Below are 461,373 nucleotides of genomic sequence, written 5' to 3'. Positions count from 1 at the left end.
ACATGGTGGGCCAACATCATTTGAACAGGCGATCAACGCGTCAGCCATCAGAGCGTTGCAGATCCGGTTGTTGCCGATCCGGATGTGCCGATCCGGGCCCTGAAGACTGGTGTCCTGCCGACTGGGGCATCAAATGACTTGTCACAGGCAGCTCGTTGCGTGGAGCCAGCCCTGACAGAGTATCGTTTTAGCTGGCTAACGATTCTCACACTAGGGCGCATCCCCTGAAAATACCGGTAAACACTGCCTGGTTTGGCGGGTCGTTGATCGAGCTGCCGTGGGAAAACCGTCCCCTGACCACAGCGTTTGGTGGCGACCCTCCAGGTGGCTAGGCGGAGCCCGGCATGAGCTTGTTTGCGGCTTGATTGTCGGGGGCGACAGGTTGTCACACCTAAGGCGTTGGTCTCTCGGTTGATTAGGCTTTAACCTTACGGTTTGATATTGGGCGCTGTGTTGGTGGTTCCGTTTTCTTTCTCTGGTTTCTATCGCTGGGCCTGCATGTTTGGTTCTGACTCCGATCCTAACGACGCAACGTCTGACGATCGCGACCAGTCGTCTTTGCCGGTGGGTGATTCATCGCCGCTGGCCAAGCAGCGCCGCGTCAAGCGACGCTCACGGGCCGTGAATCAACTGCCCGTGGATAACCGTGCTCGTCAGGGGGGCTGGTTGTTTCTGGTCGCCTTGGCAGTCTTTTTCATGGCGGGAATGGTGCTCTATGGTCTGTACGCGTTCACGCGTTGGGACACCATCCAGCGGCAGACTCCCTTGCCGGGATCGCTGCTCATCAGCACGGCTTTATTGTTGGTCATCAGTTTGATGACGCATCTGGCGACCCGTTCGGTGCGGCGCGACCGAATCGCTGCAACGTCAGTGTTGTTGCTCTCCAGTGTGTTGCTGGCGATCTTGTTCACCGTGCTACAGTGCCAGGCGATTCATGAGATGTTGTTGGCCATGGCTGATGGTCGCGGCACGGGCGTGGGCATCTTTGGCATGGTGATTTCCTTGGTTGTCCTGCACGCCTTGCACGTTCTTGGCGGCGTGATCGCTCTGGGGATCGTCGGGGCACTGAACACTTTGGGCCGATACGATCATGAGCGACACTGGCCGATCGATTTCTCGGCCACCTATTGGCATTTCTTGGATCTGGTCTGGCTGATCATGCTGGGCATCTTCTGGGCCACTAGCGGCGGATTTTCGATTTAGGCTGTTCGCGTCGGCGATCCTAAACTGGGCTCGCGGTCGACGTGGCTCTTTTCTATGGTGGCAGAATCAGCTAACCCGTTGACGCAGTCCCCCTGCGCATCAACGGCAGCGGGCCGGTGTCAACGGATTGAGACGCAATGGCTCGTCGTGGTTGGTTTTTCAGCCCAGTCGACTCCAATAGCGATGACTCAAGCGACCATGCGCGCAGGCAATTTGCGGTGTGGCGTGAGTCAGTAACCTCTTTTGCCCAGGGATGGGATCAAACGATGGATTCTCGATGGTATACCGATGGCGACATGGATTCGCCCGCTTCAGTTCCGATGCCTGGTCATCAACTGGCGCCGCGGCCGGTCCCACGACCGACGGCCCGCGATCCGTGGCCGGACTCGGTTGCATCGCAGATCACGGCCAACGGCAACATTGCTAGTTCGATCAACCATGATCTGGCTCTGCGGGAACACTGGCTCTGGCAAATGGAGCAGTATCGCCAGCAAACGCATCAGCACTATGCAAGGTACTACCAGCAGGCCATGGAAACCATGGCCGCCCAGTTGCGCGGCTTGCGACAACAATTGAACGAAGTCCCGGCATCGGATCCTGAGTTGTTGCGATCACTCCAGCAACGCCTCGCTGACCTCGAAATCCAATTGCAAGCAGCCAAGCAAAAAGAAGATCAAGCCGCGGCGCGCAGCGAGTATCTGCGCAGCGAACTCGAGCACGCCCAGGCCAGTGCAGTGGCGGATCGAGAGCAGTTGATCGATTGCCAAAAGCAAACGCTGCAAACCATGCAGGAGAAACTGGATCGTTTAAAAGCAAAAATTGATCCCCTGCAACGACAAGCCAAGGAATCACTGAGTGTGCACCTGAATTGGCAGGTCGCGCATGATCAAGCCGTCTCGCTATGCGAACATCTCCAAGACGTGCGTGGTAACGACCAGCAACAGATCGACAGCCTGCAAAGCGAACTCGATTCGGTCTATCAATCGTTCACCGAAGAGCAGACTGCTTGGCACCAACAACTGCGACAACTGCAGGCCAAGGTCGTCGCGCTGCAAGTTCAAGATCAGCGACAACTGCTACAGATCGATGACTTGGATCACCTGATTGATGATCTCAACAGTCAGCAGCAATCCTTGCAGCAAGAATTGGAGTCCGTGTGTCGCCAGTACTCCCTGGAACATCAAGAGCTTCGGCAGTTGGTGGCCGTGACCGACCAGGAGTTAAGTGATTGTCGCATTCGGTTGGGCGCGGAATCGGAGGAAAAGGTTTCGCTCATGCGTTCGCTCGCTTTGACAACCGTTAGCGAACGCCAACTCAGGCAATCCAACGAGCAATTGAAGCAGCAACGCGATTTGGCTGAATCACAATTGGCAGATCAAGTGGCACTGGCCATCAAAGCCCAACGGGAGTTGGAGTTGCAAACCGTGTATTCCGATCGGGCGCGAACTGAGATTGCGGAATCGGTTCACGAAAATCGATCCCTACAAGCTTTGTTGGCCGAGGCTAGCGAACGGACCGCTGAACAACAGTTGCAGATCGAATCACAAGACAGCCACCTCCAGGCGCTGAAAGCTGATTTTGACGAACACCAAGAGCAGGCTGCACGGACAAAGCAGCAGCTGGAGGCTCTGATTGACCACCAGTCAGAAGCTCATCAAGGCAAAGTCGCCGAACTGGAACACCAGAACAAGGCGGCGCAGTCTGAGTTACAGAAGAACGCCGATGCGATGCAAGAGTTGCAGGCAGAGCTCGTTTCCAGTGGTCTGATTGCCTTGCAAGCGGCCGAACAAAATGATCAGCTGCAGCACAGAATGACGGACGCACAGCAACAGATCGACGCGTTGCAGGCTTTGACGGACGGTCTAAAACAAAAAACCGATCAGCAGGATTCTGAGCTTGCCAAACAGTACCAGGATCAGCAAACCAAGTCGGAACTGATCGGTAAGTTGAAGTCCGATCTCAGTCATACCGATGATCGATGGGCCGAAGCGCAGAGCCGAGTCGAAGAGTTGGAAGCTTACGTCAGCCAGCTCGCGGAACAGTCCAACGAGGCCGACGAAATCAACCGGGATGATGACGGATCGATCCGAGAGGCTGTTCACGCAGAAGTCGCTCAGCAGTGGCAACGGCAGGTGAACGAGTTGCAGGTGCAGTTGCTGCAAAGCCGCGAACGCGAGCAGTTGGCAGCTCATTCGACAATCTCCGCTGCCGATTCAGCCGCGTTGCAACAGCAGGCGGAAGCAGAGAATGTGACTCTGAAGCTTCAGCTTGATGAAGCCAATGAGCTGATCCAGCAATTGCAACTACAGCTGGCCGAGGATGATCAGGACGACCATGCCGCTGAGGCACGCCGCTTGAGCGATGCCTTGGCAAAGCAGACCGCAAACTATCAAGCCGAGCGGCAAGCTTATCAGGAACGCATCGATCAGCTCCTGCAGCTGCAGTATCCCCGTCATGCGGCAGCTTGACGACTGGCGGCGAAACACCAACAACTTACAGACCGAAAGCGGCTGATGGATTGATTTCCAGCGGCCGCTTTTTCTTTGCCAGCGCTGTACGTTGTCAGTTGCCAGTCGGTGCTTCTGCGGTCGAATCCGCGTCTGTCTCCGCTTCCTGGATGGACTCTCGAACATCATCGCCAGCGGTCCAGTAAAACACCGTGCCAAGGAAGGCGATCAGGATGCGAATCAGCAGATAGAACAAGGCGATGATGGTGCCTGATGCCAGCGTCGGTTCACTGGGAACGACTTCGTACATGGCATTGAAGGTCGCTTCGAAAACGCCTAAGCCAGCGGGCGAGATGGGCAACGCTCCGGCTAGCATCGAAATGGGGACGATGATCATATGTTGGACGAGTGTCGGCGCATCGTCGTACAGGCTGATCGCGATCAGAAAGAGGCTGGCGCTTAGCAAACTATGGACTCCCAGGCTCAAGATCAGCGAAAGGCTAAGCGTCCAGGGGTGTTCACTGTATTGACGCACCGGAGAGACTGCCTTGACGGTCAGCGAGCCGATCACGGGGAGCTTGGCCAAGGAGTCAAGCAATCGATCCACCAAGCGACCGCCAAACACTAAAACGGCCAGTCCCACCGCGCCCACTCCAGCCAGCACCGCAGTCATGATTCTCAGTTGCCTGAGTTCATCGGATACCTGGCCCGCTCCAATGTCGCCTCCAAACGTGAATGCCGCTAAAGCCAGTAGCAGCAATCCGTAAAGCCCCAGCGCACGATCAACGACCACCGATGTGATCGCTTGCACACGATGCCCTGGACACTGGCGAGCCAAAAAGATGGCTTTGAAAAAGTCTCCACCCACCGTGCCTGCGGAGACAAAATTCAGCAGGTAGCCAATCATGCCCAGGCGATGCGCTTCGATCAGCGACAGCTTGATGCCTTGACAGCGTACCAAGCAGCACCAACGTGTGATCGAGACGCTCAGGGCAACCAGAGACAGCAACAGTGCCGCCAGCAGCAGGCCGTAGTCCTTCGGTTGCTCGTAAAGAGCCTGGCGCTGTTCGGGAGTGATCCACGAGATCAACAAGATCAAGATCACGGTCGGAACCAAGATTTTGACCAATGTGATCCAGTGTTTTCGTTTGAACTGCATAACGAGTCGCGACCCCGCGCGGCCCCACAGCCCTGGAGGAACCGGTCGCTTGAGGCGTCTTGATGGGATGATGAAGCTGGCACTGCCAGCGTTGGACGCCGCCCGGTTGGCTGATGATTCAACCTGAGAAGCTCGGCACACCGTGGTGCTCCAGCAACTTAGCGGCTAGCGGAGAAGCCTACCATGCAAAAAGCCATGCTCGAATGACCGAGCATGGCTTTGGCGTTGATTTGTCGCGAAGAACGTGTCCGTTCAAACGCGAAATGATTCACTTAGGCGTAGTGCTGTGACGGCTGGTCGACAACCTGAACCGTTGGCATGTGCTGCTTAGTGCTCCAGTAGTCGTCAGCCCAGCGGTTCATTTCCATGACCATGGCAACAACAGCAATCAACAGAAAGATCATTGCCAGAATCAACATGACCAAGTACACGCTTGGCGATCGCTTGCGGTTCTCAGTGGAGGGTAGTGTTGACATTGTCACCTTCCTGAACGAAACCGTTGGATGAACTTTTCACAATCTCAGCAACCGCTCGGTTGGGAGAGGTCTTTACAATTTTGAGCTTTGTGATGTAACGCTGGTCACGGCTGACATAGAGCTCGTGGTCCGCTTTGATTCCATCGTCACTGCCGATCGATAGAGAGACCAAGCCGGTTCCGCGATCGACCAAGACGACTTTGCCTTCGAGTTCGGGTGGAGCACCATCCAATGGATCGTTGAATTGCAGGTTGTAGTGGTCAGCAATCTCGGTCCAGGCGGCAACTTGCTTCAGCAGGCTTTCGTTGCGGTTCTTCAATTCCGCAACCCAGCCGCGAGCTTTCTGAAGATCGTCTTGAACGGTCAGCAACACTTGAAACTGAGCGTCACGGTTACCTTGTTCAGTACGAAGGCGTTTGCCCAATTCTTCGACCTGAGTACCCTTCTGTTCCAAGTCACGTGCGTTAATCTCGTTGGTCTGAATCAACTCCGTGTTGGCAGCGATGTAGGTCTCTAAAGATGTTTGCTGATCTTTCAAGCGAGCCGTGTCTGCCTGACGCTGAGTTTCCAACGCTGAAAGTGCGGACCGACGAGCCATCCGTTCACGATTCAGTAATTGTGTGATCGCTTCTTTCTCGGAGGTTAACTGTTGGTTCAGTTCCGACAGCTCGGTGATCTTTGATTTATAGCCCTGTGGGCCTAAAACCAAATCGCGCCAATTGCGATGGGTAGCATTCGCCGCCAGCGCGAGCAACATGAATGCAACGCTAAGCAGGAAAATGACAACGGTGAACGACTTACCAAGTAAGGTCATTGTTGGAGCATTCCTCTGGCTGAAGTCCAAGTGGGGTCACGTTACCCAAAATTTGTGGTAACACGGTTCATTACCATTGATTCGGAGATCGTCCCGACAGGTTGAAAAAGATGAGGTCTTCTATCTTATTCAAAAAGATGTCGGAATGTCCAAATTTTGTGTGTAAAGAAACGCCTGGGGTCCACAAAAACTTCGGCAAAATGTGAATAGTTGGGGCACGCGATCGAGGTTCATTTCGCTAAGACGCGGGTTCCGCCCTCATCGTCCACTCGTCGCTGCTGTCGGGAGTATAATTACCAATTTTTGCTGCTGTCAATGAAAACAGCCCGAAAAGCCTCAATCGCCTAATTTAACTAATCGGGATTAGCGGATCTGTCATAATCGTTGAATCACTACTCTGCCAATGTCGATGTTGCGACAGTTCAGGGCTAAAACTGATCGCCAATCGGCAGGGTTTCGAGTCGCCAAGTAGGTGGGTGGCCCTGTGTTTGGACCCCTGATTGACTTGATCGGATTGCCTCGCTGGTACGGGGAACCTTCGGTCCCGGGTGCAGTGTTCCAGTCATGGTTCCAGCATGAGTTTGAAGCAACCTTGTTGGCGGGACCCAAATCGCTCATAGGCTGACTGGACTTCTTCGAAGGGGATCGCGTCGTCGCTGGTCAGGGTCTCGACGGGCAGTTCAAAACCCTGTTCGCGAAGCCCAAGAATTTCCTGAACCGTGGTGCGGACGGACGCGCGGCCGGTGGCTCGAATCGCATTTTTGCCGTATTCGTCCCCCGGACTGATGGGACTCGGCTCGGTATGCATCCCGATCGAGCAGATCGTTCCGAAGGGCCGGATCAACTCAAACGCTTGCTGAAGCGCCGTTTGTCTGCCGACCGCTTCGACCACTGCATCAACCCCGTGGCGATCGCCGCACTGATCGGCGATCAGTGACTGGGCTTCCGGCAAACTGAGGTGGGTCAGCTGGCCAGTTCCAGACCGCACGGACGGTGCCATCTCGCGTCGATATTGAACCGGATCAATGGCGATCACATGCGGAATGTTGAGGTACGTTGCCGCACAAACGGCGGACAAGCCAACGACGCCACAACCCATCACGACAAGTGTCTCCAGCGGTCCCTGGCAAAGCTGTCGCGCTTGCTGCACGCCGCTCCAACCGGTGCTGAAGTTATCGGCCAGAAAGATGGCTTCGGCGAACCCCATTTCATCAGGCACGGCGATCAAGCTGTGATCAGCGTGGGGAACACGAGCAAATTCTGCTTGGGCGCCTCCAAGTGCTCGTGGGTCTCCCCCGGGCCGGCCATCGTCATGTCCAAAGACCTGCCAGTGGTTGCACCGTGCGGTCAGTCCATGCTGGCAAAAAAAACACCTGCCGCAACTCACCGAGAACGGGCTGAACACACGATCACCGACCTTGAAATCAGCCACTTCGGATCCCACATCACAGACCGTGCCGGCGACTTCATGGCCGAAGGTCGCGCCGATTCGAAGCGGATCGCGCCCTTGCAGCTGGTGTAAGTCGGAGCCACAGATCCCGGCCTTTTCCACTTTTAGAATCACATCGGTGGGAAAGAGTATTTCAGGATCAGGAACCCCTGATTGACAGCTTAGTTTTCCATCACCTTGGTAGACAATTGCTTTCATGGTTGGGGTCCAGTTGGTAACTCGCCAGTTGACAATGTCAGGTTGTGTCGTGTCACCAAGCGTGGCCTCGTTTTGTAAACTAGGTTCGTGGCAACGAATGTTCGCGGCATTGAATCCGATTGCCGATTCAGCGCTCGGTCCGTGACTTCTTGTCTAGGGAATCGTCCTAACCGAAGAGGTCGATCAACGTTTTCTCTTGCATTTGAATGATCATGAAACCATTTGTTGCCACTGTTTTTGCCGTTTGCTTGCTATTGCTGCCCACCGGCGTGCTGGCTCATGAGGGCCATCAACATCCACAGCAGAGTGACAAGGTTGTCATCGGCAATCCAGCCGGCTCATTCGATCCACAAGTGAGCATACAGGAAATGGATGGCTATCGTGTCATCACCTCCAATGGGCTGCCGGCACATGCGACGGGGAAGTTTCCTGGCCCTGGCAATCCGAACCGGATCAGCGCCCAGCAGCATCGTTTTCGCATGCCGCTGAGACCGGAGCCCGCAGCAAAACCAACGGCTTTGCAGCTGGGGAACTTTGGTGTGGCTGTCAATGGGATTCCGATCGACCCGGGGGCGGCAGAGTTCTGGCGCGGACAGCGCGGCAGCCAGTGGCAATATGCCGTCATTGATGGCAAGATCGACTTGGGGCTCGATCACAACAACGCTCACGTGCAACCCACCGGCGCCTATCACTACCACGGACGACCGGTTGAGCTGATTGAATCGCTGCGCGAGCATGCTCGTAAGGCGGGCAAGAACATGACGTTGATCGGCTACGCCGCCGATGGTTATCCGCTTTACGACTGCGAGCTCCTTGAAGAAGACGGCCAGAAGAAGCGTTTGCAGGCGAGTTATGAACTGAAGGCGGGGACGCGTCCGGCCGGCAATCGCGGACCCGGAGGCAAATACGATGGTACCTTCATCGCTGATTGGGAGTACAAGGCTGGCAGCGGCGACTTGGATGAGTTCAATGGGCGGACAGGAAAGACCCCCGAGTATCCTGAGGGAACGTTCTACTATGTCATGACGGCAGACTTTCCCTACGTGCCCCGGCTGTTCAAGGGCCAGCCAGATCGAAGCTTTCAGCGTCGTCGAGGTGGGCCGCCGGGAGGTTTTCGCCCCGGCCGTCGTCCGCCTCCACCAGGATTCCCACCCTTTGGGTTTGGGCCGCCGCCAGGACGCTGAACCCACCAGGACGCTGAACCCGTCCCCTGCTCTGTCTCGATTGTTGCTCTGCTGGCTGCGAGCACAAGTCATGACCTTTGCGGTCACCCCCGCAGCGGCGCCCAACTGCTTGCCGCTTGCTGCTTGCCGCTTGCCGATCGTCTGATGGAGTTGGGTCAACGCGCCGCTTTCTTCTGGCGGTGATCAGAAAATCCGCCCGCTCATATTCACGCCTTGAAAGCAGGGACGTAAGATTTCGTCACGGCGTACCAGACCAACGGCGGTTGATTTTCTGTCAACTGCCCAGACCGCATCATTCGAGCCGGGAGAGTTCTTTGTCTTTCTTCATTGGGTTTCAACCTGTCCAGCGTTCCCTGCGATCGCGTGTTTTCTTGTTACCGATGATACTGGTTGGTTTGCTTGTCTTGCACAGTCTGCTTGATGGGGGCCAGACTGCTAACGCACAGGATGGTGCAACCGCTGCCGCGCCGCTGAAGCAGATTTTGGATCAAGTCTGGGACTTTGAGCTGACCGAATATCCTCAGCTGGCCACCGATGTCGGCGACCCTCGAGGCCAGGATCGTTTGGCCAAGCAGTCCCTGGCTGACTATCAGCGTCGTGATCAGATGCGCGCTGCCTTTCTCGAGCGTCTGTTGCAAATCGATCCATTGACATTGCCGGTCTCCGATCGGATCGATTGGGACTTGGTCGTTCGCAAGCTAAAGTCCGAACGGGAAGACTATCGATTGAAGTTACACTTGATGCCGATCAACAATCGCGAAGGGTTTCACATCGGTTTGCCGGAGCTTCCGCGGGTGATGAATCCTGACACCGTTCAGGACATGCGGAATTACATCAGTCGCTTGAATGAGTTGCCTCGATTTGTCGACGAGCAAATCGCCTTGATGGATGCTGGCATTGAAGCTGGTTTGGTGCAACCTGCGATCATCATGCGCGACAGCGCCGAACAAGCTGGCGCACACGTGGTTGCCGATCCCAAGCAATCGCTGTTCTATAAGAATTTGGAATCGATTGACAAACTTGACAAAGCCGATTGGCAGCAGATCGAACCGGACTTGTTGTCGGCAATCAAACACAGCGCGATCCCTTCGTACGCCAAGTTTCAAACGTACCTAGCGGACACTTATGTGCCGGCTTGTCGTCAGAACATTGCCGCCCGCACTCTGCCCGGTGGCAAGGCATTTTACCAGTCTCAGATTCGCAAGTTCACGACACTGGATTTGTCACCCGAAGAGTTGCATCAAACCGGGATTCGTGAAAACGCACGAATTCGCCGCGAGATGGAACAGATTCGCGAAACGGTCGGATTTGAAGGCGACTTGCCAGCGTTCATTCAACACCTCCGCACCGATCCAACGTTTTATCCCAAGACTGCTGAACAGTTGATGCGTGAGGTCTCCTACATTTGCAAGCAAGTGGATGGTCGCTTGCCAACTTTGTTTGGCAAGCTCCCCAGCACGCCTTATGGGATTCGCAAGATTCCAGATTACGTGGCGCCACAAACCACATCGGCGTATTACTGGCCGCCGTCAACGGATGGAACGCGAGCGGGGTTCTATTACATCAATACGTACAATCTGTCTTCGCGTCCGCTGTATCAGTTGGAAGCGTTATCGTTTCACGAGGCCGTCCCCGGTCACCACTTGCAACTGGCGATTCAAGCTGAATTAAAAGGGTTGCATCCGTTGCGTCGTCAGAGTTACTTCTCTGCGTTCATTGAAGGCTGGGCGTTGTACAGCGAGCGACTGGGCAAAGAGATGGGGTTCTACACCGATCCCTACCAGGACTTTGGTCGGCTGAGCATGGAAGCCTGGCGGGCCAGTCGTTTGGTTGTGGACACGGGGATTCATGCGCTTGGTTGGACGCGGCAACAAGCCATTGATTACATGGCGGAAAACACCGCGCTTTCACGCCACAATATTGTCGCCGAAGTTGATCGCTATATCGGTTGGCCCGGTCAAGCGTTGGCTTACAAGACCGGCGAGATCTTTATCCGCAAGCAACGTCAGCGTGCGGAAGAAGCATTGGGCGAGCGATTCGATGTTCGCAAGTTCCATGATGTGGTCTTGCAAAATGGCTCGATTCCTCTGCCCTTGCTGCAAGCACAAATCGATCAGTACATCGATAGCCAGTGATCCTACTTCAGTCCCAGCATGCGATCTAACGAATCCGCCGTTTGATAAATCAAGGCTTCGGGGTGATGCTGATAGGGATGGAAGTATTCAAACGTTAGGTAGCCATCGTAGCCAACCGTGTCAAACGCCTGCAGAACAGCTGGCCAATTGGTGGTTCCATCTAACAAGGGGCGAAAGGCTTCCAGCGAATGGTCTGTGCCTTTCTTTGTGTATTCTTTCAGGTGAACGTTCTTGATGCGGTCACCTAAAATGGGGATCCAGTGTTCGGGGAACTGGTACTCCATGATGTTGCCAGTATCAAAGTGAACCTTAACATGCTCGCTTGAGAAACTGTCAACGAACTCTACCATCTCCATGGGACTCATCAGGAATCCATTGAAGAAGATGTTCTCCATGTTTAAGTAGACACCTAGCTTCTCGGCCTGAGGCAGTAATTTGCCGATCGCCTCTCGCGCCCGCCGGTCACAAACGTCGTTGGGAGTTGGATCATGATCTTCACGCCAGGGCATGTGAACCGCGCCCGGAACGACCAGTAAATTCTCCGTGCCCAAGTCATGGGCCGCCTGAGTCATTTTGCCGGCCAGCTCCATGCCTTGGGCGCGTTCTGCTGGATCATTGCTCGTCAGTGGATAAGGCCAGAACAGAAACGAGCACAAACCGCTGATTGCAATGCCAATCTCTTCCGCAGCGCGGCGGATCGCCGTGAACTCTTTGGTCCCAGATTTTGGGGACAGTTCGCTGTCGAGATCGTAGTTCAGTTCGATCCCATCAAAGCCGGCGTCCTTTGCCAGTTGCAAGCACTCCCGAAGAGACATCTTGTCGGGGTACGGGAACGCCCACAAGTTGATCGACTTTTTCATCGAATACTTGCGTTTGGGGGCCGCCTGAGGGGCCGATTGCGCCGCGGGGGCTGATTGCGCTGCGGCATCTCCAGTCGCTGCGGCAAACGCGGTGCCGCCAAACGCTGCATAAGCCAGCATCTCACGTCGTCCAAGTCGATTGGGGTTTTTTCGGTTGTTGCCCAACGGAGTGTGATCGCTCATCGCTGATGTCCCTGCAAGGTGTTGCGGATTGCTTTAAACGCGAGTCAGTTTGGTGATTCGTCCGGTCGAGACCCATTCGGCGACGAAGATGTCACCCTGGCGATCAAAGCAGGCGTCGTGCGGGTGGACAAACTTGCCGTCTTGCCACTTGCTTTCGTCGCGACGAATGCTTTTGGATCGATCGGCTGTAAGACGATCAACGTCCGAACCGAGATGTGCCAGGATGTTGCAGTCTTTATCGAGAATCGTTAACCGAGCAACCAATTCCGGAACGATCATCAAGTCTTCATAGGTGTCCAGGTTGGCTGGCAATCCATAGCCAGGCAGCGTGTCGATGTATTTGCCAGCTAAGGTAAACCGTTGCAGTGTGTTTCGTGCTCGATCGGTCACCACAATGGTTGGCTGGTCACCGCGTCGGTCAATCCAAACACCATGCGCGGTTTGAAAGGTGCCAGGGCCTTTGCCGGGACCACCGAAGCATGAAACCCAGTTGGCATCTTTGTCGTATCGATGGATGTAAAACGCGCCGTAACCGTCGGCCAGCAAGAAGCCACCGTCATCCAGAAAGGCAAAATTGGTCGGCATGAATCGATCGCGTCCCCAAATTTTCTGAGGATTGTTGGCTTCACCTTCAGCGTACTTTCCGCTTTCCATCGGAGCGTACTTCTGCCAGACGGTTTCACCGGTCAGGCTAAGCTTGGCGAAGGATTTCACTTGCTGGTAAGCGGCCACGTACAGGAACTCTTCGCCGTTCTCCTCACGTACTTCGATGCCATGTCCGCCGCCTTGGAATTGTTTGCCAAACGAGCGGATGTAACGGCCTTCATCATCAAAGACAAAAATCGATGGATGCTCAGTGCCGGCAACGCCTTCGTGAATCACGTACAGGCGATTGGCTTTGTCGACCGCGACATTATGAGTGGTCTGCCAAGTGAACTTGCTAGGCAGTTCTGGCCAGGCGTGTTTGACCTTGTACTGAAAGTCCCCTTGCCCGGTCACGTCTTGTGCTGCGGTTCGTTTTGCGGTGATAAGAGCTGGGGCACAGGCCGCGGTCGCAGCGGCAGTCGCGATGAATCGGCGACGACGAATGGAGGCACTCATGAAGATCAACCTAAGCGAGAAAAGAGGGCCGTCGATGAGACGAGGCAGAAAGCCCCAGTATACTTCGTCAGCCGCCACCGATGGGCGTGCACCCGTGCCGGCGGCGCTGGAAGTGATTCTCGGTTGCCTACTCTGGCTCGCAAACCATCAGATTTCAAACCGATGTCTGTTGCAAAGCCGCCGCTGAAAGGTGCTCCCGCGAGATCTGTTGCCGTTGCAATGCACGGTCTGCACGGGCACTGCCTTTGCGGGATGCGCTTGCATGACAATGGAGTCCGTGCAATCTGAGCTCGCCTGGGGCTTGCCAGGCGATCGATTCAACCGCTGTCTCTTGAGCACGCCTTGCTTCCCACGGCTTACTTGGACCCGTGCTTACTTGGAGCCGTGCCCATGTCGGCCTTTGAGGTGATCGGGCAGTTCGTAACCACCGGCTTCCAGATAGACCAACAAATCAAGGATCTCTTCCTTCGTCAGGATGTCAAGCAATCCATTGGGCATTGGTGACGTTGTTGACTTGCTTTGAAACTCAATTTGATCCTTTGGCACGTTGGTGAACGAGTTCGGGGTCAGCAGGTTCTCGGCGATCTTGAACGCCTTGTCGGTCTCTTCCACGATCACCCCTTGGATGATCCGTCCACTGTCCATTAAGAAGCGATAGCTTTGGTATTCCGGATGGATTTGTGACGAGGGAGCAATGATTTGTTGCAGCAAGTCAGCGCCCTGCAACTTTTGCGTCGACTTGGCAAGATCAGGTCCCAGGTTGGCGCCATGGCCAGCGAGTTGGTGGCACTGAATACAGTTTGCCTTTGCCAGCGCCATCATGCCACGCGTCTTGGCCATCGGGTCGTTCTGATGACTGATGGACTTTAGATCCTTGAAGTCCTCCATGGTCCATTTTTTGACGATGGCTGGTTTGGTGGTCGCCAATAAAGATTGCGCTTGCTGCTGATCTTTGGCCACAATCAGATTGCCGTTCATCACCACCCAGTGTCCGGGGAAGGTGCACACGTAGGGATAAATGCCTGGCTCTGTGGGGGCGTTGAACCGCATGACGTGAATCAGTGAGCTGCGTGTCGGGCCGATCATCGGTGAAGCGTGCAAAATGAGATCAGATTTTTCACGAGGTATAAAGTCGCCTTTGGCATTGCGTGGGTCCTTGGCCATTTCATTGGCCGCCATGCCCACTTCGGCCAGGGCACCCGGTTTGACAATCACCAAGTTGTGATCGGTGGCGTCAGGGTTCGTAAACACAATCTTCACCGGCTGGCCCGGTTTGACGGTCAGACTGTCTTTGGAGAACAGCATCTTTTCGGGGATGCAGAAGATCTTGGACAATGCCAAGTCTTTTTGGTTGTCGAATTGAGCTTGGCTGGCGCTGGGTGTCGGCTCTTTGATTTGCCGACTCTTGGCTGACTGTTTCAGACGTGCCGCAATGCCCCAGCGGTCGTCGTGTTCCCAGTGGCGACGCAGGGTGCGTGAGCCTAGGGCACAGGTGATGGCGTATTGCAAATGCCCATCGGCAGGAAAGCGAAACACAGGCAGGATTGCTTCCAATGCAGCTTCGGTGCCGATGTAGCTCGCCGCGATCACCGCTTGCATCCGTACAATGGCATGTTTGTCCTGAGCGGCATTTTTCAAAGCCGCGTACCGATTCGACAGGTGCGGATGAAAGTATCGCAACTGTTTCGTCGCAGCTGCTCTGGCGTTTGCATGGTCACAGGTTAGCAGTGCTTGCAGCGTCTTGATAGCGACTTCTTTGCTGTTGGCTTCTTGCTCGCTAAGGCGAGTGTTCGCGGCGGTCTGTGGCGGCGCACGGTTGAGCGTGGCGTCGGGATTGATACTGTCTGGCATGCCGATCAAACCGACGCTGCGATACGTCCAGACCGCTTCCAGTTGGTGGTGGCGAAACCTTGGATCTGATGCGTCCAGGTTGGCAACCCATTGATCCAGTGCGGCCAGAACCGCTTCAGCATGGCGCTCTTTTAGCTCCTGTTTGGCCCAGTAGCGGATGCGCGTTTCAGGGCGTTTGAGCAAGTCCAGAAGCTGTTCGATCGAGGCTTCTGCAATCTTGGGTGGTTCTTGCAACGAGTGATCTTTTGCCACGATCCGCCAGATTCGACCGGAGTCACGATCACGTCGTGGATCGCGCAGTGAATACTGTGCATGACCCTTGATGGGGTTGTACCAGTCACAGACATACAGTGCTCCGCGTGGGCCCCACTGCAAGTCGACGGGGATGAAGCTCAGGTTGGTGCTAAAGATCAAGTCACTGATGTACTCTTCTTGGTAACCAAACTCAGTTTGTTTCCACTTCAGCAATTCAACTCGGTTGGTTGGTTTGTAACGCACTTTGACGAAGTGGCCCTGCAAGTCCTGGGGGAAGGTCGCGGTATCGATGAACTGATGTCCACAAACTCCGGAATACGCTTGCAGGCCGGTGGGTTTGGGATGTTGATTGGGGTATCCAGGGTCAATCGCATGAAAGGCTTCGGCATAGACCGGGTGACTGGCCATGTGTTGGCCCCAGTCGTCAAAGGTCACGCCCCAGGGGTTGGTGCTATGATAGGACCCAAATCCGACCAGTCGATGATCACGTGGTTGATACCGGAACCAGCCACTGTTCTGTTGACGAACCGGGCCATAAGGCGTTTCGACTTGGGTGTGGTGGAAAATCGACTCACGGAAAATCATGTCTCCATCAGGAGTCCACATGATGTCGTGCAACGAGTGGTGAGAGTCTTCGGTCCCAAAGCCGGTCAGGACGGTGCGGTGCACGTCAGCTTTGTCGTCACCATTGGTGTCTTTTAGAAACGTTAGCGCGGGTTGTTCGCTAACGTAAACACCACCGTTTCCAAATTCGAACGACAGAGGCACATGCAGGTCGTCGGCAAACACCGTGGACTTGTCGGCTTTACCGTCGCCATCGGTGTCTTCCAGGATGACCAGCTTGTCGTTGGGTTCCTTGCCGGGATACACGTGCGGGTACGTCGTCGAGCAGCTGACCCAGAGTCTTCCCCGCGAATCCCAACGCATTTGAATGGGGTTGGCGATGTCGGGGAATTGTTCTTCGCCTGCAAACAGGTTGACTTCAAATCGCGGATCGACTTGAAAGGCTTTTAGTTCGTCGGCAGCCGTCATCCATTGGTTGGCACCACGGCTTTGCTTGGTTGCCGGCATCGCTGGCATTTGGCTGTCATCAACGGGGCCACTGACGGGCTTGCCAGCTGCGAGGTTCCAAATTCGCTGATCACGGTTGGCTGCCATCCACTGGAAGTTCCGCATCGCGGGCAGGAAGTCCAGGTAGCCATAGCTCTTGTTGCGTCCGCCGGTGTAGTAGAACGTGTTCAGAGGGCGAAAGCGGCGGAAGAACTGGCGGTTCTTGTCGACAATCACCGCCCGTAAATCGTCGTTGATCGGTTGCGGCTCTTGGCCGAACAGTTGCCGAAAGATCTCGCTGCTGACCAGTTTGTCACCTTGTTCGTTTAAGTGAATGCCATTGATCGTCAGGTCTTCACCCATGCTTTGGAAAGCCTTGGCAGTGGGCGCAAACAGATCGACAAAGCCTACCTGCTGGTCTTGGGCGACTTGCTGGATAGTCGTTGCATAAGCATGGATGTTGCCGTTGTTTCGATCCGCCGCGGCGATGCTGTAGATGTTTTCATTGGCAATCGGGGACAGCAGGATGACTCGCGGCGCGGATTCACCGTTGAAAGCGCTGCTGCGCAAGGTGTTGACGTAACTGTCCAGTTGTTGCTGAAACGCTGCAACGCCTTGCTCGCCGGCGAATGATTCGTTGAACCCATAGGCAACAAGAATGACATCGGCTTGTTCATGGGTGAGGTGCTGAAGTGTGTCGGCAAAGTTCGCTGGTCTCGGCTGGACACCGACTTCATCGGCCTGCCAAGCCAGGTGGCGAACGGTGACGTGATGCGCGGGATGCGCCTGCTGGATCATCGCTTCAAGATGACCGAAGTCTGCGTTGCCTTCGAGCAGCGAGTTACCAATCAGGACAATGCGATCACCGGATTCCAGTTGCAGCGGCAGGGAGGTGTTGACAGGCTGAGCTTTGGCGGGCCGAGGAGCGGTCTTTGCATAGATGCCATAGCGCTGAAGATTGGCGTCTTCAGCCGGGGTGGGAATGCCAGAGGGCCGATTCTTGGCATCCGGGTTTCGAGGCTTTTTTTGGGCCAGCGCCGAAGAGGTGGGAAACGCAAAAAACACTGCAACCGATACCAGTTGCAATGCGAGTGTGGGGAGGGATTTCATGTTGGCTGAGAGATTAATTCCAAGAGTTGTCAGACTTGCCGGTGAGCTGTTTTTGCAAGAAGCTGGCTCGACGCGCATGCCGCTCTGCGGTTCCTAACACGCCGCCTTGCAAGGTTTGCAAGTGTGCCGCTTGCGATTGTAGGAACATTTGATTGATTGCTTTGACGTCCAGATGTTCGACCAAGCCCATGCTGACGCCAAGACGAATCTTGGACAGATGGTGCATGGTTTCTTCACTGCTGATTTTCCGCGCGGTGCTTAAGATGCCCATCGCGCGGCTGACTTCGTCATGCAGATCATCGCGGTTGTTGTTCAGCAGTGATTCGCGTGCCTTGCGTTCATAGGCAATGATTTGCGGTGCGACTTCATCGGCGACCAACGACAGCAATTCCGCTTCGCTATGCCCCAAGGTGACTTGGTTGCTGACTTGGTAAAAGTCTCCGCTGTACTGTGATCCTTCGCCGTACAAACCGCGAACCGTCACGTTGATTTTTTGCATGCTGCGGAACACGCGATCCATCTGTTCGGTGATGACTAACGCGGGCAAGTGCAACATCACGCTGACGCGGAGGCCGCTGCCCACGTTGGTTGGGCAGGCGGTCAGGTAGCCATACTGTTGGTGGAAGGCGTACAGGATGACTTCCTCCAGCAAGTTGTCCAGGCGGTTGACTTGTTCCCAGGTGCTCTTGATGTCCAGGCCGCTTTTCATGACTTGGATGCGCAAGTGATCTTCTTCATTGATCATGACGCTATAGCCTTCGTTGGGATCAAAGGCAACGGCTCGTGAGCCATCTGATTCGGCGATCTCGCGACTGATCAATTGCCGTTCGACCAATAGTTGTCGGTCGAGTTCCGAAAGCGGTTCCAAGTCAATGTAGTTGGCGGCTTGGAACTGCGGGTCGGTTAGGCTTTCCATGCGAGCGCGAACCGACCGTTCAATGCTCAGTCGATCTTCATCACTGCAGCGTCGAATGAACGGAAAGTCAGCGAGGTTTCTGGCGAGACGAATTCGCGTACTGATGGCGATGTCGGATTCGGGGCCTTCACCACGCATCCATTCGCCCATGAACTGTGCCAGCGCTTTAAAGTCTGCGTCGCGTTTCACGATTGGCCTTCCTTTTTAACAGACTTGGCAGCGAAGGGATCTTCCAACGCTTTGATCTCGTCGCGGATCTCAGAGGCTCGCTCGTAGTCCTCTCGTTCAATTGCCTCTTCCATTTCACGCCGCAGCCCAATCATTTTTGCCAGTGAGTCCGCAGTTCCGGTGGAACGCGTGGGGCACTTGCCGGTGTGTTCGGTGTTTCCGTGAACGTTGATCAGCAGTGGCCGTAGGTCGGATTCAAAGAAGGTGTAATCGTAGGGGCAGCCTAATCGCCCGCTGTTGCGAAACTCAAAAAAACTGATCCCGCACACTGGACACTCTTTCTGATCCAGCTCTTCCAGGTTTTCAGCAGATTGCCCCAATTTGTCGGCCAAAGCCGAGGAGATCGCTGAAACCGGCGAGGAGGCTTGCTTGTTCAGAAAGCCCTTGGCATGTTCCTCGCAAAGGTGCATTTCCTGCGTGCCGCTCTCTTCGGAGAGCTCGGTGATATGGAATGTCGCTGGTTTTTCACAGAATTGGCACTTCATTGGCAATCCGACCTGTAGTCTGCCGGTCCTAACGCGATGTTGGCGGGAAAGCGAACCGCAATTCGCCGAGTGGAGGACAGAAATTGAGTACCGAGAGGGGGAATCAAACTCTATCGGGGGCGTTTTAAGCCTCCAAATTCTATCTCTTTGATCCGTTAAAACCAACCGGACCCCCTACACGATCGGCAGAGGACAGACGACACTTAACGAAGCATGCCCTCATTCAATGATTCGTTGAGTTTAATCACTGCAACCCCCCGGTCAAAAACGCCGTCGGTCCGGTAGGTGACGCTGCGATCTGGAGCGGCCAGTTGCACCGGATCAGCCCAACTGAGGGCGGGTCTTGCATGAGGCACCGACACGGCACCGAAAGCTCGCGCGGCACCGAACGCTGACACTGCACTGGAAGCTCACACGGCAACGGTGCAAAAGTTTCCGCTGCTGAACCTTTGATTGGCGTTGGAGTCTATGCTGTGCGGGCGGCTGGCGAATCGTTTCGTCGTCCAATCAACTGGTTTTCGCGAACCGGTTGTTACTCACCGGTTGATCCTGACATTTGCGTCTTTGACCAAGCACTACCGATGCATCATCCCGCTGTCGATTCTTTTAGTGAACTTGCCCAGTCCCATGACTTTGTTCCAGTTTATCGCCAATTACTAAGCGATACGCTGACGCCTGTGACGGCATTTGCCAGGTTGGATCAATGTGATCAGCAGCAAGGGAAATCCGCCACCGGCGCTTGCTTGTTCGAAAGCGTCATCGGCGGTGAAAAAGTGGGCCGGCATAGCATTTTGGCCGCCAATCCAATCCTGCGGTTTTCAGCCACACGAAACTTGGTCACTGTCACGGATCTGACCGGCAAGACGCCCGACGAGTCTTTCGAAGACCCCGATCCGCTGAATGCGTTCCGCAAGTACTTTCACTCCACCGTTGCCGACATCGAATCACTGCCAGCGTTCGTCGGTGGAGCCATTGGCTATGCCGGCTATGACGTGGTCCGCTATGTCGAACACTTGCCCAACGCCCCCGAAGATGATCGTCAGTTACCTGACTTGGACTTCTCCTTCTATCATACGCTCTGCGTGTTTGATCACGTTGCCAAAACCATTACCGTGATCCATCTGGCCGATTGCCGTGACGTGACCGATGCGGAATCGGCCCAGCAGGTTTATCAAGATGCCGTTGATCAGATTGAATCAACCATCGGCAAGCTAACCTCAACCTCGCCACCAACGTTGCCCAGTGCAAACGCGTGGGATGAATCGGCGTGGCGCCAGCAAGCGAGCCAGCAACCGTTAAAGATTGAATCCAACTTCACTCGCGAATCTTTCTGTCAGGCCGTTGAACACTGCGTGCAGTACATCCGAGCAGGCGACATCTTTCAAGTTGTGCCCAGTCAGCGCTTGAGCGTAAAAACGGACGTTGATCCGCTGGAAATCTATCGCTCACTACGCGTGGTGAATCCCAGTCCCTTCATGTTCTATTTGCGAACGCCTGATTGCGTGCTGGTGGGTTGTTCGCCCGAAATCATGTGTCGCGTGCACGAGGACGTGGTCACCGTTCGGCCGCTGGCTGGGACTCGCCCCCGCGGGGCAACCGATAAGGAAGACAAGGCACTTGAAAAGGAACTGTTGGCAGATCCAAAGGAAGTTGCCGAGCACGTGATGCTGGTCGACTTGGGACGCAACGACGTCGGGCGCGTGGCTCAGTTTGGTACCATCGAACTGACCGAGATCATGGTCATCGAACGTTACAGCCACGTGATGCACATCAGCAGTGAAGTGCAAGGCACGTTGCGTGAAGGCCTGGATGCCTTTGATGCACTCAAGGCTGCATTGCCAGCAGGAACGGTCTCCGGAGCACCCAAGGTGCGGGCCATGGAAGTGATTGACGAAATTGAGCCCCATCGGCGCGGCCCTTATGCTGGAGCCGTTGGCTGGATCGATTACCGCGGCAACATGGATACCTGCATCGCACTGCGAACCATGGTCGCCAAAGATGGCATGGTCTACGTCCAAGCCGGTTGCGGTGTCGTGGCCGACAGCGATCCCAATTCTGAATACGACGAAACGATCAATAAAGCGCGGGCGCTGATCACGGCCATCGAATTGACCGAGCAACGAATGAAGCCAGAAGGCAAGTGAGCTCGGCAAGTGAGCTCGGCCACTCTGCGAGCTCGGCCGCGGCTAGATTGCCGCTGGCCTCTCTGATGTGACTTCCCAGGCTTGTTGCCAGAGGCACCTAAAAAAAGGGAGGACGCTTGTTTGCATCCTCCCTTGGCGTTTTCGTCCTGCGTGCCAGCACGCAGGTTCGATCATGGATTCACCAATCAGTTCGGTGCTGCGACGTCGTGCAAGGTTGCACCCTTGTTTTCGCTCAGCACCAAGATGGCGTAACGCTGTGCACCAGCGGCATCCGCAGCACTCACGCTGACGTAATCGAATCGGCCTCGGCCATCGGTGTAACCGTCTTTGTAGAACTTCACTCGGCCATCGGGATAGCGAGCGTACACTTTGACGTAGGCCTTCGCGACCGGCTGATGCGTGGTGGCGTCCGTCGTTTGCAACTGTCCGAAACCTTCGCTGACATAGGTGGTCAGTTGTCCACCGTAATACAGCGTGGTGTTGCGTGACGCGCCAACATGGCTTTCCACCAGCAAGGTCTTGCTACGCAGGCTGTCTGGAATCGCATAGCGAGCGGTGCCCGTTGTTTGCGGCAGGCCAATGGTGTCCGATTGAGTTGGACGAACCATCGCGATTCGCTGCAAGTCGTTTCGTGCGAACGGAGCTTTGCTGAACAACAGTTCCAAATCGACACCATACAGGTTGATTTCAACTTGATCGGTGTTGCGATAGTCGATGCGAACTTGGTCGTCTTCGACTTTCACCATTGCTTCTGGAACGTCGGCAGCGGCTGCGCTGTTGGCTCGATCACGATCTGCCATGGCCAGGTCAGCGGCTTCTTGACTGATGCCGTTTTCGTTGTCCTTGCCAGCGTCAGCAGCGACCAGTTGGCCAGAGTCCATTAACTGAGAACGCTGCAGGACGTTCAGTCGCATTTCATTGAAACGGCCAGCCCAGCGAGGCACAGGGTGCTTGAGGTAGGGCTGAGCGATCTCCAGGGCATCTTCGTAGCGGCCTTCATGCAAGGCCAGGTAGCCCGCCATGTAGTTGTACTGCAGGTCGGTCGTCAATTCCTTGGAATCAATTTCGCTGAACCAATTGATGGCTTCCTCGATCCGGTTTTGCAGCAACAGATAGTAGGTCAACGCTAACTTCGATTCCTGGCTCATCTGGCTTTGGTAGCCCAGGCGAGTCACAAAGGCGCTGTACTGTCCCATAAATTTAGGGTTCAGGATTTCGTCTTCGTCACCCAAGCGGTGAATTCGTGCTCGTACCAGTGGAGCGTACTCCAGGTGTTCGTATCTGGTTTGGTCGATTGCATCAACGGTCAGCAAGCTGCTTTCCAGTTGAGGTCCGACGCGGCTGATCAAATCCGTTCGTAGTGACAGGAAGCGTCCAATGGCATCGGCATCTTTGTGATAGAACCCGTAAGCCCACACATCGGCCAGTGGCAAGCGAGCGTCGCCAACCACTTTGGTGATGACCTGGTAGACATCCGCATCACGCAGGCGGTGGTACACTGCTGGCCACTGAATTTGATTCAGGTTGGCAGTCTTTAGGAACTCATTAATTTCCTTGGCGGTACCGCTACGAGCGATGGACTGCCAGGTCACCGAGTCGTCTTCCCATTGGTCAGCGACCTTGAAGGTTTTGCTGGAGGCCATGGCCAGCAGTTGATCTTCGCTGGAAACGGTGGCTGGGTACTGAGCGAACTCGCCCGCTTGGGGGAAGTAGAACGTGTACTGAATCGAAGACACTTGGAACGGTTCCAAGGTCACGGTTTTGCTGTCGGTGGTTTGACCGCCAGACAAAGCGATACTGCCCGCCGGGATTTGCCAGAACAATTCGATGGTTTGTTTGACAGCCGTTGGGTTAGAGACAACCACTTTCCCTTGATAAGCTTGTCCCGTGACGAAGCGGTTCAGTTCCACCGAGCCACCGTCGTCGGGATTGGTGACGCCGACCTGCGAGAACAGTTGTCCGATCAGGATGCTGGATTCTTTGTCTGCAGCTTCCAGTTGACGCAGTCGCTTGGTGATCAATGCGACGGCATGCTCGGGACGGTACAGGGTCTCTGGGTGAGCTGGAAGTGCGACCTTGCCAGCTTGCAGAGGCAATCCGCTCATCGCCAAAGCGATCAAAGCACTGTGACGATTTTCGGTGCTGTCTAGCAGGTACTTCGAAACCGTCGGCGACCAGTCGTTGCCCTTGACTTCGTTGTTCGCCAGGTCACGCCAGAAGCGGTTGACGGGAATCAGGGACGCGGGGGTTCCGCCGACCACTCGCACGCGATCAAAGTGGCTTTCTGCCCATTGCTTGGTTGCATCGAGAGGCTGGTAAAACGCACCGCCGCCGCCCATCATGCCCATGGCTCGTCCGGCGAATCCGCCAAAGCTGCCTTGAGCCAATTGTTGCGCCGAGTCCAGTCGATCCATCGGGGACTCTGACTTTGCTTTGTCCGCTTGCATTTCGCGACCCAGTTGTCGGCGTCGCAGGCTGTCGGAATTGCTTTGTGCGGCGCGGCTTCCAGGCATGGCTAGGCCAAAGGCTGCTGCCTCGGGGCCGTTGGAGGCACTCTTGCGAAGCATCTGCGGTCGAGCAGATCGCGAGAAGCGGCTGATGCCGTCGCCCACTTCAGCCAGTGCTTCGTCCTCCAGGTCTTCTCCTAGCATGCGATTGGCACGCAAGGCACTTTCAATCCGGCGGCGATCCAGTGAGTGATCTGGCTTCAAAATATCGACCTTTTCAGCCAAGTCACGGCGGATCGAGCTTCGCAGAGCTGGCAATCGCAAGGCCAACAAGGCTTGTTCCGCTGCGGACAGTTTGCGATAACGCCACAGCTCGGTGGAACCCGACAGGTCATTGCCCAGCAACCAGTGATCGATCAGCTGCTTTTCCTTTTTGTTTCGCAAGTAGGGCTCAACCACTTCGTTGAAAAAGTCCAGGTCGTGCATGCGAATGAACAGGTGCAGTTCATGGCTGGCCAGTTTGGAGTACTGTGTCAGCTTTTCTGCGCGTGACAGATTGTGCCAACGACCGACGACTTCAAAGTCGCCCAGTCGAGCGTCATTGATCAGGGTCTGGTACAGTTTCAAAACCGATGCAACATCGGCATAGACCTGCACTTGAGCGGACCCAAGCGTCGCTAAATCAAGTGGCTTGTCCGGGGTGACGACGGTGACTTCACGTTCGAAGGTGTAGTTCTTGTCGGCTGCCAAGGCATTGGGCAGTCGCAGGTCCTCTGTTTCCACTTTGGAATGCTTTGCCGTGATCGTGCGACGCATGACCGTCGTTGGATCCGTCAAGACAACTTGGATGATTGGCATGCCGCCGATCAATTCAGCGTCGACGGTGATTTGGCCGTTGTCATCCGCGGTCAGGTTGGCAACGATCAATCCGGGATCAGCCAGGTAGTCAAAGTCCGAGCCATCTGCCGATGCACGCATCCCACCGCGAGCGGCGTTCGGTGCTGCAAAGTCAGCTTCCGCCTGCGGCGCTGACGAGGCCATCGGACGGTCGCCCGATTTGGCACTTTGGCTCTGGTTGCTGGTGACTTCGGTCTCCCAGGGATTCAGCAGAACGCCTGGTTGAGGCAGCATCACGCCGGGGTACTTGGCAGCGTACTGACGACGCAGAACGTACTCGTATTCGTCGCCCAGACGCAGGTCGCTAACATAACCGCAGCGTTCGAGTGACAGTTGGCGGCCGCGTAGCGAAGGCATCCCCAGGGACAACGCTCCGACCGGCGAGCTGCCGGTCAGGTATCGCGAGGCAATCAAGTGCACTCGACTGGCTTTGGAATCACCGGTCAGTTGAATCTTCAAGCCGCCGTCGTCTTGACGTGTGATGTCTGCGATCGAGATCGGAACTTGAACACTTTGCTGGCGGTGACGGACTTTGCCAACGACCACTTGATTGCGAACTTCGCCAGCAACCACATTGATTGGCGTTTGCCGTCCGCTTTCACGGTCGACTAGGTAGTAGTCACCTGCTGTCAATTCACTGGCGGTCAAGAAGCCGTTTTCGAACTTCAGGCGTTCGCTGCGGTCAAAGCGTGCACCGTTGCCTCGCGTGGTTTCCAGCAAGCGGAATTGTTGTTCCGTTTTGCCATCGATCAAAGGCAGACGAAGCGATTGACCGGCGGCAAGGTTGACGCTGCCAGGCCAGACTTGCTGGTTCAATGACAAGTCGATGGTGTGTTGCCCTTGACCAGCGATGCCATAATGCAAGCGACGGATGTTTTTCAAGGGGCCCAGGTTGACTCGGCCAGCCTCATCGCTTTGCAAGGTTTGCGAGAGGTTGTTGTTGCTGATGTCGGTCTCCATTCGAATCGCAACCGTGGCGGCAGGAACCGCCTCGCCATTGCGACCCCGAGTTTCGACGATGTAGTCGTCACCGTTGCGAGACAGCATGGTGTCCAGAGTCAGGACTGATTTGCGAATCCCGGCGATGCGAACGGATCGTTGTGCGGAAACGGGACGCTGACGACGATCGGAAAGTCCGACCACCAACCCGGAAAGCGTGAACTTCAAATCGCTGACCCGAGCAGGCACTCGGAACGGCAAGCTGATTTCGCTGACCTGATCCAGTTCCAAGCCATCAAACTGCTTGGTGGTTTCAATTCCATCGAGGTCGACGGCAACGATTTTGACGTTTGCCTTTTTCACGATCGCTGGATCAATCGCGATGTCATTGAGCAGCAAGCGGGGGCGAACCAACAGCGTGGCCAGCCGTCCGGATTGCAGCAGTGATTCGTCGATGAAGAATCCGGCATCCAGTCGGTAGGTTTCTGCAGGTTGACGGAAGTTCACTCGCTTGGCGACATTGCCAGCGCTGACGATGGCATTGCGTTGCACACTTTGGTTGACCATTGGCAACAGAATGCGACCGTTCTTATCGGCGGCAAACTCTTGCGCACCGACATAAATTTTGGCGTCCTTGAGCGGCTTGCGCGCTTCGTCAACAACCGTGATCTCCACACCGTTTGCCGTTTCAGATTGAACGGTTTGCAGATCACCACGACGGATGATGGTGCGAGCTCGACGGCCGTCGCCAACCAGGTCCACCACCCAAACGCCGCGGCCCTTGGCTTCTGGGATCTCAACCGTTTCTCGGTGGCGAACAATGCTGGGGCGATCGTATTCAATGGTGCGTTCGTGAGTCGCAATCAGGCCGTCCAAATCCACGTCACTGTCCAAGCGACCCTGGTTGGCTCGATAGAATGCCAAGGGGTTCATTTCATAAACGCGAACAACCAACTTGTCGATATTCTTGATATCAACTTGCAATTGAGCCCGATCGTCGGCGTCATAACGCACGGGGTTTGTCGCTGCGAAGGTCAGCAAGATGCGATCACGCAATGCCCGACGCTCGGCTGCAGACAGCATGTCAAAATAAGGTTGTTGATTGCCAACACCCGACATCAGCTTCGTGCGAGCAAAGACGCGGCGTAGGAAGCTGTCTTGCAAGTAAGGCTGATAACGCTCCATGTTTGGCGCATCAACCAAGAAGTGTTCGAGGTAAGTCTCGACAAGGGGAGCTTCGTTTCGAATCGGTGGCAGGATCGCAACTTTCGAATAGTCAGCGTTCAGGTTTGCTGGCGAGCTTTGGCGGCGGACCTCTTCACGCACTAGGCCGCTTTGACGAGGAAGCTTGAGGTAGTCGATGAAAAGATCTTCGTCCCAAATCGCTTCGCTTAGGTTGGCCTCTAGTAGGCGGTAGTACGATGCGGCCTTCATCGAGTTGTATGCCGCTGGCAGCGTTTTTACGTAGTCACGAACTTGTTGCAAGTATTGCAACCGTTGACCGGGCTGCTGGCTCAGGTCAATGTCGGCTGAAGGACGCAGCGTTTGCAGCACGGCATTAACGTATTGGTCGTCGTCAGTCACGTCTTTGACAGCTTGACCGACACGTTGCAGTTCGCTCTTGGTCAAGTGTCGATGGGCGGCGAGGTCGCCGAATCGGCGGTCACGTTGCTGACGCGATTGCATTTCCAAAATCACCAACTGGTCCAAACCCTTGAGGTAGGGGCCGTTGACGCGTTTGAGAAAATCCTTCAACGAGATCTCAACGTTCTTGCCTTTGCTTTTGAGAAACAGGTCCGCAGCCAGTTGCATGCCCAGTGGCGAAAGTTGCTGGTTGCTTCGCAATCCGGTTCGCACCCATTGCTCGGGATTGATAACGTCTTGAGGCAACACGCTGGGGTAACGCCGTTGTCCCTTCTGCACTGGAGACGGATGATTGGTGCGAACGCCCAGTTGCCGCTGGAAGTAGTCGATGCTGGGCTGAGGAGCACGATCGTAGGTCAGCAGGTGCTGACGCTCGGTCATCGCTCGGAGTCGCGATGAATTACGAAACTGAGGTGTCGCCGACCACCGATTGATCACGTCTTGGGCCAAATCAATGCGACCGCTGGTCTGATGATGCAGGCAGTGATAGAAAAAATGGTCCTCACTGCCAGGGATCAGCTCTGCCAGCACGGCCTCGCGATCTTTGGCTAACGCAAAGCGTTCCATGAAGCCAATCGGTTCCGCGGTTGCTGTGGTAACCAGCAGCAGCGACAACGCCGCCGTCAGGAGACTTACCGAGGCGCGAAAACGCTGGTAAACGGAGACTGTTCGGGTGCAAGGCACTCGCAGTCGGTGATCGTGAGCGTGAAACATGGTCCAACCTTTCATTAACAAAGTGGTTTGGCAGCAACGGTTGTGCCAGCGGCAGCTTCTTGTGATCTGGAGCCGCTACACAAAGGTAGTTCGGAGGTAGTTCGGAATCAGAGTCCATTAGACGAGTGCTCAATAGCGCCATCGAGCGACGCAGCCATCGAGCGAGCGGTTCCCTGCCCAGAGATGTGGTGGTGCTGGCAGTCACCGCGGTGTTTCTGCATGGCCCTTCCAGCACACCCCTTGGATCGGGACGGCGACGCAGCGAAATCATCTCGCTGCGTGTGGAGACGAGAGAAGCGTGTCTTTCTTAGTAAAGAACTCTCAATTTACAAGAAAAAACAGCCATGAGGGTCATTGGGGTTACCCCGGTGATCCCGCTTGAATCAGAAATCTGGCGGCATGGCAAAGGCATCCATCACCCGGCTCACCGCATCAATCGCATTGTTTCTGTTTTTAGTGCGTGCAAGCAGCACGGCACCCTACAAAACCCAGCCCCGGTGCGATGGAATCGCGATTGCCCGGGAGAAAACCGGGAGAAAACCCGGGAGAAAACCCGGGAGAAAACCCGGGAGAAAACCCGGGAGAAAACCCGGGAGAAAACCCGGGAGAAAACCCGGGAGAAAACCCGGGGAAACGCCTAATCAGCCAGAATGCAAACCTGTGCAAAGCAGTCCTGCCTGACATTACCCGGCTGGCCGCTACTTTCGCGTCTTGGCGCCTTCTTTTTTCTCTTGTTTGGGCAACCAGCGAGCGAGCTGCTGGCGCAAGGCCTGGGTCTCGCTTTGGCCCGCCAAGTTCTTCCATTCGTAGGGATCCTGAACCACGTCGTACAGCTCTTCGCTGCCGTCGGCGTAGCGGATGTAGCGGTGCGTGCGAGTCTTGACACTGTGGTTTCCCTGGCCATGAGTGGTGATCGCCGGTTGCGTCCATTCGCTCTGAGTGTCCTTGAGCAGCGGCACGAGGCTGGTTCCGGCAACAAAGTCAGGAGTCTCCAGTCCGGCGAGCTCGCAAAGGGTCGGATAAACGCTGCTCAGGTCAACCGGAGCATGACAGAGCTGTCCAGGTTCGCTCACGCCGGGTACCACCCAAAGGTTCACTACACGAGTGGTCTCTTCCCAGAGTGCGAACTTGCGCCAGTGCTGCTTTTCGCCCAACGACCAGCCGTGATCGCTCCACAAGCAGATGATGGTGTTGTCCGCGTTCGGGCTGGCGTCCAAAGCGTCCAGTAAGCGACCGAGGTTCATGTCGGTATAGCTGCACGTCGCCAGGTAGGACTGAATGGCTGCTTTCCAGCGTCCAGACTTCAAGAATTTAGCGTGATCCGCGTTCGGCTTGGCCATGTTCACGCCGGCTTTGGGAAGGTCATCCAGGTCGTTTTCCAGATGCGGCGGTAACTGAATGTCTTCCAGCGGAAACGCGTCGTAATACTTGCGCGGGACCACGAAGGGCAGGTGCGGTTTATAGAGTCCACAGGCAATGAAGAACGGCTGATCGGTTTTCTGATTCAATCGCTTGATGCAGTAGTCGACGGTGTGCCAGTCCTTGAGGTCTTGGTCCTGCAGGTTGGGATGCACAACATCATCATGGTAGCCATCATATTTTTTCACGTTCGGGCCATCATTGCTGATGTCCTTACGGCGCATGTAATCGGACCACTCGGCAGGATGATATTCCATGCTGTGGTAGATCTTCCCTGCCCCGCTGACTCGATAGCCGGCCTGCAAGAACTGCGCACTCAGCCCTTCGCCGACCGGTTGGTGCTTTTTCCAAAAGTGGCCGTTTTTGTAGCAACCCGTTTGCCAGGGACGACGACCACCCATCAACGCTGCTCGCGATGGTTCGCAGGCTGGCACGATGGTGTGTGCATTGGTGAAGCTGATACCACGTGCCGCCAAGCGATCAAAGTTTGGCGTCCGAGCTTGCGGATTGCGGTTCAAATGCCCAACCCAGTGATTCAAGTCGTCCACCGCGATCATGAGCACATTGGGGCGATCGGCAGCCGGGGCCGGAGTTGCATGGAACGCCACCAGCAAACCCATCAACAAAAAGACTGTTTTGGGAAGCACGGTTGTAGAGAGGACTGGTTTGCGAAACATGACGCCGTTATGAATGAGGAGGAGGTTTGGTCGGGGAAACCAGTCAAAAGGTTGCCCGAGGCGCGGGGCTACGAAGCCAGCCGGGAAAGTGCTACATTCGTCACTCGCGCAGCCACTGCAACGCCGACAATGACGCGCTCGATCGGCAGGCCATTTTACTCTAGCTGTTTTTACTGCAATGAAAATCACAGGATTCAAAGTCTATCAAGTCGACTTGCCGTTGAAGGAAGGCAATTATAGCTGGTCGGAAGGCAAGAGCGTTGACGTTTTCGATTCAACCGTGGTGGTTGTCGAAACCGATGCCGGAATCAGTGGTTACGGTGAAGTTTGTCCGCTGGGGCCGGTTTACTTGCCCGCCTATGCCGCCGGGGCTCGCGCTGGCATCGCCGAACTCGCTCCGCAGCTGATCGGCGCCGATCCCACTGAGCTGGTCAAGCTGAATCGGGAAATGGATCGGATCATGAAAGGACATCCCTATGTGAAGTCCGCAATCGATATGGCCTGCTGGGATATCCTTGGCAAAGCCGCCGGAATGCCGGTCTGCAGTCTGCTTGGTGGACGCTACGGTGATGACGTTGTCCTGTACCGCGCGATCTCGCAACGGCCTGCTGCTGAGATGGCACAGAACGTGGCTGACTACCGCAGTGAAGGTTACCAGCGGTTTCAGCTCAAAGTGGGTGGTGATGCCAACGAAGACATCGAACGGATTCGCGCTGTACGCGAAATCCTGCAGCCCGGTGATAAGTTAGTTGCCGATGCGAACACCGGCTGGTTGATGCACGACGCCATGCGAGTCGCCGGCGCCGTTGCTGACTTGGACGTTTACATTGAACAACCCTGTGCAAGTTATCAGCAATGCTTGACCATTCGCCAGCATACCCAATTGCCATTTATCCTCGATGAAGTCATCGACTCAGTGGATGCGATCTTGACCGCAGCCGCCGATCGAGCGATGGATGTGGTGAATATCAAAATCAGTAAGTTCGGTGGCTTGACCAAGGCCAGGCAGGCCCGTGATCTGTGCGTGTCATTGGGAGTCGCCATGACGTTGGAAGACAGCTGGGGCGGAGACATTATCACCGCTGCCATTTCACACTTGGCTCACAGCACGCCAACCGAATACCTGTTCACCAGCACGGACTTCAACAGTTACGTAACGCAAAGCATCGCTGATGGAGCTCCGCAGCGCGAAAACGGCCGGATGGCGGCCTCGACCCAGCCCGGCCTCGGTGTCACACCAAAGTTTGACGTTTTGGGTGATCCCGTCTGGGTCAGTTAAGCCCGTGCCCTAGAAGCAATGCAATCGCCACCCTGCCTCGCTGGAACGTGGCGTCATCAAGGAGTTCTCGCAGCGCGTGATTGTTTGCCAGCTTTAAGCCACCACGAGATCCTGAGCACGCAACTTCTGAGCCTTCAAGACGTTCTCCGGGGTCGCGATCTTTCCCGGCCGAGTCAAGCGTGCTGCGGCAGCCCAAGCAATGATTGTTCCGGACACGGCCGCCGCGGTGATCGATAGAATCACATCCGATGTCACCAGACGTTCATTGTCAGCGTACATCATGGTGAAGATCCAATTCGACTTCTGCCAGGTCGCGTCATAGTTGATCTGGCGGTACTCATTGAAGTGCAACTGCATGGAGTAAGGAATCAGCGACGAAAAGATGGCCACAATCGCTAACATCGCGATACCAAAGATCGGACGCGGGTTGTGTGACAGGCGAATCAAGTGCATCAAGCCGCGCGAGAGTACCAGGCCACAGATGATGTAGCTTGGCACCAGCAACGAAATTCTAGCAATCATCCATGATGCACTGCCGCCCATGGACAGGCCACGCACATTTTCTTCGATCCATGATAGCCCCAGATAATGGATCCCGGCCAGCAGCCAGATCACGCTGGTCACAAACACAAGTCCCGAAGTGGGCCCCGGTGTGAGCCAGGTTAAGCACAGTCGGCCAGCAAAACTGCTGGGCAATTCGCGGCGAATTCGTGCCGTCATGTGATTGCCTTCGGCCACGATCATTGAACTTGCAATCGTCCAGAGCACCGTCAGGAACAGCGTGCCACTGACGTAGGAGACCATCGGGACATCTAAATCGGATGTGAAGTTGTAAACACCGATCACCATCGCCGAAAGCACAAAGCCTGTCATGACCAACAGCGCCAGGCGGATGGAGGTCGAGCGGTTCTCCGATTCTGGCTTTAACAGGGCCGCAGCAACCGTCAGCAAGAGAATCGAGATGACGACCACACCACCGATCGAGGTGTAGGCAATAAACGCAATTTCTTCAGCCGAGGTGTTGAATCCATAGAACAGCAACTCAAAGGCCGCGAGGCTAAATCCCCACGCGGAACCGAACACCGTTGCCACCAGGGCCAGTAGATTCAGCGTCCGTAATGCTCGTGATCGTGCCACGGTCGCTAAAAAAATCCCCAGTACCGTTAACTGCAGGGCACCCAAAAAGAGACTGCTAATCAGTCCCATGACCAACGACATTTCAACGCCGCGCAACGTGTACGCATAAGCCATGCAGGGAAACAGAATCAACAAGTAAAGCATCATCTGCAACAGCGCGCTGCCCAGTTTTCCTAGCACAATCTGCCACGGTGAAAGCACGCTGATTGACAGTAGTTCCATCGTGCCGTCCTCCATTTCGCTCTCCATGGAACGAAATGCGGCGACGGGAACCACCAGGATCATCGGCAAGGCCAGCACTAGGTAAAAGCCCAGCATCATCCGTGGTGCCGAAGGTTGGTAGTAGATGTTCGGCATCAACGACAGGCTGCCGCCAATCGTCCAGCCAACCGCTGCAAGCAAGATCAATGAAAATGTCAGCAAGAACTGGCGGCTCTGTAAGGCCTGCCGAGTTTCCTTGACCAAAATAGGGTTGATGCGATCGCCTACCGAATCACACCAACGGTCAAACTTTTGCAAGTAGGGGTGCCGGAGCTCTGGCAAAATCTGATCGTCACTGTCGCTGGAAAGTTCAATCGTGGACATGATGCTGGCAAACAGAGGTGGGAACGCTTGGTGGAGACGACGGCGCGAGGAAATGAATCCGGACAGCTTATGACTTACTGAACCAATCCTTCGGTGACTTGCAAGAACACATCTTCCAAGCTCTTTTTACTGGCGTTGACTTCGGCAATCTGGAAGCCCTGGGAAACCAAGTGAGTCACCACGGTTGCCTGATCTTCCAGCAGTCCGCTAAACCCAACGCGAACAAGTTGCCCATCGATCAGGAGATTGTCCAGGTCCAATTTGTCATGCAGTTGCTGCAGAGCACTGGCAACTTCGTCCAAACGATTCAGCACACGCAGCTTGAGTTCGCCAAGGTTTTGTTGTTCGGCCTGGATTTCATCAACACTGCCGGTGGCAAGCAGGCGGCCTTGTTCAATGATGCCGACCGCGTCACAGATTTCAGCCAGTTCGGTCAGAATATGGCTGCTGATCAAGATCGTCTTGCCTCGTTCAGCAAGCTCGCTGATCATCTGTCGGAGTTGGATGCGAGCCCGTGGGTCCAGTCCGGCCGCTGGCTCGTCCAAGATCAGAACCGCCGGGTCGTGGATCAACGCACGTCCCATGCATAGACGTTGCTTCATGCCTTTGCTGAGTCCGCGAATGGGCTTGTTGGCCATCCCTTCGGCACCTGTGAAGCCCAGCACCCATTTCAGTCGCTCATGCCGTTCGCGGCCGATCAATCCGTAGGCCCGAGCAAAGAAGTCCAGGTACTCGCGACAATTGACGTTCCGATACGTGCCGAACGCATCGGGCATAAAGCCCAATTCACGACGCACGAGTTCAGGATCATTGATGACCGAGAATCCGTTCACATAAGCATCTCCATACGTTGGCAAATCCAATGTTGCCAAGATCCGCATGGAGGTGGTTTTGCCAGCGCCGTTGGGACCGATGTAGCCAAACACCTGTCCCGGTCCCACAGAGAAACTGATGTCGTCGACGGCTTTGGTTTTGTCAAAGAATCGGTGCAGTCGGCGAAGCTCGATCGTGGCTGCGGTTTCACTGTGAACGGCGGGTGGGCCACTGGAACTGGCCGTCGTGGTCAAACTAGCCAGCCTCTCCGCAGAAGCCAACGGTGGTGAGGTTTCGCTCTCCTGTGCAGAATCTATTTCGCTTAACGCAGGTGCGGTGGATGAATCATCAAAGTGTGTCATTCGAAAGTCCCCATCACAAAGCGAACGCTTGCTTCCAGTTTGGCACCGCCGATCGGTAAGGCATCAGGATCGGCTTCGGCAACTCCTAGGAAGGTTCCCGGAGGCAACGCATTGAGCGTGAATGCATGTCGGTTGAGCCAGTTTTCAAACAAGCCCTCCTGTTTCGATGTGCGTCCCAGAATCAGTGAACTTTGTATCGAGCTTTGCAGAATCTTGTTACTGATCTGTTGCAGCAGATCCCCCTTCACGCTGTTGCCTTCGCTGGCGTAATTGACACGAGCTTGCAGCGGGAAGTCGCGATAGAGTTTAGACAATTGGTAACGGGCGCTGCGCCCGATCAGGAACGTCACGCTGGTCGTGGAGTCGGCGTCAATGTCTTCGGCGATTCCATAGATACCATTTCGGTCTCGGACAATCAGTCGGTCAATCTTGAAGGGCAATGTGCTGGTCAGTTCGGTCAGGTTTGCTTTTTCAACGTCTAGCCGTTCGTTCATGCTGTCGTCACTTGCCGAGAACGGGCGTTCGCTGTCATCGGACAGTGTCTGCAGTCGCTGGCTGTCGGCAAAGGCGGTCAGGGAAAGCGTCCCCATTTGGCGATGAGACTGGTGAGTGACAAACTGCGTTTGAGCACGCGCGGGAAAGGCCTGAGAAGAAAACGACTGCGACTGCCCATCAAGGGTGACGCGGATTTGGGGAGCCGTTTCCGTTGGCTGATCGAGTAACGGACCCAGGCGATGAAGCGGCATCACGGTGGCTCCTTCGTCGAATTGCAACCCGCTGCGGACACTGACGCCATTGTAAAGTGTCATGCGATTCCGCTCCACCGCGTCGCCGCTGGCCCCGTCAATCCAAGTGAGTTGGCGAAGTCTCGCCCGCGTGCCAATCCCATCGGAAACAAAGCTGTAGGTGAACATGGCAATCGTCGTCCCAAACGCAAGCACCGGTGCAATGAGAAACATCAGGTAAGCGCGGTGCACCTTGCGGGTCCAGCGATACGACACTGGGCCGACCACGATCGCAAAGCAAATCATGATCGCCATAAAGGTGTACACAGGCGGTTCGGCGATTCCAGGGATCAGCCATTTGCCGAATCCCGCTGTGCCAGTCGCCGGGTCAATGCCTCGACGAAGTAACGGAGAATTCTGGTCGCTGCCAAATGATCGCAACCCAGGAATCAACCAATTCTTGGGAAACTGATCGGTCGGCAAATCCAGCACCATGCCCATGCCAACCGGGTAGACCTTTAAATCGTTGCCAAAGACAATCCGTAATTCATCTCGCCAGTTTTGGATCTGCATGCGTGTGTTGCTCAGTTCGCTTGTCTCCAGAACGGCACGGGTGGGGCTGGTCAGATCAAGGTAGCTGCTGGCAACTTGAACGTTGCTCCAGCGGCGGGAGCTAAAGTTAAGCTGCGTGGTTGCTTCAACGAGACGGTCCGTTATTTGCCGGGCCGACACCGAGGCGATGATGGCTGATCGATACCGATCTGCGGACACCGTCAGCAACTGTTGGGAATCGTCTGGGTCCAGTCGCTGGTACGATTGAAGCTCAAGGAGATCAAGAAGTTCTCCGCCGCCGGGAACGATGCTGATTTGTTTGGGCAGATTATTCGTTGAAGAGCCTGAGTCGATGGTGGACTCATCATTCATCACGCCCAGAATGCCGCCCATCTGAGTCCATTCACGCAGACAGGCCAACTGTTCGGGGTTGCTGGTTTTTAACGCCGTCAATGTGCTGCGTCTGATCAAGATGGCATCATGCTGTGCCAGGGCACGCCAGTCGATCGGCAGCGATGCCAGGGACGCAGCCGTGATGGTCGCGAAGGCGTCTTCATAGCTGGCTTGGTTCTCGGGGACCGTTCGCGCACGCTCAATCAACAATTCCAGGTCGGGGCGATTCTCGACTGGCTGAGCATCAACGATCAGCATGTTGATGGTTCGTTCATTGCTTAGCGTCTCTGCATAGTATTCCGTCATGATCCGTCCTGTTGAACGAAACCGATTTCCCAGCTGAAGCGTTTTGCTGTAACGATCCTGAGGTTGCCCATTTCGCAGGACCTGGATCTTGATCCCTTCGCCGAGAGTCCACTTGGGGAGCATGCGCTCAACGGTGACAGAGGACTTGCCCTGTGCGATCGTAAACGGGATGTCAATTTGCAGCTCGTTTCCGACGCTGCTCTGTCGCTCGGTGTCGGTCAGACGCAGTGTCAGGTTTTCATCGGCAGTGAGCACTCCCGTTGGTGAACGTGCTGTAAACAGCAAGCCCTGATAGCCAGGCTCGACGAAACTGGAAAGCGTGCCGCCAATGCGAATGTCTAATTCGCCGGGTTTGGCTGGGGCACTTGGAAAGCTGAAGTTTAGTGCGCGTCCTGGGGCAATGATTTGATTCGGCGAGAGGTTCGCTCGTGCGGTCGCTGTTCCCTGTGATGTGTCGCCAATGGGGGAATCCTGAGCAATTGCAAGTCGGCTGGAAAACAGGAACGCGAAGCTGATGAATCCTGCCAGGCGAATCATTGTCAGAAAGTGGGACGCAGATTCGGGTGGGCGATGATGGATGATGGTCAAGGCACTCATTGAGCTTGCTCCCGAGGGGCGATTTGCTGGGGCGGCAATTGGTCTTCGGCAAAAGGGCTGGTTTGGTCGCTGGGCTTGCTTGCTTGCCAAGACAGTAGCAGCAGGAAGAATCCAATGAGCATGCTGGAGCGAAAGACGATCCAGCTGGTAAACAGGCTGCCTTCGTTGGTCGTTAGCCACAGGACAAGCATGCCTGCACTTGCAAGCGTTCCCAAGCCGCCGATTAGCCCGGCAAATGCCAGCAACCCTTTGTCAAACGCCCAGGCGGCCAGAAACGCCAGCCAAGCGATGACCAGCAGAGCCAGCGCGGCGGCCAGTCCTGCAGAGACGCCAATCGCATAGGTGGCTCCTTCGTCGGCCGCCGAAACCATCGCGATCACGGGCGCTGATAACGTGGTCAGAATTAGCATCATCCGGAACGAAACCCGAGGCAGCAGTCGGCTGGGTAAAACCGGCTGATGAGTCACCGTCGGTGCGGCGTTGAATGTGCGTTGCACTCGGCGCGACGTGACCGGTGTGGTGGGGCGATCGTCAGCCTTGGGGGGCAAACTGAATTCGCCGGGCTGAGTCGTGTCTTCGGGTGAAGTTTCCGAGTCCTTCACAGAGGTGCTCCTGGGGCCGGATGATCATGGTGTCAGTTCAGGCTGCTTGCAATCCTTGCCCTTCGAACGCGTCGATCGGCCTGCAGATGACAGCGTGGATGCGACAAGCTGGCGGAGTCTGGCAGTTGACAGGGCCACGCAGTGTCCCCACGCAAAGCCTCCAAGCAATTGTCTCCACGCAGTGCCTCCAGTTTACCAGGATTGTGAGTTTCTGTGTGTGGTCGCGTCCCGCCCCCCGTCGCAATCTCCACCCTGTCCCATTCGTTGTGCACCGTGAACCGTCCCCCAAATCCCACCCGTCAGGCAAGTCTTATCCGAACGCCCAAGGCGTTCCATCACGGAGGGAAAGCCAGCAAACGCAGCACTCTACTCTGAAGCGGTTGAACAAGTTCCCCAGGTCATCGGCCTCTCGTCAGGGAACGATTGTGGAGCATCTTCGGCGTTCAGCGCGACGGGCCGCATGGTCTGGTGGGTCACTCGGGCCGAGAAGGTGTGAGCTGGGGGGGGGTCGTGTGGGTGGTGCGATGTCTCTCTGGGTGGGGTGTTTTGTTGCGTTGGAGTTGATCGGCGCTGGGGCAGCTTCACTCTGGATTTTAGCGATTCCCGTGGCCAGGCACGCTGTGGTTGCTCAGTGCGGTGACTTTTCCCCGCTTTGTCAGCCGCTGGCGGCGGCGGTTTGACGCGTCTCGGCGGCGGTGGCGGGGGGAAATGGATGTGGTTCGAGTGAAGTCGCAGCTTCGTTTTTCCTTAGGCCTCGACGAAACCTACCTGTGACGGCTACACTTGCGGGCTTCCCAACGGAAATTCCATCCATTTCCCCCAGATCGGCCCTTGAAAAGGCCCCAGTGACCAGCCGTGATTCTGATACTTAAAGGCGGTGCCACCGACGACCAGATCGATCATGTCATCGAGCGTGTTGAAGCGATGGGCCTGCAAGCTCACCTTAGCCGGGGCACATTTCGAACCATCATCGGTATCATTGGTGATGAAACCCAGATCGTTGTCGAATCGATTCGCGCCATTCCAGCTGTGGCCAAAGTAGTGCCCGTGTTGCCACCGTATAAACTTGCTTCGCGCGAAGCTCATCCCGATGCGAGCGTCGTTGACGTCAGTGGCGTGAAAATTGGCGGCGGAAATGTGGCGCTGATCGCTGGTCCCTGCAGTGTTGAAGAAGAAGATCGCATGCACCGGATCGCAGAGAGTGTCGTCTCTGCTGGTGCGAACATTTTCCGCGGCGGAGCCTTCAAGCCACGCACCAGTCCTTATGCGTTTCAAGGTCTGGGTGAAGAAGGTCTGCGTCGTCTGAGAGATGTCGGCCAAGCGTATGGTGTTCCGGTCGTCACCGAGGTCACCGATCCACGTTTGGTCGAATTGGTTGCCGAGTATGCTGACATGTTGCAGGTCGGTGCTCGCAATATGCAGAACTTTGCCCTGCTGAACGAAGTTGGCGCCAGCAAACGGCCGGTGCTCTTGAAACGAGGCATGTCGGCGACGGTGACGGATTTGTTGATGTGTGCCGAATACATCCTGTCCAAAGGCAATCCCAACGTCGTGCTGTGCGAGCGTGGCATCAAGGGGTTTGATCCCGCAACACGCAACGTTTACGACGTCGCCGCAGTGCCGTTGGTGCATCAATTGAGCCACTTGCCGATCATTGTCGATCCGTCTCACGCGACCGGCAAACCCGATTTGATTCCACCGTGTGCGATGGCTGGCTTGGCCGCTGGCGCTGACGGTGTTCATGTCGAAGTCCACGACTGCCCGGAAGTTGCCAAAAGCGACGGCCCGCAGGCGTTGCTTCCCGAACAATACGATGAACTTGCCAGTCAAATGAAGTCGCTGGCAGAACTCCTTGGAAAAACTGTTTCGCCCTTGCCGGAGAAAACCGCGTGACACGCCGAACGATCATTGCCGGAAACTGGAAGATGAACACCCGCGCCGATGGCGCTGCTGAATTGGCCAAGGCCGTCGCCGACGCTGCTGGGCAAACGCCCGCCGTCGAAGTCGCGGTCTGCCCGCCGTCAGTCTATTTGAGCCGAGTCGGCGAAGTCCTGGCGGGTTCAAACGTTGGGCTGGGAGCCCAAAACTTGTATGCCGCTGAAGACGGTGCGTACACCGGCGAAGTCAACGCAGCGATGCTGAGTGATGTCGGTTGCCGCTACGTCATTCTTGGCCACAGCGAGCGACGCGCTTTGCTGGGTGAGACTGACCAGCAGGTTAGCGAAAAGTTGGCCGCAGCCTTGGCTGGCAACTTGGTCCCGATCGTCTGTGTCGGCGAGACGCTGGAAGATCGCGAAGCCAACCGCACCGAAGCTGTCGTGGAAACGCAAATTCGTGGCTCGCTGGCTGGACTCGACGAAACCCGCGCCGCTGGCGTTGTGGTTGCCTACGAACCCGTTTGGGCGATCGGAACTGGCAAAACGGCCACTCCAGAACAAGCTGAAGAAGTCCATGCCTTCATCCGCAAGTTGCTGGCCGAATTGTTTACCGCTGAAATCGCTGACCAAATTCGAATTCAATACGGCGGTAGCGTGAAGCCCGGCAATGCCAACGAGTTGCTAGGCCAGCCCAATATCGACGGTGCCCTGGTCGGTGGAGCCAGCCTGAAAGCAGATGATTTCCAAGCCATCATCAAAGCCGGCTGATCACAGCTAGCCTGATGCTTGTCGATCTGAACGCCCAATCAAATGGTATCGATCGACCGCCCATTCCTGGTCGCAGCCGGATTTCCGCTGTGACTGCCCTGTCAAGGCGGGAAATGGGCTAGCACTCAATTGGGTTGGGATGTTCCAATAAGGGTTTCAGCGGGCTGTGCCCACGCCAGATCGCTTGCTGAGAACTCCATCACTGATGCCGGAGCGGATCCGGGGTCAGCGTTGAAAAGACAAATCTAACTATCAATCACTTCCTTTTTACCGCTTTGGTGGCGCGAGAGTTGAGCCGGTTTTGCCCGGTAACGCTCGTTCCAGCAGGCGGAGATTACGGTTTGAAGCCATGAGTTTCCTTCCCGCTGTCCCAGCGTTGTTCGCAACCGTTTTCGGTTTCCTGATCGGCACCTTGATGTTTGTGCTGTCGCTGTTTTTGATTTTGCTGATCTTGATTCAGCGAGGCAAAGGCGGTGGTCTTGCAGGCGCCTTGGGTGGCCCCGGCGGGCAAAGCGCCTTTGGCAGCAAAGCTGGCGATACAATCACAATGGTGACCGCCGGACTGGCCGTCGTTTGGGGCCTGGTCTGTGCGATCGCAATGTACAGCCTAGGTGAGTCCCCAGCGGGAAGTGGTGACGAGTTCAAACCAGCGGAGCCAGTCGCCCAGGTTAATGATCCCGGACAAGAGGGGGTCGAGACGGGCACTTTGGAAAATATCCTCGGTGGTGGTAATGAGTCCAGTGGCGGTGCAATCGACGATTCGGAAATGACCCCTGCAGAGGACACTGGCGAAGCGAAGCCAGTCGCAGAAGAAACCAGCACAGACGACGCAGAAAAGCCTGCTGAAGAAAAGCCTGCTGAAGAAAAGCCTGCTGAAGAAAAGCCCGCTGACGCGACTGAAGCAGAATCGACTGAAGGCTGAACGCCCGCACCATAAGCTGGCTGTGTGCTGCTGCTCGCGCAGTGACAATGCTGTCGCTGCGATCTTTTCACCACTGTGTGAACCCCGACGTTATGCCTGAATCTGAAGCCACCATCGAACCTGCTGACGTACAAACGGGTGGCGAACTTGCACCGACCGTTTCCAGCTCTGTGGAGCGTTTTGCGGTGCATAGCATGACCGGCCAAGGCTCCGCATCGGTGGTGACTGAGTTTGGCATGGTCAAGGTTGAACTCCGCTCGGTCAATCATCGCGGCTTCAAGTGTTCGATGCGTCTCCCGGAGATACTGAGCGGATTTGAAGGCCGGATCGAGGCTGTCGCTCGCAATCACTTGCATCGCGGTTCGATCAACTTGAGCGTGCATCTGGAGACGCGTCCCGAGGCGGTCGCTGGACGGGTCAATCAGGATGTCTTGGTGGGCTATTTGCGACAGTTTAAGGATGCCGCTGAACAGGCTGGGTTAGAATGGGGGACGGAGGCAAATGTCGACGTTGGTTCATTGCTTAATCTGCCGGGGGTGCAAAGTGGTCAGTGGGGATCCGGCAAGCAGAGCGAGCAACTGTTCGCTCAGATGCAGCCCGCGCTGCTGGACGCTGTTGCTGGACTGGCTCAAATGCGTTCTCAGGAAGGTCGAAACATGGGGCAGGTCTTGCTGGCCGAGACCCAGGGTATGCGAAACAGTGTGGCGGCAATCGCTCAGTTGGCACCGCGTATCTCCGATCATTACCGTCAGCGACTTGAAGGCAAGGTCAAGCGTGCTCTGGCCGAACAAGGCTTGGAGATCGATCCGTTAGATCTGCTCCGCGAAGTGCAAATTTACGCTGATAAAACGGACATTAGTGAAGAGCTGACGCGTCTGGACAGTCACTTTGAACTCTTTGACGCCGTGGTTTGCAACGGGCCGGAGTCGGTGGGCAAGAGCGGCGCGACCGAACCGACCGGCCGGCGACTGGACTTTATCATTCAAGAGATGTTTCGGGAAACCAATACCATTGGTTCCAAAGGATCCGACGCACAGATCGCGGCCTTAGTCGTTGACCTAAAGTGTGGTATTGAACGGATGCGTGAATTGGTCCAAAACATCGAATAAACACTCATTGGATTCAGCAGGATGGTTGAACCCTCAGCAGCACGATTGGTCATTATTTCAGGTCCCAGTGGGGCCGGGAAATCGACGGTGACGCGCGAGTTGCTCGCTGAGTGTTCGCTGCCGCTCCGCATGAGTGTTTCCGCGACGACGCGTGCTCCGCGGCCTGGAGAGCAAGACGGCAAGGACTATCACTTTTTGGACCACGATCGTTTTCAAACGCTGCGGCAGGACGATGCCTTCTTAGAATGCAAAGAAGTGTTCGGGTTGGGGCATTGGTATGGCACGTTGAAAAGCGAAGTCACCGCGGGGCTGCAGAACGGCCAGTGGGTGATCCTAGAGATTGATGTTCAAGGAGCATTGGACGTCATGCGACACACGGACTTGGATCCAATCACGATGTTCATTCATCCGGGCGGGATGAAGGAACTCGAAAAACGCCTTCGTGCTCGCGGCACGGAAAACGAACAAGCCATTCAGAGCCGCCTGGAAACAGCTGCCAGCGAGATGCGTTACGTTGATCGCTACCAATACGAAATTGTTAATGGCGCGGTGCCCAATACCGTGGCCCAAGTTTGCCAAATCCTTAGTGACCATCGGGAGCTTCACGCATGTTAGAAGAACTCAAAGACGAAGAAACTGTCAACAAAGTTGGCGGCCGTTTTAAGCTGAGCACGTTGATTCAAAAGCGACTGGTGCAACTCAATCAGGGTAGCCGAGCGCTCGTCAATGCCGACACCCATGACAAGATGTCCATCGTCTTGCAAGAAATCATGCAGGATAAAATCATCCTGAACATGGAAAACGAAGTCGAGGAAGTCAAACCGCTTGACTTGGATCAGACCATCGCTGCGGTTGAAACGCCCGACGTTGATATCGCCGACCTGTAGGATGGAGTGTCGGAGGCCTCGTCCTTGGGGGCTAGGCCGACGACACTTACGTTCAAAGTTGTGAGTCTCGCAACCAGTCAGTAGCTACGTATTCTCATGTCTGCATCTCGTTCACACCGCGTCTTATTAATCGTTGGTGGTGGCATTGCCGCGTATAAGGCGGCGACGGTTTGCAGTCGGTTGGCGCAAAGCGGTCATCAGGTTCAGACGGTGATGACTCGCAGCGCGACGGAGTTTCTCGGTCCGGCGACGTTGGCCGCACTGTCCGGGCGTCCGGTCGGTTTGGACGGCAGTTTTGCCGCTCAGCACCCCCTGGGAGCGCACATTGAGCTTGCGCGTGAGGTAGATTTGTTAGTCGTTGCCCCGGCAACGGCCAACTTGATTGGCAAATTTGCCTACGGAATTGCTGACTCTCTGGCCAGCACGCTGTATCTGCAGAATCAAGCCCCCGTTTTGGTCGCTCCGGCAATGAGTGATCCGATGTGGTCGCAGCCCAGCGTGCAGCGAAACATCCAGCAGTTGCAGCAAGACGGTTGCCACACCATTGGTCCAGAATCGGGTTGGTTGTCTTGCCGTGTTCTCGGTCAGGGTAGAATGAGTGAACCAGAAAGCATTCTGGAGCGAATCGAGCAGATCCTTTCGATGAATGATGCCAAAAAATAATGCCAGGCAATGATGATTCATTTTCCGAACCGAACCCGGACCATTTGTTCAGCCGTTGACGTTTGATTGGTTCGTCTCTCACCACAACTTTTCTACCAGCAAGCGTCCAACTTACATCCTCGCAGAAGACCACGTTTATGCCTTTGCTTGTTTTTGGCCATCGCAACCCCGACACCGATGCGATCTGTTCAGCGATTGCTTATGCAGATTTCTTGCGGCGCACCACTCGTCCAGACGCGGTGGCGGCCAGTTGCGGACCACCTAACCAGCGGACCGAATATGCACTGAAGATCGCTGGTCTCTCGCCGCCTCGGATTGTGATGGACGTCCGTCCGGTGGTCGAAGACGTTTGTCAATCCGATGTCAGTAAAGCGGTCTGCGAAGACGTGTTTTACGACGTGTATCGATTGATGGATGAGCGAGGTCTGCGGAGCATTCCGATCGTCACTGAGGATCAGCAGTTGCATGGCATTGTGACCTTGCTGGATTTGCTGGAACTGGTCTTGAACAGTGGTGTCGATCCGCTGAAAGCTCGCAAGGTCAGAACCAGCTTGAACAAGATTGTCTCCGTCCTCGGCGGCGGTTTCCAGAACGAAGTTCGTCCAGAGGAAGCCGAAGAGTTCATTGTCAGCGTGGGGGCGATGAGTGCTGCGGGGTTCGTCCAACACATGGGACAGTTCCCAGCTGAGAAATTGCTTGTCGTCAGTGGTGACCGTCCAACCATTCAATTGCCGGCCTTGGAACGAGGCGTGCGTGCCCTGGTGGTCACCGGCGGTTATGAGCTCTCTGACGGGCTGCTGCAGTTGGCTCAAGTTCGCGGCATTGCGGTGATTCGCAGTCCCTTTGATACCGCCACGACAACCATGCGGATCAAGGCGGCACAGATGATTGGTGCAGTCGTTGATACAAACTTTAAGTCATTGCCGGCAAGAATGCCGGTCGAAGAAGCCAGACGCGAAGTCTCTCGATCGGCCCAATCAATGTTCCCCGTTCTCGAAGATGGCGAACTGGTGGGGGTGCTCAGTAAAAGTGATTTGGTCGATCCGCCCGCTCAAGAATTAGTGTTGGTCGATCACAATGAAATGGGACAGGCGGTCGCCGGAGCGGAAGATTCCAATATCGTCGAGGTTCTGGACCACCACCGCCTTGGTGGGTCATTGAAGTCGACCGAGCCGATTCGATTGACGATGGAACCGGTCGGTTCAACGTGCACGCTGGTGGCCAGCAAGTTTCAAGAAGCCGGTATTGATCCGGAACCAAGCATGGCCCTGTGCATGGCTTCGGGAATGATCAGCGATACGCTGTTTTTGCGTTCGCCAACGACGACTGAAAAGGATCGCCAGATTCTCAAATGGTTACAGCAGTTCTGTACCGTTTCGCTCGAAGAGTTTGCGGCTAACTTCTTTCAGGTCGGTTCCGCTCTGCGAACCTGTTCTCCGGATGAAGTGGTCCGCGAAGATTGCAAGCATTTTGAAGAATCTGGACAAGCGTTTTCAATCTCCCAGATCGAAGAGATCGGCTTTGATTTGTTCTGGCAACGCAAGTCAGAATTGTTCACGGCGTTAGAACAGATGGCGGATTCACAGCGTTTAGAATTTAGCGCCCTGCTGATTACTGATATCTCCAGCAACGGCAGTTTGTTGATGCTAAGCCGTGAACCCGACGGCTGGGAGGACATTAATTATCCTGAACTCGAAGATCGACTGTACGAGCTGAACGGCGTCGTGAGTCGAAAAAAACAGTTATTGCCACTGATTTCCAGCCTCCTGGAATCACCGACGGTTGCCGGCTGAGTTTCGTGGCGGGTTGAGACGTAGAAACGTCAATTACTGATCATGGCGATTGCCATGACGTTTCCGGCAATCAACGCCGATGTTGATCGCGGAACGAAATCAAACCATCATTTACTTTCGAAAGACTTGCTGAGGAACGAATCATGCGTGGAATCTCTTACGCAATCGCCGTGTTAGTCGCTGCCGGAATGGTTTACTTGATCGCCTTTCAAGAACCATCCAACCCCCCGCAGACCAACGCGGCCGCGGTGCAAGCCGAACCAGCGTCCCTGACGTTGAATGTCCCCGAAATGCACTGCATTTACGCTTGTTTCCCGAGTGTCAAAGAGAACTTGGAAAGCCGTGAAGACGTGATTTCGGTTGAACTGGTCAAGCAAAAGGAAGAGGGGCCAATCGACACTCCCAATGTGATTGTCACTTACAGCGCTGAGTTCGATGTCGATGATGCCGTGGCTTCGCTAGAGAAAGAAGGCTTCCCAAACAGCTCTGTGGTCGAGTGAGTTCGGGGGTCTTGCTGGTCGGTCATGGCACGCGTGATGCCACGGGGACGGATCAGTTCTTTGAATTAACGGCTCAACTGCAGCAATGTCTTCCACAGTGGCCCGTCGAAGGATGCTTGCTAGAGTTCCAACAGCCAGACATCGCGTCCGGCTGGCAGCGGCTGGTTGATCGTGGCGTGACCGAGATTCGTGTCGCGCCGCTTCTGCTGTTTGCCGCCGGTCACGCTCGTCAGGACATTCCGACGATCATTCAGGAATGTTCCCTCCGAAATCCAGACATCCGTCATTGGCAATGCGGCCCTTTGTCTCGGGCTCCTGAGATGGTTGATCTGCTGGTTCAGCGGATCGAGCAGGCAGCCAGCGGAGCCGAACAAGAAGCCAGCGGAGCCGATTGGCCGCTGGACGACTCGGTGTCGCTCGTCATGGTGGGACGCGGCAGTTACGATCCCTGTGCCCAGGCCGATATGAAGATATTGACTGAGGTCGTGGCGAATCGTTTGCCGATCGGCCAGCATGCGGTCAGTTTCTACGCGATGGCCGAGCCCAAGTTGCCTGCCGTGTTGGATCAGGTGGCCAGTCAAACGGATCGGCCAAGCACAGTCATCGTGCAACCTCATTTGCTCTTTCAAGGTCGCTTGTACGATGCAATTGCCGGGCAAGTCAGCCAGGCAGCGAGTCGACATCCCGAGGTCCGGTTCATTTGCGGCGACTATCTGGGGCCCACCGAGTCGGTGGCCAAAGCTGTTCAGCGACGCTTGCAACGCACGTAGGCAAGCTGTGTGCTGCTGGGGTTAGGGTCAGACACTTCCGCGGCCGTTTCTCTGTGGCATCGCGCGAATTCTCAGAATGCTGACCTTTTCCGCGCGCGCCTGACAGACAGGCGGGCCCTAGTAAAAGCTACAATGTGGTTCGCGTCCAGGCTTTCCCTTTTATGGTCTCTCGGTGATGAATGATTCAACGGATGATCGTCCGCCTGATTTTGATAGCGATCAAGCGATCAATCCCTATAGCAGTCCGACGACCGATTCGGTGAGTGCTCAGAGTTTGCCAAAGTCTGAGTTGAATTTCATCGGCGGAATGTTTGGCGTCTGCGTCTTGGCCGCGGCCACCGGAGTGATTGGCATTCTGCCAATGTTTTCGGGGATGTTTAATCCAAGTACCGGTGACGAGATTGGTTGGGTATTGGGGGCTGGCATCTGGGCGATTGGCTTTGGATTGATTGGCTTGATGCTTCCGCACCGACTGCGCTGGCAGTATGCCGTGATCATGATGTGTTGTTCGGTTCCAGCACTGGTGTTGTATGTACCGGTCTGTGTGGTGATTGCAACGCCGATCGTACTGAGCGGCGGCAGAGGGCTCGAGTCCCTGGGGCCGATTGTTGCCAGCGTGATCGCCGCAGTCGCGGTGATGGCGATTTTTGCGTTAGTGATTCGGCGGACAGCGCGGCGACGCGACGCGCTGGACAGCGTGCTAGAAACGCCGCAGCATCCCACGGGCTTTTCTGAATAAGGGGACGGTTGGTTGCTGGGTTCGACATCCGATGCCGAAGACAACCTTCTGCCGCCGAATCCCTACGAAGTTTTGGCAGTCGAGGATGAACCAGCGGCCGCGCCATTGGATCCATCCACCGTTAATTTTCCTTTGGGTTTGTTGTTTCCGATCAGTCTAGGAGTCCTGCAGCCGGTCTGTTTTTACATGGTCGCTGAAGTGGCAGAACGAAGGGGTGCGTCGGGTGATTGGTTGGTCGGATTCGCAGTCTCGTATGTGTTGTGTGGCTTCATCATCGGTGCTGTGTTGCCGGGAACATTTAGCGAGCGGATGCGAGTTGGTGTGGTCGTGGCAATGGCGGCGGTTGTCTCGCCCGTCATTCTTGTGCCCACTTGCGCGGCCGCAGCTGTGCTGAGTCCAGCCGGCATTGGCGCGCCGTTGGCCTTTCCCTTTACATTCGGGGTCATGGGGGTCTACGCCCGCCAATCTGTCCGTGGTCGAGAAACTAGAAAACTGAAACTTGTGCAGATCGAGCAAACCAGGCTCGACGCGATCCCACCTGACTCTCATTAGTAACTGAACCGATGAATCATCCCACAAAACCTGTTGCACCAACCTTTACAGCAGTGGCTGATCCGCGTCGACGTGCCGATCACGTGATGTTGGGCACAACTGATTCGCTGTGCCCGCAGTGTATGGAAGTCGTTCCAGCAAAAATCATCACTCGGCGTGGGAGGGTGTATTTTCGCAAACGATGTCCCGAACACGGCGTGCGCGAAGACTTTGTGTGTAGTGATTTGGATTGGTGGGATCGTGGCGAAGGACACACTGCCTCGGTCTTGCCGCAAGTGCGTTCGACGGAAGCAAGCAACAAAGGTTGCCCGCATGACTGTGGTCTGTGTGAAGAGCACGAGCAACACACTTGCATTGGCTTGGTTGAACTGACTGATCGCTGCAATCTGTCTTGTCCCATGTGCTTCGCAGGCAGTGGTCCCAAGGGACGCGACCATGACCTTTCAGAGATCATTAAGTCCCTGGATCGACTGATCGAATGCGAAGGGCACGCCGAGGTCTGTCAGCTATCGGGCGGCGAGCCAACGCTGCATCCTGAGTTCAATCGTGTGGTTGATGAAGCGTTGGCCAGGCCGATCGATTATGTGATGGTCAATACCAATGGAATTCGCTTGGCCCGTGATCCTGAAATGGTGGCATTCTTGGCGGAGCGTCGCGAGCGTGTTGAAATCTATTTGCAGTGGGATGGCAGTGACCGCGAGACCGTGCGGCAACTCAGAGGCGAGGATCTGGTTGACATCAAACGTCGAACGCTGGATCGTTTGGCGGAAGCGAATTTGAATGTCACGTTGGTTGCCACGATGACGTCACCGCTTCCTGAAGGCTTTTACGAATCGCTGTGGCAGGAGGCGTTGTCCAGGCCCAATGTGACCGGCTTGAGTTTGCAACCGGCAACGTATAGTGGTCGCTTTTACACTCCCGAGGATCTGGAAACGCGAGTCACCTTTCCCGACGTCATCAAGGGGCTTGCCAAGGCATCGGGCGGCATGGTCGCCGAGCAAGATTTTTCGCCGCTGCCTTGTGCACACCCGAACTGCCATCAAATCATGCTGGCCGCACGTGATGGCGATCAATTGGCCCCCTTGAATCAGTTAGCCCCGGTGGCAGAGAACCTGGATCTGATGGCTGGCGGAATCAGTTTTACACCGGAGCGTGCCAAGTTGCTGATGGAAGTGTTCTTGGCACGCAGTAGTCACTGTGGCAGTGACTGTGGTTGTCACGAGGTGGTTCCACTTGGACTGGAAAGTCAGCAGAACTCCCCTGCCTCGTCGGACTCGTTTGAATCGGACTTGTCAAGCAATCCAATTCTGCAACGTTTCCTAACCCGCGTGCTAACGGGGCAAGCTTCAGCGCAAGACATGCTTCGTGTGACGATTACAAGCTTCCTAGATGCCTACAATTTTGATGTGCGTCAATTGATGAAGTGCTGTACGCATCATGTGTTACCCTCCGGGCATGTCGTGCCGTTTTGCGCCTACAATACCTTGTATCGACCAGGCTATTTGAAGTTGCCTGAATTGAAGTCGGATTCCACATCGTGTTAGAACACCATGGGCGTCTTGCGTACAGTCTGTCGATGGTATTGGCTTCAATTGTTGTCGCGTTGTTGTTGCCACGTCGACAGCGTGGATTACGGCTTGAATCAACACAGCGGTTTGGAATTGCGATCGGCGGATTGGTCGGCGCTACCTTCGCGGCGAAGTTACCTTTCATTTTGGGTGCGAATCCGGATACTGGCGTGGTCGCTGCATGGCTGAGCGACGGCAAGACGATTCTATGGGGACTCGCTGGAGGCTACCTGGGTGTAGAAGTTGCCAAGTGGTCGCTGCATGTTCGCGGTCGAACCGGAGACAGCTTTGTCGTCCCGATCGCGCTGGCGGTGGCCATTGGCCGGTTGGGATGTTTGGGCTTCGGTTGCTGTTATGGTCAACCGACCAACCAGGACTGGGGCGTGTGGTCCTATCCTGCCGACGGTGCCACTTTGCTGCGTCATCCGGCACCGTTGTATGAGTTGGTGTTCCACGCCGGGTTCGCTGGACTGGCTGCCTGGGGGATTGCCTGGGGGTATCTGAAAGATCGTTGGATGCTGTTGTACTTGCTGTCGTACGCCGTGTTTCGTTTGATCAGTGAATCATGGCGCGAAGAGCCAGTGTACGCCTGGGGAATGACTTTCTATCAACTCAGTTCAATCGTGATCGCCATTGCAAGCGGTCTGCTGTTGATCAAACGCAATTAGAAACAGCGTCACGCCGCTCGCCGGTGGCATCGTTTGGGGTTGCGATCTGCCAAACTCAGCTAAGAGCTGCCGCGGTTCAGCTTCGACAGCCAACAGACCGCTGAACTCGCGGTTTCCTAGATGTCTTTATGCACGTTTCGCTCTCGGTCCGAGCAGTTTCCCTCATTTGAGAAACCTTTGCTGTGCAGTGTCTGAAATCAGCACCCATACTAAAGGGCCGTTCCTGCTGAGTCATCCAATGCCAATCGGTAAGTTGCAGCGGTTTGAACTTAAGCAACTTTCATCGCCCACCGTCGTTGCGCATTAATCATCTTATGAATCCCGAATTGGCGCGCATTATCGACGGTGAAAACATGCCTTCGCCACCGACGGTGGCGGCAAAACTGCTGGAACTGGTCGACAATCCCGACACGGGACTCAACGACATCAGTCGGGTGATCAGTGTCGATCCCAAGTTGACGGCCAAGACGATTGCCTATTGCAATTCGCCGTTGATTGCTCCTGTGAAAAAGGTCACGACGCTTCAGCAAGCGGTCACGCTGTTGGGGATTCGCACGCTGAAGTTGTTGGCGCTGTCGTTTTCAGTGATGGATACCCGCAGTGGACGAGCGTTTCCCAACGAGAACTTTTGGCGACGTTCTTTGGGGATCGCAATTGCTGCCAAGGTGTTAAGCAGTGCCGGCGATCAAGACGACGACGAGAGCTTCTTGTTGGGCCTGATCTTCAATGTCGGTGTCATGGCGATCGGGATTGCTTTCTTTGATCGCTTGGTGCAACAGTTCGACGCCGATGAATTCCTAGAGAAACTGACCACTGAGTTAGAGTATGAGTTGTGCGGCCACGACCGCTACTTTGTCGGCGCACGATTATTGGAACGTTGGCATTTCCCCGATCGCATGATTCAAATCGTGGAGAGCTACGATCCGAACAGGCTCACGCAAGATCACATGGGATTGTTCGTCGCCCAGCAATTCAGCGACCTGCTGCTGGCTGCCGAAAGTACCGAAGGCCAAATCCTGAAGGTGCGTGATTCCGCCAAGCGGTATCTTGATCTTTCCAAGGATCAGTTTGACGAAATGTTCGACAACATGGTTCAGCAGTGGTACGGCTATCAAGGACTATTTGACTTTAAATCACTCAAGCATGCCTCGATCGAAGACATGGAAGCCAAAGCCCGCGAGTCCATGGTGAGGCTCTCCTTAGGAATGGAGCAAACCATTCGCGAGATGCATACCGAACAAGAAGAACTTCGTGATCTGGCCCGAACCGATAACCTGACAGGACTGCTCAATCGCACGGCCTTTGATCAGGACATTGGGCCGTTGATGAAAGGCTATCAGGAACGCAGCGAATCGGTTGGGATGATCGTCGCGGACATCGATTACTTCAAGCAATTCAACGACCGCTATGGTCATGCCGCTGGCGATAACGTCTTGTGTGGCGTAGCTGCTAAACTGACCGAGCTCTGTCGCAAACACGATCATGTGTATCGTTTCGGAGGCGAAGAGTTTGTGCTGATGATCGGTGAATGTGACTACGCCGCCGCAGCTACGATCGCGGAACGTTTTCGCAAAGGTGTTGAACAGATGCGTGTCGGTTACAACGAGGATCTGTTGAAAGTGACGATCAGCATGGGCGTCTGCTGGATCGACTCGGCCAAGTTAACCGACGTCGAACAAATTTTTAAACAGGCGGATGCTTGTCTGTATGAGGCAAAGAAAAACGGTCGCAACTGCAGTGTCGCCCGCAAGGCACAGGATTCGATGGGCTGCACTGTATCCTGAGAAGCAAAGGAAGCGAGTGATCAGTGGGGCCACGGAAAACTGAGTGGTGTCACGGTTGATGGTGTTTGCTGTTCATCAACGTGCTTTGAGGCGCCGACCAGCCGCCTCCTCCAGGCGTTTCGATGATCAATCGATCGCCTGTCTTGACTGCCAGCGTCGTGCAGGGCGGCAGTGATCGCATTTCGCCGTCGCGGTCGGCAAGAGAATTGCGGCCGGGTTGCCCGTTCTGGCCGCCTGCGACCCCGTACGGCGCGGTCAGTCGTCGTCCGGTCAGAAGCGAAACGGTCAGCGGACGCAGGAATTCAAACTCGCGGACCAATCCTTGGCCGCCGGGATGCTCGCCCTGCCCTGCGCTGTTCTCACGCAAGGCAAATCGAATCAAGCGAATCGGCAATCGGGACTCTAGGACTTCTGCATCGGTAATCCGAGTGTTGGTCATGTGTGAATGAATCCCGTTGGCGCCGGGGCCCCGAGCCGTCGCGCCACAGCCACCACCAATCGTTTCATAATACCCAAAAGATTCGTCACCGATGAGCACGTTGTTCATCGTGCCTTGGCTGGCTGCCACTGCATGCTGCCCGTCTGATGCCGTCCCGATAGCGCCCAGCAGCACATCCACCACGCGTTGACTGGTTTCGACATTGCCAGCAACCACCGCAGCACAGTGGGTCGGATCTGGAGCACTTGGTGGGTGCAACAAGCCCGTGGGGATGTTCAAATCAATCGGCCACAGAGCACCTTCACACAGCGGCAAATTCGAATCGCAGTGGCAACGCAGGACATACAGGACGGCCGATCCCACGATCGATGGCGTGGCATTAAAGGCACCCGGGTGAACATCACCGGTTCCGGTAAAGTCAATGTGCAGCCGATCGCCTTGACGCTGCAAGGTCACGCAGATTGGCCAGCCATCATCCAATTGATCGGCAAACGTCAACGGCGTGTGCGGCAGCGTTTGAATCCAACGCCGTACTGAGGCATCCGCGACACGAAGTAACTGGTTGACGGAATCATTGAGTTCTGCGATTGGCGTTTCAGCCATCAACTCACTGATCAGTTTGACGCCTTCTTGTCCAGCGGCGACTTGAGCGCGAATGTCGGCCAGGTTTTCGGCAACGTTACGACTTGGATAGGCTGCGCCAGCCAATTGACTGGCCAACTCTGATTCATAGGTTTTCGCTTGACGCACCAAAGCAAATCCCGAGATGAGGACGCCTTCTTCGGCTAAATGGGTCGCCGCAGGAGGCATGGAGCCCGGGGTGATGCCACCGATCTCTGCATGATGAGCTCGGCTGGCGACAAAGAAATCAGGTTCCTGGGAATCAGGACGAAAGACCGGAGTGACGACGGTGACATCGGGGAGATGGGATCCGCCGCGATACGGGTCGTTGGAGACATAGCAGTCGCCCCGATACATCGTGGGGAACTGTGCCTGCAAGGCTCGGACGGTATGCCCCATCGCACCAAGGTGAACCGGGACATGAGGCGCATTGGCGATCAACGTTCCGTCTGCTTGAAAGACGGCGCAGCTAAAGTCCAAGCGTTCTTTCACATTGACGCTGATCGCCGTGCGTTGCAAAACCTGTCCCATCGCATCGGCAATGCTCTGCATGCGCCGGGCGATAATCTCCATGCGAATGACGCGATTTGTGGACGTCTGCTGATGCGATTGTGTCTTGTTGCCATGCTCCGCTTGTTGCCGTGGTTGCTGCTGTGCGCGCAGCACGATGGATCCGTCGGCGGTGACAGTTCCTGACCAGTCGGCTTCGACGATCAACGTTGATTGGTCGCTGACCACGAGCGAACAGCTTGGGATGGAGTCACCCGGGGATAAACTGTTGCGATCAATGGACTGGAACGCTCTCCACTGTCCCTGATAAAAGACCTCCCGGAGCTCAGGTGCGGCGGGATGCTCGGGGCCGCTCTGTTGTGACAGACTTAACCGATCGAGTCGTCCCAAGTCCCAGGCGGTTCTCTCGACGCGGATGCTGACGACTTCGATCTCGGCGTCTTCGCGTTGGTATCCGTAGCGTGATTGATGTTCTTGGTGGAACGCCTTGGCGATCGACGCTAAGGCGACTCGGGTCTCCTCAGCGTACGGCAGTGCAATGGTTGCTTCGGTGCCAACATAGCGGCAATCAACTTGTGCGTTGACGCGGCACGTCAGTTCGGACGCGACTGCGGGTTGCGTTTCTGTCTGGGCGACCAACCGTGTCACCGCGTCGTGGAGTTGCTGATCATCCAGTTGGCTGAGTGTTTGATAAATGCCGGTGGTTTGGATCGTCCCGGTGGGTGCAACGCCGATCCCCAAAGCGCTTAAGACGCTGGCTCGTGGATGGTCAATGATGGTTTTCATTTGCAAGGCATCGGCCACGCGGCAGAGGTGCTGAGCGGCCGCACCACCGAAGCCAATCAAGGCGTGATCTCGAGCGTCACGGCCGCGCGCTGTCGTGATGGCCCGCACGGCCTCAGCCATATGAGTCACCGCAATCTCGATAAAGCCTTCGGCCAGTGATTCGATCGATGCGGGCGGCTGTGGCATCTTCTCGGTGACATGCTGCAGCCGGCTCTGAGCGGCTTGAATGTCCAGAGGAAACGGGAATCGATCGACGGCGATGCGTCCTAAAATCAGATTGATATCCGTGATCGTTAGCGGGCCTCCCGCGCCGTAGCAGGCTGGACCTGGCGCGGCACCTGCACTGCCGGGGCCAACCAGCAAGCGTCCATCGACATAGTCACAGACCGAGCCACCACCGGCGGCCACGGTGTGAATGTCCATCATCGGAGTCATCAGGCGAATATCGGCGATTTTGGTTTCGTAACGCCGGCCGACCTGTCCGTCATAGCGACTGACGTCCGTGCTGGTGCCACCCATATCGAGTCCAATTGCCAATGGCTGATCATGTTCCAAGGCAACATGTGACAATCCAACGACTCCGCCAGCTGGCCCGCTTAACACGCTGTCACGCCCACGGAACTGGGACGCAGGGACCAAGTTTCCACTGCTTGTCATCAATTCCAGTTGGCAACGGTCGCCACCGAATTGATTCTGAACACGTTGGACGTAGTGCGTCAGAATGGGACCCAGGTAAGCATCCAAACAAGTTGTCTGGCTGCGCGAGACCAAATGGATCAGCGGGCTGACTTCACTTGAGCGACAGACTTGTGCGAAACCCATCGACTGCGCCAAACGCTGGACTTCGATCTCGTCAGCAGCATTCACATGCGCGTGCAAAAGGCTGATGGCGACCGATTGGATGCCGTCTTGTTTGAGCTGTTCCAGCAATGATTGGACTTGATCACGATCGAGCTCTTGCAACACTTCGCCGTCTGAGTCGCGACGTGCGGAGATCTCAACGACCTGGTCTGCTAGGGGTTGATGGTTGCGAACGGTTAGCTCAAACAGGTCCGAGCGATCCTGGTTCCCAATCCGCAAGACGTCTTTGAATCCAGCCGTTGTGATCAATGCGGTGTCAGCACCGCCGCGCGTGAGCAGCGCATTGGTGCCCTTTGTCGTCCCGATCCGCGCTTCGATCGCTGGTAAGGCACTGCCGATCGGAATGCCTAACAGAAGATGCGTTGCCAAGACGGGGGATTCCAGCTGGCAATCAATTTCTAGTAAACAGTCATCCGATTCATTTGGGGACGCGGTTGCTGTTGGGCTGCCATCGAGTGTCAAGCGATGCGTGTCGCCAGCAAACTCAACGATCGATCCTAAGGGTTCTGCGTCAACGCCAGCTAGCAGGCAAACCCGTGCGCCCACAAAGAATCCATCGGGCAGCGTGTTGCCGGGTAAACTTGAAAGCAACTCGGGCGGGAGCTGTAGCTGAAATTGTTGGGGCGACGCTTGTTGGATCGCTCGCGCCCGAATGATCCCACTGGAGAGCACCTTGATACAGCCAACCTGTTGCTGGCCTGTGGCATCGACAGAGTCAATCAGGCAATCGGTAAACGTTCCACCGACATCAGCGGAAACAGTGCAGGTAGGCATCGGCAAGACCGCAGCAGCATTGCAGTTTAGGGGTTCTTAAACAGCGCGACGCATTCGTCGCGAGACTCGTGATCAATCAACGCCACGACAATGTCTCCGGCACGCAGCTGGTCGTTCGCTTTGGGACCGCGAACAAAACCGTTGCTTTCAATCGCCGTGATCAAGCATCGTCCCGCGAGAGGCAGGTCCGTTAACGTGGCGCTGGTGACGCGTGAATCGGGAAAGACTTCGAGTTCATAAATGCCGATCTTGCCTTTTGGCATCGGGCGATAACTGATCACCGCACCGTCATTCATGAAGCCCAGAATCTGTCTGGCGGCCACGTCTCGTTCACTGACGACCTGATCGATGCCCAGTTTGCCCACCACATTCGCATAGTCGGGTCTGCCCACAACGCCTAGCACGCGGCGGGCGCCTAGTTCACGCGCTTCGACACCTGCCATGATGTTGTTTTCATCTTGTCCCGTGCAGGCGACGAAGTAGTCCGTCGCGCCACCGCCTTCGTCTTCTAGCACGCTGCGGCGATTCGCGTTGGCATGGACCACCGTGACATCGGGCAGAAGTTTCGACAACAGTTCACAGCGTTTGCGGTTCCGTTCCAGCAACGTGATTCGGAACTCACCATGAGGCAAGGATCGGGCCACGTGTAATCCGGTCTGGCCGCCACCGGCAATCAACACGTTTTGACGTTTGCTGCGTTTGCTCGCGGTATGAAAGCGCGAACGTGCTTTAGTCACCTCCGCGGGAATTCCAATCAAGCTGATATGGTCGCCCGCTTGAATTTCATCCTCGCCGCTTGCTAGCCAAACCTCATCGTCGCGTTCGATCGAACCGATCCGTACCCCGGCAGGCAGCTGGATTTCACGCAGGCGTTGGCCAACGGAAGAACACTGTGGGCTGACTTCGGTGTCGTAGACTTCTAGCATGCCGCGAGCAAAGTGCTCCAGCGGGATGGCTTCGGGGTTGCGGATCGAACGCACCAGTTCCAAAGCCGAAAGATGTTCCAAACTCAGCAGTGAATCGATTCCATAATGACGTTGGTAATCGAAGGTGCTGCTGTCATGGTACACCGGTGAATATGTCCGCGCGATGCTGCGGCGAACCCCCATGGCTTTGGCCATGCTGGCTGCCAAGATATTGGCTTCATCATTCCCGGTCACGGCCAAGCAGATATCTGCTCCGGCTGCGTTGGCTTGAAACAGCACAGCGCTATGTGCGGCATTTCCCTGAATGGCCTGGACGTCAAGTTCGCTATTGATCTGGCGAACGCGTTCAGGGTCAATGTCAATCACCGTCACATCGTGGCGTTTGCCACAAAGCAATTCAGCAATCCAGTGTCCGACCGTTCCGGCACCTAGCGTGAGGACTCGCACTACAGTACCCAGTCAAAGAAAAACAAGACGACCATTAAGATCAGCATGAATCCGGTGATCCAACGCGCTGTTCCCAGGGAGTGCCTGATGATCAACTGCAGGTTCTCATGGCGCGTTGCTCCAAACACCAGCGAGACAGCCACGATCAGCGGCACGTAATACAGCAGGTAAGTAAAGGTGATTGACATCGGTGCTCTTTTCTGAAGGATTCACTCGTCGAAGGAATCATTGGCGGTGCATTCAAACTTCAGCAGGCGATGCTGGTTCGGCTTGTTTCTCGGTATTCTCGGAAGCCTGCTCTTCGTCTTCGTCGTCTTTGGGTCGGCGACCGCTGATCGGAACACTTAATGGTCCACTGTAGGCATCGTAAATCACCAGAATGTTCAGCAGACCAGCAATGATCGTGTACAGCGTCCCCATTTCGTAGCCAGCACCATAGCGTGCGTAGTACGCGGAAACTTCATCCACTTCGTTGTCCAGAACAGGTCGATTCGGTGGAGCCATGAACCCCTTGAAAAAAGGCTGGAATCCGGGTTTGGTTTGGTTATCGATCGTGTTGGATTTGGCATGCAGGCTCTGCACGATCGCCGGCATCGCCGCCAAACCCACACCAGCTTGCAGTGGATATTGCCAGCGTCGGTCACCGGGCTGCCAAGAGGCGTAGACCACGTTGAACCCACCTAAGGCAAAGCCCAACAACCAGGTGCTCATGATGCAAACAAAAAACAGACCGGCTTTGATTGTTCGACCTTGATAGTAGTGTCCCGCGCCTGGAATCAGCCACGCTAGGAAAGCTGCCAAGGAACGACTCTTTAAGTCAACTTTTTCAGAGTCGACTTCGATCACATTGCGTACTGTTGACATGAAGGGCTACAAACCAAGGTTATGGTGCGTCGCAATGCCTCGCGACCGGACGGATTGATTTTGTCTGGGATGACTATTTTGGGAAAGGTTGCTCGGTTGCGATAGGTGGGCGCGGCTTTCGCAGCCCACTGCGTGGTTGATCCCAGACGTCGATGCCGTGGCAGGCAACCCCGGCTGGTGATTGGCATCTATCGGATCTGGTGAAATTGATGCTGTGACTCAAGCTGCGTTGCCTGGCAAGTCTGTGGATTGTAGCAACCCGCTTCCAACGTCCCAAGCAAGGTTAGGTCATTGTCTGGCCGGAGGGTTGATCGGTAGGTTGATCGGCCAGCTCTCCCAGGGCCCTCCAGCCACGACGCTAACGCGATTCCTGAATCCACGCTTGCCGCGATGGCTGGCACTTAAAGGGGCATCGTCGTGGTCGCCAATCAGCCCAATGCATTCGATTGATCACGCCCCTGGCTCTTTACGACTCCCAAGGCTCGCTGCGCCGTACAGGGTTCGCTGCGCCGCACAGGGCTCGCTGCGCCGTACAGGGCGGCATTCGATGCATCCAGACAACCGGTGGGATGTTAGGTAGCTGTTCGTTTGGCAACCAAGGTTATTGGTAAGGATTCCAGGGCGTTGTGCCGCGAATTGCAAGGCAAGAGATTGAGGTTCAGCAAGCAGGACCCGTGATCAGAGTGGTCGCTGGACGGTTTGCCAGCGTCCGAGAACGGGTCTGCAATGCCTCGTCTTTGGTAGCTTGGAAAAAATAGTCAAAGTTTCCGGCAAATTTTCTAACGTTCGTGAATTCCCTCAGGAGGCCAAAATGACGCACCCTGCTGCAGGTTGGTACGAGCCGGGCAACGCGTGGATGAATTGAAGAAAAGCCAAGAAAAACGCAGTTTTTACTGCGGATTTCCAGGGTTTTGGTAACAGGCCAGCGGAGCCGTGATGCAGCAATCGCGGCAATGCGCTGGGGGTCAATTCCTGCGGTTGCGTGCTGAAAGGGGTTCCCTTTGGTAAAGGGACGTTGACAGTCCGCGCAAGATGGGTAGTTTATCGGAGGCAACCGCGTAGGCCGCATAGGTTCTGCAGCTCGCGCAAACTGCGCAAGCGTTAAACTTAGGCTCCTATCGCCCACCTTAAGCCTACGTGGATCCCCGGCAGCTGTTAGCCGGGATCCTGTTTTGAACCCGGTGCGTTTTATGGCGCACCCGACCCTCCAATGCACTTGGGAGAAAACACCATGAAACGTAACGTGATCAGCGGTATTGCCGCATTCGCATTGCTCATCGGCGCAGCACTCTGCGTCAACGGCACCTCAGCAGACGCTGGTAGCTGCGGCGGCAACTTGTTGAGCAAACTGCATCAGCGTAAAGCTTGCTGCGGCCCAACTCTGCTGACTCGCTTGAAAGCTAAAATGGCTAGTTGCTGCGAAGCAGAGCCTTGCTGCGAAGAAGCACCTGCTTGCGAACCAGCTCCAGCTCCAAGCTGCTGCGAGCCTGAGCCATGCTGTGGCTCAAGCCGTCCAAAGTTGTTCGCACGCCTGAGGGCTTGCATCGAAGCTCGTCGTAGCTGCTGTGCTCCTGAGCCAAGCTGCTGTGCTCCCGTAGAAGCTGCTCCAGAAGCTGCTCCTGCAGAAGCTGCAAGCGCCAGCGACGAAGCCTAATCGGATCTTCAGAGCAACGCTCTGAGAACTAAGCTTCAAAATTAGCAAAAGACCCCGGTATCGAATGGATGCCGGGGTTTTTTTCGTTTCCCGTGCCATGAGACGTTGGTTGCAGGCCGTTTCGTTCGGCCCGTTTTGATCGGGCTTGTTTTGATCGGGCTTGTTTTGATCGGGCTTGTTTTGATCGGGCTTGTTTTGATCGGGCTTGTTTTGATCGGGCTTGTTTTGATCGGGCTCAGGTCGCTGCTTATCGAGAGGCTTGAAAGAGTTTCAGCGCGTCAACGGTTGGTTTGACATCGTGAACTCGGACCACGTGGGCTCCGGCGGCAGCAACTGCCAGCGAGACACCCAGCGTGCCTGCGGTTCGATCGGCTTGCTTGTCGCCCAGGACTTTGCCAATGAATCCTTTGCGTGAGTGGCCGATCAGAAGCGGCGCAGGCAGCTGGCAGAACCGCTTTGTATTTTGCAGCAAGGTCAGATTGTGCTCGTGTGTTTTTCCAAAGCCGATCCCGGGGTCTAGGCAGATGCGATCGGCTTGAATGCCAAGCTGGCGACAGGTTTGGTAGCGCTGCATCAGGTAGTCGTAGATTTCCTCGACCACATTGGCGTAGCTTGGCTGGTCTTGCATCGTCTGTGGCGTGCCTTGCATGTGCATCACACAGACTCCGACCCCGGTGGCGGTTGCGACGCCGGCCATCTCGGGATCGCCTTCTAAGCCGGTGACATCATTAATGATCTCCGCCCCGGCATCGATGGCCGCGCGGGCGACCTGTGACTTGCTGGTATCGATGCTGATGGGGATGGAAAGCTGGCCGCGTAATCCATCGAGAACCGGAATGACTCGCTGCAGTTCTTCGTCCACGCCGACCGGATCGCTGTAGGGCCGCGTGCTTTCGCCGCCGACATCAATGATCGCTGCGCCATCGGCTTGCATCTGCAGCGCCACATCGATGGCCACTTGGGGATCGAAGTGTTTTCCGCCATCGGAGAAGCTGTCCGGGGTGGTGTTTAGGATCCCCATCACCAGTGGCGTTTGCTCCAGTGACAGTGATCTCGTTCCAAGGTTCCAAGTCTTGCTCATGTTGATCTCGATGACTGGAGGTCGCGTTTTAAAGTTACTGAGGGATTCTGGCTGCCCAGGCGGCGACCTGCTCGCGTGCTGCGCTTCGACGCATCAGCAGACTACGGTGAGCCGCCCCCAATGCGTTGGTCCGGTTTGTTTGGCAGCGACTAGCCGACAACTGGCGGGAAATCCCGACGGACTCTAGGCAACTGAATCTGCCCAGTAAACCGCAATGCGGATAGAATGGCCGTTTCTCAATTCCCCAGGACCGGTGCAATTGCCGACGCTTCGGACGAAGGCGTGGTCGTGCCCGTTCACATCTGCTTGCGAAATCATATGCTGTCTTCACGATTGTGTCTTGCGTTGGCGTTTGTGGTCGGTCTGGTCTGGCCAAATGCGATTCAGCCCGCATCCTCTCAAGGTTTGCAACTCGAGTGGTCTCAACAGACGGACATTCCCGATGCGTTGGGGGTGGCGTCACCCTTTGTCGGTGTTCACAAAGCCAAGGCCGCAGACGGCCAGGAAACGGAGTATCTGCTGCTCGCCGGCGGAGCAAACTTTCCCAAGCCCGTTTGGGAATCTGACAAGCAGTGGCACAAAGCGATTTACGTTGCCACGCTGCAGCAGGGCGAACTGGTGTGGCGCGACGCGGGGTTGCTCGATCGAGCGGTCGCCTATGGCGCATCGGTGTCCACCGACGAGGGAGTTGTTTGTATTGGTGGCAATGATTCCCAAGAATCCTTTGCCGAGTGTTTCATCATGCGTTGGGATCCGGTCAAGGAAGCCATCGTGCGTGAGGCGTTGCCCGCGTTACCACAGCCGCTTGCATTCGGATCAGCCACTCGGATTGGGCAGCGAATCTATCTGTGCGGCGGTCAGCATGGCGGCTCGCTAGAGACTGCCAGCAATCAGTTATGGTCCTTGGATCTCTCGCAGCGCGGCAGTGATCAGGATTTTCATTGGCAGCAGCTCGCTGATTGTCCTGGACCGACACGAGCACTGAACTTGACCATTGCTCAGCACGATGGCTTTGAAGACTGTGTTTATGTGATCAGCGGCAGGCGGCAGGCCGATCAAGAAGTCGAGTTCCTGACCGACAGCTGGCGTTACATTCCGTCCAAGCAGCAATGGAAGCGTTGCGCTGATCTGCCTCATTGCATGATGGCTGGAGTTGGCATCGCGTACGGGCAGAGTCATGTGTTTGTGCTCAGTGGTGCCGACGGATCACTCTTCGGGCGGGCCGAGGAATTGAAGGACGCTCACCCAGGATTCCCCAAGCGGTCGTTCGCCTACCACACGATCACCGACACTTGGATTCCAGCTGGCGAGACTCCGCTGAACCAAGTCACGACTCAGGCTGTGCAAATGGGTGGTCGAATCCTGGTGCCCAGTGGTGAGATTCGCCCACGCGTGCGGACGCCTCAGGTGATGCAGGTGACTGTCCCTGATACAACGCCAGCCTTTGGCACCATCAATTACATAGTGCTGTTCTTGTACTTGGCTTCGATGGTGGGGGTGGGGGTTTACTTTGCAGCCAAGAACAAGAACACCGAGGATTTCTTCCGCGGCGGTCGTCACATCCCCTGGTGGGCCGCCGGTTGCAGTATCTTTGCGACCATGCTGAGCTCATTGACGTTCACTGGGTTGCCATCCAAGACGTTTGCCCAAGATTGTGTGTACGCGATAGGGAATTTTATGATCCCCTTGGTTGCGATCGTGGCCGCTTACGTTGCCCTGCCTTTCTTCCGTCGCATTGATTCCAGCAGTGCTTACGAATATCTAGAGCGACGATTCAATGTTTCTGTCCGTCGGTTTGCCAGTTTAAGCTTCACGCTGTTTCATGCCTTTCGGATGGCGGTCGTGATGTCGCTGACCGGCCTTGCACTGGCGGTCGCCACGCCGATGACGCCGACGCAAAGCGTGCTGCTGATGGGAGTCTTGAGCATCCTGTACTGCACGATGGGAGGCGTGGAGGCCGTGATTTGGACCGATACCATTCAGACCGTGGTGCTGCTTGGTGGGGCCGTGATTGCGATCGCTTTGCTGACCAGCGGCACCGATGGAGGGTTTGATGGTTACTGGGACACAGCATCATCTGCGGGCAAGTTTAACCTGGCCAACTGGACGGCCGATCCAACCTCCGCACGGATTGCCCTGTGGGTGGTGATCGTCGGCGGGCTCGGCCAAAACTTGTCCTCCTACACGGCTGATCAAGCGGTGGTGCAGCGATACATGACCACTCCCTCGGAAACCTTGGCCCGCCGCAGTATCTGGACGAATGCTGTGATGGCGATTCCTGCAACCCTACTGTTCTTTGGCATTGGAACAGCGTTGTTTGCGTTTTACCAATCGCACCCCGAGCGGTTGGATCCCAGCATCACGACCGATCAAATCTTCCCCTTGTTCATTGCTCGCGAGATGCCTGTTGGACTGGCGGGCTTGATCGTCGCCGGGATTTTTGCTGCGGCCCAATCAACGGTTTCTACCAGCATGAATTCGACGGCAACGACGTTGGTGACTGACTTTTTGCGGCCGATGAAGGTGTGCAAAAGCGAGAAGGGGTACCTCAATGCAGCTCGCCTTGTCACCTTATTGATGGGAGTGCTGGGCACAGCGATTGGGTTGCTGTTCGTTGATCCCAGCATCAAGTCGCTGTTTGATACCTCGATTCAGGTCATCGGGCTGTTCATGGGCGTGCTTGGTGGTTTGTTCCTGCTGGGAGCTCTCTCTCGAACCGCCAATGGATCGGGCGCCTTGGTCGGTGCCGTCGGTGGAGCCCTGGTGATGTTTGGCCTGTGGAATTACACCAGCGTCAACGGCTATTTGTATACCACCGCGGGAATCAGTAGCTGTGCAATCATCGGTTGGTTGGCCAGCAAAGTGATCGGAACACCGCCCGTCGCTGTCGATGGTTTGACCATTTATAAGCGTCAGTAGCAGGCCGCCTCGGTGACTCGCCCGCCAGTGGGAGAGTCAGACAGCGTTACGAAAGACAGTGCCACGAAAGACAGCGCCACTGGTGACGCTGCCTCGTATCGAATGGGCGTGATCGACTAGGCGTTACCGAATGGGGCTATGGCAGTTGGCGAACTTTGATTTTGCGAAACTGAATCGGTGAGCCTTCGCTTTCCAAGCAGAGGTGGCCGTTGGCGGGAGTCACACCGTTGCCTCCAGAGACCTCTTCGCCATTGACCCAGAGGCGAACTTCGCCGTTAATCGCTCGAATGTAATAGTGGTTCCATTCGCCGTGGCCATTGCAGAGGTGTTTGCGTGGAAAACTGCGTGAGCCGTTGGGCGATGTGGGTGGGAAGGGCTTGAAGGGTTTGCGGACGCCAAAGAGGTCGCCATTGGTACCAAACCAATCGGTCTTACCGCCTCGTTTGGCAATCATGTCGGTGTAGCCATGATCGAGCATTTGAACTTCGACGCCATCGGGCAGGCCTGGCTTGCCAGCTTTGCGAAGTTGGTCGAGCGATTCCGGGGACACCCAAACGAACATGCCGCTATTACCAGCAGCCTTTTCGTGCATCCATTCAACGATGATTTCTACGTTTTCAAAGTGCTGTTTGGTGGCCAGGACGCTGACCGGTTGCCCGGTGCAGTGCAGCACACCGTCTTTCCAGGACCAAGTGTCATCGGCACTGTTGACCTTGGCAAAATCATCTTCGCTCAAGGATTGCCAACCGGGGGCGGTGTCGTCGATCCAGGCATGAACAGGCGGATCAGCGACAGCGCGCGATGAAAGGGCGCAAAGAGCCAGGAAAGCGAACGCGGCGAGAGGGCGAAAGGTGACAGACATTGGCAAGCTATGGATTGAGACCTGGGAGGTGAAACTGAGAGAAATGGACCGGAGCGCGCCGCTTACATCGCGGCGGATTGCTCAGGACTATCCTAACGCCAACATCACACAGATGCCAATCATCAATCAGGCAATCAAGTCAGGAATGACTTCACCACCGAACTGACTGAGCTGTTTGAATCGCCCGCCGTGGAAATAGGTCAGTTTATTGTCGTCTAGCCCCAGCAAGTGCAGCAGCGTGACGTGCAGATCGCGAATGGGATGTGCCTTTTCGACGGCATGATTGCCCAGTTCATCGGTGGCGCCAACGATCGAGCCAGCTTTGACACCCCCGCCCGCCAGAAGCATGGTCATTGCATTGTTGTTGTGCCCGCGACCCAGTGAGTAAACGCCGCCGCGTTTGTTGTTGTCGGGTGTGCGACCAAATTCTCCCGTCCAAATGACCAAGGTGTCTTCCAGCATGCCGCGTTGTTTAAGATCGCGGATCAACGCGGCCATGGGCTTGTCCACGCTCTTGATCCGCGATGAATGACCCCGCTGAAGGTAATCATGGCTGTCCCAACCACCACTGAAAATCTGCACAAACCGGACTCCGGATTCAACCAAGCGTCTGGCCATCAGGCATTGGCGGCCAAAGACTTTGGTTTCGTCCTGATCCATCCCGTACATCTCTTGGGTGGCTGCGGTTTCCTGAGACAAGTCAACCACGCCGGGAACGTCAGCTTGCATGCGGTAGGCAAGTTCGTAATTGGAGATGCGAGCTTCGAGTTGTTGGTCGGCGACGGAAAGCGATTGCAAGTGCTGTGAATTGAGCTTGGCCAGCGTGTCCAGTGCATCCCGCTGGTGTTGGCGCGACTTGTAGCCCTGTGGCGCGAGGTCCAAGATGGGCGAGCCATTGGGCCGTAGCCGAGTGCCTTGAAAATGAGGCGGCAAGAAACCGTTGCTCCAGTTGGTCGCTCCGCCCTGCGGGAGAGCCAATTCGGTCATGACCACGTATCCGGGCAGGTTCTGGTTTTCGGTCCCCAGTCCGTAGGTTGCCCACGCGCCGAAGGCCGGGTCACCGCCCAAGCGGCTGCCGGTGTTCATGTGAAACAAGGCTTCAGGGTGATTCAATGATTCCGCTTGACAGCCACGGAAGTTGCAGAGTTCATCGGCCACATAGGGATCAGCAAGGTGCTGCCACTGATCGCACATTTCGATCCCGCTCTGTCCCACCTTGCGAAACTTGAACGGGCTGCCAACAAAGAACTTGAATCCTGACGCCAGGCCTTCGGTGAGCTTGGATTCGGTCTTGTGCAGTTTGGTCAGCGCTGGCTTGGGATCGAAGGTATCCATCTGCCCCGGGCCACCTTCCATGAAGAGCATGATGACATTCTTGGCCTTCGCAGGATGCATCGGCGGTTTGACGGCCAGTGAGGGAGCCTGTTGGTCAGTTGCCGCCGCGTCTGCACTCAGCATGCCTGCCAAAGCAACTGATCCAAGCGAGGCACCCATTCCGAACAAGGTTTGTCGACGGTTGAAGTTTGTAGTCATGAGTTTTCGTTCCAGTGATGAGCGATCGGTACAGAGCGGCTTTGGCGCGAGCCGCCGGCGGTCTTGTTGGTGACGTCGGCTAGATATCCGACGTCTCGGTCTCGTCCACGTCTCGGCCTAGTCCACGTACATGAACTCATTTGTGTTCAGCAGCAGCAAACAGGCATCGGCCAATGCGCGGACCTGGGGACCGACGTCGCTTGCCGACTGATCGGCAACGTAGTCATTGAACACGGGCAGGATCTCGGTGTATTGAAAAGGCTTGCCGGAGAACTCCTCCACCAACGAGCGTGTGATCTGCTTGGGGTACTCGCGTCGATTGACGCTGTCTTCGGGCATCGACTGATGGTAGCGGGTCATCCTTTGCACGTATTGCTCCAGCGTGGCGTGTTCGGTGGACGATGGGGTTCGTCCTAACACCCATTGAAATGCCTGCGTGATTTGCTGGCCCACTTGATCGCTGTGTTGGCCCGCTCGCAGAGCTAAGGCGATCGAACGATCGGTCATCATGTCGCTATTCATCAGCGAAAAGACCTGCGGGGTCACGGCGGCAGATTCACGTTGTTCACTGGACTCGTTGGGATTGGGCAAATTAAACAGTTCCATGAACGGATCAGCCTGACCACGCACTTGATAAGCATAAATGCTGCGACGATTCCGTTCTGCCGGAGTCCGCGAAGGTTGGTAGGCGGGAGCCAACGAGAACTGAATCATCCGTGGCTGCAGAGCGACTTCCATGTTGATCTCTGGACTGACCGGTAGCCCTCCCAGTTGATGCACCAATTCTCCGGAAGCCATCAAGGCGCTGTCCCGGATCTCTTCTGCGCTGAGTCTTCTGCGCTGGAAGTGGCTTAGCAGTAAGTTGTCGGGATCGACGTTGGCAACCTGATCAGGATCAGACGCTTCAGCCGAGCGTTGATACGCCTCGGAGAGCATCATTCGCCGATGCAGTCGTTTGATCTTCCAGTCGCCAGCGATGAAGTCATCGGCCAGGAAGTCCAGTAATTCCGGATGCGTGGGAGCGGATCCGGAGACGCCAAAATTATTCGAGTTGGCTGCGAGACCACGCCCAAAGTGATACTGCCAAATGCGATTGACGATCGAGCGAGTGGTCAATGCATTTTCTGGATTGGCAATCCAGCGAGCCAGTTCCAGACGCCTGCCTTGAGCATTGTCAGAGATTTGAAAGTTGTCATTCGCTGGCGCGGTCAGTGCTGATTGAACGGGCAATCCAATCGCGCTCAACACACCGGGGGTCACGACGTCGCCGAGTGCCGTCAGAGCACCGCCCATCAGAATGTGATTCTGACGCACCTTGCCATCGCCATTGCGAACAATCCGCAACTTGCGAGCAGCGTTGCCAGGGATCTTGACCCAGGCATCACTAAAGACGCTCTGAGCCATCGGTTGATAGCGTTCCAAGCGTCGATTCCAAATCCAAACGTCTTGTTCGCGAACCTTTAAGCGGCCTTGATCAACGTAATCCAAACCAACATGGCGCGGTGGCTTGGATTCGTCAGGCATGGACTTGCGTTGATTCAATCCGACGTAGGGCAAGTCGTGCTCTTTGTACCATTGCTTGGCAGCAGTCTCTTGCTTGTTGATCAGCGCGTTCTTTTTCGAAGTAGCGTAATCCAGCATCCGCTGCACATGGGCCCGGCCAGACTCGATGCCTGTGAGGTTTTCCTTGTCTGTAAATGGGACGGTGCGTTCTGCCATCTGCGTCGTGCTGAAGGCAGAATACATGCGGTAGTAATCACGCGTTGGAATGGGATCAAACTTGTGATCGTGGCATTTGCAACATCGCATGGTGGTCGAGAGAAAGGTCTGGCCGGTGATGTTGACCAAGTCGTCCAGGTACATCTGCCGAGCCTCATCAGCTTTGACCATGGCATTGTCCCAAGGCCCAAGCCGTAGGAATCCGCTGGCAACAATCCACTCGGCTTCTTGGGCAGTGTATTGACCTGTTTGTTGAGCTTGCCGGACCCGTTGTTGGATCTTTTGGGCCGTGGCCTTGTTGCCGAGTTCTTTTTGCAGACGTTTGGCAACGCTTTCGTCGGCCAGTTCGTCGCCCGCGAGTTGCTGGACGATAAATTCGTTATACGGACGGTCTTCGTTGAAGCTTCGGATCACGTAATCGCGATACCGCCATAGATTGGAGCGTTCGTAATCGTTGGACATGCCGCCGGTGTCGGCGTATCGCGTGACATCCAGCCAGTGGCGACCCCAGCGTTCACCGTATCGAGGGCTGGCTAGGAGTTGATCGATCAGGTTTTCCCAGGCTTGCTGGGAATCTTGCTCCCACGCGGTGATGAACTGTTTGCGTTGTTCGTCGGTTGGTGGCAAACCCGTTAAGTCCAGGCAAGCGCGGCGGAGGAGAGCTGCGGGCTTGGCAGGCGGTGCGGGTGTTAGGTTTGCCTCTTGCAATCGGCGATCGATGAAGTGATCGATCGCTTGGGCTGCATCAACGCCTTTGGGCAGCAGCTCGCTGGCTGGACGGACGGGTTGGAAAGCCCAGACCTTGTCCGCCTGATAGCGTCGACTGCTCCACTGGTCGGACGTGCCGCCGCTGGTCTTGATTAAGATTCCGTCAGCGGTCTCTTGACTCTTTTGATCTTGTTTGCGAATGGCTTCTTGAGTGGCTTTGTCGGGCCAGGGGGCACCGGCGGCAATCCAAAGCTCGACCCATTGGATTTGCTGATCACTCAGTCGATCGTTCTCTTTGGGCGGCATTTCCAATCCGTCCCAGCGAATCGCCTCCAGCAACGTTCCCTTTGCGGCTTTGCCGGGGTGAACTGCGACTTCATCCGATTCACCACCACGCAGCAGGCTCGCCCGATCGAGCATCAGGTACTCGCCCTTGATGTCATCAGGGTCACTCCCGTGGCAGCCAAAACACTTTTCCGTCAGCAGTGGCAAGACCTTGAGCGTGAACAAGCGATCGGCGTCGGCGCTGCGATGCTCTTTCGTCCAGTTGTCTGCGGTCGTAGGCTGCTGCTGCTGCTGCGCGGAGGCTTGGATTGTCCATCCGGTGACAACGCATAACATCGCCAGCAACCATCTTCGATAAAACCGAGTTCCGCCCATAAGTTCAGTCATTGGATAAGGGAAGGTAGGGATTGCCTGATTGATAAAGCTGTTTGACTTCTTGTCCTGACAAGGGAGCATCAAAGATCGCGAATTCGTCAATCGACCCATTCAAGTTGCGAACCACAAAGGTTGGGTCGGTGCGATACATCGGCTCGCTCCAGTTGCAGATCGACGCGGCGCCGATTTTGATTTGTTTGATGATCAAGTGATCAGGGATTGGATGTTGGCTAATCGCGTCCCCATTGAAGTAATGAGTCACTTGTTGCTGATCTGGATCGTAAACGGTACACAGCATGATCCACTTGCCGCTAAGCGAGGTGTCCCAGAACGGTGGCGAATGATAAATCTGTTGTTGCCGCTGATCACGAGTCATCTTGTCCTGGTCGTCTGGCTTGATCGAAAAGAACAAACGGCCGTCGGCTAGGATCTGCCAGTGTGGCTCACCCACCTCGTGACCATCGGTTAAGAACAACGAGTTGTACATGCGGTCCAAACTGTTGATTTTGACCCAGCACATCAAAGTCAATGCGTTGTGTTCTCCCGGCACCAGGACGCGAACGCGACTGCCGACGGGACTAAAGTCTAGCGACGACTGATCGCGTCCCCAGCGATCTGCATCACGTTGGGCAGCAACGATGGCGCCTTGGCTGGCCACGGACTTGCGGGACAGTTTTTCAATAGGTGGGATCTCATGGCGGACTTGTTGGTTTAGCACGCCGTTGGGCAGGACACGCGAGTAACCCAATTGACCGTCCAGGCTGTAGTGGCCCAGCAATCGCGGGTCTTGCAGCAATTCGTTGACGCTGTTTTGCCAACGTTCCAGTCGCTGGTTTTGTTGCTTCGCCAAGCGGTTTTGCATCTCTTTGGGACCGACGACCGAAATCGGTTGGCCCGGTTGATTGGAGACTTGGCCTGCCTGATCGACAAGCAAGCGTTGGCCGGTGATCAGGTTTTTCATCTCGCCGACGTTGGGGTGCAATTCAACTTCGCCTTCCAAGACTTCGACCTGCGTCCCGCTGTGATCGACTTCGACGGAAAATTCAGTTCCCAAGTCAACCACTTGACCTTCGCTGGTCAAAAGCTGGAAACCGTGGGCCGCCTCGGGAACCAAGGCGCGAGCCTTGCCATGCAGCAAGCGAACTTGCATCGGTGATTCGATCGCAAACGAAGCATCACCTTGGATCACAAGTTGCACGCCGCTAAACAGTTCCAATTGAATCAAGCCTGCTTGCAGGTGCTGGATGCCCGATGGAATGAGCTGCCCCTTTTTGAGAGACTGGTCTTTCCAAACCGCTTGAGCTTGTCCACTTAACACCGCAAACCCGATCGCGGACCGTTCTTCGCTGGCGGTGCTTGGGATGCCAGCAGCAAGGTCTTGCGAGCCATTGCCTAGGATCTGCCACGCCAGGGTGGTGGCAAACAGGAGGCAAGCGGCAGCTGCAAGGATGGTTAGCAACAGGGTTCTGGAAACCATTCGCGGCGGCCCTGCGCTGGTGGCAACGCGCGTTGCTGGAGTGGTCTCCTGGTCTCGTTTGTCGCCGGCATCTGACCGGTAGTTGTCGGACAACAGTTGGTCCAGTTCGATACGTTGAAGATAAATCTGCCGCGCTTGTGGATTGACAGACAATTCGGCTTCAAGCGTCAAGAAATCAGCTTCGGACAATTGACCGTCCAGCAGGGCGTCAATCGATTGCTGTAATTGTTGGGGAGTCATCAGTGATCTCCCATGTTGGCAAGGCGAAGTTCAATGCATTTGGCCAACCGCTGGCGGATTCGATGCAAGGAGACTTTTAAGCTGCCCACCGGGCGTTGGAGTGTTTGAGCCAACTCACTTAAACGCTGTTCGTTGCGATAGCGATCTTCCAGCAGTTGTTGCTGTTGCTCGTCCAAGGCACCCACGCAATGTTTGAGCGCTTCGCGTTTAGAGTACTGAAGTTGTTCGGCCTTGGAACTGAATTGATCGCTATCAAGTTCCGCTGCGATGGTTTCAGCGAGTTCGGTCGAGAACTGTAGCGAGTTGGACCGGGCCTGACGCTTTCGTTCATTCAAGACTTCATAGCGAGCGATCGCAAACGCCCAGGCAGTGAAGTTCGTGCCGAATTCGAAGGAGTTGCGCTTTTCCCAAATGGTGGCATTGGTTTGTTGAATCACATCCGCCGCGTTCTGTTCGCCTGGCATCAGCGCGCGAACATACATCCGCAGCTGTGTCTGGCATTCAGTCAGCAAGGCCACAAACCGCCCGTCATGGGGCGATTGGCCGTCGGGCTGATCGTTTGGGGATGGAGCCGGTGCGTTGGGCATTGAACGAGACGCTTGGATGGTTGGGAAAAGGCAGGCCGTTGACACGGACGCCATTAATAAATGCCGCGCGAGTGAAAAAAGTTAACACGATTCAAGAAGAAATCTGAAAACGAAATCAGATTCGGGCTGCAGCCGGCCAAAAACCGGGCATCCGCCGTGCTGTCGTTAGCCACGGTTTTTTGCACGGACGCGGCGATACGAAAAAACGGGCCTACCCGCTCGGCGACGAGTGGGGCAGGACCGTTTTTCAGCTTGCCGGCGAGATGGCTCCGACGCTACGCGATCTCGGGTACTTCGTAGCCTTTGCGGTATTCGCGTTTGAGCAGCTTGTTGGCCGCTGCGGCATCGGCGCCGACGAACTGTTCCGTCTTGGAATCCAGTTCCAGCATTTCACTCAAGCGAACCTGCGAGCTGTCCAGTTTCAGCCCGTGTGCTTGGAGATGCTGATCCATGTCAGACACCAGCGATTTCCACTCAGGTGATTCAATCACGTTGGCGGTGCTCGCTTGATAGGGCTTGCCGGCTTGGAAAGCGATATTCGCCAAGTTGCACCAACCGGTGCTGTCGTTACCGACTTCGACTTCTGAATTCAGCATTGAGCGGTCTTGTGCACGAACAGCATCAATGAAGTTCTGTTGGTGTTTGACATCGCCGCTGCCGCTGAACTTTTTAATCACGTTGCCATCCTGATCGATGGCCACGGCGCGACCGCGTTGGCCTTCGAGTCGACCGCCTTCGCAGTAAGCGATGTAGCCGCTTGATGGGCCGGGGTGTGAGGGGCTCTTCCGCTGTCCTGGGGCCACAGGCAGGTTGCTGAGCCCGATCAAAACAGGTGCGGCGCCTGTGTCGAAGTAAGCAAAGTGAACGTTGGGTGTCTGGCCTGCATCGTTATAAACGACGCGGGCGCCACCACCCATGATGCGGTTTGGCAAAGCGACTTTGTCTTGGAAGACATTGTTGCGGCAGTCATCCAGAACGTGCACACCCCAGTTACCCATTTCGCCACTGCCGGTGTTCCAATCCCAGTGCCAATCGTAATGCAAATTATTGCGGAACAGTGGTTGGTCCTGAGCGGGGCCGAGCCACAGGTCATAGGCGACGTTTTTATCAATGGTCAGCGGTGTGCTGCGTTTACCAATCGAAGAGCGAATGCCATAGCGATTGACTCGCGCCAGTTTGACTTCGCCCAAGCCTTTTTCGTTGTGCAGGAAATCCTTGATCTGCGCTTGCATCGGGTCGCTACGCTGCTGCGTTCCCAGTTGGCAGACGCGTTTGTACTTGCGAGCAGCGTTGACGGTTTGGCGGCCTTCCCACTGGCTGTGCGAAAGTGGCTTTTCAACGTAAACGTCTTTGCCAGCTTCCATTGCCCAGATCGCAGCCAAGCAGTGCCAGTGGTTGCAGGTGGAAATCACCACGGCATCGATGCCCGGTGCGTCCAGCAGGTCGCGTAGGTCGGTCCAGCCTTGCGCCTTGGGGAACCTTTTCTTTGCGCTCCCCAAGCGTCCTTCATCGACATCGCACAAGCCAGCAATGTTAACGCCTTCTACATTGCTGAACTGTTTCATCAAGCCGCCGGCGCGTCCCCCGCAGGAGATGAAGCCCAGGTTGATTTCATCATTTGCGTTGGCTGCCTGCAACTGTCGTGCGGGCAAAGCGGTCGTCAATGCGGCTCCGGCAGCCACGGTGCCAAGAAACTGACGGCGGGATTGATAGGTCATTCGAATCGTCCGGTGAGGTAAGGGGGAAGAAGCAAAGTAAGCCTAACTATCATACCGGCAATTGCAAGCAAATGCCGCTTTGCCGTCCAGCACACGTCGGGCCTGCCTGGCCAGTCCAGTGGGGTGATCTGAATCACCGTCGCGGGAGCGGAGAATGCATGCAGGCTGGTCACGACCTTGCGCGAAGAGGCAACGTCGAGCGACGTGGCAAAGAGGCAGCTAGCGATTGCCGCCAGCCTGCTCAGTTGCCAGCCTGCTCAGTTGCCAGCCTGTACCGCAGATGGCGTTGCCGCCAAGTATTTTTTCGCAACCCTTGCGATGGCATCGGTGGTCACGCCGCGCATGCCGCTGATGGTCTGATCTAAATCCAGGTATTCGCCATGCATCAAATAGCGTGAGCCCAGGCCGAAGAGTCGGTTTCCTGGCCGTTCACTGTGCATGATGTAGGACGCGGTGTTTTTGTTGATCGCTTGCTGCAATTCCTTCTCGTTGGGCGCTGCTTGGACCAATTGATCGCTTAGCGTCCGAATGGACTGCAAGTTGCTGGCCAGGTTTTGCGGATCACAGATCAGGTAGGTGAACCAGGCGCCTTGGTCGCTAAACTCTTGAGGCCAGCACGTTGCCACTTCAGCGCGGCCGGTGTCGATCAATTCCCAGAACAAGCGACTGCTGCCTTCATCACCAAGGATCGATCCCAGCATTCGCGCGGCATGTCGGTCTGGATCGGCTGCCGAAGGGCCATCACCGATACCAATCCAATAGGTTTGGTTGGCGTCCGGTGAATCCACGGTCGGTGTCAGTTCGACGCCGTCGGGCAGCGTGTTGGGGTCGTCCTCTGGAAGTGCCGTTGGTTGCGGACGGTCCGCCCAGTGCGCGGTCATCGATTCGACTTGTGCGACCAAGCCATCGAAGTCAACATTGCCCGAAGCGGCGACGACAATGTTCTCGCCACGGTAACGTTGGTAAAAGTAATCACGCATCTGCTGAGCCGTCATGGCCTTGATCGATTCGTTCGTGCCCAGCACTCGACGGCCCAACCCGCGAGGGCCAAAATGAATTTCAAAGGCTCGTTCAAAACCACCGAATGGCGGCTGATCTTCGTACTTTGCGATCTCTTCTAAAATCACCTGCCGCTCGGTTTCGAATTCTTGTGCGTCAAGTGTTGGTGACAGCATGTCGGATAGCAGGTCAACAATCCGATCCTGGAATTTCGGCAGCACGGTCGCGTAGTAAACCGTTTGTTCCTCTGACGTGTAAGCATTGCTGTTACCGCCAAGTTCGTCCAGTTCACGATTGACATCGGCAGCAGAACGCCGCGCGGTGCCTTTGAACATCATGTGCTCAAGAAAGTGGCTGAGTCCGCTTTGTGGATCACGTTCATTGCGAGCTCCAGCGCGGACGAAGTAGCCTAATGACATGGAATAGCTACGTGGGTCCACTTCGGCAACGACTTGCAAGCCATTGCTTAGTTTCGCTTGGCGAAACTCTTTACCCGAAGGTAGGTCGGTCAAAATGGAAACGTTCGCAGTGTTTGACATAATGATGCCGGGTAACGCAAAGCTAGATTCGAAAAGGGACAGACTTGGCTCTGGCGGACCGAGAGCCTTGGGCGATTTACAGATTGACCGTCAGTGGTTGAGGTCCAAGCGTCACAACGTGAAAGTCCTGGGGCGGATTCTCTGTCCAGTACTCTTGCACGTCTTTTAGTGTGATCGCTTCGATCAGCTCGCTTAAGGCTTTGGTTTCCAGCGGGCGGCCGAGCTGAAAGAAATCACTGGCCAGTGAGCTCGCGCGAGAGGCGCTGGATTCCTGTTCCATCACCAGAGCGCTTTCGATACGCACTTTCCAGCGATCCAGCTCGCTCTGCTGCAAGTCATCCACCAAGTGTTTGACTTCATGCAGCGTCACGTCCAAGGTTTCTTGAGCTCGTTCGGGAGTCGTCCCGGCATAGCCAAAAACGGTGGCAGCATTGGGCAGCGAGTGGCAGCTCGCCGAAACGGTGTAGCACAATCCACGTTGCTCGCGGACTCGGTCAAATAAGCGACTGCTCATGCCATCGCTCAAGATTCCAATGCCCGCTCGCATCTTGAAATATCTCTCGTGTCCATACGGGATGCAGGGGAAACCAAAGGCGATGTGCGTCTGGCTTGTTTCCATTTCGATCGAGTCATAGCCGGGGCAACTTTCCGCTTCGTACTGGACTGCTTTGTCACCGCTTTTCCAATCACCAAACTCTGCCTCGGCTGTGGCAATGATCTGTTTGGGTTGTACGTTCCCAGCGACCGTCAGGACGGCTCCGTTGGCTTGGTAATAGGTTTGAAAGAACTCGCGAACATCGTCTTGGCTGATGGTCTGGAGAGATTCCATGGTGCCTTGTGGGCCTCGCCCAAGCCGGTCGCCGTAACGCATTTGTCTGATGCGGCGCATGACTCGATGCGAGGGTTCGTCTTCGATGGCTCGCAGCTCTTGCATCATCATCATCCGCGCATCGTCCAGTTGGTCGGCGGGCAGGTGCGGCCGGCGCAAGATATCCGCGTAGACGCCCAACGCTTGGTCGAACGATTCTGCAGGCATCGCCGCGCCATAGGAGACTACATTGGTCAGCACACCGCTGTTTCGGTCCAGTCCCAAATTGTCTTGCGCGGCGACAAGGTCTCGACTGCTGTAACTGCCCGCCCCACGCTGGACCATTTCGCAAGTCATGGACGCAATGCCCGCTCGATCGGCGGATTCCTGACAAATGCCTGCGGGAAAGGACAGTGTGAAGGCAGCCGAACGCAACCAAGGCATCGGCTGCACGATCACTGTCATGCCGTTGCTCATGCGGTGCAGCACGATTTCTGATTGGATGTCCGAAGAGGCGAGCGGTGTGGTCATGTGTGTTGTCTTTCCTAAGCGAAGAAGCCTGAATTGTCGCAACAGAAACAGAATCAGCACAGGGGGCGCCGCTAGAAGCAGCATCTTGCCGCTTTCTGTAGGAAATCACGGGCTTGAGCCACTGGAAATTGGTCACCAGCGACTGAGCACCAGCCACCGCTGCCCGCCTGATTCACTCTGCGGTGTGCGGGACAGGCCCGTTGTCAGGCCAGCGGATGCACAGCTATTGGCGGAACGGCAACCCCGTCACCACCGCCGCGGCCCGCCACCGGCGGATTGGATCATTTGAAAACTGCTGATGGCAAACATCAGAAAAAACAGACCCGTCATCTGGTTGCCTTGCTGTCGCATGAAGTACAGGCCGACGGCGCCAGCGGTTATCACACTCAGCCACAGCGAATGAATCTCCGTTCCACGGTTGAGCAGAAACACCGACCGGGCGATGCGTCCGCCATCCAATGGCCAAATCGGAAGCAGGTTCAAGACCGCCCACATGATACTGGGGTAGAGATAGAACGTGACCAACGCATCGATGGCACGGTTCTGCATCGGTTCACCTTCGGAAATCCAGGGCAAATCTACGATGAACTGTGGAAACAGTTGCAGCCCCAAAAACTGGTACCCTGAAACTCTGATCAACAAGAAGATCACCATCGCGCTGGCGATCTGCAGCAGGGGGCCCGCCAGCGAAATCACGATGTCCTGCTTAGGCGACAGTCGCATCGACGAACCACCCAGCGAGGAAAAGCTAGTGGGGATCGCCAGCCCACCGAAATGGTACAGCACAATCGACGCGTTGATGCCGTAATGACGGAAGGCCAAGGCATGTCCTAGTTCATGAATCAAGATCGACGCGAAGATGCAAGCCGACCACATGACCAGCAGTGCCGGCACCGTCAGGTTTCCAGCGGAGAAGGCATAGCACAGGTTATAGCCCAGCACCAAGGCCGCGATCCAAAACGTCCAGGCAATCCGCACGGGGAAACCAAGGAGTATGAACCGCAGGTCGTAGGGGGATTCTTGGGGTTCTGAAAGCAGCATGTTGTGGATCTCTTATGGCAATCTGCAGACGGCAGCTTGGCGGTGAATCGACTCGCTGGGCCTGTCGATCGCAATGTTCGTCAGCCTGCGTGGCCACGCAGTGGCACTAATATAGCGGCCACATGCTTCCCTATGCAGGTGTGACTCCTGGCGGCAAGCCTGAGCGGCCAAGCCCAATGGACCGTGCGATGTCGCGCAGCGCTGCCAATCTGCGGGATTGATGTACGATTTTACCGGTTCTAACTGCAGTCCGGCACGCTTGGGGACGCGTCAGCTGAAGGCGAGTTGCCATTAAACCTAGCGTAACGGTGGTCAACTGGTAATAATGGTGGAGGGTCGCACTCGGCGGTTGTCCCTCAGGGCTTGCAGTTCACAGAGCGAAGTCGGAGCTTCCCCGCCGGTCCCCGCCTCCCTGCCCACCGATTGGACTTGTCTCGCCATGCATTTGCATCGGCGAATCGTCTGGCCTAGCATCGCATGCTGGAATGAACCCGTTCTAGAACGTTGACGCAGCGCTTGGTTGATTTCCATTCCTTGAGGTCTTCATGAAGCCAGGACCTCAGCGAAGCCAGGACCTCAGCGAAGCCAGGACCTCAGCGAAGCCAGGACCTCAGCGAAGCCAGGACCTCAGCGAAGCCAGGACCTCAGTGAAGCCAGGACCTCAGTGAAGCCAGGACCTCAGTGAAGAAGCAAACACAGCAACACAATCAAATGATGCCTTACCTTTCACCACTCCGTTCCGTCTTGGCTTTGGGGAGCCTCTGTCTCGCAGCGATCGCGTTCGCGGATCGTCCCGAGCAATTGTTGGCACTGGTCCAGCAAAACTGCATTGACTGTCACGATGGACAAGACGGCGAAGGAGGTTTCGATGTCGCTTCATTGGACGCGGATGTCTTGAAGCGACCGGCCAGCGAGAAAGAACTGTTCAAATGGATCCGAGTGTTTGATCGCATTCACGATGGCGAAATGCCGCCGCCGGATGCCGGTGAAATGGATGCCAGTGAACACACGCAGCTCGTCAAGGGGCTGCGGCAAACGCTCGACCAATCTCAGTCTCAGTTGCATCGGCAAATTGGACGTGTGCAATCGCGCCGATTGACGCGCGATCAGTTGGAGTGGACGCTGAATGATCTGCTGGCCGTTGATCTTCCCGTGGCCGAGCTCATGCCCGAAGAGGAGCGCACCGATGGCTTTCGCAACATAGCGCAAGCTCAGTCAATGTCGTATTATCACTTAGAAGACCATTTGCGGATCGTTGATGCGGCTTTGGACTATGCCTTTGTACGAGCGTTCTCGCCCGAGCAACCGTTCCGTTTAGACTTGCCGGCAACTCGGATTGCTGCCAAACGCAAAGGGCAGCGCAACCGCGAACCGGAACTTCGCCAAGACGCCGCCGTCGTCTGGTCGTCATCGATGCCGTTCTATGGACGGATCAACAACAGCACCGTCAAGGTGTCCGGCTGGTATGACATTGCGTTGAATGCCTCGTCCATTAAGGGGCCAGAGGATCAAGGCCAGCGTGTTTGGTGCAGTGTCCGATCGGGTGAGTGCACATCCAGTGCTCCGCTGTTGAATTGGATTGGTGAGTTTGAAGCCACACCGGAGGCTTCCGAGTACACCTTTAGAGCTTGGTTGGAAGCCGGCCATCGCTTGGAAATCCGTCCACAAGATCGCCGATTGAAACTGGGACGATTCAATGGGGGACAGGTTGGGTTTGGTGAAGGCGAACCACAGGACCTGCCCGGCGTGGCGATGTATCATCTGACACTGACGCAAGTCTTTCCCGGTGGCGATCCAGATCGAGTCCGGAAGGCCTTGGTCGGGGACTTGAATGTGAAGTGGGCTGGAAATAAGGATGCACCCAAACCGCGACGTGGTGAATCGGTCACCGATGCACTGGCACGCTTCGCTTTGGTCAGCCAGCAACCAGCCCAGGACCTGCGTCGTCGCACCCGCCAGTTTGCCAGTCGTGCCTTTCGCCGACCGGCAAACGATCAAGTGATGAAGCCCTATTTTGCGATGATCTCGCAGGGCCTGGAGGAAAAACAACCGCCGCTGGAGGTGTTGTATCATTGTTGCCGAGCGATTCTCTGCTCACCACGGTTCATCTACTTCACTGAAGTCGGTGCCGACGCCAAGCAGACACTGGCTTCGACAGCAAAGGCATTGCCTGGAAACGCCATCGGTGGTCGGCTAGATGATCACGCGATCGCGACACGGTTAAGTTACCTGTTGACGGGACACGGGCCGGACTGGACGCTAAAAAAGGCTGCTGACGAAGGCAAGTTGCAAGATCCGGCCGAAGTGATCAAACACACTCGCCGTTTACTAAAAGGTGACAACCTCGATCACTTTGTCGCTGATTTTACCGACCAGTGGTTGGATTTGGCCGATATCGCTTTCACGGAACCCGATCGCCGCATGTATCGTCACTTCGATTTGACGGTGCAGTCATCGATGGTTCAGGAGACGCGGCGGTTTATCAAGACCTTGATCAGTGAGAATGTGCCCGCGCATCAGTTGATCGACGCAAAGTTCACGTGGTTGAATAATCGACTGGCGGACTATTACGAACTGGATCACAAGATCGAAGATGATCAGTGGCGCCGAGTGGCCTTGGGTGACCATCCACATCGCGGCGGCCTGCTGACCCATGGTTCGGTGTTAAAAGTCACCGCAAATGGGACAGACAGCTCGCCAGTGGTTCGCGGCGTCTGGTTGTGCGACCGGATTCTCGGTGTACCGATTCCTGATCCGCCAGAAAGTGTCCCGGCGATTGAGCCAGACATTCGCGGTGCGAAAACCGTTCGTGAGATTCTGGAAAAACATCGTTCGCAATCTGAGTGCGCGTCCTGTCATCTTCGCATCGATCCCTCCGGTTTTGCCTTAGAACACTTTGACCCCGCTGGACGCTGGCGTGACAATTACTTGGTTCGCAAAGGAGGTTCGTTCCGCAGCGGTCCAAAAGTTGATTCAGCCTACCAGATGCCCGATGGACGGCCGTTTGAAAGCTTTCAACAGTTTCGCGAGCTGGCCGCCGATAATGATGATCAAGTGGCCAGGAACTTTGCCGCCAAGTTGCTAACCTATGCGACCGGACGTGAGATGACGTTTGCTGATCGCAAAGCGTTGGACCAGATTGTTGTTCAAACAGCAGACGAACAGTACGGATTGCGTTCGGTCATCGAAGCTTCCGTGACCAGTCCAATTTTCCTTAACAAGTGAGCCTTTCAAGATGACTAAGACGAATCAGCCAGCTTCAAATAAAGGCCCACAGACCAGCATGCCCAACAAGGCCGCCGCGGTGGTGGGTTCAGCCATGCGAAGACGATCCTTGCTGCGTGGTTCGGGCGTTGCGATGGCACTGCCATGGCTTTCTGCAATGCAGCCAGCAGGCCAGGCCAACGCCGATCAGGTGGCCGAAAAACAAGCCAACCCGCGCCGTTTTGTGGCCATGACTCTGGGGCTGGGATTGTTGTCTGGCAATCTGAATCCCGAGCAGGAGGGGCGTGGCTATGAGTCGTCTCGCTACTTGAAGTCCCTAGAAGATATTCGTGATGACTACACCATCATCAGTGGCTCCAGTCACCCTGAGGTCACCAACGGACACCGTGCCGAAGCCAGCATTTTGACCGCGACTCCGATCGGCAACAGCGGCAGCGCCAAGAACACCGTTTCGCTGGATCAATTGTTGGCCAAGCAACTCGGCCGTGAGACTCGGTTCCCTGCGCTAGTGCTCAGTTTATCGGGATCGCAAAGTCCGTCCTACACCGACACCGGGTCGATGATCTCGGCGGAGAGTTCGCCAGCCAAACTGTTCACCAGTTTGTTCGTTGATCAGTCGCCCACCGAACAAGCCCAGCAAGCTCGTCGCATCAGTGAAGGCCGCAGCATCATGGATGTCGTGGGTCAGGATGCGAAGCGGTTGCAGCAGCAACTTGGCGCAGGCGACCGAAATCGCTTGGATGAGTTCTTTACCAGTGTGCGAGAGCTGGAACGGTTCATGGCGTCTAACCAGCAATGGGCCAAGTTGCCAAAGCCCAAGGTCGACATGAAGATGCCCGTTCAGCCGGGTGGGAATGACTTGATCGGTCGGCAAGCAATGATGATGCAGGTCATGAAGCTCGCCCTGCAAACCGATTCTACGCGGTTCATCACCTTGCACGTGCCTGGAGGCAATCCACGGGTTCCAATTGAAGGCGTTCAAGAAGGCTATCACACGCTCAGCCACCACGGTCGCAACGAAGACAAGATGGAACAGTTGTCGTTGATCGAAGAGCAGATCGTGGGCACGTACGGTGACTTCCTGCGTGACCTCGGCGGCGTTGATGAGCCCAATGGATCACTGCTGGATCATACGAGCGTGCTGCTGACCAGTAATCTTGGCAACGCATCGAGTCACGATAACCGTAACATGCCAGTCTTGATCGGTGGCGGTGGATTCCGTCACGGGCAGCACTTGGCATTCAGTAAGACCAAGAATTATCCGCTGGCGAATCTCTATGTTTCCATCCTGCAGCAAACCGGCTTGTCGCTTGATCGCTTCAGCAGTGGAACCACAACCATGAATGGACTTGAGCCGACAACTGCCTAGCAGATTTCGCTTGGCAGATTTAGGCGTCGTCCGCTTTGCAGCGTTGGCCTTTGATCTTGATCATCCGCACTTTGTTGCCTCGGTCGCTGTAGTGCACCTGATTCATCACCGAGTGGATCAGTAGCACGCCGCGTCCGCCAGGGCATTCCAAACGATCTTCGTCGCGGGGGTCCGGAACTTTGCTCAGATCAAAGCCAGGACCTTGGTCAACGATCTCAATTTCCAACCGTTCACCATCGACGTGCATGCCAACTTGAACCGTCTTGTCGGCTGAGAGTTGATTGCCGTGGCGAATCGCGTTGGTGATCGCCTCTTCGTAGGCAAGTTGCACGCGAAAGAGATCGAGATCTTCCCATTCAAATTGCGTCATCGCCTCAAGCAGAGGCTGAATCAATCCACTACCGATGCTCGGATCGCTAGGGATCTCTTGCTGCAGTTTCCAGACTTCTGCGTCCGATGTCATGCCATCGACCGTGACGGTAAGTGAGAGAGGTGATGAAGTTCGTCGATGGAGATGGCCGCGTCTTCTACGATGGGAGCTAACCCACGCAGTCTGCCAGGGGAATCAAGCGACGGAAACAGGCCTATAAGATACCAGTTTCTTGGACGCCGTGAAACAGGCTCTCAGCAGCGGCGGCGATTTGAGTGGTGTCGCCAGAATGGAGGGGCCGGATTGCTGGGCCGGATTGTGTGCACCGGTCACTGCGTTCGGTGGATCGCTGTGTTGTTAAGAAACACTGTCGTGATGAGAAGCACAGCGTGATTGAAGTCACCGGAAGTTGCATTCCCAGCTCAGCGCTGGTTGGCAATCAGGCCGGTTGCAGCCCGGCGTTGACGTCACTGGGGACGATTTCAAACATTCGTTCCAGACGCGTGATGCGAAAGACTTCGCGAACTTCTGTACACACGCCGCTCAATTCCAGACGCACGCCCGCGTGTCTGGCGAGGGTCTGGACGGAGATCAGGCTGTTCAAGCCCATGCTGTTGATGCGAGAGACCAGGTGAAGGTCGATTTCTAGCACCCCGCTGGAAGGCTCAATCACGCTGGCATCGGAGGAATTGGCATCGGCGAGCCCGCCGGAAAGCCAATCGGACAGCGCTCGGTCAACACTCTTTGAAAAAGCCTCCGATTCCGACGGCTGTGCCAGGAGGCTCAGGTTCGGGGTCGCTGTGATTCGATTGGCTTCCGTTCGATAACTGACGAAATCGTCGGTTTTGTCGTCCCGGTGCATGTTGACGTGGTGGTTGGAGGTAAGGCAGGAGCCGCAGCATCCAGTGCGAGCCAGAAAGCGGATCAAGCCATTTACAAATGCCCCGTGAGGATGACCGCAGTTGGAGCTTACCCAGTTTGAAGGTTGCTAGCAAATCAGTTCTCCACTAGCGGTGCCCAGAGTCCCCTAGTTCCTGTTTAGTGAGGTTTTCGTGCATCGACGCGACTGAAGGTCGTCAGACAGGGGCACTGAAGGTTGTCAGGCAGGGGCACTGTCCTGAGTGCTTGCTGGTAAACGCCCGGAGTCGGCGTTCGATGGAGAGTCCAGAGTTGAGCGAATCAGCCCGCTGAGAGCACGCGCTGTGAGGCGACGCGGGGCCAATAAAGACGCGGGGCCAATTGAAAAGCCCAGGCTGGAATCATCAGCCTGGGCGTTGTGTTGGGGTCGCACGAGGGGGCATAGGAGGGGTCGGTGCAGAGCGGTCCGCAGTGGTGTGTTCAGCCCTCACTCATTTGGATGAGCCGCCCAGTTTGTTTAGCCGCCCAGTTTGTTTAGCCGCCATGTTTGGGGATCGCCAAGGCGTGCAAGGTGACAATGCTTCCGACCGCGATCATGCAGCTGCCCAGCCAGCGGGGTGGTGTGACTCGTTTGGTGATTGCTGGATCGAGTGATTGCACAATCACATCATCTTCTCCGGGGATCGGAGTTTTGGTGATTTTGGCGGCCATTCGAGTGGCGGGTTCACTCAGGACAAACGATTCCACGCGTCGGAATTGCAGTCCCAGCAGGATCAGCAATAAGCCAAACAGGAAGTAGCGGTTGCGATAGAAGGACATGGGTCAGCGTGTGAATTTGAAGGAGGCGGAGTGACGATCCAGGAGGCGTCACGCGGCCACGGTTTGTACAGTCTGCACAAGTCTCTGATCTGATTTGTGCTTGAAATCGGTGCGACGCTGCTTGCCCCACGCGGCATTCAGTCAATGGAGTGGGCAGTGCAACGTTTCTGTTATCGGCCGAGTTCGGCGGTTGGGTCCACGGATCGCACAAAAAGCCGCTTGGCACAATCAGGCGGGAAATTCCTATCCTGTGGAGGGTAGAATCACCGGTCGGCTGACCGTTAACGGTCAGGGTGACTGTGCTGACGTCGGTCGGTTTGGGCGGCCAGACCAGTGAAAGATTAGCCCCTTTCCTCACCGTGAGCGGCAGCGACGCCAGCGGATTCCGCAAGGGAGTTGCGACACCTGCCAAAGGATTCCCAGCCTAGGAAGAAAACTTCCCGCACGCCTTGACGATTCCACGGAGGTCAACCAAACTATCGCCCCTCAGCGAGTAGGAAGGTTCGGTTACATGTCAGCCCCTGACCTCGCCACCCTTAAATCGGGCGATTAGCTCAGTTGGTTAGAGCGCTACGTTGACATCGTAGAGGTCACAGATTCGAATTCTGTATCGCCCACTTCCGGAAACCCCGTAAAACTCAGTGTTTTGCGGGGTTTCTTCGTTTCTAAGGTGCTCTCGCTTTCACCGCCCCGATGGCCAGAAAGTGACTCCAATTGACCCTGCTTTCCTGGATTGGGTGCAAGCATTCGCGGCCCGGTTTCGATCGGCCGTTCTGGCCGTGCGTTCGGTATCAATCGTTAGCGTGGCGCGGAAGATCAAAACACTACAGGCCAGAAACACTACAGGCCAAGAACTCAGCGGGCGCTGAGTGTTCCTTCGATCCTCTGCTCTGTGATCGAGGGTGCATCAGTTCTTGGCCTCGGAGGGGGCAGCAGCACTTAGCTGCCGGTGAAGCACCCGTTGCGAAGGAGCGACAGTAAACCGGGACGCAGAAGCCCGTTGCACCTGCGAGGTCGTTCTGTGACTTGCTCGCTTTAAGCGACGGACGTTTGTTTCTTGTCGACGCAGTGGGGCGTGTTTCTGCTGGCGGCGTCCGGTTGGGCGTCGCAGGTGTCAGGGCAGCTGGTTTCTCACTGCGCTATGCTCTCCTTGCCTTGCCCTGCCCTGCCCTGCTCTGTTCTGCTCTGGCCTGCTCTGGCCTGAGTGCAGTTGAGTCACCGGGTACAATGGGGTTCCGGATGGGGCGTTCATCGCCCGTTGCCACTGTGCCCTTACATTCCTGTCCGGTTTTTCTTTCCCAGGCAATTGCGGCACGCACAGGATCTGAATGGATGAGCAAAAAATTACTGGTAACAGGCGGCGCGGGGTTCATTGGATCCAATTTCATTCATCACGTGTTGGAGCAACGCCCTGAGGATTCCATCGTTAACTTGGATCTGCTCACCTATTCCGGCAATCTCGATAACCTGAGCGACGTTGAAAGCGATCCACGTTATCGCTTCGTCCATGGCAGCATCTGCGATCGCGGTTTGGTTACTGAGTTGGTTTCCAGCACCGATTGTGTGGTGCACTTTGCAGCGGAGAGTCATGTCGATCGTTCCATTGACGATGCTTCTGCGTTTATCCAGACCAACGTGTTGGGCACCCAGGTGTTGCTGGACGCTGTCAAAGCATGTGGCGGTCGACGCATGCTTCATGTCAGCACCGATGAAGTTTATGGCTCGCTGCCCTTGGATCAGCCCGAGGTCAAGTTTTCGGAACACTTCTCGCTTAGCCCTAACAGTCCTTACGCGGCTTCGAAGGCCTCTTCGGATCTGTTGGTGCGGGCTTTTCGTCAGACGTTTGGTCTGGATGTTGTGACGACGCGGTGTTCAAACAACTTTGGGCCGTATCAGTTTCCTGAAAAGGTGATTCCCTGTTTCGTCACTCGCTTGGCTCAGGGGATGAACGTGCCGCTGTATGGAGACGGCAAAAACGTTCGCGATTGGATTCACGTGATCGATCACTGCGAAGCGATCTTGTTGGTCCTAGAGCAGGGCCGTGCTGGGGAGGTATACAACGTCGGCGGAGATAACGAGCGCAGCAATCTTGAGCTCACACATGCGATCTTAGATCTCATGGACCTGCCCAAGCAACGCATCGAATTGGTTGCCGATCGATTGGGGCACGATCGTCGCTACGCCATCTCGGGCACCAAGATGAAGGAGGAATTCGGTTGGGAGCCCCGTCGATCGGCCTGGCCGGAAGCTCTTCGTCAGACGGTGGATTGGTACTTGAACAACCAGTCGTGGTGGCAGCGAATCCTGGCCAGGGCCAATGCTGATCGTCAGGATGCACGCGGATAGAAAGTGGGACAGCGGTATCGATTCACGTTGCTCTCACGCAGGCCGGTGTTGTGGTGCAGTCGTCTGGGTTGGTGATGGCGCGAAGGACTTCTTTCTGGGCGACAGCCTTCAGCCTGCGAGTCGCGACAGCATCAACCAAGCATCAACCAAGCATCAACCAAGCATCAACCAAGCATCAACCAAGCATCAACCAAGCATCAACCAAGCATCGACCTCGTCCAAGCATCGTCCAGCGCGGCGAGGGCTAGGCTACTTGCAGTGAATGCCGATCGATCGCAGGATCTCGGCAACCTGATCGCGCTGGGGCTTTAAAAAGCGATTGAAGGGGTCGGCAGGAAGGTCCTTGCAGATCCCGATGAGCGATAAGGCGGACTTCGTCGCTTTGATGTGGCGAGAGGCGTACTTGCCAACGTCGTAGATCGCTTGGAATTTTTTGACTTTTGACAAGTGTTGCTCGATCGCGGTCTGATCCTGGCTTGCAATCGCATTGAAGAGAGCGACAAATGTTTCGGGCATCACGTTCGCTCCACCGCTGACCCCGCCATCTCCACCGGCTTGCATGGCTTCGGGAAGCAAGGCCTCGGGGCCAATCAAGACGGACCAGTCGGGGCGCTCAGATTTGAGTTCACAGAGCGAGCGGAAATAATCCAGATCCCCGCTGCTGTCTTTGACGCCAATGACTTGCTCCAGATCGCTCAGCCTTTTGAGCGTCTCAATTTCAAACCAGACCTTGGTCAGCCCGGGCATGTTGTAGAGCATCAAAGGCAGGGGGATCAGCGGTGCAATGTTTCGCACGTAAGCCGTCAGTTCGGTTTGTCCAGCGGGAAAGTAATACGGCGTTGTCAGGACCGCCGCATCGGCACCGCAGTCTGCGGCAAACTCTGCCAAGAACACTGATTCGACAAACGCAGTATCAGTGACGCCAACCAGCACGGGCACGCGGCCAGCGACGATGCGCACGCTGTGTTGGATCAACTCGCGTCGCAGGCGATAACCCAAACTGGGAGCCTCCCCTGTGGTTCCCAGCAGAAACACGCCCGCCACGCCACCTTCGATGACATGGTTTAACAGGCGTTCTAAACCGTCAATGTCCAATGTGTCACGCGCCAACAATGGAGTGACCAAAGGAGGTACAATGCCTCGCAGTTGGAGGTTGGTTTCAAAATCAGACAAAGCGGTAAGACTCCCTGGAGGGAAACAGTGCAAGAGGGTAACAGGTTACCGATCGCTAATCTTGCTGATCTGCCAGGGTTTCGCAACCGGTGATCACCGCACTGGCTAGCAGGGAATGCTTGCTGGGATCGCGTGCAGTAAATGCTTGTTGGGGGCGTTTGGTGTCCCCGTGCGTGTGGCAACGGGATTGCCGTCCGGCCTTTGGTTTGACAGCCACCTGTTGATGCGTCGAGATAAAAAGCGAATGGCACCCGAAGTGTGCTCAACGGTTGGTAAAGGCGATGGATAAGTGGTTCAAGTTGCTGGTTGGTTTGGCGGGGCCGGTGGTCTTTCTGCTGTTGTGGCAGTTTGGTGGCGCTGAAGTTCAGGAGGGAGTTGCAGTTCAGCAGGGAGTGGAGGCTGCGGCCCAGCAGCAGCCTTTGTCGACGCTGGCGGCCGCCGTGCTGGGGGTTGCTTTGTGGATGGCGCTGTGGTGGACAACGGAGGTCGTGCCGATTGCGGTCACTTCGTTGGTGCCCATCATTGCCTTTCCCTTGTGTGGAGCCTTGGAGATTGGTGACACCACCTCCAGTTATGGTCACAAGTACATTTTTTTGTATATCGGTGGCTTCATCCTGGCCCTGGCCATTGAACGCTGGGGGTTGCATCGCCGCATCGCGTTGAATTTGATTCGCGTCATCGGCGCCAGTCCCCAACGCGTGATCCTGGGGTTCATGATCGCGACCGCTTTTCTTTCCATGTGGATTTCCAATACAGCGACATCGGTAATGATGCTGCCCATTGGGATGGCGATTGTCGCACAACTGACTGGCGGTGAGTCAAAACAGGGGGCGGGCTCAGGTGCTGGCGGTGAATCTGGACCACCGACAAGTGTGTTCGGCAAAGCCTTGATGCTGGGCATTGCCTACAGTGCTTCGATCGGTGGCGTTGCAACACTGATTGGTACCCCGCCTAACTTGGTGCTTGCCGGAATGGTGACGGACAAGTACGGGATTGAGATTGGCTTCGCTCAGTGGATGATCTTTGCGGCACCGATTTCAGTGATCCTGCTGCTATTGTGTTGGTATTATCTGACGCATCTGCGGTTTCGGTTGGGTGATGATGCGTCGCAGGTGTCAAGCCAGACGATTCAGGATCAAGTCCAGCAGCTCGGGAAGATGTCCTCGCAGGAACGCAAGGTCTTGATCGTTTTCTCGGTCACGGCAGTCTGCTGGATGTTCCGATCGGTGTTGCAGAGTTTCTTGCCGGTACTCTCGGGAGTTGACGACACGATGATCGCCATCGGGGCAGCGATTGTGCTGTTTCTGATTCCAGCAGGCAAAGATGACCAAGGCAATCCGGAGGTCTTGATGCGTTGGCAGGACACGCGTGAACTTCCCTGGGGCATCGTGTTATTGTTTGGTGGCGGATTAGCGCTGGCAAAGGGTGTTCAGGTCACTGGGCTCGCACAGTGGCTTGGTGATCAGTTCACGGTCTTGCACATTTCCTCGCTGCTGTTGTGGATTGTCTTGTTGGTTGCAGTGGTCAACTTCCTAACCGAAGTCACCAGTAACGTGGCGACAACCACGATGTTCTTGCCAGTGTTAGCCGCGTTGGCTTTGTCGATCGGCGCCGAGCCGTTGCCGCTGATGGTGGCTGCCACGATTGCAGCCTCTTGTGCGTTCATGTTACCGGTGGCGACTCCGCCCAATGCGGTGGTGTTCGGCTCGGGGCAATTGACCATCGCGGAAATGGCAAAGACGGGTTTCGTTTTGAATGTGATCTCAATTTTGCTGGTTTCGCTGTTCGTCTGGGGCGTGCTGCCCTGGGTTTGGGGAGATGCGTTGCAGGTGCCAAGTCCAGTGGCTGTTCCTGAGGCCGTGATTGAAATCGAATCAGCTTCGTTACCGACGGGCTAGATTGATTCAGGCGATGACTGGCATCGCCAACGCAGGTCAAGGCCGCAGTGCATCAGCTAGGTCTTTCGGATTGCAGATTCGGATTGCGAAGTCGCGGAAGCGGGCGTTTCCACCCGCTGCTGCCGTGCTGCCCGCAGCTGACTGGAAGTTTACTTTGAGCTACAATAGAGTTCTCTCCTTTGTGTTGCCCGCACCCCTTCCCTCCTTTGTTGGCACCGGTGGCTGTTTTGTCTGCTCATTCTGTTCTGCACCGCAATGCAATCTGTTTGGATGTGCAGCGGCGCTGGTCTCGGCTGTTTCTAACTTTGGTTCTGGGCAGCGGTCTGCTCGTTGGCTGGGTCTCAACTGGCCGGGCTGACACGGTCGACTTTGATACTCAGATTCGGCCGCTGTTGTCCAATCACTGTTTTCATTGTCACGGTCCCGATGAGGCGACTCGCGAAGCTGGTTTGCGATTGGACACCCAAGAGGGCGGGCGCGAGGACTTGGGTGGTTACGCGGCGATTGTTCCCGGTGATGTTTCCGCCAGCGAAGCGATGGAGCGAATCAATAGTGATGATCCGGATTTGGTGATGCCACCTCCGGACGCGAAACGCGATCTGAGTGCGGATCAGAAACAGTTGCTTGCAGATTGGGTCAAGCAGGGGGCCAACTGGTCAGAGCATTGGGCGTTTGAGCCTGTCGCTGCGGTGAAACCGCCGCAAGTCAATTCGGATTGGGCTCGTCATCCGATTGATCAGTTCATTTTCAAACGCATGCAACAGCACGGTTTGCAGCCCAACGCCGAAGCGGAACCTGCAGCGCTGATTCGACGTGTGACCATGGATTTGACGGGGCTGCCACCGACCCCTGAACAGGTCAAGGCCTTTGTTGCCAATCCCAGCGACGAAGCGTACCAACAGCTGGTGGATCGCCTGTTGGATTCGCCAAGCTATGGCCAGAGGATGGCGTGGGATTGGCTTGATGCGGCTCGCTATGCAGACACCGATGGGTTTCAAGGAGATCCAACCCGAACCATGTGGCCTTGGCGAGACTGGTTGATCAACGCGTTGAATGATAATCAGCCCTTTGATCAGTTCACCATCGAAATGCTGGCGGGTGATCTGTTGCCAAATGCAACCCAAGAACAAATTCTGGCCAGTGGTTTTAATCGCAATCACATGTTCAACGGTGAAGGCGGACGGATCGCCGAAGAGACACGCGTTGAGAATGTTTTTGACCGAACGGAAACCACCAGCACGGTTTGGCTTGGTTTGACCATGACCTGCAGTCGTTGTCATGATCACAAGTACGATCCGATCAGTCAGAAGGAATACTATCAGCTGTATGACTTCTTCAATCATACCTCTGAAAACGGTCGCAGCGGCCGAGGTAAAACGGCGCCGGTCTTCAACTACCTGTCAGCTGCTAACCGTGTTCAGCGAGACGCCTTGCAAGTTCAGCTGAACGCCGTGCAAGCCAAGTTGCGGCAGCCCCTTGCGGCGCTGGATCAAGCACAGCAAGTCTGGGCAACTGAACGGCGCGATCAGTTGGGTGCCAAAGGCAAGCCGATTCAGCTTGGCCCCTGGTGGAAGCTTGGCACGATTCCCGCCGAAGGCAAGCTCGCTTACGATCAAGATTTGGGGCCGGAGGCTTGGGGCCGAGAGACTCGCTTTGACCTGGAGTCAGCCATTGGCAAGCTGAAGTGGAGCAAGCAAGACAAGCAACAAGATGGAAAGGTGTTGGAGTTGCCCGCGACCGTGGGAGCCACCTATTTTTATCGCACGCTTACGGCAGACGAGCAGACCGCGGTGCAGTTGTTCTTTGGCAGTGATGATGCGATCAAGGTGTTTTTCAACGGCCAGCAAGTGTTGTCGAATCATGCCTCTCGGGCTGCCGCTGCCGATCAGGAAAACGTCAAGCTAACCATCCCCAAAGGTGAAAGTCATCTGTTGATCAAAATTGTCAACACCGGTGGCATCGGGGGCTTCTTCTTTCGTAAAGGCCAAGAGTCGCTGTTGGGATTGTCCGGAGAGTTGGTCAAGGTTTTGAGCAAAGATCCCGGCAAACGCAGTGCTGCGGAAAAGCTACAGCTTCAAGATCACTATCGCCAGCAGCATTGGGACCAGTGGGCGGCATTGGACAAGCAACGTGAGGCGTTGCAGAAACAAATCAATCAGGTCAATTCGCAGCAAGTCACGGTGATGGTGATGGATGATTTGGCTGAGGGCAAACGGCGTCAAACCAAAATTCTTGAACGTGGCGGATACGACAAGCCGACTGAGGTGACGGTTCAATCTGCGACACCATCCTTTTTGCCGGAAATGGATCTGCCTGACGGCGCTGCCGCAAGCCGACTGGACTTGGCGAAGTGGCTTGTCCGTAAAGATCATCCCTTGACGGCGCGGGTGACAGTGAATCGCTATTGGCAGACATTCTTCGGCAAAGGCATCGTGGCTTCAACGGAGGACTTTGGTAGCCAGGGTCAGCGTCCAACGCATCCGCAATTGCTGGACTGGTTGGCCACTGAATTCATGAACAGTGGTTGGAACGTCAAACAACTGCATCGCCATATTGTGACCAGCGCGACCTATCGCCAATCCGCGAAAGTCGTCGCCGCGACGCAAGCGCTTGATCCACAGAATACGTTTTATTCGCGGTCGCCACGCTATCGCTGGCCGTCCTGGATGCTGCGTGATCAAGCCTTGGCGGTCAGTGGTTTGATCAATGCTGATTTGGGCGGCCCGTCAGTGAAGTCTTACCAACCGCAGGGTATTTGGGCCGAAGCAACGTTTGGCAAGATTCGCTATTCGCCCGATTCGGGAGACAAGCTTTATCGGCGGAGCCTGTATCTGTTTTGGCGGCGCATCGTCGGGCCGACGATGTTTTTCGATGGTCCCAAGCGACAGACCTGCGAAGTCAAACCGACGCGCACCAACACCCCGCTGCATGCTTTGGTGACAATGAACGAAACGACGTTTGTCGAATCCGCTCGGCAAATGGCACAGCGGGTCATGCAGCAACATTCTGAAGTCGAAACGCGACTGAGTTATGCGTTCCAACTGGCGACGTCCCGAGCACCATCGGGTGAGGAGTTGCAGTTGCTTCAGCGGCGCATCGCTGCCGCCGAAAAGCAGTTCAACGCGTCGCCTGAGGACGCAGTGGCCTTGTTGTCTGTGGGGGCGTCACAGCGGAATGAAGAACTCGATGCCGCTCAGCACGCCGCCTACACGGTGGTGTGCCTGACGTTATTGAACTTGGATGAAACATTGACTCGGAATTGATCGAAGTTGTTGCAGAGGGATGGCAGTCCGGTGGGCAGGATGCAACTCAGCCGTTTTGGCGTTGGTCACGGTTTTTGTATCGTTAACGATTGAGTCAGGCCGGCGGCTAGCGCCGAAAACAGACACTGTTAGATTGGATTGTAGATGGCATGTTGGGTCATGCTGGGTAAAGAATGAAAATGATACAGCCACATGTTTTGCAGACACGTCGTCAATTGTTTGGCCGCACGGGGACCGGTGTTGGACTGGCCGCGCTGAGCACCTTGTTTGGCGGCGAGTCAGTTGCACAAGATCGAACGCGTCTCGGTGGATTGCCTGAGTTGCCGCACTTTGCTCCCAAAGCCAAGCGGGTCATTTATCTGTTGCAAAACGGGGCGCCGTCGCACGTGGACCTGTTTGATCACAAACCGATGCTTGGCAAGATGCACGGCCAGCAAATCCCTGATAGCGTGGTCGGTGGTGCTCGGTTTAGCACCATGACGGGCGGTCAGACAAAACGTCCCTGTCTGAAAGAGATCACTCAGTTTGCGCAGCATGGCGAAAGCGGTGCGACGGTGAGCAGTTTCTTGCCTGAAACTGCCAAGATCGCGGACAAACTGTGCTTCATCAAGTCAATGCACACCACGCAAGTCAATCATGCGCCCGCGATCACGTACTTTATGACGGGCGATGAGCGTCCGGGCCGACCGAGTCTGGGCGCTTGGCTGAGTTATGGTTTGGGCAGTGAGAGCGAAGACCTGCCGCGTTTTGTAGCCATGACTTCGCGCGACAAGGAAGCGTCTTGTGGCCAAATCTTTTATGACTATTACTGGGGCAGTGGCTTTTTGCCCACAGTTCATCAAGGTGTCAAATTCCGCGGCAGTGGCGATCCGGTCTTATACCTTTCCGATCCACCAGGCCTGTCTCGGGATCTGCGGCGAGGCATGCTGGACGATCTTGCTGAACTCAATCAGCGACAATTGGACGTCGTGGGTGATCCCGAAATCCAAACGCGGATTCAGCAGTACGAGATGGCCTATCGGATGCAATCCAGTGTCCCCGAATTGACGGACCTGTCCACTGAAACGGAGGCCACGTTAAACATGTATGGTCCCGATGTGCACCGCAAAGGCTCGTTCGCGTACAACTGTTTGATCGCCCGACGTCTCGCAGAACGAGGGACTCGGTTCATTCAATTGATGCATGCTGGCTGGGACCAGCACCGAAACCTGAACTCGCAATTGAAGATTCAGTGTCGCGACACTGATGCTCCATCGGCTGCCTTGATCAAGGATTTGGAGCAGCGAGGTTTATTGGAAGATACCTTGGTGATCTGGGGCGGTGAATTTGGCCGCACACCTTTCTTGCAAGGTGCGATTGAAGCCACCAAAACTTGGGGCCGTGATCACCATCCGTACGTGTTCACGATTTGGATGGCAGGCGGTGGAATCAAGCCGGGCACGACTTATGGGCAGAGTGACGCGTTTGGATTCGGCGTGGCGGAGAACGGTGTCACCGTTCACGACTTCCAGGCCACCATCATGCACTTGCTGGGCATTGACCATGAGCGGCTTACCTACCGGTATCAGGGAAGGCATTTCCGACTGACGGACGTTCATGGTGAAGTGGTGGACCCCATTTTGGCTTAGATGCAGTTCTTGCACCGAGCCGCAAACTGATTCTGTTCTGTAGAGGGGAGTGGTTTTGGATCTGCAGACGGATGCCGGCTGTGGTTTGTAGTGGATGACCACCGGTTGGTTTGACACAGGCTTCGCAGTGGGTTATCGTCAGCATCTAGCCTCTGGCGCACAACCGAAACAACTTGTCTATGCTGCGCCGCCCCACCCTCTCTGCTTTGAGTTTTCACCATGACGTTGCCTTCAAAAGCAACGCGCCGCGCCCAGGTGCGCCGGTTGCGTCATTCTGCAATCGCGCGTCGCAATCTTTTTGAACGGCTTGAGTCGCGTCATTTATTGGCCGCTGATCTCGGCTTCCCCACAGCTCAAGAAGCCAGTTTTGGTGCGTTAACAACGAATCAGCAAGGTGCTGAGATCTGTTTAGCGTTTTCGATGCAGGCCGAGGGCGAAGAGGTGTTAGCCGAAGCGGGTGCATCCGTCGATGTCTCGGCAGTCATTAGCAATCAGCCCACCGGACCGCTCACCGATGGTGAACCGTTGGCGTCGGATGTTGCGTTCACCAACGCCGGGCCGGGCCTTTCTGATCACACGCGATTGCAGGTCCAGTTTGACGCTAAAGTTGAAAACACCGCCTGGCAGCGACAGTTTATTCCCTTTCAATCCGATCGCGTCCCAACGTCCAGTTTGGATGGTGACAATGGTTTTGTGCTGCAGGGCACTGCGCTGGGTCAAGGGCTGGGACGCGCTGTGGCTGGAATCGGTGATTTGAACGCCGATGGGATGGATGACTTTGCGGTCACAACGGTCAGTGCTGACGAAGTGATTGTCGTCTATGGTTCAGCGTCGGGATTTGATCCCGCGATGGCTGAGGACATGATTAACGGAACCAATGGGATTCGTTTGACCAACGTCGGTGCCGCAGGTTCTTTGTTCTCGGTTGCTTCGGCTGGGGATGTGAACAACGATGGTGTCGCTGATCTGATCGTTGGTGCATCAGGCTCGGCTGAATCGCCAGGTGCTGCCTATGTTTTGTTTGGCAGCAACAGTTTGTCGGCCTCGATTGACGTGACGGGCCTGGACGGCAGCGATGGGTTTCGTCTTGATGGGGCAAGCAATGGTGACCAGTTTGGAATCAGTGTCGCCAGCGGTGACGTTAACGGGGACGCGATCAGTGATTTGATCGTCGGTGCATCGGGGGTTGGGACACAGGGCGCGGCTTATGTGGTCTATGGGAAATCGACCACGTTCTCGGCATCGCTCGCCGTTGGCTCGCTCAATGGCACCAATGGAGTGACGATTGCTGGCGATCAAGCTGGCGACGACTTCGGGGCGACGGTTCGCTGGCTGGGCGACTTTGATGGTGACACGGTCGGAGACTTGCTGGTCACAGCTCCCGGCGCCGCTTCGGGCCTTGGAAAGGCCTATGTGGTTTATGGCGATGGCTCTCTGGCGACATCGATTGACATCGGAGCCTTGCCTGCCCTGGATGGCTTTGAGATTGAAGGACTACGAGCCAATCAACGACTCGGCAGTGACGCTGCCGGCATCGGCGACTTCAATGATGATGGTCGTCCAGACCTCTTGTTGGCTGAAGCAGCCGACACGGTCGGAGTCGGTGGTGCCAGAGCCTATGTGGTGTTTGGCTTTGATAACGATTCCGGTGGCTTTGATCTGGACTTACTTGATGGAAGCAATGGATTTGCAGTGACACCGAATTTGGGTGACACACCATCGCCTCTGCGAACCGCCGGTGGAGGAGATTTCAACGGCGATGGCTTGGCGGATCTGTTATTGACTTCTGCGGCCACCTCGGTCGGCACCGATCAGTTTGCCGGCGGCGGGTACGTGGTCTTCGGGCAGGCCAGCGGTTTGCCAGCTTTGTTTGAGCTGACTGCCTTGAATGGCAGCAACGGGTTCAAAGTGGAGGGGGCTGGATTGAGTGAACTGTTTTTCGAAGCCACTGCATCGGCCGGTGACATCAACGACGATGGGTTTGATGATGTGATCTTCGGTGCCTTTTTAGCGACGGTGGACACCGATGCGGCTGCGGGATCGGCCTTCGTCGTGCTGGGACAAGGCATCGAGCAGAGTGCCGGCGTTGGGAATGTCGACGAGACTTTCGACCTGCGGCCTGGTGATCAAGTCATTTACACGACGCTGTCCACCGTTGTGCCGGGGGCCACAGGTTCGACGACGGTGCTGGCGACCGGGACCGTGGATGCTGGCAATACGGATTCGAATCTGACGAACAACGAGGTGTCTGCTAGCACCTCATTGGCACCGCGCCCGGTGGTGGAATCTGTCCAAATCAATGACGGCGGCGTTTCTCGCTCGCAAATCACCTCGCTAACGGTTACCTTTAGTACAGAGGTCACGCTGGCCACCGGTTCGTTTGAGATTGAGAATATCGACTCAAGCACGGCGGTCGCGAATGTGGCGGTCGATTCGTCGGTCGTTGATGGCAAGACGGTCGCTGTGTTGACATTCGACAGCGGAGCCTCGGTGGTCGATCGCGATGGTGCGGGAGCACTGAGCAATTCGTTGGCCGACGGCAACTATCGCTTGACAGTGGTTGCCAGCAAGGTCGACAATGCTGGGTTCCTGATGCTGGAGGACTTTGTGTTTGGCGGCCAGTTGGCAGCCGCCCCAGACAACGATGACTTCTTCCGGTTGTATGGTGATGCCACCGGCGATGGTGTTTTAAATTTCCCAGACTTGAATGACTACTTTGCACCAAACTTCTTCTCGTCAGATGGAGACGCAAATTTCTTGCCTTCTCTTGATGCGGAAGGAGATGGCGTCATCAACTTTAGTGACTTGAATAACCATTTCGCTCCGACGTTTTTCGCCTCCCGTAGTTAACGCACCGAATTAACTGTTGTGTTTCGTTCGTTTTCCCCAACTTAGTCACATGAAAAAGCTTCTTTCACTCCTGTTGCTTATTCTTTTTGTTGGCGATGCCTCTGCAGAGATTGTCTACGACGTTTACTATCGCGTTGGTGCTTTCGAATCGATCGATGGAAACTTCAGTGTTAATCCAAACACGACATTGGATGACGTTCAAGTTGTCGTTCGAGAGACGATTGGTGACCCGGTGAATGAGACCTCATTAATGGCGGGCGGCATTCAGGGATTCGCGTTTAACTTGATTGCGGACGACTTGAATTGGATCACGGATGCTAACGTCACGGACGGTTTTTTCCAAGAGCCGGCGTCCAGTGTGCCTGCTTTGATGGCAGTGAATTTTCCAGGCGATTACGAGGCGGTCACGAAACTCTCCGACTCTCAGTACGAGTTCGTCTTGGGGACGGTGGATCTAGCCGGTCCCGCTCTTCCCGGTCAGCAGCGAATCTTTTCGATTCGCGATCGCAATCCGGGGTCCAATTTCGATCAGCAGCTCTCTACCGGGGCAATTGATAATCTGATTACAACTCGCACACTGACACTCACCGCCGTGGCGGTTCCTGAGCCTTCGACGGCGTTGGCGTTGCTCGGTGGTTTGGGTTGCTTGATTGCTACCGGTCGTCGTCGTCGACGACGTAAGTGAGCCGCTTGTTCTTGCCTGCAATTGACTGGCAAATTACAGTGACTCTTTCCACTCCGCTGCCAGTTCCGGCAGGGCCTTGAGCTGTTCAACAAGCTCGGCATCTTTGGTTTTCGCGAACAGGACCTCGTTGCAGGCGGCAATGGTCCACTGCGGAGAGAGGCGTTCTACCAATGCCCAACGGTCTCCGGCGGCAATTCGTCCAGTCTCGATCACCCGACAGTACCAGCCGGTGCGTCCCGTTTTGGCGACTTGCTTGGTCAAACGGCTTAGCTGCCAGCGTCTGCCGATCTTCCAGCACGGTTGGCGAGGCTGGCTGACTTCGAACAGGCATTCGCCTGAGCGATAGCGATCACCGATGCAAACATTGGATTCGTCGGCGCCGTCAACGGTTAGGTTTTCGGCAAAACCACCGGGGCCAAATTCGGGGTGCGCGCCCAGTTCAGGCACTTCCGTTCGCCAATGCCCATAGTGGCTGGCAGCGTATGCCAGCACCGCTTTGTCGATGCCGCCATGGTGTTGCTCATTGGCAACCGAGTCACCGGAGAGTCCCGTTTGCCCAGCCATGACGGGGCCGTTGACAGGGCTTTTCCGAAAGGCGCTTGTCCACTGTTTCTGGTTTGGATCGCTTGCCTGAGGGTCGCCTTCGGTTCGCACTTGGCCAACTTGAATGGAGCTTACGATCATGGCCGTCTCCTGATGAGGGCTAGTGGTCAAGCCGTTGCGGGCGAAGGTTTGTCGCTGGTCATTAGCGGGCGCGCAGCACCTGTGCTAGGTACTCGTCGGTCTCTTCTTCAACCCACGCTTCGTGACGCTCTTGTTCGCTCCGTTCGTCATCCAGTTCGGGTTCAGGCCGTTCGGGAATCAGCTGCAAACCGCTGGCTTTCCAGTCTAACATCCAGCGGCAGCAGAGTGTCACGGTCGCCGGGATCGCAGAGCCGGCCGCGCCAAATAACATTGGAATCAGGCACGCCATCAGGACAAAGCCGGGCAGCAATTCGCCTTCGCTATCGAGTTGAATCTGACGGGTCCAAAATAGCATTTGCAAGAGACTGCTGCAAATACCGGCAAGAAAGGGCAGCAGGCAAAGTCCCGTCAGGGAACCGAGTAGTTCACGGTGCCGAAAGCGAAACGTCAGCAACAAAGCCGTCGTCGTTAAGCCGATTGACAAGAGACTGATGACGGCGGCCAAGGGGATGCCGCAGAGTTGCAACAAGAAGGCAATGTCCATGAATGAGATCTACTGATGAGCAGGCAAGAGTGAGTGTTGGGTTTGCTGGGCGGTCGCATTTTGTCTCGACAACCGCGCGGATTTGTCGCCGCTAAACAGACTCCATCGCCCGGGAATCTGTCCAGTCGATAAACCATGTCTTGGCAAAGAGTTGGCGAAATCTTAACACTCGAGGCGCCCAGGGGGCCTTAGCCCGGTAGGTTGCGTGCTCGTAGGGAGCGTGCTTGCACGGATGGAAACACTACCGATTGAGCGCCCGTGAGTCTTGGTTAGGGACCGATGATCCCCCGTTGTTCGCTGGTTCGATCAGCAGCGCTTTGGTGTTTTCGGCTGCTTGCCTATGTTGTGCAAATGGAAAGCTTTTGGCCCATCGTCGCATCTGTTCTTGGCGTTTTTCTCGTCATGGGGATCGGTGCGCTTTGCCGTCATACGAAATGGCTTTCTACCGAAGCGGACCAGACGCTGGCCAATCTGACGGCCAAGGTCATGCTGCCGGCTTACTTTATCAGCAAGCTGTTAAGCCCTGAGAGCAATCATGAGATCGCTACGGCGTGGGTCCCGCCGATCGTTGGGTTTCTGTGTACCGGCGGCGGATTTCTGTTGGCGTTGCTGTTTGCCAAATTGCTGGGGCCGAAGCTAGGCTTGGTGAGCGACAGTTCGCAGCGCTCCTTCGCCTTGTGTGCCGGGATCGCCAACTATGGTTACATCCCGTTACCGTTGGCAACCCAGTTCTATCCCGAAGCGGTATTGGATTTGATTCTGCACAACGTGGGGGTGGACTTGGCCTTGTGGAGCATTGGAATCGCGATCATCAGCGGTTCTGGTCGCGATGGTTGGCGGCAGGTTGCCAAGAGTGCTCCGCTGTGGGCGGTGGTGTTTTCATTGGTCTTTCTGGCAACGGGGCTGACGTTGCCGGCACCGATTCTGGCCGCGATTGATGCGTTGGGCGAATGTGCGATTCCACTGGGGTTGCTATTGAGTGGCGCGATCATTGTCGACTTTTTACGTGACCGACAGTGGTGGGGACGTCCCAAAGTGATTCTGGTCGCGATTGGTTTTCGGCAGATTTTGATGCCCGCACTGATGCTCACAGCCGGCGCGTTCCTGTTGCAAACCACAACCATCAAGGTTGTCGTGCTGTTGCAAGCGGCGATGCCGGCGGCGGTGTTTCCGATTGTGCTGACAAAGCTTTACAAACGCGATATCGATGTTGCTCTTCGCGTCGTCTTATGGACATCGATCGCTGGGATCATCTTGGTCCCGTTATGGTTGGCTGTGGGCGGCTGGTTCTTGGGTGTTTCGATTACCGCCGGTTGAATCAGGCTGCGAGAGGTTGTCGCGGATCAGTTGGCAAGCGCGTTCCCAATCGGCATCACAGGCGAATTGACGGCGGGCAAACAGTTGGCCTAGGTCCAGTGGATCCTGGCGGTAAATGCTTGCTGCGTCAGGTTGGATTTCATAGCCGCTCCAGTAGTCCCAGCGGAACATTCCCTGCGAACGCGCGTTGCCGAAGGCGACTCCTTGCTGATCTATCCAGCCTTGAGTATCGAACAGAGCAAGTCCCAGTCCACCGTTGCTGCGTTTGGTCCGAAAGGTACGCCAGGCAATCAGTAGCACGACCGTGGCGATGGCGATCACGCTGACCATGATCGCGATCTCGCTAAAGTCAGTGATCACGATGGCAGCAATCATGAAGACAACCATCGGTAGCAGATCCGCATAAACTTGTCGGCTAACTCTGCGGAGGAAGCGTTTTCCATTTTCTAGCAAGCGAATGTCGCTGACGTGGATCATCCCACCAAACATCAAGGCATCGGAATCGGCTTGACGCAAGGTTGGAAAGACTGGCGTCAGATCTTCTGGTGTGACGTTCAGCTGCGGATGAGTCGGTGGCCGCTGCTGTTGTACTTGGCGGGCCAGTTGCCTTGCCAAGGTTGGCGTTTCAAACGCATTGATCGGGATCGTTTGCCAAAGCAGGTAGCTGGGGAAAAAGCACAACGACCACAAGAAATCGTCGCACGCCGAGCCCACCAGTTGCTTCATCGGATGAGTACCGACGGCCAATCCATCATCAATGCTGATGTAAAACGTCTCCGTATCCATCCAGCCTTCGATGGTTGATTCGTTGTCATGCGCCAGATTCAGTCGCTTGGTCAAGCGCCGCTTTGCCGTAAAGAATCTGTAGGCCTGCACGGCCAGAAGAGCGAGGATGGAACAGCCAACGGGGAGGGGGCGATCGATTGCCGCCTGCGCGCCGTCCGTTAGAAAAAACAGCGCCGTCAACATCACCAAGACGCCCATCGTGCTGCTCTTAGCATCCGTGAGGTCTTTGCGGATGCCAGGCTTGATCATCGAGAGCCGCTGGTCCGACGTGCGGATGGTGCCGCGAAACGTCAGCTTTGGAATCTCGGCTCCCATTCCAGCCAGTGGCGCCGTTTCGATGGATTCGCTGGGCCGGTACGGATTGATGGCTTCAGAGTCGTCGGTCATTTAGCTGGTGACTAAGGCTGCAGTTGGAATGTGTAGCGCAGCCACCAGAATAGCAGATTAAGCTTCGGCGCTCTGGACGAGAGCAAACAGTTCTGCGTCGATTGCCATGTTGCGGTCGCTTTCTGGATTGATCAGGATGCCCATTTCAGGCGGCGTGTAAGCGAGCAGCGCAGGGCCTTCCAATACATAGCCTTCGATGTCTTCGCTGTCTTCGTACATGTCCTGCATCTCCATGACAAAGTCCTTGACGGCTTCATCATTGGTGAAGGTCACCATCAGGTCCATGTCGTCCACGTTGACACAAAAGATGTTGTCGATGTCGTCTTCGCTGTCAGCCTCTGCGGCATCTTCTGCGCCAGCCTTGGCAGTCAGCAATACGAACTCGCCTTGTTCAATCAGTTGACGGATTACCAATGGATCACGCTGGTCAATCGCATCAGCCAGTTGCGATTCATAGGAGGCTTCTGATGATGACATGAGATCTCTCAGGGGCAAATGGGTGGCGTCAGAACGCAGAGGGGATTTTCTGTAGACCGAACCATTGCCGGATGAGTCGGCCACGACAAGTCCAAACCATAGCGGATGGGACCAGATTGTGTAGGGGGAATGACTACGGGGAGTGGGTGCCCGCCACGCCAAAGCCCTGCCAGAGCTGAAATCGGGTGCGGATCAGGCAGGCGGATTTGAACGTGGGGAGCGCGTTTTCGGGGCCTCAGCAGGGTGCTGACAGACCTGCTGGTCGCCGGGATGACAATCTGTTCTACGCTGCTGTCGTGATTCGGACATTTGCTGCCCGATCGAGTAAACTATCGGGGTTGGCTTCTATGAGTCCAATGATCGTTTGGTCAGCTTGCCATTGGCTTGCAATGGGCATGGCAATGACCTCGCTCTTTCCATAATCCCCCACCAATCTGTTCCAACCTGATTCGGTCACTTATGCAAAAGCAACCTCAACCTTCTGGTAATTCTGCCGGTACGCCACGGCGTCAGTTTTTAAAGACCGGTGCAGCGGCGACGGCCGCCGTCGCGGTTCCCTATCACTTTTCCCAAGCCAAGACCTTGGCTGATGAAACCAAAAGCAAGAATGATCGTATCGCCATCGGTGTGATTGGCTGCGGTGGCATGGCCAATGGCAACATGCGCTCCGCTCGTGACTGGCTTGACGTGGTCGCTGTTTGTGATGTGGATGAAGGTCGACGCAAAGGCACCAATCAGGGGCTTAGCAAAGGCAAAGCCGCCGAATACCACGACTATCGTGAACTGCTGGATCGCAAAGACATTGATGTCGTTCACATTGCCACCCCTGATCACTGGCACACCAAGCCGTTGATTGAAGCAATGTTGGCGGGCAAAGACGTGTACTGCGAAAAGCCTCTGACGTTGACCATTGACGAAGGCAAGTTAATTCGCAAGGTTCAAAAAGAAACCGGCCGCGTCGTTCAAGTGGGAACCCAGCAACGCAGTACGTTCCACTTGTTTGTCAAAGCCATGGCGATTGTTGCCGAAGGACGACTCGGCAAGATTCGTGAAGTCCAAGCGGCAATCGGTGGCGCACCGACCAGTCCACCGATCCCGGTTGCTGACGTTCCCGCTGGACTTGATTGGGACCGCTGGTTGGGACCTGCACCGAAAGTGGATTATCGAGCGATCAGCAAAAACGGGCGCCGTGGAAACACCAATTGCCATTACGAGTTCCGCTGGTGGTATGAGTATAGTGGGGGCAAGTTGACGGACTGGGGCGCTCACCACGTGGACATTTGTAACTGGGCACTGCAACTGAACGGCCAAACAACCGGCCCTATCGGAATCGGTGGCAGTGCAACGCATCCGGTTGATTTCAAAGACGGCGTTGCTGTGCAGAACGATCGTTACAACACCGCGACCGCGTTCAAGTTCCAAGTGGACTACGCCAACGGAACCAAAATGATCATCCGGAACGATACCGACAACGGGATCTTGATCACTGGTGACAAAGGCAAGATCTTTGTCAATCGTGGCAAACTGGTCGGTGCTCCCGTGGACGCCTTGAAGGACAATCCGTTGGCCGAAGACAGCATCGCCAAGGTCTACAAGAACATGCCGATGGAACGCAATGAGCGATCCGCACACTGGGCAAACTTCTTGCACTGCACCAAGGAACGCAAGGATCCGATCAGCGATGTTCATTCCCACATGCAAATGCTGAACATCTGCCACCTGGCCGGTATCAGTGCTCGCCTGGGACGTTCTCTCAAGTGGGACAGCAAGAGCGAGCAGATCGTGGGCGACGATCAAGCCAATCGCTTCTTGGGCCGCGAGTATCGCAGTGGTTATGAAATTGAAATGGGCTAAGCCCTAACCAATTGACACACTGAATCAGTCAATCAAAAAAGCCAAGTCACCTGAACGCTGTTCATGGTGACTTGGCTTGTTCTTTAAATGGGGCGTTCCCAGTCGCTAGCTGTTAGCGAGACAACACCTGCAAGCGAATCAACGCTCGGCTGCTTATTTGTGCGAATTATGGCAGGCTTTGCAGTTGGCAGCTTTTTTCAGTGCAGCCGCTGAACCGTCTTTGCCTTCGACAACGCCTTCTGCTGCTGCAACCAACGCACCGGTCAGCTTCTTCCAGCTTTCTTCGCTACCCTTCTTGGGCTCGTTAGCAGCCAGGGCGACCAACATTTCGTGTAGCTTCTTGGCGTCTTCTTTGCTTCCGCCAGCGGCAACTTTCTTCAGAAGTGGGCCCTTGAAGGCTTCCTTCATGATTTGCTTGGTGGTGAACTTGGGCTTGTCTTCTTCTGCTGAGAGCGTTGGCAAGCTGATCATGGTGGCAGCAGCAACCAAAGCAGCAGCGCCGAGCATTCGGATTCGCATGTTTGTGTGACTCCAGGAGTGATTTCAATAAGAACAACGAGAACCCTATGGGGTCCCAGGGCAATCACTTTGCCGCCGCATCACCGCCGACTGTGGCTCCGCAAAGCGAAGCGGCGAATCGTCGAGGATGGCCCAGTGATTGAATTTGGCGAACACGTCAAATTTCTAACCATCGGGCCGGGAAGGCAAAGTAGGACACTGGTATAAGCGATCGGCTGTCGGTTTTCCACAACTGAGAGGAATCAAGGGAAAAATTGACCGGATTTTTACCAAAGAGCGAGGTCCACAGGGTGGAGAGCACGCAATGCCGCCGAAAATTTGATTGGGCCGGCAAAAAGGTGTCCCCAGTGGGGTTCATGCCAGCGTCAGCGCACCTGCCAAGTTCAGCTCTCGCAGGGCGCGGTCCAGTCACCGCACCCTGAGCCGTCTACTTCGACGGCGTCTACTTCGACGGCGTCAATGACCAATCGAATCAGCCAGTTCTGTGGCGTCGTAAACGTTGCGCAAGGCTTCCAAAATGCCAACCCCGGAAACGCTTACGGCGCGTCCTTGACGATCACTGTAAAGGTAATCGCTGGTGAGACTCTGGATGTTACCGTCAAAGATCAAGCCAACCAGTTCGCCTTGGCGATTGACCACTGGCGAACCACTGTTGCCGCCGATGATGTCGGCTGTGCAAACAAAGTTCAGTTGAGTTGAATCGTTCAGCTTCTCTTTGGCGTCGTGCCATGATTGGGGAAGCTTGAAATCTTTCTGCCCCGCATGGCGTGTCTCATGTTCGAAAGCGCCAGCAAAGTTAGTTGCGATGGGAATCGTTTGTCCGTCTTGCTGATAGGGTTTGACCAAGCCAAATGCCAGTCGCAATGTAAAGGTGGCGTCGGGATAACTCTCGCCGCTCATCGCTTGATTGGTCAGTTGAGTGATGGTCGCGTAGGCTTGACGCTGTCGCTCATCCAGCGATTCGTTCCGATTGCGGATGCGGCGATATTCGTCTTCTAATCCCGCCGCTAGCTGAATGACTGGATCATTGCTGTCCAGAAGCGTCTTGGCGTTGGATTCAACGAACTTCTTCCGTCGATCAACGTCATCCAATTCACTGCCGTCGATCAGTTCAGCGGCTCGCTCACGTGGGCCTTTGCCAGCCAGCGTTTGCACAACCAGCGGATCGTCGCCACCGCGAGCTTCAACAAAGCGGGCAAGTTCATCGGCCAGTTTGACGCGTTCCAGGTCACGATAAATGGGTGCCGTGCTCAGCAGGTCTTGTAGCAGAGAGTCGCGGCCTGCATCGGTGAACTCGCTCAAGCGATCTTGGTTTGGCTTTTCATCTTCTTTGGCCAGCAGCAAAATCGACAGGGCAAGATCAAAGTATCGGCTGCGAAAGGTGACGCTTTGCTTGAGCAGTTTGGCGCGTGCTTGCTGGACGTCAGCGATCTCTGCAAAGGCAGCGCGCAAGCTTGTGGCGTCCTGGGCATTGAGCGATGCCAGCACTTTGTCTTGCTGTTCTTGTTTGGCCGCAATGGTTTGCGGTGACTGCAGACCGGCAAGCATTCCAGTGTACGCTTTACGACCATTTTGAATTCCAAACAAGCCATCACGAGCACGCCTAGCATCCTCTTCCCCGCCCAGGCCAAACTGTTGCAGCAGGACTTCCTTGCGACGAAGGTAGTTCAACACATAGGGCATACGATGATCGCGCAGATACTTCAAGGCATCGACCGTGTAGATCCGCTGCGTGCGACCTGGGTTTCCACTGACGAAAACCAGTTGTCCGTCACTGACGGGTTTGTCACTCCAACGCAAGAAGTTCTTGAGCTTGGCTGGTTTACCGTTTTCATAGACACGCATGATGGTCGCATCCATGCAGAACCGGGGATACTCGAAGTTATCCGCATCACCGCCAAAGAACGCGGCGGCAGTCTCTGGTGCCCAGACCAAACGCACGTCGGTGTATTTCTTGTATCGATACAGGTGAGATTGAGCACCACCGTAGAGCGTCACAACATCACTTCGCAAGCCAGTCTTCTCTGTCGACTCTTGTTCGATCTCGGCGACGATTGCGCGGCGTTGTGTGGCAGCCTTTTCGGGATCGTCTTTGCTGGTGACTGCTGCGTTGATGCGATCGGTGACATTGTCGATGGAGACCAGTTGATTGAGCTCCAGATCGGGAGCCTGCAATTCGTCGCCGATCGTTTTGGCAAGGAAACCGTCTTCGATCAAGTTTCGTTCGGGCGTGCTTAACTTGTGCAGCGTGTCACTGGCAACGTGATGGTTGGTCAAGACCAGACCATCGCTGGAGATAAATGAGCCGGAGCCGCCACTATTGAATCGAACCGACGACAGTCGCAAACTGTCAGCCCATTGTTGGCTGGGAACAAAGTCATGTCGCGACTTTAACTGTTGCGTGGGCAGTTCATTGAACAAGTACATGCCTTCGTCGCTGATCACATTGTGGCAAGGCAGCAGCACGGCCAAGCAGACCAGCAGGCGGAGGCTGGAAACGAAACCAAAAGAACACATCGGGGAGTGCAGAATTCGCATGGTGTGACAAGTTCCTGTCGAGTCAAAACACGACTCTCAATGAGTCGTCAAATGGGCTGCCAGAGCGTTAGACAGACACGTTAGATTGTGGCACGCTTGGGGCCAGAAGGCAGCCCCAGGATCACATCAGAGACTTGCGAAAGAGCAAAAAGAGTTAGCCCGTAAAGTTCAGATTGCAGACGACACCTTGGCTGTCGATTGCTTCTAGGATCGCAACTTCGCCGTCGGGTAACTTCCATTGAAAAATCTTTGCAGGGTGGTTGAACACGTGCATGTAGTCAACTTCATCGGCGCCAACGGAAATGTCTAGGTGATCACCTTTGCCAGGCGTGTCATAGGCCAGTGAAAAGAAGGGCTGGTCATGCATCAATTCACTTGGCGAGATTCGTCCGCCAGAAAGTAACATGGACACGCGACGTCCATGATTGCCATTGGAGAAGGTGGCACAGAAATCGATCCACCGTTCTGGATCAATCGCTTCACGCGTCAGCTTCGGAGCCGGCGTAGCCGGGGGAGTGTGATGTAAGCGAAAGATTGCCCGGGCGCGTGCCAGTAACTGCTTCTCTGTGGAATGATGTTTGCTCAGCGATTCAACAGCGATCACACGATCTAATGTCTCCGGAGCGTGCTTGCCGAGGTACTTCGTCAGTTGCATTGCAGCATTCGAGTGACCGTGCCCCTCACCCATAAGAATGATCTCGTCAGCGTTCTGTAATGATTTGGCGATGGCCGCGTAATACTGGGGATCCTCGGGTGCCCGCTGGCCCTGGTAGTGCGACTGCGAAGCATGTTCAGTCAGATGAGATCGAATGTGATGGGGGTCATAAGGGTGAAGGGTTTCATGCTCGGTTCCGGTGCCACTGACCATGTGGTAGAGGCGTGACTCATGATGGTCAATGTGGGCCAATCGTTTGCTGGTTTGAGTCATTTCAAGTTCCTGCTGCTCTCGAAGGTCAAGTTGAATTGGAGTTGCGATGAGCAAAGAGTCCATCGATTCGTTCCAATCAAGCTTTGCTCACAACGGGGCAGGAGCACATGGTCGAACTTCAAATTGTCCGTTAGTACTCAGTTTCAGAGGAGGTGGATAGCGCAGGAAAAACGCACCTGCGAAGCAAAGTTCACAGGTGCGTTTCAAGATGACTTTTCGATGATTGCCAGCAGCGTTTAAGCCGTGGTGTCCGCGGCGACTTCCCAGCCCTTGCGGTACTCTTTGCTGACCAAAGCGTCGGCTTCGGGACAGTTTGGTGAACGCAACGACTTGGCATCCCATTGAACGGTTTTGCCGGTTCGATAGGCGATGTTGCCCAGCAGCACCGACTCCGTCAACGCACCGGAGTAATCAAAGTTGCAGGTCGTCGGGCTGCCGGTCTTGCAGGCCTGAATCCATTCCTGGTGATGCCCAATGCTTTTGGGGATCGTTTGGGCTGGCGGCTTGTAGTCTGTAAACTTTTCTTCTGGGTAGAGTTTGAAACTGCCGTAGTTGGCAAACATCATGCCTTCGCTGCCGATGAACATGACGCCACTGCCTGGGACCTTGCGACCGGCAACCGTCTTGGGTGTCATGTTGCCGTCGTACCAAGTTAGCTTCACGCCGGGCAGTTGCTCGCCGGTTGCCGCTGACTTGCGTTCGGGAAATTGGTAGAAAACCTTCAGGCCCAAGGGGCAGGTTTCCGGATGCACTTCAGGACCTTCGGCAGCAATCGTGGTGGGATGCTTGAGTTCCAGAGCCCAGAACGGCAGGTCCATGTAATGACAGGCCATGTCACCTAGGGTCCCTTGGCCGAAATCCCACCAGCGTCGCCACTGCGCTGGATGGTAGCGTCCCGTTTTATAAGGCCGTTCGGGAGCAGGTCCCAACCACAGGTCCCAGTCCAGGTGTTTGGGGACAGGGTCCGATCCAACCGGGCGGTCGCCACCACCCCAGCCTTTGCCAACCCAGACATGCACTTCATTGATGTCTCCGATCGCACCGGCTTGCACGGCTTCAACCACGCGGCGGTAGTTGTCACCTGCGTGAATCTGGGTGCCCATCTGCGTGGCGATGCCTTTGCGTTTGGCAGCTTCGGTCAAGATGCGCGCTTCGCTGACAGTGTGTGTTAACGGCTTTTCGCAGTAACAGTGCAGGCCGGCGTTGATGGCTCGAATCGACGCCGGGGCGTGTTGGTGGTCGGTCGTGGCGACAACGATCGCGTCGGCTTTATCGGCCATCTCGCTAATCATTTCGCGATAGTCCTGGTACAGTTTTGCCGACGGGAAGTCTGCTTTGGCACGATCCAGGAAATTGGTGTCGACGTCACACATCCCGACAAGGTCTTCGCCTTGGACGCCTTGAATGTTCGCTCGGGCACGGTTCGCTGTGCCGACACAAAGGATCTTGAGTTTTTCATTGGCCGAGGTCGAAGCAGCGGCTTGCGTCTGTGTCCAAACGCCACCGGCTAAGCTGGCAGCAGTGATCGCGGAGGTTTGCTGAAGAAACTGACGTCTTTTCATGGCAGGCATCGTCGTGGCGAGGGTGGGGCGAGTGAGATTTTGCCGGCGATTCGATACTCACCGGCGAAGCCTCATTGTAGGTCAAGGGACAGGCAACGGCAGTGATCAGACGGGCTGGAGACTCGATTCTTTGTCAGAATTGCCAGGGGATCTGAACTCGCAAGCAGCTGGGAGGCACGCAGAGCCCGCTGGCAGGCACGCAGAGCCCGCTGGCAGGCACGCAGAGCCCGCTGGCAGGCACGCAGAGCCCGCTGGGAACGTTGCTTGAATTGCCTCCCCAGCAGTCATCGATCGCCACCAGTGGCGTGACAGGCGATTGAGTGGCCTAGCAGAGGTGCCTGACAGAGGTAGCTGGCAGAGGCGGCTCGTTGGCTGGCTTCGCTGTCGGCATAAAAAAACGGCAAGCTCCTTACGAAGCTTGCCGCGATTGATCATTCATCATCTGTTTCGAGTCACCGAATCAGATCATGTCTTTCAGACCCTTCAGAGGGCGAATGACAACTTTCTTGCTCGCAGGCTTGGGGGGGAACCAAACCTCTTCTTGAGTCGATGGGTTACGACCTTTGCGTTTTGGTTTTGCTGGAACATCCTTGCGGACGATCTTGCAAAGACCAGGAACCGTAAACTGGCCTGAACCGCTGCGACCCATTTCATGGGAGATTGCATCTGACAACGCGTCAAAGACGGCGGCGACTTCCTTCTTGGACAACTCGGTCGACTCGGCGATGCTGGTGATGATCTGAGTCTTGGTGGGAGCCTTAGGCGGAGCTTTAGCCATTTGAAGAAACCTTTACTAAAAGCTGATTGCTGAATTTCCGGGAATCGCGACGAATTCCCGCATCAATGTCTGACGGCCAAAGTGTTATGCAGTGAAAAAGGTTGTTGCAACCCGGCTTGAACGCTTTGTAGGCGGTTTTTTGCGGGGTTTTGCAGGAGTGCCCTGCATGCAAAAACGGCTCGGAGGGCCAAAAACGGCTCTTGAGGGGCCGAAAGGGGTGGAAAAAGTGCTTTGGAACGGCCTTTTTCCACCTTTTTCACCCCGCTTGGCCGGGATCTCGCTTGCAAATCTCCACATCATTGCTTCCGAACGGGCAAAGTTTGCGGCTCAGAAAAACAGGCGATTTTTCGCGATTTTGCGGAAAAAACTCGGCTCAAACCTGTCCGCGGAGCTTGGCGAGGGCCCGAGCCCAAAAGCTGCCACCGCTCGGTTCGGCCTCCGAAACGTCTTCAGCATCGCCTGTCGATGACTCGTCGGCGTCATCTGAGGAGCGGTTGGCGTCGCTGGAATCGGTCTCGCTGCCAGCTTCGGCAACCGCTTCCCCTTCGCCATTCAGGGCATCGTTCAGTAAGAGCGTGCCGTCGATCGGATCGACATCCGCATCCTCCGGACCGTTTTCCGTTTCCACGGGAACATTGATCGCTTGCTCGCCTTCACCGGCGCCATCGAGCGTCAGCGAACTGACTTGTTCGCCTTCGGCTCCCGTCGAGCCTGCTGAGTCGGTGTCGACGTTGTAGCTGATCACCTCGCTATCAACGTTGACGCGATACAAACGCAATTCACCCACTTGGCCGCGTGGGCTGACGATGTCGGTTTCAGAGGTGTCCGCATTGCCCGTTAGGGTTGCCGAATCTTGACCGTCACCATTGCGACCTCGAATGGACAGATTGCCGGCGTCACTGCTAAGCGAAACCGAGGCTTGAGTGATTGACTGTGAAGATTGGGCTGAAGGTTGAACCAGGACGGCATCTTCACCGGGGCGAACGGCAACCAACAGCGACTGGCGTGGACGCGAGCCCAGGAAGTCACGAATCGAAATGTAAGCGGGGTGCAATTTTCCCAAGTTGGCTTCCAGTTCGACATCGCCGTCTTCAGGAGCGCTGTCGATTTGGAACACTTGAGGTTCCTCACCACCGATCAGGAACGGCAGCGCTGGAATCGTGACTTCGTATTGGCCGGGCAGGACGTCGGCAAACAGCAGGGTGTTGCCGTCTTGGCTGGCTTCCAGGTCAACATCGTTGCCCACGCTGTCTTGTCCGGTCAGACGCACTGTGGCGTTGATCAGTCCAGCCTGTTGATCGTAGAGTGCGATGCGAATCGAGCGGGTGGTAAAGTCGTCGACCACCACGGTAATGGTTCCAGTGCTAACTGCTCCGTCGGCGTCTTCAACGGTGTAGCTGATCGTGTCCGTGCCGGTGAAGGTATCACTTGGCGGCGTGTAAACGATTTCACCATTGCCATTAACGCTGGCGGTGCCGCCGGCGGAGGTGTTCGTCACAACGGCCAGCGTCAAGGCTTCGCTGTCACCATCGACGTTGTCCGGCAATTCGCTTTGTTGCAGGACCACGCTTTGGCTGGCACCGCTGCTGAGTTGCATGTTCTTGTCTAGCACCGGTGGAGCATCGTTGACTGCTTCAACGGTGAAGGTGATGGTTGCTGCGGAAAGTCCGCCACCGGTGTCGCGGATGGTGTACACCACGGTCTCGGTGCCGAAGAAGTCGGTTGCTGGTTCATAGAAGAACGTCAGGCCATCATTGCTGACATTCACCGAGCCTCCCTCGCTGGGGACTCCGACGTGTTGGATCAGGAAGGACTGGCTGTCGACGTCTTGCTGATCATTTTGCAGCACGTCGTATGCAGTCTCTGCGGTGTCTTCGTCAAGCGTGAAGGCGTCAGTAACGGCGGTCGGCGCGTTGTCGGCGCTGGCAACGGTCACTGTGACGGAAACGTCTTCTGTTAGCGAACCGTCACTGACGGTGTAGGTGAACGTGTCCGTTCCGGTAAAGTTGGCCGGTGGAGTGTAGAGGACGGCGTCGTCATTGTTGCTGATTGTGACCGTGCCGCCTTCGCTGGTCGAGCCAACGGCAACGACGGTTAACGTTTCTGTCTCATCTGGATCGGAAAGATCGTTTGCCAGAACGTCCAAGACGTTATCGGTGCTGTCTGCGTCGACGTTGAAGGTGTCGCCGACGCCGGTCGGTGGATCGTTCTGTGGGGTAACGGTGACAGTCACGGTCGCAATGTCTTGAGCACCGCTGCCATCACCGACGCGATAGGTGAACTCGGTGCTGCCAAAGAAGTCCGCCGCTGGCGTGAAGGAAACCGTTCCGTTGGACAGGGTGACCGATCCGCCTTCAGCAGGTTGCGTGACGGAGATGACCGACAAGCTGCCGCTGCCATTGATGACGTCGTTGCCCAAGACGTCAATCGTGGTTGCCGACGCATCTTCGTCAACGGTGACGGAGTCGTCGTTGGCGGTGAAGTCCGCGCCCACGTTCAGAGTCACCGAGTTGTAGAAGATCTCGGCAGGAAGCACTTCGTTGTTGAGTCCATAGAGCAGGACCTCGGCGCCGTCAGAATCAGCGCTTTCGGCCATCACATTGACTTGCCCGGCGGCGACGGCCTGCATGCGTAGCGACGCGATCAGTGCCTCTTCTTCGAAACTCGGTGTGATGTTGGCCGTGGCCGCACCCAGTTCATTGATCAGTCCGCTGGAAAGGGTGCCAGAGCGAACGATGCCGAAGTCATCAGAGAACTCGATCGTCGCGCCATTGGCTGCTTGAATGATGTTGGCATCAAACAGGATGTCTGCGTACGCGGAGAAGACACCTTGGCGTTGGGCAGCGATGGGGCGTGAGTCCACGGCAACCATTCGCAATAGGAATTCATCGCCCACGTTCACTTGACTGATTGCGTTGCCGTTCAGGTCGGTGAGTTCCAAGCGAATCTCGACGATTGCTTCTTCACCCACGGCAACGGTGAACGTATCGGTTTGCACGTTTCCAGCGATATCGGCGATGTCGACCGTGAAGGTCTGGTCGCCAACATCTGCTTGTGTGGGCGTCCAGGTGATCACGCCGGTGCTGGGGTCAATGGTCGCGCCGCTGGGGCTTTGCGCGAGCGAATATGTAATGGCTCCTTCTTCGGCATTGATCAAGTCCGTTTGATACTGCTGGCCAACGTTGGCTGTTTTCACAGCTGAGGCGGCCGAAGATTCTGGAGCCGTTGAGTCGTAGGTCAACGCTAGGTTTGTCGACAAGTCACTGACGGCGTTTCCATCGATTTGTCGCGCGGCCAGGTTGTAACTGCCATCGCCGAGAGCCGCGATGTTTGTCGTCGTAATGGTGACGGTGGATCCCGAGGCAACTGCCTGGCCAATCACGGTCGACGTGGCAACGTTCACCAGCTGGACGGTGGCCCCAGCAGTGACGCCTTCGACCACAAAGTGTAGCGAGCCATCGCGGGTCGTGTTATCCACGTCGCTCTCACCGCTATCGGACTGAGCCAGCAGATCCAGGCCCGTCGGCGTTGCCAGCGTTTGCTCGCCCTCGAATTCAAACGTGAACAGTTGTGAGTCAAAGTCCGAGTTGCTGTTGCCGACCACACCTGGGCCGGGGCGGACAACCGCTTGAACCGTCACGGTTCCTTCAAAATTGTTGGCCGGCGTGACCGTCAGCAAGCCATCTTGCGAGATCGATGCAGTGGCGTTGGACGAACCCGAAACGACGGTGGCGGTGTAGGTGAGCGCGTCGCCTTCAATGTCCGTTGAACTGAGCTGAAGTTCAGCAGGCTGAGTGTTGGGGTAGTTGGCCGCCGGCGTGATCGGGTTCAAGTAAGGCTGGCTGTTGGCGGTGTCGTTATTGACGTCAACCTGAAAGGTTTCGCTAAACGTGTTGCCATCACCGTCGCTGAGAGTCACGGTGACATCGGTCGAGCCCACGCCGGCCCCGGTTGCTTTAAGCATGATCACCGAGTTTTCGGTGTCATCAAACACTTCAATCGTGTTGATGGCGATGTCAGTTGTGGGACGATCGCTGCCATTGATTGCATGTTCGCTGATCGCTTCGCGAACGTAGTCACCTTCGACGATCTGACCGAAGACGCTGTGGTTGTAATCCAGGAACCGCGTGGGCACTTCGGTGATAAAGAACTGCGAATTGTTGGTGTCGTCGGAAGACTTGGCGAACGACAAGACACCACTGCGGTTGTGCTGCAAATCGGGATGGAAGTCGTCGTCAAAATTGCCCAGGTTTGATCCGCTAGATCCTGTCCCCGTTGGATCGCCGCCCTGGATAACGAAGTTGTCGACAAGGCGGTGGAAAATGATGTCGTCATAGAAGCCCGATTCGGCCAACTCGATCACTCGACCAGACGCCGCAGGAGCGCGCTGTTCATAGAGTTCGAAGACCATGTCGCCATAGGTTTCCATGTCGATCCGGATCGAGCGATTGCCGCTCAGCACCGTGGCTTCAAGAAGCGATGGATCTGCTACCGTGACCGTCACCGACAGTGGATCGCCATTGGGATCGTAGCCGTCGATGGGGATGTGCAGCGGTGATTCGATCAGGACCGTTTGATCGCCGATGTCTTTAAAGATGGGCGATTGCGACACTGGAATCGCAACACCACTTCGCGTGCTGATTTCATCCAAAGTCAGCACACCAGTCGCTCGTGTGGTGTCGGCAAACTCCCACGTCGGATACTGGGTGATGTTGTTGTCGATGGCAATCTGGCCGGCAGAGCGATCAGGGTTGGTGACTTCGACGAAGGGCAACAGCTCGGCACCGTCTTCAAAGAGTGCTTTTTGATTCGAGCAAGCCGGGCACCATTCGGCACCGTAAAAGATCACGCCCGCAGCGTCCAAGTCTTTGGCGAACTGCACCAAGTCCGCGACGCTTTCGCCCTCGGCCTGGCCAACGACCGGAAGCGCATTGTCGTCGTGGGACACGCCGGTTTGCGAAGCGATCGAGGATCCAGTGGGCAGCGAGATCACTGCCGGGGTGGTGTCGACCACTGGCTCACTGAGTAAATCACCGGCGAGCAACTGACGGCGCTCAAGCTGCTCAAGCGTGGGCAGGCTCTTGATCGAGCAACCGCCAACGGATTGACGACGAGATTGACGACGTAGACGAGCACGCTGCTTACGAGAATCGCGACCTTGGGGCATCGGTATTCCAAGTCAAATTTGGGGCTAGGAGCTGTCACAGTGGGGAAGGCAGCTCGTCGATGAACTGCCCGGTTGTCGCCAGCCGAATGGCTTTTGGGAGAAGCGATCCGGCAACGTTTCCGTGGGGTGACTGTTTCAGCACAATCTGGGAACCGCTTTTTTCAAGCAATCCCCGGGTCTGAAGTGGGCATTCGGCATTTCCACAGTCGTCGATGGAGAAAATCCCTCACAACCGCTACCCCTTCGCTAGACGTTGCCACCGGAACAGGTGATGGCTGGTTTCCAGTTAGGGAGCAGACGCGGTGGCGTTGGAACAGTTCTGCCTCGGTCAGCTGGTTTGGTTGATGCCCAATCCATTCGACACAGACAACGGACGCAGCAGTCGAGGCGACCACTGGCAGCTTGGTGTTCCAGTCAAATGTGATTTGCTGAATGCGCTACCAGACATTGGACGCACTCGATTTTCCCCACTTGCAGATCGACCTCAATGAAACAGTCGTCTGTTGTCCCAGTCATCGAAGCCGAGTGGTTTGGGGACGCCCGGGAGCGTGTCGTTATCAACAGCTCCGCAGGTTGCTGCAGCGGTGGCGTCGCCAGGTTGCACGCCAAAGGAACAGCGGTTGTCACCAAAAAATCGGGCGGGATGACCGCACAAGTTAGATTCTTAGCAGAGTCAAAGGTTGCCGTTAAATCCAGACAAAACCGAAAAAACTTCACCCCGAAATGCGGGGAAAATGCCCCGATCGGCGGTGACCAGACAGCCTTGGCGGATGGCAGGCAGGGTGCTGTTGGCTAAGCGTCTGGCACTGTTGGCTAAGCGTCTAGCGTTGGGAGGGCGGCGGAGGCGGATCATGACCACCGGGGTGCCAGGGATGGCACTTAAGAATTCGGCGGATCGCCAAATAGAAACCCACCAAGGGGCCGCGATTTCGAATCGCCTCCACTGCGTATTGACTGCAGGTCGGCGAGAAACGGCAACTTGGTGGTTTCAGGGGGCTGATCCAACGCTGATAAAAGCGGACCAGCCCGATCATTAGTTTCGCCAGCAGCGACACTTCGCAAGCGACACTTAGGCTTGGAAGGAGCTACCGCAACCGCAAGATTTGACGGCGTTGGGGTTTTCGAAGGTGAAACCCTGTTTTTCCAAGCTCTCGTACCAGTCGACCGTGGTGCCGTCTAGATACAGAGCGCTTTTCTTGTCCACGACCACGTTCACACCGTGGAATTCGTACTTGGAGTCTTTTTGCTCGTCGTAATCCTGATCGAAGGTCACACGGTACTCAAACCCGCTGCAACCGCCGGCCGAGATGCCGATTCGAAGTGCGGTGTCTTCGCCGAAATTGTGTTCTTTCTGGAATCTTTTGACTTCTTGCGCAGCTCGTTCGCTCAAGTTAATCGCCATTTGGACGAATCCCTCTTAATTGAGAAGCCACCCCCCGCAAAACACGTGTTTTTAGTCACACGCATTGGCAATGGGCACTTCGTTGAATGGATATTTACACCGTAAATCGGATCACAAATCAGTATTGAAACCCGCAAACCCTGTGGTGGCCTTGGTCACCGCGTTGGCTTGCCGACCGACAGCAAAGCGTCGATTGGGAGTCCCGGAGATCAGCCTGAAAATCACCTGAGTCAGGCAATCTGCACTCTGACCGGGAAATCCCACAGGCCGTTGCTCGAGCTCAGTTTTACATCAACCTTGCCCCGCGACTCAACCTGTCATGATAACTTTACACACGATGGGGGATTCTGTGAATTGCCAGCGATTGAGTAAGAACCGCCAAACACGGCAAAAATCCCTCGCATTTCCTGTCATCTGCAGTCCACGCGACAGAACGCTTGGGAAACACCGTAAAAATGTCGATCGGTTCCAATGCACGTTGCCTTGGAGTACCCTCGCCCAGACGATTGGCCGAACAGTTGCCGCGCCGTGGCGGTAGCTGCTGCGGTTGGTCTGGGGAACGCCCCCGGCGGACACACTGGGTTTTGGGCTTCCAGGGTGTCATAGTATTCAACAAGGCTCCGCTTGGGCAAGTTGATAGACGACGATTCGGCTTAAACGCGCAGGATCACCCGCAACTTATCGTCCAGAACGTCGCTTTCACCGGTCAATTCCTCCTGTTTTAAGATGCTTCCATGCGCCGAATCGGCTCCCTTTCCGACCCGCAATTGGCTCAGCAATTCGCTGATTACCTGCTGACAAAGCAGATTCATTGCAACGTCCAGACCGACCGCGATGAGTCGACTTCAGAGGTCCGTGAGTCCGACCTTTGGATTCGGGATGAAGAGTTTGTTGAGCAGGCCAAGCAAGAACTGAACGAATTTTTGGCCAATCCCAGCGACGCCAAGTACCAGGCGTCCGAGCAGGCGAGCGAGCTGCGAAAAGCTCAGCAACGCGAGGATCAGCGTCGCAAAAGTCTGCACACCCAGTATCGCGGCCGGCCGGTTGGCGGTGCGGGAGGCGTGTTGAGCGGATTGCCGCTCCGGCAAAAAGGCAATCCATGCGTGATTGCCATCATTGCGATTTGCGTGATTGCGAGTCTAGCGACCGGTTTTGGTCGCCGGCCGAAAGACAGCAACGCAGCGGTCACCGGCCAGTTGAGCACTCAACAGAAGATTTACTATGAAATGCTGATGGTCAATCCGATTGACTATTACGTCACCAACGATGCGTTCTATTCCATCAAGCAAGGTCAGGTCTGGCGGTTGCTGACCCCGGCTCTGCTGCACGGTGGCCCGCTGCACTTGGCGTTCAACATGATGATGATCTTTGTGCTTGGGACGCTGATCGAGCGACTGCATGGATCGATCTTTCTGTTGGCGGTGTTTGTGGTCACGGCGGTGGTTGGACAGTTTGTTCAGGCAATCCTGCCGCCAGAGGAAGTGTTGCCAGCGGTGTTGAGCGGATTGGCTGGCACTCCGATTGCCGTGGGGGCCAGTGGTGCTGCTCTGGGGTTGTTTGGGTATTTATGGATTCGTCCTCAATTATCGGCTTCTTACCCGATCCACTTACATCCCAACAATGTCTTGTTCATCTTAGGGTACGTGGTGTTCTGTGTTTTCTTTATGAACGGAATTGCCAACGGGGCTCACATCGGTGGCTTGCTTGCAGGCATGCTGATTGCCGTGATCGCGTCTAAGTTTGACAAGTGGTAATGCTTCATGAGCGACCTGAACGAGGGTCGGGATTCTAACCGTCGGTGTCGGGTTGCCAAGCAATCGTTGTCTGCCGAAGCCGCTGAGTGCTGCGCTGCGGAGGATTCATCTTCACCGGCGCACGTCCAGCGTGAAGAGTCGGCTGAGTCGTCCGATGAGCACCAACAAAGGCTCGATGATGCAGCCCCATCGGTAGCCGAGTTGCCAGTTCCCAGCACGTGGCCTCAGACGCTCGCCGAAGTTCTGGCGGTCGCGTTTCCGCTAATGATCAGTACCGGCATGATGTCCATCGTGCTGTTCGCGGATCGCTACTTGCTGGGACGCTATGACGGCGTTTCGATGGGCGCGTCGATGGCGGGCGGGAACTTGTTCTGGGTTTTGGTTTGTGTGCCAATCGGTGCGGCCTCGATGACCGGAGCTGTGATTGGGCAGTTGATTGGCAGCGGTCAAACGCAGCGCGTCGGACGGCTGTTATGGCAGGTGATCTGGCTGGCACTGATGACGATCCCGTGGCTGGTCGGATGCGCTTACTTTGCCGAAGACTTCTTTCGCGTGACCGGCCAAGCGGACGAGCTCTTGCAGAGCCAGGTGACTTATATGCGCTGGCTGATGATTGGCGGCTTAGGGTTGATCATCGAATCCGCCTTGTCTGGGTTCTTTAGCGGCATCGAACGCACACGCATCATCATGTGGGTTTCGGTGGCCAGTGCTTTGGTCAATCTCGTTCTCGATGGGTTGTTGATTTTTGGACTCGCTGGGTTCCCTCGCTGGGGAATCGCGGGTGCTGCGATTGGCAGCAGCATTGCGTTCTGGTTCAAAGTCGTTTGCTATGTCGGTCTGTTAAGTCGTCGACGGTTCCGTGAGCCTTATGGTTTGATCTCGGGCTGCGTGTTTGACTGGGCGGTGTTGAAGAACTTCGTTTACTTCAGTGTGCCCAGCGGCTTGTTGTATCTGTCTGAAGCTGGAGCGTTCACGATCATCCTGTTAAAGATTGGTCAGCTAGGCGATGTGCCATTGCGGGCCACAACGATGGCGGTCAACTTTAACATGCTGGCCTACATTCCGTTGTTGGGAATCGGGATCGCGACGTCGGTGTTGGTTGGTCGGCACTTGCTGCAAAGTGGCCCGTCGATGGCGGTGCGAACGACTCTGGCAGCGTTGGGGTTTGCACTGGCGTATTCAGGATTCTTCGCGATTCTGTTTCTGGGCTTCAGCGACGACTTGGTGCGGATCTATCATCTAGGTGCTGGCCAAGGTGACGCTCCGCCAGGCACGCAAGAAGCCACGCAAATGGCGATGGGATTGATGGGCTTTATCGCGTGTTACCTCTTAACGGATTCGGTCCAGCTAGTGATCGCGGCGGCACTGAAAGGTGCCGGAGATATCTGGTTCGTTTTAGGATCAGCAACTGTCGCGGGCAGCCTGACCGTTGGTGCTGGGATCTACTTTCAGCCGCAACAGCCCTCGCTGCAGTGGTGGTGGTATGTGCTGACGGTCTGGATTTGGGTGCTTGCAATTCTGATGTCGGCTCGCTTTATCAGCGGTCGATGGAAATCGAAACGGATGGTCTGATGCCGGTTACAATCACACTTGCCTTCACCCCTGAAACACTTCTGGCCCCGTCCCAGGATGCGGCTTCTACTGACGCCAGCGTTTTGGCGATGGAATCGACTTGCGCCGTGATGATCGACGTGCTTCGCGCCAGTTCGGTGATGACCACCGCTGGGGCAGCTGGCGTTGATCGGATCTATACGACCGCCAGCGTTGACCAGGCTCTGGCGGTTGCCAAAGAGTTGCGAACAAGCGTTTCGGGACAGGGCGACGGTGCCCAAGGGGTTCTGCTGTGTGGTGAGCGCAATTGCGAACGCATCGACGGTTTTGATCATGGCAACTCGCCGGCTGAATACACGTCTGAATCCGTGTCAGGCAAGCAGATGGTGATGACAACTAGCAATGGCACACGTGCGATCGAAGCCGTTAAGCATTGTGATCGTTTGCTGATCGCCAGCTTTTTGAATCTCAGTTCTGTGCTGCAACGGCTTGCGGATGAGACTTCGATTCTGATCATGTGTGCCGGCACTCATCGCGAGATTTCTCGTGAAGACGTGCTGCTCGGTGGAGCGATCGTTGAGCGTTTATTGCAATCAAAATCTGCCAGCGATGTCGTTCTGAATGATCAGGCGATGATTGCTCATGCAGCATGGTGCCAGGCAGGTGTCAGCAGCAACGCACAGTTGGCCGACGCACTCACGCATTCGATCGGTGCCAGCAATCTGATTCGCTTGGGGATGGCGGCCGATGTGCGTCGCTGTGCGGAACTTGATTCAATCTCTGGAGTGGTGATGCGGTGCAACGAGTCTGATGAGACGTGCTTGCCCGTGTCGCTGGACGCTTCATTGGATCCTGTTTCTCGCTTCAAATTTTTCTCGTAGGCAAAATCCTTTTGACGGTAAACGCAATGCAAGATCACGCAAGAATTTTGGAAGTCGCTTGTTTAGCGGCAGCAGCGGGTGGCGAGGTGCTAAGGCATTATTGGCACGAAGGAGTGACGTTGCGCGATAAAACTGAATCGGGCGGCAAGAGTTACGACCTGGTCAGTGACGCCGATGTGGAAAGCCAAGAAGCAGTGGCCAAAGCGATCCTCAAGGCCTTCCCAGATCATGAGTTGCTCGGTGAGGAAGACTTGGTCGGCGACCTGAGCGCGGAACACTTGTGGGTCATCGATCCGTTAGATGGAACAAATAACTTTGCCCATCATATTCCACACTTCGCTGTGTCGATCGCATACTTTTATCGGGGACAGCCCGTCGTTGGTGTGATCCAAAATCCGATCACCGGTGATACCTATCATGCCGTCGCCGGTCAGGGAGCTTGGTTTCAAGGCGAGCCGATCCAGTGCATGCCTGGCAGCGATCTTTCTAAAGCGCTTGTCGGTTGTGGATTCTATTACGATCGCGGCCAAATGATGCAGCAAACGTTAAAGGCCATTGAGCACTTCTTTGTGCAAAACATTCATGGGATTCGTCGCTTTGGCACTGCGTCCTTGGATTTATGCCATGTAGCGCGCGGCATCTTTGGAATCTTCTTTGAATACAAGCTGTCGCCCTGGGACTTCGCGGCGGGACAGTTGGTCGTGCAGGAATCCGGTGGCAAGATCACGCAGGCCAATGGTGAACCCATCGGCTTGGAACCGTGCAGCGTGCTGGCCGCCGCAGCAGGGCTGTATGACGAAGCGTTGCAGATCACCAAGCAGTATCACCCCTAGTCAGCGTTTTGAGTGTCGCAGTCCCCGCGCCAGAACCGTGGCAACGCCAACCGCAGGCCGCTGCAACGAAACCCTCCCCGGCCGGCGATTGAGACCACCGATGTCGCCGCCTTGCAACTCTGTAAATTCATCAGCGCGCCGCCACCGCAAACCGGCCTTCCCGCTGGGGGGAGCGTGATGCTGAAAGGATTCGTGGCGGATGCGTTATGGATTCGCCGCTGGGGCGGCATGCAGGACGACGGATTTGTCTGCCGGGATCACTTCGCAGCGATCCATGGCGGCCGGTAACAGAATGGATTGACCTTGGGAGAGTAACTCTGATTGGTCACCTGCAAACTCGATGGTCGCGGCCCCATGGGGAACGGTCAAAATGTGACAGCAGTTGTCACCGCCCACTGCGGCAGTGCCGCTGGACATCGATTGCAGCATGAACTTGTCGCAATCAATCAGTGTTTGCCAGCCCGGTTGGCTGTTGTCGCCGCGAATGGGTTCCACCGGCCCGCTTTCATAATCCGTCACGTCCAGCGATTGTTCGACGTGCAGTTGACGCGGGTTGCCATCACTGCCCAGGCGGTTCCAGTCAAAGAGCCGGAACGTGGTGTCACTGCTTTGTTGGATCTCTGCGATCACCAGTCCGGCCCCCAAAGCATGGACGGTGCCGGCTGGGATGAAGACACAGTCACCGACTTGAGGATGAAAGGAATGCAGGACGCGTTCGGTTTGTCCGGCGTGAATCGCTGCGCCCAACGCTTGACGATCCACACCGGCTTTGAGTCCCGCGTAGATCAGGCTTTCCGGTTGGGCAGCCACGACATACCAGGCCTCGGTTTTGCCGCGGTCAGGCACCGGCATGGTGGCGCCGTAAGCGTCGTCAGGGTGCACTTGAACGGACAGCACTCGATTGCAATCCAAGAATTTTAGCAGCAGCGGAAATTGCCCCTCCGTTTGGGAGGCGCCCAGGGTCCAGGCAGGGTCCTGGCGGATCAATTCAGCCAGTGTGCTGCCCGCCAGCGAACCGTTGGTCACGACGCTCTGGTCATCACCATGGTCGACAATTTCCCAGCTTTCTGCATCATTTCCTTTTCCACTGGCCGGCTTGCCCAGCAGTGTGGAAAGCTTTTCACCACCCCAGATGGTTTGTTTCATCAGGGGATGAAAACGCATCGGGTAGGGATCCTGGGAAATCATTTTTTTCTCCTTCGCTGGTGACGTGGCAGAATCAGATTCGTTCGAATATAAGGGCAGATCAGGCGGCTACAGAAAACTAGCTCAAAGGAATGTGATTCTATCGGTCGCTGGTCTAAACTTTTGCACTTTCCAGCTAAACTGATGATTTGGCCGCCAGGAGAGGGTCTTCGCTGACTCGGACACTGCGGGCCAGAAAGTTGCACTGTCACTGGGTGCATCTTACCTGAAGCCGACATGCGCGTGTCCTTCGCGGAGGTTGGCATCGGAGTTCTTCGGCCGTTTCTCATTCAACTTTAGCCATGAGCAATCACACCAACGCCATGAGCAATCACAAACTAGCGTCCGCCAAAGACAATTTGTTCGACAATTCGTCAATGACGTTTCGCGAGCATTTGGATGAATTGCGAAAGTGTTTGGTCAAAGCCATTATCGCGCTTTCACTGGGTTTGTTGGTGGGCCTGTACTTTGCCAATGATGTGGTGAAGTACGTTGCCGATCCTCTGCGAGCCGCTATTCTGGAATTCAACGCCCAGAAAGATTTGGCGTTGATGGGATTTGAGAAGGGTGAAGACGAGGCCAAAAATGCACGCCTGATGCAAATGGTCACGGCGATGCGAGAAAACTCGCTCAAGTTCCAAGTCGTTTATGAACTGCCCAAAGAAGCTCAGGCATTTGCTCCTGAGATCCTGGCCGCCGAAGCCAAAGAGCAAGCCAAGAAAGACGGCGACGAAGACAACCAGGCCGCCAGCGACGAAGGCAGCGATGAAGACCCCGATGAAAGCAGCGAGGCGACGATTCGCGATTACTCGCAGGTCTTGCAATATGTCCCCGATCCATCCTCGCTGACACCACGCGTGCAGATGGTCCGTGACAGCAGCGGGCTGAGCAGCTTTAAGATGGAAGAGCCCTTCATGATCTGGGTCAAAGCGGGCCTGATTGTTGGAGCGGTGGTCAGCTCGCCAGCAGTGTTCTATTTTCTCTGGCAATTCATCGCTGCTGGTTTGCACCGGCATGAACGGCGTTACGTGTACATTTATTTGCCTGTCAGTGTCACCTTGTTTGTCTCCGGCGTGGTCCTGGCCTTCTTCTTGGTCTTGCACTATGTGTTGCAATTCCTATTGGACTTTAACGGCAGCATGGACGTCTCGGTCGAGCCACGACTGACGTACTACATTAACTTTGTCTTGTTATTGCCACTGGGTTTTGGATTAGCATTTCAGTTGCCACTGGTGATGCTGTTCCTGCAGCGTATCGGGTTGATTGAAACCGCCATGTACGCCAATAGCTGGCGAATCGCCATTTTGGTCATCATGCTGCTATCGATGTTGCTGACGCCCGCGGATGTGACCAGCATGATCGCGCTGGCGATTCCGCTGATCTTCCTGTACTTCTTGGGGATCTTAATGTGTCACTTCATCCCTCGTGGTCCAGGCTTGGGAAGCGGAGCCTACGACCCAACCTAAGCGGCGTGGCCGACCCAACCTAAGCGGCGTTCATCGTTGGGAGCGTGCCAGCACGTGCCCGGCGAATCAGCCCGTGGCTCAATGCGGTTTTGTTGGAACCGGCGTGAACAGGATCGCACCGTCGGTGCGATCTACTTTGGCCAATCGGGATCACGTTTTTCGACGAAGGCGTTGATGCCTTCGCTGGCAGCATCGGTGTTGCAGATCGCTGCTCCGCTGGCGGCACCGGAAGCTAGTTGCGTGAGCAAGGTTTCGCCAATGGTTTCGTTCAGCATGCGTTTGCTGGCTTGAGCGGACTCTCGCGGCGCTTGGCCACAGGTTTCGGCCCAGCGTCCCGCTGTGACCCAGGTTTGGTCGTTGTCGACGACTTCGGCAGCTAAGCCAATGTGTAGGGCTTCGTCGGCATCCATTGCTGCGCCACCCAGTAGCATCCGCGCCGCCACCGCCGCGCCTGATCGAAAGGCCAGCAGAGGTGCCGTGACTCCACCCACCAAGCCGCGATGGGCAGCGTTGGCAATCAAGGTGGCTGAACGCGACATGACCAAGATGTCACAGGCCAGTGCAATCGCCAGGCCGGAGCCAATCGCTGATCCATTGACAGCCGCGATCACCGGTTTGGGATAGCGGAGGATGGTCTCACAGAGTTCGGCCAGTTTGCTCCACTGTTGATACCAAGCTTGGTGGGATTCTGGCGGTTGCAATTGAGTGATTGCAGCAAAGTGCTTGAAGTCGATGCCGCTACAGAAATGGTCGCCTTTGCCGGTGATGATGACCGACCGGATTCGTTTCTCTTGGTGCACATCTCCCAACGCTTCGATCAGTTGATCAATGCAGGAGGCGTCCAGTGCGTTGCAGGCCTCGGGGCGATTGATGACCAAGGTGGCAACGGAGTCCACCATTTTGACATCGATGACGGACTTCTGAATCGCTGGTGGCTGGAACTCATCTTCATTGCTAGCGATCATGATTCATTCCTGTGCTGATCGATCGTTCAAGGTAACCTTTCTGGCAAACGTCCAGTGCGTCGAAACGCTCCTGGACGCAGATAGCAAACCGCGTTCACTAATAGCCTAGCAGTTATTGCAGCGTTGCCAGGGTGTTCATGGACGATTTCAGCTGGCCGTAAAGCTGTTGATAAACCGGGAACAGTTGGTTGTACGCTTTCGCGTCGCTGCGCTGTGGAGCGGTCTTGTCAGCGACTTCGATGGTCGCTTTGCAGGCTGCCTGAATGTTCTTGTAAGCCCCATCGCCAACCATGGCCAGCAGGGCGACGCCGTAGGCGGGGCCTTGTTCGACGGCCAGCGTGGTGATTTTTTTGCCAAACACATCGGCTTGCATTTGTCGCCAGAAGGGGTTCTTGCTGCCGCCGCCCGAAGCGCGAATCTCACGCACCGGCACACCGAGGTCTGTGATGATTTCTAGGCTATCGCGCAACGCGAATGTGATGCCTTCCATCACGCTACGGGTCATCGCGCCGCGTTGGTGCATTAGGTTCAATCCCACAAAGGCTCCCCGCGCGTCTGGATCAGCGTGCGGTGTGCGTTCGCCATTGAGATAGGGCAGGAACAACAGTCCCTGGCTGCCGGCCGGACAGGCCTGTGCTTCCTTGGTGACGGCTTCGTAAAGGTTGCTGCCGCTGATTCCGGCAAGTCCTTGCAAGACGGATTCGACCCACCACTGCAATGAGCCTCCACTGGTCAGGTTCACGCCCATCATGTGCCAGGCTCCATCAACGGCATGACAGAACGTATGCAATCGGCCGGCGGTGTCGTATTGAGGTTCGTCGCTGTGAACAAACATGACGCCACTGGTGCCGATGGAAGTGCTCAGCACGCCTTTCTTGACGACTCCGTTACCGACGGCGCCTGCGGCACAGTCCCCTGCTCCGCCGACCACTTTACAGTCGGTGGTCAGGCCCAGCGTCTTGGCGGCTTCGGGGGTCAAGGTGCCGGTGACTTCATGGCTTTCGACCACATCGGGCAGCAGCGATTTGTCGAGTTCTAATTTGGACAGCAAGCGTGTTGACCAGCGGCGTTTGACCACATCTAGCAACAGTGTGCCGCTGGCGTCGCTCACTTCGGTGATGTAGTTCCCTGTCAAGCGCCGGCGGATGTCGTCTTTGGGCAGCAAGACTTTGCTCAGCCGTTTAAAGTTTCGCGGTTCGTTGTTGCGGAGCCACAGAATTTTGGGAGCCTGAAAGCCAGTTAATGCCGGGTTGGCGACCATCTTGATCAGTTTGCTCCGCCCACCGGCTGCCGCGGTGATTTCGTCGCATTCGTTTGCCGTGCGTTGATCATTCCAAAGAATCGCGGGCCGAATCACTTGGCCTTTGGCATCCAAGAACACACTGCCGTGCATCTGGCCGCTCAAGCCAATCGCTTTGACGTCGGCCGGCTTGCACTTTGCTTTTCGCATCACTTGCCGAACCGTTTTGACGGTCGCTTTCCACCAATCCTCTGGATCTTGTTGGGTCCAGCCAGCGCGCGGTTGTTCCATCGGGTAGGTGGCGTTGGCTTCGGCGATGACGACGCCTGAGGAACTGACCAGCAAGGTCTTGGTGCCGCTGGTGCCAACGTCGATTCCCAAATACAAACTCATGCTGATTTCCTCGTGATCATCGGCGCGCCGTCTCTGCGGTCGCCAGGATGGTGGTGCGTGTGGGGCCTGTCAGTCGCCAAGCGGTATCACTGCGGCAAAGTGGCTCGTGAACCGGTAAGCTGAACGCTGCGTATCGTAATCAACGTAACCGGCAAGTGCGATTGGGGCCAGCTCGGGCACCCAAACGCTCTCGCAGAATCGCGGTTATTTGCGACGCAATGCTTTCACTGATCCCAGAATGCCAGCAGCGATTTCGGCTGCATTCGCTCTGCACGGCAGCCGTTCTCGGCAGCGATTTTACATGAACCACCAAGTCCACTCGGATCCTTCCCGGCCGACAGTGCTCCGGGGCACGCAAACTCGCAGGTCTGCACTACGATCACTGGGAGCCGGTTCGCTAGCGGCCATGCTGGGCGGTTCGGTCCTCAGCAGCTCGCTCGTGGGCTGCAACCAAGACGTCCCCTCAGACGCACAACCCGACACCGGCTCGATGCCCGTTGATTTGTTTCCGCTGAATGTCTTGCTTGTCGGCACCTCGCAGGAAGCCGATGCAATCGTCGATGCCTTCGCACTGATCAGCGAGCAACCCTTGAAGCTGCAGGTCGTGGAGCCCCAGCAAAGTGTGCAGGCGCTCGATCAACTCAGTGCCTGTGATGTTGCAATCATTCCCCAAAGCCTGCTCGGCGCAGCGGCCAAACAGGAACTGCTGGTGCCGCGCAGCGAAGACTGGATTGGCAAGTTGAACCAGCAGTTCGGTACTCCGTTTGCATTGCCTGCCAGTGGACTGGGACGCTGGGGAGCCGATGTGCTTGGCATTGCCGTGGGAGCCAAATTGCCGGCGCGGTTGGCCGCCGATCCCCAGTCCGATTGCAAAACCTGGCAAGACTATCAACTGTGGGTGGAGTCACTCGGTGGTCAAGCCGCCGAAGCGTTGGCCCCGGGATGGGCTGGATGGTCGTTTTTGAATCGCTGTGCAAGTTCCGTCTCGGGCGCCTGGCTGTTTGAATCGAGCGAGCTCAATCCGGCGTTGTCTAACGAAGAACATGTCGCGGTTTTGCAGCAGCTCTGCGCGACGGCGAAGCACTATGACGATCATCAGCTGACACCCGGCCAAATCGAGGCTCAGGTTCGTCAGGGCAAGCTGCTCGGTGGGATCGGGATGGTGACCGCTGCTGCCGCTGCCAATGCTGCCAATGCTGCCGACGGGGCAGAGCAAGCGGCTCAGGCAAGGATTGAACTTAGCGTCTTCGATTTACCCTCCGGAGACGCTCGGTCAGTTGACGGAAGTCCCGGCGATTTGTCGATCGCAGCGTTTAAGCCGCTGCTGGGACACTATGTTCCGATTGCTTGTTTGACAACCGGTTGCCGCCAAAACGAAGTGGCCACCGCGTTCATCGGTTGGCTCGCCAGCAACCAGGACACTCAATCACTGCATCGCCGCTGTCAATATCTTTCGGTCACGCGTTCCAACAGCTCTGAAGACGAAGGGCTGCAACCGTTGACTCAGGCTCCTTACGAGCGTTGGTTGCAAACCAAGCTGCAGCAGCGATCGGCGCGCGTGCCAATGAATTTGCCTGGCGCTGATCTGTATTACCAGGCCGTGGACCAAGCCGTGGGCAAAGCGGTGGCGGGGGCTCTGTCCGCAGAACAGGCGATGCAGCAAGCCAGTGAAGCGTGGGATGCCATCACTGATTCGATCGGTCGCGATCAGCAGAAACGAGCTTGGAAAATGGCCCGCGGTTTGTAATCGCAGGCATCATGCCAGAATGAGTCGCTTACTAGTGGCCGCGTCACCTTTTCGGCGAGCCTTCAAACGCACGTAAGGCGGAATGAAGGTCGCGCGGTCGGCAAAGCTGTTGACCTCCGCATCGGGTTTGGCATGCAAGGGTTCGATCATGTCTTCGATGACAAACCCGCTGCGGCACATGCCGCCAATCAATTCTTCCCAGCGGTGGAGGAACTCGATCGCGCCGTCTTCGCGAAGCCGTTTGCTGGCCCGGTTGGGTTCGCTCGGTGGTGGTACCGGTTGGTCGCGATAATAGGCATGCTGAACCGAATAGCCGTGTTGTTGTCGGTGGTAGTTGGCTTGCAGGTTCAGCGGTTGTTTGTGCTGGCTGATGTAAAGACCACCGGGCCGCGTGACCCGTGCGACTTCGGCAAAGACTGGCAACACGGAAGGAACGTAACAGGTGCTGACCGGCTGGATCACGATATCGAATTGTTGATCATCTAATCCGGACAGGTCCTCCATCGAAGTCTGCAGCACCCGAATGGGTAGCTTGCGATCGGCGGCGACTTGACGATCCAATTCCAGCATCGAGCCGCTGATGTCGACCACCGTGACGGTCGCACCTGCGGCAGCGTACAGCGAGCTTTGTCGGCCTCCACCGGCGGCCAGGCAGAGGACATGCTTGCCTTCGATTGGCCCGCCAAGCCAGCCAGCTTTGTCCACGACTTCTAAAGGCGAGGCCAGTTCCTGTTCGGTCGCTGGCCGGCACAGTGGATCGCCAGCATCCGCCATGCGGTCGTAAACGCGGCGGTTGGTTTGCACAAAGGATTCGCGGTTCAAGAAAATGCTCCTTTCGATTCAGGCGGTCAACCTGGGGGATATTCGCCAAATTGTAGGGATTGCCCACAAATGTCGTTACGGCATCGCTCGTCATTCATCGCTTCAAGTAAAGCAATCTGAGTCTCTGAGTCGTTAGGGGGCTCTAAATTGCCAAGCCTGTCCATTTTCGCAGGTGGAGAGCCTGGTTTTGTCAGCAAGTAGTCGGTCCCCACCCGTCTTTTTGGGGAGGAGGCATTGCGCGGAAGTCGGGGAAAAGGTGCGTTTGGCCGGTTTGCCGCCAGTTTTCCTCTGATGAAAGACGATTTCCTGGAACTTTTATGCTTGCATGCCCATCCCACTTGCGAACCAACTGAACGCTGTGAAATGACTGAGTCTTCGCTGACGGTTTGGTTCGCGCGATGTTGCTGTCAACATTTGATTGCTGCTGACCTCATTCGATAAACCAAAACGGCATGCCCGCTGAGTGATCCGAGACAGAATTGCTAATAACATCGCCATGAACATTTAGATGTGTGTGAGTCCCCATCACGGGGCTGGTCGCGGACTGTGAGTCCTCGGTCGTCACACATCAGCACTACCTAAACGGCTACACTAAGTCATGCCTTCACGCTTCGTATGACACGAAGCTTAACCAAGGGCAACCTGAAAATCACCATGTCGCTTCCTGATGAAAAAATGAACGAGTTGCTTTCGGCGCACCTGGATGGTGCGTTAAGTGACCAGGAGCGTCTAGACGTTGAGCAGTTGCTTGCTGACGACCAAGAGGTTCAGGAAGCGTTCGACCGCATGCAAGCGTTGCGTGACTCATTCCGCATGGCCATGCAGGTCCCCGCTGGGGTCTCGTTGAGAGAGGACTTTGCCCAGCACGTCGTCCAAGCCGCGATTGAGCAGTCGGCGGAGTTTGATTCATCGCATCCGCTCTCCAAGGCAGCTCGCAGCGAGCCGAATAACGTTCTGCGGCAAGAGCCGTCAAAAACAAGCTCTCGCAATGTTTGGTATGCGGTCGCAGTGGCTGCGGCCATCATGATGGTCGCAACGTTGGCATGGAAACGATTTGCTGACCAACAACCCAATGGTGATCTCGCTAAAACCAACCAGCAACCGAATGGCGATCAGCCTGCTTCGCCAAATCAACAGCGACCCGATCAACAGCGACCAGACATTGAACAACCTCGTCCTGACCAAGCACTGGCGGGCAACGATTCAACGACTTTGCCTTCCACCGCATTGATTCCCAAGTCAGCTGACCCGCTCGAAGACAAGCCAGGCGTCGCTGATCCAATCAACTCGGTGGCAAACGCCGACGTGGGAACCAGTCCTCCTTCGGCGATGTCTGGTGCTCAGGCCAACAATTCTGCCGTGCCGATGATTGACAAGCCCGGCTTGCAATCGTCACCGCTTGATCACCCCGGATTGGTTTCATCAGGCGGACCCAAGGCCGTTGGGGCATTGAAGGTCTTGCCGGTCATTGATGTTCAGTTGACCGAGGCCGGTCGAGATGCGGATGCGTTTGGCACCGCGTTGCAAGCCGCTGGCTTTAAAGTGGGCGCTGAGCAGGAAGTCGATGATGACTTGGCTGCCGCAGCCATCAAGAAGCATGAGAAACAAGACGGTGAGAGTTCGCTGTTGGTTCAAGGTGCAGCTGTTCCAGCACCGCGGCAAGTAATGTTGCTTTATGCTCCCGCAAAGAAACTGGATCGTTTTATCTTGACCTTGCATGCCGATCGTGAAGGTGTTTCTCACGTTGGTTTTTCGATGCTGATCTCTCAGCTAGACCCTGAACTGGTCAAGTCAATCGAATCGGCAAAGCCTTTGGATTCCACCACGGTCCAGCACCAAGGCAGTGCATTGCCAATGGTGACGCAGCTAGAAGAGCAATTCGATGCATGGAGCGATGGACTTGCTGACCGAAGCTTTCTACCGGTTGACGAAAACTTTCAGGGTGCGTCGATGACTCCGTCGGCCGCCGGTGAACCTCTGGATCAAGACAACGGCCCTGACGTGTTGGCAGTGGCTCTGTTCTTGATCAAATAACCCGGCATGGGGTTTTGATTTGAAGCGGCATCTTGCCGCGTTTTTGTTGCCAGATCAAGCCTCTGGCGACTGAGCCCTCTTCCCTGTACGCCGGCAGGAAAGCCAAAGCTATCCTTCACTGTCCATGCCAAGTTGCTTCATCTTGCGATACAGGTTGGACCGGTGAAGTTCCAGTTTCTCGGCGGCTTCGGTCACGTTGCCGCCGCACTCCGCGATGGTGTTGCGAATCTGTTCGATTTGAAACAGCCTGGTCGCCTCATTTAAGCTTGCTGGCCATGCTTGAATGCCTGGAGTTAATGCCGAGTGCGTGACGCTGCCGACGGGCGATGCTGGTTGGGCTTGGTTCGCCCCGGTCAGTTGCAAGTCGGCCGCGCGGATTTGATCATCGGGCGTTAGGTAGCAGATCCGTTCCATGGTGTTGCGAAGCTCGCGTACATTTCCCGGCCAGGAATGACCGAGCAGTGCTTGCTTTGCGGAGTCGTTTAGGGCCGGGACGCGTCTTCCAATCTGACTGCAAAAATGGTGCAAGAAGTGTTCGGCCAACACCAGGACATCTTCGCCTCGGTCCTTGAGGTCTGGCAGCGAGACGGCCACCACGTTTAGCCGGAAGAACAAGTCTTGGCGAAAACGTTTTTGCTCGATCAAGTCTTCCAGCGGCTGATTGGTGGCGGCGATCACGCGCACGTCGACCGGGATTGGTGTGCTGCCCCCGACACGTACGACTTCGCGTTGTTCTAACACGCGGAGCAGTTTCGCTTGACCGCCGGGGCTCATGTCCCCGATTTCATCCAGGAACAGAGTTCCACCGTTGGCCATTTCGAATTGTCCCATTCTGGCCGAGGATGCATCGGTGAAAGCCCCTTTTTCGTGGCCAAACAGTTCGCTTTCCAGCAGTGACTCCACCAGTGCGGCGCAGTTGACAGCGGTGAAGGGGCCACTGCGACGATCGCTTTGGTAGTGCAGGTGTTTGGCGACCACTTCCTTGCCGGTCCCGTTACTGCCAAGCACCAGCACACTGAGTTCCGTTTTGGCAACACGTTGAGCGGTTTGGCGAATCGCTTCGATCGCCGGGTGTTGGCCGATCAAAGGAGATTGACCGGCAGCATCTTGGATCAGGCGATCCCGCGACACGGTCAGGGATTGTTGGCTGCGCAATGTCTCGATGGCAACCGCTGCATGGGTGGCAAGATCGGTCAGCACGATCGCGTCGTTGTTATGAAAGCCGCCGTCGATTTTATTCAAGGCCTCGAACACACCAATGGTCTGTCCCTTGCGTCCGATCAACGGAACGGCGACCAGCGACTGAGTGGCAAACTGCAAGTCTTGGTCGACTTGACGGTTGACGCGAGATTCATCGTCACTGCCCTGATTCCAGATTTGAATCTGCCCGGATGCCAAGGTTTCGCCTACCACACCGGCATCGTCTGGCACTTCAAGTGAATCACCTTCGATACCGATCGCGGGGCGGCCGATCAGCTTTTTCCGTCGCTTGTCCCACAGGAAGATACTGGCACGCTGGCAGTGCAACAGTTCAACCGCGGTATCCGCAATCTTGTGCAGCAGTGACGATTCGCCATCAGTGTCATCGACGTCGTCGTACCAGTGTGCCGCTGCGCTAAACACCTTGGCAAGCTGTTCAATCCGTAATCGATCCGAATCGGATTGGTTGACCATCGCAATCAGCGCCGCGAGATACTCGCTGGCCAACGCGGTGGCTTCGATGGGTGACTCTGCCTGCAGTTGGACCAACAGCACGCTAGACTGCAGCGTGTCCGAGATCGGTGCTGCCAGCCATTCGTTCTGGCGAGTGACGCATTCGCGGTCGAGCGCTTCGGCCAGGCAGGATTCCGCGGCGCTGCTCAGTGATTGGCTGTCTGCGGCGGACTCTGGTGCCGAGAGGCGTTTCGTCCAGGCGTCGGTAGCCTGCACGGCAACGTGGACGGCAGCGACGGATGCTTGCTGACGAAACGAGTTCAGTAACTCGCTGAGTAGCGGCTCGCTGGAGGCTGGCGCCACCGCCAGCTGGTCCAGCAATCGTTTGGTTGCAGCAAGCAGCCATTGCGGCTGCCGAGAAGAAGATGGTGGAGGGCTCATAAGAGCCATTGTGGACGATTGTCCGTTCCCTGTGGAGTCGAGGGGCTAGAAATATGGAAAAGCTTCTTGGCCCGCATGCTTACACCAAGCGAAACTCAGGCGTTTCTTTTTCGACGACTCAAGACGCCAACGCTCATCAACGCCCATAAGGCGAATGAAGCAGGCTCTGGTAGATTCCCGTTCGATCCTTCGCCAATGAGTTCCCAGTCGCTTGCGAGCGTCAAGCTATCATTCGCTGGAGTGTCGCCAATCGCTTGAAATTTTACGGCGACCTGACCGACATTTTCACCAGACAATCCACCACCACCAAGGTCTATGTTTTCCCCGTTTTCGCTGTTTAGAAACGGAGTGAAAATTGAATTTGCATTGTTCGCATCGATAAACGTGTCCAAATAACTTGAGGAGAATCGGATTTGGAACGTCAGGGTGCTTTGGGGCGCGATGCCGTTAGTACCACCACTCGCGACATCTGTGCCTAAGTAATCGTACTTCAGTCCCCCGCTGCCAATGCTTACATTCCAATCATTCGGATCGAGATCAAAGACCGTCATGTCATAACCGCCGGTCAGATCGTCTTGATTGACCGGATTGATATTTGCATCAGGATTCAGATTGAATGCAAAGAAGTCGATCGTCGGAACGCCCGTTCCTGTGCTCTCATTTTTTAACGTGGCACTCAGTAGATCGCCGGCTAATCGTTCGATTTTGAAGCTGAAGCCAACTTGAACATTGTTGTGTTCAGTGCTGTTCTCAGTGAAAATCACTCCGCCATTGACCGATGCCGCCGAGCAGATAGAAAGGAATAACGCAAGTAGTAGTTGTCGCATGATCAAATCGCCCCGTGCGTGATACATGTTTTGATTGAAGAAAGCAGTGCGAGATATGCCGCCTGATCTCGTTGCTTGGTTGGTGGGAGTGGTTTTGTACGGATCCCCTCCGCCGAAGGGTTCCGTCTTGGCCGCCTGGCGGTTCTGAATCTATCAGATGTCGATGGCTCTGCAACGGCGTTCGGGCTAAATTGTGCGCCTTTTCATGTTTCTTTGTCGTTGCCCAAGTTCCCATCAGCCGTTTTGGCCTCAGCCACGCTTTTCCCATCAGCCGTTTTGGCGGGGTTTGGTGGCTGGCCGGCAGCGAATTCAGCTAGTAATGCCGCCGATGAGGCCAAAGTTGACCGTTCGCGGAATAGACGAACCGGCGTGTTTGGGGCTATAAACTGGGCTCTCGCAATCGTTGATCCGTTGGGCGCTGTGTTCACTCGCACAGCCGCTCGCCAACACACTGGCCAGAGTTCAACGATTCGCAGCAAGCTATCACCTACAGGGAAAACGGAAAGAGATGCAATTTCAGGGTAAAAAAGGGCTGATTCTGGGCGTCGCCAACGAAAACTCCATCGCTTGGGCCATCGCCAAGGAAATCATGGAAGCAGGCGGCACCTGCGGTTTCACTCACCTGCCAGACCCACCTAACGCCGAGCGACAAAAGAATCGATTGCGTGTATCCAAGTTGACGGACAAGTATGAAAATGCTGCGTTCCTGATGCCCATGGACGCTCAGAAAGACGAGGACATCAAGGCCGTCTTTGACGCCACGGCGGAGAAGTTTGGCAAGATTGACTTTGTCTTACACTCAATGGCCTTCGCCGATCGCGACGACCTGAACAAAGACACCATCTTCACCAGTCGAGCCGGATTCGCCCTGGCGATGGACGTCAGCGTGTACACCCTGCTGGCCTGTGCCGGAGCAGCCAAGCCAATCATGAACGAAGGTGGCTCGATCGCCGCAATGACCTACTTCGGTGGTGAAAAATGCGTTCCCGGTTACAACGTGATGGGCGTTTGCAAAGCAGCCCTGGAAGCCGCCGTTCGTTACGCTGCCTACGACCTTGGCCCCAGCGGCATCCGAGTCAATGCACTCAGTGCCGGACCTGTGCGAACGCTGGCCGGTCGTGCCGCTGGTGTTGACGAAATGCTGAAGTTGTACGATCGCATGGCGCCCCTGGGACGCAATATCACGCACCAAGAAGTCGGCCGCACGGGAGCCTTTTTGCTGAGCGAGATGAGCGACGGGATCACCGGTGAAATCTTGCATGTTGACGGTGGCTACAATGCGATGGGCAGCCCAGGTCGATTGCTCGATGACTTAAAGTAATCCGACCACAGCCTTGTGACTGGGGCCCTGTAACTGGGGCCTTGTGATTGGGGCCTTGTGATTGGGGCCTTGTGATTGGGGCCTTGTGATTGGGGCCTTGTGATTGGGGCCTTGTGATTGGGGCCTTGTGATTGGGGCCTGTTGCTGGCCAAATTGATTCTCTTGACTGATCTCCATCCTCCAAATCGATTGCACTGATTCATGGTTCGTACTGCAAGCACGATGTTACCGCTGGGCACGCAAGCTCCGGCCTTTGATTTGCCCGAATGCACAGGCGGCAACTATTCGTTGGAACAAGCACAGGGCGCCAAAGCACTGTTAGTCATGTTCATTTGTAATCACTGCCCTTATGTCAAGTTTGTTGCCGACCAGTTGAAACGGCTGGCCGACGACTATGCCGACAAAGGTGTGGCCGTGGTGGCCATCAGCAGCAACGATGCGGATGCGTATCCCGATGATTCACCCGAAGCGATGGCTGCCGAAAAAGCCGCCCGTGGGTATGCGTTTCCTTATTTGTTTGATGCGGATCAGTCGGTCGCGCAAGCCTATGCCGCCGCGTGCACGCCGGATTTCTTTCTGTTTGATGCGGATCAAAAACTGGCCTATCGAGGCCAGCTCGATAGCGCTCGTCCCAGCGGTGACTTGCCTGTGACGGGGGAAGATCTGCGGGCAGCGATCGACGCGGTGCTCTCTGGTGAGGCGATTGCCGAACCTCAAAAAGCGTCGCTGGGATGCAACATTAAATGGAAGCCCGGCAACGAGCCACAGTACTTCAATCCCGCTGGCGTCAGCTAAGTGCTGTCCTATCTGAATGAGTTGACGTTGCGGCTGGCGGCTGGGATGCAGAATGTTGATCCCAGCCTCAGGAAGCTGCATGCAACCTGGCTGTTGCAGCAGCAGCGACTTGATGGTGGGTTTGCGGGCCGCGAAGGTGAGAGCGACCCGTACTACACTGCTTTTGCGCTCCGCAGTTTGCTGATCTTGGACGCTTTGACAGAAGAGGTCGCCAATGACGCTGCCGAATTTTTACGCACGCGTTTGACGCGTCGTGAAGGTATCGTCGACCTGATTTCACTGATCTTCGGTGCCGCCATCTGCGAAATGGCAGGCGGTGCACAAGTGATTCAGGACGGTCAAACTCAGTGGGTTGACAACTTGGTTCAGTTGCTGCGTTCGTTGCGAACCGATGACGGTGGCTTTGCCAAAAGCCCCGAAGGACGCGCCGGCAGCACCTATCAGACGTTCCTGTCGACGCTTTGTCTGGAATTGATTGGACGTCAGCCCGATGATCCCGATCAAGTCATCGCGTTCTTGCAATCGCAGCAACATCCCGATGGCGGTTTTCTGGAAATTCGCGTCGCCAAACGCGCTGGTGTGAATCCCACCGCCGCCGCGATCGGTACGCTGAAAACGCTCGGTCAGCTGGAGGTCGCTCAGCATCATGCGACCGTCGATTTCTTGGCCGAAATGCAGTCCGACGAAGGTGGTTTCACAGCCAATACTCGCATTCCGTTTGCAGACCTGTTAAGTACTTGCACCGGAATGATTACACTGCATGACTTGAATGCTGCAGAGCAAGTCGATGGGGCGGCGCTGCGGCGCTATGCCGAAAGCATGCAGCAACCCAATGGTGGATTCGCCGGGTTCTACATGGATCAAACGGCCGATGTGGAATACACGTTTTATGGCCTGGCCACCTTGGCGCTGACTCATTGAGTGAGCATTCCCACGGCCACTGATGAAAACGGGACAGGATTGATGACTCAACTGATCGTAGAAAACGTCTCCAAAGGTTTTCCAAACGGCGAGCAATCGCTCACCGTCTTGCAAGAGGCAAGTTTGCAGCTTGCTGCAGGCGACTCGTTGGCCATTGTCGGTCCCAGTGGTAGCGGCAAGACCACACTGCTGCAGATCATCGGAGCATTGGATCGACCCGATTCGGGAACCGTGCAGTTGGACGGAGAAGATCCCTTTAGCTTGTCCGAAAATGATTTGGCGGCGTGGCGAAATCAACGCATCGGGTTCGTGTTTCAAGATCATCACCTGTTGCCGCAGCTGACGGTGATGGAAAATGTCCTGGTGCCCACACTCGCCGGTCATTCCTCCGGAGACGCGTCGCAAGCTAGGGCCACTGAGTTGCTAAACGCCGTGGGACTGGATCAGCGTTGCGATCACCTGCCCGGACAATTGTCCGGTGGTGAACGCGAGCGAGTGGCGATCGCCAGAGCCTTGTTGATGAAGCCAAAGTTGATCTTGGCTGACGAGCCGACGGGAAATCTTGATCGACGCACGGCGACTGCCGTCACCGAAGTGTTGCAGCAGTTGCAACGTGAGCAACAAGCCATTCTGATCTGCGTCACGCACAGCGATTCTCTGGCCGATGCAATGGACCAGAAACTCGAACTGCTCGATGGAAAGCTGCACGCGGCGACGTAGAGTTCAGCTGGTTGGCGGTGGATTGCAGCGCCAAAGCATTGGCGTGACATTGTGCATTGGCGTGTCGGTGGGGTCAGGCTTTGTGTCCTAACGTGTCACGACAAGTGAAAGGATGACAGTGTCTCGCTGATCGCACCTGTCGCGGCCGGCGGTGGTTTTCTTTTCCATTGACCCACGTTGTCCCATGACTGCAATCGCCATTGAACAGGCACCCGGTTCGTTGGTGCGTAATCCTCTTGTCGGAACCTCGCTCACTGCTGAATGTCTTGCTGATTGGAGCGACAGCCAGTCGGCGTGGTCGGATGCGGAACCAGCTGCCCAAACCAAGTCTTCGCCAGCAGAGTCCATTCAGGCAAAGGCAGAGTCTATTCAGGCAAAGGCAGAGTCCATTCAGGCAAAGGCAGGGCCGAGCCAGTGTTTTTCTGATCCACCTGCTTTGGCGGCATCGCCGTCGATGGAGAATTGTGATGCTCTGCTGGTCTCGTTGGCCTCACGGCGCATCATCGTCGCCAGGCGCGGGCAGCGCGTCTGCCTTTGGTCCGCGGAGCGATTTTGCCGACCGTTGCGTTCGATCAAGCCCGGTGAGAAAGTGTTTTACAATGGCCAGTTGGATACCGTCCGCGCCATTGCCATCTATTGATTGCCAATCGAGACACCGCCACCGGTTTCGTTGCTTTCGCGGGCCGCTTTCAAGGCCAACGAGGCTTCATACGAGTCGCTCAGTCCGCCAAGGTCGCGGACCAAGCTGGTCACGTTTCGGTGAAACTGGCGCAACATCCGTTGACCAATCAGTGATTCGGTTTCCAAGGACTCCACATGGCGTCCAGCATCATCAAACCAAACCAACGTCGATGGGAAATCGGCAAAGGCGACGCCTTTTTCGCATTGGATCTTCATGGTTGCCGGTGATCGAAACGTTGCCGCTTCTTGCCAGTGTGCAGGCAATTGGCTTTCGGTCGCGATCTCAGCAACGACGGATGGTTGCAAATCGCAATTAGGTAAATTAGGACGGGTCGCTGAACCGTCAAGCCCCGCCGGGATACCTGTCCCTTTTGTCTCGCCAACGTTGCCAGCGAACTGAAACACCATGGTTTGGTAGCTCGATGGATCACCAGCAGTGATCACTGATTGAGGCGCATGGCCGACGATGTAGCGACACCAATCAACCCACTCTACCAAATCCGAATCATTGGCCGATTTGCCACCTGGCGTTGAAGTGGCTTCGGCGCGTTCAGGGCCGGCTGTTTTGCCAGCTTGGCGGTGGATGCGGATGGAAAGTGGCTTTCCCAAGTGAGTGGCGATCAGTTCTTTCAAGCGAATGGTCGTCGGAGCGAACCGCCGTGGCAGTTCGATCATAAACGACACGCCGCTTTCTTCGATCTCTTTCAGGACCGCGTGGTGCTTCTCGGTGTCAAAGTCCAAGCCTGCGGCCCAGTAAACGGCTTTGCCTGCGCGGCAGGCAGCCAAGGCCGGCAGCCAACCGAGCCAACATTGCTTGAGCACCAAAATGGCGTCAATGTCGCCGCGCTGGACGAGCGAGTGAAATCCATCAATCGGATCCGCCTCAAACTCTGCCGCGGCGTTCTCTGCCAGTTTCGAGATGGTGCTGTAGACGGCACGCACATCAAATCGGTCATCTAAAACGCGCAGCGCTGGTCGATAACGCGTCTGCCATAAGTCACCGAGGCCGATCAGGCCCAATCGCAGCTTCATTAAGGCTCTCTTCTTTCAGTCAAGCGTTTGACCAGCTGTCCATTTTGCTCTCGCGCCGATCCACGTGGCAATGCTACCAGGGATTGCCAGCCGATCGAACCAAAAAAACAGCCCGCCGGCATTTTCTTGCTGCATTGACTCGTGACGGGTTTTCCACATGAATTTTGGGGCGGGTGCAAGAAACTTTTACCAGCTCCTGCAGAGGGGTATCTGATTGTTAATGTGAATCAAGGCGGTCTTATTGTTGAATAAGGGGAAACGGGTGGGTAGAGGGTAGCGATTTGTACGTTTGGGTGAGTTACGCCGCCGAGGAGGAATTCTATACTGCTCGCTTGCCTTTTGCTTTCTGTCTCGGATTTCGCGAGAACTTGTCGCGACTTTCATTGAACTGACAGAACATGACATGAGTGACGCCCGTTGAAAACCATCGGTGCGTTTGATGAAGCGGGTGGCTGGCCATCGGGTGGATTGCCTGATGGACAGCGATTTTTCCTTCATCTTCCGTCTGTGCGACTGCCTGAGCGGCGCGTTCAGATAGGCATGCCTCAGTGCAAGATCACTTGAGCGCCTGCGGGGAATTGAGGCGGTTTGGGACGTACCACAACCACCTCTCGGGCCTCGAAATCACTCATGTCGTGTGCAGCTAACACAATTGCAACACTCAACAAGTGAGTAACCCTGAGATGATGGTTTCGTATGTCGTCACGCTGGCACTGCTTTTTACGACGGTAGCAGAGCCCGCAACTAACCCGGCAGTTAAAAAGGAAGACTACGCAGCGGCCTACAAAGAGGCAGTGGAGCAGGACAAGCCTTTGCTGGTCGTGGTGGGCGCTGAATGGTGTCCTGCGTGCACTAGCTTGAAGAATTCAACCCTTTCGCCAATGCTCCAGAGCGGTGAATTGGACACTGTCAGCTTTGTTCAGATTGACCACGACCAAGATCGGGATTTGTCTGATCGTCTGACTCGAGGTCAGCGCTCGTTTCCGCAGATCATTCTGTTTTCCAAGAACGGATCGGGACAATGGGTCCGTCAACAGCTGAAGGGATTCCAGTCCAAGCAGCCCGTTCGCCAGTTGATCCGTAACGCCGTGGGCAGCTAACGCTGACTGAGGCTGATCAGTGCTCTGAACTCCAGGACGTTGTTTTCTGGAGCAGAGTTTTGGGGCGTCGAATCTGTGCCCCGTCTCTGCGGTGCCCAGCAAGGCTGCGCGTTCTTACCGCACACACGAAGTCTCCCAGCAAGCCAGGCCGCTTCGCACGCCTCGCCACTCGCTAGGCGTTTGCTGAGCTCAGTCCGTCTGGTTTGGGATGTGAAATGCTGACCGGATGCGTTTCTGGCTTCGGCGAGCCCTGTTTTTCTGCCCCCGAATTTTCAGTCAAAGCGGCGTCGGCTTCTGCGAGAGGTCTTTGGAGATCAATTGGGGCATCGCTATGATGTAGGCGACCGAGGCTTCGATTCTGTTGCATGCAGTGATCCGTTGCGAAGCCTGACCTTGCATCTCGTAGATATGGCTTCTCTGATGATCCCCGACCATTTGCAACATGTGATCCAAGCGGACCGCCCATTAGCCCCCTTGGTGTGGCTAGGCATTGGCGGCCCAGCACGCTTTTTCGCTGAGCCGGTCGAGATGGAGCAGCTTCAGCAGTTGGCTCAATGGGCTCACGAAAACAGTCTGACCGTGCGGATCCTGGGATCCGGCAGCAATCTCTTGGTGCGGGAAAGCGGCTTCGATGGCCTGGTGATTTCACTTGCCGCAGCGGCCACCAGTGGTTTGACGCTTCAGGACAACCAGCTGATTGCGGGGGCTGGGGGACAATTGTCGCACGCGATTGTCAAAGCCGTTGGTGGTGGTTTGGGTGGATTGGAGCATTTAGTGGGCATTCCCGGCTCGATCGGTGCTGCCGTCGTTGGCAATGTTGCCAGTGGTGGACGTGACATTGGCGCCGTTGTCGATTCGGTTCGGATCTTAGAGGACGATGGCTCGTTAAAGAATTTGGGTAAGGACGACATTAGTTTCACCCACCAAAAATCGTCCTTGGCGGGACTGCGTGTGGTCGAGGTCACGTTCCAGCTTGAACCCACTGACGCCGGGCAGATGACCAAGCGGTTGCAAAAGCTGTGGATTGCCAGAAATGCCTCGATCCCCGCAGAAATGGAAAGGATTGCCGCGCCGTTTGTCGATCCTGATGCCATGAGCGCTCGCGAGTTAATCAGCAGCGTCGGCTTGTCCGGCATTCGCGAAGGCGAAGTTTCGCTTGATCCCGCTCAACCGCAGTACCTGCTGGCACATCCCGGTGCGACCAGTGAGCATTGCTTGAAATTGATCGAACGCGTTCGTGAACAGGTCTTATTACAGACTGGGATTGACTTGCAGTTGAACTTGCAGATTTGGTAAATCCAGGTTGGGCCAGCTCGTTTGATCGGTCCACAACCGTGTCCACAACCTGCGGCCATTGCGTGCTGGTTGTGTGATGGTCACTGCGTGATTGGCATGTTCCTGCAGATCGTCTGCAACACCGTTTGATAGCTCACTGGCAATCGAACCAGAATTCCCACGGAAGGGAGCCGCGTGATGGCACCGAAAAAGAAGCCTTCACCAAAACCGAATCGATTGGTGTCCATCACCACAGTGTTGCTCAAAGCGCCCGCTGCGTGGTCTCTTGCCGTGTTGGCTGGCTTGATGGTGATCACGTTGATCGGTTACAGTCGCTGGTACCAGCCTTATTTGCAAGAGCATTATGCGAGTATTGATCCTGCGAAAATCAGGCTCTCAGAACCGCATGCCTTCGTCCATGCCGATTTGGTTCAAGAGGTCTTTGACAAGACCAAGCTTGACGAAACCACTCCGCTGGATCCAGCGGCGACCGCTAAGCTTGCCACCGCATTTGATAGTCATCCATGGATCAAGCAAGTGAACATGGTGCAGAAAGAGGCCTTTGGATCTTTCTTCGTTGATGTTGATTATCGCTATCCCATTGCTGTTTTCCATTTGACCGGCACTCCTCAGTGGCTCGCTGGGGTGGAGGCGTATTTGGCTGATCTGGGATTTCCAACCGACGGTGGGATGGATAACTTGTTTTATCCCGTCGACGATGAAGGCTTTCTATTGCCAACCAGTGGCATGACGGAATCCGACGCCCGGGAGATGATTCAGATCGAAGTTGGCGATGTCTTCCCAAGCGGCAGCCCTGGAACGCCGTTTGGTGATCATCGAGTCGAAGGGGCAGCCACACTGGCAAGTCTGTTGAAAGTCCATGCCAGCGACGTCAAGGTGAAACGCATCATCGTGGATCAAGCGACTCGGTCCCAGTCCGTTCCACAGATGCGTTTGACGATCAATGATGACGTCGAAGTGATCTGGGGCAGCCCACCGGGGAAAGAGCTACCGAGTGAGCTGGGATTAAAAGAAAAGATCGCTGAACTCAATCGTGGCCAGCTTAAAAAAGGTGACGACCTGCGCACGGCAAGGCAAACGCGTCCGAGCGACATGTCGCCGATCAAGTAGGGTTTGCTGATTTAGTCAGCACTGCTGGCTCGGTTGGTAGAGCCAAATCTGGCTAACGCTAACGCAGCAGATGACACTTGCTCTCTCGACGGAACGCCCGAAAGCAAGTGCGGAACACCTACGGCGCAGCGCAGTCCATGATGACGTTATCTTCATCGAACAGAATCAGGGAAACGCACCACGGTTGCCAGCGAGATTCTATCGAGCGGATTGTCATCACACCGAAGTTTCCGAACGCCGAAGGTGTTCTACACCATAGCCCAGGGTCGCGCAGCGCACCCTGGGGACAGGCTGTTTGGCGTGTTCACCAAGCAGCAGTTCACCAGGTCAGGACTTACAACTGATTGCCCAGCAGGTTCAAGAACAAGGCGTAATCCAGGCCATCGATCGCGTCATCGCCATCGAGATCCAGGCGATGGTCATAGCGCTGCGTCCCGCCAGGCTGTTGGTAGGATTGTGCGAACAGGCCGAGGTCAATGCCGTTAACATCTCGGTCTCCGTTGCTGTCACCAAGCAATCGAAAGAACCCGTCATTAGCGGCCAGCGCACCTTGGGCGGTGCCCAGAGTGTAGTCGGCAAGCATGGGGTAATTGTCAGCGCCGGATGAGCGAATGAAGTCGGCAACGATTCGCAGTTCGTAATTCCCATCTGGCAGCGGTTGATTTCCCTCGGGCGGGGTCAGGCGAGGGAAAATGGTGAGCAGCGATTTTCCATCAACGGTTTGAAGTTGTGCTTGCCAGCCGATGGGCAAGGTTTCCTCCAGGTGTCGCAGGCGGACCGCTGAGCCCAATTGACTTCCATCGATGGGCTGATTGAAGGTCACTAAGATTTCGTCCAGTTGGCTGCGCGTCTGGGCACCGTTGTTGATGACGATCGATTCGACCAGCAAGTCTGTGGCCGTGGCGGTAACAGCGAAGCGATACGGTGACTGAGCACTGTCGTCGCTATGGATGATGATCTCGGCATTGCTGAGGCCAGCTGTGTCGGTCACAAAGCGAACATCAAACGAGTAAGACTCGTTAGGCTGAATGGTTTGGGGAGCGGTTCCAGCGATCGCGAAACGGTTCGCATGATCGCCGCCGATTTGGATGTCCGTGACGTTTAACGCTCGATCGCCAGTGTTATGGACTTGATACGTTCTGCTGGGTGATTCGCTACCGACGGCGACCAAGCCAAAGTCGGTGCCGTCGTTAACATCCGCAGTCAAGTCGCCGTTGGCGATCACGGTTGCTGGGCCGCCGCGAACTTCAATGTTCGGTGCTGGAGTGTCGTCGTTGTGGATGATGTACTGCAGCGATCGATCCGGCGTGGGCCCACCGTGATGGCTGGTGAAGGTGAGAAGAAACGTTTCATCGGCTTCTGCGACCGTGTCACCAGCGAGGCTGATTTGGAGGTCGACGGCTGATTGTCCGGCGGCAAACGTTGCCGTGCCCGATGGGTAGCCACCCACAAAGTCACTTGCCGAAGCGGGGTTGGCACCGGTCGGCGAGATCGACCACGTGAACGTGCTGGCTTTGTCAATGAATCCCGTACGATTGATTTCCAGAGTGCGCGTTTCGGTGGCGGCATTGCCTTCAGTGATGGAGCTTAGTTGGGTTAGGACCGCAGGCAATGGCTGGCTAACGTTGGTCCATGTTGTGTAATCCGATTCGTCATACCGAGCAATCTGAGTCCAGGGCTGCGCGTCGATCGAGTATTCCAACACGACATCTTCCCCTGCCGATGTCCCCTTCATTCCGCCGCCGTTCCGGCTGGCGAAGATGATCGAAAAGTCGGCTGTTGCTCCGGGTGCCGGACGAAGGGGGATCGTTTCTGCAAACCGTTCCCCGCCGGCATTAAAGAATAAAGCGTTGCCCTGGGATTCGGGAAAGATCCCTGAAGCGATTCCGCTTTCGATGGATGCCCATTTGGTCTGATCCAAATTGGGGTCAAAGTCGTCGCTGACATCGGTGCTGGTGACGACAAAGTCATCAAACGCCCAGTTGTCACCGTTTGCAGAACTGAAGGCAACCTGCCTGAGTCGCAGTGAAGCACCGACATCCGTGTTGATGATCGATTCATCTTCTACGATGACAATGGATGCGCTGCCTTGGTTGGCAATGATTTCATAGTTGCCGTTGCTGGAGGGCAGTAAACTGACCAGGAAGGTCTCGTTGCCTTCGACAACCAGGTCTCCTTCAATGGGAACGTCAAAGCTGGCCGTTGTCTGATTGGCGGCAAACGAAACGGTTCCGGTCAGATCACTGTTCAAGTCATTGGCATCGGCCGCGTCATTGGATGGGAAACTGATCTCCCAGTCGATGTCTTGGGCCAGCGTGGTGGTCCCGCTGCGAGTGATGGTCAGGGTTGCCGTGCCGCCACTCTCAACGTCTCCTTCGTTCAGGCTGGTCGATTCAGCATCGATTTCGAAGAACACCGAACCTTCGAGCAGTTCTCCATAGGCAACGCGATCGGCAACGTCATATCCGGTCGCGCTGACAATGCGAACGGCGAAGGATTCAGTTCGCTCGTTGAGTGCGTCTTTAAGCGAAGTCAGGTGAACTGCCGCCGTGCCCTGCGAAAGGCTGACGACTTGACTGACTGGCGAACTAAAGTCAGCACCACTGGCCGAAAACGGTGCTGACTGGCCGGGCGTTTGCTGGCGAACGGCTGCGATTTCAATGGTCACATCCGTGTTTCCGCCGTCGCTGGAACTGATCGTGAACACCGCGTCTGCGCCTTCCCACACGGTCGCATTGGTAGCGGTGATCGAGACGGTTGGATTGCTTGCAGCGATGCCAGCGATTTTCACTTCGTACTGACCCAACGATCCGTAACCGCTGTATCCCTGGGGGCTCGATTGGCTGTACGGGGTTGGTGACGGTTCGCTGAACGTGTCGGTGGCCGGGGCATAAGTGATGTTTCGGGCGACGCCCTGAACACGAATGAAATACTGTCCTGCGGCCAAGTTTAGGTCGGCGAAAGGGGCGTTCAGTGCGTTCGATGGATTCGCTTCTGCAATGAAGTTGCCTTGGTCGTCGTACAGTCCAGCCCAAAGATCTAGATTGGGTTTGTAGGCCAACGCATCGACATCAATCGAGACCGTTGCCAGGGACGTGCTGAACTGGAACCAATCCACATCGGTGTTGCGTTCGATGATGCCGAACTGAGTCGCAGAGGTTCCCCCACTTTCGTCCAGTTGTGTTGCCCCGGTGCGTGTGTTCGAGTGATCGTCGGCCAAGTAGGGAAAGTTATCCGTCGAGACAATCAGGGACAGGTCGTCTTCGGTCTCTGAAGCGTTGTAATAATCCCCATTGTTCCACTGCGTCACCTGCCGGCTGAGTGCACCGCCCAGGATTGGCCCCCAGCTGGTGCTGCCGCTGCCATGCCCGTTGTAATAGGTTGTGCTGCCTTGGCCATCATGGTGCAGGCCCAGGAGGTGTCCCACTTCGTGTGAAACGGTTTCACTGCCGGTTGCCAAGCCACGGTTGTAGATGAACGCGGCTTCATCGGTCCGATCATCAAAGGCGCCGATAAAGGCCTGCCCACCACAGCCGCACTTGCTAAACGAATCGGTCGTCATCACAGCGCGGGCTCCCCAGCGTGTATCGCCAGAGTCGTTGTAGATCAGGTCATTGACATCAGCCGGTTCTTCGGTGGTAACGTTCACTTCAAACGGGGCGAAGTCTTCGGCGACCACTTGCCAGATTTGCTGGATCAAGGTCAGCTGACTGTCGCTAAAGTTGTTTCCGCTGCCGCCCCAGTAATTCGGGTGAACGATGGTGCTTTCGTTGTAGAAGCTGTTCCAAGAGGTGCCGCTGGAAGTGTGGCCGTCGAAGTCCAGGTAGATCGTGTGATTCGCTCCTGGCCGGCTGTGCAGCAAGAACGTTTGATCGTTTGAAAACGGGCCTTGTGCGATGGTCTCATCATCGCCCGCATCTGAGCCGGCCGGAAAGTCACTGTCTGGATCATCATGATCGTCATGCGCCTCATCAATGGGCTCAGATTGCAGCGGCGTTACCGCTTGGACCGGTGCGATGGGGCGGCCAGGCATTCGTGGGCCATGAAAGAATCGCAGCGCCTGCGGATCGGTTTCAACGTCCTGCTGCGGATTGCCCGTTTGTGCCGAATCCCATTCCATGCCCAAACCGCTGGCTAACACCCGACGGGGCTCCAGCGTTTCGATCCATCCACGCCGACGTGAACGTCGGCGCGCTTGTTCCCTGTTTACGCGTCGTTGCGTCATCGGTGAATCTGAAAGGGCTGATAAGAAAGAGGAGCGCGTCAAGGACGAACCGCCTTGACCGTGGCAAGGTATCAACCATGCGGATTTGATTATTGCTGATTCTGGTTGTGTTTGAACGTCAATCAGCCGGTAATTCAGCACTTTGTGGAAGACTCTTTGCAGGCCCCCTGACTGGGTGTGCTGGGCTGGCTATCGATTGGAGCTCACTGCGGGCACAATCACTGGCGGCGCTTTAAAAAAGCCAACAGGTCCGCCATTTCTTGTGGGGTCACATCTTTTTCGATGCCTTCTGGCATGAGCGAGAGATCGTTTGAATGGATGCGTTCAATTTGTGCCCGCCCAATCACGTTTCGTTTGCCTTCACTCATCCTGAGCACGACCGACTGTTCATTTTCCGATTCCACTAAACCGGTAAACACTTGTCCATCGACCGTGAGCACGGTGTAAGAATTGAAGCGTGGTTCGACCTTGCCATTGGGATCCAAGATATCGTGTAGCAGAGCCAAGGAAGAGCGATTGCGTGTGTCAGAAAGGTCGGGGCCAACCGATTTGCCGTCTCCGTCGACGACATGACAGGCGGCACAGACGCGGCCAAAGACTTGCTGGCCGCGTTTGGCATTGGCTGCAAGAGCAAGTGCCGGCTGATACTGGGCAGCGACCTGTTGCCGATTCGCACTGACCGCGCCGCCGAATAATTTGGCCGCCTGATCGGCGATTTGTTTGTCGCGATGGCGCAGCAAACGGACTCGCCAATCAACGCTTAGCATCGAATGCGCAATGTCACCTTGCTGCATGGCGTCGAGTAGCTTTTGCAGCGAACTTGTTCGGCGCAACAGCAGTTGCAACGCCGTCGGTCGTACGGAGGCACCGATCTGATTCCATGAATCAATGATCAAGTCAAACGTTTCCGGGGTCGCATGTGCAGACAACGCATCAATGCAAGCAAGTTGTAACTGCGGTGCCGTTGAGCTGCTGAGCGTGCTGACAAACGCCTGGCGGTTGCGGTTGAAATCAGCGAATCCCAGTAGCTTCATCGCGGCAACACGTTGTCCCAAAGGTTGCTTGGGATCAAGCACACACTCGCTGCACTGTTGCATGCATTGGCTGATCCAATCAGCCGACTGCAGCCAGGGCAGTTGTGGCGAATCGCTTTGCGCATCGGAGACCAATCGCCGCAGGCTTAATCGTCCCAGCGGTCCTTGGTAGCGTGGCAAGCCCTGGCCGAACCCGCTGACGATCGCTGCTTGCCAGCGCAGTTCCAGCGCCGCTTCCGCATTGAGAAGCGACAACGTGCTGGCAACTTCAGCTTTGTCTCCACGCGCGCCAACGCAAGAGGCGAGTGTGCGAATCAAATGTTGAGCGCCAATCCGGTCGTCAGGTCGGAATTCAGGATCGTGAAGCAATTGCTCCAGCACGGCACCGCAGCGTGTGGACAGCGACGTCATCATGGCGTCAACAAACATTGGTTGCTGGCCATCGCGTTTGGCCGCTTGCACCAGTGCATGGGTTGCGGCGTCACTCTGATTGCCAGACAACGCGATCACTGCAGCACAACGGACACGTGGATTTGAATGCCGAGTCAGTTCGACAGCCCGCCTGAGAATCGCTGGTTCGTCGATCATGCTTTCACAGACCTTTAGTCCTGCGATCAGGCATTCTGGATGAGAATCAGCCAGCAATCCAATGCAGTCCGCCTGAGTCAATGCGTTAAGTCCCGCCAACGTCCAGCAGGCATGCAACCGAGTGGTGGCTTGGTCGTCATCAAGTTTGCCGCGGACGTGTTCGGCCAGTCCAGTGTCACCGTTTTCAACCAGCAAACGTTGAGCCAAGAATTGTCGCCATCCGTTCGAGTCGCTTAGCAGAGCGACCGCATCTTCGATGGTTTCCGCAGGTTCAAAGGCACGCGTTTGATCATGAGTTGGAACGATGCGATAGATCCGCCCACGATCATCGCCGGCACGCCAGTCCAATTGATCAGCGATCTCCTGGGGCAAGAATTTCGGGTGCTCGACCCACAGTCGGTACATGTCAGCCAGGTACAGGGCGTCGTCCGGCCCGGTGGCCAGGGACGCCGGGCGGAACCAGGTGTCAGTCGACGCAATAAAATCCGCCTTGGGGCGGGCTCGTGAAGCAATGAAGCGAAGCTCACTGGTGTCAACGATCGAACGTGTGACCAAGTGCCCGATGGGTTCGCAGACAAAGATACTTGATTGAAAGCCGGCCTCTCCCAAGCCACCCAAGTACGCCGTGGTGCCGCAAGCCGATGTATGGGTTCCGGCGTGTGACAGGTAGTTGCTTTTCATTTCCACTCGGGGAAACACAAGCGAGTCGCCTCCGGAAGCGGCCACGTCGTAGAACGATTCACTGGCCGTGTGGAACGGATTGCGAGCCAACAGTGCAGGCGGCAACGCGGTCGTGATGATTGGATTGCGGTTGGTGCAGTAAAACCGGTTTCCCCAGCGGTCAACGGTGTTGCCGAATTGTCCCATCCCGCTATCAGCTTGAATCTGCAACGAGCGGGGATCGAAGCGAACGTCCTTGCGCGGTAACACGACCGGGGCAACATCCACTGCTTGGCCAGTTGCAGTTAGGCCAGCGACGATTGTTCCTGGTCCGTAATTCAGATAGACCCAGTTATCGAGCCCCCAGACGGGATTGCCGATCTGCATTTGAGGGTGGGCTGCCGTGAAGCCTTTGAACAGGACTTCACGTTGATCGGCGATCTCGTCGCCGTCGGAATCTTTCAGGAACAGGATTTCATTTTGAGCGGCAACCAGCAAGCCGTCTTTGTACGCCATCATGCTATGGGCAAAGCGTAGGCCCTCTGCAAACACCACTCGGCGATCCGCTTTGCCGTCTCCATCGTCATCGGGCAACATCACGATGCGTGAGAGAAAAGGCTTGCCCGGTTCAGGGCCGATCGGGTAGTCACCATATTCGGCAACAAACATTCGCCCTCGCTGATCAAAGGCCATGGACACCGGGTCCATGACCAAGGGCTCGGCGGCGTACAACGAAATCTCATAGCCGGGTTCGATTTCCAGGGCGGCCAATGAAGCTTCTGGCGATCGCGGTGCCGCGGTCGGTTCGTTGATCCAGTGGCGTCCCCCGCGGCCACTATCGATCACTTCCAGAGCGGATTGGCTTTGATCTGGTTGTTGGCCGATCGCAACCGGATCGGGGACACTGATCAGCGGGCAAGACAACATCACCACCCGCGCCAGCGCGCTCTGCAGGGACGAAGGTCGTGGACAAAGAGAAGACCAGAAACGAGTTTTCATTTTTGCAGCCAAGGAACGTTGAAACAGAACATTTCGGGTGGGCAACGGGTTAGCATAAACGCTCGCCTGGCCGGGGTGTTTGATTCTGTGTTTCGAATTCTAAGCGAAATGCGTCCATGAATCGTGTCGTTGGTCTCCCTCGCACCCCGATTTCAGTCAGGCTGCCTTGTTCCGTTTGCCTGACAAACAAGAGGAATGCCAGCGAATGCGAACACGCGCGCGAGTGGCTTGAGGAACTTGAGTTAGAAAAAGGGTTGCGGTGAATGTTAGAAATGCAAGCAGGTTGCAAATGAGCTCCATAACAAAATTAACCACCATCGCTTGGTTGTTCCTCTTCACCAGCTCTGCAGGAGCCATCGCGCCAGTCTCGGGACTGGTGGGCGATGGTGTCGCCGATGAGAGTGAGGCGATTCAAGCGGCGGTTGATGCCGGAACGGGACATCTGCAATTCGAACGCGGTGTCTATCGTTTGACCAAGACCATTGAAGTCGATTTAGATCGCGTCGGGCCGACGAGTCTATCCGGTGGTGGCGTGGCTCGCTTTGTCATGGAGGGACAAGGGCCCGCGTTTTCCTTTGTCGGTACGCATCAAGGCACCGCCGATCCGAAAACCTTCAAGCCCAATGTCTGGCAAAACCAGCGGGCACCCATGGTCGATGGGATTGAAATCGTTGGGAAACATCCCCAGGCAGAAGGAATTGTTGCCAGTGGCACCATGCAGTTAACGTTAACGCGATTGCAAATCCGAAACGTGTTGCACGCGGTTCGTTTGACCAAGCGCAATCGCAATGTGACCCTGTCGGAGTGTCACCTGTATGACAACCGTGGGATCGGAGTGTTTCTTGATGCGGTGAACCTGCATCAAATCAATCTTGCCAATTGCCACATCAGTTACAACAGGCAAGGCGGCGTGGTTGCCAAGGGCAGTGAGATTCGCAACCTGCAAATTGGCACCTGTGATATCGAAGGCAATATGTCCCCCCAAACCCAGCCCACTGCCAATGTCTTGTTGGACGCCACGGGGAGCTCCCTGGGGGAAGTGGCCATCGTTGGATGCACGATTCAGCACGATCATGTTTCGCCTGATTCAGCGAACATTCGCATCGACGGTCGTTCGCTCAAACGCCCTTTCACCGACGAAGTCAGGCATGGCAACATCACTATCAGTGACAATGTTCTAAGTGATGTTGCAGTGAACCTGGACGTGGTTGGTGTTCGCGCCCTGACGGTTTCTGGAAACACGATCTGGAAGGGATACCAAGCCAATGTTCAGTTGCAGGATTGCCGCCATGTCGTTTTTTCGGGCAACGTCTATGATCGCAACCCTCGCTATCATTACGGGGACGGAGACGAGGCCAAGCTGGGATCGATCTTCCGCCAGTGCCAGCACGTGACGGTGACCGGCGATCACTTTGCCGGCAGGACCCGTCACGCTGCGGTCTTGCAGTTGATCGATTGTGCAGCGATCAACGTCAGTGGTTGCAGTTTTTCGCAAGTCAGCCTCGTGGGGATCTCGGTTAGCAAGGTGTCCTTTGGTCAGATCACCGGCACGTTGTTTTCTTTGCAAGGTGAATCCTCGGTCGCGATTGAAATGGATCCGCAAAGTGATGTCACTGAGTCGGCCAATCGTTCGCGCAGTGTCGGCCTGCCGCCGCGGTGACTTGCTCTGGCGCTGGGAGCAGGCCACTGGATCTAGCTTTTGGGCGGCCAAAGCAAGGCAGGTGGTGAAGGTAGGGGTCCTGTGGTCTCCGTCAATTCTTTGGGCTTCGCTAATTCTGGGGGCTTGGCAGATTGGGGCGGCTGGACGAACTCTACTTAGAAATGCTTGTAAAGGAGTCGCTTGCTACCTTTGACGGATGCGGCGAAGCGAATAAAATGGAGTTGAAGATCAGTCGCTTCCCTAATTTGGCGACTGGTTTAGTATGATCCCCCCCCGACACGACGGTCCTGGAGGTGGTTGCCGGCCCCAGAGGCAGGGTGTTTTGAAGCCAATTTGGAGTGACTCAGTGGTTGCTCTGTCCGGATTCGAACATCTTGCTTGCCCGAGCCCGGTGTGAGTGTGATGTGAGCTAAGCTGCATTGAAGCATGTGAAAAATGCATGGGTTCAATGCCCCAGTTTTGGCTGGCCCGCTTGTGAGCTGACTGAAAGAGGTTGGTTTTCGCAGGCAACCGTGTGCAATTTGGCCTGTTTCGACGCCAGATTGCTTGATCACGGATCGCAACTCAGCTGGTGTTTGTTTCTGGAGAAGCCCAACCGACCGACCCGCTTTCGCCGCATTTGTGCGTGAGGGTTTTGATTCTCAAGCCTCTTATGGAGCGAAACCATGTCTGATTCTCTGTCCATGATTGTTGATTCACTCGGGCCATTGGCCTTCGGATTTCCCGGTACCACAGAAATGATGATTCTGTTGGTCGTCGTGTTGGTGTTATTCGGTGGCGCCAAGCTGCCGAGTTTGATGCGAAACCTTGGTCGCAGTGCCAATGAGTTCAAGAAAGGACTCAGTGACACTGCCGACGACGATGGTGGTGCAACCGACGGCGACCAATCAACGGAACAGTAGATATGTTTGGGCTGGGTCCGTTCGAAATGGCGGTCATCGGCGTGATCGCAGTGGTTCTCTTTGGTGGTAGTTTGCCCGAGGTGGCTCGCAAGGCGGGAGCCGTCTATCGCGAGTTTCGTGGGCGGCTAGACGATGTTCAGCGCGAATTTCGTTCCGCAGAATACGAAGCTTCCAAAGCCATTAACCCCTATGCGACATCCGATGGCCAAGAGGATGGAGACGATGAGGAGACGGCTGAGCCAGTCGCTCCCAAGTTTACGCCTCCTTCCTGAGTCCGTTGTCCTTGAATTGGCAACGGTTGAAGCAATTTTACCGGCGAACTCACCACGAGTTCGCCGTTGGTCCAGGAACCTGCAGGCTCTGATGTCTGGACAGGATCGCGTTGGCAGTTTCAAATACGCTTGATGACGTGTCCTTCATCTTGGTCCTCGTGAATTGAATTGCGGTTGCATTGCATGGCAACGTTGGCGAACCAATTGTGGGACACCCAATCCATCCTGTGATCCGCCGGCGTTTCCGCATCACGCAACAGCCTTGTGCTCGGGTGATTCGGTTGCCTGGAAATTCGTGACCGCTAACATTGACGTTGTGGCGATGTTGTCTGCACAGCCAACGTGGCTCGTGCCGAGACTCGTTCTGTGACGTTTGAGCGGTGCTCTGGAGACTCGCAATGGGTGTCCTTGGGCTCATGACCATCGGCTCGAGATTGATTCGGTTGCGATGGATTTACAGAGGGGGTGAAAGGCTAGCAGATTGAGTTTCCGGCATCACCTCCGCAGGGTGACTGGGTGACTAGCCGATCGAACGACTGGGGGGGGGAGTTGCCCTTGCTGCAGCTAAAGTTGCACTCGCCTCGGTGCACGTGAGCTAGCCTCGGGATACCGTACGAAATTGTGTACCTTTGACTGGGTTTGCATGCTCATTAGCTACGGAGACGGGGGCTTCATGCCGCGTTACAGTTTGACGATGGGTGAATATGAAGAATCGTGGATTCCGCTTAGTGCAATAGACGATTGAGGATGTAATCTGTTGCCCATCAAGGCTCAGTTTGCGGTCATTACGGTGGCAAAAAACAGGTTGAAACGAGAAGACAGGTTTCAGCAAGTCAGTGGCCGCCGCGTTACCGAAGAGCATGTGGAAGGCACAAGCCAAGCGATGCTTGAAACGGGGCGCAAACCCACTTGAGGGAAGAATGGACAATTGGGGCAAGAGACAGTTGGCGCCTAGCAGTTTGAATGTCTGGCGGTTCCCCCCGCTTGCGACAATCCGACTGGGATAAACATCGTCACTGCACACCGTGGTGGCGAGATCACCGACACATGAGCCAATTTTTGTTTGGCTTCCAATAACAACCTGGAACTACATAGAGATAGCCCGCAGGATCGATCATCCAGGAAAAAAATCCGGCAGAGGTACATCGGACGTTCAGCCTCTGTCTTAACCGGCGATGCAATAGCAAAGATGTCTACGAATTTTCAACAACCCAGCTCAGATAACTTCGAATCGCAATCCGTTGCGGTGCTGCAAGGCGATCCAGAACTCGAAGCGCAAACCGAACCCGATAATGAGGGTCAGGAGTCCGCCGAAGGCTCGGCGGATGCCGAAGGGGCTGATGATGACTTATTGCTTGAAGGTGATGCGTCTTTCGAAGAGGGCGAATCAGAAGAAAGCGACAGTTCCTCAGAGGAACTCGACGAAGAAGGTCTATTAACCCTGCGCGTCGAGAGTTCTGAAATGACGGACGATCCGATCCAAGCCTATTTGGCGTGGATCAGTCAGGTTCCCTTGCTTTCCCGCGAGGAAGAAGTCTCGCTCGCCAAGCGAATCGTCACCCATCGGACGCGTGTGCGAAAAGGCTTGCTCAGCGCTGATTTCATTCTGCGTCATGCCCACGATTTGCTGCAGCGTGTGCAAGAAGGTGAGCTGCGGTTTGACCGGATCATTCAAGTGGCTGTGAGCGATCGATTGGAAAAACACCAAGTCGTGGGGCGTCTGCCACACAACTTGAAAACCATCGCAGCGCTGTTGGAGTTGAATCGGCAAGACTACGAGGAAATCGTCTCCGGGGCCTCACAACGTCGTTGCTTGGCACTCTGGGCACAGATTCGAGCTCGACGCCAGCGCGCCATTCGCTTGATCGAAGAGCTTGGACTGCGCCAAGAATTGCTGACCGAGCAATTTGAGACGCTGGTCAATCTGCAACGCCGTGTGAGCGAATTGTCCGGAAGCCAAGATCCAGACGATCTCGAAGAACGCAACTCGCTGCTGCAAATGGCTCAGCGCTCCGAAAAAGGATTGCGCGGTCAGGTCGAAAAGATGGAGACTGCCAATCGCTTGTTTGAAATGGCAAAGAACGAACTCTGCGAAGCAAACTTGCGACTGGTCGTTTCAATCGCCAAACGCTATCGCAAACGCGGCGTCGCGTTTCTGGATTTGATCCAAGAAGGGAACGCAGGGCTGATTCGAGCGGTTGAAAAATTCGAATACCAACGCGGCTTTAAATTCTGCACCTACGCGACGTGGTGGATTCGCCAGGCCATTAGCCGCGCAGTTTGTGACCAAGGGCGGACGATTCGAGTGCCCTCTCACGTGACCCCTGAGATCAACCGCATGCGACGCATCGATTCGCAGCTGCGGCACGAACTCGGTCGCGGCCCGTCGGAAGAAGAGATCGCCAAGGCAGCCGAAACGACCACCGAACAAGCTGAATCGATCATGCGGATCATCCAGAATCCGTCCAGCTTGCAGTCGCAAATCGGTCGAGATCAAGATCACGAACTCGGTGACCTGATCGCCAATGAATCGGAATCGCGGCCCGACGAAGAAGTTGATCATCGCATGCTTCGTAAACACCTCAGACGCGTGTTGGACGAGAAGCTCAACTGGCGCGAACGAGAGATCGTGAAGATGCGCTTTGGATTGGGGGATGGTCACGATTACACCTTGGCCGATATCGCCCAGGTCTTTCAGATCTCACGCGAACGTGTGCGCCAATTGGAACGCCGAGCACTCAAAAAACTGAGTGACGATCCGAAGAACGCAAAGCTCAGCGGCTTCTTCGATTAATCAATGCCGTTGCTCCGGCAAGCATGAAAACGATTGACGAGACAAACCGGGAAAGCACAGCCGCATGGCACTTGCCAGCGGTTTGCCGGCGAAAGGCAAACGCACGCTCTCTAGCGCGTCGCCCCTGATCCGACAGGGGATTCATCCGAGGAATTCACCGTGGACAGCCGCTGTTGCCTGGGCGGGCGCATTTTTGGGTGGCTGGGCGAATTCTGGGCGGGCGTTCGGTCGCATGTCTCTGGTCGATTGCGTTTATTCTTAGGCCAATCAAAGGGGGTGGATTCGACCTCAAGACGCTCTTAAGGGATCATTGGCTGGGGTTGCTTGTGGAGGCTGGTTGTCTGGTCTGATGGGTGTAGTAAAGATTCCGGGAATTCCTCGTTTGACGATTGACGTGGCAGCCAGATCGGGGAGAATGGCACTAGGACGACGCGGGATCTACCCGAGATTACGCCGTTTACCAGCACGCTGGATTTGAGACCCTGTGATTGAGGGGTGCAGTGCGAGGTGTGTGGAGATGTTTGTTGTGTACGTGGGGATTTCTCCCGCGTTCGATTTTGAAGTGGTATTGCCGGTTTTGCAAAGAAACTGGTTGACCGCTGCGTCGCGGGGAAGATGCAACCAACCATACAGGTCTTACGCGGAGACCTGCACGAAGAGACAACCATGAGATTTTGCACCGGCACATTGGCGATCATGCTGCTGGCACTGATGCTGCCGGTTCAGAGCGCACGCGCCGGGTTCATAGGCAATCTGACCGCCAACGGTGACGGTGCCACCGACGCTGTCTTCTTCCATGGTTACATCGATGGCAATGACGCTTCGGACAGTGGTGAACCGCTGCTGGGTTACCTAAACAACGGAACTGATGGCGTCGACCCGCTACCGATGATCAGCTTGGACAGTGATAAGAAGAATTTGAAAAAGTTCTCCATCACGAGTGGTGGCATGTTTACGGAAGCGAACCCTGATCCTCAAACAACAATCCCCGAATACAACTACATTGAGAAGAGTGCACAAGCCGTATTCTTCGATTCTGATACACAGTGGAGTTACCGGGGGAAATACGACACGGAAGGATCGGGGCAATTCAGCGGTGGATCTGGAGGTCTCACGGTTACAGACGCGGGCAACGAAAAATCCGGTGTCATTGACTTTGTCGTCAACAACGGGAGCGGCGGGACCGGTTTGTCCGGAGATTGGGTTGTCAGCTTGAAAGCTAGTTCCGAGTTTTCAGTGTTCGCGTTTCAGGGACTTGATAACGTAACGCAGTTCACCTTCAGCAATTTGCCTCATGGTCTCTCGCACGTCTCGTTCTACCAAGCGGATTCTGAGACTCCCTCTCCAGGTCCAATGGTTCCAGAGCCCACGTCGCTTTCCATTTTCTGCCTCGCGAGTCTAATGGCCTGTGTTCGTTCTCGGCGCCGACGCTGATTCGCTCACCTGCGCTCGCTTCTCTGCTGCCTTGGTGATTGCCATCGGGCTTAGGCGTTGACATCCACCCAGCGTTGTTGCTGATGGCTGGTCAAAATGGCTTCACAAAGGCTGACTTCACGATGTCCGTCGGCGAAGCTGGGAAAGCTGGCCGGAGCACTGAAGTCGCCTGCTTCGATGTACTGATAAAAGGCCCTGAACAGCTGTTTGAAAGCATCTGGAAACCCTTCGTTGTGCCCACCAGGATAGGATGACTTGTTGGCGGCCTGAGATGAGAGCAATGCGGGGTCGCGTAGCAAGGCTTGGTTGGCCTGATTGCGATGGCCAATCCAAAGCTCATTAGGTGTCTCGCTGTTGAAGCAGAGCGCCTGATCGCTGCCGGCGACTTCAAAACGCAAGCAGTTCTTGCGGCCGGCGGTGGTTTGTGAGACCCACAGGTTGCCCGGCGTGCCGTCCTCGAATTTCAGCAAGACTGATCCACAGTCATCGGTGTTGACGTCCACCGGTTCCGTTTCACGCGGGGCGTTGCTGCCGGAGAACGTTTCCGCTCCACCGATCGGCCGCTGCCGGATAGGGTAAACCGTGTGCAAGTCCGCCAGGACTTTGCTGACCTTCTTGCCCGTGATGAACTGAATCAGGTCCAGCCAGTGGGTGCCAATGTCGGCCACCGCTCGTAAGGGGCCACCCTCTTTTGCACTCACGCGCCAGTTGTAGTCCTCTGGATACAGCAGCCAGTCTTGGACGTAGGACCCTTGCACGTGGATGACGTTGCCCAGACTGCCATCTTGCACGCGAGCGGCTGCTTCCTGGCACAGAGGATAGAAGCGGATGTTGTAAGCGACTCCGGCGGCAACGTTGGCTTGCGAGGCAAGCTGCACCAGCTGCGCTGACTGGTCGCTGGAAACCGCCAGCGGTTTTTCACAGAGCACGTGTTTGCCAGCTTCGATCACCGCCTTGGCTTGTGAAAAGTGCAATGCATTGGGAGTGGTCAGGTGCACGCAATCCACGTCAGGGTCTTGCAAGACTTGACTGAGGGAAGTCAGTCGCGTGGGTAAGCCCAAATCGCGTGCGGCGGTGAGGGACTTTTCAGGTGTGGAACCAATGATACCCATGACTTGCACCCCACAACGGCGGAGCGCTTCTACGTGAATAGGACCAATGAAGCCCGTGCCGACAACGACAGATTTGGAAATGTGCATGTGATTGAAAAATATTTCTTCAGTGACAAAGAGGTACCAATGGGAACGGTCAGCGTAGCTGGCGCAGCCGTTTAGGGTCAACCGTCGGATCATTCACCCGAATATGGCAGGTTCAAGATTGAAACTGCTTGGGAATGTGGACTTTTAGTGCGTAGGCCACGCCGGTGTGTTTCACGCTGTTTGCATCACGCAAGTGTGAACCACGTCTGCGCAAGACACGCCGTCGCGGCGACTGAGGGGGATTGCTCATAGAGACCGATGCAACCTCCAAACACCTGTGCGGGTCAGCCCGCAGGCCGTTCATTTTTTACTCCAATGACCTGGGAAAGTGACGAATAGATGATCAATCACAACGACAACATGTATGGAATGGAACCCACCGCGCAACGTGTGATTTACGCGGCAAGCAAGGATGCAAACTGGCTAGCCAAAGTTCGTCAGTCAGCAACGGCTGAGAACTATCGACTCAAGACCTCTCCTTCGATCACTGCACTGATCGGTCAACATGTTCCAGGTGAAGACATTGCTTGTGTCTTGTTGGACTATGACCCACGCATTCAGCAGTGGTCGAGCATTGAGCAGTTGATGGGCGACAAAGGGGTCGTGGCACCAATCGTTTTGGTGCTCAACGAAGCCGCCGGCCATGGTGCTGCTGATGCGATCGCTCGCATCGCTCACGTGACTGCTTTCAGCAGTATGGAAGTTCGCGAAATCGTTCAGTCGATTCGCGATGCGATTGAACTTGAAAGCTTGGTGTCTCACCAATTCGATGTCGTTCGCTGCCATCGCTTGTTTGACCGATTGCCAGAGCGTCAGCGCAAGATTGTGCAATACGTTGTTGAAGGGGCACCCAACAAGCAGATTGCCACTCGCCTGAAGGTTTCGATCAAGACCATTGAACGCGAGCGTCAAAAAGCGTATCGCCAACTGGGCGTTCGCAGCACAGCTGAAATGACTCGCGTGGTCATCTTGGGCGGCTTGTACGATGTCATCTTTCCAGAGTCCAACCAAGGACAAGCGGAATTTCGCATCGACACTCCCAGTCCCAGTTCGGCCCCGGTAGTTGCAAAGCCTGCGATGTACTCGGCTTTCTCTGAAAGCTCCAGTCTCTAGGGCGATGGATCGTCGGGGCCAGCGATCGAAGTCGCGACTGAGTTGGCGAACTCAAGCGATCCCAAGACTGGGATCCAGTAGTAACGGTGTCAGTGGAATCCATTCGACTGAACCAATACGGGGCCGGCTGAAAAGCCATGTGCAGAACTGTTCAGGTCGTTTGACAAGAGGGGCAAGGGACCTGAACAGTGAATCCACAGAACAGAGAATCCACAGAACAGAGAATCCGCAAAAGAGCGGTAGCCCATCACGCGGTTACCCAAGCGGCATTGCATCAACGCTCTGCGCTGAATTCGATCCTCCCGTTGATCATTCAAAGTCGGGCCGGATTGACCGGTCCGGTGGGCTCTTTTCCACTGGCATGTTTCCGCAACTCTCTCTGCAGACGTTTGATCACCGCCTGATCTTGATCACTCGGATCGACCGCCAGATTATGGAACTCCAATGGGTCGCTGTGATGGTCGTACAGTTCCCTGCCCTGCTCTCCTTGGGCCCATTCGGTGTAGCGATACTTCTGCGTGCGAATGCTGCAGCCCATCACAGGTTGCTTGAGGCGATCATCTGCCGGTCGCAGCACTTGAGTGATCGCTCGGCCGTGCCAGGTCTTTGTGGGCTCATTCAACAGCGGCGTTAAATCACGTCCAGGCAGTTCGGCAGGCGTGTCTTTCAAATTGGCTAGAGCACCGAGTGTTGGGTACAAGTCCACGAATTCAACGATCCGCCGACAGACTTGTCCATTGCCCTTTGCGTTGGGCATGCGAATGATCATGGGCGAGCGTGCCGCCTGTTCGAACAGTGTTCGTTTCTGCCAGATGCCACCATGTTCACCCAGGTGATAGCCATGGTCGCTCCAGAAAACCACAATGGTTCGGTCAGCCAGTCCCTGTGATTCAAGTTCGTCGAGCATGCGTCCGACCTGTGCGTCGATGAACGAGACACAGGCATAGTAAGCCTGGATGGCTTTGCGAAGTGTTAGTTCGTCTAGGCCGTAATTGGGGACGGGGCAGTTGTGGGCGAAGGCTGCGACGGGAATGTCATCTCGATCATTTGCCGGTGCGAATGGCAGGTGGATCGATTCCAAGGGATACATGTCAAAGTATTTCTTGGGTGCCACGTAAGGCGTGTGGGGTCGAAAGAAACCTGCGGCCAGAAAGAAGGGCTCGTCGCGATGCTCTTTTAGCAATCGGATCGCTTCGGTGGCAATCATGCCATCGGTCTGCTCTTCGTCTTTGCCTTCGGCTGCCAGCCAGGATAACGCTGCACTGATCTTGCGGTGAGGCTCAGCATTGAAGATCAACTGCTCTTGAGATTTATCGCGACCGATTGGGTTGACGGTCTGATTCCAGCTGGGCGGATCATCAAAGCCATCGGTGCCGATCGAGGCCGGTACGTTGTAATGATAGATCTTTCCAACTCGCCCAGCCCAGTAACCGCCACCCTGAAAGGCTTGTGGGATCGTCACCGCGTTGGGCACCTCGTCGCGGAAGTGTCGATCCAGGTCGTAGACACCAATCTGATCGGGACGCAGTCCCGTCATCAGTGAGGCACGTGTTGGGTTGCACAGTGGAAGCTGATTGTAAGCGTTCAAAAAACAAACCCCGCTGCCAGCGAGGCGATCCAGATGCGGTGTCTGTGCGATCGGGTCTCCATAACAGCCCAGCGTGCATGCCAAGTCATCGACGGCAATCATCAGCACATTCAGCGGCGCTTGATCTGAAGCCTGACTTGTTGAGCGTAATTGAGCGGCGGCGTCTTGCCAGACCGGCAGAGTGATTCCCAGCAGAACCAAGATCAGGTTGAAGCGGACGGGCAGCAAACGAGAGAAACAAGAAACCACAGAGACGATCCCCGGTTGGAGCGTGCGAGAGAAGGCTGCCAACTGGCAGCGTGAGCGGAAAGCAAGCCGCTATCATAGTCTCTGGGACCAACGGGACTAGGGACAAGAGGCGACAATGTTGACGGCCTGTCACGGTCAGAGGGGCCGGTCAGAGGTGGCCGGTCAGAGGCCTTTTAAGCCGCCCGTTAAGCCGCCCGCTAAGCCGCACGGCGAGTGCTTGACGTCACACGCAGTTTCGACGGAATGCTTCCACAAATCAGTGGCGTGCGAATCGAGGCGATCGCATTCTTCATGGCCACTGCATCGCGAAAACGTTTGTTGGGTGCCGGATCCACTGCTTTCCGAATCGCCGCGACAAAGTCCGCCGCCAATCCACGTCGCAACCGGTTGTAACCTGGCAGTGGCGATTCAAATGGATACTCGGGCAATTCACCCGCCAGCAAACGGTACAAGACCAGGCCGAGCGAGAAGACATCGCTGCGGTAACTGGGATGCCCCATGGCCTGTTCAGGAGCCATGTAGCCCAGAGTGCCGCTGCCGGACATCTCGTGCCGACCGACTTGCACGCGAGCCAAGCCAAAATCGCCCAAGCGAATCGTCTGATCGGGGAACAGGATCAAGTTCTCTGGCTTGATGTCACGGTGCAAGATTTTGTGTTGATGCGCGTAAGCGACGGCATCAATCATTTGCAAGGCATAATCGACCGCGCTGGCGCGCGCCATGCGGCGGGTTAGCCGATCGAGCAGCGATTCTCCACCGAGCGGGAAGACCATGACAAAACGGTCGCCATAGAACTGAGCATCCTTGAGCTGCACGATGGACGGATGGTCAAGTTTTGCCAGAATTCGAACTTCGCGCAGCAGGCTGTCGAGACACTGATTGTTGCTCGTGAAGCGTTCCTCAGGAATCTTTAGCGCGACTTGTCGCCCTTCGATGGTATCGTTGGCGGCATAGACGGTGGCAAATCCGCCTTCGCCAAGCCGTTTCATGATTCGATACTTACCCAAGCGAGAGCCAACGCGCAGCGAAGGCGACTCAGTCTGTCCGGTTGCAAATAGCTTATAGTTTGTCACGGGCTCTCACATCGATGGCGGGCAATCAATTGATGTCGATCTAGTGCAAGGAAGTTGACTGCCAAACAAGTGCAAATGCTTTCGTTGTCTTTCGTCCATTCGAGTACCGTTTGTGCAGTTTTTTTGGTTGACGACTAGTCCTTGTCGAGCCAACGCCGCAGCAGTGTGCGAGAAATCAATTCCACGGCGGCGAATAAAATCAATCCCAGCAAGGTGGAGGCAAACAAAGCAGCAACCACTTCCGGGGTCTTGATCGCGCCCTGCCACTTGGTCATTAAGGCTCCTAAACCCTTGTAGCTGGCACCGGAGCCGACGAAAAACTCCGCCACAATGGCCCCGATCACAGCTAGTCCCGTGCTGTTTTTCGTTCCCAAAACCAGGTAGGGAATCGCATTGGGAATCTGCAGACGCAGCAGCTTTTTGTAGCGGCTGGCACCATACAGAATGAACAAGTCCTCCCATTGCTTGCGCAGTGTGATCAGCCCGGTTGTGACACTGTTGGTAATCGGAAACAAGGCCACAATCACGGTGACAATCACGACGGAGCGAAACTGATAGCCGCTCCAAATGATCAGTAGCGGGGCGATCGCGATGATGGGGACCGTTTGCAGGAAAATCATGTAGGGGAACAGTGCCAGACGCAGTCGGGCTGATTGCGAAAAGAGGAGACCGAGCGACGTTCCGACAACGATCGCGGCGAGCAACCCCGTCGCAGCCGCAGCTCCGGTCGTCAGCATGCCTCCGATCAGCAAGGCTCGCGTGGAGTACATCGCCTCAAAGACCAGTTTGGGAGACGGCAGCACGGCCGGTGGCCAGTCCATGACCATGACCAACGCTTGCCAGACGGGCAGGATCAGCAGCGCCACAATCATCAGCGGGACCACTGTGGCGGCGCCTTGCATCAGCTTGCTGGCCAGGCTGGCTGCCGGTTTGGTCTTGATGGTGCTCATACCTGACCCTCCACTGATTCAACGCCACGCAGGGCATCACTGATCAAGCCATAAAACTCACCGAAAGGTGCAGTTCGACGGATGGATTCATCACGCGGCCAAGCCAGAGGGTTTGGGATCACGCGTTCGAGTTTCCCGCCACGCATGATCGCGATGCGATGGCTGAGCATGATCGATTCGGCAATGTTATGCGTGACCATCACGGCGGTGAACTGGCGCTGTTGCCAAAGTGAAATCAGCAACTGGCCCAGATCCTGTCGCAGCATGTCATCCAATGCAGCAAAGGGTTCGTCGAGCAGCAGAAGTTTGGGTTCGGTGACCAACGCGCGTGCAACCGAAGCTCGCATCTGCATGCCTCCAGAAAGCTCTCCAGGAGAGTGTTTGCTCGCGTGTTCTAATTGAACGCTGCGCAGCGCATCGATGGCAGCCGCTTGACGGGTTTTCTTGGTTCCACGCGAGATCAAATCCAGTGGCAGCTGCACATTGCTTAGAGTGTCCGCCCAGGGCAGTAGCGCGGGTTGTTGAAAGACAAAGCCAACCTCACCGCAGTCATTGGTGTCCGATGCGTGCGTCTGAATGCTGCCAGAGCTTAGTGGCTGTAATCCCGCAATCGCGCGCAAGAGGGTGGTCTTGCCACAGCCGCTCGGTCCGATCAAGGAAACGATTTCGCCCGCCTGAATGTCTAAATCAATCGGCCCTAGTTGAAAGACCGCTGAACCGAATTGCACCGCTGCTTGCTGGCACTGGATGGCCACAGTGGATTGGTCAGGAGAGGCTTGAGGCATGTCGGCTAGCCAGCGCGTGGGATGTGGAACAGGGGTCACGATGCGTTTAGTTTGGCGACCAGCGTTTCCGCAATGGCCAAGGACGCCGTCGCTGCCGGCGAGGGAGCGTTTAAAACATGCGTGCTGTTTGGACCGGATTCAATCAAAAAATCATCAATCAGTCTGCCATCGCGGGCAACCGCTTGGGCGCGAACTCCAGCGCGGCCGGGAACCAGATCCGAGGCTTTGAGTTCCGGGATCAAGCGCCGCAGGGCTGACACGAAGGCTGATTTGCTGAACGAGCGATGGATTTCCCCCAAACCGGGTTTCCAATGTCGACGTGCCAGTTTCCTGAATCCGCTGTAACGCAGTGTTTCCAGAAGGTCTTTGCCTCGCAGCGTTTTCCAGTTGTAGCCTTCACGTGCCAATGCCAAAACCGCGTTCGGACCGCATTCAACTCCGCCATCGATCATGCGTGTGAAGTGAACGCCCAAGAAGGGGAACGCTGGATCAGGGACAGGGTAGATCAAGTTCTTGACCAATGAGCGGCGATCGTCGCGCAACTCATAGTACTCTCCGCGAAACGGCACAATTTGTATCGCTGGATCCAGCCCGCAGAGTCTGGCGATCCGATCGCACTGCAAGCCTCCGCAGTTGATCAAATGTTGGCAGGCATAGGTCTGGCCGCTCTGGCAGATGATGTTCAGCGAATCGCCAGAACGCTGAACGTTGACGACACGTTGGCCGAGATGGATGTGTCCGCCATGATCACGGATCTGTTCAGCGAGCTTTTGAGCGACCACGGCATAGTTGACGATCCCGGTTTCCGGAACATGCAACCCCGCCAGTCCAGCGACGTGGGGCTCCAGTCGACGCAGGTCATCTGAATTGATTCGCGCAAACTCAACTCCGTTTGCCAACGCTCGCTCGGCGATCGAATCCAATGCCTTCAACTCTTGCTCGCTGGTGGCCACAACAACTTTGCCACAGCGGTCCCAGGGCACGTCATGCTCCTGGCAAAAGGCTTCCATCAGTGATTTGCCATGCCGACAATTGAGTGCTTTCTGTGAACCAGGCTTGTAGTAAATACCACTATGAATCACACCCGAGTTGCGACCCGTTTGATGTTGAGCGACCGCGGATTCCGCTTCGACGACCTGCACGGTTGCGTCAGGAGAGGTGCGTTGAAGCTCCCTGGCAACCGCCAGGCCAACAATGCCGCCACCGATAACGATAAAGTCCGCGTTGCAAGACATAAAGTGATGGGGACTCGAGCAAGGAAAGTTGGCACAGGGCAAAGGGAACGCAAAAACGAACGCAGCCGCGTTGGTGAAACGAAACTCTCTGACGTCGGCAGTCAGCCTCGCCTGCACGCTGGCATTGAGCAGGCGGTGTTTGGTAGCGTTTCTTATACCGTTTTTGTTTTATTTTGGTTAGGTGGTAACCCCCGCGTCGGTCTCCCGGACCAAGGCCGTTTCATCCGGTGCTGTCTGAGTGAGTGACTATGTTATGATGAAGACAGCGCTGAGTGAGGAAAAGGGCGTTTTGCCAGCGAACCGGTGGTCAACTTGGTTCGTGACTGCTCAGTGCTTTTCCGCAGTGCTTTTCCGCAGTGCTTTTCCGCAGTGCTTTTACGCGATGATTTTGCTCGGTCATTTTTTGCCTCCATTTGTTTGACAACTTGCTGTTATGACCGTGCCATCAGCTTCTGTGGAATCGCTAGAAAACCGCCGCCAGGGGCCAGAGCCCTCTGGACGCCTGCGCGACGGTCAAGCCATCGACTCGGTGGGGCGTGATTCGGTGTCTGAATTTTCTGCACTGTCTGGTGATGGACGGCCCGATCATGATCCGTCTGCTCCTTGCGGGGCCAGCGATCCGGTTCCCGTCAGTGCTCCGCCGGAGTGGCCCGTACATCGCTACTATAGTTCGGTCACTCGTTTGGGATATCACACGGCATTCGTGACGGTGTTTGCCATGGGAGGTGGAGCGGCGCGCGGATTTAACTTGTTATTGCTGTTGGCGGCGCTGCTTGTTGGCGTCGCGTTGGTTCATTGGCGTTTGGGACGCCGTCAGGTGCGTTGCCTGTCGATGTCACAAGAGAGCCTGCCGAGCACGCATGCTGGGCAGCTGTTCTCGTTGCGCTATCAGATTTTTAATCGAGGACGCTGGTTGCCACTTTGGATGATTCGGATAGACCAAATGATTCATCCCTTGATCACCTCCACGGTGGCAACCTTAGAGTCCGATCAAGATTATCGAAGGTTGTCCTTGACCTCCGGTGGCGGATACGTGCCCAGTCGATCGGCGCTGCCTGTTGAGGTGCAATGTTGTGTTTCCTATCGCGGTGTCTATCAACCCGGTGTTTTACTTGGCAGTTCGACCTTTCCGTTCGGGCTGGTGAACTTCTTTCAGGAACAGCAGCGTGTCGTCAACGGCGACGAGATCACGGCGGATCAACTGTTGTTTGTTTATCCCACCTTGTTACCGCAAAGCAATCATCTCCAGCGTTGGCTGGGAACTTTAGAAGGCGAACATCGAGCGAGCACCACCGCCAACAGCCAGCAGGGCGAATTCATGGGATTGCGGCCCTGGCAGCATGGTGACCTATTAAAGAACGTTCACTGGCGGACCAGTGCTCGAATGCGACAACCTGCGGTGCGGCAATTCCAACGCCAAAATCGCCGCCAAGTCTGGTTGGTCGTTGATGGCGCAATGGCAACACACCAATATCGCAACGCATTCATGTATGAACGCACGTTGCAGTTGGCAACGACGCTCATTCAGCACTGGCAGTCTTCGCAAAGTGCGGGTGATTCGGTTGAAGTCTCGCTGTCAGTGATCGATCATTGGACCACGCTACCGCATGAAGCAACGGGCGAAGACGACGGTCAAGCTCACGACGTTCGCAAGCTGCTGGGGTCCCTGGATCATTTTTCGGACTGCGCGAGCGACATTAAACCGGTATTGCGCCGACTCGCGGTTTCGCATCCTTTGATCCTGGAAGACGACTCATCGCCCAGAACATATGGTTGTCTCTTTGATGCCCTTGCCAAACAGTTTGACGATCAACGCAGGCCGCAAGTGGTGGTGATCAGCGGTCGTCCGAATCCCATCTCGCTGGATCCTTCGGTTGATCCGACTGGATCAGCGCTGCCTGGTCTGTCCTCACAGAGTTCGCCCACAGACAATCAGAGCAAGCAGTGGCGCGGACTGGCTCGCAAGTTGGACATCACTTGGCTTGATTTGGTCAACGACCCGCAGTGGCGTTGGACGCGAAAGCGTTCGTTCAATCAGATTCAATCACCGGAGCTGGCGGAGTCGCGACAGGCTGAACGCCAGGAGGCAACGTGATGAACGCCGGTCAATCACTCAAACACGCTGCGACAGCAACCGCAAAGACGGCATCGGCGTCACAGAACACAACCAATCCCCAGCGGGCCACGCGACAACCCAGTGCCTCGACGGACTCAAATTCGGCCGTCGTCCGTGACAGATTGGCCGCTCAATTGGATGCCTATTGGCCAGTCTCTGCACGGCACTCCTTGCCGTTTGCATTGCTGACGGTCTTCAGTGCCATCGTGATTGGTTCAGGAGACGGCATGGAGCAGATCGCTTCAATTGCGGTGATCGCTGCCTTGGCGGGCTGGTGTTTGGTCGATTGGTTGCGTTTGATTGTCTTGCCAGCAACCGGTGCTTACATTTGCATGGCGGCGGTGGCCCTCTGGTGCGTGTATCAGTTTGGACAAAATCATTTTCAAAGCGAATCCCAGATGGCTTCGGTCGCGTTGCTCTTGGTCATGGTGCAAAGCATCATGATGGTGCAGAAGAAGACCCAGCGAATTTTGGAACAGATTGTTGTCTTCACTTGGTTACAGATTGTTGTGGCGGCAATCTTCTGTAGTTCGGTGATGTTTGGCATCATGTTGCCAATCATCGGCCTGACCACTTTAGCCGCGATGACGACCTTTAGCGTGATGCATTTGCGTGAAGACGTGGTCCCAGCCATCGGTGCGGTGCGCCGTCCCAGTACCGTGATTGGAATCCTGTGGGCGGATCTTTGGCAACGGCTATGGGCCAAACGCAAGGCGTCGAATCAGGCGGCCAATCATTCATCGACGTCCAGGGCCTCGGTTCGTTGGTTGCTTCAAGACGCATCGCAGTCTTGTTTGGATTCTGTGCGCAGTGCCTACAGGCCGTTGCTGCGTTATTGCTTGATCGTCGGCGCGCCAGCCGTTCTGCTGATTGCGACCGCGTTTTTCTATGCCATTCCACGACGTGTTGCAGCTTCGCGTTCATTGAATGCTGGGCCGGTCTTGGTGGGGTTTTCAGAAGAAGTGCATCTCGAACAACTCGGTTCGGTGATGCAGAACCCAACGAAGGTGATGCGAGTTCGTATGACCGATCGAGAGAGCGGCGAGCCCTATTTGGTCGACGGCAGTTTGTACTTGCGGGGAAAAGTCCTGGAACGTTATGTCGTTGACAAGGGCAGCTCTCGCTCGGTCGCCAAATGGGTTTCCAATCAGGAAGTCTCGCAAGCCGAGCTAAAGCGATTGGTTCAGCCGACGTTGGGTTTGTTTAACACCGGGATCGATCCGGTGACGGTTGAGATCCGCTGTGAGCCAACCAGCACGGCCGCCCTATTCGCCATCGCTCCGTTCTACGCCCATGCCGCCGACGATGGAGTCAGGCAACTGCCCGGCAAGTGGACGCTTTCAAGACCATCGGTCACGCCACCCTTTCCACCGTTGCAGTACCGATTTGCAACGGCGGCTTTCATTGATCATCAGCAGACCCAGTGGATCCCCTATGATCCTGCCGGGTTGCCACGAGAGCCAAGCCGTAGCAGAACGCCTCGCAACGGTTTCGGTGGTTTGATTCGGTGGTGGAGTGACTTTGGTCGTCCTGTGCGAATTCACTCCGATTGGTTGCAATACGATCGCACACGAATTCCCTCCGCACATGAATTGGCTCAGCAGGTTGTCGAGACGATCCCCACAGACCAGCGATCGCCGGTGCGAGTGGCTGAGGCACTGCAACAGTTCTTGTCTAGCAATCCACAGTTCTCATACACGTTGGATCTGAATGCGAAACCACAGCCGGGGGTGGATCCGCTGGAGCAATTCCTTGCGACTGATCGTAAAGGTCACTGTCAGTACTTTGCTTCGGCGCTGGCCATGATGCTGCGCAGCGTCGAAATTCCTTGTCGGATGGTCATTGGTTATCGCAGTGAAGAATACAGCACGGTCGAGCGCTATTGTGTGGTCAGGCAATCGCATGCTCATGCCTGGGTCGAAGCCTTGGTGCCGCGCGACGACATCGATCAGCGCCAGTTGATGACGCTTGCTTCAGCCAGGACTCACTATTGGCTGCGTTTGGATCCCACCCCTGGCGTCAGCGCGTTGGATGATGGGAATCGCGAGGGCATGGAGGGTGTCCTGGACACGGCGAATGAGATCTGGGAAGACTACGTCGTGGACATGGATGCCGAGAAACAGCAGTTCAGCATGCCAGAGACGGATTCGTCTGACCAAGCATCCACGGCCGAGCAGAGTTGGCTGGAAAGCATGAAGGAGAGCTTCGGCAAATTGCAAGACGGCTCGTCGGAGATGTCTCTCGGTGCTCTGCTGCGTGATCCAGCGTTTTGGCGGCGTGCTGGTGTGTTTGGACTGGTGCTGATTGTTGTCATCGCGGTGCCGCTGTTCATCACGCGTTTGCTGCGATTGCGATTTCCGAATCTGTTCGCTGGTTGGCAGCGTTGGATCAGTTCACTCACTGGCAGGCCCAATCCGCAGCCCGTGATTGCCTACTATCAGCAAGCCTTGCGGCTGCTTGCCGGTGCCGGTGAGCACCGCCGCACGGACGAGACCCCGCGCGAGTTTCAGCAGCGTTTGCAGTCGCGATTTCCCATGTTGAACTCGCTGACCAAGGTCTACGAGGATCAACGTTATGGCGGAGCTGGGGCGCCGAGTCCGGAGTCGGTTCAAGTGACGATCGAGCAGTTAAAGCAAGCCATTAAAGCCGAACGCCAGCGATCCTAACGCCAGCGATCCTAACGCGACGATTGCCGATGGGCGTGAACCAAGTGCGGTCGGCCGTTTCGGATCGTTTCAGATGAAAGCAAGCCGTGGGTGGTTCGATTCATTCACGCACCAAACGATCCAACTTGGGGATCAGTTGCCGCAGTGCACGCGAGCGATGGCTGAGGGCTTGCTTGACAATCAGGTCCAGCTGAGCAAACGTCTTGTGATATTCTCTGATCTCGAACAGGGGATCATAACCAAAGCCCCCACCGCCGTCACGTTGTCGACGGATCAGTCCACTGCAGGTGCCACCTGCGGTAAGCCGGACATTGCCCTCTGGGTCGGAGAGCGCAATCTGGCAATGATAGTGAGCCGTGCGTTTGGTGTCAGGGACGTCTGCAAGCGCTTGCAGGAGCTTGTCGTTATTGGCTTCATCGTCGCCGTGAACGCCCGAATAGCGAGCCGAGTAGACTCCGGGAGCACCTTGAAGCGCATCGACCGCGAGGCCACTGTCTTCACCCAGAACCCAGCGGCCAAGATGTTTGGCTTGCTCGGTCGCCTTTAAGGCAGCGTTCTCGGCAAAGGTGCTGCCGGTCTCCTCGACATCGATTGCGTTGGGAATTTCAGAAAGCGATTGCAGGGAATACCGATCGGCGGAGAGCATCGATCGCAGTTCCACCAGCTTCTTTTGGTTTCCTGTCCCTAATACTAAGTCGAACATCGTTCAAAGGCCTGTCTGGTCGTGCTTGGTTATTTGGTGTCAACTTGTTTTGCCAAGGCAAAGATTTCTTCGGCGTTGAGCACCGCATCGTTTCGTTCAAACAGCGAACGAACCGCCGCCTGATGGGTTTTCATTTTCAGTCCACCGACGCCGATCGGGCCGTACCCCACAGCGCTGCTGGATTCGCCAAGTGGTTTGGCTTTGTCCATGGCGCCAATGCCTTGCAGCCCGGCCGGTGGGACAGCGTTCAAGTCAATGGCGACTTGCAAGGCAGGTGCTTTGGTGAGCGCTTCGTTCGACGCTAGCTGAACACCAGCGGCTCCACAGGCAACCACGATTTGCACGTCTTCGATCAAGGCATCAAAGGCGTCTCCTTCGGATTGCATGGCTGGAACCAGGTGTTTTAAACAGGTGTCGGGGCTGGTCTCTGTTTTCGCGGCGATCTGAGCACAGATCTGTTCGCAGGCTGCGGTGGCTCGCGAGAGTGATCGGCTGGTCAGGGAAACCGTTGCACCTTCCTGGACCAGCAAACGCGCGACGCGTTGGCCGACCGGGCCGGTGCCTCCCAAGACGATCGCTTTGGAGCCTGCAAGTGTAACATGGCGTGACGCGGCGACGACTGCGGCGGCCGCGGTGGTGTTGCAGCCATTGGCATCCATCATCACGGAAACTCGCACCGGACCAAAGAACGTCTCGGTCACGCAGCGAAGCAGGTTCTCTGCGATCGCGACATCGCTGCCGCCGATGAAAATGGCGGTGTTCTTGAGGTTCTGACCGCCCCGAGTGAACATCGTGCCATGGACCAGTGGCTCCACGGTGGTCGGCTGGACATTGCCATGTGAGATCAAGTGATCGACGTCCGAGTCGATGGCGACGACGGCGTCAAAGGAACTTGGTTGCGGATCAGAATCGAACTGAAAGAGAATGCGTTTGGACATCAAATCAAACAGGTAGGTCGGTGTCAGTGGTAACCAGCAGTGCCGGTCTGCTAGCCGAGATGAGTCGAGAACCGGTGGCGGGAAGGTTGCCAATCTGGGGCGGCTGGTGCATCGACGGTGCCGTCCAGAGCAAGCAACCGAGGACGGCGATGGCAAGAAAACAAATCGGCCTCCGATCAACGGATGTTGATGGAGGCCGAAGCGTTGAATCGTTGTTCATTTGAAGCTGTTCAATCGCACAGGGTTCATCTGAACAGGTTCATTCAAACGGGCTGATTAGAAATCGCCTTTGAATGGGTGCGCCGCTGCGTCTTTCTTGGCAACCATGTCTTGTGCCGATGGAGCACCGCTCATGGCGTTGACGATCGACTGCTTGACGGCTTCGTAGTTGTAGTTGTAGATCTTTTCGTCGTCTTCCGCAGCAGGGTGGATGAAGACGCCACAGACGCAGACCAATTCTTCAGCTTGATCGGCGGGGATCACGCCTTCGGCAACTGCGTCGGCAACCGCTTTGGCGACGGCAGCTTGTGCAGGGCCAAACATTTGCACAACTTGCTTCATGCCCTTCAAGGTGACCTTGGTGATCATGACGGTCGCTGGTTTGACAGCCAGGTTTGGCTCCAACACTGCCAGCAGGTTCGTGTGGCCTTCGCTTTGAGTCGAGAGGGCGTTGGCGAAAGCCGTGCCCACGGGGCCGTCTTTGCTGCCGATCATCAAGTCAATGTGAGCGACTTCGTTGCCATCGCCCACCAGGGCTTCACCAATGTAAAATTTCATCTATCTGACCTGTGGTAAGAATCTGCTGTCCAGAAGACCGGTGGGGAAACACATGTCCTTTGCCCCGCGTGGGGTCACATTTCAGCGGTGGATAACGATCCGATGAAATGTCACGCGCCAGGGGTGGGTCTAGGGTCGCGCAAAAAGTAACAAAACTAGCCGGTTTTGCAAGGCCCCGTCGCGGTATCTGATCGGTTGCAATCAAGTTTTGATCACCATCGGTGATGGCATCAAGCCGATGCTGGGAATCCCGGTGAATTATAGGGCCTTTGCCGACTGTTTCATGGCAACTGTGGTTTCAACCAGGCCCGTTGGGACGGTGACACTCGTGGTCCGTTTTGCGAAACCGTTCCCACCCGTTTTTCGCTCGATCTGCTTGTTGACGGGAGCCCCGTGGCATGGTGTGCAACGGTTCCCTCTGCAGTAGCCAGCACCGTGAAGCGTCAGCCGCTGCGAATCGCTGTCACGAGACAGGTCTCATCCGGTCGCGTCGTGCAAAAGGTGTTTTCAACACTCAGCACAGCTGACTGGCAAGCGAACAGAGTTCCTGGATGCCTGATGAAGACTCTTCTGCGGCCGCGGCCTAAGATGTATCATGCCGGCAGGTGCTATGGCGGTCTGGATCAGGCTTCACACCCATTGCACCTCTCTGTCGAGTCTTGTCTGTCGAGTCTTGCACGTTGCCGTTTCGCTCGTTGCCGTTTCGCTCGTTTTCCCACGCCAAAGATCATCTCTTGAACAGTTCGCCGAAACAGGAGTCGCGACAGTCGCATTGCTCGGGTCTGATTCTGGTGGGTGCCAGCGTGCGGGCGGCGGCTGAATCGGCACGACGCGCAGGGCTGGACGTCATCGCCGTTGATCTGTTTGGGGACTTGCAAACACGTCAAGCGGCAGAGACATGGTTTTCTGTGACAGAACTTGTCGATCAGATTGCCAGGCCTTCTGGCAGTAACTCAGTCGTTGCCAATCAGTGGATGGCTGAATTACAGCAACACTTGCAGGCCAACGGTCTCCGGGATTGCCCGCCACATGATTCTGGCCAATGGATGCTAGGCATCATCAGCCGCTGGCCCGGTTGTGAGCGTTTGCTCGTCCCATCGAACGATCACGTTGGAGATTGGAGAACACGCTTTCGCGTTTTGCAGTCGAGCGATTCATCTCCGCTGAAGGTCATCGGAGCAACGCTCGAACAACAGGCATTGGCTCAGTCACCACCGTTTGTCGCTGAGCTCGCCCAGCGTAGTGGCGTGGATACTCCATTGACTCGTTTTTCGGGCCCGGTTCCCAGCGGATGGTTGGTCAAGCAGTTCAGTCGCACCGGTGGCTTGGGCGTTCATTATGCTGACAATGAAATGTTAGACGAGAGTCGCTTCTGCCAAGCGCCCGTCGCGGGGAAAGCTTGTGGTGCGACGTTCGTCAGCGATGGGCGTCATTGCGAATTGCTTGGGATCTGTCGGGCGCTGCACAAGCGAATCGGTAAGCGTCCCTTTGTGTACGCTGGAGCGGTGGGGCCTGTCAAAGTCAGCCAAGCTTGTTGGCAGAGTGTTGAGCGGATTGGTAGGGAATTGGTCGACATGACTGGGCTGTCTGGCCCTTTAAACGTCGATTTGATTCTCACGGGCTCGGACGTTTATTTGCTGGAATGCAATCCACGCTACAGCGGTTCAATGGAATTGATTGAAGCAGCTTGGGGCCAGCATGCTGCCCTGCCCTGCTCGGTCTTTGAACCCTTTGCGCGATGGCAGCAACGCATTGCCAATCACGGGCCATTGCCGCTGGGACAACTCGGCGTCAAGCACGTGGTGTTCGCCAAGCAGGCTTCCGTCGTTGATCCGCAGCACTTCGAGTCCGTTCCGCTTGACGGGGCCGTTTCTGGCAGTTTTCGGTGGACAGATGTCCCGTTTGAAACCACAGCACTGGAAGCCGGTGATCCGATTGCAACCTTGATCGGTGGTCTACCGATCAAGGGGTCAATGCAGCGCGATTTGAGTCAGCTCTTTGGCGCGTTGCCCTCAGCAAGACGACGCGCCAATCGATGATCGACTTTTAGAAATCGCTGCGTTGGTTACGCTCCCGTTTGAATGACCGGCTGCGTGTGGCGATCGCCGCAGAGCACGACCAGCAAATTGGACACCAATGCAGCGCGTTGTTCATCCGTCAGGTCGACGATGTCTTCCCGATTCAAGTGATCCAACGCCATCTCCACCATACCAACCGCTCCGTCAACGATGCGCGTTCGAGCGGCGACCACCGCGCCAGCTTGTTGACGCTGAAGCATTGCCGCGGCAATCTCAGGGGCGTATGCAAGGTGGCTGATACGGGCTTCTAAAACATGCACACCAGCTTTCTCCAATCGAGCTTCGATGTCGTGCCGCAGCTGGTCGCTGATCTCATCGGTACTGCCACGCAGTGAAACCTCGCTTTCGTCCTCATGACTGTCATACGGATAGCGAGTGGCAAGGCTGCGCAGTGCGGCTTCACTTTGAACTTCGACATAGTTTTCATAGTCATCGACTTCGAACATGGCTTCGGCAGTATCGACCACTTTCCAAACCACGACCGCTGAAATTTCAACAGGGTTTCCGTCCCGGTCGTTCACCTTTGATGGCTTGCCAGCGGTGCGGGACTTTGGTTTGGTCACCACGCCTTCTTTGTTTTTTTGTTCAGGGCTGGTGGACGAACCGGTTTCAAAGTTGCGCACCCGGAGGCTGACTTTTCTCTTGCTGTAAAAAGGATTCACCCAGTAGAAGCCAGAGGTCCGCAGCGTGCCCTTGTATTCACCAAAAAGCAACAAGACACGCGAGCCATTCGGGGGAACCGCTTGGAATCCACAGGCAGCCACGATCGCCGAAATGATCGATAGAGGGATCAGTGCAACGAACAACGGTGCCAACGCGGGAAGCGTTACCGCAAAGAGGATCCAGAGCGGGATCATCAATAAGATGCCCAGCACTATTGGCAGCATTTGCCAGCCGGGTTTCGCCTTGTATTCGAACTCGCGATGGTGTGGTGAGTCTTGAAAGGTGGTTTGGGTGTCTGACGAACTCATGATTGGACTCATTGATTGAATGGACCTGCGTCGGCCAGCGTTGGGATTGCGATTCTGACGGCCTGGAACGCTGTGGCAATGACAAGCAGGTTCCAACGCCGGGCAAACAGGGCGCACCGGTGGTCATGCAAGCAAAATTGTTGGCAAAATTTACTGCATGGAGTCCGATGTTAGCAAACAGACGGGCGTTTATTGGGGTGACGAGGGAGTCTGTCGCTGAAACGACTGATTTGCGGGTAAGTGCAGTTTCCCCGACCGTCCCGAGGCCCAGCGCCGCAGGCCTTGCAAACGTTGTTTGCCGCGAGTGAAATAGGCTTCCTCAAGCGACGAAAGTTGCGCTTGCACGAGCGATTCATACTGGGCTTGAACGTCGTTCGAGCAAGCCAGTCGCCACTGTTCCGCCAGCCGTTTTGCAATCGCTTGACCGATCAGTTGGTGTCCAGCGATTGAGGGATGAATGTGATCCACAAAACGATTGGTGTCGGGAATGCCATCGGGACGGGGCTGACCTTGAAGGTCTCTCGCGTCAAGCAACTCGTCACATCTGACCAGTTCCAACTGGTGGAGGCTTGCGACTTGCTTGGTTGCCATCTCAATCGCCGATGTGGCTCTTAATGGGCAGACATCGTGATCGCGAGCAGCCAGTAAATGCGGTTTTGCTATTTCAAATTGTCCCTGATCGATCAACAGTTTTCCAAGCACGAAGTTTGCACCGGCATGCTGTGGGTCCATCCCTAACACCTGCTGGCAGGACTCGATTCTGTGGTCCGTGTTCAGCTGACCGTTGCGAGCTTGTTCCCAAAAGGTGTCAAAGTGAGTGGTTTGGCTGGCAGTCAAGACGGCGGGCATGATTTTAAAGGGGGCGGTGTCAACGCGATCACTTGCCGGTTGGCAAAGAATCAATGGAACATCGGCTTGCCGACAGCGTTTGGCCATTTGATCAAGCGTCCGTTGAAAGTGTGCGACCACTGCCTGACGCCATGCATCGTCTCGTTGGTACAAGTCCATTCCATCCATCAAGTCCAGACGCGTGACCGGAGCATCCGTTTGCAACTCAGCCGATGGATCCCGAGTCGGCGTGTGCTGCAGGTGCTGGATGGCTCGGACAAGGTGTGACGATTGAGCGAGACGAGTCGCTTGGTTGGCGATGCTATCGGTGGCCGGGTAAGAGCGTTGTTCAAGGAATTCATTATGGCCCGTGTAGATCACGATCGCTGCGGGTTGATGCTGCAGAACCTCGTCAAGGAGTTTTGCGACTCGATAGCTTGCATACGAAACACCCCCGCAATTGATCACTTGGTAATCGTGTGCGGGATCACAGGCTTGCAGGAACAGCTGTGTCCACGCCGGAAAGGCGGTCGGCGGATGCCAGGGTCTGCCTTGAACCGTCGAGCCACCGAGCACAAAAATGCGCCGAATGGGCCGGTCGCTCTGATTGCTGAACGATGCGGGGGCAAAGAAATTGTGGCGACTCTCTGGAATCGACCATGTCTGCCCTGAGTCCCTGCTTTCAAACAGCGGTTTAGGATCCAACGGATCAAAGATGGGGTCGACAGCGAGCTGGTCCCGTGGTGGATAACCCGCCACTCGCAAGCCGATCTCAAGGATCAACAGTGGTGTCAGCACCAGCGCAACGGTGATCAGTCGAAACATCCACTTCCGGGCCGGTGTCCGAGAATCATCGGACGGCTGTGGGCGACGGGAAGCGGGGCTGGTCATGGAATCAAACGCTCTGGTGATCAAACGCAATGTGCTGGGGCGAGTTTTCCGATCAGGTTTGGTGCACGTTGTTTGATTGGTTATGCTTGGGGCGAACGCTATGATAACTTAGTTTGGAAACAGAGTGCCATGATGGATTTGCAACGAATATACTTGACGGGCTACCGGGGGACGGGGAAATCGACCGTCGGCAAGCAGCTTGCAAACCTGCTGGGCACTCGGTGTTTGGATCTGGATCGCAGGATTGAAGCGAGTGCTGGAAAGTCCATCAAAACGCTCTTTGACGAAGGCGGCGAGGAACTGTTTCGCCAGTGGGAGCACGATTGTTTGCGCGAGGTTGCCAGTGCCGAAGTTGAAACCGTTCCCTTGGTCGTCGCTCTCGGCGGGGGAGCAATCCTTCGCGAACAGAATCGTCAGTTGATCAAGCAGTCGGGCGTCTGCGTTTGGTTGCAGTCGTCGGTGGAGACGATCGCTCAGAGGATTTTGGGCAGAGGCTATGCAAGAGCTGCCAAACTGAATCAACCCAAGTCGGCGCACCGCCCTGCTCTGACGGATTTAGATCCCGTTCAAGAGATCGTTCAGCTCTTAAAAGTCCGCGATCCGTTGTACGACGAGGTCTCCGGTTCAACCGCCCGAACCGATCGCCAGTCACCTCGGCAAGTCGCGCTGGAAATCTTCGCTTGGTATCACGATTTATCGACCAGCCATTGATGGGGCGGTTGGCATGGCCGATGCGTTTTGTTCTAGACACGATGTTCTAGACGCAATGTCTTAGGCAAGAGTCCCAGGCAGTGGACCGGTGCTGTCAGCGAAGCGGTCTACCGAGCAGCCAAACGCTGTTAGCATCGCAGCGTACAGGTTTGCCAGCGGCGTGTCTTGACTGAACGTCAGGTGTTTCCCGGTCTCCAGTCGCCCGCCTGCTTGTCCGGCCAGCACTAATGGCAAGTTATGTGGGTCGTGGCCGTTGCCATCGCGAAGGCCCGAACCGAATAGAATCATCGAGTTTGCCAGCACAGTGCTGTCGCCTTCTGGCATGCTGGCAAGCCGTGTCAAGAGATAAGCGTACTGTTCGACGTGCCAACGGCTGATAATGGCATATTGTTTGAGCTTTTCTTCTTTGTTCTCGTGGTGTGACACATCATGGTGCCCGCTCGTCACTCCATCCAAGAACGAAAAGTTCTTCCCGCTGACGGCGTTGCCAAACATGAACGTGCTGACTCGCGTGGTATCGGTTTGGAATGCCAACGCGATCATGTCCAGCATCAATCGCACATGTTCTTGATGATCATCAGGCAGTTTTGCTGGCGGCTTTGGCACCGAGTCAAACGAGCTGCGCGCTGTCCATCGCGTGGCGGTATCGTCGGTGGCACGCTGAACACGTTGTTCGATGGAACGCACCGATTGCAGGTATTCTTTCAGGCGATGTCGATCTTCGGCACCGAGCTGCCGATCGAGTTGCCGAGCATCATCCAGGACTCGGTCGAGCAGGAGTTTGTCTTGGTCGGCTGTTTTGGATTGAGGCTGTCCCGCCCGGTACAGTCGTTCGTAGACCAAGCGTGGATTGACTTCTCGAGCCAGTGGACTGGTCGGGCTGTTCCAAGCGATGTGTGCACCGTAGACTCGCGTGTAGCCAACGTTGCGATCCACGCCAACGCTGACCGGATCAATCCCCAGTTCCAGCGATGGTAGCGGCGTTTGTCTGCCAACACTCTGTGCGGCAACCTGATCCATCGACGTGCCATTGGCGTTCAGGTCGATGCCCAACGTTTTGTTAATCGTTGTGCAGGTCAAAAAGCCAGACGTTTTGACATAGTGACCGTCGCCAGATCGGCTGGCTTGATTCCACAGATTCGTGGGGATCAGCAACTGCTGCTTGAAGTCTTCCAGCGGTTGCAGGGTCGGGGAAAGCTTGAACTCGGTGCCTTCGCCTTGTGGCGTCCACAGGTCAGCACGCGTGCCGTTGGGTGCGAACAACACCGCCATCCGTACGGGAGCATCGACATCCTTTGCCAGGTCTGCATGCAGGGTTTGAGTCTGCATCGCCTCTAACCAAGGGATCGCTAACGCAGCACCCATGCCTCGCAAAACCGTGCGGCGAGTGATTCCAGATCGATGGGTTGGTTGGTGGTTCATGTTCGCACTCGCTTGGTCGCGGTTCTAAACTGGTGTGATCGGTGATCGAGTTTGAGGAGTCGGTTTCGAACCGACTGGCGATGGATGGTTATTCTACTGTTGTCACTGTCCGCGCGGGATCCGTACCCGCGTGATAGCGAAACGGGACACTTTGGACGATTTCCAGAATCAGAGTGTGTGAGCGAAACTCGTCGGCTTCAAGCTTTTCAACAATCTCTGAGACAGTGCAGTAGTCCTTGAAGGTCAGGCCGCGTCCCAGGGCATAGCCCAACAGTTTGGCTGTCAGGTTTCGAGCGAACTGAGACTTGCGTTCCAGGAGCAAGTGTTTCAGTTCTTGTGGGCCTTCGAAATGGGTTCCGTCAGGAAGCGTGCCGCGACTGTCGATCGCTTGGCCTTGGTCACTGGTTCGCCAGCGTCCCAGCACATCAAAGTTCTCTAAACCAAACCCCAGTGGGTCAATGCGATCGTGACAGGACGCGCACACTGGGTCGCGGCGGTGTCGTTCAAGTCGCTGGCGCAGCGTCTCGGCAGATGCGCTGGTTTCAACTTCGTCCAGAGCTGGAACGTCCGGTGGAGCGGGCGGCGGCGGCGTGCCGAGCATGGTTTCCAAGACCCATTTGCCTCGTAGGACCGGGCTGGTTCGATAAGGATGTGATGAAACGGCCAAGACGCTGGCCATCCCGAGTAAGCCTCCACGAGGGCTGTCTTCGGGCAGCTCCACTCGCCGCGGTTGTTCGCGAAAGTTACCCGGAATCTTGTAATGCTGGGCCAGACGCCGATTGGCGTAGGTGAAATCAGAATCGATTAAGGTCAGGATGGAGTGATTCTGGGTCAGCAGTTCCTGAAAGAAAAAGATCGGCTCGTACTTCATGCCACCGAGCAGCTCCGCATCAAACTGTTTAATCACCCTGGCGTCCGGTTTGAATTCGCGACCTAAGGTGCGCGTGCCCAGCCACTGTTCAGTAAAGCTTTTCGCAAACAGTCGAACACGTTCTTGATGCTGGAGCAGACGAAGCGTTTGCTGGCGCAGAACTTCAGGGTCACTGAGCTTCCCTTGGTTGGCCAACTGCATGAGCTGCTGGTCTGGCATCGTGCCCCACAAGAAATACGAGAGTCGCACCGCCAATGCATGATCATCGAGCGGCTTTGGATCTGGGCTCTCGTGAGTCGGTTCCAGGCGGAACAAAAAGTTCGGTGACATGAGCACCGCTTCAAGCGTCCGCTGCATGGCGACTTCATAAGCCTTCGTCACGTCAAACAGATCCGCAAACAGTTGCTGATAGGCCTGTTGCTCTGTATCAGTGACAGGACGACGGAAGGCGCGCGGTAGGAATGATTGCAATTGCTTTTTTGCGGCGTCGTGCGGGGACAGGTTAGCGTCCGGTTCGGCACCCAGCACCTGTCGTCGAGATCTCGGCGACGCCAGAGCGTAGTTCAGTCCAACGCGAGCGGCATCAAAGAACTTTTCGGCGTGCAAGGGCGACAAAAACAGCGTTTCAGCCGCGTTGTCGAATCCTTCTCCGCCCGCACCCTCCACAGGCAGGTCTTGGCCTGCATTGATGTGAATGCTAAGCAGGTCTCGGAGTGTGGCAGAGTATTCTGAACGTGTCAGTCGGCGCATCGGTGCTCGGCCAGGCGAGACGCCCTGCTCGCAAGCGGTTCGCTGCAGCGTGGTCTGCACCCAATCGGTAAACCGCTCTCGGTCAGCGATACTCGGTGCTTCGGAATCCTCTGGTGGCATGCTGCCATCCATCACCCGCTGGGAAATGGTGATCCACTGGAATGCTTTGTCAGCCATCCTCGCGTCGGCGCCCTTTTTGTCAATCTGAAAAGGAGCCAGGTCGAGGTGAGCCTCCGCGTCTTTTCCAGAGTGGCAATCCATGCAGTAATCACTCACAAACGCCGCGGGATCGAACGTTGCTTGACGGTCGGGGTCAGCGAGTGCGGGGCGCGCCGTGGTTGCAAATCCCAGGGAACAAAGGATTGCCAGCAGGCGACGAAAGCAAGGCTGCATCGAAGGTCTCGGTCGGGTGGTGTTCAACAGCGCTGAAGGTGGGAAGCGTTACAACGCCAAGCTGTTGCGGGGGGATGGCGACAGCATGCTACTGAATCTGTCGACAACTGTATGATTGCCTACCAGCAAGTGGCTCGGCAATGTCGAAATTCGCTAAAGCACAAAAAGCCATTGAATTCGGTCGGTTTGGATCGGCAATCAGCCGCTTTCCCAAAGGTGGCTCTGGATTGAGCAATCTTTGACGCCTTTGTGTCTCTCGCTTAGTGATCTGAATGTGGCTTGCTGGCGTGCTCACGAAAAGCTGATCCAGTTGTTCGGAAGGTTCACCGGCCAATCTCGTTTGGATCAAGGACTTGTTGTAGAGCCGGAAGATCCGCTTGCCTTTCACTGATCGCATGAGCAAACAGACGATTTGAGCGTCTTAGTAGCGAAGTTGGGGTTAAACCACGAAGAACGCGAAGAGCACGAAGGGGAAGTCGCGATGGAAAGAGGGGACAGTTCGCAATTGAACGCTGCGATCGTACTGGTGTTGCCTGAACGCCGAAGGTGTTTGTCCCCAAGTCAGGAACAAACTTGCCTGTTGCTGGTCCAGTCACAGCACAGGGAGAAAGAAAACACAGAGGTGCAGAGGGCACAGAGTTTCCACCGTGACCTCTGTTCCTCTGTGTTTCAACCTTTCGAGTTCAGTAGATTGAGACAACGCGGCGAACGCTTGTCGATCAACTGTTCCATTGGCGGTGGAATGGCGCTTGCGATTCGTTAAATCGATCGATAGTGGGACGCACTGAAAGATTGCGTCTCCTGGCAATTGTGGTGAAGTCGGGAATGAACCACCAAGAGCGCGAAGGAGGGGATCGCAACAGTCCTCTGCTGCACAAACACAGCACTGACCCAAAAACGCCTTGGACACCCAAGTGAAACAGGGAAACCCATTAAGGCTCGAAACCCGTCTCCGGATCAGAATTCGGTTGATGGGTTCGTAAGTGTGTTCTCCGGCGATAGCGTTGCACTCGGCAGCAGCAGTGGCAGCGTGAATCTGCTATCGGCTTTGTTCGGACAGTCTGATCGGTGACGTTCAGCCCTCCGGTCTTGAGCGCGCTGCCGCGATACTCGTTTCAGGATAGGGCGATTTTCTGGGCTGTGCTCTGGGGTGTTCCCGCATCCGCGTGTCTCGTTGTCGGTGACGCCGTCAAGTCGCATCAATCGGTGACAGAATTAGGCGTTCGTGTGGAGATTCGATCGCTCTCGTTCAAAAGATTGTCTGATGACCCGATGTGACCGCTGCAAAAATAAGCCAACGGAATTCTTCCCTTCTCGCTGGTACAAGCAGATTTTTTTCCTGATGACCTTTCGCAAGCGTTGGCGCTGTGCACGCTGCGGGAAAGCAGTGGTCCACTGGGTCTGGGATCCGCCGCCACCGAATAACGTTTTTCATTCACCTCATTTGACCAACACGCCTTACGCGCGGGTGGCGATGTGGTCACAGGCCAGGCGGATGATCCGCCGGATTCGCCAATGAGTCTGCTGGGAATGTCTTGGCCGAGTCTCGAAACTCGCTGGGACGCCTCTGGTCACGCCGGCAGGCTGTCGATCGCCGATTGCCCTTTCTGATCGCTTCTTGATCGTTAGAATCCAGGCATCTTTCAAGACGACCGGGCGATTGAGAAACCAGCATGCGACAGCACAGCATTCAGCACCGTGTTCGATACGATGAATGTGATCCCATGGGCATCGTTCATCACAGCGTGTATCTGCAGTTTTTCGAAATGGGGCGTACGGAGTTATTCCGTGCAGGTGGCGGTCGCTATCGAGAGATGGAAGACGCCGGTTGGTTCGTGGTCGTGGTGCATGTTGATTGTCGATACAAGATGTCGGCACGCTATGACGATTTGATCGAGATAAAAACGACCATCGAAAAAATCACCGCCGCAAAAATCATCCATCGCTATGAAGTCATACGCGATGGCACCGTGTTGGTCGAGGCCAAGGTGACTCTGGGTGTGATTGACCGCGCTGGCAAGCTGCAACGCGTGCCAGAGAGCTTGCGAAAAGACCTGGACGTCTAAATCGAGAGAGACGAACGCACAGCGTCACGTCATTGCCAAACGTGTTGCTAACCGCCGGCGGCCTCTGCAGGTGGTCCGTCCGGATTGCTATCGCGTTTCAAGAGCGCTCGTTTGGCAACCAAATTGCGGACGATTTCATCCACCATGACGCCGCATAGAATCACCATGCCGACGATGGCGAATTCCAGTTTGTCACCAATGCGAAGCACCGTGATCGAGTTGTAGAGCACCTGAATGATGGCGGCACCGATCACCACACCGATGATGTTTCCGTCACCACCTCGTAAGCTGCATCCGCCCAAGACGGCTGCTGCGATGGCGTAGAGTTCGTAGAAGTTACCAAACACCGACGCTTGGACCGAATTGATTTGCAAGGCAAACAACACTCCACCCAGGCCAGCGGCTGTTGAGCAAAACACGTAGGCCAGCATGGTCGTGTTCTTGGTATTGATGCCGCTGTATCGAGCGGCCTCTTCACTGTGACCGAGTGCTTTCAAGTAACGGCCAAAGACGGTGCAATTCAAGACCACCGAGGAGACCACGGCCAGGGCGATCATGATCAGCATTGGCGCCGGCACCATACTGCTCATCAAGGACGTCATCGAAAGCAACGTCAGTAGCCCTGCAAAACCGGTCAGTGGCAGCAGTGCTTTGCCCAGCGGGCTGCAGGATGCTGCCGCTGAGAGTAACCAGATTGCCGCCCCCACTGCCGATGCAAGAATGGCGAACAGGCTCACCATGATCAGGCCGGCGACCAAGCGTCCGGAAACATCGGCAAAGCCCAGTGAAAACAAATCGCCGGGAATAACGCTCTGGTAAACAGGCAGCAGGAATAAGACGCCCGCGACCAAAAAGCCAGCGGCCAGCAAAGAAGCGATCATCGGCTTCAAAATCACTTTGCGTTTGCTGGTCCAGCCACCCACAATCATCGTTAAAAACGTCGGCAAGAAGACCGCGGCCGGAAGGATGAAGGCTGGGCGACTGACACGTTGCTCAAGCGTGATCTTGTTCTTGACGCGATCTTTTTTGATCTTGATCACTGGGGTGTTGGATGCTTTTGCTGCTGCGGCATCCATGTCAGTAGAGGCCTCCAGGTTTGCTGTTGCACTTTTCACGCTCGCCTTTTTCGTCTCCGAGGACGGGCTAATGAAAGCAAACGCCAACAGCAGCACTCCGACCAGCAGCCAGGACCATCGCTGAAGCAACGCGACGGACGGGGAATCCTTGGGTGACTTGGTAGTGGTTGCGTCCGCCTCGGATGATGCCTGAGCACCATGCAAGACCAAGGCATGGTAGAGTCCAAACAGGATCGCGACGACGCTGGCCCCGATGGCGAGTGTTGTGTAGGAGAACGGCGCACCGGAGCCCAACAGTCGAATGCTTTCATAGTCCGTGCCCAACCCCAGCGGCCGATCGTCACTGATCCACCGCGCAGCACCTCGATAAACCAGCAAACCGCATAGGGTGACCACAAAGGGTTGCAGGTTGACGCGTGTGATTAACAATCCGTGCACCAATCCGATCAGGGCACAAACGGCAATGACACAAGGGATTGCGATGGACGGAGGGATGTTCCAGTCGCTGATCATCAGCAGCAACAAGCTGGCACCCAAACCTACCACTGAACCGATCGAAAGATCGATGCCTCCTGTGATGATGACGAACGCAACGCCCAGTGACAGGATTCCGTACTGTGCCGTTTGACGTGTGATGTTAAACAGGTTAGCTTCGCTGACGAACGCTGGATTGAAGAGTGCCGTGAACAGGCAAACAAAAATCAGCAGGCCAAAGATACCGAGCGTTTTATTCATTAGATTCTTCTTGCAAACGTACCGTCGCAACGCCTTAAGACACTGCCTGGATGCCTGTTGCCAAGTTCATGATGGATGCTTCGTTGATGTCGCCGCCGCTGACTTGTCCGGTCAAATGGCCTTCGTGCATGACCAGCACTCGATCACTGAGTGAGATGACTTCCTCCATCTCACTGGAGACAAACAGGATCGCCATGCCAGATTCTGCGAGTGATTCCATGAGCCGATAGATCTCCTCTTTGGCACCGATGTCGATGCCGCGAGTGGGTTCATCTAGCAGCAGCAGTTTCGGATTCATCACCAACCACTTGGACAGCACAACCTTTTGTTGGTTGCCACCGGACAAATAGCGAACGATTTGATCTGCCGAAGGTGTTTTGATTCGCAGATCCTTGATCCCTTCAGCCGCTTCGACTTGTTCTCGTTGCCGATCGATCCAAATGCCCAGCCAGGCATGGGCTTTTAAGCTGGCAAGCGACACATTGGGTTCAACAGCAAAGTCAATGACCAAGCCCTGCTCTTTGCGGTCTTCGGGAACCAGGCCAAGGCCGGCCTTGATTGCATCGATGGGGTGATGGATCGGCGTGTATGTCCCGTCGATTTGAATGTCGCCATCAACCGGTGGTGTGACGCCGAAGAGGCAACGCAGCAATTCCGTTCGACCGGCGCCGACCAGCCCCGCCATGCCGACGATTTCACCGGCATGGATTTCAAAGGAAACCTTGTGTTGGGGATGGTCTGGGACGACCAAGTCAGTGACCTTCAGGATGGGTGTCGCGTCCGAATCAATCGTTGGTGGCGTGCTGGTGCGTTGGTAGAACCGCGAGACATCACGGCCCACCATGCGGCTCACCATCGCATCGTGAGTGATCTGGTCCTTTTCTAGCAAGCCTGCATTCTCGCCATCTCTTAGGACCGCCACACGATCGGCGAGTTCTTCAATTTCGGCCAGTCGGTGACTGATGTAGATGATGCTGACGCCCCGGTCTCGCAGCGATCGCACGACGTCAAACAAGCGTTCGACTTCGCCTTGAGAGAGGCTGCTGGTCGGTTCATCCATGATCAAGATGCGTGTATCGATTGACAACGCTTTCGCAATCTCCACCATTTGTTGTCGGCCAATGCTCAAGTCACCGACCAGGGTGTCGGGCGAAACCTGCAGTCCAACCGCTTGCAGGTGTTGGGCAGAGGCGGAGCGAATCGCCCGTGAATCAATCAAGCCAAACCGTTTGGGCTCCCGTCCCAAATAAATGTTTGCCGCGACGGAAAGGTTGCCAGCAAGATTGAGTTCCTGGTGGATCAGCGCGATGCCCTGGTCCATGGCCTGATTGACATTGGCCAGGGAAACCGGTTGACCGTCAATCAGGATCTGCCCCTCGTCCGGAGGTTGCACGCCGGCAAGGATCTTCATCAGCGTGCTCTTGCCAGCACCGTTCTCTCCGACCAATGCCAGGACTTCACCCGGAATGACATCGAAGTTGACTTGATGAAGCGCGCGAACGCCGGGGAACTGCTTACACAGTCCCTGGACTTCCAGGAGAGGGCGTTGAGTCTCGGTCATCTGATTAAGCGAATCCAAGGTAAGCAGTGATTACTTGGATTCTTCGCTCGTGGCATCCGTTTCCGCATCCGAGTCGGCTTCAGCATTGGGCTTTGCAGTCGCCGCAGCATCCAGGAACGATTGGAGTTCCGTCGAAAACTCTTTGACGTTATCAGACTTGATCACGCGAGCAGGGAATTCGATGTACTTGTTCTCTGGGATCACCGAGGCATCACCCTTCGCCAATTTGGCCAGGACTTCTACTGATTTGTAACCGTACATGTAAGGGTTTTGTACGATGGTCCCAATGCATTCGCCCGATTCAACGGCTTCCAGTGTTCGAGTGTCTTCATCGAAGCCAACAACGATGATTTCACCGATCTTGTTCGCTTCTTTGATCGAATCCAGGATCATCGGTGGATTGTAGGCGAAGAGCCCGACCATGCAATTGACTTCTGGATAAGCGACCAACGCGTCCTGGGCAAGGCTCTTGGCTTTCCCCATGTCAAAGCCGTCTGTTCGAGTGCTGACAATGGTGAACTTGTCCCCTTTGATTTCGCCATTGTTGGGGTCGTAGGCGCGTTTGGGATCATGGTCACGGTCGAGTAGTTCGTCGATCAATCCTTGACGTCGTTGATCTGCATTGAGTTGGCCCAAACGCCCGACAAAGATTAAGACTTGCCCACCGTCTGGCAATGCTTCCTTGACCAGTTCTCCCGCCATGCGACCGGCGTCGTAATTGCTCATGCCGATGTACATCAGGCGATTGCTGTTGGGCGCGTCGGAATCGTGGGTGATCAAGTTGGTGGCGTCGGCAACCTGATTCAGAATGTCAGTTTGGTTGTCCGGATCAATCGGCGTGACGGCAATCCCATCGAGGTCGGTGATGAGTAGCTCTTCGAGTTTGCGGCGCTGATCTGGTGGGTCTTTGGGAGTCACCACCGTGCATTGAACGCCAAAGTCTTTCTCCGCCGCTCGGCAGCCCGCTTCGGCGATCGTCCAGAACGATGCGGAGCCATTGGTGACAAAGGCCACTTTGATTTGCTCGTCGGCTGGAGCAGCCTGTTGATCACGTTCGACCTTACAGCCGGTCAAGTTCAGTGTGGCAGACAAAACGCACAGACCGGCCAGAATGCTTTTGACGCGGCCAAAACGAAAGAGTGTCGTTGACATATCAGCTATGGGGTGGGGGAGGAGCAGTCGGGAGGGGATCGTCAATGCATTGCAAGACAAGCGGCGAGTGTAAATGTGTGGCGACGTTATCGCAAGCACGCTGAAGGCCTGCGAAAGGGAATCAATGCCCACTGGGTTCACTCAAGCGAAACTCAACCAAGTACTATAATCAGTACATCCGCGAGGGGCGGCACGATAATCGGCGGGGGGGCCAGATCACTCTCGAATTGTTGCCAGAAGTGTGGTGACTGGCCGATAAGGTCAACCTAAGCGGAAAGGATTCCCGAGGTCGTATGGTTTGATCTCGACAGGCGGATCCCCCGTCGGGTCAGAGCTTTCCATGGTGCGGAGATCGTCGCGTGACTTCCAACTTTTCCTCCTCGTCTTCAGCTGGTGGTTCGCACCCGCATCGTTCGCATTCGGCTTCCACCCACCCAATCCACTCTCAGCCGGTTCCCTCCCTCCCCGTCTCCGCTCTCCCAATCCATGGTGGGGACGAATCTGTGGGAACCGTCGCGGTCCGTGAGTTAGCGTCACCGATTCGTGTGCCTGACTCCAAGATCCGTCAGGTTTCTGTGACTGATTCTGAATCCTCCATTCAGGATCCAAGTGGCGACCAACAGGAGCTGACGCGAGATCTGGCTCACGAGATGGCGGGACCATTGGCAAAGGTGAATGACTCGATCCGGCGGCTGCGTGATGGTGGCTATGGCGAACTGTCCGAGGCACAGACGAAGTGTCTTGACCGTTCGATCACTCACTGTGATACGCTGGAACAGATGGTTCGGCAGCTAACCGGTTGCGATGAAAGCGGAAGCACCCTTTCATCCATTCACCGCCGCTGGGTCTCGATCGACGAATTGAAGGACGTGATCGATCAAGCTCTCGATCCCGTTTCCAGTGGTCGAGGAGTCAGACTGTTGTGGGACGTGGCCCTGGGGCGAGCGATTCAAACCTATGTCGACCCAAGGGTGTTGCGGCGATTGGTCGTCAATCTGGTCAATCTTGGGCTCCAAAACTCTGCTCCTCATCGCATCGTTCTGGTGCGTTGTCGTCCCGTGGGCCGTCAACAGCGTTTGCAGTGGTCGATTGTCGATGAAGGTCGAGGCATTGGCGAGACTGACTTGGATTTGATTGCCAAGGGAATGACGCCGTCGATCTATGCGGGTGGACCGTCCTTGGGGATCAGCCGGCGGTTAGCGGCGGCGTTGTATTCGGATTTGATCATCGACTCACGGTTAGGACTGGGAACCAGTGTCAGTTTTCAAACCCTTTGCGGAGGCCCAGCCGATGTGGCCCAAGGGTATGCGAAGTGGCGCTGCGGGTATTTGAGCAAGTTTTCCACGCGCTCCCCCATTTCCAATGATCATCTCAATCGAGCCGCGGTGAAACGGACCTTGATGGATCCTGCGATGCATCCCGCTGGGAAGGTCATCTTGATTGACAACGTGCATGTCGATGCTCCTGAGAGAACGTTGCGGTTAAAAGGGCCCGGGCCTTTCGAAGGGTTGATGGACAACGCCAGTATCGTTCAGGTGTCTTTGGGGGCGACCTGTGCGTCGGCGGCCAAAGCAGCGTTCAGTGGGTTGCTGGATCAGGTCACGACGGCGTCCGAATTCGTGTATCAAACCGGGCGTGAGCAATGGGTGTTGGTGCTTGATGGAAGCGGTGCCGACACGCTTCGCCGCATGGAAGCCATCGAAAGCATTGCCGAGCAACAGATTGGTGGCCTGCGAATCTCGTGGGGCGAGAGCATCGTGATGGGCGAAGTTTCCGGTCGGCCACTTGATCAATGGCTGTGCAGTCGCCTAGCTGATCTCTTGACACGACAAGTGCTGAATCAGAAACGCTATGTGCTAGATGACCGCGACGAACTGTTTGGCGGTCGCCCGGCGCCCGGACCATCGATCAAAGTCAGCATGCGACTGGAGAAGGAACTGGTTTGGCTCCGTTCTTACCACGAAACGATGCAGCGATAGCCAAAACCACCATCTCTCTTGCCAGCTGCCCTCCGTGCTCGTTGAGGCGTTATGGGAGTCGGCGCCCTGGTGTCGTGACGCAGCATCTTGCCCCATTGCGAGTTGGCGCAATCAAGCCGAAATTCTTTTTCCAATTCGCGAACGACCTTGATAAACAGGGCCGCCGTTTGATATTCCCACCACGGATGAGGGCATCCGGTCAGCATTTGCTTGAATTGCTATTCCCCGATCGCTGTCCTGCCCACCTCGTTTCCTCCCTGTTCGGCCCCCCGTGGATCAGGTTGTATGCCTGCAACAATCAAAATCGACACAGCTAAGCCGCGCATCAGCGTGATCATTACGACTTACAATGCGCCGGAAGAATTGTGGCTGGTTTTGCTGGGATATGAGCAACAAACATCGCGTGATTTTGAGATTCTGATCGCTGATGATGGCTCTGATGAGCGCACGCAACAAGTGATCGATCGATTTAGAAGCGTGTCGTCTCTGCATGTGAAGCACGTCTGGCATGAGGACAACGGGTTCGCCAAGTGCAAGATCCTCAATACGGCCGTCAAGCAAGCCGTTAGTGACTATTTGCTGTTCACTGATGGTGATTGCATCCCTCGAGCGGATTTCGTTGCGGTTCACTTGCAAGAAGCACGTCCGGGCTGGTTTCTCTCAGGAACCTACAACAACATTCCCAGTTCATTTAAATCCTTGATTGGTGAACAGGAAGTGATTTCTGGTGAGGCATTCAAGCTCAGTTGGCTACGAAAACATGGCCTAGAGTTTTCACCCAAGTGCTTGCGATTGATCAAGAGTTACAGTCTTCGCTTGCTGTTGAACTCACTCACCACGACTCAGCCAACATGGAATGGTTGCAACGTTTCTGGTTGGAAGTCAGACGTGGTCGCCGTCAATGGCTACGACGAACGCATGCGTTACGGTGGCCTTGATCGGGAATTAGGCTTGCGTCTCAATAACTTGGGCATTCGCGGCAAACAGATTCGTTTCAAAGCCATCTGCCTGCACGTTGACCATGAGCGCGGCTACATGAACGAGGAAGATCTGAAACGCAACCTCGCCATTCGTCAGGCAACCATCGAGACCAAGTCCACGCACACGGATTTTGGGATTCGTCGGGCTGCCTAAAGCGTCCCGTGCCGCGACAAAGCTTTCTAAATGCGCAGCAGCCTTCCTCTCACTGACTTTCTGTCATTGGCAAAGCATCATCGCTCTGCATTGATCTGCAACGCATCGCGTTAGGCTGCAGCCCGCGTGGGGTGTAGGACCGATTGAACCACCGCTGGATCCACCAAGGTTTCACGATCACGACGGCGCAGCATTCGCAAGCAGGGAACCTGGCCCATAAATGCCGACCACGCTGAAAACGTACTCGGAGGACCAATAATCAGATCGACTTCAGCCAGACTGTACATGTCTTCGATCGGATGGCCGGTCGGAAAGTGAACGTCTAAGCCGGCAAAGTCTTGCTGGGTCAGGTTGCTATTACCGCAGACCAAAAATGTCGTTTGCTGGGGCTGATTTTGTTCAGCGATCAGCCGCATGGTGGCAGCATAGTCTTCGATTGGATAGTAGTAGCGGCCGTCTTTCCAGGTTTGATAATCGCCATGTCGAATGTGCACACCGACGATTCGATTGCCGGTGCGGCGCAAAGGAGCCAGGCTTTGCTGAATGTTGGCTTGATGCTCAGGAGCGATTTGAAAGTGAGTCCGAACAGCGGCAGCGTGTTTGGCGAGTAATGGTGCGCTGCGAAACTTCCAGCCGGCGACCAGCAGTGGACGTTTCGACTGTGCTTGGCGACGGAATTCGGGTTCGTGCAGGATGCAGTTCTCTCGATGCCGAAGCCGGACCACATGAGCTGGAAAACGCTCCAGACGCAAGTGACTAAGGACTCGACCGGTGAGATAAACCTGTTTGCAAATCAGTCGGCGAACGAGGTCGCTGGTCTTCGATTCGTTTTCTGATGTCTGCGTTTGGTGGGCCGATGGTCGCGGGTAGCGACACCAATAGTCGTCGGCAACACTGGGGAAGTAGCACGCGTATTCGTTGAGGTGCGGGAAATAAAGCGTGACATCGTATTCGATCGCCGCTGCCATCAAGTGAGCATACAAACGCAGGCGGTTTCCCAGCTGTCCATACTGTCGAGTCGCGATAATCACCAGAACGCTTCCTGCGGAAAGTGATGAAGTGGTATTCGGTCGTTGGTGGCCAGACCATCGAACCAGCTACGATTCGGCCCAACATGAGAGGGAGCATAAAGACACAGACTGGGTTAGTGCAAGAGAGCTATTGTCTGTCGTTTATCCCACGGTGAGTCTGAACGCCGGAGGTGATTTCCCTTGGGCGACTGACTACCGAATGCTGTGGGGGGGTGGCCGCAGCGTGGAATCGTCTTGCGTGAAAAACGCATGTTTTGATAGAGTCCCGATAACGACCTTCGTGCTCAACCAGTCCAGCTGTAAATTAGTGGTTTTGACAAAGCAAAACTGCTGGTTTGCTAATGGTTTCAGTGCAATGCTGTCGCGTATCGTTGCTCTGTCAACGCCGAATCTAGCTATTCAGAGAGCCGCCTCGGGTGCCTAACACGACCAAGCCATCACAGATCGATGGCGTAAACGACGAGATCACAGGCTATCGGTTTGAGACCGATGACCTTTGCGTGAGCGATCGCATGCCCGGCGTCAGTGCCTTCATGCGGATTCGCAACGGTGCGGAGTTTTTGGAAGCCACAATCCGCAGTCACATCAATTTCTACGATGAAATCGTCGCGGTTTACAATCAGTGTACCGATGACACTCCCGACATCCTGTCGCGATTGCAGCAGGAGTATGGCAGCCATCGACTGCGGCTGATCCACTACACCGACCGAGTTTATCCGCAGGGCTCCAGCGGTCATGCCACGACCGATCCCAGATCCGAGCACAGTCTGGTCAACTACTGCAACTTTGCGCTCGCTGCAACGCGTTACCAGTATGCAACCAAGCTAGACGATGACCATGTCGCCATTGTCGGGAATACCCAGGCGTTATGCGACGCGATTCGCGCGGGCGAAGTCAATGATCGGCAAATGTATAGCTTTTCGGGGCTGAACCTGTTTCGTTCGGCTGAAGGAGAGCTGAAGATCCTGGCTCGAGATCCCATTTCTGGCAGCGGTGATATTGGCTTCTTCCGCGTCAGCCGGGAGACCTATTTCTACCATGACCGTCGTTTCGAACGGTTCCGCCGAGTGGGCCTGCGGCGCGTCTTCGCTGGCTTCTTGTATTGGCACTTGAAGTACCTCAAGGATCAGTTTGGCTTCGCAAACTGCGAGCTCTCCGACAACCCACAGAGTCGCTACGTTAAGCAGCAGGCAGCGTTGCAAGATCAGGCCGTCGAGTTATGGGATTTGCATGAACTCGCGATCGCCAAGCAGCCTTCGCGCTTGCAGGCACTGATTGGTTTGTTATCGGAAAAGTTTCATTTCATTCGCAATCGAGACGCCGGTCTCTCAGCTGCCTTTCCAGAACAATCTGTCATCGATGCTTTTCATCGAACGGTTGGACCAGACATGATGGCTCACGAATCGATCCGCAGACTGCTATCGTCTGCGGAGGCCGGTTCCGTCGCCTCGGCCGCCGTTGATGCCTCCGCCGCATAGCAGAAAGACTGTCGAAGTCAGCGATGGCTTAAATGACAGTGCCCCGTCAATCACAATGAACGTACCCCATTAGGATTCTCCGATGACTGCGCAACGATCGGCCGCAAGACGCGTTTGGCGAACATTTCGCTCCTTCCGTGATGCTGTTTGGACCAAGCTCGTGGCGTCAACCAAGGGCCGCAAGCCATCCTCAACCTGTCAAATCGATTCGCTTGCTGAGATCTTCGCAGCCGAATTCGATCCGATGGGCGGTGGTCAATTCGTTGAGGTGGGTGCCTATGACGGCGAGCGTTTCTCCAATACCTCCTGGCTGGCGGACAATGGGTGGCACGGGTTGTATCTCGAGCCCTCGGTTGACTATGCCCGTCTGTGTCGGATTCGTCACTGCTTTAACAAGACGCAAGTACTCAACCTAGCGGCGGGTGAAGGCGAGTCTGAAGCGGTTCTGATGCAAATCGGTGCCCTCAGCACGATGTGCGAAGACACACTCAAAGAGTACGAGCGGCTCGACTTTGCCAAGCGGATGATGTTTAAGGAACGCAAGCCGCAAACCACCGTTGTAAGAACACTCAACAGCATTCTAACGGATGCTGGTATTGAGCCAGGCTTTGAGCTCTTAGTCGTCGACGTCGAAGGCTATGAAGAAAAGGTCTTTAGCGGCTTCGATCTGTCCGCGTGGTCTCCCCAAATGTTGATTGTCGAACTGCACGACTGCTGTGATTCGTTCGACGATGATTCGGAAACTGCCGAGTCAGCCAGTCGAGTGCGTCAGAAGATCTTGGCCGCTGGCTATCTGGAACTCTATCGCGACTCGGTCAATACGATCTTCAAGCGAATGGATCAGCAACAGCGTCAGGTGGCGTAGTCGACTTAAGCGACGTTATCGGCAAGCGAATCGCTTGCCGATGCTAGGGGCACGGTGAGTCTCGCTAGATGCTCTGGACCTAGCTAATCATCTCATGAGCCAGCTGATAGCCGTGCTCGTGCAGCCATTCGGCGTGCCGTTGTTCAATCGCCTCCACGAATTCATCACTCAGGACGCCCTGCCACGATCCGTGGCGACCATCCGTGATGTGGTTGCGATGATACAGGTTTTGTTTGTGATAGGTCTTTCGTTTCTTGCCTTTGCTTTCGTAGGCCAACGCCTCAACTGAGGCAGTGATCACAGCTGGGTCGATCTCTGCGATGCCGAGCGTCGTTGCGACTTGCTGAACGATCGTTTCCTTCTCGACAAGCATGTCTTCGTACCGCATCACGTAATTGGCTTTGGCCGCCCATTGGCCATGTTCACGGACGAATTGATCGACCATATCCAGGGTCGCGGCTTTATTGAACTTGCGAACCGGACTGGCGGTGGCGTCACGAATGTCGCGATACGAATACAGGATGACATCGGCTGATTCGGCGATCTCAGCATCAAATTCGTGCAGCTTGATCAAACAACTTCCCTGCGTAGGAAGCTTTTTGAAGTCGCCAACCCATCCGAACGTGAATCGCTTCGAAAGGCTGGTGTCGCTTTCGATCAGTAGCCGAGCAACGTTGTAGAGCCAGGTGCTGCCTGAGCGAGGCATACCCGCAGACAAAAAGATAGTGCGTGTGAAAGCCATGATTGATCCAAGGTGCTGAATGAGCGCGGCAATCTCATCAGGTCACGATATTGAGCCGGCAGACGGCTGAACACGCTGGCGACTGAGACAAGCCGGGACAAAGGGCAGCGTCATCGCGTTCGAGAGAATCGCTTGGAGAGCTGTAAATCCTTGCGAACGGCCAAGTAGTTCATCGTGCGAAACTTTTCGTGCTTTTCGCGATACTTGGGAATTCTCAAGAGGCAGCGAGAGGGAAGCACGCGGTACAACTCAAAGTCCATTGAATCGAACAAGAGGTAGAAGTCCTGGAAATAGGTTCTTGTATCGATATTGCAGCCGCCAAATTCAAACTGCACCATGGTGATGGCACCATTTGCTAGCAAAGGCATGGCACCGTTGATGACGTCAAGTTCGTGCCCTTCCACGTCGATCTTCAATAGATCAATGGCCTCGATCTGCTTTTCCTGGCAGTAGTCTGAGAGCGTACGCAGCTCAACTTCTTCGCTAATTTTGCCGTGGTCGATGCCGATATGATCGAGTTTTCGCTCCGTTAGCGACGCTAACCCCGATCCCTCTTCATTCATGAACAGCGTCGAGTGTTTTGCTTGATCGGCCAAACCGAAATTGTTGAGTTGAACGTTGGATGCTTCAGCCAGGTTCTCTTGCAAGATTTTGAAGGTCTTGCCAGAGGGCTCAAAGCAATGCAGCTGAAAATCACTGTGATCTTTCAATGAACCGAGCAACGCCGTTGCATACTGGCCTTGGTTAGCACCCACGTCAAAGATGGTGAGTGGGCCGGAAGCAGCGAACTTCACAGCGTCAAAGACGACTTTCTCGCCGCTTCGAGAAGCTCCCGCGCCACAGCCGATTCCCAGACCAAACTCCAGTTGGGAGATCATGTATTCCGTGACTCGTGGCGGAATCAATCGATTCAATAGCGTATTGGGGGCACGTAGCTTCATCGGTTTCCCTCCCAGCTTGGGGTTCTGCATCGGTTGTCAGTTTCCGGCACTGCTTGCCTGTTGGTGTTTCGGAGAGACACCGGGGCAAACCCGAGGGAAAACCCCCGGTGGTCGTCGTGGGCGACAATACGAGAGAAAGTTGGGGAGGGTCAAGTGAAGATCTTTGGACGCAGTAGCTGCGCTAGGGCCTCGTCGTCCTAGTTGCTGTTAATCTGGGTGGCTACGCAAGACTGGGATGCCCCTGTTCGCTTAGGCAGCGGCGGGTTCGCTTAGGCAGCGGCCTCGCGATCACGTTCCCAGACGCGATCGATCGCGTCACAAACATCTGCCGTACTGATCTGACAGATGGCTTGATTGGAGGCTTGGCGTCGCTCGCGAGAGCTTCCCGTCTCGTAGGCTTTCTGTAACGCCACTTGCCCATACGGGCCACTATCGCCGGGCCTTGTGGCTCCATAGAGTCCAATCGTGGGCGTGCCTACGGCGACGGACAAATGCAACGGTCCGGTATCGTTGCTGACGAATAAATCCGCCATGGAGATCAGTGCAGCAAGCTGCTGAAGATCAGTCGCGGGTGCTAGCGTGGCATGACCATGACTGGTGTCAACGATTTGCGTCGCCATCTGGTGGTCGAGCCCATTGCCCCAAACCGCGACACACTGGGCACCGTAGCGCCTTCCAAGATACGAGGCTGTTTCGCCAAAGCGCTCGGGTAACCAGCGTTTGCTATGCCAAGTCGCACCGGGATTTAGCACGGCAAGAGGCTGATTGGGGAGTGTGCTGCGGTAGGTTTTGGCCCAGTCCATGGCTTGCTGATCAAGCGGGAACTGCCAGGTGACCTGCGGCGAGTCAATCCCCAGGGGGCCAAGCAGTTCCAGCGAACGGTCGGTCAGATGCGACCGCTGGGGAGCAACACGAATGTTTGTAAACAAACGACTGAGCTCTCTTGCGCAGGAACCAAAATAGCCGATGCGGTCTTTGGCTCCGGAGAGGTAACCTGCTAACGCAGATTTGGTCATGCCTTGGCAATCAATGGAGACATCGCACTGGAGTTGCCTCAATCGAGCACGCGACTTCAGGAGTGACTTTGGGGATGTGAACCATTTGCGGCGCAGCACAATCACCTCGTCAACGGCTCGATGTCCCATCAGGACGGGTGAGGATTTTTCTTCGACCACCCAAGCAATGTAGGCGTGCGGAAACGAGGCCCGCAAAGCACAGGCCACCGGCATCGTTAGAATCGTGTCTCCGATGGCGCTCATTCGGCTGATCAGGAAACGAGGCGGCCGGCACAAATCGTTCAACGGAGTGCGAATGGAATGGTTTTCACTGCTGGCCGCTTGCTCTCGATCGGTCATGGTTTGCCCTATGAAATCCGTGTTGTGGTTGCCCTTTGTCAACGGGAAACGCTATCAATCGCCGACTTCACTGAGCTACCGCAATGACTGCGTTAATCACGCGTTTTGGGTGCGGGTTTTCCGACATCAAACGCGTCCTAGAAGGCGATCTCAGGCGGGGATTGAGAGGTTCATTCAAGCCCGACTCGTCCCGTTCTTCGGCGGTGCCACTAGCCCCGATGTGCCGCTGATTCTGGTCTGGATTCAGGTTGCGGAAGTTTGTAACGTGCAGGCTGGGGTTGGCGCGTAGGCAGCGACAGGATCGTCGCGTCTGGTTCGTGTTTAGATCACATGGAATCTGGTAAGGATTGGACGATGTCCAGAACAGAAAAAACACCCAAGTCCGGGTTCCGGAAAAAGAGCCTTGATCCCCAGCAGCTCTCCGCCTTTATTGCGCCGCAGATTGACCTGCCGCCTGATCAACCACGCTTTCTAATCAGCCGCCTGGGCAAGATCGGTGACTCGATCCTGACGATGCCTGTGGCCTGTGCCCTGCGTGAGCATCTTCCCGGCGCCTACATCGCCTGGGCGGTCGAGGAAGACTCGGTGCCTGTGCTGGAGAATCATCCGGCTGTGGATGATGTGGTGGTCATGAATCCCGGCTGGTTGGCCTCGCCCAATCGATTGCGTGCGGCCCGAAATCAATTGCATCGACTTGCCTGTGATGTGGCGATCGATTGCCAAGGCGGTGGCGCTTCCGCGCTGGCTTGTTTTCTATCAGGAGCTGCCCATCGCATCGGTTACGCTGGTAAGAGCGTGCATGGGATTAGTCGTTGGATCTCCAATGTTCATGTGCAACCAGTGTTCAAACACTTGACGGACCGTTCGCTTGAACTGCTAACACCCTTAGGGATTCATAAACCAACGGTCCGTTGGCAGTATCCGATCGCCGCCCCGGCTCAGAGATGGGCCAGTCGCTATCGCAACACCTTTTCAAGCAACAGAATCGCGCTGCTGAACCCCGGAGCAACATGGCATAGCAAACGCTGGTTGCCGGAACGGTTCGGTGAAGTGGCTCAGTATTTGGGACGGGAATACGGATACACCAGCATTGCCGTTTGGGGCAATGGTCTCGATCATGCACTGGCATCCGACATTGTCTTGACAAGCGGAGGCCACGCGGTGCTCGCGCCAGAGACTGACTTGCAGCATTTGGCCGCATTGATTGAATCGTCTGACTTGTTGATCAGTAGCGACACCGGTCCGCTACACATGGGCGTTGCGGTGGGAACACCGGTGATCGGACTGTACGGTGCAACTCAGCCAGGTGACCGTGGTCCATACGGTCAGATTGCCATCCAAAAGGCTTATGAATCGGGCTCGCGACGCCAACGCCGCAATGCCTCTAACGCTGCCATGTGCGCGATCACGGTGCAAGATGTCTGTCGCGCCATTGAGCAGATGAACTTGCCAGCAATCTATCAGCTACAGGCTGCCTAATGGGCCATCCAACAGATCCAGAGCTGCCGACACCTGATAGTCGTGACAGTGAGACCAGTGTCAGTCAGCTTGGCCAACTGGTCGAAGACTTTGTTCAGCAGCGCAGCTGGCAGCGATTTCATAATCCCAAAAACTTGGCGATGTCACTGGCGATCGAAGCCGCTGAGTTGATGGAGCATTTTCAATGGTTGACGCTGGAGCAGGCCGCAGCCTTGCAAGACGATCCACAGCGCAAAGCAAATGTGGGTGAAGAGGTGGCCGATTGCTTGGCGTACTTGTTGGCGATTGCCAACGTGATGCAGATTGATCTGAGCAGTACGCTGGCAACCAAGATGATTGCCAACGCCAAGAAGTATCCCGTGGAATCGGCCAGCGATTACGGCAGCGATTTCTAAGCGAATCGCCGTAGGAGACGACTTAGACGTCCAGGTTGCGAACATCCAGGGCGTGCTTTTCGATGAACTCACGCCGCGGTTCAACTTTATCGCCCATCAATAGTCGAAACATTTCGTCTGCCGCACCGGCGTCCTTCATGTTGACTTTGATCAGCGTTCGGTTGTCAGGATCTAGCGTGGTCTCGCGCAGTTCCTCGGCGTTCATTTCGCCCAGGCCTTTAAAGCGAGTCACTTGCAGTCCTTTTTCACCAGCCGCACGCACTTCGGGTAGCAAGTCGCGAAGATCGTTCATCGGTCGGCGATTGTCTTCGCCACGGATGATTTCAAAGCGCGGAGTGGTCATCCCGGTCCGATCGGCGGGAATCAAATCTTCAAGTGCAAAGCCAAGCGGCGAGAGTTCTTTCAGGCCGCTGTTTAAGGTGCGAACCTCATGCAGTTCGGTCAAGTGAGCGATGACTTTGCTGTCGGCTTCTTCGTCGCCGGTTGCTTCTTCGTCGCCGGTTGCTTCTGCTTCGCCGTTCTGTTCGGCTTCTTCGGCAGCCGCGTCGTTCTCATCGTCGAGAATCAAGTTGTTCTCATTGAGATGCGTTTCAACTTGTTCGGCCTCGTGGAACCAATGTTCCTCGTTGCCGTAGGTCAGCAGCAGTGGTGGCAAGCGGTTGCTGACGGGGTCAAGTCGCATCGCGTGAGCTCGCAGCGAGACGCCGCGCCGTTCGAGTGCCAGGATGGCATCTTCCATAGATGCCAATGCTTCGCACAGGGCGCGCATTTGGTCGCCGTCAACACGGCGGCCATCTTCAGCCTCAAACACGGTGTCTTTGAGACCGCGTTCAAGGAGCTGTGATTTCATTTCTTCGTCGGTTTGGACATAGTGTTTCGAGCGTCCATGGACCACACGGAACAGCGGTGGCTGAGCGACATACACGTGTCCATCGGCGACGAGCTGATACATTTGTCGGTAGAAGAAGCACAGCAGCAGTGTGCGAATGTGGCTGCCATCAACGTCGGCATCGGTCATGATCACAACTTTGTTGTAACGACGTTTGGAAACGTCTTGATCAGCACCGATTCCGGTTCCAATGGCTTGGATCATGGAACGAACTTCTTCGTTGGCCAGGACCTTGTCTTCGCGGCTTTTGTAGGCGTTAATGATTTTACCGCGAAGTGGCAGGATCGCTTGGTAATCGCGCATACGACCGCCTTCGGCAGAACCGCCTGCCGAGTCACCTTCCACCAGGTACAGTTCGCAGCGTTCCATGACTTTGCTGATGCAGTCACGCAGCTTGCCAGGCAGTCCGCCGCCGCCGAGAGCGTCTTTGCGTTTTCGCAGCAAGTCTTTGGCTTTGCGAGCGGCTTCACGAGCTTCGGACGCCAGCATGCCTTTGCGGACAATGGCTTTGGCGACGCGCGGGTTCTCTTCGAGGTATTTGGCCAGTTGTTCACCAACGCCACCGGAGACGATGCCGTCGACTTCGCTGTTGCCCAGTTTGGTTTTGGTTTGTCCTTCGAACTGAGGGTTCGGAACACGCACGCTGATGACAGCTGTAATGCCTTCGCGGATATCGTCACCGCTAAGCGTTTGGTTCTTCAGCAGGTTCTCTTTCTTGCCGTAGTTGTTCAGCGTTCGCGTCAGTGCTGTCCGAAAACCTGAAACGTGCGTTCCGCCTTCGATGGTGTGAATGTTGTTGACGTAGGACTGCACGTTTTCGGTGTATTCCGTGCTGTACTGCAAGGCGATTTCGAACTGGCAGCCTTCTCTTTCACCGGTGATGGTGATGACATCGCTATGCAGGGTGTCGCTGGCACGGTTGAGGTGCTCGACGAATTCAGTGATCCCGCGTTCGTATTGGTAGTCGCCGCCTTCACCGTTGCGTTCGTCCAAGAAGGTGATGCGAACGCCACTGTTTAGGAATGCGAGTTCCTGCAGTCGTTTGTTTAGGGTGTCAAAGTTGTACTTCGTGGCGGAGAAGATTTGACCGTCTGCTTTGAACGTGGTCTTGGTGCCGGACTTGCTGGTGCTGCGTCCCTTTTTGATAGGGCCGGTCGCGACACCGCGCTCGTACTCTTGACTCCAGGTGAAACCATCGCGGCTCACTTCCGCTTCGGCCCACTGGCTTAGGAAGTTGACAACGGTCACGCCGACACCGTGCAAACCACCCGAGGTTTGGTAGGCACCTTTTTCGAACTTGCCGCCGAACTTCAGCACGGTCATCACACCTTCTAGGGTGCTGACTTCACGGCCGAGTTCTTCGGAGAGCTCTTTGTGGGGGGTGACGGGGATTCCTCGGCCATCGTCTTCAACGGTCACGCTGCCATCGGTGTGGACGGCGACGGCGACTTTGGAGGCGAAACCAGCCATGGCTTCGTCGATGGAATTGTCGACGACTTCGTAGACCAGGTGGTGCAATCCTCGATTGTACGTGTCGCCGATGTACATTCCGGGGCGTTTGCGAACGTGATCCAGGTCGGAAAGGTGCTGGAGGTCCTCGTCCGTGTATTCTTCGTTTGCAGCGGGTACGGAGGAGACTTGGGCGGCCTGGGGAGTGTTTTCCGGCGTTTGAGCCGCTGGGTCGGCATCAGACGGTGTCGAACTGGAAGATTCCGGTGGAGGGACGTCGCTCATTGAAACCTGTCGAGGCAGTAGCTGCGAAGGGGCCCCACTGCCAGCCGCCGCCAAAACGGAGCCGTCTTGGGGACGGGATTTTCAGCCCGTAGTGTAGCAATTTTTCGTTCCAGCGGCGAGGTGTGTAAACCCGGCAATCGGCCAGTTTCTTGCCTGAGTTCTGCCCTTCAGCGAGATCCGTTTTTAGCCGGCCTGACGATTTTGATTTCATGCCCTAGAATTTGCCTCGCCGCTTCGGTTTTCAGCATTTTGATGCGGCCAAACAAGATGCTTCAGTCGCCCCGTCGAACGCATTTTGTTCTTCTCAGGTGAACCGGTTCTCCGGTCCTGATGTCCGTGTTTCCGAACCCGATTCCACCCCCCAGACAGATCGACCAACATGCCTCGCTATAACCCAGCCGATATCGAACCGCGTTGGCAAGCCTATTGGGAAGCAAATCAGACCTTCGCCACGCCGGATCTGCCAACGGGTAAGAAACGCTACGTGCTGGACATGTTTCCCTACCCCAGTGGTGATGGCTTGCATGTTGGGCACCCCGAAGGTTACACGGCGACGGACATTGTCTCGCGATTTGCTCGTCTGCGCGGCGAGAGCGTTTTGCATCCCATGGGGTTCGATGCCTTTGGATTGCCAGCTGAAGAACACGCGATTCGGACCGGCGAACATCCACGCATTCAAACCCAGTCCAATATCGATAACTTCACCCGACAGTTGAAAATGCTGGGTTTCAGCTATGACTGGGACCGTGCGTTGGCGACGACCGATGAAAAGTATTTCCGCTGGACGCAATTCATTTTTTTGGTGCTGTTTGAGACCTGGTTCGACACGGATCAACAAAAGGGCCGTCCGATCAGTGAGTTGCCCATCCCGGCTGAAATCCAGCAGCAAGGCGATGTGGCGATTCGCCAATATGTCGATAGCAAGCGTCTGGCTTACTTGGATGATGCCTTGGTCAATTGGTGCCCGAAATTGGGAACCGTGCTGGCCAACGAAGAGGTCGTCGATGGAAAAAGCGAAGTCGGTGGGCACCCCGTCAAACGGATTCCATTGCGTCAGTGGATGTTGCGAATCACTGATTACGCTGAGCGATTGCTAGAGGGCTTGGAGGATCTGGACTGGCCAACGGGGATCAAAAAGCTGCAATCCGACTGGATCGGCCGCAGCACCGGTGCGGAAGTTGACTTTTACGTTGGCAGTGAAGATCAGTTCCAGGCGTGGAAGAGTCAGCGAAGTGTGGCCGAGTTTCCGGTTCAGCCAGGCAGTGACGCCTTGCGAGTCTACACGACGCGGCCCGATACCCTGTTCGGTGCCACCTACATGGTGGTCTCCCCTGAACACCCCATGTTGGAGTCACTGACTAGCGACCAGCAAGCCGCTGCGGTGAAGGAGTATTGCGAAAAGGCGTCGTTTAAAAGTGATCGTGAACGCACCGAAGGTGATCGTGAAAAGACGGGTGTCTTCACCGGTTCTCATGCCATCAACCCCGTCAATGGAAAGCCCATTCCGATTTGGGTGGCTGACTATGTTTTGGCTGGCTATGGGACCGGAGCCATTATGGCGGTGCCAGCTCATGATGAACGCGATTTTGCCTTTGCAGTGAAGTACGAACTGCCCGTGATCGCGGTGGTTGATCCGCCTGAAGATCTGCCCAATCGAGACGAAATTTTGGCGGGCAAAGCCTGTTTTCAGGCCGTGGGACAAGCCATCAATAGCGGTCCAATGAACGGTTTCAGCACGCCTGAAGTGAAGTCGAAAATTGCCGCTTCGTTGAGTCAAGATGGATTGGGGACGGAGGCGGTGAACTACAAATTGCGTGACTGGTTGTTCAGTCGTCAACGTTTCTGGGGCGAACCGTTTCCGATCTTGCATGAACTGGATTCCGAAGGCAATCCCACCGGTGCGATGCGAGGCGTGGACCCCAGTGAATTGCCTGTGCGTTTGCCGGAATTAAGCGATTTCAAGCCGCACGGACGCCCCGAACCGCCGTTGGCCAAGGCGGATGACGATTGGCTGTATGTCACCCTTGATGGTAAACGCTATCGACGTGAAACCAACACCATGCCTCAGTGGGCTGGATCGTGTTGGTACTACCTGCGTTACATTGATCCTGACAACGAACAAGCCTTGGTGGATCCCGAAAAGGAACAAGCCTGGATGGGCGTTGACTTGTACGTCGGCGGTGCCGAGCACGCCGTGCTGCACTTGCTGTACTCGCGATTCTGGCACAAGGTTTTGCATGACCGCGGGCATGTGACGACGGCGGAACCGTTTTTGAAACTTGTCAATCAAGGCATGATTCTGGGCGAGGTCGAGTATTCGGGTTACCAGGACCAGGACGGCAAGTTTGTCAGTGCGAAGTTGGTTCGCAAAGCCGCCGACGGTGGTCGCGAAACCAAGGATGGGCGGCAAGTGACTGCGGTCGCAATCGCTGATGACTTGGTCGAAAAGAAAGGGGAGAACTTTGTCTTGAAAAGTGATCCTGCCGTTCGTGTCGAAAGCCGGGCTCACAAAATGTCCAAAAGCCGCGGGAACGTGGTGAACCCCGATATCGTTGTCAACGAATATGGCGCTGACGCCTTGCGGTTGTATGAGATGTTCATGGGGCCATTGGAAGCGACCAAACCCTGGTCGATGGCGGGCGTGGGCGGCGTGCGGAACTTCTTGGATCGCGTTTGGCGAATGATTGTTGATGACCAGCAGGACGAGCTGGTCTTGCAGTCAGCGTTGACCGATCAGCCCTGCGACGAAGAACAAAACCGGATGCTGCACGGAACGATCAAAAAGGTCACCGAAGATACCGATGAGATGAGCTTCAATACGGCGATTGCTCGCATGATGGAGTTCACCAACTTTTTCACGCGTCAGGAAAGTCGCCCGATCGAAGCGATGAAAAGCTTCCTGATCCTGTTGTCTCCCTACGCGCCTCACCTGTGTGAGGAACTGTGGAAGATTCTGGGACAGGATGGCTGCATTGCCAATCAAACTTGGCCGAGCTATGACGAAGCCGCGTTGGTTCAAGCGTCGATCGAAGTGCCAGTGCAGTTCAATGGCAAAGTGAAGACAAAGATTCAATTGCCGCCTGATGCCGTCGTCGATGCTATGATTGAGGCCGCCCTGGCAGATGACAAAGTTAAAAGCTTGCTGGGTGACAAAACCATTGTCAAAAAGATTGCCGTTCCAGGCCGTCTGGTGAACTTGGTGGTCAAGTGATTTCCTGACCAGTCGACCGGTCAAACGTTGTGATTAGGCGAGGAATCACGCTTGTGTCATGCTGCAAGCGTGCCTTCCCATGAAGGGCTTGCTGAATGAGCCAGCGCTGCTGACAACGTTTGGCAGCGCACCCCGGGGACAGACTGATTTAGCAAGCCCCGCGTCTCAATCGCACTGCACACGCTGGCCGTGATCAATCCCATTCTTCAAAGCGGATGAACTTCGGTTCGCTCTCCAGCGGATTGAACCAGTTCTGTTCGTCATCCGCCTGCTGTGACAACAGGTTGATGTCGTCGTCGATCTCATCCCGTTCGTCGAATTCTTCCAGGGATTCGTTATCCAGGGAATCTTCTTCGATGTCGATCTCTGCCAGTGACTGGGCGACCTGCAGAGACATCATCATGTTGTCGACAAGATCGTTTGCTGGTTGCCCCGGCAGGACAATCCCCAGCTCTGGTTCCATTTGATGGCTGACGTGCCAAGCGATTTGATTTTGTTCCGAGGCTTTGGTGATTAACAGAACCACTTGGTCGGTCCAGGTCAGCCAGGTCACGTGCAGTTGGGTCAGATCGTTGCCTGATGCATCGCTTTCTTCGGCAAGGCTGCTGGTCGCCAAGTTACATGAGTCACTGGCGATCTGAATCAGGATTTGATGGCCATCTCCAGACGCTTTGACGACTTGCACGAGCGCCTCGTCATCTCGGGTCAGCGAACCGCAATCTTGGATCACGTCCAGTTCAGTGAAACCTTGTCGCAGCCACTTGGCGACTTCGTTGGCAGCATCAATCTCGTCGAAGGGGAGGCTGCGGAATTGGAAGGTTAAAATCATCAGCCGAATCGAGGGAGCGAAGAGGTTGGTGCGTGCGCCGCCGTTGTACATGCTGTGCAACCAAGCGGCGAGCATTGTAGTCGCTGCGAGCCCGCCCCTGAAGCTCCCTCCTGTGAGCCTTGTCAGATCGCCAGCAATCGGCTGATGATCCGCATCCCTTCCATCACGCGCCTAAAGAGAAAGGTGTATGATGGACCGCCAGCTTGAGGGCGCCACCAGCTTGAGGGCACCGCTGGGCGATGTTGTCCGTCGTTCCGTTGGGTGGTTGTTTGTTGAATTTTTCTTTTCCCGCGGGCGCTGTCCGTTTCACCAAGTCTTCTTCACCTGTGGATCATTTCATGAGCCGGATTTTGAAATTGCAATGGATGTCTGGTTGGCTGCTTGTGTTGGCTGCCATGTTTGTTGGTTGCAATGCCGCAAAGGATGCTGGCGATGCTGATCCTGGCAGCGTGGCTGTTGCCCCGGAACCGTTTGATGAAACGCTGTTTTCGGCAGCGACGGTTAAGCGTGATGGTCAAGGCAGTGTGATTTCGTTTCAATTGCGAGATCAGTCCGCGCCGCCTTCGCTCGCGGCGCTCGGTCAACTGCGGAAACTTCGTAGCGTGGTTCTGTCTGGTTCGGCAATCACGGATGAAGATCTGCTTGCCTTGGGCACCGTCACGACACTGGAAAGTCTAGACTTGCGAGGCTGTCCGATCAGTGATGAAGGCGTCAAGGGCTTGGCAGGTTTGAGGAAGCTAAAGTCTCTCAAGCTTTCTGGGAAAGACGGCAAGACAACCGTGACCGATGCGGGGGTGGCGTCCCTTGGCAAGGCGTCTGGTTTGAAAGTCATCGCTTTGGATTTCTTGCCGATCAGTGATCAGGGCATTGAAAGTCTTTCTGGCTGTGCAGAGCTCAAAGAGTTGTATCTGGCTCACACCGATGTCAGCGATGCGGTTGCCACTTGTTTGGCCGGGTTTACAAACTTGCAAAAGTTGCGGCTTTCTGGGACGGGGTTTACATCGGACGGGGTTGCGGAGTTGTCAGCGCTGAAGCAGTTGACTGAATTGGATGTCAGCGAATGTCAGGGTGTGGACAATCAAGCGATCAGCGCGCTGGCGGAGAGCCCGAACTTAGCCAAGCTCAACCTGTATGCCAGTGGTGTGGCAGACGGGCCGTGGCAGATGCTCGCCGGGCTTGAGTCGCTGACTTGGCTGAACATCGATAAGACGGAACTGACCGATGCTTCGATCCCGAGCTTGGCAAAACTGACTTCGCTGACCTTTTTGCACATCGGTTCGACGCAGGTGACCAATGATGGCATTCAGGGGCTTCAAACGCTGAGCCATTTAAAAACATTGATTGTCACTCGGACAAACGTGGATCAAGCCGGCGTTGATGCGCTGCAGCCAGCGCTCCAGGGCACGGAAATCCTGTGGATCTATCAACCGCCAAAGTGATTTGCGTCTCTGGGCTGCCAGAATCAGGCTGGGCTGCCAGAATCAGGCAAGTTTGATGTGAACCTTGCCGCCACTGCGGGGATCGGTCATCCTTAGTGATGCAAAATAGCAGAAGGCGAGGCAATCGCTGGTTGGCGGTGGTGCTTTGGCATCAGTTGTCGACTGGAGGAAAGTCCGGGCTCCGCAGGACAGGATGGTCGATAACGTCGACCGGCCGCGAGGTTAGGGAAAGTGCAGCAGAAAGCAAACCGCCGAACGATTCACTTCGGTGGATGCGTGGCAAGGGTGAAACGGTGTGGTAAGAGCACACCAGCGGCTAAGGTGACTTAGTCGGCTTGGTAAACCCCATCCGGAGCTAGACCAAACAGGGTGCAGAAGTTGTCCGCTTCGCAATGACACTCGGGTAGGTCGCGATTGAGGCGACGAGCAATCGTCGTGCACAGATAAATGGTTGCCATCGAAGTGCTTGTCATTTCGAGACAGAACCCGGCTTACAAGCCTTCTGCTGTTTTGTTTCTTGTTTTCGGTTTGCCCAGGCAGCCAGTGAGTTGCCTAAGCAGGGCCATCAATCGAGACGTTCATCGGGCCATTAATTGAGCCCAGTGAGCCCAGTGAGCAAAAACTGTGCTTGCGGTTTGATGGCACCATTTGCTAGAGGGTGGGCAGTACTCTAGCCATTGATCTCGATGCATCTAAGCAATTATCTCACCTGTCTTTGGCCGGGGCTCAGCGAGCTCTGGTGGCGTGGACGATTGTCGGCACTGCCGCTGGCGATCGGCTTTGCGCTGGCATTCAATGCGCTGTTGGTGATGCGATATCTTTATCCCACCTGGGTTGACCCTTGGTTAATCGGTTCGGCATGGTGGATCGGCATCGTGATGTGGGGTGTTTGGACCGTCAAAAGCATGCGAGCGCTGCCCGAGCTGTTGCAGCCGCGGCAGGTCTCTCAGCAGCCTGATTGTTTCCCTGAAGCCCAGCAAGCATTTTTGGCGGAGCAGTGGGATGTTGCAGAAGCTCGTTTGTTGGCCGTCTTAGAGATCGAACCACGAGATCCGCCCGCGTTGTTGCTGCTTTCTGGCGTGTATCGTCATACCGACCGAGCCGGCTATGCAGCCGCGCTGATCCAAGAGCTGCAACGATTAGAAGTCGCCGCGGCTTGGGAGATCGAGATCCAGGCCGAGGCGGAACGCGTGCAGCGTTGGCTCGAGTTGCAGGCCGAGGCCACAGACGCAGGCCAAGAAGACGTCGCCCCGAATGAGCCGGAGAATGAGCCGGAGAATGACTCTGCAGTCGAACCGCAGGAGCAAGCTGGCGAAACCGAGGATTCCCCGCCCGAGGTGTTGTCCATGGACGCAAATCGCGGCCAGCAGCCCGAGGAGTCGTCGACGTTGCACGATTCGGCTATCACGCACTGGAGCCGAAAAGCAGCCTAGCGGCGGCGGTTTGCGCGCGACCCCTCGGTGATTGATGTGTCTGCATTGGCCGTTAGCCCCGTTTTTTTCTGACGCAACGTTCCAGTCACAGAGTCGTGGCCGACGCCAAGGCGGCTGATGGGGGTGGCCTGCTGGAAACAGATGACGCTGCCGATTTGGCAGTGCGCTGTTTGCAGCAAGATTGTCTCAAAAGCGGGGTGGGTGAGGAGCCACAATCAGAAACTGCGAGCGGCTTTTCAGGATTTATTTTTGGGAAGGTCAATGTTTCGGGGCATCGAGGACATCGGTGCTGTGCGGAGCGGCTTGATGCTGAGCGAACTCTGAAAACCGTGAGATTTCCAGACGGTGTCGAGACAAGGCGTTTGGGCAATTTGGTCAATTCACGCTCAGTCTTGCTTGGAAAAGCCTCCGGAATCGAGCTTCTGCCCATCCCCCAAATTTCCCAAAACCGATAGAATCGACCTAACCCTATCAGCCGCGGGGTGAACGGAGTCTGGTCTCTCCTAAGGTTTGCCCTGTTCATGCCAAAGGCTGATTAAATGGCCTACGGTTTGCTTGGGATACAAAGAGCTCTGTGGCTGACGTAAGATTCGCCATGCTGGCAGTGTCATGATTGTCAAAAGCAATTTAATTTTCCTCAAACCGTATTAATCACGACTGTCCAAAGATGACTCTCGTTGGATAGTAATAGATGGAGCCAGCGGATTTGGCGGATGGACCGGCCTAACGAAACCAATGTTTGGCAACGTTGGGAATAACCCTCGGGTAACGAGAAAACTATGTACGAAAGATTTACCGATCGCGCTCGCAAGGTGATGCAACTCGCCAACCAGGAAGCGCAGCGTTTCAACCATGAATACATCGGGACCGAACACATCTTGTTGGGTTTGGTCAAAGAGGGCAGTGGCGTTGCCGCCAACGTGTTGAAGAACCTTGATGTGGATCTTCGCAAGATTCGCATGGAGGTAGAAAAGCTTGTTCAGAGCGGGCCGGACATGGTCACTGTGGGCAAGCTGCCGCAAACGCCTCGGGCAAAGAAAGTCATCGAATACTCGATGGAAGAAGCTCGCAATTTGAATCACAGCTACGTCGGCACCGAGCATATCTTGCTGGGTTTGCTGCGAGAGCAAGAGGGCGTTGCCGCACAGGTGTTGACCAACTTGGGCATGAAGTTGGAAGACGTGCGTGAAGAGGTCTTGAATTTGCTCGGCCATGGACTTGAAAGTGCAGAGGTCGGTGAACGCGGCGGACGCAGCAGCGAAGAGAGCAGCGGTGGATCAAGCTCGTCCAGCAAAGGCGGCAAAAGCAAGACGCCTGCATTGGATAGTTTTGGCCGCGACCTCACGCTCTTGGCTCGCAACGGCGAATTGGATCCTGTGATTGGTCGTGCGAAAGAAATCGAACGAGCGATTCAGATCCTTTGCCGTCGGACGAAGAACAATCCCGTTCTGCTCGGCGAAGCGGGTGTCGGGAAAACCGCCATCGTGGAAGGCTTTGCACAAAAGGTGATCGAGGGTGAAGTCCCTGAGATCTTGGCAGACAAACGCATCGTCGTGCTTGACTTGGCGATGATGGTTGCCGGGACCAAGTACCGTGGTCAGTTCGAAGAACGCATCAAGGCCGTGATGACTGAAGTGCGTCGGGTCAAGAACACGATTCTGTTCATTGACGAATTGCACACCTTGGTCGGTGCGGGTGGAGCGGAAGGTGCCATCGATGCGGCGAACGTTTTGAAGCCGGCTCTTGCACGTGGTGAGATCCAGTGCATTGGTGCCACGACCTTGGACGAGTATCGCAAGTACATCGAGAAAGACAACGCACTGGCACGTCGTTTCCAAGAGATCATCGTTGAGCCAACGGGCAAAGAAGAGACCATCGCGATCTTGAAAGGCCTCCGCGAGCGTTACGAAGAGCACCACCGAGTGCAAATCACCGACGATGCCGTGGTTTCTGCGGTTGAGATGAGCGAACGTTACATCACCGCGCGTTGCTTGCCAGATAAGGCCATCGACGTGATCGATGAAGCCGGTGCACGGATTCGTTTGCGCACCATGTCTCGTCCACCAGACTTGAAAGAGATCGACGAAGAAGTCGAAACCTTGAACAAGGAAAAAGAGGACGCGGTCGCCAGTCAAGACTTTGAAAAGGCTGCCAATCTTCGTGATCAAGCTGAAAAGCTGAAGAAGAAGAAAGAGCAGATCACACTGGATTGGCGCGAGAAAAGTCAGCAAACCGATGGTGTTGTCGACGAAGAAGTGATCGCTGAAGTGGTCAGTAAAATGACCGGCATCCCGCTGACTCGTCTGTCAACCGAAGACAGCATGCGGTTGATGAAGATGGAAGACGAACTGCACGAGCGTGTTGTCAGCCAGGATCGCGCCGTGACGGCGATTTCCAAGGCTGTTCGCCGCAGTCGCAGCGGTTTGAAAGATCCACGTCGCCCAACCGGCTCCTTTATCTTCGCTGGACCGACCGGTGTTGGTAAGACCTTGTTGGCCAAAGCGCTCGCTGAATACATGTTCGGCGATAGCGATGCGTTGGTGCACATCGACATGAGCGAATACATGGAGAAGCACAACGTCAGCCGTCTGATCGGTGCACCTCCGGGATTCGTTGGTTACGAAGAAGGTGGTCAGTTGACCGAGAAGATTCGTCGTCGCCCCTACGCGGTGGTCTTGTTCGACGAAATTGAAAAAGCTCACCCCGATGTCTTCAACATGCTGCTGCAAGTGATGGAAGAGGGACGCTTGACTGATTCCTTTGGTCGCAACGTCGACTTCCGCAACACGATCTTGATCATGACCACCAACGCCGGTGCCGATGCGATCAAGAGCGGTGGTGGATTCGGATTCGCCAAGGTGGATGACGATGCCAGTTACGATTCCATGAAAGGACGCGTGATGGAGCAGATTGAACGTGTCTTCCGACCTGAGTTCCTGAACCGTTTGGATGACACCATCATCTTCCGTCACTTGACGCGACCGGACTTGAAATTGGTGATCGACTTTGAATTGTCCAAGGTTCGCGAACGCTTGTCCGATCGTGGTCTGGCATTGGAATTGAGTGACCAAGCGAAGGACTTCTTGATCCGTCGTGGTACCGATTTGGATTACGGTGCCCGTCCGCTGCGTCGTGCGATCGAACAACGTATCGAAGATCCGCTCAGTGAGGAATTGCTGCGAGGAACCTTTGAAGGCAAAGACACCATCGTCGTCAAAGGCATTTTAGAGAACTCCAACAGTGACATCGTGGCTGTTGAAGATGTGACCGTCAAAGACGATGGCAAGATGGTTGACGCCGACGGTAACAAAGTGAAGGTGGTTCGCTTGGAATTCCTTGGCGAGTCGCGCGGTGGCGATGAGCCCGCCGAACCGGTTGCCGCTGCTGTTGGCGACGGGGACGACTCTGGATCATCTGACGAATCGTAAAGGCGTTTTCGCAAAACGCAACGGAACAATCCTGAATCCCTCTCTCGGCTGCCGAGAGAGGGATTTTCTTTTGCACAGGCGATTTTTACTCGCGCGGCATTTTCTCGCTCTCCAAGGTGCAACGGCACCAGTGTTCGAGTTAGGCTATTGGGCATGAACTTTGACCTTCAATTACTGGATGCAGCTAAGATGCGTGACCTGTTGAATCGGTTTGCTGGCTTGTCGTTACTGTCAACTGCGTTGATGACCGCTCTGCCTTCTACATCAATGGCTCAGTGGCCTCAGTTTCGCGGCCCTCACGGCGATGGAGTGGTTGCGGGACCGCTGCCCACCCAATGGTCTCAGGACGAGTCGGTCCAGTGGCGGACCGAATTGCCAGGCGAAGGATGGTCCAGCCCAGTCGTCGCCGGCGGCACGGTTTACTTAACCGCAGCGATCAAGCGTGAAGAACCCGCGACGGAAAAACCCGCCGAAGAAGAAGAGGATGCTCCGCGCAAACCAAAGCCCGCTGCCTATGACTTGTCGGTCTTGATGGTCGATGAGGCAACGGGGGCTTTGACCAAACGCATTGATCTGTTTGTTCAAAGCACACAAGCCGCTCGAATCCACAAAAAGAATTCGCACGCCAGCCCAACACCTGTGATCGATGGTCAACGCCTCTATGTCCACTTCGGTCATCAAGGCACAGCCTGTTTGGACTTGGCTGGGAACGTGATTTGGGAAAATGATTCCCTGGGCTACAAACCGGTTCACGGCAATGGTGGAACCCCCGTGGTCGTTGGCGATCGAATGATCTTTTCACGCGATGGTGCCAAGATCAGTGAAGTGACTGCGCTGGATACCAAGACCGGCCAGATTGCTTGGCAATGCCAGCGTGATGTTGAAGCTCCACGGCACTTTTCATTTTGCACGCCCGCTGTCTTTGAAGTCGCCGGCAAGCAACAGTTAGTGCTGCCAGGAAGCAACGTGGTTCAGGGAATCGAACCGACAACGGGTCAGGAAATCTGGCGCGTTCAATATGAAGGCTATTCGGTTGTGCCTCGACCGATTTATCACGCTGGGCTGGTTTTTGTTTCGACAGGATACGACCGAGCCAGCTTGTTGGCGATTGATCCCACCGGCGAAGGTGACGTGACCGACAGCCATGTGGTTTGGCAAACCGATACGTCGATTGCCAAGACACCCTCGATGATTGGCTATAAAGGCAAAATCTATCAGCTGAGCGATAATGGCATCGCGGTTTGCTTTGATGCCAAGACCGGAGACATGGAATGGAAGGAGCGCATCGGTGGAAACTTCTCGACGTCTTTGTTGCTCGCCGGCGATCACCTTTACATGACCAGCGAAGCGGGGGTGACCACGGTGATGAACATTGCGGGTGAACCAGAGGAAGTGGCTGAAAATGATCTGAATGAACGGACTTTGGCTTCCTTTGCCGTCAGTCATGGTGGATTGTTGGTTCGGACTGCCGACGCTCTGTACCGCATTCAATAGAGGCGTACGGATGTCACGTGGCGCCGGGGGCCCTGGGAGTCCCAAGGCTTCCTGAGCCCGTTTCGTCTAACGGTTGGGTCTCAATCGCGGGGCTGTTCGGCTTCAGGCACCGGCTTCAGGCACCGGCTTCAGGCACCGGCTTCAGGCACCGGCTTCAGGCACCGGCTTCAGGCACCGGCTTCAGGCACCGGCGTCGACACAGCGTTTGATGGTTTCAGTTATAGTGGTGAGGATCTATCCCGTCACGACTGGAGTTGCCAATATCAGATGGACATTCTTACGCGTTTCATTCGTCCGCTTGCGCTGTTTGCTGCCGGCGTTGTTTTTACTTCGCTGGGTTCTGCACAGGAAAAGCGGCCCAATATTCTGTGGATCGTCGGTGAGAATTTCTCCAACGACTTGGGTTGTTACGGCCAGCGGAATGTCGCGACGCCTCACTTGGATAGCTTGGCAGCCGCAGGGATTCGCTACACCAACGCATTTGCGACTTCACCGGTTTGTGCGCCCAGTCGGTCTTGCTTCATGTTAGGCATGTATCAAACGACGACCGACACGCACAACATGCGTTCGCACCGTGATGATGACTTCAAATTGCCGCCGGGAATTCAGCCGCTGACCCATCGTTTGAAGGATGTAGGTTACTACACGGCCAACATCACGCACTTAAGCGACTTGCGGGTTGGCACCGGGAAATTGGATTTGAATTTCGTCAACGAAGGAACGTTGTACGATGGCGCGCAGTGGGATGATCTAAAAGGCAATCAGCCTTTCTTTGCACAGATCAACTTGCCCGAGGCTGAGTATGACATTTACGATCGCAAGAGCGCTGAAAAGCAACGCGTGCGGTGGGTTGGCGAAGAATGGCATCCGCAAGTTGCCACCGAGCAGAACGTCACTCCGCCACCGTTTTATCCAGACCATCCGGTTGTCCGCCAGGAATGGGCTCGCTACCTGAACTCCATTAGTGGAGCCGATGTGCGTGTCGGTCAGATTCTCAAGCGTCTGGCGAAGGACGGTCTGGATGACGATACCATTGTGGTCTTCTTTGCTGACAATGGGCGACTGACGGCGCGCGGAATTCACTGGCCGTTTGACCAGGGGCTGCGAGTTCCATTGATCGTTCGCGATGCGAAAAACTTTCCCGTGTTGACTGAACAGGAACGTCGACAGTCGGTCAGTGATCGCGTGGTCAGCCTGCTTGACTTGACCGCGACCACCATGCAGTTCGCTGGCATCACGGCTCCTGCAGGCATGCAGAGCCGAGTCTTCCTAGGGGCCGATGCAGATCAACCCCGAGCGTACGCCTTTGCCGCCAGAGACCGCATTGATGAAACCGTGATTCGCATGCGCAGTGTGCATGACCAGCGTTACCATTACGTGCGAAATCATACTCCCGGTGCAGGTTTTCCAACCTTGAATCGGTACAAGGAAAAGTGCTTCCTGGTCAAACCGTTGATGCGACAATTGCATCAGCAAGGCAAGCTTTCTGGCGACGCGGCTGCCTTGATGGAACCTTTTCCGGACGAAATGCTCTTTGATACCAAGGCCGATCCACACGAGACGAAGAACTTGGCGGCTTCGACCGACCCTGACGTGCAGTTGGTGTTGGCTCGAATGCGTTCGGCCCTAGAGACGTGGACGGCGGAGACAGGTGATCGTGGTCACTTGATGGAGCCTGACGCAGTGGTTGAGCCCTTCGTCAAAGAAATGCACGACTGGTTTGGGACGCCGCAGTGGGCGGTTCCCAAATAGAGTGGATGGCGTTGAGCGGTGGTCGAGGCGAGGCGATGTTGAGGGTTTTCGATTGAACCTCAGCCATCGCGATTTGCTTTCGCAGTGAAAAGCCTGTGGCAGATTGAACCCGCAAGGTATGCTTGGATTAGCGCCGGACCGTCAGCCGGCTTCATGATTGAGCCGCCAGCGCGTTGGTGATGTCTGCTCGACCATGATAGAACTCAGAACTGATTAGAGAGCGATTGATGTCTGTAAAAGTTGCCTTGGTGGGCGCGACAGGATACACAGGATTGGAGGTGGCACGGCGATTGGTCGGCCACCCCGATGCCAACCTGGTCTTGGCAACGGCGCGCGCCGATGCTGGGAAACAGATTTCACAAGTGCATCCTTCTCTGGCGGGGTTGATCGATTGTCAGCTTGAAAAGCTTGACCCGGAATCGATTGCAAAACGCTGCGACGTAGCGATGTGCTGTCTGCCTCATGCAGCTTCTGCGGAAACCTGTCAGCTGCTTTGCCAAGCGGGTGTCCGCGTGATCGATTTTAGCGCCGACTTTCGGTTGTCGTCACTGCCGGTTTATGAATCCTGGTATTCGGTCACGCACCCCTGGCCACAACGTGTCGGTCGCACGGTCTATGGTATGCCAGAGTTCTTTGCTGATGAAATCGCCACAGCGGATCTGGTGGCCAATCCAGGTTGTTATCCCACCAGCGCCATCTTGCCGTTGGCGCCGCTGATTAAAGCGGGATTGATTGAGCAAAACGATATCATTGTGGATAGCAAAAGCGGCGTCAGCGGCGCGGGCCGAAGTGCCAAAGTTGGCACGCTGTACTGTGAAACCAACGAATCCATTGCGGCGTATGCGGTTGGCCAGCATCGTCATCAACCAGAGATCGAAGACTTGGTCGGACGAATCTCTGGAGAGCCGATTGAGGTGGTCTTTACACCGCATTTGACGCCGATGAATCGTGGCATCTTGTCCACCATCTACGTCCGTGGCAAGGGTGACGCTGGCGAAACACTGGTGCCTATGATTCACCAGTGTTGGAATGAGATTTATCAAGACAAGCCATTTGTTCATGTGGTGGATCACTTGCCAGCGACCGGGCATGTATCGATGACCAATCATGTGCAGATGACCGCGCGGGCCGCTGGAAATCGAATCGTCTTGATCTGTGCAATCGATAACCTCGCCAAAGGCGCAAGTGGTGCCGCCATTCAAAACATGAATGTCATGTTTGGGTTGGATCAAGCCTCCGGGTTGCGGTGATCAATACAGAGAACCGCCGGCGCAGCACGGTTTCCATCTGATCGGTCTGTGATGCGTTAGTCCGTTGGTTGGTTTTCAGCAATTGGGGACGAAGGAATTGAACGAGTCATCGGAGTCTATGAGCGATCCAACCTTAAATCCCTTTGATGCGTCGGTTCCAGGTCCTGCCGATCAACGAAGCGCACAGGCGACGATGCCGCCAAAGACCAAGCCTCGGGCGTGGACCAGTTTTGTCGTGTTGGTTCTGTCCATCGGCTGTTGGGTGGGTGCCAGTTTTGCGATGATGAGTTTGGCGGTGATTGTCGTTCACGGAGTGCCGACAAAAGAAATGATCCAAGACTGGGGCGGCACGATGAAAGCCGTGTTTCAGTCACGCATCGGGCTGCTGATGCTGATCGTCGCGCCGCAGGCGTTCTTGGTGCTGCCGGCTCTTTGTGCCGCTTGGCTCTCTCCAGTGCCGCTGAAGCAGCGTTTGGGGTTGGTGCGTGGGCATTGGCCGCTGTGGGTTTGGGCGGTTGCCGTCTTAGCGACACCGGTGGTCGGATTCATTTCTTCCTCGTTGGTCAACCTGCTGCCAGGTGAAAGTGCAAGCTTGGAACAGATGGGCGAAATGTTCCGCCAGCACCGTGACTTTATGATTCCGCTGGCGATGCTGATTGGATTGACGCCCGCGTTTTGCGAAGAGATTTTGTTTCGCGGCTACATCCAAACTCGGCTGGTCAAAAGCTGGGGGCCGTTGGTGGCGATCCTGGTTGCCTCGGCGGCTTTTGCTGCGGCGCACTTGGATTTCAAACATGCACTGGCCGTGTTTCCTCTGGGAATCTACTTGGGACTGGTGTCTTGGCGCAGTGGATCACTGTTGCCAGCGATGGCAGCGCACTTCTTTAACAACTGCTTGGGTGTGTTGTTGATGGTTTTGGCGCCCGAGAACTTAGAGCAAGTGCAAGAGATGTCGCCCGAAGAGATTGCTCGGGATCCGTCGCTGGTTGCTTTGTCGTTGATCATTCTGGGCGCCGGCGTGTGTGGTCTGCCTAGCCTGCTGGCATCGATTTGGGCGATGGTGGCCTATCGAATGCCGGAATCAGAGGCCGATTCTGAGGTCGAGGCGGCTGCGGCAATGACCAGCCATCAGGATCATCCTACGACGCTCAACTGAGAGCGATCATCAGGCCTTCGCCGGGCGCTTCATGCCGAGTGGATTCCGCATGACTTCCGCTGGGAGCTTGCCGCGAAATCGGCCGCTTGTTCGCATCTGACCGGGGATTTCGGGTATGCTAGAACCGACTGGCACTCGGCAATTTTTGTCGGTAGTGACGTGCAGAATCTGCGTTCTGATCAACCGCAACTTGGATCGGATTGCAGGCAACCTTTGAAATAGTGATCGCTATGCCGTTTCGTCTGAGTTTCGAATACCCCAGCTATCTAGTTTTAATGTTGGCGTTGCCAATGTTGTGGTGGGTGGGTTACGGATCGCTGCGCGTTCTGGGACGTTTCCGTCGCCTGTTCGCATTGACGCTGCGAACGTTGGTCTGGACGATTTTGGTGTTTGCAATCGCGGGCGTGCAGTTTGTTCGCGTCAACCGCCAGATGACGGTTGTTTATCTCTTGGATCAGAGCGACAGCATCCCCAGTGCGACGCGCCAGGTGATGTTGGACTATGTGGTCAAGAACGTCCGCAAGTTTCGTGATAAGAAACGTGGTGACAAAGCCGGTGTGATTGTGTTTGGACGCGAGGCTGACATCGAAGTCGCGCCCTACGATGACAACATCTTCAATACGCGTCTCGAATCAACCGGTGGCGAGGGCGACGCGACCAATTTGGAAACGGCATTGGATTTAGCTCAGGCGATCATGCCGGCTAATACATCCCGGCGACTGGTCATTGTCACTGATGGCAACGAGAACCTTGGCCAAGCGCGTAAGATCAAATCCCGTTTGGCGGAGGCGGGCATCGGTGTGGACGTCGTTCCGGTGATGCTAAGCCAAGGCAATGAGGTCTTGCTGGAAAAAATCGAACTGCCCACCGACATCCGCAAAGGCCAGCCCTTTGAAGCACGCGTTGTGCTCAGCAACTATTCAGCCGCTGGGGCCAGCGGGCAACCCGTCAAAGGGCGTTTAGAAGTCAAACAAAAAGTCGGCAATCGTGAATCGCCCCTGTTGAGCGAGGAGATCACGCTGGAACCCGGCAAGAATGTCTTTCCGATCAAGCATCAGATCGACCAGCCCGATGCGTATGTTTATAAAGCCGAGTTTATCCCCACGGAAAACGGTTCCGACAGCTTATCGGAAAACAACCAAGCGACCGCTTACACGTATGTACGCGGCAAGGGACGCGTCCTGATGATTGTCGACGCCAAGCCCGAGCGAGCCGACGATTATGACTTGCTGGCGAATCGACTACGCAACAACAACATCGAAGTGGTCAAGCAATTGACCACGCAGATGTTCGGATCGCTGGCCGAGTTGCAAGCTTATGATGCAGTGATTCTGGCGGGCACGCCACGTGTCTCTGAAACGGGGACGCGGGAAGTGGTTGGCTTCACCGACGCACAGATCGAGATGTTGGTGCGCAACACACAACAACTGGGGGCGGGCCTGTTGATGATTGGCGGCCCCGAAGCGTTGGGCGCCGGTGGCTGGGGAGGCACTGAACTTGAAAAAGCGATGCCGGTGGACTTCACCATCAAGAACTCCAAAGTCGAACATGTCGGTGCCTTGGCGTTGATCATGCACGCTTGTGAAATGCCCAAAGGCAATCACTGGCAAAAGGTGATTTGCCAAACGGCCATCGAACAGCTGGGAGCTTCGGATTTCGCTGGCGTGCTTTACTGGGGGCCTGGGCGAGATCAGTGGTTGTGGGGAACCAGCACCGCCAAGAACCCCGGGATGGTGCGTGTGGGAGATAATCGCAAGGAAATGATGGCTCGGGTCAGTCGCATGACTCCCGGTGATATGCCTCAGTTTGATCCCGCCATGCTGATGGCTGTTAAGTCACTGCGAGCCACGCCGGCTTCTGTCAAACACTGCATCATTATCTCCGATGGAGATCCCAGTGATCCCAAGCAATCCACCATTCAGGCCTTTCAAAAACAAGCCAACGGAGATCCGGGAATCACGATTACAACTGTTGCTGTTGCCGGTCACGGGCTCAATGGCAGCCCACGCATGAAACGCATCGCGGCGCAGACCGGTGGCAAGTATTACCAAGTGAAAAGCGGGCGGGCACTGCCCAAGATCTTTCAAAAGGAAGCCCGCCGAGTTTCAAAACCGTTGGTGATTGAACCGCCCGGTGGGGCGCACCCTGAGAAGGTCTTTCCACATGCGATGCTTGACGGAGTCAATCCGCTGTTCCCGCCGATCTCCGGCTTTGTGCTGACGCAAACCAAAGAGAGCGCCTTGGCGCGTGTGTTGGTTCAAAGCGACGTGCCTGCGGAAAAAGAGAACGCCACGATCCTGGCGGCTTGGACCTATGGTCTGGGACGCACCGCTGTGTTGACCACTGATGCCGGCGCCCGTTGGTCAAGTTCATGGAACGACTGGGAGGACGGCGATAAGTTTTATAGTCAGCTCGTTCGTTGGCTGATGCGTCCGACAGGTGACACCGGCAAATTCAATGTTGCGACTTCGGTCAACGATGGTGAAGTGCAAGTCGTCGTCAATGCGTTGAGCAAAGACGATTCGTTCTTGGATTTCCTGGAGATGGAAGCCACCGTGTTGGACGCCGATTTGAATCCAGCTCCCTTGCGAATTCGACAGGTTGCCCCCGGGCGTTATGCCGGATCATTTCCAGCGACCAAAGCGGGCAGCTACCTTGTCACCGTTGTGCCAGGACCGGGAGCACCTCCACTGACAACCGGCGTCACGGTGCCCTACAGCGACGAATACCGAGTCAATCAGACCAACCTCGCGCTGATCGAATCGTTGGCGGCGATTGAACCCAAAGGTGGTGCCGCTGGGAATGTCACGCCGCCGCTGGAATCTCGCGTCAGCAAAGACTTGGTAGAAACCGACGCTTTTCGTACCGGACTGGCTCCAGCACGCAGCATCCGGGACACTTGGCACTGGTTTGTGTTTGCTGGATGTGTCGTGTTTTTTGGCGACGTGCTGATTCGGCGGGTTGCGTTTGACTTGAGTTGGATCGGACGATCCATCGGTCGGCTTCGCGGTGACTCCAATGACGATCAAACCGTTATGTCTCGGTTGGATGCTCTGCAAAAAAGCAAAACGGAGGCAGAGCAAGGGATCGAAAAACGACGAGCAAGTGCGCGTTTTAATCCCACGCAGGTCGACGCAGGACAGGACGGAGCTGAGGAGCTGCAATCGCTCGGCCAGTCCACCGGTTTGCCCGGGAAAGGCAATGCGACACCCAGCGGTCAGCCCTCGATGGACGTACCGAAGGAACAAGCGAGCTATACCGAGCGTTTGTTGGCGGCCAAAAAGCGGGCTCGCAAGAACGACGATTGAGTTCGCGTCCGCGTCCGCGACACAATGCGACTGCGGCCGGTGCAAGCACGGCTTGCTGCGGTTTTCCTTGCGCGGCTTTTCGAAAGGCTATACTAGCGTGACGTTCTGTTGATCGCTCCCCTCAACCCGTTGATTGTTCCATGCGTTGCCAAGTTGGTTTCCGAAGTCTTGTCACGGCGTGCTGTTGCGCTGCTGTTCTTGTCGTCTCGCAGGGTTGCGGTCGGCAGATTCCTGTGGATGAAATTGATGCCACCAGTAGTGGTGTTACCCTGACGTCCACTGGTTCCGACAACGCTTTGCACTGGCCACAATGGCGAGGCCCAGAGGGTGATGGGCATGTGACGGATCAGCAACTGCCGACCAACTGGAGTGAATCGGAGAACGTGCTTTGGACCAGCGATGTTCCTGGTCGTGGGCACAGCAGCCCGATCATCGTTGGCAATACCGTGTTATTAGCGTCGGCAATCGAAGCTGAATCCAAGCAGATTGCTTTGGGCTATGATCTGCAAACCGGCCAGAAGCTTTGGCAAACCACGGTTCATGAAGGCAACTTCCCTGCCCCCAGGGAGATTCACAAGAAAGGGACCAATGCCAACGGCTCCTTTGCCTCCGATGGCAACATGGCCGTGGTGGCATTTTTTAACAACGGACAAATCTATGTTTCTGGCTTAGACCTTGATGGCAACATTGTCTGGCAAAAGAGCATTGGTCAGTTTGTGTCGCGATTCGGATATGCTCCCTCACCAGTGCTGTATCAGTCTTGGGTGATCGTTGCTGTCGATCATTCCGCCGGCGCTTACCTGACGGCACTTGAAATTAGCACTGGCGAAATCGCTTGGCGACAAAGTCGTGGGCCCATCAGTAGTTACTCCACGCCATTGGTCAAAACCATCGCTGGCAAAGATCAATTGTTGATCACCGGTGGTGATCAATTGGCAAGCTATGATCCTGCGACCGGCAAGGAACTTTGGAGCACGCCATGTATCGCCGCATCGACCTGCGGCACCGTTGTGACCAGCGGCGACTTGATTTTTGCCTCCGGCGGGTATCCCGATAAAGAGACGGTCTGCATCAATGCATCGGGTGAAAAACAATGGAGTGATTCGACCAAGGTTTATGAACCGTCGATGTTGGCTGCGGGTGACTATTTGTTCACCGTCACCGATTCTGGCATCGCGATGTGTTGGGATGGCAAGACGGGCGATGTGAAATGGAAGGAACGCCTGGGCGGCAACTTTAGCAGTTCACCAATCCTGGTCGGCGATCTGTTGTATGTTGCCGACCTGAAAGGGAACACGTACGTCTTCAAAGCGAATCCAGATGAGTATGAAGAAGTTGCCGTCAATGTGCTCGGCAGTGACAGTTATGCCAGTCCTGGAGTGGCCGACAACAGCTTGCTGATGCGATGTGGGTTTCGCGAGGGCGGAGAGCGAAAGGAAAAGTTGATTCGCATCGGGAATCCATAACCCAGCACCTTCCCTAGGCGTTGCGCGTCCCAGCACCTCTGTCAAGACAAGCCCACTGCGCAGGCGACTGTGTTTTCTGCCATAAAAAACCCCAACAGCGACGCGGGCGGTCACGGTTGGGGCATGGAGAATTTGCTGAAGCCCGGCGACTCAGTCGGCCACGAAGGTGACGTTGTCGCCGCCGATGCGGAGCCAATCTGGCAAGTCTCGGGCATCGATTTGGAGCAGCAACCTGTGACGGCCGCTACTGACGTTAATCGACTCGCCGGCCTTACCGACCGGCTGGCCATCAATCCATAATTTGGCGCCTTGACGGTTTTCCAGATTAAACGTCACTTCGCTGTCGGAGGCGACCTGGAACTCGGTGCGAACATAGAGATTGACCAGCGAGAGGTTGAATCTCTGATTGGTCAGTTCCTCAATCATCTTCCGGTCAATCTTGCCGCTGACTCGCGTGCGGAGCTGTTTCCAGCCCTGCTTCGTTTCGCCGGAGATCACGCCTGCGTTGCCCGCTTGTTCAAAGCGGTGAGTGCCGGGGAAAATCTCAATTTGGCGAGCAACGGTTTGGCGACTGGCGTCAAAGTCGCCTGGTCGCCCTAACTGGGACAGGAATCGGATCAAGTCCAACTGGTCCTGACGAGACACACGGTCCAGCAGGTTGGACGGCATCAGTGATTTGCCTTGCTTGAGATGCTCGATGTCGGCCTTGGGGATTCGGATGGTTTTCCCCGTGGTATCTAACAGTACCATTTCGTCATCGGTGCTCTCTGATTCAATCCCAGCAATGACTTGGCCATCGATGGTCAAAACATTGACCGAGTGATAGTTCTCTTTGATCTTTGCGTTGGGATCGAACAGCGATTCGATGATGTAATCCACCGGAGCACTGGTACCAAGGCTGGTCATGTCTGGACCGACTTTCCCGCCGACGCCGCCAATGCTATGGCACACGGCACACTGCAGGGTACTGCGTCGGTAAACCAGTTCACCTCGCATCGCGTCGCCGCTTTTGGCCGCATCAATCTTTAAGCGTCTGGCAACTTCAGGACTCCAGTCCGAAGCCGTGGCAGACAGTCCGCTCAATGGCATCAGTGCTTCAGCCAGTTGCTTCTTGTTGGCTTGTTCAGCGGCACGAACGCCCGCACGAGCGGCTGTCTGGCTGATCGCATGCTTGGGAAGTTCAGCCAGTAGCATCGCTTCAGCATCTTTAGCCGCCAGCATGGTTCGCCAGAGTCCGACGGCGACGGGTTCTTGTTCAGCGGATTCCATCAGTGTCAGGAAGGGAGCGGCCGCTTGCTTGGGTGCCACGGCGGCCAAGCCGGTCACCACGGTTGACTGCATTGATGCTGGCAAGTCACGCTGACTAAGAGCGAGCAAGGCTTTTGCCGCCGCTGGACCTCCACAGGATTGCATCGAGGTCACCGCGACGTTGCGAAGCGAAGCGGGCTGTTGATCGTCACTGGCGATGGCGACCAGTTCCGGCATCAAGCCAGCACGTTTCCAGACGCCAACAAGTTGCATGGTGGCACTTCGCAGTTCTGGGGTTCCCTGTCGAATCAGATTGCGAAACGCGACGGCGTGCTGGCCGTTCCATTCCGGCTGAGCCCGGCGCAGACGAATGGCATCACGCAGCACATTGAGTGCTTTTGCCGTCGTTGCCTGATCCAGGCGATTCTCAAGTGCGGCCGTCATCAGGCTGGTGAGTTCCGCCCGGCCGCCTGCCTTGCCAATCAAGTCAATCCACGGCCCCGATCCATCTTTGGGGATAGCGTTCTTCGTCAAGTATTGCTGCAAGAACGCAGACGCCTTGGCCGGTTGAACGGCTGTTAAAACGTATTCCAGCTGTGATTGGTTTTCAGGTTTCAACCAGGCTGGATCTTGCAGGCTTTCGATCAGCGCATCTTCATGATTCTCGACGGCGACAAAGAGAGCAAAGTCGATGAAGCGGTCCACAGGTGACTGCAACGCTTGCAGTGCCAGTTGAACGGAAGCCAGATCGGAGTGTCGAGTCAACGCGGCAATCGATTCCAGTCGCACTCGTGGTTCCGAATCGCGAATCGTTTCGGACAACCATTGGCGTGCTTGTTTAGCGTTCAGGCTGGCTTGTGGGTCACCCGGTTGTGACCACTGGCCGACGATGCGAATGGCAGCACCGCGGACGTTCGCATCAGCGTCGGTTAACAGCGTTTTTAAAGCGGCATGGTTCGGCTGGCCAATGGCTGCCGACAAACGCACCACACGCAATTTGTCGACCGATGTTTGAGCGGCTTCACTGAGCATCTTTAACAGCGTTTGTTGCTGTTGGGATGACAAGGTTCGCCCGCGCTCTTTCAGCAAGCGGCGTGCCTGCGCGATCAAGTATTGATCTTCACTAAACAGGTGTTTGGCCAAAACGTCATCGCTGGCTTGGTTGAGATCATCTGCCTGACGAAGCGGTTGGTCCTTGGCCGTGATTCGCCAAATGCGACCATGCCAGCGGTCACGGCGAGGGTCGCGAAAATCGACTTCCCCGTGGTTGATGATTGGGTTGGACCAGTCGGCGACATACAAAGCTCCATCGGGGCCAAGTTTCACATCGATGGGGCGAAAACTGCTTGCTGAAGTCCGGATCAAATCGGCTTCCTGCGTGGTGACAAAGCCGGCGCCGTCGGGTGAGAGCGAGAATCGCGTGACGCGGTTGGCACGAAAGTCACAGGTCACGAACGAACCTTGCCACGACTCGGGGAATGATTTTGAATTGATGATTTCACCGCTGCAAAACTTGGGATAGCGACCTGGGCTAATCAAGTTCATCACGCGACGTGCTTTGGGCGTCGGGTTGAAGCGAGCTTTGGGGAACACGTAAGCGATCCCCGAAAATCCAGCTCCATCGGTCATGAATGAATTGCCGTAACGATCAAACTGATGCCCCCAGGCGTTGACCAAGCCTTGGAAGAAGACTTCGGTATGCATGGTTTGTGTGTCCACGCGGAACCCACCACCGGCCTTTAAGCGTTCAACTCCGTAAGGCGTCTCGGTATCGGTGCGAGTGTAGATGGACTGATTCATGTACAGTCGTCCATCGGGACCAAACAGCAGGGTGTGCAAGTTGTGGTGGGTGTCTTCGGTGCCAAAACCGCTCAGTACACGTCGTCGTTGATCGGCCTTGCCATCACCATCGGTGTCTTTCAAAAACAGCAAGTCGGTACTTTGAGCAACGTACACGCCGCCGTCACCAGGAGCGATTCCGGTTGGGATCAGCAAGCCATCAGCAAAGACCGAAGACTTGTCGGCGGTTCCGTCACCGTTACTGTCTTCCAAGATCAAGACCTTGTCGGGCATGGCTTGGCCAACTTCGATCATGGGATAGGCTTCACTGCTGGCCACCCACAATCGACCGGCCGCATCAAAGTTCATGTGAATCGGCTTATTGAGCAACGGGTTTTCGGCCCAGAGCGTGACTTCCAAGCCATCAGCGACCACGAATTCAGGTTTGGGCTGAGGCGTGAACTTCGCGTACTGCGATTTCAACGGGGCGGCAGGCAGCGTGACTTCAGAGGGCTGAAGCGAACGTCGAGCGGCAATGCGTTTCTCTTGTTCGGCAATCAATGGATCGAACTGAGGAATCTCAACCGCGTTTTGCCCTTGTTCATGTTTGCGGAAACCAAACACGTACGCCATGTTGGCCGGACGTGAGCGGTGAAACCAGAGGCGATTCTTTTCCAGAATGATCTCACGAAGTGCGTCAGTTTCTTTGCTTTTTTGCCAGCCCGATGCATGCAGTTGCAGTGAGCTCTCGAGGGCCGTGGCAAGTTTTTTGTAACCGCCGGCATTCAAGTGAATGGGGTCTTTGCGGTCAGCGCTTTCCAAAGCAACGTTGGTCAGGTCAACGTACAAGCCATGATGTTCTTGGGCTTCTTGCTGGATCCGTTCGCAGACGGCATCAAGGACATCCTTGGTCAGGACGCTGTTGCCAACCGGTGCGATCGGCGAAAGCAACACGAATCGCGCGTTGGGCTGTGTGCTCTGGATCTGGACGATCAAGTCATGCAATTGTTTGCCGAACTGTTCCAACGCCGCCGGACGATCAGCGGCGTCAAGTTCTGAGATCTCCAACGCCACAGCCATCCCGTAGCCCAGGATGGCCACGGTGGGTTGGGTCAGGTCAAGCTGCTTGCGCAATTGTTTCAAACCTTCGTCAGCCGGTTCATGGCCCGCTTGCAAGAGACTTAACCCGAACCGCGAGGCACCGTCGGGGCGGTCGGCATTCCAGCCCAGGTTGCGAAACGTGGCGTCGGCATCCGGGAAGTCCGTTGTCAGCATGACTTCGACCCAGCCGAAGTATTGCTCCTGTTCAATCAAGCCATCGCCAATCAGCACGACGCGATCGCCGTCCTTCAATTGCAAGGGCGGTGCGGCGACCGAGCGAGTGGTGGACCATAGCGAAACTGTCAGGCAGACAGCAGAGACCAAGCCGAGGCGAAACACAGACGTCTTGGCCAGCGACCAAACGTTGAGACCATTCATGAGCAAGCAGGGGAGAGGGAGGGGAAAAGGATGGGGAAGGATGAGAACTATTGTAGTCCCCCTTTGCCCTCTCGGCAGACCCCTTTTGCTTGACTCCGATGCGAACGCGGTGCCCTCGGTTGGTTCGGTGCCCTCGGTTGGTGTCGACATTCCACCCGCTAGCGTCGTGGGCGTTTGTCGCAGAACCCTTTTCACGCGATCGCCCGATCTGCCCAGCAGATGCGGTTGACCATGAGCCCCATCGTCCCCGAAGGCACGTCATGCTGGGCGTGGCCTGTGTTTGGCTGGTGCGAGCACTACGTTCCCAGCATCGAAGCGACCAGAGCGGTCCAGCCCGTTTGGTGACTGGCCCCCAAGCCTTGGCCACTATCGGCATGGAAGTACTCGTAGAACAGGATCAAGTCTTTCCAGTGTGGATCATCGACGTAGCGTGACTCAGTACCGTGGGCCGGACGCGCGCCATCAGCGCCGCGTTCGAACAGGGAGGCACAGCGGCGCTCAAGTTCCTGCGTCACCTCCAGCAAAGTCATTTGGTTGCCGCTGCCGGTGGGGCATTCAATTTTGACAGCATCGCCAACGAAGCTGTAGTAGTTCTTCAGCGATTCGATCAGTAGAAAGTTCATCGGGAACCAGACCGGACCGCGCCAGTTGCTGTTGCCACCGAACATGCCGCTATTGCTTTCCCCGGGCTGATAGCAGACTTCATTGCGTTGGCCGCCAAAGTCAAAAATGAACGGTTCTTTGCCATGAGCCTTAGACATGCTGCGAATCCCAAACGGTGACAGGAATTCGTCTTCGTCTAGCATGACGCTGATTAGGCTTTGGAACTGTTCGCGGCTGGGAATGGCCATCAGGCGCTGAGTGACCTTTCCATCGGTAGGGCTTTCCCCTTCGCGATAGGTCATGTGATTGGGTAAGTCGTCGTTGGCGTTTAGGAACCATTCCATTCGGCTTTTGAAGCCGGGGAGTTTGGCGATGATCTCTTCATCTAAGATCACGCCAGTCATGATGGGCAGCAATCCAACCAGCGAGCGAACTCGAATCGGGATCGACTTGCCATCGGCATAGAGATGGTCATAGTAGAACTTGTCTTTGTCGTCCCACAGTCCCGTGCCGTCCATGCAGTTCATTGCTTCGGCGATGGCAACGTAGTGTTCGAAGAACTTGCTGGCCATGTCTCCGTAGGCTTCACTCTCGGGGGCCAGTTCAATGGCCATTTTTAGCATCGTGCCGCAATAAAACGCCATCCATGAGGTGCCGTCGGCTTGTTCGAGGTGCCCGTGCGGCAAGGGCTTGCTGCGGTCGAATACGCCGATGTTGTCCAGCCCAAGGAAGCCACCTGCGAAGATGTTTTTACCGCGCGGATCTTTGCGATTGACCCACCACGTGAAATTCAGCAACAGCTTTTGGAACGCTTTGGCTAGGAATTTCGTGTCACGTTTCCCTTCCGGGCCGGACGCTTCATAGATTTTCCAAACGCCCCAGGCGTGAACCGGCGGGTTCACGTCGTCGAGCTGCCATTCATAGGCTGGGATTTGGCCGCTGGGATGCATGTACCATTCCCGTAGGAACAGGATCATTTGCTGCTTTGCAAACTCGATGTCCAGTTTCGCCATGGGGATCATGTGAAACGCCAGATCCCAGGCTGCGTACCAGGGGTATTCCCATTTGTCCGGCATCGAAATCACGTCACGGTTAAACAGATGTCGCCATTCGTGATTGCGTCCCGCTTTTCGAGAAGCCGGGATGGGGACGCCATTGGGATCGCCGTCCAGCCAAGTGTCAACCACGTATTGGTAGAACTGTTTCGTCCACAGCAATCCGGCGTAGGCCTGCCGCATGATCAGTTGATCGTCGGCCGAAATGTTTGCTGGAATGGTTTTTTCATAGAACGCGTCGGTGTCGCTGATCCGTTCGGCAAAGACCTGTTCGAAGTTGTCGCCGATCGCTTCTTCGGCGAAACGCTGAACGTCTCCACCACAGGTTTCTGCAATGATCGGGCTTTCGACCTGACTGAGACGCAACCGCATCGTCAGCGAGGCACCTGGTTGCAATAGATCCAGACCATAGAAGGCACACTTGGTACCGTTTTGATCCGGGTTCACGGCTTGCAGATTGCCCTGCACAACGTATTCGTGAAACGCATCTTTGAAGAATTCCGACTCCGATGGCAGGCCCGGGTGACGCTTTGAATTGGTCTCGTTATCGGTGAAGAGCCATGTGCCGTTGCTGGTTGTTGTCGCTCCATCACAGGTCAGCCAAAACTCGCCCAGCGTCTCGTGAAAGGTTTGGACGACGTTTCCCTTTTGCCGCATGCTGGGACGCGTGGTGCAACCTTCGTCGGTGCACTGCCAAGTCCACGTGTTACGAAAGAAGAACTGGGGCAAAAGATGCAGCACGGCCGCTTGCGGACCGCGATTGGTGACCGTGAGTTTGATCAACAGATCATTGGGGCCGGCCTTGGCGTATTCGGCTTGAACATCAAAGTAACGCTCGTCCTGAAAGACTCCGCTGTCAATCAGTTCGTATTCAGGTTCGTCACGACTGCGTGACTGGCTGACGGAAACCAAGTCCTCGTAGGGATAGCGTGCTTGCGGGTATTTATACAGGCCGCGCATGTAGCTGTGCGTCGGGCTGCTATCGAGATAGTAATAGCATTCTTTGACGTCTTCGCCGTGATTGCCTTCGGGGCCTGTCACACCGAACAGACGTTCTTTAAGGATCGGGTCACGACTGTTCCAGAGGGCGACGGAAAAGCAAAGTCTGCCTTTGCGATCGGTGATCCCAAGGATTCCATCTTCGCCCCAACGATACGCTCGACTGCGCGCGTGATCGTGTGGAAAGTAACTCCATGTGGCATCGCCGCCTTCGCTGTAGTCTTCGCGGACCGTGCCCCACTGACGCTCCGAAAGGTAGGGGCCCCAACGCAGCCAATCTTCTTGACGACTGTAGCTGAGGTTCAGGCGTTGGTCTTCTGCAGTCATCAGGAGCTCTCTACGTTTGAGTGTGGCGATTTTGGGACGAGGGATGTCGGCAGGCCAAGTAGACGCAAGACGGCGAGCGCCTGATGCTAACATAAAAACAACCCTTGCCAATCCTGCCGCTGACACGTGATTCGTGCAGCGACTCCTGGCAAGGGTTGATTGCGTCTGAATAAAGTGCCAAGCGAGCTCGGTTATTGCCCAGGGCCACTTGGTTGGCGTTTCAATCAGCCGATTTCATCATGCGTCGTCCAGCAAGTCGACAGCGGCAAATGCTTTGCCTTCCAGCATTGCCAAACTGGCGCCACCACCAGTGCTGACGTGGCTGACTTGGTCGGCAAATCCGAGCTGATCGACGGCTGCGGCACTGTCGCCACCGCCAATGATGCTGATCGAATCGCTGTCAGCGACGGCTTGTGCAACCGTTTTGGTTCCGGCATCAAACGGTGGTTTTTCGAAGACACCCATGGGGCCATTCCAGACGATGGTTTTCGCGCTGGCCAATAACTGAGCGTACTTTTCGCTGGTCGCCGGGCCGATGTCCATTCCTTCGAATCCGTCGGGGATTTCCCCCGCGGCAACCACCACTTTGTTGCAACCTTCTGGATCGCCAAAATCATCACCGCAGTGAGTGTCAACAGGCAGGACCAGTTTGTCGCCTCCCTTGGCAAGTAATTCTTTTGCTAATTCAACCTTGTCGGGTTCGACCAAGCTTTCGCCAACCTTGCCGCCCTGGGCCAGCGAGAACGTGTATGCCATCGCGCCACCAATCATGACGTAGTCACAGATCCCCAGCAGGTTGTTGATGACGTTGATCTTGTCGCTGACTTTGGCGCCGCCCAGGATGGCAACAAAGGGACGCTCCGGACTGCCAATCGCTTCGCTAAGGTACTTGATCTCTTTGGCAACCAAGTGCCCCACGACGCGCTCTTTCCCAGCCATGGCTTCAGGAACAGCGACCATGGAGGCGTCTTTTCGGTGACAGGTTCCAAAGGCATCGTTGCAGTAAACATCCGCAAACGAAGCCAGTTTGCTGGCAAAGTCTGCATCGCCCGCTTTCTCACCGGCGTTGAACCGCAGGTTCTCCAGGACCAAGACATCGCCGTCGCTCAGCGCTGCGACCTTGGCTTCGGCGTCACTGCCTACGGTGTCGCTTGCGAACGCAACCGGTTTCTCCAACAGTTCGCCCAAACGAGTGGCCGCCGGAGCCAAGGAGAACTTTTCTACGTCCGAAGGCTCCCCTTTGGGGCGACCCAAGTGGCTCATCAGAATCACTTTGCCGCCACGGTCGATCACGCTCTTGATGCTCGGCATCGCCATGCGGATGCGGCGGTCGTCCGTGATGGTCTGCTGGTCATTCAATGGGACGTTAAAATCGACTCGCATCAGGACGGTCTTGCCAGCGACATCGGCTTGGTCAATCGTTTTCTTGGCCATGGTTGTGTTCTTGCAGTGAGTGAGAAACAGGATTCAGCCGGAATTATCGGGATCGCCGAGAAGGTGTCGAGGCCCTGCGACCGCCAAAATCAAGCTGCCCTGCCCTGCAAGCGAGAAAACTGGCCCAGCAAGCGCGAAAACTGGCCCAGCAAGCGCGAAAACTGGCCCAGCAAAATCGAAAACCGGCCCAGCAAGCGCGAACAGGGAATCCAGTGCGGCTCCGCCCCATGGGCAGGCTTGGTAAAGTTTGCGGGCTGTGTTTGTGGGGGAATGACCATGTCATCGGCATTTCGCTGGGGAATGGGCGACAATCCGCGACGGCCTGCTGTGGTCAGCCGATTTGATTCAACTTTTCGCCTCTCAGAATCCGAAAGATGAAGACTAGCAGAAGAGATGTTCCGGGGGGCGGAACGATGGCTCCAGCTTTCGCTTGATGCACGCAGCGGTGCACCAAAGTTGCCAAGTGACATGGCGATTGGAGGTGCAGACCAGGACGCGCAGGCGGTCGGTTGGAGGCCATGGAATGCTCACCAAACTTCCTGACAAGCGACGCCGTTGCTTGCATTTCGTTGAGACCTCAGCGAAGCGTTGCCAGTAGCCCTATCGCGTTGGCGGAGACATTGGTGGGTCAGCATAGCTTTCGAATTGCCGTTGGAGCCAGGGTGCCGCAACGTTCACTACCGCGCTTCGCCGCGCTAGTGATGTTTGTTGCCAGCGCTCTCCTTGTGCCCACTCTTGACGGCGATCGCTCCGCCAATGCACAAACCGCTGCAGCGCAGGCCAATCGTCTTCGCTCAGGCAGCAACTCCAATCCGGCAAGTTTACGTCCGCAAGCAAACAGCCCACAGGTTGCCAAACCCAGGCAGGCTGGCAACGCCGAACCAGCCACTGCGACGGGTGATTTCTTTGGCTTGCGCTCCCTGCTTAAGCGACCAGTAAACAGCACGCCTCCGAAACCGGATCAGTTGTTAGCTTCTTTGCCAACCGATCGGTTGACTAAAACAGCGACCAATCAAATCTCCGAGATTGCTCGCAATCCATCATTGTATCGCCGTTTGAAAACGCAAACGGTCAACTGCGACGAAGAGATGTTTTTGTTTCTTGTTCGCAAGCCAGAAGCCATGATTGGTCTCTGGGATTTGATGGGCATCACCAACGTGCGTTCGCATCGTGTCAGCCCATTTAAGTTCGCCGCCAATGATGGCAGCGGCACTCGGTGTGAAGTCGACCTGCTGTATGGTGATCGACACTTGCATCTTTACGTGGCCAATGGGATCTACGACGGACAGTACACGCAGAAGCCCGTTCGTGGTCGCGGCTTATTCATCTTGCGAAGCAAGTATCACACCGATGCAAAAGGCAATGTCGCCGTCACTGGCACGTTGCAGTGCTACGTCAAGCTAGACAGTCTTGGCGCGGACTTGTTGGCACGGTCCTTTGGAGGGCTGATCGGGAAATCGGCCGACCATAACTTTGCTGAAACCGCCGGATTTATGGGACAGGTTTACCAAGCCAGCCAGCGGAACCCCGATGGCATGTTGGAAATGGTTGATGCAATGTCACAAGTTGATCCCACCACGCGAACTGAATTCGCCAGGCAGGTCATGTTGGTGCATCGCAAACATCTGGCGGTTGCCCAGCCTCACTGGACGCTGCCAGCGCGGCGTTAGTGAGCCGTTCGCCGGCGGGATCGACCGCAGGCGAAAGCGGTGACTCAGCCGGTGTGTGACTCAGCCGATTGTGCCGTCAGCGACTTGGCACCCTTGGGGGCTGGGACGGCTGGCGTTTGAGGGCCATGGGTGATCTGTCGATCAAACCAGTTCAGGATCGATGCTTGGTCGCGCGGACGCCCGACTTCACAGCACGGCCAGGCGTGAGCCAGACGGCTTAGGAAATCGGTGACCGCGTCGCCACAGCGCGAGCGATTGAATTCGTCTAAACCTTCGCGGGCATTCGTTTCCCAGCTTTCAAAGGGACGCGTTGGCCAAGCCAGTAGCAGCACCCAATGGTCCTGTGAGGTTCGCAGCAACAGATCACGCTTGTGAAGTGAACGGTGCAGGAAGCGATCAAAGTCATCGCTCGTGCGGCGATTCGTGGGGCTCGGTAGCTTGACATCAAGCATGCCAATTGGCCCACGATAGTTGCGAATCTGTTGCAGCCATTTGGCAATCACTGGCTTCGGTTTGGCGACGGGTAAGTCGAATCGAAACGTGCTGCCAAGACCAACGGAGCTTTCCACTTGCAGATGGGAGAGGTTCAGTTCGCAGTGCTTTTGAGCAATCGCTAAGCCCAGGCCATATCCCTTCTGATCCGAATTCGCGTCAGAGATCTTTTGGAACCGCTCGAAGATCCGATCGAGTTCCGGTTGAGCGATTCCCGGGCCATCGTCTGACACGCCCAGAGTCACTTGGCGATGATCGTGTGACAGCGTCGCCCACAATCGGACCGAGCCTCCTTGCGGGGTTGCCTTAATCGCATTGACAGCCAAGTTGATGATCACGCGGCCGATCAAATCGGGGTCACAGTAGACGCGAGGGAGGTTCTCGGCAACACTGACCTCAAAACGGATGCCAGCGGCCCGAGCGCGATCAATCAACATCGTGCCTTGGCGAGAAACAATGTCAGGGATCGAAACCTTGCGACGACAAACACACATCATGCCCGCGTTCATGCGGCTGATGTCAAGTAACTCGTTTGCCATTTGATTCAGGTCTGCTGCACGTGTGTTTACTTTTTCCATCATCTTCTTCTGTTGATCATTGACCGAGCCGACGATGCCATCACGAACAATGGATGCATAATCGGAGATCACAGCCAGGGGAGTGCGAAAGTCATGCGCAATGTTGGCCACACACTGTTCGGCAAGTTGGCGATAGTGCTGCAAACGACGGTTGCGATGCTTTAAAAGACGCAGGCGTTTTACCAACGCCCGAGGCCCACGCCGGAGTCGGCCTGACATGCGCAGCAGGCGACGTTGGGCTTTAAAGCGAGTCCTCGCGCGCTGGACCGCTTGGGCGAGTTTGGTCGCAAACGCAGCGTCAGTCTGCGTTTCCAAACGCTCGCAGATTTCATGGACCCCTTTGCCAAGCAGACTGAGTTGGTGGTCGCGATCGTGATCATGATCGACCGCGATGACCGGCAAACGCTTGCAGAGCGCTGCCAGTTCGCCAGAGGGTTGATCCGCCATCGCTCGCGTCGCGTTCGGAGCGAACAGCACAAGCGAGCTTTTCCGCGCTTGGGCGATCCGCAGTGCGTCTCGAACTGTTTTGGCGAGTACCGTCCCAGAGGAAAGTGCCCACTTGCTTGGCTCGGCTTGATCCTGGGCTCCGTGCCCGACAATGATCGTCCGTTGGTTTTGAGATTGTGACATACGTCGGTTACTCCCGATTTGTTTTTGCTGGGGGCATAACGCTGGTCGTCATCACAGCGCCGACGTTAAGTTGCAGTTAACGACTGATGCAACTTTTGAATGGCGATTAACGGGAGCAAGGTCGAATCGCAAAACTGTCCGATACTGGACAGTCAAGGGGTAGAATTTGCCGTCAGATCCATTGGCGGTTTTCCTTGTCTGGAAGTTCTGGAGCGAAACGCTGGGCACTCCGGAGCGAAACGCTGGGCCGTTGCCAGCAGCCTTCAGCGTTTGAATGCCGGCAATTGTGGCCGGACGCCGTCATTTCGTTTAGAATTCAGTGTGTGCTCGGGCTGACTTGAAACGCTCGATCAGCCCTGCACGAATCGATGACCACCGGCTGGGTTCGCTGCTGACGTTGAACGCAGTTGGCTTGTTGATAACTCTCACTCACTGCCCTTTTAGAAAACTGTCGTGTTAAGTGAAATCGATGCTCCGCGGTTCAACGACCTGCCGCTTTCTTACCGAATGTCTCAGCACGGCATGTTGACGGCGATTACAACCGTGCTTTTTTCTTGGTCGTTTTTGGGAAAGAATTGGCCCGACCTGGTCAAGCTAGGATTGATCGTGGCAGTGATTGGGTTCGTGTTCTTCGCCTTGTGCTTGTCAGCCTATGTTGTGCTGCGCTATCCGTACTTAAGCCTCGTTGATACTCGCGATGGTGATGTCTTCAAACGCCAGTTCAAATCCCGGTTCCTCTCGCGAGTGACCAAGTTTCTCGGGCTCGGCGTGGTCGGGCTACTGTTTTTTGCAGTCGTCGTTGCCGGCCTGAGTGATGGGATCAAGAACCCCGGACAGGCAGTGTTGACGATCTATGTCAGCCTTCTATTTGCCTTTTTGTTGTTCCTGTGTTTCCGGCACAGCGATCAACGTTACCCCGCTGTGTCGACCTTCATTCGATCCACCCTCGGGCTGGGGATCGTTCTTGCCCCGCTGTTTATTCCGATCCTGATCCTTGGCAACTGGCGATGCAATCGGTTGCTCGATGCCGAGGTTCGTCGGCAGCAACAACTGTGGTCTCCAGCCTTTGAGTCCGACGCGCTTTAGCCGACTCGCGACTCAGGGCTGACTCGGGCCGACTCGCGACTCAGGGCGACTCGCGACTCAGGGCGACTCGCGACTCGGGTGCGTGCTCGCACAACGCATTGGTCTCGATGCCGTCTGCTGGTCCCTGGACTGGCAGTCGTGGCGGCACATGGGGGGCGTGTGCCAGAGCCGAGTGTGGTGGTGAGGTTTCTGGCGGCTGTATCAGCCCTGGCCGAATCGCTGAATTTGGCGTGAAGGTTTGACGATTAGGAAAACTGGCCTGCCCCTCTGTTCCGTGTGCAACGCGGGCAGATTCTTCTTTCCAGTGGATCGTTCTGTGCCGAGGGGGCAGTCTGTGCTCTGTGGCTTCCAGTGCAGTGCAATTTGGGTACAGAGTCGCTTTGGGTGCAAAGCACCTTCGGGTGCAATCGACTTTTGCCGCTCTGCTAGGTAGCGACTGACCGGTTCAGCCAGTCAGGGTCATCGGCGATCCCTCTTTTGAAAAACCTGAACGACGCTCTTTCGGGTGGTGTGACTGAAAGTTTTCGTTCAGATCGTGAGAGATTTCTGTCAGAAATGATGTAAAACCGTCACGAGATGCTTGATCTCTTCCAATTTGGGAGGAAGACTGGTTCATGGAAATTCAACTTGCGTAGTTTAGGTAAACACTCACTTGCCCAACGTCCCCTCCCATCACATTTCGGCCGAGCCTGAATCGAGCCCACCCGAGCTGCGAACGATGTCCGCCAGTCGGCGTTATCGGATTCGTACTTTGGTGCGTCAGAGCGGGTTTTCGACGTTAGATGATTTGGTTCGGGCACTGACAGTCAGCGAATCGACCATTCGTCGTGACTTGGACCAGTTGGAACAGAGCGGAGACGTGCGTCGCGTTCATGGCGGCGTGTTCTGGACAGGTGAAAGTTCAACCATTGCAGCATTTGAAGACCGTACGGATTCCACCTGGACCGCGAAGGCTCAGATTGGAAAGGCGGCAGCGGAGCTGATTCAAGATGGCGATACGGTTTTGCTTGATGGTGGCAGCACCACTTATGAATTGGCCCGGCGACTGGTTGGGCGTCGTTTACAAGTGGTCACCAACAGCTTGCCGGTTGCCCATTTGTTGTCCAGTAGCGACACGATTGATTTGGTGATCATCGGCGGTTGCGTCCGCGGTCGCACGGCAGTCGCCATCGGTCCGCTCAGCGAAACCATGCTGCGTCACATTAATGTTTCGATTGCATTTTTGTCCGTCGCTGGTGTGAATCAACGCGGTTACTACAACGACAACATGATGTTGGTGGAAAGTGAAAAAGCGATGCTTCGTTCAGCCGAGCGAACCTATGTCGTGGCTGATCGCAGCAAGTTTGGCAAGGTCAGCTTGTCACAGATTTGCAGTCTTGATGCGGTTGATGGTTTGGTGACTGATCACCTGACTGACAAGGTTTGGCAAGATCGTTTAATCGAAGCCAAAGTTGAGCTAGTCCTGGCGGACAGTGATCCTCATTTACTGTAGTGAGTGCATAACGAAACGATGTGATGCCTGTCTCCCACAGTCATTCATCGCCCTCCCGATTTAATCCCAGGCCTGAGGCTGACAGTGTTCAGTGGCGGGCTAAACAATAACATTGAAACCACGAGTTCCCTTCGGCATGAGTGTTACTCAAATCGACCGGTCGCGAATCGAGTCATTGGTTCGTCAAGCGATTCAGAGCGGTAATCTAGTTGGTGCAACCAGTCCCAGTCCGACCAGTGCGATCGTCGATCCACCTGGCTGGATCGATGGCAAGCCCAATCTGCGCGTCAGCATTTCAGCGCGTCACGTCCACTTAACCGACGAGCACGTTGAGGTCTTGTTCGGCAGCGGAGTGAAGTTGGAGCCGGAAAAGGATCTGTATCAAGACGGCTTTTATGCCGCCAAGCAAACCGTGATGGTGGTTGGACCACGTCGTCGCATGTTGCCTAACGTGCGAGTGTTAGGCCCGACCCGTGGAGCCAGTCAAGTCGAGTTGGCGTTCACTGATTCGATTTCATTAGGGATCGATGCTCCGGTTCGCCACAGTGGCAAGATCGAAGGCACACCGGGCTGCGTGCTGGTGGGCCCCGCTGGCAGCGTTCAGTTGCAGCAGGGTGTGATTCGAGCTGCTCGCCACGTGCACATGAACTTCGCGGATGCCGAGCACTTCGGCGTCTCGAATGGTGACATGATGCAGTTAAAGATCACCAGTAACGATTGCTCGATGGTCTTTGAAGACGTGTTGGTTCGTGCTGACGCGGCTGCAAAGCTTGAAGTGCATATTGACACTGACGAGGGCAATGCTTGCAACCTCGATGCAGCCAGCAAGGTTGAATTGACCAAGAGTGGTTGTAAGTGCAAAGGTTAGATTCAGCGACCGGTTTGCTGAATGACAATTCAAAAGTCCGCAATGAATGTGATTGCGGCATAGCGTATACAACGTGATTCCTCCCTTTCTTTCGATAGGAAGTTTTGAAATGGCAAAGATTAATGAAGCGCTCGGGATGATCGAGACCAAAGGGTTCATTTCCTTGGTTGAAGCAGCCGACGCAATGATGAAAGCAGCCAACGTGCAATACCTTGGTTGGGACAAAGTTGGCAGTGGTATGGTCAGCGTGTTTGTCAGTGGCGATGTCGCTGCAGTGAAAGCTGCAACGGACGCTGGTGCAGCAGCAGCGGGCCGCGTCGGTGAAGTGATCAGCGTGCAAGTGATTCCACGCCCACACGATGACTTGATCAAGGTGCTCAAGACCGCCACTCCCGCCGCCAAGAAATAGTCGCTAGTGAATCACTAGTCACTTCTGTCGGCGTCCCAGCGACCCACGGCCAGCGTCCCCACGGGCGTGATTGCCGGGCGCACCCAAGCGGACCCGACGCTTTCCCAACACAACCATTTTTTTATTAAGCAAAACAAAATGAACGATGCAATTGGATTGATTGAGACCAAAGGCTTGTTGGCTCTGGTCGAAGCGACCGACGCAATGGCCAAGGCCGCTAACGTTGAAATTGTCAAACGAGTCGACATTGGTGGTGGCTTGGTCACCACGGTTGTCAGTGGCGACGTTGGCAGTGTTCGCGCTGCGGTTGAAGCTGGTGCCAATGCCGCTTCACAAGTTGGCGAACTTCTCGGCAGCCACGTGATTCCACGTCCTGCTGATGGCGTTGCGAAGGCTTTTTTGTCCTAAGCAGCTCAGCTGCTGATGGCTTGCAGCCATCCTGCCCAACACTTCCTTCAGCTCCCCAGCTGAATCACCGGACTGATCAAGGAAACCTTTCGCGGAGGATCCCGCCTGTGCTTGTACTCGTTGCTAACCTCGGATCGACTAGCTTCAAATATCGGTTGTTTGAAATGACCGATGATGGAGCATTGGATGACATTCAAAACGCTCGTTGCCTTGCCAAAGGCGCGGTCGAGCGAATTGGGGACGCAGAGAGCCACTGTACGGTGGAGATTGGCGATTGGTCAGATCAGCTGACCATGGCGGTTCCCGATCATGGTGTGGCGGTCGAAGCTTGTTTAAAGCAGTTGACCGATCCCGAACATGGGGCGTTGAAAGATGCTTCGGACGTGGCAGCGATTGGCTTTAAAGCTGTCCATGGCGGACGCCTTTCAGGTGTCTTCGTTGTCGATGAATTGGTGCTCGATGCGATGGCGGAAATGAACGCCGCAGCACCGGCACACAATCCACCGTACATCGCCGCCATGCGAACCCTCAAAGAACGCTTCCCCGACTTGCCGTTGGTGGCTGCGTTCGAAACGGATTTCCATCAGACCATTCCTGCGGCCAGGAAAGAGTATGCGATTCCACGTCAGTGGGCCGATGAATTCCACATTCGTAAGTGGGGATTCCATGGTGCATCGCATCGCTTCATTGCCTACCGCAGTGCCGAGATCCTGGGCCGCAAAGAGGCTCGTGTGATCTCTTGTCACCTTGGTGGAAGTAGTTCGATCACGGCGATCGAAAATCGTCAAAGTGTTCAAACGACGATGGGCATGACGCCCCAAACCGGATTGCCTCAAAACAATCGCGTCGGTGACTTTGATCCCTTTGCCCTGCCCTTGATCTTAGAACGCACTGGTTTGTCCTTGGACGAAGCGCTCAAACAACTGGCCAGCCAAGGCGGCTTGCTTGGATTAAGCGGCAACAGTGGTGATATTCGGGATCTGGAACAAGCTGCCGAAGCGGGCGATCAAGGCTCACAATTGGCTTTGGATGTTTATGTTCAAGAAATCCGACGACACCTCGGTGGCATGTTGGTGACCTTGGGCGGCGCGGATGCAATCGTCTTCACGGGCGGCATCGGTGAAAACGACTCCCTGGTTCGCAAAGGGGTCTGCCAAGGACTTAGCGAACTGGGAATCGAACTTGACGAACAAGCCAACGAAGACTTGCGGCAGCGAACCAACGACCAGGGCGAAGCCTCGTTCCATGGCTCGGGTTCAAAGACGCAGCTTTGGGTGATCCCAACCAACGAAGAAGTTATCGTGGCTCGGCAAACGATTCACGCACTTCGCCAGTGAGTGTCAGCTCTCGCACCAAGCGAGAGTTTGCAGCGTGTCGCCTTTCGCTCGGTCAATTGAGCGTTCGTCGCCTGGCGGTTCGGCAGCACTTGCTGGCGGACGCTGGACGCGATGGCAATGCCTTGTAAACCCTGAACCAATCACTGTCCCGGTTAAACACCGATCGTCACTGATCTGGCAACTCCACCCGTTTGTTTCCTTTCCCATCCACTCGGCCAACGCGAATGTTTATTGCTCGTGTCACCGGATCCGTCGTTAGCACTCAAAAAGTCGAAACGATGATCGGACATAAACTGCTTGTCGTCGAGCCGTTCCGGTTAGATGACAAAGAACGCCAGTCGCTGGTCACCACCGGTCGAACCTTCATTGCTGTCGATACGCTCGGCGCCGGTGAAGACGATTTTGTGTTGATCGCTCAAGGGAGCAGCGCGCGGCTGACTCCAGAGACTCAAAAACTGCCGATTGACGCAGTCATCATCGGCATTGTGGACCAAGTCCATATCGACAAATTCAAGGTCTACAGCCGAGACTGAAACATCGCCTCTCGAAACGATTCATTATGCAATACAACGAAAATATAATCCGCAACGTTGTCGCACAAGTGCTGGCTGAAGTCGGTCCGATGCCGCCGGGCGCCAGTGCTTCCGATAGCAGTCACAGCGCTTCCGATAGCAGTCACAGTGCACCTGCTGGTGGTTACAACGGGATCTTTTACGATGCCGATTCCGCAGTCAGCGCCGCTCGCACAGCGTTCGAGCAATTACGTGAGCGGCCGATGGCGGATCGCAAGCGTGTGATCGACATCATTCGCCGCATCTCGATCGAGCAGTGTGAAGAGCTGGGCTTGATGGAGATGGAAGAGACCCAAATCGGTCGTCCCGAGCACAAGATTGAAAAACTCAAAACGCTCGGCGAACAAACTCCCGGTGTGGAGTTTTTGGAAACCAAGTGTTACAGCGGTGACAATGGCTTGGCTGTGATCGAACGTGCACCGTTTGGTGTCATCGGTGCGATCACACCCGTCACGCACTCTCTGCCAACGATTACCGGCAATGCCGTGAGCATGATCGCTGGAGGCAATACCGTTGTGGTGAACCCGCACCCGTCAGGAAAGAAGGTCGCCGCAGAAGGTGTCCGACGCTTCAACGAAGCGATCGCCGCCGAAGTGGGCATCGACAATCTGATTTGCGTGATCGCTGAACCGACGTTGGAATCCGCCGACGCCCTGTTTAAAAATCGCCAGGTGGCACTGATCTGTGTGACCGGTGGACCTGCTGTTGCCCGCGCCGCGTTGAACAGTGGCAAGCGAGCCATCGTGGCCGGTCCCGGTAACCCTCCCGTCGTGGTTGATGAAACCGCCGACCTTGATCTGGCCGCGCGTTCAATCATCGCCGGGGCATCGTACGACAACAACTTGTTGTGCATTGCCGAAAAGGAAGTGTTTGTGGTCGAGAGTGTCTTTGCTGACATGATGGCTGCCATGCGTCGCGCTGGGGCTGCTGAATTGAACAGTGCTCAGATCGCTCAGCTGACATCCAAGGCGATTGCCAAAGTTGGCGACGATCAGCACTTAGCCGCTGCCAAGGAATTTATCGGGAAAGACGCCGCCGTGTTGGCAGAAGCCGCTGGTGTGTCCGTTCCAGCCGGAACCGAATTGGTGTTCGGCGAAACGGACGAGCATCATCCCTTTGTCAGCGTCGAGCAAATGATGCCATTCGTCCCATTTGTCCGTGCTCGTGATGTTGATCACGCGATTTCCATGGCCAAGCACTACGAGCATGGTTTCCGTCACACCGCCATCATCCATTCCCGTAATGTTCATAACATGACGAAAATGGGACGCGAACTGGATACCACCTTGTATGTCAAGAATGGTCCCTGCATGGCGTCGCTCGGATTGGGTGGCGAAGGCTACCTGTCGTTCTCCATCGCTGGACCCACCGGCGAAGGCGTCACGACACCAACGACATTCACCCGCGAACGTCGTTGCAGCATGATCGACGAACTACGCGTCGTGTGAGCTAACAAGGTCCATTCGCTCTATGCAACCAGCAAAAATCATCGGATCGACCCACGCCACCGTCAAGCATGAAAGCTTGACGGGGGTTCGCATGGTCATCGTCCAGCCCGTGGGTGTGGGCGAGAAAGCGGACGGTCCCCCGTTGATCGCGCTGGACTTGCTCGGGTCACGAACGGGTGACCTGGTCATGATGACCAGCGATGGATCCTATGCTCGCGAGGCGACCAATCATGATCACACGCCAGCACGCTGGACGGTGATTGGATTGATCGATTCCTAACCAAAACAAACGAACAAGCATTTTCCGTGACCAACAAGCAAGCTGATTACTCAACCGAAGCACAGTTAATCGCAGGCATTGCCCGCGAAGTGGTGCAGCGATTGCGCGGTCAGACAAAACTTGCCGATCCCGCTTCGGTGCAGCCAGCTGCGGCGTTGCGGTTGGTGACGATTGAAACCTTGCAGAAGGTTGCTGATGGCACCGCGCTAGCCGTTGCACCGCGGTGTGTGATCACTCCTGCGGCGCGTGAAGAAGCTCGTCGTCGCAACATCACATTGGATGTGTGTGAAGTGGCTGCGACGACGCCTGTCGCGGCAACGGAAAATGAATGTCCCGTTGCAAGTCAGCTTGCACGCCGCGGCATTGATCTGCCTGCGGATGTTCGTTGGCAATGGACAAAACAACCAGCCCAAGCAGTGGTTCGCCAGTGTGGCAAAGGACGTCGAGCGGTGATGATCAGTCGCCTTTCCGATCTGCAGCGATTTGCCGCCGAGTTGTCACCACAGGTTTGGGTCCTGGACGCGGAACACTTGAATTTAGCGGCAGCTGTCAACTGCCTGGCCTTGATCGCGAAACTTGCACCGAGCTCCGATTTAGTTGCAGGAACTGTCTGATGAAGATTGCTCGCACCATCGGAACGGTCACGCTTTCAAAGTGCCACCCGACCATGCATCAAGCCAATTTGCGTCTCGTCGAGACCGTCAATTCGATTGACGATCTGGACAAGCAGCCCTTGGGCGGCGACAGCATTGTGGCTTGGGATTTGTGCAGCAGCGGAATTGGCGACTTGGTCGCTTTGGCCGAGGGCCCCGAATCAGCTCAGCCGTTCAAGCCAGAAGTCAAACCACTCGATGCCACGATCGTCGCTTTACTCGACCAGATTGATCTCGGCTCGTAATCAACCGAACACGTTATTTAACACAACACCGATCACCTCTCCCTCTCACCGGTATGAAAGTCATGCAAAACGTTCATAAGATCAAGCAGGACATGTGCGACATCGGTCGCCGGATTTACAACCGCCAATTCGCTGCTGCCAATGACGGCAACATCACCGTCCGCATCAGTGACAACGAAGTGCTGTGCACTCCCACCTTGCAGTGCAAAGGGTTTCTTAAGCCAGAAGATATCGCCACCATCGATATGACTGGCAAGCAAATCGCCGGACGTAAGAAACGTTCCAGTGAAGCCTTGCTGCACTTGGAAATCTACAAGCAACGCGAGGACATCAAGAGCGTTGTGCACTGTCACCCACCGCACGCGACGGCGTTCGCCATTGCCCGTGAGCCAATTCCACAGTGTATTCTTCCCGAAGTCGAAGTCTTCCTTGGCGACGTGCCCATCACCAAGTACGAAACGCCCGGTGGTCAAGCCTTCGCCGACACGATCATCCCGTTTGTTGAAAAGACCAACGTGATGATCTTGGCCAACCATGGAACCGTTAGCTATGGCGAAACCGTCGAGCAGGCTTACTGGTGGACCGAGATTCTTGATTCTTACTGCCGAATGTTGATGTTGGCAAAACAATTGGGCAACGTTGAATTCTTGAGCCAAAAGAAGTCGCAAGAACTGCTAGACCTGAAAGACACTTGGGGCTACAAGGATCCACGAAACACCAAAGAGTTTGAAGATTGCGACATCTGTGCAAATGACATTTTCCGCAATAGCTGGAAAGAGTCCGGAGTTCAGCGTCGAGCCTTTGATGCACCGCCATCCATGCCTGCTGAAGCTGCCCCGGCACCCACTGCTGGCGGAGCGAAGATTGACGAAGAGCAATTGGTCAAGTTGATCACCGATGAAGTCCTTCGCCAAATGAATGCCTAAGGCACTTGGCATCGGATCTTACTGCAAGCATTTAAACTACAAATCAAAGAATACAATGAAAGTCTCAATCATCGGTGGCGGCGGTTTGGTCGGCTCATGTGCTGCGTTTGCATTGCAGTGCGGTGGACTGGCTCGGGAAATCGCTCTGCTTGACGTCAATCAGGAACTTGCTGTCGGACAAGCTTTGGATCTGCAACACGGTGGACCAAGCGTCGCGGATCAAACCATTGTTGGCGGTGGCTATGAACACATTCCAACGAGCGACGTGATCTGCATCACCGCCGGCCTGCGACGCAAGCCGGACGAATCTCGTCTGGATCTGATCAATCGCAATACTGATTTGTTCGTCCAGATCTTGAAGGATGTCAAAGCGGCCGGACCAAAGTCATCCGCGATCGTCTTGGTGGTTAGCAATCCGGTTGACATCTTGACCTACGTTGCCGCACAAGTCTTGGATCTGCCTTGCAACCAAGTGATCGGCCTGGGGACACAGCTTGATACCATTCGATTCTGTTCACTCATCGCACAACAACTGAATTCTCCACCTACCCAAACCAGTGCTTTGATTTTGGGTGAGCACGGTGAATCCATGGTGCCAATTTGGAGCAGCGCGACCATCGCTGGATTGCCGTTGGATAAGTACCCCGGCTGGTCACCAACGCTGGCGAATCAATTGTTCACCCGGACGCGTGGAAGTGGTGCAGAAGTCATCAAGCGGAAAGGCGGTGCGGGCTTTGCCGTCGGAATCGCGATTCGCGATGTCATTGATTCGGTGATTCTTGACCAGCGACGTGTGCTGCCAGTCAGTAGCGTTCAGAACGGTTGCTACGGTGTTCGAGACGTGGCCTTGAGCGTTCCCACGGTCGTCGGCCGCGCCGGTGTCGTTGATCGCATGGAAATTGATCTGTGGCCCAAAGAAGTCCAAGGCATGCGTGCCAGTGGTGCGGCTCTGCGAAAGACATTAGACGTGGTCTTGCAAAGAATTGGTGGCTGAACTCGCTGGCTCCAATCGTCTAAAAAGAAAGCCGGACACGCGTTTCCACGTGTCCGGCTTTTCTTTTTCTAACGTGCTTGATGCAAAGCCTTAGCCATCGGTGTCAATGGTTTTGGTTTCTTTGTTTGCACGGGTTCCCAAGGCGCCCCACAGTCCGTACGGGCTTTCGGCGCCTGGTGCTCGAGCGCCGGATCCGTTCCAGATCACCATGCCCGCGGTCTTGCTGCCGGCTTCGATGGATTCTGAGATAAATGTGACAGATCCGTCGCCCATGACAACATGAGCGCCACCGGGGTGGCGACTGCTGGCGCTAAAGAGTCCTGGACGCCAGGATCCATTGTTGTTGCTGTGCGTGCAAACTGGGCTGTTGGGTGGCAGGATGGTTGTGAACCCCGTGTACACCGCGTGTCCACTCGCGTACTTCATCCCGCGTTGTGCTTCAACACCGCTGGAAAAGACCGTGCCTTCCGCCCAAAACTGGGGGCGATCAGGATTGACCTGTTCGTAGCATCGCGAGGGGTTGCCAACCAAGCCAGCCTGACGCGCAACGCGCGTGGTGATGTGTCGATCACCGATGTCAGTGTTGAACTCGCCACCAAGGATCGTATTGGAAAGCCCGTCGAGTACATCCGCAGGAGCGGTGAACTTACGCGGGAAAAACATTCCGCGGCAGGTTTGTGGCGCACGACGCGCCTGCGTCCCATTGGTGGTGCCGTTTTGACGTCGGAAGCCTGTGTTCTGGTATTGGATCGAATCACCGACGCAAACACCGTAGTTCGTTCGTCCCTGGGCAGGCAAGCCTTCGCCGGGATCACTTGGGCAGCGAAATGCAGGCACGGTCGTCAGCCAAGGATCATACTGTGCTGTCGCGTGGTTGCCTAAACCCATGTTCACGTTCGGTCCCATGGCGGCATAGTAAAGTCCTGTCCCCGGTGGTTGCTTGACTTCGAATGGATTGCGAATCTGTTCCCACAACGGTTGCTGTTCGACAAACGGCAACATGGGTACCAGCGGACTGAGGTTGTGAAGGTTATTGCCGCCACCACCTACATTGGTCGACGGCGCTCGCGAATCCAAAGAATTGGAGTAGGTCCCCCCGCGGATTTTCGGAAACACCTTAAAGTTTGATTCGTAATTGATTGCCCCTAAACCAAATTGCTTAAGGTTGTTGCTGCAACTCATCCGTCTTGCTGCCTCTCGGGCGGCTTGGACGGCGGGTAGGAGGAGTCCAACAAGAATTCCGATGATCGCGATGACCACCAGGAGTTCCACTAACGTGAAACCCTTCGGTTTCTGATGCTTCATGATAAGTCCCCAAAATGATAAGAACAAAAATGCGATCCACCTTCAAGCCAGTTGGCAATTCGCCAGTCGGCGGCGCTAGGGTAGATCAGATACAGCGCCCAGATGATTCGGTCATGCAGCGTGGGGCTATTCGACTTCGCCGGCCTCTGCTTCATCTTCGTCCGTGAGTTCTTCGTCCTCTTCGCCAGTGTTGGGATTCTCTTTGACGAAGTCCGCGACGGAACCTGGGGCCGGTGCTGTGGGGGTGTTGTCTTTGCCACAACCAGCGGAAATCAGTAGCCCGGTACCAAGCAACAACAGCACAATTGAACGGAAGCAATGCAGTGAAAAAGGAGTCTTCATCGGTGCGTTTGGGAGATTAAGAGTTAATGACAGACCAACACCGTCGGCGTTTGTTCAACGCGTGGCAGGGCAGGTCAGACAATCCATGAACTGCCCAGCTGGAAGCATTCGGTGAAGCTGGAAGCGAAAAGTGATTGAGGAATAGGACCCGAAGGTTGCAACGCCAACGAGCTGTAGGGTCGCCGCAGATGAATGCAATGGCGTCGATAGCCCTGTTGCGGCTGCTTCAGGAGATTCTCATCCTAACACTTTGACTCGGCAAACGCACGGCTTTGTGAGTTGGTTTTGAACTCAATCTTGGGAGGTTTTTTGGGAAAACACTGTATTCCTCGCAGGGAAATGGGTGCTGGCCACAGGGGCTCGGTTGGCGACTGAGGCAATCCCCATTGGTTACCTTTGGGTGACTGTTTGCGTAGCCATCAGATGGACGCTTCGCTATGCAAACGGTTCCGGAGATTGCAAGCTGTGAGAGGAGAGCCAGCTCATTGCAGTGGCGTTTGGTTTAGCAGAGTCGCTAAGGAACGCGGCTTCAACGGTTTACTTGCGAAGCAGATTAAGACGCTTCGCAGTTGACAAGTCGAGCCTCGTTGTTTGTTCAAAACACGAGACGCGAATGCTTTAGCGCTCGATTCGTCGACGCCGGCGAATGAATAGGGCAGACACGACGATCGCTCCGGCAAAGACGACGGATGGTTCTGGAACCGCGGTGACATTGAGAATGGCGTTGCTGCCGCCGATTCGAATCGAGTTAATCTGCTGATCGGTGAGAGCGTGATCAAACAGGAACAGGTTGTCGATAAAGCCTTCGAAGCGTTCTCCTCCATTGACTCCCATTCCAATGCGCAGTTCCCCGTCGGCGATCAGTTCAGTGTTGTCGGGACCGCTGACTCGCTGGCCATCGACGAACAGCGTGGCGGTTGTCCCGTCGTATCGTGCCGCCACAAAGGTCCAGTCAGTGTCGACCGGATCACCGATCGAAAGAGCGTTAGTACCGGTCAAAGCATTCCACTGAGTGGTCGAACCTGGGCCATCGGCGATCACAATGCCACGGTTTGTATTGCGATTGTCGAGGTCCGCTAGGCGGATCACCGGTTGTTCATCTTGCGGAGAGGTCGTTCGAACCCAGGCACCGAATGTGTGTTCGGTTGTCGGTCCAATGTCTAGGTTTAGACGATCGTTACGGCCATTGAAATAGACAGCGGACCCGTCAAAGCCAGGCTCAAAGGTCTGGGCGTTCCCAGTCAGCGCCGCGCCGCCCAAAGCAGCATTGGTCAGGTCTTCGTCGAAGTTAAACAGGCCAACAAGTTCTGCTTGCAGCGTTGAGCTGGCAAAAAACAAGGCCACAGTCGTTAGTACAAAGTAGCGGATCAACATCCCAGGTTCCCGTGCGTGCGTGGTGAGAGGGTGACGAACGAACGCATCAATGCGGTGCGTCTTCGTGCCTGCCATCATGTATGACAACCCTAACAGCAGGCTTAGCTCCACCAAGTTCCTGGCCGCTGGAAATCGTTGGCAAATCGCATCGCCAATCTGAGCTTGCCAGATCTGCCGCCTAGTCCGTTCTCGCAAAATTTATTCAAGAAGTCGCCAGCAAAGTGATCCAATACCGGGCTTCAACCGTGCTCAGCAGCTTTCTGAGCGGCTTGGTTGGCTGTGAACGCCTGTCAGTGATCCGGCGCTGAGCCAAAGGGGGCGATACAATCGGACGAAGTGTTACATCGCATCCTGGGCAATAAAAAACGGCCTTGATGTGGAATCATCAAGGCCGTTTGGCTTAACGGAATGGTCGTCTGAACGTGTCAGCGAATCATTTCTTGAAGCGTTGGTCTTCTGCGTTGCCGCGTGCCAACATGTAGGCCAACAGATCCAGGACATCATCTTTCGACAACGTGTTGATCAATCCGGCTGGCATCATGCTGACCTTGCTGGGCATCATCTGTTCAATGTCATCAACCTTGATGGTGGTGATGGCATTGGGGTCCATCATGTTGGTGTTGACTCGATAGGTATCGTTGGCAAGGTTCATGATTCGGCCATTGATCACTTTTCCTTCCAGGGTCAGGAAGGTCATTTGTTCGTATTGGTCCGAGATCACTTTGCTGGGGACCACGATCTGCTCCAGCAGGTCGCGTGGGTTGAACTTGCCAAACACGCTGGTCAGATCAGGGCCAATGGCCCCGCCTTCCTGATTGAAACGGTGACAAGAGTAGCAAGCTGCCTGGCCAAACATCTTTCGCCCGTTGGCAAAATTGCGTCCCTGGCTAACGTCTTCGGTCAGCGTCTTGTCAAAGTCAGCCAGTTTCCAGTCTTTGACGAAGGGCCGAGACTCAAGGGCTGCGATGACAGGCTTGGCCGCCGCTTGTTCGATGACCGATTTCAAAGCTGCACGCACGTCTTTGGGCGTGTTCTTGACCGCAGTGGCTTTCATGTCGCCCACGAACTTTTCGAAGCTGGCACCACCGCGATATCCACCCGCTTTGGCAAACCAGTTGAACAGCTCGGTGCGCAGTTCACTGTTCCAGCCGGTCTTCAAGTGACGCAGTGATTTCGCATAGCCCATTTGCTCTTCTTGCGACGGTGCCTGAGCGAGCAAGGCGATGCCTTTGGAGGCTGCTTCAGGATGCTCCAAATAAACCAACAGCTGTAGCAGTTCGGTATCCAATCGCGTGTTGGCAGTTGGGAACCCTTGATTCAGTTGGCTGGCTAAGGCTGATTGGTCAGTCGCGGAGATCGCTTTACCGTGGCGAGCCAGTAGCACACCGAAGGCACGCAACAGGTCCAGTTGTTGGCGTGAATCGAGCGTTTTCCAGTCAACGGATTGCAGCTTCGCAAGCGTTGCCGAAGCTTGTTCGTCGCCGGCGGTTCGTGACAGTGCTAGTGAAGCCTGAATGATGCGATCGGTTGCGGTCTCATCAGCGAGTTTGCCTTGCCATTGATCGAGCGGATGATGTTCAAGTGCAACACGAGCAGCAAAGCGAATCGAGCGATCATCGCTGTTCAGGTTCTTCCAGGCAAGATCAACATTGTCCGCGCCGCTGTGGTGCAGTGTTTCGAGCTTCTTGCGCAGTTTCGCTTGTCGCGTCGGTTTTGCAATTGGGGCCGGTTCGGTGGATTCTTTGCCGACGTAGGTGACACGATAGAAACCACTTTGGACTCGGCGACCACCAACGGCAAAGTACATGGCGCCGTCTTCTGGATTGACAACGATGTCTGTCAATGGCAGTGGTTGTGCGCTGACAAATGGCTCTGCAGTTGCTTTGAACGACGCTCCATCGGGTTCGATGTGAATCGCATACAGTTTGCCATAACTCCAGTCGCAGACGAACAGTGCGTCTTGGTATTTGGCGGGGAATTTGGCGCCGTATCCAAACGTGACTCCGGTTGGTGAACCGGGGCCGACGTCCACGATGGCGCCGACGCTATCGGGGTAATCCGCAGGCCATTTGCCGCCACCGTTGCGCCAGCCAAACTCGCTGCCACTGACAACGTGATTGATGCGTGTGGGGCGATACCAGGGAGTGTTCATGTCCCATTCCATGTCGGCGTCGAAGGTGAACAGTTCGCCTTCTTGGTTGAATGCCGCATCATATTCATTGCGGAATCCAGTGGCCATCAATTCCCACTCTTTCCCATCGGGATCTGTTTTGGCGATCCAGCCACCGGGGGCGGTCACACCTTTCATGAACCCTCGTCCATAAGGTCGATCCAAGACCAAGTCTTCGTCCCAGATCTGAGGGACTCGGGAGCTGTCTAGGTCGGTGACGGGGGTTTGGTTGCCAACGACGATGTACAGTGATTTCTTGTCGGGGCTTAGCAGCACCGCGTGTGGCCCGTGTTCACCGCCGCGACCGCTGAACGTTCGCAACACTTCTTTCTTATCAAATTTGTCGTCGCCATCGGTATCGGTCAAGCGATACAGGCCACGACCGCCATGTTGATCCGTGTTCAGAACACAGTAAAGGCTATCGAATGCGTACAACAAACCTTGTGCACCACCGATGTCTAGATCGATCTTTTCGATGTCTTTTGTTTGAATCGTTTTGCCGGCTGCTGGAACGGGGAAACGATACAAGCCGCCGTATTGGTCAGAAACGATAAAGCGTTGTTGATCGTCCATCGTGACCGCGACCCAGGACCCTTGTTGTTCATTGGGGACGGAGTACAGGCGTTCGACCTTGAAACCATCAAGGACTTTGATCTGATCGACGGGGGTGGCTTCGGGGCGCGTGCTGGCGTTGTCGCCTGGTTGTGCTTGCAGCGAGGAGGCTGCCAGCACCAAGAAGCAAATCGTTGACTGTAGCAGTCGCTTCATGTTCGATTTCCATGGGGAGTTGGTGGGGAAAGAAACGAATCTAATCATCGCCGCCACATTGATCGGCCTAGAAGGTCAGAGGCGTGAGGGCTGCAGATGCAAGCAAGCACTGCGGTGCTAGAGTTCGTTAGAAGGAGAGTCGTAATGTCGCCGAAATGAGTTGGAATTTCAACGCCCCTTGAAGAACTCCATTGAGGCCTCAAGGGGATCAGAATTTGAGTCGCAGCGGGCCTTTAGCTGACCAGCGCTGCTTGCAGGTTGTCGTCACTGTCGGCGAATCGATCGGTCTCGACGCCAAGTTGCTGCAGCATGGTGACAAACAAATTGGACAGCGGTTGGTCTTCCTTGTTCGCTTTCTGGCTCCATGGTTCGGGACCGCCATCCCAGGGGCCACCTTGAGGCTTCTGTGGACCGTAATTCAGATACTGTCCGTGCCGGAAACCCATGTTTTTACCGCCCGCTAAAATCAGCGGATAGTTGCGAGACAAATGAAACGCACTTGACGCTGATCCGAACAGCAGCAAGGTGTTGTCTAACATGCTCCCATTGACACCGACATCCGGCGTTTCCTTGAGCTTGGTCAGGAACAACGCAAACTCTTCGCTTAAGAAACGACAATAGGTGCCAAAGTTCTTCCAGCCTCCGGGCTGTTTGGTTTCATGCGACAACTGGTGTGTCAGATGGAATCCCACCGCGCGAGCCAGGTAATCGCTGATTCCGATCCCATTCTCGCGGCCAAGCTGGTAGGTCACCGTTCTGGTTGAATCGGTTTTGAATGCCAGGTAAATCAGATCAAACATCGTCTGCAGGAACAGGCGCGGCTCTTCGGGGGTGACTTCCAGTTTCAACGCATCCGCTTTAACTTTTGGCAGCGGGATGTTGACCCATTGCTTGGCCTTTTCAACTTTGATTTCGGTCTCGCGAACCGAGTGCAGGTATTCATCGAGCAAATGCTGGTCGCCGGGTGAAAGCGTTTTTCGGAACGAGTTTGCATCGGCCAGTAAGTCGTCAAGCGCACTTTGGGCGATGGCCAGTCGACGAGCAGCGTCCGCATTGCTTTTGACAAACAGCATGTCGAAGATGCGTTTGGGACGGTGTTCGGCCGGAATCGCGCGGCCATTGCGATCGAAGGACAACGTGTGCGCACCACGCGGTGTTCCCGTCCCACCATCGGTCGACAGAACAAGTGATGAGAATCGTGTTTGGTCGCCGACATGCTGGGCGTAGTACTGGTCCAGCGAAATGCTGTTGTGGTAGGTGCCGGCTGATCCTGTGGCAGCACCGGTTAAGAATTGGTCCGCATTGCAATGGCCGTGAATGTTTCTTGCCGCAGTGTGTGAAAAGCCAGACAGAACGGTGACATGATCACGCAGCGGTTCTAAGGGATCCAGGCACTTTGTAAAACGAAAGTCTTTGCCTTGGCCGTGAGGGAACCATGCCCAGTCTTTGTGCGCAGGATCTTCAGCCAGCGGCATCGGCACACCGTCGGGCATGTAAAAAAAGGCCAGGCGATTTCGCTTGGCGGGATGGTTGCCGTCGCTCGCCAGTGCTTCTCGGGCAGTGCATTCGAGCCAAGGTAAGGCCAACGCAACTCCGGTGCCTCTGAGGAAACGGCGTCGGTCCAGTGCATCGAGGGAAAAGGTCATGATTCGCTACTCCTGCTTTTGTTTTGGACTTCGTTGTCGCTTGAATTGGCGGCGTGTTTCGTCGATCGTTTTGATTGCAAGAAGAGATCGCTCAGGACGATTTCTTCGATCAGCGTGGCCAGTCCATCACCCCGCTGCCGAACGTTTGCAGTGATCGATTCGATTTCCGATCGATCGCTGAAGGTCAGCGGACGACCGGTTCCATAGGCGGAAAGTTTATAAACCATCGACCGGACGAATTGGTCTTGTCTGGTGCTCAGCAAAAATCGTTTTAAGCCTTCCGCACCGGTAAGGACTTGGCCATTGAAAAGTTCACTGCTGGCGTCAACGGGCTTGCCGTCGATTTTGTCTCGGAAACGTCCCACCGCGTCAAAGTTCTCCAGCGCGATGCCCCAGGGATCGATCTTTTGGTGACAGGAACGACAGGCAGCTTGGTCGCGATGGTTCTCAATGCGCTGCTTGAGCGTCAGTTTCAGAATTTCAGGATCGGCTAAGTCGATCACAGGGACCGCTGGCGGTGGAGGTGGTGGCGGATCGTTCAAGATCGTTTCCAATAACCAGATGCCACGCTTCAGTGGATGAGAATCCTTGCCATCAGAATTCATTGCCAGCAAGCCAGCTTGGGTGAGCAAACCGCCTCGCCCCGAAACGCCAGATAAATCGATGCGGCGAAACTCATTGCCCCATTCGGTGTGAATTCCATAGTGACGCGCCAGACGTTCATTGGCAACGGTGTAATCCGCATGCAGAAAGTCCAGCACGCTGTGATTATTCGCAAGCACCTCTTCGAACATCGCAATTGGTTCTTTGGCCATCGATTCGATCAAGTCATCGCTGATCCCGCGATGGACTTTTCGATCGACTTTTAGGTAATCCAAAAGTTGCAGTCCCAGCCACTGGCGGACGAAGTGTTTGCTGAAACGCTTGGCACGTGGGTCAGCCAACATACGCTGCACTTCCTCCCGAAGGACGTTTGGATCACGCAGTTTTTGTTCAGCAGCAAGATCCGTTAAACGTTGGTCAGGCAGTCCGCACCAGAGAAACATTGCCAACCGACTGGCCAGTTGCCAATCGTCGGCTGCCGTTTCAGTAGGTTGCGAGAGAAACAGGAAATGCGGCGAAGAAAGCACCGTCGCAAGGACCTCAACGACAGCGTCTACGAACTGATCGCATTGCGGTCGAATCGCATGAAAGACCGACAGTTTGCGTTCTAGTTCTTCGGCGGTGACAGGCCGTCGCCATGCTTTCGACATGAAACGCTGCAAGATGGCTTTGGCGTATTCCGTTTCATCGTCAGCGTGCTTGCTTTCAAAGAAGATCCGTTGATGCGACTGCGGAGGCCATTGTGGATACAGCGGTGCGGTGACTTCAACGTAATGAATGTAGATGTCGCCGCGCGCGACGGTGCTGTTAATGAATCGTATGAACTCCGATGGAGTCGGCAGGTCACCCATCTTGGAGATGTTGCGCACTCCGTTACGCGGATGAATCTGGCTGATCGGGACGTCCCATTGATAGAACTGTGGCTTTTCAGCAGGGGCGTCGATCTGATGATCACGGTCGCTGATCACCGAAGAGCCTCGCGAGTCATTGCTGGCCTTCCAGCCAAATTCCAGTCGGAGGCTAGGCGGTTGTGCGTCGGTTTTGACGCCCCGCGAAGCTAACACTCTGACACGCAGCGTGCCACGCTCGCCCACCTGATCACCAAGTTCGACAATCAGTTTGCGGTACGGCGGCAAGACGGCAACTGTGTCGAAGGATTCGGGTACAGATGGAAGTGTTGCGCTAGGAGCAAACGCATAGCGAGCCCCATGGTACTGCCATTCAGCTTTGTTGACGCGTTTGCTGCTGCGTTGCAGATAATGCACATCGTTAGGTGGTTGGCGAAACGATTTCTCCAATCGCTCGATCTCGTCCGCAAGCTTTTCGGGATCCGCTTGATGGTCTTTCTTGGCTTTGGCGAGCTTGCCGTTGTGTTGATCCCAAAACGTTTTCGCCGCCTCGTCCATGGAAACGCCCCAGTAATTGCTGGCGGGGCGATCGCCTTTGACGACAGCCAGGTTCAGAGCCTTGAAGGCCGATTGGCGATAGGTTTCTAGTTGAACCTGGGTCAGGTGCAGTAACTCAGAACTGTTCTGAAAGCCATCTTCAGAACGCGATTCGGGAGGCAGGTCACTGGCAAAGTCGAACGGCAGACCGAGTAGGTCTTGTAACGCATGATTGTATTCGTAGCGAGTCATGCGACGAAACGATGAATGGCCCTGTTCCGAACGACGAACCGCCGATGCCGTTTGCAGTTCGCTGGACAGCCAGTTGACGATCTGCTCGCGGTCTTCGTCGGCAAGTTCAGCCGCATCAGCTGGTGGCATTTCTCCTTTGCCCAGCACGGCCATGACTTCTAGCCACCACTGCACGTCCTGACCATGAATCAGATCCGGGTCCAGCGTGTCGATGCGAATGTTGCCCTCTTGCTCATCTGGCCCGTGGCAGTCGATGCAAGCTGCTGTCAGTGCTGGCAGCACTTTGTCTTGAAAGCGTTGGAGTTGTGGCTCGGGCGCCGCTGGCAACGGCTTGTTGGCTTGTTGGCCCAGGTAGCTGGACTGTTGAGCCATTCGCTGCTTGAGTTGATTGAGCGAAAGCACCTCCGAGGGGGGCTTTTGCTCGATCGTGGGTTCATCCGCAGTCACTGTATGACCAACGAAGGTGATGGCAAACGCCAGACAGGCAAGCAGGTGCTGGAAGCAAAAGTGGCGCAATCGAAACGCAGTCATTGTGTCAGTCAGGCTAGGCGGGCGTGAACGGTGCACGATTCACTTTAAGGCAAGCCAGTGTGCAGCGTCACGAGTTCGATAGGTGGGGACCCTTATTATACCAGTTTGGCGATTCACATCCTATTGGAATTGGAATTCCGCCGAACTTGATCGCCGCGATTTCCGGAAGGGCGTGGGTCTCAAACTGCCTGATCGCTAGATCTTGGGCTTTGCAGGGACGTTGCCCCTCCTTTGACCAGCCTTGGTTGAGTCTACTGCGTCTTTCCGCCCGTCAGGCGAATCCTGATCACATCGATCAGTGCTGCGACGATGATGACCAGGCCAGTGATCATTTGCTTGCCTGCATCGGGGACGCCCATCTGCGCCAGGCCAGACTGCAAGACCGAGATGATCACGACCCCGATGAAGGTGCAGACAACATTGCCGCGTCCGCCCATCAAACTTGTTCCGCCAATGACACAAGCGGCAATCGCAGCGAGTTCGATTCCGGTTGCGGCGTTGGGATCAACGGTTTGATGCTTGGCAACGTATGCCCAGCCGGCCAAGGCGCATAAGAAACCGCTGCCGGCAAACACGGCGATGCGATAGGGTTTGGTGGACACGCCTGACATGCGAACCGTTTCTTCGTTGGTTCCAATGGCAATGCAGTAACGTCCGAAGACTGTTCGTGTCAAAACAAGTTGACCAATGATCACGGTTGCCAGCGCAAGCAAGATAGCGGGCGAAAGTCCAAGCCATGGCAACGGGGCATCAAGGCCTTCGACCGTTTTGCCAAGATAAATTGACCGCGAATCAGTCGCGACTTTCGTCGCACCACGCGCAAGTTCCAGCATCCCTAGCGTCACAATAAAGGCTGGAATCCGGAAAGCGACGGAGATGGTCCCGTTGATCAAGCCACACAGGGTTCCTACCAAAATGCAAAGTGGGACAGCCATCCATACATTGCCGCCCCAGTTCGTGATCACAAGCCCAAACATGGCACTCGAAAGAGCAACCAGTGAGCCCACAGACAGGTCGATTCCCCCGATGATCAGAACGAAGGTCATTCCGACGGCAACCATGATCGGCACGGGCATCTGGTTGGCAATGATTTGGAGTCGTTGCCACTGAAGAAAATGGTCCGTTGCCAAACTGAACACGGAAACCAACAAGACCAGGACGAGGACTAATCCGCCGTACTCCAGCAGTCCGCTGAGAAATGTTTTTCGTTTCATGCTTGACCCTCGACTGCCGTTTCATCGCTGCTGGCTGACGCATCAAACGAAGCCTGCAGCAACTGTTCTTCCGACCACTGCCCGCGCGTGAATACCGACATGAGTCTCCCGGCGTTCATCACCGCAATTCGATCGCATGTTTCCATCAGTTCTTGCAAGTCACTGCTGACGATCACCAATCCCCTGCCCTGTTGAGCCAATGATTCGAACAGATCATACAGACGATTTCGCACGCCAACGTCGATTCCTCGTGTCGGTTCGTCGAATAAATAGATCTCTGGCTGATGAGTGATCCATTTGCCGACGACGACCTTCTGTTGGTTCCCACCACTCAGCGTGTTGACGGATTGCTCCAGGCCAGCAGACTTGATTTGAAGTTGTTGTTGGATTTGGCTGCCGGAAAGACGTTCATGCTGTCGCTTGATCAATCCAAAACGTGAAAAGCGATGCTTCAACGAAGCCAGCGAGAGATTGCTTTGGACGGACTGCGAGAGGAGCAGTCCATCGTGTTTGCGATCTTCGGTGATCATCGCGATCCCCGCATCAACGGCTTGTTTGGGATGTTGAAAGCCAAGCTGTCTGCGGACTTTACCGACGGTTATTGATCCGTTGGTGCAGCGATCGGCACCGAAGATGGCTCGTAATAACTCGGTGCGTCCTGATCCAACGAGCCCCGCGATTCCCAGGCGTTCACCACGGTGCAAGGTCAAGTGAACGTCCTGGATCTTGCTGCCGCAAAGCCCTTCGACGCTCATCAAGGGGTTGGCCTGGGCATAGCTTGTGAATGGTTTGACGCTGGCTGTCTGGGGATCGGCTTGTTCGAATGCGGGCTTGTCAGCAGACGCTTCTTCTGGTGTTCCACTGATTAAGTCGATCGTTTGTTGTTTGGTCAGTTCACTGGCTTGGTAAGTTCCTATCATGCGACCGTCGCGCATCACGCTGATGCGGTCGGCTAGCCGAGAGATTTCTTCCAGGCGATGGCTGATGTAGATCATGCTCACTCCTTGTTGGCGCAATTCGCCAAGCCAAGTGAACAGATGGTCGGTTTCTGTTGCCGTGAGGGCTGCGGTTGGCTCGTCAAGAATCAGCAGTCGGCAGTCTTGATTCAGAGCAGCGGCAATTTCAATCATCTGCTGCTGGCCGACGCCCAGTGTGCTCGTCGGCGTACGGGGGTCGAGGTCATGAAGACCGAATCGTTTCAAGGCGATCGCTGCATCACGGTGCAAGGTGCGATAGCGAACCCATCCGAAGCGGGAGGGAAGCTTGGTAAAGAAGATGTTCTCCGCGATGCTCAAATTCGGGATCAGACTCAGTTCTTGCTGAACGATCTGAACGCCCGCCGATTCGGATTGCTGTTTACCGTTAGGGGCATAGGCTTGATCTGCAAGTTCCATCAGACCGAGATCAGGGCGGATCAAGCCTGCGATGATCTTCACCAGTGTGCTCTTGCCGGCTCCGTTGGCACCTAACAAAGCGTGAATCTCGCCGGCACCGACTTCAAGATCGATCCCGTGCAGGACTTCGATCTTGCCGTAGCGTTTGGTCAGTCCTCGGGCGCGGAAACGTGTTGGCTGTGACATGTTGCTGTGGTGACGGGAATGAAAACCGGCCAAGGTGGTGTTGAGCACAGCGCTGGTTGAACACTTCCAAATCGGTTCACTGTGGTAGCGATTCCGCAGTGATCAAATCGACCGGTGTCTCCACATCCTCGGCCGTGCTCTCCGGATCGGCGATCAATTTCAGTGCCGCTTCAATGCCAAACACGGCCAGTTGGTCACCGTGCTGATCCGCAGTTGCCAGAACGCGTCCGTCGTTGAGTGCTTGCTGGATCGCTGAGATGTTGTCAAAGCCAACGATCAGCAGGTCCTTTTCGCGCCCGGCACTTTTGGCAGCCGAGAGCGCGCCCAAGGCCATGCTGTCGTTGGCAGCCAGAATCGCCTTGGCATCCGGATGTTCGCTCAGCATCGCAGCAGCAATGGTGTTGGCAGTCGACATTTCCCAGTCGGCCGATTGGCTGTCGATGATCGTTATCCCCGCCTGGTCCATCGCCTGTTGAAATCCTTCACGGCGCTGTTGGGCATTGAATGAGGTCCGAATGCCCTCCAAGATCAAGACTCCGTCACCTTTTTTAAGCTTTTCGGCCAGAGCTTTGCCGACCTTTTGTGCACCCGCTTTGTTGTCTGGTCCAACGAACGGAATCGTGAGGTTTTCTTGTGCCAAGATGTTTCTATCCAGGCGATTGTCAATGTTGACGACAATGATTCCTGCTTCGCTGGCTCTTCGCAGCGCGGGAACTAAGGCCTTGGAATCTGCCGGAGCGATGACGATGGCCTGGACGCCAGCGGACACCATTTCTTCGACCAAGGCAACTTGCCGCGACAGGTCACGCTCGTCCTTGATTCCATTGACAATTAAGTCGTATTGTGCGGCGTTTTCACTTTGGTGCTGTTCGGCACCGTTCGCCATAGTGGAAAAGAACTCGTTGGCCAATGATTTCATGATCAAGGCAACTTTGGGTTTCTGATCCGAACCGTTGTTGTTCGCCGAGTTGTCTGGGGAGGCGTTCTCGCCGCAGCCTCCGATCGAGACCAAGGTTAACAGCAAACCAACGATCAGTTTCTTCATCACGCGTTCCGCCAGTGGATTGCAAATTGGGATGGTGGGTGTTGAGACAGTACGTGGCTGTTCCGGTAGCCAAGCTGCGCTCAGGCGCTGTTCGATCCGCAGCTATGTTAACTGACAGAACTGCCCGAGTCACGCCGGGGCGTCTGCAGGCTGAGGGGATTCAGCGTCGGGTGCTTGACCGTGATGGAAGTGTCACTCGGTGCGCAGTGCCGTTAGGCCTGTTGCGGTGGTTGACAATGCCGCGATCTGATTGCCAAACTCAATTGCCTTGATGAGGTCATTGGTCGCCGCCCACTTGGCCGCCAGAGCGCCAGCAAAGGCATCTCCGGCGCAGGTCGTGTCAATGGCATCAACTGGTTGCGCGCTGAGATGTTGGTGCTGATTGCCATCAAAGAACAGCACGCCTTGTTTGCCAAGGGTGATGATGACGTTGCGCGATCCCTGCTGGTGAAGTTGTTCGGCGACGTTCTGCCAGGCTGTGATCTCTTGCGGCTGGGCTGCGGTTGCGTTTTGCTTGGCGTGCCTGCCAACGATTTCCAGAGCTTCCGTTTCATTGGGGCAGATCAGGTCGACCTCAAACAAGTCCGCTGGCAGTGGAGTGGCTGGAATTGGAGCGGGATCAAGGATCACTCGAACCCCTGCTGCCTGCGCGATCTCTTTGGCTCGCAGCACTGCCGGAAGCGGAATTTCCAATTGCAGTAGCAGGACGTCACCCATGCTGATCACATCGGCAAATTGGTCAACGGTTGCAGCATCGACGTGCGCGTTCGCCCCTGGGATCACAACGATTTGATTTTCCGCGTCGTCGCTGACGGTGATCATGGCCAGTCCGCTGGACACATTGGGTGTTGGCAGCACCTGCGAACAATGCACGCCATCTTGTTTGAGTTCGTCGATCAAGCTGGCGGCCAAGCCATCCTCACCGACGCGGCCTAGCATGCGAACCGAACTGCCGACAAGGCTGGCCGCCACTGCTTGGTTGGCGCCTTTGCCGCCACGGATCTGTTGGAATCCGGTGGCGGTCAGTGTTTGCCCAGCCAGTGGCAGCGCATGACAGCGCGCGATCAAATCCATGTTGATCGATCCTAGAACAACGATCTTGGCGTTTGTCATGTCAGGCGAGTCTTGTGCGAGCATCCGTTTTCGTCTCGTTAACAAGTGGTCCGCAATGGAGAGGAATGATCTTCATTGGGGCGATTGGCTTCGATGGCTGGCTCCCGATTTGCGATCAGCCGCAAGCAATCTCTGGCGGCAAAGCTTCGCGATGGCAATCGATCCACCGCCTTCGCAGTGGTTCACTGCCGATCAGTTCGTCGGTGGCTGGCTAGAGAGTTGAACCAAAGCTTCGGTGGCTCGGATCGCGTGTTTCGGTGTGAGGACCAAATAGCGATCACGCCCATCGGATGTTTCAGAGAACGTGGTGAATCCGTCGTCAGCGACTTCAACGGTGCCCGGTTTGGAAAGGGCAAAGTAATCGTGGTTGGGGCGAATCCCGTAGAGCACCGAGGTCAGATCCCAAGTGGGGCGATTGTGTGGCGGTGGAATGTAGGCGATGTACGCATCAGGCAGCGGATGGTGTTTCGCATACCGATAGTCGCGCAGAATGCTCTGGTGTGGGAACGGTAAGTTCTTTCCGATCTCAAAACCGCTCCAAACAATCGCAGTGGGCCAGTCAGCGACGATGGTCTTGGCGGCAGGGATGTCCTTGATCACATTGTATTCTCGATGATCGTACCGTTCGCCTTTGTCGTTGCGGATCTGTTTGAAGGCGCCTGCCATGATCGACAGCAGTTTGACCTTTTGGGCAACCAGTTCCTGTCCCGTTAATGGGCTGTGCTTGTCTGGATTGGATTTTAAGAGGTTGGCGAGGTTGGTTGAAAAGCCGACCTGTGCAATCACGACCGAACCATCGTCCGCGCTCGCGAGGCTTTTTCGGAGTACATCCACGGCCTCTGGCGCGTCTTTGCCAGAGGCCAAGTCATGCGGATAACGCAGTTTGCCATCATCGCGTTTTACCGCCAGTGGATTGAACTTGCCCGGTGCAGGAGTCACACCACTGCGGCAAACGCCGATGGGAATGTCACCGCGACCATAAAACGTATTGATCGCGTCCGTAAATGCTGCCGCCAGTTCATGGTCTTTGGTGATCGTCACGGCCAGCAACTCGCACTCACCCCTTGATTGCAAGGCATGGATCATTCCCAGTGCCAGGACGTCGTCGCAGTCATTGCCGATATCGGTGTCAAAGATGATCGGTGTTGGGCGTGATTCCGCAACGCAGTTTGAAACACAAACAACGCAGACGATGACACTGGCCAGGAGTCGTGAGAACCGGTTCTGAAGTCGCATTTTGCCGAGCAGGTTGAGGAAGGTTGTCGAGGGGAGGCAGACCTCGAATTATACACGAAATTCAGGGGCACTTTTCCGCCCTCGATATTCCGTTGGCCGCGTCCTGCATTGCGGAGCGGTAAAGTCCCTGAAACGCTAAGCCCAGCGTGCGGTTCGAATCGTCTGGCGTTGAGAATCGCTTGGCCGGCTAGTGAGTTTCGCCTAGCAATTCGGATGCCACGGTGTCGGCGAAGTGGATGCCTCGCTCGGTCAAGCAGATGGAAGTGTTGCTGATTTGGATCAACGCTTGCTCTAGCAGTTGATCGAGTGTGGGTTGCAATTCCTGGATGATGGGCCAGCCCGTCGCTCGCTCGATGTCTGCCAAATCGATGCCTTGAAGGAGTCTTGCCCCGAACGCGGCGGCTTCGCGAGCGGCTTGCTGCGCTGTGATGGATTCGCTCTCATCGATCGGGCTGCGTCCCTGTTCGATGCGTTTTAAATAAGTGAACGTGCTGCGATGGTTGACATTGCGATGGTGGTCAATGAAGGCCGCTGCACCTGGCCCGAAGGCGTACCAAGGGTTTCCTAACCAATACGCCATGTTGTGTCGGCATTGGTGATCAGGCTGTGCGAAGTTGGAAATTTCATAGTGATCAAAGCCCGCCTCGCCGAGCATCTGCCGAGATTGATCGTACATCTCGATCTCCGCTGACTCGTCGACTGGCAACAGCGTGCCGCGTTGTCGTTGGTTCCAGAACTGAGTCCCTTTTTCAAAGGTCAACGCATATGTCGAGAGGTGTTTGATGGGCAGTCTGACCGCGGTCTGTAAATCGGATTGCCAACGCTGGAGGTCTTCGTTTGGTGCAGCGAAAATTAGGTCGATTGAGACGTTTGGGATGACGTTTGCGGTTGCTTCGATGACCTGTTGAGCGAGTGGTCCAGAATGGCTGCGCTGCAAGACGGCGAGTTTTTGATCATCAAAGGATTGCACCCCCAAGCTGATTCGATTGATGCCCGCGTCGCGCAGTTGGTGCAGTTTATCCGACGTGATGTCTTCGGGATTCGCTTCCACGGACCATTCGGCGTTTTCAGCTAGTGGTAAATGCTGCCGGAGCGTCTTGAGGAGTCGCTCGAGTTGATCGGGATTGAGATGCGTTGGGGTGCCACCCCCAATGAACAAGGTGTCCAGTTGCTGACAAGGTGTTTGCGCAAGGACTTGAGTGATCTCGATTTCGATCGCATTTAAGAAGCGATCGATCAGGTCGTCTCGATCGGCGACGACACTGAAGTTGCAATAGCCGCAGCGATGACGGCAGAACGGCACGTGCAAGTAAGCCGAGCGAGGAGTAGAGGGCACGTCAGAAATGCAAACCGTTCAGTGGGGGGCAATGAAAATGCCCCGCCAAGACATGCGATGATTCTCAGCGGGGCACGTGGATGAGAGACGGTTCAACCGCCTTGACGAATGCTGTCAAAGTACTCGCGAGCGTGGTCGCGTTCGGTGCGTGGCAACACGGAGTCTTCCAGCGGATCGCTGTCTTCGCTGAGTGCGGATTGATTGGCAGACTTCACCGCTTCACGGGTCACACCTTTTCGGTTGGGACCATCTGCGAAGCCGGCTGAGATGGCTTGTCCGCGTCCCACTTTTCCGCGAGCTTGGGTTTCATAGCTGTTGGTGTCGTCCTCTTCTTCGGGACGATCGCCGGAACCTTGGCCTTCACCCAGTCCGTCACCCTCGCCTTCTCCTTTTCCTTGGCCCTGACCCTTGCCTTGTCCCTGACCTTGGCCGGGTTCTTTTCCCATGCCTTGCCCTTGGCATGATTTGCAACCGTTGCCGCCACAGGACTTGCAACGCATTTGTTCCTTGGACTGGTTCAGTTGGTTCATGGCATCTTCGAGGTCTTGCATCTCTTCCATTTCGGATTGCATGTCGCCCAGTTGATCAGCCATGTTTTGCAACGCTTCGGCGGCCTGTTGTGAATCACCTTCTTTCATCGCTTGCGCGGCTTTGTTCAGGTTTTCGGCCATCTTTTGCATCTGCTGCATCTGTTGAGCCGACTGCTGCTTCATGTCGTTGAGCTGCTGTTGCATCTTGGCAGCCTCTTCACTGCGGCCTTCGCGTTTGGCCTGTTCGATCTGCTGCTTCAAAGCATCTTCTTTCTGCTTCTGGGCATCCATCGCTTTTTTGAGTTGTTGTTGCAACTGCTTGGCTTGCTGGGCGACCTTTTGCTTGTCCGCTTCACTGAGTTTGTTGTTTTTCAGTTTGCTAGCCAAGTCTTTCATGATCTTTTCGGCTTTGGCAAAGTTGCCTTTCGCGATGGCTTTGGCAGCTTCACCCGCGGCACCTGATTGCAGCGAATTCATCTGTGACATGGCAGAACGCAGCTGGTCTTTGCTGCTCAGCTGCTTGCGTCGTTCTTCGAGTTGTGACTTGAGATCGTTCAGTTCGATCATGGCCTGTTTTTCAGTCAGGCTGCTTTTCTTGGAGATGCGATCGAGGTCTTGTTCCAGTTTGGTGAACAGGGCTTCGGCATCCTTAAGGCCCTTGGCTTCTGCGCTTCGCTTTTGTTGCTCAATGCGTTTCTTCAAGTCCAATGAGACGCGTTTGATCTGAGCGGCTCTCGCCTGAGAGTCAGGGTCAGCGTTTTCAGCAACTTCACGGACGGCAGGGTCAACCAGCAGCACAACCAGGATCAGCATGGGAGCGATCACCAGCGGCAGCCAACCGGCTTTGGAGGGCTGGTACTGAAACTTTTCGCTCAGTTCGATGTTCTCGGCACGTTTTTCAGCGTCCTGCATCACCATCATGCCAAAATCGCTCTCGCGATCACGGCTCGACATGCTGAGCGAACTGCTGAGTCGTTCGTTCAATTCAAATCGTTTGTCGATTTCCAGTGCAACTTGCTGAGACGACGGAGTGGCGACAACGGCGTGGACGATGGACGCGATCAAGGCGACCGTCACTGAGCCGGCGATCCAGGCCAGATTCCACTGCTGAACGTCTAATGCCAGCGGATAGAAAGCGGGCACTGCACAAGCGATCGTGGCGACAAACATCGCAATGAATAATGTCATGCAAAGCGATTTGGCAAACACTCCCAAAGCCAGACGCCGGCGAGCACGACGGACTTGTTGTTCGATTTGGTTCATAATGTCGCTAGCCTTCCTGAGGAGAGGACCTAAAATGAGTTAGGGACAACTCGAGACGGACAGAGTTTGCGCTGACGATGACTTGCGGTGACTCCCTGAAGGCATGCGCCATGGGTGATCTGAAACCGGTTGCCCCGTCTTGCCGTTTGTCCAGTATATGGTGACCGTCTCTCTGGCGGGCACAATGATTTGGCCATCAAGATCCAAAAGCCGTCAAAAACATGGCAAATTTAGCGACTCATGACCAAAAATCTCACACCGGAAATTCGAGTGTTGAGGTGCAAGAGCCTAAAACCGAGGATCGCGCTGCAGCGAAACTGGCGGATTTTCCGGACCCCGATTCGCATCCTGGCCGAGATGTGGTGATCTTTGACGGTCAGTGTAACTTTTGCATTGGGCAGGTGAGCAATCTACGGCGATTGGACAGGCTGGGCAGACGATTGAGTTTTCTGTCCTTGCACGATCCACGCGTCGGTGAGCGGTACCCCGAATTGACCCAAGACGACCTAATGCGGCAGATGTATGTCGTTGATGGCCGGCCTGAGGTTGACACGCCAGCTGATGCCCACGGTGGTGGCGACGCGATTCGCTATCTGTCGCGACGATTACCTCTGCTGTGGCCTGTGATGCCCCTGTTGCATCTCCCGGGCACCGCGGGGCTGATTCGTTGGGCATACAAGCAGGTGGCTAAGCGGCGTTATCAAATCGCCGGCAAGCGTTCCGACGGACCGGTTTGCGACTCCGACGGCTGCGCGATTCACTTTGATCAGTCGACAAAAAAGTGACGCAGGTCGAATGTCTGGAGCAACCGTCGGTGGCTTGCTGGTTGAAACGGCGCATTGAAGAGGCCGTTTCGTCTTGGGTTTGAGAATTGCGTTCTGGCTTATTCAAACCATTGCACTGCGTTTTGGAACATCGCTAAACCGTCGCCGGCTTCTGGCTGTTCTTTGCGGCGCGTCCAATAAGGGTGCTGAGTCGCGTCGATGTGGCGTTCCGGGTGAGGCATTAAACCGAACACGCGTCCGCTTGGGTCGCAGACACCGGCGACGTTGGCATCCGCTCCGTTGGGGTTGATGGGAAAGTCTTGGATGTCGTCGCTGATGGTGCTTTGCTGATCTGCAACGTAGCGTAGGCAGAGCCGACCGCTCTGTTTCAGTTCGTCAAGAACGGGTTGATCCTTGGCAACGAATTTACCTTCGGCGTGCGCCATGGGCAGGTACATGTGCGAGATGCCATTTAGGAACACGCAGTTGGCGTTGTTTTCTGTGTCAACGCCCAGGTGCACCCAGCGATCTTCGAAGCGGCCATGGTTGTTCCAGGTCAGCGTGGCTGGTTCGCTGTCGCCTGCTGCGGAAACGCTTTCTGTCAGCACGCCAAGTCGCATCAGCACTTGCATGCCGTTGCAGATTCCTAGCACCAAGCGATCGCCGTTGCCATGAACAAAGCTGTTGACGAGGTCGCCAAGGTGGTTCCGCAAGCGAGCCGCCAAAATGCGACCAGCAGCAATGTCGTCACCGTAACTGAAGCCACCGGGCAAGCAGAGAATCTGGTAGCGATCCTTCAGCAGTGGATTATCGATCAGTCGGTTGACGTGCACTCGCTCGGCCTCCGCACCGGCCTGAACAAAGGCGTGTGCGGTTTCTTCATCACAGTTTGTGCCGGGGGCGCGTAAAACCAGAACTCGAGGGGCTGCCATGACGTTGTGATCGGTGAGGGCTATTTCCAATGATGAGCGCCGTCAAAGCAACCGCGACATCATCGAGCAAGATGGAGTAAATCATCCGCTGGCGGAGCAACATTGCCCCGGCAGCGGCAAGGCGTGAAGTGTATCGCTGAGTCCGGATTATTCCTAGTTGGCAGTCACCAGAATTGGCGGCAAATCACCGCGGAAAAATGGAATGCGGGTCTCCGGCCAGAGAATCAGCGGTGGGTCATTTTTCCAGGACCTGGATTTGCAGGCGGTCGTGCTGGTGATCCCAGCCGATGACTCTGCCTCGAAAGCTCAGCGGATCGCGCCCAGTGTGCTCGAAGTCGTCGCCTGATTGGTGGGGGACAAACAGAACCAGCCCGAGTCGAGGGGCTTGGGACGTCGCCCAGACCGCATAGCCATCGGGATAGACTTTGGGATCATCGGGGCCGCTGTACAGCAGGCGGCGTTCGATCACGGCTTGAATGTCGAAATCAATGCCTTGAAGTGCCTGAACAAGCAGATCAATTTGATCTTCATCGCTGGCTGATTTCGCGTCACGCAGGTGCTCGGCGGCTTCGGAAAAACTCAGTTCAGCCCCGCTGGATTCGCCGCGATCGCTGGCCTGTGGCATGATCGGTTCGGCGTTGTCTTGGTCATCGTCGTCCCAAGATCTGGCCGGTGTGGGGTCCGGTTCGTTACCGCCGGGGACGATTTGCAGTTTCAGAATGTGTTTCCAGTCCGGCCAGCGTGGAATGTCAACGCGTAGTTCCAGCGTCCATCGTAGATCGTTGTCGCTCAAGTCAAAGGAATAGGGAACGTCGTCGGGGACGGGGAATTGCAAGTCAAATTCCTTGCGTTCCCCAGCACGAAGCACGCTGGTCGGTTGCAGTTCTTCCAGGCGATTGAAAAACTTATGTCGGTGTGTGGTTCGATTGCTGCCGCTGCCACTGACGCAGACCTCTTCGCCAATCAGTTCGGCCACGATGCAATTGACGGGGACCTGGCGTTTGGGTTGCAGTGCCAGTGACGCGACGATGGTCTCGCCTGGGCTGATTCGCTCTTGCTTAAGATCGACTTCGACTTTGCCTAACAGCCAGCGCGGCAGGATCCATTTGATGACTGCAAATGTTGCCAGGGGCAGCGTGATCAACCCGATGATCAAACCGACCAGCGGTTCGGACATCATGAAGAACACAAACACGGCCACGAAGGCACCGAGGATGGCCAGGATGATGCCACCGACGAAACAGCCCGCTTCAAAAGTGCTTTTGTTCTGTTTGGAAAGCAGTGGCGCATCGGGACTGGTGGGGCGAACAATGAACTCCGATTCGGCCTTGGGGTCAAACGACCACGGCACGTAAGCTCGTGCAGAAACGTAGTGGTCAATGTTGATATAGTGCCCGTGATAGCTAGGCGGCCAGGAGCTCACGCGGAGTTCGAACGGATAGCTATGTGTCTGGTCCGGCTGCCATTCGCCTTGATAAAGGGTCAGGGATTCCGTGGTGCCGGAGGCTTTATTGCCACGCCCGTGAGTTTGCCAGCCAGAACTGACTTCTAGCTTCTTGCAATTCACGTTGGCGGTGGACATCACGTGGACTTTGCCGCGGATGGTATCACCGTCTCGGTACACTCGATTGGGGTCTTCGAGTTCAATCGATAAATCGCATTTGGCCATGATCGTTTACTTGCTGCTGGACAATTTCGTACAGGTAGTTTTCCATTGACCGGATGTTGGTTCCAAAACGTTGGATCAGCATCGCGGCGTCATGCGTGCTAAGGTGAGGCACAGGTTGGTCAGGCAGGCGGCGCGACGCTTCGATTCGGCGATTGAAAATCGCTTGAATTTTGTCCGCCGAAATGGTTGCGCCGACTCGCTGGGTGACACTGCGATAGCCGTAATAACGCAGCCAGGGTGTCAGGTTGCGATGCGTTGCCAACAACAGAGGGATTCCGCTGCTGAAAAGCTTACGCCTGACTTTAAAGGGAAGTCGCTGGGCTTCATCAATGATCAGCAGCGGTGCTTCGGGGATGACCGGACAGGGTTGCCACTGGGGCAAATAGACGTACGCCGCGCTGGGGAATTGCCCCCACATCGCCAATAAATGCGAGGACTTGCCACGCCCACAGCGGCCGATCAATTGGTAGGCCCGGCGTGGTTGCAAGGTTGCACTCAAGGACGTGGAGCCAGAGGACAGGTTGTCGTCGGGGATGTTGCGTTGCGTTTCCGCTTGATCGCAAAGCACGTCGATCATTGGCTGAACAGAGACCACGGCCAGGTCACTGCGTTCTTGTCGCGTCAATTCGCCAAACGGATTGGTTTTCAGGTTTGCTCCCGGCCAACGCACGGCCAACGACGCTTGCCTGGGCAGCGTGTTTGGGGCAGGCGGCGGTGACTTCGTTGCGGGCATCAATGGCAAATGGGAAACGCAAAACGCGGGTGAGCTGATGAAACGCGTGCAGGAATCCAAGGGCGTCTTGAGCGGTGGATTGCACTGACAGCCGACTCGTCGTGAGTCGGTTGTCAATTCAAGGTGGCGATCAACAGACATTCTACGTGCTCGCCGGGCTTGCATGCAAACGCTCAGGCTGTTTTCAAACGCTGGGCTGTTTTCAAACGCTGGGCTGTTTTCAAACGCTGGGCTGTTTTCAAACGCTGGGCTGTTTTCAAACGCTGGGCTGTTTTCAAACGCTGGGCCTGGGGAGTCGTCCGCTTTCGCAAGTCAGCCTGATGTGTTCTGCCGCGTGGTCTGGCTACAATGGCTGGACTGTTGTTTAATTCAAGGCCGCCTGTGTGATTGTGAATGACTGAAGCTTTACCGCCACCTGATGGACCTGATTTTGATCGGGAACCGGCGACAGGATCTGTTGTGGATCGTCGATCGAGCCTTTGGCAGAGATTTCGTGTGCTGCATTTCGCCGGACTGTTGATTGCGATCGCAGGGTTTGGCTGGCTGTTGGTTCGGGTTTCCCAAGCAGGCCAGGGATGGGATCCGCTGGCTACGTTATCAGGCTTGGATTTGGCCTCGCCATGGGCGCTCGGATTGTTCATTCCGGTGGGTGTCTTGGCGATGTTAATGTTTACGCCAAAAACAGCGGTTAGCATGACCGCTGGCACGCTTTTCGGCACAGTCACTGGATGCTTGGCGATGTTGTTTGTCGCTCTGATTTCCGCATCGATCGGCTATTTGATCGGCCGCGCTTTCGGGCGGTGGTTTCGCAAACCCCAAAAACAGCTGGCGGTGTCGGCTGACCAGACACCGCGGTCATCGCCGCCCTCACTGCGTCAGGCGATGATGATCTTGGGGCGAGACGCTGGTGTCGGGGTGCACTTGCTGGTTCGATTGGCGCCGATTCCCACAGGGGTGATCAGCTATTCTATGGGGATCGTTGGTGCGAAGGTTGGTCCCTTTCTAATCGCTGCGGTGCTGGGATTGGGACCTCAATTCTTGTATGTTCATGCTGCTTCTGCGTTGTTGCATGCCGGGGAGAATGCTTTCTGGCAGCAACTGACGGGGGCTGTTAGCTTGACAATTGCCGTCGCGGCCAGTTTGTTGTTGCCTCCGGTTGCCATTGAACAGTTGAAACAGATTCGATCCACTGTGACGTCAGAACGCAAGGGTGACGTCAGAGATCAAGGGTGACGTCACTGACAATCGCTGAGTCACGTTTCTCGATCCTTCTTCATCGCTCCTTCAACCAAGCATCATGACCATGGAAGAATCGTCCTCCGAATCAACCACAGAATCGGTCACAGAAACCGTCGCAGAGCCTGCTTCGTCACCGACTGCCGATCAGGCTTTGCAGCATGCCGGCGACAAAACCCTGCACAAAATTTATCCATCGAAAGTCGATGGTTGGATCGCAGTGCTTTTGATGCTGGGGCCATTGGTGACGCTCGGTTTGGCGGGTTACGCCATGTTGCACAATGAAGGTCAAGCATCAATGATCTTGTTAGCGGTTGGGGCGGTGACGTTGTTGACCACCGCGCTGGTCACCATGCCCTGCCGTTACACGATCGCCAAAGACAATTTGGCGATTCGGTGTGGCGTGGTCTTTTACCGAGTACCGCTCAAGCACATTCAGTCTGCGGAACTCAGTGGCAGCTGGCTCAGTGGGCCAGCGCTTTCGCTGAAACGCGTTCGAGTGAGCACTGGAACGAGAAGCTATCTGGTCTCGCCGCTGGACCGCGAGCAATTCATTCAGGATTTGAAGGCTGCAATCGCTTCGCAAACGTGAACTCATTGCAGCCCCAGCCAGCGGTTTGCGTTTGCAGAAAGGTCAGGTGAAAGCCTTGTTCATGCAGTGGCATGATGATCTCTTCTGGCTTGGCGACTTCAAATGGCAAACCACCGACCCAGTCGACCCAGTCGTGCCAAGCAGACATGCCGCGATCCCGTTTCTTGGCGGCCCAATCTTTGAATGGCAGGGGGTTTTGTCCTTTGGCCAATCGTGCTGCGGCAAACTTGAGTTCGTAGCAGCTCGCGATCCCCAGCACCCAGCCGCCGCGTAGCATCTTGGGCAGCCGATTGTAGATTCGTTTGATCCGCAACCAGCGACCGCTGGCACCACCCTGATCATTGTAGATCGCGAGGCTGAAAGTGCCGCCCTCGTTCACGCAGTTGGCGGCGTTCTTGATCGCCTGGGCCATGTCCCCGGTGTGATGCAGCACACCCCAGCTGTAGACGATCTCGAATTGACCTAGCGATTGCATTTGTTCGGCGTCCAAGACGGAGCCTTGCATGATTTGCCAGCGCTGGGCCAGTTGTGGTTGTTCCGCGGCAAGCGATGTTTGCAGCTGGACGCCGCAGTCAACACTGTCGCGGTCGTAATCCAGTGACACGACTCGCTCTGCGCCCAGCAGCAACGCGGCCAATGAAAACAGACCACTGCCACTGCCGATGTCCAAAAACGACCTGCCCGCTAACGGTTGGTCCGCTTCAGGATCGAGCGACAAAATGGATCGCAAGGACAGGCAGGCTTGCTGAATGCGTTCCTGGTCGACTTGTTTTAAAAAGGCCTGCCAGTTTTCGCCAAATTGAAATCGACGCTGATTCATTGCGATTCCAAGTTCAGTAAAAAGCGTTTGGAATCAAGGCCGCCCTGTGCGCTAAAGCCTCGCAACGAACCGTCGGCACCAACCACGCGATGGCAGGGAATCACCAACAGCAAACGGTTGCGGGCCATCGTTGAGCCAACGGCCCGAGAAGCATTGGGGCTGCCAGCGGCGCTCGCCAATTGCTGATACGTCCGGGTTTCTCCCGCAGGGATCTTGCGACAGTGCTGGTAAACGCGTCGCTGAAAGTCCGTCCAGCCTGTTTCATCAATGCTGATCTCGTCAAACAGTTCACGGCGATCGGGGACGCTGGTGTCGGCATCGAAGTAACGCTGCAAGCAACGATCGAGTTGGAGGGGCAGGCTAGCGGCGTTTGCGGCTGGCTCCAAACCGATTGGCTCCAAAGCGATTGGCTCCAAAGCGATTGGCTCGGTGGGCGGTTGCCAGGAAAGTGCATGCAGTCCTTGCCGATTCCAAGTCGCGTGCATGATGCCCAGTGGCGTTGGATGCTCAGAGCAGTTGTTTGCTAAGGTCAACGGTGCGGTCATCATGTCAGAGGATTTAACTGGGACGGGGGTTGTGGTCGCAGGATTACCCGCGGCGGATTTCACTGCCTTTGAAGTAGATGGCAATTCGATAAACCTTTTGGACCCGGCAGGTGATCGCGCCGGTTTGCAAATCAACCTGCGTGGGGATCTCACGACGGCGCAAGTCGATCACGGCGTGGTAGCCGCGTTCGGAAAAGATGTCGATCAGCATTTGCAATGCCAGTGGGTCGTCTAGCAGATCGTCCTCGGTGCTGACCGCTGCGCGGCCGCTGATGGCATGCCGGATCACGATCGGGACCAACTTTTCTTCAATCAGATCAATGACTTTATGGAACAGTTCCGGATTGTCAAATTCATACCGATCCAAGCGTTCGACGAGGTCGCGCCGAGCATGTTGGATGATGTGACCGGCCAGCGGAATGTCGCCGATTGCATGAAAGGTGCGCGGATCTAGTTCGAGCGAGCTTTGGTATTCCAGTTCGTGCAGGATGTTATCTTGAACAACCGGCAACTCTTCCTGGGCATTGATGAAGTGAAAGTGGAAGATCTGTTTTAACGAAACCAGCGCGTCGTAGGTTTTCTCTTTGAAAACACGATAGCGGTTGCGAGCGAGGTTTTCATCGAAGTCTGTCTCGCGTTTTTCCCACAGTTCACCGATGCCGCTGCGGGCGACTTCTTCGTTATGAGCGATCACCTGGCGACCGCGGTACAGTTGCCGGCGAACGCTTTCTGCTTCGTCAACAAACAAGACCATGATGTGAAAGACGGGCGGTTTGATCTGCGCCAGGTGTGGGTGGGCGATCAGCTCTCGTCGCAAGGCTTTCATGCGGTCGTAGAGCATCTTCAGGCATTCGACTTGCACCTTGGTTCTAGGGAAACCGTCCAAGATCGCACCGTTCTTGAACTGCGGCTCCAGCAGTTTGCGAAACACGAGCCCTACGACTTCACGATCACCGACCATGCCACCTTGGGATTTGATGCGTTTGGCTTCGGGGGTGCTCAGCAATTCGCTGACAACGACCGGTGGTGCACTGATGTCGCGCACTTCACAGATGTAGTCCGTGTTGGTCCCTTTACCGGCTCCAGGGGCACCGCCCAGCAGGATCAATTCGGTGGGAAAGCGAAGGTTCAGTTTGCCATGTTCTGCTTCAAGGTCTTTCCAGACCGAGTTAAAGATGAGCAGCGCGTCTTTGACTTCAAGGTCGGTGTCGGCGATGGCTGGTTCTTGCGATTTGGTTTCGTTCGGGGCGGTCATGGGACAGTTGCGGTGACTGAGCGAGATGAAAACTGCCGATTGTCACGCGTACATGACGAGGCTTCCACGGCAAACGACGCGACATTTCTGGCCGCTGTCGCAGCGATAATTGATGGGTTAAGGCGAGGAATGAAGGAATTCGTGTAGCTTAACAGTTTTCAAATCCTATCGGGTGCAGGATCGCTGAGAAGGTAGCCGCGACAATCTTGCCTCGAAATATCTTCCGCCCTTTGGCGGCGTTTGGGCGCAGGCTGCTGGAGACCGCTGCGATGGTCTGCGATTCAGATTGACTTAGCGAGTCCAGATCTGCACAATGAGGTCACAAACCACGGCCAATCGAGTGGTCAATCAGTGAGTCACGAATTGACCCTTAATGTGGAAACCGCTTACACTTGCATCTGTGTAAGACCGACGGCGGATGGCCAGCTGGGCAGGAAATATCGAGGATACGATGGATTCAGGCGACGACTCTGGTGGTGCAGGAACAAAATTCGAAACCATGCGTGGTCGGAATTTTCCCGCATTGCGTCAGTTCACAATCTTTCTAGAGAACCGCGTCGGCCAATTATTGGAAGTGGTGCGCCGCTTCGAAGGGACAGGGATCCGGATTTGCGCCCTGTCGATTAATGATGCCGCCGAATGTGCCTTTGTGCGGTTTCTTGTCAACGATGCCGATCGCGGTCGAGAAATTCTAGAGCGTAGCGGCTTGGCCTTGATTGAGACCGATCTGATCGGTGTTCAGCTGCCCGAAGGCCCACAACCCCTGCTGCGAGTGTGCACGGCGCTGCTGCAAGCCGAACTGAATATCATCCAAACCTACCCGCTGATCGTCCGCCCCTTGGGCAAGCCAGCGGTGGCGATCATGGTTGAAAATATTGAGATGGCGATGGAGACCCTTAATGAGAAAGGGTTCACGATCATCACTGAGGGTGATTTAGACGACAATCCATCGATTGATCAGTAAGTGAGCACAAGTGCGTTTGCGCATGCCGTGCCGAGTTGCCCACGCGGGAGCCTGCACCATGATCCAACGCGACGCACTGAGTGACTCCACCCATTGTCCCACAATCGCACTGCTCGTTGAAAGCGGCAGCACTGGATCGGGGATCAATCGCTGGAACGAGTTCCATTGCAAGTCATTGAGATGCCCTTAGCGACATCCCCTGCAACGAAGCGGTCGGTTCGCTAATTCTGCGGTGGCTGTGCGTCTTTTGTCGCAGCCGTGCTGGTCTGCGATGATCGGCGGTTTTCGCGCTGGATAGCATCGTAAACCTCCTGGCGGTGCACCGGGATGGATTGTGGGGCTTCAATCCCCAGGCGGACTTTGTCGCCGCGAATATCAACGATCGTGACGACGACGTCGTCGCCAATCATGATGCTTTCGTCGCGGTGTCGGGATAGGACCAGCATATTGGCCTCGACATCATTAAATTTTTGGAGTGTTGATTGGGAGTGCTGGTTGATTGAAAGTAGGGCAATCAGCAGCCATGGATTTAAGGACGCCACCTTCCGTGGAAGTGTTCTTGGTGACTGCCTTGGTTCCCTAAGGAGGTGTTGTTTAGGGATGCTCCCACAGGATGGGATACACCTCTCATCGGACAAGCCCGCCAATAATCTGACAGACTTCTTGGGAAGTCGGCAATTGCCGATCGTGCCGATTCATCGTCTGCGATGGCTTGAGACGAAAGACGCAGTATCAACGGCAGCAAGCGCCGATTAAACGGACTGCATGGCCTGAACTGCGACGCTTTGCAGCAGGCCGACGGGGCGCACTTGGCTGGCCCTGAGGGCGGCTGGTCATGGTGAGTGGGGCTGGAAGCGCGATGGCCAGAGTGTTTTGAGCCAATGGTCGGCCATCGCGAGCGAGATTCTGCCCCCTTATCTGCTAGGCAGCTTTGGGCAGAGCACTGAGGATGGTGCTCTGCAAGTCCGCTTCACTGTGACCAATCGGCTGGCGAATCGGCAGATCTGTTTCAGAAACCACTTGGCAGCCCAAGCGGCGGCCCAAGTTAATGAGGATCGGAGCTCGCAGGTTGGTGACCAGGCCGCGTGAATCCGCTGACAATGTAGTCAGAACATAGATTTCCGCGTCGGGTTTAATGTGTAAGCTGGTCAGGTCTCGGTTGGGGACCTGGACTCGATAGTCTGGGAAGAAGGCGCGAGGGCTGATCAGCGGCAGAGCACGATCACCACGCGAGGCACTTTGCAACCAAGCCACCGACGGGTTTTCGAAGTCTGGCAGCAACGCCCAATCACGCAGCGATTCCATTCCGAAAAGTCCTTGGGGGAACAAGAACAATTGCTCTTGATCAAGGACAAGTGTGCCAAATCGCTGAGTTTGAATCCGCATCACAGGGCTCGGTTCAACAGGGCTTGATAAACTGGAAGGGCAGCGAAGTTTCCGAGCGAGCCAATAAGGGCTGGGCTGGCATGACTTCGTTGACGATTTCCAGAGGTTGAATGATTGGTTAAATTCGCTTAACCAACATCATCGGTATCGGCCTCATGATTCGACAAATCGACAAAATCAAAGAAATTCGCAAAGAACTATGATCATCGGCACCATGAATCTCACCAGAACCCGCGACAGCGGACAGTTCTTTTGCCCTACATGCGAGGGGACCCAGCCGTATCGGTTGCGCGCCGCTCGCCCGTTTTTGACGATCTACTTCATCCCGGTGATTCCTATCGGGGGAAAGGAGTTTCACGTTCGCTGTGGCGGGTGTCGGCAAAAATGGGATACCGGCGTGCTCACGTTGGATCTCGCCGCAGAAGAGGCCTTGCGGGCCGAAGAAGCGATCGAAGAGATCTTGCGAGCCAGCGTCCTGGTCGTGTTGGCCGACGATGTGATCAGCGAGGCCGAAATTCAAGCTCTGCTGAAAATCAGCAATCAACTCTTGCAACGACCGTTGGAGCGAGAGGAGCTGGGGCAACTGTGTTCCATCGCTCAGCAACGCGGCGTGCGTGTGATCAACTATGTGCGGACGATCAGCCATCAGTGGTCTCCGGAAATCAGTCGCATGGCGTTACAATGTATGTTCTTAGCAGCTTCCGCGGAGGGGGAATTGCAGCCACCGCAGATGGAAGGCTTGCTGGAAATTCAACAGATTTTGGGACTGCGCGATGAGGAGTTTCAAAACATCATTGAAGAGTCTTTGCTGATCGAAGAATCTGTGCTTCGCGACCGTTAACGTGACGCATCAACCCACCAGATTGAATCCTTCATCCCGCAGTCGCTTTGCCATGCCTTCTCTTCGCCCGTCATTCTTTGCATCGGTCCTGTTGCTCGCCCTGGTAACCAACGGTTGTGAGCGTCGCCGAACACGCACGGATCTTGATTACAACTATCAGGTCACGCAGGTGATCAACGAGCCAAATTTGCCCAGTGAGCTGGTGCAATTTGAATCGGTGTTTTGGGAGCCGGATGATACAAATTCATTACGTGATCTCTTGCTCAAGGACAACGTCGTTGACGGTCGCCGTGTGCTGGAGATTGGAACGGGGACGGGGCTGGTTTCGTTGTACTGCTTGCTGGGGATGGCGAAGCAGGTTGTGGCAACGGATATTAACCCTGCCGCGGTGGCCAATGCTCGTTACAACGCTGCGATGATGGATTTGGAGATGGACTTCGACGTTCGCCAAGTCCCGCCAGCCGAACCCGGAGCCTTTACCGTCATCAAGCCAGACGAAACGTTTGACTTGATCATTTCCAATCCACCGTGGGAAGATGGCCAGGTCAAGCAGCCCTCTGACCACGCATTTTATGATCCTCAGTTTGCCCTGATGGATTCGATTCTTGATGGCTTGCCTGACCATCTGCGTCTCGGTGGCCGCTGCCTGTTGGTCTATGGGCACGTGCCGGCGATCAAACGCCTGCTGCGCGAAACTGAAAAGCGAGGTTTTCCGGCTAAGATTCTTGATGATCGTCAACTCGATGACTTGGACGTGGATTTCTTGCCCGGCATGATGATCGAGGTCAAGGTGCCGCGTGAGAAACTGTCGCGTGGTCCATCGCGCCAGCCCGCTGCCGAGTCAGCCGGCCAGTGACACTGCCGGCCAGTGACACTGCCGGCCAGTGACACTGCCGGCCAGGCACCTGCCCGGTAGCGGCATCGGTCACCCTGGCGACGAAGTCCCGTCTGTTGAACGGCCTGCTCTGAATCGTGCCGTGAATTTCCGCAAATTATGCCGATCGCATGGAACGGCGCTTGCTGCTTGCTTTACGATGGAGGCAGTGAACCGCTAGATCTCACCCCCGCCTGATTGACCCGCCCATGATTCACTACACCTGTGACCGCTGCAAGCGCGCCATCAATTCACTCTGCGAAACGCGTTTCCAGGTTCAGATTGACATTCAGCCAGCGCTGCAAGCGGAGCTTCAAAACACTGGGCTTCAATACACTGAGCTGGAAGACGTCGACCAGCTCGCTTGCCTGCATGAGCAATTGCAGCGAGAGGTGGAGCAGATCGAACTGAATCCACAGGCCGCCGAGGGCATCGAACAGGCTGATGCTCTGTTTGCCTCCAGCAAAGATGCCCAGCAGGAGTTTCCCGGCAACTTTGACCTCTGTCCGCAGTGTTATCACGCGTTCTGCAAGAATCCACTGGGCGGAGAATCGACGATTCGGCTAGGGTTTAGCAACAACTAGCTAGATCTTGGATTGTTAGCCAGGTTTTGGATTGTTAGCCAGGCAGGGCCGGCTGTGTGTGCGTTTTCGTTCGTCGCTGGCGGCGCGTTTCGTTGGCGGATGCTGTGTGAAGTCCAGGACGCGAGAATCTGTCTCTAAACTTGTCTTGCGTCCAGGCAGCATTTCTGCGAGTTTCACGGTTTGGTTTGTCTACCCGTGAACTCATCAATGGATTTGTGAACATGGTCTGGCGCAATGTTTCCGTAGCGTTGCTTGGTTTAGGTATGGTTGTTGTTGGTTGGGGTGCGTCCCCGCGGAACGATGTTGCCGCTGAAGATCCAGCGGCCGAGAAAACCTATTCGCTGCGTTATGCTTTGAAAGAAGGACAGCAACTGCATTATCAAGTCACGCATGTGGCCAAAACAAAGACTCGGATCAATGGCACCGAGGAGCAATCCAGCGTGCACACGATCAGTGATCGACACTGGGAGGTCGTGCAAGCTGATGATGAATCGCAGACCTTCGATCACATTTTGGATTCAGTCCAGATGACTCAGCAAGCCGGTGACAAAGAGGAGGTTCGCTGGAGCAGCAAGACCGATGAAATTCCTCCGACCAGTTTTCAGAACGTCGCCAGTCAGATTGGCAAAGCGATCTCCACGATTTCAATCAATGCCCGCGGCCAGGAATTGGATCGCGTTGAAGCGCAGCCCAGCAAATCGGGTCGTCTAGGCATGGGAACGCTCGCGATCGCGATGCCTGAAGATCCCATCGCCGTCGGTGCTTCCTGGTCGATCCCACGGGAGATCAAAACCAAGACGCCGGACAAGACGGTCAAGATGATCAAGATTCGTGAACTCTACACGTTGAAAAAAGTCAGCGCTGGCGTGGCCACGATCTCCGTGCGTAGCGAGCCTTTGACACCGATTCATGAAGAGTCTGTTCGTGCTCAGGTGATTCAGCAATTGAGCAACGGCACGATTCGATTTGATTTGGATGCCGGTCACATGATCAGCAAAGAGCTGACCTGGGATGAAACCGTGGTTGGTTTTCAAGGTGCAAGCAGCATGATGGAATATCGTGCTCGCATGACGGAACAGTTTGTCGATGACGTCGTACGAACGGCGACGCGTCCCTAGTGCTTTCAATGAGCCGACGTTGATGGGGCGTGACGCCAAGTTTAGAGCGATCCGCCCCAGCCAAGTTTTTCGCGTAGGGTGTGATAATCATTTTGCCCTGGAACCGCGATCATTCGGAAGTTGCTGGCCGCTCGATGCACCAGCACTCGATCTCCCGGGATCAGTTGGCCCAAGATCCGGCCATCGACAACCACGCTGGTTGATTCGCCTGGGTCTGTCACCGTTAATTCAAACCGCGTCTCTGCTGAATCGACCAGCGGTCGATAGGTCAACGTGTGCGGGCTGATCGGCGAAATCACCACGGCTTGAATCCGTCGCCGCAAGATCGGGCCTCCTGCTGATAAGTTGTGTGCCGTGGAGCCAACGGGAGTGGCCAGAATCAATCCGTCGCACTGGTAACGCGTCGCCAGCATGCCATTGGCGTAAAGATCGATTCCCATGATCTGGTAGGGTGGCCCGCCCAGGACCGCGACTTCGTTGAGCACCAACTGCTGGTTGATCACTTCATTGTCCCGGATCAACTGGACTTCTAGCATCAAGTGATCGATGACTTCGTAGTTGCCGCTGCAGACGTGCGGCCAGACTTCTAGAAACTCGTCTGGCGAAATTGCAGCCAAGAATCCAAGGCTTCCGCAATTGATTCCCAGCACCGGGATTTCTCGTCCGGCCAGCTGTCGGGCGGTTTGCAGAATCGAACCATCACCACCGAGTACGATGACCAGATCAATCTCGGGATCGGTGAACTGATACTCGAAGTCATAGTCTTCGGCAACGATGTCGCAGTACATCGCAATGATGGGACGCAAGCGAGCCGCTTCGCGCTGAACGCGTTGGCGGTCGGGCACGCCGATGATCACAGCCTTTGGCCGTGGGGCTTCCTGACTGAAGGCAACCGGCGGGCTATCGTCATCAGATTCAGCGGAGCGTGGTGGGGCTGCCATGGAGGGCGTACCTGTGCATCGGGCGACCTAGTTCGTCAAGTCACAACATTATCCGCCCGTCGGATCAGTTATGCAACAGGCGTGGCACCTTGGACGGCTTGGCGGCAGCGATCAGCGATGGCTCGTGGACTGAGTCCACATTGATCAAGCAAGCCGTCGCGATCACCGTGTTCCACAAAACGATCCGGAAGTCCCAGTACTTCTACGTTTCGTGTCTCTAATCGCTGGGCGTTAGCGGATTCCAAGAAAGCGGCGCCGAATCCACCAACGATGGTGTTTTCTTCAACTGTTAGAACGAAGCGGCCTTGTTCGATGCTTTGGCGCACCATGTCTTCGTCGATCGGTTTGACAAAGCGAGCATTGACGACGGCGACGTCCAGTTCGCCCTGCAGCATTTCAGCGGCTTCGAGAGCGTTTTCTAACATGGCACCGTAAGCCACGATCACGCCATCGCTTCCAGTACGAACCCAATGCGCTTTTCCTAGCTCGACTTCCGGAAGCGGTTGATCGCTCTTCATCGCGCTGGCTTTGGGATACCGCATGCCCAAGGGGTGATCCTGAGACATCGCGAACTTAAGCATCATGCCGACCTCTTCTCCATACGCTGGGGCCGCAACGATCATGTTGGGGAACAGACGCATGTAGCCAATGTCATAGGTCCCGTGGTGCGTGGGCCCATCGGGGGCGGTCAGTCCAGCGCGGTCCATCATGAAGACGACCGGCAGGTCTTGCAGGCAGACCTCTTGGAAGATTTGATCGTAGCTGCGTTGCAGGAACGTGCTGTAGATATCAACGATCGGCCGAGCGCCTGTCTTGGCTTGGCCGGCCGCAAAGGCGACGGCATGTGATTCACAGATTCCCACGTCGAAGAACTGGTCCGGAAACTGTTCCCGGACGGGTTCCAATTTATTGCCTTGGCACATCGCAGCGGTGATCACCGAGGCGCGTGGGTTGGCTTTCAATTCCCCAGCAATGGCGTCGCGAGCATGCGTCGTAAACGGTGGCATGCCTGAGCTGGATTTGTGGACGGGGATCCCGTCGCGATCTTCAAAAGCAGGGGGCGTGTGGAAGAAAACCGGGTCAGCGGCGGCTGGTTTGTATCCGTGTCCCTTTTCAGTGACGACGTGCAAGAGCACCGGGCCGGACATGCCTTTGACCATCGCCAAATACTTTCGCAGCAGCGGAATGTCGTGGCCGTCAATCGGACCGACGTAGCGGATGTTCAGTTCCTCGAACAACATGCCGCCCAGTAAACCGGCTTTGACACCTTCTTTCATCTGCGCCAAAGCGCGTTCGACGGGATCACCAAACATTGGGATCTGGTCAAGCAATTTGACGACTTCTTGTTTCAAACCCGTGTAGAACGGATTGCCACGCAAGCGATCGAGGTATTGTGCGACCGCACCGACACGATGGCAAATCGACATCTTATTGTCGTTCAGCACGATGGTCATGTCGTTTTGAGTTTCACCGGCGTGGTTCATCGCTTCAAACACAATGCCGCTGGGGAAGGCTCCGTCCCCAATGACGGCAACCGTTCTGCGATCCCGTTGGTCGGCCAGTTGATCGCCGCTGCGCAAACCCACCGCCGTGCTGACGCTGCTGCCGGCGTGACCGGTCATGAACAGGTCGTAGATGCTTTCGTCGGGGTTGGGGTAACCCATCAATCCGCCTTGAGTGCGAATCGAAGGGAAATCGTGATAGCGTCCGGTGATCAGCTTGTGAGGATAAATCTGGTGACCGGTATCCCAGATCAGCCGATCTTTGCGGAAGTCAAATTCACAGTGCAGTGCCAGGCATAATTCGACTACGCCCAGATTGGAAGCAAAGTGAGCCGTCCGCGTGGCCAGTAGGTTGCAAAGCACGTCGCGGATTTCAGCGGCTGTCTGTTCCAATTGACTCGCTGAGAAGTCCTTCAGCGGTGAGGCGTCTGGCAAACTTGCTAGCAGCGGGTGTTTCGGTGTCGATGAAAGGTGGTCCATCGTGGCGTATTTCGTTGAGTGCAGTGAAAGCGTTAAAAGCAGTGAAGTCAACGCGTGAGTCTGGCGACGTTGTCTGTCACGCTGGCCAGCTTGCGTCAGTCATCGGGATTGATGGTGTTGCGTTTGTTGGGGCAGCAGCATTCTAGCGGGTTCGCGATAAAACGAAATCTGCAAGTCCACAAAGGGCGTCGGCAGACTGACCAAACGGTGCCAACCGCTCTTTGCCCCGTTGGACTAACTGTCCGGCAAACTCTCTCGCGCCGGGGAGTCCCAGTAGCCCCGGATAGGTGAGTTTCCCGCGCTCGATGTCTTTACCAACGCGTTTTCCTAAATCGGCTTCTGCAGCAGTATGGTCCAAAAGGTCATCAACAACCTGAAAAGCCAGACCAATCTCGGCGGCGTACGCCTCTAAAGCCGCTAGTTGGGAGGAATCGGCACCGGCGAGCAGGCCACCGATCCGCAGCGAGACCGAAAACAGTGCTCCCGTCTTGCGGCGGTGAATCGATTCCAGGAAGGCCTGCGTTTGTTTGCGCTCGGCTTGGCTGGCTTGATTCTGTTGAATGTTTTTTGCCGCTTGAGCGATTGCAGCAGGCAAATGTCCGGATTCGCAAGCCAGGTCGTCGGCTTGGCCGCCAGCTAAGTTTTCCGGGCCTGCGGCCAGGGCCAGAGCTGCGATCGCTTGAATGAGGTGCTGCGGGTTGCCGCCGGCGTTTCCGGATTGGCCGCACTCCGCCAGTTGCTGAAACGCCAAGGGTTGCAGAGCATCCCCAGCAAGAATCGCGGTTGCTTGATCAAACTTGATGTGAACGGTAGGCCGTCCGCGACGCAGGTCGTCATCGTCCATGGCGGGAAGGTCGTCATGAATCAGCGAATAAGCATGAATCATTTCGACCGCCACGGCCCCGGGCAGGGCTTGTTGGATCGTGCCCCCGCAGGCTTCCGCAGCCATCAGCACTAGCGCGGGGCGAAGGCGTTTTCCCGGAGCCAGCACCGCATAGCGGATCGCGTCCCCGAGACGCTGGGGGCAGCCAGGGCCCAGTTTTCCAGTGGTGGATTCACCGGAGCACGACTCGGTGGCTGCGGTCAGGGCTGACTCGATCGCTGGCAGCAATCGGGCCATGGTTTGTTCGTAATGATGTTGCGGCATCCCGGCAGCAAGTTTCGGTGGTGAGTCAGGTGTTGCAGTCAACGTGGTTCTAAGCTCTGGTGATTGGACGGTTGCTGAGTCAGTTGGCGGCAGCCAAGAGGGATCAAATTCACACTATAGAAGTTAAAACAGTCCACCCGCCGATTTTTGCGGTGAATCACTGACCTGGTCGCCTTCGATGTCAATCGGCTCGGTGACTGGATTGCTGTCCGCGTCCACTTCGGTGAGCAAGGTGATCTTGGCTTCTGCTTGCTTCAACATGCCATGGCAGTGGCGGAGCATCGCGATGCCCTGTTCATAGCGCGCGAGGGACTGGGTCAGGTCCAGTTCGCCGTCTTCGAGTTCATGGACGACTTGTTGGACTTCGCCCAGAGCGGTTTCAAAGTCCAGGTCGTCGTCGTTTGCTTTTTGACGGGCGGTCTTCTTCTTAGCCATGGAGGGTGTCGGTAAGGGGTTGTGTGTCAATGTTGGGCAAGTCAGTTTGCACAAGCCAGCTTGAAGGAAGGTCCTGTTACAGTGCGGTTTGTTACAGCGCGGTTTGTTGCGGTTTTAACGAATCCAGCCGCCGCCGAGCACTTGGTTGTTTTGGTACACCACTGTTGCTTGGCCGGGGGCGACGGCATCAACTGGATGATCGAAGTGCACTTCAAACAGTTCTGAATCATCTGGGTCAACGCGCACCGATGCGGGTTCTGGAGACCCGTTGTAACGGATTTGGACGCGCAGTTGGTCGGATTGATGGGCTTGGTCGAGGGTTTGCTGCAAGCGTTCGTGAGGGATCAGCCAGTTTGCTTGCTGAGCGGATAAGCCGGGCGCGGCCAAGGCTTCTTTTTCAGCCAGCACCACGCGACAGGTGTCGGGTTCAATGCGAACGACAAAGTGTGGCGTGCCGAGTGCGATGCCTAGTTTCTTGCGCTGTCCCACGGTAAAGGCTTCGTAGCCGGGGTGCTGTCCCAGCACGTTGCCTTCTAAATCGACAAAGTCACCGGCCGTCTTGCCGACCATGTCAGGGCGACGCGCTTTGACAAAGTCGCTGTGATGGCCTTGGGTGACGAAGCAGATTTCCTGGCTGTCCTTTTTTCCTGCAACGCCTAGGTTAAGGCTCAGAGCCAGGTCGCGAATCTCTGGTTTGGAATAATCACCCACCGGCAGCAGCATTCGCGGCAGGCGTTCCGGCCGAATGCCAAACAAAGCGTACGACTGATCTTTGCGATCATCCAGGCCGCGATGCAATTGCCCATTGACCATGCGAGCATAGTGTCCGGTCGCCACGTAGTCCGCCATCACGCCATCGGCATAATCAAACAAGCGACCAAACTTGATCCAGTGGTTGCATTTGACGCAGGGGTTGGGAGTTCGGCCGTTTAGGTAGTCGTCGACGAAGTAATCAACGATGCGGCGAAAGTCTGCTTGCAGATCCAAGGAGTAGAATGGAATGCCCATCATCGCGGCGACACGCTTGGCGTCGGCGGCATCGCTGGCGGTGCAACAGCCCTGCTTGTGGTCGGCGCGGCCTTGGGGCAATTCGCCCAAAACCGGCAGCGTAGCGACCGCTGCGTTGGCGGCGCCGTCGCTGTCTGCGGCAGCGGGAACATTGCACTGTTGACTGGATTCTTCACCGTGACGCATGAAAACCCCAATGACTTCGTGCCCCTGCTGCAGCAACAAATGGGCTGCAACACTGGAATCGACTCCGCCACTCATCGCCAGAACCACGCGTGCCATGTATAGTTTCCAACCTTAACCAGTTCAATCGCCCAACCGATTTACCACGAAATCAAGATTCCTCGCGGCGAAAAGGATATAAAATTACGATGGATGCCGAATTAGTCCAACGCACCGAACGGATCGGCAAACGCTTCTCTCAGTTGTCCTCATCGCTTGATTACGCCAGCAAAGCAGGTGAAATCAAGCAGATCGAGGACCAGATGGGGGCACCCGACTTCTGGGACAACAATGAAACCGCCCAGAAAGTCGTCGGACAGCTCAAGGCGCTCAAAGTCATTGTTGGCCCTCTGGATGAATTGTCCAGCAGTGTCGAAGACTTGGAAGCCCTAATGGAGATGGCTCGCGAAGATGAGTCGATTAGCGAAGAGCTGAGCGGCGAAATCGAGCGTCTGGAGGGGATTTTGGACCAGCTTGAGCTCAAAGCGCTGCTCAACGGACCCAATGACGCCGCCGGTGCGATCTTGACCATCAACGCTCGCGATGGTGGAACGGACGCCAACGATTGGGCGGATATCCTGCTGCGGATGTACAGTGCCTGGGCCTCCCAGAACGATTACAAAATCGAACTGATGGATCGGCACGACAACGAAGAGGCTGGCATCAATAGCGCCTCGATCGCCATTCGAGGCCCCATGGCGTACGGCTATCTCAAGGGCGAAGAAGGCATGCACCGCCTGGTTCGCATCAGCCCGTTCAACAGCGAAGGCAAGCGGCAAACCAGTTTCGCCGCAGTCAGTGTGTCGCCCGAAATCGACGATTCGATCGAAATTGAAATCGATGAAAAAGATGTGCGAGTGGACACTTACCGCGCCAGTGGTGCCGGTGGTCAGCACGTCAATAAAACCGATAGCGCGATTCGCTTGACTCACGTGCCCACCAATACCGTGGTGCAATGTCAAAGCGAGCGAAGCCAGCACCAAAACCGCCACACGGCTTGGAAAATGCTACGCGCCAAAATGGCTCGCTTGGAAGAAGACAAACGGGAAGCCGAGATTGCGGCCAAGTATGGAACCCAGGCTCGTACTGGATTCGGTAGCCAGATCCGCAACTACTTCTTGCATCCCGATCAACGTGTCAAGGACACGCGCACCGGACATTATGTTGGCAACTTTAACAGCGTCATTGATGGCAGCGAAGTGCAAGGCTTCTTGGATGCTGTGTTGCGATGGCGAGCAGGAAAGGCGCCCGTGGCCGCAGACGCCTAACCTACTCTCCACGGAGAATTCGGTTGGCAACCAGATCGCCGTCTTAAGCTGCCACGGCGGGTTGGCTGTCGGTTTCCAGCAAGGATTGCAGACGCTCCAACGCGGCGAACATCTCGCTCCACTGACGCACCACATCCATCGTTCGCAGTTTGGTGGTGCGTTCGCTAAGGGCTAGCGATTGAGCGGGCGCTGCGGCCTGGTCAAGTGGAGTGACCTCAAGCGAATCAGCCAGCACTTGGACCAGCTTTGTCGGTTGCTCGTCACTTTGGGTTGACTCGGCCGCCGGGTCGATCGGGAGCACCTGCTGCATGGCTTGATGGATGGCCCAAAGTGCCGCTTTCTGACTTGATTCAGCTTGGACGGTCAATGAAAGCGAGCCGGATTGAATGTGGTAGTGATGCATGGTTCGTGTGTCCTGCGAACGCGAATGAAGGGCCAATAGTCGTTGCCAGGAACTTGGCAAGTGAGACTTCCTTGCCTTGGCAACAGAGTTATCGCCACAGCGGTGACACAACAGGTCACGCAAGAGAGTTGGCAGCCAATGTTTTGAGTCCAGCCGCTGAGAGCGGGAGAGTCAAAACCGGCGACCACATCAGTCGCAGTCCGTCAGGCCCGGTTTTTTGCAGCGGCGTTGACCGTGCAAAAACCGTGGCTAACGCCAAAACGGCCGGTGGGTGCGCTGAGTGCCTAAAACGAGAAATCGTTTTCGACGGTGCCGTTTTTGATGACGATTGCGATGCCGTCGCGAACTTGCAGTGCCTCGTCTTCGCCCATGTGATCCAGGTTTTGTTGATTCGTGATCGTGACGTTGGTTCCGATGCGTGAATTCTTGTCCAAGATCGCTCCGTCAACATGGCTGCCGGCACCGATTCCAATTGGGACGGGGCCTGTCTGCGAAAACTCATGGTCGCGGCTGTAGTCGGCACCCATGACCACGGAGTTTTTGATCACGGCGTTCTCTCCAATCACGGTACGCAAGCCGATGACACTGTTTTCGATTGTCACGTTGCTGCCGATGTAGCAACCGTCGGCGATGATGCTGCCCCGAATGCTAACGTTGTCGCCTACGATCGTGGGCGGCAGGAAACGAGCGCGGCTGTAGATCGGTGCGTTAGCGTCGCCCAGTTGGAACGGCGGCGCCGATCCTGCCAGCGACAGGTTGGCTTCGTAGAAGGCGCGAATGGTACCAATGTCTTCCCAGTAGCCATCAAACAAGTGCATTTGCACTTTGTGCGATTGCAGTGCGTTGGGAAACACTTCCTTGCCGAAGTCTTGGTGATCGTTGCCTTCGAGCAAATTCACCATCACTTCTTTCTTGAAAATGTACAGTCCCATACTGGCCAAGCAGTCGCGTCCTTTGCTTTCGATACCGCGAGCATCGATCCAGCTGGGGTCCATTCGCACTTTGGCAAGCTCTTCGTCGGTTTGTGGTTTTTCGACAAAGCCCGTCACGCGTCCGGAATCATCCAGTTGCATGATGCCCAGTGCGCTGGCGTCTTTGCGATCGACGGGAATGCCGGCGATCGTTGCGTCAGCATCGGCATCGATGTGCGTTTGCATCATGTCACGGAAATCCATTCGGTACAGTTGGTCACCGGAGAGGATCAGCACGTGCTCGATCTCAGGTTGATCGATGTAACGAAGGTTTTTGCGAACCGCGTCGGCGGTGCCTTGATACCAGTCGGTGCCGGAATCCATGGTCTGCTGAGCGGCCAGGAGTTCAACGAAACCACCGGAGAAGCTGTCGAAGGTGTACGCTTGGCGAAGGTGACGGTGCAAACTGACCGACATGAATTGAGTTAAGACGAAGGCGCGTCGCAGACCACTGTTGATGCAGTTGGAGATCGGGATGTCGATCAAGCGGTACTTGGCGGCCAACGGAACAGCGGGCTTCGCACGAATCTTTGTTAATGGGAACAAGCGGGTTCCGCGTCCACCGCCAAGAATCAGCGCGATTGTATTTCTAGAGAGATCCATGATGACCGTAATTCAATTTCGAGAGTGCGAGTATGTGCCCCTAGTTGCCCCAAAACAACATGCGGACCGATGCCATGCAGATTGATGCTGCGTTGAATGGATGCACCACTGTTTCGAACGAAGCCTGCTGGAAACCCAGCGTTGACAGAGCGTTGGTATCAGTGCTCGTTGATGGTCACGTTCTAACAGTTTTAGTATTGATCGAAAAGACACTGCGACAGGTTTGGACCACCCTTTCGACCAATCTCAATCTGCTGATTTCCCTCACCCGGGCAGACTACCAGTATTTCTCAAACCGTACAGCGCCCGGTCCGCTATGGTCATCGGCTTGTCGGAATCCGGCGGCTTCAAGCATTGGCAATAAACCCGGTGTTTCGGGTTCCGGTGCGCCTGGAGGGACATAGCCAATCATTGAGGGATTGCCGCAGAGGTAAACGTAAGTGTTCTCTGGTGACAGCGGGTCGTCGGCGGCTTCGGCCAGTTTGCCGCTGGTGAACAAGTCCTGGAGGTACTGCTTTCCCACGTAGCTGGGCAGCGTCTTGTCCAGGTTGATCGGCTCGCGCGTTGTGCAGGGGAGATAACGATAGTTCGAATACTGGTCCATCAATGAATGGTGCCGCGGCAGGTACACCAAGTCACCCAAGTATCGAACACAGCAGGCGTTGATGATCTTGCCTCGGTGACCGGCTGCCAATAGGCTGGCTGTCATCGCGTTATGCGGTGCCTCACCGGTCCCGGTGCCCAGCATCAAAATCGTGGCGTCTGGTTCGACCTCGCCGATGGTGTAGTGACCGACGATTTTCTTGCCCACTTGGATACGGTCGCCCGGTTGCATGCAGAACAAACGGGGCGTCAACACCGGCGCTGGCTTGTCGGGGGAATCAGCCCCGCGTACCAAGGTGATGTGAAATTCAAGGTAGTCGAGCTGATCAACGGGGGCTAATGCGCCGTCCTGGTCCAGCAGCGGGCAGCTGATCGAGTACGCTCGTTTGGCGACTTTCGATTGTTTCTTTTCGGGAAGATCCTCCGCCTGAGTGCCTTCCAGCCGTGGTTCCCAAAAGCCCAGTCCCAGTGTGACGTATTGGCCCGCGATGAACTCAGGAACGCCTGCATCGGGGCGAATCAGGAATCGAGCCAAGTTTTCATGGTTGTCGATTCGGTCCAGGATTGTCGCGTTGTAGTGCTTTTCACGCAGCTGTTGAGGGTCCATTTCGGGCTGCTGTTTCAAGCCATCTTGCGTTTGATTAGCGGCCACCCATTCCTCTCCCGGATTCCTTGTTGTCTGACTGCTCCGCCTTTATTCGCCGGTTAACGGTGCGCGGAGGGTCTTTCTGGCAAATATACCCAAGGAAATCGGAAGCGGGGTGAGCACGGTCTGACAACACTTTGGATTTTTCTTCAAACTCTTTTGGCTGGGTGGCTCAAATCGACCGTTCCGGTGAAACCGGCAGATTTTCGATGCTTCAAATCCCGGCGAATTTGATAAACTAGAGCTCGATTGTGAAGAGTCTCCCGTGCCCCTCCTCCCGTCTCAGGCACCTTTACTCATGTATTCCAAGCCAATGTGTGACCAGATTTCAGCTTTCCACCGGCCCGGCAGTCGCAGCGCTGCCGCACTCGTACCAACCGCACTCGGTTTCCTGACCGCCCTGTTGTCCGTCCTGATCTGCGATCCAGCGCAAGGGCAGGCACAGCGCTGGACGAGCTTGGCAGGCAATCGCACGATTGAAGCTGAGTTCGTCGGCATGTGGGGCAACAACGTGATCTTGGATCGAGGTTCCCAGGGACGCATTTCCGTTGATGTCGATGCGTTGATTGCCGAGAGCCGCCTGCAGGCTCGCCGACTGGCTGAGAAGCAACGTGAGTTCATTGAAATCGCGCGCAAGGAAGTTCAAGGGCAAGCAGCCGGGGCGTCAGCAGCGGCTCCCAATCCGCTGCCCAAGCCGCCACCTGTTCCAGCTTATTCGCCATACGCAACCGGCGCCAGTGCAGCAGAGTTCATTGATTGGTTTCAAACTCAGGCCAGGAACGGCCACTTGCTGATTGCGATCCATGATTCGCTGCCCGAGAGCTATCAAAAAGACAATGACGAAATGGTGCGTCTGTCGATTCGTCCTCAAGATGCACAAGTGACCGATGCTGGCATCAAAGTGTTGCACTCGGTCGCTGACTTGATTGTGACGCGCCAAAACTGGATCGCCGAGCACCCCGATTTACAACAATTGCCTCCGGGGATGATGGAGAAAATCAAGCCAATTGTGTTGAACGTTTGCGGGATCATTCGCGAAGGGCTTGATCCACAGTTTTGCAAAGTTTCCGATTTGCAGTCCGTCCCCTTTCGGCAATGGCTCGCGGACTTGGACAATCGCGTCGCACCTTACATGGCTGAACTGTACCCGTTGTACTTTCCCCAAGCCAAAATCACTGTCGTTCAGGAAGCGAACGGTAAAGCCACGATTCAAGCCGGCATGGGCGGCAGGATCAAAGGTCAGTTGATCAACGTGGAGGGCCACTGGGTACTCGATTCGATGGCCCCCGATAAATGGAAGGCTGACGTCGAATCACAGCGCAAACTGCTCGCCAATCTGCCTGATGCCCAAGAAGGCGGTGCCTTCGGGACAATGATGGCGAGCACCTTTCTGTTAGGGATCGATCAGCAGATCCAGTCGCTCAAACAAGCCAATACCGCGGAAGATTTTTATGCTGCGGTTCAGAGCGCCGCTGCGGAATTCAGTTCCGCGGCCGGCGCCGGAGGCGGAATGCCGTTTCAAATGCCTGACCTGCAGGCCATGTTCGCCGGACCGGGTGGCCCCGGTGGGCCAGGTCAGTTTGGCGGTCCTGCCGGACAGTTCCCCGGCCAAGGTGGACCCGGCCAAGGTGGACCCGGTGGCGGCTACGGTTCGGAGTCTGGTTATGGCAGTTCCTCTGGATCGGATTACGGTGAGGGCTATGGAGGATCATCCGGATCTGGCCCCGGTGGATCGGATTATGGCGAGGGATATGGATCGTCCGGTCCGGGCGGCCCGTCCTCGGGATCCGGTTCAGGCTATGGTTCGGACTACGGTTCTTCCGAAACTGGAGCTTCTGGCTCTGGATCAGAGTACGGTTCGGGTTATGGTTCAGGAGGTTCGGGATCATCCGGGCCAGGACCACAACCACCACCGCAGAATTAGTACGTTTTTCAATGCCACGATCGATCGCAGTGCTGGGCGGCGGCTTGTCCGGCCTGGTGACCGCATTCTATTTGCAGAAGTTTCACTCAGCAGATCAAGCCCTTGATCTGCAGCTGTTTGAGGCCGGTTCGCGCGTCGGTGGCGTGATCGGGACGCGTCAAGTTGATGTTCCCGACGTCGGAACCTTCACCCTGGACATGGGAGCAGACATGTTTGCTCTCGATCCGCCGCACGCCATGCAGCTGGTCAAGGACCTGAGTCTGGAGGACCAGTTGTTGACCCCGGACGCTGATCGCGCGGGTGCCTTGGTGGTGCATCGCGGCAAACTGCAGCCGATTCCCGACGGCTTTGTCTTGATGCGAGCGACGAAGCCATGGCAGCTGTTGACGACGCCGATTCTTTCTCCCGCCGCCAAGCTCCGGTTCTTGGCAGAACGCTTTATCAAGCCGCTGGCCAGCGATCTGCCTGATCAAGATGTCAGCGTCGGTCAGTTCGTGCGGCATCGATTGGGAGAAGAAATGCTGCAGCGTTTGGTCGGGCCCCTGGTGGCCGGGATCTACACCGCTGATGTCGAAAAGCTAAGCATGAATGCAACCATGGCTCCGATTGTCAAAATGGTTCAGCAGCATGGATCCTTGGCCAAAGCAACACTGTCTCGGAAAAAAGGGGACAACGATAAAGCCGAGCGTTCCAGCGCAGGGGCGCGGTACAGCAAGTTTCGCGGTTTTCGCAACGGCATGCAGCAACTGATCGATGCGCTGAGTGAACAGATCGGCGAGCAGGCGATTGATCTGAACACGCCGGTCGAATCCATTCAGTGGGACGTTGCCCGCAACAAGTGGTTGGTTTCCACTGCCAAGCAGTCAGAGCAGGCCTTCGATTCCGTCGTCGTCGCGACTCCCAGTGCTGTTGCGGCTAAGTTATTGCGTGGCGTGAAGGCTGGCAAATTGATCAAGCCGGCAGTGGATGCTGCGGACGAGCTGGCCGCCATTGAAGCCTCCTCGGCGGCCATCGTTGTCTTGGCCGTTCGCAAGGATCAAGTGGAACGCTTGCCGAGAAAGTTTGGATTCGTTGTGCCACTGATCGAAGGTCGAAAGGTTTTGGCGGTTAGCTTTGCCAGTCACAAGTACGCCGTTCGCGCTCCCGAGGATCACGTCATCATTCGTGTGTTCATCGGTGGATCCATGCAGCCCGAGCTGTTGGAAAACAGTGACGCAGGATTGATCGAATTAGCCAAGCAAGAGCTGGCTGATTTGATTGGTTTAAAGGGTCAGGAAACGATCAGCCAAGTGGTGCGTTGGAACGACGCCATGCCACAGTACCATGTTGGCCATTTGACGCGTGTGGAGCGGATTCGCTCAGCCGTTGATCAGTTGCCAAATCTATGGATGGTCAACAACGCCATGGGCGGAGTGGGGATCGCGCCGCTCAGTGGGATTGCCAAGCAGACCGCCGAAGAAATGTAGTTCGGTGAGAGGTCTGGCCGCTGAAGTTTCCGCCTCGCACGCCAGCGAGCTTGAGCTTAGGCCGTGTCGTTATCGCCCGATTCAACGGGCCCGTAAGCTTGCAGAACCGTTTGGACAACGTCGATCAGCTGATCCAGGCGGAACGGCTTGTAGAGGCGTGCTTTGGGGTGCAGCCCATTTTGCATCGCATTGACGATCGAGTGTCCCGGATCGTAGCCAAAGCCAGTCATCAGAATGATCGGCACCGGATCCATGATCTCTTTGAGACGCATCATCAGCTGAAAGCCACTGTACTCTGGCAGGCGAATGTCAGCGATAATGGCGTCGTATCGATCTTGGTCGTGTGTGTCGCGAACCATCAGTACCGCTTGGTCGCCGCTGACGGCGGTTTCAACGATGCAGCCATAGCGTTCCAATAGCGTGTGCGCGTCTTCGCGAACGCTGTCGTCTTCGTCGACGACCAGCACTCGTTTGCTGGTCAGAATCGCATGCTCTTCGGAAATCGTGCCTGGTGGAACCGCTTCCATCGGCGTTAGACGCTGACCAATTTGCTGAATGGTCTGCTTGATGTCACGAGCGTTTTTCAGGATGCGGCGAATTCGGTCGACCATTTCTGGCGAGTGCCCGATGTAGTCTTCCATGACGTTGACAGCATCGTTCAAAATGGCATCAACCGGCATTGCAACAGCGCTGTGAATGGCGTTGCAGCTCTGTTGTGCGGTATCGGCTTTCTGGGCAACCAGCAGCTCAAGCGTATTGAGTGCGAAGCTGATGTCCCGAGCGAAGATCTCCAGGAACTGTAAGTCGCTTTCGCTGAATGCCGACACATCGGGGCTTTCAACATTAATAGTTCCCAGCACTTGATCACCCAAGATCAAGGGCACCGTCAGCGAGCTTCGTGTGTTGGCAACACCGGGAATGAAAAGCGGATCATTCTGGATGTCGTAGCACAGGTAGCTGGTGCCGCTGGAGGCAGCATATCCCGTGATGCCGTTGCCCTGCGGCTGGGCAAACAGCTGACGGTCAGCAGCTTCCTGGTCAATGCCAACGCTCAGCAACGGCATCAGGTTGCCGGTGGCGTGTTCAAGCAAGCGAATTTCAACGACTTCAAAATTCAACAGGTCCGTCAAGTAATGGCGGATGTTGTCTTTCAGGAGCTCGATTCGTTCATCGGGTGCCATCTGATAGATTTCAGACGGTCGCAAGTCAGCGAGTTCACGGCCGGCGCGGTGAATCGCAGCCAGCTTTTGTTGCTGCAAGATTTCTTCGGTGATGTCGCCGACGGTCACGACAAGCTGTTGGTCGCTGCTATTGTCACCCAGCGGAGCGGCGCGAACTTGGAAGTAACGATTCTCGGGGGTCTGGAACGTGCCGCTGCTTTCCTGGCCGGTCGAATAGGCTGTGTGAAAAGGGCACATGTCCGAGCCCATGATCTCTGGCTGGCCCATCAATTCATAGATCGAATCGCCAACTGGATCGTCATCTAGCTTGCCAAACCAGCTTTTCAATCGCCGGTTGGCCCACAGCACGCGATTCTTTTGATCCAGCAGTGCGGCACCTTCGGGCAGGTCGCGAAGCATTAACCCGCTTTTGCAAAGGCCACGCAGTTCGCCAAGCTCTGGCAGAATCTCGCGGGCAATCCAGACACCTTCAATGCCGGGATCCGCTAGCTCGTCCAGGACCGTAGCCGACGAATCCAGCAGTAGCACTTCGCGGTCGCCAAAGTCGCGTGGCACGGACTCCAGGGGACCGACGCAGATCAAGCGGCGACCGGACCGAGAGCGATTCTCTGTGGAAAAATCTGTCCCAGAGTCATGCGAGTCAGGTTGTTCGGGACGACGGTCAGTGCCGACGTCGTTACTGAGTTCGGGACGATTCATGTCACGCCTCTGACCGCATTCGCGGGTCATACATTAAACGAACCAATCAGTCTTTGCTTGTCCATTCGCCGCTCTGCTTTCGGGTGGCGTTTGGCGGGCCAAACAAGGTGTATCGGGCAGGTTGTCGGTGGATGGAATTCAAGCACGTTCAGAACCTCGGTCGTCTTGGCCAAGGTCAAGGTCAACTGCAATTAACAGGTCAACTGCAATCGGGCAGTGAGCGCGTGGGATCAACGAGTCATCGTTCGCTGCATGCTCAGCGGTGCTGCACCTGCCGGTGTGCGTTCGACCCGTTGCTTCCGGCGGGGCTGGTTTGGATCCTGTCCCGTCTGCTGAAGCAATGTCGCATGCAGTTCATTGGTTACTGCGTTGACAATGCTTTGCCTAAAAGCTGGGGAGTGAACCATGGTTGCAGCGCCAGCGAGCGTTTCAGAGCCTTTGCGAAACCTTCATCGGCACTCACCCTTTTAGAATAATAGAAGAAAACAACCTGTAATCCACTATTGGGCAAACATGAATTCCGGCATTCAGAACTCTTGTCGTTTCAGCCGCCAGTCGGGGACTCTGTGGTCCGGCATTCTTCCCCAACGAGAGGGGCGGTTTCACGCATTTTCAACTGCCGCGACGGTTTTAGGCTGAAGTTGTCACCGCTGTGCACCGCGATCGCGGAGAGCATCGCGCCAGTGAGCGATCGAAAACCTCCCTCAAGCGATCACCGAGACCGCGTACTGGACAGTTCGCTGGTGGTTCCGTCCTGGCGTGAACCACAGCAAATGGACGGTCTACCCTCGCCGCTCGGTGTCCACCAGTAGGTCAACAGCCGGTCAGGGCGACTTGTCGCACACTAGTAGGTCTTTCCTCGCTGACAGTTTCCATTTTGCCGGGTATCCTTACAATGCAGCCGTATCTTATTTTGACAGCTTTCTTGCAGGACATCGCAGTACCGTGAGCGAAACCGTAAACGTCGAAGTGCCAACCGTTGGCGAGTCTATCACCGAAGTGCAGTTGGGTGCCTGGGTCAAGTCCGAGGGTGATTGGGTTGATGCAGGAGAAGACTTGGTTGAAATCGAAACCGAAAAGGCGTCGGTACAGCTTCCCTCCCCTGCGGCAGGATTCCTCGAAGGCATTGTCAAGCAAGAAGAAGATTTTGCGGAAATTGGCGAAGTGATTGCAACCATTCGTGTTGCCCCACGTCCAGCCGCTGGAGGTGGTGGATCCGCTCCCGTTGCTCCTGCTGGCGAAGCTCCTGCAGCCAGTGGTGGTGCCAGCGGTGTTGGAATTGCAGCGACTTTTGTCATGCCTGCTGCGCAGAGGCTGTTAGATGAGCATGGTTTCAACGCGGCCGATGTGCCGGCAACTGGCCCCGGCGGTCGTTTGCTGAAAGAAGACGTTTTGCGATACATTGAAAGTGGTGCCAAGCCAGCGGCGCCAGCAGCCCAGCCCCCGGCGGTTGCGGCTCCACCGGCAACGACTCCTGCTAAGCCTTCTGCGCCCAAGCCCACCAGCACGTTGATGACTGGAACTCCTGATCGCAGCGAAGAAGTCAAGCCGTTGAGTATGCTGCGTCGCACCATTGCTTCGCGCCTGGTCAGTGCTCAGCAGACGGCCGCTCTCTTGACGACCTTCAACGAAATTGACATGAAGCCTGTCATGGAGTTGCGCAAGAAGTACAAAGATGCGTTCCTGGACAAGCACGGTGTGAAGTTGGGCTTCATGTCCTTCTTCGCCAAAGCCGCTGTCGAAGCTTTGCAGCGTTTCCCAGCTGTCAATGCCGAGATCCGCGAAGACAGCGCGATCTATCGCAACTATCAAGACATCGGCATCGCCATTGGTGGCGGCAAAGGATTGGTGGTTCCGATTCTGCGTAACGCCGAACGCATGTCTTATGCCGAGATCGAGTGGACGATTGGTGACTTCGCCAAGCAGGCCACCGAAAACCGCTTGCAGGCCGAAGACTTGATCGGCGGCACGTTCACCATCAGCAACGGTGGTGTTTATGGTTCCTTGCTCAGCACTCCGATTGTGAATCCTCCACAAAGTGGTATCCTCGGTTTGCACTCGATCCAGGAGCGTCCGGTGGCAATCAATGGGCAAGTTGAAATCCGCCCCATGATGTACGTCGCGTTGACCTACGATCATCGCATCGTGGATGGTCGCGAAGCCGTTGGGTTCTTGCGAACGATCAAAGACGTGATCGAAGATCCCGCGCGATTGTTCTTGCAACTGTAAAGGGTTGCAGCAAGTTGACGCGTTACTCGTTGACGCGCCCTGTATTCGAGTGCATTTGAGCCCTTCCAGCGAGGGCTCGATTGCTATCGGGCTTACGTCAACTCTCTCCGTCAAGCTGGTTTCAGCATGGATCAAACCAATCCCTACCAGCCCCCGGATGAACTCTCTGAAGCGCTGACAGATGATGTCAAGAATCAGTGCCCGGTTTGTCAGCACAGGATCTCTCGTCGGCGTTTGCTGTGGCCTTATGCTCGTTGCCAGCACTGCCGGACTCGATTGCGATTGCGGTCCACTGGACCGGCAGACATGCTTTTCATCGTGTTGATAATCATTTCCATCGTTTTGATGATGATGTACGACGCAGCGTTCGGCTCCCAAGCATGGGGCGTCCCGCTGTATGTCTTGATCATGTTCCTTGTTGCTTGTTCGATCACGTATGTGTTTGGCAGGCCTGCAATGGTGACGTGGTATGGCTTTGCAACAGCGAAGCGACTGGAGAAGGCTCGCCTGAAGCATCAGGAAAGCCAGTTGTAGCGGTGGTCTCGGACTGAGGCTCTGATCGGACTGGAGCTTTCGCCGCGCTCTGTTCTTTCAGCGCGCCCTGCTTGGGGGATAATGCTGCCTGTCTCCTCCATCGCGACTGCCGGCCTGTTAAACTAGCCGGCTCCTGCTGCCGTGATGACTCGCTCGTTCCTGTCCTGTTTTAGGTCTGCAAAGCCATGCCCGCCAACGACGAAGTGGAATCCAATGCCGGTGAAGAGTTACCGACCACAGCAGTGTTCATTGCCAAGGCCGTGATGCTGATGTTTGGCCGTCTGATGCCATTGATTTTTTTTGTGGTCGGCGTCGTTGTGTTGTGGAGTGGTGTCAACAACTACCAGCGCGGCAATGCCAGTGAATCCTGGCCAACGGTTCAGGGGACGGTGTTGGATGCAACGATTCGCGACGTGCGGAGTTCCAATTCGAATGGTCCATCGCGAACCAGTTATGCGGTGCATGTGGACTATGAATATGAAGTCGACGGAACGGTTCACGAAGGCGATCAGGTTCGTTTTGGAGCCATGATGCACAATGAGCGATCCGGTGCTCTGGCTGAGCAGAAAAAGTACGCCACCGACTCGCCGGTGTCGGTGCATTACAACCCTGAAGATGCCAGCGAGGCGGTTCTGGTCGCCGGTTATGGCGACGGAGTCTGGGTGGCGATTGGGCTGGGAGTCGTGTTCACCGTGGTGGGGATGGTGCTGGCGTTTGTGGTGCCGCGTTTGTTGCGGGGACTTGGACGGCGGATCATGGATCTGCCAGATGCTGATTAGGCCAACGTGTTTTGCTGCAAAAGCGACAACGGCCCGTTACTCGATGAGCAACGGGCCGCTGGTGAGAGATCGATTGGCGACTGGCTGATTAACGCTGGACGCGAGCGCTACCGCCGGAAGCAAAGGCTTCGACTTCGCTAAGAGTTGCCCGGCTGACGTCACCGGGGAAGGTTGTCAGCAACGCGCCGTGAGCCCAGCCTAGCTTGAGGGCTTCTTCGGCAGGGCGGCCATTGATCAGGCTATAGATCAAGCCACTGGCAAAGCCATCGCCACCGCCGATTCGGTCGATCACGTCCAATTCGGCGGTTGGAGCCACATAGTCTTGGCCGTCGTAGTGCAGCACGGCACTCCAGGAGTGGCGATTGGTGGAGTGGACTTCACGCAGCGTGGTGGCCACGGCTTTCACGTGTGGGAACTTTTCGCGCACGTTGCCAATCATGCCAAAGAAGTTCTTGGGGTCCAGTTTGCTGCTGGCATTTTCTTCTACGTCGGGGCCTTTAACGCCCAGGCCTTTTTGCAAGTCTTCTTCATTGCCGATCAAGACGTCGACATGTTCGACGATGCGAGCGATCATCTCCTGGCCTTTGGCTAGGCCACCAATGGTGTCCCAAAGCTTGGCGCGATAGTTCAAGTCGAAGGATCGGACCGCGCCGACTTCGCCAGCGGCTTTGAACATTTCAATGACGACTTCAGCGGTGGTTTCTGAAAGCGCCGCAAAGATGCCGCCACTGTGAACCCATTTGCAACCGCCGGCAAAGATCTTGGTCCAGTCAAAGTCACCGGGCTTGAGCATCGCGCCGGCTTCGTTGGCTCGGTTGTAAAACACGACCGGGGGGCGGACTCCTTGGCCGCGATCGCTGTAGACCGTTGCCATATTGGGGCCACGGACACCGTCATGCTGAAAGTCTTTGTAAAACGGGCGGACACCCATCGCACGAACTTGCCGCTGAATCAATTCGCCGATGCCGTTGTCGACCATTGCGGTCGCAACGCCGGTCTTTAGACCAAAGCAGGAAGCCAGGTTGGCGGCACAGTTGTATTCGCCACCGGAGACGTGAATGTCAAACGAGCTGGCGGTGCGGAAGGGAGTCACGCCAGGATCTAGTCGATGGACCAGGGCACCAAGTGCCAAGAAGTCAAGTTCGGTCTCACCGCTGGGAAGATTCAATCCACTCATGTGTCAATTCTATTCTATCTAAAAAGGAAAATGGGTCAGAGGATGTTGTTCGAGTTAAATGGTGACTGACGCAAATCCACCATCGACGGCAATGTTCTGTCCGGTGACAAACGAAGAGGCTTTGCGGCAGGCCAGCCAGACGGTGGCACCAGCTAATTCTTCGGGTTTGCCAAAACGTTCCATTGGCGTGTGTCCGATGATTTGTCCGCCGCGCTCGGTGTAGCTGCCGTCATCATTGAACAGCAACTTGCGGTTCTGTTCGGCAGGGAAAAAGCCGGGGCTGATGGCGTTGACGCGGACGCCCGTGGTCGCCCATTCGCGAGCCAGCCATTGCGTCAGATTGATCACCGCGCTTTTGGCCGCCGAATAGGCAACGACGCGAGACAGTGGAATCATGCCGCTCATCGAGGCAATGTTGATGATGCTGCCCACGCCGGATTCAATCATTGCCGGTGCGAACACTTGGCATGGCAGCAAGGCACCGCCGACCAGGTTCAGGTCAAACACGTCACGCCATGCATCAAGAGGCAATTTGCAAACATCGCCACCTGGTGGGATGGTTGCATCGGGGCGATTGCCGCCGGCAGCATTGATCAGCACCGAGGTGCTTTGGCCGGCCCACGCGGCAATGTCTTGCCGTGCTTGATCGAGGCTTTCGGCCTTCAATCCATCGGCTGCAAAGAACTTTGCTTGCCCGCCATCAGCGTTAATTTTTTCGGCCCGCGCTTCGCCACGCTCTGCACTGCGGCCCACCACGGCAACCTTAGCACCTGCACCGGCCAGGGCTTCGGCCATCATGCCGCCCAACTCGCCGGTCCCGCCAATCACGGTTGCCACATCAGATTTTAAATTAAAGAGAGTATTCATGGCCGTTAATTTAACCGCTGCGGCCATCTTTCAACAGGTGCCCCCAAGTTCGTCTTGAGAACCACTACCCACCGATGGAATACATCGGCCGCTCTGGTGGTTTGAACTCCGCCTCATTGATTCCGTGACCGGCAGCCTTTGCCTCGATCGCCTGAGCGATCATCTGCAGCACTTCGTCGTCGCTGGCGCCGCCGCGCATGGCATCTCGGAGAGGGAATTCTTGCTGCGAAAACAAGCAATTGCGAATTGAACCATCGGCGGTCAGGCGAATTCGGTCACAAGCCTCGCAGAAGGGCGTCGTCACGGATTGAATCAAGCCGATCTCATCGCCGCTGCCCAGGCGAAACTCGCGAGCTGGCTGAGAATCTGGAACCTCGTTCACGGTTTGCATGGCACCAAATTCTGCTTCGATGATCGCGCGAATTTCTTGGCCGCTTAACACACTTTGCCGACGCCACTGCTGGTCCGTGTCCAGCGGCATGAATTCGATGAAGCGAATTTGGACGCCACGCTCCATCGCGAATCGAACCAACGAAATCACTTGCGATTCAGTGACGCCTTTGATCGCAGTGGTGTTGAGTTTGATTTGCTGAAATCCCGTTTCGATGGCTGCATCGATGCCTGCGATGACTTTGTCGATCCCCTTTCGCCGAGAAATTTGCTGGAATGTCTGCTCGTCCACCGTGTCCAGGCTGATATTCAGTCGCTGTAGTCCTGCCTGACGCAGGGGCCCCGCGAATTCGTCCAACAGGATTCCATTGGTCGTCAGCGACAGGTCCTTCAGGCCGTTGACTCCTGCAAGCATCTCAACGAGCACCGGAAAGTCTTTTCTGGCCAGTGGCTCGCCACCGGTCAGCCGCACATCTCGGATGCCGCATCGGGTGACTAGCAAATCCACCAAGCGATGGATTTCTTCAAAGCTCAGCAGCGTTTCACGCTTGGCGAATTCAGCGCCGTGTTCCGGCATGCAGTAGAAACAACGCAGGTTACAGCGGTCAGTCACACTGACACGCAAGCTGCGGTGGAGTCTGCCGAACCGATCGATCAGCGGAAAGGCGGGCCGCTCTTGCTGCGTGAGAGCACTCACATCCGACCGGCCGGAGGACCCGCCGGGGTCCACAACAGGCAGCGCATGGTGATTCTGCAGCGCATGGTGATTCTGCAGCGCATGGCGATTCGGTTGCCTGGCCGAGTCGATGCGATTGTTTTTCAGTGGCACGTTGGATGGTTCTGGCAAGTGACCGATGGATGCTGGTGTTTGGTTGGAAGAAGACTGCTGGGGTTTGTGGGGTGCCGCATTGATGCTTGTTGGTCACCACGGCGTCTAAGAGAAGTTTACCTGCTGGCCAGCGTTGTGCGTGAGGGTTTGCCGATTCATTGGGGCTGCAAATGTTCTTGATAGATGCCGTGATGGGCATCGCGGTTCCAGAACGGCGGGAATGACGGGCCGGTAAGGTTGTTGCTAGCCACATAGTTTTCCCCTCTGCGGAGGAGAGTTTCACTTCCTTGCGGGAAATCAACCGAAATACCTTTTGAGTCAATGCCAGAAAAGTGTTATCATCGCGACCGCTTATCGCATACAAATCTCCCCGTACAGTAAACGCTTGTCTCCACGGGAGCCGCAGACGTGACGATTGACACGCTCGTTGTTGACCGTTCCGCCTGACCTCCTGATTGATCTTTTCTTGCGTTGCCGGCGACCTTCCGATTGGTTGCTCAATGGATGAACATCATGTCGATGATCCGTGCAACGAAGTGTTTCGGTCACAAGTGATTACCCGCGGTGGCGGAATGCTTTTCTTGTTCATTACTTCTTCAGGTTTAGGTTAGGCGTTGGTTATGCACATCCTGACTTGCTGTTCGCGACTGAAGCGTCTGTCGGCGGCGTTGATTCTGCCAGGAATCGTATTGATTGCATCGTTGCCTCAACTGCAGGCCGGTGACTTTTTGGTGGAAAGTTCCCGAGACCTTCGGATGGCCAAAGCTCGTGTTCGAGCGGCTCAGTTTTTGGCAAAGGCAACCTTTGGCCCCACCGAGCAAAGCATCGAATCGCTGGCGACTCGAATCAATCAGATCGGGCTCAAGCGAGCGACATCCGAATGGATTGACCAGCAGTTTGCAGCGGCCCCTTCGCTGCACATGCAAACGGCTTACGACTTGATGGAGCTTGACGGCAACACTCCTACCAAGCAGGGTGCGGGCATTCATCACTACCGCTATCAAGTCTGGTCTCACATTGCCTTAACAGGCGAAGACCAGCTCCGTCAGCGGGTCGCTTGGGCTCTGTCACAGATCTTTGTGATTGGTGACACAGGGACTGGTGCAAACAACGATGACGATCGTAGCATTGGCAACGGCGAGCGAACCATTGCGGACTGGATGGGGATGTCTGACTACTATGACATGCTGGTCACAGGGATTGATGGAACCTACCGAGAAACCTTAGAAGATGTCACCTACCATCCCTCGATGGGCGTTTGGCTGAGTTCGATCAATAATCGTAAAGCCGATATTCCCAACAACCGCTGGCCGGATGAGAACTTCGCTCGCGAAATCATGCAGCTGTTCTCCGTGGGACTGTATGAGCTGCAACAGGATGGCCGTCTGGCCGTTGACGAGAATGGCGACCTGATTCCGACCTACGACAACGAACAGATTCGTCAGTTGGCCCGCGTCTTCACCGGGTTCATGTACCAGCACAACACGTCAACCAGTTTTTACCGTGGTCGGAACCTTGGTCGTCCGATGGAGATGGATCATCGCTATCACGACAACAACTACGACTACACCGATGAAGCGAATGCACCGCCGCAAAAAGTGGTTTTCGGAACCGTACTGCCTCCGCTGCCTGCGATCTTGACGAATCAAGCTTGCAAGGATGAAGTGTCAGCGGCCTTGGATGCGATCGACGCTCACGACTCGGTGGCTCCGTTTATCTGCCGCTTATTGATTCAGCGATTGGTCAAATCCAATCCCTCACGAGGCTACATGCGTCGCGTGACCCGCGTCTGGAACGACAACGGCCAGGGCGTTCGTGGCGATTGGCAATCCGTCGTCAAGGCGATTTTGACGGATCCTGAACTGTATCGGGGACAGGTAGTTCGTCGGCTCCGCTCACCACTGCGATTGCAAGTCCGGGCACGAGGCACTGAGTACAGTCGGCTGCGGGAGCCCATCAATCGAGTTTGTGCTCTGATCCGAGCCATCCGGCCGTCATCCAATTACCCCGGCGGCTACATGATGTTCAGCAACAACATTGCTGATGATTTCGGCCAGATGCCGTTTCGCTCGCCCAGTGTGTTCAACTACTACCTGCCAGACTTTCAGCCACCGGGTGAGTTGATCACGTATGAGCCCAGTCGTCGCAACCCTTACGGTGCACTGTTCGCGCCTGAGTTTCAAATCTTGACGGCCGTGACGGTCAACAAATCGCTGAACGAGTTTCGCAAGTACTGCAACAACCGATACGTGGATACTGGCGGCATGCGGCAAGGTTCGTGTCGAATTTCGTTCGATCTGGAGCCTGAAATCCAACTGGCCCGCGATATCAACAACATGGCGGAGATCTTGACTCGGTTCGATTTGCTGTTGTGCAGTGGAACGTTAAGCCAGGAGACCAAAGCGTCGATCATAGCGGCCGTCGAAGCGGAGACGGCTGGCAATGATGGGCGGTTTGTTGCCCGAGTTGAAACCGCGCTCAATGCGGTTGTGATTTCTCCTGACTGCGCTATCGAGCAATAGCCATTTCTGTTGGAGCGAATCAGCCGCTGGTCGACCAGGCAGTCCCAATGGTCCAAAGGCTGACACGCACCTTGATTGACAACCCTATTCTCCCGAACACTTTTCATTCTTTCTGGAGCGAATCAGATGAGTCGCAAAAAATCAGAATCCATTCTCTCCTCGCGGCGAGCCTTGTTGAAAGCCGCTGGCGGTTGCGGCTTGATGACCAATACGTCCCTGATGGCGACGCTTTTGCAACTGCAGGCTGCAAAGTCTGCGGCCGCTGCTGCGACTGACACCTCCGGCTATAAAGCGCTCGTGTGTTTGTTCTTGCTGGGTGGGAATGACTCGCACAACATGGTGATTCCCAATGAGGGTGATGCGACCAGCGGTGAATATGGAACCTACTATGACATCCGCGGTGGCGTTAGAACGGAAACCAATGCGGGTGGATTAGCGATTGCCCAAAGCGACTTGATTTCGATCACCGGCCCCGGTTCACGTAGCTTTGGATTTCACCCCGGCATGGCGGCCCAGTCCGGTGTGGCCGAAGTGGATCAGACGGACCAAACCGGCGTCGCTGGCCTGTATAACACCGGTAAGCTAGCGGTTGCTGCCAACGTCGGTTCGCTGCTTCAGCCAACCGATCGCACCGAGTACAATAATCGGAGTCAGTTGCCGCTGGGGCTGTTTTCGCATGCCGACTTGCAGCGGCACTGGCAGACTGGTTTGCCTCAGTCCCGCAGCCAGATCTCCGGTTGGGGCGGGCGGATGAGTGATTTGCTGCAATCGACCAACACCAATGACACCGTGTCGATGAATATCTCCGTTAGCGGCGTCAATATTTGGCAAACCGGATCGACGGTTGTGCCCTATGCGATCGGCACGGGCGGGGCGACCACTGTCAGTGGTTATTACAGTGATCCCAGCAGCACCAACAACTTTCAAAACCGGATGTATTCGCGGGCGGTCAATAATATCTTTGACCAAACCTACACGGATTTGCTGTCAAAGTCGTTTGCGGATTCCAACCGAAACTCGGTCGATGCTGCCTTGGATTTCAATGCTGCGACCTCTGCGATTCAGCTGAACACGCCTTTTACAAGCGAAGGGCCCAGCAATCATTTGAAAATGGTTGCCAAGTGTATCGGAGCCCGCCAGCAACTGGGGCAGACCAGGCAGGTCTTCTTTGTCACCCTTGGCGGGTTTGATAATCACACCAACTTGATCACTGCTCACGAAGGCTTGATGCCTCGCATCAGTCGGGCGGTTCGTTCGTTCTACGATGCCACGGTCGAGCTGGGCGTGGAGAACGAAGTGACGCTGTTCACTGCGTCAGACTTCGCACGGACGCTTAGCACCAATGGTCAAGGCAGCGATCACGGCTGGGGTGGCAATCACTTCGTCGTCGGTGGTGCAGTCAATGGAGGCGAATTCTACGGAGACTATCCGGATGACCTCAGCACTGCGAATCCATTGAACGTCGGGCGAGGTCGCTACATTCCAACCATGTCGGTGGATGAGCTGGCCGCCGACCTGGCACTGTGGTTTGGTGCTGGACACAGTGACTTGGCGACGATTATTCCTAATATTGGCAACTTTTATGACACAGGATTAGGCGGATCGCCATTGGGGCTTTTCGGTAGCTAGCGTTATACTGCCGAAATCCAGTAAGCGGTTGATGCAAGCAGGGCAGCGAATGTGTGACCACGACGATGAGGGCGAAGACTGGGATGCAGGCGTCGAAGACTTAGATGACTTTGACTACGACGCCTTTGTTGAAGATGAATTTGGGGTTCCCGACGGACGAAGAGGAACAGCGACAATGGTCATTGGATTGGTTTTGTGTGTGGCACTGATTTTGGTTGCCATCTTTCTTTAATCGCGTTTCAGCTTGCTGGTCTCAGTAACACGCGAGATAGTCGTTATCAATGAGCGCATTGAATCCCAAGATTGATCAAGTTGGCAACGTGCATCAGGCAATGTACCAACAGATTGATCAGCTATTGCAGCACGGGCTCATTGCGTCAGCAAGCTATCGGTCCGTGACGGCGTCGACGAATTCTGATGCCGTTGCTGATTTGCAAGCGTTCGCCCAAAATGCACCCACTTCTTGGGCTGAGCAGCCATCGCTGTCCGCGCCGTCACCGGTCACGCTGGATGAGGTGCTGCCAAGGCTCTACATCACTGATCGTCAAACCGGTGGGCGTGGCCGTCAGGGGAGCAGTTGGGACAGCAGCGATGATGCCGTCACGTTTTCTTTGCTGATCAAACTGCCCTCCACCCCGGCGATTGCAGATTTGCTGTCCTTGGCGATCGGTGTCGCGGTTGCTCGAGCGATTGAGTTCTTGTGCGCTCCGGTTCGCGTGAAGCTGAAATGGCCCAATGATTTGTGCACGCTGTTTGGCATCGATGGCAGCTCGGTTTTGCAGCTTTGCAAATTAGGCGGCATTCTGATTGAAGCCAACGCAGCGCAGTTGGACTGCCGCGTGGTTGGAGTCGGCATCAACTTAAACGAAGCACCTCAGATCGCGAATCCCGATGCACTGCCTGCTCTGGCATTGGCGAAGCTCACAGGGCGGGCGCTGGCACGTCACGCGGCAGTGGCGGCGCTGATTGAGTCGACGATTGAAGTTCTCGATGAGCTTTCCGAAGATCCCGACAGCGTCTTGCAGCAATACCGTGATCGCTGTGCTCTGACAGGCCAGCAGTTGTCGATGCAGGTTGGCGATCAGCAGATTGATGGCCTGTGTTTAGGTATCAATCACGCTGGGGGCTTGCAGTTGCAGACCGCTGGACAAGTGATGTCGCTGCGCAGCGGTCAAGTGAAAAAGATCCGACCACAGTAGTCATTGATTTGCAGCGGGGCCGATCCGCATAGCGGCGCCGATCATGTGCGATGGAACGCCGCGTTGCGAGTTCGTGCCGCTAGGGGGCGCTCTTTTCGGCGCCCAGTTTGTAGCAGGCCGCTTCGGCCTGGCGGCTGTAATCAATGGATTCCGCCAGGATGCGAGCTGCTTCCTGTCTGGCGTGGAAGCCCTTGCTGTTCTCGCTGGCGATATAGTCCAGTCGCCACATCGCTTGTTTCTGCAACTTGCGAATCGGTGCCAAATGTTCTTCGGTGGCTCCCGCTTTTTCCGCTGCAATGATCGCGTCGAGCATGTTTTCCATCGCTCCAGCAGCACGTTCGATCAGTGCTGAGGTGCGTGATTGAATCAGGTCAACGGTGGCTTTGATTTCTGCCTCGGGAACATTGTGGCAGGTTTGGCACGCGTTGTTGATATTCAGCATTGGGCTGCGCACCCAGTGCGAGCTGACTTTGGTTGCGCCTTCGCGTTCGTACGGCATGTGGCAATCGGAGCAGCTCACGCCACGTTGTGCGTGAACACCTTGGCTCCAGAGTTCGAACTCTGGGTGTTGGGCTTTGTAGACTTTTGTCCCGGTTTCTTTGTGGACGTAATCGAAGAACGGTTCGCCTTCGTCTGGGAAGGTGGTTTCGTCCCATTCCTTTTCCAGGTCTTCGGCTTTCAAGCCATTGGACCATGGATAGGTCAGTGTCATCTTGTTGGCACAGTAATATTCCACGTGACACTGGCCGCAGACAAAGGATCGCATTTCTTGTCGAGAGGCATGAATGTTGGGATCGTAGTCACCCTTTTTTCCTCCGTCACGCCATTTCTGAATGCTGGGCAAGTGTGTCACCGGGTCATCGCTATTGGCCAGTTTGTTGATGCCTTCCATGAAGCCAGGCCGAGTGATTCGCAATTGCATTGAATCTGGATCATGGCAGTCCATGCAAGAGACGGGGTGAGCTCCGGTGTGCACGTCGTCACCATGTGGAATTCGGTCTGGCGTGGCTTTGACTTCGGCAAAGACTTCTTCAAATTTCTTGCGGCTGACTTCGCGGAAGCCAACTTCAACAGCTTCTTGATTGAACGACGCCCCCAAGGTTTCTGGCGTGACTTCCTGGCCAAGTTTTTCCATCCCGATGCGGCGGTAGGTCGGAATGATTGACACGTGGCAGTGCATGCAGGCACCAGACTGTTGCACCTCTGTGACGCGTTTGGTGACCTGTTGGTCGTACATCATGTAGCCGTGGCCGCGAGCTTCGCGATAGTCAATGCTGAACGCATAGCCGGCAAACAGGCGTTTCAGCCAGGGGTGTTCTTCCAGCTTGCTCGGCGCTAGTGAATGGTTGCCGCCGTACTCCGTGCGCTCGTTGTCGACCGTTCGCATGAAGCTTTCGTACTGGTAGGGAAAATTCTCGCCCCAGGGCTTAGGATCAACACTGATTTCATTGACCTCTGCCAGACGCACAAATCCGGCACGCCCTTCCTCTTTGCGTTCAAAAATATTGACCAGCAGGGCGAACACGGCGACCGTTGCAACGGCGATCAGCAATGTAAGCCACACCAGTCGACTGTTTCCGTTAGAGCTTGAGTTTGACATCGTTTCGTTCTGATTCGTGGATGGCGTGCTAGTCAGGGATTCGAGCAGTTTTGAAAGGAACGTTATGGATGCAAAGCATGTCCGACTTCTTGATGGCAATGCATGCACGATTGCAGGTCACCTCCGGCGACAACCGGATGCATGTTTTCGACAAAGCGTTCATGGCAATGCAGACAAGCTTGCTGCACGATTCGCAAATTGCGATCTTTGATACGCAAGTTGTCTGGGTAATCGCCGGTGGTGAACGCGATGGAGTGAAACAGACCATTGTCGGCTTTGGTGACCCATTTGCCGATGAAATCGTGTGGCATGTGGCAGTCATTGCAAACCGTGACCGCGTGGTGGCTGCTGTGCTGCCAACAATCCATGGCGTCGTTCATGACGTGGCAATTGACGCAGGACTTGGGATCATTGCTCAGGTAACTGGCACCTTTTGCATAGACAAACGTATAGACACCCAGGCCGACGAACACCCCGGTCGCGATGGACAGGCAGATCATGGCGCGACCAATGCCGCGACGGTTCTTGCCTGCCGAGCCGTTGTGATTCGTCGTGGGAGGGTTTTCCAGCGACGACGGTTCGTTGTCGCTCGGTTGGTTCTCCGCAGAAGCAGTCATGGATGACTCTCTGTGCTAAGTCAATTTTGGGGTCTCTGACACGCGGGTCAGTTCTGACAGCGTAGCTTCAGTCCATCCGCATGGCATGTGGAATGCTTGCTGATTCAGCCATGTTGTCATAACTTCATCTGTGCATCCAGCGGTGATGAATCGCTACCGCGCATGCAAACTGCAGTGTTCAAGCTTCCGATTGCCTGGTTCGTGTCCGGTTGCGAATCAAACTGACGATGTACCCTAACAAGATCATCAGGCTGGGTCCCAAGACGATGATCCAGTATTTGTGAAAGGGGCTGTTGAGGAACGGGAAGTCACCGCGCAGCGTGTCGTTCAAGGATAACGTCATCCAAGTGATCAAGGCTGCTCCGACCAGCGTGATGCCGATGGCGATCCTGTGGTTCACCTGTGGGCTGGTCAGTCCAAGCAGAAATAGACCGATGATCGCTGCTCCTAGAATTCCCGACATCGTCCACCAAATGTCCAGCGCGTTGTTGGTGTATCGAACCATGATCAGCGCTGTGATGGTGCCCAGTGTCCCCCAAAGCAACGTCGTTGCGCGCAGCACAAGCATCTGCTGCCGTTCGCTAGCTTGGGGGGCGATGAGGCGTTGGTAGAAATCACTGAGTAACAGCGTGGCGGACGAGTTGAGTCCCGTCGAAACTGTGCTCATAGCCGCTGCAAAGATTGCCGCAATCAGCAGTCCACGAACTCCCGTCGGCAATTGAGTTGCGATGAAATAGGGGAACACCCGGTCGCTGATCTCTTGGTCCGTTAGCGTTGCCGCGTGAGCCAGAATCTGTGACTCGTCGGGGGCGGCTTGGCCGTTGACCTGAAGTTGGTTTTCAGCCACGATCTGACGTAGGCTTGCCAGTTGATTGGGGTCCGGCTGATAGTAGGCGTATAGACCTGTCCCTATTAAAAAGAATGCAGCACTCACTGGAACATAAAGCAACGCGCCGAGCCAAATACTCTTGGCGGCCGACCTGTCACTGCTGGCGGCGATGTAACGCTGGACGTAGCTTTGGTCGACACCAAAGTTCTTGAGGTTTTCAAACAGTCCGTACGCCAGCACCAGCCAGAACGTGCTTTGGCCAATCGCTGTCAGGTCGTAGGACCCCAGTGAGAATTTGCCGGCCTGATAGCTGTCTTGCAACGACTCCACCGGTCCATTGGGGAGGCCAAACAGCAGAATCGCGAACGCAATCAACGCCCCCGCCAATAAGATGAAGGCCTGAATTGCATCGGCCCAAATCACCGCCGTAATGCCCCCGACCAGTGAGTATGCCGTGACGATCACTCCGGTCACTAAGATTAAATCTCGAACGTCCCAGCCAAACAGAATCGTCATCGGCAAGGCCATCAAGTACATCACCACGCCGATTCTGGCAACTTGAAACAGCAAGTAAAAGCCGCTGGCCAGCAGGCGTGCCCACAGACCAAATCGTTTTTCCAGCCAAGCGTATGCGCTGACGGATTGGCTGGATCGGTACAGCGGCAAAAAATAACGCACTGCGATCCAAGCAGTGATCGGCAGCGAAAGCGAAAAGACCCAGGCGTTCCAGTTGCCAGCAAAGGCTTTGCCCGGCAAGGCCAGGTAGCTGATGCTGCTTAAATAGGTTGCGAAAATCGACATGCCGCAGAGCCATCCAGGCAGTGACCGGCCCGCTGCAGTGAACTGCTCGGCATCACGGTTCTTTCGCCAAAAATAAATCCCCGTGGCCAAGATGGCAACAAAGTAGATCGCCAGAATCAACCAGTCGATGATCGTGAACGCGTGGATCGTTTTCATGATGCAAGATCGCGAAGGTGAAGTGAACTGACCACTATGAGTGATGAAAAGACTATTTGGTGAGCTGCTGCAAGTGAGTTCGCAGGGTTTCCAACGCCGCTTGATGTTCATTAGCGGAGACGACATTCTTGCTTTCATGAGGGTCGACTTGGTGGTCGTACAACTCCTCGGCCAGAATGCGACGGCGATCAGGCGATTGCCATTGAGTATAGCGGTAACGCTGTGTGCGGACGCTGTATCCCATCGATTCCATTTCGCCCGGTTTGTAATAAGGGGGACGCGGATGCTGGGTCAGTGCAGCCAGTTTAACGTGATCCGTTTGATCTTGGATGATGGGCAGCAAGCTTGTGCCCGCTAGGCCATCGGGCTGCGGCAATTTGCAGGCCTCGGCAAGGGTGGGATACAGATCCAGCAGTTCGACGACCGAATCATTCGTTCGTCCCTGGGTCCCACCCGGCGGCATGATGATCAGTGGCACTCTGGCGTCGAGTTCAAAGTTGGACGTTTTGCACCAGAGCGTATGGTCACCCAAATGAAACCCGTGATCGCTCCAGAAGACAACCAGCGTGTTGTCGGCCAGATCATGCTGCTCTAATGCGTCCATCAGTTTGCCAACCTGAGCATCCAAGTAGCTGATGCCAGCTAAATATCCATGTCGAACTTGGTTGGCTTGCATGGCCGAAAGTGACTTTCCTTTGTTGGCACGCAGCAATTCGCGACTGTTATGCCAAGCGATCTGATCCGTGCCAGCTGGCCAGTGCGGGAACGCGGGCTCGGGGATCGTGGCTGGGGCGTAAAGGTCCCAGTAGCGTTTGGGGGCATTGAACGGCAGGTGCGGTTTCCAAAATCCGACCGCCAGAAAAAACGGCTGTTCTTGTTCAGCCAGATGTGCGATGCGGGTGACGGCTTGTTTGGCAATCCGCCCGTCAAAATAGGCTTCATCGGCAACGTCCAGGCATTCGCAACGCGGGGCCGTGACCTGATTCTTCGGCATTGGATCAGCTTTAGGTTGATCGCTGTCATGTGTCCCGAAATGAAGCATGGCCGGTGTCGACCAGGATCTGGGATCGCCCTGAATCTCGGTTCGCCAATTGTGATAGATCTTGCCAATGTTTTCGGTGTGGTACCCGTGTTGCTTGAAGTGCTGTGGCAATGTCACGATATCAGGGATCTCGTCACGAAAGTGTTTGGTCAAGTTGTACAGTCGCAACGTGTCGGGGCGTTTGCCGGTCATCACGCTGCTGCGAGATGGATTGCAGACGGCTTGGGCACAGTAAGCCGCATTGAAAACGATGCCGCGATTTGCCAACCGATCCAGGTTGGGCGTCTTCGCAATCGGATGCCCGTAACAGCCAAGATCGCATCGCAAGTCATCCGCAGCGATGAACAGGACGTTCGTCTTCGTGGTTGGCGGTTCGATGGCAAAGGCTGGCGGAGCTGTTATGATACCGATCAAAATCCAGGCGACGGCAACGAAAGCAGGCAAGCGAATGTTCATAGAGAGCCCTTGCTCAACAGTGGAGGTGCAATGCCTTCGATCAGCAGTTTGTGGCACTTCTTCTGGCAAACGAGCAGCGTGCACGACAGACCGAGAAAGCAGATAATGAGCGAAAGATTAGATGTGATCGCGGTGGGAGCTCATCCGGACGATGTTGAGGTCGCCTGTGGAGGGACGTTAGCAGCCTTGGCTGCAGCGGGACGCCGCATCGGAATCGTCGACCTTACCGACGGTGAGCCTACGCCATACAGTACCGGCACGGCGCAGCGAATGGAAGAGGCCGATCAAGCCGCCAGTGAATTAGGTGTCCAACGCCGTATTCAGTTGGGGCTACCGAATCGCGAACTGATGGATAGCGTTGAAGCACGCATCAAACTGGCGACGATCTTTCGTCGGTATCGTCCGCAGTTAGTGATTAGCTTTGGAGACAAAACTCCGCTGGCATCGCCGGATCACTATCAAGCCATGTTGATTTGTGATGCGGCCGTGTTCTATAGCCGACTGTCCAAGTGGCAAGATCGCTTCGATGACTTGCAACCACACATGATTGATCGTCACCTGTATTTTCGATTGGCCTTGGAACCGATCACCTTGCAGGGCAACAACTTTCACACCGTGGTTGACATCACGGAGACCTTGGAAACCAAGATTCGTTCGGTGTTCTGCTATCACAGCCAATTCGATCATAAGCACGGCATTGAAGATCGAATTCGTGCGGCTGCCGTAATGACTGGCACGCTTGCAGGGGTCAAGGCTGCGGAGTGTTTTGCCGCTGCAAAGCCTTATGCCACGGAAGACCTCTGGCAATCGTTAAGCCTACCCAAGTAGCCGTCACGCAGCCCAGCCATTCTGTGCCGCACCGGTCGCTTAAGCCAAACCCCACATCCGACGCAGGATCCATTCGCAAGCCAACAGGCTGGTAAACAAGAGAAACACCAGCCAGCCACTGACGGGATCATCGCCCAGGCGAGTTTTTTCGATCACCGGTGTTTCTGCGCTAAGTCGCTTTTCCGCGATCGCGGCAAGCAACTGGTCCATTTCAAAAGGTTGATATGCTGCGCCACCATGACTGGTGGTGATGTCAGCGAGTTGATTCAAGTACACCGGATCTGCCATCGGAGTCGCCATTTCGCGGCTGACATCGACGACTTGAAACGAGACCGTTGCAGGTTCGATGGAGGGCTTGTTGGCGCGGACGACCAAATCATAAAAGCCTGGTTCAAGGTCCGATAAGCTGCCTTGAATCAATGGGGTTGGCCCGGAGGACTGAGTGACTTGCAGCGCTGTTTCTTGGTTGTCGCTGTTGACCAGGAAGGCTGACAGTTGCAGGTCGTTCTCCTGTGAGGTCAGCGATTGCACTCTCGCGCGGAAATCCATGGATTGCTTGGAACCAAACCGTCGCAGGTCCAGTTCAGCAATCACCGAATCCGATGACTTTTCAGCGCGATCCATCGCCCACAGCATCAACTGACGCCAGAATCGGCTGACCGCGCCTCGCTGGCCGACACGCCACCAGCGATGTGTTTCATCAAACGCCAGCGACGCGACTTTGCCCTTGCCGTGACTGCCGGTGACAAGCAGCGGTTGCCCATCGGCGGTGGAAAGCAAAACATCGACGCCGCTACGGGGCTTAGGCCCAATGAACCGGTTGACGCTATCCATCGCGGGCAAGGTTTCCCACAACGCTTGGCCGGTTTGAGGGTCGGTTCCAAGATTGGTGACAGGGTTGCGTTTGGTGGGTTGCGGCTTCACAGGTCCGGGGATCTGAAAGGCCTGGCGTTGCTGTTTTTGGTTCGGTGTGAGGGCCCCCGGTGTCGCCTTTCTGCGGCGTGCCGGATCCATCTGAACCGGCAGCACCTGAGCAAGCGGGCTGTTCCCATAGCCACCGACTCCATAGGTCTGGAAACCAGCCATGGTGATCAGTCCGGCACCCTCGCCGATCCGATCGGCTAGCAGTTGTAACTGTTGCGTGCCAAGTGCTTCAGAATCGATGTCGCCTAGGATGTAGACATCGTATTGTCCGGCTTGCAAAGCGGCCTCTAACGAAACCGGCCAGGTCTGGCCACGCCGAACCGCAAAGGAATCGATTTGTAGGTCAGGGAATCCACCCAGCGAGCGACGCAAGTACGATTCCTCTGGTCGTCCAGGACCTCCGATCAACAACACTCGCCCCCCGCCATCTCGCACTTCAACAAATGCGATCTGAGAATTGTTCGCCGTGACCCATTCGCCGGACTGTTTGGGGCAGGCAACTTCCAGCCGATACAGGCCCGGTTTCGGGGCATCCATCGCGACGTTCACCGCCAGCGTTTCAGCCGCTGAGACTGGAGCGACTTGTCTGGTTCGAGCTTCGGTGCGTTTGCCATCGAGATCAATCCAAGAGATCGAAATCGGCAATGATACATTTGCAAGTCCAGTCGTCTTGACGGCGAAGGAGAGTTCAAACTGATTCCCTGTGAACAACTGCAAACTGTCAGGAACGTTTTCAATGGCGACATCACGAGCCACTCGGTCGGTGCCTGGCGGCCCAATGGTCACCGCCCACAAGGGAACTGCCAAAGCGTCCAGGACTTCGGCCGAACGTAACGCTTGATCGCCGTTGGCGGAGTCCGCCGTCTGTGTGCCGTCTCCCATCAAGACCACTCCGGCCAAGGGTGTTCCGGTGGCCGAATCAATCGCTCCGGCCAAGCCAATTCCCAGGTCCGTCAGGTCACCTTCGGGCGTCAACGTGGCCACAGACTCGAGCAAGATGTTCAATTCTGGTGTATTGTCACCTTTTGTTAATTGAGCCGACCCCAGGCTGTCACTGCTGGAATCGTAACTCAGCAATGAGACCTGCAGCGATTCTCCCAAGTCTCCCAGTCCTAGCAAGAGCGTTTGCAAGGCGGCTTGCTGTGATTGCCAACGATTGGCACCGTCTGTGTCTGGCAGCGTCATGCTGCGCGAAACGTCAATCGCGATCGCAAGCTTGGCGTCGGCAGGTTTGACGTCTTGGCGAATGGTTGCCGGTCGCAAGGCTGCGAATAATAGGACCAGCCCTGCCAGCGTCCGCAGCAGGATCAGCCACTTGCGTCGTTTGGGATCTTCTGTGGCAGGAGTCACCAAGGTGATCACAACGATGATGGCTAGGCCGGCGATGGCGACCAGCCAGGGCGATCCGTACAGGGGTTCGATGGTCCACGCGGTGGTTCCCGTTGCTGAGTCAGGCATTATGAGTTGCCTCCCCAGAACTTCCAGAAGGGCTTCTTCGACACCGCCGCCCCCACCGTCTGGTGCGTGATGCTGGAGCGAATCCGTTTTTCTTTGCCTGGTGCTTGGCGATAAAAACGGTTCGCTAGCACCTGTTCAAGTAAGAACGCGAACAGCACCGCCAGCATCATTGGCGACCACAGTGAAACCGCAGCGTCTTGATCGCTGGCTGTCCACTTCATTTGATCCAAATCCGTCATCAACTGATAGCCTTCTGGGCCGAATAAACCATCAAGTGTCGATTGCTCGGCGCGAGTCGGGTTCAACTGGTCTCGGGAAACGTTGACGGTAAATCCTAGGCCGGGCTGTGCACCGCGTAACCAGTGCACGCCAGCATGTTTGGGGCGTCCGATCAGCAGGCGTTGTCGCAATCGCGTGACTGGGCTGGTTGGATCGCGACGCACGTTTTCGCTGAGGTCGGGGATTTCAACCGGTAACGGCGAATTGACCAGCGGTGGGAACCATTGCAAGCGACGGCGCGCCCGAACGGGACTCTCTAAGTCGTCGGGGACTTCGCTGGCATCATTCGATTGCTCGGTGGCTTCACGCGGTAATGTGATGGTGACCGGTGCGCCAACGGCGAACGAGTAAGGCTGGACGGCACGACCCGTTAAGTAGCGAGTCAACTGGCGAACGATCAGTAACGCCGGCCAAGGCAATTCTCCACTGAAAAGTTCATTCCACTGCGGTCCAGAGCTGACAAAGTCTGGAATCGGTGTGGTCAAAACCAACGTTCGCCCCAGCCATGTCGGTGGCGTCGCTTGATCGGCGTCCGGTGGGGATTCTTCCCAACGATTGTCAGGTTCGTTGGAACGAATCTCAATCAAGGCGGGATGCTGAGTACCAGCGTATCGCATCAAGACCTGTGCCTGTTCGGTGGCTGTGACCTGCCAATACTGTTGCACGCGGAAGTCTTGCAGTGGCAAGCCGCCGGGAAGATTGCTCAGGCCTCGTAGCGCAGGATGGCTGGGGCTTGTGATTTCCAGAAAGGTTCCCGGTTGTGGGACGCGCCAGCGACGTTCAAACATCCCCAGATCATTGCTGGAAAACGGGTCCTGTCCCAATGCTCGACCTGTGGCGATCAGCACTCCGCCACCGCGTTGGGAATAGCCTCGCCAAGGCAGGCTCTCCAGCATCGTTTGCGGAGGGTCCAACAGGAACACGCCGTCGTAGTCGGATAAGGCCAGGTTGCCCAGTGTTTGAAAGTCAACACGATCAATCCGATACTGGGACGCAGGGTCATCCAGTGCAGCTGGCACGCTGACCGCCAGTCCGATTTCGTCTCGGTCTTCCGGTCGTTTGCCGGCGATCAATAACTTGCTGGGCGGCAACACTGAAACGGAAAAGTAGGCCGTGTCATTGACGCTCAGAGCATCTTCGCCCACCAACCGAATGGCTCCGTGATGGATGCCGATTGGCAGCGGTGGAAGCGTCATGCGAAGATCAATCTTTCGCCCAGGTTGAATTTGAACGCTGATTCGATCCACCGGTTTGGGCTCGGGCCGAACGACTTTCTGATCGCGAACCACAGGCAGTGAGTTGGAAACGGGATACAGCAAGCATTCAGCGGTGACGGAGGTTTCGTCTTGGGCACTGGCTGTGGTCTGGGCACTGGCTGTGGTCTGGGCACTGGCTGTGGTCTGGGCACTGGTGCCTTTGCCCAGCTGTTGCAGGCTGAGTAGTGCTGAAACGCCAATCGGTGTTTCCGGTCCCGGTGTGGTATCGGAGAGTGTGGCCAGGCTGAGGCTGCGGTCGGTGCCGGCCAAAACCCCTTGATCCCAAAGTGTCAGTCGAATGTTTTCACTGGCCAGTTTCTCGGCCAAGCCGGGGGCAGCGACGTGATCAGGAAAGCTGGACTGCGGTAACGAGGTCAGCACCACGACTTGTCGCGATTGGAGATCACTGGTTGCCAGTAATCGTGTGGCGGCTTCGATCCGAGTCATCAGCGGAGTGGTGACTTCAAGCGAACCCAAGCCATCAATCTTGCTTTGTGCTGCGGAGCGATCCAAGGCGAAGGCCGCCGGAGTGCTGCTGCGATCGAGCACCGCGATCCGGCTATCGGGATGAATGGACAGCAACAATTCACGGGCTGCTCCTCGGAAGGACTCGGCCTCCGGTTCCAGTTCCGATTGCCAATCGAGAAGTGGTCCATTGTCTACCACAATCGCAATCGCGACGGGCTTAGACGAATCAATCAACACCTCCGAGCTGCCAAATGCCGTCAGCACTCCCCAGCCGACCGAACCGACCAGCAACAGCAAGGACGCCGCCAGCAGTGACCAACGCAGTGCCGATGACCTGCCTTGCAGAAATGCAACCGAGGCGAGCCCTAACGTGATCACACCAACAATCAGCAACACTCCGATCGTTGACCACTGGCTAACGGTGTCGCCGGAGATCACCGGTTGGGCAAGAGCCAGTGCCAAGGCCGCCAGCAAAAACAGACGCATCGCTAGCAACCACCAGCGGCGAATGCGCATGCGGCTGCGATTGGTCTGGAACTGTTGAGTTAACAGAGCGATGGAGGGGAACGCGACTTGGCGTGGTTGTTTGCGAGCAAGCAGGTGCAGCGCGATCGGGATCGAGATCCCCGCGATGGCGAACAACAGAGCGGTGTTCAAAAATGTCACGTCAAGACAACCACAACCAAAAACAAGCTCAGTACAGATTCAATTCGCAACCCAATTCTTCGCTTCCAGGAGATCCCCGTTGGAAATCCGATCAGGGATTCTCGTTCCAGCTCACACTGCCCGCTCTCCGATCGTCGCTCTGGAGGACTGGGGAACGCGAAGACGGTGAATGCTCATGGTAGCTTTGTCTGGCGAACTCGGCTACCTAGCCAGTGGGGCAGACGATGGCTCGCCGATTCAGTCTAGCTTCCGGTGGCCAATTGAGTACCGCATGCTGCGGTGAAAAAAGGACTGAACTCAAGCGGTGATTGTTTTGCAGCCATGCGTTTGCTAGGGGTGTGTCTGTTCCCTCATCAGCTTGGCATGCAGGTTGGTTCAATCCTGTCTGTCAAGGAAGAAAAATAAAAGGGTTTTCTGGCACCGCGTATTTGCGTCCTATGATTTTGCAAGGTCCAGTAAAGGAAGAGATGGGTGACGTTGCGTGCAGATCCATCAGACCGAACGACCCCTACAACCAGACGCATTTCTGCAAGTCAGTCCCTCTCTAGGCCCGTGTTAACGGCCGCATTCTGGGAGGCTGTTTTAGCCAGCAATGTGAATGGACTTATCGATGTTCTGACTTCGGCGCCACCGCGCCAACGCCTTGCCGCAAGAGATATAGAGACACATTATGGCAGTCCGGAATATGCCAGGCAAAGCCGATAATCGGCAGCAGCAATTTGAAGAAGTAAAGTCACGGATCCACAGCAAGCTGGTGGACAAGCTTGATCTGTCACGCGTCGGTGACATGCAGGGCGATGCCTTGCGACGCGAGATTCGTGTCGTGATCGAGCACCTTTGCGACACCGATGAAGCGCTGCTGAACCGTCAAGAACGCGAACGCATCATTGACGAGGTTCTCGATGAAACCTTCGGTCTGGGGCCGTTGGAAATCATTCTGAAAGATCCCAAAGTCAGCGATATCTTGATCAACGGTCCCAAGAACATCTACGTCGAAAAAGGCGGCCAGATGCAAAAGACGGACGTTGAGTTTCGCGACAACAAACACCTGTTGCAAATCATCGATCGGATCGTCAGCAAAGTCGGCCGTCGCGTCGATGAGACTTGCCCGATGGTGGATGCTCGTTTGGAAGATGGCTCACGGGTCAACGCCATCATTCCTCCGTTGGCACTCGATGGGGCCGCGGTCAGTATTCGTCGTTTCGGTAGCAATCCACTGAAACTGGAGGATCTGCTGAACTACAAAGCCTTCACACCGGAAATGGTGATGTTGCTTGAAGGCTGCATCAAAGCCCGATTGAATTGCATCATCGCCGGTGGTACGGGTTCGGGAAAAACAACACTACTCAATACGCTGTCGTCGTTCATCGGTCACAGTGACCGGATCGTGACCATCGAAGATGCTGCGGAATTGCAACTGCAGCAGGATCACGTGGTGCGTTTGGAAACTCGCCCGCCGAACATTGAAGGCAACGGTGCCATCACGGCCACCGACCTTGTGAAGAACGCTTTGCGGATGCGTCCTGAACGGATCATCATCGGGGAATGTCGTGGTGGTGAAACCCTGGACATGTTACAGGCGATGAACACCGGTCACGATGGATCGCTTACCACGCTGCACGCGAACACGCCTCGTGACGCGATCGCTCGTTTGGAAACGATGGTCATGATGGCAGGTTTTGAGCTGCCCGTGAAAGCGATTCGCCAGCAAATCTCTGGGGCAGTTGATGTGCTGATTCAAGCCAACCGTCTGCAAGGTGGCCCACGTCGGGTGACTGCGATTACCGAGGTGGTTGGGATGGAGCAGGAAACCATCGTCTTGCAGGACATCTATCGATTCAAGCAAAAGGGGATCAGCGAGGAAGGCAAAGCGTTCGGAGCATTCGAAGCTTCCGGTGTACGACCTTCCTTCATGGACAAACTCGAAGCCGCTGGCGTGCGTTTGCCGGCAAGTGCTTTCCGTGAACGCGAAATCATGCCTGCGTAAGCCGCTGGTCTTGGTTTCCTTCCTTCCTTTTTGGTTAACGATCCTCTTCAACGTTGAAATCTCATGACCCTAGTCATCATCATCATTGCCGCTGGTGTCTTTGTGGCCTCGATTGTGGCCCTGGTTGCCACCATCGTTGTCCCCGACAGCAGCAACACAGTTTCCGAAGATCGTCTTTCCCAGATGGCGTCGCGCAGACGCTTGCGTGGCCAGGCTGAAGACAGCGACTCGAATTCGCTGGTTTTGGACGACCACGTGGACTCGGCAAGCATGTTCAATGGACTGGCTGAGAAGATGCCCGCTTTGGGCACCTACATGGCACAGGGGCAAGTCAACATGCCACCAACGCAGTTCTTATTGATCTGCATGGTCGCCGGTGGCGTCGGCGCTGCGTTGTGCTTAGTCACGCCTTTCAAGCTATTGGCGTTATTGATCGGTCCCGTGTTCGCTGTCATGCCCTTCGGATATCTGGCCTTCAAACGCAAACGACGATTGACCAAGTTCGGTAATCAAATGCCGGAGGCCTTGGAGTTGCTTGGCCGTTCTCTGAAGGCAGGGCACTCTCTGAACGCCGGTTTTGGATTGATTGGTAAAGAGCTGAACGATCCGTTGGCCACCGAATTTGGACGTGTCTTTGAAGAACAAAACCTCGGCGTTCCCTTGGATGAAGCGATCGAAGAAATGGCGAACCGCGTCCCCAATATGGACCTTCGCTTCTTTGCCACCGCGGTCATCCTGCAACGCCAGACCGGTGGTGATTTGTCCGAGATTTTGGACAAAATTGGTAGACTGATCCGAGAACGTCAGCAACTTTATGGGCAAATTCAAGCACTGACAGGTGAAGGCCGAATGAGTGGTGCGGTGCTGTTGGCCATGCCTCCGGTCTTGTTCTTGGTCATGCTGAAACTGAACTACGACTACGTGGCCACGCTGTTTACCGATCCATTGGGAACCTGGTTGCTGGGCTTTGGTCTGATCACTCAAGTCTTGGGAGCGATCATGATCAAGAAAATTATCGACATCAAAGTTTAATGACAACCACTGTGCTTAGGCACGGCAACCTAGAGAAACAGTCTGCTTGATGAAACGTGGTTCGCCCCAGAACCAAGCTCTCGACACAGCACTGCTCTGAAACTGACCGCACACACTTCTGTTTACTATCGAGTGACGATCCCATGACACTCCCGCTTGCTTTTCTTGATAATCCGATCCTGCTGACAACCGTCGCGATCTTTGTCTGTGTTTCCTTGGGAGCATGGTTTGTGCTGACACGCGTCTCGGGCGCAGACAAGCCCCAGGCCGAAGCACGCTTGGAACGGATGCGCGTCCGCAATAGTGACCTCGCCGGTGATACCCAAGAGGGCTCGTCTCGCAATGAAGCCCTGACCATGTACTTGGAAAAGGCTGCCAATCCGATTGCCGACAAAGTCAGCGGCAATGAAAAAGAAATGGGGGCACTGCGAGAAGTGCTGCTCAATGCTGGCTATCGGCGCGAAGCGGCTCCGATTGTCTTCAAGATGATCCAGTTGGCCTGTACCGGAATCGGGTTGTTGATCGGTAGCGGCTACGGTCTGTTTGCCAACGGACTGAGCCAAGACATGGTGATCAAGGTTGCCGGTGGTCTGATCATTGGCTTCTTGCTTCCGCGGTTTGTGCTGGGCATGAAGGCGAGGAAACGAAAAGAGAAAATCTTCTTGGGGCTGCCCGACGCATTGGACTTGATGGTCGTTTGTGTGGAAGCCGGTCTGGGGATCGACCAAGCACTTCGAAAGGTGGCCGAGGAAATGTCCAAAAGCCACAAAGAAGTCGGCGAAGAATTCGGAATCGCTAACAAGCAACTCCAACTCGGACGGACTCGTAGTGAAGTCCTGCAAGCACTCGGCTTCCGCAGCGGTGTGGATGACTTGAAACAGCTCGCTTCGATTCTGATTCAAGCCGATAAGTTCGGCTCGTCGGTGGCCGATGCATTGCGTGTGCAAAGTGACTCGATGCGGATTCGTCGTCGTCAGATCGCGGAAGAGAAGGCAGCCAAGACGGCTGTGAAAATGATCTTCCCGCTCGTCCTGTTCATCTTTCCAGGCATCTTTGTGATCTTGGTCGGACCCGCCGGTATCAGCATGTATCGCACACTGATCGCACCTGATAGCGGACCACCAAACTGATCCGCTGCCCTCGTCGCGAGAGCCATCAGCCGCTTTGGCTGCCTGCGGTTGGCGTTGCCAACCCCTTCACCCTCACCTCGCTTAGGCTCGACTCTCCCGCCAGCGGGAGAGTGCAGTCAACGGTTCTTTAAGCAACACCCTCCCGCTTGCGGGCGGGTTCAGTCAATCACGCATCAGCCGTTTATTGGGTTGCGGCTGCGTCAACGAACCAGCGGGTTGGCTTGATCAGCTGGGACGGGTACAGGCTGGGATTGGCGTCACCGGTCAACACTTGCTGCAAGGCGTCCTGCTTTGCCTGGCCAGTGATGATGAACCAGCATTCCGCACCAGCGGCGATGGCGGAGTATGTCATTGTGTAGCGAAACGCGTCAAACTTTGGCACGAAGTTTTCTACGAACAGTCGCTGTTGCTCTGCGAGCGCTTTCGTCTCTGGAAACAACGATGCCGTGTGCGCGTCGTCACCCATGCCTAGCAGCACCAAGTCCCACTTCCCGTCACAGGTCGCCTGCAGTGTTGAATTGTACTCTGCAGCAGCCGAGGCTGGATCCTCTACATTAACCGGGACAGGGTGGACGTTTTCGCTGGGAATCCGAATCTTGCTAAGCAGCGCTAGGTTGACCATCCGGTAGTTGCTGTCTTGATGATCCGCCGGCACGTTCCTTTCATCGCCCCAGTAGAAATGGATCTTGTCCCAGGGCAAGTCTCGATCGGCCAGCATCTCGTAAACTCGTTTGGGCGTGGAACCTCCTGAGAGTGACACTTGGAAGCTGCCTTTACGCTCGATGCATTGCAGTGCCAGTTCGCAAAAAGCGTCGGTCACGGACTGTTGGAGGGCTTCAACGCTGCTGTAGGGTTCAAAAGGAAATGTCATTGGCTGTGGTTGCCTGATGGTTCGAAAAAAGAGCTGCGAATCAATCACTGCGCGTTTCAAGTGAACGCCCAGCGAGTCCGCTCGGTAGGTGCCATTTTCCGACTTCAGCATGACCCGGCAACCGCAGATAGCCGTTTTTCACCGACGGAACTCTCTGGGATTGATCGCGGCATGCCCTTGCCTGATCGCTAGGCCATCGTGGCGATGCCGGCAATTTACGTCTCCATTGCCGGTTGGTTGCCGACCGGTCAGCAGGAGGGGTGAGTGAGCAGCAGGATGAACTTTCCGTGAAGGATTCCCCGGATGGATGGTTAGTTTGCGCTCAATCGAGGACGATAACCGATCACTTTGTTGGATGTCGAACACCCGAAGGATCCCTGATCGTGCAGATTCATTGTCCTCAATGTAGTCAAACCTTGGCGCCCGCAGCCCAGCCGGGACAGACGATCGTGGTCAGCTGCCCAACTTGTCAGCACCGATTCCACACAACGTTACCAACCGCTGAGCAATTGGCGGGGCAGGAAGCCAGCCTCGTCGATCAATTGACCGCGGTGCCGAGTCAGTTTCCAAGCGATCCGGAGGCCTTGCGTCAATCTGCGTTAGGACGCGAGGCGATCCCCGTCACCCAGCAGAAAACCAAGAATCAATTCATTGTTCCCGCGATTGTTTCGCTGTGCTTGTTGTTCGCGATCGTGGTTGCTGCGTGGCTGTTTTGGTTTCGCCTGGATGACCAGGGGCGAACGCTTGCCGAACGGACTTCGCGCGCAATGGGCGGACAGAAACACCAAACGTTGTTCGACGCTTTTCAGGAGTACCAAACGGACTTACTGTCGATGGAACAAGCGAAAGGCAATTCGGAGGAAATGTTACAAGATGCCAATGACACCGCCTTGGGACTGTTGCAGTTTGCCATGACCATCGGCGCTTGCCCTGATGATGTGCATGAACAGTTCCTTCGTCAGCAAGCAGACTGGCGGCAGAATCATGAGCATGTGTTGGCAAAGATCAGCGAGCAATCGCCGCTTCAGGATGCCGTTGCGGAGGCTGTGGTTCCGAACGGAGCACACGGGATTGGCAGCTCAGAGAACTGGCGGCTGTTGGTTCTGTTTTTCCGACACGGCTTTGTTGAAATGCATCCACCTGAGAACGAGACGCAGCAAGCCTTCTTCGATGAATTCGCGTTCCGTTTTCGAATCAATGGTTTGCTGGCAAGGGTGCTGGCCGAAGGGGCGCGATCTGCCGATGCCAGGACCTTGGAAGTCTTGTCCGATCAAATGGTCGATCACGCCGTTCGGATCGCTGGGACTGGAGGACGCTTGCAAGACCTCTCTGATGCCTACCGTGCAGCATTGGTCACGAACCGTTTGATCACCGCTTCATTGATGCAACAGTTGATTGATCAGGGTGGAATGAAGGATGACTTACTGACCGCAATCAAGTTTTACGAACAAGCCCATGTGGCAATGCAGCAGGCTGTCGGTGGCGAGGCTAAAACCATTCGCATGTCGTACCAAAACACCAAGGATTCGATTCGAAAACTGGCCGAGGCCAAGCAAACGCAGTAGCTTGCAGGGACCGAAAATCACACCGCTCAAACTCTGTGATCAGCGTCGCCATGGCTGGTGCCGCAAGCGGCCTGCTTTCATGTGCGTGTCCAGCGGTCTGCAATCGTTTGCAGCGAGAGGCGGGCATGATTCGGTGGGAATGCCCCGCCGCATTTTACAACGGGCCGATTCTGCATTCCGAGTGACACGCTTTCATCGTTAAGCAATCAATTGCATCCTTCGTTGTGAAGTCGTTCGGGTGAGAATCACTTGGCCGCGTTCCATTTGGCTTCCGTGGCGCTGAATGATTGATGACCTGTGGACCCTTTTCCCAGCACCGCATGCCGCTCTTCAGGGACTTGTCTGCGCAGTTCAGCCAGAGCAGCATCGTGAGCTTTGATCCCGATCAAATTCTTCCATTCATGCTCATCCGTCTGGCTGTGGTACAACTCTTCGGATCCGTCGTTGTAATGAATGTAGCGATAGTCCCGCGAGACAATGGCGTAGTTGCCGGGGCCAAAACTGCAACGGGCGTAGTGCTTCCAATCGGCGGACGGGTTCTGCAGGATCGGTCGAAGCGAGTGCCCTTCTAGTTTGTCGCTCGGTTTCATGTCACAGAGGTCCAGCAGGGTTGGATAGAGGTCGATCAACTGCACAGGAGCCTCGCAGACGCCTGGTTTGATACCGGGGCCAGAGATGATCATTGGCACTCGCGTGCTGTCACGCCAGAGACTGCGTTTGGCGTAGCGTTCTTTTTCACCCAGGTGAAAACCATGGTCACTGAATAACACAATGTAAGTGTTGTCGCGATGAGGGCTTTGATTGATTGCCTCCACAACACGTTGCACCTGGGAATCGACAAAGCTAACGCATGCCAGGTAGGATCGCACCAGCGGTTTCCATTGATCGTTATCGGTGACCCACTGATGTGTTGGCGCAATGTGCTTCAGACGCGTGATGTCGACGCCATATTCGGGGACGTCGTTCAAGTCGTCTTGGAGAGACTTGGGCAGTTGCAAGGAGTCATTCGGGTACAAATCAAACCACTTCTTGGAGGCATACTGCGGCACGTGGGGGCGAGAAAAGCCAACGCCCATCAGAAACGGTTCACTGTGCGGTTGTTGTAGTTGTTCGATTGCCCAGCTTGCCGTGTTGTAATCTGGTGAATCCACATCACTTTCGGGGACAATCCCCCAGTCCCACAATGGATGGCCTTTAAAGGGAGCAAGCTTGGGGGTTTGTCGCGGCCAGCTCGCTCCGCCAAAGTTCCGCCAGTCGGGCCAGTACTTGCGACTTTGCCCGCCGTGGAACAGCTTGCCAGCTCCGTTGACGTTGTAGCCTTCTTGTTGAAATCGTTTGGGCAGCAGCGTGCTTTTTTGTGCAACGGGCGACTCAGCAAGGTCGGGATTCAGGAAATAGATTCCTGAGGTGCTCGGAAACAGGCCCGTCATCAAGCTCGCTCGTGAGGGATTACACACGGGCGATTGGCAATGCGCATTGGTGAACAGGACACCCTGATTGGCTAAGCCATCCATGCCCGGCGTTTTCGCTTGCGGATGACCTCCCAAGACTCCGATCCAATCATTTAAATCGTCAACTGCAATCAGGACAACGTTTGGACGCTGCGCGACGGCATTCGGTGCGGCAAAGAACAGAATCGCCACGGCTAGGGCAAGGTATCGAAGCATCGTAGTAGAACTCATCTGTGGGGAATCAAATCAACGTGTCGTCTTGTAACAGGAAGCGATCAATGACGAAGGAATTGGAGGAGTTTCTCTTGATCGATCGCCCGAAAGGCGCCATGCCCTTCTCCATTCACTTTGAAGTGCACCACATCACCGTTCAAGTAGCTGAACACTTCAACCGATGCATCTTGCGAGGTCGCGGAGTTAAATTTGCGGCCCTGGTAACCCATCGCCTTGGCCCATAGATAGGTTGACTCTTCAGCATCAACAAATGTTAGTTTGCCGTCTTTGGCGGGAATGACCGGCGATGGACCGCCGAGGTAAGGCACGAGATGGTCCTGAGTGCCGGAGATGTTCAGCAGGCGTCTTCCCAGTTGCGGCTTCACTTGCTGCCGGTACGCATTGTCTTTGCCGCGAGCCCGAAAGTGTTTGCCGTCAAATTGATAAGCGTTTAATGGGCTGACGGCGGTGATACAGTTGTGAACGACGCTCAAGTCACTTTCGATCATGAAAGCATTGACCAAGGCGGCACCATTCGACACGCCCAGTAAGGAGACCTTTTCGTTGCTGGCATTGTCGTGTGAAACGACTGCACGGACCACCGCTTCAACAAAGCTGATGTCATCAGCCCGCGAACGCTCCGAGACAATGTTCCAGCTTTTTTGATATCCCTCTGGGAACACTAACAGGTACTGCTGGGCGATTTTTGGGTGTTTGTTGACAAAGCCGCGCATCGCCCCCTCTGCGTTCCCGCCGTTGCCATGCAAGAACACCAAAACCGGTAGCGGTTTTGATTTCGCCAGTTGTGGCAAATGCACGAAATATGGACGCGGATAATTGGATTCCTGTGACCAGGACTGTTTGATCAGGTGCGTTCCCGATTCCAGGTCTGCTGCCGACGAAAGCGTTGCGATGGACAGCAATAGCCCGGTTGCAGCGAGTCTTAAGAACGCGGTTGTCCGTTGCATGGATGATCAAGGCCGGTTTGGATTGAGTGATGGAATGTGGGAAAAGTCCGTGGTGTCAAGCATGGTGCTCTGTCGCGGGTGAAGGACGCTCTCTAGCAGTTCGTTGTCTTTGCTGGCCGATTGCCAGGTTGGATCGTTGTTCACCGCACGCCAGTTGGCTGTTACCGTTTCCGCGTCTTGATGATGCAGAATCGTGATCAACAGATGCTCCGACTCGGGCCGGTCAAATGGAGTCCAGGTGGTCAGCGTGGAGATTTGATGCTGTTCCAACGCTGGTTGCATCGTCTCCCGGTAGAACTGCTTTAGTTTCTGTGCATCAGCGTTTGCGGCTTGGTAAATGCGCAGTTCATGGATGCCTCCTTGTTTCCTTGACAGCACTTCTTCCAAACGGGCATCGTCGGGAGGCAATGCAAAGTAACTGACCGGCCTACCGGACAACAGACCCTGGAATTGTGGCGTTTCCAAGACTCGCTGCCACTGACGATCGTTCGTGAAGTGGGTCCAATTGGAAAATGCCGCATAGCGAGAGGGGTGTTTGAGGACATAGATGAACCGCCGGTTCTGTCGTGGCGTGCCGCCGGAAGCGGTCCAATAAACCATCGGTTGCAAGCCATGGTGTTTGAACAATCCATCGGTGTGCTGGCGAAATCGAGTGACCAAGTCTTGCATCCGCCGCTCATTGGCTTGGTAGATTCGCAGTTCATAAATCGGTCCCGCTTGCAATCGTGCATTGACCGTTTCAGAGCGACGCGTCTGGGGCATGTCGTCACTGCGTTGTTGGCCAAGTACGGTCTTCAACGGAGCTCTGCAGATCCAGGCCATGTTGTCACTGATGCGATTGCTGGCGTCATGGCCACCAACATAAACCATGTCATCACCAAACGGGGAAAGACAAAACGCTCTCGGAGAGACCAAAATGTTTTTGCCTTTCTGATAGCGGTTGTTGACTTCACAAACGGAGTAGCTGCCATCAGCTGCTCGGATCGCGTACATCGCACCGGCGTATAGCCGACTACCCGGCCAACGTAATTCCTCTTTCCCGTTGAGATTCCCTTGGAATCCAATGACATGAACGGTTTCGCCCGTTTCCGGATCCGTGACGGGGTACATCATGTTGTGGGCCCCCAGCGTGTAAGTGACTTTGACGTCCAACTCTTGGCTCATCAGGTCCATCATGTTGGCTTCATCGTGGATGGTGTACCCACCCCTGCCGTCGGGGTCCAATCGTTTGACTAAACTGGTCGAGCGGCCACCTGGGGCCCACAAGAACAGAATCGAATCTCCCGGGCCGTTGGGGTTCTTGATCGTTGTTAAGCCCCGAATTCCTCCCACGTCCGTGTCCACATCATCGGCCAAACGCACGATTTCTGTATAAGTGGGACGCGGTCCATCATTGCGGCGCAAGATCGCATCATCCACTGAGAACAGCAGCGATCCGTTGGCCTGAACAACGCCCAGTGGTCGAGTTTTGACAGCACCTAGGTCAGGAAACGGATACTCCAGGACGTTCTCCCAGCGGATTTTTCCCGGTAAGCTGGGATCGTAAACCCCTGAAACAACGCCTGGGTTGCCTAGCAATAGAATCAGTCGTTCAATGCCTGTGATTTTATCACGATAAATTTCCATATCGCGTGGCACCCAGCGAATGCCACCGGTGTTGGCGCCATGTCGCACAATTTGATGGTGCCACGTTCCATCCTGATCATTGCGTACCCAAGCAGAAACCGCACCGCCGCGTTCCATGGTTGCGCCAGCCGCCATCACCAGCAGTTCGACCGGTTCGCTGAGCTTGTTTCCCAGGCCATCGCTGGTAAACGTGACGGACTTCAGAATATTGCCTTTCATGTACCGCAGGTCGTAACCGTTGGTCTGGCCGAGTTCTAAATCGACTTGCCACTGAGCATTAGGCTGATCAAGTCGCAGCACCTGTGCGGACTGTTTTTCTTGATGCGGTGGGATGACCCAGTGCGAGTCCATCCAGTAACCATTGGTTGCGAAAAGTTTTCCGCGATGAGCGACCAGGTGCATGATTTCGCTGCCGCCGGCAAACCGCCCCAAGGCATCGTGATAACCTGCGTCGTAGCTCAGTTGCCATGCACTCGGTGGTGCGGCAATCGCTGGGGTGGAACAGAGAAAAACGGCAAGGATCAACGCGAAAAACTGTTTCATTCGCGTAGTTTAATTCGAAATCCAAGGCGATTGCGATCGGGAGAGGCTCTCTGCAGCAAAGATCAGCTGATGAATTGTTGACTGCACTCCACCGCTGGCGAGGTGAGGGTGTTGCTGATGGGCAAAACAGTAGGGTGCCGTGCTTGCACGCACCAAAAAAACGTTGCAACGCTAACTGCAAGCAGCCACAACGAAGCCCTCCCCGGCCGGCCTTTGAAACAATCGTTGCCATCGCCTTGCAAACTTGCATGATCATCAGGGCGCCACCAGTCGCAAACCGGCCGGACTTCCCGCAAGCGGGAGGGGGTTGATGACTGGGGCGTGGCAACGCCAGATGCAAAGAAACACTCCCCGGCTGGCGCTTTCGCAGGGGGGAAGGTGTTGCTGATGGGACCCGAGGCGAAGGCTAAAACGGTTGATGCGTCTGGTGAAGCTCGGCGCATAAAAAAAGCCTCGCACTTGGCGAGGCTTTTTTAAAAAATGGCGATACCTACTTTCGCACTGGTGGGCACTATCATCGGCTCGGAAAGCTTAACTGCTGTGTTCGGGATGGGAACAGGTGGAGCCTTTCCGATATGGTCACCATAAGAACTTGGCCGCGATCTTTCGCACAGACCAAGTCCAAATTTGACTTGTTGTTTGGTAATTGGCGGTTCTTTGAATTAGCAAATAGAGATCAAGCGGTTCTAATAGAACCATGAGTGCGTGATATCGATGGCCAATCCTTCGCCCATTAGTACTGGTAAGCTTAACACGTTACCGTGCTTACACGTCCAGCCTATCAACCTGGTCGTCTTCCAGGGGGCTCTCGACTAATGTCTACGAATCCTAATCTTGGGTTGGGCTTCACGCTTAGATGCTTTCAGCGTTTATCCGTTCCGAAGTTAGCTATCCAGCCGTGCCGCTAGCGCGACAACTGGTACACCAGAGCTTCGTCCAACTAAATCCTCTCGTACTAAAGTTGAATCCCCTCAAGATTCGAACGCCCACGGCAGATAGGGACCGACCTGTCTCACGACGGTCTGAACCCAGCTCACGTACCACTTTCATTGGCGAACAGCCAAACCCTTGGGAGCTTCTACACCCCCAGGATGTGATGAGCCGACATCGAGGTGCCAAACCGCATCGCCGCTGTGGACGCTCGGATGCGATAAGCCTGTTATCCCCGGAGTACCTTTTATCTGATGAGCGATAACCCTTCCATTCGGGATTACCGGATCACTAAGACCAACTTTCGTTCCTGCTCGACTTATGGGTCTCGCAGTCAAGCACACTTCTACCTTTACGCTCTTCGCCTGATTGCCGACCAGGCTGAGTGTACCTTTGTACTCCTCCGTTACTCTTTGGGAGGAGACCGCCCCAGTCAAACTGCCCGACTGACACTGTCCTTTGCTCGGATTCACGAGATCAAAGTTAGAATTAAAATATGACCAGGCTGGTATTTCAACAACGGCTCCTTCGACACTAGCGTGCCGAGCTCAAAGCCTCCCAGCTATCCTACACAAGACATATCTCAACCCAATATCAGCCTACAGTAAAGGTTCACGGGGTCTTTCCGTCTAACCGCGGGTACGTGGCATCTTCACCACGACTACAATTTCACCGGGTCGGTGGTTGAGACAGTGCTGAATTCGTTACGCCTTTCATGCAGGTCGGAACTTACCCGACAAGGAACTTCGCTACCTTAGGACCCTCATAGTTAGGGCCGCCGTTTATTGGGGCTTCGGTCGCTTGCTTCGCTAATGCTAACAATCTTCCTTAACCTACCAACACCGGGCAGGCGTCAGTCTCTATACATCCACTTGCGTGTTAGCAGAGACCTGTGTTTTTGATAAACAGTCGATACAGCCGATTTTCTGTGGCCCACTTGCGTGGGCGCCCCTTATCGCGAACTTACGGAGCCATTTTGCAGAGTTCCTTAACCACCGTTCTCCCGAGCGCCTTAGAATACTCATCTCGCCTACCTGTGTCAGTTTTAGTACGGTCAAGTGTGCTTCAACACTTAGAAGCTTTTCTTGGACGTCCTTCCAACATCATCCAGAACTTGAATGCTGTTAGCTCGGGTCCTTGATCCTATTGAGGCGGATTTACCAATCCTCCAATCTTAGACCCGAGCAACGGACAATCTATTAGTCCGCATGCTTTTCGGACGCCGTCCCTCCATCGCTCCACACACTTGGCGCAGGAATGTTGACCTGCTATCCATCGTCTACGCCTTTCGGCCTCGACTAAGGTACCGGCTAACCCTGGGCGGAATTACCTTCCCCAGGAAACCTTAGGCTTTCGGCGAACAGGATTCTCACCTGTTTTATCGTTACTCATTCCGGCATAATCACTCGAAGACCCCGACACCACTCGTTTCCGTATGGCTTGTATCTGGTCTTCGACGCTCTCCTACCACTGAAGATAAATCTTCAATCCGCTGCTTCGGTGGAATACTTACTCCCGTTCATTATCGGCGCAGAAATGCTCGACTGGTAAGCTGTTACGCACTTTTTAAATGGTGGCTGCTTCTAAGCCAACATCCCAGCTGTCACGGCACTTCAACTTCCTTAGTGACTGAGTATTCCTTAGGGACCTTAGCAGGCGATCTGGGTTGTTTCCCTCTCGACCCTGGAGCTTATCCCCCAGGGACTGACTGCCGAGATAGTTTTACCGGTATTCGGAGTTTGGTTCGGTGAGGTACCCCGGGAAGGGCCCCCATCCGATTCAGTCTCTCTACCCCCGGTAAATAGTGGCTCGACGCTATCCCTCAAGATATTTCGGAGAGAACGAGCTATCTGCTGGTTTGATTACACTTTCAGTCCTCCCCACAGGTCATCCCCTCAGTTTTCAACCTAAGTGGGTTCGGTCCTCCACGCAGTTTAACCCGCGCTTCAACCTGCCCATGGGTAGATCACACAGCTTTCGCGTCTGCAGCATACGACAATTTCGCCCTATTCAGACTCGGTTTCCCTTGGGCTTCGCTCCGGAGGAGCTTAACCAAGCCGCATACCACAACTCGCCGGATCATTATGCAAAAGGCACGCCGTCACCCGTTCAAATCGGGCTCCGACCGCTTGTAGGCGCATGGTTTCAGGTTCACTGTCCTCCCCTAAACGGGGTTCTTCTCACCATTCACTCACGCTACTGGTTAGCTATCGGTCATTAAGGAGTATTTAGCCTTGCGGGATGGTCCCCGCGGGTTCAATCCAGGTTTCACGTGACTGGACCTACTCAGGTGCTCCTACGGTGTGTGTATGCTTTCGTGTACGGGACTGTCACCCTCTGTGGCCGACCGTTCCAAGTCGTTCCACTAACAACACACAATCCGATATTGGAGTCCTACAACCCCGAGAGGGAAACCCTCTCGGTTTGGGCTCTTCCGATTTCGCTCGCCGCTACTGACGGAATCGATTTTTCTTTCTCTTCCACTGGTTACTTAGATGTTTCAGTTCACCAGGTTTTACCGGGAATCTTGGGATCACGACTTGTTTATCAATTCCCCCAAGCATTTCGCAGATTTCCACGCCCTTTCTCTTAATGCCAAGGCATCCCCCATGCGCCCTTGGTAGATTGGCCAACGATATCTCGAACTCACTGTCCAGAGCTGCTACCGAGTAAACTCAGTCACCGCCCTGCCCTGTGGCCCTTGATGTCATCGATTCAATTACCGTAACGATATCACATGGTCGAGTCACTGCCGTGACTCAATCATTACACAGAATCCTATCAGATTCGCTTACTTCTCTATTCTAAATGCCAACGTGAACTCAAAGCTCAGCGGTTAAGTGGCCGCTTCGTTTCAGGCTCGACTTTCCGAAGAAAGCTTGTTGGCACGCTATTTTAAGAACTTTGTAGTCAATCGTTTGCCTTCACAACAAGCAACCGAAGTCGCCAGCTGATCAGCAAATCTATTGATTACTGATGCCAATTACCAAACAACCAAATTGTCAAAGATCGGGGTGACGAGCCGCTGACTGGCGTCGCAAAGTTTTGCGTCGCAGTCGTTTGCGTCTCGTGAGGCGGGAAGATAGCGACCCACCAATTCACCGTCAACCGGCTACGGCAATTCCTTTTGGATTTCTTTCTCAGGTGGCGGCCCTGTGCCAGCCAGGTTTCGCCAAACCGTAGGATTTGCCCAGTTAGACGTCGTTTTGAGCCCTCTGGCAGCGTTTTGGCGAGGTGAGACGCTGTTGTGTTGACGCTTGGCTGGCCACTGGGTTGCCGGGACACTGAGTTTGTGCCGCTGCAGGATCGATTGAGGCCCGGGTCGCAGGGCTTTTCCAGCGATCTGGCATGGTTCCCCGAACGCAACTGCTGCGCAAGCAGGCCACGGTGGGGCTCTGGTCATGGCATTTGCCCCGTCCTGGTTGCCGCTGCCCGTCCTAGTTGCCGCTGGGGCTGGCTGCCCGCAGAGAACGCCCGTTCAGAGTCGTCGGTGCCAATCAAGCTGGGCTCTCAGCTCAAGTGAGGCTGGCCGCACAGGATTGGGGCGCACAGGATTGGGGCGTGGTGCAGGGGCATGTTGCACCGCGTGGACGCTCTGCAAATGGGCTCAGGGGGCTTGCAGCGTCGCGGTTCTGCCCAGTTCGGCCAGGCCGCTTGCGGCTTCAGAGGACTTGCAGGTGCCGGAGCGTTCTCGCATCGCGGCTTGGCGTTGGTTTCCCGTTCGCCGTCGGGTCCCCGTTCGGGGGCGCATGAAGAGAGCAGCTGACTTGCGGTCAGCTGCTCTTTGTTGCTCTGGGTTGGGTTCGCTCGTGGCTTGGATCGAGATGGCAGTTGCCGCCGCGAGTCCTGCCGCTACGCCAAGTCTTGCCGCTACGCGAGTCTTGCCGCTACGCCAAGTCGCGATCTTCGAACATGACCATCGCTAGCATCCAGATGGCCACCGAGAAGAACAGGAAGTAATTGAATGCGCCTGCTAAATAGGTCCACGGTATCTGGTTGCCGATGTCGACCGCATTCTGGACGTTAAAGATCTCCAGGTTCGGCACAATGACCGCGACCAGTTTGCCCACAAAGCCAACCAGCGGGATTTCGTCCTCGGTCGCCAGGATCATCATCTGTGTCAAGTTGCCAATCACGTAGACGACGAAGCACAGCACAAAGTTGGGCAGCAGTGTCAGACGAGTGGCGAAGGCGACTGCAATCGCGGCGATGATGAGCGTTTGCATGAAGTACAGGCCAAGCACTGGCAGTGTGGCCCAGACTTCGTCAAAGCCAATTTCCCAGATCGGCAGGCCCTTGGCTGATTCGCGGGCCTCGTAGATCGGCTTGTACGCCATCAGGACCAAGATCACGGCGCTGATGATGGTGAACATCACAGCCAGTGACATCGCGATCCCGGCGTACTTGCCCAGGATGAAGGATCGTCTGGAGACTGGTTTGCTGAGCACTGTCAGCGCGGTGCGGCCCTCGATTTCCTGGTTCACTGCGGTGCTGGCGCTCCACAGGGCTTGCAGCATGGCCAGGATCATCAGCAGCGTGACGGTGCTGTCTTTGAACATCCGGATGTCGTTGCCCAGAGTGTTGAACGGCATGATGGCAAAGATGACAACACCAAAGATCCCCAGGCCCAGCAAGATCAGGTACAGCAGTTGTGACATCTCGTTTTTCGCCGTCGACAGGCCCAGTGCCCAGACGCGAGGGGCTCCTTGGCGGAAGGCCACGACGAAGGCGATGAACAGGAAGACCATGCCGCCCATTGCCAAGGCGCGGCTCATTTCCGGCACTTTGGGGATCGAGGTCAGGGTCAGTGTGACGGTCGCTTCGTTGAGCTCGCGGTTTTGGATGTGAAGTTCGGTGGGATCGAGCGGTAGTGGTGGCTTGTCGCCATCTTTCCAGCGATACACATGGCGGTCGCCGGCTTCCATGCGAAACGGCGGATTCGTCAGGTCGTCAATCGTTGCCCCCGCTAGGATGACTGCTTTATCGCTTTCGATAACGACTTCGGAGAGTGACTGGAGGTCGTAATCCTGTGGCCGCGAGACGAACGGAGCTTTATCGGCTGGGGTGCCGGTTTCGGCTGCTGGCACTTTGATGGGTACGGTTTTGATGCCATTGTTCAGCAGGTTGACTTGGGGGATGGCCTCAATAAACCGTTTCGGTTGATCGACTTTGAAGAAGCATGCCGCACCGCCGATGGTCAGGATGGCAATGACCGTCAGCAGGTAGGGCACCGGGCCTTCGGACAGGATTAAGCCCCATTCTTTCCGCGTGCGGGACCAGGCGCCGTACACCGTCGCATAGCCGAGGATGACGCTGATCACAATCAGTGGGGCGTACAGCATCTGTCCATAGCTTTCCACCGCTGCGGCGTACTTGCTGCACAGGACGACGGCGATGATCGCGCTAAGTGCCAGTGAGGCGGCGTTGCCTCGGCGGTTGTCGTCGGCGAAGTTGCCAATCGCGGGAATCAGCGACAGCAGCGTCAATCCGGCAAAAAAGAGGAAGGTCACCGCGATCCCGGTGGCCAGGCCAAGTGCAATTGCATACAGCGGCGTGACCCAAACCGGCAGCCATTCGTTGGCCTGTCCTAGCAGGGTTGGCATGCCGCTGAGGAGGTCGGAGGAAATCAGGTTGATGGACGCAAGGGTGCTCATTACAGGCCAAGCCGCTCGAGGATGATGGTCTGAGGCGGCCGTTCGCCGCGCGGGTCTCATTGGCGGGAAAACTTTCCCGTCAGTGGAACGCTACGCAGGCTGTCCGCAAAAGGTTGGCCTGTTTGCGGTAATTTCTTTGCCCAGCACGGGATTTTGTCCGGCGGCAGCAACTGTGGCCATCGGCCGCAGTGGTGGTCATCGCCAGCAACTGGCTGGCAGCGAAAGAGAGCGTCGTGGGGCCGCTTAGAGCGTTTCCAGTTTGCGGCGGATCGACGACGGAATCTCCGCTTTGGCCAGCACTCCGCCGGCAGAGAGTGTGCAGCAGACGGAGGTGATTTCGCCGGTCGCGATGGCGTCGCCCTGTGGATTTGAGAAGCCAAATTCGTAGGTCACGGCCGAATTGCCGATCTTTTTGACGTTCACTGTGACCGTCAGCAGGTCCTCGAATCGCGCCGCCCGGTGGTACTGGCAGGAGCTGTTGATGCGCGGCCAGGTCACTGCGGGTTCGTCGGGCGGTTGTTCGGTGCTGTCTGAAGGCGTCGCGTGTGGTTCGGTCGCCGTTTGTTGTTCGGGCAGGATGTCGATTCCCAGGGACCTGAGTAATCGATGCTCTGCTGCTTCCATCCAGCCAAAAAAGGAGGCGAAATGAGCGATGCCCGCTGCATCGGTGTCGCGAAATTCAACCAGTTGTTCGGTATGAAAAGGCATCGCGATCCGTTCCCCGGTGCGCCGACCGGACCTGTAGCGAGGTGTGGTGAGGCTATAAAAAAAGCCGGCCAGTGGAGCTTGGCCGGCCCTTTCGTGATTGGTGTGGGCGAGTGCGAGGTCAATTCGCCTCTCGCTGTCGTTGCCGATCAGTCGCCAACGTAGGGCAGCAGTGCCATGTAGCGAGCGCGTTTGACGGCTGCGGTCACCGCGTGCTGGCTGACTGCGGTGCAGCCGCTTTTGCGACGGCCAACGATGCGGCCTTGGCGGTTGATCATTTTCTTCAGCAGTTCAACGTCCTTGTAATCAACGTACATCGGACGTGGGCGCTGGCCATCAACGAAGATGGGGTCTTTCTTTTTAGCGCGAGAGCGGACGCGAGAGCGTTTGCGGGCGCGGCTACGAGAGTTTACGGGTCGTGCAGGCATAATCTTGCTCGTTGTTTAGGTGGCGATCGGACACGGGCAGCGGCCAGAATGCTTGTCGTCGCAAAGTCAACGAATGCACTCAACAGTCGATTGCGGTGGCCCTAAAGAGAGTTGTGCGATCGAAGTTGGCCGAGCCGACGGTCGGTGAGACGGGAGCTGGGAAGAAAACCGCTTTTCGAATCCCTCTGCTCATCGACTCGCCACGTCGTGATATTGGTCAGGGGATCAGTATGTCGCTCGGAGAGGCCGTCAACAAGGGGAATTGTCAAGATTCGCGGCGAACGCCCGGGCTGCTGGAGAGCGATTCGCCGGGTGAGGTAACACGTTAATCCTGTGTCCTTGCCGACAGCCGCTGTGAAGTTGGCATGTGGCTTGCTAGACAGCTTGGTTGGGATTCGCTATCTCGGGGCGATTTGCCCTTCCCCAGCGGGCAAACCTTTGCCATATTCCGCAAAAATTTCGCGGTGCGCAATAATTTTTGCATTCCTTGTCAGATGAATGGTCTGTCTCACTCATGAGATGGTCGCTGATGGGGCCGCCCGCTACACAGAAGCAACGCTCAGTAAGTAGCCCGCTTTTAGCAAGCCTTGTTTCCTTTTGGACTCTGGAACGCTTGCCCGTTAGCAGTGAATGCTAGAGCAAACTATCCGAGCGACAATTCAACCGGGAATCCCTGTAAGCCACTGAGGCTGGATTCCACAACAGTACTACTGAGCCATACCACAGGTAAGTCAGATGAATTTGGAGAACGTACGCAACATCGGGATCAGTGCTCACATTGACTCCGGAAAAACGACGCTTAGCGAGCGGATTCTTTTCTACGCTGGTCGAATCCACAAGATCGAAGACGTTCGTGGTGGCGGTGACGGAGCGACCATGGATCACATGGATCTGGAAAAAGAGCGTGGGATCACGATCACCAGTGCTGCGACCAGCCTGACTTGGAAAGATCATGCCATCAACTTGATCGACACGCCCGGACACGTTGACTTTACTGTCGAAGTGGAACGTTCGTTGCGAGTTCTTGACGGTGCGGTTCTCGTGCTTTGCAGCGTCGGTGGCGTGCAGAGTCAATCGATCACCGTTGACCGCCAAATGAAACGCTACCAAGTGCCTCGCTTGGCTTTCATCAACAAAATGGACCGTACCGGTGCAAACCCCTTCCGCGTGGTTGAGCAACTGCGTGAAAAGTTAGGCGCCGAAGCCTTCATGATGCAGTACCCCATCGGTGCTGAAGAAAACTTTGAAGGTGTTGTCGACTTGATCGAAATGGTGTCATACCGCTTCAGTGGCAGCGAAGGCCAAGATGTTGACACCGGCGAGATCCCAGCTGACATCCTGGAAGAGTGCCAAGCGCAACGCCAGCACATGCTCGAGCAGCTGTCGATGTACAGCGACGACATGATGGAACTTCTGCTTAGCGAAGAAGAAGTGCCAAAGGAAATGATCTACAAGGTCACTCGAGATGCTGTTCTCGGTGGTGCAACCCCGGTTTACATGGGCACCGCGTTTAAAAACAAAGGTGTTCAGCCATTGCTTGATGCGATCAACGAATACCTGCCAAGCCCTCTGGATCGTGACATCTACGGTCGCGATCCTAAGGATGAAGAGAAAAAGATCGCTCTGAAGCCCGATCCCACCGAGCCGTTCGTTGGCATGGGCTTCAAGATCGTTGACGATCCCTTTGGTCAGTTGACCTTCATGCGGATCTACCAAGGAACCATCGAAAAGGGCGAAGCTTACGTCAACCAGCGTACCGGTCGGAATGAACGTTTCAGCCGGATCGTGCGAATGCACAGTGATAAGCGTGAAGAAATCGATTCAGCCGGTGCTGGCGACATCATCGCCGTCATGGGAATCGACGCCGCAAGTGGTGACACCTACGGTAATCAACGCGATCAGTGCTCACTCGAATCGATGTTCATTCCAGATCCTGTGATCAAGATCGCTGTCAGCCCCAAGAGTCGTGGCGACGGAGACAAAATGAGCAAAGCTCTGCAACGTTTCCGTAAAGAAGACCCAACCTTCCGCGTGATGACGGATGAGGAAACCAACGAAATCCTGATCAGCGGCATGGGCGAATTGCACTTGGAAGTCTACATCGAACGGATCAAACGTGAATACGATGTGGAAATCGAAGTCGGTGCGCCAAAGGTGAGCTACCGTGAAAGCCCAACGCGTGAAGTTGAATTCAACTACAAGCACAAGAAGCAAACCGGTGGTTCAGGTCAGTACGCTCACATCGTCGGCAAACTGAGCCCATTGGATTCGATCAGCGAAGACAGCTTCGAATTCGAAGAGCACATCGTCAGTGGTCGGATCCCTAAGCAGTACATCCCTGCTGTGGAAAAAGGCTTCCGCGACATCCTGGGCAAAGGCCCACTGGCTGAATACCCCGTGGTGGGAACTCGGATCGACTTGAACGACGGTTCATACCACGACGTTGACTCGTCGGAAAAGGCGTTCTACACCGCCGCTCAGGGTTGCTTCCGTGAATACTTCAAGCAAGCGGCTCCGAAGTTGCTTGAGCCAATCATGAAGGTCGAAATCGAATGCCCTGAAGACTTCCAAGGGACGGTTGTCGGTGACGTGATTCGTCGCCGTGGCATCATGAGCAGTAACGACATCGTCGATGGCAACAGTGTCATCATCGCTGAAGTTCCACTGGCGGAAACCTTCGGTTACGCAACCGACCTGCGAAGTATGACTCAGGGGCAGGGAACGTTTACGATGGAACTGGCGACCTATCGCGAGACTCCTTCGAACGTTCAAGAAGAAATCATCGACATGAAACGCAAGGAAAAAGAAGCGAAGAAGTAGTTCGCACTGTTTCCAAACGGATACCTGAAACGGCGTTGCCAGCATCGATTGGCAACGCTGTTTTTTCGTTTGCAACGGTCCCTGCGACCAAATCGTGGACAACGCCAAAACAGCTGATGGCAGAACCGTAGGGTGCCGTGCTTGCACCAGTGCACCAAAAAAACGTGGCAACGCCAACCGCAAGCCGCCACAACGAAACCCTCCCCGGCCGGCCTTTGAGACAACCAATGCCCCGCCTTGCAAATCGGCACACTCATCCGCATGCCACCACCGCCAACCGGCCGACCGCTCCCGCAAGCGGCAGGTGTTGCTGATGGCGCGTGGTCAGCGACAGAACAGCTGATGGGAAATGCTTAATATCGAAACGGTTTGGGCGTTAGGTCGCGAATGCGGTCCGCGACGCCGGGTTGCTTGGCCTTTTGGGGCTCGCTGTCGGTGACGCTCTTTGGCGTCGTGGTGGCCTCGCTATCATCGGGGAACGCCGCGTTGGGGCTTAGCGGAAGGTTGCCCGGCAACGAGAACCCATGGTAAAACGGCAGGATTCGCTTCGGGCCGATGCTTTCAAGGTTCGGCAGGATGCTCAGTCCGGCGCCTTCGGCCGCCTCAGCGTTGGGGATGTCGCGTGTGTTGCCCCAGGGGCTTTGCTCGGCTCGTGGACGCAGTGTCGGCAGCGCCAGCGAGTGAGTTGCTTCTTGACTGGGCCAGTCTCTGCGAGCCACATTCCGCGACGGCGCAGACCGCAGGCTGTCGGACAGCAAACGCAGTGCCCAGCGGTTGGCAAACAGTGGGCCAGTCGCCTCGAGATCCTGTTCCGACAATCCTTGCAGAGCACTGAAAGCCAGTTGTTTCAGTTCCGCCTGTTCCGCTGTGGTTGCAAATTCAGTGTGCACTCGAATGTCGTCTAGCCAGAGATCTCCTTTGCCAAGGCATTCAATCGTCAACCGCACTGATTCGACATGAGCGAGCTGATGGGCCATTGCCTCTAGGACCACTTGGCGACGATGCCAGGTTCCTGTCTGAGGCACAGTGATGCGATTGCTGATGGAGATGATTTGGCCATCGCTCTCGCCTTCCAGGGTGATCCGAAGTTGCTGGGCTCGAGCGGCGGCATTGCTGTTGGGCAACGAGCCCTGCAGGGCGGACCGAAAGGCCATTGAAATCGCCAGACGTTGTCCTGCGGGGCGCGTGATGGGGCCGCTCATCAGCCAGCATTTCGTTTGATCGCTATCGTTGCTCATTCGGAGTGACGCTCGACCGTCGATCGCTTCTTGAGGATCAACTTGCACGGCACCGTTGGGCACCTGCGAATGCAGCCAGCCTACCATGCCCGCTTGGCCGGTTTGTTCAAAGCTGCCGTTGGTGAACGGGATTTCACTGGCAGGTGATTGCAGGCTGGTCAGCAGATGGGTGACCTGGCGGACATACAGTTCGATGGCGTTGCTCGCGGTCGGCTGGTCAGCAATGCTCTGTGACCACTCGCTGATTTGAGCAGGCCCGGGAGGGCAGTCAAGTTTGACATTCACAATCGAGTTGCCAGGCACACGAACGCGAAAGTCTGCCGGAGCGCCCACACGTTGAGCGGCAATCTCGGGGTGCAGGGAAACAAGGTTGATCGCCAGTGACTGCTCGTGCTGAACTTGGAGCGTGATGTCCGTGGCCCAGGGGTTGCGGTTGATCAAAGTCAATTGATTGACACCTTTTCTGAGTTGAAAGTCAGCGGCAAGCTCGCCCGAAGCTAACAGAACAACATTGTGTCGAGAGGCTGGTTGCGCCGGCGTTGCGGCGGCAGGGATCACGATGGAGTTCTCTGGCGTCAGACGAAACTGTTGCAAGGCCTCCCGGGTGGTGCTTTGGCAAGCCATCGGCAACGTGGCGGCGTCAAGCTGAGTCAAGTGTGGGTTGCTTTGAATCAATAGCGTCAGGAGGCGATGCGCCATGGTGGTGTGCTGTTCGATGCCGCTGGCCGATACGTCGGTTACCATTGCCAGATCATCATTGCCTGCAAACGCAATGGAGACGCCATCAAGTGAGGGACGCTGGGCGAGTGCCGAATCCAGTCGCCGGGGATGGCTGTTTGATCCAGTGACGCTGGCGTCGCTGGTGGTTTCGTGACGCAGCGTGATGCGAAGGGGAAGCGACTGAGCCCACTGCTGGACGGCAGCAGACAGGTTCGGAGCGTCCGCCCTGCCAGCGGCAACCTCTTCGCTGGATAACTGCTGTGTGCCTTGCCGCGGTGGGGGCAGTGAGTCGCCCTCGGCGTTGGTGGATTCATTGGACGCGGTGTCGCTGTCTTTGAGCTCGGCAGCCTTTGTCTCAAAAAGGGGGACGGACACCGACTGATAGCCAATCCAGGCAGCGTGGCTTTCCAGTCGCTGCAAGGCAATCCAAGCCCGGTAAAGCTGTTGCGTTTCCGCGCTGTCGCCATGCTTGCCCAATGTCTCTGGTTCCAAGTCTGGAGTCAGTTGTTTGATCCAGTCCTGATCGCGGCAGTGCCAGTGCAGCCTGCGACCGCCCGGCTCTGGTCGGTTCGTTGCCAGGTTTGATGCGGCATTGGCCTCCGTCGCTTGTTGTTCCTCGTTGGCCGAAAAGACTTGAACCGAATCGATCGTCACGGTGTTGTCTGAGTCCAGATTCGTGACTCGGAGGTATTCCTGGGCGTGACGCGGATAGTGCAGAACCTCCAGCGCACTGGTGCCCAGCGGGGGAACGGCCTGCAGGTCAAGTTGCGGCCATAAGGTAACGGGGACAGCACGGGTGATGGCTTGGAAATTTGGCGAAGCGGAATACTCCAGTTTCAGCCGAATCGGATCGGTGGTCCGGTCGGTCGACTGCACGTTCAGTTGCAACTTGGTCAGTTCATGCGCTCGATAGCGTGGCAGCGTCAGCAAGCAGGGAGTCGCTGCGCCGTAGGTCCCAAGGGACGGGGCAGCAGAGGCGGTTTTACTGGACGCGGGGCCAAACGTTGGAATCGTCAGCGCATCGCCCACCTGCGTGATATCGGGGGCAAACCGCGTGGCGGACTCGGGAATCCAGTCGGGGGTGACGCGAGTCAGCGGATCAATCGGGCTGGCATCACCGCTTGATTGCCAACGGAGTCTTTCGGTCGCCGCGAACGGTTCGGTGTCGCCAGTGGTCGTCGGAGCGTAAACGGCCATCGAAACCTTGTGCTGGGCAATCGTTTTTTCCGAACGCACCAGCCCAGACCACGCCTTTTGTTGCTGTGAAAGTGAGACGTTCCATTGATACACACCTGGTTGCCCGAGGTCGCTGACCGTCAACTCGATCGCCGACGTGCTGCCATCAACGCTGCGTGTGACTTGTTGTCGATGTTCCATCATCACCTGATGGTCACTGATCCGTACCAGTTGGCACTGTGCGGTCAGTCGAGACTGGAGGCCGGACGGCAGACCACGAAACTGGACCGTCAGTTGAAGCGGCTTGTCATTGGTCACGATCGGCCAGTTTGCAGCAGCTGAGCGCAGCGAGAGCTCGATCCCGCGTTCCGGTTCCGGCAGCCTGGCCTCTGAATCCCGTTCTGCAGCCGGCAGCTGTTCCTCCGCAGAGGATGGAACGTCGTCGGGTAACTTCAAGGGTTCCTCAAAAGGCAATTGCATCGCCGAAAGGGATGAGCCAGCCATCGTCGCCAGCAAGAGCACCAACTGCGCGAGGACGTGGTGCTTGATCCGCACCAGGACCTTGGGCACAGAGAGAGTGGCTTGGAACGTTGGCTGATTGCACATGGCTGTTTTCCTGAATCCGGATCGCATGGTTGGTCGAAGCCCCGGAAGTACACCAAACGGTGGGTCGCAAATGATTCGTCCACGAGTTGGCCAGCGAGTCGATCGAGCAACTGGACGCTAGCAAAATCGTCTTTGCTTGGTGGCTTGGCGTGCCAACCAGGCGTTTTCAAAGACCTGCGTGAAAACGGTTCTTGACGTGTCTGGAGGCTACGAAAACCGCTGCCGCCAGAGCAAGGTAGATCATCAGGCTTGATTAGATTCGGTGGGTGATCAGTCAGCTTGGCGTACCGCGACTGGCGGCATGCAGGTGCGAATGTTGGGGCAAATGGGGGAGCGAGTTTTAATGAGCCCGTTCTGGAGTCGGATTTCAGGTCGCTCAGAGAATGGGCTCCGGCACAGTGTTCACGGCCCGCTCTCTCCGCACAGCCGTGGGGATTGCAGTTGGCGACCAGTCAAGCAGAGGGGTTTTTGAGGAGATTTTCCGACTTCAGCGGAGAAGAAATCGTTTTTTTTAACGTGAGATGCAACGCCTTTAACGGGTGTGAAACTAAAAATGCTTCAGCGTGATGCGGGTTTGAACGCCCTTTGCCAGCCGGATCCACAAACCGCTCGACTGGGAGAGTGAATTGACAAAGGCACACCTCAGTGACCACCCTGGCGTCTTTCAAGATTCGCCGCGATGCTCCGTTTTGGCAGCTTGGTGGCAGTTTGCTCATTGAGAGCAGGCTGTAGGTCGTGCTGATTGCTCTGCCGTCACCTCGCATCGCATTGTGTATTTGTTGAGAGTACTGCATGTCGCAAGACAAGCTGGAATTGATTCGTCGAGCAGCCCCTGGGGTTTTGCCCAGCCTATTGATGTGTGACTTTGGTGATCTGAAGTCAGAACTCGATCGGCTGCAGCAAGCTGGAACCCAGTGCCTTCATCTGGATGTGATGGATGGTCAGTTCGTTCCTAATTTGACCTATGGCATGCCGATCGTCGAAGGCATTCGCAAGCACAGCGATCTGCCCATGGATGTTCACTTGATGATCAAGGATCCATTGGCCTACGCCAAGCCGATGATTGACGCTGGCGCTGATTCGCTGACCTTTCATGTCGAAGCGGTCGAGGATGCTGCACAGGCTGCCCGCGAAATCAAATCGCTCGGTGCCTGTGTTGGTGTCGCTTTGAATCCATCGACTCCGCTTGAGGCGTTGGACGGTTGCTTGGCTGAAGTCGATATGGTGCTCGTGATGAGCGTCGATGCTGGGTTTGGCGGACAGGCTTTCAATCCGATTGCTTTGGAACGCTTGCAGACCTTAAAGCAGTCTCATCCTGATTTGCTTCTTGAAATCGATGGCGGAATCAATCGGGACACCATTGGGCAGGCGCGAGCTGCTGGCTGCGATCTGTTCGTCGTCGGCTCGGCCATTTTTAAACATCAGGACTATTCGGCGGCCATCGCTGATTTGAATGCCCAGATGAGCGGAGGCCAGTCATGAGTAGCACCGCGACATTGACGCGGCTGTTGTTAGTGCAGCCGGGGCCCACAGAATTTGATGAACAAGGTCGGCTCAAGGGATCCCTGGACATGCCCCTGTCCGAAGCGGGATTCGCTGAAGCCAATGCGGTGGCCAGTCAGCTATGCGACACGCCGATCACCATGATTTACGCCGCCCCCTGCGAGTCCGCTCAGCAGACCGCGGCCTTGATCGCTGCGGCACAGCCACAGGGTGGGCGCATGGTCAAGACCAAGGTGATGGATGCCTTTCAAAACATCAATCAAGGTCTGTGGCATGGCAAACTGATCGAGGAGATCAAGCGAAACCATCCCCGCGTTTATCGCCAAGGTGCTGAGCATCCATTGGAGTGCGCCGCCCCTGAGGGTGAGTCGCTGGGCGATGTCCAAAACCGGATCCAGAAGGCCTTGAAGAAGTGTCTCAAGCGAGCACGAGATGAAACGGTCGCGCTGGTCGTCCCCAATCCTTTGGCCAGCATGATTCGAAGTCAGTTGACCGCCGAGCCCATGCCAAGCGTTTGGAATCATTGCACGGACACCGCCAAGTGGGAAGTCGTGCAAACAGAGCTCTAAGCCCGCTGCGTTGATCAGCAGGCGTTGATCAGCAGTGTCAACGTGATTGCTTTGTCAGGCAATCTTCTTCGCTGTCAGCGATCAGACAACAAAACAGGGCACGCCGTGTTGGCGTGCCCTGTTTCGTTGATTCGTTTAGCTGACTCGCGTGCCGTTGCAGCGCGGTCTACTCGAGTTCATCGGTGATGATAAACGCCGGATTGGGCACGTTGCTCTTGGAGCCGTTAGGGGTCATCATTGCTTGATAGACTTCATAGCTCATGCTGTTCTGCAAGCTGACGGTTGAGCCATCGGCCATCACGCAATTGGCCATTTCTGGGTGCAGGGATGAGGGGCGAGCCAGATCGAAGCAATCAGCAGCAGTCATTCGGCGAACCGTGATGCTTTCGCTGGTATCGCCACCACCGTTGATCTTGTGGTCGCGAGCAACTGCTGGAGCTCCAAAAGTCGGATTGTCATTCTCGGCATGCCAGACCATGCCATTGATGTACTTGGCTCGCAGGTAAGCTAGTCCGCGGCTCAGTCCAGCGGCGTCGGTGGCCACAGCAGGCACACCCCAGTCCAAGTCGCCGGTGGCGGTCTGGAGGTCGTCTCCGTCAAGGTAACCGGCGCGGTGCCATGGCAGCGCCTGAATGTTCTCACTGATCAACATGGTTTTGCTTTCGCCATCCACCAAGTCTTCCATCGTGCGTTTGGGAGTCTTGGGGCGATAGAACGGGTTGCCGACGGGACCGGCGTAACCGAGTTGGAACACGCCGTTGTTCTTGTTTTCGGACTGGTAAAACATGGCAGCGTCGAAAAGATTTCCCGAGTTGTTCCGTAGCGCGCCGCCATTGTTGGGCACATACGAGCTGTTCCCGATCGAGCCATTTTCCAACACGTTCGATGGGCACTGAAAGGTGGGCAAGTTCGGCGCGGCATCTTTGTTGTAGTTACCACCTGAGCCATCAAAGGAATCAGGAGATGGTAGATAGATTGGGAATCGAGCTTCTAGCCAGCGCTGGGCAACAGGTTGCTCGCCAAGTTCAGCCAGCAGCGGCACGCCCCAGCCACCAAGTTTGATGTGTGGTGTCGAAGGGTTTCCGGTCGCGGGATCGTTGCCACCGGCAAATAGGCCATAGCTGGTCGTGTAGGTTGGCAGGCGATTTTTCTTGGTGTGGAACGTTTGGACTGCGATTCCAAACTGACGCAGGTTGTTGAGGCATTGCGCTCTGCGCGCTGCTTCGCGAACGGCGCCTACAGCAGGTAACAACAGACCCACAAGAATGCCGATGATCGCAATGACCACCAACAGTTCCACCAGCGTGAAACCGGTACGTTTTTGATTCATAGCCAACGCTCCTGCGTTTAGAAGAATAGAAAGGACAAGTCCCGCACGAGGGCAGCGTGTTCAGGCCAGGACGGCAGGATCATCCAAAAGGCCCTGCAATGTGTGGCGACTCATCTCGCCACTTCCAGACACAATGCCGTCAGAAAAAGAGAACAAACCCGAGCTGCGGTCTAGCTTGTATTATCGTAATTTCGGGGGATTTTTGCAAATGCATCCGGCCGCGATTTCCTAATTTTCACAGTTTCAAAGCTGTCAGCTCGCCGTCACCCCCTGGTGGGTGAACCTCCCGCCTGTGTGCAGACGCAGGTTCTCTGGGGAAGTGTTCCGGTCTGCCAACGCGCTGTGAGGGAGCCAACTGGACAGTCGTTTGGGCATTCAACGCTGGAATCCGTTCGGGTTCCAGGTCACGGCGTCAGGGCGTGCCCGCCGCTTCGGCAGGCACGCAACCGTTGTAATCGCTACCAAAGGGCTAGATTCCCGTGGTGACTTCCTGCCAACCGGCCGGTGGGGGGAATTGCCCGAATTATGCTGTCACCCAGCCAGCGATCAGTTCAAGCAAGACGGGTCGCGTTGTACATTGGACTCTCGTTTTGCTTGTTGCCTGCTCGTCGGATTTCTCTTGATCGTGCCGCTGCTTTACCTGGATTACAACCGCACCACGCCCACCGCCCCAAGTGTCCTGGAAGCGATGCAGCCTTACTGGGGAACGTATTTTATGTTGCCCGAGCAACAGCATTGGCACGCAACAGCCATTGATGAAGCGGTCACCGAAGCACGCGAATCCCTGGGCGCCTTAGCCGGCTGTGAAGGATTCGAGATTGTTTTCACCAGCGGTGGCACTGAATCCAATCAATTGGCGATCGCTGGTTTGCTGGGCACGCAACACAATGCTGGCCGGCCTCAACGCGGCGGTCACATCTTGGTCAGTGCGTTGGAGTGCGATTCGGTGCTGGACACCGTGCAGCGTTTGGCCCGTCAAGATCCAAGCTGGACGGTCGAACAGATTCCCATCGCTGGCAACGGCTTGATTGATCCGCAGACCGTTGAACAAATGATTTGCGGTGAGACCCGCCTGGTTTGTGTTCAGGCTGCCAATCCCATCTTGGGGACCATTCAACCGGTCGCGGCCATCGGCGAACTCTGTGCTCATCGAGGCGTTCATCTGCACTGCGATGCGACGCAACTGTTTGGCAAGATTCCCGTCAATGTCAAGCAGATGAAAGTGGACACCGCTTCGATCAGTAGTCACAAGTTTTATGGCCCCAAGGGAGTGGGCGCTTTGTATGTGCGTCGCGGTTTGGCCATGGAGGGAATTCATGGCGGCGATGCTGGGGAAATGGGGCTGCGGCCCGGATCTCCAAACGTCACCGGGATCGTCGGCATGGGGGCTGCCGCACAATTGGCCGAGCGATTTAGCTTGACAGCCGAAGACCCCTTGGAAGAATTGCGCGATCAATTCATCGCTCGCTTGGAACAGGCGATGCCTGATCCGCCGGCGGTGATTGCGGCACCAAGTGAGACCCTGCCCAATACAGTGGCCATCGAAATGCCGGACGAAATTGACTTGCTCAAGCGTTCGGCCAGAGACTTAGTCATGAATTCTGCCACCTGCTTTGATCCCCCCGACTATTTTGTTCGGTCGTTGCGGGCGATTGGAATGACCGATCGGCAGATTCGTCGCTCGGTCAGTTTTTCGCTGGGTTGGACCACCAGCAACGAACAAATCGAACGGGCAGCGGAATGGATCGCCGCGGCCTACTACCGTTAATCGATGGCGTTTCCAGACGCCGTCACGCATTGCCCCTCTGTTTGCCTTCGCAACGACTTCCCTCCCCTCCCACTCTCTCGCCCGCTAAAAAATGATGTCACGAACGTTCCACGGTTGCGTCGCTCTAAGCGTCTTGTTCGCCATGTCGGTTGCCGCCACCGCACCGCTTCACGCTGCCGAGCCGCCGGCAATTCAAAAGATCAAGGTGGATGGATCGATTCGCACGTATCAGGTGGGCAATGTGGCTGTCGCTGGCCAGCCCAGCCCCCAAGGCTTTCGCGATCTGAAGAAACAAGGCTTCACCACCATCATCTCTCTGCGCCATCCGGACGAAGAGCGTTTTGATCAGGAAGCACTTTGCGAAGAGCTGGGGCTTGAGTTCGTCCGTCTGGTGATCAGTTCACCGAACGACTTGAATCCCAAGTTGGCAAAGCGTTGCAGCGAATTGATGAGCCAAGCGGATCAGGACTCCAAGGTGCTGTTGCATTGTGCGGCGGGCGCACGTGCCGGAGCCGCCTGGGTCGTGCATCGCGTTTTGCAAGAACAGCAGGACGTTGACAAAGCATTCGCCGAAGCAAAGCAAATGGGCTTGGCGGTCAAAGAGCTGAAGGCGGCGGCCAAGCAGTGCATTGACGCCAAAAAATAGTCGCTGAGCAGCTTGATGGCATTCACGCCAGTGGCCAGTCGTAAGTCAGTGGCCAGTCGTAAACCAGTGGCCAGACAGGCCGCTGATTTTCGCTCCACTGCATTACGGCGAAGGCACCGTCGCTGACTCTTGGGCATTCAGAGGTCCTCGTGTTGGCGTGGCTTCAAAGTCTGGGGAAGGTTCCGCCGCGGGCGGTGGGTCTGTTGCTAACGGGGCCAGTGCCGGTGTTGCTTCGAAAGCCGGTGCTTCTTCCACTGCCGGTGCTTCTTCGGCTGCAGCAGGCACTTCGACCGCTTGCCCTTGGACTGCTGACGCTTCTTCGACCGGCATTTCACTTTCAGGCACTTCGTACACTGCTTCAATGACCGGTGGTGATTGATGGAGCGACGCTTCGGTGTCACTGAGCGTGCCATAGGGGATGGGTTCCCCTTGTCGGCGGATCGGCAGATTGCAATCATTGCATTCGTACGCTGGGAAGGCTTCCACGGTCGTGCCAGGCAACGACAAGAAGTACTCGGCGTCGATCGGTTGATCCAACCAGATGTTGTCCGGCGTCAGTTCCATGGTTCCGAGGTCGAACTGCAGGTTGCGACGCACGACTTCGTAGTTGACATACACGTTCAGCAACGTTTCTTGGGCTCGTCGCAGGGACGCCAATGCACCACTGGTGTCTCGAGCAGCGGTCGGGCCGCTGGCCAGACCACGCGAGTCACGGAGTTCTCGAATGTCTTCGTTCAGTTGAATCTGGTCGGTGGCAATCTTGACCGATTGGCGACCGTACTCAAATGTCAGTCGGTTGACTTTTAGTTGGCGGATCTGGCCGCGCATCAATCGCCAGATGTTGTCTTCGTATTGATAGTACGTTCGTTTGCTGCGTTCGTACTCGATCAGGGCTTGGCGATAGGTGTTGCGTTCCTGCAGTCGTGTTAGCGGTGCATCCCACTGGAGGCTGGCGGTCAGCGATCCACTGTCACTGTTAAACGAGAACGGTGTTTCGCCGTTGTTTCGGAAGCCACCATCGAATCGCAGTTGCAATCCACTTTCCAGATCATCGGCGTTGAATTCGATCAAGCGATAGGAGTCCACCAAGGCGGCTCGAGCGTTGGCCCAGTCACGTCGGTTGCGACGGGCAACCTCGAAGGCCTGGGCTGGCGAGATTTGGATGACTGGCAAGAACGCTGTTTCCGTTCGTGCACGAGCCTGGATCAGTTGCATTGACAACACGTCTTCGCCCAATTCGGCGAGCAAATCCTGAATGCTCAGCACGAGCTGTTGGCGAATGTCATTGGCCAGTTGTGCTGGATCGGATTGAGCTCCCGCATCGGTGTTCAGGTATTGCTGCAACTTGGCGTCGATGACTTCAATCCGCGCGTTGTAGCTGTTCAGGCGTTTGAGAAGTTTGTTGTGAGTCTCGGTCAGTTCAGCGGGCAGTTCCGGCAGATCCGACGTGTCAAAAATCGAATCGTCAACTTTCTCGATGTTCATCAAGGTGCAGATGCAATCCAATTCTTCTTGGTAGCCCGCCTGCAGTTGCTGGCTCTGCTCGATGCGAAGCGGCACCGTTTCTTTGAGTGTCGTAATGTCGCTTAGGACGTTTTGTGCATCCGGCCCGGTCAGCTGCGACAGGAACGCTTTGAGCGGTTTGAGTTCGATCTCCATGCGGGCGAGAATCTGTTCGACCTCAGGCGTCCACTTCAGCGTTGAAGCCGGCAGCCCGGTGGTCTCGTCAATGACTTGTTCGCCCAGCCCTAACAGTTGAATGTTCAATTCACCGATTGCTGTTCGCAAAGCGATCAGGTCTTCTCGGCGAGATTGCAGCCGTTCATCGATGAGTTCAAAACTCTCCAGCAATGGATCTTCGATCCGCACGCACAGATAAGGTGGCAAGCCCATGGTTTGCAGGTAACCGTCAATGGTCGCTTGGTAGGCTGCTTGCGTGCTGACCAACGAACGTTCCAAATCGATCAAGTCGTTTTGCAGCTGCGCGACCTGAAGCCGTTGCCGGAGGATTTCTTCGGGATCATCAGGGATCGTCGTTAGCAGTTCAATCAGCGTGTTCTCTAGAATCAGCTTGCTCTCACCGGTCCGAGCAATGTTCTCTTTCAGGAACTTGATTTGCAGTTGATCTTGTAGCAGTCCCATGAAGCCACCGGCTTGTGGAACCGCAGCACCGAACGAAATGCCACCACCACCACCGCCGCCGCCAATGCCGCCAAATCCAGAACCCAAGCCGGTAAAGCCTTGCAAGCCAACACCGAATACACCGCCACTTCTGCTGACCTGACTCTCTAGGCCACGCCCAATGGTCACGTTCAAGTAAAAGCTTCGCCGGTACCGTTCAAACGCTCGCACATTGGAAAGCAAGCGACGCTCCGACAATGTTAAACGTTCCAGGACGCGATCCCGTCCCGCGTTTCTAAGCAGTGGTTGGATGAACGAGAAATTCAAAAAGTTGCGTGACGTGGGTGCATACTGATCGTTCGGACCGCTTAACTCCCAAACGATACTGTTTGCTAGTTCAACGACCATCTGGCTGCCGGTTGCAAAACGACGTGTCATCGAGAGTCCGTCACTGAGAGTCGCACGTGTTGAGTCACCGACGTCCGGGCCATCAACATCCAGTGCCGACGCGACATCACCAAAGAACTGAGTGTCAAACAGGAAGCGTTCACTGCTAACGTCAAGTGCTGACAAGTAAAGCTGTTCTAGCTGACGCTGGTACTCCGGGGAGTGCAGGAAGGCCAGCTCCACGGTCGAGTCGGCGTTGAGGACCAGAACGCCGTCTTCGTCCAGCGGTAAGTACTGCCACCAATCAGGACTCTCCGCCGCATTGGTCACACCCGCCGCGTTCCACAACGGATAACCTCGTTTGCCATCGACGCACTGCATGTAGCGATTGGAGGCTGGATCATCCACGGGGATTGGCTGGAAGTCTAAGTCGAATGGATTGAACATCCGGCTGCGAGGATCAACCTCGATGTTCAGCCGCCCAACCGGTGGACGAGCAACGTGTGAAGCCTTTTCACTGATCAGTTGATTAACTTCTTGGTCCGCCTGCTTCCGGTAGAACTGTCGATGGCAGCCTGTCAGCGTGGTCGCCAAACAGCAGCACGCCAGCGCGATGACCAGCAGGCCACTTGAAGAAGCGCGGCATGCTACCGAACCAGAGATTGGATCGAGGCCAAGCCCGTCGGAAGAATCAGCCTGAACGCCTCGCGGATCTCGAGGTCCGATGCTCAAATATTTGACGCTCAAATATTTGGCCTTCAGAGACTTGGCGCTGAGTTTCAATGCGGCGATCAATGATTGGTGCACGGCGACTTCTACAGCATCAGTGTGAAACGTTGGTGGGGCATCAGGTCGTTCATTCATTCCAAATGGCACTAACGGTGCAATCAGAACAACCCATCCATCGATTCGGACGCTTGTGGGCACCCTGGCTAGTTTTTTCCTCACGACATGCACAGGTGTCCAGACACGCACAAAGTTCCCAAAGCCCCCCTTTTGAATGTGGTTGATTCGTCGCTCATGCAGCGCAACGGTCACGGTGTCGAGCGAGACGTCACGTTGCCGCGCGAGACGTCACTGGGCCGCGATTCTGGCGTCACGTGAGCCGGCATTGCGTTGGTCAAGCCGGCCAATCTCAAGCTTTTCAGGTAACTCGTTTGGGGAGGGCCAGCCAGGAAGTCGTCAGCCGACTCGGGAACCCTTGCTCTGGAAACCTTTGGCTTTGGAGGGGATGCACGACAGCGATCGGGCGCGTGGGCGAACGGCGCCGGTCCTTTGCGTGACAGATCGGGGGAGTGCTGGCTGGAAGTTGGCTGAGGTCCAATTTTCCTGCGCACCGGCGAGATTTTTGAAATACAATGCCTTGCGACGAACGTGGCTCAAAGTGCTTCAGATCGAGCGAGAAGCGATGAAATTAGCCGCAGACGAGGTCGAAATGAAGGATCAACCGCCCGCTGAGATGTGGGTGGCCCCAAGTTTGATTGGCCTGATTGGCTGAAATGGTGGCAAAAACCCTCGTTTGCGCTCCAGGTCGACTGATTGTTTGAGGGAAGATCTGTCGAAAAAAGAGAAAAGCTTGACGCTCTATCTTGCCCAACTTAGTATCCACGAACCGAAAAACGGCGTCTTATCACCCAAATTCCGATTCCGCTCTTCTGGACACCCTGGCTCCCCTCGCTGTTTAGGCCTGAGGCAGCCAGCGAATTGATCGTGTTCGGTCTGGAACGTGTTTGGAGATTGTTGCCGTGTTGAAGTCTGACTTGATGTCGCTTCAGCCCTGTAAACAGTCAGCCACTACCGGAATCACCTTCGCCTGATTGAACTATGAAATTTGCACTGCTTGGTTTTCTTGTTGTTCTGTGCATCACCTTTATTGTGATGCTGGTGAAGTCTGCCAAACAAATTCGTTGGTACTATCACGTGGTCATGGTTTTGAACCTTGGCTTGGTGATTGGGCTGCTGTTTCCGACAGCCGTTGCATTGAAAAGCCGCATGGCGTGGCACGACCTGAAGGAAACGTTGGAGGCGCGAGCTGCTGATCTTGAAGCAGAGCATGATCTGATTCTCAAGGGTGATGAATCGGATCCATCGATTGGCATTGGACTCCGTCAGTTGCGACATGAGTACTCGTTGCTCAATGCGGAAGTCGGTTTTCACGTGGCGGGAATGACAGGCGCCCAACAGCAAGCGGGCACGTTCACGTTAAAAAAATCAGCCCCCCAGCCCGTGGTCGATCCGTCGTTGGGTATGCCAGCGACGCCTGATCCAGCGGCCTCTGCACCCAAGCCGACCAAGCCAATGTTTCCCACCGACTCGGTGGTGTATGCGTTCCTTGAAGAACCGCTGGAGCAAGGTCAAACTGCTTTGCCTCGGTATTATGTTGGCGAGTTTAAGGTTTCACAAAGCACTCCTGATACCGTCACCATTCAGGCCCAGGGCCAGCTCGAGCAGATTCAGCGTCAGATGTTGGCAAACTCGGGGAACCGCACTTGGACGGTGTACGAAATGTTGCCTTTGGATGGTCATCAACCGTTTCTTCTTGAAGGCAGCGACAAGATTCTGCCTGAGGACAACATCTTTGGCTCGGTCGATAAGAATTTGGTGGCTCAGTTGTTCAGCAACCGCAATGTGATCGGAAACATGCTATCGGCGACTCCGTTAGTCGAAGGCAAACCGTCAGAACGCGAACTGTACTTGGCCAACATGGATGCGTCGACTGTCGCCTACCTCAATGATGGTCAAAAGATCGAGCAACAAACCAATCTCCCACCAGAGGCCAATCGCTGGAGTCGCGTTCAGTTCCAGGCGAATTACGAGGACGTTGTTGACAGTCAAGATGCTGCTGACCCCGCCGACGTTTCTGCGTTCGACATTCTTGGGAAGGCCAAGGACATTCGCTTGCACGTCGGTGATGGCGAAGGCAAGGTTGTCGCCAAGAAAGGTGACTTTGCGGTGGTGGACTTTGACACCCAGAAGGAATGGGAGAACAACCAAGTTGCTGTCGTTGTCGGCACCTTCTTTGTTCGATCCTTGGTTGACTTCCGCTTTGAAATTCGCCGACTGCGAATCAGAGTTCGCGAGGTGGCCGATCGCATCAAAGTCGTGCAAGAAGAGCACACGCTTTTGGAATCGGCTCAAGCCACGCTCATCAAGTTACTGGCACAGCGTCAAGAAATTATCTTGAAGCTGGAAGACGACATTGCACAGGTGGAAGTTGAAAACACTGCCTTGGACGATTACCTGGCCAAACAATCGGAAGCTCTGAGAAAGCTGCAAGAAAAAGCTTCTCTTCTGTACCGGGAAAACATCAGTATGATGGAAGAGCTGGAAGCTTATGCGAGCGGCCAAAAGGTTGACGAGACCTGAGCCTAACAACTTGAGTGACCCTGCGTCACGCTTCTGTTGGTCGCTGCATCCTGTTAATGCAGCGAGAGACGCATCAGCTGGTACTGGTATCGCCGCGTCCGCAAACGGAGTCCTTCGGACGCACTCTGCGATTCAGTGACCGCTGGCAGCGGGTCTTCTGGATAGACTTCAAAGCTGTGTTGAGCCACCTGTGTTCCATCCAGCTGGATGCTCATCTCCCAGGTCCCCAGTTTGTCATCGATGGGCGACCAAATGGTGTCTCCCAAGTAGAAATCCCAATCATTGGATTTCACGTACAGTTGCCCTTCAAACGCTGGTCTGACGCGTCCTGCGTCATCCAAAATGCCGGGATGCTTGATCTGGTATTCCAGCAAGCAATTCTTACCCTGCATGATATTGACCACCATGCCAAACTCGATGTCGATGCGAGCGGGGATATGATCGGCGACCTCGATGAAGCGTGGCAGATCTTTGGCATCGGAATCCCAGGTGGCATAAACACCATGGCTTCGCTTGCGAACAACAGGGCGTCGCTTGGACATCACAGATCGATGGGGATGGGACTGAGGAGGAAGAGCATGATCATCACAGTGTCTGGCATGAACCGCACAGTGTCTGCCGGGGACAGCACAGTGTCTGCCGGGGACAGCACAGTGTCTGCCGGGGACAGCACAGTGTCTGCCGGGGACAGCACAGTGTCTGCCGGGGACAGCACAGTGTCTGCCAGAGACAGCACAGTGTCTGCCAGGGACAGCATCGTGTCTGCCGGGGACAGCATAGTGTCTGGCAAGCAAGTTGCTTAGCCCCGGAAATACTGCCCCTGGCTTAAGTCCAGATTGCCACCGCTGATCACGACGGCGACTCGCTGGCCGGCAAATTGGCTGCGTTGTTGACTCAATGCTGCAAAGGCGACGGCGCCAGAGGGTTCAACGATGGTGCGTGTGTGCTGAATCAGTGTGCGTGTGGCCTCAGCAATCTCGGTTTCGGTGACCAAGAAAATATCGTCCAGGAACTGGCGAATGATGGGCAGTGTTTGCTGTCCCACCTGGGTTCGCAGGCCATCACCGATGGTGTCGTAACGCGCTGGCTGTTCGTGTTGACCTGATTGCAGAGAGCGAAAAGTGTCATCCGCCCAAGCGGGTTCGGCGGCGCAGACGCGAATCGATGGACGCGTGTTCTTGAGAGAGGTCAGTGTCCCCGCTAGCAATCCGCCTCCACCGACCGGAACGATCACAGCATCCAGGTCATCGACCTGTTCCAGCAGTTCCAAGGCCATCGTGCCCTGTCCACAGATCACGTCGTGTGATTCGAAGGGATGAACCATGGTGGCGCCGGTTTGCTGCATCACCTCGGCGGCTTTGGCTTCACGTTGGTCACTCGCGGGTTCGCAAAAGATCGGTTCTACACCATAGGATCGCACCGCATTGATTTTCATGACCGATGAGTTGTGCGGCATCACCACATGCGCAGCGATCCCCACTCGCCTCGCCATCCTGGCCAGCGCTGCGGCGTGATTCCCCGAGGAATGGGTGACGACACCGCTGTCGGCTTGCTGAGGGGTTAAGTTGCGAACCGCGTTGGCAGCCCCTCGCGCTTTGAAGGCCCCGGTGTGCTGTAAGTTTTCCGCTTTGAAAAACAGCCGACAACCAAGCGATGCATCAAGCGTTTCATTGACCAGTAGCGGCGTTCGGATCACATCATGGCGGATCCGATCTGCCGCCGTTTGAACGGATTCCAGTGTCACCATTTTTCATTCCCTGCTGCTGTGAAGAGCTGTCAATCGAATGAATCGATCCGTTTACTTTTGAATGGGCAACGCGATTTCCAGCTGGTCACGGCCCCGCCGAATGGTCATTTTGACCTGTTGCCCGATGGATTTTTTTTCTGCGGCATAGGCTAGCAAGTCTGCCTCGCGGGCGAAATCGTCTCGGCCATCGTAGGCAACGATTAAATCGCCTTCCCGAAAACCTCTTCTGCGTGCCGTGCCATGGGGGCCATACTGGCCAGCTCGTTTGATTCGCAAAGCCATTTTGCCGGCCGGAATGTTGGCTTGAGCACGTTGTGCTTCGGATGCGTTTTCCAGTACCAAACCACCTAACGCGACACGTCGCAGCCACCAGGTTCCCACTCGCCAGGAGGTGTCATCAAGTTGTCGCCAGCCCGCGGGAAGTTTCAGTTCAGTTCGCATCTCGCGGCCATCACGTTGGAAGCGAACGTTGACGTTGGCACCGGTATCGGGAACGGTGTTGAGAACCCACTGGACGTCCGCCATTGAGATCAGTGGTTGTCCGTTCAGTGACTGGATCTGGTCATCGGCCTTCAAGCCAGCCGTCGCAGCGATTGATGATGGCGCGACGCTGCGAACGGTTGCCTTGCTATGTGGATCCAAGATCAGTCCGATTGATTTCGGGTGAGGGTAGGGCCACAGGATCTCATTCGGAATCGGCTTCTTGGAGCTCCAGTAGTAGTCTCTTCTGGCATCACCGATCTGATGGCAATGGATGCAGCTCTTGACCACGTTGCCTTCGTAGTTCAATTGATCGGTGAAGGCATTCCGCAGCGAGGGGAACCGTTCAGGCGATTTAAACTCCAGCGGTTGGCCTGTTTTGCCAGCTAGAGAGGCTTTCACAGCGTCGTAGTTTTGATGCATTTCCAGGACAGCTTTCAGGGCTTTTTCAAGTCCTTTCAAAGACACGTCGCCGGTCCACTCGGTACGGTGCGAGCGGGTTCCAAAGCGTCCATAGATCGTTTGGTCGGCATTGAGGAAAAACACAGCAAACGACTGGTCGGTATCGTACTGAAACAGATCTAAGTCCAGCCCATTGGTGGAAACTTGCCGCACACAAACAAACTTCTCCAGCAGCGGACGTATCACCGGATGCGTGTCGACGAGTTCATCGTCCAGCTTCACGCACTCGTGGCAGGGCAGGCAACGCAGGACAACAAGGATCGGTTTCCCCGACTCCTTGGCTTGCTGCATGGCCGTGGGAATGTCGTTGTAGATCCAGAAACCTTCGCGCTGGACCTTTTCTTTGTCGGATCGAACAATCTCGTCCCGAGTCTGGCCGGTCGCGATCGAGATGAACCCAAGCCAGCACACCAATAAGATTAGCGAACGCATCGTTTTCTCCCCATGTGTTGAGATGCCTTTCAGACGATCTGTGTTGGGGTCAAGTTTAGCAGATGCGGCGCTCACCGATGGAACGAAGGCAACGCCATTGGGGCGCGTCTCTCCCTGATCAGCCGGTGCGGTGCGTCGTCGGCACAGCGATTGGTCTGAGCCTGCCGATGGCGTTTGCATGCTGTTGGTAGCACTGCGACAGCCCAGCAGCGACTCGCGAACAAATCGACTAGCGAACAAATCGACTAGCGAACAAATCGACTAGCGAACAAATCGACTAGCGAACAAATCGACTAGCGAACAAATCGACTCGCCACCAAGAGTCCGGCGGCGCCGAGTTGGAGCAGACGCCGGGCATCAAGGTCATCGCGAATCCCACCCCCGGTGATGATCTCTCCCTGTGGCCAGCGTTCTCGTAAACGCTGCAGCAAGGCAATGGTCAGTGAAAAGTCACCGGTGCCAACGGCAGCCAGGTCCAGCGCGATCAGGTGCCGGACGCCTAACTGGTTGGCGCGTTGACACCAATGTTGCTCGTGATTTGAAATGCCCAGTGGGCGGCCCTGTTTGTAGTCCAGTCCCAGGGCAACGTGAGCGGGCCCCAGTCGTTCAGCGAGCTCGGTCAAGCAATCAAGCGTCTGCGCTGCTTCGGTGGCCAGGATGAAGCGGACGTTCAGTTTTGCCTTGGTGGTCGCTTGTTGCGGCATGTCACGAAGCTGGCAAAGCCAATCGGCATCGCGTTTGATACGGTCATGGTTGAGCCCCAGGTCCAACCAGAGTGTTGCTGAAACGGGTTGCCTTTCCAGCGGTGTTTGGGAGCACGCGTTGACCGTTTGCAGCCGAAGTCGCTCTTGAATCGCTTCGATGCTTGTTCGCTGAATGGGCGAACCCTGCAGTGCATCCAGGTCCGCGACATAGAACTGGCGTAGGCCTTCACGCCAGTAACAGTCGATCAGCGCGGTGGCTTGACCGTTGATGGCGTGGTCTTGGGTCTTCGCACCATCAAATTGTTTGACGTTGCGATATTGGTCGCGGTTTCCGGCGATTCCATGCACGGCCTTTCCGGCTTGCAGGTCAATGACGCCAATCCAAGGAATGGCTCGCTCGTCTAGCGTGCCGGCAGGCTCCGAGTCTGGCTTCATTGCCGGCGCAGCTATTCGGGCAGGCTGAACAGCGATTCGACTTTGACAATCGCGCAGTCATCGGGGAAGGTATGAATCGCTTGCACCAACATTGACCGCTGGCGGGTTTCGATGTTGATGTAGCTTAACGCTCCCAGTGCCATGCGACCGCTGGAGTCAAATTGGTGCAGCAGACCATCGGTGGGTTGCTTGCCCAATTGTTGCTGGACCATAAAGAACATGTCCGGTTCAACGGACTCAAGTTGAAAGTGCGTCCGATACGAAACGCCTTTGACCACTTCCACTTGTTCGGTGCGACTGCCTTTCAAGTTCTGTGAAATCAGGCATCGTTTACTGGGCAATGGTTGCGAGGCGCTGGTGGCGACTTCGCACAGCGTCAGCGGAGTTTCCAGACCCGTCCCCTGATCAGTGCAATTCCAAGTGATCACGTGGCCACAGTTTGTAATGTTGATCGTCGCGTTGTAGACGCTGCGTTCAATACGGCGCGTTCGCAGAACCCGATACAGTTCCGGGTGAAGCGAACGGCTGAACAGATGAAAGCTCAGCTCGGCGACTTTGGGACGAACAGACAACACGGCTACGGTTTCCTAAAAACACTCAGTAAGAGGAACGAGATCAGGCAAATTCATTATGACCTGTCGCGGTCTCTCAGGTCAAAAACAAAACTCATTTTGCCCCTGAAAGTTTAGGGCCAAAATTTACCGGTTGAGCAAACCTTTTCATGAAAAGAGTGTCATGAATACCGGTTAGCGGGACGCCGACAGCTCGATCAACGCGAATCAATTGCTCGACGTGGGCAGGGCAACAGCTCTACGCTGGGCCGTCCAGTTTCGCCTATACTACTGAGGGCAAGTATAAAGATTCTGGCGCAGCGGTTAGAAGAGCGTTTTGTCAGGTTCAGGAAAGAAATCTTTTTTCGATCTTTGCTCACGGATTCCCATTGACACCCCAACAAAGTACGGCGCGACGCGACGGTTTACTATGGTCATTGTCATCGATAATTATGATTCGTTCACTTATAACTTGGTTCAGCGTCTGGGCGAGATTGATCCCACGATTGATATCCGTGTGTTTCGCAATGACGAATTGACCGTCGACCAAATAAGCGATTTAAATCCTGCTCGTATTCTCGTCTCGCCGGGACCCTGTACTCCCAACGAAGCCGGTATCAGTGTTCCTGTGATTAAACACTTCGCGGGAAAGATTCCAATGTTGGGCGTCTGCCTCGGGCATCAATCCATCGGCCAAGCCTTTGGTGGTAAAATCATTCGTGCACCCGAATTGATGCATGGCAAGACCGATCGCATTCATCATGACGGTCAGGGTTTGTTTGCCGGTTTGGAGAATCCCTTTGTAGCCACGCGATACCACAGCTTGGTGATCGAGCCAGAATCCATGCCTGATTGCTTGCAGGTCGCCGCGTGGACTGATACCGGTGGCGTGCGGCAAGTGATGGCTGTGCGGCATCAATCGTATCCGCTCGAAGGTTGGCAGTTTCACCCCGAAAGCTTTTTGACTGAACCCGGCATCGCCATGCTGACGCAATTCTTGAACTGGTGATCCACCCGAATCATCATGGCCAGGTGAACGCATGCTTGTCCGGGACTCGGTCTTAGCGAAGGCGGTTAGCAATGAATCATGATGTGAATCTTTTGAACCATTCAGCGATCGATCGCAAAGGGGCCCGTTGCGCGGCAATGTCGTTGCTGGGGTTCATCCTGGCGATCGTTACCGCCTCGCTTGCGAACGCACAGGGATTCGTCGACAAGAATGGGCAGTCCGTGTTTGGCGATCAAGCAACGGAGTATGAGCGCATTCCGTTGGAGTCTCTTCCAAAGCCGCCTGCCAATCTCGCTCGGCTGATCAAAAACGGCGAAGTCCGATTGGTCACCGGAGGCGAAGCTCAGATTTCACCGTCGGATATCCCCAGTGGCCAGCGTCTGATGGGAGAAACTCGCTTTCATATCAACTATCAATTCAAGTCGGAAAGTCGTTGGTCACAAACGGCATTGCAACGTGCCCGTGGCGAATGGACGATCACGGTAAGGTTTCGAAAACTGGATTTGACCGTCGATCACGAGGTTTGGTTGAAGTCGCCGCCGAGCACGAAAACGTTCTGGGAGAACTCCGTGGTCAAGCATGAATTCGACCACGTGCGACTCTCGGCTGACCCGCGCATCAGGCAGGTGTTCTTCGATCAAACCAAGCCGATCAAGCGATTCACCGTTCGCCTGGATCAAGTGGCTGACGCGCGAAATCAAATCGATCGCGCGAAGGTGCAGGCACTGGTGCGAGAGAAACTGCGTCAGGCCGCTGAACAGACCAAGGACTTCGTTCAGATCCGCTACCAAGAATTGGATCGCATCACTGCCCATGGCATCAGAGCCTTGCCGGAGGACAGCACGCTCTTCAAAGAGGTTCCCAATTAGCAGCTGCGTCCGGCTGCCGATCCCACGCAAGCACTAGGCCCTGCGTGTGCGTCGCGCCAACCGCTAACGACTTGGTGGCGCAATCGATCCGAGCGCCAGTCCATCTTCGCTGAGCGTTATTTGAGCCGTCTCACCACCGCTGGGCTCGACTTCAAATCGTGGGTCACGCTGCTCCAAAGGAGCCTGTTGTGGCCGCGGTGATTGTTGATAGGTTTGCTCGCCAGCTTGTGAGGCCAGGCTGCCGACGCGGCCGTTGTAGCGATCCATCCGCTTCCACAAACCGCCATAGCCGGCATAGGCGCCGTCTTCACCGCTGGCACAAATTCGGCATCCGCTGCAACTGGTCACCATCAGCGCCGCCACCAGCCCCAGCCACAAGGGGCTTCGTTTTGAGGCGGTTGCCGTTCGTTGAGCAGCGTTTTGACGAGAGATTTCCATGGCGCAGTGCCTTCGCAGCAAAAAAGGGCGGCTCAGAAGCCTCGTGGACAAAAGGAGGCGCATGACCGTTGTTCAACAATCCATGATCAGTTTATCGGTTGTGCCGCTGGCGCACTTTAGGAAAGATTTGAGGATTGTGGCGGTGGGATCGATGTTGCGATTTCATCCGCCGTTTTGGCGTTGCCAACCCCTTCACCCTCACCTCGCTTAGGCTCGACTCTCCCGCCAGCGGGAGAGTTCAGGCAACGAATGGTCGACGGTTTCGCTGCTGCCTGCGGTTGGCGTTGCCAACCCCTTCACCCTCACCTCGCTTAGGCTCGACTCTCCCGCCAGCGGGAGAGTTTAGGCAACGAATGGTCGACGGTTTCGCTGCTGCCTGCGGTTGGCGTTGCCAACCCCTTCACCCTCACCTCGCTTAGGCTCGACTCTCCCGCCAGCGGGAGAGTTCAGTCAATGAAACAGCTGTCGTTTTGCGCTGGGCACGGTTGGGTGATTTATCGGGCTGCCGAAAAAACGGGGCTGACCGGCGTCCACATTAGGGCACGACGTTGCGGGTGCCTTCCAGCTCATTGAGCGCTCGATTGGTCACGCGAACACGGTACTTGCCATCGGAGTTAAACCCTTTTTGATATTCCAGGCCCGCTCGCATTTGTTCAATCACTGGCAACGCTTGTTCGTCGATCTCGTCGAGGACGATGGCCGCGTGCAGGCGTTCCCATTGGTTCCCGGTTTTGAGTTCTTGGATCAGCACAGGCAGTGCCGGTTTGGTGCGATTCATTCGACAAAGGGCTCTGGCGGCGGCTGTTCGGACGGCCGATTCACTGTCGCCCAGTAACTCAGAGGCCGCTGCCAAGCCTTGTTGGCCAGATTCCAGGCCCAGGTTGCCGATCCCGGTGGCAGCCCAGTAACGGATGGCGCTGTCCTCATGTTTGGTTGCGTCGATCAACTGGGGCAAAGCCGACTTGCCGGCGGAGGCGGCGACCGCGACATGTTCCAGTTGGCGCACAAACTCCTCGGCCCCAGGCTGTCGCATGATGGAGTAGTCACTGCCCAGCAGCTTGGCTCGATTCTGAATGATCGGCTCGGGAATCAATCCAAGGTCGCGGGTGTCGCGTGCCCATTGGCCTTGTGCTTGACGCATCCGTTGGAGCACGTCTTGGAGTGTGGGATCATCGGCCAAGTTGTGAATCTGATGCGGATCGGCTTGGCAGTCGTACAGTTCCTCGACAGGTTTAGTGTCGGCAAAGTAGCTGGCCGGAACTCCGGTCAGGTTGCCGGCGTCAAAACGCGCTCGCATTTGATTCATGATCGCGCCTTTTTCACAGGTGTTGATGTACTGGTAATAGCTTTTCAGTGGCTCGTAGTTGCGGATGTATCGGTAACGTTTGTCGCGGACGGTACGAATGATGTCGTAGCGTTCATCCATTCGATCTCTGGCCCCATACACGTACTGGCGCGGTGGTGAGAGTTGATCACCCAAGAAGGCTTGGCCTTGCATGTGCTGTGGGCGCTTGATGCCGGCAAGGTTTAGGACCGTCGGGCCAAAGTCGATGGAGCTGATCAGTTGATCGCTAACACTTCCAGGCTGGCCTTGCAGGTCTGTGCGGTAGGCCTGTGGCATGCGAACGATCAATGGGATGTGTGTCCCCGAATCGTACAGCCATCGTTTGGCACGTGGCAAGCCAACGCCATGATCCGACCAAAATAGAATGATGGTATTGTCGTACAAACCATCGTCTTTGAGTTGCTGGATGAGGTCTCCTGCCCAATGGTCCATGGCTGTGATCAATTCATAATTCCGTTTCCAGTGTTCACGAACAATCGGTGAATCAGGATAGTATGGCGGCAGTGACAGTTGGCTGGCATCCTGGCGCTGCGACTCCTTCAAGACACGGGTGACTTCCCTGTACTTGCTGTCTGAGGCAATGCCTGATTCATGGCAGCCAGTAAAGTTAAAGACCGCAAAGAAAGGCTGCGATGGGTCAGGCCGCGTGCGCCAGTGGGCTTTCCTAGAGGACACGTCCCAGGTTTCTTTAGGTGTCTTGAATTGATAGTCTTGCTTGGAGCGATTGGTGCAATAGTAACCAGCCTGACGCAGCAGAACGGGAAAGGGCTGGATCTGTTCGGGCAAGGTCGCTGTACAACGCATGTGTTGGGAGCCCAGAGTGGTTTGATACATGCCGGTGATGATGCCACTGCGACAGGGCGCGCAGACTCCTGCGGTCGTAAAGGCATGGGTGTACCGTGTTCCCTGGGTGGCTAACTGATCCAGGTGGGGCGTGATCGCGTTGGGATCACCATAGCAGCCTAGATGGGCGCTGATGTCTTCAGCGGAGAGCCAGACAATGTTTGGGCGGCGGTGGGGCGTTGGTGATGCAGCGTCCTGTGCCGGGCTAAACGGGCAGGCGAGAAGCAAGAACACGAGGGCAAGACTGGAACGCAAGAGCATGATTGGCAGCAACGGGGGTGGGCAGGAATCGAGCAGAGGAGTCCAAGGCAGAGAACAGGCGGGCAAAAAAGAAAACGGGTTCGCCGTCCCTCTGATCAGAACAACGAACCCGTGATGTGAAAATCATTCAGGCAAGGAGGCTTATTCTTCGTCCTCTTGCAGCACCTCAATGATGTCAACTTCAAGTTCAACTTCCGTTTCAATGGTCTCTTCGCCAAAGCCAATCATGGGGCCGTTATGGCGATGGATGTCAGCACGAAGAGTGTCCCAGTTGACGACTTCTCGGCCGTCTCTGGTCAGCAGCTTGGCAAACTCATCGGCGTCAACAAACTCGGAAAAGAAGTGGACCGCACCGTCGCCTGTTACGGCTTGGAAGCCCTCTTGGTGAATCGCTCCCAGGCCATCCATGGGGTCTTCTGGATTGACTTCCCAGTCGGCGGGTTTGGTCCATGGCACAGCATTCTCTGGGGCAACTTCAATTGCCATGATGGTGTTGGAGGTGCCATCAAGAATGTCTCGAAAGCGAGTTTCTTTGCCTTCGGAGAACATGGCTTTGTCACCGATGGGGAGTTGCACCACGGTTTCGCCGGGGGCCAGAGTATCGCTTGGTGCCTGGTAAACTGACGGCATGCGTTCAATCAACCGAATGTTGTGCGGGCTGTTCCAAGGTTCATCACGCTTGAATTGTTCGTAAAGCGCTTGTTCGCCCAAGAATGGCAAGATTGCAACTCGCCAGCTGAGCAGCGGTTCATCATCGTCGTCAGTGATTGCTGGGGACGGCATCTTGCGGTACGTGTCATGGTAATTGTGCATCGCAATCGCGACCTGTTTCAGATTGTTTGCCGCTTGGGCGCGGCCAGCAACCACCTGAGCACGAGTCACCGCAGGCATCATAAAACCAGCCATCAGCAGCGGCGTTGCGGTGATACCGTCAATATTGACTCGGACCACGCTGCCGTTGGTTTTGGGACGCATGCCATCACTGATGACGTTGCTGATGCGTTCAAAGTACTTGACGAAGGCAACCGCGATTTGGTCCTCAGGGTCAACGCCTTCGTTCGCAGCAGCCAAGGCCATTTCAGTGCCGAAGGCCATGGCGTCATTGATTAGCTTTTCCAGGCTTTGCGCAGAAGCCTCGTCCTTTGCGATGAACGAGATGGCAACTTTGCTGTCCAAGAAGCCTGGTTTGGCTTTGATGTAAATCGAATCCAACCACTCGGCGACCTGTGTTGCGTCTTGCAGAGGCGGTGGAATCATCGGCTGCATTTGTTGCAGCATGGGGGTTGCCATTGGTCGGATCAGATCGACCGACGCGATGACCGTGACGCCATCAAAGGACGTGACCTTGGTGGCAAGTTCGGCCAGTTTTCCCGGTGGTTCCTGTTGGGCGTTGACGATGTTTTTGACGTAATCGCCTACTCCAGCGACCCAGGTTTTGCTGTCCAGTTGATGAACGCTGATCGGTGGGAACGCTGGCATCGTGTAAACCTTGAGCCCCGCAATTTCACCCGGCTCAAACTCGTTTAAAATCTCTGGCTTCAGCGATTCAATGGCCGTGTCTTCGTTGAACTCGATGATCGCGCCGCCGATGGGGCCCATCGGACCGGGCATCCCAAACACTGCGGTGACCCCGTTGATGTGATAGGGATCAATGCCGACGTGTTCAAGCATCGCAGTTTGCAAGACTTCCAGTGGCATCATCTCATACTCGGGGAGTTTGAGATTAACGCTTGGAGACACGTACACGGCGGCGACAGCATCAGCTGGAATCAATTGGGCCGGCAGCTTGGTCGGCGCTGCGTCTTGGGCAGTTGCAGCGACTGGCAAAACGGCCACTGCGGCTGCCGCCAAGCTTCTCAGAGAAGCCTTGGTCGTTGACGAAAGGAAAGCGGAAAGTTTCACGAGCGGAATCTCCGTGTTGGAAACCAGTAGAAAAAAAATGCGGATGAATGAATGGTCTGTTGCCGCCGGCGGTTTCGGTTTGGTTTGTTGTGGGGGAAACCAAGCCGAGTCAATTGCCAAGCGGCTCATGCGGAGCGACAACTAGAATCCTTGTTGGACCCTTTCACCGCCCGCTCGGGTGAGCATGGCTCGCCAAAGTTTCTTGTCGATTGATTCGGCGATAAAAATGACAGCGCCGTCGCCTAGCAAGATATGAAAGCCACCGGGCTCAGCTGCGCCGACGCCTTGCTTGGCATTGTCCAAATTGACTTCCCAGTCCGCTGGCTTCGTCCAGGTCACCGCGTCTTGCGGATCCACTTGCACCACCATCGGTGTGTTGCTCAGTCCGTCCAGCACGTCTCGGAAGCCCGTTTGGCGTCCCTTGGTAAAGAACACTGGCTCCTTGGAATCTTTGTCACCCAGTGGGACCTGCATGACAGTTTCGCCAGCGGGTAGCACCATGTTCAGCGACTCATAGACAGCGGGCATTTCATCGATCAGCTGGCGGTTATGCGGACTGTTCCAAGGCTCGTCCAAGTGGAATCGTTCGTACAAGGCTTGCTCTTCGATGTAAGGCAAGATGGCAACACGCCAGCTAAGCAAGGCTTCGCCATCGTCGTTGGTGATCGCTTGAGCAGGTAGTTTTTTGAAGGCTGAATGATAATTGTGCATCGCCAAGCCAATCTGTTTCAGATTGTTTGACGTGGACATGCGGCGGGCGGCTGTCCGAGCAGCTTGCACAGCGGGTAGCAGCAATCCGACCAGGACACCGGTGGACGCAACCGATGCCGAAGAGTTGATTTCCACACGAACCACGGTGCCGTTGGTCTTGGGACGCATCGCCTCGGTGAACACTTTGCTGACGCGATTCATGTAGCTGATGAATGACTGTTGAACTGGATCCTCCAGATCCATTTCCGAACGCATCGTTGCAATCATGGCTTGGGCACCGAAGTCAATCGAGCGATTGATCAGCGATTCCAGCTCGGCTGCTGACTCAGCATCCTTCGCCAGCAGGGAAATCTTGGTCGATCCACCTAAGGGCGCAATGACAGTGTTGATGTAGATCGCATCTGTCCACTGGGCGATCTTCACAACGTCTTTGATCGGCGGTGGGATCTGACCTTCGACACTTTGCAGCAATCCCGTGATCATCGGGCCGACTAAGTCCAACGATGCGATGACGGTGATCCCATCGGGCGCGTTGATCTTCGTCGCGAGTTCAGCGAGTTTGCCTTTGGGAAACTGGTTCGCTTGGGCCATGCGTTTGACATAACCGCCCACGCCAATCAGCCACGTCCGAGCGTTCAGTTGATGCAAACGCAGCGGTGGGTTTTCTGGAATCTCGTAAACCTTCATGCCCAAGTACTCGCCCTCACGCAGTTCATCAATGAACTTTAGCGACTCGACGGCAACATCACGATTGAATTCGATCACCGCACCGCCCACTGGACCATTCAGTCCCGGAACGCCGCCCATCACCGTGATGCCATCCACCTGGTAAGGGTCGATGCCTAGGTTTTCCAAGGCCACCGCTTGCAGCACCTCGACGGGCATCATCTCCCAGTCGGGAGACTTCATCATGCGAGTGGGGGACATGAATACGGCGGCGATCGCATCATCAGGGATCATTTCCGCAGCCATCTTGGGCACAGCTTCGCCGGAGGCTGCTGGTGCTTGAGCACTCGCGATGCCAGGCAAGAGGTTCGCAGCGAAGCACAGCAGCAACGCAGCGCAACGAGTCAACGCTGTGGAGTTGCGAGCAAAAGTTAATAAGGTCACGGTCGATGGTCTCCGTCGTGGAAGAACGTGGGGATTTAATAAAGTGAAATGAGTGGTTCTGCGCCGTCTTGCCGGAGCCAACGAGACCTGCAGGAGGCTAGCGGACGCTGCGCTCTGAGACGTTTGGCAAGTTCAGGCCAGCGGTTGGTGTTGGCGTGGGGCGGTTGATGGATAAACTGAAGCGGTGGAATTGCGATTGAGCATTGTGAACGCCCTGCCTGCTTGCTAAGCCAGCCTGCCAATGCCTACCTGCTAAGCCCAGCCTGCCAATGCCCAGCCAGCCAATGCCGAGCCTGCAAGCTAAGCCAGTTCGGAAAAACGCTGTTCGGAGGGCAAGTCGAGGCGTTGATCGATCAGGCTGCCCGCGACAAAGTGAATACACATGATAGACGAGGAAGCTGGTCATCAGGGGCGCGAGAACAAGCGAGATTCATAAAGATTTCTTGTCAGTGAATTGTGTTTGCGCACATCGAAGCAGTGACTGGTTTCAAACACTGCTTTGGCGGCTGGTAAACGCTGTTGCACTCATGTTTTCAGGCTCGATCAGCTTGCTTTGACAACCCTGCTTGGACATCAAACCATGATCCCAAAATCATACGCAATCATCGGATCGGGAGCCGTCGGTGGCTTGTACGGCTCCATGCTGGCTCGTCACGGGCACTCTGTGCATTTTCTGATGCGCTCGGACTATGAATTTGTTCAACAAAATGGTTGGACGATTGAAAGTCCTTGGGGTGATTTTCAATTGCCCCGCGTCAACGCCTATTCCTCGGCTGCTGAATTGCCGCCCTGTGATGTGACCATTGTCGCCACGAAGTCTACCGGGAACGACGCCCTGCCCGAATTGCTGCGGCAATCGACCAGTCAGGGTGGTGTTGTGCTGATCTTGCAAAATGGCTTGGGAGTTGAGCAGCAGGTGGCCGAGTTTTTTGACCCTCAGCGAATCTTCGGTGGCTGTTGTTTTCTCTGTAGCAACAAAGTGGGGCCTGGGCATATCAAACATCTGGATTTCGGCCGCATCGTGTTCGGCCCCTTGCTTACAAATGCCCCATCCATGGAAACCGCTCAGCAGATCTGCCAGCAGATGTCCGGCGCCGGCATCGATGTCCAAGCCTCAGACGATCTGAACATGGTTCGCTGGCGCAAGTTAATGTGGAACATCACCTTCAATGGGTTGTCGGTGGCGTTGGACGCGTCAACGGATCAGTTGATTCACGACCCCGCCTCACTAGCGCTCAGCCGGGACATCATTACCGAAGTCTATCAGGCTGCCCGAGCCTGTGGAGCGGACATTGCGGAGCACTGGATCGAAAAGACGATCGACAACACGCGCAACATGGTGCCCTACGATAGCAGCATGCGATTGGATTTCTTGGCTGGTCGCCCGATGGAGCTCGATGCGATCTTGGCCAAACCCATTGACGTGGCAAAACAGGCCGGTGCAGCGATGCCCAAAACCGAAATGCTGCTTCAGGTGCTGACCTATTTGCAGGCTGCCAAAGGTTAAACGCTCACGCCAAAGCCGGTGGCGTTGGGGTGGGTGGCGTTGGGGTGGGTGGCGTTGGGTTGTGACCCAGCCGGTGGCGTTAGGGTGTGACCAGTGAATCGCTGTTGGGTTTCTTCCGCAGCACGATGGCCAGCGCCGTCAGGCAGAGCGCAAAGACGACCATGCTGACCCACTGTGAGATGCTGAAGGAAGTCCCCAGCTGTCCGCCTTCATCAACCCGAACGATTTCCAGAATGAATCGAATCACGGCGTAGCCAGCAAAGCCACTAAACAGCAAGACGCCGTCTTTGGCAATGAAGCGATCGAGCACACACAGGCTGATGCACAGCACCAACGCCGTCAGGCTGCTGATGACTTGAGCCGCGACCACGGGATTGGCCTTGGCTGGCAAGTCATCTGGGCTGAGATAGAAGTACCGTCCCGAAATCTGCATGCCCCAGCCCAGTGGGACGTCCTCTTCGGGAATGGCGCGGTCAGCGGTTTCTCGTGTTCGCGGATCGAAGTTGCCACGCTCGAATGTTTGTCCTGCCGTGATGCCAAGTGTATCGGCGACGCTGCTTGGCTGCACCTCATCGATGCGATTGGTTTCGGGTTCAATTTGCATTCCCAGCAGCGAACCGCTGGCAAGTTGCTCTTTGTAAACCGGGCTGTTAGGTGGGAACTGCACGGAGAGCGCGCTCGGCTCACAAGCGCCACCGTAACAGCAGCCGTTCATTAGGCAGCCAATGCGCCCGAGAAAGACTCCCAGGAACAGGCATGGGATCAACACGTCTCCCATGCGAAGCATGGAAAGACGGTGGATGCGAGAGAAAATCAGGTATCCCAAGAACCCGCCGATCATCGAACCATAGACCACCAAGCCGCCCTCGGTGAACGATGCCATGCGTTTAAGCGTGTCGATGAAATTGTCTTGAATGTAGTCCTGGCGATACTGAATCACGTAAAACATTCGCGCGCCCACAATGCCTGGGACGAAGACCCAGGGAATCAGTGACGTGATTGTCTCGGGGGGCAATCCGCGCCGTTTCGCGCGATACATGGCCAGACCAATGGCTGAGAACAAACCCATGACCACAAAAGCGCCGTAACTGCGTACCGCTAAACCAACGGGTTGTCCATCGACGTTTTGAAGTTCCGCATTGGGTAGAAAGACCGCGACAACGATCCCTGCAAGCAACCAGAACCAGCCTTCGGTTTTGAGCACTTCGGCTGGCGATGGTGGGCGTGGGAGCGACGTGTTGGCTTGATCACCCGCCGATTCACTCGTTGGGATTGTGTTCTGAAAAGCCACCCATTGGCGATGAGCGACCACCATTCGAATGAAAAAGCCTGCGCCCAGCAGGATCAGCAGCCAACCGATGCCAAACAGGGGCAAGGGGCCGATCTCGTGCGGAATCAGAAAGAGTGTGCGATGCATACGATGTTCAGCGGTCAGCAGTGAATGAGTGGCAGCGGGGCGTTGTCGAGGCCGTCAGCGCCGGGGATGAGCAGACGTTCAGAAATTGATCTGGACCCCAGTTCTGATACTTTTCTACTTTGAAACCATGGGCCGCGTCTAGGTCGGCGGCGATGAACCGCCGGGATTCCCCACCAGTCTGTCGATTGCCTTGCAATCGCGGTCACCACAACTCCTTTCACTTCAATCGTCGTCGCTCACCCAAGCCGATTGAGCCGGGCAAAATCATGAACATGTTTGAAACTCACCCCGTTGGTCGCTGCTTGTTAGGCTGTTTGCTGATCGCGTTGGCAACCGTGGTGGTCGCCGAGACACCGGAAAACGACGCTGAGAAAAAGCCGGCCGTTGAAACGAACGCTGCAAAATCCACCCCCAAAGAGCCCGCTGGCATGCAGTTGACGATCGATATTCAGCAGCAACAGAAAGATGGCTCGTTTGACAATCGCGAAAGTCACTTGGTTCTGTTTCATCAGGGCGTGGCCTATGCCTTTGCCTTGTCGGAACCCCACGACGTGACGATTGTCGATGCGGTCAATTCCAGGATTGCCTTGCTCTCACGCAAACAGCAGACCAAGGCCGTGTTGCCGCAACAGGATGTGATCAACGCCCTGGCCAGAATCAAACAGTACGCCGCGGAGAATGATCTAGAAGGCAAACTCGGTCTCGACGCAGTTGTCGAAGGCAATGCTCCTTACCGAATTCAATTCGAACAGGTCAGCTACCAAGCGACGACCCAAAAGCCCGGCAGTGCTCTGCAGGCTGCTCAGTTCTTGCAGTACAGCCAATGGATTGGTCGCGTGACACTGATTCGTAAACTCTGGCCGCCCCTGTTTGCACGCATGGCATTGGACGAAGCGATTGCCAACGATGGCCAGGTGCCTAAAGAAGTTACGTTAACACTGGGCAAGGGCGATCAAGCGACAACCCTGCGAAGTGTGTTTCGCTTTGAAAGCAATCTCGATCAGGCTGACCTGGATCGAATCGAAAAAGCCAAGGGCATGCTGCGGTTGTACCAAGACGTCCCCGTGACAGCGCTGCCCTAACGACTGGCCCGCAGCTCAGTGAATCTTTGAATCAATCACCGATCGGTGACAAAGCCCAGCCTGCGTCCGGGATGTCCCAGCTGTGAGTATGGAACACCTACGGCGTTCGGCACGCACCAATGCTTTGGGCCCACGTAGAGTGCCGTGGTTCGTTCGGCAATCAGTGTGGAACACCTACGGCGTTCGGAAAGGATGTACATGGGGCCTGTCCCCAGGGTGCGCTGCGCGACCCTGGGCTATGAGTATGGAACACCTACGGCGTTCGGCACAGACGTAGGGTGCCGTGCTTGCCTTGGTTCGTTCGGCAATGAGTGTGGAACACCTTCGGCGTTCGGAACTCTGGATCCGATTGTGAATGCCACCGCCTTGGAATTGGCGGGTGACTGAAGTGCGTTTCTCTGACTCATGTGCTTCGAAGGAACGTCACGCTGCCATGCCGAACGCCGCAGGAGTTCCACATGCGGTTTCGGGCACACCGAGCGGAGAGCAAATGGTCTCTGCTACACAAGGACATTTCGGGGACAGGGCATTTCGGGGGCAGCCCCCGGAGGATGATTGTGATTCCCTTCTTCGTGCTCTTCGCGTCCTTCGTGGTTTATTCCTGGATTCGCGACGATTACAAGTTTTAGAGGACTGTCCCCGCAGGTTTCCATTGTGGAGATCAAGCCGAATTCTCCAGGCGTCAAACGATCAAGTGTTTCGCGGCTCTGGAAAGCAGTTGGCAGCAAGTTCGTCGAACAGCTGCGAAGCAAAGATCTCGGTGAGACCACTTGGTGTGCTCTCATGCTCGACGGTTGCCGCCATCGCAAGGTTTCGGGGAGGCAGATTTTGCCTTCCGGGAGACCATCCTTCAAGTTTTAACAATCAGCGGGACACGTCCCTGCGTCGGGAGGCTGAGACTTGGCGGCGTGCTTAGGCTTTCTTCTCAAAATCAATGTCGCTTAGAAGTTGCTCAGCGGCATCGCTTTTATTGAGCACATAGTAGTGAATGCCTGGCGCACCATTGTGAATCAAATCAATGGTTTGATTCCGAGCGTGTTGAACACCGCATTCAAACTGAAAGTCCGGATCGTCGTTCGCTGACATCGCGGTGCTCATTTCAGTGGGGATCGCTGCTTTGCACATCCCAGCGATTCGTTTGGCCTGCTTGTAGTTGGTCACCGGCAAGAGGCCGGGAATGATCGGCACACGAATTCCAGCGGCTTCGCAGGACTCTCGGAAACGATAGAAGTCCGCGTTGTCATAGAACAGCTGTGTGATGATGATGTCAGCCCCGGCGTCAACCTTGCGTTTCAGATTGTCGAGGTCCGTTTGTGCATTGGGGGCCTCTTGGTGCACCTCGGGGTAACCTGCTACCGCAATGCCGAATTGATCGGCATGGTCGCGACGAATCAATTCAACCAGTTCGTTGGCGTAGCTGAGTCCACCGTCGACGGCTTGAAACTCGTCACTGCCTTGAGGTGGATCGCCACGCAAGGCAACGATGTAATCAGCGCCACGGCGTTTGGCTTCGGTCAGGTAATCGTTTAACTGCTCGACCGTTGAGCCCACGCAGGTCAGGTGCGAAGCGACGGGCAAGCCGCTGATCTGCTTGACAAGCTCGACCACTTCCAGCGTGCGTGACTGCGTCGAACCTCCCGCGCCGTAGGTGCACGTTAAGAAGGCTGGATTGAATCGCAGCAACTTCTGAACGTTGTCCTGCAGATTCTGCATTCCTTTGTCTGTCTTGGGTGGAAACAGCTCAAAAGAAATCTCGCAGCGTTCGCTGTTGGTAAAGAGTGTGGCAAGGGTCATCGATGTATCCGGTTGAGAACCTATCTCCTGTCAGGGACCAAGCCGCTGGTCATCGGCAGCATGATGGTCACGCAACGGTGATGCAAAAAACGTCAGCTTGCGTTTTCGGGTTGGCAGGTCAATGGCAAGTTATTTCACTTAAGCGAGCCGGCGTCGTTTTGGCTCTCTGCAAGCATGTTCGCAATCGCTGCAAGCGCCCAGTGGGGGCAGCCGATTTTACACCAACGATCGCGTTGAGTTTCGCATCATTGCGAGGCTGTTTTGACCCGCCACCCGGCCGATTCTTCAGACGCCGTCGAAGCCAGGTGCAGCAAGCGGTCGCTGGGCGAAGCAATGAATTCGCAAACCGTGCAGTTTACGATTCAAAAATAGGCAATCTGGGGCGCGATTCAGTCCGCACTCTTGTAGGCCGCAAAGCGGCGGGGAATGTAACGCTGCACTGTGATTCGCTGGAGGTGATTCAAGACATGGAATCGACAGCAATTCGCTTGGCGTCAGGAGAGGGCTTCGAGTCAGCATCAGGAGTGCAGTCGTCACGTTTTCTCGAAGGGAAACCGAGGAGTCGTCCACCGCGCCGATCGATTGTCTGGCGCTGAGGAGAGTTTCGCGATGTGTGCCGTGCGATGTGTGCCGTGCAGACGGCATGGACGCAGGCGGCAGTGTGACACGACGGTGGAGCAATGTGACAACGGTGGTTTGCTTGACAGAGGCTCTGTCAACGGCGTGGGCATTCGTCACCAGGTCAGTGAGTGGCGTGAATCGTTTGCCATCGTCTTGATACCGGTTGCTGAGTTCAGCCGTTGCAGGATCACAACAGCTCGTTGATCGAACAAGGATTGGCTTCGTTCAATCAACCGTTGAGAGCGTTTGGTTTTGAAGCGGCTTGGCAACGCGTTGGTCGATGGTCCTTGGCGAGGGTGATTACCCGTGCTTGTTGTTTGCAACCTTGTCGTTGTTGTTTGCAACCTCATTGATCGATCGTTTTGGTAACGCAATGACAAGACGATCCTGTTCAAGACAGCGATTGAACAAGTGCATGAGTGATTGAAAACGTCATCATTGCGATCAAAAACAGTAACGCGGGTAAATTTTTTTCTAAAAACTTTTGGTGGATAAAATGTGTATGACTCAAAGCGTATCCGTCACGTTAACGAGTCCTTGTTTCATTCATCAAGTTGCATGTTCGTGCTTGCAATCAACGCGTTGTTCAACGTAGACAGACTTGGCCGTTCAACGCTTAGAACATACCCAAAACGTTGACATTACTTGATTTATGTCAATCCGGTTTACTTGAGTAACGGTTCAGACAACCTGTCATGAGGTAAGTGAGTGTTCGAAATCATCATGGCGTTGTCGATGCATTGGTGCGAGCACTTGTTGTGCAGTGACAACGGGTGTCCATAGTGAAATTGTCAATGTGTGCAAGCACTAATTCTGCAAAAACATGTTGCGGAATTTGGCGCAGAGCTTACAAATACCGATGGTTTCGTTGAGTTCATGTGATGAATTGATTGGATGATCAAAAAACATGTGGCTCAACATTTGTTGACGCATGGTGAGCCGTGGCCGGTGGCTTGTTGAGATCGGTCTCTGACAAGGCACAATGACTCGCCTGCGTTCTCCTACTCCGCGGAGGAATATCGTGGCCAAGAAGAAAGCAACGAAGAAGAAAGCTACCAAGAAAAAGGCAGCTAAGAAGAAAGCTACCAAGAAGAAGGCAGCTAAGAAGAAAGCGACTAAGAAGGCTAGCAAGAAGAAGGCCGCTAAGAAGAAGGCGACCAAGAAGGCTAGCAAGAAGAAGGCTTCTAAGAAGAAAGCCACTAAGAAGAAAGCTACCAAGAAAAAAGCTACCAAGAAAAAAGCTACCAAGAAGAAGGCAGCTAAGCGTCGTAAATAAGCTTTATGACGTCCCCGGTGGTGACATCGGACTCGAAAACACGACGCCGCTTGGAATCTTATGATCCAAGCGGTTTTTTTATGCCCAGCCAATGAGTGTTGCGGATTTCCGCAGAGCCGGAGGCCGCGATCCGTCGGTCGCCACGCATTGTCGTTGGCAGGCTGTTCTCTAGAGAGTTGGCAGGCTGGGTGCAGGTGGCGCTGCGGTGGTTCGCATGGCGATGGCTTCAACCAGTGATTGTGCCATGCGTTTTAAGGGATTGCCCGCATTGGTGTTGGTTTCGATGACTTCGGCGAGTCGTCCTTCATCACCGGCTTCACGAAGCTGGATATCGATTGGCAGTGTTGCCAGGCAGGCGATGGAAAGCTCTTCTGCCTTTTGCCGCGTGCCTCCAGAGCCAAAGATGTCGTAGACCTTGTTATTGTCTGGGCAGCGGAAACCACTCATGTTTTCAACCATTCCCAAGACAGGGATGTTGACCTTCTTGAACATGGCAACCGCTTTGACTGCATCTAGCAAAGCGACTTCTTGCGGGGTGCAAACCACAACACTGCCGGTGACAGGGATTGCTTGGGACAGGGTCAAGGCAACGTCGCCGGTGCCCGGTGGCATGTCAATGATCAGGTAATCGAGTTCGCCCCACTCGGTCATGCTTAGGAACTGGTTGATCGAGCCATGCAGCATCGGGCCGCGCCAGATCACTGCCTGGTCAGGTTCGACCATAAAGCCCATCGACATGACAGGCATCTCGGGTGCCTTGCCACTGGCGGGGACACTGATCGGGGCAATCCGTTTTGACTCCGTCATCGCGGGTCGCCCCGTCAGTCCCAGTAAGTGTGGCACGCTGGGGCCATAGACATCCGCATCCATTAGGCCGACTTTGCAACCAAAGCTGCGGAGTGCCAGTGCGAGGCCGGTTGCGACGGTGCTCTTGCCCACGCCACCTTTGCCACTGCCGACAGCGATGATGCTTTTCGCACGCAGCGCCGATTGGCCAACACGCGCAGCGGGCCGAGGGTGAATTGCCGTGGTTAATTCAGACCGGCAACCGGGGAACTTAGCGGACAGCTTGGACTCAATTTGCTCCAACACACGTTGCTCGATGGGCAGCGAATGCGTTGAGAGTCCGATGGTCGCGTGAATCGATTGACCGTCGACGGATACATCGACGATCTGTCCCATCGATCCCATGGGACGGCCTGTCTCGGGGTCCAAGTGGTTGTCCAACAACTGTTGCACAGCATCGGTTGAAATCGATTGGGAGTCAGACATTGTGTCGTTCCTGTGTGGAATCTCGCGGAGAGTTTAAAAGCGGCAGTCGCTGGCACAGTTTAGGGATCCGTAAAGTTAACCGACGGCCGTGATGCTGCAAGCCAGGACGGCTAACGCGACCGGTCCGTGGACGCTGGCAGGTGGTGTGATTGGTGGAGTGAAACCCTCGTCCCTCTAAGCTGGCACCACTTTGGGCCTGTTGTCATTCTGGTTGATGTTGCGTTTCCCCTTGTTGTCTCTGGGCAATCGCGATTTCATCCAACCGGGGCTTGGTTCGTAGGGTGCTGTGCTTGCACGCACCGGTGAAATGGCAGCGCACCGTTGGGCGGCAATCACGTGGATTTTCCGCATCCGCACCACCGGACTCGAAGATCTTCAAAGCAGTGATCGCAGCTGGCACTTGACCGTCACCTGGGCCATCAGTTGTGCCCTTTGATCACCCGTGCCGAGCCATCAGCGGTGTCGTCATCGTTTACGGTGCGGCCAGTTGTGGTTTGGTCAGAAAACGCTCGGGCATTTCGGTTGCTTGTGCGAGCGGAGTGTCGGCGCATAAAAAAAGCGGTCGAACATCGAAATGCTCGACCGCTTCGCAGACCGTGTCTCGAGACCCGTGAATGTCGATCAGAGATCAACCTTAGCAGGGCATTCGCTTAGCGAGCCCAGTAAGCACTGGTTTGAAGGACACGACGCTGTTGGTACAGGCTAGCACTTGGGTCAACAACCGGTGCTGGTGGCATTGGTGGAGCCGCGTTGGTCGCTGGGACGTTGGCTGGAGCCGGAGCTGGAGCCATTGTCGCGCCACCGCATCCGCAAGGAGCAGCGTCGCAGGCGGTGTCGCAACCAGTGTCGCAGCAGCTTTTCTTGTGCGAGAACAGCTTGCTCAGCAGTCCGCCACATGATTTCTTGCTGCAGCAGCCAGCAGCTTCGCAGCCACAAGCTGGTTCGCAGCAGCCAGCGGCTTCGCAACCGCAAGCAGGTTCGCAGCAGCTAGCAGCTTCGCAGCCACAGACTGGTTCTGCACATCCGCAGCCAGCAGCTTCGCAGCCACAGACTGGTTCTGCACATCCGCAACCACCAGCTTCGCAACCGCAAGCAGGTTCGCAGCAGCTTTTGCGATGGTGCTTGAACAGTCCAGCCAGCAGGCCGCCTTTCTTGCATCCGCAAGCAGCTTCGCAGCCACAAGCGGGTTCGCAGCCAGCAGCTTCGCAGCCAGCAGCTTCGCAGCCACAAGCAGGTTCGCAGCAGCTTGCAGCTTCGCAGCCACAAACGGGTTCTGCACATCCGCAACCAGTCGCTTCGCATCCGCAGGCGGGTGCAGCATCGCAAGCTGTGTCGCAGCAACCTTTGTTAAGATGGTGGAACAGCCCACCGCCCTGAGTTTGGCAGCAAGCCATCATGCCAAACAGCAGGGTCATTGTCATTAGTGTCCGCATCATCGGAACCACGTCTCCCTTACGTATATACATTGGTTAATTGGATGACTGAATCATCTGCGTAGTCGCCAAGTGCCCACACGATCGTCAACAACAAGTTGTCGAAGACCGAATCAAGGACACCCTCTGAGCACAACAGGGAGAGGCTTCAGGCTCGCACCTGTCATGTCTCCTTGATCCTGTGGTGTACAGGTTGCGGTGGAACAACCCTTGGCCATTGAATGGCACTTGGTATCCGTTCGCAGTGGATCATCCAACCTCTCTGGAGCCTCCGTTGCCCTAGAGAAATCTGGGTCGATCACTTTCAGCGGCCTGACACCCACGTCATGGCGATTGCTGTTGGTGACCACTACGGGTATCGGAACAGCATTTTGCGATGTTTACTGTTTGGCCCGATTTTGGGCAGGTTGTAAAGGTTTGTCGGTTGGCCAAAGTTGCCCGTATGATGGGGCCGTTTAGATTGATCCGGTTAGCAGGACCGGCGAGTTTGCCCAGGCGTCAGAGTTTCTCGTCTGGCTGGGGGCTGGCGGTCAGAATACCCCCAATGAGTGGACGGGCGGTTCACGCGAGTATTTTGCCTCAGCTCTCTCATTGAACCCTCTCGATGGCCCTTTGCTGCCATGTTCCACTCTAGAAACTGGCCCTTTTGGGGTGTGAGGCTAGTTGCGAAGCTGGTCCTGTTGTCTAACATGTAGCCGTGAAGCCAGATATTCAGGCCACAAAAACTTCTTGATCGGTGGAACACGTGCAAGCCGAGCAGCCAACATTTGGCTCATCCGTGATAAGATGTAGAGTTTCCAACGATTAAACAGGGTGTCTTTCAGGTGTGCGGCTAAGCTGGCTGCTAACTGAAACCAGGCATCCTAACAGTGCCCCTTCCCACCTCCAAAAGTCACCTCCAACATGACTTCATTGAAACTTTGGCAACGCTTTGCTGCGTTGTTGTTTGCCGCCATGTTTGTCGGCACCTGTGCTGAATCAACGCAAGCCGCGGATTGGCCGTACTGGCGCGGCCCGAACATGGATGGCACCGCAGCGGTAACGGGATTGCCTGACGACTGGGATCCAGACGGCGGCGAAGGCAGCAACTTGCTGTGGAAACGTGACGATATCGGTGGACCCTGTACGCCCATCGTCATGGATGGCCGGTTGTACACCATTCAGCTAAACCATCCCGGCACGGACAAGCAAGGTGAAAAGATTGTTTGCTTGGATGCCAAAACAGGGAAAACACTCTGGGAAACCGAGTACAACGTTTGGCTTTCTGACGTGCCCGCCGAACGAGTTGGCTGGTCCAGTGTCGTCGGTGATCCAGAAACTGGATACATCTATGCACTTGGATCATGTGACATCTTTCAATGTCTTGATGGCAAGACGGGTGAAGTGATTTGGAGATTGCCACTGCACGAGCAGTTTGGAATGCTCAGTACCTACGGTGGGCGAACCAATTTTCCAATTGTTCACGAAGACTTGGTCATCATCAGCGGGATCATCATTAACTGGGGTGATGCAGCGAAGCCCAACCATCGGCTGCTAGGACTCAACAAAAAAACGGGTGAAGTCGTTTGGTTTAGCGGCACGCGTGACTTGCCCTACGACACCACTTACAGTGCACCTAGCTTGGTCACCATCGATGGCCAGCGGCAACTGATCATGGGTGCTGGTGACGGAGCGGTCTGGGGTTTTCAGCCTCGAACCGGTAAAGCCCTGTGGAGTTACCAGCTTTCCCGACGCGGCCTCTTTGCCACTCCACTGGTCGTTGGTGATCGCGTCTTTAGTTCTCACAGTGAAGAAAACCCCGGCAAGCTTTCCAACACGATGGGTGCTGCGGTTGGTTTGCGAGTTTCAGGGACAGGGGATGAGACCAGCGTCACACAGCTATGGCGACAACTCGGATTGGTTTCCGGTTACAGCGAACCCGTGTTGGTTGATAACCGACTGTACCTTGTTGATGATCGCTGCAAAATGTGGGTCTTTGATGCTGAATCAGGCAAGGTGATCGTGGAGCAGAAAGCATTCGTCGACAATCGTCAACGCAGTGCGCTCCTGTATGCTGACAACAAGATTTATGTGACGTCTGAGAACGGTCGCTGGGCAGTTTTAGAGCCCACTGAGGATGGCTTTGAGGTGCTCAATAAGGGCCGCCTGCGTAGCACCAAGTTTTCAGCGTCTCCGATCGTGGCCGACGGACGCCTGTACTTTCCCAGTAGCAACACGTTGTACTGCGTCAGTAATGAGAAAGCTCTGCAAACCGATCAAACCTTCGAATCGGCGATGGGACCTGAAACGCCTGTCGATCAGGATACAGAGATTGCACAAGTTCAAATCGTGCCCGCCGAAGCATTGCTAAAGCCCGGCCAGACCTTGCAGTACAAGGTCAACGTCTTCAATGCGATCGGCCAGCTATTGCCCACTCCCGCGGAAGGCATCACGTTCGAAGTCATCGGTGACGGAGCAACGGTTGAAGGGAGCACCTTGACGGTTGCCAGCGATGTCGCTCACACGGGCATCTCAGTGGTGGCCAAGTACGGCGACGCAAAAGGCAGCGGCCGAGCAAGAATTGTTCCACCTTTGCCGTGGAAGTTCACCTTTGATGATTTGAAAGATCCACCACTGTCCTGGGTGGGGGCTCGCTACCGTCATGTGATTCGTGACATCGATGGCTCGCCAGCACTGACCAAGGTGACCACGATTCCCAAAGGGGCTCGTAGTCGTGCTTGGATGGGCCCCAGTGACATTGCAAACTACACCATTGCGGCCGACGTCCGCGGTGCACGCAAGCTGAACAAGTTGCCTGATATCGGTTTGACCAATCGTGGCTATGTGTTGGGCTTGCGGGGTGAAAGCCAGCAAGTGCAGGTTCGCACCTGGGCAGCACAGCTGCGAATGGCCAAGTCAATTGACTTTCCTTGGAAAGAAGGCACCTGGTTCCGCATGAAGTTGCGAGTGGACATGGAGGAGCAGGATGGAAAACCTGTCGCTCATGTGCGCGGCAAGGTTTGGCCTCGCGATCAAAATGAGCCCAAGGACTGGACCATCGAAGCGATCGACACGGCACCCAACGAACCGGCTAGCCCCGGCTTGTTTGGTAATGCGAAAGATGCTGAACTTTATCTGGACAATGTTGAGGTCACTGCCAACGATTGATTGACAGTGATTGAAGGTTGCGATGTCCGAATGGGCCAAAGCCGGTCAGAGGGCTTGGACGCTCGTTGGGCACTTGTTGAGCTCATCATCGCCGCCGTCAACGCAAGTGACCAACAACCAATTCGGCCGCAGAGTGTGGCCAGACAACGAATGAGAATTCTTTGCCCTTACCTCCCATTAGCGGCAAAGAAACTTCCACCTCCCACCTCCATGTTTTGAGCCGGTCCCCACGACCAGATCACAATGCGAAAACAAGAACTCTCGGCGTTCTCTTTGATTCTCACTTCCTGTTTCCTTGGCTGTATGGCCACGGTGATGTTCAGCGGTTGCAAACCAGCAGCGCCGCCGGTTGCTGACGACCAAGTGTCCGACAACACCACGCTGACTGCAGAAACTCCTGTTAGCGAGACGCCCGCGGACGAGCCTGATGCTCTCAAGACGTCGTCGGAAGACGACAAAGTCGCTGACGTGCTGGCTGCTGGCGGTGACTGGCCACAGTGGGGCGGAACTCGTTTGCGAAACAACGTTCCCTCGGTCACCAATCTGCCGTCGACTTGGAACGTGGGCGGATATGACGTTGAGCTGGGTGCTTGGAGTGACAAGAACTCCGAGAACATCGCTTGGTACGCTGAACTTGGCAGCCAGACCTACGGCAATCCCGTTGTTGCTGATGGCAAGGTGTTCGTTGGTACCAATAACGGTGCCGGTCACTTGAAGCGTTATCCCGCGACAGTAGACCTTGGCTGCCTGTTGGCCTTTAGCGAAGAAGACGGCTCTTTCCTTTGGCAGCACAGCAGTGAAAAACTGATCACCGGTCGTGTGCACGACTGGCCGCTGCAAGGTATCTGTAGTTCACCCTTGGTCGAAGGCAAACGCTTGTGGTTTGTGACCAGCCGCGGTGAAGTGCGTTGTGTGGACACCGAAGGTTTTCATGATGGCAAGAATGATGGCCCGGTCCAAGGTGAGAACGCTCGGGTCGCTGATCTGCCGATGTCGTTGCCCGAGGACGAAGAGCTTGAAGGTGAGCCGCCAGTGCCGCCAGGAAAACAAGCCATCGCCGCTTTGAAGGAAGGCAATGTTGCAGACGTCTTGAAAACCGCTTTGGAAAAAGCGAACGAAGCCGTCGAGGGTGATGTCACCGTTGAGGCCACCGGTGACACTTCATGGAAGTTGACCGGCACGTTTAACGGCGTTGATCGGACGCTGACCGTCAAGGTGGCTGGGCCTCGCCTGAGCGTGTTCAAAACCTTGGGCGTGGATGACAAGCGAGACGCCGACACCATTTGGATTTACAACATGATGACCGAGCTGGGCATCAGTCAGCACAACATGTGCTCGTGCAGCTTGACCAGCTATGGAGACTGGTTGTTCATCAACACCAGTAATGGTTTGGATGAGTCGCACATTAACTTGCCTGCTCCGGAAGCTCCTGCGTTCATTTGCTTGAACAAAAACACCGGCGAGTTGATCTGGCAAGATGCTTCGCCAGGAAGCAATATCTTGCACGGCCAATGGTCCAGCCCCACGGTGGCTGAACTGGGCGGCGAGATTCAAGTTTTGTTCTGCGGTGGCGACGGCTGGTTGTACAGCTTCAAAGCAGCCGGCGGAAAAGACGGTGAGAGCGAATTGCTGTGGAAATTTGACTGCAATCCGAAGGAAACCGAATGGATCATCGGTGGTTCGGGAACACGGAATAACTTGATCGCGACGCCAGTGGTTTACAACGACTTGGTTTACATCGGTGTGGGGCAGGACCCCGAGCACGAAATCGGTGAGGGCCACCTCTGGTGTATCGATCCAACCAAACGAGGTGATGTGTCACCAGAGTTGGCGATGAAGGTTGAAGGTGACAAGCGGGTTCCGATTCCTCATAAGCGAATTCAGGCCGTGATTCCTGAAGAAGGTGAGATCGCGGTCGATAACCCCAACTCGGCGGTTGTCTGGCACTACGCCATGCAGGACACCAACGGTGACGATGAAATTGACTACGAAGAAGAGATGCACCGCACCATCGGCACTTGCGCCATTAAGGATGACGTGCTATACATCGCTGACTTTGGTGGCGTGGTCCATTGCTTGGATGCAAGAGGCGACAATGGCCAGCCCAAAGTTTACTTTACCTACGACATGTTTGCCCTCAGTTGGGGGAGTCCGCTGATCGCCGATGGAAAAGTGTTCATCGGTGACGAGGACGGTGAGGTTGCTGTCTTTGAATTTGGTCCGCAATACAACGAGCCAATGGAAGAGATCAACATGCGTACCAGTGTTTACAGCACTCCGATTGCTGCCAATGGTCGCATCTACATCAGCACCAAAGACAAACTGTTTGCTATCGAAAAGAAAGATTGATGCCAAAAACTGTCATCGACTGTGGGAATTGTGGACCCGATTTCCACTCCATTCGTCAGTTCATCACCAGTAACTTTGACGCCGTCGTCGTGCAGACGCGCGACGCGGAAGAAACACTTGATGTGTTGAAGGATCGCGAGGTAGATCTCGTGACCGTCAACCGCAAGCTGGATCATGATTACTCTGATGGAATCGAAGTCGTTAAAGCCATCAAGGCGAACGGCAACGGGGCTGAGGTGCCAGTCATGCTGGTCACCAATTATGAGGAACACCAGCAGTCAGCCATGGAAGAAGGCTGCGTGCGTGGCTTTGGAAAGCTAGCGCTTAACGATCCCCAGACAGCCGACTTGCTAAAGCCCTTTCTAGGTACATGAACGCACCGTTCCGAAAACTGCTGTCGGCAAAGATTCATCGGGCCACAGTGACTCAAGCCGACGTGGATTACGAAGGCAGTCTCACGATTCCGCCGGAGCTTTTGCAGGCTGCCAAGATCCATCAGTATGAAGCGGTTTGCGTTTGGAATGTGACCCGCGGCACGCGGTTAGAAACCTACGCAATCACCGGCTTGCCGGGCTCCAGTGACATCTGTGCCAACGGCGCGGCCGCTCACCTGGTCCAGCCAGGTGACCTAGTGATCATTGCCTCATACTGCTTTGTCCCTGAAGAACTGGCGGCCAACCATCAGCCTCGCTTGATCTTTGTTGATGCTGCCAACCAGATGGTGCATCAAGGTCCGGAGATCGCCGGACCGCAGCGCCGCACGGAAGTTGACAGCCAGAGTGTTGAGCCCCATGCTGGCTCGGATGCCGCGTCTGAATCGCGGGATTGCATTACGACCGTTTCAACTTGACCCAGGCTTTGCCGTGAACCAGTCAGCGACCTTTCTTGTCGTGGCAATTGTCGTTGGCTTGTTGACCGGTTGTCTGCTGGGAACTCAGCCAAGTATCAACGGAGCTTTAGGGGGCGCGGTCAAGTACCCTCTGCAAGCGTCGCTGATCTCGTTCATCACCGGGACCTCGTTGCTGTTGGTCTTGACGATTGTCTCGGGGCAATTTCCGCCTGCGTTCGTTAAGCCGCCCTCTGAGTTGCCTTGGTGGATTTGGTTTGGTGGTGCCGTCGGTGTGGTGATGGTTTCAACCTCGCTGTTCTTTGTCCCTCGCATTGGGTCGTTGTGGTGGTTTGCTGCGGTCATGACCGGACAAACGATCACGGCTCTTTTTCTGGACCATTTCGGTTTGCTTGGCAATCCACGCAGTCCAATCAATGGCTTGCGCATTCTTGGCGTTGTGCTGTTGCTGCTGGGCGTGTTTAGCATCGTGGGGGCGAAGTATTTGGAATACAAACGCACGCACCCCGCGTTGCAAAGTGATGAGCAAGCCTCCAAAGCGCTCGATGATGAAAGCGGTTTAGGTTCTGAGTGACTTCCTCTCGCTGGGCTGGGTGCTGGCCGCCCGTTTGGTGTCTCAGTGTCACCGTTTCCTGCTGTGGTTGTTTTTCGCGTCATCGTGCCAAGCGCGCTGGTGGCACAATGTTCTGCATGGTTTAGCCGGGGGGCGCGGATGGGTCGTGTCGGTTCGTGGTTGCAATGACCGCCGTCTGGATGCAGGCGTGATTCCCCCGTTTGGCATTCGCTCAGCCCGATTGGGTGGATGGCAGGTCAGGTAGCGGAACGAGATCGCTCTGGTGAGCAGCGCATCTTGCTAAAGAAGCCAGGGGCAACTGCGATCGTTGGATGATATCTTCTTTTCTGCAGGCTATAATTTGATCTTCTGCCTTCTTGCCCACCTTCCCGACGTTTCGATCGCTGTGCACTGATCCTAGCGTCTTTGTTTGAGATCCACCCCATGCTGGGAAAGCTTGCTCCAATTGTTCTGTGCGTCTCGGCGGTCGTGTGCCAGAGTTCCAACGCTTGGTCCGCTGAAACCGTTGAATTCAATCGCGACATCCGTTCGATTCTGAGCAATCGTTGTTTCAATTGTCACGGGCCTGACAGTGTGACGCGTGAAGCGGGGTTGCGATTGGACCGACGCGAAAGCGCCACAGGAGAAGCCGATTCCGGTGAACGAGCAATTGTTCCCGGTGACATGGAACAGAGTGAACTGCTGCGTCGTGTCGTTGCCACAGACGACACACGCATGCCGCCTGAAGGATCCGGTGATCCGTTAAGTGAGCAAGAGATCAAACTGCTATCCGACTGGATCCAACAAGGGGCTGCCTACCAAGAGCATTGGGCATTCATTCCGCCAAGCAAACCTCAAGTGCCGGCAGATCCACTTGGCAAGGCAGCCAATCCCATCGATCACTTTGTTCTAGCCAAGTTGCATGACCAAGATGTGCACCCCGCACCGCAAGCGGATCGCGAAACCTTGATTCGTCGTGTTGCGTTTGCATTGACTGGATTGCCGCCGACGCCGGCGGAGATCGATCGGTATGTCGCTGACAAGAGCGATGATGCGTACCTACAAATGGTCAATCGCTACTTTGACTCACCGGCGTATGGTGAGCACATGTCGCGGTACTGGTTAGACCTCGCACGTTACGCGGACAGCAATGGCTATCAGTACGATACCGAACGCCAGCAATGGGTTTGGCGAGACTGGGTGATCAATGCGTACAACCAAAACATGCCCTTCGACCAATTCACATTGGAGCAATTGGCTGGCGACTTGATTCCCGATTCGCAGCCCCAGCAGCGATTGGCGACCGGTTTCAATCGCAATCATGGCATCACGATTGAAGGCGGAATTATCAGTGAGGAATATCGCACCGAATATGTGATGGATCGCGTGGTCACGACGGGGCAGGTTTGGCTCGGTTTGACCATGGGCTGTGCTCGTTGTCATGATCACAAGTACGATCCCATTTCGCAGAAAGAGTTCTATCAGGTTTACGCTTTCTTCAACCAAGTCCCCGAGCGAGGCAACAGTGGCTTTGATCCACGCGAAGTGATTCCATCCCCCTTGGATCAGAGTGATGCATTGACCGAGCAGATTGAGCTCTACAAGAAACGCCTCGCTGATCCGGCCGAGATTGAGCCTGCGTTTCAAAAGTGGGTGAGCGAGTTATCGGGTTCGACTGCCAAGCCCTGGGGCATCCTGAAACCGGAATCGTTCACGTCTTCCGGCGGAGCAACGTTGACATTGCAAGACGATCAGTCGCTGCTGGTCAGCGGTGCGAATTCCAATCAAGACACTTATGAGATCGTTGCCACAACGGATCAGCTGGAGGTCACGGCCGTTCGTTTGCAAGCCCTGACGGATCCATCGCTGCCCGGTGGTGGGCCCGGTCGTCATAGCAATTCAAATTTTGTGCTGACCGAATTTGAGCTCGAAGCGTCCAGCGTTTCGGATCCGAAGCAAACGCAAACGGTCAAGTTTGCTCGCGCGTTTGCAGATTACTCGCAAAAAAGTTACGAGATCGCCAAGGCCATCGATGGAGTTGGCGGCAATAGCGGCTGGGCGGTTGATGGTCCCAGTCGGAAAGAAAATGCGACGGCTGTTTTTGTGGCTCAGAAACCCTTTGGATACGAAGGGGGAACCCGGCTAACATTCCGGCTCAAACACTTAGCAAACTTCGCCACTCATGGTGTCGGCAGGCCCAGGCTGTCGTTGACCACAGAGGCGGCGGATCGTGTTTCGCTGGAGGGACTGCCCCAGCAAATCTTGGAGTTGGCCAAGCTGGACGATCTGCAGCGAACGAAGCAGCAAACCCAGCAGTTGCGAGACTACTTTGTAACGTCCGGCAATCCCTTGAAGCCACTGAAGGAAAAGTTGGCAAAGCTTGAAAGCGAACTCAAACGCCGCGTGCCAGCCACGATGGTGATGAAAGACATGCCCAAGGCTCGCAAAACGCATGTGCTCGATCGCGGCCAGTATGATCAACCCAAGGAAGAGGTGTCTGCGAACACGCCGGATGTGTTTCCAGCGATGGATGAATCGATGTCTGTCAATCGACTGGGGTTTGCTCAATGGCTGACCTCGTCTCAGCATCCTCTGACTGCGCGTGTTGCCGTCAATCGATACTGGCAGCGTTTGTTTGGCATTGGGTTGGTGAAAACATCCGAGGACTTTGGTGTGCAAGGTGATTTGCCCAGTCATCCTGAACTGTTGGATTGGTTGGCAGCAGAGTTCATTGACAGTGGCTGGGATGTGCAACACATTCAGAGATTGATGTTGACTTCGGCAACGTTTAAGCAGTCTGCCAAGATCGCGGACAAGGGCGCCGTGAAGGATCCCGAGAATCGTTTGCTCGCACGCGGTCCCAGCATGCGACTCGATGGTGAAGAGGTTCGTGACATGGTGTTGCAAGCCAGTGGGTTGTTGGTCAATCACATTGGCGGACCAAGTGTTTACCCTTATCAGCCCGCCGGTCTGTGGCTGGAATTGAACAATCGTCCTGGCTATTCAAAAGCCTATCCTCAGGGCGCCGGTGAAGATCTGTACCGACGCAGTTTGTATACATTTTGGAAGCGTACGGTACCGTCCCCGATGATGACAACCTTTGACGCGCCGCAGCGTGAGTTTTGTACTTCGCGGCGCTCACGCACCAACACGCCCTTGCAAGCTCTGATGTTGCTGAACGCTCCGCAGTTTGTCGAGGCGGCAAGGCATCTTGGGCAAGCCATGATCCAGCACGGTGGTCAAGAGATCGATCAGCAGATCACCTACGCGTTCCGCCTGCTCACTTCGCGTCAGCCTTCGGATGCGGAACTGGCGATTTTGCGAGAGGCGTATCAAGAGCAGTTGGCAGCCGGGGAAGGCTCGAAGACCGCTCTGATCAATTTAGCCGTCGGTGATTCGGAAGTTTCCTCCGAAGTGCCTGGCAATCAATTGGCTGCTGCGACCGAGGTCGCTCGGCTGATCATGAACCTCAGTGAAGTGATCACCAAATAGTTTGCTCCTCCACTGGCTTTCCCTTCGAAGGGATGACCGCTTGACTGTCCGAGCTATGAATTCAACTCATCGATTGTCGATCCGCATGCCGATTCATGTCAGCGTTTGCCTGGCATTGGTACTGCTCTCTTGGCGACCCGTTTGGTCACAGGAGGTGCCTGCCGATCATGTGCAACGAGCGAAGCAGGGGACGCAACTGTTTCAAAAGACCATTCGGCCTGCGTTGCTTGAACATTGTTTGGCCTGTCATGGCGGCGAGAAAACACGCGGAGAGTTTGATCTGTCCTCACGTGAACGCTTGCTCGAAGGAGGTCAATCTGGTGAAGTCATCGACCAAGAGTATCCAGAGGACAGCTACTTGATGCTGTTGATCGCGCATGATGATGAACCCAGCATGCCGCCTCAGAAAGATCGCTTGCCACAAGAGTTGATCGATGCTTTCCAGCTTTGGATCAAGCTGGGGGCGCCTTACGACAAGCCGCTGATCGAAAAACGCGACGCGGAGCCAAAACCGATGCAGGTCACCGATTCGGATCGCGAGTTCTGGTCCTTCCGGCCGCTGGCCAAAGTGGCTCCGCCAAAGGTGACGGGGCAATGGGCTCGGACGGACATTGATCGATTTGTCTACAAACGTTTGCAGGACCGCGGGCTTGCGCCCAATCCAGCTGCGACCGACTTGGCTCGGATTCGACGGTTGTACTTGGATGTGATCGGATTGCCGCCGACTCCCGATCAAGTTCAGCATGCCCTGTCCATTCCGCACCAGCAATTGGTTGACGAATTGTTGGACAGTCCCCATTACGGTGAACGTTGGGCTAGGCACTGGTTGGATGCGGCTCGCTTCGCCGAAAGCCATGGCTTTGAACAAGATTATGATCGCAAGTTTGCCTATCACTTTCGCGACTTTGTCATCAAAGCGCTGAACCAGGACATGCCTTGGGATCAATTCGTTCGCTGGCAGATCGCCGGTGATGAGCTCGCTCCCAATGATCCGTTGGCGATGATGGCGACGGGCTTTCTGGGGGCTGGAGTGTTTCCCACTCAGCTCACCGAAAAGGAGTTTGAAAGCGCTCGCTACGATGAACTGGATGACATGGCAGCGACCATCGGTACATCGATGTTAGGGCTGACCATTGGATGCGCTCGCTGTCACGATCACAAGTATGATCCGATCCCCAAGGAAGACTACTATCGCTTCATCTCGACCTTTACCACAACCATTCGCAGTGAGATTGAGATCGACTTGGATCCAGAGGGTTTTGCTGCGAAGAATGACAAGTGGCAGTCCCAGCATGATCGGTTGCTCCAGGCTCGCGACAGTTATCGTGACTCTCCTGAAGTCAAGTCAGGCTTTGATCGCTGGCTTGCGTCCCAGGCTCCGGCTTCGATTCCGCTGAGTCCCTGGTCCACGTTGTCGGACGTTAACGCTCGCTCCAATCAGGCCGCGACGGCGTTGACTGAACAAGCGGACGGGGCGATTCTGGCAACCGGTAACACGCCAGCATTTGAAACCTACACCGTGGACGCAACCCGTCAGGGTTCAGCGATCCGTTATCTGCGAATCGAAGCGTTGACGCATGATTCGATGCCGCGCAAAGGTCCCGGACGTGCCGGGAATGGGAACTTTGCACTTAGCGATTTCAAGTTGCTCGCTGCGGAGGGGGATGACGAAAAGCTCAAGCCGGTCAAGCTTGCCTCCGCACAGGCCACACACCAACAGAACACGGGGACTTTGTCGGTCGAATCATCGTTTGATGGTGATCCCAAAGGCACCGGCTGGGCGGTTGATTATGGGGGCATTGGCAAAGATCAAGCCGCTGTGTTTAAGCTGGAAACTCCGATTGAAAGCGACGGCCAAGTGCGTCTGCAGTGGCAACTCACATTTGCCAACAATGGCCAACATAGCTTGGGCCGATTTCGCTTGTCCGTTTCGTCAGATCAGCAACCTCCAGTGGTCGTTGGTCAGACCCAGATCGATGGCTTGGCAGAGGCACTGGCAGCACTGAAACGCAATCAGCTAACCGATCAGCATCGTGACACGCTGTTCCCGTATTTCATTGCTGACGACGCGAAGTACTCGCAGCTTGATCAAGCGGTCACAAAGTCGCTGAGCCAGAAGCCGGTACCGAACCAGACCAAGGTGCAAGTGTCCAGTGAAGGCTTTCCACCGACCAAGCATCATGCGGATGGTCGTGGGTTTCCACACTTTTATCCAGAGACTTACATTCTCAATCGTGGCGATCCGAATCAAAAGGAAGGCCTTGCGACGACGGGCTATTTGAAGGTCTTGATGCGAGATGATCGAAAGTCCAGTGATTGGCAGGTCAAACCGCCCGCCGATTGGACTCGCACCAGTTACCGGCGCGCTGGGATGGCAAACTGGATGACCGACGTGGATCACGGCGCTGGACATCTGCTGGCCCGAGTGGCCGTGAACCGGCTTTGGCATCATCACTTTGGGCGTGGCATTGTGGCCACTCCGAATGACTTTGGTTTGCAGGGTGGTCAGCCAACGCATCCCGAGTTACTGGATCACCTGGCACAGGAGTTCATTGATGCAGGCTGGAAGCTAAAGTCCATCCATCGCCAGATTCTTAACAGCGCCACTTGGTTGCAAAGCGTCCAGCCCTCGGCTGACAAAGCTGCAGTCGATCCGGAGAACCAATTGCTGTGGCGTTACCCGTCGCGGCGTGTGGAAGCGGAGATCGTTCGTGACACCATGCTGGCGGTCTCTGGTCAGCTTGATACACAAATGTTTGGCCCTGGCACCTTAAACACCAATCATCAGCGGCGCAGCATTTACTTCATGATCAAACGCAGTCGGTTAGTGCCGATGATGCAAATCTTTGATCAGCCGGAACCGCTGTCCAGCCAGGGCAGTCGGCCCAGCACGACCATTGCTCCGCAAGCGTTATTGTTTATGAACAACGCCCAGGTCATCAAATATGCCAACGCTCTTGCTGGCAGTTTGCCGGACCAAGAATCCGAGGCTGCAGTGAAAGCCATTTATCAGCGTGCCTTGGCACGCTTGCCCAGTGAACAGGAACTGCAACTTGATTGCCAGTTCATTGAGGCTCAAGCGGCCTCTTACCAGAACGCAGGGAATCGACAACAGCTCGCGCTTGCCGATTTTTGCCAAGTCATTTTTGGACTCAACGAATTCATCTATCTGCCATGATCATCAATCGACGACAACTGCTGCAGCGTGCCGGAGCTGGTTTTGGAGCCGTGGGACTGACCTCCTTGCTTGCTGAGGAAGGTCTGTTGGCTGCCGAAAGCACCGATCCCTTGGCTGCTAAGCAGTCGCACTTTGCAGGCAAAGCCAAGAACGTGATCTGGCTGTTCATCAACGGCGGTCCCAGTCAAGTTGACACGTGGGACTACAAGCCTGAATTGGAACGCATGGATGGCAAGGAGCTGGAGGGGTTTGACAAGAACACCGGTTTCTTTGCCAATGCGGTTGGACCGCTGATGAAGTCGCCGTTCAAGTTTTCGCCACGCGGTGAGTGCGGAAAAATGGTCTCCTCGTTGTTTCCCAAACTAGGGGAACACGTCGACAAGATGGCCTTCATTCATTCCGGGCACACAGAAAGTAATAATCACAGTCCGGCCCTGTTCATGATGAACTCCGGTCAGCCTCGCATGGGGTTGCCTTGTGTGGGTTCCTGGGTGACCTATGGCTTGGGCAGCGAAAGCCGCGACTTGCCAGCGTTTGTTGTCATGTCGGATCCGCTGAATCGCGGTTTGCCCAAAGGCTCTGCTGCTAATTGGGGTGCCGGATTTTTGCCAAGTGTTTACCAGGGGACTTGGCTAAAACCCAAAGGCGATCCCATCGAAAACTTGAATCGTCCCCGGCATATGAATGCGGTTCAACAGCAGCGTCAACTGGACCTGATGGCGCAGTTGAATCAACAGCACTTGGACAAGCTTGCTGGAGACCAGGAGCTGGAAGCTCGAATCAAAAGCTTTGAATTGGCCTATCGGATGCAAAACGCTGCCCCCGAGGCGTTTGACGTCGATGGTGAACCTCAGCATATCAAGGAACTGTACGGGCTGGGGAACAAGCAATGTGATCACTTTGCCCGTCAGTGTTTGACCGCTCGGCGAATGGTCGAACGTGGTGTTCGATTCGTCCAAATCTATTCTGGTGGCATGGAAAACCAACGCAGTTGGGATGGTCACAGCGATATCCAAGGCAACCACTCTCAGTTTGCTGGCGAGACGGACACGCCGATCGCCGGCTTGCTAACGGACTTGCAGCAGCGTGGTTTGCTGGAGGACACGCTGGTGATTTGGGGCGGTGAGTTTGGCCGGTTGCCTCTGTCACAGAAATCACAGAAGCCTGGGCGAGACCACAACCCGCATTGCTTCACTACCTGGATGGCTGGCGGTGGTGTCAAAGGTGGCATCAGCTATGGCGAATCGGATGAGATCGGCCATCATGCAGCCGTCGACAAAGTGCATGTCAACGATTTGCATGCCACCATTCTGCACTTGCTAGGCTTTGACCACGAAAAACTGACGTACACGTACAACGGTCGACGCTTTCGATTGACCGACGTGGCTGGCGATGTGATTCATCCTATTGTTGCGTAAACCCTCTTATGAAGAACGACATGAACCTAGACATTACGCGACGTCACTTTTTTGGTCGCTCCAGCACGGGACTTGGCACCATGGCCTTGGCCTCGCTGCTGAATCCGAACTTGTTGTCCGGCGATCAGCCCGCCAATCCTGCCGTGGCGGGCAAGTTTCCTAACTTTGCGCCCAAGGCCAAGCGAGTGATTTACTTGCTGCAGTCCGGGGCTCCTTCGCAGGTTGACTTGCTGGATTACAAACCGTCGCTGGAGAAACTTCATCTAACGGATTTGCCCGACAGCGTGCGAGGCGGCCAGCGTTTGACAGGCATGACGGCCGGTCAGAAAACGTTTCCCGTCGTCAAGTCGCCCTGGGCATTTAGACAGCACGGTCAGTCCGGAACCTGGATGAGTGATCTGTTTCCGCATTTGTCGAAGGTTGTGGATGACATCTGCGTGGTCAAGTCCATGCACACCGAAGCCATTAACCATGACCCTGCAATTACCTTCTTTCAATCGGGACACCAACAACCGGGGCGTCCTAGCATTGGCGCTTGGCTCAGTTATGGATTGGGCAGCGAAACAGAGAACCTTCCCGCCTTTGTGGTGTTGTTGACCAAGAACACCTTCCATCAAGCTCAGCCACTTTACGATCGTTTGTGGGGGAGCGGATTTTTGCCCTCGCAATATCAAGGTGTCAAGTTTCGCAGTCAGGGCGATCCCGTGCTCTATTTGAATGATCCGACCAACCGAGACGCCGCAGCGCGTCGGGGGATGCTGGATCGTTTGGAAAAACTGAATCAGTTGCGATTCCAACAGACGGGTGATCCGGAAATCAATGCCCGAATTGCTCAGTATGAAATGGCTTATCGGATGCAGACTTCGGTTCCAGAGTTGGCGGACTTCTCGGATGAACCCGAGAGCACGTTCGAGCTTTATGGTGACGAAGCAAAGCAACCCGGTAGCCATGCGGCGAACTGTTTAATGGCTCGACGAATGGCCGAACGAGGCGTCCGCTTCATTCAAGTCTTCCACCGTGGTTGGGATCATCACAGCAACGTCAATAAGTACCTGCCGAACCTGTGTCGTGAAACCGATCAAGGATCCGCCGCCTTGATCGCTGACTTAAAGCAACGTGGCATGTTGGAAGACACGCTGGTGGTCTGGGCAGGTGAGTTTGGACGCACCGTGTACGCTCAAGGTCGCCCCGAAACATTTGGTCGTGATCACCATCCGCGATGCTTTTCGATCTGGATGGCTGGGGGTGGAGTGAAGCCCGGGATCAGCTACGGTCAGACCGATGACTTCTGTTACAACGTCGTGGAAAATCCCGTGCATGTGCATGACTTCCATGCCACCATGTTGCACTGTATGGGCATCGATCACGAAAAGCTAACGCATCGATTCCAGGGGCGAGACTATCGGTTGACCGACGTGCATGGACACGTTGTGAAAGACATTCTGGTTTAACCGCACTGCCGCCATTAGCCGTTCGCCACGGTTCTTTCAACAACACTCTCCCGCCAGCGGGAGAGTTCAGTCAACGGTTCTTTCAATAACACCCTTGTATGTTACATTCTAGTGGTGTTTCGTTGGACACTACAGATGCAGTTGCTTTAGCCTCTGAGCGTAGCGAAGAGGCTAAAGCAACTGCGGCCGACGGCAGATCGTTGACCCTCGAGTGCTGCAACGCAGATACTGTGCGGGAGCTGGATCGTCGTCGGCCTTTGGTAAATAGCCCGAACAGCCGCCTGAGCCGAGACAAGCTCTCGAGCTCGCATTTGCAAGGAAGGGATACATCCAAGATGAGTTTTCAACACTTTATCGGAATCGATGTCTCAAAAGCCAAGCTTGATCTCGCGTTTGATGAACAAGCCACGACAACAGTCGTTCCCAATGATCCAAAGGGAATTGATGAGCTAGTGGATTTGTTGCCAGAAGCGAAGTCTTGCCTGATCGTAATTGAGGCCACTGGCAACTACGAACGTCCACTCGCTGTGCGACTTGTTGAAGCCGGCCATGTTGTCTCTGTGGTCAATCCGAGACAAGTGAGAGACTTTGCCAAAGCGATTGGAAAATTGGCAAAGACTGACAAGATCGACGCACGCATCATCGCACTGTTTGGGAAATTGACGAGGCCTCGAGCCGTCGCCAAAACCAAGCAATTGCAGGGTGAATTGGATCAGCTTGTGACTCGAAGAAGACAGTTGATCGGCACCAGAACTGCCGAGAAGAACCGACAGGGACAAGCCGTGTCCGGAGCGGTTCGCAAGAGCATTCAGCGCGTTCTCGATGCAATCAACAAGGACATCAAAATGATTGATCGTGAGATCCAAAAGCTTGTGCAGTCTGATGATGACTGGAAGCATCGCGCCGAATTACTTGGGACGATGCCTGGTATCGGCGATGTGACATCAGCAACGATCATTGCAGAGTTACCAGAGCTTGGCGACCTGAACCGACAGGAAATCGCCTCGCTCGTTGGACTAGCACCGTTCAACCGGGACAGCGGGCAGATGCGAGGCAAGCGTTCGATTTTTGGAGGCCGTGGATCAGTGCGATCGGCGCTCTACATGGCCGCACTGAGTGCTCGCCGATACAACCCAGCGATCGCAGCCTTTTCCAAGAGACTGGCCGAACAAGGCAAGCCTCCAAAGGTCGTTATTACCGCATGCATGCGCAAAATCCTCATCACACTCAACACAATGGTCAAAACAAATACAGCATGGGAAAATCCACAAAACGCTTGACATCTAACACAGCCGCTCCCGCCAGCGGGAGGGTTCAGTCAACGCGCCATCAGCGGTTTGGCGTTCGCCACGGTTTGGTGACAATGCTTAGACGCCGCCGCTGGGTAAGTTCTCTTTCAGGTAGCGGATGATCAGCATGCGAACATGCACGCGAGAACCCGGACCTTCACTTAGGCCGTGGTCACGGTTGGGGTACACCATGTAGTCGAATGGTTTGCCCATCTCAATCAGTCGATCGACCAAGCCTTCGATGATTTGGATGTGTGTGTTGGTTTCCCCCGAACCGGTCACGATCAGTAGTTTGCCTTGCAGGCCCTCGGCGAAATTGATCGGCGCGGCGCGCTTGTAGCCCTCTGGATTGACTTCGCGTGTCCGCATATAGATCTCTTGGAACCAAGCGTTGTACAGGTGCGGTTGAGGCTTGGGCACGACGGCGATGCCAACATGATAAACATCGGGCTTTCGGAACAAGGCGTTTAATGTGTTCGAGCCCCCGCCACTCCAGCCCCAGATGCCGACACGTGAAAGGTCGGCGTATGGACGTGTTCTGCCCAGTTCTTTGATCGCGGCAGCCTGCTCCTGAGTCGAAAGGGCGCCAAGGCAGCCGAAGATCGAGCGACGCCAGGCTGCGCCTTTCGGTGCCGGAGTGCCACGGTTGTCGATCGAGACCACTAGATAGCCAAGTTCCGCAACCAGTTGATGGAACTGTGTGTGGACCGCGCCCCATTTGTTCATCACCGTTTGGCCGTGAGGCTCGCCATACACGTAAACAAAGACGGGGTACTTTTTACTTGGGTCAAAGTCCTTGGGCTTCATCATCCAAGCGTCCGCAGTGACTTCGTCGCTAAGCTTCAGTTTGATGAACTCGGTGGGAGGCGTTCCCATGGATTTGATTTTTTCGCTTAGCTCGCGATTGTCTTCCAGCACGCGAATCTGACGATGGCTTGGCAGTTCGACCAGCGACGTGACCGGTGGTGTATCCAATGTTGAATACGTATGGAACGCATGCTTGAAATCCGGCGCGAACTGATAGTCATGCCAACCGGACTGCTGTTTGGGTGACAGTTGTTGCAGCGTTCCCGATCCATCAAGCGGGACGCGAAACAGGTAGCGCTGCGTGCCGTCGTCAGGCGATGCATAGAAGTAAAACCAACCACCCTCGACATCCACTGGGCCACGATCAATGATGTCAAAGTCACCGGGGGTCAGGAGGGTCTGTTGGTCGTCGGAGCGTGAGCAAAGGTAGGCGTGTCGCCAGCCATCTCGTTCCGTGATGACAATGAATTGCCCTGCATCACCAACCCAGATCAGTCCCATGTTCTTCGCCGGGCTACTGACGGCCCAGGCTTTGTCGGTTTCTTCAAACAGAGTTTGGCTTTGACCTGTGCGGGCATTGTAGAGCAGGAAGACACGGTGGTCGCGAAATCGACTGAGCCATTCGATCAGCACTTCATCTTTGCCGACCCATTCGGTTTGTCCAAGATAAAACCCCTGTGTGTCGTCCTGTTTCAATTCCTCTAGTGGCAACCACTGCACGCTGTCGTCACCCTTGTTTTTGATTGCTTGTTCAGCATCGACAACGCCGACGCGGAGCGTGGCAATCGTGCCGCCGACTCTGGCAAAACGACGATTCTGAACCGCCGGGTAGCTAGGGTCCGTGGGGCGCAACATCGCACGTGTTTTCACGTCGGTTTGATCGGAGGCGATTAGCAAGGCTCGTGTTCCGTCCGCATTCCAGCGAAAGCCGTAGTAGTTCACGTCGCGGCCTTCGGGACGCTTGATCACAGAGGCTTCTTCATTGGACGTCTTGTGTTGGACAATGACTCGGTCGCGGCGCACTTGCAATCGATAAGGCTCTGGTGGTTTCGTAGCAGCGGCAGCTTTGTCTGCCGTCACGGGTTCGCCGGTTTCGATCTCAAGATGAACGCGACGATTGCGATTGGTTTGTGGATCGCGAACTTGGGTGATGTAGGCCTTGCCATCGGCTGACCAGTTACCCGAGAAGCCTTTGGCACGAAAGGCGCCCTGTTCATAAATTGCTTTCAATCGCGGATGGGCGATTTCGTTCCAGTTATCTTCTGCCAGCGATGTTGCAGCGGGAAGCATCGCGAGCAGGCACAGTAACGCAGCGGCAGATTGTTTGATCAAGGGCGTCATGGTGGAAGTTCAAAAGGCTGGGAATGATGCTGGGCAGGAAAGTTGAGACGCAGTGAAGTGAATCAGTGGTGTTCAGGGCCGGGAATTGTCTCTGCGGTGATGGGTTCGCCGCGATCGAGTGCATCTATGAACACCAGAGCTAGCGTTGCGGCAAGGCCGCGTCGACATCAACAAGCCACTTGCCGAGTCGCTCATTGAGCTCTTTGGCCAGCTGGGGCTGACTGCTGGCGAGGTTCTTGCGTTCGCCGATGTCGTTCTTGAGATCATACAGTTCCAGTGAGTCATCGTCGTAACGGCGGATCAGTTTAAAGTCACCGGAACGGATGGCGCTGGCCAAGCGATTGCGTTTGTGAAAAGCGTAGTTTGGGTAATGGAAATGGATCGCGTCACGTTCAAATCCATCGGTTTGTTTCCACAGCGGCAGCAAGCTCAGACCGTCGCAGATCGCGTCCGGCTGCTGTTTCAGACCGGCGACTTCCAAGAGTGTTGGGAAGCAATCTGTGCTGATGATTGGCTGGCGGCATGTCGTGCCGGGCTCAATCACGCCGGGCCAACGAACCATCCAGGGAATGCGGATGCCGCCTTCGAACATCATGCCTTTGAAGCCACGCAATGGTCGATTGTTGCCGTTGTAGCCACCGTTGTCGGACTTGAAAATCACCAGGGTATTGTCGCGCAGACCAGACTCGTCCAGTGCTGTCAGAAAGCGTCCAATCGCGGTGTCCATGCCTTCAATCATCGCGGCATAGGCTGGGTCGTTGATTGCTTTGCGCTGGCGATACTTTTCAATCAGTTTGTTTGGGGCTTCCAGAGGATAGTGCACCGAGAACGGCCACCAGCTCAGGAAGAACGGCTTGTCCTTGTGAGCTTGCACGTATTGGATTGCTTCATCGGCCAAGCGTTCCGGCAAGTATTCGCCTTCGGGACCGTCGGTCAATGCGTCGTTTCGATACGGAGAAAAATAGGTTGGCGGTCCGCCACGGCCTGTGCCACCAATGTTGATGTCAAAGCCTTGGTGCTGGGGCCGCAGGTCCGCTTCCTTGATTCCCGATTGGTTGTTGCGAGCAACGTACGACAAGTGCCACTTGCCAAGGTGTGCGGTGTCGTAGCCAGCGGTTTTTAAGCGTTCGGCAATCGTGGTGTAGTCAAGCGTCAAATGCCGGACGGATTGGGCTTCCTGCAGGTCTGAGTTTTCTAAGGAGTATCCGTCGGGATGACCGGGGGCATGGTTGGTGATTCGCAGCCGAGCTGGCGCCATGCCGGTCATCATCGCGGACCGTGTCGGAGAACAAACCGGCGAAGCAGCGTAGGCATCGGTGAATCGCATCCCTTCGCCAGCAAATTGATCCAAGCAAGGCGTGTCAATGGCTTGGTTGCCGTAGCAGTGCAAATCACGCCAGCCCAGATCGTCGGCCATGATGACGATGATGTTCGGCGGCGCCGCCTGCGTTGGCGCTGTGTGGCCAAACAAGGCAATCGCAAAGCTCAGGCAGGCCAGGAAATCAATCCATCGCAAGTTCATGATGACGTCTCGGTGCAGTTGGATTCTGTTCAATTCGATTCGGTACAGGTCGATAGGATGCGTTGTGCTGAATGTGTTCAGGCAAGTCGTTTAGCGGGAGTTTGCTGAATCGATCAGTGCGTTGCTGTCAGTCAATCAGTGCGTTGCTGTCAGTCAATCAGTGCTTGGGGATTTCGTTCAGGGTGTAATAAGCGTTCACGTGCAGCAGTGGCTGGTCTACGTTGCTTCGCACACCAGAGCAATCGAATTCATGGACATGCCCTTGGACCAATCCATTGACTTTAAGCTGGACTTGCATGCCGTCCTTGGAGACTTCGGCCTTGGTTACCGTGGGATTGGTTTGATCCACTTCGGGACTGCCGTAGCCTTGCTGGTAGATGTGAGTGAAGGTGCTCATCGAATAACTGCTGGGATCACCAGCGGTTTTGGGATCGACGGGCTTGGTAAAGGTTAGCAAGAAGCCGTCTGGCTTGGCGTTGACTTCTTTGATTTCAAACGGGACTTTGCCGGTCCAGTCCAAGCGTTGCAAGGCGTACGGTCGCGGACCACGCACCGGCCAGCCACGATTGGTCCCGCCGACGATCAAGTCACCGTTCGGTGAGAATTCACAGGCCAGCAGTCCGGTCGCCAGGCCTTCACGGAACGGATAGCAGGCACCCTGCCAAACGCCGTTGACTTTTTCGGTGGTCGCTCGCATGACGACGCTTAAGCTAAAATCGCCAATGAACATTTGGTTTTCAAAGGGACCAAATTTGCCACCTGTGCGATCAACGGTGAAGCCAGAAATCGAGCGTCCCATTTTGCGATAGGGGAAAACAACCGCGTAGGGAACCAGCTCTTTGACTCGTTTGCGTTCGACTTCTAAACGTGAGCGAGTCTGTGGGACTTGCGGAGCCTGCTGCATGGTTTCGACGCCCATCTCCTTGGCCAGCGGATACCAGTTGAAGCTGACTGGATGGCCCATGAATCCACCGGGCTGCAAGACCTTCAGCGAGCAGGATCCGTTCCAAGGACCTTGGCTTTCGGCATAAAACATCACGCCGTGTTCATTGGGGCCAATGCCGCAAGGACTGCGGATGCCGCTGCACACGGGAATCGTCTTGCCGTCTTGGGTGACTTTGACACACCAGCCGCGAAAGGGGACCTTGGAGTTGTAGCTTTCTGACAGGCAGAGCGCGACCCAAATGTTGCCTTCGGGGTCGAGCTTGGATCCGAAGGCAAACTCGTGATAATTGCGAAAGCCCCAAATGTCGCTGAGCGTGCGAAACTGGTCCGCGCGGCCGTCCCCGTTGGTGTCGGTGATCTTGGTCACTTCGGTTTGCTGAGTGATGTAGAACGCGCCGTCTCGGAACGACATCCCCATCACTTCATCCAGTCCCGATGCGTAGCGTGAAAACGTTGTGCGTGGGTTTTTGTCAAAGGCTCCGTCGACCAGATAGATCTCACCCCGCCGCGTTCCGATCGCCAGGCGATTGTCTGGCATGACTTCAAAGCAGCCAGCTTCCAATGCCATTTCACTTGGGAAGGGGATTTCGACGATCCGATAGTACTTGGATTCCTCTTCGGCAGTCCCCCAGTACTCGCCCAGGGTTTCGGCAAGCGTGGTGGGAGCGGTCGTGAGCAAAAAAGCCAAAGTGACCAAAGCAGTGATCAGTTTCCGATTCATATTCATTGCCGATTGCAAACGGCTGTTCAGGGCAGAGATCAGTGACGTTAATGGAGGTGATTAAGATCAGGAGGCAGGACGCAGGTTACCAACTGTATTCCAGTGTGATCGTGCTGCGTCCCGGTTTGAGGTTCAAGGGGAGTTGCAGACGCTGTGTTTCGTTGTCGTTAGCAACCACTGCCTTGCCGTCCACGATGGTGACCCGTAGTGCGGAGTCAATCAGGAAGACGTTGTCGGCGACTTGTTTGATTTCCTGGCCGTTGGCCGCTCGGAACACCAGCCCCGGTTGGGCTTGCTTGGCGTCAATGACGATGGTGCGGCGCAAAACACCGCGTTGCCCGTCGTTGGCTTTGGCATCGACAAAGTAGTCTTCGACCTGCAGGTCACCGAATTGGTATTGCAAACGGGGACGCTGTTTTTCGTCCAGTGAATAGCCTCGGAATTGATGGTTTGGTGGTCGGCCATCGTCAACGGCCCAGGGCTGGTCGGCGCTGTCTAGGTCGGGGCCCGGCATGAACTGAATCGGACGTTCGCCTAACGGGCGGACGCGCCCATGCCCTTGGCTACGCCAGACTCCGCCGGGATCGGCGAACTTGCCTTGCCAGATGGAAGCCAGACGCATCTGTTCGGCGTCGTAGGATAAATTGACTTGGCTGGGGTATCCTACTCCAATGCCTCGTTTTCCAATTCCTGGGTAAGAGCGTCTTAGTATGACGGCTTCGTCATTGGCGAGTAACTCAATCGGTTCGGTGATCAATCCGCGAGGCGTACGAGCTTGCCGGCCGTCGAGCAAGTACTGCCACATCGCCTCGATCTGAAGGTCGGTGTTTCCGTCGACGTAGTCTTCCCGCATCGCTCGGCCACCGGGCCAGAACGAAGGCATGATGGTGTTGGGATTGAACGTCTGTGGTTGACGCATGTATTGATCGAACCAGCCTTTATGCAATCGCTCGGCCATTTCGGTTAGATCGACGGCAGACATGTTGGCTGCCTTTTTTAGCTGAAACGAATGGCAGGCGATGCAATTCAAACCCTGACTGCCGACGAGTTCTCCACCGACTTTACGGATCTCTTTTTGGTCGTCGAATGTGACCTGTGGCGGTTCAATCGGTGGATCAAGTTCCTGGAAGGCTTCGACCAAGTGCCCGACGTTATCGGTGCCGAACTGAGGCATTCGGGTCAACACATAGGGGCGGATGGCACGGCCGCTGACAAGGACTTGTCGCATCCACTGCGGCTTCAGCTTGCTGCCTGCGTTGGTCAGTGGCGGAGGGATTCGGCCTTGTGGTCCCAGGTTGGGATCGCCGGTCTTGAAGTACGGATTGCGTGCTTCGCTGACGCCGCCAAGTTGATCTCGCTGGTGACAGTTGACACAGCGAAAGGCGGTCAGTTGAAGATTGAGATGATCGATAGGATCGGCAACCTTGCCGCCAGAGCGAACGGCGACTTGCAGTTGTTCACGTTGCAGATCTGTTAAATCAAAACGTGGCGAGGTGGTGGAGCTCTTGCTTAGACAACCTTGTTGCACACGTAACTCTGCAATCGCCAGGGACGCGTCTGGTTTCGCGTCTTGTTGCAACTGGTGGCATTGATTGCAACGCAGTTCGACAAAACGTTCGCGTCCCCGTTCAGCCAGTTTGGCATCGACCACAAACGGGGCGGTCGGTTCCGTCGCTTGCTTGCTGGAGACCAGGTAACTGGCCAAGTCGTTGGCTTCCCAGTGGTCGAGTTTCATGTTGGGCATTCTGCCGGCAGGTCTTGTCGCCAGCGGGTTTTCCAGAAAGGCTCTCAGCCCATCGCGATGGTACTTGTCTGCAGTGGGCCCCAGCGGAACGGAGCTCTCTGGCAGCAATGGTTGCAGCGTGTCGTCCAGTGGAGAGTGGCAGGACACGCAGCCAACGGAATGAAACAGCTCCTTGCCGCGATCACTGGCCTGAGCATCCAAAGGCTGATCTGATAACGACTGGTCGCTGAGCGAGACCACATAATGAGTCAGTTCGGTGGCAGCTTGCTGCCGTTGGGCTGGCGTCAAATGTGCCATCACATCTGGCATGGTCGTTCCAGGTTTGACCGTGACGGGATCAGCGATGAAACGCAACAGAAATTCCGGACGGAGCGCGTTGCTTGATTGTTGCAGGTTAGGTGCCGTCTTGGCTGGCAATGCCAGTTCTTGGTTTCCGCTGTGACACGCTGTGCAGTTCAGTTCGCTTAGCAGTGCAACGCCACGCAGCGCGGGGCGAATGGTTTCTCCACCAACGGGCTGGGCGTGGAGTTTGCTGGCAGGCTTGTTCTCTTTCAGTTCCATCAGGTAGCGAGTGAGGTCCAGGAACTGCTGGCGATTGGCAAGCTGATCGATCAAGTTGTCCGGCATCAGCGATTGCTTGGCCGTTGTCAGTTGTTCAATGTCATCCTTTGCCAATTCAATTTGGCGCACGTCTTGTTCAAAGACCTGCAAGACCAAGCGTTGATCGTTGTTCGTCAGGGGCCGTCCTGTGATGACTTGCCCATCGACGTTCAGCACACGAACCGATTCATAACCTTTCTTGATGACCTTCGATGGTTGCAGTAGCGATTCGACCAGGTGAACGTCGCTGACCGGTTCGTCCGCCGCCATCTGTCGCAGGCTGGGAGCGATGGGTTGCGTGGCTCCCGAATCATGACAGCGCGTGCAGGCAAGGTCTTTGCGCGTCAGCAAGATCGCACCGACGATGGCGTTGCCTTTCTCTCGAGCGTCCTTGGCAAGCGTTTCAACCGATTCGGTCTTCAGCTTCTGGGAAAGCGACTGTGCAGAAACTGGCAAGCAGCTCGCCAGTAGAAACAAGACGCCACAAAGCCAGCGGCATGTGGGGAGACAGCAAGTGGGCAAACAAGCGAGTTGATCGAACATATCAGGCAATGGAGAGAAGCTCTGGCAGGGGATGGGATGCACAGGGGATGGGATACACAGGGGATGGGATACACAGGGAAGCCGGGCGATCAGCAGGCAGTCGTGTTTCGCAGGCAGTCGTGTTTCGCAGGCAGTGTTATTTCGCAGGCTGGGCGATCGCGGCTGCATCGTCATAGTGTAGCTGCATTGGCTGGGTTTGCGTTTCCAGGCACTGGACATTCGCTCCACGGAGGCTGAAAAGATCTGCGATCCTGGCGGCGAAGCCGTTCCCCGTCTGCATTAGGGTCGCGATCGCTTTACTGGGAAGCTACAATGGAGTCTCCTGCCCACCACTCTTGCCTACCGAATGCTATGAAGCGTACACGCCGATCTTTTCTGCATTGTTCGAGCGCTGTCATGACGCTCCCCTTTCTGCCTTCGCTTGCCAAGGCTGCTGATCGAAAGGCAGTCAAGAAACCAGCTAAGAAGTTGGCCATGGTCTACTTGCCCAACGGAATTGTCAGACGCTGCTTTTTCCCAGGCGAAGAAAACGCCGAGGTTCCCGGTTTCATCGGCGGTTTCAACGCGGACAAGGTCAAGAGCGATCGGCGCTTTGAGAACGAGCCTGGTATCTACGCCCCACAGTTCAGTTCGACCATGGAGCCGCTGCGTGAACTGGCTGCAGACATGACGATGATTACCGGATTGGATCGTAGTTATAAAAATGGCCAGGATGTGCACGCCCAGGGAGCGTCCTGTTATCTAACCAGCCTGTCTCCCGAGCAGGCTCAAGAACAGAACATCGCTCATCCCAATGGCCGAACTCTCGATCAAGTGATCGGCGATCATGTGGGGCATTCAACGGTGTTCAATACGTTGGAGATCAGTTGCAACGGTTTCACGGCGCCAAAGGAGCCGATCGAGTTTGACAACATCTCGTGGTACGGCCCCGGGAAAATTGCACCCTCGATTCGAGAGCCACAGAAACTGTACCAGCGATTGTTTTTGCAGAAGAGCTATCGCGAGCACGTCGCCGACGTCACGGACTTGGTGCTCGAAGACGCTCGCAGCATGTCCGGTAAACTGGCGGTTGATGATCGCCGAACGATGGATGGGTTCATGCAGATGATCCGAGAGATCGAAATCCGCATGAAAAAACTGGAACGCATGCTTGCAGGTGCTGATGTCACGGTGCCCAAGAATGAAGTCTTGCCCCGGGGAGAATACATTCGCTTGCAAATGGATTTGATGTTGCTGGCTTTTCAAATGGGAATCACCAACGTCAGCACGTTCATGATCGGTCCAGAACGCTGGGACGCGACGCTGATGTATGAGGGGGTCTTTGATAAGCCGGTTCAGCATCACAACATGACGCACAATCAGAAAGGGGACGGCTACAAAGAATTGCAGAAGATCGACATCTTCCACATGGAGCAGTACGCGTACCTGATCCGCCGCATGAAAGAAGTCAAAGAGTTTGATGGCAGTTCGCTGTTGGATAATTCAATCTGTGCCTTCGGTGCGGGATTGGGTGACGGAGCGACGCACCAGTACTATGACTTGCCGATGATGGTTGCTGGCAAGGCGCAAGGACAGATCAAACAAGGTCGATTCATTAAAATGGAAAGTGGGACGCTGAATTCGAATCTCTGGTTAACGTTCGCTCAAATGATGGGCTTGGAAATCGATTCCTTCGCCGATAGCAATGGCATCGTTTCGGAGTTGTCGACATGATGCGGTGGAAATTGACGATGAAGAATTCACTTGCCCCGCTACTGCTGTTTCTGACGTTTTCCATCACTGAAGTCGTCTCTGCAGACCCGCAAAGCGATTTGGTGGACGTGCTGGAGACGTCTTGTGTTCACTGCCACAACGCTGATGACCGCAACGGTGAAGTCAGTTTTGAAGACTTGGACGAAGCTACGTTGGCCGAAGAACTCGGGCTGCTTGATCAATTGTTCGATGTGCTCAGCAATGGGGCGATGCCTCCCGAAGACGAGCCAGAGCTAGCAGATGAAGCTCGAGACGCAGCAATCGCTGCGATCAAGGAGCTGATCGCGAAATCAATCAAGACTGATCAGCCACCGGTCGTGCCGCTGCAGCGTTTGAATCGCTTTCAATACAATCACACGGTTCGCGATTTGTTTCAGTTGGATCGCGATGTGTTTGCGTTGTCCGAAAAATTGATGACACGGCATAGCGATTACTTACAAGTTGCTCGCCGCAAGGGAGCTTTGCCCGACGTCTTGCAGGTGGCGTCGCATGCTCTGAACCCAATTCCAGGATTGGCCGACGTCAAACCGTTTCCCAAAGACCTGCGTGCCGAGCATGGATACGATAATCAAGCCGATCAGCTGACACTTTCGCCGCTCTTGCTGGACGCCTTTCTGCGGCTCAGCGTGTCGATCGTTGAAAGCGCTGATTTCAACGAAAACACCGTGGGCGTTTGGGACCAGTTGTTTGCTGCACCAGAGCAGGATTCCGAGTACTCGGATGAAGTTCGCCGCCGGCTGACAGCGTTTCTGCCGTTGGTCTTTCGTGGGCCAGTCGATCAGGCGACCGTTGATCGCTACGCCGGGTACACCCTGGCGAAGATTCAGCAGGGAGCGAGTTTTACCGACGCGATGAAGAAGGTTTCGGCTGCGGCGCTTTCGTCCCCTTTGTTTCTGTTTCGCAGCACCAGCACGGATCCGAGTGATCAGCCATTCATTTTGGCGTCGAACCTGTCGTACTATTTGTGGGGCAGTTGTCCCGACGCAGAACTGCTTGAACTTGCTGGTCAAAATCAGCTCGCCGATCCGAATGTGCTTCAAAGCACCGTCGCACGCATGCTTGTGGATCCAAAGGTTGAACGTTTTTTGGATGCGTTCCCGGTCCAGTGGATGCAGCTAGAGAACTTGATGGCCTCGACTCCCGACCGTGGATTGCACCGCTATTTCTATGTGGATCCGAAGTCACCGGCTAGCGTTCAGATGGTGCTCGAGCCCCTCTTGCTGTTTGATGCGGTGTTCGCAGAGAATCGGCCACTGATTGAATTGGTGCAGCCGACCAGTGTTTACCAAAGTGACTTTCTGAAGGCCTGGTATCACAGCGAGATGAAGCCACCGGCGATCGATAAGCAGGCGTTGACCAAAACCAATCAAGAGCGTGATCAGCAACGGCAAGCCTTGCAAACGAAGATCGCTGATCTGAGTCGGCAAGAGAGTGAGTTGTCCGATTCGATTCGCCAGCAGTTGCTCCAACAGCGGACTGCGAATGGCAGTCAACCTTTGCCAGATCTAAGACCCTATGCGGCTTGGGAGTTTAATGGCGATCTGAAAGAATCCCTGCATGGATTGGACTTGACCGCACATGGCGACATCTCGTTTCAAGATGGCACAGTTGACCTGGAGAAGTCTTACTTGATCAGCAAGAAACTGCCCATTGAATTGAAGGCCAAGTCGCTGGAGGTCAGGTTCGTGTTGCAAGACTTGGATCAGCGTGGTGGCGGATTGATGGGTGTTTTAAAAGGCGGCGGTTTCTTTGATACCATCGTGATAGGCGAACGCAAGAACCGGCATTGGATTTCGGGCAGTAACAGCTTTGCTCGTACGGAAGATTTTCCGAACTCGTTTGAGGAAACCGAAGTCGGCGAGTCGATTCACTTGCTAATGGTGTATCAGGAAGACGGCACGACGAAGCTGTATCGAAATGGGACGCCGTACGGTGAATCCTATCAGAAAGGAAAAGCATTCTTCCCCAAAGACGAATCAACGATCGTTTTTGGACTGCGGCACTTGCCGCCCGGTGGCAATCGATTCTTAACGGTTCGTCTCGATAACGCAAGGCTCTATGACCGAGCTTTGACTGCAGAGGAGGCCGCTGCCGCCGCCAGCGGCAGTGGTTTCGTTTCCCAGACGGAATTGCTTGCCGCCATGAGTGCCCAGCAAAAGCAACGCTGGAAGCAGTTGACTGAATCGATTGACCAGATGCGTTCGCAGTTGAGCGACATTCCTGCCAACGTCGATCTACAAAAGGTTGCCAATCAACAGCGGCAGCGTTACGAAGGGGAGTTGCGACGGCAATTGAATGCACGCGAATTCAAACGTGTGGCGGTCGATGACCGACGCTACGGGGGCATTGTCACCAATGGTGCCGTGTTGAGCATGACCTCAGGGCCCAAGCGGACGCATCCAGTTGCGCGTGGCGTTTGGCTCACCGAGGTGCTGTTCAATGATCCGCCATCTCCACCGCCCAACGATGTGCCAACGTTAGACGAAGATCCAGCGGACAAGCGACTGACCATTCGCGAACGCTTTGAAGCGCATCGTTCCAACGCCGCCTGTGCAGGCTGCCATGCCAAACTGGATCCCTTGGGTTTTGCGCTGGAAAATTTTGATATCACCGGGCGTTGGCGAGACAAGTATCGCAATGGCCGTGACGTGGATTCAGCAGGAGTGTTGCATCGCAAGCATGCATTCACCACGATCACCGAGTTCAAGTCGTCGTTGGTGAATCAGCAGGATCGATTTCAGCGAGCCTTTGTGGAACATCTGCTCCGTTACGCTTTGGGACGCAAGCTCGAAGCCGCTGACATCTTGACCGTTGATCGAATTCTTGAGCAATGTGAGAGCGAAGGCTTTACCATTGCTGAAATTGCTAAACAAGTCGCCGTCGTTGGGCTCGCGCCACGAACGTCGCGGTAACATTTACGCGGTAACATTTACGCGGTAACATTTACGCGGGCGCAGATGATGTTTCCAAGTTGCCGTTCGCAGGGATGCGTCATGCTGTGATGCTCGTCCGCTTTCGGCGGCCAACGGGAAATCCAGTATCATACGTCCAGCGTTCCCTCTCCCCTCCCCTGCTCTTTCCTGATGTGGTTGCCATGCGATTGCTTCGATCTGTTTTTGTCAGCGCTTTTGCGTTAACAACGCTCTCCGTTTCCGTTGCTCAGACCGTTTCGGAAACGAAGCCAGCACCCTGGAAAGCGAATCCAGAGTTGGTTGCCAAGAAGCAGCAATCACGCAACAACCAGTTTAACTACGTCGAGGCCAACGTGCCCGACTATCAGTTGCCGGATCCTTTGGTGGCCAGTAACGGAGCGAAGGTTGCTGACGCACAAACTTGGTATCAGCAACGCCGGCCTGAGTTGATGGAGCTGTTTCGCACGCAGGTTTATGGGCGCCGACCAAGCACGCCGTACAAGACTCGGGCGAAAGTCGTCCAAACGCGCGATAACGTGTTTGGACTTGGTGCATCCGGTGCTCAGTACACCCTCACCATCGAAACGGAGAACGGATCGCATTCCTTTGACTTCGTTCTGTTCGTCCCCCAGTCCAAGCAGCCCGTCCCGGTGATCGTTCAAATGAACAATCGCAAGTTCATCTCGCTTGACGAGGCCGACAAGCAACCCGATGGTTTTTGGTCGGTGAAGCGGATTCTTGAGGCTGGTTTTGCCACTGCGGCCTTTCATACCAGCGATGTCGATCCAGATCGCAAGGATGGATACGAACAAGGCATTCGTGCTTTGCTAGACGATCCTGATTCAGATGAAGACAGTCGCTGGAAAGCCTTGTCCGCCTGGGGCTGGGGAGCGAGTCGTGTTTTGGATCACCTGGAAACCATGCCAGCGATTGACGCCAAACGTAGCGCAATCGTTGGGCATTCTCGGGGAGGAAAGTCAGCGTTGTGGACGGCGGCCGAGGATACTCGATTCGCGATCGCGTACAGCAATAACTCGGGCTGTGGAGGAGCCGCTCTTTCCCGTCGCGCTTATGGAGAAACGGTCAAGCGAATCACCTCTTCGTTCCCACATTGGTTTTGCAACCGCTTCGCCAATTTCTCGGATCGGGAAAGCGAGTTGCCAGTGGATCAGCATCAACTGATCGCTTTGGTCGCGCCGCGCTCAGTGTATGTGACCAGTTCTGATCAAGACCTTTGGGCAGATCCGAAAGGTGAATACACGTCGCTGATCAACGCGGCGCCGGTCTTCAAGCTGTTGGGGTTGCAGGCAATTGAACCGTCAGAGATGCCGGCATTGGATGCCCCACGCCATCAAGGAGCCACCGGCTATCACGTTCGCAGCGGTGCTCATAACTTGACCGAACAAGATTGGGTCTCGTTCTTGAAGTTCGCGAAATCTCGTTTCAAACAGGAACGCTAATCCATCATGGATGAATCAGCGAAGGTTTCGCGGCGAATCACTGGCGTCCAATCACCGGTGATTCCGATTGTCGCGCAGTGGACCGCTCAGACTCCTGGTACGATTTCTTTGGGGCAGGGTGTGGTGCACTATGGGCCACCCGAAAGTGTTTTCACGACGCTGGCTGATCCGGCAATTCAAGGCTATCACACCGATCGCTATGGACCCGTCGTCGGCGATCAAGCGTTGCTAAACGCCATTGAACACAAGTTACTTGTTGACAATGGCATCTCCTTGGCAGCGGGCGATGAAAAGGGAGACAGTGGCAGTGAAGTCGTCGTCACTGCCGGTGCCAACATGGGGTTTCTGAATGCGATTCTGGCCATTGCCGATGTGGACGACGAAATCATTTTGTTAACGCCGTACTATTTCAATCATCACATGGCGATTGAAATCGCGGGCTGCCGAGTGGTGGAGGTGCCGACGGATCGCGACTCGCAACCTGTGGTCGCAGACATTGCCGCAGCAATCACTGATCGAACTCGCGCTGTGGTGACGATCTCGCCAAACAATCCGACCGGAGCGTTGTACCGCGAGGAGGTGCTGCGGCAAATCAATTCGCTTTGCCAGCAGCGCGGCATTTTCCATCTTAGCGATGAAGCCTATGAGTACTTCATTTACGACGAGGCTCGGCATTTCAGTCCAGGTTCGATCGCGGGTGCTGCTGAGCATACGATCAGTCTCTTTTCACTCTCAAAAACCTATGCCATGGCTGGTTTTCGGATCGGTTATCAGGTGTTGCCCAAGCGGTTGTCTGTGGCCGTCAAAAAGGTTCAAGATACCAACTTGATTTGTCCGCCGCGAGTTTGCCAGCAAGCCGCATTGGCTGCGATGCAAGTCGGCCCTGAGCACTGCCAGCAGTATGTGCCAGAGTTGCAGCAGGTGCGTGATCGGGCCATCGATCGTTTGCAGACGCTGGGGGAGCGTTGTCAAATCTCACGCCCTGAGGGTGCGTTTTACTTGTTTTTGCACTTAGACAGTTCACAGGATGACGTCACACTGACCGAACAACTGATTCGCCAGCATCAAGTCGCCGTGCTGCCGGGCAGCGCCTTTGGAGCGTCCGCGTCTTGTTCACTGCGTTTATCGTTTGGCGCACTCAATGGCCAGACGGTCATTGATGGCATTGATCGTTTGGCCGATGGTCTGCGCACCCTGTTGTAGCAACCGCTTGATCACATCGAGGCACTTTCATGGAAATCGTCGCTGTTCAATTGGACATGGCTTGGCAGGACAAGTCAGAAAACCATCAACGTGTTGAAAACTTGCTGGCCGGCGCGGACGTCCCGACTGGAGCGCTGGTGATCTTGCCAGAGATGTTTGAGACGGGATTTTGCATGGATGTGACGGTGACTGCACAGGGGCCGGATCGATCGGGTGAGCAGTTCTTGAAAGACCTGGCAAAGCAATACAACGTGGCCGTTATGGGCGGTGTGGCTGGGCCGATCATCGAAGGGCAATCGGTCAATCAAGCTGTTGTGTTTGATCCCGATGGCAATGAACTGGCTCGTTATCAAAAGATGAAACCGTTTTCGCTTTCAGGCGAAGGCGATCATTATGTCGCTGGCACTTCGCATTGCTTGTTCACATGGCAGGGCGTGACGATTGCCCCCTTTATCTGTTATGACTTGAGGTTCCCAGAGATCTTTCGGCCGGCGGTCGCCGAAGGTGCTGAATTGATCACCTTGATCGCTTGCTGGCCTTCCAAACGCAGTGAGCACTGGGTGCGATTGTTGCAGGCACGGGCGATTGAAAACTTAGCCTGCGTGGTGGGCGTGAATCGAGTGGGCGCGGAGCCAGGATTGGCATTCGATGGACGGAGTAGTGCCTTCGATCATCTGGGCAATCCCTTGTTTGAAGCCGACGACCAGACGCAGGTCTTGCGGGCGACGCTCGATATCGAACAAGCCAGACGTTGGCGAGGGAAATTCCCGGCTCTGCGCGATATGAAAACGCCCGTTGAATGAACCAATTTCGTAGGGTGCAGTGCCTGCACGCACCAGTGCCCTGTCCTGCTTGAGACGATCTGTCGTGGTGGCAGGATCATCACTCGACGGCCTGAGCCAACTTCGTTTGCCAAAACTTTCGGGAGGCTTGAATGAACGGTGCGTACTGGGCCAGCTGATCGGCTTGGGTTTTCTGGAGATGCGTTTCGTACCCTGCCTGCCAGGCTTGGAAGAATTCCACACTGGTTTTGGACACTCGTCGCTTGCCGTCAATTTCGATCCACCAAGGCGCCGTCACAGCAGCGCGATAATGCTGGTCATGAAGCGTCATGACGCGAATGATCACCCAGCCGCTTTCGCTGGCTTCGATCGGCGGGATCTTGCCGCCTGCTTTGGCGAACTCATCCAGTCGAGCACTGTAGTGGACTTGGTTGTTGTGAATGACTTCCAGGTAATCGACCTGATCGCGTACCGAGAGGTTCAGTTCGGGCTGGAGTCGTAAGGTTTGTCCAGCGGAGCCTTTGAACGTGTGGCCGGGGACCTTGCCGCTGATGAGCGGTTGCAGCATCGGACCGTTGGTCGCCACGCTGTGTCCCTGCCACAGATTCGCCCACCACTGTTCAGACGTGGTCGAGACGGTGGGCTGTTGCAACGATTCGTCGTAGCCATCGTCGACGGCACGGGTGACATACAGGCGGTTGTAACCGACCGGTAAGTTCGCTGATTGATCGCCGCCCCCGGCCAGGGGGACCAGTCGAAGGCCGCAATCGAGAAGATGGCGATAGATCTGTTCTCCGTAGCGTCCGACTTGAGTGGCTTCACGAATGGCAAAGTAATCCGGGACGGGGCCTTCCTTGATGGTCAACACTTGGCGATCGAGCCGTAGCCAGTCACCTAAAAGAAAGTAGCCATCCACTTTGCCGCTTGCCAGCCAAACAGGCAGTTGCCAGCTGAACGGGTTTTCAATGGCGATCTTGACGGGTTGTTCCAAATTCGCGTTGGCAGCAGCGATTAGGAACGGGAGTCCATCGAGCGATTTTGGATCAATCTGCAGTGACTCTGCTGTTGGTTCATTCAGCCCATAATAGGACAGGCCCTGGGCGTAAGTCACATCGTGGCGAATCCAGGAAGGTGCATAGGTCAGCGGCCGATCTTGACCGCGTTTGGGAATGGGTTTAGCGGGCACGTCTTGGGTCACCGCGGCGACATGCAAGTCTTCGGAGGCCATGCGGAGCGGCAGACTATTTGGGGACGGGGTGACAAAACAGTCGCCACTGACCCATCCCTGTTTGTACATGTCCACCATTCTTGGCAGCGTTTTATGGTGCTCGTCCAAGCTGGTTTTCTCCATCGTGAACCCGCCGGTTAACCAGCGATATTCCGGACCGCGAATCAGCTTGTAGTGATAGTCCCCTGGAGGCAATTCCAGTTCGACCCGCTCATCAAGGACCGTTCCGATGCCCGCTGGGATGGTTTGGCGAATCGGGATCGGTTTGGTGGCGTTTTTGGAAAGCCGTTTCTGGGCTCTGGCGGTGATCTGAGGGAGATGCCGATACAGTTCGATCCGCGAGGTCACCGGTTGACCGGTTTCTTCGTCTTCCAAGGTCATCGTCAGCAGGCCGTCGGCGTTCACCGTCAGTTTGGCAGGAAACGGACAGAGCAAGCTGAAGGCAGCAGAGAGCCAAAAAGCGAAGTGAAAGCGGAGGTTTTTCCTGCTGTTTTGACCTTCAAGCATGAATCGTTCTCGATGTGGCGCAGGCTTTGCTGGGTGAACTTGGTGATGATCGCCGGTGTCAAATGGGCCGGCAACAAGTATAAACCTTGATCTTGCCCGAGGCGTCGGTTTCGCGTCTTGGGCTGGATCACCGAAGCGGCTATTTTTGTACGGTCGCTATTGTCGTTGTCATCCTAACCACTGCATCTGCCGTGTCAGAAGACCTTTATCAAATCCTCGGCGTTTCTCGAAACGCGAGCAAAGACGAGATTCGAAAAGCTCATCGCAAGCTAGCGCTCAAGTACCATCCGGACAAAAATCCGGACGATGATGCGCAAGCACGCTTCAAACGTATCCAGGAAGCGTATGACGTGTTGAGTGACGAGGAAAAACGGGCGGCCTACGATCGCTATGGTTCGGACTTTGAAAAAGTTCGCAGCGCTGGCGGGTTCCATGGTGCCGGGGCCGGTGGATTCGATGGCCTGGACTTGGACTCCATTTTTGGTCGTGGAGCTGCTGGCGGTGGTGGTGGCGCGAGCGGCAATCCAGGTGGCTTCAACTTTGAAGGCGGCTTCGGCGATTTTTTTGAACAAATCATGGGCGGCCAAGCTGCTCGTGGCGGCGGCGGAGGACGAGGTCGCACTCGCACCGCTGCTTCGCGTGCACAGAAAGGCGGCAACCTGCGCCGAGAGTTGCAGTTGCCACTGGAAAAAGTGGTCGCCGGCGGCGAAGCCGAGCTGTACATTAACGACCAAAAGATCTCGGTCAACATTCCCAAGGGGATCGCCGAAGGCACCAAAATGCGACTGCGCGAAAAAGGATCGCCATCGCCCAACGGTGGGCCTCCCGGGGATTTGATCTTGGTCGTTAGCTCTACACCCCATCCGGTGTACAAACGCTATGGTCAGAACTTGGAGCTGAATTTGCCTGTCACGCTGACTGAGGCGGTGCTGGGCTGTAAAGTTGATTTGCCGCTGTTGCCTGAAGGCAGCGTCGCACTTTCAATTCCTGCGGGCACAAGCAGTGGACGCAAGCTTCGTTTAAAGGGACAAGGCATTCCCTCTGCTAAGGGAGCGGCCGGTGACCTGATCGTGCAGGTTCAAATCAAAGTGCCCGAGCAAGTCGATGAGCCATCGAAGAAGCTGCTTGAGGAATTTGCAGAGCTCAATCCGCAGTCGGTCCGCCAGTCACTCGAAGGCTCAACAACGTCCTGATTCAGGCAGTCGACCGATTCCGATCGAAATGAGCGTTTCTTAGTAGGCAATCATGGGGCAAACGTTTCCCAAAACTCGACGCGTGATTTCATCGCAGCGATTCACTCTGGCGCTGCGCACGGGGGCTTGTGCGGCAGACGGTTGCTTGGTCGTGTTTGTTGTTCCCGCTGATTCAGAGCGGTCGCCAAACGTCACGCGGCTAGGGATTACGATTCCGAAAAAAACGGGAAATGCTGTCATTCGTAACCAATGGAAGCGTTGGATTCGCGAATCCTTTCGTACCCAGTGCGGAAACATTCCAGCGGGTTATGATTTGATCGTCAGGCCCAAGAAAGGAGCGCGAGGGGACTGGAAGAGCATTCAGAAATCGCTGCCAGTGATGGCTCGCAAAGCGATCAAGCGTTTGTCTGCTGGTTCCTGATTCCCTCGGGGAATGAAGTTGAAACGCCTGGGACTTGAACACGCGTCCCGATTTTTCTTGTCAATACCGGAGTCCCACGATGAACGAAGATCGCCGAAACACCGCGCAGTTTCAGGCGATCGATCAGTTGGCCGGGTTGATGGATGATGCCTTTCGGATTCCATTGACCAACATCCGCTTCGGTCTTGATCCGCTATTGGGTTTGTTTCCTGGCATTGGAGATCTTGGCAGCGGATTGATTGGCCTGATCATCATTGCCAGAGCAAGGCAATTGGGCGTTCGAAAACGGGTGGTCCTGCGAATGCTTGTGAACCTCGGTATTGATACTGTGCTGGGATCAGTGCCGATTGTGGGTGATCTTTTCGATGTGGCTTGGAAAGCGAACCGCAAGAATGTTCGCCTGATCGAAGAGCACTTGGAAAGAACGGGCCCTTAGTCAGCGTCGTTTGCAGAGCCCTGTGGGACGTGTGGAGGATCAATGTTGAGCCAATCGAGCAGTCACGCATTGCGGTTAACGATTCTAGAGCATGTTCTCCAGCGGCCGCAGTCGCTTGATCGCTCGCCTGGCTCGGTCGCTTGTGGGACCGTTCATTGGGATTGGTGTTTTGAAATGCCTGCCCAGGTCGTGACGCATTCGGCGGACCATCGCTTATGGACGTGGGCAAGCGATCCGGTCAGCGACTTGCCGGCTCTGGCAGGGGGGACTTCATCGTTGATCGTTCCCTGTTGTCGCTTGCCCAATCATCGCACCCGTTATCTGGACTACGAGGGGGAGATTTCCGGACAGCGGGGCAGTGTTCGAGCGCTCGCACGCCGGCGGTTCACGATTGCGGAGGCGGTTGGTTTGGAGCCAGACGAGGCCCAATCGCAACGTTTCATGCTTCGTGTTTTGTTAATCGATAGTGCGGACGATGGTCCGGCAAACGCATTGTTATCGGGGTTGACCGAGTTAATCGTTCGCGATGCCAGTGGGCCAGAATTCGCGTGTGAAAAAGAGGGCCATCGGACGGGGGAGATTTTACTACGCTAGTGGCCAACTGTCCTTTGGCGGGGGCGGGCAGTCAGGCGTTGAAACAGGCCTGAATTTTCGGAATCCCGCTGGTTGCGCTTGCTGGGGTTCTGCTAAGACATACACTTAGATAGCGACGCCCATAAACGGCTTCGCTAGCTTCGGTCGATAACGTTTCGGCAGAGGGATCATTTATTGGGTTCGCCTAAGTCACTTAACGGCAAGTGCAGTAGCACGCTTAGGCTTGCGCGTTTCTCCCAGCGGCTCCATTTGCCGCCGAACGACCGAGGCACTAGCCGGTTGACTCGTCATGGTTACCATGTTTGAGTCAACCGGTTTTTTTTATAGGTTTTTCGTGATGTCCGATTCGGTGATGCCAAACGTCGACGATGATTCAGCAAACGTGATCCCCGACGCTTCCGGGGACGCAAACTTACCCCGAGTAGCTCCTCGCGCGCGTTTGTCGCGGCGTGGTTTGAGCCTGTCGTTGGCCGCGGCGTTTTCATTGGGGCTGCTGGTTTACGCCTTGTTTCCCGAGAATTCAGGCGGTCCGCCGCTGCCCGTTGCCGTCACCGTGGGAAAGGATTTGGTGCCATCGGCAGCCAATGGGCAGCCGGTTTTGGCCGATGTGGTGGCGATCACGAACGAGACCGAAGAGCCGATTCGCAACCTGACCCTGATCCTGAACGATCACTATTTGCTGATGCGAGCCAGTCCACTGGAGGCCGGCCAGCGCGTCGTGCTGCCGCAAGCGATCTTCACCGACAAACGCAGCAGCCAGCGGTTTGAGCCCCAGAAGAGTTGGGTTTTCGAAGTCACTGTCCGTGGGCAGTTGCCAAACAATCAGCGTGGGGTGTCGCAATTTTTCTTCGATGAAGAGGGGCGCGAGCGCCAGTGAGTGTTCTGGCGATTGCGTTGTGGCGGCTAGGGCACGCTTGAGGCGGCGGAGTTCCGACCGGCTTGGTGGGGGCAAATCTGGCAATCTGCGCATTCAGCGTGAAGCCCACGGAATTTTCTGATTCTGACCGGCGGACGCTATTGTTGCCCGCAGAGATTGGATCAGAGTGTCGCGGTCGGGGTTGGGGCGGAGCGCTCTGGCTTGAGCGATGCTTCCGATGAACTGCCCGAACGTCAGCAAAATTTCAGTGCAGCCGATCCGTTTTGGCACGCCATTCGCACAATAGGCTAGCCAGACACGGGGTTGACTTGCTTTTCGGGATTCTGGCTGAGCAATCTCGCAACAGGTGTTGCAAAATGCAACACCGAGGTGTGTTGAAGGTTCAGTCAGAGTCCTGGAAACCTTAATTTTTTCGTAGAAAGCGAGATCATCCGGAAATAGACTCATGAGTCATTAACTGGCTTGATTGCTTTTAAACTTATCACCGCTAAGTGCTGCCGAAAGTTCGGAAAGACGTCATTTTTCCGATGCGGCGCTTAGTAAAACCGAAGGGTTGTCCCGATGAAGACAGGGTTACGTCTGTTTTCATACAACGCGGAGAAAAATCAGATGCGAGACGTCGCACAGCAAAGACTCAAACTTAAGTCGGCATTGCGGTGGGTTGCACCGGCAACCGCTGCAATGGCATTTTCAATGGCAGGTGGGGTCATGCCCGCATGGTCACAGGATTCGGCTCGCAATCAAGCGACTCAGGTCCAGACCTTTTCGGCATCGCCAGGGGTCAACCATGCTTCGGCACGGGTGGTCAGCCACGGTGTGATTGATGCCCAGGGCGTGGAATCAGAAACCGCTTATTTCGCGGCTTCGGTTCAGCCATCAGCCGATGAGCAACTGTTGCAATCGCTTCGCAACATGGCTTCGGACGTTGTCGTGGTTGTTGATACCTCGGCCAGTCAGTCCGGCGCGTTTCGTCAGGATTCACTGATTGCTGCGGAACAAGTGTTGGCAGGAATGCGAGCCAAGGACCGCGTGCAAGTGTTCGCGGCGGACGTTGACGCCAACGCATTGACCTCGCACTTTGGCGCTGTCAACGAAGCCCAAACCGAGGTGGTGATGAACCAGTTGGGAGCACGTCTTCCACTTGGGCACACCAACTTGATCAGCGTGCTTGAAACCGCTGACAAGGTGTTCAAGGAAGCGGGAGCCCAGGCAGGCCGTGGTCGTTCACTGGTCTACATTGGCGATGCGACCTCGATTGAATCTGCCGGTGACCAAACTCGGTTTGCCAAGCTGATCGACTCGCTGCGTACTCAGCACGTTGCCGTTCACAGCATTGCCGTTGGACCCACCATTGACGTTGCCATGATGGGCGTCTTGGCCAATCAGACCGGTGGTCAGGTCGGCGTGGTGAATCGTGGTGAAGGCTACACGGCACAGGCCGTTGCCAAGGAAGTGACCGATGCAGCCTTATTGGCTCCGATCTGGGTGGAGTCGATCTCGACCCCTGAAACGATGACGATCGTTCAAGGTGATCGGTTGCCTCCATTGCGATTGGACCGTGACAGCATTCTGTTGGGACGGGTCACTGGTGATAAAAAGCAACACATTGAAATGAACCTCGTGGGGCAGTCGCTTGCTGGACAGGTTCGTGTGACAACAGATGCGGAACTAGAACACGGCCACCCAGACTTCGGCTTCTTGAGCAAGCTTGTTGCGGAAGCTGAAGGAAACCAAGGTCTGACCTTGCCAACGGCCAACAGCTCATTGCTGCGTCAGAAAGCGTTGGCGATCGCTGCCGAAGCTTCTGAGTTGGTTCGAGCCGGCAAGCTTGCCTTGCAAACCGGTGACAAACGTGGCGCCAAAGCGATCGCTGAGATGGCTTTGGAAGCTGATCCACAAAACGAAGATGCCAAGAGCCTGAAGGTTGTCAGCGGCACCACGTTGATCATGCAAGATGACGATCCCTTTGCGGATCCGTTTGCGGAGCCCGCCGCGCCAGCGAAGCCTGCACCTGCGGCGGACGATCCCTTTGCCGATCCGTTCGCTGAGCCCGCCGCGCCAGCAAAGCCTGCACCAGCGGCGGACGATCCTTTTGCCGATCCAGCGGCTCCTGCTGCACCCATGCCAGCGGCCCCCAAACCGGCTGCTCCCATGCCAGCGGCAGATGATCCCTTTGCGGCACCAGCTCCAGCTCCAGCGGCACCACCAGCACCAAAACCAGCGGGCAACGATCCGTTTGCAGCTCCAGCGGCACCGGCTCCTGCGGCACCGGCACCTCTGCCAGTGCAGCCGCCAGCGATGGTAGCACCGGCACCAGTAGCACCGGCACCAGGTGGTTTGAACGGTGCGGCTCCACCGACTCCCGGCGTCAATGCAGGTGATCGCTACCCAGCGGTCGACCCCAACCGTCGGATGGTTGGCGACGATGAAATTTTGGGATCGGGCGGAGGTTTGTTGCAGCAAGAGATCAATCGCCGCAGTGCGATGGAAGGTGCGATGCAAGGCGAAGTTCGCCAAGCGTTGATTTACGCCGAGCGTCAAGTGCGTCAGGATCCTCGTAAAGTGGCCGGGCAGCTGAAAGGTGTTCTGGCTCGTGTTGAAGCATTCCCAGACCTGTCGCCAGCGCTGCGTCAGAAGCTGAGCCTGCAATTGCAATCGGCCATTCAGGCCAGTGCGATGGCAGAGGAGCGATTCAATGAGCAGCAATCTAACCGTGTTGCCGAGCAAGAGCGTGCTCGGGCAGCATCATTGTTGTTGCAGAAAACCTATCGCCGCGAAGCGACTTTGAAGACCTTGTCACAACAGATGAACGCGTTGATCGATGAAGGTCGATACGTGGAAGCGGATGGTGAAGTCTCGGTCAAATTCGTTGAAGAAGCTGGCGACACCATTACCGATGACTCGGTTGCTGGTCAGCACTTTGCCTACCAGCCCTTGGCGTTGCAAACCTATGCACGCGACCGCGAATACCGCAAGATGCGAGAACGCAACTTCGTTGATGCGTTCTCGTTGGTCTTGAAAGCCAACATCCCGTTCGTGGACGAGCCACACGTTGTCTTGTTCCCAGAAGCAGAGGCTTGGCAGCGTCTTAGCCGTCACCGGTTGGACAAGTACGGTGCATTCGAGCTGGTCGGTAACAGTGAAGCAGAAAAGAAAATCGAAGCTGCTTTGTCGGATGAGATCTCTCAGGTCTTCACCGAGATTGCACTGACCGAAGCCATTGACACCATTTCCAAGTCACACAACATTCCGATTGTGATTGACCAGCGTGCGTTGGAAGAGGAAGCGTTGGACGCTGAAATGCCGGTTTCGATCGACCTGCAGAACGTCAGCTTGCGTTCTTTCCTACGCTTGATGCTGCGTGATTTGCAACTGGCTTATGTGATCAAAGACGAAGTGATGCAGATCACGACGACCACCGAAGCGGAAAACAACTTGGTGACCAAGGTGTATCCAGTCGGTGACTTGGTCGTGCCAATCATGTCTAGCGGCATGGGCGGCGGCATGGGCGGCGGCATGATGGGCGGCGGCATGGGCGGCGGCATGGGCGGCGGCATGGGCGGCGGCATGGGCGGCGGCATGGGCGGCATGGGTGGCGGCGGCATGGGCGGCTTCGGCGGTGGTGGAGCCTTCATGGTTCCCGACGAAGCAGACCTCAGTGCCAAGGCTCCCGCAGCCAGTTCGCAAACTCCTGCTGCAAAGCCTGAAACGCTTTCCGCTGAGCAAACCGCTCAGATCCGTCCCTTGAAGATCGAAGTGGCTCCTGGGCAGACACGTGCTGAAGCGTGGAAGGCGTACTTCGCTGAGGTTGAAATCAACAGCCCCGTTGAAATGACCCTCTTGGATCAACGCGTTCGCTCGACGGCTGCGATGTACTCGCGTCGTTCGGCTGCAGCCGAAGCCAAGGGCAACGATCAAGAAGCGTTGGAGTGGTTTGTGAAGTCTCGCGAGTTGATTGGCGAAGCGATTCGTGCCGGTCAAGTCCAGCCTTGGATGTACCAAGCCTATGCGATTGCGTTGGCTGCAACCGGTGCTCCTCAGGCAGAGGTTGAGCGGGCGTTGCTCTCTGCAGTTGATTTCGCTGGTTCGGCGACGGAAGTTCTGAATGTCGCTGGGCGTTTGGAAAACATCGGTTCCTCGAAAGCTGCTCTGCGATTGTGCATGCGAGCTTCCGAGATGAGCCCTGATCGTCGCGAGCCTTACGTCATGGGGATGCGTCTGGCTGAAGCTCTTGACGATGCCGATGGCATTCAATGGGCTTGTGCTGGCGTGCTCGGTCAAGCGTGGCCAGAGTCCTATCAGCCGGTGGTTGAAAAAGCCAAGTTGCTTTCTCGCAGTACCTTCCGCGAAATGCTGGAAAACAAACAGCGCGAAGCAGCCGCTGAATTCGCCGAAACCTTGAAGGTTGCCTCGGCCTACGATGTGGTCGTTCGTGTCAGCTGGACTGGCGACGCCGATGTTGACTTGGCGATTGAAGAGCCCAGTGGCACGGTCTGTTCGTTGGACAACCGAACCACGGCCTCGGGCGGCACCATCCTGGGCGATTCATTCCCCGGAGCCGGCCAAGCCAAAGACGGCACCATCAGCGAAACCTACATGTGCCCCAAAGGCTTCAGTGGCGTGTATCGCTTGCTGGTGCGAAAGGTTTGGGGAGAGGTTTCCTCGGGCAACGTGACTGTCGAAATCGTCACCGATGTCGGTCGCGAATCTCAGCGAGTGATTCGCAAAGAAGTTCCTCTGATGGAAAAGAACGCCTTGTTCGTCTTTGAAGTCAAAGATGGCAAGCGGCAAGAGCAGCTGGGCGAAGCTCAGTTGGCACACTTGCGAGATGTTCAACGCGATATCGTCGGTGACATGGTTTTGGGCCAGTTCGCCAACCCTGCGGCTCCAGATGCCGGCCAGGTGTTGCGAGACCTGTACAGCGACATCGCACAAATGCCCTCCACTGGCGATGGACTTCCTGGTGTCAACAATCCGTTCTTCCCAGGGAACCAAGTCGGTTACATGCCTCAGATCACAACCATTCCTGATGGTGCATTCATGACCGCGACGGCGATTGTCTCGGCTGATCGCCGGTTTGTCCGGATCACGCCTTCGCCACAGTTCACCCAACTGGGTGACGTGACGACCTTCAACTTTGTTGATGGTGGCCAGGGCGGCGGCGGTGGTGGTGGTATCGGCGGCGGCGGTGGTGGCATTGGCGGCGGCGGTGGCGGCATCGGCGGCGGCGGTGGTGGCATCGGCGGCGGCGGTGGTGGCATCGGCGGCGGCATCGGTAACTAAATCCCAGGGCGCAACGCGTCAAGCAATCATCGATTCAGAAATTTCAGGCTGGTTTCCCTCGGGAGCCAGCCTTTCTTTATGCGCCAGTGAAACTTTGCGTCCACACTCTGGGTAGTGATCGGAGGCGAAAACTGATAGGTTGCGCCCGATGACGGTGCGGTTTCAGCCAGCTTGGGTTGGGGAAGACGCTCTGTTGCTCTCAGTGAATCTTCGGCAGAGACCTCGTGTGACTGCTTCGATGATTGTTTCACTGAGCCCGCCAGCAGATGTTCCAGCCTGTCCCCGCGACGAAGTTGATGTTGAAGTCCATGTTGATTTTGGCATTCTCGGACGAGCTCTTGATATTCGCCGAACACTTGATGCACCCCAACCATTCATCGACTTGCTTGCTCCTTTTGCTAGCCCCTATTGATTGCCCCCTTGAAAACGAAACAAAGGATACTTTGAACCATGGGAATCTCCTGTTGTCGCGCCACAGGCACGTTTGTGACGCAAAAATTGGCTGCGGTTGCCTTGATGGCCACCTTGACGCTGGGTTCGCTGAACTTCGGCCTGATGAGTCAGGCATCAGCACAGACATTGACTGACGGATCCAAGCCCGTATTGACGGTTGGCCTGTCTTCAATGAATGAATTGAAGAATGATGTGAACTACGTCACTGGATTGATTGGACGCCCCGAATTCGGTGGTTTCTTCGGTGTCGCAGCGATGGCTTACAGCCAAGGCGTTGATCAGGACGAGCCGATCGGTGTGCTGGTCTCCATGGGGAGCGGAGCTCCTGAGCCAATCGTGATTTTGCCCACTGCCAACGTCAAGCAGATCCTCAGCCGCCTGGAAGCTCAGTTCCAGGAAATGGAAGAAGAGGAAGATGGGACGATCGCCATTGGAGTCAATGGCATGACCATCTACGTCCAACAGAAAGGTAAGGTTGCTGTTGCTGCCCAATCGAAGGACGCCTTGGCATTGGTTCCCAAGGATCCAAAGCCTCTTTACGCTGACTTGGCAGAAAAGCACAACCTGGGCGTGCGATTGCAAATTCAGCAAATCCCCGCGCCTATTCGTGATGCGTTCCTCGGTGCAATGCGCCAAGGATTCACGCAAACCATGCAAGCCGGTGGTGATCCCGGAGCCGCTGACACCGCAGCCGCAGCCCTGGATCAAATCGAGCAGTTGATCAAGGATTCTGATCAATTGACCTTCGGTCTTGGTATCGATGCCGAAGCAGGTGCGTTGGTGATCGACACCTCTTACACCGCCGTCGCTGGCTCCGTCACAGCTGCCATGCAACAAGGGCAACGCCCGATTCCTTCGCGTTTCTCCGCGGTGATTCGTGACGATGCCGCCGCCTATGTGCATCAAGCTGTTTCCATCAGTCCCGAGTCCATTGAACAAGCTCAGGAAGGTGTTGACGCCAACCTTGATATGATTCGCAATGCCTTAAGCCAGCCCGGTGCCTTGCCGCCAGGGTTGGATGACGAAGTCCTTGGCTACATCGAACAGGTCGCTGAACTGGCGATGGATTCGATCAAAGAAGGCAAGTCAGATTCTGGCTTCCTTGTGCTTGCTGGCGAAGACAAATTGCAATTCGTGATGGGCCTCTTCGTCTCTGACGGTGGGAAGGTCGAAGCACTGGCAAAGGACTTGGCCACCAAGATCCCTGATGATCCAAGGGCTCCCCGTTTGACCTTTGATCTTGAAACCTACAACGGTGTCACGCTGCACAAATTGGAGTTGGATGTTCCTGAGCGTGAAGACGAAGCTCGCAAGCTGTTTGGCGAAACCTTAGAAGCCTACATCGGGACAGCCGACAAAGCCGTTTACGCTTCGTTCGGTAAGGGCAGTGAAGCTCTGCTCAAGGAATTCATCGATTCCGGTGCTTCCGATGCTGGTGAGAAACGCCCCAACGCTCAGATGCAGGTCACGATGATGCCATTCCTGGAACTGGCTAACTCCATCGAAGCGGATGACGTGATCTCCAACGTCATCACCACCGTCGGCCAGTCGGCTGGCAAAGGCAAAATTCGCATGGTCATGGAATCCATCGAGAACGGTAGCAAAGTGAGCTTCACCGTCGGTGCCGGCGTGATCCAAGCGATCGGTGCTGCGATTCCAACACCAGGTGCCGGTGCAGCACCGTTCTAACGGACCTGTCTGTCAGTCATGCTCGGCGGTCCATGATCGCCGAGCCGGACAGTTCGTCCGGTGTGTGCTTGCACCACTGCTTTGAACCTGTTTGCATTCCGGCTGATGTTACGTTTCCCCGGGTCTTCTCTGGACCATCGCGATTTCATCGGACCGGGATTGCGTTCGTCCAGTGCGTGCTTGCACGCACCAATCAAATGACAGCGCACCGCTGGGCCGCAATCACGTGGATTTTCCGCATCCGCACCACCGGACTCGAAGATCTTCCATCCAGTGTGTGCCACGCACCCTCCCTGGCTGCCCCTTCTGGCAGCACGGAAGCCTCGGTTTTGGTATTGAGTTGCGCGTGGCGCATTTGTAACAAATAGACCGTGTAGTCGTTCACAACAGACGTTCAGGAAGCTCCCATGTCCACCCGCTCAAAATTTGTCTTTTTCATCGTAGTTTGCGTCTGCGGAATCGTGGGGTTTCGTCTCTTCGGAAAGGGGGAGGTCAATGGTTCGGTCGAAGTGGCGCCGCTAGGTGGAACTTCGGTCTCAGCCAAGACTCCTGACGCAGTGGATCCCTCGGCAGTCGCCGGCGTGGGAGAAGCCGGTGAGCCAGGATCCGCCAATGCGTCTAGCGGATCAGGCGTTTCGTCGATGCAACAAGTGATTGACATTGCCGAAGAGGCGCTGGTTTCAATGTCATCCAATTTGGAAGACTACACCGCCACCTTCGTCAAGCAAGAAAGTGTCAGTGGCACGTTGAGCCCTGTCACTCAGATGCAGATCAAGATTCAGTCGCGGATGCGCAATGAAACGGACGACGCACCGATGCGAATCTATTTGAAATTCGAACAACCTGAAGCCAACCAAGGGCGTGAAGTGATTTGGGCCGGCGACATGAACGACGGCAAGATGGCTGTGTACGAGCCGGTGATCCTATTGAACTTGAAAACACTTTGGCTGGACCCTACCGGACCGCTGGCCATGCGTGGTCAACGGTATCCCATCTACCACATTGGCTTGGTGCAACTGGTCGAAGAGCTGGTGGCTCGTGGGAAACGAGAAATCGGTAACCCGGATGTGACCGTTGCGCTTCAAGAAGGCTTTTCTTACGGCGATCGCACTTGCCAGTTGTTGACGGCCAAGCGATCCAAGCCCTCCGGCGGCGATCCTGCTGACGATTTCAGTCGCGCGGAAATTGTCTTTGATCCCAACGACAAACTGGTCTTGGCCTTTCGCAGTTATGGCTGGCCAGAAGAAGGTGCCGTAGACCAACAAGCACCGTTGTTAGAATCCTATGAGTATCGCGACGTGAAGCTCAACGTCGGGCTCACCGAAGAAGATTTTGATTATCAGAACGAAGGTTACAGCTTTCCGTAATCGTCAACGCCAAGCGGTGCATCGGCCGCCCGGCAATTGGTGCGTGCAAGCACCACTGCTTTGAACATGTTGTGATTCGGATTGACCTTGCTTTTTCCTTGGTTTTTTGGCCCAATTAGGATTTCCTCGTACCGGGATCGGGTCATGGACGACTTTGCCAATAAGGTTCAAGCAGCGGCTTCGCTTGCAGATGCTCTCTTTGTTTGCTGGCGATACATCGCAGATGAGAAGTGTCTCAACCAGGTCTTTGAAAGATCGCGGGGGCGTTGCTATTCGCGTGAGGTCTCGTTTCCGCTCATCGTGCAACTCGTCCATGATGCTCTTACCCAGCACGCTGGAAGTGGAAACCAGAGCTTTGAGCACGCTTCTCAGCAAGGAACATTGACCGCGTCGAAGAGAGCGGTTTATGGCAAGCTGGGACGCATGCCTGTGGAGGTGACCGTTGATTTATTCTCCACCATGGCGGATCGACTGCTCGCCCTCTTTCCTCAGGAAAACCGAAAGTCGTTACCCGCCTGTTTCACCTCCTTCAAAGTCCGAACCGTCGATGGCAAGACAATTAAAGGCATTGCCAAACGCCTCAAGCCTCTACGTAACAGTCAAGAGGGGTTGATTGGCGGCAAGGCGTTGGTTGCCACCGATTATCAGACAGGAACTGCGGTCGGCTTAGCGGTGGACACTGACGGTGACGCCAATGATGTTCGTCTTCTGCCACGCTTGCTTGAGGACGTTCGAAAACGCACACAGGGGAAGCAACTTTGGGTAGGAGACCGGCAGTTTTGCGATCTCATTCAGCTTGGGCGTTTCAGCGAAAACGGTGATCACTATGTCGTCCGCTACAACGCAAAAAACAGCTTTTTCCGGGATGAAAATGAAACTGTCCGCGAAGGCCTCGATGTCAATGGGCGAGCTTATACCGATGAGTGTGGGTGGCTGGGAGCTGACTCCAACAAGCATCAATGCTACGTCAGACGGATCACGCTCGAGCTTGATGATGGTGCGGAGTTATCGATCGTAACGGAGCTTTTTGGCGTTCGCAAATATCCAGCTGCCGATCTTTTGTATCTCTATGGAGAGCGTTGGGAGATTGAGCGTGTCTTCCAAAAGGTCACCGAGGTGTTTAGTCTCGAGAACTTGATCGGAAGTACACCTCAGGCAGGTTTGTTTCAGTTTGCAATTTGCCTTTTGCTTTACAACCAACTGCAACTTCTACGCAGCTACATTGCTGGGCATCAAGACCGAGAAACGGAGATGGTTTCGATTGAGAAACTGTTCATAGATGTCCAGCGCGAACTAGTCACCTGGCAAGTTCTGTTGTCAGGGTTTGATATCGAGACACTCGTTCCGATACGAAACGCAGGGGCTTCTCAGCAGCATCTGCATGAGTTGCTACGAATACGGTGGAACGACTTCTGGATCAAATCGACGAATTCCAAGAAACGTAAGCCGCAGAAGCGGAAAACCAAAAAGCGTCCAAAATCCGTGCACAAGATTCTGAACGCGAAAACAGACTAACCAAAGATGTTCAAAGCAGTGGTGCAAGCACGCACCAGTGCGAATCGGCTGGAGCCCTTCAGCCCTGGATCAGGTTTCGGTGTCTTGAATGGTCAGTTCGCTGTTGGCTTCTTCCAACGCGTCCATGGCGTCGTAGCTGATCTGTGTGTTGGCCACATTGATGATCTTTAACGCAGGCAATTTCCCAAGCTTCTCAAAGCCTTCGTCGGACAGTCGTTGGACGCCGGCCAGGTTCAGATTGGTCAGCTTTTGGAACTTCAAGATCGTATCGATTGACGCGTCGCTGACGTTGCAGGCTTTGAGGTTCAGTTCCGTCAAGTTGGTCAGAGCTGACAAGCCATTCAGAGCATCGTCGTTGAGTTTGCTTTCCCAGAAATTGAGGTAAGTCAAATTGGTCAGGACATTCAACTGCGTGATGCCTTCTGGCGAGATCAATCGGCATTCGGATAGATCTAAGTAAGTCAACTTGCTGAACGTAGCGATCACTTTCAGTCCCTCGTCGTCCACGGACGAGTCGCGCAAGTTCAGTCGGTTGATGTTCTTCGCTCCGGCGACTTGCTTGATCCCTTCACCGGTGATGTCACAGCCACGGATGCGAAGTCGCGTCAGTCCACTGAGTCCCTTGAGCGACTTCATTCCCTCGTCGGTGATCTTGCAGTAGTCGAGTTGGATTTGCTGCATGCTGGAGATGCCGCCCAGGACTTCGAGGGTCGTGTCGGAGAGCGTGGTGCAGTAGTTTGCATTGAATGATTTCAAAGGCAGCTTGGCGATTTCCTTGACACCGACGTCGGTGATCTTTGACTTCTCAAGTTGCAAGTCCGCCAGGGAGCTCATCTGGCCAATCGATTTCATGCCTTCGTCCCCAATGTTGCTGTTGCGCAAATCCAGCGCTCGCAGTGTCTTCAGGCCGGTGAGTTTTCCCAGGCCTTGATCGCTGACGGTGGTCAGTCGCAGGTTCAGGACTTGCAGCTTGGGCAGTTTGGCCACCGTGTCCAGAGTGGCATCGGTGATTTTGGTGCCTTCGAGCGAGAGTCGCTCAAGCGGCAGGTCAGCCAGGATTTCCAGCCCTTTGTCAGTGCAACCGGGGCCGCTGAACGTGGCTCGCGTGACATTGGGGACGCCGGCCAGTTGGGCAAAGGTTTCGCTCTTGTCCGAGTCACAGTGGACCGTGAAGGCGGTCACCACGCCATTCTCGACGGTCAGCTTAAAGTCGGCAGCTTCCAAGGCTTCGATGGCTTTGGGATCATCGGGCTTGGGGTTCGCGACTTCTGGGCTGCTCGTTTCAGCTTCCTTCGGCTTGGGTTCGCAGCCGACCATCAAGGGCACCGACAGAGGCAGGGCGATCAGCGTTGCGGAAAGGACAAGGCGGCGAAGTTTCGGACTGGTGGGACGCATGTGTGTTCGGCTCGCTGGCGGGAAAGGAGGGGCTCTTGGGTCATGGATGTGGCGTCGTTTGGCACCGTCAAAGCGGCGTTAAAGGACAGCCCATTTCAAGCAGAACCACCAGTTTAGGCAACGATTGGCAAGAGTAAACCACTGAAGACGGCAAGACTTCGGGGGGGGAAGCATTTGGCGGGAATCTGACGGCTGGATCACTTGTCCTCTGTCCCGGGGGAGATTCAGGGGGCTCTGGATCGGATTCTGGTACGGTTTTCCGTCGGATTCACGCGTTGTCGATTGAGAACCAAGGTTGTGTCGGTTATCCTAACCTGGCTTGTAGCGTGAATGAACGCCGGTAAAAGGCGTCTGGGGCCAGCAGTGGTTCCTTGTCTCATTCGCTTCATCAGCATCAATCATCCGGCCAATCCAGTTCTCACCAGAGGGGCTTTCGCAAAGCTCTCATTGACTGGAAAGAGCAACCGAGCTTGGCCGGGGAGCGATGATCTGGACGCAAGCATCCCACCTTGACGTTTATCGTTCGCGTGATCAGCGAGACAACTTTGACTTCCCTGCAAGTGATTGCTCACAGAACACGTTCCCACCGTCAACGTTGACCGAATTGCCAAATCGCTATTGTTGACTTGCCTCTTGGGCTGTGTTGACACTGTTTGACAGTGCTCAGAATCAGCCAAGTGGTCAGCAAGTGTGTCGACATCCTTCAACACTATTATTAGGAAGAATTAATGACTAAACGCACGACTCGCCGTAGCTTCATCGGCCGCAGCGCTGCTGCTGGTGCCGTTGGGGTTGGCTACTGGGCCGGCACCACTCCGCAGTTGAACGCTCAAGAATCCGCTTTGCAAGGACTTGCTGCCGGTTGTATTGGTGTGGGTGGCAAAGGCGGTAGCGATACCAGTCACATCGCCGAGCAAGGTGTCAACATCGCCGCTTTGTGCGACGTGGATGGCAACACCCTGAACAAGAAGGGGCGTGAGTTCAAAGACGCGCAGAAGTTCGATGACTTCCGGGAAATGCTGGACAAGATGGGCGACAAGATCGACATCGTCACTGTCAGCACGCCGGACCACACGCACGCGGCTGCTGCAGTTCGTGCGATGCGAATGAAAAAGCACGTGTACTGCCAAAAGCCTTTGACATGGTCGATCGCTGAAGCTCGCTTGATGCGTGAAACCGCTGCTGAGCAAGGCGTCGTCACACAGATGGGCAACCAAGGTACCAGCGAGAACGGACTTCGCGAAGCAGTTGAAGTGATTCAAAGCGGCGCGATCGGTGACGTCTCCTCTGTTCACGTTTGGTCAAACCGTCCTGTCTGGCCGCAAGGCAAAGGGCGTCCGGCAGGTGAAGATCCAGTGCCAGAGTCACTGAACTGGAACGCTTGGATTGGACCTGCTCCGATGCGACCTTACAAGCAAGGCGCTTACCACAGCTTCAACTGGCGTGGTTGGGTTGACTTTGGAACCGGTGCCCTGGGCGATATGGCCTGTCACACCACCAACATGCCCGTCATGGCGCTGAAGCTTTGGGATCCTGTTGCTGTGACTGCAACCAAGAACCCAGGTCTGTTCGAAGGTGAAACCTTCCCATCAAGCAGCTCGCTGATGTTTGAATTCCCCGAGCGTGATGGCTTGGTGCCTTGCAAGTTCTACTGGTACGATGGCGGCGAACTGCCCGCCCAGAACTTGATTGACATGCTGCCAACCAGGTTCCAAGAGCGTATCGCTAAGCAACGTGCGGGTGGTCGCAAAACCAGTGGTGCGTTGGTCGTCGGTAGCAAAGGCGCTATCTTCAGCGAAAACGATTACGGTGCCAGCTACACCATGCTGCCCGAAGCAGACTTCGCCGACTACAAGAAGCCAGAGCAGACGCTGCCACGCATTCCGTTTAACTCCGGTGGCGATCAGCGACAAAAATGGGAATTCGTTGCCACGGTCAAAGGTGAATACGAGCCCGGCACGATGAGCAACTTTGGTTACGCAGGCCGTTTGACCGAGACCATCTTGGTCGGCAACTTGGCACTTCGTGCCGGTGAAGGCAAGCGAATCGCTTGGGATGCTAAAAATCTCAAGAGCACCAACATGCCAGAGATCAATCAGTTCGTCAGCCGCGATTATCGCAGCGGTTGGGAAGTCTGATCGAGGGTTTTGTCAACCACTTCAGAGCATCAATGAACAGAAACCGCGTGGCCTTGGCCACGCGGTTTTTTCGTTGGTGATCGGCTTGCTGGATTCGTCGATCGCCGAGTCTCTCTCGGTGAGCGCGGTGCAGACTGGGGTCAAGTTGCCGCTTCGTCCGATATCACTTGGGCTTGTTCAAGCTTCTTCTGCCGAGCCTTCTCCAGACGCTTGACCGCTCGCGGTGGCGGTGGTCGCCAGCGGCGATGCAGCCACCAGTATTGCTCGGGGGCTTCGCCAATCACTCGGGCCAAGGTTCGATTGTACCAGTCCGTTAGATTTGCAACTGATTGACAGCTTTCATGTGTTGGATTCAGCGGATCGGCGACGCCGAGGCAGCCAGTTTCAAACTGCATTGGACGGGTGCCGATCCGGCGTGCATAGCCGACCAGCATCGGCGCTTTGGCGGTCAGTGAAAACAGTGCCAAGGCTTTATGGCAACTCGCGGGAACCCCCAGGAAGTTCGTCCAATGGCCTTTCTCGCCAGCATGTTGGTCCGCCAAGATCGCCAGCTTGCCAGCGTTTAACATGTGCTGATCAATGAACGCGGCGCAGCCTTGCTTGTCGACCATGATTTGGCCGTTGGCACCGCGAAAGCGAAGCATCCAGTCATGCAGGTACGGGTTATCCAAGCGACGGGCGATGGTGACGGTATGGATTCCCATTAACGAGGTCAGGTAGTTGGAAATCTCGAAGTTGCCGAAGTGACCAGAAACCAGCACCACCGGTCGACCAGACAGGTAGCGGGTCATCACGTGCTGATTGTTGACAAAGGTGATGTGTTTGTGCCAGTTGGTCAGGTGCAGTCTTCGCGGTGCCCACGCGATCTCGCACATCATCATGATCAGCGAATGCCACATCGCGACTTCGAGGTTTTGTTTCTGCTGGGCGCTGGCGGCTGGCATCACTGCCGTCAAGTTTTCCTGAGTTGTCTGGCTGCGAATTTTCAGTCTGAGGGCAAAGAGCCTGGCCAGTCGACGAGCGATCGAATCCACCGCGTCATAGGGCAGGATCTGAATCACGCAGATGAACAACCTGGCGATCACGTACAGCAGCAAATCGATTGCCTGGCCGGTCGGACGCTCACGCCACGCCGCCCAGCCCGTTTCCGCAGGCTTGAGTTCGCATTGGTAGAGTGCTTTCCGCAATGAGACCGGATCGACAGGCGGAGGTTGATGGTCAGCGAGCGAGACGGGAGTGGTAGCAGTGGTCATTCGGTGCGGCGCCGATCAGAATCAGTCGAGCTCGTTTCAGTGCAGGATCGTGATGCACGATTGGTTACCATTGAAGTCTCTTGTTGGGACTGGCGTCTGAATCGACATCAGTCAGAGAGCCGTTTGGGCAACCTTTAGAGGGTCCATTGTGGCACAACAGGCAGGTCGTCCACTAGACCGGTTTGGGCAGGCCACAGTCAGATTTCTCGCACGCGGTAGCCGGATTCCAGGCCGTCGGCGGGTTTTCAGCCTCGGCAAAACGGCTTCGATGAAAACTGTGTGACTTGTTGACCGTTCTGGGGCTCACGGGTACGAAAGACCATTCAACTTCGCTAGGATACGGGCCCGTGATCGCTCCGCAATTGGCAGGGCTGGCGACGGAGCGTTGGCTGGAATCGCGTTCCACCGTTGCGGGCAATGACTGTTCCATTACCAAAGTCAGTGAAGCGGCGTCTTCGCTGGTGCTACAAACGCTGCAATTGAATCATGACAAACTCACTCGCTGACGGATCGCAGGGCACTCCGCAGGTTCCCGCCGAAGCGTGCGCCATCATTTTGGCTGCCGGCAAAGGGACGCGCATGCAGTCCGAACTGCCCAAGGTACTCTGCCCAGTCGTTGGTCGGGCAATGATTCACTTTGTCATCGATGCGTTAGAGGCCGCCGGAATCAAACGCCAGATTGTGGTTGTCGGCTACCAAGCAGATGCCGTCAAAGCGGAGTTGCAAACTCGATCGTCAAGCAACATCGAATATGCACTTCAGGCAGAACAATTAGGGACCGGTCACGCCGTACAGATCTGCCAAGACTTACTGGCCGAGCAAACCGGTCCAACGATTGTGGTTGCCGGTGATTCCCCCTTGATTCAAGCGTCCAGTCTGGCCACCCTGTTAGAGCACTTTGCAAAGCATCAGCCTGCATTGCTGTTGGGCACTTTGATGAAGGATGATCCGACAGGACTCGGGCGGGTTGTTCGCAATGAAGCCGGAGAGTTTACCGGTATTGTCGAACACAAGGATGCCACCGAGCAGCAACGTGCCATTCAGGAAGTCAATATGAGCACGTACCTGTTCCAGACCCCTGATTTGTTGTCATCATTGTCACAACTAAAAAGTGACAATGCACAAAACGAATACTACTTAACCGATTGTGCACGACTGTTGCGTGAAGCCGGTCGTCCGGTTGAAGCCTTGCCGGCGCTGCAACCCTGCGAGTCATTGTCGATCAATAACCCGCAAGAATTGGAAATCGTCGATCGGCAAATGCGAGCCATGGGATATGCGTGAACTAAAAATCTTTAGCGGACAAGCTAACCCTGATCTGGCGAAGAAGATCTGTCGGCATCTGCACATGGAGCCGGCAATGATCTCGCTAGGGAAGTTTCCTGATGGCGAAAACTATTGCAAGCTGGACGAAGATGTCCGCGGCCGTGACGTCTTTTTAGTCCAGTCGACTTGTCCACCGGTCAACGACAATCTGTTCGAACTGCTGGTCATGATCGACTGCTGCAAACGCGCCAGCGCCGAACGTATCACCGCCGTGATTCCCTATTACGGTTACGCGCGTCAAGATCGTAAAGATGAAGGCCGTGTGCCCATCACCGCCAAAATGGTCGCTAACTTAATCGTTCGCGCCGGTGCCGATCGTGTACTGACCATGGACTTACACGCCGCACAGATCCAAGGCTTCTTTGATGTGCCAGTGGATCACTTGTATGCCGCCCCGGTCCTGAATGAGTACTTTAGCGAACGCGGGATGGTGAACGAAAAAATCGTCGTCGTCAGTCCCGACGAAGGCAGCATTAAGCGTGCCGTTGGCCACGGAAAACGCCTAGGCGCTCCGCTGGCCATCGTTGATAAACGGCGTACCAGTGCGTTGGAAGTTCAGCAGAGTACCATCATTGGTGGCCCACTGGATGACAAAATTGTGCTGATGTTCGATGACATGATCAGCACCGCGGGGTCGATCTGTGGTGCGGCAAAGCTGGTCAAGGAATCGGGTGCGAAAGAGATTCATATTGCGTGCACCCACGGTGTTCTCTGTGGGCCGGCAATTGATCGTCTTCGCGAAGCACCGGTCGATTCGATCATTGTGACCGATTCGATCCCAGTGCCAGAGGAAAAACGCTTGCCCAATTTGGTGCAGTTGTCCGTTGCTCCGCTGTTGGCCGAAGCCATCAAGCGGATTCACCATGATCAATCGATCAGCGAACTGTTCCGCGAACGGTAGGCGATCTTGATTCGCAGCGGCCAGAACGCAGCGGCCAGAACGCAGCGGCCAGAACGCAGCGGCCAGAACGCAGCGGCCAGAACGCAGCGGCCAGTGCGGAGTGGCATGCAACAGGTTTGCCCTTCGCTCCGCCAGAGATTGTGGTTGGGGTTTTGAATGCCCAACCACCTTTCCCGCTGCGACGTGGCTGGCTACCAAACCAAGGGCAGCTCTTTGTCGCCTGGTTGCATCCGTCCCGGTGGTCGCGTTTGGTTACCTTTGGTTTTCTTAGCGTTGTCACCAAGCGCTTTTCGGTAACGCTCTGCGGCCGCCTCCAGTTCCGCGACGACTTCAGGAAACTCTGCTGCCACATCGGTGGTTTCAGAGAGGTCGTTGTCCAGATCGTACAACGCTTTGGCTGCTTTGGCGCTCTTGTAAGGTACGGGCAATCCTGCGGTGCCACCGGGGTGTCCATCAAGCGTGCGATACTGGTGCGGAAAAACAAGCTTGAAGCGATCATTGCGGACGGCTCTTAATCCACCGCCGTAATAACATGCGAAGGCTTCGTGCGGCGACTTGGCTGCTTCTTTTCCGAACAGCAAGGGGCTGATGTCGTGGCCATCAATGGGATGGTTGGGAAGTTCGGCACCGATCAGTTTGGCAACGGTTGGCAGGACGTCGATGCTGCTGGCCAGTTGGTCGCAGGTTGTGCCCGCGGGAATCTTTCCCTTCCACCACATCAGGGTCGGCTCCCGATAGCCGCCTTCCCACATCGTGCCTTTGCCTTCGCGAAGTGGCGTCGCTTTTCCACCATGTGTTCCATAGGAAAGCCAAGGGCCGTTGTCGCTGGTAAAGATCACCAGGGTATTGTGTTCGACACCGATGTCTTCGATCGCTGACAGGATTTGACCGACCGACCAGTCAACTTCCATCACCACGTCGCCGAAGAGTCCCTTGCCACTTTTGCCTTCAAACGCTTCGCTGCAAAACAGCGGCACGTGAACCATCGGATGGGGCAGATACAAAAAGAACGGCTGGTCTGGATCGCGTTTGATGAACTCCACCGCACGCTCGGTGAACTGTTTGGTCATCTGTTTTTGGTCGTACGGTTGCATGCTGTCGATGACAATTTCCGTGCCCTCGATCATCGGCAGTTCTGCCCAGGGGATGCTTGCTTTGGGGTCCTTTTGGCGTTTGGCAACCGATGCTGGGTGGCGTGGCCACATGTCGTTGCTGTACGGGATGCCATAAAATTCGTCAAAGCCATGGCTGGTAGGCAGGAACTTTGGATGGTGTCCGAGGTGCCATTTTCCATAAGCCGCCGTTCGGTAGCCTTGACTCTGGCAGAGTTCTGCCAGGGTCAATTCGTCTGCGTTGATCCCGATATTGGATTTCGGTCCCAAGGCACCTTGGATCCCGATGCGTTGGTGGTAACACCCGGTCAGCAAGGCGCTGCGGGAGGCACTGCAGACGGCCGAGGACACACAGAAGTCAGTGAACCGACGGCCTTCAGCAGCCATTCGGTCCAGGTTCGGCGTTGGGTAGCCAGTGTCCCCAAAGGGATTGATGTCTGCATAACCCATGTCGTCAATGAAGATCACGACGACGTTTGGTTTCGATGGACTTGGCGGGGCCGCGGTGACGTGTTGGATCGCCGTGCTGGCGATCAAGCAGGCCGCCAAAAAAGACGGGCACAGCAATGGAATCAATCGGTTCATGAGCGTTCAACAAATGGGAGCAAGGGCGAGGGCAAAGGCAAGGGCGGCAAGGCCTGATTCAACAGTCGGGCGCTTGCCACCGGGGGAAGTCCTCAGTATACAATGAACCTGCAGTCGTCTCATTGCCGTCAGAATTCTGACCAATGAGATCGTTGGAATTCATTTCGTTTTCCTCTGTGACGCTCAACCGACCGTTCTTTCCTCTCACGTCTTACAGGTTCTGAAATCTTTTTTTGGCAGGGCAAGATGCCCGACAGAAGCTCCGTCCACCCGTTGCATGGGTAGGCCCATCGGATCACCACGAGGTGTCGCTGGTGATTCACATGGAGACGGCGACTGTCTGCCTTGCGACTCTGGTTGCAAGGTCCAGTGGTGTCCGCGTGGCACTGACAATCGCGTTTATGATTGAGATTCATCTTCTTGACGAGCAAGGTTTGGCTTGACGCCGCACGCGTCGGCCAAAAGTCGCATGTTGCGATGCGATGAGGTCTCATCTTTCGTTCAACGGATTCCCTTGCCGAGGAAGATTTTATGTCTGTTCACTCATCGAACAATCAGTCAGTTTGCATGCCTCCATCAGCCCCATCAGAACCGGTCAATCAGCCGGATGATGAAACGCATCAGCAGCTGATGCAACAAGCCGAAGCCTGTTTGGCGGAACAATTTCAGTTGCCCGGGTTTCGTAGCGGTCAGCGGCAAGTGATTTCAGCGCTGTTAGCCGGTCGCAATGTTGCAGCGGTGTTTCCAACCGGCGGTGGAAAAAGTCTGTGTTATCAATTGCCCAGTCAGGTGTTGCCAGGGACGACGGTGGTGGTGTCGCCTTTGATTGCCTTGATGAAAGACCAGTGCGATGCACTGGCCGAACGTGGGATTCGCGCGGTGCGACTGGATTCAACGCTCAGTGATTCTGAATACCGTGACGCCATTCGATCCATTCGTGACGGCAGCACCAAGTTGCTTTATGTGGCTCCCGAACGCTTCTTTAACGAGCGGTTTGTTGCTGCGATCGGCCATCTCAATGTCTCGTTGTTTGCGATTGACGAAGCGCATTGCATCAGCCAGTGGGGGCACAACTTTCGACCCGACTATTTGAAGCTGGCTGAGCTGGCCAAGCGACTGAAAGCAGAGCGCGTTTTAGCACTGACTGCGACCGCGCCACCGCCAGTGTTGCAGGACATTCGTGACACCTTTTCGATCAGCGAGCAAGATGCGGTTCGCACACCGTTCTATCGGCCGAATCTGCAACTCAAGAGTTCTGTGGTCAGCATCGACCAGCAGTACAACCTGCTGTTGCAGCGGATCAAGTCGCGCCCTGTCGGTCCGACGCTGATCTACGTGACGAAACAGAAAACGGCTGAGGACATCGCCGAACGCTTGACCGGCGACGATGTCGCTGCCCTGCCCTATCACGCTGGGTTGCCATCGGAAGAACGCGAACGTGTTCAGCGACACTTTCTGGAGTCCGAAACAGCCACCATCGTGGCCACGATTGCCTTTGGCATGGGGATTGATAAAAGTGATTTGCGCTATGTGTATCACTTTAACTTGCCCAAATCAATGGAGTCGTATGCTCAGGAGATTGGCCGCGCCGGTCGTGATGGCAAACCGTCGACCTGCGAATTGCTGCTGTGTCCAGAGGATCGTGTGATCCTCGAGAACTTCGTCTATGGGGACTCTCCTGATCGCCGGCGGATGAAGCACCTGTTGGAGGTCATCTCCGGACAGCCCGATGAGTTTCATCTCTCGTACTATCATCTCTCGCATGAGACAGACATTCGCCCCTTGGTGATGCGGACGCTGCTGACGTACTTGGAACTCGATGGTTACTTGCAAGCCACCTCGCCACGCTACAACACCTATAAAATTCATCCACGGGTAACCTCGGCTGCAATTCTGGCTAACTTCGACGGTGAACGCAAAAAATTTCTGAGCGGTGTTCTGGGGCAATTGACCAAGGCCAGGAAGTGGTTTTTGCTTGACGTTACCGGGACGGCCAAAATGCTCAACGAAGAACGCAGTCGCGTCGTCAAAGCCGTTGAATTCATGGCGGCGCAGAACTGGATCGAAGTCCAAGTCAGTGATCTCGTGCACGGCTATCGAGTGCTCAAACCAATGGATGACGTTGACGTTTTAGTGGAACGCTATTGTCAGCGGATTGATCAACGTGAAACCAACGAGGTCGAACGATTGGACATGGTCATGCAGTTGGCCATGGCGACGAAGTGCCTTTCCGCAGCACTCTCGGAGCACTTCGGTGAGACGCTGGATGAGCCCTGTGGACAATGCACGCATTGTCTCGGTGAAGGCGATTTCGAATTGCCAGCGATTGCCAATCGCCCGATAGGAGATGCCGCCACGCGAGCCATTCAGTTGATCAGTCAGAAATCCGGAGAAATCTTGGTCTCCCCGCGCGATCGAGCGCGTTTCCTATGCGGCATGGCCACGCCCAAAATGCAACGCAAACGCTTGACACGTGAGCCGGATTTTGGCGTCTGTGATCACATTGCCTTTTCTGAAGTCGTCAAGCAGGTCGAAGCCCTGGGGGATTTGGGGCGTCCCAAGCAAACGTTTTAGAGCCTCGAGTTCGCCGTCACGACGCGCAAGCGGTAGGTGACCGTTTTCAGAGGGGCGACACGGCCAGTTCCCATCAGCCGTTTTGGCGTTCGCCACGGCTTGCTGGCATGCAGATCGGCGGCTAGCGCCACAGCCGCTAGCTGTATCGCTTGGCGGCCATGTTGAGGACAGACGTTAATAGGACCAGTCCGGCAAAGCTCGCTGCGATCCCCAGTCCGGTCACTCGCATGCGTTCGTCCAGCAGCTCTTCCCGGCAGGCCTGCTGCAGAAACGCTCGGGCTTGGTCATCGAAATGCAGCTGCACTGCAATTTCGTGCATCTCCTGATCACCAATGGAGAGCGTGCCGACGTGGGTTCGCGAGACCAGTTCCTTATCAATCCACTGCTGTGTGATCGTTTCCGGATTGCACTCCCGCCCGGTCAAGTTTTGGGCATACAGTTCCACCGCCGCGCGAACCAAGACAGGCAGCTCTTCGTTGCACTGTTCTTCTGTATCCCAAGGCTGCGTCACAACCACCCAGCTATGGTTGCTGCCTTTCAGGTAGGGTGTTTTCTGGCTGGCCCAGCCCGGTCGATCCGGTGGGTAGGTGACATGGTCCAGCGGCGCCACGGAGAGTTCTCCAGACGCTTGATCGTCTTGGGAAGCGCCCACCGTTGGCTGCTCTTGCGTTGGCTGCTCTTGCGTTGGCTGCTCTTGCGTTGACTGATCTTGCGTTGACTGATCTTGCGTTGACTGATCTTGCGTTGACTGATCTTGCGTTGACTGATCTTTGCTTGACACTGCATCGCTTGACGCAGCATCCGTTGATTCAGTCGCTACTGAGTTTGCAGTCGTTGCTTCTTGAGCAAAGCTTGCATTGGCGAAACCAACGATGGCAATCATCGCAACGACCCAGAATCCGGTTGCGGCAGGAAAAATTGATTTCATCCCTAGGCCTCTTGTGCGATGTTTTTGGAAGGGTTTCGTTTGCCAGCGATGGCGTCACTGTAATCCGCTGGGCGAATCCAAGGTGCCGACATCTGGACGGTCACTGCCAGCATGCCGGCGATCAGGAAACCCGCGGGCTGTGGCACCGGGAAAATTTGCTGGGTCAGCCAAGCGAAGACGCAGATCACGGCCACGCTCCAGAGGCTCAGGCGACTCTTGCGTAGCGGATCGGCAGGTCTCCACCAGCGAACCAGAAAGAACAGCAAGGCAAAGTGGGCCATCATGCCGGCTGGCTTCATGGTGCCATCTGTCTCGTACAAGGCCACTGGCCGTGCGTTGCCAAGCCATGAATCCTGGTCGGCCACCATCGGCAGCATGAATGCTTCGCATGCGCCGTAGGCAACCAAACCGACCATGGCACCCAGGCCTGCCAGAACCAACCGGCGCGTGAGTGCTTCGCCTTCGTCGCGTTCCCAAAGTTTTCCGGCGGCCAGCAATACAGCGGCGCTAACCAGTGAGATCACTCCGATACCGACATAGTAGGCGATGTCGGTGAGTTCCACTGTCTTTTCTCGCAGCCCGATCACGGCCAGTCCGGTGGTCATCGCCGCCACGGTCAGCAGTGAAGCCACCCATGACGTGCTCAGTTCCGCTGCACGCACGACAGGATGTTTGGCTCGCATGGCGTGCCGAACCTCCTGCTGCAGTTGTGCTGGACTCAAGACCCGTGAGGCCGCGCTTTGAGCGGCAAGTTGACTGGCCTGTGCGTAACTCGGTTGCTGCGTGGTTTGCAGCACGATGGCTCGCACAACGTAGTACGGCACGTAAATGACACCCAGCATGATCAGCAGTGGTAGCAGCCAACCGGTGTGCATCATCAAGACCACGCCGATGACAATAGCCACGACTGCTTGCAAGCCCGGACGTTGGTCCATCGATCGCCACCAGCCACTGAACTCCTTGCTGCACGTACGAATCGCACGCAGTACGGGTTCTTCCTGGCTGGGCGACGAACCTGGTTCCACCACGGGGGCCTCTTGCGGTGCTGTTTTCGATTCCACCTCTGCGTTCGCTGCCCTCGCGTGAAAGCCCGACGCGGAATGGTGTTCGGTTTCCAGATTTGGCGTGCTGGCCGGGGCCGCCGGATTGGGCTCAATCACGGCTGCTGAGCTCAACTGGATCACCTCATCGTCAAGATTCAGTGACGCCATGAATTCAGCAACGCTGGACGGTCGCTTGGCGGGGTCTTTTTCCAGGCTGCGAGCAATCACGTCGCGGTATGGCTGGGGGACTGGGCTCAGATCTGGAACGGCGGTCAAATGCTTGACGATAATCTCATGGCAGGACTCGCCATCAAAGGGGACGCTGCCAGTGATCATTTCATGCAGGATCACGCCCATCGCATAGATGTCAATCTCGCGGCCGTATTGGCCTTTGCCAATCTCGGGAGCCATGTAGTGAAAGGTCCCGACACTTTCGGTCTGGCCGCCACGCTGGGACGATGAAATGAACTTGCAAAGTCCGTAGTCACCGATCTTCACGACTCCCTGGTCGTCAAAGATGTTGCCGGGTTTCAAGTCGCGGTGAACCAAGCCTGCCGAATGCAAGTGCGACACACCGCCAGCGATCCCACGCAGCCAGCGATCGACCTCGCTGGGCGCTAGTCCGTTTGGATGGTCGTCAAGCGATTGACGCATGTTGTCGCCAGCGACGTACTCCATCACCACCCAGGATCGTTTCTCGCTGTCCTGGCAAATGTCGAACAGCGAAATCAGGTTGGGGTGCTTGAGATTCAGGCACTGTGAAACGCCACGCAATTCAATTTCAAGATTGCGTTGAATGCGTTTTAATGCGACTTCCTTTCCGGCCTGTGAAACGGCAAAGTACACTTCGCCAAACCCACCAATCCCGATGCCTCGGCGAATGGTGTACGGCGGCAGCGGACTGGAGCCTGGAGGAAATGTAAAGGACATAGCCGAGGCGCGTTCCGGCGATTGATAGACGGTTGATTCGATGGTCTGGTTCATTCTAACGTGATGCTCCGTGGCGTCATCAAATCTTTGCGTTGAAACGAGAATGTATTGGTGTCGTCTGGCCTCAGTCGGGCTCCCTTAGGCAGGCTCAATCATCATGGCGACTTCATCGATGACAATGGACTGCGTTTCGGTCAACCGGATCCAAGGATTGGCCTGCGGTTGCTTCTTAAGCTCCTGTTTTGCAGGCACGTTTTGGGGCCCGCTGGGGCGCTGACGTAGTTTCCAGTGGCCGTTGCGATAAACCAGCAGGAACGATTGTTCCAGTTGGCGGCAGCGGATGTGGTTGCTGGCTTCCGGGCCAATCAGGATCGTCTGATCGACCAACAGCATGCGGTCAATGTGATCGTCAAAGCGGTGTGGCGGCTGCAGTGTCAGCACCGCGGTCTGTGACAAACTGGAGGGGACGTGGATCTGCAGCTGTGCTGATCCGGCAACCGGCACCACTTGGCCAGGGACCAGCAGTGACGCTGGCATCTCCCGGCAGTGCCATAAGTAATCGTTTTCGCTGCGAACGATCTTTCCCGCTTGTCGCGGCCAATCCGCTCGCACTCGGACGTCGGCAGGTTGTGGGCTGCCGGCTTGGCCGAGTGTGAAGGAGTTCCCGACCAGCAAGCCAAAACCACCGCAACCATCAATCCATAAACGCCAGGCGGATGCTTGGGCATTGGTTTGCGGTTCGGTGGTCACGTTCATCGGTCAGGTTGGGTGAGGTGACACGCATCAGCCGTTCTGGCTTTTGTCACGGTTTTAAGTGGGTTGGGACATTGTCCCCGAAAAGTGAGCCTAACGCCCGGCGGCTAATGCTCGTGAGCATTAGCCGGTTTGCCGCGAACCACCGTTTGGTTTGTCACCGTTCAGTTTATTGCAGCAGTTGCAGTGCAGCTTTGTGCTGCTACGTTGTCACTAGTCAAGCTGGATCGCAACCAGTTCTGACGAGTCTTCTTGCTTTTCGGCCTGATCCTTGTCGCCGAAGTAGCTAGCGATTTCATCCAGCAAGTCTTCGTCATTCGGTTCATCCAGATTGATCTCACCGAAATATTCTACATCAACGTTCAAGGTTTCTTCTTGGACATCAATGTTCGTGGCGATGTCATCCAGCAAGCGCCGCGTGTTGGACAGATGGCTGTCGTCCAAGGCCAGGGTGCTGGTGGTTTCAGCCAGACGCAAGGCACCCAAACGAGCTTGCAGGTTTTCCACTTCGACTTCTAGTTGTCGTTTGGCACTAAGCATTTCATCCATGCGGCGCTCGGCGGTGGTCAAGGATGCCTGGCGGGCGCCGAGCATTTGACGCAATTTGTCAGCCGTTGCCTGACGGGTCTTGAATCGCTTGAAGCGATTGCCCACGTCTTCTTTGACTTGTGCCGAAGTGTAGCGATGGCCGGCGTAGGTGTACTCGGGCAAGTCCGCATTCAGGTCGTCGGTCAATCGCTCGATGTCTTCTTCTGCCTTGATCAATCGCTGATCGGTCTCTTTCAGCTCTTTCTCTAGCCGTGTGACTTCAATCTTTTCCGTCGCAATCCGTTTGGCGTTCTTTTGAATCTCTGGCTTCAAGTCGCCAATCATTTGACGCGCTTGCTTCAGTTTCCATTCCAACGGCATGGCGTCGTTGGCTGATTCGGTCAAGGAAGTGACACCGCAGCGAAGGTAACTGACTGCGGGAAGGCCGACGGCTAAGGTGGACAACAACGCGACCGCTCCGCCGGTGACGATGGCTTTCTTCAACATGGTTTGAATCCCAAATAGTGGCTTGACGGGGCGGGTCGCTCACTGTCGACTCGCCATTCGAACACCTATTCGGCACCAACTTTGGAATCTTGGGGCGAACTGAGAAAAAAAATCTCAAGCAGTCCCTTTGGGTGGCGAGTTGCCTGTGGCCTCGTTTTTTGGGGGCATTTTTGGCGTTTGCGTTCGTCCGGTGCGTGCTTGCACGCACCAATTGCCCGGGTTTGCTGGACGATTTTGAAAGAGATTGGTGCGCGCAAGCACGGCACCCGACGAAGAATGGTGCGTGGAAGAGTCGCACGGTGAGCCAGCCGACGAGGAGGGTTACAGGCTGATCGAGACGACGTCGACGGTTTTGACGCGGCCGATCAGGGTGTGGGCGCTGACATCGTCGACATGCACCTCCAATAGCTGGCCCGCTTGGCGACGATTGCCATCAAAGACAACGATTCGATCGCATTGCGTGCGGCCGGTCATTTGCACCACCTGTGCTTCGGGGTCAGCCGTTTCGGCGGCCTTCTTGCTCAGCCCCTCGACAAGCACTTGAACATCCTGTCCCAGTAGTTTGGCGTTCTCTTCTTTGGCGACGCGGTTTTGCACTTCTAGCAAGCGATGATTCCGGTCGGCTTTGACTTCGCGCGGCACATCGTCTTCTAAGATTTCCGAGGCCTTCGTCCCCGGTCGCACACTGTACTGGAAGATGAAGCTATTTTTGAAGCGACAGCGTTCCACCAGTGCCATCGACTTTTCAAAGTCTTCATCGGTCTCGCCGCAGAAGCCGACAATGAAGTCACTGCTGACGGCGGCTTCGGGCAAGATGCGTTCGATGCGTTCAAACATTTCCATGTAGTCTGCGATCGTGTAACCGCGCTTCATTCGTTTGAGCACCGCATCGCTTCCACTTTGGGCTGGCACGTGCAGGTAGGGTGAGACTTTGGGCAGGTCGCGTACTGTGATCAGCAGTCGTTCGGTCATGTCTTTGGGGTAGTTGGTCACGAACTTAATGCGATCGATTCCATCGACTTCATGCAGCATCTCCAGCAGCGAAGACATGTCGGTCACGTCCCCGTTGTCGCGGAATTTGTAGCTATTGACGGTTTGCCCCAGCAGGGTGATTTCGCGACAGCCTTGTTCGGCCAGGATTCTGGCCTCTGACACAATTTGCTGTGGTGGTCGGCCTTGTTCAGGGCCACGTGTGTTAGGCACCACGCAGTAGGTGCAGAACTTGTCGCAGCCGATTTGGATTCGCAGGTAGGCCTGGAACGGGGTCGGGCGCATCGAAGGATCACGTAATGGATCAAATGTTTCGTGGCTGCGGGCAACGATGGCTTGCTTGTCATCTTTGCGGCCCAGTGAGACGGCCATTTGTCGGCCTTCACCGTTGCGCACGTTATCCAGCAGGTCTGGGATGGTGTGCAGTTGGCCGGGGCCGACGACCATGTCGACGTACGGGGCGCGTTTAAAGATGATGTCTTGATCTTTCTGGGCCATGCAGCCCATCACGCCGATGATTTTGTCAGGCTGCTTTTGTTTAGAAGGGCGAATGGTGCCCAGCGCGCTATAGATCTTTTCCTCAGCGTGTTCGCGAACACTGCACGTGTTGTACAAAATGCAATCGGCTTCCTCGGGTGTTTCAACCAGGGTGTAGCCATGCCGTTTCAAGTCGGCGATCACCATTTCGCTGTCCAGCACGTTCATCTGGCAGCCGACGGTCTTGATATAAACACGTTGTGACATAGTGCAGTGCCGATCGAAGTCGGGATTAGGTACGTTTTGGTTTGAAAATTTCGGTGGCGGTGCCAAAGTGCACTTCACCGGCATTCATCAAGGTTTCGCTAAGCGTCGGGTGTGGGTGCACGGTGTCGGTGATGTCATGCACTTCGCAGCCCATTTCGATCGCCAACGCGGCTTCGGCGATCAGTTCGCCAGCTCCCGATCCAACGATCCCGCAGCCCACGACTCGGCCGCTTTCCGGATCAACCAACCATTTGGTTAGGCCTTCGGTGATGCCTAGTGCTTGAGCTCGTCCGCTGGCAGCCCAGGGGTAGGATTCCACCGAGACGTTGACGCCATCGCGTTTGGCTTCTGTTTCAGTGATGCCCGCCCAGGCAATTTCTGGATCGGTGAAGACAACCGCGGGGATGGCTTTCTTGTCAAAGTTGCTGGACTTTCCGGCCAGGACTTCAGCCGCCACGCGACCTTCGTGAGTGGCTTTGTGAGCCAACATTGGATCGCCGGCAACGTCGCCAATGGCCATGATATGTGGGTCGGAGGTGCGTTGTTGATCATCGCACTCCACAAAGCCACGCTCGTTGACTTTGACGGCCGTGTTTTCCAAGCCCAGTCCGCGAGTCACAGGACGACGGCCGATGCTGACCAAAACGCGATCATAACGCTCGTGGCCGTAATGCTCGGGGCCTTCGAATGTGACTTCAATCTGGTGGTTGACTTCGGCCAGCGAGCCGACTTTGGTGTTCGTGAAAACGCGATCTTCGCAGAGCTTCTTGATGCGTTTTGCCAGCGGCTTGACCAAGTCTGGATCAGCACCGGGCAGTAGGCTGGGTGCCAATTCAACGACGGTGATTTGGCTGCCCAGGTTCGCGTAGACGCTAGCCATTTCCAGGCCAATGTAGCCGCCGCCGACGATCAGCATGGTGTCGGGGATGTCGACCAAGTTCAATGCGCCGGTGCTATCCATCACGCGATCGCTGCCGATGTCGAAAGCCGGTGGCATTGCCGGCACGCTGCCGGTGGCCAAGATGCAATGATCGAACGTGATCTGCTTGTCGTCTGGAATGGACTTGTGATCGCCTTCCAGTGAGATCGTGGTTGAATTGACAAAGGTGCCACGAGCCTGAATGACGTTGACTTTGCGGCGTTTGGCCAAATTGCCCAGGCCGCCGGTCAAGTTCTTGATCACCTGATCTTTCTGAGCACGCACTTTGTCGATGTCGATGTTCGGTTTGCCCGCGTACTCAACGCCCCAGTGAGCTCGCAGGTCTTCGACTTCGTGAATCACCTTCGCGACGTGCAGCAACGCTTTGCTGGGGATGCAACCACGCAGCAAGCAGGTGCCCCCGAGTCGAGGTTCGGCTTCCACAATGGTGACTTCCAGTCCTTCGTCGGCAGCCAAAAAAGCAGCCGCGTATCCACCAGGACCTCCGCCAAGAACGACAACAGAGCTATGCATGATTGATCAAACGCTGAGGGAAGGGATCGAGAGAAACGGCTTGTGGCAGCACTCGGCACACGCCACCGGTTAGGCAAAACCCAACGTGGCCGCAGCAGCCAACGGCTGCGTCGAAAACAAACACGCTGATAAACAAAAACGGACGTCGAAACGTCCGCTCGCGATGATTTCTATTGTATTGCCAAATCGTCCGCTGCGAACCCGTTGATGGCAGGTTCGCGGTGCGGCAAGCTGACCGATAGGCGACCTATCGAGACAGGAATTCGACAACCGCGTTGGCGTCAACCGGCAGGCTGATGTCGCTTGCTCCGGGCAAGCCCAGGACGGTTGCTTTCAGGTTTTCGCTGTCAAAGCTAACCCAGTCCAGCGCGTCGGGGGCTGCGTTGGCGATCACGCCACGGTAGAGGTTTTTCAGGCCTTCGCGGTCGCGAACTTCAACAATGTCGCCGGGGCGAAGCATGTAGCTGGGCTTGTCGACTTTCACGCCATTGACGCGGAAGTGGCCGTGCGCGACGCCTTGGCGTGCTTGGGGCCGTGTTTTGGTGAACCCGACGCGACGAATCACGTTGTCCAGGCGACGCTCGCACATCAGCAACAACAATTCACCGGTGTTGCCCGCTTTGTGAGTGACCGCATCAAAGTACCGTCGTAGCTGGCGTTCACCCAATCCATAATAGTGCTTGATCTTTTGCTTCTCTTGCAACGCTGCCCCGTAGTTACTTGGGCGGCGGCCGCGAACGTGCATCCCAGGAGGCGAATTGCGGCGGTCAAGTGCTCGTGCAGCACCTGCAGTTTCGTAAATCAGCGTGCCTAATCGACGGTTAACGCGTGCTTTTGGGCCGGTGTAACGTGCCATAAAGTTTCTCCTGTGACTGCCTTGCCAGCCCATCAGATGAGGCCAGAAAACGCAGACATTTGGTTTGAAGGAATGGGTGGTCGTGTCTGTTGAGGATTGCTTTGTGAATCCCTCAACCGAACGTCGACCAGCCGGCGCGATCCGCGGTTGAAGTGAGTTGGCGGCGGTGAAACAGCGTTTCGAGTCGCCAACGCACGTCCATCCAGGGCAGTGAACCTGCAAAGCAAACAACTTATTTGCTCTCGGTCGCGCGACGGATTTTCGTTTCAGGGGGCAGAGTGTTGCCGCAAAACGGCGTTTTTTCAAGGGCAACGAGTGAATTTCGGGCCTCGTGGACACAGATTCTGGCCGTTACTCTTGGTCAATCTGGTCCAAATTGCCGGCAATCGCGGTTTCGCCCCAATTGGTGCCCAGCATCACACTGTTAATGCCAGAGCCAATGCCCAGCAGTGCCGTGTTCTGGCCCGGTCCAAAGTCGCCTCGCTGGCCGGCCGCCGCCACCGTCAGAGGCAGGGCCACCGATCCGGTGTTGCCCAGCTGAGGAAACGTCACGCTGTCGGTTTCACTGGGCAGGCCCATCGCTTGCAGCATCGCTTCGCGGTGTCGAATGCCGACTTGGTGGCAGGCCGTTCGGTCGATCTGGTCACGCTGCCAGCCACTTTCAGCCAGCAGCTTCTCAAATCCAGCCACGCCCGTGGCGATGCCCTCGGCCATCAGCTTTTCGGAATCAGTTTCCATCAGCGGCTGCATGCCTGCGCCGGCCGAGTCGCTGTCGCTCACACATAAATCATGGTGCTGCGTGCGTGCATGTGCGACGGCGGTTTCGATGCGAGTTGCTTGGGGAGCCAGGCTTTCATGAGTCAGCAACCAAGCACAGCTGCCCGAGCCGATGGTCAGCGAGGCAAAGGCTCCTTTGACGGTTTTGCGAGTCAGAGACTGGTCGCGATTGAGTGCATCAATCGTTGATTCCAGCAGCATTCGGCTGTTTTCAGTCCCGACGACCAAGCCGGCCTGGATCGCGCCGGCCTCGATCTGGCTGGCGATTTGTACCGCTCCATTGATCAGTCCCAGGCACGCATTGGAGACATCATAGACCCAGCAGTCCGCTGATAGCCCGATCCCGTGGTGGACTTTGGACGCCGTGGCGGGTTCTAGAAAGTCTCGGCAGACGCTGGCATGGATCAGGCAGCCGACCTGTTCGGGGCTGATGCCCGCCGCTTCTAAGGCCGCTTTGCCCGATTCGATGCTAGGGCCGCTGGGCGACGTGCCCGGCGTCCAGACTCGTCGATTGGAGATCCCAGACATCAGTTCCAGACGCCCCTCGGGCAGTTTTAATCGGCTGTAAAGAGGCTCCAGACGACGTTCAATCGCGTCGCTGGACCAAACTTCCTGAGGGACCATTGCACCGATGGAGGCCAGTCGAACCTGTTGAAATTTCACGAGATCGGATCACCAGAGGAAAAGGTCTGCTGCTAAGAAGTTACAGAGTTTAGCCGGCTTTGGCAGCGTGCCCAGTACAAGCACGCACCAGTCTCCCCCGGTTGGTTGCCGTAGTTGCACGCACCAGTCTCCCGGTAGCTTGCCGTGCTTGCACGCACCAGTGCTCTAAAAATCTTCGGTTTAGCGAGGTCAATTGGTGCGTTCAAGCACAGCACCGGACGATTTCAATCCCGGTGCGAGCACATCGCAATTGCCCCGAGCGGGGCCGTTAGCTGGACTGGCGCGGCGACTTTCTCGCTTGTAGTTTCATGCCTTGGTGATGAAGCAACAGCACTCCCAAACAAAGAAACGCGACCACGACCCAGCTGATCCTGGTTCCGTTGAGATCAATCACCGGGCCCATGTCAAAATGAATTGCAACGCACACGGCGTGCACGACTAAGGTGCTGGCCAAGAGCAGGGCCAGAAAGAAGGTCACAAATAACAGGTTCAAATGGTGCATGGTGATGCCTGGTCCGACGGGAGAGAAAGGGAGGTTGGTCGGGGCAGGAATCAGCAGGGCGGGAATCACTCCATTTTAACGGTGCCAGGCCTGAAGGGGACAGCTGGTTCGCCGAAGATGAACCCATTGGTGCATCACCACGTACGAATGCAACAGCCAGGTAACTTTCACCGGTGTGGCGTGCTGTGATGGCACTGATTCCCAAGAGCAATTGCCTCCAGCGCGGCGATCCTCCTCTAAATGCGTCCACCGTTGGAGTGAAAAGTCTTTTTTTGCTAGCACGTTTATTTCAATCAGATCCTGGATTCTTTTATTGCTAGCACTGTGTGTCGTTGGGATTCGTTGAAAGTCCCTACATACAGGCTTCTGAAAAGAAGTTTGAGAACTCCTGCAAATTTGATTTGCAAAGGTTTGCGCAATCGATAGTTTTTTGCTCACCGCCATGGGGCAACCCGACACCAAATCGGAACGCATGCCGGCGCGTGAATTGAAGCTAAGTTGTGGATCACGAGGCGACAGCGTTCTTTTGAATGAACGTTTTGTTCGCTCAGCGGCCACGACTGACTTGATTTGCAACCAGATTCGGCTGGTCTGTAAGAGCTGTGTTGATGGACAAGGATTGTTCGCAACACACAAACTTGAGCGGGCCGGAAAGACCTAAATGAAATGCACAACGGAATGACTTCATTGGAACGGATACCAACCACGGATGGACTCTACGCCAGTCGCAATACCAGCCAAGATGGCTTGGTTTGTGGTGGTCGCGCAAGCATCGGTCGCCAGTTGATGGCTGGTCGACGGAGTGATTTGCGAACACCGCACGACACAGCGTTACAGGACTTAGGGCGAACGGAAAGCGAAGCCGCATGCGATTGGTCAACTCGACCGGTCGCACTTGGGTTTTTGTTAACCAGACGTTCCCATCTGGTCGGGGCCTCGGCTCCCGTCGCCACTGCACAAAGGAATGTGCTGGCGCAAGCGGAGCATTCACCATTCCTGCGAAGCCTTCACTGTGCTTCCGGGAACCTACCTAGCAATGATTACACCGCCAGTTGGTTCGCAGGCCAATTGCGGCATCCGTAAGACCTAGCCCCATTGCCGGCATCCCTTGCAGGACGCAATTGCCGGACTAAGCAAACCAAGCGACTCAGCAACGTGATTGAGTCAATCAGCACTACATCATTCATTCAGCGTGCATCATTTACCTAATTCGCACGCGACGTACTTTTTAAGAGGAAAAGTAGGATGTCAACCAACGCTTCAAGCGGCAGGCCCTTGATCGGAATCAACTGTGACTTCAGAGCCGCCGATCGGCTTAAGCCAGGATTCGTGTTTTTGGCCGAAGGTTATTTCCAGTCCATCATCAATGCCGGCGGCATCCCCGTGGTCATGCCACCGATGGAAGACGCGGACGCGGTGGCACGTGTCTTAGATGTCGTCGATGGCTTTCTCATGATTGGTGGTGGAGACTTGGATCCACGCAACGACGGGTTCATGCTGCACAGCAGTGTGCGTCCGATGGATCGAAAACGCGAGCAAAGTGATCGCATGTTGATCGCTGAATTGGCTGAACGTCGCATTCCTTTGCTGGCGATCGGAACCGGAATGCAGCTGCTGAACGTGCAACAAGGCGGCAACCTGTTCTTGCACATTCCAGAGGACTTGCCAGAGGCCGTCCCGCACTCGGATTATCAAGATCCATTCCACCGACACACCCTCGAGATCGTCAGTGACTCCCTGATCGGCCGAGTGTTTGGTGACGGCGAGATTCGCGTCAGCAGCAAGCACCACATGGCCATCGACGAAGTCGCACCAGGTTTTCGCGTGACCGCACGCTGCCCTGATGGGGTGATCGAAGCGATCGAAAGCGAAATGATGGATTGGTTTGTTGTGGGAACACAATTCCATCCCGAATGCGGCGCCGCATCCGCCCTGGAAATTCGCATCTTTGAAGAGTTTATTGAAGGCATCGTTGCCGCTCAGCAGAATACCGAAGACATTCGTTTGGTTGCCTAGCAGCAGCCAATCGCCGCATTTCCGCGGACTCTGCCGGCTTCGCAAGGACGCGAAGAGTTGACATGGAAGTCGGCCGGCGGGTCGCGCGGATGATGCAGCCAGCGAACGCATCGCAAGACGCACTTGCTTCTTCAAGGCGGTATTGTTCTTCAAGGCGGTATTGTTCTTCAAGGCGGTATTGTTCTTTAAGGCGGCATTGCCCGTCCGAATTCAGTCCGCATGCTGCTGGCACCCTTGCTAGGCTCTGACGGCGCAACTCATCACGCTGGAAAACGCTGTTTTTTTTCCCGCCGGGGACTCTCTGGCAGCGCTCGCGACAAGACTCGCAGGCAATTGTGGTTATCCTATGACAGGTGATCCAATTCTTGTGTCTCGTTCGGGCAGGTCGGTAGTGGACTCTCAAAGCCTTGCAGCTGTGGTTTGGTTTCAGAGATGGAAGACGCTTGGGGCGAATGCACTCGGCGCGTTGCTTGTCATGGCGTTGCTCGTCATGGGGTTGCTCGTCATGGGGTTGCTCGTCATGGGGTTGCTCGTCGGATGTGGTGATTCGTCCACCTCGTTGCCGGTCCCACCACCAAGGTCTGACGTGCGCGTTACCGACCCCGCGGCCACTGCCTCCGATGCGTTTCAACGGGGTGATTTTAAGCGGGTTGAATCTGTGCTCGCTCCCCAGTTGGCCTCTGGATCGCTTGATCCACCCTCGCTCTTCATGCTTGCCGTTGCCTATGCCAAGCAGCAGAAGTTGCTGCTTGCACTGGAAACCATTGATCGGATCCCCGTCGGGGCCGGTCAGGCCTATCTGGCGGGACTGGGGCAGTCAGCGGATTGGTTGATCCAAGCGGAGCGGTACACAGAAGCAGAGGCCCGACTGCGGAAACTGACGCAACGGAGGGATTCGGCGGTCGCACATCGCTTGCTGGCTCGGTTGCTAAACAACCAAGGGCTGCGATATGAGGCGATCGACAGCATGCGAGCCCTGGCGCGTCTGGGCGCTGCGACCGAAGCAGAGCTTTATGGAATGACCACCTTCTCCAACCCCTTTATTCATCGTGGACTGAATGCATCGGCCGTTGTGATGGAGCCAACGGATCTGTGCTGGGCACGCGTTCGAGTTTATGAAAACGAGCTCGACAAGGCGCTGGCGATGACGTCTCGAGTTTGTGCCGTCGCCAGTTTGTCTGGGAACGGGGAATCTGAAAACGGTGACACGAATGGCGGCGGGGGCGCGGCGTTTGCCTTCTTGGGCCGGTTGTTGGTCGCGTCAGCCGACAACCGCCGCGTGCAGCAATGGCTTGAGTCGTGTCCAGAGAGTGTCAGGGAACAGCCTGAGTACTGGGCCGCGTTGGGAATCTATTTGCAGAACAATGCTCAGCACGAGCCCGCCGTGCGTTGTTTTCTGGAAGCTGTCTCGCGAGACGATACGGACATGAACTCGTATCTTGGATTGGCGCGTTCGTTGTCTGTCCTGGGCAATCAAACCGCATCGGCTGACGCGCTGCGGCGAGCTGAACTGTTGGAACAAGTGGATTACATCGCCTCGGAAATGCAGCGTTCCGATCAGCAATTGCAAGCGATGCCGGTTCTTCTGCAACAACTCGGGCGCACGGACGAAGCGAAGGCTTGGCTAAAAGTGGCCAGTCGCAGTCAGCTTGCTGAGGTGACGTTGCCGCCGCTGAATGACGCAGCGGGTTCAGCCAACTGGCGGCGCTGTGGGCTGGCATTGGACAATTGGCCGTTGCCCGAACAAGACAAGTTGAGAACGCTGGCGGCCCAATCTGCGGGCGATTTTCCCATCACGAATGAGCCGCTGATCCTGACCGATGTGTCGGCCGACGTTGGATTGAACATGCAGTACTTGCCCGGTCCAGAGGGGACCGATGTGGAGCGGTTGTTCATGCATCAAACCGGTGGTGCCGGTGTGGGCGTCGTCGATTACGACTTGGACGGACGCAGTGATTTGTACTTTGCCCAAAGTTCAGGCTCACCGCATGCGACCGATGCCAGTGAGGGCAATCAGTTGTTTCGTAACTTAGTCGAAGGCAGCTTTCAGGTCGTCAGTGATCAGGCCGGAGTGACCGATGCAGGCTATGGGCAAGGGGTGACCGTTGGGGATCTCAATCAGGATGGGTTTCCTGATCTGTTGGTTGGCAATCTGGGCGCCAATCGACTGTACTTGAATAACGGCGATGGCACGTTTACCCCCTCGAAACTTGGTCCGGCCGAGTTGCCTGACTACTGGACCACTTCGCTGGCCACGGGCGATCTGACTGGCGATGGTCTGCCGGAGGTTTTCGAGGTCAATTACATCGAAGATGCGCGCGTTTGGGCCGCGAAATGTTTCTTGCCCGGTGAATTCCCCTGCAATCCGCAAAACTATCGAGCGATGTCGGACCGCGTGCTAAGCGTGCAACCCAATGGAGCCATTGTGGCTGAGGATCGGCTCGCAGAGGTGGAGCCAGGATACGGGTTTGGGCTGGTGCTTGGGCAGCTTGATCAGGAACCGGGAAACGATGTTTTCGTGGCCAATGATACGACGAGGAACCATTTTTGGACCCTGCCTGCTGAGTCCAAAACGAATGCGTCTGAGTTGGCCGAGATGGTGGATGTTGCAGTGCTACGTGGTTGTGCGATGGCAACGTTTGGGGCTGCTGAAAGCTGCATGGGGGTTGCCTGGGGGGATTTCGACCGCAATCAACGGCTCGATTTTCACATCACCAACTACACCGAGGAACCGTCAAATCTGTATCTGCAAAACGGTTCGGGTTTGTATGCTGATCAAGCGGCACAATTGGGTCTTGCCAGCGACACTCACCCGGTGATCGGATGGGGGACGCAGGCGATTGACATCGCAAATAACGGATGGAGTGACTTGGTCGTTCTCAATGGTCACCTGTACTCGGAAATGGGCGAGGGAATCAAGTATCGAGACGTCCCGCAGCTGTTCCGCCGCGGTGCAGACGGTTTTTCGTTGCAACAGGCTGGGCTCCAACAGGCGTTTTGGAATCGACCAGCGATCGGCCGTTCGTTAGCAAAACTGGATTGGAATCGCGACGGCCGAGTCGATTTGATTGCCTATCACATTGACACGCCAGCCGCTCTGTTGGAAAACCAAACCGATGCCGGTCACTGGTTGACGGTAAAGTTGGTTGGGACGGTTAGCGAACGTGATGCGATTGGTGCCGTGGTCACGCTCACCTGTGGAGAGCAGCGTTGGACGAATTGGTTGACCAGTGGCGACGGCTACTTGGTCAAGAACGAAGCCGTCCTGCATTTCGGAATCGGGAAAAGCCAGAACATTGATCGCCTCGAAATTCAATGGCCGTCTGGTTTGCAAAGTGTTTATCAGGATTTGAAGGTGGACGAACGTTGCTTGGCCGTTGAACAGCAAGTGTCTCTGTTTAGCGAACCGTGACGGGGCCTATAAGACGCATTGATTTCGGCAGAGTCCGCTGTGTGTCGGTGGCGTATTTTCGCCGCATTCAGTTTGCCCTGCGTCAGGCAGATTGCCCCGAAGTATGAATTCTCACTTCGTTTCTTGAATCTCGCAACATTGATTGGTTGGGGTTCGGTGTGCTGGTTTACCACCATGCCAGATGGTGGGTCATTTGGATTCACACACACGTTCAATTTAAGGAACACTCATGGGGATTTTGACGCCCTGTTCAGCGGCATGGAAACGCGAACGAAGCTGACCAGCCAAGAGGCTTTTGCCGGGATTCTGCTGGCATCGAGTGCCTGTGACGGGCACATTAGCGACGAAGAGTTAAGTCAAATGTTTACCGCGATTTCTCGGATGAAGTTGTTTGAGCGCATCAACGAAAAAGAGTTTCATAAGGTCATGAACAAGCTGATGGGCGTGCTGAAGAAGGACGGCCCAGAGAAGCTCGCCGAAGGCTGTGCTGCCAGCCTTCCCGATGGTCTGCGACGTGGCGCCTTTGCCAATGCTTGCGATATCGTGCTCGCCGACGGTGTTGTCGACGAATCCGAGAAAGAGTTCATCAGCCTGTTGACTCGCTGGCTAAGTCTGGAAGCCAACGAAGCAAAAACGATCGCTCAAGTCATGGTGATCAAAAATAAAGGCTAAAGCGGAACAGGTTTCATGAGACTGTCCCATTCAATCCGGTGGCAGCGAACGGCGCGTTTTAAAGCACCCGTCTCCCCAGTTTCGAAAGAACAACGCTGCATCTTTCAGCACAGAACAACACCACACAAAACACTCAGGAATTCAGTAATGTCCCTTTTTGACGATATTTTAGGAGAAGCCGAAGAGCACCATTTTGGTCCTCAGGAAGGATTTGCCGGCGTCATGCTTTGCGCCTCGGCCTGTGATGGACACATTGGCGACGATGAGGCGCAGGCCGTCAATCAGATGCTTGGTAGTAAGAGTTTGTATTCGCGATTGTCGCCCCAGCAGACCGGTTCGATGATGGACCGGTTGGTGGGACATCTCGAACGCAAAGGCCACGAGCAATTGTTGCTGAAGTCTTATCCAGCCGTGCCGCCGGAGTTGCGTGAGTGCGCGTTTGCAAATGCCGTTGATATCGTTCTTGCCGACGGAGTCGTCGAGCAAGAAGAACGTGAATTCATTGATGATTTGCAAACAAAACTAGAGATTGATGCGGATCGTGCAAAGACCATCGTCAAAGTCATGGTTTACAAAAACCATGGCTAAGCGTCGCGATCACGGACGGGCCGCGTTGTAGCGTTGGTTCTGTGCCGAAATGGTTTCCAGGCTGGGCAGCGGTTGATCGCAGGCCCAGTGGATGGCGGCAGCAAGGAAGGTTTGAAACTCGGGGTGGCTGAAGTCGTTTTCATGGCCCAATGAGGTGTAAAAGCTGCGGCCCGCATCGCCGCGAATGAAGGTCCAAGCCACCGGTTCACTCTGGCCGTCGTCGAGTGAACCCTCCAGCAACACCCGAGTTCCGTCGGCAAGCGGTTTGACTCGGTAGAGCGATCCACTTGGAACAAGCTTGCCGATGTCGCCTGTCTTGATGATCGGATGGTCCGCGCTGTCTGCGATCTTCAACGTGCTCTTTAAGCCATTGCCAAAGTGGTTGGTGTAGTTGCCGCCAAAGACGTCGGCGTCAAATGATTCCCAGGTCTCTGTTCCCGTCGGGGACGGTTTGCCGCGAAGTGAAAACGCATGGTTGGCGGTGCGGATTCCAATCACCGGTTTGCCGGCCGCGACAAACGCTTCGATGCGTTTGAGGTCCGCTTCCGGTAAGGCTCTTCGACGCGCACTGATCAGCAGCGCGTCAGCGTCATCCAAGGCCTCCATTCCCGGGATCGAGTGCCGCTCGGTTTCGCTGCCATGCAGAATGGTGACACTGAAGTGCTTGGTCAGATGTTTGGCAGCAAAGGCAGGCAGCGTTTCGTTGGTCTTGTATTCGTCTTCAGCCACCAGCATGACCAGTCGCGTGCGTTGATCGTTGGCAAAGCGAATCGGTTCGCCGCCCAGTACTTGGTCACTGGTGATGGTTGGGCAGACGTGACGTTCAATATGACTGACGATCAGATCCGTGCCACTGAAGTGACTGGCATAAGGCCAGGCAGCGGGGTTGTACATCGTATCGGTTAGGTCACGCACCAGCACAACGTTCTTGCCATTGGAGGCGAGTCGTCGCAATCCAAACGGGCGTCCCAGCACACACATGTTGGTGTGGACGCCAACCATGATGACATTGTCAATGTTCCTCGCGGCCAGAATGCTCCAGACCTCGTTGCCGTTATCGCTGATGTAGTCCTGTGACTGATCAATCGTCACGACGCTGCACTGGGCTTGCCAAGGACGGTTGGGGTTGCGGCCCAGTTTGATGATGCGCTCGGTCCACTGCTTGTTTTCGTGCGGTTCATCATCGCGTCCACCGTCGGACTGATCCAAGGGATACTGGCCTTGCTCCTCAGCGGGAATTTGGTAACACCACTTGCCAATGTCGTCTGGAAAGTTTTCTGCAGCAGGTGTCTTGATGGCGCGTTGGCGCGCTGGCGTTTCAGCGTACGTGTCCATACAGCCACTGGGCGCGTGGATGATTGTGGCCCCTTTTTCACGCAACGTGTTGCACAAATCGTTGATCCGCGGCGCAATTTGATTCACTCGCCGCACGGCATTGACACTGGTGTGGGCATCCCAAACATCACACACGATGACTGCGGTTTCAGCCGCTGACCAGTTCTGTGCTCGATGAACAACGTGATAGCGACTTGACCCTTGCTGGGTCGGTTGCTGAAGACGAACCTGTAAGCTAATTGCTTGGCTCTGGGGATCGGCGGCCAGGCTATCAGAAGCAAGCCATGAGATTGCTGTGAGCCATGTGAAAAGAAGTATCAAACGCATGCTGGGGGAATCCGTTTGGAAGGTGCGAGAGAAGTGATCGCCGTGGATCGCTATCATAGCCCATTTCCAAAACGGATTCGTGCCTGCCAGCGAAGCTCGTTCACTGGATGCTAGATGCCCTCCGGCCTAACGGCAGCGACGGCTGTAGCGACCGCGGTCGTAATAACGCGAGCTACCGTAGGGGCTTCCATAGCGTGGAACAACCACGGGGCCGCGGTAGAAGCCAGGGCTGTAGAACCCGACGGGCGGGCGGGACACAGGAGTGCGGTAACGCCCGTAGCTTGGGTATCGATAGGAGCGATACGCGGGAACATTGGAGTAACTAAAGCCGCCGACGGAAATGCTGAATGCGCCACCGGCATCCGCCGTTGAAGGAGCCATTACGGAGCCAGCTGCCAAGAGTGCCATCGCAGCGATCATTGTCATCATGCGTTTCATCTTTCTATTTTCCTTAGGTGGTAGAAAAAGGAGTTTGAGGTCCGGGGAGGAACCATTCAGAGAAGCACCGGGTGTGCCAAAGCACCGCCAGAGCTTGAGGAAAAACGGCAAGGGGTTATGAAAAAGCTGCATTTCAGCGTCTTGGCCTCAAGAAACGGGGTCTTTTAAGGATTTGGGTTGAGCGTTTTATCGAGCCGAGGCAGCCAGCGAGTC

At 55.5% G+C, this 461,373-nt stretch carries 323 protein-coding genes, 1 tRNA gene, 2 rRNA genes, 1 other RNA gene and 1 pseudogene; 163 read left to right on the top strand and 165 right to left on the bottom strand.

Annotated features, from left to right (window positions below):
* The first annotated feature begins 450 nt into the window (after window positions 1–450).
* Complete coding sequence (locus SV7mr_RS20590; RefSeq protein WP_419188489.1) at window positions 451–1,203, top strand: cytochrome c oxidase subunit 3; 753 nt, start codon at window positions 451–453, stop codon at window positions 1,201–1,203.
* Between the two features lie 266 nt (window positions 1,204–1,469).
* Window positions 1,470–3,671 carry a hypothetical protein gene (locus tag SV7mr_RS20585; protein ID WP_145276234.1) on the top strand — a complete coding sequence of 734 codons (2,202 nt, stop codon included), beginning with the start codon at window positions 1,470–1,472 and terminating at the stop codon, window positions 3,669–3,671.
* 94 nt (window positions 3,672–3,765) lie between these two features.
* Here the strand turns inward: SV7mr_RS20585 and SV7mr_RS20580 are convergent, their stop codons facing one another.
* The 4 genes from SV7mr_RS20580 to SV7mr_RS20565 all read right to left on the bottom strand — a co-directional run bounded on the left by SV7mr_RS20580 (window position 3,766) and on the right by SV7mr_RS20565 (window position 7,747).
* Window positions 3,766–4,809, bottom strand: coding sequence for a lysylphosphatidylglycerol synthase transmembrane domain-containing protein (locus tag SV7mr_RS20580; RefSeq protein ID WP_145276232.1), 1,044 nt, complete (start codon window positions 4,807–4,809; stop codon window positions 3,766–3,768).
* A gap of 272 nt (window positions 4,810–5,081) precedes the next feature.
* Window positions 5,082–5,285 (bottom strand): hypothetical protein, encoded by a 204-nt coding sequence (locus tag SV7mr_RS20575; RefSeq protein WP_145276230.1) that lies wholly within the window; start codon window positions 5,283–5,285, stop codon window positions 5,082–5,084.
* Complete coding sequence (locus tag SV7mr_RS20570) at window positions 5,263–6,099, bottom strand: hypothetical protein (protein WP_145276228.1); 837 nt, start codon at window positions 6,097–6,099, stop codon at window positions 5,263–5,265. Before SV7mr_RS20570 ends, SV7mr_RS20575 begins: the two co-directional genes overlap by 23 nt.
* A gap of 562 nt (window positions 6,100–6,661) precedes the next feature.
* Window positions 6,662–7,747, bottom strand: coding sequence for an alcohol dehydrogenase catalytic domain-containing protein (locus tag SV7mr_RS20565; RefSeq protein ID WP_145276226.1), 1,086 nt, complete (start codon window positions 7,745–7,747; stop codon window positions 6,662–6,664).
* A gap of 212 nt (window positions 7,748–7,959) precedes the next feature.
* Between SV7mr_RS20565 and SV7mr_RS20560 the strand changes: the two genes are divergently transcribed.
* Together SV7mr_RS20560 and SV7mr_RS20555 are read left to right on the top strand one after the other, a co-directional pair.
* Window positions 7,960–8,931, top strand: a complete 972-nt coding sequence (locus SV7mr_RS20560; RefSeq protein WP_419187686.1) for a YHYH protein — start codon at window positions 7,960–7,962, stop codon at window positions 8,929–8,931.
* 380 nt (window positions 8,932–9,311) lie between these two features.
* Window positions 9,312–11,066 (top strand): DUF885 domain-containing protein, encoded by a 1,755-nt coding sequence (locus SV7mr_RS20555; protein ID WP_145276222.1) that lies wholly within the window; start codon window positions 9,312–9,314, stop codon window positions 11,064–11,066.
* A gap of 2 nt (window positions 11,067–11,068) precedes the next feature.
* Here the strand turns inward: SV7mr_RS20555 and SV7mr_RS20550 are convergent, their stop codons facing one another.
* The 5 genes from SV7mr_RS20550 to SV7mr_RS20530 form a co-directional block, all read right to left on the bottom strand.
* A complete protein-coding gene (locus SV7mr_RS20550; protein ID WP_419187685.1) occupies window positions 11,069–12,109 on the bottom strand; it encodes a sugar phosphate isomerase/epimerase family protein in 1,041 nt (346 codons plus the stop codon).
* Between the two features lie 33 nt (window positions 12,110–12,142).
* Window positions 12,143–13,210 (bottom strand): NHL repeat-containing protein, encoded by a 1,068-nt coding sequence (locus SV7mr_RS20545; RefSeq protein ID WP_419187684.1) that lies wholly within the window; start codon window positions 13,208–13,210, stop codon window positions 12,143–12,145.
* 372 nt (window positions 13,211–13,582) lie between these two features.
* Window positions 13,583–17,476: a PVC-type heme-binding CxxCH protein gene (locus SV7mr_RS20540; RefSeq protein ID WP_419187683.1), complete on the bottom strand. Its 3,894-nt coding sequence runs from the start codon at window positions 17,474–17,476 to the stop codon at window positions 13,583–13,585.
* A gap of 13 nt (window positions 17,477–17,489) precedes the next feature.
* Window positions 17,490–18,581, bottom strand: coding sequence for a protein arginine kinase (locus SV7mr_RS20535; RefSeq protein WP_419187682.1), 1,092 nt, complete (start codon window positions 18,579–18,581; stop codon window positions 17,490–17,492).
* Window positions 18,578–19,105, bottom strand: coding sequence for a UvrB/UvrC motif-containing protein (locus tag SV7mr_RS20530; protein ID WP_145276218.1), 528 nt, complete (start codon window positions 19,103–19,105; stop codon window positions 18,578–18,580). Before SV7mr_RS20530 ends, SV7mr_RS20535 begins: the two co-directional genes overlap by 4 nt.
* Before the next feature lie 581 nt (window positions 19,106–19,686).
* On the opposite strand from SV7mr_RS20530, the gene trpE reads away from it, so the two are divergent.
* Window positions 19,687–21,249: an anthranilate synthase component I gene (trpE, locus tag SV7mr_RS20525; protein WP_145276216.1), complete on the top strand. Its 1,563-nt coding sequence runs from the start codon at window positions 19,687–19,689 to the stop codon at window positions 21,247–21,249.
* Window positions 21,250–21,434: 185 nt separating this feature from the next.
* On the opposite strand, the gene SV7mr_RS20520 is transcribed toward trpE, so the two are convergent.
* Together SV7mr_RS20520 and SV7mr_RS20510 are read right to left on the bottom strand one after the other, a co-directional pair.
* Complete coding sequence (locus SV7mr_RS20520; RefSeq protein ID WP_145276214.1) at window positions 21,435–27,890, bottom strand: hypothetical protein; 6,456 nt, start codon at window positions 27,888–27,890, stop codon at window positions 21,435–21,437.
* Window positions 27,891–28,588: 698 nt separating this feature from the next.
* Window positions 28,589–29,986 (bottom strand): sulfatase, encoded by a 1,398-nt coding sequence (locus SV7mr_RS20510; RefSeq protein ID WP_419187681.1) that lies wholly within the window; start codon window positions 29,984–29,986, stop codon window positions 28,589–28,591.
* Between the two features lie 178 nt (window positions 29,987–30,164).
* On the opposite strand from SV7mr_RS20510, the gene SV7mr_RS20505 reads away from it, so the two are divergent.
* Window positions 30,165–31,265: a cis-3-hydroxy-L-proline dehydratase gene (locus SV7mr_RS20505; protein WP_145276211.1), complete on the top strand. Its 1,101-nt coding sequence runs from the start codon at window positions 30,165–30,167 to the stop codon at window positions 31,263–31,265.
* Between the two features lie 93 nt (window positions 31,266–31,358).
* Here SV7mr_RS20505 and SV7mr_RS20500 read toward each other — a convergent pair whose 3' ends face one another.
* The 4 genes from SV7mr_RS20500 to SV7mr_RS20485 all read right to left on the bottom strand — a co-directional run bounded on the left by SV7mr_RS20500 (window position 31,359) and on the right by SV7mr_RS20485 (window position 37,337).
* Window positions 31,359–32,987 carry an ABC transporter permease gene (locus SV7mr_RS20500; protein ID WP_145276209.1) on the bottom strand — a complete coding sequence of 543 codons (1,629 nt, stop codon included), beginning with the start codon at window positions 32,985–32,987 and terminating at the stop codon, window positions 31,359–31,361.
* 74 nt (window positions 32,988–33,061) lie between these two features.
* Window positions 33,062–34,162: an ABC transporter ATP-binding protein gene (locus SV7mr_RS20495; protein WP_145276207.1), complete on the bottom strand. Its 1,101-nt coding sequence runs from the start codon at window positions 34,160–34,162 to the stop codon at window positions 33,062–33,064.
* Complete coding sequence (locus tag SV7mr_RS20490; RefSeq protein ID WP_145276204.1) at window positions 34,159–36,735, bottom strand: hypothetical protein; 2,577 nt, start codon at window positions 36,733–36,735, stop codon at window positions 34,159–34,161. Before SV7mr_RS20490 ends, SV7mr_RS20495 begins: the two co-directional genes overlap by 4 nt.
* Entirely contained in the window at window positions 36,732–37,337 is a 606-nt protein-coding gene (locus SV7mr_RS20485; RefSeq protein ID WP_145276202.1) for a hypothetical protein, read from the bottom strand. The genes SV7mr_RS20490 and SV7mr_RS20485 overlap by 4 nt, the downstream gene beginning before the upstream one ends.
* An 855-nt stretch (window positions 37,338–38,192) precedes the next feature.
* Between SV7mr_RS20485 and aroF the strand changes: the two genes are divergently transcribed.
* From aroF to SV7mr_RS20410, 15 genes are all read left to right on the top strand, one after another.
* Window positions 38,193–39,230, top strand: coding sequence for a 3-deoxy-7-phosphoheptulonate synthase (gene aroF / locus SV7mr_RS20480; RefSeq protein ID WP_145276200.1), 1,038 nt, complete (start codon window positions 38,193–38,195; stop codon window positions 39,228–39,230).
* Window positions 39,227–39,982, top strand: a complete 756-nt coding sequence (gene tpiA, locus SV7mr_RS20475) for a triose-phosphate isomerase (protein WP_145276198.1) — start codon at window positions 39,227–39,229, stop codon at window positions 39,980–39,982. The genes aroF and tpiA overlap by 4 nt, the downstream gene beginning before the upstream one ends.
* A 349-nt stretch (window positions 39,983–40,331) precedes the next feature.
* The gene (secG, locus tag SV7mr_RS20470) at window positions 40,332–40,904 is read left to right on the top strand and encodes a preprotein translocase subunit SecG (RefSeq protein ID WP_145276196.1); all 573 of its coding nucleotides are present in this window, start codon (window positions 40,332–40,334) and stop codon (window positions 40,902–40,904) included.
* A gap of 92 nt (window positions 40,905–40,996) precedes the next feature.
* Window positions 40,997–42,013 carry a YicC/YloC family endoribonuclease gene (locus tag SV7mr_RS20465; protein ID WP_419187680.1) on the top strand — a complete coding sequence of 339 codons (1,017 nt, stop codon included), beginning with the start codon at window positions 40,997–40,999 and terminating at the stop codon, window positions 42,011–42,013.
* Window positions 42,014–42,034: 21 nt separating this feature from the next.
* A complete protein-coding gene (gene gmk / locus SV7mr_RS20460; protein WP_145276191.1) occupies window positions 42,035–42,628 on the top strand; it encodes a guanylate kinase in 594 nt (197 codons plus the stop codon).
* Window positions 42,622–42,900, top strand: a complete 279-nt coding sequence (locus SV7mr_RS20455) for a DNA-directed RNA polymerase subunit omega (RefSeq protein ID WP_145276189.1) — start codon at window positions 42,622–42,624, stop codon at window positions 42,898–42,900. Before gmk ends, SV7mr_RS20455 begins: the two co-directional genes overlap by 7 nt.
* Before the next feature lie 96 nt (window positions 42,901–42,996).
* Entirely contained in the window at window positions 42,997–43,563 is a 567-nt protein-coding gene (locus SV7mr_RS20450) for a flavoprotein (protein ID WP_145276187.1), read from the top strand.
* A 137-nt stretch (window positions 43,564–43,700) separates the two neighbouring features.
* A complete protein-coding gene (locus tag SV7mr_RS20445; protein WP_145276185.1) occupies window positions 43,701–45,356 on the top strand; it encodes a putative manganese-dependent inorganic diphosphatase in 1,656 nt (551 codons plus the stop codon).
* 143 nt (window positions 45,357–45,499) lie between these two features.
* Window positions 45,500–45,856 (top strand): heavy-metal-associated domain-containing protein, encoded by a 357-nt coding sequence (locus tag SV7mr_RS20440; RefSeq protein WP_145276183.1) that lies wholly within the window; start codon window positions 45,500–45,502, stop codon window positions 45,854–45,856.
* On the top strand, window positions 45,853–46,626 hold the full coding sequence (locus tag SV7mr_RS20435; protein ID WP_145276181.1) for a sirohydrochlorin chelatase: 774 nt from the start codon (window positions 45,853–45,855) through the stop codon (window positions 46,624–46,626). Before SV7mr_RS20440 ends, SV7mr_RS20435 begins: the two co-directional genes overlap by 4 nt.
* Before the next feature lie 175 nt (window positions 46,627–46,801).
* Entirely contained in the window at window positions 46,802–47,365 is a 564-nt protein-coding gene (locus tag SV7mr_RS20430) for a hypothetical protein (RefSeq protein WP_145276179.1), read from the top strand.
* Window positions 47,366–47,377: 12 nt separating this feature from the next.
* Entirely contained in the window at window positions 47,378–47,917 is a 540-nt protein-coding gene (locus tag SV7mr_RS20425) for a hypothetical protein (RefSeq protein ID WP_145276177.1), read from the top strand.
* 11 nt (window positions 47,918–47,928) lie between these two features.
* Entirely contained in the window at window positions 47,929–49,461 is a 1,533-nt protein-coding gene (locus tag SV7mr_RS20420) for a radical SAM protein (protein WP_419187679.1), read from the top strand.
* Window positions 49,455–50,153, top strand: a complete 699-nt coding sequence (locus tag SV7mr_RS20415) for a prolipoprotein diacylglyceryl transferase (RefSeq protein WP_145276175.1) — start codon at window positions 49,455–49,457, stop codon at window positions 50,151–50,153. Before SV7mr_RS20420 ends, SV7mr_RS20415 begins: the two co-directional genes overlap by 7 nt.
* 314 nt (window positions 50,154–50,467) lie before the next feature.
* Window positions 50,468–51,937: a sensor domain-containing diguanylate cyclase gene (locus SV7mr_RS20410; protein WP_145276173.1), complete on the top strand. Its 1,470-nt coding sequence runs from the start codon at window positions 50,468–50,470 to the stop codon at window positions 51,935–51,937.
* 49 nt (window positions 51,938–51,986) lie between these two features.
* Here the strand turns inward: SV7mr_RS20410 and SV7mr_RS20405 are convergent, their stop codons facing one another.
* The 5 genes from SV7mr_RS20405 to folP all read right to left on the bottom strand — a co-directional run bounded on the left by SV7mr_RS20405 (window position 51,987) and on the right by folP (window position 60,900).
* A complete protein-coding gene (locus SV7mr_RS20405) occupies window positions 51,987–55,928 on the bottom strand; it encodes a hydantoinase B/oxoprolinase family protein (protein WP_145276170.1) in 3,942 nt (1,313 codons plus the stop codon).
* 26 nt (window positions 55,929–55,954) lie between these two features.
* A complete protein-coding gene (trkA, locus tag SV7mr_RS20400) occupies window positions 55,955–57,301 on the bottom strand; it encodes a Trk system potassium transporter TrkA (protein ID WP_145276168.1) in 1,347 nt (448 codons plus the stop codon).
* Window positions 57,301–57,489, bottom strand: coding sequence for a hypothetical protein (locus SV7mr_RS20395; protein WP_145276166.1), 189 nt, complete (start codon window positions 57,487–57,489; stop codon window positions 57,301–57,303). The genes trkA and SV7mr_RS20395 overlap by 1 nt, the downstream gene beginning before the upstream one ends.
* A gap of 52 nt (window positions 57,490–57,541) precedes the next feature.
* Window positions 57,542–58,165 carry a DUF6677 family protein gene (locus SV7mr_RS20390; RefSeq protein ID WP_145276164.1) on the bottom strand — a complete coding sequence of 208 codons (624 nt, stop codon included), beginning with the start codon at window positions 58,163–58,165 and terminating at the stop codon, window positions 57,542–57,544.
* Between the two features lie 1,901 nt (window positions 58,166–60,066).
* Window positions 60,067–60,900 (bottom strand): dihydropteroate synthase, encoded by an 834-nt coding sequence (folP, locus tag SV7mr_RS20380; protein ID WP_473163656.1) that lies wholly within the window; start codon window positions 60,898–60,900, stop codon window positions 60,067–60,069.
* Window positions 60,901–61,125: 225 nt separating this feature from the next.
* Here folP and SV7mr_RS20375 point away from each other — a divergent pair, with 225 nt between their 5' ends.
* Complete coding sequence (locus SV7mr_RS20375) at window positions 61,126–63,819, top strand: sodium:solute symporter family protein (protein WP_473163655.1); 2,694 nt, start codon at window positions 61,126–61,128, stop codon at window positions 63,817–63,819.
* A gap of 136 nt (window positions 63,820–63,955) precedes the next feature.
* On the opposite strand, the gene SV7mr_RS20370 is transcribed toward SV7mr_RS20375, so the two are convergent.
* From SV7mr_RS20370 to SV7mr_RS20330, 9 genes are all read right to left on the bottom strand, one after another.
* Window positions 63,956–64,681 carry a 3-keto-disaccharide hydrolase gene (locus SV7mr_RS20370; protein WP_145276162.1) on the bottom strand — a complete coding sequence of 242 codons (726 nt, stop codon included), beginning with the start codon at window positions 64,679–64,681 and terminating at the stop codon, window positions 63,956–63,958.
* 126 nt (window positions 64,682–64,807) lie between these two features.
* Window positions 64,808–66,214: a DUF1501 domain-containing protein gene (locus SV7mr_RS20365; protein WP_145276160.1), complete on the bottom strand. Its 1,407-nt coding sequence runs from the start codon at window positions 66,212–66,214 to the stop codon at window positions 64,808–64,810.
* A 117-nt stretch (window positions 66,215–66,331) separates the two neighbouring features.
* Window positions 66,332–69,313, bottom strand: a complete 2,982-nt coding sequence (locus tag SV7mr_RS20360) for a PSD1 and planctomycete cytochrome C domain-containing protein (protein ID WP_419187678.1) — start codon at window positions 69,311–69,313, stop codon at window positions 66,332–66,334.
* A complete protein-coding gene (locus SV7mr_RS20355) occupies window positions 69,306–71,018 on the bottom strand; it encodes a LamG-like jellyroll fold domain-containing protein (protein ID WP_145276158.1) in 1,713 nt (570 codons plus the stop codon). The genes SV7mr_RS20360 and SV7mr_RS20355 overlap by 8 nt, the downstream gene beginning before the upstream one ends.
* Entirely contained in the window at window positions 71,018–71,605 is a 588-nt protein-coding gene (locus tag SV7mr_RS20350) for a sigma-70 family RNA polymerase sigma factor (RefSeq protein WP_145276156.1), read from the bottom strand. The genes SV7mr_RS20355 and SV7mr_RS20350 overlap by 1 nt, the downstream gene beginning before the upstream one ends.
* 275 nt (window positions 71,606–71,880) lie before the next feature.
* A complete protein-coding gene (locus SV7mr_RS20345; protein ID WP_145276154.1) occupies window positions 71,881–73,323 on the bottom strand; it encodes a Gfo/Idh/MocA family protein in 1,443 nt (480 codons plus the stop codon).
* Window positions 73,324–73,580: 257 nt separating this feature from the next.
* Window positions 73,581–74,861, bottom strand: coding sequence for a M16 family metallopeptidase (locus tag SV7mr_RS20340; protein WP_145276152.1), 1,281 nt, complete (start codon window positions 74,859–74,861; stop codon window positions 73,581–73,583).
* 76 nt (window positions 74,862–74,937) lie between these two features.
* Window positions 74,938–76,200 carry a M16 family metallopeptidase gene (locus SV7mr_RS20335; protein ID WP_419187677.1) on the bottom strand — a complete coding sequence of 421 codons (1,263 nt, stop codon included), beginning with the start codon at window positions 76,198–76,200 and terminating at the stop codon, window positions 74,938–74,940.
* A gap of 246 nt (window positions 76,201–76,446) precedes the next feature.
* The gene (locus SV7mr_RS20330) at window positions 76,447–77,241 is read right to left on the bottom strand and encodes a site-2 protease family protein (RefSeq protein WP_145276150.1); all 795 of its coding nucleotides are present in this window, start codon (window positions 77,239–77,241) and stop codon (window positions 76,447–76,449) included.
* Window positions 77,242–77,922: 681 nt separating this feature from the next.
* On the opposite strand from SV7mr_RS20330, the gene SV7mr_RS20325 reads away from it, so the two are divergent.
* Both SV7mr_RS20325 and SV7mr_RS20320 read left to right on the top strand, forming a co-directional pair.
* Window positions 77,923–80,466 (top strand): DUF1592 domain-containing protein, encoded by a 2,544-nt coding sequence (locus SV7mr_RS20325; protein WP_419187676.1) that lies wholly within the window; start codon window positions 77,923–77,925, stop codon window positions 80,464–80,466.
* Window positions 80,467–80,524: 58 nt separating this feature from the next.
* Entirely contained in the window at window positions 80,525–81,835 is a 1,311-nt protein-coding gene (locus SV7mr_RS20320) for a DUF1552 domain-containing protein (RefSeq protein WP_145278772.1), read from the top strand.
* 19 nt (window positions 81,836–81,854) lie between these two features.
* Here the strand turns inward: SV7mr_RS20320 and SV7mr_RS20315 are convergent, their stop codons facing one another.
* The 3 genes from SV7mr_RS20315 to SV7mr_RS20305 all read right to left on the bottom strand — a co-directional run bounded on the left by SV7mr_RS20315 (window position 81,855) and on the right by SV7mr_RS20305 (window position 83,882).
* The gene (locus SV7mr_RS20315; protein ID WP_145276148.1) at window positions 81,855–82,298 is read right to left on the bottom strand and encodes an ATP-binding protein; all 444 of its coding nucleotides are present in this window, start codon (window positions 82,296–82,298) and stop codon (window positions 81,855–81,857) included.
* Window positions 82,299–82,644: 346 nt separating this feature from the next.
* On the bottom strand, window positions 82,645–83,067 hold the full coding sequence (locus SV7mr_RS20310) for an STAS domain-containing protein (protein ID WP_145276146.1): 423 nt from the start codon (window positions 83,065–83,067) through the stop codon (window positions 82,645–82,647).
* A 530-nt stretch (window positions 83,068–83,597) separates the two neighbouring features.
* A complete protein-coding gene (locus SV7mr_RS20305) occupies window positions 83,598–83,882 on the bottom strand; it encodes a hypothetical protein (RefSeq protein ID WP_145276144.1) in 285 nt (94 codons plus the stop codon).
* Between the two features lie 543 nt (window positions 83,883–84,425).
* Here SV7mr_RS20305 and SV7mr_RS20300 point away from each other — a divergent pair.
* The 3 genes from SV7mr_RS20300 to SV7mr_RS20290 all read left to right on the top strand — a co-directional run bounded on the left by SV7mr_RS20300 (window position 84,426) and on the right by SV7mr_RS20290 (window position 86,490).
* A tRNA-Val gene (locus tag SV7mr_RS20300) sits at window positions 84,426–84,499 on the top strand.
* A 715-nt stretch (window positions 84,500–85,214) separates the two neighbouring features.
* Complete coding sequence (gene rfbB, locus SV7mr_RS20295) at window positions 85,215–86,228, top strand: dTDP-glucose 4,6-dehydratase (protein ID WP_145276142.1); 1,014 nt, start codon at window positions 85,215–85,217, stop codon at window positions 86,226–86,228.
* Entirely contained in the window at window positions 86,215–86,490 is a 276-nt protein-coding gene (locus SV7mr_RS20290; RefSeq protein WP_145276140.1) for a hypothetical protein, read from the top strand. The genes rfbB and SV7mr_RS20290 overlap by 14 nt, the downstream gene beginning before the upstream one ends.
* Here SV7mr_RS20290 and SV7mr_RS20285 read toward each other — a convergent pair.
* Window positions 86,478–87,401 (bottom strand): dihydrodipicolinate synthase family protein, encoded by a 924-nt coding sequence (locus SV7mr_RS20285; protein ID WP_145276137.1) that lies wholly within the window; start codon window positions 87,399–87,401, stop codon window positions 86,478–86,480. The genes SV7mr_RS20290 and SV7mr_RS20285 overlap by 13 nt on opposite strands.
* Window positions 87,402–87,682: 281 nt before the next feature.
* Between SV7mr_RS20285 and SV7mr_RS20280 the strand changes: the two genes are divergently transcribed.
* The 5 genes from SV7mr_RS20280 (at window position 87,683) to SV7mr_RS20260 (ending at window position 97,725) form a co-directional block, all read left to right on the top strand.
* The gene (locus tag SV7mr_RS20280; protein WP_145276136.1) at window positions 87,683–89,299 is read left to right on the top strand and encodes an SLC13 family permease; all 1,617 of its coding nucleotides are present in this window, start codon (window positions 87,683–87,685) and stop codon (window positions 89,297–89,299) included.
* Between the two features lie 218 nt (window positions 89,300–89,517).
* Entirely contained in the window at window positions 89,518–92,562 is a 3,045-nt protein-coding gene (locus SV7mr_RS20275; protein WP_419187675.1) for a PSD1 and planctomycete cytochrome C domain-containing protein, read from the top strand.
* Window positions 92,563–92,741: 179 nt separating this feature from the next.
* Window positions 92,742–94,190 carry a DUF1501 domain-containing protein gene (locus SV7mr_RS20270; RefSeq protein ID WP_419187674.1) on the top strand — a complete coding sequence of 483 codons (1,449 nt, stop codon included), beginning with the start codon at window positions 92,742–92,744 and terminating at the stop codon, window positions 94,188–94,190.
* 219 nt (window positions 94,191–94,409) lie between these two features.
* The gene (locus tag SV7mr_RS20265; protein ID WP_145276130.1) at window positions 94,410–97,040 is read left to right on the top strand and encodes an integrin alpha; all 2,631 of its coding nucleotides are present in this window, start codon (window positions 94,410–94,412) and stop codon (window positions 97,038–97,040) included.
* A gap of 49 nt (window positions 97,041–97,089) precedes the next feature.
* Window positions 97,090–97,725, top strand: coding sequence for a PEP-CTERM sorting domain-containing protein (locus SV7mr_RS20260; RefSeq protein ID WP_145276127.1), 636 nt, complete (start codon window positions 97,090–97,092; stop codon window positions 97,723–97,725).
* A gap of 33 nt (window positions 97,726–97,758) precedes the next feature.
* Here the strand turns inward: SV7mr_RS20260 and SV7mr_RS20255 are convergent, their stop codons facing one another.
* A complete protein-coding gene (locus SV7mr_RS20255) occupies window positions 97,759–98,409 on the bottom strand; it encodes an MOSC domain-containing protein (RefSeq protein WP_145276125.1) in 651 nt (216 codons plus the stop codon).
* Between the two features lie 61 nt (window positions 98,410–98,470).
* Window positions 98,471–98,953 carry a hypothetical protein gene (locus SV7mr_RS20250; protein ID WP_145276123.1) on the bottom strand — a complete coding sequence of 161 codons (483 nt, stop codon included), beginning with the start codon at window positions 98,951–98,953 and terminating at the stop codon, window positions 98,471–98,473.
* Between the two features lie 279 nt (window positions 98,954–99,232).
* Between SV7mr_RS20250 and SV7mr_RS20245 the strand changes: the two genes are divergently transcribed.
* Window positions 99,233–100,270 carry an AEC family transporter gene (locus SV7mr_RS20245; protein WP_145276121.1) on the top strand — a complete coding sequence of 346 codons (1,038 nt, stop codon included), beginning with the start codon at window positions 99,233–99,235 and terminating at the stop codon, window positions 100,268–100,270.
* Here SV7mr_RS20245 and SV7mr_RS20240 read toward each other — a convergent pair.
* Window positions 100,217–101,443: a hypothetical protein gene (locus tag SV7mr_RS20240; protein ID WP_145276119.1), complete on the bottom strand. Its 1,227-nt coding sequence runs from the start codon at window positions 101,441–101,443 to the stop codon at window positions 100,217–100,219. The genes SV7mr_RS20245 and SV7mr_RS20240 overlap by 54 nt on opposite strands.
* A 57-nt stretch (window positions 101,444–101,500) precedes the next feature.
* Window positions 101,501–101,920, bottom strand: coding sequence for an SseB family protein (locus tag SV7mr_RS20235; protein WP_145276116.1), 420 nt, complete (start codon window positions 101,918–101,920; stop codon window positions 101,501–101,503).
* Between the two features lie 459 nt (window positions 101,921–102,379).
* Between SV7mr_RS20235 and SV7mr_RS20230 the strand changes: the two genes are divergently transcribed.
* Window positions 102,380–103,774 carry a Gfo/Idh/MocA family protein gene (locus SV7mr_RS20230; protein WP_145276114.1) on the top strand — a complete coding sequence of 465 codons (1,395 nt, stop codon included), beginning with the start codon at window positions 102,380–102,382 and terminating at the stop codon, window positions 103,772–103,774.
* Window positions 103,775–103,927: 153 nt separating this feature from the next.
* Here SV7mr_RS20230 and SV7mr_RS20225 read toward each other — a convergent pair whose 3' ends face one another.
* From SV7mr_RS20225 to SV7mr_RS20190, 8 genes are all read right to left on the bottom strand, one after another.
* The gene (locus tag SV7mr_RS20225; RefSeq protein WP_145276112.1) at window positions 103,928–104,293 is read right to left on the bottom strand and encodes a hypothetical protein; all 366 of its coding nucleotides are present in this window, start codon (window positions 104,291–104,293) and stop codon (window positions 103,928–103,930) included.
* A gap of 456 nt (window positions 104,294–104,749) precedes the next feature.
* The gene (locus tag SV7mr_RS20220) at window positions 104,750–106,831 is read right to left on the bottom strand and encodes a S46 family peptidase (protein WP_419187673.1); all 2,082 of its coding nucleotides are present in this window, start codon (window positions 106,829–106,831) and stop codon (window positions 104,750–104,752) included.
* A 154-nt stretch (window positions 106,832–106,985) separates the two neighbouring features.
* The gene (locus tag SV7mr_RS20215; protein ID WP_145276108.1) at window positions 106,986–107,822 is read right to left on the bottom strand and encodes a DUF5335 family protein; all 837 of its coding nucleotides are present in this window, start codon (window positions 107,820–107,822) and stop codon (window positions 106,986–106,988) included.
* A 173-nt stretch (window positions 107,823–107,995) separates the two neighbouring features.
* Window positions 107,996–109,321 carry a Gfo/Idh/MocA family protein gene (locus SV7mr_RS20210; RefSeq protein WP_419187672.1) on the bottom strand — a complete coding sequence of 442 codons (1,326 nt, stop codon included), beginning with the start codon at window positions 109,319–109,321 and terminating at the stop codon, window positions 107,996–107,998.
* A gap of 460 nt (window positions 109,322–109,781) precedes the next feature.
* Window positions 109,782–110,099: an HU family DNA-binding protein gene (locus tag SV7mr_RS20205; RefSeq protein WP_145276104.1), complete on the bottom strand. Its 318-nt coding sequence runs from the start codon at window positions 110,097–110,099 to the stop codon at window positions 109,782–109,784.
* A 373-nt stretch (window positions 110,100–110,472) separates the two neighbouring features.
* Window positions 110,473–115,266, bottom strand: coding sequence for an Ig-like domain-containing protein (locus tag SV7mr_RS20200; RefSeq protein ID WP_145276102.1), 4,794 nt, complete (start codon window positions 115,264–115,266; stop codon window positions 110,473–110,475).
* An 821-nt stretch (window positions 115,267–116,087) separates the two neighbouring features.
* On the bottom strand, window positions 116,088–116,300 hold the full coding sequence (gene yidD / locus SV7mr_RS20195) for a membrane protein insertion efficiency factor YidD (protein ID WP_419187671.1): 213 nt from the start codon (window positions 116,298–116,300) through the stop codon (window positions 116,088–116,090).
* Between the two features lie 35 nt (window positions 116,301–116,335).
* Window positions 116,336–116,668: a HesB/IscA family protein gene (locus SV7mr_RS20190; protein WP_145276100.1), complete on the bottom strand. Its 333-nt coding sequence runs from the start codon at window positions 116,666–116,668 to the stop codon at window positions 116,336–116,338.
* 734 nt (window positions 116,669–117,402) lie between these two features.
* Between SV7mr_RS20190 and SV7mr_RS20185 the strand changes: the two genes are divergently transcribed.
* From SV7mr_RS20185 to SV7mr_RS20170, 4 genes are read left to right on the top strand one after another with little or no spacing between them, the layout of a single operon-like run.
* Entirely contained in the window at window positions 117,403–118,422 is a 1,020-nt protein-coding gene (locus SV7mr_RS20185; RefSeq protein WP_145276097.1) for a rhomboid family intramembrane serine protease, read from the top strand.
* Window positions 118,423–118,428: 6 nt separating this feature from the next.
* Complete coding sequence (locus SV7mr_RS20180) at window positions 118,429–119,994, top strand: MATE family efflux transporter (protein ID WP_419187670.1); 1,566 nt, start codon at window positions 118,429–118,431, stop codon at window positions 119,992–119,994.
* Window positions 119,994–120,854: a 2-phosphosulfolactate phosphatase gene (locus SV7mr_RS20175; protein WP_419187669.1), complete on the top strand. Its 861-nt coding sequence runs from the start codon at window positions 119,994–119,996 to the stop codon at window positions 120,852–120,854. The genes SV7mr_RS20180 and SV7mr_RS20175 overlap by 1 nt, the downstream gene beginning before the upstream one ends.
* Before the next feature lie 26 nt (window positions 120,855–120,880).
* The gene (locus tag SV7mr_RS20170; RefSeq protein ID WP_419187668.1) at window positions 120,881–121,687 is read left to right on the top strand and encodes an inositol monophosphatase family protein; all 807 of its coding nucleotides are present in this window, start codon (window positions 120,881–120,883) and stop codon (window positions 121,685–121,687) included.
* Window positions 121,688–121,891: 204 nt separating this feature from the next.
* Here the strand turns inward: SV7mr_RS20170 and SV7mr_RS20165 are convergent, their stop codons facing one another.
* Window positions 121,892–122,851, bottom strand: coding sequence for a type I phosphomannose isomerase catalytic subunit (locus SV7mr_RS20165; protein ID WP_419187667.1), 960 nt, complete (start codon window positions 122,849–122,851; stop codon window positions 121,892–121,894).
* Between the two features lie 323 nt (window positions 122,852–123,174).
* On the opposite strand from SV7mr_RS20165, the gene tatC reads away from it, so the two are divergent.
* Entirely contained in the window at window positions 123,175–124,338 is a 1,164-nt protein-coding gene (gene tatC, locus SV7mr_RS20160; protein ID WP_419187666.1) for a twin-arginine translocase subunit TatC, read from the top strand.
* A gap of 131 nt (window positions 124,339–124,469) precedes the next feature.
* Here the strand turns inward: tatC and SV7mr_RS20155 are convergent, their stop codons facing one another.
* Together SV7mr_RS20155 and xylB are read right to left on the bottom strand one after the other, a co-directional pair.
* Complete coding sequence (locus SV7mr_RS20155; RefSeq protein ID WP_145276091.1) at window positions 124,470–125,303, bottom strand: enoyl-CoA hydratase/isomerase family protein; 834 nt, start codon at window positions 125,301–125,303, stop codon at window positions 124,470–124,472.
* A 112-nt stretch (window positions 125,304–125,415) separates the two neighbouring features.
* Window positions 125,416–126,936 carry a xylulokinase gene (gene xylB, locus SV7mr_RS20150; protein ID WP_145276089.1) on the bottom strand — a complete coding sequence of 507 codons (1,521 nt, stop codon included), beginning with the start codon at window positions 126,934–126,936 and terminating at the stop codon, window positions 125,416–125,418.
* Between the two features lie 490 nt (window positions 126,937–127,426).
* On the opposite strand from xylB, the gene SV7mr_RS20145 reads away from it, so the two are divergent.
* A complete protein-coding gene (locus tag SV7mr_RS20145; protein WP_419187665.1) occupies window positions 127,427–128,683 on the top strand; it encodes a type 2 periplasmic-binding domain-containing protein in 1,257 nt (418 codons plus the stop codon).
* Window positions 128,684–128,692: 9 nt separating this feature from the next.
* Here SV7mr_RS20145 and SV7mr_RS20140 read toward each other — a convergent pair whose 3' ends face one another.
* On the bottom strand, window positions 128,693–129,457 hold the full coding sequence (locus SV7mr_RS20140; protein WP_145278756.1) for a class I SAM-dependent methyltransferase: 765 nt from the start codon (window positions 129,455–129,457) through the stop codon (window positions 128,693–128,695).
* Between the two features lie 663 nt (window positions 129,458–130,120).
* On the opposite strand from SV7mr_RS20140, the gene SV7mr_RS20135 reads away from it, so the two are divergent.
* Entirely contained in the window at window positions 130,121–131,539 is a 1,419-nt protein-coding gene (locus SV7mr_RS20135; protein WP_145276085.1) for an anti-sigma factor family protein, read from the top strand.
* Between the two features lie 108 nt (window positions 131,540–131,647).
* Here SV7mr_RS20135 and SV7mr_RS20130 read toward each other — a convergent pair whose 3' ends face one another.
* Complete coding sequence (locus tag SV7mr_RS20130) at window positions 131,648–133,633, bottom strand: sigma 54-interacting transcriptional regulator (protein WP_419187664.1); 1,986 nt, start codon at window positions 133,631–133,633, stop codon at window positions 131,648–131,650.
* A gap of 95 nt (window positions 133,634–133,728) precedes the next feature.
* The gene (locus SV7mr_RS20125) at window positions 133,729–134,460 is read right to left on the bottom strand and encodes a hypothetical protein (RefSeq protein ID WP_145276081.1); all 732 of its coding nucleotides are present in this window, start codon (window positions 134,458–134,460) and stop codon (window positions 133,729–133,731) included.
* Window positions 134,461–134,968: 508 nt separating this feature from the next.
* On the opposite strand from SV7mr_RS20125, the gene SV7mr_RS20120 reads away from it, so the two are divergent.
* The 5 genes from SV7mr_RS20120 (at window position 134,969) to SV7mr_RS20095 (ending at window position 138,857) form a co-directional block, all read left to right on the top strand.
* A complete protein-coding gene (locus SV7mr_RS20120) occupies window positions 134,969–135,781 on the top strand; it encodes an enoyl-ACP reductase FabI (protein WP_145276078.1) in 813 nt (270 codons plus the stop codon).
* A gap of 201 nt (window positions 135,782–135,982) precedes the next feature.
* A complete protein-coding gene (locus SV7mr_RS20110; protein ID WP_145276074.1) occupies window positions 135,983–136,576 on the top strand; it encodes a thioredoxin family protein in 594 nt (197 codons plus the stop codon).
* Window positions 136,577–137,497: a prenyltransferase/squalene oxidase repeat-containing protein gene (locus SV7mr_RS20105; protein ID WP_145276072.1), complete on the top strand. Its 921-nt coding sequence runs from the start codon at window positions 136,577–136,579 to the stop codon at window positions 137,495–137,497. It begins immediately after the preceding gene.
* A gap of 42 nt (window positions 137,498–137,539) precedes the next feature.
* Complete coding sequence (locus tag SV7mr_RS20100) at window positions 137,540–138,217, top strand: ABC transporter ATP-binding protein (RefSeq protein ID WP_145278753.1); 678 nt, start codon at window positions 137,540–137,542, stop codon at window positions 138,215–138,217.
* Window positions 138,218–138,401: 184 nt separating this feature from the next.
* On the top strand, window positions 138,402–138,857 hold the full coding sequence (locus tag SV7mr_RS20095; RefSeq protein WP_145276070.1) for a hypothetical protein: 456 nt from the start codon (window positions 138,402–138,404) through the stop codon (window positions 138,855–138,857).
* Here SV7mr_RS20095 and SV7mr_RS20090 read toward each other — a convergent pair.
* A complete protein-coding gene (locus tag SV7mr_RS20090) occupies window positions 138,851–139,930 on the bottom strand; it encodes a Gfo/Idh/MocA family oxidoreductase (protein WP_145276068.1) in 1,080 nt (359 codons plus the stop codon). The genes SV7mr_RS20095 and SV7mr_RS20090 overlap by 7 nt on opposite strands.
* A 683-nt stretch (window positions 139,931–140,613) precedes the next feature.
* On the opposite strand from SV7mr_RS20090, the gene SV7mr_RS20085 reads away from it, so the two are divergent.
* The 3 genes from SV7mr_RS20085 to SV7mr_RS20075 all read left to right on the top strand — a co-directional run bounded on the left by SV7mr_RS20085 (window position 140,614) and on the right by SV7mr_RS20075 (window position 143,436).
* The gene (locus tag SV7mr_RS20085) at window positions 140,614–141,030 is read left to right on the top strand and encodes a thioredoxin family protein (protein WP_419187663.1); all 417 of its coding nucleotides are present in this window, start codon (window positions 140,614–140,616) and stop codon (window positions 141,028–141,030) included.
* A 408-nt stretch (window positions 141,031–141,438) separates the two neighbouring features.
* Window positions 141,439–142,326, top strand: a complete 888-nt coding sequence (locus SV7mr_RS20080) for a UDP-N-acetylmuramate dehydrogenase (protein ID WP_419187662.1) — start codon at window positions 141,439–141,441, stop codon at window positions 142,324–142,326.
* A 177-nt stretch (window positions 142,327–142,503) separates the two neighbouring features.
* On the top strand, window positions 142,504–143,436 hold the full coding sequence (locus SV7mr_RS20075; RefSeq protein ID WP_419187661.1) for a cell division protein FtsQ/DivIB: 933 nt from the start codon (window positions 142,504–142,506) through the stop codon (window positions 143,434–143,436).
* 334 nt (window positions 143,437–143,770) lie between these two features.
* Here the strand turns inward: SV7mr_RS20075 and SV7mr_RS20070 are convergent, their stop codons facing one another.
* Window positions 143,771–147,661: a choice-of-anchor D domain-containing protein gene (locus SV7mr_RS20070; protein WP_145276064.1), complete on the bottom strand. Its 3,891-nt coding sequence runs from the start codon at window positions 147,659–147,661 to the stop codon at window positions 143,771–143,773.
* A gap of 218 nt (window positions 147,662–147,879) precedes the next feature.
* The gene (locus SV7mr_RS20065; protein WP_419187660.1) at window positions 147,880–150,870 is read right to left on the bottom strand and encodes a PVC-type heme-binding CxxCH protein; all 2,991 of its coding nucleotides are present in this window, start codon (window positions 150,868–150,870) and stop codon (window positions 147,880–147,882) included.
* A 361-nt stretch (window positions 150,871–151,231) separates the two neighbouring features.
* Here SV7mr_RS20065 and SV7mr_RS20060 point away from each other — a divergent pair, with 361 nt between their 5' ends.
* From SV7mr_RS20060 to SV7mr_RS20040, 5 genes are all read left to right on the top strand, one after another.
* On the top strand, window positions 151,232–152,602 hold the full coding sequence (locus tag SV7mr_RS20060; protein WP_145276060.1) for a right-handed parallel beta-helix repeat-containing protein: 1,371 nt from the start codon (window positions 151,232–151,234) through the stop codon (window positions 152,600–152,602).
* Window positions 152,603–153,267: 665 nt separating this feature from the next.
* Window positions 153,268–153,504 carry a twin-arginine translocase TatA/TatE family subunit gene (tatA, locus tag SV7mr_RS20055; protein ID WP_419187659.1) on the top strand — a complete coding sequence of 79 codons (237 nt, stop codon included), beginning with the start codon at window positions 153,268–153,270 and terminating at the stop codon, window positions 153,502–153,504.
* 2 nt (window positions 153,505–153,506) lie between these two features.
* Window positions 153,507–153,776, top strand: a complete 270-nt coding sequence (locus SV7mr_RS20050) for a Sec-independent protein translocase subunit TatA/TatB (protein ID WP_145276058.1) — start codon at window positions 153,507–153,509, stop codon at window positions 153,774–153,776.
* Window positions 153,777–154,965: 1,189 nt separating this feature from the next.
* Window positions 154,966–156,570 carry a sigma-70 family RNA polymerase sigma factor gene (locus SV7mr_RS20045; RefSeq protein ID WP_145276056.1) on the top strand — a complete coding sequence of 535 codons (1,605 nt, stop codon included), beginning with the start codon at window positions 154,966–154,968 and terminating at the stop codon, window positions 156,568–156,570.
* 666 nt (window positions 156,571–157,236) lie between these two features.
* Window positions 157,237–158,004, top strand: coding sequence for a PEP-CTERM sorting domain-containing protein (locus SV7mr_RS20040; protein WP_419187658.1), 768 nt, complete (start codon window positions 157,237–157,239; stop codon window positions 158,002–158,004).
* 50 nt (window positions 158,005–158,054) lie between these two features.
* On the opposite strand, the gene SV7mr_RS20035 is transcribed toward SV7mr_RS20040, so the two are convergent.
* Window positions 158,055–159,203: a Gfo/Idh/MocA family protein gene (locus tag SV7mr_RS20035; RefSeq protein WP_145276052.1), complete on the bottom strand. Its 1,149-nt coding sequence runs from the start codon at window positions 159,201–159,203 to the stop codon at window positions 158,055–158,057.
* A 339-nt stretch (window positions 159,204–159,542) separates the two neighbouring features.
* Here SV7mr_RS20035 and SV7mr_RS20030 point away from each other — a divergent pair, with 339 nt between their 5' ends.
* Window positions 159,543–160,316 (top strand): LuxR C-terminal-related transcriptional regulator, encoded by a 774-nt coding sequence (locus tag SV7mr_RS20030; RefSeq protein WP_145276050.1) that lies wholly within the window; start codon window positions 159,543–159,545, stop codon window positions 160,314–160,316.
* Between the two features lie 313 nt (window positions 160,317–160,629).
* Here SV7mr_RS20030 and SV7mr_RS20025 read toward each other — a convergent pair whose 3' ends face one another.
* The 5 genes from SV7mr_RS20025 to lhgO form a co-directional block, all read right to left on the bottom strand.
* Complete coding sequence (locus tag SV7mr_RS20025; RefSeq protein WP_419187657.1) at window positions 160,630–162,153, bottom strand: sulfatase; 1,524 nt, start codon at window positions 162,151–162,153, stop codon at window positions 160,630–160,632.
* Window positions 162,154–162,350: 197 nt separating this feature from the next.
* A complete protein-coding gene (locus SV7mr_RS20020; RefSeq protein ID WP_419187656.1) occupies window positions 162,351–163,226 on the bottom strand; it encodes a serine/threonine-protein kinase in 876 nt (291 codons plus the stop codon).
* 134 nt (window positions 163,227–163,360) lie between these two features.
* A complete protein-coding gene (locus SV7mr_RS20015) occupies window positions 163,361–164,176 on the bottom strand; it encodes an ABC transporter permease (protein WP_145276048.1) in 816 nt (271 codons plus the stop codon).
* Complete coding sequence (locus tag SV7mr_RS20010) at window positions 164,173–165,000, bottom strand: ABC transporter ATP-binding protein (protein ID WP_419187655.1); 828 nt, start codon at window positions 164,998–165,000, stop codon at window positions 164,173–164,175. The genes SV7mr_RS20015 and SV7mr_RS20010 overlap by 4 nt, the downstream gene beginning before the upstream one ends.
* A complete protein-coding gene (lhgO, locus tag SV7mr_RS20005) occupies window positions 164,997–166,196 on the bottom strand; it encodes an L-2-hydroxyglutarate oxidase (RefSeq protein ID WP_145276046.1) in 1,200 nt (399 codons plus the stop codon). Before lhgO ends, SV7mr_RS20010 begins: the two co-directional genes overlap by 4 nt.
* A gap of 439 nt (window positions 166,197–166,635) precedes the next feature.
* Here lhgO and SV7mr_RS20000 point away from each other — a divergent pair, with 439 nt between their 5' ends.
* Window positions 166,636–168,291, top strand: coding sequence for a DUF58 domain-containing protein (locus SV7mr_RS20000; protein ID WP_419187654.1), 1,656 nt, complete (start codon window positions 166,636–166,638; stop codon window positions 168,289–168,291).
* Window positions 168,291–170,978 carry a transglutaminase TgpA family protein gene (locus SV7mr_RS19995; RefSeq protein WP_145276042.1) on the top strand — a complete coding sequence of 896 codons (2,688 nt, stop codon included), beginning with the start codon at window positions 168,291–168,293 and terminating at the stop codon, window positions 170,976–170,978. The genes SV7mr_RS20000 and SV7mr_RS19995 overlap by 1 nt, the downstream gene beginning before the upstream one ends.
* A 100-nt stretch (window positions 170,979–171,078) precedes the next feature.
* Here the strand turns inward: SV7mr_RS19995 and rdgB are convergent, their stop codons facing one another.
* From rdgB to fae, 3 genes are all read right to left on the bottom strand, one after another.
* On the bottom strand, window positions 171,079–171,681 hold the full coding sequence (gene rdgB, locus SV7mr_RS19990; RefSeq protein WP_145276040.1) for an RdgB/HAM1 family non-canonical purine NTP pyrophosphatase: 603 nt from the start codon (window positions 171,679–171,681) through the stop codon (window positions 171,079–171,081).
* Between the two features lie 29 nt (window positions 171,682–171,710).
* A complete protein-coding gene (locus SV7mr_RS19985) occupies window positions 171,711–172,619 on the bottom strand; it encodes an NADP-dependent methylenetetrahydromethanopterin/methylenetetrahydrofolate dehydrogenase (protein WP_145276038.1) in 909 nt (302 codons plus the stop codon).
* Between the two features lie 276 nt (window positions 172,620–172,895).
* Window positions 172,896–173,396, bottom strand: coding sequence for a formaldehyde-activating enzyme (gene fae / locus SV7mr_RS19980; protein ID WP_145276036.1), 501 nt, complete (start codon window positions 173,394–173,396; stop codon window positions 172,896–172,898).
* Between the two features lie 734 nt (window positions 173,397–174,130).
* Here fae and SV7mr_RS19975 point away from each other — a divergent pair.
* A complete protein-coding gene (locus SV7mr_RS19975) occupies window positions 174,131–175,435 on the top strand; it encodes an ATP-grasp domain-containing protein (protein WP_145276034.1) in 1,305 nt (434 codons plus the stop codon).
* A gap of 26 nt (window positions 175,436–175,461) precedes the next feature.
* On the opposite strand, the gene SV7mr_RS19970 is transcribed toward SV7mr_RS19975, so the two are convergent.
* Both SV7mr_RS19970 and SV7mr_RS19965 read right to left on the bottom strand, forming a co-directional pair.
* Window positions 175,462–176,445: an SPFH domain-containing protein gene (locus SV7mr_RS19970; RefSeq protein WP_419187653.1), complete on the bottom strand. Its 984-nt coding sequence runs from the start codon at window positions 176,443–176,445 to the stop codon at window positions 175,462–175,464.
* A 189-nt stretch (window positions 176,446–176,634) separates the two neighbouring features.
* Entirely contained in the window at window positions 176,635–178,098 is a 1,464-nt protein-coding gene (locus tag SV7mr_RS19965) for an SGNH/GDSL hydrolase family protein (protein ID WP_145276032.1), read from the bottom strand.
* A gap of 195 nt (window positions 178,099–178,293) precedes the next feature.
* Here SV7mr_RS19965 and SV7mr_RS19960 point away from each other — a divergent pair, with 195 nt between their 5' ends.
* A complete protein-coding gene (locus tag SV7mr_RS19960) occupies window positions 178,294–178,875 on the top strand; it encodes a shikimate kinase (RefSeq protein ID WP_145276030.1) in 582 nt (193 codons plus the stop codon).
* 60 nt (window positions 178,876–178,935) lie between these two features.
* On the opposite strand, the gene SV7mr_RS19955 is transcribed toward SV7mr_RS19960, so the two are convergent.
* Window positions 178,936–180,297 carry a DUF1552 domain-containing protein gene (locus tag SV7mr_RS19955; protein WP_145276028.1) on the bottom strand — a complete coding sequence of 454 codons (1,362 nt, stop codon included), beginning with the start codon at window positions 180,295–180,297 and terminating at the stop codon, window positions 178,936–178,938.
* Window positions 180,298–180,385: 88 nt separating this feature from the next.
* Window positions 180,386–182,311: a DUF1592 domain-containing protein gene (locus SV7mr_RS19950; protein WP_145276026.1), complete on the bottom strand. Its 1,926-nt coding sequence runs from the start codon at window positions 182,309–182,311 to the stop codon at window positions 180,386–180,388.
* Window positions 182,312–183,575: 1,264 nt separating this feature from the next.
* Here SV7mr_RS19950 and SV7mr_RS25655 point away from each other — a divergent pair.
* Window positions 183,576–183,830, top strand: coding sequence for a hypothetical protein (locus SV7mr_RS25655; RefSeq protein ID WP_419187652.1), 255 nt, complete (start codon window positions 183,576–183,578; stop codon window positions 183,828–183,830).
* Between the two features lie 154 nt (window positions 183,831–183,984).
* Entirely contained in the window at window positions 183,985–184,377 is a 393-nt protein-coding gene (locus SV7mr_RS19945) for an acyl-CoA thioesterase (protein ID WP_145276024.1), read from the top strand.
* Window positions 184,378–184,424: 47 nt separating this feature from the next.
* Here SV7mr_RS19945 and SV7mr_RS19940 read toward each other — a convergent pair whose 3' ends face one another.
* The 3 genes from SV7mr_RS19940 to SV7mr_RS19930 are packed head-to-tail and all read right to left on the bottom strand — an operon-like array spanning window position 184,425 to window position 188,901.
* Window positions 184,425–186,188, bottom strand: coding sequence for an ABC transporter permease subunit (locus SV7mr_RS19940; RefSeq protein WP_145276022.1), 1,764 nt, complete (start codon window positions 186,186–186,188; stop codon window positions 184,425–184,427).
* 34 nt (window positions 186,189–186,222) lie between these two features.
* Complete coding sequence (locus tag SV7mr_RS19935) at window positions 186,223–187,749, bottom strand: sugar ABC transporter ATP-binding protein (RefSeq protein WP_145276020.1); 1,527 nt, start codon at window positions 187,747–187,749, stop codon at window positions 186,223–186,225.
* 30 nt (window positions 187,750–187,779) lie between these two features.
* Window positions 187,780–188,901 carry a sugar-binding protein gene (locus SV7mr_RS19930; protein ID WP_145276018.1) on the bottom strand — a complete coding sequence of 374 codons (1,122 nt, stop codon included), beginning with the start codon at window positions 188,899–188,901 and terminating at the stop codon, window positions 187,780–187,782.
* A gap of 503 nt (window positions 188,902–189,404) precedes the next feature.
* On the opposite strand from SV7mr_RS19930, the gene SV7mr_RS19925 reads away from it, so the two are divergent.
* Both SV7mr_RS19925 and SV7mr_RS19920 read left to right on the top strand, forming a co-directional pair.
* Window positions 189,405–190,880 (top strand): sensor histidine kinase, encoded by a 1,476-nt coding sequence (locus tag SV7mr_RS19925; protein ID WP_145276016.1) that lies wholly within the window; start codon window positions 189,405–189,407, stop codon window positions 190,878–190,880.
* A 285-nt stretch (window positions 190,881–191,165) separates the two neighbouring features.
* The gene (locus tag SV7mr_RS19920) at window positions 191,166–192,014 is read left to right on the top strand and encodes a glycosyltransferase family 2 protein (RefSeq protein ID WP_419187651.1); all 849 of its coding nucleotides are present in this window, start codon (window positions 191,166–191,168) and stop codon (window positions 192,012–192,014) included.
* A 110-nt stretch (window positions 192,015–192,124) separates the two neighbouring features.
* Here the strand turns inward: SV7mr_RS19920 and SV7mr_RS19915 are convergent, their stop codons facing one another.
* Complete coding sequence (locus SV7mr_RS19915) at window positions 192,125–193,045, bottom strand: O-fucosyltransferase family protein (protein WP_145276014.1); 921 nt, start codon at window positions 193,043–193,045, stop codon at window positions 192,125–192,127.
* 416 nt (window positions 193,046–193,461) lie between these two features.
* Here SV7mr_RS19915 and SV7mr_RS19910 point away from each other — a divergent pair, with 416 nt between their 5' ends.
* Both SV7mr_RS19910 and SV7mr_RS19905 read left to right on the top strand, forming a co-directional pair.
* Window positions 193,462–194,523: a glycosyltransferase family 2 protein gene (locus SV7mr_RS19910; protein ID WP_419187650.1), complete on the top strand. Its 1,062-nt coding sequence runs from the start codon at window positions 193,462–193,464 to the stop codon at window positions 194,521–194,523.
* An 82-nt stretch (window positions 194,524–194,605) separates the two neighbouring features.
* The gene (locus tag SV7mr_RS19905) at window positions 194,606–195,388 is read left to right on the top strand and encodes an FkbM family methyltransferase (RefSeq protein WP_145276012.1); all 783 of its coding nucleotides are present in this window, start codon (window positions 194,606–194,608) and stop codon (window positions 195,386–195,388) included.
* Between the two features lie 79 nt (window positions 195,389–195,467).
* Here the strand turns inward: SV7mr_RS19905 and SV7mr_RS19900 are convergent, their stop codons facing one another.
* The 3 genes from SV7mr_RS19900 to SV7mr_RS19890 all read right to left on the bottom strand — a co-directional run bounded on the left by SV7mr_RS19900 (window position 195,468) and on the right by SV7mr_RS19890 (window position 198,426).
* Window positions 195,468–196,130 carry a sulfotransferase family protein gene (locus SV7mr_RS19900; RefSeq protein WP_145276009.1) on the bottom strand — a complete coding sequence of 221 codons (663 nt, stop codon included), beginning with the start codon at window positions 196,128–196,130 and terminating at the stop codon, window positions 195,468–195,470.
* Between the two features lie 110 nt (window positions 196,131–196,240).
* Window positions 196,241–197,071 (bottom strand): FkbM family methyltransferase, encoded by an 831-nt coding sequence (locus SV7mr_RS19895; RefSeq protein ID WP_419187649.1) that lies wholly within the window; start codon window positions 197,069–197,071, stop codon window positions 196,241–196,243.
* Between the two features lie 269 nt (window positions 197,072–197,340).
* On the bottom strand, window positions 197,341–198,426 hold the full coding sequence (locus SV7mr_RS19890) for a glycosyltransferase family 9 protein (RefSeq protein WP_145276007.1): 1,086 nt from the start codon (window positions 198,424–198,426) through the stop codon (window positions 197,341–197,343).
* Between the two features lie 354 nt (window positions 198,427–198,780).
* Between SV7mr_RS19890 and SV7mr_RS19885 the strand changes: the two genes are divergently transcribed.
* A complete protein-coding gene (locus SV7mr_RS19885; protein ID WP_145276005.1) occupies window positions 198,781–199,905 on the top strand; it encodes a glycosyltransferase family 9 protein in 1,125 nt (374 codons plus the stop codon).
* Window positions 199,905–200,300 carry a nucleotide pyrophosphohydrolase gene (locus tag SV7mr_RS19880; RefSeq protein WP_145276003.1) on the top strand — a complete coding sequence of 132 codons (396 nt, stop codon included), beginning with the start codon at window positions 199,905–199,907 and terminating at the stop codon, window positions 200,298–200,300. The genes SV7mr_RS19885 and SV7mr_RS19880 overlap by 1 nt, the downstream gene beginning before the upstream one ends.
* Window positions 200,301–200,322: 22 nt before the next feature.
* Here SV7mr_RS19880 and SV7mr_RS19875 read toward each other — a convergent pair whose 3' ends face one another.
* Window positions 200,323–202,923, bottom strand: a complete 2,601-nt coding sequence (locus tag SV7mr_RS19875) for a DNA gyrase subunit B (protein ID WP_145276000.1) — start codon at window positions 202,921–202,923, stop codon at window positions 200,323–200,325.
* A 379-nt stretch (window positions 202,924–203,302) separates the two neighbouring features.
* Here SV7mr_RS19875 and leuS point away from each other — a divergent pair, with 379 nt between their 5' ends.
* A complete protein-coding gene (gene leuS / locus SV7mr_RS19870) occupies window positions 203,303–206,134 on the top strand; it encodes a leucine--tRNA ligase (RefSeq protein ID WP_145275998.1) in 2,832 nt (943 codons plus the stop codon).
* 193 nt (window positions 206,135–206,327) lie between these two features.
* Here leuS and SV7mr_RS19865 read toward each other — a convergent pair whose 3' ends face one another.
* Window positions 206,328–206,963 (bottom strand): hypothetical protein, encoded by a 636-nt coding sequence (locus SV7mr_RS19865; protein WP_145275996.1) that lies wholly within the window; start codon window positions 206,961–206,963, stop codon window positions 206,328–206,330.
* A 338-nt stretch (window positions 206,964–207,301) separates the two neighbouring features.
* On the opposite strand from SV7mr_RS19865, the gene SV7mr_RS19860 reads away from it, so the two are divergent.
* The 10 genes from SV7mr_RS19860 (at window position 207,302) to SV7mr_RS19815 (ending at window position 223,689) form a co-directional block, all read left to right on the top strand.
* Complete coding sequence (locus SV7mr_RS19860; protein ID WP_419187648.1) at window positions 207,302–208,402, top strand: leucine-rich repeat domain-containing protein; 1,101 nt, start codon at window positions 207,302–207,304, stop codon at window positions 208,400–208,402.
* Window positions 208,403–208,510: 108 nt separating this feature from the next.
* An RNA gene (gene rnpB, locus SV7mr_RS19855) (RNase P RNA component class A) lies at window positions 208,511–208,912 on the top strand.
* A gap of 176 nt (window positions 208,913–209,088) precedes the next feature.
* Window positions 209,089–209,835, top strand: coding sequence for a hypothetical protein (locus tag SV7mr_RS19850; protein WP_145275992.1), 747 nt, complete (start codon window positions 209,089–209,091; stop codon window positions 209,833–209,835).
* Between the two features lie 779 nt (window positions 209,836–210,614).
* Entirely contained in the window at window positions 210,615–213,263 is a 2,649-nt protein-coding gene (locus SV7mr_RS19845; protein ID WP_145275990.1) for an ATP-dependent Clp protease ATP-binding subunit, read from the top strand.
* Window positions 213,264–213,416: 153 nt separating this feature from the next.
* Complete coding sequence (locus tag SV7mr_RS19840; RefSeq protein WP_419187647.1) at window positions 213,417–214,757, top strand: PQQ-binding-like beta-propeller repeat protein; 1,341 nt, start codon at window positions 213,417–213,419, stop codon at window positions 214,755–214,757.
* A 267-nt stretch (window positions 214,758–215,024) separates the two neighbouring features.
* Complete coding sequence (locus SV7mr_RS19835) at window positions 215,025–216,509, top strand: sulfatase family protein (RefSeq protein WP_145275988.1); 1,485 nt, start codon at window positions 215,025–215,027, stop codon at window positions 216,507–216,509.
* A 227-nt stretch (window positions 216,510–216,736) separates the two neighbouring features.
* A complete protein-coding gene (argC, locus tag SV7mr_RS19830; protein WP_145275986.1) occupies window positions 216,737–217,759 on the top strand; it encodes an N-acetyl-gamma-glutamyl-phosphate reductase in 1,023 nt (340 codons plus the stop codon).
* 118 nt (window positions 217,760–217,877) lie between these two features.
* Window positions 217,878–218,915 (top strand): type II CAAX endopeptidase family protein, encoded by a 1,038-nt coding sequence (locus tag SV7mr_RS19825; protein ID WP_145275984.1) that lies wholly within the window; start codon window positions 217,878–217,880, stop codon window positions 218,913–218,915.
* Between the two features lie 230 nt (window positions 218,916–219,145).
* Entirely contained in the window at window positions 219,146–222,223 is a 3,078-nt protein-coding gene (locus SV7mr_RS19820; protein ID WP_419187646.1) for a VWA domain-containing protein, read from the top strand.
* A 140-nt stretch (window positions 222,224–222,363) separates the two neighbouring features.
* Entirely contained in the window at window positions 222,364–223,689 is a 1,326-nt protein-coding gene (locus tag SV7mr_RS19815) for an outer membrane protein assembly factor BamB family protein (RefSeq protein WP_145275982.1), read from the top strand.
* Window positions 223,690–223,839: 150 nt separating this feature from the next.
* Here SV7mr_RS19815 and SV7mr_RS19810 read toward each other — a convergent pair whose 3' ends face one another.
* The 3 genes from SV7mr_RS19810 to SV7mr_RS19800 all read right to left on the bottom strand — a co-directional run bounded on the left by SV7mr_RS19810 (window position 223,840) and on the right by SV7mr_RS19800 (window position 232,613).
* On the bottom strand, window positions 223,840–228,195 hold the full coding sequence (locus SV7mr_RS19810; RefSeq protein WP_419187645.1) for a PVC-type heme-binding CxxCH protein: 4,356 nt from the start codon (window positions 228,193–228,195) through the stop codon (window positions 223,840–223,842).
* 296 nt (window positions 228,196–228,491) lie between these two features.
* Complete coding sequence (locus SV7mr_RS19805) at window positions 228,492–231,179, bottom strand: MGH1-like glycoside hydrolase domain-containing protein (protein ID WP_145275978.1); 2,688 nt, start codon at window positions 231,177–231,179, stop codon at window positions 228,492–228,494.
* 237 nt (window positions 231,180–231,416) lie between these two features.
* Complete coding sequence (locus SV7mr_RS19800) at window positions 231,417–232,613, bottom strand: phosphoglycerate kinase (protein WP_145275976.1); 1,197 nt, start codon at window positions 232,611–232,613, stop codon at window positions 231,417–231,419.
* A gap of 725 nt (window positions 232,614–233,338) precedes the next feature.
* Here SV7mr_RS19800 and SV7mr_RS19795 point away from each other — a divergent pair.
* Window positions 233,339–234,283: a hypothetical protein gene (locus SV7mr_RS19795; RefSeq protein ID WP_145275974.1), complete on the top strand. Its 945-nt coding sequence runs from the start codon at window positions 233,339–233,341 to the stop codon at window positions 234,281–234,283.
* A 44-nt stretch (window positions 234,284–234,327) separates the two neighbouring features.
* Here SV7mr_RS19795 and SV7mr_RS19790 read toward each other — a convergent pair whose 3' ends face one another.
* Window positions 234,328–235,983 (bottom strand): sensor histidine kinase, encoded by a 1,656-nt coding sequence (locus tag SV7mr_RS19790; protein ID WP_145275972.1) that lies wholly within the window; start codon window positions 235,981–235,983, stop codon window positions 234,328–234,330.
* A gap of 453 nt (window positions 235,984–236,436) precedes the next feature.
* Here SV7mr_RS19790 and SV7mr_RS19785 point away from each other — a divergent pair, with 453 nt between their 5' ends.
* The gene (locus tag SV7mr_RS19785) at window positions 236,437–237,069 is read left to right on the top strand and encodes a hypothetical protein (RefSeq protein WP_145275970.1); all 633 of its coding nucleotides are present in this window, start codon (window positions 236,437–236,439) and stop codon (window positions 237,067–237,069) included.
* 445 nt (window positions 237,070–237,514) lie between these two features.
* On the opposite strand, the gene SV7mr_RS25650 is transcribed toward SV7mr_RS19785, so the two are convergent.
* Window positions 237,515–237,685, bottom strand: coding sequence for a hypothetical protein (locus tag SV7mr_RS25650; RefSeq protein WP_419187644.1), 171 nt, complete (start codon window positions 237,683–237,685; stop codon window positions 237,515–237,517).
* Between the two features lie 102 nt (window positions 237,686–237,787).
* Between SV7mr_RS25650 and SV7mr_RS19780 the strand changes: the two genes are divergently transcribed.
* The 13 genes from SV7mr_RS19780 to SV7mr_RS19725 all read left to right on the top strand — a co-directional run bounded on the left by SV7mr_RS19780 (window position 237,788) and on the right by SV7mr_RS19725 (window position 246,701).
* Window positions 237,788–238,561, top strand: a complete 774-nt coding sequence (locus tag SV7mr_RS19780; protein ID WP_145275968.1) for a DeoR/GlpR family DNA-binding transcription regulator — start codon at window positions 237,788–237,790, stop codon at window positions 238,559–238,561.
* 136 nt (window positions 238,562–238,697) lie between these two features.
* Window positions 238,698–239,429: a phosphate propanoyltransferase gene (gene pduL, locus SV7mr_RS19775; RefSeq protein ID WP_145275966.1), complete on the top strand. Its 732-nt coding sequence runs from the start codon at window positions 238,698–238,700 to the stop codon at window positions 239,427–239,429.
* Between the two features lie 109 nt (window positions 239,430–239,538).
* Complete coding sequence (locus SV7mr_RS19770) at window positions 239,539–239,838, top strand: BMC domain-containing protein (protein ID WP_145275964.1); 300 nt, start codon at window positions 239,539–239,541, stop codon at window positions 239,836–239,838.
* Between the two features lie 138 nt (window positions 239,839–239,976).
* Window positions 239,977–240,246, top strand: coding sequence for a BMC domain-containing protein (locus SV7mr_RS19765; RefSeq protein WP_145275962.1), 270 nt, complete (start codon window positions 239,977–239,979; stop codon window positions 240,244–240,246).
* A 107-nt stretch (window positions 240,247–240,353) separates the two neighbouring features.
* Window positions 240,354–241,583: an acetate/propionate family kinase gene (locus SV7mr_RS19760; protein WP_145275960.1), complete on the top strand. Its 1,230-nt coding sequence runs from the start codon at window positions 240,354–240,356 to the stop codon at window positions 241,581–241,583.
* A complete protein-coding gene (locus SV7mr_RS25645) occupies window positions 241,580–241,711 on the top strand; it encodes a hypothetical protein (protein WP_419187643.1) in 132 nt (43 codons plus the stop codon). Before SV7mr_RS19760 ends, SV7mr_RS25645 begins: the two co-directional genes overlap by 4 nt.
* Before the next feature lie 96 nt (window positions 241,712–241,807).
* Window positions 241,808–242,116 (top strand): EutN/CcmL family microcompartment protein, encoded by a 309-nt coding sequence (locus SV7mr_RS19755; RefSeq protein ID WP_145275958.1) that lies wholly within the window; start codon window positions 241,808–241,810, stop codon window positions 242,114–242,116.
* 26 nt (window positions 242,117–242,142) lie between these two features.
* Entirely contained in the window at window positions 242,143–243,603 is a 1,461-nt protein-coding gene (locus SV7mr_RS19750; protein ID WP_145275956.1) for an aldehyde dehydrogenase family protein, read from the top strand.
* 22 nt (window positions 243,604–243,625) lie between these two features.
* On the top strand, window positions 243,626–243,883 hold the full coding sequence (locus tag SV7mr_RS19745; RefSeq protein WP_145275954.1) for a EutN/CcmL family microcompartment protein: 258 nt from the start codon (window positions 243,626–243,628) through the stop codon (window positions 243,881–243,883).
* A gap of 26 nt (window positions 243,884–243,909) precedes the next feature.
* Window positions 243,910–244,497, top strand: a complete 588-nt coding sequence (locus SV7mr_RS19740) for a hypothetical protein (RefSeq protein WP_145275952.1) — start codon at window positions 243,910–243,912, stop codon at window positions 244,495–244,497.
* Entirely contained in the window at window positions 244,497–244,781 is a 285-nt protein-coding gene (locus SV7mr_RS19735) for a EutN/CcmL family microcompartment protein (RefSeq protein WP_145275950.1), read from the top strand. The genes SV7mr_RS19740 and SV7mr_RS19735 overlap by 1 nt, the downstream gene beginning before the upstream one ends.
* A gap of 62 nt (window positions 244,782–244,843) precedes the next feature.
* Entirely contained in the window at window positions 244,844–245,707 is an 864-nt protein-coding gene (locus SV7mr_RS19730; RefSeq protein WP_145275948.1) for a class II aldolase/adducin family protein, read from the top strand.
* Window positions 245,708–245,762: 55 nt separating this feature from the next.
* Complete coding sequence (locus SV7mr_RS19725) at window positions 245,763–246,701, top strand: lactate/malate dehydrogenase family protein (RefSeq protein ID WP_145275946.1); 939 nt, start codon at window positions 245,763–245,765, stop codon at window positions 246,699–246,701.
* 90 nt (window positions 246,702–246,791) lie between these two features.
* On the opposite strand, the gene SV7mr_RS19720 is transcribed toward SV7mr_RS19725, so the two are convergent.
* The 13 genes from SV7mr_RS19720 to SV7mr_RS19660 form a co-directional block, all read right to left on the bottom strand.
* On the bottom strand, window positions 246,792–248,006 hold the full coding sequence (locus SV7mr_RS19720) for a DUF1559 family PulG-like putative transporter (protein WP_145275944.1): 1,215 nt from the start codon (window positions 248,004–248,006) through the stop codon (window positions 246,792–246,794).
* A gap of 126 nt (window positions 248,007–248,132) precedes the next feature.
* A complete protein-coding gene (locus tag SV7mr_RS19715) occupies window positions 248,133–248,348 on the bottom strand; it encodes a hypothetical protein (protein ID WP_145275942.1) in 216 nt (71 codons plus the stop codon).
* Window positions 248,349–248,966: 618 nt separating this feature from the next.
* Window positions 248,967–249,917 carry a LamG domain-containing protein gene (locus SV7mr_RS19710; protein ID WP_145275940.1) on the bottom strand — a complete coding sequence of 317 codons (951 nt, stop codon included), beginning with the start codon at window positions 249,915–249,917 and terminating at the stop codon, window positions 248,967–248,969.
* Window positions 249,918–250,155: 238 nt separating this feature from the next.
* Complete coding sequence (locus SV7mr_RS19705) at window positions 250,156–252,660, bottom strand: c-type cytochrome (RefSeq protein WP_419187642.1); 2,505 nt, start codon at window positions 252,658–252,660, stop codon at window positions 250,156–250,158.
* A 233-nt stretch (window positions 252,661–252,893) separates the two neighbouring features.
* Window positions 252,894–254,306, bottom strand: a complete 1,413-nt coding sequence (locus SV7mr_RS19700) for a DUF1552 domain-containing protein (protein ID WP_145275936.1) — start codon at window positions 254,304–254,306, stop codon at window positions 252,894–252,896.
* Window positions 254,303–257,077 (bottom strand): DUF1592 domain-containing protein, encoded by a 2,775-nt coding sequence (locus SV7mr_RS19695; protein WP_419187641.1) that lies wholly within the window; start codon window positions 257,075–257,077, stop codon window positions 254,303–254,305. Before SV7mr_RS19695 ends, SV7mr_RS19700 begins: the two co-directional genes overlap by 4 nt.
* A gap of 251 nt (window positions 257,078–257,328) precedes the next feature.
* Entirely contained in the window at window positions 257,329–258,291 is a 963-nt protein-coding gene (locus SV7mr_RS19690) for an ABC transporter permease (protein WP_145275934.1), read from the bottom strand.
* Window positions 258,288–259,871 (bottom strand): sugar ABC transporter ATP-binding protein, encoded by a 1,584-nt coding sequence (locus SV7mr_RS19685; RefSeq protein WP_145275932.1) that lies wholly within the window; start codon window positions 259,869–259,871, stop codon window positions 258,288–258,290. The genes SV7mr_RS19690 and SV7mr_RS19685 overlap by 4 nt, the downstream gene beginning before the upstream one ends.
* 76 nt (window positions 259,872–259,947) lie before the next feature.
* Window positions 259,948–260,916 (bottom strand): sugar ABC transporter substrate-binding protein, encoded by a 969-nt coding sequence (locus tag SV7mr_RS19680; RefSeq protein WP_145275930.1) that lies wholly within the window; start codon window positions 260,914–260,916, stop codon window positions 259,948–259,950.
* Window positions 260,917–261,108: 192 nt separating this feature from the next.
* Window positions 261,109–262,029, bottom strand: coding sequence for a ribokinase (locus SV7mr_RS19675; protein ID WP_419187640.1), 921 nt, complete (start codon window positions 262,027–262,029; stop codon window positions 261,109–261,111).
* 192 nt (window positions 262,030–262,221) lie between these two features.
* Window positions 262,222–263,265: a nucleoside hydrolase gene (locus SV7mr_RS19670; RefSeq protein WP_145275926.1), complete on the bottom strand. Its 1,044-nt coding sequence runs from the start codon at window positions 263,263–263,265 to the stop codon at window positions 262,222–262,224.
* Window positions 263,266–263,452: 187 nt separating this feature from the next.
* On the bottom strand, window positions 263,453–264,601 hold the full coding sequence (gene hemW / locus SV7mr_RS19665) for a radical SAM family heme chaperone HemW (protein ID WP_419187639.1): 1,149 nt from the start codon (window positions 264,599–264,601) through the stop codon (window positions 263,453–263,455).
* A 92-nt stretch (window positions 264,602–264,693) separates the two neighbouring features.
* Complete coding sequence (locus SV7mr_RS19660; RefSeq protein ID WP_145275924.1) at window positions 264,694–266,394, bottom strand: coiled-coil domain-containing protein; 1,701 nt, start codon at window positions 266,392–266,394, stop codon at window positions 264,694–264,696.
* A 278-nt stretch (window positions 266,395–266,672) separates the two neighbouring features.
* Between SV7mr_RS19660 and SV7mr_RS19655 the strand changes: the two genes are divergently transcribed.
* Window positions 266,673–267,179 (top strand): thiol-disulfide oxidoreductase DCC family protein, encoded by a 507-nt coding sequence (locus SV7mr_RS19655; protein WP_419187638.1) that lies wholly within the window; start codon window positions 266,673–266,675, stop codon window positions 267,177–267,179.
* A gap of 98 nt (window positions 267,180–267,277) precedes the next feature.
* Here the strand turns inward: SV7mr_RS19655 and SV7mr_RS19650 are convergent, their stop codons facing one another.
* From SV7mr_RS19650 to SV7mr_RS19640, 3 genes are all read right to left on the bottom strand, one after another.
* Window positions 267,278–268,090: a phosphoribosylformylglycinamidine synthase subunit PurQ gene (locus SV7mr_RS19650; RefSeq protein ID WP_145275920.1), complete on the bottom strand. Its 813-nt coding sequence runs from the start codon at window positions 268,088–268,090 to the stop codon at window positions 267,278–267,280.
* A 235-nt stretch (window positions 268,091–268,325) separates the two neighbouring features.
* On the bottom strand, window positions 268,326–269,759 hold the full coding sequence (locus tag SV7mr_RS19645; RefSeq protein WP_145275919.1) for an arrestin family protein: 1,434 nt from the start codon (window positions 269,757–269,759) through the stop codon (window positions 268,326–268,328).
* Window positions 269,734–270,633: a TniB family NTP-binding protein gene (locus tag SV7mr_RS19640; RefSeq protein ID WP_145275917.1), complete on the bottom strand. Its 900-nt coding sequence runs from the start codon at window positions 270,631–270,633 to the stop codon at window positions 269,734–269,736. Before SV7mr_RS19640 ends, SV7mr_RS19645 begins: the two co-directional genes overlap by 26 nt.
* 252 nt (window positions 270,634–270,885) lie before the next feature.
* Here SV7mr_RS19640 and SV7mr_RS19635 point away from each other — a divergent pair, with 252 nt between their 5' ends.
* Both SV7mr_RS19635 and SV7mr_RS19630 read left to right on the top strand, forming a co-directional pair.
* Window positions 270,886–271,725, top strand: coding sequence for a TVP38/TMEM64 family protein (locus SV7mr_RS19635; protein ID WP_145275915.1), 840 nt, complete (start codon window positions 270,886–270,888; stop codon window positions 271,723–271,725).
* A gap of 70 nt (window positions 271,726–271,795) precedes the next feature.
* On the top strand, window positions 271,796–272,320 hold the full coding sequence (locus tag SV7mr_RS19630) for a PH domain-containing protein (protein ID WP_419187637.1): 525 nt from the start codon (window positions 271,796–271,798) through the stop codon (window positions 272,318–272,320).
* On the opposite strand, the gene SV7mr_RS19625 is transcribed toward SV7mr_RS19630, so the two are convergent.
* The 3 genes from SV7mr_RS19625 to SV7mr_RS19615 are packed head-to-tail and all read right to left on the bottom strand — an operon-like array spanning window position 272,280 to window position 274,940.
* Complete coding sequence (locus SV7mr_RS19625; protein WP_145275911.1) at window positions 272,280–273,140, bottom strand: class I SAM-dependent methyltransferase; 861 nt, start codon at window positions 273,138–273,140, stop codon at window positions 272,280–272,282. The genes SV7mr_RS19630 and SV7mr_RS19625 overlap by 41 nt on opposite strands.
* Window positions 273,137–273,688 carry a methylated-DNA--[protein]-cysteine S-methyltransferase gene (locus SV7mr_RS19620; protein ID WP_145275909.1) on the bottom strand — a complete coding sequence of 184 codons (552 nt, stop codon included), beginning with the start codon at window positions 273,686–273,688 and terminating at the stop codon, window positions 273,137–273,139. Before SV7mr_RS19620 ends, SV7mr_RS19625 begins: the two co-directional genes overlap by 4 nt.
* 40 nt (window positions 273,689–273,728) lie before the next feature.
* Window positions 273,729–274,940, bottom strand: coding sequence for a nucleoside monophosphate kinase (locus SV7mr_RS19615; protein WP_145275907.1), 1,212 nt, complete (start codon window positions 274,938–274,940; stop codon window positions 273,729–273,731).
* A gap of 499 nt (window positions 274,941–275,439) precedes the next feature.
* On the opposite strand from SV7mr_RS19615, the gene SV7mr_RS19610 reads away from it, so the two are divergent.
* Window positions 275,440–275,904, top strand: a complete 465-nt coding sequence (locus tag SV7mr_RS19610) for an acetolactate synthase (protein ID WP_419188487.1) — start codon at window positions 275,440–275,442, stop codon at window positions 275,902–275,904.
* Between the two features lie 221 nt (window positions 275,905–276,125).
* On the opposite strand, the gene csrA is transcribed toward SV7mr_RS19610, so the two are convergent.
* Window positions 276,126–276,350: a carbon storage regulator CsrA gene (csrA, locus tag SV7mr_RS19605; RefSeq protein ID WP_145275903.1), complete on the bottom strand. Its 225-nt coding sequence runs from the start codon at window positions 276,348–276,350 to the stop codon at window positions 276,126–276,128.
* Window positions 276,351–276,825: 475 nt separating this feature from the next.
* Window positions 276,826–277,290 (bottom strand): flagellar assembly protein FliW, encoded by a 465-nt coding sequence (gene fliW, locus SV7mr_RS19600; RefSeq protein WP_145275901.1) that lies wholly within the window; start codon window positions 277,288–277,290, stop codon window positions 276,826–276,828.
* Window positions 277,291–277,504: 214 nt separating this feature from the next.
* Between fliW and SV7mr_RS19595 the strand changes: the two genes are divergently transcribed.
* The 4 genes from SV7mr_RS19595 to SV7mr_RS19580 all read left to right on the top strand — a co-directional run bounded on the left by SV7mr_RS19595 (window position 277,505) and on the right by SV7mr_RS19580 (window position 280,707).
* The gene (locus SV7mr_RS19595; protein WP_419187636.1) at window positions 277,505–278,131 is read left to right on the top strand and encodes a TerB family tellurite resistance protein; all 627 of its coding nucleotides are present in this window, start codon (window positions 277,505–277,507) and stop codon (window positions 278,129–278,131) included.
* A gap of 52 nt (window positions 278,132–278,183) precedes the next feature.
* The gene (locus SV7mr_RS19590) at window positions 278,184–278,987 is read left to right on the top strand and encodes a methyltransferase (protein WP_145275897.1); all 804 of its coding nucleotides are present in this window, start codon (window positions 278,184–278,186) and stop codon (window positions 278,985–278,987) included.
* Between the two features lie 227 nt (window positions 278,988–279,214).
* The gene (locus SV7mr_RS19585; protein WP_145275895.1) at window positions 279,215–279,589 is read left to right on the top strand and encodes a hypothetical protein; all 375 of its coding nucleotides are present in this window, start codon (window positions 279,215–279,217) and stop codon (window positions 279,587–279,589) included.
* 221 nt (window positions 279,590–279,810) lie between these two features.
* Entirely contained in the window at window positions 279,811–280,707 is an 897-nt protein-coding gene (locus tag SV7mr_RS19580; protein ID WP_145275893.1) for a hypothetical protein, read from the top strand.
* A gap of 41 nt (window positions 280,708–280,748) precedes the next feature.
* On the opposite strand, the gene SV7mr_RS19575 is transcribed toward SV7mr_RS19580, so the two are convergent.
* From SV7mr_RS19575 to mnmA, 5 genes are all read right to left on the bottom strand, one after another.
* Window positions 280,749–281,648: an NAD(+)/NADH kinase gene (locus SV7mr_RS19575; RefSeq protein WP_145275890.1), complete on the bottom strand. Its 900-nt coding sequence runs from the start codon at window positions 281,646–281,648 to the stop codon at window positions 280,749–280,751.
* A gap of 68 nt (window positions 281,649–281,716) precedes the next feature.
* Window positions 281,717–283,630, bottom strand: a complete 1,914-nt coding sequence (gene dxs / locus SV7mr_RS19570) for a 1-deoxy-D-xylulose-5-phosphate synthase (protein WP_145275888.1) — start codon at window positions 283,628–283,630, stop codon at window positions 281,717–281,719.
* A gap of 142 nt (window positions 283,631–283,772) precedes the next feature.
* A complete protein-coding gene (locus tag SV7mr_RS19565) occupies window positions 283,773–284,819 on the bottom strand; it encodes a polyprenyl synthetase family protein (protein ID WP_419187635.1) in 1,047 nt (348 codons plus the stop codon).
* An 81-nt stretch (window positions 284,820–284,900) separates the two neighbouring features.
* On the bottom strand, window positions 284,901–285,212 hold the full coding sequence (xseB, locus tag SV7mr_RS19560) for an exodeoxyribonuclease VII small subunit (RefSeq protein WP_145275886.1): 312 nt from the start codon (window positions 285,210–285,212) through the stop codon (window positions 284,901–284,903).
* Window positions 285,213–285,326: 114 nt separating this feature from the next.
* The gene (gene mnmA, locus SV7mr_RS19555; protein WP_145275884.1) at window positions 285,327–286,502 is read right to left on the bottom strand and encodes a tRNA 2-thiouridine(34) synthase MnmA; all 1,176 of its coding nucleotides are present in this window, start codon (window positions 286,500–286,502) and stop codon (window positions 285,327–285,329) included.
* Window positions 286,503–286,591: 89 nt separating this feature from the next.
* Between mnmA and prfB the strand changes: the two genes are divergently transcribed.
* Entirely contained in the window at window positions 286,592–287,710 is a 1,119-nt protein-coding gene (gene prfB, locus SV7mr_RS19550) for a peptide chain release factor 2 (protein WP_145275882.1), read from the top strand.
* 43 nt (window positions 287,711–287,753) lie between these two features.
* Here prfB and SV7mr_RS19545 read toward each other — a convergent pair whose 3' ends face one another.
* The 3 genes from SV7mr_RS19545 to SV7mr_RS19535 all read right to left on the bottom strand — a co-directional run bounded on the left by SV7mr_RS19545 (window position 287,754) and on the right by SV7mr_RS19535 (window position 290,942).
* Complete coding sequence (locus tag SV7mr_RS19545) at window positions 287,754–288,113, bottom strand: hypothetical protein (RefSeq protein ID WP_145275880.1); 360 nt, start codon at window positions 288,111–288,113, stop codon at window positions 287,754–287,756.
* 284 nt (window positions 288,114–288,397) lie between these two features.
* Entirely contained in the window at window positions 288,398–289,687 is a 1,290-nt protein-coding gene (locus tag SV7mr_RS19540; RefSeq protein WP_145275878.1) for a glucose-1-phosphate adenylyltransferase, read from the bottom strand.
* Between the two features lie 277 nt (window positions 289,688–289,964).
* Window positions 289,965–290,942 (bottom strand): ferredoxin--NADP reductase, encoded by a 978-nt coding sequence (locus SV7mr_RS19535; RefSeq protein ID WP_419187634.1) that lies wholly within the window; start codon window positions 290,940–290,942, stop codon window positions 289,965–289,967.
* Between the two features lie 292 nt (window positions 290,943–291,234).
* Between SV7mr_RS19535 and SV7mr_RS19530 the strand changes: the two genes are divergently transcribed.
* Window positions 291,235–292,860, top strand: a complete 1,626-nt coding sequence (locus SV7mr_RS19530) for a hypothetical protein (protein ID WP_145275876.1) — start codon at window positions 291,235–291,237, stop codon at window positions 292,858–292,860.
* An 11-nt stretch (window positions 292,861–292,871) separates the two neighbouring features.
* Window positions 292,872–294,326, top strand: coding sequence for a protoporphyrinogen oxidase (hemG, locus tag SV7mr_RS19525; RefSeq protein WP_145275874.1), 1,455 nt, complete (start codon window positions 292,872–292,874; stop codon window positions 294,324–294,326).
* 56 nt (window positions 294,327–294,382) lie between these two features.
* On the opposite strand, the gene SV7mr_RS19520 is transcribed toward hemG, so the two are convergent.
* Window positions 294,383–296,206 (bottom strand): hybrid sensor histidine kinase/response regulator, encoded by a 1,824-nt coding sequence (locus SV7mr_RS19520; protein ID WP_145275872.1) that lies wholly within the window; start codon window positions 296,204–296,206, stop codon window positions 294,383–294,385.
* Window positions 296,207–297,151: 945 nt separating this feature from the next.
* Between SV7mr_RS19520 and odhB the strand changes: the two genes are divergently transcribed.
* The 3 genes from odhB (at window position 297,152) to SV7mr_RS19505 (ending at window position 299,748) form a co-directional block, all read left to right on the top strand.
* Window positions 297,152–298,435, top strand: a complete 1,284-nt coding sequence (odhB, locus tag SV7mr_RS19515) for a 2-oxoglutarate dehydrogenase complex dihydrolipoyllysine-residue succinyltransferase (RefSeq protein WP_145275870.1) — start codon at window positions 297,152–297,154, stop codon at window positions 298,433–298,435.
* Window positions 298,436–298,561: 126 nt separating this feature from the next.
* Entirely contained in the window at window positions 298,562–298,969 is a 408-nt protein-coding gene (locus SV7mr_RS19510; protein WP_145275868.1) for a hypothetical protein, read from the top strand.
* A 185-nt stretch (window positions 298,970–299,154) separates the two neighbouring features.
* Window positions 299,155–299,748 (top strand): DUF3592 domain-containing protein, encoded by a 594-nt coding sequence (locus SV7mr_RS19505; protein WP_145275852.1) that lies wholly within the window; start codon window positions 299,155–299,157, stop codon window positions 299,746–299,748.
* A gap of 88 nt (window positions 299,749–299,836) precedes the next feature.
* On the opposite strand, the gene SV7mr_RS19500 is transcribed toward SV7mr_RS19505, so the two are convergent.
* From SV7mr_RS19500 to moaA, 3 genes are all read right to left on the bottom strand, one after another.
* Window positions 299,837–300,925, bottom strand: coding sequence for a sugar kinase (locus SV7mr_RS19500; protein ID WP_419187633.1), 1,089 nt, complete (start codon window positions 300,923–300,925; stop codon window positions 299,837–299,839).
* Window positions 300,926–300,979: 54 nt separating this feature from the next.
* Window positions 300,980–301,792 (bottom strand): SDR family oxidoreductase, encoded by an 813-nt coding sequence (locus SV7mr_RS19495; protein WP_145275850.1) that lies wholly within the window; start codon window positions 301,790–301,792, stop codon window positions 300,980–300,982.
* Between the two features lie 64 nt (window positions 301,793–301,856).
* Entirely contained in the window at window positions 301,857–303,011 is a 1,155-nt protein-coding gene (gene moaA, locus SV7mr_RS19490; RefSeq protein WP_419187632.1) for a GTP 3',8-cyclase MoaA, read from the bottom strand.
* Window positions 303,012–303,631: 620 nt separating this feature from the next.
* Here moaA and SV7mr_RS19485 point away from each other — a divergent pair.
* The 4 genes from SV7mr_RS19485 (at window position 303,632) to SV7mr_RS19470 (ending at window position 308,361) form a co-directional block, all read left to right on the top strand.
* Window positions 303,632–305,533 carry a DUF1800 family protein gene (locus SV7mr_RS19485; protein WP_145275848.1) on the top strand — a complete coding sequence of 634 codons (1,902 nt, stop codon included), beginning with the start codon at window positions 303,632–303,634 and terminating at the stop codon, window positions 305,531–305,533.
* A gap of 126 nt (window positions 305,534–305,659) precedes the next feature.
* Window positions 305,660–307,162 (top strand): DUF1501 domain-containing protein, encoded by a 1,503-nt coding sequence (locus SV7mr_RS19480; RefSeq protein ID WP_145275846.1) that lies wholly within the window; start codon window positions 305,660–305,662, stop codon window positions 307,160–307,162.
* A gap of 49 nt (window positions 307,163–307,211) precedes the next feature.
* Window positions 307,212–307,394, top strand: coding sequence for a hypothetical protein (locus tag SV7mr_RS19475; RefSeq protein ID WP_145275844.1), 183 nt, complete (start codon window positions 307,212–307,214; stop codon window positions 307,392–307,394).
* Between the two features lie 49 nt (window positions 307,395–307,443).
* Window positions 307,444–308,361 carry a biotin--[acetyl-CoA-carboxylase] ligase gene (locus tag SV7mr_RS19470; RefSeq protein ID WP_145275842.1) on the top strand — a complete coding sequence of 306 codons (918 nt, stop codon included), beginning with the start codon at window positions 307,444–307,446 and terminating at the stop codon, window positions 308,359–308,361.
* Window positions 308,362–308,440: 79 nt separating this feature from the next.
* Here the strand turns inward: SV7mr_RS19470 and SV7mr_RS19465 are convergent, their stop codons facing one another.
* From SV7mr_RS19465 to SV7mr_RS19450, 4 genes are all read right to left on the bottom strand, one after another.
* Complete coding sequence (locus SV7mr_RS19465; RefSeq protein WP_145275840.1) at window positions 308,441–309,961, bottom strand: ammonia-forming cytochrome c nitrite reductase subunit c552; 1,521 nt, start codon at window positions 309,959–309,961, stop codon at window positions 308,441–308,443.
* Between the two features lie 62 nt (window positions 309,962–310,023).
* Complete coding sequence (gene nrfH, locus SV7mr_RS19460) at window positions 310,024–310,578, bottom strand: cytochrome c nitrite reductase small subunit (RefSeq protein ID WP_145275838.1); 555 nt, start codon at window positions 310,576–310,578, stop codon at window positions 310,024–310,026.
* A 178-nt stretch (window positions 310,579–310,756) separates the two neighbouring features.
* Entirely contained in the window at window positions 310,757–312,364 is a 1,608-nt protein-coding gene (locus SV7mr_RS19455; RefSeq protein WP_145275835.1) for a sodium:solute symporter family protein, read from the bottom strand.
* Between the two features lie 52 nt (window positions 312,365–312,416).
* Window positions 312,417–313,862 (bottom strand): sulfatase, encoded by a 1,446-nt coding sequence (locus SV7mr_RS19450; RefSeq protein WP_145275833.1) that lies wholly within the window; start codon window positions 313,860–313,862, stop codon window positions 312,417–312,419.
* A 105-nt stretch (window positions 313,863–313,967) separates the two neighbouring features.
* Here SV7mr_RS19450 and SV7mr_RS19445 point away from each other — a divergent pair, with 105 nt between their 5' ends.
* A complete protein-coding gene (locus SV7mr_RS19445; RefSeq protein WP_145275831.1) occupies window positions 313,968–314,690 on the top strand; it encodes a PIG-L family deacetylase in 723 nt (240 codons plus the stop codon).
* 39 nt (window positions 314,691–314,729) lie between these two features.
* On the opposite strand, the gene SV7mr_RS19440 is transcribed toward SV7mr_RS19445, so the two are convergent.
* The gene (locus SV7mr_RS19440; RefSeq protein ID WP_145275829.1) at window positions 314,730–317,072 is read right to left on the bottom strand and encodes a VWA domain-containing protein; all 2,343 of its coding nucleotides are present in this window, start codon (window positions 317,070–317,072) and stop codon (window positions 314,730–314,732) included.
* The gene (locus SV7mr_RS19435; protein ID WP_145275827.1) at window positions 317,072–319,741 is read right to left on the bottom strand and encodes a BatA domain-containing protein; all 2,670 of its coding nucleotides are present in this window, start codon (window positions 319,739–319,741) and stop codon (window positions 317,072–317,074) included. The genes SV7mr_RS19440 and SV7mr_RS19435 overlap by 1 nt, the downstream gene beginning before the upstream one ends.
* 670 nt (window positions 319,742–320,411) lie before the next feature.
* Here SV7mr_RS19435 and SV7mr_RS19430 point away from each other — a divergent pair.
* The 3 genes from SV7mr_RS19430 to SV7mr_RS19420 all read left to right on the top strand — a co-directional run bounded on the left by SV7mr_RS19430 (window position 320,412) and on the right by SV7mr_RS19420 (window position 323,890).
* Window positions 320,412–321,728, top strand: a complete 1,317-nt coding sequence (locus SV7mr_RS19430) for a TadA family conjugal transfer-associated ATPase (RefSeq protein WP_145275824.1) — start codon at window positions 320,412–320,414, stop codon at window positions 321,726–321,728.
* 63 nt (window positions 321,729–321,791) lie between these two features.
* The gene (locus SV7mr_RS19425; RefSeq protein WP_145275822.1) at window positions 321,792–322,760 is read left to right on the top strand and encodes a type II secretion system F family protein; all 969 of its coding nucleotides are present in this window, start codon (window positions 321,792–321,794) and stop codon (window positions 322,758–322,760) included.
* Window positions 322,761–322,903: 143 nt separating this feature from the next.
* The gene (locus SV7mr_RS19420) at window positions 322,904–323,890 is read left to right on the top strand and encodes a type II secretion system F family protein (RefSeq protein WP_145275820.1); all 987 of its coding nucleotides are present in this window, start codon (window positions 322,904–322,906) and stop codon (window positions 323,888–323,890) included.
* Window positions 323,891–324,071: 181 nt separating this feature from the next.
* Here the strand turns inward: SV7mr_RS19420 and pgl are convergent, their stop codons facing one another.
* Window positions 324,072–324,872, bottom strand: a complete 801-nt coding sequence (gene pgl / locus SV7mr_RS19415) for a 6-phosphogluconolactonase (protein ID WP_419187631.1) — start codon at window positions 324,870–324,872, stop codon at window positions 324,072–324,074.
* A 272-nt stretch (window positions 324,873–325,144) separates the two neighbouring features.
* Here pgl and SV7mr_RS19410 point away from each other — a divergent pair, with 272 nt between their 5' ends.
* Window positions 325,145–326,326 carry a zinc ribbon domain-containing protein gene (locus SV7mr_RS19410; RefSeq protein WP_145275818.1) on the top strand — a complete coding sequence of 394 codons (1,182 nt, stop codon included), beginning with the start codon at window positions 325,145–325,147 and terminating at the stop codon, window positions 326,324–326,326.
* A gap of 245 nt (window positions 326,327–326,571) precedes the next feature.
* On the opposite strand, the gene SV7mr_RS19405 is transcribed toward SV7mr_RS19410, so the two are convergent.
* From SV7mr_RS19405 to rpsR, 8 genes are all read right to left on the bottom strand, one after another.
* A complete protein-coding gene (locus tag SV7mr_RS19405) occupies window positions 326,572–328,008 on the bottom strand; it encodes a sulfatase (RefSeq protein ID WP_419187630.1) in 1,437 nt (478 codons plus the stop codon).
* Window positions 328,009–328,052: 44 nt separating this feature from the next.
* Complete coding sequence (locus tag SV7mr_RS19400; protein ID WP_145275816.1) at window positions 328,053–328,958, bottom strand: CE1 family esterase; 906 nt, start codon at window positions 328,956–328,958, stop codon at window positions 328,053–328,055.
* A gap of 6 nt (window positions 328,959–328,964) precedes the next feature.
* Window positions 328,965–331,127, bottom strand: coding sequence for an NIPSNAP family protein (locus tag SV7mr_RS19395; protein ID WP_145275814.1), 2,163 nt, complete (start codon window positions 331,125–331,127; stop codon window positions 328,965–328,967).
* Window positions 331,128–331,605: 478 nt separating this feature from the next.
* Window positions 331,606–331,714: ribosomal RNA gene (gene rrf, locus SV7mr_RS19390) — 5S ribosomal RNA — on the bottom strand.
* A gap of 127 nt (window positions 331,715–331,841) precedes the next feature.
* A 23S ribosomal RNA gene (locus SV7mr_RS19385) occupies window positions 331,842–334,688 on the bottom strand.
* A gap of 1,256 nt (window positions 334,689–335,944) precedes the next feature.
* Window positions 335,945–337,711: an ABC transporter permease gene (locus SV7mr_RS19380; protein WP_419187629.1), complete on the bottom strand. Its 1,767-nt coding sequence runs from the start codon at window positions 337,709–337,711 to the stop codon at window positions 335,945–335,947.
* Between the two features lie 243 nt (window positions 337,712–337,954).
* A complete protein-coding gene (locus SV7mr_RS19375; RefSeq protein WP_145275811.1) occupies window positions 337,955–338,419 on the bottom strand; it encodes an acyl-CoA thioesterase in 465 nt (154 codons plus the stop codon).
* A gap of 146 nt (window positions 338,420–338,565) precedes the next feature.
* Window positions 338,566–338,844 carry a 30S ribosomal protein S18 gene (gene rpsR, locus SV7mr_RS19370; protein ID WP_145275809.1) on the bottom strand — a complete coding sequence of 93 codons (279 nt, stop codon included), beginning with the start codon at window positions 338,842–338,844 and terminating at the stop codon, window positions 338,566–338,568.
* A 735-nt stretch (window positions 338,845–339,579) separates the two neighbouring features.
* Between rpsR and fusA the strand changes: the two genes are divergently transcribed.
* Window positions 339,580–341,664, top strand: a complete 2,085-nt coding sequence (fusA, locus tag SV7mr_RS19365) for an elongation factor G (protein ID WP_145275807.1) — start codon at window positions 339,580–339,582, stop codon at window positions 341,662–341,664.
* 353 nt (window positions 341,665–342,017) lie between these two features.
* On the opposite strand, the gene SV7mr_RS19360 is transcribed toward fusA, so the two are convergent.
* Complete coding sequence (locus tag SV7mr_RS19360) at window positions 342,018–345,404, bottom strand: hypothetical protein (RefSeq protein ID WP_145275805.1); 3,387 nt, start codon at window positions 345,402–345,404, stop codon at window positions 342,018–342,020.
* A 792-nt stretch (window positions 345,405–346,196) separates the two neighbouring features.
* Between SV7mr_RS19360 and rpe the strand changes: the two genes are divergently transcribed.
* Window positions 346,197–346,886 (top strand): ribulose-phosphate 3-epimerase, encoded by a 690-nt coding sequence (gene rpe / locus SV7mr_RS19355; RefSeq protein ID WP_145275803.1) that lies wholly within the window; start codon window positions 346,197–346,199, stop codon window positions 346,884–346,886.
* Entirely contained in the window at window positions 346,883–347,476 is a 594-nt protein-coding gene (locus SV7mr_RS19350) for a histidine phosphatase family protein (RefSeq protein ID WP_145275801.1), read from the top strand. Before rpe ends, SV7mr_RS19350 begins: the two co-directional genes overlap by 4 nt.
* A gap of 166 nt (window positions 347,477–347,642) precedes the next feature.
* Here the strand turns inward: SV7mr_RS19350 and SV7mr_RS19345 are convergent, their stop codons facing one another.
* Window positions 347,643–348,806 carry a DUF1559 family PulG-like putative transporter gene (locus SV7mr_RS19345; protein ID WP_145278685.1) on the bottom strand — a complete coding sequence of 388 codons (1,164 nt, stop codon included), beginning with the start codon at window positions 348,804–348,806 and terminating at the stop codon, window positions 347,643–347,645.
* A 625-nt stretch (window positions 348,807–349,431) separates the two neighbouring features.
* Here SV7mr_RS19345 and SV7mr_RS19340 point away from each other — a divergent pair.
* Together SV7mr_RS19340 and SV7mr_RS19335 are read left to right on the top strand one after the other, a co-directional pair.
* On the top strand, window positions 349,432–350,574 hold the full coding sequence (locus SV7mr_RS19340; RefSeq protein WP_419187628.1) for a cysteine desulfurase family protein: 1,143 nt from the start codon (window positions 349,432–349,434) through the stop codon (window positions 350,572–350,574).
* A gap of 91 nt (window positions 350,575–350,665) precedes the next feature.
* Window positions 350,666–351,220 (top strand): protein tyrosine phosphatase family protein, encoded by a 555-nt coding sequence (locus SV7mr_RS19335; RefSeq protein ID WP_145275799.1) that lies wholly within the window; start codon window positions 350,666–350,668, stop codon window positions 351,218–351,220.
* A gap of 102 nt (window positions 351,221–351,322) precedes the next feature.
* Here the strand turns inward: SV7mr_RS19335 and SV7mr_RS19330 are convergent, their stop codons facing one another.
* Window positions 351,323–354,592, bottom strand: coding sequence for a hypothetical protein (locus SV7mr_RS19330; RefSeq protein ID WP_145275797.1), 3,270 nt, complete (start codon window positions 354,590–354,592; stop codon window positions 351,323–351,325).
* Window positions 354,593–355,552: 960 nt separating this feature from the next.
* Here SV7mr_RS19330 and SV7mr_RS19325 point away from each other — a divergent pair.
* Window positions 355,553–357,094: a coiled-coil domain-containing protein gene (locus SV7mr_RS19325; RefSeq protein ID WP_145275795.1), complete on the top strand. Its 1,542-nt coding sequence runs from the start codon at window positions 355,553–355,555 to the stop codon at window positions 357,092–357,094.
* Between the two features lie 53 nt (window positions 357,095–357,147).
* Here SV7mr_RS19325 and SV7mr_RS19320 read toward each other — a convergent pair whose 3' ends face one another.
* The 5 genes from SV7mr_RS19320 to SV7mr_RS19300 all read right to left on the bottom strand — a co-directional run bounded on the left by SV7mr_RS19320 (window position 357,148) and on the right by SV7mr_RS19300 (window position 361,929).
* Complete coding sequence (locus SV7mr_RS19320; protein ID WP_145275793.1) at window positions 357,148–357,636, bottom strand: DUF3859 domain-containing protein; 489 nt, start codon at window positions 357,634–357,636, stop codon at window positions 357,148–357,150.
* 257 nt (window positions 357,637–357,893) lie between these two features.
* Window positions 357,894–358,841, bottom strand: a complete 948-nt coding sequence (locus SV7mr_RS19315; RefSeq protein WP_145275791.1) for a threonine ammonia-lyase — start codon at window positions 358,839–358,841, stop codon at window positions 357,894–357,896.
* A 51-nt stretch (window positions 358,842–358,892) separates the two neighbouring features.
* Window positions 358,893–360,215 (bottom strand): Trx7/PDZ domain-containing (seleno)protein, encoded by a 1,323-nt coding sequence (locus SV7mr_RS19310; RefSeq protein ID WP_145275789.1) that lies wholly within the window; start codon window positions 360,213–360,215, stop codon window positions 358,893–358,895.
* 293 nt (window positions 360,216–360,508) lie between these two features.
* A complete protein-coding gene (locus SV7mr_RS19305; protein ID WP_145275787.1) occupies window positions 360,509–361,354 on the bottom strand; it encodes a HisA/HisF-related TIM barrel protein in 846 nt (281 codons plus the stop codon).
* An 11-nt stretch (window positions 361,355–361,365) separates the two neighbouring features.
* Complete coding sequence (locus SV7mr_RS19300; RefSeq protein WP_145275785.1) at window positions 361,366–361,929, bottom strand: DUF2617 family protein; 564 nt, start codon at window positions 361,927–361,929, stop codon at window positions 361,366–361,368.
* Between the two features lie 406 nt (window positions 361,930–362,335).
* Here SV7mr_RS19300 and SV7mr_RS19295 point away from each other — a divergent pair, with 406 nt between their 5' ends.
* Both SV7mr_RS19295 and SV7mr_RS19290 read left to right on the top strand, forming a co-directional pair.
* On the top strand, window positions 362,336–362,914 hold the full coding sequence (locus SV7mr_RS19295; protein ID WP_145275783.1) for an anthranilate synthase component II: 579 nt from the start codon (window positions 362,336–362,338) through the stop codon (window positions 362,912–362,914).
* 71 nt (window positions 362,915–362,985) lie between these two features.
* Window positions 362,986–363,783, top strand: a complete 798-nt coding sequence (locus tag SV7mr_RS19290) for a hypothetical protein (protein ID WP_419187627.1) — start codon at window positions 362,986–362,988, stop codon at window positions 363,781–363,783.
* A 63-nt stretch (window positions 363,784–363,846) separates the two neighbouring features.
* On the opposite strand, the gene SV7mr_RS19285 is transcribed toward SV7mr_RS19290, so the two are convergent.
* The 4 genes from SV7mr_RS19285 to SV7mr_RS19270 form a co-directional block, all read right to left on the bottom strand.
* The gene (locus SV7mr_RS19285) at window positions 363,847–364,221 is read right to left on the bottom strand and encodes a hypothetical protein (RefSeq protein WP_145275779.1); all 375 of its coding nucleotides are present in this window, start codon (window positions 364,219–364,221) and stop codon (window positions 363,847–363,849) included.
* A gap of 535 nt (window positions 364,222–364,756) precedes the next feature.
* Window positions 364,757–366,670 (bottom strand): sulfatase-like hydrolase/transferase, encoded by a 1,914-nt coding sequence (locus SV7mr_RS19280; protein WP_145275777.1) that lies wholly within the window; start codon window positions 366,668–366,670, stop codon window positions 364,757–364,759.
* A gap of 141 nt (window positions 366,671–366,811) precedes the next feature.
* A complete protein-coding gene (locus SV7mr_RS19275; protein ID WP_419187626.1) occupies window positions 366,812–368,572 on the bottom strand; it encodes a DUF1559 domain-containing protein in 1,761 nt (586 codons plus the stop codon).
* A 141-nt stretch (window positions 368,573–368,713) separates the two neighbouring features.
* The gene (locus SV7mr_RS19270; protein ID WP_145275773.1) at window positions 368,714–370,393 is read right to left on the bottom strand and encodes a DUF1559 domain-containing protein; all 1,680 of its coding nucleotides are present in this window, start codon (window positions 370,391–370,393) and stop codon (window positions 368,714–368,716) included.
* Window positions 370,394–370,973: 580 nt separating this feature from the next.
* On the opposite strand from SV7mr_RS19270, the gene SV7mr_RS19265 reads away from it, so the two are divergent.
* Window positions 370,974–371,900 carry a putative 2-dehydropantoate 2-reductase gene (locus SV7mr_RS19265; protein WP_145275771.1) on the top strand — a complete coding sequence of 309 codons (927 nt, stop codon included), beginning with the start codon at window positions 370,974–370,976 and terminating at the stop codon, window positions 371,898–371,900.
* Between the two features lie 79 nt (window positions 371,901–371,979).
* Here SV7mr_RS19265 and SV7mr_RS19260 read toward each other — a convergent pair whose 3' ends face one another.
* Window positions 371,980–373,317 (bottom strand): prolipoprotein diacylglyceryl transferase, encoded by a 1,338-nt coding sequence (locus SV7mr_RS19260; RefSeq protein WP_145275769.1) that lies wholly within the window; start codon window positions 373,315–373,317, stop codon window positions 371,980–371,982.
* Window positions 373,318–373,583: 266 nt separating this feature from the next.
* Here SV7mr_RS19260 and SV7mr_RS19255 point away from each other — a divergent pair, with 266 nt between their 5' ends.
* Complete coding sequence (locus SV7mr_RS19255; RefSeq protein WP_145275767.1) at window positions 373,584–374,399, top strand: hypothetical protein; 816 nt, start codon at window positions 373,584–373,586, stop codon at window positions 374,397–374,399.
* A 651-nt stretch (window positions 374,400–375,050) separates the two neighbouring features.
* Window positions 375,051–375,209 (top strand): annotated as a pseudogene (locus SV7mr_RS19250) (IS256 family transposase); the annotation flags it as partial.
* A 102-nt stretch (window positions 375,210–375,311) separates the two neighbouring features.
* Here SV7mr_RS19250 and metF read toward each other — a convergent pair.
* The gene (gene metF / locus SV7mr_RS19245; protein ID WP_145275765.1) at window positions 375,312–376,193 is read right to left on the bottom strand and encodes a methylenetetrahydrofolate reductase [NAD(P)H]; all 882 of its coding nucleotides are present in this window, start codon (window positions 376,191–376,193) and stop codon (window positions 375,312–375,314) included.
* A gap of 1,642 nt (window positions 376,194–377,835) precedes the next feature.
* Between metF and SV7mr_RS19240 the strand changes: the two genes are divergently transcribed.
* Entirely contained in the window at window positions 377,836–378,090 is a 255-nt protein-coding gene (locus tag SV7mr_RS19240; protein WP_419187625.1) for a hypothetical protein, read from the top strand.
* 168 nt (window positions 378,091–378,258) lie between these two features.
* Here SV7mr_RS19240 and SV7mr_RS19235 read toward each other — a convergent pair whose 3' ends face one another.
* Together SV7mr_RS19235 and SV7mr_RS25640 are read right to left on the bottom strand one after the other, a co-directional pair.
* Window positions 378,259–379,362 carry an Mrp/NBP35 family ATP-binding protein gene (locus SV7mr_RS19235; RefSeq protein ID WP_145275761.1) on the bottom strand — a complete coding sequence of 368 codons (1,104 nt, stop codon included), beginning with the start codon at window positions 379,360–379,362 and terminating at the stop codon, window positions 378,259–378,261.
* An 880-nt stretch (window positions 379,363–380,242) separates the two neighbouring features.
* Window positions 380,243–380,683 carry a hypothetical protein gene (locus SV7mr_RS25640; protein ID WP_419187624.1) on the bottom strand — a complete coding sequence of 147 codons (441 nt, stop codon included), beginning with the start codon at window positions 380,681–380,683 and terminating at the stop codon, window positions 380,243–380,245.
* Window positions 380,684–381,698: 1,015 nt separating this feature from the next.
* Here SV7mr_RS25640 and SV7mr_RS19225 point away from each other — a divergent pair.
* From SV7mr_RS19225 to SV7mr_RS19175, 10 genes are all read left to right on the top strand, one after another.
* Window positions 381,699–383,942, top strand: coding sequence for an outer membrane protein assembly factor BamB family protein (locus SV7mr_RS19225; protein WP_419187623.1), 2,244 nt, complete (start codon window positions 381,699–381,701; stop codon window positions 383,940–383,942).
* A gap of 243 nt (window positions 383,943–384,185) precedes the next feature.
* On the top strand, window positions 384,186–386,291 hold the full coding sequence (locus SV7mr_RS19220; RefSeq protein ID WP_145275759.1) for an outer membrane protein assembly factor BamB family protein: 2,106 nt from the start codon (window positions 384,186–384,188) through the stop codon (window positions 386,289–386,291).
* On the top strand, window positions 386,291–386,665 hold the full coding sequence (locus tag SV7mr_RS19215) for a response regulator (protein WP_145275757.1): 375 nt from the start codon (window positions 386,291–386,293) through the stop codon (window positions 386,663–386,665). Before SV7mr_RS19220 ends, SV7mr_RS19215 begins: the two co-directional genes overlap by 1 nt.
* Window positions 386,662–387,141: an aspartate 1-decarboxylase gene (gene panD / locus SV7mr_RS19210; protein ID WP_145275755.1), complete on the top strand. Its 480-nt coding sequence runs from the start codon at window positions 386,662–386,664 to the stop codon at window positions 387,139–387,141. Before SV7mr_RS19215 ends, panD begins: the two co-directional genes overlap by 4 nt.
* 13 nt (window positions 387,142–387,154) lie before the next feature.
* A complete protein-coding gene (locus SV7mr_RS19205) occupies window positions 387,155–387,712 on the top strand; it encodes a DMT family transporter (protein WP_419187622.1) in 558 nt (185 codons plus the stop codon).
* Window positions 387,713–388,135: 423 nt separating this feature from the next.
* Window positions 388,136–391,183, top strand: a complete 3,048-nt coding sequence (locus SV7mr_RS19200; RefSeq protein ID WP_145275751.1) for a PSD1 and planctomycete cytochrome C domain-containing protein — start codon at window positions 388,136–388,138, stop codon at window positions 391,181–391,183.
* 55 nt (window positions 391,184–391,238) lie between these two features.
* Window positions 391,239–394,361, top strand: a complete 3,123-nt coding sequence (locus SV7mr_RS25635) for a PSD1 and planctomycete cytochrome C domain-containing protein (protein WP_419187621.1) — start codon at window positions 391,239–391,241, stop codon at window positions 394,359–394,361.
* Window positions 394,358–395,779, top strand: a complete 1,422-nt coding sequence (locus tag SV7mr_RS19185) for a DUF1501 domain-containing protein (protein ID WP_145275749.1) — start codon at window positions 394,358–394,360, stop codon at window positions 395,777–395,779. Before SV7mr_RS25635 ends, SV7mr_RS19185 begins: the two co-directional genes overlap by 4 nt.
* A 20-nt stretch (window positions 395,780–395,799) precedes the next feature.
* Window positions 395,800–397,230 carry a DUF1501 domain-containing protein gene (locus SV7mr_RS19180; protein WP_419187620.1) on the top strand — a complete coding sequence of 477 codons (1,431 nt, stop codon included), beginning with the start codon at window positions 395,800–395,802 and terminating at the stop codon, window positions 397,228–397,230.
* 335 nt (window positions 397,231–397,565) lie between these two features.
* On the top strand, window positions 397,566–398,510 hold the full coding sequence (locus SV7mr_RS19175) for an IS110 family RNA-guided transposase (RefSeq protein WP_145268727.1): 945 nt from the start codon (window positions 397,566–397,568) through the stop codon (window positions 398,508–398,510).
* Window positions 398,511–398,597: 87 nt separating this feature from the next.
* Here the strand turns inward: SV7mr_RS19175 and SV7mr_RS19170 are convergent, their stop codons facing one another.
* The 4 genes from SV7mr_RS19170 to SV7mr_RS19155 form a co-directional block, all read right to left on the bottom strand.
* Window positions 398,598–400,667, bottom strand: coding sequence for a S9 family peptidase (locus SV7mr_RS19170; RefSeq protein WP_145275745.1), 2,070 nt, complete (start codon window positions 400,665–400,667; stop codon window positions 398,598–398,600).
* Window positions 400,668–400,806: 139 nt separating this feature from the next.
* The gene (locus SV7mr_RS19165; RefSeq protein ID WP_145275743.1) at window positions 400,807–402,189 is read right to left on the bottom strand and encodes a sulfatase; all 1,383 of its coding nucleotides are present in this window, start codon (window positions 402,187–402,189) and stop codon (window positions 400,807–400,809) included.
* Window positions 402,190–402,346: 157 nt separating this feature from the next.
* Entirely contained in the window at window positions 402,347–403,861 is a 1,515-nt protein-coding gene (locus SV7mr_RS19160) for a DUF7133 domain-containing protein (RefSeq protein WP_473163654.1), read from the bottom strand.
* Between the two features lie 79 nt (window positions 403,862–403,940).
* Complete coding sequence (locus SV7mr_RS19155) at window positions 403,941–406,655, bottom strand: c-type cytochrome (RefSeq protein WP_419187619.1); 2,715 nt, start codon at window positions 406,653–406,655, stop codon at window positions 403,941–403,943.
* A 483-nt stretch (window positions 406,656–407,138) separates the two neighbouring features.
* Here SV7mr_RS19155 and SV7mr_RS19150 point away from each other — a divergent pair, with 483 nt between their 5' ends.
* The 5 genes from SV7mr_RS19150 to SV7mr_RS19130 all read left to right on the top strand — a co-directional run bounded on the left by SV7mr_RS19150 (window position 407,139) and on the right by SV7mr_RS19130 (window position 414,872).
* Window positions 407,139–408,455 (top strand): DUF1552 domain-containing protein, encoded by a 1,317-nt coding sequence (locus SV7mr_RS19150; protein WP_145275739.1) that lies wholly within the window; start codon window positions 407,139–407,141, stop codon window positions 408,453–408,455.
* 17 nt (window positions 408,456–408,472) lie between these two features.
* The gene (locus SV7mr_RS19145) at window positions 408,473–411,406 is read left to right on the top strand and encodes a DUF1588 domain-containing protein (protein WP_419187618.1); all 2,934 of its coding nucleotides are present in this window, start codon (window positions 408,473–408,475) and stop codon (window positions 411,404–411,406) included.
* 182 nt (window positions 411,407–411,588) lie between these two features.
* A complete protein-coding gene (locus SV7mr_RS19140) occupies window positions 411,589–412,866 on the top strand; it encodes a glucuronyl esterase domain-containing protein (protein WP_145275735.1) in 1,278 nt (425 codons plus the stop codon).
* 6 nt (window positions 412,867–412,872) lie between these two features.
* The gene (locus tag SV7mr_RS19135; RefSeq protein WP_145275733.1) at window positions 412,873–414,069 is read left to right on the top strand and encodes a pyridoxal phosphate-dependent aminotransferase; all 1,197 of its coding nucleotides are present in this window, start codon (window positions 412,873–412,875) and stop codon (window positions 414,067–414,069) included.
* Between the two features lie 29 nt (window positions 414,070–414,098).
* On the top strand, window positions 414,099–414,872 hold the full coding sequence (locus tag SV7mr_RS19130; RefSeq protein WP_145275731.1) for a nitrilase-related carbon-nitrogen hydrolase: 774 nt from the start codon (window positions 414,099–414,101) through the stop codon (window positions 414,870–414,872).
* 79 nt (window positions 414,873–414,951) lie between these two features.
* Here SV7mr_RS19130 and SV7mr_RS19125 read toward each other — a convergent pair whose 3' ends face one another.
* Window positions 414,952–416,586: a CehA/McbA family metallohydrolase domain-containing protein gene (locus SV7mr_RS19125; RefSeq protein WP_145275729.1), complete on the bottom strand. Its 1,635-nt coding sequence runs from the start codon at window positions 416,584–416,586 to the stop codon at window positions 414,952–414,954.
* Between the two features lie 191 nt (window positions 416,587–416,777).
* Here SV7mr_RS19125 and SV7mr_RS19120 point away from each other — a divergent pair, with 191 nt between their 5' ends.
* The 9 genes from SV7mr_RS19120 to SV7mr_RS19075 all read left to right on the top strand — a co-directional run bounded on the left by SV7mr_RS19120 (window position 416,778) and on the right by SV7mr_RS19075 (window position 428,899).
* Entirely contained in the window at window positions 416,778–417,779 is a 1,002-nt protein-coding gene (locus SV7mr_RS19120; RefSeq protein ID WP_145275727.1) for a DnaJ C-terminal domain-containing protein, read from the top strand.
* Window positions 417,780–417,831: 52 nt separating this feature from the next.
* Window positions 417,832–418,200 (top strand): ribonuclease P protein component, encoded by a 369-nt coding sequence (gene rnpA / locus SV7mr_RS19115; protein WP_145275724.1) that lies wholly within the window; start codon window positions 417,832–417,834, stop codon window positions 418,198–418,200.
* Between the two features lie 79 nt (window positions 418,201–418,279).
* A complete protein-coding gene (locus tag SV7mr_RS19110; RefSeq protein ID WP_145275721.1) occupies window positions 418,280–418,636 on the top strand; it encodes a DUF4112 domain-containing protein in 357 nt (118 codons plus the stop codon).
* Window positions 418,637–418,678: 42 nt separating this feature from the next.
* Window positions 418,679–419,230: a hypothetical protein gene (locus SV7mr_RS19105; protein WP_145275719.1), complete on the top strand. Its 552-nt coding sequence runs from the start codon at window positions 418,679–418,681 to the stop codon at window positions 419,228–419,230.
* A 337-nt stretch (window positions 419,231–419,567) separates the two neighbouring features.
* The gene (locus tag SV7mr_RS19100) at window positions 419,568–420,107 is read left to right on the top strand and encodes a hypothetical protein (RefSeq protein WP_145275717.1); all 540 of its coding nucleotides are present in this window, start codon (window positions 419,568–419,570) and stop codon (window positions 420,105–420,107) included.
* Between the two features lie 708 nt (window positions 420,108–420,815).
* Window positions 420,816–425,390 carry a hypothetical protein gene (locus tag SV7mr_RS25630; protein ID WP_419187617.1) on the top strand — a complete coding sequence of 1,525 codons (4,575 nt, stop codon included), beginning with the start codon at window positions 420,816–420,818 and terminating at the stop codon, window positions 425,388–425,390.
* A gap of 238 nt (window positions 425,391–425,628) precedes the next feature.
* Window positions 425,629–425,802, top strand: a complete 174-nt coding sequence (locus SV7mr_RS25625; protein WP_419187616.1) for a hypothetical protein — start codon at window positions 425,629–425,631, stop codon at window positions 425,800–425,802.
* Between the two features lie 38 nt (window positions 425,803–425,840).
* Entirely contained in the window at window positions 425,841–427,532 is a 1,692-nt protein-coding gene (locus SV7mr_RS19080) for a hypothetical protein (RefSeq protein WP_145275715.1), read from the top strand.
* A gap of 407 nt (window positions 427,533–427,939) precedes the next feature.
* Entirely contained in the window at window positions 427,940–428,899 is a 960-nt protein-coding gene (locus SV7mr_RS19075; RefSeq protein ID WP_145275713.1) for a DUF1571 domain-containing protein, read from the top strand.
* Here SV7mr_RS19075 and SV7mr_RS25620 read toward each other — a convergent pair.
* Window positions 428,884–429,045: a hypothetical protein gene (locus SV7mr_RS25620; RefSeq protein WP_419187615.1), complete on the bottom strand. Its 162-nt coding sequence runs from the start codon at window positions 429,043–429,045 to the stop codon at window positions 428,884–428,886. The genes SV7mr_RS19075 and SV7mr_RS25620 overlap by 16 nt on opposite strands.
* On the opposite strand from SV7mr_RS25620, the gene SV7mr_RS19070 reads away from it, so the two are divergent.
* A complete protein-coding gene (locus SV7mr_RS19070) occupies window positions 429,044–430,414 on the top strand; it encodes a transposase (RefSeq protein WP_145270813.1) in 1,371 nt (456 codons plus the stop codon). The genes SV7mr_RS25620 and SV7mr_RS19070 overlap by 2 nt on opposite strands.
* A 69-nt stretch (window positions 430,415–430,483) precedes the next feature.
* Here the strand turns inward: SV7mr_RS19070 and SV7mr_RS19065 are convergent, their stop codons facing one another.
* Window positions 430,484–431,809 carry a leucine-rich repeat domain-containing protein gene (locus tag SV7mr_RS19065; RefSeq protein ID WP_145275711.1) on the bottom strand — a complete coding sequence of 442 codons (1,326 nt, stop codon included), beginning with the start codon at window positions 431,807–431,809 and terminating at the stop codon, window positions 430,484–430,486.
* Between the two features lie 728 nt (window positions 431,810–432,537).
* Between SV7mr_RS19065 and SV7mr_RS19060 the strand changes: the two genes are divergently transcribed.
* Window positions 432,538–433,947 (top strand): Gfo/Idh/MocA family protein, encoded by a 1,410-nt coding sequence (locus SV7mr_RS19060; RefSeq protein WP_145275709.1) that lies wholly within the window; start codon window positions 432,538–432,540, stop codon window positions 433,945–433,947.
* Window positions 433,948–434,087: 140 nt separating this feature from the next.
* Here SV7mr_RS19060 and SV7mr_RS19055 read toward each other — a convergent pair whose 3' ends face one another.
* A complete protein-coding gene (locus SV7mr_RS19055; protein ID WP_145275707.1) occupies window positions 434,088–435,200 on the bottom strand; it encodes a lysophospholipid acyltransferase family protein in 1,113 nt (370 codons plus the stop codon).
* A 347-nt stretch (window positions 435,201–435,547) separates the two neighbouring features.
* Here SV7mr_RS19055 and SV7mr_RS25615 point away from each other — a divergent pair, with 347 nt between their 5' ends.
* From SV7mr_RS25615 to SV7mr_RS19045, 3 genes are read left to right on the top strand one after another with little or no spacing between them, the layout of a single operon-like run.
* Window positions 435,548–435,706, top strand: coding sequence for a hypothetical protein (locus tag SV7mr_RS25615; RefSeq protein WP_419187614.1), 159 nt, complete (start codon window positions 435,548–435,550; stop codon window positions 435,704–435,706).
* Complete coding sequence (locus SV7mr_RS19050) at window positions 435,687–436,484, top strand: sugar phosphate nucleotidyltransferase (protein ID WP_145275705.1); 798 nt, start codon at window positions 435,687–435,689, stop codon at window positions 436,482–436,484. The genes SV7mr_RS25615 and SV7mr_RS19050 overlap by 20 nt, the downstream gene beginning before the upstream one ends.
* The gene (locus tag SV7mr_RS19045; protein ID WP_145275703.1) at window positions 436,477–437,427 is read left to right on the top strand and encodes a ribose-phosphate diphosphokinase; all 951 of its coding nucleotides are present in this window, start codon (window positions 436,477–436,479) and stop codon (window positions 437,425–437,427) included. The genes SV7mr_RS19050 and SV7mr_RS19045 overlap by 8 nt, the downstream gene beginning before the upstream one ends.
* 191 nt (window positions 437,428–437,618) lie before the next feature.
* On the opposite strand, the gene SV7mr_RS19040 is transcribed toward SV7mr_RS19045, so the two are convergent.
* The gene (locus SV7mr_RS19040; protein WP_145275701.1) at window positions 437,619–439,124 is read right to left on the bottom strand and encodes a sulfatase family protein; all 1,506 of its coding nucleotides are present in this window, start codon (window positions 439,122–439,124) and stop codon (window positions 437,619–437,621) included.
* A gap of 531 nt (window positions 439,125–439,655) precedes the next feature.
* On the opposite strand from SV7mr_RS19040, the gene SV7mr_RS19035 reads away from it, so the two are divergent.
* Complete coding sequence (locus SV7mr_RS19035) at window positions 439,656–441,698, top strand: RecQ family ATP-dependent DNA helicase (RefSeq protein WP_419187613.1); 2,043 nt, start codon at window positions 439,656–439,658, stop codon at window positions 441,696–441,698.
* 136 nt (window positions 441,699–441,834) lie between these two features.
* Here SV7mr_RS19035 and SV7mr_RS19030 read toward each other — a convergent pair whose 3' ends face one another.
* The 9 genes from SV7mr_RS19030 to SV7mr_RS18990 all read right to left on the bottom strand — a co-directional run bounded on the left by SV7mr_RS19030 (window position 441,835) and on the right by SV7mr_RS18990 (window position 452,372).
* Window positions 441,835–442,626, bottom strand: coding sequence for a hypothetical protein (locus SV7mr_RS19030; RefSeq protein ID WP_145275699.1), 792 nt, complete (start codon window positions 442,624–442,626; stop codon window positions 441,835–441,837).
* A 2-nt stretch (window positions 442,627–442,628) separates the two neighbouring features.
* Window positions 442,629–444,653, bottom strand: a complete 2,025-nt coding sequence (locus SV7mr_RS19025; RefSeq protein ID WP_145275697.1) for a serine/threonine-protein kinase — start codon at window positions 444,651–444,653, stop codon at window positions 442,629–442,631.
* A gap of 84 nt (window positions 444,654–444,737) precedes the next feature.
* Entirely contained in the window at window positions 444,738–445,355 is a 618-nt protein-coding gene (locus tag SV7mr_RS19020; protein WP_145275695.1) for a hypothetical protein, read from the bottom strand.
* Between the two features lie 210 nt (window positions 445,356–445,565).
* Entirely contained in the window at window positions 445,566–446,387 is an 822-nt protein-coding gene (locus tag SV7mr_RS19015) for a hypothetical protein (protein ID WP_145275693.1), read from the bottom strand.
* A gap of 321 nt (window positions 446,388–446,708) precedes the next feature.
* A complete protein-coding gene (gene miaB / locus SV7mr_RS19010; protein WP_145275691.1) occupies window positions 446,709–448,121 on the bottom strand; it encodes a tRNA (N6-isopentenyl adenosine(37)-C2)-methylthiotransferase MiaB in 1,413 nt (470 codons plus the stop codon).
* Window positions 448,122–448,146: 25 nt separating this feature from the next.
* Window positions 448,147–449,574, bottom strand: a complete 1,428-nt coding sequence (lpdA, locus tag SV7mr_RS19005) for a dihydrolipoyl dehydrogenase (RefSeq protein WP_145275689.1) — start codon at window positions 449,572–449,574, stop codon at window positions 448,147–448,149.
* A gap of 247 nt (window positions 449,575–449,821) precedes the next feature.
* A complete protein-coding gene (gene rpsD, locus SV7mr_RS19000; protein WP_419187612.1) occupies window positions 449,822–450,430 on the bottom strand; it encodes a 30S ribosomal protein S4 in 609 nt (202 codons plus the stop codon).
* Window positions 450,431–450,781: 351 nt separating this feature from the next.
* The gene (locus SV7mr_RS18995) at window positions 450,782–451,870 is read right to left on the bottom strand and encodes a 3-oxoacyl-ACP synthase III (protein ID WP_145275684.1); all 1,089 of its coding nucleotides are present in this window, start codon (window positions 451,868–451,870) and stop codon (window positions 450,782–450,784) included.
* A 268-nt stretch (window positions 451,871–452,138) separates the two neighbouring features.
* Complete coding sequence (locus SV7mr_RS18990; protein WP_419187611.1) at window positions 452,139–452,372, bottom strand: hypothetical protein; 234 nt, start codon at window positions 452,370–452,372, stop codon at window positions 452,139–452,141.
* A 678-nt stretch (window positions 452,373–453,050) separates the two neighbouring features.
* Here SV7mr_RS18990 and SV7mr_RS18985 point away from each other — a divergent pair.
* The 5 genes from SV7mr_RS18985 (at window position 453,051) to SV7mr_RS18965 (ending at window position 459,060) form a co-directional block, all read left to right on the top strand.
* Window positions 453,051–453,455, top strand: coding sequence for a hypothetical protein (locus tag SV7mr_RS18985; RefSeq protein ID WP_145275680.1), 405 nt, complete (start codon window positions 453,051–453,053; stop codon window positions 453,453–453,455).
* A 162-nt stretch (window positions 453,456–453,617) separates the two neighbouring features.
* On the top strand, window positions 453,618–454,388 hold the full coding sequence (locus SV7mr_RS18980) for a gamma-glutamyl-gamma-aminobutyrate hydrolase family protein (protein ID WP_145275678.1): 771 nt from the start codon (window positions 453,618–453,620) through the stop codon (window positions 454,386–454,388).
* A 586-nt stretch (window positions 454,389–454,974) separates the two neighbouring features.
* Window positions 454,975–457,800, top strand: coding sequence for a CRTAC1 family protein (locus SV7mr_RS18975; RefSeq protein ID WP_419187610.1), 2,826 nt, complete (start codon window positions 454,975–454,977; stop codon window positions 457,798–457,800).
* A 258-nt stretch (window positions 457,801–458,058) separates the two neighbouring features.
* Complete coding sequence (locus SV7mr_RS18970; protein ID WP_419187609.1) at window positions 458,059–458,472, top strand: tellurite resistance TerB family protein; 414 nt, start codon at window positions 458,059–458,061, stop codon at window positions 458,470–458,472.
* Between the two features lie 147 nt (window positions 458,473–458,619).
* Window positions 458,620–459,060, top strand: coding sequence for a tellurite resistance TerB family protein (locus SV7mr_RS18965; RefSeq protein ID WP_145275672.1), 441 nt, complete (start codon window positions 458,620–458,622; stop codon window positions 459,058–459,060).
* Window positions 459,061–459,069: 9 nt separating this feature from the next.
* On the opposite strand, the gene SV7mr_RS18960 is transcribed toward SV7mr_RS18965, so the two are convergent.
* Window positions 459,070–460,722 carry a ThuA domain-containing protein gene (locus SV7mr_RS18960; protein ID WP_419187608.1) on the bottom strand — a complete coding sequence of 551 codons (1,653 nt, stop codon included), beginning with the start codon at window positions 460,720–460,722 and terminating at the stop codon, window positions 459,070–459,072.
* 126 nt (window positions 460,723–460,848) lie between these two features.
* Window positions 460,849–461,160 (bottom strand): hypothetical protein, encoded by a 312-nt coding sequence (locus tag SV7mr_RS18955; RefSeq protein ID WP_145275667.1) that lies wholly within the window; start codon window positions 461,158–461,160, stop codon window positions 460,849–460,851.
* Window positions 461,161–461,373 lie beyond the last annotated feature (213 nt).

This window comes from Stieleria bergensis (assembly GCA_007745635.1).
In the GTDB taxonomy this organism is placed as follows: domain Bacteria; phylum Planctomycetota; class Planctomycetia; order Pirellulales; family Pirellulaceae; genus Stieleria; species Stieleria bergensis.
Note: the sequence above shows the minus strand (reverse complement) of the source record. Positions and strands in the feature narration are given on the sequence as shown.

Coding starts and splice junctions, on each gene's coding strand:
- SV7mr_RS20560 (WP_419187686.1), top strand. CDS start 7,960: ATGAAACCATTTGTTGCCACTGTTTTTGCCGTTTGCTTGCTATTGCTG.
- SV7mr_RS19450 (WP_145275833.1), bottom strand. CDS start 313,862: ATGAACATTCGCTTGCCTGCTTTCGTTGCCGTCGCCTGGATTTTGATC.
- SV7mr_RS20145 (WP_419187665.1), top strand. CDS start 127,427: ATGCCCGTTGATTTGTTTCCGCTGAATGTCTTGCTTGTCGGCACCTCG.
- SV7mr_RS19405 (WP_419187630.1), bottom strand. CDS start 328,008: ATGAGTTCTACTACGATGCTTCGATACCTTGCCCTAGCCGTGGCGATT.
- SV7mr_RS18970 (WP_419187609.1), top strand. CDS start 458,059: ATGGAAACGCGAACGAAGCTGACCAGCCAAGAGGCTTTTGCCGGGATT.
- csrA (WP_145275903.1), bottom strand. CDS start 276,350: ATGCTGGTCCTATCCCGACACCGCGACGAAAGCATCATGATTGGCGAC.
- SV7mr_RS19470 (WP_145275842.1), top strand. CDS start 307,444: ATGAGCGCATTGAATCCCAAGATTGATCAAGTTGGCAACGTGCATCAG.
- SV7mr_RS19480 (WP_145275846.1), top strand. CDS start 305,660: ATGAGTCGCAAAAAATCAGAATCCATTCTCTCCTCGCGGCGAGCCTTG.
- SV7mr_RS19345 (WP_145278685.1), bottom strand. CDS start 348,806: ATGAATCAAAAACGTACCGGTTTCACGCTGGTGGAACTGTTGGTGGTC.
- SV7mr_RS19930 (WP_145276018.1), bottom strand. CDS start 188,901: ATGTCAACGACACTCTTTCGTTTTGGCCGCGTCAAAAGCATTCTGGCC.
- SV7mr_RS20030 (WP_145276050.1), top strand. CDS start 159,543: ATGATCAATCACAACGACAACATGTATGGAATGGAACCCACCGCGCAA.
- SV7mr_RS19765 (WP_145275962.1), top strand. CDS start 239,977: ATGAACGATGCAATTGGATTGATTGAGACCAAAGGCTTGTTGGCTCTG.
- SV7mr_RS20370 (WP_145276162.1), bottom strand. CDS start 64,681: ATGTCTGTCACCTTTCGCCCTCTCGCCGCGTTCGCTTTCCTGGCTCTT.
- SV7mr_RS20175 (WP_419187669.1), top strand. CDS start 119,994: ATGCCGGTTACAATCACACTTGCCTTCACCCCTGAAACACTTCTGGCC.
- SV7mr_RS20215 (WP_145276108.1), bottom strand. CDS start 107,822: ATGGACTCTTTGCTCATCGCAACTCCAATTCAACTTGACCTTCGAGAG.
- SV7mr_RS19025 (WP_145275697.1), bottom strand. CDS start 444,653: ATGAACCAGACCATCGAATCAACCGTCTATCAATCGCCGGAACGCGCC.
- leuS (WP_145275998.1), top strand. CDS start 203,303: ATGCCTCGCTATAACCCAGCCGATATCGAACCGCGTTGGCAAGCCTAT.
- SV7mr_RS19510 (WP_145275868.1), top strand. CDS start 298,562: ATGGATCAAACCAATCCCTACCAGCCCCCGGATGAACTCTCTGAAGCG.
- SV7mr_RS20045 (WP_145276056.1), top strand. CDS start 154,966: ATGTCTACGAATTTTCAACAACCCAGCTCAGATAACTTCGAATCGCAA.
- SV7mr_RS25640 (WP_419187624.1), bottom strand. CDS start 380,683: ATGCTGCACCCGCCTGCGGATGCGAAGCGACTGGTTGCGGATGTGCAG.
- SV7mr_RS19020 (WP_145275695.1), bottom strand. CDS start 445,355: ATGAACGTGACCACCGAACCGCAAACCAATGCCCAAGCATCCGCCTGG.
- SV7mr_RS19630 (WP_419187637.1), top strand. CDS start 271,796: ATGGAAGAATCGTCCTCCGAATCAACCACAGAATCGGTCACAGAAACC.
- SV7mr_RS19965 (WP_145276032.1), bottom strand. CDS start 178,098: ATGTTTCGACTGATCACCGTTGCGCTGGTGCTGACACCACTGTTGATC.
- SV7mr_RS20245 (WP_145276121.1), top strand. CDS start 99,233: ATGATCCCCCGTTGTTCGCTGGTTCGATCAGCAGCGCTTTGGTGTTTT.
- SV7mr_RS19755 (WP_145275958.1), top strand. CDS start 241,808: ATGTTTATTGCTCGTGTCACCGGATCCGTCGTTAGCACTCAAAAAGTC.
- SV7mr_RS20310 (WP_145276146.1), bottom strand. CDS start 83,067: ATGCACCGGGACGACAAAACCGACGATTTCGTCAGTTATCGAACGGAA.
- rnpA (WP_145275724.1), top strand. CDS start 417,832: ATGGGGCAAACGTTTCCCAAAACTCGACGCGTGATTTCATCGCAGCGA.
- SV7mr_RS20420 (WP_419187679.1), top strand. CDS start 47,929: ATGAATCATCCCACAAAACCTGTTGCACCAACCTTTACAGCAGTGGCT.
- SV7mr_RS19945 (WP_145276024.1), top strand. CDS start 183,985: ATGCGACAGCACAGCATTCAGCACCGTGTTCGATACGATGAATGTGAT.
- SV7mr_RS20185 (WP_145276097.1), top strand. CDS start 117,403: ATGCGCCGAATCGGCTCCCTTTCCGACCCGCAATTGGCTCAGCAATTC.
- SV7mr_RS19215 (WP_145275757.1), top strand. CDS start 386,291: ATGCCAAAAACTGTCATCGACTGTGGGAATTGTGGACCCGATTTCCAC.
- SV7mr_RS20240 (WP_145276119.1), bottom strand. CDS start 101,443: ATGACCGACGACTCTGAAGCCATCAATCCGTACCGGCCCAGCGAATCC.
- SV7mr_RS18965 (WP_145275672.1), top strand. CDS start 458,620: ATGTCCCTTTTTGACGATATTTTAGGAGAAGCCGAAGAGCACCATTTT.
- SV7mr_RS19400 (WP_145275816.1), bottom strand. CDS start 328,958: ATGCAACGGACAACCGCGTTCTTAAGACTCGCTGCAACCGGGCTATTG.
- SV7mr_RS20260 (WP_145276127.1), top strand. CDS start 97,090: ATGAAAAAGCTTCTTTCACTCCTGTTGCTTATTCTTTTTGTTGGCGAT.
- SV7mr_RS19660 (WP_145275924.1), bottom strand. CDS start 266,394: ATGAACCAAATCGAACAACAAGTCCGTCGTGCTCGCCGGCGTCTGGCT.
- SV7mr_RS20305 (WP_145276144.1), bottom strand. CDS start 83,882: ATGTCCTTCTATCGCAACCGCTACTTCCTGTTTGGCTTATTGCTGATC.
- SV7mr_RS19310 (WP_145275789.1), bottom strand. CDS start 360,215: ATGCGTTCGCTAATCTTATTGGTGTGCTGGCTTGGGTTCATCTCGATC.
- SV7mr_RS19770 (WP_145275964.1), top strand. CDS start 239,539: ATGGCAAAGATTAATGAAGCGCTCGGGATGATCGAGACCAAAGGGTTC.
- SV7mr_RS19985 (WP_145276038.1), bottom strand. CDS start 172,619: ATGTCCAAACGCATTCTCTTTCAGTTCGATTCTGATCCGCAACCAAGT.
- SV7mr_RS20085 (WP_419187663.1), top strand. CDS start 140,614: ATGATGGTTTCGTATGTCGTCACGCTGGCACTGCTTTTTACGACGGTA.
- SV7mr_RS20230 (WP_145276114.1), top strand. CDS start 102,380: ATGCAAAAGCAACCTCAACCTTCTGGTAATTCTGCCGGTACGCCACGG.
- SV7mr_RS20070 (WP_145276064.1), bottom strand. CDS start 147,661: ATGACGCAACGACGCGTAAACAGGGAACAAGCGCGCCGACGTTCACGT.
- rpsD (WP_419187612.1), bottom strand. CDS start 450,430: ATGGCACGTTACACCGGCCCAAAAGCACGCGTTAACCGTCGATTAGGC.
- SV7mr_RS19180 (WP_419187620.1), top strand. CDS start 395,800: ATGAACCTAGACATTACGCGACGTCACTTTTTTGGTCGCTCCAGCACG.
- SV7mr_RS19080 (WP_145275715.1), top strand. CDS start 425,841: ATGGGAATCTCCTGTTGTCGCGCCACAGGCACGTTTGTGACGCAAAAA.
- SV7mr_RS19060 (WP_145275709.1), top strand. CDS start 432,538: ATGACTAAACGCACGACTCGCCGTAGCTTCATCGGCCGCAGCGCTGCT.
- SV7mr_RS19805 (WP_145275978.1), bottom strand. CDS start 231,179: ATGACTGCAGAAGACCAACGCCTGAACCTCAGCTACAGTCGTCAAGAA.
- SV7mr_RS20315 (WP_145276148.1), bottom strand. CDS start 82,298: ATGACATCGGACGCAGAAGTCTGGAAACTGCAGCAAGAGATCCCTAGC.
- SV7mr_RS19375 (WP_145275811.1), bottom strand. CDS start 338,419: ATGCCTTTTCATACCGAACAACTGGTTGAATTTCGCGACACCGATGCA.
- SV7mr_RS20060 (WP_145276060.1), top strand. CDS start 151,232: ATGAGCTCCATAACAAAATTAACCACCATCGCTTGGTTGTTCCTCTTC.
- trpE (WP_145276216.1), top strand. CDS start 19,687: ATGCATCATCCCGCTGTCGATTCTTTTAGTGAACTTGCCCAGTCCCAT.
- SV7mr_RS19545 (WP_145275880.1), bottom strand. CDS start 288,113: ATGCATCACTACCACATTCAATCCGGCTCGCTTTCATTGACCGTCCAA.
- SV7mr_RS20210 (WP_419187672.1), bottom strand. CDS start 109,321: ATGAAAAGACGTCAGTTTCTTCAGCAAACCTCCGCGATCACTGCTGCC.
- SV7mr_RS20265 (WP_145276130.1), top strand. CDS start 94,410: ATGACGTTGCCTTCAAAAGCAACGCGCCGCGCCCAGGTGCGCCGGTTG.
- SV7mr_RS19720 (WP_145275944.1), bottom strand. CDS start 248,006: ATGAAGCATCAGAAACCGAAGGGTTTCACGTTAGTGGAACTCCTGGTG.
- SV7mr_RS19265 (WP_145275771.1), top strand. CDS start 370,974: ATGATCCCAAAATCATACGCAATCATCGGATCGGGAGCCGTCGGTGGC.
- SV7mr_RS20580 (WP_145276232.1), bottom strand. CDS start 4,809: ATGCAGTTCAAACGAAAACACTGGATCACATTGGTCAAAATCTTGGTT.
- SV7mr_RS19075 (WP_145275713.1), top strand. CDS start 427,940: ATGTCCACCCGCTCAAAATTTGTCTTTTTCATCGTAGTTTGCGTCTGC.
- SV7mr_RS20390 (WP_145276164.1), bottom strand. CDS start 58,165: ATGTCAACAGTACGCAATGTGATCGAAGTCGACTCTGAAAAAGTTGAC.
- SV7mr_RS19815 (WP_145275982.1), top strand. CDS start 222,364: ATGCGTTGCCAAGTTGGTTTCCGAAGTCTTGTCACGGCGTGCTGTTGC.
- SV7mr_RS19105 (WP_145275719.1), top strand. CDS start 418,679: ATGTTGAGCCAATCGAGCAGTCACGCATTGCGGTTAACGATTCTAGAG.
- SV7mr_RS19960 (WP_145276030.1), top strand. CDS start 178,294: ATGATGGATTTGCAACGAATATACTTGACGGGCTACCGGGGGACGGGG.
- SV7mr_RS19620 (WP_145275909.1), bottom strand. CDS start 273,688: ATGATGACCGCACCGTTGACCTTAGCAAACAACTGCTCTGAGCATCCA.
- lhgO (WP_145276046.1), bottom strand. CDS start 166,196: ATGTCTTGCAACGCGGACTTTATCGTTATCGGTGGCGGCATTGTTGGC.
- SV7mr_RS20205 (WP_145276104.1), bottom strand. CDS start 110,099: ATGGCTAAAGCTCCGCCTAAGGCTCCCACCAAGACTCAGATCATCACC.
- SV7mr_RS19635 (WP_145275915.1), top strand. CDS start 270,886: ATGACTGAAGCTTTACCGCCACCTGATGGACCTGATTTTGATCGGGAA.
- SV7mr_RS20220 (WP_419187673.1), bottom strand. CDS start 106,831: ATGCGAATTCTGCACTCCCCGATGTGTTCTTTTGGTTTCGTTTCCAGC.
- SV7mr_RS19735 (WP_145275950.1), top strand. CDS start 244,497: ATGAAGATTGCTCGCACCATCGGAACGGTCACGCTTTCAAAGTGCCAC.
- SV7mr_RS20570 (WP_145276228.1), bottom strand. CDS start 6,099: ATGACCTTACTTGGTAAGTCGTTCACCGTTGTCATTTTCCTGCTTAGC.
- SV7mr_RS20135 (WP_145276085.1), top strand. CDS start 130,121: ATGACACGAAGCTTAACCAAGGGCAACCTGAAAATCACCATGTCGCTT.
- SV7mr_RS20520 (WP_145276214.1), bottom strand. CDS start 27,890: ATGTTTCACGCTCACGATCACCGACTGCGAGTGCCTTGCACCCGAACA.
- SV7mr_RS19650 (WP_145275920.1), bottom strand. CDS start 268,090: ATGGCAGCCCCTCGAGTTCTGGTTTTACGCGCCCCCGGCACAAACTGT.
- SV7mr_RS25625 (WP_419187616.1), top strand. CDS start 425,629: ATGATTGTTTCACTGAGCCCGCCAGCAGATGTTCCAGCCTGTCCCCGC.
- SV7mr_RS20125 (WP_145276081.1), bottom strand. CDS start 134,460: ATGCGACAACTACTACTTGCGTTATTCCTTTCTATCTGCTCGGCGGCA.
- SV7mr_RS20120 (WP_145276078.1), top strand. CDS start 134,969: ATGCAATTTCAGGGTAAAAAAGGGCTGATTCTGGGCGTCGCCAACGAA.
- miaB (WP_145275691.1), bottom strand. CDS start 448,121: ATGTCACAACGTGTTTATATCAAGACCGTCGGCTGCCAGATGAACGTG.
- SV7mr_RS19580 (WP_145275893.1), top strand. CDS start 279,811: ATGGTCTGGCGCAATGTTTCCGTAGCGTTGCTTGGTTTAGGTATGGTT.
- SV7mr_RS20165 (WP_419187667.1), bottom strand. CDS start 122,851: ATGCGTTTTCATCCCCTGATGAAACAAACCATCTGGGGTGGTGAAAAG.
- SV7mr_RS18955 (WP_145275667.1), bottom strand. CDS start 461,160: ATGAAACGCATGATGACAATGATCGCTGCGATGGCACTCTTGGCAGCT.
- SV7mr_RS19625 (WP_145275911.1), bottom strand. CDS start 273,140: ATGAATCAGCGTCGATTTCAATTTGGCGAAAACTGGCAGGCCTTTTTA.
- SV7mr_RS19330 (WP_145275797.1), bottom strand. CDS start 354,592: ATGAATGAACGACCTGATGCCCCACCAACGTTTCACACTGATGCTGTA.
- SV7mr_RS19305 (WP_145275787.1), bottom strand. CDS start 361,354: ATGAAGCCAGACTCGGAGCCTGCCGGCACGCTAGACGAGCGAGCCATT.
- panD (WP_145275755.1), top strand. CDS start 386,662: ATGAACGCACCGTTCCGAAAACTGCTGTCGGCAAAGATTCATCGGGCC.
- SV7mr_RS19285 (WP_145275779.1), bottom strand. CDS start 364,221: ATGGAAATCTCTCGTCAAAACGCTGCTCAACGAACGGCAACCGCCTCA.
- SV7mr_RS20575 (WP_145276230.1), bottom strand. CDS start 5,285: ATGTCAACACTACCCTCCACTGAGAACCGCAAGCGATCGCCAAGCGTG.
- SV7mr_RS19170 (WP_145275745.1), bottom strand. CDS start 400,667: ATGACGCCCTTGATCAAACAATCTGCCGCTGCGTTACTGTGCCTGCTC.
- SV7mr_RS20565 (WP_145276226.1), bottom strand. CDS start 7,747: ATGAAAGCAATTGTCTACCAAGGTGATGGAAAACTAAGCTGTCAATCA.
- SV7mr_RS20445 (WP_145276185.1), top strand. CDS start 43,701: ATGCCTTTGCTTGTTTTTGGCCATCGCAACCCCGACACCGATGCGATC.
- SV7mr_RS20155 (WP_145276091.1), bottom strand. CDS start 125,303: ATGATCGCTAGCAATGAAGATGAGTTCCAGCCACCAGCGATTCAGAAG.
- SV7mr_RS18990 (WP_419187611.1), bottom strand. CDS start 452,372: ATGCACCATTTGAACCTGTTATTTGTGACCTTCTTTCTGGCCCTGCTC.
- metF (WP_145275765.1), bottom strand. CDS start 376,193: ATGACCCTTGCCACACTCTTTACCAACAGCGAACGCTGCGAGATTTCT.
- SV7mr_RS19295 (WP_145275783.1), top strand. CDS start 362,336: ATGGTCATTGTCATCGATAATTATGATTCGTTCACTTATAACTTGGTT.
- dxs (WP_145275888.1), bottom strand. CDS start 283,630: ATGGACCACCTTTCATCGACACCGAAACACCCGCTGCTAGCAAGTTTG.
- hemG (WP_145275874.1), top strand. CDS start 292,872: ATGCCACGATCGATCGCAGTGCTGGGCGGCGGCTTGTCCGGCCTGGTG.
- SV7mr_RS19200 (WP_145275751.1), top strand. CDS start 388,136: ATGCTGGGAAAGCTTGCTCCAATTGTTCTGTGCGTCTCGGCGGTCGTG.
- SV7mr_RS19040 (WP_145275701.1), bottom strand. CDS start 439,124: ATGAACCGATTGATTCCATTGCTGTGCCCGTCTTTTTTGGCGGCCTGC.
- SV7mr_RS19220 (WP_145275759.1), top strand. CDS start 384,186: ATGCGAAAACAAGAACTCTCGGCGTTCTCTTTGATTCTCACTTCCTGT.
- SV7mr_RS20290 (WP_145276140.1), top strand. CDS start 86,215: ATGCACGCGGATAGAAAGTGGGACAGCGGTATCGATTCACGTTGCTCT.
- SV7mr_RS20170 (WP_419187668.1), top strand. CDS start 120,881: ATGCAAGATCACGCAAGAATTTTGGAAGTCGCTTGTTTAGCGGCAGCA.
- SV7mr_RS19645 (WP_145275919.1), bottom strand. CDS start 269,759: ATGGCCAAATGCGATTTATCGATTGAACTCGAAGACCCCAATCGAGTG.
- SV7mr_RS19780 (WP_145275968.1), top strand. CDS start 237,788: ATGTCCGCCAGTCGGCGTTATCGGATTCGTACTTTGGTGCGTCAGAGC.
- SV7mr_RS19160 (WP_473163654.1), bottom strand. CDS start 403,861: ATGAATATGAATCGGAAACTGATCACTGCTTTGGTCACTTTGGCTTTT.
- folP (WP_473163656.1), bottom strand. CDS start 60,900: ATGAGCAAGACTTGGAACCTTGGAACGAGATCACTGTCACTGGAGCAA.
- SV7mr_RS19445 (WP_145275831.1), top strand. CDS start 313,968: ATGAGCGAAAGATTAGATGTGATCGCGGTGGGAGCTCATCCGGACGAT.
- SV7mr_RS20035 (WP_145276052.1), bottom strand. CDS start 159,203: ATGCACATTTCCAAATCTGTCGTTGTCGGCACGGGCTTCATTGGTCCT.
- SV7mr_RS19505 (WP_145275852.1), top strand. CDS start 299,155: ATGCCCGCCAACGACGAAGTGGAATCCAATGCCGGTGAAGAGTTACCG.
- SV7mr_RS18985 (WP_145275680.1), top strand. CDS start 453,051: ATGACTTCATTGGAACGGATACCAACCACGGATGGACTCTACGCCAGT.
- SV7mr_RS19675 (WP_419187640.1), bottom strand. CDS start 262,029: ATGACAAACGCCAAGATCGTTGTTCTAGGATCGATCAACATGGATTTG.
- SV7mr_RS20235 (WP_145276116.1), bottom strand. CDS start 101,920: ATGTCATCATCAGAAGCCTCCTATGAATCGCAACTGGCTGATGCGATT.
- SV7mr_RS19680 (WP_145275930.1), bottom strand. CDS start 260,916: ATGAAGAAACTGATCGTTGGTTTGCTGTTAACCTTGGTCTCGATCGGA.
- SV7mr_RS19065 (WP_145275711.1), bottom strand. CDS start 431,809: ATGCGTCCCACCAGTCCGAAACTTCGCCGCCTTGTCCTTTCCGCAACG.
- pgl (WP_419187631.1), bottom strand. CDS start 324,872: ATGCTGAAGTCGGAAAATGGCACCTACCGAGCGGACTCGCTGGGCGTT.
- SV7mr_RS19175 (WP_145268727.1), top strand. CDS start 397,566: ATGAGTTTTCAACACTTTATCGGAATCGATGTCTCAAAAGCCAAGCTT.
- SV7mr_RS19835 (WP_145275988.1), top strand. CDS start 215,025: ATGGACATTCTTACGCGTTTCATTCGTCCGCTTGCGCTGTTTGCTGCC.
- SV7mr_RS19890 (WP_145276007.1), bottom strand. CDS start 198,426: ATGACCGATCGAGAGCAAGCGGCCAGCAGTGAAAACCATTCCATTCGC.
- SV7mr_RS18980 (WP_145275678.1), top strand. CDS start 453,618: ATGTCAACCAACGCTTCAAGCGGCAGGCCCTTGATCGGAATCAACTGT.
- SV7mr_RS20110 (WP_145276074.1), top strand. CDS start 135,983: ATGGTTCGTACTGCAAGCACGATGTTACCGCTGGGCACGCAAGCTCCG.
- SV7mr_RS19840 (WP_419187647.1), top strand. CDS start 213,417: ATGAACTTTGACCTTCAATTACTGGATGCAGCTAAGATGCGTGACCTG.
- SV7mr_RS19810 (WP_419187645.1), bottom strand. CDS start 228,195: ATGAATGGTCTCAACGTTTGGTCGCTGGCCAAGACGTCTGTGTTTCGC.
- SV7mr_RS20495 (WP_145276207.1), bottom strand. CDS start 34,162: ATGACACACTTTGATGATTCATCCACCGCACCTGCGTTAAGCGAAATA.
- SV7mr_RS20405 (WP_145276170.1), bottom strand. CDS start 55,928: ATGCCTACCTGCACTGTTTCCGCTGATGTCGGTGGAACGTTTACCGAT.
- SV7mr_RS19895 (WP_419187649.1), bottom strand. CDS start 197,071: ATGAAGCTACGTGCCCCCAATACGCTATTGAATCGATTGATTCCGCCA.
- SV7mr_RS19325 (WP_145275795.1), top strand. CDS start 355,553: ATGAAATTTGCACTGCTTGGTTTTCTTGTTGTTCTGTGCATCACCTTT.
- fae (WP_145276036.1), bottom strand. CDS start 173,396: ATGAAATTTTACATTGGTGAAGCCCTGGTGGGCGATGGCAACGAAGTC.
- SV7mr_RS20065 (WP_419187660.1), bottom strand. CDS start 150,870: ATGTTGTCTTGCCCGCTGATCAGTGTCCCCGATCCGGTTGCGATCGGC.
- SV7mr_RS19055 (WP_145275707.1), bottom strand. CDS start 435,200: ATGACCACTGCTACCACTCCCGTCTCGCTCGCTGACCATCAACCTCCG.
- SV7mr_RS19015 (WP_145275693.1), bottom strand. CDS start 446,387: ATGTTGAAGAAAGCCATCGTCACCGGCGGAGCGGTCGCGTTGTTGTCC.
- SV7mr_RS19110 (WP_145275721.1), top strand. CDS start 418,280: ATGAACGAAGATCGCCGAAACACCGCGCAGTTTCAGGCGATCGATCAG.
- SV7mr_RS20375 (WP_473163655.1), top strand. CDS start 61,126: ATGGCCGTTTCTCAATTCCCCAGGACCGGTGCAATTGCCGACGCTTCG.
- SV7mr_RS20050 (WP_145276058.1), top strand. CDS start 153,507: ATGTTTGGGCTGGGTCCGTTCGAAATGGCGGTCATCGGCGTGATCGCA.
- SV7mr_RS20550 (WP_419187685.1), bottom strand. CDS start 12,109: ATGAGCGATCACACTCCGTTGGGCAACAACCGAAAAAACCCCAATCGA.
- SV7mr_RS19140 (WP_145275735.1), top strand. CDS start 411,589: ATGCGATTGCTTCGATCTGTTTTTGTCAGCGCTTTTGCGTTAACAACG.
- mnmA (WP_145275884.1), bottom strand. CDS start 286,502: ATGGCACGCGTGGTTCTGGCGATGAGTGGCGGAGTCGATTCCAGTGTT.
- SV7mr_RS20040 (WP_419187658.1), top strand. CDS start 157,237: ATGAGATTTTGCACCGGCACATTGGCGATCATGCTGCTGGCACTGATG.
- SV7mr_RS20455 (WP_145276189.1), top strand. CDS start 42,622: ATGTTAGAAGAACTCAAAGACGAAGAAACTGTCAACAAAGTTGGCGGC.
- SV7mr_RS20490 (WP_145276204.1), bottom strand. CDS start 36,735: ATGAGTGCCTTGACCATCATCCATCATCGCCCACCCGAATCTGCGTCC.
- SV7mr_RS20500 (WP_145276209.1), bottom strand. CDS start 32,987: ATGTCCACGATTGAACTTTCCAGCGACAGTGACGATCAGATTTTGCCA.
- SV7mr_RS19135 (WP_145275733.1), top strand. CDS start 412,873: ATGGATGAATCAGCGAAGGTTTCGCGGCGAATCACTGGCGTCCAATCA.
- SV7mr_RS19045 (WP_145275703.1), top strand. CDS start 436,477: ATGCGTGAACTAAAAATCTTTAGCGGACAAGCTAACCCTGATCTGGCG.
- SV7mr_RS19465 (WP_145275840.1), bottom strand. CDS start 309,961: ATGTCAAACTCAAGCTCTAACGGAAACAGTCGACTGGTGTGGCTTACA.
- SV7mr_RS19825 (WP_145275984.1), top strand. CDS start 217,878: ATGAGCGATCCAACCTTAAATCCCTTTGATGCGTCGGTTCCAGGTCCT.
- SV7mr_RS19900 (WP_145276009.1), bottom strand. CDS start 196,130: ATGGCTTTCACACGCACTATCTTTTTGTCTGCGGGTATGCCTCGCTCA.
- SV7mr_RS19425 (WP_145275822.1), top strand. CDS start 321,792: ATGACCCTAGTCATCATCATCATTGCCGCTGGTGTCTTTGTGGCCTCG.
- SV7mr_RS19865 (WP_145275996.1), bottom strand. CDS start 206,963: ATGATTTTAACCTTCCAATTCCGCAGCCTCCCCTTCGACGAGATTGAT.
- SV7mr_RS20545 (WP_419187684.1), bottom strand. CDS start 13,210: ATGAGTGCCTCCATTCGTCGTCGCCGATTCATCGCGACTGCCGCTGCG.
- prfB (WP_145275882.1), top strand. CDS start 286,592: ATGGATGCCGAATTAGTCCAACGCACCGAACGGATCGGCAAACGCTTC.
- SV7mr_RS18960 (WP_419187608.1), bottom strand. CDS start 460,722: ATGCGTTTGATACTTCTTTTCACATGGCTCACAGCAATCTCATGGCTT.
- SV7mr_RS19585 (WP_145275895.1), top strand. CDS start 279,215: ATGATTCACTACACCTGTGACCGCTGCAAGCGCGCCATCAATTCACTC.
- SV7mr_RS19745 (WP_145275954.1), top strand. CDS start 243,626: ATGCAACCAGCAAAAATCATCGGATCGACCCACGCCACCGTCAAGCAT.
- yidD (WP_419187671.1), bottom strand. CDS start 116,300: ATGATCGGGCTGGTCCGCTTTTATCAGCGTTGGATCAGCCCCCTGAAA.
- SV7mr_RS20350 (WP_145276156.1), bottom strand. CDS start 71,605: ATGCCCAACGCACCGGCTCCATCCCCAAACGATCAGCCCGACGGCCAA.
- SV7mr_RS19800 (WP_145275976.1), bottom strand. CDS start 232,613: ATGGCCAAGAAAACGATTGACCAAGCCGATGTCGCTGGCAAGACCGTC.
- SV7mr_RS19690 (WP_145275934.1), bottom strand. CDS start 258,291: ATGAAACGAAAAACATTTCTCAGCGGACTGCTGGAGTACGGCGGATTA.
- gmk (WP_145276191.1), top strand. CDS start 42,035: ATGGTTGAACCCTCAGCAGCACGATTGGTCATTATTTCAGGTCCCAGT.
- tatC (WP_419187666.1), top strand. CDS start 123,175: ATGAGCAATCACACCAACGCCATGAGCAATCACAAACTAGCGTCCGCC.
- lpdA (WP_145275689.1), bottom strand. CDS start 449,574: ATGCATAGCTCTGTTGTCGTTCTTGGCGGAGGTCCTGGTGGATACGCG.
- SV7mr_RS20100 (WP_145278753.1), top strand. CDS start 137,540: ATGACTCAACTGATCGTAGAAAACGTCTCCAAAGGTTTTCCAAACGGC.
- SV7mr_RS19695 (WP_419187641.1), bottom strand. CDS start 257,077: ATGACTGCGTTTCGATTGCGCCACTTTTGCTTCCAGCACCTGCTTGCC.
- SV7mr_RS20080 (WP_419187662.1), top strand. CDS start 141,439: ATGGCTTCTCTGATGATCCCCGACCATTTGCAACATGTGATCCAAGCG.
- SV7mr_RS19615 (WP_145275907.1), bottom strand. CDS start 274,940: ATGACCGCCCCGAACGAAACCAAATCGCAAGAACCAGCCATCGCCGAC.
- SV7mr_RS19395 (WP_145275814.1), bottom strand. CDS start 331,127: ATGAAACAGTTTTTCGCGTTGATCCTTGCCGTTTTTCTCTGTTCCACC.
- SV7mr_RS19940 (WP_145276022.1), bottom strand. CDS start 186,188: ATGAATAAAACGCTCGGTATCTTTGGCCTGCTGATTTTTGTTTGCCTG.
- SV7mr_RS19885 (WP_145276005.1), top strand. CDS start 198,781: ATGTCCAGAACAGAAAAAACACCCAAGTCCGGGTTCCGGAAAAAGAGC.
- SV7mr_RS19500 (WP_419187633.1), bottom strand. CDS start 300,925: ATGAGTGGATTGAATCTTCCCAGCGGTGAGACCGAACTTGACTTCTTG.
- SV7mr_RS20200 (WP_145276102.1), bottom strand. CDS start 115,266: ATGCCCCAAGGTCGCGATTCTCGTAAGCAGCGTGCTCGTCTACGTCGT.
- SV7mr_RS19030 (WP_145275699.1), bottom strand. CDS start 442,626: ATGAAATCAATTTTTCCTGCCGCAACCGGATTCTGGGTCGTTGCGATG.
- SV7mr_RS19145 (WP_419187618.1), top strand. CDS start 408,473: ATGAAGAATTCACTTGCCCCGCTACTGCTGTTTCTGACGTTTTCCATC.
- SV7mr_RS19905 (WP_145276012.1), top strand. CDS start 194,606: ATGACTGCGCAACGATCGGCCGCAAGACGCGTTTGGCGAACATTTCGC.
- SV7mr_RS19320 (WP_145275793.1), bottom strand. CDS start 357,636: ATGTCCAAGCGACGCCCTGTTGTTCGCAAGCGAAGCCATGGTGTTTAT.
- SV7mr_RS19260 (WP_145275769.1), bottom strand. CDS start 373,317: ATGCATCGCACACTCTTTCTGATTCCGCACGAGATCGGCCCCTTGCCC.
- SV7mr_RS19790 (WP_145275972.1), bottom strand. CDS start 235,983: ATGTCACAATCTCAAAACCAACGGACGATCATTGTCGGGCACGGAGCC.
- SV7mr_RS19130 (WP_145275731.1), top strand. CDS start 414,099: ATGGAAATCGTCGCTGTTCAATTGGACATGGCTTGGCAGGACAAGTCA.
- SV7mr_RS19360 (WP_145275805.1), bottom strand. CDS start 345,404: ATGTGCAATCAGCCAACGTTCCAAGCCACTCTCTCTGTGCCCAAGGTC.
- SV7mr_RS19700 (WP_145275936.1), bottom strand. CDS start 254,306: ATGACCTTTTCCCTCGATGCACTGGACCGACGCCGTTTCCTCAGAGGC.
- SV7mr_RS20430 (WP_145276179.1), top strand. CDS start 46,802: ATGAATGATTCAACGGATGATCGTCCGCCTGATTTTGATAGCGATCAA.
- SV7mr_RS20360 (WP_419187678.1), bottom strand. CDS start 69,313: ATGACTGAACTTATGGGCGGAACTCGGTTTTATCGAAGATGGTTGCTG.
- SV7mr_RS20345 (WP_145276154.1), bottom strand. CDS start 73,323: ATGACCTATCAATCCCGCCGTCAGTTTCTTGGCACCGTGGCTGCCGGA.
- SV7mr_RS19335 (WP_145275799.1), top strand. CDS start 350,666: ATGATGTCACGAACGTTCCACGGTTGCGTCGCTCTAAGCGTCTTGTTC.
- SV7mr_RS19715 (WP_145275942.1), bottom strand. CDS start 248,348: ATGAAGACTCCTTTTTCACTGCATTGCTTCCGTTCAATTGTGCTGTTG.
- SV7mr_RS19035 (WP_419187613.1), top strand. CDS start 439,656: ATGTCTGTTCACTCATCGAACAATCAGTCAGTTTGCATGCCTCCATCA.
- SV7mr_RS19610 (WP_419188487.1), top strand. CDS start 275,440: ATGCGTGGTCGGAATTTTCCCGCATTGCGTCAGTTCACAATCTTTCTA.
- SV7mr_RS19070 (WP_145270813.1), top strand. CDS start 429,044: ATGGACGACTTTGCCAATAAGGTTCAAGCAGCGGCTTCGCTTGCAGAT.
- xseB (WP_145275886.1), bottom strand. CDS start 285,212: ATGGCTAAGAAGAAGACCGCCCGTCAAAAAGCAAACGACGACGACCTG.
- SV7mr_RS19850 (WP_145275992.1), top strand. CDS start 209,089: ATGCATCTAAGCAATTATCTCACCTGTCTTTGGCCGGGGCTCAGCGAG.
- SV7mr_RS19880 (WP_145276003.1), top strand. CDS start 199,905: ATGGGCCATCCAACAGATCCAGAGCTGCCGACACCTGATAGTCGTGAC.
- SV7mr_RS20355 (WP_145276158.1), bottom strand. CDS start 71,018: ATGACTCCCCAACAATTACAGCAATCGATTGACGCCCTGCTGGACGGT.
- SV7mr_RS20075 (WP_419187661.1), top strand. CDS start 142,504: ATGGCACCGAAAAAGAAGCCTTCACCAAAACCGAATCGATTGGTGTCC.
- SV7mr_RS20140 (WP_145278756.1), bottom strand. CDS start 129,457: ATGGCGGATGCTGGCGATCCACTGTGCCGGCCAGCGACCGAACAGGAA.
- SV7mr_RS20190 (WP_145276100.1), bottom strand. CDS start 116,668: ATGGCGATTAACTTGAGCGAACGAGCTGCGCAAGAAGTCAAAAGATTC.
- SV7mr_RS19485 (WP_145275848.1), top strand. CDS start 303,632: ATGCACATCCTGACTTGCTGTTCGCGACTGAAGCGTCTGTCGGCGGCG.
- SV7mr_RS19165 (WP_145275743.1), bottom strand. CDS start 402,189: ATGAACTTGCGATGGATTGATTTCCTGGCCTGCCTGAGCTTTGCGATT.
- SV7mr_RS19950 (WP_145276026.1), bottom strand. CDS start 182,311: ATGCAGCCTTGCTTTCGTCGCCTGCTGGCAATCCTTTGTTCCCTGGGA.
- SV7mr_RS20540 (WP_419187683.1), bottom strand. CDS start 17,476: ATGAAATCCCTCCCCACACTCGCATTGCAACTGGTATCGGTTGCAGTG.
- secG (WP_145276196.1), top strand. CDS start 40,332: ATGAGTTTCCTTCCCGCTGTCCCAGCGTTGTTCGCAACCGTTTTCGGT.
- SV7mr_RS19290 (WP_419187627.1), top strand. CDS start 362,986: ATGAATCATGATGTGAATCTTTTGAACCATTCAGCGATCGATCGCAAA.
- fliW (WP_145275901.1), bottom strand. CDS start 277,290: ATGCGGATTCAAACTCAGCGATTTGGCACACTTGTCCTTGATCAAGAG.
- xylB (WP_145276089.1), bottom strand. CDS start 126,936: ATGAGTTTGTATTTGGGAATCGACGTTGGCACCAGCGGCACCAAGACC.
- SV7mr_RS19100 (WP_145275717.1), top strand. CDS start 419,568: ATGTCCGATTCGGTGATGCCAAACGTCGACGATGATTCAGCAAACGTG.
- SV7mr_RS19730 (WP_145275948.1), top strand. CDS start 244,844: ATGCAAAACGTTCATAAGATCAAGCAGGACATGTGCGACATCGGTCGC.
- SV7mr_RS20585 (WP_145276234.1), top strand. CDS start 1,470: ATGGATTCTCGATGGTATACCGATGGCGACATGGATTCGCCCGCTTCA.
- SV7mr_RS19280 (WP_145275777.1), bottom strand. CDS start 366,670: ATGCTCTTGCGTTCCAGTCTTGCCCTCGTGTTCTTGCTTCTCGCCTGC.
- SV7mr_RS19430 (WP_145275824.1), top strand. CDS start 320,412: ATGGCAGTCCGGAATATGCCAGGCAAAGCCGATAATCGGCAGCAGCAA.
- SV7mr_RS19670 (WP_145275926.1), bottom strand. CDS start 263,265: ATGCGACTTCAGAACCGGTTCTCACGACTCCTGGCCAGTGTCATCGTC.
- SV7mr_RS19255 (WP_145275767.1), top strand. CDS start 373,584: ATGAACATGTTTGAAACTCACCCCGTTGGTCGCTGCTTGTTAGGCTGT.
- SV7mr_RS20365 (WP_145276160.1), bottom strand. CDS start 66,214: ATGACTACAAACTTCAACCGTCGACAAACCTTGTTCGGAATGGGTGCC.
- SV7mr_RS19495 (WP_145275850.1), bottom strand. CDS start 301,792: ATGAATACTCTCTTTAATTTAAAATCTGATGTGGCAACCGTGATTGGC.
- SV7mr_RS20335 (WP_419187677.1), bottom strand. CDS start 76,200: ATGACCACACCGCTCGCCTCTTCGGACATCCAATCAGAAATCGTGCTG.
- SV7mr_RS19705 (WP_419187642.1), bottom strand. CDS start 252,660: ATGAAGCGACTGCTACAGTCAACGATTTGCTTCTTGGTGCTGGCAGCC.
- SV7mr_RS20225 (WP_145276112.1), bottom strand. CDS start 104,293: ATGCGAATCCGAATGCTCGGCGCTGCTGCTTTGGTTGCTGCTGCCACC.
- SV7mr_RS20330 (WP_145276150.1), bottom strand. CDS start 77,241: ATGCTGCTTTCAGAACCCCAAGAATCCCCCTACGACCTGCGGTTCATA.
- rfbB (WP_145276142.1), top strand. CDS start 85,215: ATGAGCAAAAAATTACTGGTAACAGGCGGCGCGGGGTTCATTGGATCC.
- SV7mr_RS20130 (WP_419187664.1), bottom strand. CDS start 133,633: ATGAGCCCTCCACCATCTTCTTCTCGGCAGCCGCAATGGCTGCTTGCT.
- SV7mr_RS19970 (WP_419187653.1), bottom strand. CDS start 176,445: ATGAGTTCGTCAGACACCCAAACCACCTTTCAAGACTCACCACACCAT.
- SV7mr_RS19590 (WP_145275897.1), top strand. CDS start 278,184: ATGCCTTCTCTTCGCCCGTCATTCTTTGCATCGGTCCTGTTGCTCGCC.
- SV7mr_RS19860 (WP_419187648.1), top strand. CDS start 207,302: ATGAGCCGGATTTTGAAATTGCAATGGATGTCTGGTTGGCTGCTTGTG.
- SV7mr_RS19420 (WP_145275820.1), top strand. CDS start 322,904: ATGACACTCCCGCTTGCTTTTCTTGATAATCCGATCCTGCTGACAACC.
- SV7mr_RS20555 (WP_145276222.1), top strand. CDS start 9,312: ATGATACTGGTTGGTTTGCTTGTCTTGCACAGTCTGCTTGATGGGGGC.
- rdgB (WP_145276040.1), bottom strand. CDS start 171,681: ATGTTCGACTTAGTATTAGGGACAGGAAACCAAAAGAAGCTGGTGGAA.
- SV7mr_RS20250 (WP_145276123.1), bottom strand. CDS start 98,953: ATGGACATTGCCTTCTTGTTGCAACTCTGCGGCATCCCCTTGGCCGCC.
- SV7mr_RS19050 (WP_145275705.1), top strand. CDS start 435,687: ATGACAAACTCACTCGCTGACGGATCGCAGGGCACTCCGCAGGTTCCC.
- SV7mr_RS19685 (WP_145275932.1), bottom strand. CDS start 259,871: ATGTCACAGCCAACACGTTTCCGCGCCCGAGGACTGACCAAACGCTAC.
- SV7mr_RS19995 (WP_145276042.1), top strand. CDS start 168,291: ATGAACGCCGGTCAATCACTCAAACACGCTGCGACAGCAACCGCAAAG.
- SV7mr_RS19440 (WP_145275829.1), bottom strand. CDS start 317,072: ATGCCTGACTCAGCAACGGGAACCACCGCGTGGACCATCGAACCCCTG.
- SV7mr_RS19315 (WP_145275791.1), bottom strand. CDS start 358,841: ATGGTGACACTGGAATCCGTTCAAACGGCGGCAGATCGGATCCGCCAT.
- tatA (WP_419187659.1), top strand. CDS start 153,268: ATGTCTGATTCTCTGTCCATGATTGTTGATTCACTCGGGCCATTGGCC.
- SV7mr_RS19185 (WP_145275749.1), top strand. CDS start 394,358: ATGATCATCAATCGACGACAACTGCTGCAGCGTGCCGGAGCTGGTTTT.
- pduL (WP_145275966.1), top strand. CDS start 238,698: ATGAGTGTTACTCAAATCGACCGGTCGCGAATCGAGTCATTGGTTCGT.
- SV7mr_RS19540 (WP_145275878.1), bottom strand. CDS start 289,687: ATGGATCTCTCTAGAAATACAATCGCGCTGATTCTTGGCGGTGGACGC.
- SV7mr_RS20180 (WP_419187670.1), top strand. CDS start 118,429: ATGAGCGACCTGAACGAGGGTCGGGATTCTAACCGTCGGTGTCGGGTT.
- SV7mr_RS19235 (WP_145275761.1), bottom strand. CDS start 379,362: ATGTCTGACTCCCAATCGATTTCAACCGATGCTGTGCAACAGTTGTTG.
- SV7mr_RS20090 (WP_145276068.1), bottom strand. CDS start 139,930: ATGAAGCTGCGATTGGGCCTGATCGGCCTCGGTGACTTATGGCAGACG.
- SV7mr_RS20270 (WP_419187674.1), top strand. CDS start 92,742: ATGATACAGCCACATGTTTTGCAGACACGTCGTCAATTGTTTGGCCGC.
- SV7mr_RS19455 (WP_145275835.1), bottom strand. CDS start 312,364: ATGAAAACGATCCACGCGTTCACGATCATCGACTGGTTGATTCTGGCG.
- SV7mr_RS19935 (WP_145276020.1), bottom strand. CDS start 187,749: ATGACCGAGACTCAACGCCCTCTCCTGGAAGTCCAGGGACTGTGTAAG.
- rpe (WP_145275803.1), top strand. CDS start 346,197: ATGTCGCAAGACAAGCTGGAATTGATTCGTCGAGCAGCCCCTGGGGTT.
- SV7mr_RS19575 (WP_145275890.1), bottom strand. CDS start 281,648: ATGGCAGCCCCACCACGCTCCGCTGAATCTGATGACGATAGCCCGCCG.
- fusA (WP_145275807.1), top strand. CDS start 339,580: ATGAATTTGGAGAACGTACGCAACATCGGGATCAGTGCTCACATTGAC.
- argC (WP_145275986.1), top strand. CDS start 216,737: ATGTCTGTAAAAGTTGCCTTGGTGGGCGCGACAGGATACACAGGATTG.
- SV7mr_RS25650 (WP_419187644.1), bottom strand. CDS start 237,685: ATGAACCAGTCTTCCTCCCAAATTGGAAGAGATCAAGCATCTCGTGAC.
- SV7mr_RS19125 (WP_145275729.1), bottom strand. CDS start 416,586: ATGCTTGAAGGTCAAAACAGCAGGAAAAACCTCCGCTTTCACTTCGCT.
- SV7mr_RS20505 (WP_145276211.1), top strand. CDS start 30,165: ATGAAAATCACAGGATTCAAAGTCTATCAAGTCGACTTGCCGTTGAAG.
- SV7mr_RS19875 (WP_145276000.1), bottom strand. CDS start 202,923: ATGAGCGACGTCCCTCCACCGGAATCTTCCAGTTCGACACCGTCTGAT.
- SV7mr_RS20450 (WP_145276187.1), top strand. CDS start 42,997: ATGTCTGCATCTCGTTCACACCGCGTCTTATTAATCGTTGGTGGTGGC.
- SV7mr_RS19475 (WP_145275844.1), top strand. CDS start 307,212: ATGTGTGACCACGACGATGAGGGCGAAGACTGGGATGCAGGCGTCGAA.
- SV7mr_RS19820 (WP_419187646.1), top strand. CDS start 219,146: ATGCCGTTTCGTCTGAGTTTCGAATACCCCAGCTATCTAGTTTTAATG.
- SV7mr_RS20340 (WP_145276152.1), bottom strand. CDS start 74,861: ATGTCAAACACTGCGAACGTTTCCATTTTGACCGACCTACCTTCGGGT.
- SV7mr_RS20095 (WP_145276070.1), top strand. CDS start 138,402: ATGACTGCAATCGCCATTGAACAGGCACCCGGTTCGTTGGTGCGTAAT.
- SV7mr_RS19920 (WP_419187651.1), top strand. CDS start 191,166: ATGCCTGCAACAATCAAAATCGACACAGCTAAGCCGCGCATCAGCGTG.
- nrfH (WP_145275838.1), bottom strand. CDS start 310,578: ATGACTGCTTCTGCGGAGAACCAACCGAGCGACAACGAACCGTCGTCG.
- SV7mr_RS20015 (WP_145276048.1), bottom strand. CDS start 164,176: ATGAGCACCATCAAGACCAAACCGGCAGCCAGCCTGGCCAGCAAGCTG.
- SV7mr_RS19845 (WP_145275990.1), top strand. CDS start 210,615: ATGTACGAAAGATTTACCGATCGCGCTCGCAAGGTGATGCAACTCGCC.
- SV7mr_RS20255 (WP_145276125.1), bottom strand. CDS start 98,409: ATGATCGTAAGCTCCATTCAAGTTGGCCAAGTGCGAACCGAAGGCGAC.
- SV7mr_RS25620 (WP_419187615.1), bottom strand. CDS start 429,045: ATGACCCGATCCCGGTACGAGGAAATCCTAATTGGGCCAAAAAACCAA.
- SV7mr_RS20465 (WP_419187680.1), top strand. CDS start 40,997: ATGCCTGAATCTGAAGCCACCATCGAACCTGCTGACGTACAAACGGGT.
- SV7mr_RS19750 (WP_145275956.1), top strand. CDS start 242,143: ATGCAATACAACGAAAATATAATCCGCAACGTTGTCGCACAAGTGCTG.
- SV7mr_RS25630 (WP_419187617.1), top strand. CDS start 420,816: ATGCCCGCATGGTCACAGGATTCGGCTCGCAATCAAGCGACTCAGGTC.
- SV7mr_RS19725 (WP_145275946.1), top strand. CDS start 245,763: ATGAAAGTCTCAATCATCGGTGGCGGCGGTTTGGTCGGCTCATGTGCT.
- SV7mr_RS20280 (WP_145276136.1), top strand. CDS start 87,683: ATGGATAAGTGGTTCAAGTTGCTGGTTGGTTTGGCGGGGCCGGTGGTC.
- SV7mr_RS20510 (WP_419187681.1), bottom strand. CDS start 29,986: ATGTTTCGCAAACCAGTCCTCTCTACAACCGTGCTTCCCAAAACAGTC.
- SV7mr_RS19595 (WP_419187636.1), top strand. CDS start 277,505: ATGAATCTCACCAGAACCCGCGACAGCGGACAGTTCTTTTGCCCTACA.
- SV7mr_RS19150 (WP_145275739.1), top strand. CDS start 407,139: ATGACGCTCCCCTTTCTGCCTTCGCTTGCCAAGGCTGCTGATCGAAAG.
- SV7mr_RS19530 (WP_145275876.1), top strand. CDS start 291,235: ATGTATTCCAAGCCAATGTGTGACCAGATTTCAGCTTTCCACCGGCCC.
- SV7mr_RS19520 (WP_145275872.1), bottom strand. CDS start 296,206: ATGAATCGTCCCGAACTCAGTAACGACGTCGGCACTGACCGTCGTCCC.
- SV7mr_RS20410 (WP_145276173.1), top strand. CDS start 50,468: ATGAATCCCGAATTGGCGCGCATTATCGACGGTGAAAACATGCCTTCG.
- SV7mr_RS19640 (WP_145275917.1), bottom strand. CDS start 270,633: ATGTCTGTTGATCGCCACCTTGAATTGACAACCGACTCACGACGAGTC.
- SV7mr_RS19225 (WP_419187623.1), top strand. CDS start 381,699: ATGACTTCATTGAAACTTTGGCAACGCTTTGCTGCGTTGTTGTTTGCC.
- SV7mr_RS25635 (WP_419187621.1), top strand. CDS start 391,239: ATGAATTCAACTCATCGATTGTCGATCCGCATGCCGATTCATGTCAGC.
- SV7mr_RS19955 (WP_145276028.1), bottom strand. CDS start 180,297: ATGAACCACCAACCAACCCATCGATCTGGAATCACTCGCCGCACGGTT.
- SV7mr_RS19380 (WP_419187629.1), bottom strand. CDS start 337,711: ATGAGCACCCTTGCGTCCATCAACCTGATTTCCTCCGACCTCCTCAGC.
- SV7mr_RS20395 (WP_145276166.1), bottom strand. CDS start 57,489: ATGTCAATCACCTTTACTTACCTGCTGTATTACGTGCCGCTGATCGTG.
- SV7mr_RS19350 (WP_145275801.1), top strand. CDS start 346,883: ATGAGTAGCACCGCGACATTGACGCGGCTGTTGTTAGTGCAGCCGGGG.
- rpsR (WP_145275809.1), bottom strand. CDS start 338,844: ATGCCTGCACGACCCGTAAACTCTCGTAGCCGCGCCCGCAAACGCTCT.
- SV7mr_RS20320 (WP_145278772.1), top strand. CDS start 80,525: ATGCCCAACAAGGCCGCCGCGGTGGTGGGTTCAGCCATGCGAAGACGA.
- SV7mr_RS25655 (WP_419187652.1), top strand. CDS start 183,576: ATGACCCGATGTGACCGCTGCAAAAATAAGCCAACGGAATTCTTCCCT.
- SV7mr_RS20530 (WP_145276218.1), bottom strand. CDS start 19,105: ATGAAGTGCCAATTCTGTGAAAAACCAGCGACATTCCATATCACCGAG.
- SV7mr_RS20440 (WP_145276183.1), top strand. CDS start 45,500: ATGCGTGGAATCTCTTACGCAATCGCCGTGTTAGTCGCTGCCGGAATG.